The organism is Bradyrhizobium sp. USDA 4011, from assembly GCF_054063415.1.
In genome coordinates this window covers 7,026,474-7,476,242 of record NZ_JBSSGG010000001.1, presented here as the reverse complement: position 1 = coordinate 7,476,242, position 449,769 = coordinate 7,026,474, and the positions used below count along the sequence as shown (strand labels likewise).

Below are 449,769 nucleotides of genomic sequence, written 5' to 3'. Positions count from 1 at the left end.
CCGCGGGCCTCGACGAGCGCGGCATCGGCTACGTCCACCTCCGCGGCCTCGGCACGCCGAAGAGCGGACGGGAGGCGGCGCGCAGCGGGCAATATGCGCTGCTGCACAAGATCTACTCGGCGCACCTCAAGACAGCGCAAGCCAAGGAGGAGCTCGACGAGCTGTCGGCGCTGGTGAAGAAGTCCGGCCCGGTCTGCATTCTCTGCTACGAGCGCGACCACGAACATTGTCACCGCCGCTGGATCGCCGAGATCATCGAGGAGCGCGACGGCGTCAAGATCGAGAACCTCGCAGCGCCCCAGGTCTAAGGCCTGATGAGATCAGGTTGAGCTGGAACGGCGTCGCAAGTTCACCTCTTCCTTGGGAGAGGTCGATTTGCGCAGCAAATCGGGTGAGGAGTTACGGTCTATCGAGAGAGCAAGAGCCCCCACCCGGAACCGCGCCAGGCCGATTCAACCAAAACTCATCCCGCTTTAGCCTTCGTTCCCCGCGATGCGCAACGTCCCCTCCATCATCTGCACACAGGCCCCGCCGACATGCGCGGATATGATTGCGCCATTCTGCTTGCGCACGCGGGTCAGCAGCAGGCTCGGCCGGCCCATGTCAAAACCCTGGCCGACCGTCAGCTTCAGGTCGCCGTCGCGCAACGCATCGAGCGCGGCAAGCAGCGCGGCCGCGGCGACCGTGGCGCTGCCGGTGGCCGGGTCCTCGATCAGGCCGCTTGATCCCGGAAAGAACATCCGTGCCTGCAGATCGCAAGGCGCCTCCGCGACGGGGACGTCGCGCGTGTAGAAATACGCGGAGAATGCTCCGTCACGCGGGAAGAAGCGCGCGAACGCCGCCACATCCGGCTTTGCTCGCCGGACCGCATCGCGCGATGCGACCTCAAAGACCAGGAATGGCGTTCCCACCCCGACCACCTGCGGTGCCTGGCGATCCGTCCTGACGTCGTCTGCCGTGAGCGAGATCAGGCTCGCGACCTCGCCGGCCGAGAACTGCGCCAGCTGCGACAGCGGCTGCGGCGCGGTCAGCTCCGTGGCCACGACCGTGCTGCCGTCTCGCGTGATATCGACCGGCACCAGTCCCGCCTTCTCCTCGAACACCAGACGCGGCTTCGGCTGCTTCGCTAGCTGCGCCAGCACGAAGGCGGTGCCGACATTGGGATGCCCGGCAAACGGCAGTTCTCTGACCGGCGTGAAGATGCGAACCTGGGCGTCGTTGGCCTTGTCCTGCGGCGGCAGCACGAAGGTCGTCTCGGAATAGTTGAACTCGGTCGCGATCGCCTGCATCTGCGCGGTCGACAACCCCTGGGCGTCGAGCACCACGGCGAGCGGGTTGCCGCCGAAGGCGCGGTCGGTGAAAACGTCGACGGTGATATAGCGGCGCTGCATCTTGCGTGTCCTTGTGCCGGTCATTCCGATGGCGTCATCGTAGCACAGCAGCAACGACGCCCTTCAGAGCACTCGGTACAATCGCGCTCCTTGTTTGAGCATGATCTCCTCGGAAAACCGCTTCGCACTTTTCCGGATCAGGCTTTAGAAGCGAAACAGCTCGCGCGGCGATGCGAGCACGCGGGCGCGCTCATCGGCGTCGGTGACGAGCTCGTCGAGGAATTTGCGGTTCCTGGCGTAGCTCTGCGTCGCCTCGAATTGCGTGTGCGGCCAGTCGCTGCCCCACAGCAGCCGGTCGACCCCGTAGGCATTGCGTAGCAGCGGATAGGCCTGCTTCGCGAATGCCTCGCCGGCCGCGCCATTGCGATAAGGCGCGGAGATCTTGACCCACACATTTCGCGTCGTGCCAAGCTTGAGGACCGACTGGAATCCGGGATCGTCGATGCCGAGCTTTGGATCGGGCAAGGCGAAATGATCGAGCACGACTTTCACGCCCTGGTCGAGCAGCGTTGGCGCGAGCGTCGCGAGATCGCTGGCGTTGCGCTGGATCTCGACCTGCCAGTCGAGCGTCCTGATCTGTGCCAGCAGCGCCGTCCACTCCGGCGACGTCAGATCGGGCAGCTTCTGGCCGACCAGATTGAGACGGATGCCCGCCACCCCGACGCGATCGAGCGTGCGAAGCTCCTCGGCGGCAACGGCAACGTCGACTACGGCGATGCCGCGCAGGCGGCCGTTGGTCGCCTTCAGGCATTCGACCAGATAGGAATTGTCGGTGCCGAGAAAGCTCGGCTGCACCAACACGCCATTGGTGATGCCGTTCTGGTCGAGCTGCTGCAGATAGAGCGCGAGCGGCGCGTCGTAGTCGGGCGCGTAGCGTCGGCCGGGCGCGAGCTTCAGCCCGCGATGGAAGACGTGGGCGTGGGTATCGATCGCGAGTTTCGGCACCTCAGCCCTCACTTTGCTCGCCAATCCGCCCGCCGACAGCGCGGCAACCACTCCCGCGGCAAACCGGCGCCGCGTCAACCCGTGTTCGTACGATGTCATGATCATTCCTCATCATCACGCGCGCGTGGCGGCGGCCTGCTCGAAAACCTTGCCGCGGGTTTCCGGCAGCATCAGCACCGCGACCAGCACCAGCGAATAGGCGAACGCCGCGTCGATCCCGATCGCAGCACCGAGGCCGATGTGATCGCTGAGGTAACCGACCAGGAAGGGAAACGCCGCGGAGACGATGCGGCCGAAATTGTAGCAGAAGCCGACGCCAGTCCCGCGCACGCCCGCCGGATAGAGCTCGCTGAACAACGCCGCCATGCTGGCGGGAATGCCCGCCGAGAAGAAGCCCAGCGGGAAACCGAGCACCAGCATCTGCGAATTGGAGAGCGACGCGAAGATGTAGACCAGCACCGTCACGACGCAGGCGGCTGCGAACAGCGTGACGTTGGCGCGCCGCCCGATCCGGTCGCTGATGATCCCCGACACCACGCAGCCGCAGAAGAAAGCGACGATGATCACGGCGAGATAGGCGCTGGAGCCGAGCACCGAGAGATGCCGCACCTCGCGCAGGAAGGTCGGCAGGAATGTCGTCAGCGCCGCATAGCCGCCATGGGCGCCGATGCCGAACAGGCCGCCGATCAAGGTCGAGCGCAGCACGTCGCGGTGAAAGATTCCGGCGAGCGTCGCGAAGAACGGCGGCTCGGCCGCGCGCGGCGCGGCGCGCGGCGGCTCCTTCAGCCCGCGGCGGATATACAGGATGAGCAGCGCCGGGATCAGGCCGACCGCGAACAGGATGCGCCAGGCGATATCGGCGGGCGCAGTGGTGAAGACCAGGGCCGAGAGCAGCACGGCAGCGCCCCAGCCGACCGCCCAGGCGCTCTGCACGGCGCCGAGCGCCTTGCCGCGATGCTCGGCGCGAATGATCTCGGCCATCAGCACCGCGCCGCAGGCCCATTCGGCGCCGAAGCCGATACCCTGGATCGCCTTCAGGATCACGAGCTGGCTGTAGTTCATCGCGAAGGCCGAGGCGAAGGTCGCGAGCGCGAAGGTCGCCACCGTGATCTGCAACGCCTGCACCCGGCCGAAGCGGTCGCCGAGCGCGCCGCCAAGCCAGCCGCCGAACGCGCCGAAGAACAACGTGACCGAGCCGAGCAACCCTGCGTCGGCCTTGCTGATCCCGAAGGCTGTGATCAGCGCCGGAATGGCGAGGCTGAACATCTGGACGTCGAGCGCGTCGAGCCCCCAGCCGCCAAAGCTTGCCCAGAAGGTGCGCCGCTCGAGCGGCGAGCATTCGCTGTACCAGTTTGCCATCATTCCTCCCGTGATTTTGTCTGTTGTTCTGTTTTGACGCCGCGTTATCTGATCTCGGCGTGGTAGCGGAAGCGATCCGCCGGCCCGCGCGAGCGGCGCCATTCGATCGGCCGCCGCTCCAGATCGAAGGCCAGGCGCTCGATCACGATCAACGGCGCGTTGGCCTCCAGCCGCAGCAGGCGTGATTGCATCTCGGTCGCGATCTCGACGGTGAGGATTTCGTCGGCTGACACCACGACCTGGCCGCAGCGATCCTCGTAGAGCGGATACAGCAAGTCGCCGAACTCGGAGGTCGCGAGCGCGAGCAGCGCCTCGAAGCGCGACCTCTCGAGCCAGATCTCCTCGGCGAGCAGCGGCACGTCGTCGATCAGCCGCAGGCGCGACAGGCTGATGACGGGCTCGCCGACGCCGATGCGCAGCGCCGAGGCCACAGCCGAGGTCGCCGGCATCGCCTTGCGCCGCAGGATACGGCTTTGCGGCACGCGGCGCTCGCCGCTCTCGGACTGGAAGCGGAAGAAGCGGAACAGCGAGGAATTGAATCGCGCGCGGCGCACGAAGGTGCCGCGGCCCTGCTGGCGTTCCAGCACGCCGTCGCTGACGAGTTGGTCGATCGCCTTGCGCACGGTGCCGATCGCGACGCCGTAGTGCGCGCCGAGCTCGGCCTCGGAGGGGATCAGGTCCCCGGGACGCCATTCATTGCGATTGATGCGCGCCGCGAGGTCGTCGCGGAGACGCTGGTAGCGCGGCAGGCGGTCGTCGAGGGTTGAATTCATCTAGTCATCTATATGAGTAAATGACGCCACGTCAATCACTACCTTATTACCTCACACCTGAATGCTGCGGCCTACCCCAATTGCCAGACCGGCACCGGGTGCTCGTAACCCCGCACCGGGATCTCGCCGCGCGAGACGGCATCCGGGCACGCGTCGCCGAGCGCCTCGCGCACGGCAGAGGAGATCAGGAATTGCGAGCCGAGCTCCTTGTTGAGCGCCTCGAGCCGCGCGGCAAAATTCACGGTGTCGCCGATCACGGTGTATTCCTTGCGCCGCGGCGAGCCGATATTGCCGGCGACGACCTCGCCGATATGGATGCCGATCCCGATGCGCAGCGGCCAGCTCGACGTTGCGTTGGTGCGCTCATTGGCCGCCAGCATCTCGCGCGCCGCGGCGACCGCCTGATGCGCGGCCTCGCCGTTCTCGAAGGGCGCGCCGAACAGCGCGAGAAAGCCGTCGCCGAGAAACTTGTTCACGATGCCGCCGTGGCGATCGAGGATATCGACCAGCACCGCGAAGGCGCCGTCGAGCCGGTCCACCACCTCCTGCGGCGAGCGCGAGCGCGCGCCCGCGGTGAAGCTGCGGAAATCGACGAACATCACGGCGACCCGGCGGATGTCGCTCGCGGTCGAGGCCCCCTCCGCCATCAGGCGCTCGACCACCTGCGGCGAGACGTGCTGGCCGAACAGATTGGTGATGCGATCGCGCGCGGTGGCAGCCATGATGCTGGCCGCGAACTGCCGCCGCAGCTGCAGGCCGACGGTGCCCGCGAGCACGCCCGACACCAGGACCACCACGCTGCGCGCGCAGTGATAGAAGAAATCCGGCGCGGGATCGAGCGTCCCGTCGGGACGATAATACATCGCCATCCAGAACAGCTCGGAGGCCGCGACAAAGCCGGTGAAGGTCGACAGCCAGAAATCCAGCCGCAAGGTCGAGGCGATGATGAAGATGAAATAGACCAGCGGAGCGACCCAGCCGAGCGCGGCGACCGGGCCCATGCTGTCGATATGCAGGCCGAGCGCAACCGTCGGCATCGACGTCTCGATCAGGGCGCCGATATAGCGCCTGATAATCGGCAGGTCGCGCCCCTGCTTCTGGTGCCTGGTGATCGCGCTATGCACCCACAATTCGAACAGGATGAACGGCACAATGACGGAGTAGAGATAGGACGGCTTGAAATTGCCATGCCACACCCGCACCAGGGCATCGGGAGCCGTGAAGTAGATCACCGAACTGATCACCGAAAATACCACGGCGATGCCGATCAGCACCTTGATGCGCAGCAGCTCGGTGGTCATCACCTCCTGCATCAGGGCGTGATGGAAGTCCGCGGATACGGTGGTGTCCTGTCCCGTCTTCTCTTCGTTCCGGAATCCGCCCATTCCCCTGCTCCCGTCGTTCCGAGCGCGAAACGAGCCCGAAATCTCGTCATTCCGCCTTCGGCGCTGCGCGCCGCCCCGGAGTGACGATCATTGACGGCATCCATCCTAGCCTCAATCGAGCGTGCGGCGGAAGCGCGTCACGGCGACTGTCATGGCGAACAGCATCAGGGCGGCGAGCGCAATCGTGTCATATTGCAGGTTCGGCATCGCCGCGCCCTTCAGCATGATGGCACGGACGATGCGGATAAAATGGGTCAGCGGCAGGACCTCGCCGATATATTGCGCCCAGACCGGCATCCCCGCGAACGGAAACATGAAACCGGACAGCAGGATGCTCGGCAGGAAGAACATCATCGAGAGCTGCATGGCCTGCAGCTGGTTCTGCACGATGGTCGAGAAGGTATAGCCGATCGACAGGTTGGTGGTGATGAACAGCGTGGTCAGCAGCCCCAGCAATGCAAGGCTGCCGAGCACCGGTACGCCGAACAGCAACACGCCGATGCCGATGATCAGCCCGGCCTGGATGAAACCCACCATCACATACGGGATGATCTTGCCGAACATCACCTCGACCGGCTTGATCGGCATCGACAGCAGGCTTTCCATCGTGCCGCGCTCGATCTCGCGTGTCACCGACAGCGCGGTGAAGATCAGCATGGTCATGGTGAGAATGGTCCCGACCAGGCCCGGCACGATGTTGAGGCGGGATTCCGCCGCCGGGTTGTAGCGGGCATGGGCGCGGATCTCGAACGGCATTTCGGGCGGATCACCGATATGTAGGTCGTGCGCCAGCGCCGACTGCACCAGCGGCCCGAGCGCGCCGAGCGCCGAGCCCGCAGCGACCGGGTCGGTGGCGTCGGCCGCGACCAGCAGCGCCGGTCTGTCGCCGCGCCGCACCGCGCGCTCGAAGCCGCGTGGGATCTCGATGCCGAACAGCACCTTGCCGGATTGCAGCAGCTCATCGAACTGCTCGACGGTGTGCACCTCGCGCGTGAAATGGAAATAGGCGGTATTCTCCATCGCCTTCAGGATCGAGCGTCCGAGATCGGAATCCTCCTGCAGCAGCACGGCGGTCGGCAGATGACGCGGCGTGGTGTTGATCGCGAGACCGAACAACAGCAGCTGCATCACCGGGATGATGATAATCATGGCGAACGACACCCGGTCGCGGCGAAGCTGGATGAATTCCTTGACCAGCATCGCGTAGCTGCGCCGCCAGAAGCCGAATGCGGGCTCCCTCTCTTCACCATTCCGGATCGTATCCGTCGCGCTCATCGGAAGTCATCCCTGGAAGTTGTCTTTGGAGCGCCCCATCAGATCGATGAAGACGTCTTCGAGCGATGGCTCGCTCGGCTGCCAGTGCCATTTCGAATTGTTTCGATACGGCGCGATGGCAGCCTCGAGCGCCGCCTTGTCGCGGCCGGAGACGTGCAGGCTGGTGCCGAACGGCGCCACCATGTCGACGCCGGGCTTGCCGGTGAGCTCGGCCATCAGCCCGTTGAAATCCTCGCCGGTGACCGTCCAGGTCGACAGCGCGGACTTCGCGATCACCTCATCCACCGTGCCGTGCGCCAGCAGATGACCGTAGGCGATGTAGGCGATCTCATGACAGCGTTCGGCCTCGTCCATGTAGTGGGTCGAGACCAGCACGGTGAGGCCTTCGGCGGCGAGCGCGTGGATCTCGTTCCAGAAATCGCGCCGCGCCTTCGGGTCGACGCCGGCGGTCGGCTCGTCCAGCAGCAGCAATTGCGGATTGGGCAGCGTGCAGGCGCCGAGCGCCAGCCGCTGCTTCCAGCCGCCCGACAGTTCGCCGGCGAGTTGCTCCTCGCGCCCCTTGAGCCCGATGCGCGCGATCATGTCGCGTGCGGCGCCGCGCGCGTCCGCCATGCCATAGAGCCGCGCCACGAATTCCAGGTTCTCGCGTACGGACAGATCCTGGTAGAGGCTGAAGCGCTGCGTCATGTAGCCGACCTTACGCTTGATCTTGTCGGCGTCGCGCCGGATGTCGTAGCCGAGGCAGGTGCCCTCGCCGCTGTCGGGCGTCAGCAGGCCGCACAGGATGCGGATGGTCGTGGTCTTGCCGCTGCCATTGGGGCCGAGGAAGCCGTAGATCTCGCCGCGCTTGACCTGCATCGACAGGTCATGGACCACCTCGCGCCCGCCGAACGATTTGGTCAGGCCCTTCACATCGATCGCGATGGACGATGCGTTGGAGCGGGCGCTGGTGGGGCCGCCGTTCATCTGCGCGCCGCCATTGGTGTCTTCGAGTTAGTCTTGGGATTGAGGTAGATGCTGATCGGCTGGCCAACCCGCAGGACATCAGGTCGGCTCGGCCGCGCCTGGATCAGATAGACCAGCTTGTTGCGCTCATCGAGGCTGTAGATGACCGGCGGCGTGTACTCCGCCGTGGTGGCGATGAAATAGATCTTGGCGGTGAGATCGGCCGCGCAATTGTCGCAGGTCACCCTCACCTCGTCGCCGAGCGCGAGCTTCGGCAGCTCGGTCTCCGGCACGAAGAAGCGCAGCTTCATGTTGCCGGGCGGCATGATCGACAGCACCGGCCGCTGCGCCTGTACCATCTCGCCCTCGCGGAAATAGATCTGCTGGATCGAGCCCGCGATCGGGGCAAAACCCTTGCGGCGGTCGAGCCGCGTCTGCGAGGTGACGACGCGCGCTTCCGCGACGCGCAGCGCCGAGACGGCGGCATCCAGGTTGGCCTGGGTGCCGGCGCCGGTGCCGCGCAGCGAGGCCGCGCGGTCATAGCTCTGCCGGGCGTTCGCCAGGGTCGCGTTGTTCTGGTTGAGATCGGCGCGCTGCAGATCGTCATCGACCGAGTAGAGCAGATCGCCGGGCTTGACCTCGTCGCCCTCGCGCACGTTGAGCTTGATGACCCGGCCGGATTCATCCGGGCTGACGAAGATCATGTCGGCTTCGACCCAGCCCTGGAAACCGGGGTCGCGCTTCTCCTTGCACCCGGCCAGCGCCACGACCAGCGCGACTGCTGTCACCAGCTTCATCATGCGCGAAGCGGTCATGTCTTGCTCCGTTCGCCGAAGATCAGATCGAGGTGAACCTTGAACATGGCAAGCCCGTCGAGCGGCGCGTGCCGGGCAAACAGGCTCTGCCAGATCACCGCGACGATCGCGGGCGCGACGACCAGCTGCGGGAAATCCCCGAGCTCCCGCTGCTTGATCTCGCCGCGCGTGATCGCGAGCTGGACCAGCGCCCTCATGCCGGTCAGGCCCTTCGACACCACCTCGCGGAAATAGAAATCGGCGATCGCCGGAAAGCGCGGCCCTTCGGCGACGATCAGGCGGATGATGTCGCCGCGCCGGGTCGCCACGACCTCGCGCATGAAGGTCTCGGCAAATCCCTCCACCGCGTCGCGCACGGGACCGGTGATGGTGGGCAGCGCGGTCAAGCGGCCGATCAGCGGCACCAGCGCGGTGCGGATCAGCTCCTCGAACATCGTCTCCTTGTCCTTGAAGTAGAGATAGAGCGTGCCCTTGGCGACGCCGGCCCGCTTGGCGACGTCGTCGAGCCGCGTCGCGGCAAAGCCGCGTGCGATGAACTCGTCCATCGCCGCCTCGATGATCGCAGCGCGCCGCTCCGCTGATTTCTCGGCGCGGTTCGCAGGCGGCCTCGCCTCAGGCAGCTTGGCCGAGGTCACTTTCGGAATCCTCGCCGCGGCGGACCGGCTCGCGGTCCGGCGTTTTGCGGCTGGGGTACGGGTCGTTTTCTCGGTGCGCTTTGTCATGATCAAATTATGACTGACTAGTCAGTCATTGTCAATCCGGCGGAAGGAACGCGCTTCCTTACGAAAGACTGGCGTTCGACGGCTTGAGCGCGATCAAACGGCCGCGCTTCTATTTGCTGCGGTGTCTCGCGCCGTCGGCAACCCACTGATACCGGCGCAGCCTTTTCCTCCCGTCATTTCAACGCAGCCCGAAAGGCTGAGCCCGGAATCCATCCGGCAGCCGAGCAAGTGGTGGAATGATTCCGGGCTCTCGCGAGGTGAGCCCGCAGGTGCGCAATTGCGCACCGGGGAATGACGACAACGGAGGGAGCCGGCCCGGCTACGTGTGAAACTTCAGCCCGTCGAGGATCTTGTCGACCACCTTGCGCGCGGCGCGGATGGCGAGGCCGACCAGGTTGAGATCGCACCGTGCCACCGCCCTCACCACCTCGCGATTGGCGGCGTCATGCGTGGTCCTGAACATGTCCTCGGTGTAGAGCGCCGGCCGCACGTCGCGCGCCAACGCACGCTCCAGTGCGCGCGACAGCTGCGCGCGGTCGGCGCCGTAGATCAGAATCGGCTGGCCGATCAGGGAGAGATATCTGGTTCCCGATCCGTCCTCATAATTCTCGCCGATGCATTCGGGAAAGGAAGCTGCGATGCCACCGGCGAGAAACGACGCCACGTTGAGCTTCTGCCAGACTTCCAGGTCGGTGCGGATCACGACCGCGATCTTGGTGTCGAACTGCGTGGCGCGAGCTTAGCGGCAGTATGCCGGGCCGGGCTACCCCTTGGCGTCGCAGGCCCAGGCGCGGATCACGCATTCCTTGCCGCCATAGTCGTAGCACTTCTTGGTCGCGGCATTGAGCGAGCTCGAGATCTTCGGCGCCACCGCGTAGCCATGCGCGCCGCAGGGATTCTTCATGTCGATCGCAAGCGCGGCGCAGGCGCGCTTCATGGTGACGGTGGTGCAATCGCCCTTGCACTGCTTCAGTGCCGCGGCGCGCGCCGCGCCCTCCGCCGGATAATCATAGGCCTGGCCATAGGCCCCGCATTTGCCGACCGCGAATGCACCGGCCGCGTGCGCCTTGGGGACGAAGGTTTCCACGGTGAAACGCGTGGCGCCAACCAGCAATGTCAGGACGAGAATCGTCAGCGCGCGGCGCTGCGCGGCGGCGGTCGAAATGATCAAGCGGAAATCCCCCAAAGTCCGGCGCGGACTGTACGCAGGGGTCGTTTCCAGATGGTGAATGACGGGTTGAACGGCGCAATTCCAACCACGCGTCGTCCCGGCCCCCGTGCGCAATTGCGCACTAGGCCGGGACGACGCGGATAGGTTTAGCCGCGCCTTGCTGCTTCCAGCGCCTGGGGCGTGTCGATGTCGAGGAAGGCGCTGTTGCCTTCGACCGGGACCTCGGCGACCACCTCGGAATGCTTGGCGATCAGATGACGCGCGCCGATGTCGCCGTCGAGCGTCATCAATTCCTTGAAGAAACGCCGCGACCAGAGCACCGGATTGCCGCGGCGCCCCTCGCTGACGGGCACTGCGATCAGGTGGCCGCGATCGGGCTCGAAGGTCTCGATCAAACGATCGATCAGCTTCGCATCGATCAGCGGCATGTCGCCGAGGCAGACGACCGCGCCATCGGCGCTGTCGGAGACCGCCGAGATGCCAGCCTTCACCGAGCTGGCGAGGCCGCCGGCGAAATCCGGGTTGCGGACGAACTTGACCTTGAGTCCATCAAGCGCCTGCTCGACCAGGTCGGCCTGGTGCCCGGTGACGACGATCACCTCCGAGGCTTTCGAGGCCAGCGCCTGCTCGGCGACGATGCGCGCGAGCTTCTTGCCGTCGAGCTCGGCGAGCAGCTTGTTCGGGCCGCCCATCCGGGTCGAGCGTCCCGCCGCGAGCACGATCGCCGCGACGTTGCGGTTGCCTTCGGTATCGGGAACGGTGCGCGGCTGCGGCCGCGTCACGATCTCCATCAAGAGGCCGCCGACGCCCATGCCGGTGAGATCCGACCGCGTCACCTTGATGCCGGCGAGCAGCCGCATCAGCACCCAGTCAAAGCCGTTCTCGACCGGCGAGCGCGCGCAGCCCGGCGCGCCCAGTACCGGCACGCCGCCGGCGCTGCCGATCAGGAGCAGATTGCCGGGATCGACCGGCATGCCGAAATGCTCGATGGCGCCGCCGATCTCGGTGATTGCGGCCGGGATCACGTCGCGGCGGTCGGCGATCGCCGATGCGCCGAACACGATGACGAGCTCGGCCCCCAAGTCGAGCAATTCCTTGATCGAGGCCGCGAGCACGGTCTCGTCATGCGGCACCCGGCGCTCGGCGATGATGGTGGCGCCGGCCGGTGCCAGCCGTTCGGCGGTGACGCGCAGTGTCTTGTCGATCACTTTCGGCGCAAGGCCCGGCAGCAACGTCGAGACCACGCCGACCTTCCGGATCACATAGGGCGCGATCCGCAGCGTGTCCTTGGCGGCGACGGCGACAGCCGCATCGCGAAGCCGGCCCTCGACGCCGAACGGGATCAGCTTGACGGTCGCGATCATCTCGCCTTCGACCACCGGCTTGAACGCCGCAAGCGTCGCGAAGGTGATGGCCTCGTCGACGCCGTTGATGCGATCGACCGCGGCGCGGTCGACCACCAGCACGCCGGGGCGCGCCGCGAACAGATTGGCGCGGCCGGTGAAGGCGCGCTCGACATTGACGCCCTCGCCCGCCACCGCCTGCGCGATGCTGGCGGCCGCGACGTCCTCGGAGACATCGCCCTCCTCGAGCCGCACCACGACGACGTCCTTGACGCCGGCTTTGGTCAGCGCCTCGACCTCATCCGGGCCGATCGTGGTGCCCTTCTTGAGCACCAGCGTACCCTGGCGGAGCGTATGCACGGTGACGCCGCCAATCGCGTCGGCCGGACTGGCGGGACCGAACTTCATGCCGCTTCTTCTTTTTCCTTGGGGGGGGCAAACGCAGCTGCGCGGTGATCTCGGCCATGATCGCGACCGCGATCTCCGAAGGCGACACCGCGCCGATGTCGAGGCCGATCGGCGCGTGGATGCGCGCGATGTCGCTGTCCCGCGCGCCTAGCGCGCGCAGCCGCTCGGCGCGCTTGGCATGCGTCTTCCGCGAGCCGAGCGCGCCGATGTAGAAGCAGTCGCGGTCGAAGGCGTGCAGCAGCGCCGGATCGTCGATCTTGGGATCATGCGTCACCGCGACGAACGCGGTGTAGTGATCGACATTGAGCGGCGGCAGCGCGACATCGGGCCATTCGGCGACCAGCGGCACGTCGGGGAAACGCTCGGGACTTGCAAACGCCGTGCGCGGATCGACCACCGTGACGTCATAGTCGAGCGAGCGCGCCAGCGGCGCCAGCGCCTGGCTGATATGGACCGCGCCGATGATCACGAGCTTTGCGGTCGGCGCGTAGACGTTGAGGAACAGCTTTCTTCCGCCGGCCTCGACATTGCCGCTCTTGCCCATCCGCAGCTGCTTGGCGAGCTCGGCGCGCAGCGGATCGGCGGCGATGTCTTTCGCCTTGACCAAGCGCTGCTCGCCATTGGCGGTATCGGTGACGATGATGACCGGGCGGCGCGCGGCGCGCTCGGCGTTGAGCTCTTTCAGGATCTCGAGCTTCACGGCTACCCAACCTTCTCGACGAACACGCGGATGGTGCCGCCGCAGGACAGGCCGACATTCCAGGCCGTCTCGTCCGCGACGCCGAATTCGAGCATTTTTGGCTGGCCGCTCGCGATCACGTCGAGCGCCTCGGTGACGACAGCGCCCTCGACGCAGCCGCCGGAGACCGAGCCGAGAAACGTGCCGTCGTCATTGATGACGAGGCTCGAGCCGGCCGGGCGCGGCGCCGAGCCCCAGGTCTCGACCACGGTGGCGAGCGCCACGCCATGGCCCTGCTTCTGCCAGGTCTCGGCGGCCTGAAGAATGTCTTCGTCGCGGTTCAGCATGGTGGCCTCCTGCTATCGGGTCAGGCTTCTTAGGCTACAGAGCGGATCAGGCTGCGGTGGTGCGCCGGCGGCGGGGATGACAGCGCCCCGATCAAGCCCTTGATGGACGTCAAGTTATGCACCGGGCGAAATTCGTCAACGTGGGGCAGCATCATTTTGATGCCCTGGGCCTTGGCCTCGAAGCCGGAATAGCGCAGCAGCGGGTTGAGCCAGATCAGGCGGCGGCAGGAGCGGTGCAACCGGTCCATCTCGAAGGCCAGTTTGGCATCGGCCTCGCGTTCTAGTCCATCGGATATAAGGAGGACGATGGCGCCCTGCCCGAGCACCCGGCGGGCCCAGAGCTGGTTGAAGGTGTGCAGCGAGGTCGCGATCCGGGTCCCGCCGGCCCAGTCTTCCACCGAGGACGTGCAGCTCGCCAGCGCCTCGTCGGGGTCGCGCGCCCGTAACGCGCGCGTCACATTGGTCAGGCGGGTGCCGAACAGGAACACCGAGACCCGCTTGCGGTAGTCGGTGATGGCGTGGAGGAAGTGCAGGAACAGTCGGGTGTATTCGCTCATCGAGCCGGAGATATCGAGCAGCGCCACGATCGGCGCCGGCTTCTCGATCCGGCCGAGCTTGCGGATGTCGATGATCTCGCCGCCGGTGCGTAGCGAGTTACGCACCGTGCGGCGCATATCGAGCCGCAAGCCGCGCGCGTCCGGCTGATAGCGGCGGGTCACGAGTTCGGCCTGCGGCAGCCGCATCCTGGCGATCTCGCGCGTCACCTCGGCGATCTCCGCCGCGGTCATCTGCGCAAAATCCTTCTTCTGCAGCACCTCCTTGTCGGAGACCGAGAGCTTCAGCTCCTGCTCCTGGGCCTGCGGCCGCTCCTCGCTCTTCGCCGGCTGCGCCATCGCCTCCTGGACGCGGCGCGAGGCCGGCGGCGGCTTCTTTCTGGCGTGGTCGGGCAGCGGGACGGAATCCAGCATGCTCTTCCACTCCTCGGCGGCGCGGAAGAACAGCTCGAAGGCCTGGCGGAAGATCAGCGCATGCTCATGGCGCTTGACGAAGATCGCTTCCAGCGTGGCGTAGAAGTCGGAGCGATGTCCGACCTCGATCAGCTGCAGCGCATCGAGCGCATCGATCACCGAGCCCGGCCCGACCGGGAGCCCGGCCGCCCGCAGCGCGCGGGCAAAGCCGATCACGTTGTCGGCCATGTGGCCCGTCGGAGGCGCGAGGTGGTTGATGGCCATCGAACTATCCACTCCCGTCATTCCAGGATGCGCCGTAAGGCGCAGGCCCGGAATGACGAATGTTGTTGCGACGACTTACGTCTCGCTCGTCGCTTCCTTCAATGTCTTCTGCAACGCATCGCCCTGCATCCGCGCGATGTCGTCCTGGTACTTCAGCAGCGCGCCCAGCGTGTCGCCGACAACCTGCGGCGTCAGCGAGCGCGCGTCGAGCTCGGACAGCGCGGTGGCCCAGTCGATGGTCTCGGCGACGCCCGGCGACTTGTAGAAATCCTGGTTGCGCAGCGCCTGCACGAAACGGACCACCTGCTGCGACAGTTTCGCGGAAATGTTCGGTACCCGCGATTGGACGATCGCAAGCTCGCGCTCTGCTGTGGGATAATCCACCCAGTGATACAGGCAGCGGCGCTTCAGCGCGTCGTGGATCTCGCGGGTGCGGTTCGAGGTGATGATCACGATCGGCGGCGCCGGCGCCTTCACGGTGCCGAGCTCGGGGATCGTGACCTGGAAGTCGCTGAGGATTTCCAGCAGATACGCCTCGAATGCCTCGTCGGCGCGGTCGAGTTCGTCGATCAGCAGCACCGGGGGGCCAGCGACGTCGGGTTCGAGCGCCTGCAGCAGCGGCCGTTTGATCAGGAAGCGCTCGGCGAAAATATCGCTCGCGAGCTGGTCGCGATCGGTATCGCCGGAGGCCTCCGCGAGCCGGATCGCGATCATCTGCGCCGCGCTGCTCCACTCGTAGACGGCGGAAGCAACATCGAGGCCTTCATAGCATTGCAGGCGGATCAGCTTGCGCCCGAGCGCCGCCGACAAGACCTTTGCGATCTCGGTCTTGCCGACACCGGCCTCTCCTTCGAGGAACAGCGGCCGTCCCATGCGCAGCGCGAGATAGGTCACGGTCGCCAGCGACCGCTCAGCGAGATAGCCGCGCGATGTCAGCAGCTCCTCGAGCGCATCGACGGAAGTGGGTAACGCCGGTGCACTCATGGAACAGCCAGTCTTCGAACAGGGGTTAGCAAAATCACGCCGTGGATTTGGTTCTTGGAACTAGACCTTGCGATCTAGCTCTTAGGATCTAGCCCTTGGGAACTAGTCTCTTGTCTAGTCCTTTGGATCTAGTCCTTGGCGTTGGCGGCTTCCACCGCCCTGCGCGTCAGAACGCCGATCAGATGGGCGCGGTATTCGGCACTGCCGTGCAGGTCGCTGTTCAGCCCGTCGGCCGAAACCGCGATGCCGTCGAGCACCTTGTGCGAGAAGCGCTTCTTCAGCGCCTCCTCGAACGCTGTGACGCGGAACACACCGTCGGAGCCCGCGCCGGTGACCGCGACGCGCACGTCGGACGGCCGCTTGGCCACGAACACGCCGACCAACGCGTAACGCGAGGCCTGGTTGCGGAACTTCACATAGGCCGCCTTCTTCGGCAGCGGGAACATCACCCTGGTGATGATCTCGTCGGCCTCGAGCGCAGTCGAGAACAGACCCTGGAAGTATTCCTCAGCCTTCAGGCGGCGCTTGTTGGTGACGATGGTGGCGCCCAGCGCCAGCACCGCGGCCGGGTAGTCGGCGGTCGGGTCGTTGTTGGCGAGCGAGCCGCCGATGGTGCCGCGATGGCGCACGGCTGGATCGCCGATCATGCCGGCAAGCTCGGCCAGCGCCGGGATCGCCTCGCCCACGATCGCGGAGTTCGCGACTTCCGCGTGCTTGGCGGTGGCGCCGACCACCAGCGAGCGGCCCTTCATCTCGATCGTGTCGAGACCTTCGATATGGGAGAGGTCGACCAGATGCGGCGGGCTCGCGAGCCGCTGCTTCATGACCGGCACCAGCGTATGACCGCCGGCGATCAGCTTGGCGTCCTCGTTCTTCACCAGCAGGTTGGCGGCCTGCCGCACGGTCCCGGGACGATGATATTTGAATTCGTACATTGGAATGTCCTGATCGCTTGTCGCGAGGAATTGCTGATTAGGCGAGATGCGACTTTTTAAGCCAGGTCCGATTTGGCCATCGCCTTGGCGCCGGCTGCGATCGAAGCAACGATGTTCTGGTAGCCGGTGCAGCGGCACAGGTTGCCTTCCAGCTCTTCGCGGATCACCTCGTCGGAGAGGTCGTGGCCCTTGCGATGGACCAGGTCGACCGCGGTCATGATCATGCCCGGCGTGCAGAAGCCGCACTGCAGGCCGTGATGCTCGCGGAAGGCCTCCTGCATCGGATGCAGCGGCGCACCATCGGCCGCCAGCCCCTCGATGGTCTTGACCTCATGACCGTCGGCCATCACCGCAAGCGTCGTGCAGGACTTCACCGCCTTGCCGTCCAGGTGCACGACGCAGGCGCCGCACTGCGAGGTGTCGCAGCCGACATGGGTGCCTGTCAGCCGCAGGTTTTCGCGCAGAAACTGGACCAGAAGGGTACGGGGGTCGACATTCGCGTTCACGGGATTGCCGTTCACGATCATTGAAATCTTGGCCATCAGCACTCTCTTATCTGCGCCACCGCATATCGGCGAAGCAGGCGGTTTAAAATCATTCCAGACGGCATAATATGGGCGCGCCCTGCGATGGGCAACCTTTCGAGCCACCCATCCAGGACATAACGGCAAGGCATGGCGGGGCCTGAATGAGCCGGGCCGCCTGCGGGGCTAACCTTGTACCGCCTTGGCGAAATTTGCAAAGAATTCGTCCGCCAACTTCTTGGCGGCGCCATTGATCAGGCGCTGGCCGAGCTGGGCGAGCTTGCCGCCGATCTGCGCCTCTACGTTGTAGCTCAAAAGCGTGCCGCCATCCTTGTCGGCAAGGCCGACGGTGGCGCCGCCCTTGGCGAAGCCGGCCACCCCGCCCTCGCCTTCACCCGATATCTTGTAGCCGTTCGGGGGATCGAGATCGCTCAAGGTGACCTTGCCCCTGAAGCGGGCGGAGACCGGGCCGACCTTCATCTTGGCGGTGGCGCGGAAGCCGCCCTCGTCGGTCTTCTCCAGCTCTTCACAGCCGGGAATGCAGGCCTTCAACACTCCGGGATCGTTGAGCTTGTCCCACACAGCCTGGCGCGGCGCTGCAAGCTGGACTTCGCCGGTCATCGTCATGGCCATGGGGGACCTCCTCGATCGTGAGAAACCTTTTCCCCCAAGTAAAGCAGCGGGGGCGCAAAGGAAAGGGCACCTTCGGAGGATGAGCGATGCATATTCGCACCGCAGCAAGACGCGCCGCCGTTCACAAAATCGCGCAATCGGCGCGGTCGAAATTGGCGGCAGCGCCGGGGCATTGGCAGGAGCGCGCGACAGTGGTTAGGTCGCGCGCCATGAGCACAGCCCTCTCCCCCCTGCTTGCGCCGATGCTGTCGAGCGCTGCGATGCGCGCGGTCTGCGACGACGCCGCCACCGTGCAGAACATGCTGGATTTCGAGGCCGCGCTGGCCCGCGCCGAGGTGGCCTGCGGCGTAATCCCTCACGAAGCGTCCGGCCCGATCGGCGCCGCCTGCAAAGCCGAATCATTCGACCTCGCCGCGCTGGCCGATGCCGCGACGCAATCCGGCAATCTGGCGATCCCGCTGGTGAAAGCCCTGACCGCCAACGTCGCCAAAAAGGACGCCGAGGCGGCGCGCTACGTGCATTGGGGCGCGACCAGCCAGGACGTCATCGACACTGCGACCATGCTGTCGTTGCGCGCCGGCATCGATGCTCTGCTCATCGACCTCGATCGCGCCGTTGCAGGCTTTGCCGGCCTTGCCCGCGCCCATCGCGACACCGCGGTGGTGGCGCGGACCTGGCTGCAGCATGCGCTGCCGATGCCGTTCGGCCTGAAGCTCGCCGAATATGCCGCGGCCCTGCACCGCTCCCGCAAGCGCTTGCTGCGCCTGCGCCGCGAGACGCTGGCAGTGCAATTCGGCGGCGCCGCCGGCACGCTCGCCGCGCTCGGCGACAAGGGCCTGGCGGTCGCCGCTCGCCTTGCGAAAGAGCTGGACCTGTCCCTGCCCGATGCGCCCTGGCACACCCACCGCGACCGCATCGCGGAGGCCGCGTCGGTGTTTGCGATCCTTGCCGGCAGCTGCGGCAAGATCGCGCGCGACGTCTCGCTGATGATGCAGACCGATGTCGGCGAGGCCTTCGAGCCCGCGGGCGCCGGCCGCGGCGGCTCCTCCACCATGCCGCACAAGCGCAATCCGGTCGCCGCAGCGAGCGCGCTGGGGGCTGCGACCATGGCGCCGAACCTCACTGCTACGATCCTCGCCGCGCAGGTGCAGGACCATGAGCGCAGCGCCGGCCCGTGGCATGCGGAATGGCCGACATTGCCGGGCCTGATGCTGGTGACGTCGGGCGCGCTCGCCGCCATCGTCGATCTCGCCGAAGGGCTTGAGGTCGATGCGGCGCGGATGCGCGTCAATCTCGATGCGACTCATGGGTTGATCATGGCGGAAGCCGTCACGTTTGCGCTGGCCGAACCGATCGGCAAGAGCGACGCCCATCATCTGATCGAGGCCGCCAGCAAGAAAGCGGTCGCGGAGAAGAAGCATCTGCGCGACGTGCTGTCGGCGGATGCAAAGATCACCGCGCATCTCGATGCCAAGCGCATCGCAGAACTGTTCGAACCGATGGCCTATCAGGGCGCCTCGCAGGCGCTGATCGACCGCCTGCTGGCTTCACTGGATGACAAGTAGCAACGATGTCGTTGCCGGGCCTGACCCGGCAATCGCATGACGAGAGGGACAAGACGATGCCGATGATCAACGCCGACGGATGCCTGCTCAACGTCCAGGTGGACGGCCGCGACGGCGGACCGACCCTGATGTTGTCGAACTCGCTCGGCTGCACCTTGCAGATGTGGGAGCCGCAAATGCGGGCACTGACGCAGATGTTCCGCGTCATCCGCTACGACCGCCGTGGTCACGGCAAGTCCGGCGTGCCGGCCGGCCCCTACTCGATGGAGCGGTTCGGCCGCGACGTGCTCGCGATCCTCGACGATCTCAACATCGAGAAGGTGCACTGGTGCGGCCTGTCGATGGGCGGCATGGTCGGGCAATGGCTCGGCGCCAACGCCCCCGAAAGATTCGGCAAGATCGTCCTCGCCAACACCGCCTGCTACTATCCCGATCCGACCAACTGGCTGAACCGCATCAAGGCGGTGAAGCAAGGCGGCATCGCGGCCGTCGCCGACACCGTGATCGCGGGCTGGCTGACCGCCGACTTCCGCGAGCGCGAGCCGGAGACCACGGCGCGCATGAAGGCGATGCTGCTGGCCTCTCCCGTCGAGGGCTATCTCGCCTGCTGCGAAGCGCTGTCGACGCTCGACCAGCGCGCGCTGTTGCCCAGGATCAAGAGCCCGACGCTCGTGATCGCGGGAAAGCGGGACATGGCAACGCCGGTGTCGGCCGGTGAGATGATCCGCAGCGGAATTCCCGGCGCCAGCATGACGCTGCTCGACGCCGCGCACATCTCCAATGTCGAGCAATCGCACGCCTTCACCGAGGCCGTGGTCGGCTTCCTGACGCAGCGCTAATCCACAACCACAAACGTCATTCCGAGGAGCAAAGCGACGAAGCAATCCATGCCTCCGCAAGCGGTGAAATGGATTGCTTCGCTTTGCTCGCGATGACGGGAGGAGACATCAATGGACGACAATCAGCGCCGTGACGACGGCATGACGCAGCGCCGCAAGGTGCTGGGCAATGAATGGGTCGACAAGTCGATCAAGAACCGCAACGCGTTCAACACCGACTTCCAGGACCTGATCACGCGCTATGCGTGGGGCGACATCTGGACCCGGCCGCATTTCGATCACCGCACGCGCCGCGTGCTGGTGATCGGCACCATGGTCGCGCTCGGCCAGTGGGACGAGTTCCGCCTGCATGTGCGCGCGGCGCTCAGCGAAGGCGGCTTCACGCCCGAAGACATCAAAGAGATCCTGCTGCAGCAGGCGATCTATTGCGGCGTGCCGGCGGCCAATCACGCCGTCAAGGAAGCCGGCGCGATCATTGCCGAACTAGGGCTGCTGAAGGGATAGTTCGCTCGCCGGCGCGCTGGTCGCGACGACCGGCGCCTTGGTGGCGGGCTTCGGCGAGGTCTCGAACAGCATCACGATCGCAGTGCCGAGCAGCATCAGAAGCTCGGCCGCATGCGTGCGCAACGCTTCGATCTCGCCGACCTTGGATGCCATCATCATGCTGGCAAAGCTCAGCACGCTGCCGAGGCAGAGCGCGACCGCCAGCGCCTCGTCGGCACCGCTGCTGGTCTTGCGCACCGGCGAGAACGCGGCCATCGCGAGGAACACCGCGAAGAACGCCACCACGGTGATCCGCGCCAGCGCCAGCAGCCACGCCAGCCGCACCGTCGCCATCTTGCCGAGGTGCAGATAGTCGCTGGCGTACAGCGCGATCGACACGCTCGGCCGCTCATAGAGGCCGTGGATCGGCGACACCATGATGCTGAAGGCGATGATGGTCCAGACCGGAATGAAATAGGCCGCAAGCAGCGCGCCATTGAAGGAGCTGATCCGCCAGTTGCTCGACATTGCCGCTTCCCGCTTCTCTCCGGCGCCTTTTGGGTCGGCGACGGTTCAGCCTGCGAGGTAACGCCAATCGAATGCCGGCAGCAATTTAAACCCTTTGTTAAGGTTAAGCGCGGTGCGATGGTTCCGGATCGATGCGATCGGGCAAGACCGGCACCTGCGCCGGCCGAGATAGAGGGGGTAAAATGACCGAAAGAACCCGCGTTTTCGTCGCGACGCCCTGTTTCGGCGGCGACCTGAAGATGGCCTATGTGCTGTCCGCCCTGAAGCTTCAGGCTGCGGCCACTGCCCGGGGCATCGACATCCAGTTCCACCTGATAGGAAACGAATCGCTGATCGTGCGCGCCCGGAACGAACTGGCCCACCAGTTCCTCGTATCCGGCGCCAGCCATCTGTTGTTCATTGATGCCGATATCGGGTTCGAACCCGAGGCCGTGTTCCGGCTGCTGGATTGTGGTGCCGATGTCTCGGCCGCGGCCTACCCGCTCAAGCACATCGATTGGGCAAAGGTGCAGCGGGCTGCGGACGCCAAGCGGCAGAACCTCGCGTCATCCTCGCTGGACTATGTCGTCACATGGGAAGGCGATCAGATCACGGCTCGCGGCGATGGCTTCGCCAAGGTCCGATATGCCGGAACCGGCTTCCTGATGATGAAGCGATCCGCCCTCGTCAGGCTGTGCGACGCCCATCCCGAGCTCAAATATCGGGCGAACCACAAGAGCAACGACTTGAACACCGGCGACCTGGTTCGCGCCGACCTCGACCGCGTCTCGCTGTTCGAATGCATGATCGACAAGACGACCGGCGAGTATTTGTCCGAGGACTACGCCTTCTGCCGGCGCTGGCTCGATCTCGGCGGCGAAATCTGGCTCGACCTACGAAGCGAGCTCACGCATTTCGGTTCCTACGCCTTTCGCGGCCGCTTCGCCGATCAGCTGGCCTGAGCAGAAAGCAGAAACAAATGAGCTAATGAACGGGCCTCGCCGTTCGGCGAGGCCCGTGTACTGCATCCGCTCAATTGCGCCGAACTAGCGCTCCGGATTGGGCTTCTGGCCCTGCCGGCCGGGATCCTGCTGCTGCTGGCCAGGCTTCTGGCCGCCGCCCTGCTGCTGACCGGGCTTCTGTCCCGGATTCTGGTTCTGCTGGCCGGGGTTCTGGTTCTGATTGCTCATTCGCTTAACTCCCTTTGCTTTCATCAAGCTCGGGACAACGCACCGTCATGACCGCGGTTGCTCGGGGAACACGGGTTCCGGCGCGATCATTGCAAGGCAACGGGGTGTCGCCCCTGTGACATCGGAACCGCACCCGCCGAAGTAGTTATGTACAAGCCCTTGTCTGCTGCTGCCACGCTGTTGCCGCCGCCGGGGTTCCACTGTTAGAAAATACCACGACGCGACGGATCAGGCTGCCGGGGCCCTCGGCGCGTCACCCCTCGAGTTACGGCAGCGCATGGATTATTTCGCCCAGCAACTGATCAACGGCCTCGTGCTCGGTTCGATCTACGGCCTGATCGCCATCGGCTACACGATGGTCTACGGCATCGTCGGCATGATCAACTTCGCCCATGGCGACATCTTCATGATCGGCGGCTTCATCGCGCTGATCTCGTTCCTGGTGCTGGTGTCGCTCGGCCTCACCGCGATCCCCCTGATCCTTCTGATCGTGCTGCTGGTCTCGATGGCGATCACCGCGCTCTATGGCTGGACCATCGAGCGCATCGCCTACCGGCCGTTGCGGCATTCGTTCCGCCTGGCGCCGATGCTGTCGGCGATCGGCATGTCGTTCGTGCTGACCAACTTCTCGCAGGTGTCGCAGGGCGCGCGCGTCAAGCCGGTGCCGCCGATCATCACCGGCGGCTACACGCTGCATGAGGGCTCGCAAGGCTTCGCCGTGCAGCTCTCCAACATCCAGATCATGGTCGTGCTCGCCACCATCGTGGTGCTGGCGCTGTTCACCTGGCTGGTGTCGCGCACCCGGCTCGGGCGCGACATGCGCGCCTGCGAGCAGGACCAGACCATGGCCGCGCTGCTCGGCGTCGACGTCGACCGCACCATCTCGATGACCTTCGTGATCGGTGCCGCGCTCGCCGCCGTCGCCGGCATGATGTACCTGCTGTATTACGGCCTGGTTGATTTCTTCATGGGCTTCGTCGCCGGCATCAAGGCATTCACCGCCGCCGTGCTCGGCGGCATCGGCTCGCTGCCTGGCGCGATGCTCGGCGGGCTTGCGATCGGCCTGATCGAGACGTTCTGGTCGGCCTATTTCTCGGTGGAATACAAGGATGTCGCCGCGTTCTCGATCCTGATCGTGGTGCTGATCTTCATGCCGACCGGCCTGCTTGGCCGTCCCGAAGTCGAAAAAGTCTGACAGGCACTTCGTGAGCGCGACCTCAGCCCGCCCCTCGCACGCCGCGCAGCCCTCGGGCGGCGCCTTCATTCTCAAGAAAGCCCTGATCAGCGCATTGGTCGCGCTGGTGCTGTTCTCGCTGATGATCGGCGTGCGCACCGAGGCGGGACCGCAAGGCGGCCTGATCTACTGGACGCGGTTCGGCGACCTCGCCGCCATGGTCGCGATCGTGTTTGGCGGCAGCATCATCGTCGAACTGTTGCGGCAATGGTGGGGACCGGTCGACAAGGACAGCGTCGTGCCGAAGCCGGTGCAATCAGCGATATCGTTCGCCGGCCGCTGGCTGGCGCCTGCGCTCCTGGTGTTCACCTTCCTCGTGCCCGTCATCTTCTACAACCAGCGCTACATTCTCGACCTGTCGATCCTGGTCCTGACCTATGTGATGCTGGGATGGGGCTTGAACGTCGTGGTCGGGCTCGCCGGCCTGCTCGATCTCGGCTATGTCGCCTTCTATGCGGTCGGTGCCTACTCCTACGCGCTGCTTGCGACCAATTTCGGATTGTCGTTCTGGGTCTGCCTGCCGCTCGCCGGCATCCTCGCGGCGTGCTGGGGCGTGCTGCTCGGCTTCCCGGTGCTGCGGCTGCGCGGCGATTATCTGGCGATCGTGACGCTCGCCTTCGGCGAGATCATCCGCCTCGTCATCATCAACTGGCAAAGCCTAACCGGCGGCCCCAACGGCGTCTCGGGGATTCCGCGCCCGACCATGTTCGGCATTCCGCTGACGCCGGGCGACGACGGGCTCGCCGCCAGGCTCGGCATCGAGTTCTCGCCGACCCACCGCCTCGTCTTCCTGTTCTATCTGATCCTGGCGATGGCGCTGCTCACCAACTGGGTGACGATCCGGCTGCGGCGGCTGCCGATCGGCCGCGCCTGGGAGGCGCTGCGCGAGGACGAGGTCGCCTGCCGCGCGCTCGGCATCAACACCACGACCACCAAGCTGACGGCATTCGCGACCGGTGCGATGTTCGGCGGCCTCGCCGGCGCGTTCTTCGCCACGCGGCAGGGCTTCATCAGCCCGGAATCCTTCACCTTCCAGGAATCGGCGCTGGTGCTGGCGATCGTCGTGCTCGGCGGCATGGGCTCGCAGCTTGGCGTGGCGCTGGCCGCGCTCGCCATGATCGGCGGCTTCGAGCTGTTCCGCGGCCTCGATCAATACCGCATGCTGGTGTTCGGCATCGCCATGGTGCTGTTGATGATCTGGCGGCCGCGCGGGCTGATCGGCCATCGCGCGCCGACCGTGTTCCTGGAGCGCAACCAGGCGATCTCCTCCGACCTCGTCAAGGAGGGCCACGGATGAGCGGCGACCACATCCTCACCGTCGACCGCCTGATGATGCGCTTCGGCGGCATCGTCGCGGTCAACGAGCTCTCCTTTGCGGCCGAGCGACGCAAGATCACCGCGCTGATCGGGCCGAACGGCGCCGGCAAGACCACCGTCTTCAACTGCATCACCGGCTTCTACCGGCCGAGCGGCGGCGCGATCCGCCTCGCCCATGATGACGGCCGCAGCATCCAGCTCGAGCGGCTGAACGATTTCCGCATCTCCAAGCAGGCCAAGGTGGCGCGCACCTTCCAGAACATCCGGCTGTTTCCCGGCATGACCGCGCTGGAAAACCTGATGGTCGCCCAGCACAACGCGCTGATGCGCGCCTCGGGCCTGACCCTGCTCGGCCTGCTCGGCCTGCCGTCCTGGCGCGAGGCCGAAGCGCGCGCCATCGAGCTGGCGCGGACCTGGCTCAACCGCGTCGGCCTGCTCGACCGCGCCGACGACGCGGCGGGCAATCTGCCCTATGGCGACCAGCGCAGGCTCGAGATCGCGCGCGCGATGTGCACTGAACCTGCACTGCTCTGTCTCGACGAGCCTGCGGCTGGACTGAACGCGCGAGAGAGCGGCGGCCTCAACGAGCTCTTGCTGTCGATCCGCAACGAACAGGGCACCTCGATCCTCTTGATCGAGCATGACATGTCCGTCGTGATGGAGATTTCCGATCACGTCGTGGTCATGGACTACGGCGTCAAGATCGCCGAAGGCACGCCGCAAGCGGTGCGCGACGACCCCAAGGTGATCGCCGCATATCTCGGCGCCGACGAGGAAGAGGCGATCGCCGTGATGGAGAGCGGCACGTGATGAGCGCAGCCGGCAAGTCCCCAACCTCCCCCTGCAAGGGGGAGGTCGACCGCGAAGCGGGCGGGTGGGGGTCACGCTTTTCCCGCACGAAAGATATGACGGCGCGCGCACGCTCCCTCCGCGTCAACATGACCGATGCGGAAGCGTGTCTCTGGCGCGCGTTGCGCCGCGATCAGCTCTATGGCTTCTCTTTCCGCAAGCAGCACCCGATCGGTCAATACACCGTCGACTTCTACTGCTCGCGGCTTCGCCTGGCCGTCGAGGTGGATGGTGGGCAGCATGCCGAGCAGCGCAAGCAGGCCGACGATCGCCGGACGCATTGGCTCGCGGAGAAGGGTGTCACCGTCGTCCGTTACTGGAACAACGACGTGCTGTCGAATTTGGAGGGCGTGCTGAGCGATCTGGTCACTCACATGGAGCGATTGGCGCAAGCGGAGGCAACCCCCACCCCGACCCTCCCCCTTTCAGGGGGAGGGAGTACGAACAATCGCACGCTTGGCGAAGACGGGAGCGAGCGATGACCACACCCCTGCTCGCGGTGCGCGGCGTGCGTGCGGCGTATGGCAAGATCGAGGCGCTGAAGGGCGTCGACATCGAGATCAATCGAGGGGAGATCGTCGCCCTGATCGGCGCCAATGGCGCCGGCAAGTCGACGCTGATGATGACGATCTTCGGCCGGCCGCGCGCCCGCGCCGGCCGCATCGAATTCGACGGCCATGACATCACCGGCGTGCCGACCCACGAGATCGCGCGGCTGCGCATCGCGCAATCGCCCGAGGGCCGACGGATCTTTCCGCGCATGAGCGTCGCGGAAAACCTGCAGATGGGCGCCGATGCCACCGAATGCAGCGAGGCCGAACGCGAGGCCGGGCTGGAGCGCGTGTTCGCGCTGTTTCCGCGGCTGAAGGAGCGCGTCGCACAACGCGGCGGCACGCTGTCGGGCGGCGAGCAGCAGATGCTCGCGATCGGCCGCGCCCTGATGAGCCGGCCGCGCCTGCTGATGCTGGACGAGCCCTCGCTCGGCCTCGCGCCGCTGATCGCGCGCCAGATCTTCGATGCCATCCGCACGCTGAACCGGCAGGACGGCCTCACCGTGCTGATCGTCGAGCAGAACGCCAACCATGCGCTGAAGCTCGCCCATCGCGGCTACGTCATGGTCAACGGCCTGATCACGCTGGCCGGAACCGGCGCCGAATTGCTGCAGCGCCCGGAAATCCGCGCCGCCTATCTGGAAGGCGGCCGCCGCGGCTAGCTCACCCCTGCGCGCCGCCCCTTGCAGCAGGATGCGGCTGATGCAGCGTCGATTTGCCTGAAAATTGCCGGTGACTTCGCCGCGAAATCAGCCGAGAATGCCGGCGGTTTTGGGGCCCGGCGTGCCGGGCCCTTCCGCAAGAGGCAACGACCACGAGGGACGTCTCATGAAATCACTGAAGCTGATCGGCCTGGCACTGGGCGCGTCGTTCGCATTATCGGCGAGCGCGTTCGCGCAAGACATCACCATCGCAGTCGCGGGCCCAATGACGGGCTCCGAATCCGCTTTTGGCCGGCAGATGAAGAACGGCGCCGAGCAGGCACTCGCCGATATCAACGCCGCCGGCGGCGTGCTCGGCAAGAAGCTCGCGCTGGAAGCCGACGACGATGCCTGCGATCCGAAGCAGGCGCGCTCGATCGCGGAAAAGATCGGCTCCGCGAAGATCCCGTTCGTGGCCGGCCATTTCTGCTCGTCGTCCTCGATCCCGGCCTCCGAGGCCTATGCCGACGCCAACGTGCTGCAGATCACCCCGGCCTCGACCAACCCGCTGTTCACCGAGCGCAAGCTGTGGAACGTGGCGCGCGTCTGCGGCCGTGACGACCAGCAGGGCCTGGTCGCCGCCGACTACATCATGAAGAACTTCAAGGGCAAGAACGTCGCGATCCTGAACGACAAGACCACCTACGGCAAAGGCCTCGCTGACGAAACCAAGAAGGCGCTGAACAAGGCCGGCTTCCAGGAGAAGATGTTCGAGTCCTACAACAAGGGCGACAAGGACTTCAACTCGATCGTCTCGCGCCTGAAGCGCGACAACATCGATCTGGTCTATGTCGGCGGCTACCATCAGGAAGCCGGCCTGATCCTGCGCCAGATGCGCGACCAAGGCCTGCAGACCGTACTGATGGCGGGCGACGCCCTGAACGATAAGGAGTTCGCCTCGATCACCGGCCCCGCCGCCGAAGGCACGCTGTTCACCTTCGGCCCCGACCCGCGCAACAAGCCGACCGCGAAGGCGATCGTCGAGAAGTTCAAGGCCAAGAACATCGACCCCGAAGGCTACACGCTCTACACCTACGCCGCGATGCAGGTGTGGACGCAGGCCGTCGCCAAGGCCGGCACCACCGACGCCAAGAAGGTGATGGACACCATCAAGGCCGGCGAGTGGAACACCGTGCTCGGCAAGATGGCCTTCGACGCCAAGGGCGACATCAAGGCGATCGACTACGTCGTCTACAAGTGGGACGCCAAGGGCAACTACACCGAGATCAATCCGAAGGGCTCCTGAGGAACTCTCCCGTCATTGCGAGGAGCGACAGCGACGAAGCAACCCATCTTTCGGCAAGCTCGGTAACCATGGATTGCTTCGCTTCGCTCGCAATGACGCTGATGGATAAAACGCCCCGCTCCGCCGGGGCGTTTTTTTGACCGGATACCTGCAAGTCTTACCTAAGTCCTGCCGCAAGTCCGTGCGCACGCGCGGTCAAAGGTTGCTGCATTCGCCGCGGCTGCTATACCGGATCGATCGGACAGCAGGCGGACGGACTCAATCGTGAAAAACCTTCTCACCGATATTGCCGGCGTTAGCGTCGGCCATGCCGACGACGCCATGATCGCCTCGGGCGTCACCGCGATCCTGTTCGAGCGGCCGGCGGTCGCCTCGATCGATGTCCGCGGCGGCGGTCCGGGCACCCGCGAGGACGCGCTGCTGTCCCCGCACAATGTCGTCGAGGCGATCGATGCCATCACGCTGTCGGGCGGTTCGGCGCTCGGGCTTGACTCCGCCGGCGGCGTGCAGGCCTGGCTCGCCGAGCGCGGCCGCGGCTTTCGCATCCGCGATGCGGTGATCCCGATCGTGCCGGGCGCGATCTGCTTTGATCTGCTCAACGGCGGCAACAAGGCATGGGGACGCTTTCCGCCCTATCGCGATCTCGGCTACGCGGCGGCGAATGCCGCCTCCGACAATTTCGAGCTCGGCAGCGTCGGCGCCGGCATGGGCGCGACCACCGCCAATTTGAAGGGCGGCCTCGGCTCGGCGTCTGATGTGACCGACGACGGCATCATGGTGGCGGCGCTCGCGGTGGTCAACGCGGTCGGCAGCGTCACGGTCGGCAGCGGCCCGTGGTTCTGGGCGGCGCCGTTCGAGGTCGATGGCGAATTCGGCGGTCGCGGCCTGCCGCCCGCGTTCACGCCGGACATGCTGAAGCTGCGGCTGAAGGGCGGCGCGGACGCCACCGCCGCCGAGAACACCACGCTCGTCGTTGTCGTCACCGATGCGCAGCTGACCAAGCCGCAGGCGAAGCGCCTTGCGATGATCGCGCAGACCGGCATGGCGCGCGCGATCTATCCGGTGCACGCCCCGCTCGATGGCGACGTGGTGTTTGCTGCGGCCACGGGCGCCAAGCCGGTCGATCCGCTGTTCGGGCTGACCAAGCTCGGCGCGATCGCCGCCAACACGGTGGCGCGCGCGATCGCACGCGGCGTCCATTCAGCCACCGCGCTGCCCTTTCCCGGCGCGCTGCCGAGCTGGCGGGACCGGTTCGGCTAAATCATCATGAAGTCGAGTTGAAGCGCGACCACGAGGGAGGTGCGCTCCCTCGCCAGGGTTGGGGTGAGGGGCTGCCGCCGCATCAACGGTGACAGGTGCATTCGTGGAGACTCCCCCTCACCCGGAGCGCATCTCACGATGCGCTCCGGCCTCTCCCCGCACGCGGGGCGAGGCGAAGCAGAGCCAGCCTGCTCCATTCAAAGCGAAGAATGATGCTTTAAGCGCTGACCGACAGCGACGACGAGGCCTGCGCCGAGATCGCCTGCGACTGGCGCTGGATCAGCTGCTCGATGAAATTGTAGGACGAGGTCGCGTTGCTTCCTGCGGAGGACGACGACGATGTGTTGCTGGTGCTGGAAGCCGTGGCCGCCGACGTCATCGACACCTTGGAGCCGTCGGCATAGGTCGTTGTCGTCGTGGTCGAGCCGTCGCTGTTGGTCACCGAGGTTGAGGTCGCGCCGTTCAGCGCCTGCATCAGCGGATCGGAGCTCGATCCGCCCGAGCCGCTGCTGGCGCCCGATCCATCGGTCGCGCCGCCGGCTGCGTGGTGATGGTGATGGCCGCCGCCCTTGTGGCCCTGCAACGCCTTCGACATCTCGTCGAGGCTGACGCTGCCGTCGCCATTGGCATCGAGCTTGGAGAACACGTCGTCGGCCTGCGCGATGTTGGTGCCGCCGGCGCCGAGCGCATTCTCGAATTCCGTCTTGGTGATCTGGCCGTTGCCGTCGGCGTCGATCTGCGAGAATAAGTCCTTCAGCGCATCCGACCGGCTGGTCGGGGTCGCACTGGTCGAGGCCGTGGTCTGCGACTGGCTCTGCGCGTCGAGCAGCGCGCTCATGGTCAGCGGCGAAATCTGCGTGGAGCTGCTGCTGCCCGAGCCGGTAGCCGAGCTGCTGCTGGTCGACGTCGAGGTACTGGTCGAGGCCGAGAACAGCCCGGTCGACTGATTTCCCTGCGTGGAGCTGCCGGTCTGTGTCGTCGACTTCGACGACATCAGCGAGCTCAAAAGATCGATGGCGGATGACGCAGCGCCAATGGCAAATAACATGGCAATACTCCAACAAGGCCGCGCATGGCGGCTCAAACGCTTGCCAAAGGCGCAGCAAGCGGCGTGCCATGGCAAAAACCCAATAAAACCAGGCCTTGGCGCATCGATGCAGGTTCCGCGCACCCGGCAAGAGCTGCCGCCGGCGGCAGAATTTTCCGGCTCCGAGGTGCCGTCCGCTCGCATTGCCCGCCACGCGTCCGCGTGTTAGGCGGGATCACCCGTCGCCCCCTGAAGTCTTTCGGAACAGTTGACATGACTCAGTCATTCACCCCGCGTCCCCTCGTCATCGCCCCGTCGATCCTGGCGTCGGATTTCTCAAAGCTCGGCGAGGAGGTCCGCGCCGTCGACCAGGCCGGCGCCGACTGGATCCATCTCGACGTGATGGACGGACATTTTGTGCCGAACATTTCCTACGGCCCGGATGTCATCAAGGCGATGCGGCCGCACACCAAGAAGATCTTCGACGCCCATCTGATGATCTCGCCCTGCGATCCCTATCTCGAGGCGTTCGCCAAAGCGGGCTGCGACCACATCACGGTGCATGCCGAGGCCGGCCCGCATTTGCATCGCTCGCTGCAGGCGATCCGCGCGCTCGGCAAGAAGGCCGGCGTCTCGCTCAATCCGGCAACGCCTGTGAGCGCGATCGAATATGTGCTCGACCTGATCGACCTCGTGCTCGTGATGTCGGTCAATCCCGGCTTCGGCGGCCAGGCCTTCATCCGCTCGGCGATCGGCAAGATCTCTGACGTCAGGGCGATGACAGCGGGCCGCCCGATCGACATCGAGGTCGATGGCGGCGTCGCGCCCGATGTCGCGGGCCAGCTCGCCGCCGCCGGCGCCAATGCCTTTGTCGCGGGATCCGCCGTCTTCAAGGGCGGCACCGCCGAGGCGTACAAGACCAACATCGCCGCGATCCGCCATGCCGCGGCCGAAGCGCGCGGCGAAGCGATCTGATCAAGACAGCGTGGGCGGCGTGACCGCGGCACTGGCCGTCGGGTCCGCCGCGCCGTCTTCACCGTCCGTCGCCGGCGTCAGCCGCGACGGCCGCACCACGGTCACCGTGCACGGCGCTTCCCCGGCGACCTTGGCGGAGACGCTGCCGAGCAGCGCGCGCCGCATCGAGTTCTGCCGCGCGCCGATGATGATGTGGTCGACCAGGTTGACCGCGGCGAATTCCAGGATTGCGGCGGCGGGGTCGATCGCCTCCAGCACATGCACGGTCAGCCGCCCCTCCTGGAGCCTGAACGGCCGCGCCCAATGCTGGAGCGCCACCAGGCGGTCGACATGCTTGTTCTGGCCCTGATCGTCATGGGTGCGGTCGATCGCCAGGCGATTGAGCTTCAGCACGTTGACGCAGGCGAGCCGCGCCGACGGCGACGTCGACAGCACCTGCTCGGCGGTGACGCGGATGGTGTCGTTCAGCACCTCGGTCCCCTCGCCGAGATCGAGCGCGACGGCGACGATCGGGCTCGAGGCGAGCTGCGCCGCGACATCGGACTTCGGCTGCGGCGGGGTCGCGCCGAGATTGAAGCGGCGGCGCCACACCGTGCCGAGCGGATCGCGATCGAGCCGCTGCGCCCGCGCGGTCAGCTTCACCTGCTCGGGATGGCCGAGATCGAACGCGAGCTGCGCCGCGGTCGGATAGCGCGCCGCCGGATCGATCTCCAGACAGCGCAGCACGATCTCCTGCAGCCAAGGCGGATAGTCGGGCTTCAGCTTGCGCGGCGGATACGGGTCGCGCCACAGCCGCCGGCGCATGCCGCGCAGGGTCTCGGTCTCGCCGAACGGGCGGACCCCGGTGGTGAAGAAATAGAGCAGCACGCCGAGCGAAAACAGATCGCTGCGCGGATCGTCGCGCACGCCGAGCAGGCGTTCCGGCGCCATGTAGGGCGCGGTGCCGTAAGGCAGCCGAAACTCCTCCTGCAACAGGTCGGGCAGATGCTTGTGATGCGAGAGACCGAAATCGATCAGCACCGCCTCGCCGCGCTGGCGGAACATGATGCTGCTCGGCTTGATGTCGTGATGGATGACGTTCTGCCGGTGCAGGCTGGCGAGCGCGGTGGCAACCTTGCCGCCGATCACCCTCACCTCCTCGTACGGCAACGGCAGCGCGTCGAGCCGCTTGTAGAGCGTCTGGCCGGGGATGCGCTCCATCACCACATAGGCCTGGCGTTCGAAATCGCCGGTGCCGAAACAGGCCGGCACGTGCGGCCCGGACAGCCGCGGCAGGATCATCTGCTCCATCTCGAAGCTGACGATCGCGGCCGGATCCTCGCCCTCCGAGGTCAGCGGCACCTTCATCAACAGCGGCACGGTGATGCCCGGATGGGTGACGGTCCACAGCGTCGCCATGCCGCCGCGGTGCACCCGCTCGCCGACGGTGAAGCCATCGATCTCGGCGCCCGCCTGCATCGTCAGCGCCGCCATGTCGCTCACCTGCCGATCGAAAGACGATCGGCGAGCCAGAGCGGCAGGCCATTGGCCTTGATCCGCGCCGCAGCGGTCGCGACGTCGTAGGGCACGCGGTGGTAGGTGATGTCGCGGCTGATGGTGTCGAACATCGCAAACGACGCCGCCGGATCGCCGTCGCGCGGCTGGCCGACCGAGCCGAGCACGGCGAGCCAGCGCCGGCCGGTCAGCAACTGCACCGCGACGCCCGCGGTCGGAACGAAGCTGGTCATCTTCGCGGTCGAGGACATCGAGTAGAGGCCGGGACGATGGATATGGCCACAGAAGGTGATCTGCAATTCGGTTGCCATCATGCTGCGCGCAGCATCGGCAGTGTCGCGGATATAGCGCCACTTCGCCGGATCGGACGCTTCCGAATGCACGTAGAGACGGTTGTCCTCCTCGCGCATGATCGGCAGGCGCGCAAGGAACTCCTTCTGCTCGCCGCTGAGCCGGTTGCGGGTCCAGTCGATCGCGGCCTGCGCGTCGCCGTTCATGCTGTCGCTCGGCACGCCGATCGCATTGTCATGGTTGCCGCGCACCGCGATCGCCCCCTTCGCGACGAGATCCTTCACGGTGTCGACGGCCCATTCGGGATCGGCGCCGTAACCAACGATATCGCCGAGGCAGATCAGCCGTTCGGCCCCGCGCGCACGCGCAGCATCGAGGCAGGCCGCGAAGGCCTGCCGGTTGGCGTGGATATCCGCAAAGAGCGCGAGCCGCATCGTCTTCCGCAGCAGTTGGCCTCAAGGGAGCGAGCCTGATCTTGACCGCCATCAAGCACAAGCGGCCTCCGGCTCGCAATCGGGCAGAAGGCGGCATCTGGATGCCGTGAATTCGGAGGGGAGCAAGCTAGTCCGCCATGCCCGTGTTGAAGCGACGAAGCAGGGCCGTGAAGAGGCGGAGATCTGCCTCGCTCCAGCCATCGAGACGACGGCGAAAGACCTCGCCCTTGTGCTTGATCGCCGCACGCATTTTGTTCGAACCCTGGTCTGTGAGGGACAGTAAAACTCCGCGCTTGTCGGCTGGATCGGGACGAGATTCGACGATTCCGGCTTGCTTGAGCTGCCGAACCAGGCGGCTGGTCGCGCTTCGGTCCATGGCCAACGCATCCGCGACATGGCTCGCTTGAGCAGGCCCGAACGCGTGAAGCCACTGGATGATGTGGTAGGCCGCCGGTGGCAGATCGGCGTCGAAACTGGCAGCCATTTCAGCCGCGACCGCGCGGGACGCGCTCAGCAGTGCATTGAGCTGTTCGCCGAGCGACAGCCAGAGCGGCGGCATCTCATTTGTTTCGTTTTCAACTGAGGGCGCCATGCGCCGGGCTGCCTTCCATTCCTTGGCGCTGCAGATATGATGGACATATATCCATTATATCCGTGAGGTGTCCATGCCCGATATTCCTGCCCCCATCATCGTCATGACGGGCGCCACGAGCGGGATCGGACGGCTGGCTGCGACCGAGACGGCCAGTCGAGGCGCACATCTCGTTTTGATCGCCCGCTCCGAGGTCAACGCCGAAGCCACGCGGAAGGCAATCAGGGGGATAGCACCGCAGGCGCAGATCGATTTTCATTTTGCGGACCTGACGCGTTTGGAGACCGTTGCCGCTGCCGGCCGGACGATCGCCGCGCGATATGACAGGATCGACGTGCTGATCAACAACGCGGGCATTCACGCCTTCGCGCCGCGGACCACGATTGACGGCTACGACGAAATGATGGCGGTCAACTACCTCGCGCCCTGGCTGCTTACGCGCGCCCTGCGCGAGACGCTGATCCGCTCGGCGCCTTCGCGCATTGTGACCACGGCATCGGAAGCATCGCGCCGTCACGCAACGGTCGAGCTGACCGGCGACATGTTCGCGCCCACGCAGTTTTCCCGTTTGGGATCCTCACGGATCTACGGACGGACGAAACTGCTGGACATTATGTTCTCGCTCGAACTTGCAAGGCAGTTGGAGGGAACGGGCGTCACAGCGAACTGCCTCGATCCGGGCTTCAACGTCACCGGTCTGGGGAGGGAGCTGCGCTTTGCTCCGATCCTCGAACGAATGCTGACGAAGCTCAGGATTGGCGATCCCCGTCGGGGAGCGAGCATCATCGTCCGCCTCGCCAAGGACGCAGAATTCGAGGCCGTCTCGGGTGGCTATTTCTCCGTCAAGGGCACAAGGCCACTGAAGCCTGCGTCACCCGCCGACGACCCTGATGTCCGGCGGGCCGTGTGGGCAATCACCAAAGACGTGCTCGGAGCGATCCCCTCAAGCATGTGAGTCCTTGCGGTTGGAAGGACCTATCGCGCACCGCTGCCTCGCACGGTCCGGCTGTCCACATGCCATAGCACCGTCGCGGGTTTCTGCGGCAGTGTGCTCTTCGGAGACGAGCTAGTGCTTGCACACCCGCACGCCCCGCAGCAGCAGGGCGATGAGGGCGTCGATCCGCGACGGGCATTCGGGCTTGGCCCATTCCTCGGCATGCGCCGGGTGGTGGTAGCGGACGGTGGCGTCGAACACGGCCCGCGCGGTCGCCTTCACATTGTCGACCTCGAAAACGCCCTGCGCGACACCGTCGGCCAGGATTTTCGCGATCAGATCGACCTGCTTGTCCTTGTAGGCTTCCACCACCTCGCGCGCGTCCTGCGCGAGTGCGAGGTAGGTCGCGAACATCTCGGGATCGTCGCAGACCTTCTTCTGCTTGATCATGAAGGCGGTGCGCAGCCATTTCTCCAGCCGTTCCGGCGCAGGGCCATCGCTTGCCGCGAGCTTGCACAGCGGCTCGTTGGCGCGGTCGAGCCAGCGTTTGGCGACCGCATCGCGGAGCGAGGCTTTGCTGGGGAAATGGCGGTACACGCTGCCGTGGCTGACATCCAGCGCACGGGCAACGTCGACAACGGTGGCCTTGGCGAGCCCGAAGCGCCTCAAAACATCCTCGGTTGCTTCGAGGATCCGCTCGGGTGTCAATACCACCGCCTCGTTCATGCGTTTACCGTCTGGTTAGCGCTGTCCTGCCCGCGGCTGAACTTGGCAGCCTGGGCTGCCAGATGGCGGGCAACGCGAAGATTGAGCCACTGTTGAATCTGGGCGGTCAATTGAAAGATTTCTATCGTCATGGAGGTAGTCCTTCGAGGTAGTCAAATTAAATACGGCTCCCCCGGCCAAACGCCGGAACAGCCACCGGGCGCCCTCCTCCTTTGGGCTGTTGAGTATATACACCATCCCGCTGACAGATTTCAATATCTGTCAGACAAACTTTGCGAGATGACAGCTATGCGGTCCGGACGGGCCCTCTGCGGCCCGGCCGTGCGGCGCACTACACCGTTCCGTGATCGGTCGGGGCGACTAGCCAGTCCGTGCCTATGTCCCCTCAGGGCTACCCGGGAGAGGTTTGCATGGACCGGCCGATGACCTTCAAGGAGATCGCCAAGATCACCGCGGGCGCGGTGGTCTCGCTCGTTATCGTCGGGTGGCTGATGGTTCTCGCGATCGCGTTCCTGACAGTGCTCTGAGGCACTGGAACCGGGCTCCGGAATCGAAAGGGGCCGCTTCACGCAGCGGCCCCTTTGCCGGGAAAATGGCTTGGGGATGAAATCTAGCCCCGGTTAGCTCCGAGACTACACGGTTCACGGAGTTGAGGAATTCCGGATGACTACTGTCCACCCGGCTGACCGATTATTGGCGATCCCTATTTTTATGCCATCCGCGTGTCGGTGCGCATCCTGCTATGGCTGCTCGTCCTTGGGCGGCATCCGGGGCGGTGGCAGCGGCGTGAAGACCGATCCTTGCGCGCCCGCCGGCGGCGGCACGAAGGTCCCGGTCGTGGAATCGCCGCCTGTGGTCTCCAGGACCGTCTTCGGAGTGATGTACTCCCTGACGAAATCCATGATGGTCCCGTCGCCGCCGCCGAAATCGGCTGCCCGTCCGCCCTGCGGATGCCCGGCCTTGATCTCGTTGTCGGCGGTGTGGGTCTGCTCGGCCAGCGCGTCGCTATAGGGAATCCGAAAGGCGCGCGGCACGGCGCTCGGCCGATTGTCTTCATCAAGCTCCTCCACCCAGAGATAGATCGAGCCCGAATCGCCCTCCAGCGAATGCGGCTCCACGATCCGCGCCGAGAGCAGCTTGAAATTCGCCGGCAGCTTTTCCGCGGAAGCCCAGCCGAGCATGCCGCCGAAGCTGACGAAATAGAACGCGCTGGTCACGACGATCACGATCGCCTTCAGCGACCAGTGCAGCCGCGCATAGACCAGCACAATCAGCAGCAGCGCGCCGACCGCCGCGTAGGCGACCGCGAGCGTGAGAATGACCGACTGCAGACTAATCACGGCGCATCCTCACCCCGGTCTTCGGGTCGAGATCGGCGCCGTTGGCGTGAACGTTACGAAACGTCTCCAGCAGCGATTTCGGCCGCTGGTCCACGTTGATCACCTTGCCCTCGGCGTCGATGCGAAACCTGACCGCGGTCTTCTCGTCGCCGGTGTGAGTAACGGTCAGCTTGTCGTCGAAGATGACCTGCGCCGTCGGATTGAGCTTCTGCACCTTCACATTGGCCTGCACCGGCTCGCCGGTCGTCGCCTGGAAATGGGAGACGTTGACGGTGTATTCGCCGGCGACGATGCCGCGGGGTGACGATCTCCTCGCGGATCGGCGATGCGATCTTCTTGCCGTTGACCACGATGAAGTCGTTGGCGCCGCCGCGATCGTCGCGATCGAGCGTCAGGAAGCCGGCCTCGCGATGCCGGTACCAGGCGATGTTGCCGGCCGGGTCCTGCACGAACAGGTCGAGATCGTCAGGATGGTTGTCCGGCCAGTCCATCGTGATGATGAACTCCGCCTTGGAGTCGATCTTGCCTTCCTTGGAATCCGGCGACACCGCGAGCAGCGCGAGGAAGAACAGGAAGGCGATCACCTGCGACGCCTTGAACAGCATGACACCGAGCGGATCGAATGCTTCCTCGCGCGGATAGAGCCCGAACTCGTCCATCATGGCGGCGTTCCAAGGGGCGTACCAAGGCGACGCTCCAGCGCCGGCGTGACGTGGGTCTCGGTCAGCACGACGGCATCGGAGAACACCCGCTGGGTCGCGGAATCCGCGCGGCCAAAATATCGAAAACAACCCCATGCAAAGGAGCTGGCAGCGGCCGGCGTTCGACACATGGCAGCTTGACACGTCGGGCAACTCAGGGATACATTTCCAATATTCAGAAATCGCGCAGACGCCGCATCGCCCGGGAACGTCGTGCTCTGGCATCAGCGCGACATCCCGCACTCTTCCGCGCATTGCGCATCTGAGTTTTTCCCTTCGGGCGGCTGCTTTCGCGTGACAAGACGGCGGGTTGCGCTAGGCTGCTGACCCGCCCTACGCAATCACAAGAAACGGACTCCCCATGCCCATCGTCAATCGCGTTGCCGCCCTCTCGGATGAAATGGCCGCCTGGCGCCATGACTTCCATGAGAATCCTGAACTGCTTTACGAAGTCCACCGCACCGCCGGCATCGTTGCCGACAAGCTGCGCGAGTTCGGCTGCGACGAGGTGGTGACGGGGATCGGACGCACCGGCGTGGTCGGCGTGATCCGCGGCCGCAAGTCCAATTCGGGCAAGACCATCGGGCTGCGCGCCGACATGGACGCGCTGCCGATCGCCGAGGCCTCGGGCGTGGCCTACGCCTCGAAGGTCCCCGGCAAGATGCACGCCTGCGGCCATGACGGCCACACCGCGATGCTGCTGGGCGCCGCAAAATATCTCACCGAGACCCGCAATTTCGACGGCACCGCGGTCGTGATCTTCCAGCCCGCCGAGGAAGGCGGCGCCGGCGGCAAGGCGATGGTCGACGACGGGCTGATGACCCGCTGGGGCATCCAGGAGGTCTACGGCCTGCACAACATGCCCGGCCTGCCCGAGGGCTACTTCGCGACCACGCCGGGCCCGATGCTGGCCTCGTCGGACACGTTGAAGATCGTCGTCCGCGGCAAAGGCGGCCACGCCGGCGCCGCCCCGCACGAGGCGGTCGACAGCGTGCTGATCGGCGCCCAGATCATCAATGCGCTGCAATCGATCGTGTCGCGCAATGTCGATCCGCTCAAATCGGCGGTCATCTCGATCACCATGTTCGAGGCCGGCACCGCGTTCAACGTGATCCCGGAGACCGTCACGCTGGGCGGCACCGTGCGCACGCTCGATCCCGGGGTGCGCGATCTGGTCGAGCGCCGGATCGGCGAGGTCGCCTCCAGCATTGCCAAAGCCTATGGGGGATCGGCCGAGACCGACTATGGGCGGATGTATCCGGTGACGCTGAACCACACGCGCGAGGCCGGCGTCGCCGCCGAGGTCGCCCGTGACGTGGTCGGCGCCGATCGCGTCAACGACAATCTGGTACCGGTGATGGGCGCCGAGGATTTTGCGTTCATGCTCGAAGCGCGCCCCGGCGCGTTCGTCTTCCTCGGCATGGGCGACGGCCCGATGTGCCACCACCCCGCATACACGTTCAATGACAACATCCTCGGCCACGGCGCCTCCTACTGGGTGCGCCTGGTCGAGAAGCAGATGCCGGCGGGCTAGCACCGCCCACGCGCCGTTGACGAACATGACGCCGGTCGCGATCAATTCGCGCCGGCGTGATCATTTTCACGGGCGCGGCTGCTGTTGCGTCATGTAGTGAATGCCGCTGCCGGCAGCGATGCCGTGACTTGGCAATCGTCTGCTCACCCCGAGCGCGTGAGCCTAACGGGCGCCGTCGACCGCGCCTCATGTCGCGTGGTCAGCCGCGCCTGTGCCCATCATCCGCGCGGCGACGCGGTCGCGCTTGACGAAATGATGGAAGGCGACCGCGGCGAGGTGCAGCACGATCAGCGCCAGCAGCACATAGGCGAAGAAGATGTGGCGATGCTCAAAGGCATCCGCCGCCGCCTTGTCCGGCGAGGTGATCTGGGGAACGTGGAACAGGCCGAAGAAGCTCGAATAGTCCTGGTCGCGGGATCCGGAATGCGCCCAGCCCAGCATCGCGACCAGGATGGTGACGGCATAGAGCGCGCCATGGTTGACGCGGGCTGCGATCCGCTGCCAGGCGGGCATGTCGGCCGCCAGGGCCGGCGTCGGATTGACGCCGCGCCAGACCAGCCGCAGCACGGTCAGCAGCAGCACCAGATAGCCGATATCGGCATGGATCGACCGGTAGAAGAACTTGTCCGCCCGTGCCGGGAAGTGGTTCATCCACCAGCCATAGGCCAGCATGCCGATGATGGTGATGCCCAGCACCCAGTGGAGCGCACGGGCGAGCGAGCCCCAGCTCGCGGTCGTATTGCGGATCATGGTCGAGTTGCCCCCGTTTGGATTTCGCACGTCGCAGCAATAGTTTGCCGCGATACTTGCAGGGATCGGCCAAGGCCATATGAAATTCCCGCCCTCGCCGCCTTTTGTCGGCCGCAGAGGCCGGCTAGCCAAAACAACTGAATGGTAACCCTGCCTCGGATAGACTTGTCACCGTGTCCACTCCCCCGACCATCCTCGTCTTCGATTCCGGCCTCGGCGGCCTCACCGTGCTGCGCGAGATCGTCCGCGCCCGGCCCGACGCGCACTATGTCTATGTCGCCGACGACGCCTTCTTCCCCTATGGCCACCACACCGAGGACGAGATCATCGCCCGGGTGGTGCCGCTGGTCGGCGAGCTAATCGAGGCCCACGCGCCCGACCTCGTCGTGATCGCCTGCAACACGGCATCCACCCTGGTGATGTCGCATTTGCGCGACGCCTACCGCCTGCCCTTCGTCGGCACGGTGCCGGCGATCAAGCCGGCCTGCGCCTCGTCGAAAACCAGGCGCGTCTCGGTGCTCGGCACCAGGGGCACCGTGAAGCGCGAATACACCCGCAAGCTGATCTCGGATTTCGCGCTGGGCTGCGAGGTGACGCTGGTCGGCTCCGGCGAGCTCGCCTCGCTGGCGGAAGCCGCGCTCAGCGGCGACAGCGTGCGCGACGAGGACATCGCGGCCGAGCTCGCGCCCTGTTTCGTCGGCGATGGCGCCAATGACCCCGGTCGCACCGATACCGTCGTGCTCGCCTGCACGCATTATCCGCTGCTGCTGGAACGCCTGACTAGGCTCGCGCCCTGGCCGGTCGACTGGATCGATCCGGCGCCCGCCATCGCCCGTCGCGTCGCCGACTTGCTCGGCCCTGCCGGCACGGAGAGCGATGAGGCCGGCGCCGAGATGATCTTCACCTCGAAGCGGCCGCATGCATTGGCCGACGCACTGACGCCATTCTTCGGCGGCCGCGTTCCGGCCTGATCCTTTTCGCCGTCACCATGTACTGCTAGCTTCCCCTCGCCTCATCGAGGGAGCACTGCATTGACCTCAGCACCGCTGACGCCGCTCAACCGCCTGCGCAAGATGTGGCGCGACAAGCGCCCGACCTTCGGCGCGATCGCGACCATTCCGAGCATCCAGACCGTGCAGATCATGGCGCAGTCGCTGGACTGGATCATCGTCGATCTCGAGCATGGCCCGATCGATCTCGGCACCGCGCATGCGATGATCGTGGCCACCTCAGGGACGCCGTGCGTGCCGATGGTGCGGATCGCCGCCAACGAGCCGCACCTCGCCAAGGCGCCGATGGACATCGGCGCGCTCGGCATCAACTTTCCGATGATCTGCAACCGTGGCGACGCCGAGAAGGCCGCGCGCAGCGTGCGCTATCCGCCGAAGGGCGACCGGCTCTGGGGGCCGTTCCATGCGCCGTTCCGCTGGGGCGTCTCGATGAACGACTACATGGCGACCGCCGACGACGACATGATCTGCATGATCACGATCGAGCATGTCGATGCCGTGAACCGGATCGACGAGATCATGGCGACACCCGGCATCGACCTCGCGGTGATCGGGCCCGGCGATCTCGCCACCTCGATCAACAAGCGCGGCCTGCCTGACGATCCCGAAGTGGTCGCGCTGATGCAGCGCGCCGAAGAAGGCATCATGAAGAGCGGCGTGCCGATCGGCGGCGTCGCGCGCACCGCAGAGCAGGCCAATGCGATGATCGATCGGGGTTACCTCGCGCTCGCGCTCGGGTTCGACTGGTCGCTGTTCCAGCGCGGCATTGCCGCCGCATTCGCCGGAATCAAGCGGTAGGCGTGACGCATGGCTGACGGCGCGCTTCGCGCGCTCACTTGCCGACGCGCGAGCTCCAATCACGTCATCGAGGAGCCACGGCGACGCTTAGCGGCGTGCCTTCAGCATCGTGCCTGTGGGTGAGCACGGCAATTGCCAAACAGCTTGTAAGCCCCGCGTAAGCGCTCGGCGGCGAAATCGCCGCCGAATTGGGCGCGATCCGGCCGCAAGCCGACGCCCGGCCGGTCCGAGCCGCCGGAACCCGGCTTTGAGCGGCGAAAAGGGGCCGATTTTGACGCCGATTCGGCCGAAATCGCCCCGTGTTTTGTTTGACAGGACCGGACTTTCTCCTTAAGACCACCCTTGCTCGCGGGCCGGTTTCGGCCCGCGATGCGTTTCGCGACCCGTGGTTCTCCCCGAGCTTTCGAGGCGGACCTGTCGGTACGGGCCTTTTGGCCGGTACACAGGAGGGCGCGTCTCCTCAAACCTGAAACTGACAAAACGCCGGGCGCTTCGTGCGACGGCTATCAAAGAGGACGCGATGACAAAGCGCAGTGAGGCGAAGTACAAGATCGATCGCCGCATGGGCCAGAATATCTGGGGCCGCCCGAAGAGCCCCGTGAACCGCCGCGAATACGGCCCCGGCCAGCACGGCCAGCGCCGCAAGGGCAAGCTCTCCGACTTCGGCGTGCAGCTCCGCGCCAAGCAGAAGCTCAAAGGCTACTACGCCAACATTTCCGAGCGCCAGTTCCACGGCATCTATGTCGAGGCCAGCCGCCTGAAGGGCGACACCGGCGAGAACCTGATCGGCCTGCTCGAGCGCCGTCTCGACACCGTGGTCTATCGTGCCAAGTTCGTCGCCACGATGTTCGCCGCGCGCCAGTTCATCAACCACGGCCACGTCAAGGTGAACGGCCGCAAGGTCAACATCGGCAGCTACAAGCTGAAGGTCGGCGACACCATCGAGGTCAAGGAATCCTCCAGGCAGCTCACCCCGGTGCTGGAAGCCGCCCAGCTGCCGGAGCGCGACCTGCCCGACTTCCTCGAAGTCGATCATGGCAAGATGACCGCGAAATTCGTCCGCATCCCGGCGCTCGGCGACGTGCCGTTCCCGGTGCAGATGGAGCCGCATCTGATCGTCGAATTCTATTCGCGCTGATCACGACAGCGTTGCGAGATCCGAAAGGCCCCGGTTTTGCCGGGGCCTTTTTGTTTGAGCGTGAGACGACTATTATACCGAGGACTTTGCATGCGCACGACCTGGCAGATCGCCGCCCACAGAGGTTCTTGCCGATGACCCGGTTACTCGAACAGGCGTTCGACACAGTCTCAAATTTGCCTGACACGGAGCAGGACGAGCTCGCGCGTATCATGCTGCAGCTTGCCGGCGTCGACCAACCGCCGCTCCAGCTGCCCCCGGAAGAGGACGCCGATCTGGCCGAGGCCGACGCCGAGATTGCGCGCGACGAATTGGCAACGGCCGAGGAAGTTCGTGCGATGTGGACAAAGCACGGGCTGTGAACGTCCGCTACACGCAGCCCGCACTTGTTCAGATCGATCAAGCACTGTCCTATGTCGAGGCTCGATCTCCTCAAGGGCAATCCACATTCACGACCGCATCCTGGATCTTGTCGCGCTGCTGCAGGAACAACCCCGCGCGGGGCGCGCGACAAGCCGTCCCAGGCGTCCGCCGGCTGCCCGCCACGCCATATCCTTACCTGATCGACTATCGCGTGACGCCGACCGAGATTATCATTATGCGGTTTCGTCACGCTGCACGGAGACCAATACGCTAGCAGCGAATCCGCTCACCCAACGCGGAGCGATGAGGAAAGCATGCACTACACCCCTGCCCGGCCCGATCCCAAGGCGCCCGCCGTCCGCATCAACCTGTTGTCGGATACCCAAACCAAGCCGACGCCTGCGATGCGCGAGGCGATGGCGAGGGCCGAGGTCGGCGATGAGCAGGTCGGTGACGATCCGACCACCAACGAGCTCTGCGCCCGCGTCGCCGATCTGCTCGGCAAGGAAGCCGCCGTCTTCATGCCGTCGGGCACGATGTGCAACGTCGCGGCGACGCTGGCCTATTGCCGCCCCGGCGACGAGATCCTGGCGCACGCGACCGCGCATATCATCGCCCGCGAGGGCGGCGCGCATGCCGCGCTCGGCGGCTTCCAGATCACGCAGCTGCCGGGCGATGACGGCCAGTTCACGCCGGAGACATTTCGCGCCGCGCTGCATCCGCGCACCCGCTACCAGCCGCCGCAGGTGCTCGTCAGCGTCGAGCAGACCGCCAATATCGGCGGCGGCACGATCTGGAAGAAGGCCGCGCTGGATGAGGTCGTTCGCATAGCCAAAGAGCACCGGCTTGTGACCCACATGGACGGGGCGCGGCTCCTGAACGCGACGGTCGCCTCCGGCATCTCGCCGTGCGACATGACGGCAGGCTGGGATTCCGCCTGGATCGATTTCTCCAAGGGCCTCGGCGCGCCGATCGGCGGCGTGATCGCCGGCACCCGCGCCTTCATCGACGACGTCTGGCGCTGGAAGCAGCGGCTCGGCGGCTCGATGCGGCAGTCCGGCATCTCGGCCGCCGCCTGCATCTACGCGCTCGATCACCATGTCGAGCGCCTCGCCGACGACCATGCCAATGCGCGGGCGCTGGCGCGCGGGCTGTCGCAGATCAACGGCATCGCGGTGCAGGCGCCCGAGACCAACCTCGTCTTCTTCAAGCCGGACGGCGCCGGCGTGTCGGGCGAACAGATGGTCAGCGAGTTGCGCAAGCGCGGGGTGACGCTCGCGATGATGGACGGCCGGATCAGGGCATGCACGCATCTCGATGTCACGGCCGCGATGATCGAGGAAGCGGTCGGTCACGTCAGGGACATCGTGCGCGCGGCGTAGCTCCGTAGCCCGATGAGCGTCTAAAGCGCGATGAGATCAGGTTGAAGCGTCATCGCGCTTTAACTCCTTGTTCGAGCATGATCTTTCGGAAAAACCGCTTCGCACCTTTCCGGATCATGCCTTAGCGCCCCATCGCCTGGTAGATCAGGGTCTTCAGCTCCTGCTGGATCCGGCCGCGCTGTGACGGCGTCTGCACCATGAAGATCCCGAACAGATCGTCGGCGGGATCGATGAAGAAGAACGTGCCGCCGACGCCGTCCCAGCGGTACTCGCCGAGCGGCCACGACGTGTTCTCCGGCACCGAAGTACGGACCGCAAAACCGAGGCCGAAGCCGGAGTTCGGACCGGGATAATAGTTCTTGTCGCGCACGACACCGGTTTCAGGACCGATGTGATCCGAAGCCATCAGCGCGATGGTTTCCGGTTTCAGATAGCGCTTCCCCCCATAGAGGCCGCCGTTCAACAGCATCTGCGAGAAGCGTGCATAGTCGCCGATGGTGCCGACCATGCCGCCGCCGCCGGACTCCCAGCGCAGCGGCTTGCGCGGGTCGCGAACCTCGGCCACCGGGCTGATCCTGCGATCCTTCGGCATCGGCTCGGCGATCAGCGGCCATTTGGCCCAGTCGGCAACATAGAATGCGGTCTCGTTCATCCCGAGCGGGCCGAGCAGCCGCTCCTTCTCGAACTGAAACAGCGATTTCCCGCTGATCACCTCGATGACGCGGCCGAGCACGTCGGTGGAATGGCCATAATCCCATTGCGTGCCGGGTTGTTCGGCGAGCGGCAGCGCCGCGAGCCGCGCCGTGAATTCGGCATTGTCGGGATCGTTGTCGAACAGGCCGGCATCGGCGTAGGTCTTGTTCACGACACCGCCGCCATAGTAGCCGTAGGGCAGTCCTGCCGTGTGGCGCATCAGGTCTTCGATCGTCACGGGACGCTTGAGCGGCTCCAGCGTCATCATCGCCTTGCTCTCATCGCCGCGCTTTTCGACGCCGACCTTCATGTCGGCAAAGGCAGGGATGTATTTCGACACCGGATCGGTGAGCGCGAGCTTGCCCTCCTCCACCAGCATCATCGCGATGACTGACGTGATCGGCTTCGACATCGAATAGAGGCGGAAGATGGTATCCGCGCTCATCGAGAGTTCGGTTGCGACGTCGCGAACCCCGAAATTCTCGTAGTAGACCGGCTTGCCGTGCTGCTGCAGCAGCAGGATCGCGCCGGGAATCTTCCCGGCCGCGACCTCGCTCCTGACAAAGTCGGAGACCTTGGCGAGGCCTTCCGGAGAAAAGCTGTGCGCGGCCGGCCCCGCGGAGCCAGCCTGCGCAACCGTAGCAGCGGACGCGAGCACGAGTGCCGCGACGAGTGCGCGGCACCCGCGCATGTCAATTCTCCATGGCTTCATAGACGAGTTGCTTCAGCATCCGCTGGATGGGCTGGCGCTGGCTCGGTGTTTGCTCCAGCAGGATGAAGAACATGTCCTGCTTGCGGTCGATCACGTAATAGCAGCCGCTGGCGCCATCCCATTTGAGCTCGCCGAGATCGCCGGGCGGCGGCGGCTTCGCCGTGCCCGGATCGGTACGCACCGCGATGCCAAGCCCGAAACCGAAGCCGTCGCCGGGGAAGTAGAAAAAGTCGCGCGCGACGCCGGAGGCCGGGCCGACGCGATCCGTCGTCAATTCCTTGAACGTTTCGGGCTTCATGATGGTCTTGCCATCGAGGGTGCCGCCGTTGAGCAGCATCTGCGCGAAGCGCGAATAATCCGCCATGGTCGAGACCATGCCGCCGCTGGCGGATTCCCATTTCTTGACCTTGGTCGGATCGTTGACTCGGCCGACCCGGAAGTCGCTGTCGTTCGGCATCGGTTCCGCCATCAGCTTCTGCTTCTCGGGATCGGTGACGAAGAAGCCGGTGTCCTTCATCCCGAGTGGGTCGAGCAGCCTTTCGCGCTCGATCGTCGAGAGCTTCTCGCCGGTGGTTATTTCCATCACGCGCGCCAGAATGTCGGTGGAATGGCCGTATTGCCAGAGCGCGCCGGGCTGATTGTGCAGCGGCAGCTTGGCGATCCGCTCGGCGAATTCGGCGAGGTCGAAATCGCCGGCATAAATATTGGCTTCCTTGTAGGCCTTGCGGACCAGGCTGTCGCCATAGAAGCCGTAGGTTATGCCCGACGTATGCGTCATCAAATCGAGGATCGTGATCGGGCGCTGCGGCGGCACCAGTTCGAGCGTCTTGGTGCCGTCCTCGGCCTTCTTCTCGACGCCGACCTTCACATTGGCAAAGGAAGGAATGTATTTCGAGACGGGATCATCGAGCTTGTATTTGCCTTCCTCCAGCAGTTGCATCGACACCACGGCGGTGATCGACTTGGACATCGAAGCCAGGCGGAAGATGGTCTTGTCGGTGATCGGCGCCTTGCTGACCACGTCCTGCACGCCGAAGGCCTCGTGATACACCGGCTTGCCGTGCTGCTGGATCAGGACGATGGCGCCGGGAATCTTTCCGGTCGCAACCTCGTTCTTGAAGAACTCGCTGATCTTGGCGAGCTTGTCGGGATTGAAATGCGCGCCCGCCGGAATCTCGTAGGTGCCCTCGGTGTGCGCGTACGCCAACGACGCCGCCAGCAACACCGCGCCGGCCGTGGCGGCGCACGTCAAACGAAGTGAATGCATTTGATCAATCCCTCCCCGTAAATCACGGGGAAGTGTAGCGGCGGTATCATCAGGCACAAGGGCTACCGAAGGCGTCCAGCACCTCCTGATGAAGTTCGCCGCTCTGGGCCGAGAAGCAGCAGAAAATCACCTGTGTGACACTTGGGACTGACGACAGGGCGTCGGCGACAGCTTTGACGGCGATTTTGGCGGCCCGATCGGCCGGGAAGCGGTAGATGCCGGTCGAGATCGCGGGGAAAGCGACAGACTCAAGCCCGTGCTTTTGACAGAGCTCCATCGAGCGGCGATAGCAGGATGCAAGCAGACTGTCCTCGTCCAGTTTGCCGCCATTCCACACCGGACCGACCGTATGGATGACGTGCTTGGCAGGCAGCCGATACCCTTTGGTGATCTTGGCCTCGCCAGTCTCGCAACCGTGAAGCATACGGCATTCGGCGACCAGATCCGGCCCCGCGGCGCGGTGGATCGCGCCATCGACGCCGCCGCCGCCAAGCAGCGACGAATTGGCCGCGTTGACGATGGCGTCAACGCGCAGGGTCGTGATGTCGGTAACGATGACTTCGAGCCGCGCCTTGCCGATCTGGCGCGCCGTCAAGGTCAGGCAGCCACGTCGACCGGGATGCCCTTGTCGGCAAACAACTGCTGCAATTCACCGGCCTGGAACATTTCGCGGATGATGTCGCAACCGCCGACGAACTCGCCCTTCACATAGAGCTGCGGAATCGTCGGCCAGTTTGAATAGACCTTGATGCCGTTGCGCAGCTCGGCCGATTCCAGAACGTTGAGGCCCTTGTAGCCGACACCGATGTGGTCGAGGATTTGCACGACCTGACCGGAAAACCCGCACTGCGGGAATTGCGGCGTGCCCTTCATGAACAGCACGACGTCGTTCGACTTCACTTCGTTGTCGATGAATTGCTCGATGCTCATTTTCGCTTCCTTCGGGGGCGGCGCTCTCAAGCCTTGTGGGCCGGCCCACCCTTCTAACCCGTGACTGGCTATATATGTAGCTCAAACCATTGTGCATCCAAAGCAAAATGGCGGAAATCTGGCATGCGGCGCGGGCCGGACGGCACCGCAAAAAGGGCCGGGATTATCTGATGGCCCCAATATCATCATGGGGGAGGCTTTTTTCCCGTAACGGAGCCCCTATCTAGGACGAACTGTCCGTCTGGAACCAGTTTACCGAAGCAACGTTCTCCCCTTGAATCGGAGACCATCGTTGACGAAACCAGCCTCTGCCGCGGCCGCCATTCCCGGCACCCCCCCGTCATTGTCCTCCGAATCCGGTCCGCTCGCGCAGCGGCTGGTGGACGCCTATCGCGCGGTCCGCGACGAGACCGAGCGCCGGGCCGCACCGCTGTCGGCGGAGGACCAGTTGATCCAGTCGATGCCGGATGCGAGCCCCGCCAAGTGGCACCGCGCCCATACGACCTGGTTCTTCGAGCGGTTTCTGCTCGGCGAGCACGTCAAGGGCTACACGCCGTTCCACCCGGACTACGCCTATCTGTTCAATTCCTATTACGTCAGCGCCGGCCCCCGCCATGCCCGCCACCAGCGCGGCCATCTGACCCGCCCGACCGCCGACGAAGTGACCACCTACCGCCGCCATGTCGACGCCGAGGTGGTGAAATTCTTCCAGACCGCCCCGACGGACAAGCTCGCGGCGCTGGTGCCCCTGGTCGAGGTCGGGCTCAATCACGAGCAGCAGCATCAGGAGCTGATGTACACCGACATCCTGCATGCCTTCGCACAGAACCCGATCCCGCCGGCCTACGATCCGGCGTGGCGCTTCCCGGCATCGCAGCGCGGGCCCGAGGAATGGGTGACGCTCAACGAGGGCATCCACACCGTCGGCCACGCCGACGACAGCTTCCATTTCGACAATGAGAAGCCCGCGCATCGCGCGCTGGTCGGCCCCGTCAAGCTCGCCAAGAACCTCGTCACCAATGCCGACTGGCTCGCCTTCATGAAGGACGGCGGCTACTCCACCGCCACGCTGTGGCTGATGGACGGCTTCGGCACCGTGAGCAACGAGGGCTGGCAGGCGCCGGGACACTGGCGCGAGATCGACGGCGAATGGAAGATCATGACGCTCGGCGGTTTGCAGCCGATCGATCCGCAGGCTCCCGTTTGCCACGTCAGCTACTACGAAGCCGACGCTTTCGCCCGCTGGGCCGGCAAGCATCTGCCGACCGAGATGGAATGGGAGGTCGCGGCCCGCGCCGGCCTGCTCAACGACGCCTACGGCATCGTCTGGCAATGGACCCGCAGCGCCTATTCGCCCTACCCGGGCTACCGCGCGATCGAAGGCGCGCTCGGCGAGTACAACGGCAAGTTCATGGTCAACCAGCTCGTGCTGCGCGGCTCGTCGCTGGCGACGCCGGCCGGTCACAGCCGTGTCACCTACCGCAACTTCTTCTATCCGCACCATCGCTGGCAATTCACGGGGTTACGCCTCGCCGACTATGCCTGATTGAGTCCTGTCGACATCGATAACGCGTCGGTAAGCGCGTTCGGGAGAGTATCATGAATGTGCATGCCGCCGCTTTGGCCAAAGCGTATCCGTTCGACGAAGCGACCTCGGCGTTTGCCGGCGATGTGATCGGCGATCTCGCCCGTCACCCGAAACGGCTGTCGCCGAAATATTTCTACGACGCCACCGGCTCGGAGCTGTTCGAGCAGATCACGGTGCTGCCGGAATATTATCCGACCCGCACCGAGCTCGGCATCCTGCGCGACCGCGGCAACGAGATCGCCGCGATCATTCCGGACGGCGCAGCGCTGGTCGAGTTCGGCGCCGGCGCGACCACCAAGGTGCGCCTCTTGCTCGAGCATTGCGAATTCGCCGCCTATGTGCCGGTCGATATCTCAGGCGATTTCCTCAAGGCCCAGGCCGATGGCCTGCGCCGGGATTTTCCGGGTCTCGGCATCTATCCGGTCGCGGCCGATTTCACCACGCCGTTCGCACTGCCCGAGGCGGTCGCTGACATGCCGAAGGTCGGCTTCTTCCCGGGCTCGACGCTCGGCAATTTCGAGCCAAGCGAGGCCCTGGCCTTCCTGCGCAGCGCGCGCAAGATCCTCGGCCAAGGCGCGCAGATGATCATCGGCGTCGACCTCGAGAAGGACGAGCGCGTGCTGTACGACGCCTATAACGACGCAGCCGGCGTCACCGCCCGCTTCAACCTCAATGTGCTGGTTCGGATCAACCGCGAGCTCGGCGGCAATTTCGACCTGTCGGGCTTCACTCACCGCTCGATCTACAACCGCGACCGCCACCGCATCGAGATGCATCTGATCAGCCGCAAGGCGCAGACCGTGCGCATCCTCGGCAAGACCTTTGCGTTCCGTCCCGGCGAGAGCATCCACACCGAAAACAGCTACAAATACTCGCTCGAGCGATTCACCGCGCTCGCCCGCAGCGCGGGCTGGACGGTGCGCGAGAGCTGGACCGACGCCAACACCATGTTCTCGGTGCACGCGCTGGCCGCGGACTAAGACCAAACCGGACGGGGCACAGTGATGGGCCGGCGTGCGCTGCAGATCGCAACGGCCCTGCTCGCCCTCGTCCCGATCCTGACCGGAATCATCACCATGCTCGGCGTGAGCGATCCGCTCTACGCCTCGTCGGGCGTTCCGGCGCTGCCGGTGCTCGACAGCAATCTGCGCTTCTTCGGCGGGGTCTGGCTCGGTCTCGGCCTCGCTTTGCTCTGGCTGGTGCCGCGGATCGAAAGCGAGAGCGTGCTGTTCCGCGTGGTCTGGGGCGGCATCTTCCTCGGCGGCATCGGCCGGCTGCTGTCGATCGCGATGGTCGGCCTGCCGCCGCTGCCCTTCGTGGGCTTCACCGCGCTCGAGGTGATCGGCGCCCCGCTGTTCGTCTATTGGCAGCACCGCGTGGCCACCGCCGGTCGCAGGTAGCGACCCGCGCTATTCTTCCTCCCCACTCGACCGCAGCGAGATCGATTCCCACGCCGCGACCACGATCATGATCGCGGTGGTGACGATCGAGAGCACCAGCGGCGACATCTCGCGGGCGAAATAGGCCGTGATCGCAAGTGCCACGATGCCTATGCCGTGCGAGAGCTGCAGGAAGTTGCGGATCACGTATTTGAACAGGATGGTTCCGACCAGGAAGAGCGCGGGACCGCCGACCGAGCTCACGATGGTCTTCAGGTCGGAATGGCCGGACGGGTGCTTCAGCACCAGTTCGTCGGCGACCGCGGTGAGGATGATGCCGCCGACGATCGGCATGTGCAGATAGGTGTAGGCGATCCGCGCCACGCGGCCGGATTCCTCGGACTTGGAGATCATGTCCGCGCCGGCCTCGGCGCCCTTGTGGAAATAGATCCACCACATCGCGATGCTGCCGACCAGCGCCGAGATGAATGCGGCGACATTCTCCGGCGTCCAGGTCAGCTCGGCAAAGGTCGCGCCGTCGACCACGATCGCCTCGCCGAGCGCAATGATGATGAAGCCGGCGCAGCGCTCGGCCATGTGGCCGCCCTCGACCGACCAGGCCTCCATCGAGGAGAAGCCGAGCCCAGGGGTCCAGAACCGCAGAGCCGGCGCGACGTACTCGATGGCCAGCGCCGCGATCCAGAGCCACATCCGCGTCTCGTGCTCGGCGAAGCCGCCGAGAATCCAGAGCACGGCCGAGCAGGACAGCCAGGTCAGGATGCGGATCGCGTTGTGGCGCACCGCGGTCCGGCGCCGCGGCGTCGCCAACAGCCAGAACGCGGTACGGCCGACCTGCATCGCCGCATAGGCCCCGGCAAACCACAGCCCGCGGCCCTCGAAGGCGGTCGGGATAGAGGTCGACAGCAACAGCCCGCCCAGCATCAGGACGAACAGCAGCAGGCGGACCGGCGTCAGGTCGGGATTGAGCCAGTTGGTGACCCAGGTGGTGTAGACCCACACCCACCACACCGCGAGGAACAGCACCGTAACCTGCACCGCGCCGAGCGGGGTGAAGTGGTGCAGCAGCGTGTGCGACAGTTGCGTGACGGCGAAGACGAAGACGAGGTCGAAGAACAGCTCGGCATTGGTGACGCGGCTGTGCTGGTTCGGCACGATGACGCGAAACATCGCGCCGCGCGGATTATCTGCCATCGCTTGGGGTCCCCGCCCGGTTGCAGGGGACTAGCCTTCCGGCACGCCGGTCTGCAGGGCCAGCGCGTGCAGCACGCCTCCCATCTGGCCCTTCAGCGACTGGTAGACGATCTGGTGCTGCTGAACGCGGGACTTGCCGCGGAATGACTCGGAAACGACAGTGGCCGCGTAGTGGTCGCCGTCGCCGGCCAGATCACGGATCGTCACCTCGGCATCAGGGATCGCTGCCTTGATCATCGATTCGATATCACGGGCGTCCATCGGCATCCCAGTCCACCTCCGTCAGGTCATTCGAATCAGGGCCGATTCGGCCAGGAAAACTAAGACGAAACCTAGGATAAAACCTCAGACAAAACCTAGCGCTTGAGGTCTTCTAGGTCATCTTGGGGCACACTATATTCCCATTCCCAGCGATTTAAACCTGCATCAATCGGTCACAAGCCATCACGCCGAAATGACCAGAAGAGGCGCAGAATCATGAAGCTCCCCGGCCCCGACCATCCGATCACGATCACGCCCAATGCCAAGCGTGTCCGCGTCACCGCCGACGGCGTCGTCATCGCCGAGACCACCCATGCGCTGACCTTGAAGGAAGCGAGCTATCCGGCCGTGCAATACGTCCCCCGGCAGGACGCCAACATGGAGCTGTTGACCCGCACCGAGCGGACCACGCATTGCCCCTACAAGGGGGACGCGAACTATTTCAGCATCAAGGCCAACGGCAAGACGCTGGACAATGCGATCTGGACCTACGAGGCGCCCTTTCCGGCCATGACCGAGATCGGCGGCCACCTCGCCTTCTATCCGGACAAGGTGAAGATCGAGGAAGTCGCCTAGACCGTCGCGCCTGCAGCACGCGCCGGGCCTCGCCCGGCCGGCTCGGCGTGTGTCCACCCAGCCTGAAAAAGCGGAAATGCCCGGGCATGACGACGGGAGTGTTCGGCCGGATCGCCGCTAGACCCTGAATATCGTGAGCCCGAGGATCAGCAGCACCAGGAAGATCACGACGAACACGTAGAACAGGAATCGCGCGATGTCGGCGGAGGCGGCGGAAATGCCGGTGAAGCCGAGCAGGCCCGCGATGATCGAGACGACAAGGAAGACCAACGCCCATTTCAGCAGTGTCATTGCTTGCTCCACAAACCGCGCGCGCTCAGCGCGTTCACCCGACAACGCCCGCCACCGACCCCGGTTCCAGAACGAAACAAAAGCACTGAGATGACCGACCTCGACACTTCGGAATCGGGACGATTGGGCCTTGCTGAATCGGGTTCCCGATTGCAACATCCGGGGGCAGACCCGGCTGGGGGCACCATGAAATCGATTGCTCACGCGGCTCCGGCCGTCGACGTCCAGGCAGCACCGAAGCTCCACAAGCGCAACGTCGCCCTGGACCGTGCACGCACCTTCCTGACGCTGGTCGTGCTGCTGCACCACGCGGTGATTCCCTACACCCATTTCGGCCACACCGACCCGACGTCCTGGATCGGCTTCGACTGCGTGGTGCTCGCCACCGACAGCTTCTTCATGGCGATGTTCTTCTTCCTGTCGGGGCTGTTCGTCTGGCCCGGGCTCGGCCACAAGCCGTGGCTGATCTTCCTGCGCGACCGGCTGCTGCGGCTCGGCCTGCCCTTCGTGATCTGCGCGTTCACCGTAATTCCGATCGCCTATTACGCGATCGCGCTGCGTGCGACGCCGGACCTGACCTTCTCCGAATACTGGTGGAAGACCATGATTTTCGGACCCTGGCCGAGCGGCCCGATCTGGTTCGTCTGGGTCTTGATGACCTTCGACGTGACGGCGAGCGTGCTGTACCGGGTGTCATCGCGCCTGCTCGAGCCGATCAACCGTCTGTCGATCAAGGGATTTGAACGTCCCTCGAAGTTCTGGCTGTTCATCGTGGTCGTCAGTGCCGTCTTCTATTTGCCGATGCTGGTCCACTACGGACAGAACTACTGGTTCGAGCTCGGACCTTTCTCGGTGCAGGCGAGCCGGGTGCTGCTGTATGCGTCCTACTTCTTCATCGGTGCAGGGGTTGGAGCGGCAAACCTCGAGGGCGGCCTGCTCAGCGCGCACGGACGGCTGACCGAGCGGCGCTGGTTCTGGACCGGCATCACGGTGATCCCCTACTGCTTGATGTGGGTGATGATCTACATCAAGCGCGAGATCATCGGTAACCCCGATCCGCTGCCGGGCTGGTATCTCGCGTCCTACGGCACCTTCTACGTGCTGTTCAGCGCCTCGATCCTGTTTGCGATCCTGGCCTACTTCCTGCAATCGAAGGCGCAGGGACCGACGCTGCTCGACCGCATGCAGGGCGACGCCTACGGCATGTTCCTGGTGCACTATCCGATCGTGCTGTGGCTGCAATACTGGCTGTTCGACATGGAATTGCCGGCGATCGCCAAGGCCGCAATCGCGTTCTTCGCCACCATTGCGCTAAGCTGGGCCGCCACAGCCGTGCTGCGCAAGCTGCCGGGCGCCAAATACGTGCTGTAACTACGCAGCACGTAGTATTCGCGACGTCGAGACTGCGCTCCCTCTCCCGCTTGCGGGGCAGCGCCAGAGTGGAGTCTCTCTCGGCGCATCCCACTCGGAGAGCGCTGACGGCGAGCCGCGGCCCGACAAGTTGCGCACAACCTGCCATTGGTCACATGCCGGGAGGTGATTCTCGGTTATGCTGGCCGGACTGCTTGACCCTTAGGGAGTCCTGAGATGAACGACCCTCAAGTTGGATGGATCGCCGCCATCATCGTCGGCGGATTGGCCGGCTGGCTCGCCGAGATGTTCATGAAGACCGGCACCGGCATCTTCATGAATATCATCCTCGGCATCGTCGGCGCGGCGCTGGCGAACTGGCTATTGGGTCTGCTCGGCGTGTCGCTCGGCGGCGGATGGATCGGCTTTCTCGTCGCCGGCTTCATCGGCGCCTGCATCATCATCTTTGCGTGGCGCGCGATCCGCGGCGCGACGTAGCTTGATCCGCAGGTACGGCGGTCGAACAGACCAAATAGCGCGATGATGGGTTCATCGCGCTGTTGAGATCGTTGCTTCGCGCCGCAGCGCCTGATCAGGCGGCAGCGCCGTGCATGTAGTTCGGCAGCCAGTGCTCGAAGGCGCGGGACAGGCTTTCGATCGTCACAGGCGGCTCGCCGGCGACCGCAATCGCCTCGCCGCCGGTGGTGCCGATGCGCGCACAGGGCACGCCGGCGCCCTTCATCTTGGCCAGCACGAGGCCCGCGTCGGCCGCGGGCACGGTGACGATGTAGCGGGCCTGATCCTCGCCGAACCAATAGGCATGCGGCACGATCGAGGACGGCGCCGCCAAGAGCTGCGCGCCGATGCCGCTTGCGATCGCCATCTCGGCGAGCGCGATCAGGAGCCCGCCGTCGGAGACGTCATGCGCCGCACTCGCGGTGCCGGCGTGGATCATGCCGCGCACCACGTCGCCGTTGCGCTCCTCGGTGGCGAGATCGACCGGCGGCGGAGCGCCCTCCTCGCGGCCGCAGACATCGCGCAGGTAGACCGACTGGCCGAGCCAGCCTTGCGTGTCGCCAACCAAAAGAATCGCCTCGCCGGCCGCCTTGAACGCCAGGGTCGCCGACTTGGTGAAGTCGTCGAGCAGGCCGACGCCGCCGATCGAGGGCGTCGGCAGGATGCCGCGGCCGTTGGTCTCGTTGTAGAGCGAGACGTTGCCGGACACGACCGGGAAGTCCAGCGCACGGCAGGCTTCCGAAATGCCCTTCAGGCAGCCGACGAACTGGCCCATGATCTCGGGCCGCTCCGGATTGCCGAAGTTGAGATTGTCGGTGATGGCGAGCGGCCGGCCGCCGACCGCGGTGATGTTGCGCCAGGCTTCGGCCACCGCCTGCTTGCCGCCCTGATATGGATCGGCCTCGCAATAGCGCGGCGTGACGTCGACGGTGAGCGCGAGCCCCTTCGGCCCGTCCTGGACGCGGACCACCGCGGCATCGCCGCCGGGACGCTGCACGGTGTTACCGAGGATGACGTGGTCGTACTGCTCCCACACCCAGCGCTTCGAGCACAATTCGGGCGTGCCGATCAGCTTGGTCAGCGCCTCTGCGATGCCGAGCGGCGGCTTGACGTCCTGCCCGCGGATCACCGGCACCGCAGTCGATGCGACGTGCGGGCGGTCATAGACCGGCGCCTCGTCGCCGAGCTCCTTGATCGGCAGATCGGCCATCACGTCGCCGCCATGCTTGACGACGAAGCGCTTGCTCGGCGTGGTGTAGCCGACGATGGCGAAATCGAGCCCCCATTTGCGGAAGATCGCCTCGGCCTCTTTCTCCTTCTCGGGCTTGAGCACCATGAGCATGCGCTCCTGGCTCTCCGACAGCATCATCTCGTAGGCGCTCATGCCGGTCTCGCGGGTCGGCACCGCGTCGAGATCGAGGTCGACGCCGAGATCGCCCTTGGCGCCCATCTCGACCGCCGAGCAGGTCAGGCCGGCCGCGCCCATGTCCTGGATCGCGACCACGCAATCGGCCGCCATGATCTCGAGACAGGCTTCGAGCAAAAGTTTCTCTGCGAAGGGATCGCCGACCTGCACGGTCGGGCGCTTCTCCTCGGAGGCGTCGTCGAATTCGGCCGACGCCATCGAGGCGCCGTGGATGCCGTCGCGGCCGGTCTTGGAGCCGAGATAGACGATCGGCATGTTCACATGCCGGAGGCCGCCGCGTAGAAGATCTTGTCGGCGTCGGCGAGGCCGACCGCCATCGCGTTGACCAGGATGTTGCCGTCATAGCGGGTGTGGAAACGCACCTGGCCGCCGACCGTCGGCACGCCGAACGAATTGCCGTAGCCGCCGACGCCCGCGACCACGCCGGATACCAGATGCCGGGTCTTGGGATGCTCGGGCGCGCCGAAGCTCAGGGCGTTCAGGCAGGCGATCGGGCGGGCGCCCATGGTGAAGACGTCGCGCAGGATGCCGCCGACGCCGGTGGTTGCGCCCTGGTAGGGCTCGATGTAGCTCGGGTGGTTGTGGCTCTCCATCTTGAAGACCACGGCCTGGCCGTCGCCGATATCGATCACGCCGGCATTCTCGCCGGGGCCCTGGATCACCCAGGGGGCCTTGGTGGGCAGCCCGCGCAGATGGATGCGCGACGACTTGTACGAGCAATGCTCGTTCCACATCGCCGAGAAGATACCGAGCTCGGTGAAGGTCGGGACCCGCCCGATCAGCTTCAGGATGCGCTCATACTCGTCCGGCTTCAGCCCGTGGGCAGCGACGAGTTCGGGGGTGATTTGAGGCTCGTTCTTGGGCGCGGTCATGGGACCCTTATTAGGTAGATCGAACGGGGGCGAAAAGGCCTTTTACGGCCCATTTCCGGCCTGTCCAGAGCTTTGCGGCGGTTTGGCGCGGCCCGGGATTTGCAGCCCGGAATTGCACCTGGGATTTGCACAATGGGGATGGATCGGATTTAAGGTCCCGAACCCGATAATTGAAGGCCAGATTTCGTGAACGAGCTCGCCAAGACCGCACTCACTACGGCATTCAACCGCCGCCCCGACCTGCACGTCGCGACCGAAGGCGAATTCGCCGGCTGGCGAACCTGGACCCGGGACAGTTTCGAGACACATACCGGCCCTTTCTTCCACCGCATGGACGAGAACGGTCGCATCGCCTGCGCGTTCCGGGTCGGCCCGAAGCACCTCAACGGCTCCGGCAACGTCCATGGCGGCTGTCTCATGACCTTCGCGGATTACTGCCTGTTCGCGCTCGCCTCCCCGGTGCTCCAGGGGCCTGGGGTCACGGTCTCGTTCGCCTCGGAATTCCTCGATGCGGCCCGCGAGGGTGCCTTGATCGAATGCACCGGCGAGGTCACCCGCGCCGGCGGATCGCTGATCTTCGTGCGCGGCATGCTGACATCGGCCGAGCGGCCGCTGTTCAGCTTCTCCGGCACCATCAAGCGGACGAAGCGCAAGGCGCCGCCGGAAGCAACAACGTAGAGCGCGCCGGAGGCCGCTCCGATTGAATCGGGGCATTCGGCGGCATCGGGGCCCAGGGCTTCTCGCTGTCGCGCAGCGACTTCACGACCGATCCCGGCATCGTCGCGGCGCTGCAGGCTGCCGGCCGCTTCTCGTTCAGCCCGGTGCTGGTGACCTCGGCGCCGATCGAGACGTTCTCATGTTCCGCGGCGGCGACCGCGACCTGCACCAACGCCTCGACGCTCGACGTCAAATATTCGATCCGCGTCGCCGCCATGACACCACCAACGACCGCAAGGTGAACTACGACACGCTGGTGTTCTTCGATGCCAACCGCGGCATCACCGCAGGACCGTTCCACGCGCCGTCGACCAGCCCGGCCTATGTCAAGTTCGGCGGCGAGAACGCCCCGTTCTTCTTCGAGGGCAGCGGGGCGAAGGTCGGCGCCGCGTACTTCGTCTCGGCGCTGTCGGCCGACCTCTCGGTGATGCGCTTCGATGGACGCCGGGTCGGCGTCCATCGCTCTACTATTGCCGAATGCCGCGTCAGCGCTTGCCGGGCGCCGAAGCCGAGGCGGTCAGCGCCTCGAAATTATGCTGCCAGTAGCGCTCGATCTGCTCGACCAGCGTGGCCGGCAACGGCACATAGTTCAGCAATTGCGCCTGCGGCCTGCCGCTCTGCAGTGACCAGCGCAGGAAGTCGATCGCGGTTGCTGACCGCTCCGGCGATTTCGACTGCTTATGCATCAGCACGAACGTCGTCGCCGTAATCGGATAGGCGTCCTCGCCCGGCGCGTTGGTGAGCACCAGGTTGAAATCCTGCGCCGCCGTCCAGTCCGCGCTCGACGCCGCGGCCTGGAACGATGCGGCGTCCGGGGTGACGAAATTGCCGGCGCTGTTCTGCACTAGGCCGAAGGAAATCCGGTCGAGGCGCTGCAGCGCATAGGCATATTCGAGATAGCCGATCGAGCCGGGAATCAGGCTGACGAGTGAGGCGACGCCGTCATTGCCCTTGCCGCCGAGGCCAACCGGCCATTCCACCGACGTGCCCTCGCCGACGCCGGCCTTCCACTGCGCGCTGACCTTCGACAGATAGTTCGACCAGTTGAACGTCGTGCCCGAGCCGTCGATGCGGTGAACCACTGTGATCGCTGTGCGCGGCAGCTGCAGCCCGGGATTGACGGCCTGAATGGCCGGGTCGTTCCACAATCTGATCTTGCCGAGATAGATGTCGGCGAGCAGTTGTCCCGTGAACTGGATCTGCCCAGGCTTGACGCCGGCGATGTTGACCACCGGCACGACGCCGCCGATCACGATCGGGAATTGCACCATGCCGAGCCTGTCGAGCTCCTTCGAATCGAGCGGCATGTCGCTGGTACCGAAATCGACCGCGGCCTTCTTGATCAGGCCGACGCCGATGCTCGAGCCGACCGATTGATAGCTGACGGTGTTGCCGGTCGTCGCCTTGTAGGCATCGATCCACTTCGCCATCACAGGCGACACAAAGGTTGAGCCTGCGCCCCTGGTCTCCGCAGCCAGACATTGCGTTGCGACGACCAGAGCAATGAAAATGATCGGTAATCTGAAATGCTTTGTCATGGCGTTGAGTCTAGCCGAACGCGCCCCGGGTTCATGTGGACCATGTCACAAAATAGTAATATTAGCCGGGAGCCTCAGTCGCGGGTCGGACGAGCTCTGTCGGGCCCCGCGCCTGATCTCGATCGCCATTGCCGCCGAACGGAATATCGACACGAATTCAATACCCTAGCCTTTCCGCGCGGCTGCGCTAGATTGCTCCGCCGTTCGCCAATGCGCGGGGGAGCCAATCAAGGTGCCGAAGAGCACAGCCAGAGCATGATCCGGAAAGTGTGAAGCGGTTTTCCGAAAAGATCATGCTCAGACAAAGAGCTAAGACGGGCGGCGTGACGGCTCCCGCGATGACGCCGATCCTGTCAACCGCGCCGGGTGCGCGCGGCTGGCGCGACTACGCGCTGCTGCTGGCGCTGGCCTGCTGCTGGAGCTCGACCTATCCGCTGACCAAGATCGGACTCGGCTCGATCCCGCCGGTCACCTTCATCTCGGCGCGCTCGCTGGTCGCAGCCGCCTTCCTGCTCGTGGTGCTGCGGATCCGCGGCATCCGCATCCCGGCCGGCATCAAGGCCTGGAAGCTGTTCGCCTTCCAGCAGACCATCAACTCGACGATCCCGTTCCTGGTGATCACCTGGGCGCAGCTCTACGTGCCGGCATCCAACACCGTGGTGCTGGCCTCGACGACGCCGATCTTCGCCTTCCTGATCACCTGGGCGATCACGCGGCACGAGCCGGCCTCGCCGCTCAAATTCGTCGGCGCGATCCTCGGCCTCGCCGGCACGGTCGCGATCATCGGCCTCGACGCGCTCTCGGGCTTCGGCAAGGAGATTGTCGCCGAGATCGCGATCCTGCTCGCCACCGTCTCGTTCGCCTGCGCCACGATCTTCGGGCTTCGTCTCTCCGACTACGATCCCATGGTGGTGGCCGCCGGCTCGCTCTTGTTCGGCGGCACCGTGCTGCTGCCGGTCGCCCTGATCGTCGACCATCCCTGGACGCTGCACCCGACACCGCAGGCGCTGGTCGCCACCGTCGTGATGGGCATCTTCTCGAGCGCGTTCGGCCTGATGCTGTTCTATATGTGCCTGACGCGGCTCGGCACGCTCACCACGAATGCGCAAGGGTATTTGCGGATTCCGATCGGCGTCGCGTTGTCGGTGATCCTGCTCGGGGAAGCCGTGCCGTCGAACCTGGTCCTCGGCGTTTTGCTGGTCATGGCCGGCGTCGCCGCGATGACAATCCCGGGCGAGGCCGTGAAGCGCTGGCTTGGCAGGTTGCGAGGATAGCCTTCCGGCTATTTCTTGTCGTCCGCCAGCAACGCGCGGTACTTCGCGACGTCGCGCGTCACGAGTTGCTGCAGCACTTCGGGTGCGAGCTCATCGGCCTCGGGCGCAACCGTCGACAGCTCGACGAAGCGCTTCTTCACCGCCTCGCTCGCGACCGCGGTGCGCGCGGCGGCGTTGAGCTTGGCGATGATCTCGCCCGGGGTGCCCTTCGGCGCGAACAGGCCGTTCCAGCCCTGCGCCTCGAACTCGGCTAGGCCGGCCTCGGCCGAGGTCGGCAGTTCCGGCAACGAGGCGAGCCGCACGGTCGAGCCGACCACGACCGCCTTCACCAGTTTGTCGTCGATCGCCTGCGACACCGAGGCAGCGGCATCGCAGACGCCGTCGATCTGGCTGCCGATCGCGTCCGTCAGCGCGAGCGCCGCGCCGCGATAGCCGACCAGCTGCACGTCGATCCCGGCGGCATGCACGAAGCTCTTGCAGATCAAATAGTTCGACGAGCCGATGCCGGCATGGCCGAGATTGACCTTGCCCGGATTCTTCTTCGCGTAGTCGATGAATTCCTTGAGGTCCCTGGCCGGAAAATCCTTGCGCAGCGCGACGATGCCGAAGGTCTTGGCGACCACGGCGATCGGCGCGAAGGAATCCGGCGTGAACGACAGCTTCGGATAGATCGTGTAGGTCGCGGCATTGGTGCCGGCGTTGCCGATTGCGATCGTGTAGCCGTCCGGCTCGGCGCGCGCGGCGCGGGTCAGCGCGGTCGAGCCGCCGGCGCCGCCGACATTCTCGATGATGATGGTCTGGCCAAGCGCCACGCTCATCTGGTCGGCGACCGCGCGCGCGATCACGTCCGAGGTGCCGCCCGCCGTGAACGGCACGATCATCGTGATCGGACGCTTCGGGAAGTTCAGCTTCGAGGCATCTTGCGCGTTGGCCACCGTCGCAAGCAGCAGGACCGCGGCCGCCGCCGCGGCAAGGCACCTTCGCAGCATGATAACTAGGCCGCCTTTTCCAGATGCTGGACCAGCCCTGCGAACAGGCCGCGGCCGTCGGTGCAGCCCATGATTTCTTCGACGTGGTTTTCCGGATGCGGCATCATCCCGAGCACGTTGCCGCGCTCGTTGACGATGCCGGCGATCGAATGCGCGGCGCCGTTGAAGTTCGAGGTCTCGTCGACCACGCCCTCGGCGGAGCAGTAGCGATAGAGCACCCGGCCCTCGCCCTCGAGCCGCTTCAGCGTCTCCTCGTCCGCCTCGTAATTGCCCTCGCCATGCGCGACCGGCACGCGGATCACCTGGCCGGCATTGTAGCCGCGGGTGAACGGCGTGTCGGAGCGTTCGATGCGCATATGCACGTCGCGGCAGACGAATTTCAGCCCGGCATTGCGCATCAGCACGCCCGGCAACAGCCCGGACTCGCAGAGGATCTGAAAACCGTTGCAGACGCCGAGCACCAGCCCGCCCGAGGCTGCGAAGTCGCGCACCGCATCCATCACGGGCGCGCGGGCCGCGATCGCGCCGCAGCGCAGATAGTCGCCATAGGAGAAGCCGCCGGGCACCACCACGAGGTCGGTGCCTTTGGGCAGCGCCGTCTCGGCGTGCCAGACCATCGCGGTCTCATTGCCGGATGCAAGCTTGAGCGCGCGCGCCATGTCGCGCTCGCGATTGATGCCGGGGAAGACGAGGACGGCTGATTTCATTGCATCACCTGGTTTTGGGTGCCAGCACGAGCTTAACTGCGGCGGCAAACTTCGCGTAATTGTCGTTGCTGGCCTTTTCGTCACGCGCCGAGCTGATCAGGCTGGCGGAGCCTTGTCCGGCAAGCAGCAAGCCGCTGACTTGATACTCGCTTGCGCCGTTGGCTGTCACGGTCAGGCGCCGTGCCTTGAACATGCGCGGCCCCGCGGTGCCCTTGTCGCCATCAACGCCGAGCAGCGTAATGTGCTGCCCCGGCGTCCGCTGCTCCAGCGCCTTGATGATCTGCTCCTGCCCCTCGCGGAACTGGTCGAGCGTCATCTGTTTTCCGCCGGTATAATACCGGTAGCTGACCTTGGAGCCCGCACCGCAGGACGATTGCGCGCAGCGGAACATATGCACATCGGAGCCGCGGCGCTCGTAGCTCCAACCGCTGACCGTGAACGGCGGCGGCTGCGTCGTCGCGGCAGGCGCTGCCGGTGCCGGCTGAGCCGAGGCCCCGCCGATTCCGGCTGCGGTCAGCAGGCCGACCAAGAGCGCTCCGACGAAGATTCGGTCACGGCGAGCAGCGGCGGGAGCGGCTGTTATCATTTGGCGCGCTCGCTAGCTCAGAACCTCGACCCGGTAGTTCTCGATCACGGTATTGGCGAGCAGCTTGTCGGCGGCGGCCTTGAGCGCCGCCTCCGCCTTGGCCTTGTCGGTCGCGGCGAGCTCGATGTCGAACACCTTGCCCTGGCGAACGCTGGCGACGCCGTCGACGCCGAGCGATTTCAGCGCCCCCTCGATCGCCTTGCCCTGCGGATCGAGGATGCCCGACTTCAATGTCACTGTTACACGTGCTTTCACGGTCGCCCCTTAAGCTTAGCTCTTCACCAGCACCGGGCCGCTGCCGGCCGGCCGCTCGTTCTCGATCAGAATGCCGAGCCGCTTCGCGACCTCGGTGTAGGCCTCGAGCAGGCCACCCAGATCCCGGCGGAAGCGGTCCTTGTCGAGCTTCTCGTTCGACTTGATGTCCCACAGCCGGCAGGAGTCCGGCGAGATCTCGTCGGCGACGATGATCCGCATCATTTCGTTCTCGAACAGCCGCCCGCACTCCATCTTGAAGTCGACGAGGCGGATGCCGATGCCCAGGAAGAGACCCGTCAGGAAGTCGTTGACGCGGATGGCGAGCGCCATGATGTCGTCGATCTCCTGCGGCGTGGCCCAGCCGAAGGCGGTGATGTGCTCTTCCGACACCATGGGGTCGTTGAGCTGGTCGTTCTTGTAATAGAACTCGATGATCGAGCGCGGCAGCTGGGTGCCCTCCTCGATCCCGAGCCGCTGCGACAGCGAGCCGGCGGCGACGTTCCGCACCACCACCTCGAGCGGCACGATCTCGACCTCGCGAATCAGTTGCTCGCGCATGTTGAGGCGGCGGATGAAGTGGGTCGGCACCCCGATGTCGTTGAGGTGCTGAAACAGGTACTCCGAAATCCTGTTGTTGAGGACGCCCTTGCCCTCGATCACCTGGTGTTTCTTGGCATTGAACGCGGTCGCGTCGTCCTTGAAGTGCTGGATCAGGGTTCCCGGCTCGGGGCCTTCGTAAAGCACCTTGGCCTTGCCTTCATAAATACGGCGTCGACGGCTCATTGGGATGTACCGTGTTTTGTTGAAATCCATGGATTTGGGTGCTCCGGATGACTTGGGGTTACGACCCACGACGGAGCTGCCGCGGAGGCCTGGAACCTGGGTAATCCAACTGGAAACAGAACAAGAACCATGCCTGTTGGCAACCTATCCGATTGGCCCATCCAGCACAATCGATAGTGCCCCCATCGGGGCACTTATACCGCCCTATCAAAAAGGCCCGATTCCGCCTGTTTTGCCTGCGGCTTAACGGCTCGTTGTCTTGCCGATTCCTCCCGCTTATCTAGGCAGGCATCGGGGCTGCCGCAACGAGCATCACCCCGCATTCAGCAGGGAATTGGAACTTCGGCATGAACGAATTCAACAAGCGCGAGGAAGGTTTCGAGAAGAAGTTCGCCCTCGACGAGGAGCAGAAGTTCAAGGCCGAAGCACGCCGGAACAAGCTGCTCGGCCTGTGGGCCGCCGAGAAGCTCGGCATCTCGGGCGATGCCGCCAACGCCTATGCCAAGGAGGTGGTGGCCGCCGACTTCGAGGAAGCCGGCGACAATGACGTTCTGCACAAGGTTCTGAAGGACCTCACCGCCAAGGGCCAGGCCACGACCGAGCGCGACGTCCGCGCCAAGATGGACGAATTGCTGGCCGTGGCGGCGGCCCAGGTAAAAGCCGGAACGTGAAGGAGGGAACTTAAGTTCTCGCGCCGCCTGAGCTCCGATTCGACTTTTTACGCGCGCCGGACACCGTTCCGGCGCGACCTGTTTGTGCCCCTCGCTTTGGTAAAGTCGGCCCGGATGATCTCGAGCAAGCGCCGCGACGCGGCGCTGAGGAAACCGCCATGCCGCGTCACCGCGACGACCTCATGACTTGCGGTGAGATTGCCGACGCGGATCGTCGCGATCGACCCGGCGCGCAGCTCCTCCGCCGCGTTGCTTCGTGACAGCAGGGCGATCCCGAGCCCGGCCTCGACCAGCCGCTTCTGCGCCGTGAGGCTGTCGACCGGCGTCCAGCCGACCTCGCCGAGCCCGTGCGTCAGGAACAGGGCGAACACGTGCGAAGCGGTGATCTCGCGCCGTCCGGGCACCTCGGGAAAGGCGATCCAGCGCTCGTCCCTGAGATCGGCAAGACGGTCGACCCGGCGTCCCGCCAGCGGATGGTCCGGCGCGCAGACCACCCCGAGCGGCTCGGCGAACAGCACCTCGCAATCGAGATCGCCCGAGCGGTCGCGGTCGTAGCGCAGCCCGATCGTCGCCTCGCCGCGCCGGATCAGATCGCTGACCTCGGCACTGGTCGCGGTACGCAGCGTCAGCGCGACATCGGGATGCCGGCGCGCAAATCGCTTCAGCACCTTCGACAGCCGCTCGCCGGCCAGCGTGCCGGTCACCGCCAGCGCCACCGGGCCGGAATTGTCGCGCAGCAGCGCCCGCACTGCATTCTCGGCATCCTGTGCCGCAGCCACCGCACGTTCGGCATAGGGCACCATCACCCGCCCCGCATCGCTCAATCTCGTCTTGCCCGCGATCCGCTCGAACAGCGGCACGCCGAGCTCCTGCTCGAGCAGCGCGATGCGCCGCGAGATCGCCGGCTGCGAACGATGCAGCGCCTTGGCGGCATTCGAGATCCCGCCGCGCCGGTGCACCACCAGAAACGTGTTGAGCGCGTCGCTGTCCATCTGCCGCCTCATGCAAAAAGCTGATGATATCGAGAGGAATAACAAATTTGTCTGATAGCCGAAACCGCCCTATCGCTGGTCTCAGACGCTTTTCCAGCCATCAGGAGTTCACATGCGCACCCAGGCAGACAAGGCAGCACGTTTTCGCGAGCTGCATCAGCGCTCCGGCGCCTTCATCATCCCGAATCCCTGGGATGCCGGCACGGCGAAGCTGCTCGCGGCGATGGGTTTCGAGGCGCTTGCGACCACCAGCCTCGGGCTCGCCAACACGCTCGGCAGCGCGACCGTCAGCCTCGATGCCATCATCGACAATTGCCGGGTGATATCTGAGGCCACCGACCTGCCGGTCAACGCCGACCTGGAGAATTGCGGCGCCGACGATCCCAAGACCGCGGCGAAGGCGATCGCGCGCGCCGCCGAAGCCGGCGTGGTCGGCGGCTCGATCGAGGATTCGACCGGCAATCGCGAGCACCCGATCTACGATTTCTCGCTCGCGGTCGAGCGGGTGCAGGCGGCGGTCGAGGCCGCCCGTGCCCTACCCTTCCCGTTCACGTTGACGGCGCGGGCGGAAAACTTTCTCTGGGGACGCAAGGACCTCGACGACACCATCAAGCGGCTGCAGGCGTTCGAAGCCGCCGGCGCCGACGTATTGTATTCGCCGGGCCTCTACGACCTCGGCACCATCCGGACCGTGGTGTCGGCATTGAAACGGCCGTTCAACCTCGTGATGGGCTTTGCCGATCCGACCCTGACGGTCGAGCAATTGTCCGCCGCCGGCGTCAAGCGCATCAGCGTCGGCGGCGCGATGGAGCGCCACGCGCTCGCCGCGTTCCTGCGCTGTGCCCGCGAGATGAAGGATCAGGGCTCCTTTAGCTTCGTGCGCGACATGGCGCCGGTGGCCGAGGTCAGGGCGGTGTTCAACAGCTCCGTTGCCGCCTTGTGATCGCGAGCAGCGCGGACGGGAGTCCCGCTCCCCAGTGCTCCATGCACGCGCCGCCTCGGGTTGCCTGAGGCGGCGCGGGTCACTATCTGATAGGATGCCGCCAACATTGCGGCCGTGGTGCCTGCAATCTCGACGATCCATGACAGCTCTCGGCTTGCAGCCGGCACCAGGTAATGCCAAGAGAGCGGGATCATGCCCCAAGATCAAATTTCCAACGTTCTCGCTGAACGTTATGCCTCACCCGCCATGCGCGCCATCTGGAGTGGCGAGGGCAAGGTTCGCCTCGAACGCGACTACTGGATCGCCGTGCTGAAGGGCCAGCGCGATCTCGGGATTCCGGTTCCGGACGGCGTGATCGAAAGCTACGAGCGCGTGAAGGACCAGATCAACCTGGCCTCCATCATGCAGCGGGAGCGCGTCACCCGCCACGACGTCAAGGCGCGCATCGAGGAGTTCTGCGATCTGGCCGGTCATGAGCACCTGCACAAGGGCATGACCAGCCGCGACCTCACCGAGAATGTCGAGCAGCTCCAGGTCTACCGCGCCTTGCAGCTGGTCGAGATCAAGAGCATCGCCGCGCTGATTCGGTTTGCGAAGCGCGCCCAGCAATTGCGCGACATCCCGTTCACCGCGCGCACCCACAACGTGGCCGCGCAAGTCACGACGCTCGGCAAGCGCATCGCCATGTCCGGCGAGGAGATGCTGCTGGCGCATCAGAGCCTGGTCAATGTGCTGCAAACCTACCCCGCTCGCGGCCTGAAGGGCGCAGTGGGCACCCGTCTCGACCAGATCACCCTGTTCAACGGCGATGCCGGCAAGGCGCGCGCGCTCGAGGAACGCATCCTGGTTCACCTCGGCCTGCCGAAAGCGCTCGATGCCGTCGGCCAGGTCTATCCGCGCAGCCTCGACTTCCGTGCGGTCAGCGTGCTCACCGAGCTCGCCAGCGGTCCCGGCAACTTCGCCAAGACCATCCGCCTGATGGCGGGCCACGAACTCGCCAGCGAAGGCTTTGCCAAGGGCCAGGTCGGTTCCTCGGCGATGCCGCACAAGATGAACAGCCGCTCCTGCGAGCGCATCAACGGCCTGCATGTGATCCTGAAGGGCTATCTCGCGATGGCAGCCGGGCTCGCCGGCGATCAGTGGAACGAAGGCGACGTCTCCTGCTCCGTCGTCCGCCGCGTGATGCTGCCCGACGCATTCCTCGCCATGGACGGGTTGCTCGAAACCCTGCTCACCGTGCTCGACCAGATGGAGGTGTTCGAAGCCGTCGTCGCGACCGAGCTCAACCGCTATCTGCCCTTCCTGCTGACCACCACTGTCATGATGGAAGCGGTCAAGAAGGGCGCCGGCCGCGAAGGCGCCCACGAGGCGATCAAGGAGCACGCCGTCGCGGCGATCGGCGACCTGCGCACCGGCAAGATCGTGCAGAACGACCTGCTGCAGCGGCTCGCCGCCGATCGGCGCCTCGGCTTGGGCGAAGCCGAGCTGCAGGCCGTGCTCGACCAGGGCCGCGCCAACTCCGGCGACGCCGCTGCCCAGGTCGATCACTTCGCCGAGCAGGTCGACGCCCTGGCGAAGGCCAAGCCGGACGCTGCGAGCTTCACGCCGGGCACGATCTTATAGCTGATAGTGAGTAGCGAATAGCGAGCGGACAAGATTCCATTCGCTACTCGCAATTCGTCGCCGCTCCTCACTGCTCCTTGAAGCCGTATTCCGGCACGTTGCCGCTGGCGCCGTAATATTTGTACGGCAGGAACTTGCCGCTCATGGTGATCTTGACGCGATCACCCTTCGGATTCGGCAGGCGTTCCATCACCATGTCGAAATCGATCGCCGACATGATGCCGTCGCCATATTCCTCCTCGATCAGCGCCTTCCACGCCGGTCCGTTGACCATCACGAGCTCGTAGAAGCGATAGATCAGGGGATCGGTGGGCGGCATCGGCATGCCGCGCATCGGCGTCTCGTTGAGCATCGCAGTCTCGGCCTTCGACAGCCCGAACAGTTCGCCGGCATTGGCGGCCTGCGGCTTTGTCAGCTTCATCTGGCCAAGGATCGCGCCCGTGATCAGCACCTCGGAATAGCCGCCGATCCTTTCGCAGATGTATTTCCAGGTCCAGCCCTTCTCGCGCTTGATGTCGAGCAGCTTCTCGGTGAGGTCTTCGCGTTTCATCTGGTTTCCTCCTCTGGCTTCAGCGCGCAACGCTCTGCGCGGGATTGGGTTCGACGACGCGCGGCGGCGAGACGATCGTGGGCTCCCCGACGCCGGGCCGCACCGTCGGCACGTGGCGCGGATCGTGATCGGTCACCTCAGCGGCAAAGCTCTTGCTGCGGCTGACCAGGAAATCGACGATATGGTTGCGCAGCGCATAGTAGTAGGGATGACGGTGCAGGTCGATCCGGCCGCGCTCCTTCGGCAGCGGGTTCTCGACGATCTCGGCCAGCACCGCGCCGGGCCCGTTGGTCATCAGGAATATCTTGTCGGCGAGGAAGATCGCCTCGTCCACGTCGTGGGTGATCATGAAGGTGGTCTGCCCGGTCTCCAGGCAGATGCGCCGCACCTCGTCCTGCAGCGTGCCGCGGGTCAGCGCGTCCAGCGCCGAGAACGGCTCGTCCATCAGCATGATCTTCGGCGTGATCGACAGCGCCCGCGCGATGCCGACGCGCTGCTTCATGCCACCCGACAGCTCCGAAGGATGCTTGTGCTCGGAGCCGGTCAGCCCGACGAGATCGATCAATTTCTGCGCGTGGGCCCTGACCCGGGCGCGGTCCCATTTGCGCCATTTCGAGCTCACGGCGTAGCCGACATTGCCGAGCACGGTGCGCCACGGCAGCAGCGCATGGCTCTGGAAGATCACGGCGCGGTCGAGGCTGGTGCCCTCGATGCCCTGGCCATCGACGATGACAGTCCCCTCGCTCGGCTCGTCGAGCCCGGCGAGGATGTTCAGCACCGTGGTCTTGCCGCAGCCGGAATGGCCGATCACGCAGCCGAACTCGCCGCGCGTCATCGACAGCCAGAAGTCCTCGAACACAGTGGTGGTGCCGCCGCCGGCGCCGGGATAACGCCGGGCGATTCCCTCGATGGAGATGAACTTGTCGGTCATCGCCTGTCGCTCCGCGGAGACGATTCGCCCCCTCGCCCCGCCTCTTGCGGGGAGAGGGTTGGGGTGAGGGGCTTTCTCCGGCCATTCGACTCGCGGAGAGTTCCCCTCACCCGGATCGCCCGCTGTCGCGTACGATCCGACCTCTCCCCGCGAGCGGGGCGAGGTGAATTGGCTGCAGAACGGGTGTCGGTCATCGCTACTCCGGAAACGTCACCATGCGCGTGAAGCGCGCCAGCACCTGGTCGAGCAGCATGCCGACGAGGCCGATTAAAAGGATCGCGATGATCACATTGGTGATCGACAGATTGTTCCACTCGTTCCAGACGAAATAGCCGATGCCGGTGCCGCCGACGAGCATCTCGGCGGCGACGATCACGAGCCAGGCGATCCCGATCGAGATCCGCATGCCCGTCAGGATCGTCGGCGCCGCCGCCGGCAGGATCACGGTGAAGGCGCGCCTGACGGTGCCGACCTCGAGCGTCCGCGCGACGTTGATCCACTCCTTGCGCACGCCTGCGACCCCAAACGCGGTGTTGAGCAGCATCGGCCACACCGAGCAGATGAAAATGACAAAAATCGCCGAGATCGAGGAATCCTTGATGGTGTAGAGCGCGAGCGGCATCCAGGCCAGCGGCGAGATCGGCTTTAGCAGCTGGATGAAGGGATCGAGCGCTCTGCTGATCAGGGGCGACATCCCGATCATGAAGCCGAGCGGGATCGCGACGATGACCGCAATGAGATAGCCGAGCCCGACGCGCCCGATCGAATAGGCGAGCTGGATGCCGAGCCCCTTGTCGTTCGGCCCGTTGTCGTAGAACGGCCTCTTCAGATGCTCCCACAGCTTGGTGCCGACATCGAGCGGCCCGGGCATCGCCGACTTGCCCTGGGTCGCGGTCAGCCCCATCAGCCTGGCATATTCCGGGCTCATGGCCGCCGTCGTGCCGCTGCCGCGGGTCGCGAGGTGCCATGTGCCGAGGAAGGCCGCGAGCAGCGCAAGCGAGACGATGGCGGCGCGGAGACGAAGGGAGAGCGTCATCGCGCGAGCTCCCTCAACGCGTCGTCCCTGCGAAAGCAGGGACCCATAACCACCGGCGCCAATTGTTGCGCTGAGTGTCTTCCCGCGCGCCTAACCGAGAGAGTGCGGCGTATGGGTCCCTGCTTTCGCAGGGACGACGGCGTGGATAGAATTTCTCCCCTCACGACGACTTCCTGATCTTGAAGCTCGCGAGATAATCGTCGGGCTTGGCCGCATCGAAGCTCTTGCCCATCACCGAGAACGACTTGTACGAGCTCGTCGGCGGCGCAAGCCCCATCTCGGCCATCACCTTTTTCGTATCGGTGGCGAGATAGACCTGCTCGGCGACCGCCTTGTAGTCGACGTCGCCCTTGATCTGGCCCCAGCGCTTCATCTGCGTCAGCATCCACACCGCAAAGGACTGCCAGGGGAACGGATCGAAGTCGACGCGCTTCGGATCGGTCTTCACGCCGCCGAGGCCGTCGGCATAGGTGCCGGTCAGCACCTGCTCGAGCACCGTCACCGGCGCGTTGATATAGTTGGCCGGCGCGATCGCCTCCGCGATCTGCTTGCGGTTCTCGGCCTTCGCAGCAAAGCCGGTGGCATCGACGATCGCGCGGGTCAGCGCCGCGAAGGAATTCGGCGCCGTCGTGATGAACTCGCGGCTCGCGGCAAAGCTGCAGCAGGGATGGCCGTCCCAGATCTCCTTGGACAGGATGTGCAGGAAGCCCACCCCGTCATAGATCGCGCGCTGGCAGATGTTGTCGGGCGCGAGGAAGCCGTCGATGTTGTCGGCGCGCAGATTGGCGACCATCTCCGGCGGCGGCACCGAGCGGAGCTGCACGTCGGTATCCGGATCGAGCCCGTGCTCGGCGAGATAATAGCGTAGCAAATAGTTGTGCATGGAGTAGTCGAACGGAATGGCGAACTTCATGCCTTTCCAATCCTTGGGATCGCGCCTGTCCTTGTGCTTGATGGCAAGCGTGATGCCCTGCCCGTTGATGTTCTCGATCGCGGGCACGGTGAAGGGCATGGCGTTGGCACCAAGCCCGAGCGAAATCGCGATCGGCATCGGCGCCAGCATGTGGGCGGCGTCGTATTCCTTGTTGATGGTCTTGTCGCGGATCACGGCCCAGCCGGCGGTCTTCACGACCTCGACGTTGAGGCCCTGCCTGGCATAGAAGCCGAGCGGCGCCGCCATGATGATCGGGGTTGCACAAGTGATCGGGATGAAGCCGACCTTGAGATCCTTCTTCTCCGGTGGACCGGCGTCGGCGAACGCCTCCGTCGCGGTCTTCAACGGGAAGAGCTGCGACAACGCGGCAAGCGCCGTCGCCGCCCCCACCGATTTCAGAAAGGCGCGGCGCGCAACGTCCTGCGGAAACACCGCGCGCATCACCGCCGACGCGACGATGCCTTCGTAACGCTTCTGTTCGCCGAGATCGGCGACCGGCTCGCAGCGCAGCGTGCGCGCGGCATGCGCATGCTCGGCGGCCGAGCGGTGCCGGCCGCAGGCGCAGCCGGATCGCACGAGCGCGCGGTCGGCGTCGAAGGCATCATCAAAGGTGGACATGCTGCGCCCCATTGTCGCACCGAACCACGCAGAGCTCCGCGATCCGGTGCATTGATCGGCGTTCGGCCGCGTTTTGCGCCGCCGGACGCCGACAAACATGCAGGTTCTATGCCGCCTTGTCCGTGACGACAGCCGCGGTCGGCAGACCCTCGTCGATCGGCAGCGCCGGGTCGCGCGACCACTCGTTCCAGGAGCCGAAGTACATCCGCACGTCCTTCACGCCGGCGTTCTTCAGCGCCAGGAAGGTGTTCGAAGCGCGCGCCCCCTTGAAGCAGTAGAGATAGACCGGCGTGGTTTGCGAGATGCCGACGGTGGCACATTCCGCCAGGATCTCGTCCTTCGACTTGAAGCGCGGGCCCTCGGCGGTCGGCTTCATCATCCGGTACCATTCCAGCCAGACGGCGCCGGGGATGCGGCCCTTGCGCGGGCAGAAATCCTTGCCGTAGGGCGAGGAGCTTTCGCCGATCCACTCGTCGACGTCGCGCACATCGAGGATCGCGACGCCGGGCTTGCCGACCGCGGCCAGCATCGCCTTGGCATCGATCATGATATCGCCGGCCTCCGGCACGATCGCAAAGGAGGCCTTCGCCGGCACCGCAACGTCGGTGGTGACAGGCAGATCGGCGGCTTTCCAGGCATCGAAGCCGCCATGCAGCACCTTAATCTTGGGATAGCCCAGCATCGTCAGCAGATAGTAGCCGCGGCAGGACTGGCCGAAGCCGGAATTCATCGACTGCTCGTAGATCACGGCGGTTTCCTTGCCGGAGAGACCGGCGGCGCCGAACGCGTCGGCGAACTTGGTCTTCAGCTCGTCGATGCCTTCCGGCGTCGAGGTCGCAAGGAATGTGAAGATGTCATGCACATTGACGGCGCCGGGCAGATGGCCGGCCGCATAGGCATCCGGATTCCGCGTGTCGATGACGACACATGGTTCTTTCTTGACGAACTCGGCAAGTTCGCCGGCGGTGATCAGAACGTCCGTCATGGCTCTCTCCTGTTTGTGGTTGCAGTTGTGGTGGTCCCGAACTCCTGGTCAGCCGTCCGCCAGCATCTTGCGCAGCTGCTTGGTGGCAGGCGTGACGATGGCGACGAAATAGGCTTCGCGCAGCCTGCGCTGGGCGCGGTGGCTCATCAGATAGCCGCGCGCGCCGCAATGGAGCATCGCGGCGTGCGCAACCGCGACGCTGGCATCGCCGATCCGCAGGCGGAGCGCGACGACACGGCGCCAATAGCGGTCATCGGTATTGTAGGGATCGCTTGCCAGCGCCATCGCCTCCTTCTCGAACTCGGCATAGAGTTCGCGGAATTGCAGCGGCTGCTGCGGCAGATAGCGGTTGACGTGACCGAGCGGTGCATGGACCTCGTCCATGATGTTGATGCAATCCTTCATCAGGCCGAGGCCCATGCCGGCCTGCAGCAGGATGAAGCCGGCGCGGATCTTCTTGACGAACGGCGCAGCCGGCTCGGCCAGGATCAACTCGTCCGGCACGAACACGTCGCGGAACTGGACGCCGTAGGTGCCGGTGCCGTCCATCGCCAGGAACGGCTTGCACGGCGTCAGCGTGATCGCGGGGTCGGAGCAATCGGCAAGGAACATCACGGTGCTGCCCGGCTCGCCCTTGCTGCCCTCGTCCTCGCGCTCGAAGATCGTGCCGAAGTAATGGTCGGGGCCGAGATTCGACACCCACGGCAGCGCGCCGCGGACGATGTAGCCGCCATCGACCTTGCGGCCCTTCAGCTTCAGCCGCTCGATGCCGAAGAAGCTCTTCATCGGGTTGGAGAGCCCGGTGCCGCCGAGCGCCCGCCCGCTGGAGAAGCAATTGCCGAAGCGCGCGGCGAGCTTCATGTTGGTGGAATTGGCGACGTACCAGACCAGCGTGTTCTGGCACCACGCCATGAAGGCGGTGGCGCCGCAGACCTCGCCGAGCGCGGCCATCGACTGGATCGCCCAACGCAGGTCGGCAGGCCCCTCCTGCGGCACGTGGCTGCTCCACGCGCCGACCTTGCCGAGCCGGCGCAGGAATTCGCCGGGATAGACCGAGCCGGCATCGATCGCGGATGCGAGCGGTGCCAGCTCCTGACGCGCCAGACGCGCGACCTCGTCCGTGATGGTCGGTGCGGGATCTTGAGCTGCGACCCGCGATAATGCCAGTGAACCCATGGTTGGTCTCCGCACCTTGAATTGCCGGTCGAGCCTTACGCGCTGACCTCGAGATTGACGGGGCGGGTGAAGGTGTTGGCGACCGGCGACCACTTCTTCACATGCGCCACCAGCGCGTCGATCTCGTCCTGCGCGACGCCCTCGCATTCCATGTCGACCTTGACGCGGACGTCGGTGAAGCCGACCGGCTTCTCGCTGACGTCGCCGGTGCCCCACACCGCGGTGATGTTGAGATCGCCCTCCAATTCCAATTCGAGCTTGTTGACGATCCAGCCGCGATGCACCGCGTTGGCGTGCAGGCCGACCGCAAGGCAGGAGCCGAGCGCGGCGAGCGAGGCCTCGGACGGATTGGGCGCGGTGTCGTCACCGAGCAGGCCCGGCGGCTCGTCGACGATGTAGGGCGCGAGGTTGCGGATGTAGTTGGCATGACGGAACTTGCCCTCGGCCACCGTCCTGCACTTCAAGGTCTTGATGACCTTCGGGTTGGCCTTGCCGTTGGCAATCAGCTGCTCGAGCCCGCCTCTGTCGATCGGCGCGAGGCAGCCGGTCAGTGCGGTTTTTTGAGCGACAGCGGTCATCAGTTTTCTCCCTGGGAGCGATGGATTGGTCAGGATACCGAACGGTCTGTTTCCTGCACGAAGCGTGCCAGTCCTCCGGCAAATCAAAAGGCGAAATCCCGCAGGCGCTTAGCTGTGCCTGCCTGCGGATTGATCAGGGCGCGATTGCTCAAACGCGGTGCATCTGCCGCGCCGCCGCGATTATTTTGAGCGCAGGACGGCGCACATGCCCGCCCCCGCGAAGATGCGGCTTGATGATTTCGCCGCGCTCCGATTTACTGCCGCGCATGGTCAGATCGCTTGCGAAGAAAAAACCTGCCTCGGCGTTCGCCGCCGGCGACGATGAATCGGCGCGCGGGCGCCTGCTGAATGCGGCGACGCATCTGTTCTGCAAGAACGGCATCAACGCCACCGGCATCGATGCGATCATCGACGAGGCCGGAACCGCCAAGACCACGCTCTACAAGCTGTTCGGCTCGAAGACCAACCTTGTGCATGCCGTGCTGGAAAGCGAAGGCAAGCAATGGCGTGAGTGGTTCATCGGCGCGATCGAGGCCGGCGGCGGCGATCCGCAGACCAAGCTGGCGCGGATCTTCCCTGCCCTGAAGAGCTGGTTTGCCGAGGAACGCTTCTACGGCTGCCCCTTCATCAACGCGGTCGCCGAGCACGACAAGGATGCCAAGCAGTTCCGCAACATCGCGCTGAAGCACAAGAAGGTGGTGCTGGCGCATATCGAGAAGCTCGCCGGCGAGATGGGCGCGAGCGAACCGGCGGTGCTTGCGCATCAGCTCGCGCTGTTGATCGACGGCGCCATCGTCGCCGCCATGGTGTCCTGCGATCCCGGTGTCGCCGACACCGCCGGCCTCGCCGCCAGCAATCTGTTCGCGCCGGCGAAGCTGAAGAAGACGAAGCGCGCGGGACGCGCGGACGAACTCATGGCAGTCTGACGGAAAGGGACGGCGCGATATAGCGACGCCCCCGATCACCTCGTTGTCCGCCTTGATCGGCACGCCCGCCCGAAAATTAACCGCCGGCCGAATGGACCGTCGCGACCAACGGCCGCATCGCAGCCTCCGGCATCGGTATTCGGCGGCGCGATCGCCCGCCGGATTTACCTGTCGTCAATCACACCGCGCGATCCGCCGCGGCCTTAAACGCCTGTTAGCTCCGGCCGGGTCAGTTGCCGCGTGAAAGTACGGGGCAAGAATAATGCAGTCCGAGAAAGGACGATACAGCCAGCCGCGCTGGGGCGTGACGCGCTGGCTCGCCGATGCGGGTCCGGGCGTGCCCGACGACATCCGCTCGGCGCTGATCGGGGATCTCTATGGCTCGCTGACGGTGTTCGCAGCCGGCGCGGTCAACACGGTCGCCGTCGCGGCCGTGATTGCGATCCGCGAGCCGACCGCGCCGTTCATCACCTGGGTCATCCTCGAACTCGTCATCTGCCTCTCGCGGCTGTCAGTGCTCGTGGCGGCGCATCGCGCGGCACGCGAAGGGCGGCCGACGCCGACCGATCTGCACCTTGTCCTCGCGGTCGCCTGGAGCGCCAGCGTCGGCTTCGGCATCCTGATCAGCCTCGCAAGCGGCGATTGGGTGGTTGCGATGCTCGCGTCGCTGTCGGCGGCGGCGATGGTCGGCGGCATCTGCTTCCGCAACTTCAGCGCCCCGCGCCTTGCCGGAACCATGATCCTGCTCAGCCTCGGCCCGATCGTGCCGGGCGCAGCCTTGGCGGGCGAGCCGCTGCTGTTCATCGTGTTCCTGCAGGTGCCGATGTATCTCGCAGCGATGACGGTCGCGGCCTTCCGCCTCAACAAGATGCTGATCGCAACCATGCGCGCCGAGCGCGAGAACGGCCATCTTGCCCATCACGACACCCTGACCGGCTTGCGCAATCGCGCCGGTTTCGTCGCCGCGCTGAACACGAGACTCGCGGCGTCGGCCGGAAATGGCAGGCCATTCGCGCTGCTGTTCCTCGACCTCGACAGTTTCAAGCCGATCAACGACACCTACGGCCACGCGGCCGGCGACCAGGTGCTGATGCTGGCCGCCGAGCGGCTGCGGCGCGCCCTGCCCGAGACCGCGGTGATCGCGCGACTCGGCGGCGATGAATTCGTGGTGCTGGCGAAGGGCGTCACCGCCGAGCAGGCCCGTGCGATCGGGCAGCGCATCATCCAGGCTGTCACGATGCCCTACCGGCTCGCCGACGGCATCTTCGCCAAGGTCGGCGTCAGCGTCGGTGTCGCTGTATCGCCCGAGCATGGCACCGAGGCCGAGGAGCTCCTGGCCGTTGCCGATGCCGCGCTGTACGAGGCCAAATCCGACGGCAAGGCACAGTGCCGCCTGGCTTCCGTCGCCACCAATGTCGCGGCACTGCGCCGGCTGACGAAAAAAGACCCCACGCCGGCGCTCGATCGCGGCGCCGCCTGAGACGACGTCCGGCAGGAATGCGGCCCTACAGATCGAAATTCGTCGGCAGCATCACGACGTCGCGGATGGTCATGCCGCGCGGCCGGGTCAGCATGAACATCACGACCTCGGCGACCTCGCTCGCCTCCAGCAGGCTGCCCGCTGCCTTGGCCTCCTCAAGCTTCTCCGCCGGCCAGTCCGCGAGCAGCGCGCTGATCACGGGCCCGGGCGAGATCGAGCCGACGCGGATCCCGTGCTTGAACACCTGGCGCCGCACCGTCTGCACGAAGCAGTTGATCGCCCATTTCGACGATGCATAGACCGGCTCCCACGGCGTCGGGAAATGCGCGGCGAGCGAGCTCGTCACGATGATGTCGCCGGTCCCGCGCGCCATCATGTGCGGCAGCACGTCGTGCACGTTCTTCATCACGACGTTGACGTTGAGGTTCAGCATCCGGTCGATCGCGCCGGTATCGGCATCGACGAGATCGCCGCCGACATAGATCCCCGCATTGGCGTGCAGGATGTCGAGCTGGCCGGCCCTCTCGAGGATCGCGGGCAACAGCGTCGCGCAGGCCTTCGGATCGAGCAGGTCGATGACCAGCGGGATCACCGCATCGCCGTGCCTGCCGGCGAGCGCTTGCAGCGCGGCCGCGTCACGGTCGACCATCACCACGCACGCGCCCGCGGCCAGCATCGCTTCGCTGCTCGCAAGTCCAATGCCCGACGCCGCCCCGGTCACCGCCGCGACCTTGCCTTCCAATTGCTTCGCCATCGTCTCCACCCTGTCCGGTCAGTGCGGCGCATGGCAACACATCGCGGTCGCGATGTCAGCTCACCATGCGATGAACGGCGGCGCGCATGTCCAGTCACATGCGGAGCATCGGCGGCCGCGTGGCGAAACGGCGACGCAGCCATTTTGCCGCTGGCCCCGCCGGCCGCTGCTTGTGCCAGACCACTTCGAGCGCAACGGGATGCGCGCCCTCGTCGAATTCCAGCTCGGGAATTGCCAGTTCGTCGGCAACCTGCGAGCTCGCCATGATGTGCGCCGGGATCAGCGCCCAGCCGACGCCCTGCTTGAGGATCTGCAGGATCACCCAATGGCTCTCCACCCACCACACCTCCGCGGCGACACGAAGCCGGTGCCGCTCGGTGCCTTCGTTGCGCACCGTGACCACGATCTGGCGATGCCGCTTCAGCTCCTCCCAGTCCACCCGGCCATGCGCCAGCGGATGGTTCTTGCCGCACACGAGCTGCAGCGGCACCCAGCCGATGGTCTTGAAGCCGAGCTCGGGCGGCAGATGCTCCTGCCGCCACATCACGCCGACATCGGCCTTGCCGTCGAGCACGAGACGACTGACGTCCTCCATGATCGGAAACAGCAGCTCCACTTCGACATGAGGAAAGCGCTTGGCGAACTCCGCAAACAGCTCCCCGACCGCGCTCTCCGGATAGAGCTCGTCGATCGCCACCACCAACCGCTTCTCGACATGCGCCTCGAAACTGCTCGCGACGCCGATGAGATGCTCGCGGCGATCGAGGATCAATCTTGCTTCCGGCAACAGCCGCGCACCGGCTTCGGTCAGCACCGGGTTGCGACCCGCTCGGTCGAACAGCGCGACCCCGAGGTCTGCCTCCAAATTGGCGACGTGGGTGCTGACGGCCGATTGCGCTTTCTTCAGAAGCCGTGCCGCGCCGGAGAACGAGCCCTGCTCGGCCGCCGCCACGAAGGATTCGAGCTGGTCCATGGAAACGGCCATCTATCTCTTTTACAGATATTACCTAACTTTGTAATCCCATAATATCAGATAGAAACCCGGTCACAACGACAGAAAGGGTTTCAAAATGTCTATGCGTTCCTTCTCCGACCGGGTCAGGCACGCAGTCCTGTTCGAACTGATCGGTATCGCCATCTTCACGCCGGCAGCCGCCTGGCTGTTCAATCAGCCGATCGCCCATATGGGCGTCATCGGCGTCGTCTCGGCGACGGTGGCGACGATCTGGAACTTGCTGTTCAATCTCGGCTTCGACCACGCGCTGGTCCGCGTCACCGGCCGTGTCATCAAGACGATGCCGATCCGTGTCGCGCACGCGATGCTGTTCGAGGCCGGCCTGATCGTGCTGCTGATCCCGTTCGTCGCCTGGTATCTCCGCATCTCGCTGTGGGCCGCGCTGATGATGGATATCTCCATCGTCGCGTTCTATCTGGTCTACGCGTTCGTATTCAACATCGCTTACGATCGCGCGTTTCCGGTCCGCGAGCTCAGCGCGCACGGTCGCACGGCAAGCCGGGCCCTGCCGGCCTGATCGGCCCTCGGTACTCGGCGCCTCGGATCATGTGATCTGCGGCGCCGCGCCGGACCTGACACCGCAGCAATATTCGTGATGGTAGCGACTGCGCACAAGTTCCGCCGTGCCGCGCACGGCGGCATCTCGAAGGCGTGATCGTCCACGGCGTTCCGCGAAAACCAGCGCGGCGCGGAGGCGAACCGTCTCGCAGTTGCCATCGGCCGTTCATCGGCCGATGATGCGCGAAACGGATCAGAACCAACCGGGAGGAAGCGAATGCGTGGACGCCGTGTGCTGATGGAGTCGTTCGTGTCGCACGGCGTGCGTCATATCTTCGGCAATCCCGGCACGACGGAAACGCCGCTGCTTGACAGCCTGCCGGCATTTCCGCAACTCGAATACATCATGGCGCTGCATGAAGGCGTCGCGGTCAGCGCCGCCAGCTTCTATGCGCAGGCATCCGGACGCGTCACCGTTGCCAACCTGCACGTCGCTCCCGGCCTTGGCAACGGCATCGGCTCGCTCTATGGCGCGCTGAAAGCAAATTCGCCCCTGGTCGTGACAGCGGGTCAGCAGGACACGCGCATGCGGCTCAACAATCCGCTCCTCGGCCACGACCTCGTTGCGATGGCAGCACCCGTGACGAAGTGGAGCGTTCAGATCGAGCGCGCCGACGAGATCGCACCAATCATGCGCCGCGTGTTCAAGGTGGCGACCGATGCGCCACAAGGGCCGGTGTTCGTATCGCTCCCGATCGACGTCCTGGAACAGGAGACCGCGGTCGATGCATCGACGCCGGACAATTTGTGGCGGTCGACACGCCCCGATCCGGCAGGGATCGAGGCGATGCTTGCGCTGCTTCTGAAGGCGAAAACTCCGGCCATCATCGCCGGCGACGACGTCGCGAGATCGGGCGGCGAGCAGGCGTTGGTCGCACTGGCGGAAACGATCGGCGCCACCGTGTGGTTCGAGGGGTTGCGGCATCACGCGCCCTTCCCGACCAGCCATCCGAGCTATCGGCAGTCGCTCCCCGGCGACGCCCGGCAGGTACGCAAGGTGCTCGGCGATACCGATCTCGTTCTCCTCGTCGGCGGTCCGTTCTTCGAGGATATCTGGTTCGCGCCTGATAGCCACATTCCCCACGGCGCGTCCGTGCTCCAGATCGAAGCCTCAACCGAGCGGCTCGCGCTCAACAACAAGCTCGATGCCGGCATTGTCGGTGATATCGCGGTCAGCATCAGTGCATTGACGGACGCGCTGCGCGCCACGGCGAACGCGGACTTCAGGCAGGCTGCGCAAAACCGCAACGCTGCGCTGGCCGAGCTGCAGGCGAAGGAGAAGGAAGCCTATCGCGCACGCGTCGAGAAGAGCTGGAACCGCGAGCCAAGCTCCATGCCGCGCGTCACCTCGGAACTTCGTCGCGCCCTGCCCGATGATGTGGTTATCGTCGATGAGAGCATCACGGCGAGCCTCGATCTCGCCCGCGCCTTCGACTATCGCGGCTTCGGCGATTATTTCGGCGGACGCGGCGGCGGCATCGGCCAGGGTCTTGCCGGCGCGATCGGCGTCAAGGTCGCGATGCCGGACCGTCCGGTTGTCGCGATCTCCGGCGACGGCTCGGCGATGTATGCGATCCAGGCGCTGTGGACCGCCGCGCACCACAAGCTTGCGATCGTGTTCGTGGTGCTCGCGAACCGCGAGTACCGCATTCTCAAGCACAATGTGGACGTCTGGCGACAGAATTTCGAGGCCGGCACCCAGCATCCCTATCAGAACATGGATATCACCGGTCCCGCGCTCGACTTCGTGCATCTCGCGGCCGGCATGGGCGTCGAGGCGGTCAGGGTCGAGAAGGCGGACGACATCGCTGGCGCAATCGCCAAGGCTGTCGCGGCGCAGCGCCCGTACCTCGTCGAGATCGCGATCGAAGGCAAGCGCTAACCGCGTCGGAGGAGTTATCATGGCAGGCATTCTGGACGGCAAGGCTGCGTTGGTGACAGGCGGCGGCTCCGGCATCGGCCGGGCAACGGCGATTGCCATGGCGCGCGAAGGCGCGCGCGTGGCGGTGTCCGATCTGTCAAAGGACGGAATCGAACAGACGGTCGCGCTCATCAACACCGCGGGCGGCCAGTCGATCGCGGTCCAGGGCGACGTCACCGACGAGGCTGATGTCGCCAACATGGTGGCGCGCACGGTGTCGGCGTTTGGGCGCATCGATTGCGCGTTCAACAATGCCGGCGTGGCCGGACGCTCTGTCGGCCCGCCCGGCCAACGCATCCATGAGCTCGTGCAGCCCTCGGTGGCGAAGATGTTTTCGGTGAATCTGATGGGCGTGTTCCTGTGCCTGAAATACGAGGTCGCGCAGATGCTGAAGCAGGGCGGCGGCGGCGCGATCGTCAACACCGCCTCGATCGCCGGGCTGGTCGGCCTTGCCACGTCGGGCCACTACGTCGCGGCCAAGCATGGTGTCGTCGGGCTGACCAAGTCTGCGGCAATCGAATACGCCCAGGACGGCATCCGCGTGAACTGCGTCAATCCCGGCTACATCAAGACGCCGATGACCAAGGAGACGATGGACGAACGCTACGACGAAATCATCGCCAAGGTGCCCGCACGTCGCCTGGGCGTGCCCGAGGAAATCGCGGAGGCCGTGGTCTGGATGTGCTCGGACAAGGCATCCTTCATGACAGGCGCATCGCAGGTGGTCGACGGCGGCTACAGCGCCGCCTGAGTTACGCTTCAGCGGGCGCGTCGCGGCTTCGGGCTATTCCCTCTTCAGACTATTCCTTTGGCGGCACCGTCCGCAAATAGGTGACAATGGCATCGAGATCGGCGGCTGACACGGTGGCGTAGTAATGGAAGCCCATCGGCGGATTGAGCTTGCTGCCGTCCCTGCTGACGCCCTGAGTGATCGCGCGCTTGATCTCCTCATCGGTCCAGCCGCCAATGCCTTTCGTCTTGCTGGAGCTGATGTTTCGCGAAACCGAGACGCCCCAGGGTCCCGCAAACTTGCCGCCGCCGGCGCCCATGCTGGTGGCAAATTCTCGCCCTTGCGGCCCCATCGGGGTGTGGCACTCCATGCAGTGCGCAATCGTGGCGAGGTAGAATCCCTGCTGCACCTTGTCGCCCAACATCGCTTCGGTGTACGGGCTTTCACCGCCCGGGGGAACAGGATGCCCCTGTGATATTTTGTAGATTGGCTCCGGCACCGCATTCCTGATCGGCTTGATCGTGCGCAGATATGCGATCACCGCATCGAGATCGCGATCGGTCATGATCTCGTAGAAGCCACTTGGCATGATCATGGCGACCCGCGTGCCGTTGCGCTTGATGCCTTTACGCAGCAGTTGCTTGAGTTCGGCGTCGGTGTAGTTGCCGATGCCGGTTTCCTTGTCTTGCGTGATGTTCGGGGCCGTGACCTTGAACGGTGGCTCATCCCATGACGCACCGCCGGAAAAAGCCTTGTCCCTGATCTCGCCTGACGGTCCCTTCGGGGTATGGCAATTGCCGCAGGTCAGGATGCCGTTGACCAGGTAATCACCGCGCGCGACCAATTCCGATTGTGCGCTGACCGGGCTGCTCAATACCGCACCGATAACGAGCGCTAGCGATCCGATACGGATCATGACGACGCCTCCAATCAATTAAATATGGCGATTGAACTCTGATCGATGTCTGGCTTCAAAGAACTACGTCAGCAAAATATATGCGCACCGGTTTCAGCGCTGCGAAGGCTGTGTGCAAGACTAAGAACTACACGGCTGGCGCGCGAGAAAAAGCCGCGCGCGGATCGATGGTACGGTCGCCTCCATCTTTTCGGCAGATCCGATTGCCGGAGGGCTGACCAGACAAAATCTAGCAGGTTTCACGCGCTTGAGAAGGCAGCCTGACTACGCAATTGCGCACGAGGGCCGGACCCCACAACGCACCCCTGTGGTTGATGGTGTGGACGGCCCCCTACGGCATCAGTGTGCCAGAATGAGGTTGTTGCAAATCTCAGACATGGGAGCCGTCCGTGAACCAGATTATCCGCATTGGGATGGATACGTCGAAGCATATTTTTGTGCTGCATGGGGTTGATGCGTCCGAGCAGCCGGTCTTACGCAAGAAGCTTTCGCGCAAACTCGTGCTGGAGTTCTTCGCCAAATTGCCGCCGACGGTGATCGGGATGGAGGCCTGCGGGGCGTCGCAATATTGGGCGCGAGAGCTTTCCAGGCTGGGCCATGAGGTGAAGCTGATGGCACCGCAATTGGTGAAGCCCTACGTGATGCGGAACAAGAATGACGGGCGAGACGCAGAAGGCCTGTGTGAGGCGATGAGCCGGCCGAGCATGCGCTTTGTGCCGGTGAAAAGCGCCGAGCAGCAGGCTGCGCTGATGCTGATGGGGGTCCGCGACGGACTGATCGCCCGGCGCACCCAATTGACCAACACGATCCGCGGCCATGCGGCGGAGTATGGCCTGATCGCGCCCAAGGGGCTGGAGGCGATCGAACCGCTGCTGGCGCGGATCGCGCAGGACGAGACGCTTCCCGCTCTGGCGCGCGAGCTGTTTGCCATGCTGGGCCGGGAGTGCGTCAGGCTCGAGGACGAGTTGGAGGCGGTTGAGGCCAAGCTGATGGCCTGGCACCGCGGCGATGCCACGGGCCGGCGCCTGGCGCAGATTCCGTCGATCGGTCCGATCATTGCAACGATGCTGGTGATGAAGACACCTGATCCGGCCGCGTTCCGCTCAGGTCGTCACTTTGCGGCTTGGCTCGGCCTCACGCCCAAGGACCACTCCACCGCAGGCAAGACCAGGCTTGGCAAGATCACGCGGGCGGGCGATGAGGACCTGCGCCGTCTGCTGGTCGTCGGGGCCACGGCGGTGATCCAGCAGGCCAGGCGCGGACGCGGTCATCACTCGCGCTGGCTACTGGCGCTGATCAAGCGCAAGCCGCCGAAGCTTGCGGCCGTAGCGCTTGCCAACAAGGTGGCGCGCATCGCCTGGAAGCTGATGGTGACGGGTGAGAGTTATGACGCCGCACGGCTGAATGCCGCTACGACGGGTACCGCTTAACAGATTGGCCGGCCGGCGGGCTCGCTCGCCGACCGACCGACCGGAGCTGCAAGAGCAGATGGAGCGATCGATCGAGCAACGATGCGAGACAATCCGTGGGACCCATCGGCCGTCAACAGGTCGCGTGGTTGTTTGGAACTCGCATCGCGCAAACCATCTTGGCCAGCGATTCATTCGATCGCACTCAACAGGCCGGACATATGGATGCAAGCGATCCGATCAATCCCAGAAAGCTCTTGTGCCACGGGGGCCGTCCACATATGGGTCCCTGCTTTCGCAGGGACGATTGAGGATGTAGGCAATGCCACATTCAGTGTCGTCCTGGCTTTCGCCAGGACGACGTGTGGAGAGGCCCGCGATCGATCTCGACGCCATCAGACTCTCAGCCGGCGAAAGCTCACCGCCCCTGCTGAAGACTCCCCTCCAGCCGCGCCAGCTCGCCGTCGAGGTCACGCTCGACATCGGCCACCTGCATGTCCACTACCCGATAGTCGCGCGCTTCGAGCCAGGCTCTGCGCTTGGCGCGGTCGGCGACGATGGCCTCGCTCTCGTTCGGATTGACCAGCTCGATCGCGAGCCGGTGCACGAAGGAGACGAAGTCGGGGATGTGGCGGCCGACCGGGGTCTGGCGCTTGAACTGGCCGGCGAAGCGGCGATCCCGCGTCAGCGCCTGCCACAGGATCCGCTCGGCGTCGGTCGGGTTGCGGCGGAGCAGCCGGGCGAGGCCGCGCACGGTGCTGGAGTTGTCGGCGGCGGCACCGCCCCCTCCCTGCTCGGCGAGCAGCGCCCGCAACCGCGTCGCCTGGGCTCCATCGAGCACGCCGCCCTTGGCCGGGCCCTTGCGGCCCTCGGCGATCGCCATCACGACTCCATGAAGCGTGTGCATGTCCTGCTTGGTCGGGTCCATCCGGTTGAAGATGTTGCGCAGGTTCACCAGCATGGTGTCGCGCTTCTCGGCCGGCCGCAGGAACTCGACCTTGTCGAGCTCGGCGACGAGGTTGTCGAAGAACGCCTGCATCTGGTGCTGGGACGCCGGTTCGGACCGCTCCGGCATCGCGAACGGCAGTGCGCCCGCGGTCGAAAGCTTGAACCACTCGTACCCCATCAGCAGCACCGCCTGCGCGAGATTGAGCGAGGCGAAGCCCGGATTGACCGGGAAGGTGATGATGCGATTGGAGAGCGCGACCTCCTCATTGGTCAGGCCGGAGCGCTCCCGCCCGAACAGGATGCCGGCTCCGCCGCCGGAGGTGACGTGGCCGACGATCTCGCTTGCCGCGCCTTCCGGCCCGACCACCGGCTTGGCCTGGTCGTGGGCGCGCGCGGTGGTCGCGAACACCAGCGTGAGATCGGCGATCGCCTGCTCGACGGTGTCGAACAGCTCTACCGAACCGATGATGTGGTCGGCGCCGGCGGCGGCGCGCTGGGCGGCGACATTCGGCCAGCCGTCGCGCGGATTGACGATGCGCATCCGGGTCAACGCGAAATTGCCCATCGCGCGCGCGGCCATGCCGATGTTCTCGCCAAGCTGCGGCTCGACCAGGATGACGACGGGACCGGCAAGGTCGTGTCCTGCCTTGGTCTTGTCGGTGCCGGACATCTCACTTCACTTTCTGATTCAACGTCTGAAGATTTTGAATCAGCTTGCGAAGCGGCTGATTCAAACTCTCATGCCAAGCGGCGCAACCAGCTTTGCACCGGTATTGCGCGGAACCATTTTCTCCAAGGAGATAACAGGGTTAGCGGCGTTTGCGAATCCTCAATCGGAATCCCAATCGCACGGAGTGAAGACTGCCGCTTGCGCGCGCTTCGCCTTCGGATAGGCTATCAACCACAACCAAAGCGAAGCTGTAAAGGCATGCTTGAGGCGCCGCTTGAACGGCGAGGCACTTGGGTCGAAGCACTGGGGGGACGACGATGCGGGGCAGATGGACGCTGGCGATTGTGGGCATGGTCTTGATCGTGGCGGGGGGCCTGCTCGCCCACCTCACGCAGACCGCAGGCGGCATCCGGATCGAGGATGTCAGATTCAAGGGCGCGAAGGGCAACACCATGAGCGCCCTGCTCTACGTCCCGCCGAACGCAACGCCGCAGATTCCGGCGCCTGGCATCCTCGCCGTACACGGCTACATCAATTCGCGCGAGACCCAGGACGGCTTCGCCATCGAGCTCGCCCGCCGCGGCTATGTGGTGCTGGCGCTCGATCAGACCGGCCACGGCTACAGCGACCCGCCCTCCTTCGCCAACGGCTTTGGCGGACCTGACGGCCTTGCCTATCTCCGCAGCCTGCCGTTCGTCGACAAGGAGAACATCGGGCTGGAGGGCCATTCGATGGGCGGCTGGACCGTACTGGCGGCCGCCACCGCGATGCCCAACGACTATAAATCGATGGTGCTGGAGGGCTCGTCCACCGGCAAGCCGTTCGCCGCCGAGGGCACCGCGAACTGGCCGCGCAACACCGCGCTGGTGTTCGCCCAGTACGAGGAGTTCTCCACCCTGATGTGGGGCGTCGACCTCGCCCGCGACGTCACCAAGAGCCCGAAACTCTGGGCGCTGTTCGGCACGCAAGGCGCGGTCGAGCCAGGCAAGGTCTATGGCGATCCGGCCAACGGCACCGCCCGGGTGCTGTACACCCCGGCGATGACCCATCCGGCCGAGCACATCTCGCATGAGGCGATCGGCTACAGCCTCGACTGGTTCGCCAAGACGTTGAAGGGTGGCACGCCTCGCCCGGTCGACGACCAGATCTGGTTCCGCAAGGAGATCGGCACCCTGATCGCGCTGATCGGCTTCGTGGCGCTCGTCATCGGGACGTTCGACGGGTTGCTGGAAGCGCCGATGTTCTCCCGCCTGCGGCTGCCGGCGGTCGCCGATGGCACCATGCCGGCGCATCAGGCCGCCAGCGGCCGGCGCTGGACCACGGCGTTCATCCTGTCGGCCTTCATCCCCGCGCTGACCTACTACCCGGCCTTTGCACTGGGCGGCAATGTCGTCACCCCGAGCGCGTTCCTGCCGCAGGGCATCACCAACCAGATCCTGGTCTGGGCCATCATCAACGGCCTGATCACGCTGGCGCTGATGTGGTTCGTCCCGAAACGCGCGAGCCGGGCGGGCCTGGTCGGTCAATCCGTCGTGATCGCGGTGGCGTCGGTCGCGGTCGGTTACGCCGCGCTCTGGCTGGCCGACCTCGCCTTCAAGATCGACTTCAGGTTCTGGATCGTCGCACTCAAATTGATGAGCGCGAAGCAATTCCTCATCTTCCTGATCTATCTGATTCCGTTCACGGCGTTTTTCGTCGTGGCGCTGCACGTGCTGCACCGGAATTTCTCGACCATGGGCGCTCCGCGCGGAGCGCTCTATCTGACCAACATCCTGGCGCTGACGCTCGGTTTCATCGTGTTGCTGGTGCTGCAATACGGCACGCTGTGGCTGACCGGAAAGCTGTTCAACCCGATCCCGGACCCGGGTTTCGTGCCGCTCTCGACCATCGTCGCGATCCAGTTCGTGCCGCTCCTGGCGATCGTCGCCGTGATCGCGACCTTTACCTGGCGGCGGACCGGATCGAGCCTGCCGGGAGCCCTGATCGCGGGCCTGTTCGTGACCTGGTACATCGTGGCCGGGACCGCGACGCAGGTCCCGTTTTAGAGGGGGCCACGCGCCGTCGTCAGAATGGCGGTTCTCGGTGAAAAGATGGGCTGAAAGTGCATAACCGGTGCGCTTCCGCCCGTCCCCGGGCGGTGCTATAGCGCAGGCGTATTCCACCCCCCCGCCGTCAAAAGCGCGCCGTTCCCAAGAGGGCCTCCCCGTCATGGCAAAAATCAAGGTATCCAACCCCGTCGTCGAGCTCGATGGCGACGAGATGACCCGGATCATCTGGCAGTACATCAAGGACAAGCTGATCAACCCGTTCCTGGATGTCGAACTGCTCTATTTCGATCTGGGCATGGAATACCGCGATGAGACCAATGACCAGGTGACCATCGACGCCGCCGAAGCCATCAAGAAGGTCGGCGTCGGCGTCAAATGCGCCACCATCACCCCCGACGAGGCCCGGGTGAAGGAGTTCGGCCTGAAGCAGATGTGGAAGTCGCCGAACGGCACCATCCGCAACATCCTCGGCGGCGTGATCTTCCGCGAGCCGATCATCTGCAAGAACGTGCCGCGCCTGGTTCCCGGCTGGACCAAGCCGATCATCATCGGCCGCCACGCCTATGGCGACCAGTACCGCGCGACCGACATCAAGTTCCCCGGCAAGGGCACGCTGTCGCTGAAGTTCGTCGGCGAGGACGGCACCGTGATCGAGCGGGAAGTGTTCAAGGCACCCGGCGCCGGCGTTGCAATGGAGATGTACAATCTCGACGACTCCATCATCGATTTCGCCCGCGCCTCGCTGAATTACGGCCTACTGCGCAACTACCCGGTTTACCTCTCGACCAAGAACACGATTCTGAAGGTCTATGACGGCCGCTTCAAGGACATCTTCCAGGACATCTACGACCGCGAGTTCAAGAAGGAATTCGAGGCCAAGGGCCTGACCTACGAGCACCGCCTGATCGACGACATGGTGGCCTCGGCGCTGAAATGGTCCGGCGGCTATGTCTGGGCCTGCAAGAACTATGACGGCGACGTGCAGTCCGACACCGTGGCCCAGGGCTACGGCTCGCTCGGCCTGATGACCTCGGTGCTGCTCACCCCGGACGGCAAGACGGTGGAAGCCGAAGCCGCCCACGGCACCGTGACCCGCCACTACCGCGAGCACCAGAAGGGCAAGGAGACCTCGACCAACTCGATCGCGTCGATCTTCGCCTGGACCCGTGGCCTCGCCCATCGCGCCAAGCTCGATAACAACCCGGAACTGGCGAAATTCGCCACCACCCTGGAGAAGGTCTGCGTCGCGACCGTCGAAGAGGGCTACATGACCAAGGACCTCGCGCTCCTGGTCGGCGCCGACCAGCGCTGGCTCTCGACCACCGGCTTCCTCGACAAGGTCGCCGAGAATCTCGGAAAGGCGATGGCGGCCTAACGGCCGCCCATTGCCGAACACAATAGCGAGCGTCACCATGACCTTTCCCGGCCGGGTGACGCTCGCATCCTTGTTGCTGACCGGGTCGGCGACACTCGCTGCCGACCCGCTGCCCGCCCCCGTTGCGGCGCCCGACGAGACCGCGGTCCTCACCGTCCACGCCGAGGGCGTGCAGGTCTATGAATGCAAGCCGGTCACCGACGGCAAGCTCGCCTGGTCGTTCCGCGAACCGGTCGCCACCCTGATCGCCGATGGCCGCACCGTCGGCCGGCACTATGCCGGACCAAATTGGGAGCATGTCGACGGCAGCGCCGTGACCGCCCGCACCGCCGGCAGCGCGCCCGGCGCGACACCCACAGACATTCCCTGGCTGAAGCTCGATGTGATCTCCCACCGCGGCAACGGCCTGCTCTCGAGCGTCGCCACTGTGCAGCGGATCAACACCTCGGGCGGCGAGCTCAGCGGCGCCTGCGATAAATCCGGCGCACTGAAGAGCGCGGCCTATTCGGCGGATTAAGTGTTCTTGCGGAGAGACTAGGCCAAAGCGTTTTCGAGCGAAGTGGGTACAGGTTCGCGTGAAGAAAACGCGTCAAAGCTAATCCCGGATGCCGCCGTCGGTCTCGCGCGGCGGCACTTGTGCGAGTTCGCCGACAGCAAGGTCGCCACCAGCCGCGAGCGGATCGGCGAGCCGCGCCTCCGCCGTCTCCCTGACATGGGCGGCGAGCGCCGGGATCCGCTCGGTCAGGGCATGGAAGTCCTGCGCATCGAGCAGCAGCAGCTTGGTCTTCCGCATCGCCGTCACCGTGCCGGAGCGGCTGGTCCGCCGGAGCAGCGCGATCTCGCCGAAGAACGAGCCGTCGGCAAGCCGCACACGCTGGCTCGGCAGGTCGATCTCGACCTCGCCGGCGGTGATGAAATACATCGACGACGCCGGATCGCCGCGCCGCACCAGCACCTCGCCGGCCTCGATGGTCTGCGACCGCAGCAGGCGCATGATGTCGGCGATCTCGGCAGCGCCGAGATGTGAGAACAGCGGCACCCGCGCCAGCATGCCCCAGGTCACGACGAAGTCGCGGCGCCGGACCTCGTCGGCGAACGCGGTCGAGACGATCGCGACCGGCAGCGCGATCATCGCAAAGCCGACCACGATCGCAACCACCGTGACCATCCGGCCGAGCACAGTCACCGGGACGACGTCGCCGTAACCGACGGTCCCGAGCGTCACGATCGCCCACCACATCGCCTGCGGCATGGTGCCGAACTTGTCCGGCTGCACCTTGTGCTCGATCGCATAGAGCAGCGAGGCGAACAGCAGCACCGCGCCGGTCAGGATCACGACGCAGCCGAACAACGTGCGCCGCTCGGCATGCAGCGCCGCCAGCAGCGAGCGCATCGCGGTCGAATAGCGCACCAGCTTGAGGAACGGCAGCATGCCGAACAGCACCAGCGCGGTCTTGTCGCCGATCGCGAGCGCGATGGCCGACGGCAGGAAGGCGAGCAGGTCGATCACGCCGAGCGCCGAGAAGGCGTATTCCAGCCGCGCCTGACGCGGCGTCATGTCGCGCAGCGAGCGGCCGACCACGCTCCAGAGCCGCGCGGCATATTCCAGCGCGAAGGCGGTCACCGCGGTGATCTCGATCGCCGTGAACAGCCACCAGAACTGGGCATCGATCTCCGGCACCGACGCCAGGATCGCCGCCAGCACATCGACGGTGATGATCGCGACGACGAGCCGGACAAATCGCGCTCCGACCGAATATGGCAGGTGGTCCTGCTCGAGCAGCTCGTAGAGACGCCCCCGCAGTCCGGGATCGCTGATCGTGGGCTTTCCCGGAGCCGTCGCCACGATCAGCCTCTCCGTCAGGCGCCAGCCGATGCCTGTTGAGTCATGGCTTGCTCGATCGCCGACAGCGCGGCGTCGGCCTTGGCACCGTCGGGCCCGCCGGCCTGCGCCATATCGGGCCGGCCACCGCCACCCTTGCCGCCGAGCACCTCCGAGCCCTTGCGCACCAGCTCGACCGCGTTGAAGCGCGAGGTCAGGTCGGCGGTGACGCCGACCACGATGCCGGCCTTGCCGTCCTCGGTGACCCCGACGATCGCGACCACGCCGGAGCCGATCTGCTTCTTGCCGTCGTCGACGAGGCTCTTCAGGTCCTTGGTCTCGACGCCTTCGACCGCGCGCGCGAGCAGCTTGACGTTGCCGACCTCGCGAACGCCGGAGGCCGCACCATTCGACGACGCTCCGCCGCCCATCGCGAGCTTCTTGCGGGCATCCGACAGGTCGCGCTCGAGCTTCTTGCGCTCTTCCATCAGGGCTGCGATGCGCGACGGCACATCCTCGATCGTGGTGCGCAGCTCGGCCGCCGCGGTCTTCGCCAGCGTCATGGTGTCGTTGGCGTGCCTGCGCGCATGATGTCCGGTCAGCGCCTCGATGCGGCGGACGCCGGACGCGACCGCGCTCTCGCTGGTCACCGAAATCAGGCCGATGTCGCCGGTGCGACGAACATGGGTGCCGCCGCAGAGCTCGACCGACCAGCCGAGCGCGTTCTGGCCGTGCTCGCGGGCGCTCTTGCCCATCGAGACGACGCGAACCTCGTCGCCATACTTCTCGCCGAACAGCGCGCGCGCACCGGCCTCGCGGGCGTCGTCGACACCCATGACGCGGGTCGTCACCTCGTCATTCTCGAGCACGACATCGTTGGCGATGTCCTCGACCCGGGCGAGCTCTTCCGGCGTAATCGGCTTCGGGTGCACGAAATCGAAGCGCAGGCGATCGGGCGCGACCAGCGAGCCGCGTTGCGCGATGTGATCGCCGAGCACCTGGCGCAGCGCCTCGTGCAGCAGATGTGTCGCCGAGTGGTTGGCGCGGATCGACGAGCGCCTGGCGTGGTCGACCTCGAGCTGCAGGGCGGTGCCGACGTTCAGGGTGCCCTGCTCCACCGTGCCGACATGCACGAACAGGTCGCCGGCCTTCTTTTGCATGTCGGTGACGCGGAACTTGACGCCCTCGCCGGTGAGGATGCCGACATCGCCGACCTGACCACCGGACTCGGCATAGAATGGCGTCTGGTTCAGCACGATCGCGCCGGTCTCGCCGGCTTTGAGGCCGTCGACCTCGGCGCCGTCCTTGACCAATGCCGTCACCACGCCTTCCGCGCTCTCGGTCTCATAGCCGAGGAATTCGGTCGCACCGAGCTTCTCACGGAGCGGGAACCAGATGGTCTCGGTCGCCGCCTCGCCGGAGCCTGCCCAGGAGGCGCGCGCCTTCTCGCGCTGGCGGTTCATCGCGTCGGTGAACGATGCCTGGTCGACGCTGATGCCGCGCGACTTCAGCGCATCCTGCGTCAGGTCCAGCGGGAATCCGTAGGTGTCGTACAGCGTGAACGCGGTGTCGCCGTCGAACATGTCGCCCTTCTTGAGGCCGGCGCTCTTCTCGTCGAGGATCGAAAGGCCGCGCACCAGCGTCTTGCGGAAGCGCGTCTCTTCCAGCTGCAACGTCTCCTCGATCAGCTTCTCCGCGCGCACCAGGTCCGGATAGGCCTGGCCCATCTCGCGGACCAGCGCCCAGACCAGCCGATGCATCAGCGGCTCGCTCGCACCCAGAAGCTGCGCGTGGCGCATCGCGCGGCGCATGATCCGGCGCAGCACATAGCCGCGGCCCTCATTCGACGGCAGCACGCCGTCGGCAATCAGGAACGCCGAGGAGCGCAGATGGTCAGCGATCACCCGGTACGACGCCACGTTCTGCGGGTTCGGCCCATGGCCGAGGGCCGAGGCGGCCGCATCGATCAGGTGGCGGAACAGATCGGTCTCGAATACGCTCTCGACGCCCTGCAGGATGCAGGCCATGCGCTCAAGCCCCATGCCGGTGTCGATCGAGGGACGCGGCAGCGCCACGCGCTCCTCCTTCGTCACCTGCTCGTACTGCATGAACACCAGGTTCCAGAATTCGAGGAAGCGATCGCCGTCCTCTTCCGGGCTGCCCGGAGGTCCGCCCCAGATGTGCTCGCCGCGATCGATGAAGATCTCGGAGCACGGACCGCACGGTCCGGTATCGCCCATCGCCCAGAAATTGTCCGAGGTCGGGATGCGGATGATGCGATCGTCCGAGAAGCCCGCGATCTTCTTCCAGTAGCCCGCTGCCTCGTCGTCGGTGTGGTAGACGGTGACGAGCAGCTTGTCCTTCTTCAGCCCGAAATCCTTGGTGATCAGATTCCAGGCGAGCTCGATCGCGCGCTCCTTGAAGTAGTCGCCGAACGAGAAGTTGCCGAGCATCTCGAAGAAAGTGAGATGGCGCGCGGTGTAGCCGACGTTGTCGAGGTCGTTGTGCTTGCCGCCGGCGCGGACGCACTTCTGCGACGTCGTGGCGCGCTGATAGCCGCGCTTCTCGACGCCGGTGAAGACGTTCTTGAACTGCACCATGCCGGCGTTGGTGAACATCAGGGTCGGGTCGTTGCGCGGAACCAGTGGCGACGACGCCACGATCTCGTGGCCGTTCTCCTTGAAGAAGTTCAGAAATGTCGACCTGATGTCGTTGACGCTGCTCATGTTCATCCAATCGGAAAAAGGGGCCGGCCAGCCGCAAAAAGGCGTCATTTTCCGGCCGAACGCTTTTAGACATTGCCAGCTGCGGTGTCCAGAAACTGTGCAGGCGGATCATGGGCTTGCCGCGGCAGCACAAAGCCCATTGGATAGCAGCGAGAGCTGCGTTGACAGTCCTGGTGACGCCGTGTTTTCTACCTACCTGTTACTAGTCACGTCGGGAGAGACCGGCCTTACCGCCGGCGCCGAAGGAGCAACCGCCCCGGAAACTCTCAGGCAAAAGGACCGCGTGACGTCTAACATCTGGAAAGAGGCGCTGGGGTTCTCCCCGATGCGTCCGCCGACGGGATAATACTCTCAGGCACAGCGACAGATGGGGCTTTCTGCAGGTTTCTCAAGGGGAAATAGGTCCCCGCGGGAACCGCGAGGGCCCTGTGATGCTTGCGTGCGAAACCTCCCCGCTGAAACAGACCCCGCTGCACGCGCTGCATCTGGCGCGCGGCGCCAAGATGGTGCCGTTCGCCGGCTATGACATGCCGGTGCAATACACGACCGGCGTGCTGAAGGAGCACCTGCACACCCGCAAGGAAGCGGGCCTGTTCGACGTGTCGCACATGGGCCAGCTCGCGCTGCGGCCGAAATCGGGCAATGTCGAGGACGCGGCCCGCGCGCTCGAGAGACTAGTGCCGCAAGACATTGTGGGACTTGCCCCAGGGCGGCAACGCTACGCCCAGTTCACCAATGCCGATGGTGGGATCCTGGACGATCTGATGGTCGCCAATTTCTTCGGCGATCACCTGTTCCTGGTCGTAAACGCCGCCTGCAAGGAAGAGGACGAGGCGCACCTGCGCGCACACCTCTCCGATGACTGCATCATCGATTCGCTAACCGATCGCGCGCTGATCGCGCTTCAGGGTCCGAAGGCAGAAGCCGTGCTGGCCAAATTCTGCGCAGCGGCGCCGTCCATGAAGTTCATGGATGCGGGTCCACACTTGGTCGACCGTTACAACTGGATGGTTGACCATCGCGTCTGGTTTGTCTCGCGCTCCGGCTATACAGGTGAGGACGGGTTCGAGATTTCTGTCCCCGCGGCCGATGCCGAAGGCCTTGCCAAAGCGCTGCTCGACAATCCCGACGTGCTGCCGATCGGGCTCGGCGCGCGCGACAGTCTGCGGCTCGAGGCCGGGCTCTGTCTCTACGGTCACGATATCGACACCACGACGACGCCGGTCGAGGGTGCGCTGGAATGGTCGGTGCAGAAAGTCCGCCGCAGCGGCGGCGCCCGCGCCGGCGGTTTCCCCGGTGCCGACAAGATTCTCGCGCAATTCGCCCAAGGCGCTGCTCGCCGCCGCGTCGGTCTCAAGCCCGACGGCCGCGCCCCGGTGCGCGAAGGCGCCTTGCTGTTTGCCGACGCCACCTCGGCCGAGCCGATCGGCAAGGTGACGTCGGGCGGCTTCGGCCCGAGCCTCAATGCGCCGGTCGCGATGGGCTATCTGCCGACATCCCTTTCCGCGCTCGGCACCACGGTTTTCGCCGAAGTGCGCGGCCAACGGCTCCCGCTCAAGGTCGCCGCCACGCCCTTCGTCCCCAATACCTACAAACGCTAAACGCCAAAGGATCGATCCCCATGACGACGCTGTACACGTCCGACCACGAATGGCTCCGCATCGAGGGCGACGTCGCCACGATCGGGATCACCGACTACGCGCAGTCGCAGCTCGGCGACGTCGTGTTCGTCGAACTGCCCAAGGTCGGCCGCAGCCTGAAGAAAGCCGAGGCCGCCGCGGTCGTCGAATCCGTCAAGGCCGCCTCCGACGTCTACGCGCCGATCACCGGCGAAGTGATCGAGGTCAACGAGGCGCTCGCGGCCGAGCCCGCGCTGGTCAATTCGGATGCCGGCGGCAAGGCCTGGTTCTTCAAGCTCAAGATTGCCGACAAGGGCGAACTCGGCGGCCTGATGGACGAGGCCGCCTACGCCGCGCACACCGCCTAACGGATCATCCGAGGATCAGCCCATGAACGCGCCCTTCAAGCCGATCAACGAAGCCGCCACCGATTTCGTCCGCCGCCACATCGGGCCATCCCCGCGCGACATCAACGCGATGCTGGAAACGGTCGGCGCCGCGAGCCTGCAGGCGCTGATGAACGAGACGTTGCCGGCGTCGATCCTTCAGAAGGCGCCGCTCGATCTCGGCCGGGCGCTGAGCGAAACCGAAGCGCTCGCGCATATGAGCGAGCTCGCCGCGCAGAACCAGACCTTCACCTCGCTGATTGGCCAGGGCTATTCCGGCACCATCCTGCCCGCGGTGATCCAGCGCAACATCCTGGAGAACCCGGCCTGGTACACCGCCTATACGCCGTACCAGCCGGAGATCAGCCAGGGGCGGCTCGAAGCCTTGTTCAATTTCCAGACCATGATCTGCGACCTCACCGGGCTCGACGTCGCCAACGCCTCGTTGCTCGACGAGGCGACCGCCGCCGCCGAAGCAATGGCGCTCGCCGAGCGCCACTCGCAGGTGAAGGCAAAGGTGTTCTTCGTCGACAAGGAAGTTCATCCGCAGACGCTGGCGGTGATGCGCACGCGCGCCGCCCCATTGGGCTGGGCGCTTGTGGTCGGCGATCCCCTGACCGAGCTCGACAAGGCCGACGTGCTCGGCGCGCTGCTGCAATATCCGGGCACGACAGGCGCGGTGCGCGACCTCCGGCCCGCGATCGCATCGCTGCACGCCAAGGGTGCGCTTGCGATCGTGGCCGCGGACCTGCTGTCGCTGGCTTTGCTGACCTCGCCCGGCGAGCTCGGCGCCGACATCGCCATCGGTTCGGCGCAGCGGTTCGGCGTGCCGATGGGTTATGGCGGACCGCACGCCGCCTACATGGCCGTGCGCGACACGCTGAAGCGCTCGCTGCCCGGCCGCATCGTTGGCCTCTCGGTGGATTCGCGCGGTGCACCGGCCTATCGGCTGGCGCTGCAGACCCGCGAGCAGCATATCCGCCGAGAGAAGGCGACCTCCAACATCTGTACTGCGCAGGTGCTGCTCGCCGTGATCGCTTCGATGTATGCGGTGTATCACGGCCCGGAAGGCCTGACGCACATCGCGCGCAGCGTGCATCGCCGCGCCACCGTGCTCGCCGCCGGCCTGCGCAAGCTCGGCTTTGCGCCGACCAGCGAGGCATTCTTCGACACCGTGACGGTCGAGGCCGGAAGCAAGCAGATCGAGATCGTCTCCCGCGCGCAGGCGGAGCGGATCAATCTGCGCATCGGCGCAACCACGCTCGGTATCGCGCTCGACGAGACCACGACGCCGGAGACCGTCGAAGCGGTGTGGCGCGTGTTCGGCGGCAAGCTCAGCTTCGCCGAGATCGAGGCGGCCGCACGCGAGGCGCTGCCGAAGGAGCTGCGCCGCACCAGCGCATTTCTCACCCACCCGGTATTCAACACCCACCGTTCGGAGACCGAGCTGCTGCGCTACATGCGCAAGCTCAGCGATCGCGACCTCGCGCTCGACCGCGCGATGATCCCGCTCGGCTCCTGCACAATGAAGCTCAACGCCACCACCGAGATGATCCCGCTGACCTGGCCGGCGTTCGGCAACCTGCATCCGTTCGCGCCTGCGGATCAGGCCAAGGGTTATCACGCGCTGTTCAAGCGGCTGGAGCAGTGGCTGTGCGACATCACCGGCTATGACGCGATCTCGCTGCAGCCGAATTCCGGCGCGCAGGGCGAATATGCCGGGTTGCTGGCCATCCGTGGCTATCACCTCGCGCGCGGCGAGCCGCACCGCAAGGTGTGCCTGATCCCCTCCTCCGCGCACGGCACCAATCCGGCCTCGGCCGCGATGGTAGGCATGGACGTCGTGGTTGTCGCGTGCGATGCGCGCGGCGATGTCGACGTCAATGATCTGCGCGCCAAGGCGGAGAAGCATTCGGCCAATCTCGCCGCCGTCATGATCACCTATCCGTCGACCCACGGCGTGTTCGAGGAGCATATCAGCGAGATCTGCGACATCGTGCATGCGCATGGCGGCCAGGTCTATCTCGACGGCGCCAACATGAACGCGCAGGTCGGGCTGTCGCGGCCCGGCGATTACGGCGCCGATGTCAGCCATCTCAATCTGCACAAGACCTTCTGCATCCCGCATGGCGGCGGCGGCCCCGGCATGGGTCCGATCGGCGTGAAGGCGCATCTTGCGCCCTATCTGCCCGGCCATCCCGCAACCGACGGGGCGACCGCACACGCGATCGGCCCGGTGTCGGCCGCGCCGTTTGGCTCGGCATCGATCCTGACCATCTCCTACATCTACATCCTGATGATGGGCGGCGAAGGTCTCACGCGCGCCACCGAAATTGCGATCCTCAATGCGAACTACATCGCCGCACGGCTGCAGCCGCACTTCCCGGTGCTGTATCGCAACGAGCGCGGCCGCGTCGCGCATGAATGCATCGTCGACCCGCGGGCGCTGAAGACGACCAGCGGCGTCACCGTGGACGACATCGCCAAGCGGCTGATCGACTACGGCTTCCACGCGCCGACCATGAGCTTCCCGGTGGCGGGCACGCTGATGATCGAACCGACGGAATCGGAATCGAAGTTCGAGATCGACCGCTTCTGCGACGCGATGATCGCGATCCGGGGCGAGATCGCGGAGATCGAGAAGGGCCGCCGGAAGGTCGAGGCGTCGCCGCTGCGCCACGCACCGCACACCGTCCACGACATCGCCGACGACGCCTGGAACCGGGCCTACACCCGCGCCGAGGGCTGCTTCCCCGCCGGCGTGTCGCGGTCCGACAAATACTGGAGCCCGGTCGGCCGCGTCGACAATGTCTACGGCGATCGCAATCTGGTGTGCTCGTGCCCGCCGATCGAGGATTACGCGCAGGCGGCGGAGTAACGGGCCATGTTGCAGGATGGGTGGAGCGTAGCGAAACCCATCCTACGGTCCGGCAATCATAAGGCCCGACGAGACTGCGGGCGAACGACGGCGAGCGATACCGCCGCAGGAGGAAACATGCGGGAGGAATTCTGGTTTCATTTCCCGTTTCGCGTCCGCTATTCCGAGGTCGACGCGCAGGCCGTGGTGTTCAACGCGCACTACCTGACCTACTTCGACACCGCGATAACAGAATATTTTCGCGCGCTCGGCTACGACTATCTCGGCGAGGTCGCGCGGACTGGCATCGACTTCCACACCGTAAAATCGGTGGTCGAGTACAAGGCGCCGATCCGGTTCGACGAGGACATCGAGGTCTGCGTTCGGGTCGCAAAGATCGGCCGTTCCTCGATCGTGCTCACTCTCGCGATCTTCGCCAAGGGCTCCGACGACCTGCGCGCCACCGGCGAGATCATCTGGGTCGCCACCGATCAGAAGACCCACCAATCGGTCGCCGTGACGGAAGACCTGCGCACGCTGATCGCGAGCCGGGAAACGGCGCTGGCGTAACGCGGCGCCTGCCGGCGTCACACGGATCAAGCCCTACGGCGCGACCAAGGTGCGGCCCTCGGCGTCCCAGCGCCACAGCCGCTCGTTGGTCAACTCCGTGCCGCCCCACCAGCGATGGATTGGATTGTACTGGCTGAAGTCGCCAGCGCCAGCGACGATTGCCCTGCCGAGGCCGGTCAGCGCGAGCCGGCTCCGCTTGTAGCGTTGGTGACGTTCCGGGTCCTCGTGCATGTCGAGATCGAACGGCCCATCGTCGAAGCCGAAGATGGCAGGCACCGGACAGTGAGCCAGCCCATCCAGTAAGGCCCCCGTTTCCCAATAACCGAACGTCCGCCGGGGGCTGAGTTTCTCGTGCCCGGGAAACAAATCGTACGGATGGACGTGTCCCGCCGAGAGCAACTCCAACATCCGCATTTCCGTTGCGCCAAGCCCGGAGCCACGCGAGGGAAGCTCTTCCAGGAGCGCTACGACTGAGCTGCGCAATTGCGGAAGTGCTCCTGGATCCTGAGTCAACAGATTGAACCAGGCTTCCGGCGTTGATGCGCCCCAAGCCGCCCACGCAGCGCCGGCGACTTCGAGATGATGCCCGCGGACGGGAGCGAGGCGCAGCTGCCAAGCGGCCAGTTCGGCTGGCTGTTGCTCGCCGATGATGTGATCGGTCTGCAGCATCGCAAGCCTGGACGTGACGCTCGCATGCGGGCGCAGGCAATCCAGCAGCCAGATCAATTGCAGTTGTGAGTTCGGATCGGGATCGACCCAAAGATCGACGGCATCGAAGAGCTCGCAAAATTCGATCAATCCGACACCCTGACGATGCGCGTCCTCAAGCAATCTTCCGGTGAGATTGTCCAGCCAATGAGCCCCGGCGCGGTGCGAAGCCGCGCGCGGCGAGAACAGGGCATCCAGTTCGCTCGATGCCGGGCTTCGATCCAATGCGTGGACCTATGGAGCGACCAAAGTGCGGCTCTCGGCGTCCCAGCGCCACAGCCACTCGTTGGTCAACTCCGCGAGGGCATTTTCCCTCAAACGAAGCGTGGCCTCAACCCGACGACGATATCCGCCCTTCGCGCCTGCCTCAGGCGAAAGCTCGCGAGATCGCTTGTCGCAAGGATCAGACTTGTCAGGATGCGCGCGGCTCCCGCTGCGTGCTATGGCCAGTCACCGCCGGATTCCAGCGCCAAAGGCTGTCGTTGGTGAGGTGGGTGCCGCCCCACCAGCGATTGATCGGATTGTGATCGGTGAAGTCCGCCTTGTGGGCGAGCACCGCCTTGCCAAACTCGGTCACCGACAAGCGGCTTCGCTGGAAGGCCTGCAGGCGACCTTTCGCATTGTCCGGGTCGACAGAGCGCAAGCCATCGTCGAGCCCGGCGATCGCCGGCTGCGGTCCATGCACAAGCCCCTCGAGCAGCCTGCCGATTTCCATGTCGTTGAAGACGCCGCGCTGGCGAAAGCCGCGGAGGTAGAATAGCGCGTTGGTTCCCATGAATCCCGCCGCGATCAGCTCGAGCAACCGCATCTCGGTCGCGCCAAGTCCCGATCCGCTCCATGGCAGCTCACGAAGCAGATCCAGCAGAGCCGGCCTCAGCAAGGGAAACGCACTGAGGTCGCGGTGCACCACATCGAAACACGTCTGCGGAGTTGTCGCCCGATACGCCTGCCAGCACATGCTTGCGGTCTCGATATCCACAGGTCGGATGTTAGCCAGCGGGACCTCGTTCCAACCGCGCCATGCCGGGTCCATCGTTAGCATGCTGAAGCCGACGAGGCGCAATTTCAACTTCGCTAACATGTCCGGCTGAGCATGAAACTGGTCGAGCACCCAGATCAACTGCAGCTGATCGTTTGGGTCAGGGTCAAACCACAATTCGATGATGTCGAACGACTGGCAATAATCGTTGAACGCGAGGTCCTTCCAAGCCGCGCGCTTCGCGGACGGGGAAATCCAATCCGACCAATGATTCCCCGGCTTCTGGCCCGCTCGCACGCTGAAATAGGCCGCCAGCTCTTGTGGCGAAGGCAGCACACCCCAGGCGAAGCGAAATGAAAGTGGAAGCACCGCGTCGCCCAGACCTGCGCGTTTCAGGTCGAGCCCGGATGGATTACCCAAGATCAGGCGCTTCATCGCTTGAACTCACTGAACATCGGCTACAAAACCAAACGGGCGCCGAAGACGTCGGCAACTCAACGTCCTCAGCGCCCGCTTGCAGCGAAATGATTGAGTCTTGAGGCTTACTCCTCCACGGGCTCCTCGCCCTCGGCGTCGCGCTCGGGCGTGCCGGCGAGAATCTGCTCGGAAATCAGGCCAGAGTTCTGCCGGATCGCGGCCTCGATCTTGGCGGTGATGTCGGGGTTCGCCTTCAGGAACGCCTTCGAGTTCTCGCGGCCCTGGCCGAGCCGCTGGCTGTCATACGAGAACCAGGCGCCGGACTTCTCGACGATGCCGGCCTTGACGCCGAGGTCGAGGATCTCGCCCATCTTGGAGACGCCCTCGCCGTACATGATGTCGAACTCGACCTGCTTGAAGGGCGGCGCCAGCTTGTTCTTCACCACCTTGACGCGGGTGGTGTTGCCGACCACCTCGTCGCGCTCCTTGATCGCGCCGATGCGGCGGATGTCGAGGCGGACCGAGGCATAGAATTTCAGCGCGTTGCCGCCGGTCGTGGTCTCCGGCGAACCGTACATCACGCCGATCTTCATGCGGATCTGGTTGATGAAGATCACCATGGTGTGGGACTTGTTGATCGAGGCGGTGAGCTTGCGCAGCGCCTGGCTCATCAGGCGCGCCTGCAGGCCTGGCAGCGCGTCGCCCATCTCGCCCTCGAGCTCGGCCTTCGGCACCAGTGCCGCGACCGAATCAACCACCAGCACGTCGACCGCGCCGGAGCGCACCAGCGTGTCGCAAATCTCCAGCGCCTGCTCGCCGGTGTCGGGTTGCGAGATCAGGAGCTCGTCGATGTTGACGCCGAGCTTGCGCGCATAGACCGGATCGAGCGCGTGTTCGGCGTCGATAAAGGCGCAGATGCCGCCCTTCTTCTGGCCTTCCGCCACGGTGTGCAGCGCCAGCGTGGTCTTGCCCGAGGATTCCGGCCCGTAGATCTCGACGACGCGTCCCTTCGGCAGACCGCCGACGCCGAGCGCGATGTCGAGCCCGAGCGATCCCGAGGACACCGTCTCGACATCCATCGAACGATCGTTCTTGCCGAGCTTCATCACCGAGCCCTTGCCGAACTGGCGCTCGATCTGGGAGAGCGCGGCTGAGAGGGCCTTGGACTTGTCCATGGAGGATCCTTCGACGATACGCAGTGCAGTGGCGGACATTTGGGATGTGCTCCTTATGGCGGGGATTCGCTAGCGGGAAAAACGGGCCACGGGGTCGGGCGGAATGCGTTGTGACAGGGACCTCGTACCACGTTTGTTCTATGTTCGCAATATGTTCTTTCTGACGCGTCGGTGCTGTCCGTATTTAAGCCCCAGTGTTCTAAGTTGATTTCTGGAGCGTCCTAATTCCGATTAAGCTAACGGCAACCATGGCTTAGCCGTTGTTCTCGGTAGGACTACTGAGTCGCGCGGTGGATGTTCTGCCCATAGCAATACTTATGGTCCGCCAAGTGTTCTCTATCCACAGAGGAGAAGTGTTACCGAGGTTCTCTGTGGGTGAACGGAGTTCCGAATTAGCCAGGAACCCTATGGCTACGGGCCTATTGCCTATTCGTCACTGCGCGGGCACGCCGTATCTGTCGGGGATGAGAACGCCCGGTTAGCGCTCCCGCCTTATCCGCAAGGCGCGCCTTGCCGAAACCGCCTCACAGTTGAGCGACTGGTTGTGGTCGCCGGGTTTGCGAACGCCGACGTGAGGAGTCGATGCCATTTCCATGCGCAAAGCGGCGCAGGCAGGATAGTCAATTTTCGTAGGCGCTGGGCAACCAAGAGCGACGCGGCAATCAAGGCGGTCCTGAATTAGTTCTGGAGCAGACATACCAACAGAAGTTCCGCTGCGATGCAGAAGGGCAGGCTCCGCAAGTAAAAGGTCGGCGCACTCGAAAGTGCAATATCCGGGATTTTGTTCGTACCCTCTCGGGCTGGAAGGCTACGCCGCCTGCAAGAGTTTCAAACCGGCGGCGTAGCTTTGTCTGCGCCGCCTTAGTCCCTGATCTTGCCCTTACCTTCGCAGGCCGTGCATTTGACCGGATAGATTCTGTGACCCGGCTGCACAACCTGCGCAATCGGCTGGACGCCCATTCCATTGCAGTTTGGGCAGATACGCTCTTTGATCTTCGGCTGCATGTTTGAGCCTTTCTGGCCGCCTCATTTGGGCGAATCGAAAGGGGCCGCTCCACGCGCGGCCCCTTGCCGGTTTAGTTTCGAAAAACTGTTCGGGATGAAAATCTAGCCCCGGCAAGTCTTACTTTAGAGTTTTCAACAGACCTTTAGGATTCCGATAAACTACGGTGTTTCGCTATCGGAACCAGGAACCTGACATTAGACGCTCGCGTTAACTGACCGCTTGCCTCTCAACGAAAGGAACAAAGCGGAGGTTGGCATGATGGAGCATCCCAATCTCGATTCGTATGTAGTTCGAGCGCGCATCTGTCTTGGTATTGCGATCATTTGCGCGGTACTGCTCGCCACGGTGATGCTCACTGGCATACGGTAAGGCCGCCTCAGTTGGCGGCGGCCTTTTTTGATCTCGATCTCAGCTTCGTTTCCGTATGCTCAGTCAGATCGTCGCTGCTCCGTATCCCAATTCCAAGTTGCGCGCGCCGCACCCGTTGCTTGCTCGCAACTAACCCTTCAGAGGTATTAAACTTTTTAAGGCGCCATGCAGACATACCCTTGCCAGGATTTTGCAAATCCTCCTGGGGCTAGAGCCGACGCCGTCCGCATGCATTTTAAGCGGGCGGCGTTCGTACATTTGAGTGTGTCGTAAACAGCAAGAAGCCCCGACGGGGGCTAGCGCGTCAGGGCCTCTTTCCGGATGCGGTCCGCCCCGGATCGCAAACTCAACGCGCGGTCCGGCTGAGAGCGCCGTGAAGTGTACCGGGGAACATCGGCAATATAGAACGCTCTCCCGGACTACCTCGACTTGACAAGTGTCCTAATTCCCATCCGACCGTGTCCGAATTAGGACGGTACCGGCGTGTCGGTGCTGGCCTGTTTCCATCCCTGTGGCTTGCTCTGATTTTCCGGGTGGCCTGGTTTGCCATTTACCCGTCGCAATCGTCCGCGTGACGTCGTCTGCACCATCCCTGAAGCACCGAGGCCGAGCCGTCCCGACCGATCGCCCGTGATAGCCAATTTGGGACATGTGCTGCGGCACAAAATGTATAGGCTCCCAGCTATCAGGATTTTGCACACCTTCCTGGGGCTAGGGCCAGCGCCGTCCGCAAGCATTTCAAGCGGGCGGCGTTGTGCTGTCAGGCATCAGCCGGAGTGAAACCGGGCGGATCCGGGTAGGCCGACGGGAGCCGTTGTCGAAGCGTTTGGGCTGCGGCGCGGCGCGATCCGTAGTTCTCCGGGGCAGAACAAAGTTCCGCGAGCAGGCGGCTCGACCCTCGTCTCGACTGCATCGGATAATCAACGAGTTGCCGAAGGATTTGGCGAAGCCGGATCACGATTGGCACAATCTGCATACTACCTTGGTACCCCTCCTGACGCCCAAAAAAACTACGTAGCGTTCAAGGGAAGACTCGGGTTCGGGTTCCGGCAGCGTTCGTAACATTTGACTCGTCCGGCCGACACACCGATTGCGCATCGCGAGGCAAGGCGACGCCGCGGGCGAACGGATCCACTCTGGGATTCCGTAACGATGCCCAAACGGGCGCGACGCTTCACTCAATCGTTTGCCGGGCGTTAATTATTACTACAACCTTTGATTTAAACATCGACGACCGCCATTCATTCGCGGAACCGTTCCAGATGATTCACAAGGGCGTCGAATTCAGCGTCACGCAGCTCATGCCCGGCGTCTGGAAATGGCGTTTCCAGATCGGCGATCGGGTCTTCACGGGCAAGACCGAAGCAAAGCTCGACTTATTGGCGATCCGCCGCGTGCAGCTGCGGATCGACCGCGAGCTGAACAATCTCGGGCTCGGACGGACCCGCGGACACCGCGATCAGGACTGAGACGCAATCCGTCCGGCAAGCTTCAGTCCGCGCTTGCCAGCCGCCGCATCGTGAACTCGATGTCGCCGCCGGGCAGTTCGCGCCAGCTCTCGACCGCGCTCATATAGGCGGCCTTCGGATAGCGCTTGAGAAAGTCGCGCGCCCGCAGGCGGGCCTGATCGCGCGGCAGGCTGAAAGTCTCGCGCAGATAGCCGTCATCCGGCTTGCGCCGCACGGCCATCCGGCTGGCAAGATCGCGCGGACGAAACACCATTGCCGCAACTCCGGACCAACTGACGACACCCCAATATAGGGCCGGCGCCACAAGAATCCGAGTCTGTGGGAAACCGGCGAAGCCGGTCCGAACGGGGCTTACTGGCTGCGCTGCGCGGAGACTCCGGGCTGCGTGGAGCTCCCGGTCTTGGTCTTCGGCTTGGCCGGATGGGCCGCCGTCTTCGGTGCATCGCTGCGCACCGCGCCCCAGGGATCGGACGACCCCTTGGCATCCGGAATCTTGCTCAACGAGTCCTTGTAGGCCTTGTCGTTGATCGCGTCCCGTTCCTTCTCCTCCTGGGTCTTGGTCTTGACCTCAGGCATCAGATTGACGTTCGGCATTTGCGCATAGGCCGGCGCCGACAGCAGCACCGCAACCGCAACTGCGCTCAAAACTCTCATAAGAACGCTCCTTGCATTTTCGTCAGCGGTATATCACCGCAAGAAAGCCGCCGCCAAGCGCGCCCGTCCCTGCCCTAGAGGTGGTCTGACTTGCAGGATTTCGGCGATGGCATCCAGTCGTCCCAGATCGGACCGCACCGCGTGCAGCCGCCAAGCGCAAGCCCGATCGCAATCACGCCGCTCAGCAATACCAACCTGCGGAACATGGACGCCCCCACCACTGACAAGGGGCAATTGGGGGCCAAAACTGGGGCATTTTCAAGCCGGGCACGGTGCTTGCAGCGCCGCGCCCGAGCACAGCGCAGGCGCTGCGTCCGCGCGATGGTTTGACCGGACGGCCCCCCAAACTACACTGCGCAACAAAGCAGAAAAGGAATCGACGACATGACTTTGGCGATGAGCTGGGACGAATGGACGCGGCATGACGGGATGGCGCTCGCCGAGCGCGTCCGCAACGGCGAGCTGACGCCACGGGAGCTGGCAGCGCAGGCAGCCAGCGCGGTCGCCAAGGTCGATCCCGCGCTCTCCGGCGTGGTCGAGCTGTTCGACGACGTTATCGCCGATCCCGCGCGCGACGGCGCCGATCTCAACGGCCCGTTCGCCGGCCTGCCCTTCCTGATGAAGGATCTCGGCCCCACGCTGAAAGGCCGGCTGCAGGAAATGGGTTCGCTGATGATGCGCGGCAACCGCGCCGCGGCCGACACCTTCCTGACCACGAAGCTGCGCAAGGCCGGTCTCAATTTGATCGGCCGCACCACCACGCCGGAGTTCGGGGTCTGCAGCTCGGCCGAGAACCCCGCGGTGTATGTCACGCGCAATCCCTGGAACACCGACTACACCACCTGCGGCTCATCGGCCGGCAGCGCGGCGATGGTCGCCGCCGGCGCCGTTCCGATCGCGCATGCGACCGACGGCGGCGGCTCGATCCGGATTCCCGCCGGCGTCAACGGCAATATCGGGCTGAAAGTGTCGCGCGGTGTGTTCTCGCTCGCACCGCATCTGTCCGATCTCACAGGCCTCGTCTCGATCCAGGGCTGCCAGTCGCGCTCGGTGCGCGACACCGCAGCGTTCGTCGATAGCTGCCGCGGCCCGGCGCCCGGCGAGTTCATGCCGTTCTGGACACCGCCTGAGCCCTATACCGCGATGATCGCGCGCGACCCCGGCCCGCTCAAGATCGCGCTATCGCACACTTGGGGCGACTATCGCGCGACGCCGCACATCGCAGCCGAGCTGGAGCGGGTCGGCCGCTTCCTCGAGGGCCTCGGCCACCAGGTCGACTACGCGCTGCCGTCGATCGACTATCGCGAAGCCTTCGCGGCGCAGACCACCTGCTACATCAGCAATTTCGCCGTCGTGATCGGCAACATGCTCGCGGCGCGCGGACTTGAGCGGCCCCCAGCGGACCTGATCGAGCCGATCAACATCCGCATCTGGGAGCATGGCCGCGACTTTAGCTTCGCCGACCGCGCCCGCATGCAGGCTGTGTTCAATACGACGGCGCGCGGCTTCGGCGCCTTCTTCGAGGATTGGGACATCATCCTGACGCCGGTCACCGCGCTGCCGACACCGAAGATCGGCACCACGGAATATCTCACCATCAGCGACAACCCGTCGGTGCTGGACTGGTTCGGCAACCTCTGGCGCAACTTCGCCTTCACGCCGCTCGCCAATCTCTGCGGCATCCCGGCGATCTCGTTGCCGCTCGCGACCAACGAGCACGGCCTTCCGCTCGGCATCCAGGCGATCGGAAAGCAGGCCGATGACGGCCTCTTGCTGCAGCTCGCCGCCCAGATCGAACGGGCGATCGACGGCAAGTGGAATGACGGCAAGCGGCCTGGCGTGCATGTCACGCGCAACTAGGCATAAATCAGCAAGCAAGAACATCAGCGGAGGGAACGGAACGTCATGCAGCAGGCCGGTGAATTCGGGATCGACGATGCGAAACGCGTGCTTGGCGACGTCTTTGCGCCGTGGGTGCAGGACCTCAATCTGTCGATCGAGCAGTTCGACATCGCAGCCCCCGCCGCCGGCGATCCCGACTGGCAGCCCGGCGCCATCCTGCGCATGCCGTTTTCCGAACGGCTCTGCCGCCAGGGCGGCATCGTCTGCGGCCAGGCACTGATGGCATTCGCCGACACCGCGATGGTGCTGGCCAATCTCGCCGCCAACAAGGGCTATCGTCCAATGACGACGGTCGACCAGACCACGCATTTCATGCGGGCGGCGACCGCCTCCGACGTGCTGGCCGACGCGCGCGTGGTCCGGCTCGGCCGCACCATGAGCTTCGGCCGCGTCACGCTGCTCTCCGCCACCGACAACAAGCCGGTGGCGATGGTATCGAGCGCGTTCGCGATGCTGCCCGGGTAGAGCATGGTCCGGAAAAGTGTGATGCGTTTTTCCGGTGAAATCATGCTCAAACTAAAGGTACTTGCCGCGGCGCGGCGCGCCGCCGAACTACGCCGCCTTGACGCGACGCCTCCAGCGCCAGCGCCAGAGCAGTGCGATGAGCACGATCAGCGCCACACCGGCCGCGAGTGCCTTGGCGGCAAACCGTCCGCCGGGACGATCGATCAGGCGCGTGAGAAGCGACACGCCCTCGCCCTGGCGCGGCAGGCGAAATGCCACCACGCTGTCGCCGATCGATGTGCCGCCCTCGGAATGGCCGCCGGCGCCGATCACGACATACTGCTCGCCCTTCCAGAGATAGGTCATCGGATTGGCGACGCCGGGCACCGGAAGCCGGCCGAGCCACAATTGCCGGCCCGACTTGACATCGAACGCGCGCAGATAGGCATCCATCGCGCCGGTGAACACCACTCCGCCCGCGGTGATCACGACGCCGCTGAGCAGCGGCGTGCCGGTATTGAGCGCGATGCCGAGCGGCGCGAGGTCCTCGCTGGTGCCGACCGTCGCATGCCAGAGGATCTTGCCGGCCTTGAGATCGACTGCCACCGTCTCGCCCCACGGCGGCTTGTTGCACGGCGACCCAACCTCCGTACTCGCCAGCGCCCGCGACATCGCAAACGGCGCGCCCTGCTGCTGGCCGAAATCGTGGCCGGGCGGCGGATTGAAGCCCTTGGCCTGGTCGCGCGGAATCAGCGTGATGACATGCGCCGCATGACTGACATTGGCGAACAGGATCTGGTTGACCGGATCAAAGGCCGCACTGCCCCAGTTCACACCGCCGCCGGTCATCGGATAGACGATCGTGCCCTGCGTCGACGGCGGCGTGTAAAGCCCCTCATTGCGGGATTGCGCGAGCAGCTTCTCGCAGGCCGCGCTCGCGACGCCCGGCAGCAGGCCGCCGACATCATCGGCCGTCATGCGCTGCGTCAACAGCGGCGGGACATGGGTCGGGAACGGCTGTGTCGGCGACAGTTTCTCGCCCTCGGCGCCGTTCTGCGGCACCGCGCGCTCCTCGACCGGCCACACCGGCTTGCCGGTGTCGCGATCGAGCACGAACACAAAGCCCTGCTTGGTCGGCTCGATCACGACGTCGCGCATGCCGTTGCCAGTGTCGATCCGCGCCAGTGTCGGCTGGGCCGGCAGGTCATAGTCCCAGACGTCGTGATGCACAGTCTGGAATGCCCATGCGAGCTCCCCGCTCTCGATGCGCAGCGCGACGACGGAATTGGCGTGCGCGTCATTGCCGGGACGCTTGCCGCCCCAGAAATCGGGGCTGGGCGATGTCGTCGGCAGGAACACCAGCCCCCGCTCCTCGTCCACCGACATCGGCGCCCAGACGTTGCTGTGGCCGGCCTCGACGCTGTCATGCACCAGCGGATCGAAGGTCCAGCGCGGCTGGCCGGTCCGTGCATCGAAGGCGCGCACCGCGCCGACCGGCGCATCGACCCGCCGGTTGTCACCGATCGCGGATCCGACCACGACCACACCGCGCCCCATCACCGGCGCCGACGTGATCTGAAACTCGCCCGGCCATTCCAGCTTCATTCCGGCGTCGATCTTGATCTCGCCATTGTTGCCGAAATCGGCGCAGGGCTTGCCGGTTCTGGCATCGAGCGCGATCAGGCGCGTGTCATTGGTGCCGGTGAAGATGCGTGACTTGCAGGCCGCACCATCAGCGGCGCGATCATCGGTCCAGTGCGCGACGCCACGGCAGACAAAGCGGTTGGCCGGCCGCTGCGCCATGCTGATCTTCGGATCGAACCGCCATTTCTGCGCACCGGTGCCGGGATCGAGCGCGATCACCTCGTTGAACGGCGTGCAGAAGATCACGCTGTCCTCGACGAACAGCGGCGTCACCTCGAACTTGGTGCGCTTCATGACCTCGGGCGGACGCGCGTCGAGATCGCCGGTGCGGAATTCCCAGCCGCGCACCAGCGTGCCGACATTGTCGATCGTGATCTGCGTCAGCGGCGAGAAGCGCTGTCCCCCGCGGTCGCCACCCCAATACTCCCAGGCAAGCGCCGGCTGTACGCACAGCACCAGCGCGGCAAGCAGGCGAAACAGCGACCGCATTGCATCCTCCCGCGAGATGCGATCATCACACGCCGCATCTCATGCGGGGAAAGCCTTTACGCGATCGGCGCGTCAGTATCCACCCCTGCGATAGCCGCCGCCATAACCGCCGCGATAGCCACCGCCGCCGATGCCAATCCCGATTCCGATCGGCGGCCCGACCGGCTCGTAGACCACGGCCGGAGGCGGTCGCCGCACCACCACGACGTCGTCCTCGACCACGACGCGCGGCGGGCGCTTGCCGGCGCGGCGCGGATCGGGATCGGCACGCTTCTTCGCGGGCGCTGCGGCCTTCTGCTGCTGCTGCGGCGGCGCGGCGTTGCAGGGACAGGTCGGCGCTGCCAGCGCGACGTTGGTCGCGGGCACACTGAGCGCGGCGGCCGGTGTCAGATCGGGACGGTAGCGCAACCGTTCGATCATCTTGCGCGCGGTCGCCGTAAGATCGCTGTCGGGATACAGCACGAGGAAGCTGCGATAGGCGGCCGCCGTGTTGGCAAGAATGGCGTCGTTCCACGCCACCATGCGCCGATGCCGGTCGAGCCAGTCGCGGGCCTGCTGGCCGCGCGGCGTGCCGGCGAAGATCGCGGCGAAGGCTTCGTAGGCTTCATCGGTGCCGTCGACCACCATCAGTTCGTTTGCAACCTCGATCGGCTTGCCCTGCAATTCGCGCTTCCATTCGTCGACGGTGCGCTTGGCCGCGGCCGGCGCCGGCGTGGCAGCGGGCGAGGCCGCCGGACCTGCCATGAATCGGAAATCGTCGGTGAGCGACGAGGAGTCCCACGGCGTCTGACGGCCGTCGGTTGCCTTGTTCACCGCGAGGCGGACGCGCTTGAAGGTGTCCTCGATCGGAATTCCCGGCTCCTTCGCCGAAGCCAGCAGCGCAGTGGTGTAGGGGCTGTTGGCGCCGCTGCCGTCCTCGGCCTCCGCCCCCGGTGACGTCGAGAACGAGACAAAGGTGCCGGGCGCGCCGATCTTGGCATCGACGATGGCAAGCCCATGCCCTGCAGTCTTGCTGAGTTCCGGGAAGGGATTGTTGCGGCAGGCATCGAGCAGCACGATGCGCATCCGGCTCGGCACCGAGGTCAGCGTGTTCAGGATGTCGTTGAGGCGAACCGCCTGGATCGGGATGTCGGCCTCACGCTTCGGATCGACATCGACCGGCACCAGATAGTTCTCGCCATCGATCTGCAGGCCATGCCCGGCATAGAACACCAGCGCCACGGTGTCGGCGCCCTTCGCCGCCACCTGGCCGGCGAAGTCGCTGATCCTTGCGCGCATCTCGTCCTGCGACAGATCCGATGCCGTGGTCACGGCAAAGCCGGCATCGGTCAGCATCTGTGACATGGCCCTGGCGTCGTTGGCCGGATTGGGCAGCGCGGGCACCGACTTATAGGCGGACTGCCCGATCACCAGCGCCAGACGGCTTTCCGCCAATGCCGGCACGGCACCGAACAGGATCGCAGCCGGAACGATCAGGCTGAGGACGGAACGGCGAAGCATGGCGGCCTCCGACAATGACATCGGAGATGGGTCGATAGCCGTCAGATGAAGGTTCATGCCGTGCGGCAATCTGCTGCCGCCGGCACCGGTTCTCGCGCCGGAATTGTCGCAGGGATCGGATGGGCCCGGCTATTTCGGCTTCTTGGCTGGATCGGCGGCCGGCTTGGTGACGCCCCAGGGATCGTATTTCTCCTTGGGCTCGGGGATACGATCGAGCGCGGCCTTGTAGGCCTTCTCGTCGACCTTAGGCTTCTGCTCCGTCTTGGTATCGCTCCCGCCGCCGCCTCGCCGGCCCTGGGCCAGGGTCGGTGTCGCGATCAGCGCCAGAATGACGGCAGCAACCGTGAAGCTTTTCATGTCAGTCTCTCTCCCCCGCAGCCTTAGAAACATCCGGCAACACCTCTACCCCAAAGATAGCTTGTCGCTCGACATTTGTTGATCGACAAAGCGCCGCGCGATGCGAATTCAGCGCCACCAGGGGGGCGCAATATGGGCGGCGGCACATTAAATTAACCCAATGGGACAGGGACAGGTACAAGTGGCGGCGCTGCTGGCCGGCGCCGCCTTGATGTTGAGTGGCTGCGGGCTGGCGGACAGCCACGCTGTATGGCCCGACATATTGAAGGTCAAGGCCACCGAGCCGGCGCCGCTCGAGACACCTCCGGACGTCAAGCGGCTGGTGGCCGGCAAGCTGGATTCGGTGTTCACCGCCGGCTCGCAGCCGACCCATGTGCGGGTCTCCGCTCCGCTGCACGACCCCCGCGGCACCGGCTGGACGGCCTGCGTGCGCGCTGAACTGACTTCGGTGATCGGCAAGCCGCTCGGGACGCAGACCTATCGCGTCTTCATCAATGACGGCGCGGTCTTCGATCGCCGGCAGGTCGAGGCCGACGATAACTGCGTGACCGAGACTTACGAGCCGGTCGAAAGCTCGGTTCAGGAAGCCCAGCGAAGTCCCAAGCCGTAGCATTTGACGCACCGTCCCGGCAGGAGCCCGCACAGCGCGAGCGCCGCGCTCGTGACGGCGGTATGCTGAACGCCCCGTTAACATGACCGCTCAAATTGCCGGATGGCCTCAACGGCATTTTCCATTTCTTTCCGCTAGCGTTGCCCGTGACGAACGTAGGGCTAATCAGCCTTGCCGACCGGGGAAACATGGGACGTGGCCGATATTGCTGACCGGGCAGTGATCCGCCGTGCATCGCGCAAGGATGCCACGGATGATCGCGCGTTGCCGCCGCTGTCGGCTGCCTCGGTCGGCGCATGGCGGGCGCTTGCCGAGCGCGCGATCGAGGCCAATGGCTACTATCAGCCCGACTGGGAATTGGCGGTCGATGCCTCCGCGCGCGGCCGCACCGGCGCATCGCTGCTCAGCGCCACCGGCGATGCCGGGCAATTGATCGGGCTGCTGCCGGTCGTGCCATTGCGCCGAATCTACCGGATTCCCCTGCCCGCGCTGGTCGGCGCCGAACCCTACGGCACGCTGTGCACACCGCTGCTCGACCGCAATGCCGCCGAGCAGGCCGCCGGCAAGATGCTGAAGCAGGCACGCAATGCGGGTGCGCATGCGCTGATCCTGCGCACCATGTCGCTCGAGGGCCCCGCCATGGCGGCGATCCGCGCGGTGCTCGCGCGCGATGGTTTGCAGCCGCGCCTGCTGAGCAGCTATCAGCGCGCACAGCTCGATGCGACGCGCGATGCCGATGAATTGCTGCGCGACGCGCTCGGGCCCAAGAAGCTGAAAGAGCTGCGCCGGCAGCGCCATCGCCTGTCCGACCACGGCGCGGTGCGCTTCGACGTGGCGCGCACCCCGCGCGACGTTGCGGCGGCGCTCGAGACCTTCCTTGCGCTCGAGGCCGGTGGCTGGAAGGGCCAGCGCGGCACCGCGCTCAGCCAGCATGCCGGCGACGCAACCTTCATCCGCCGCGCGACGTCGGCGCTGGCCGAGGCCGGCCGCTGCGAGATCGTCATACTGCATGCGGGCGGCACGGCGGTTGCGGGCGGCATCGTGGTGCGCCATCAGGACCGCGCCTTCTTCTTCAAGATCGGCATCGACGAGCGCTTTGCGAAGCATTCGCCAGGCGCACAATTGACGCTGGAGCTGACGCGCCATCTCTGCGCCGATCCTGCGATCAATTCGGCCGATTCCACCGCGGCGCCCGGCCATCCCATGATCGACCCGATCTGGCGCGGCCGCTTCGCGATCGGCGACGTGCTGCTGCCGCTGCGGCGGCGCGATCCGCTGGTCGCCGCCGTTCATGCCGCGTTGACCCTGAACAATCTCGCCTACGAGGCCGCGCGCGGCGCCGTCCACTTCATCCGCAGCCGGCGCGGCAAGCCCGGATAATACAGCCTCTTACACGAGCCCGCGCGAATCGAGGCGGCCTTGTTCACCGGCCCATGGTTTACCTTTTCGTAGCCATGCAGACACATCAGGAAACAATAAGTTCCCGCCGTCAGGTTGGTGTCAGCCGGCCCATTTAGCGTTGCGGCGCGCTGTTTCTCAGGCAGCGCATGCCCTTGCCTGGAAAGCTTCACCTGATGGAAACATCGGGTGAGGCTTTCTGCCGGCATTACGCCCCGGCCCGACTATCCTCTGTGTCACTGCAGCGGCGAGTGCGGAGCCGGCAGCATGATGGTCGAGTGCATCTCCTCGAGTAGCTGCGTACCCTTGCCGAGGAATTCCAGCCAGGCCGGATCCTTCATCGCCCCGCCGCGCGCCGCGGCGCGGGCGTTGAGATCGGGATAGGCCCAGATGTGGCAGACCTCGTTGGGCTGCCCGGAATCGGTGTGCCAGAGGCCGACGATCCTGGAATATTTCTCGCGCTCCGGCAGCACGCCGGTGATGAGATCGAGCCATTGCTTGACACCGCCGAGCGGCTTGGCGCGATAGTTGCGGAATTCGTAGATGTTGCCCTTGGTCGCAGGCGCCACCGGCGGAATGATCGCATTCAGCAGCCGGACCTCCTGGCGCACCAGGAGCGGACGGATCGCCGGAATGTACTCGCCGGTCCAGCGCGGGTTCTTCGCAAGCTCGGCACGCAGCCGGGCCCGCTCGTTGAGATCGGCGTAGCTCCACATGTGCATGACCTGATTGAGCGGCCCGATCTCGGTGATCCAGTAGCCTTCCAGCTTGCCGAAATTGTCGGCGCGGATGTCGCGCGAGATCGTGCTCGCCGCCTTCACCATCTCGCCGATGGCTCCCGGACGTACCGTGTAGGTGCGCAGCTCGTAGATCATGATGGTCTCCCTGATTGCTTCCGATGGATCGTGTGGGCAAACGAAAAAGCCCGGCATGCGCCGGGCTTTCGTGAACGACTGCGGACTACTCGGCCGCCTGCGCGTTGATCTCGGCGGAGACCTCGCGGATGGCGCGGGCGAGTTGCTCCGCCGGCTGGGCACCGGACACCGCGTATTTCTGCGCGAACACGAAGGTCGGCACGCCCGATATCCCCTTCTCGGAGGCTTCCTGCGCTTGCGCGGACACCAGCGCCACATCCTCGTCGGTGGCGAGGCGCTTGCGCACGTCGTCGGCGTCGAGCCCGACATCGGATGCAGCCTGCACCAGCACATTGGTGTCGGTGAGATCGCCGCCGTCGCGGAAATACAGCTCCATCAGCCGCTGCTTCATCTCGGCCGCCTTGCCCTTGGCCTCAGCCCAGTGGATCAGGCGATGGCAGTCGATCGTGTTGGGCTGCCGCTTGACGAGCTCGGGATGGTAGGTCAGCCCCTCCTCATTGGCGGCGGCGACCACGCGGCCGGCGATGCCCTTGTAGGCGTCGACCGAGCCGAACTTGGCGGTGAGATATTCCTCGCGGCTGATGCCCTCGCGCGGCACCCAATTGTTGAGGAAGAACGGCCGCCAGTGCACCTCGACCGGCACATCAGGCACCAGCTTGAGCGCATCCTCGATGCGATGTTTGCCGATGTAGCACCAGGGGCAAACGACGTCGGAGACGATATCGAGGCGAAGCGGCTTCAGATCGCTCATGGCAGGGTTCCCGGCGGAAATGGAACCCCAAAGGTAGGCCGAAAGTGTCCCGAGACAAGCCGCTATTTCATACTGGCTGCCATCTGCCGCATCCGCTCGGCGGTCAGCTCGTCGGCCGGGAAGAAGGTCTCCAGCGCCAGTTCCTGCAGCGTGATGTCGACCGGGGTGCCGAACACCATGGTGGTCGAGATGAAGCTCAGGATCTCGCCATTGAGGCGGAGCTTGAACGGGAGCGCGACGTTGTTGTCGGGGGTGATCGGGGCGGCCCGTGCCGGGATCGGATAGGACTTCAGGTCCTGATAGAGCTTGAGCAGCTCCGGATCGGCCGTTGCCTCGCACTGCCGATGCAGCCGCTCCAACAGATGCGCTGCCCATTCCGCCAGGTTCACGGTCCGCGGCGCGAGGCCTTCCGGGTGGAACGCCAGCCGCAGGATGTTGAAGGGCTGCCCGAGCAGCCGTTGTGGCACGCCCTCGAGCAGCGGCGCCACCATGCGGTTGGCGGAGACCAGATTCCAGTGCCGGTCATAGGCCAGCGCCGGATTGGGCTCATGCGCCTTCAGCACCAGGTTGATCGCCTCACGCGCCGATTTCAGCGCGGGATCATCCAGCGAGCGTTGCGGGAATGCGGGTGCGAAACCCGCGGCGACCAGCAGCACGTTGCGTTCGCGTAGGGGCACGTCGAGGCGCTCCGCCAGTTTGAGGACCATGTCGCGCGACGGCGCCGAGCGGCCGGTCTCGACGAAGCTCAAATGCCGCGCCGAGATCTCGGCATCGACGGCAAGGTCGAGCTGGCTGAGATGACGGCGCTGCCGCCATTCGCGCAGGTGCTCGCCGATCAGGACGGGTTTTGCGGGCTCGGCCCGCGCCATGGATGCATGTGCGTTCATGGTGCAAAACCTACCATGCGAAATTCGCGCGTTCCATTACGCCTGAGGTAATCGATTTGGTGCGCGGGCCGGCTCATCTTCCACGGCACAGGAGATGATCATGCTGATGCTGTCCCTTATCCGCGCCTTCGCCGTCCTGATCCCGTGGCTGGTCCATCTCGTCACCTGGCTGCTCGCGCGCTCGTTCAACATGCCCCAGCCGATCGTGCACGCGACCGGCGTGTTCGTGTTCGCGCAGGTCTATGCGGTCGAGATGAAGGTCGGCAAGGCGCTGTGTCCGTTCCGCCTGTGGCGTCAGCTGCAGTCCCTGATGCGCTGAAAACCCATCCCAACCCGAGGAGACACTGCCATGATCCACTCGTCCCAGCTGCTGCGCCGCGCCTTGCTTGCCGATGCCGCGTTCAGCGGCGTATCCGCCATCGCGATGGTGCTCGATACCGGCGCGCTGGCCTCGCTACTCGGCCTGCCGGACGCGCTGCTGCGCGAGACCGGGCTGTTCCTGATCGCCTACACCGCGCTGGTCGGCTGGCTCGGCGCGCGAACCTCGCTGCCGAAGGGACCCGTGATCCTCGTGGTCGCCGGCAACGCTGCCTGGACGCTTGCCAGCATCGCGCTGCTGCTCTCGGGCGCGGTGTCGCCGAACCTCTTCGGGACCATCGTGATCCTCGCCCAGGCGATCGCCACCGGAGTGTTCGCCGAGCTGCAATACATGGGCTTGCGGAAGAGCGAGGGTGTGGTGAGGGCGTAACGGCAGCCAACACAACGCAGTCATACCCCGCGTATGCGGAATATCCAGTACGCTGCGGCCTATCGGATCAATCGTTGGCGTCTCTGGAATACTGGATCGCCCGCTTTCGCGGGCGATGACAGCTGCGGAGGGTGGGTAGAGCGAAGCGAAACCCATCGGCTTCGTTCCGCGGCAGAGATGGTGGGTTTCGCTGCGCTCTACTCACCCTACAAGGTCATTGCGGTGTCGCCTGCTTCGCTTCGCCTGTAACGCTCCCCAACCCCGAGCATCGCGCCCTGTCCGCTGGCGACGCCCATCTCGAGGCTCGAGGCGATGCGCCGCGCACGCTCGATGAAGTGAAGCGCTGCGACCGGCGGGCACAGTTCATGCGCCGTCGCCTCGAACAGTTCGAGCCAGCGGTCGAAATGCGCGGCATCGACCGGCAGCGGCATGTGCTTGACCATCGGCGTGCCGTGATAGCGCCCGGTCATCAGCGCGACCGACGACCAGAACGCGCACATCTGGGCCAGATGCGGCTCCCAATTGGTGATCCTGGCCTCGAACACCGGCCCGATCATCGGGTCCTTGCGGACCTTGGCGTAGAAGCCGTGCACCAGCTGCTCGATCATGGCCTCGGTGATCCCGGTCCGCGCGACAATCTCGGCGGTGATCTGCTCGCGGCGCTCTGCTCCTGTCATGCCTCACATCCTAAATAGGTATTTCAAATGCCTATTTAGACTGCTATACCGAATCCGCCAAGTGCTGATTTCGAAGGGCTTCCATGCGCCTGACATCATTCACGGATTTTGCGCTGCGCGCGCTGATGCGGCTGGCCGGTGAGCCGGACCGATCATTTGCCACAAGCGAGATCGCGGCCGAGTTCGGCATTTCCCGCAATCACCTCGCCAAGGTGGTGCGCGACCTCGCCGAGGCCGGCTTCATCGCGACCCAGCGCGGCGCCGGCGGCGGGTTTTCGCTGGCGCGCACCCCGCAGGCGATCACGCTCGGCGAGGTCGTGCGCGCGCTCGAAGGCGGCGGCGCGCTGGTCGAATGTTTCAGGGATGATGGCGGCGATTGCGTGCTGCTGCCACGCTGCCGCCTGAAGGCGAGGCTCGCGGCAGCCCGCGAGGCCTTCATGCGCGAGCTCGACGGAACCACGCTCGCCGAATGCGCCTATCTGCCGCGTCCCGCGCGCCATTCGGCGCGCGCGCGTCATGACGATCGTCGAACCGGACCGGTCTCGGAACTCAGGCCTGCAGCACCCGCGCGGCGCCGCGCTTTGAAGGGGCCACCCGCTTGCCGGCAGCGGCCGTCAGGCTGTGGCCGTTGAGGTGCTTGCCGTTCAGGGCCTTGCCATTCAGAGCCTTGCCGTTGCCGAGCTTGCCGTTGGCTTTGGCAGCTTTCTTCGCGCTGGCCTCCCTCTGCCTGGCCCGCATTTCACCGAGCTTCTCGGCCTCGCGCTTGGCTTTCCGCTCGGCCTTTTCCTTCAGCCGCAGCCGTTCCGCCCTCGCCTCCGCGCGCTTCTTCTTGCGCTTCTTCTCGCAGGCGTCGCACTTGCAGCCGATCGGCTTCAGATAGGCCTTGAAATAGTCGGTTCCGTAATCGTAGTTGATCTCGTCGCCCGGCTCGATGTCCTTGATGGCGCGGATGAAGACCTTGCGCTTGCGCGGCTTGACGTCGGATTCGGCGTTCGGCCGGCAGGCGTGGTTGATGTAGCGGGCGACGTTCTCGCGGATCGAGCCGTCGATGGTCCATCGGTTGGTGAGTTCGAACAGATACTTGTTCTCGATCGCGTCCTCATCCTTCTTCTTCGAGTCGAGCAACGGCCCGAAATAACGGATGATCTTGGTTCCTTTCTTGATCGGCTTGGTGGCGAAAAGGCCAAGGCCAGTACGGGAACGGCCGACGCGATAGGGCTTTTGCGATGATGATGCGGGCATGACGATCGAGGCTAAGGCACGCAAGGTGCACGCGACAGAAGTTGCGAAGCCGCCCTTCTAGGACGATTCCGCGCGCCTGTCAGGTGTTTCCCGCGTGTCTGTTGAACCTTCCCCAGATTGCATATGTCAGACACAAAGTAACGTCCGGATCGCAGGTTTCCCCTGATGAAATACCCTGCTTTTGCTACAATTGTTGTGGCGCTCGCCTGCGCAAATCCTGGTCAGGCTGGCGCTGAGACGATCAGCAGCAGCTACACGTCGACCGCGCCGAAGGCCTGCCGCATGATCGGCAAGCCCAACGAAGAGGACGGCAGCGCCACGCGGGTCTGCCCGGGCAAATCCGGCCTTGTGGTGCTGATCAACGAAGCCGATCTGCGCGAAGTGGTCTCGGTGGGCCGCAACCGCGCGGCAGCAGCCAGGGAACCGGCGGCGCAGGCTTGGTTCGGCCCGTTCAGCTCGACCGGCGATACGGTCGATTGGCGTGCCGCCGGCAGCAAGCCCTTCGCGATCATCCAGCGCTGGCAGATCGCCGACAGCAGCGAGCAGGACAAGCGCGGCGGCCCGGTCTCACGGGCGATGCTCGCCGTGACGCGGCTTCAGCCGGGCGAGGTCTGTCACGTCGCCTATGTCGACGTCGCCGCCAATCCCAACGCCAACGAGCTGGCGCGGCAGGCCGCCGACGATTTCGCCCGCGATTTCAAATGCGGCGCGGACCGGGTGAAAACGATCGGACAGAGCGGCCGCTCGACGTTGCTTGTACAGCGCTAGCCATTCAACACGGCTTCGCGCTGCCTTTCAGCATCGCCTCGAACAGCATGTCGAGCGTGCTGCCCTGCGGCATCCGTTTGAGCACGTCGGTCAGGCGTCCATCCAGCAGCAACATCGTGAAGCCATGGACCAGCGACCAGGCGCGCACGATCGCCGCGGCCTGATCGAGCGACAGCGCTCTCTCCTGGATCTGCTCGTGACGGCTCTCGCCGATCGAACCGGCGAGCCCGGCGAACGAAATATTGGCCGCCTCATACAGCGAAGGTCTCGACATATCGAGCCGCTCGGTGCGGAACATCAGCCCGTACATGCCGGGATGCGCCTGCGCATAGGCGACATAGGCCTTGGCGCGCGACAGCCCCTTCTCGATCGCGGTGGCGCCGCTGGCGCCGGCCGCGACCATCGCCGCATTGAACTGGCGAAAGCCGATCGCGGCAAGCTCGGAGACGAGGCCGGTGAGGTCGCCGAAATGATGCGTGGGCGCGGCGTGCGACACCCCGGCCTCGCGCGCCACCGCACGCAGTGTCAGCCCCGCAAGTCCGTCACGCTCGAGCACGCGCTCGGCGGCCTTGAGCAGCGCCTCGTGCAGATCGCCATGATGATACGGCGTGTCATTGGCCCGGCGCCGCGGTGCCGGACGATCGGAAGCGGCAGGCGCGACCCGGCGCGCCGGAGTCCGTGCGGTACGAGCCGCCTTGTTTTCTTTGGATAATCTTGCCATGCGGCCCTTATATGTCGCAATTTTTACACTGTAAAGATTTTGCTTGACGATCGATGGCGCCATCCCTACTGATATCTTTACGATGTAAAGATAATAGTGCAGGGAGACGCGGAATGCTCGATCAGGTCACCTCCAACACGGCGCGCACCAATCTGGCGCCGATCCCGTTTGAAGCCGATGCGCCTTTCCTCAAGATCACTGGCGAATTGCCGCGCGAGCTGAACGGCACGCTCTACCGCAATGGTCCGAACCCGCAGTTCGAGGCGCCGGGCGCGCACTGGTTCGTCGGCGACGGCATGCTGCACGCCTTCCATCTCGAGAACGGCCGCGCCAGCTACCGCAACCGCTGGGTCCGCACCCCCAAATGGCAGGCCGAGCACGACGCCGGCCGCGCGCTGTTCGGCGGCTTCGGCCGCAAGCTGCCGGACGCCCCTGCCGACGTCACGACCGACGGCGGCGTCGCCAACACCAACATCATCTTACATGGCGGCCGCCTGCTCGCGCTCGAGGAAGGCCATCTGCCGACCGAGATCGAGCCCGGCACGCTCAATCGCCTTGGCTATTGCGACTACAAGGGTGCGATCTCAGGCCCCTTCACCGCGCATCCCAAGATCGATCCGGTGACCGGCGAGATGGTGTTCTTCGGCTACAACGCCGCGGGCCCGCTGACGCCGGCGCTGTCGTTCGGCGCGGTGAGCTCATCCGGCGTGGTCACACGGTTCGAACGCTTCGAGGCGCCCTATGCCAGCATGGTGCACGACTTCATCGTCACCGAGAACCACGTGCTGTTTCCGATCCTGCCGATCACCGGCAGCATGCAGCGCGCGATGCGCGGACAGGCGCCCTACGCCTGGGAGCCCGAGAAAGGCGCCTATGTCGGCGTGATGAAGCGCAGCGGCGCGTCGAAGGACATCGTCTGGTTCCGCGCCGAGACCTGCTACGTCTTCCATGTCATGAACGCGTGGGAGGACGGCAACCGCATCATCGCCGACGTGATGCAGTTCGAGGAAGCGCCGCTGTTCAACCATCCCGACGGCTCGCCGACCGACCCGAAGAAGAACCGCGCGCGCTATTGCCGCTGGACCTTTGACCTTTCCGGCAATACCGACCGCTTCACGCAGACCTATCTCGACGACCTCACCGGCGAATTCCCCCGCGTCGACGATCGCCGCGCGGGATTTGCGAGCAATCACGGCTGGTACGCCTGCGCCAACCCCGATCTGCCGATGTTCGGTGCGCTGTCGGGCATCGTGCATGTCGACGGCCGCGGCAAGCGGCTCGGCCACTATCTGTTGCCCGCCGGCGATACGATCTCCGAGCCGGTGTTCGTCGAGCGCAGCGCCGACGCCGCGGAAGGCGACGGCTGGCTGCTCGCGGTGGTCTGGCGTGCCCGCGAGAACCGCAGCGACCTCGCCGTCTTCAACGCCACCGACGTCGAAGCAGGCCCGACCGCGCTGATCCATCTCGGCCACCGCGTGCCGGATGGATTCCACGGCAATTGGGTCGGCGCGGAGTAGCGGCGCGTCACTTCAGGCGTGTGAATACCCTGTCGTGATGCCCGGGCTTGTCCCGGGCATCCACGTCTCTGTCACCATTCGCGGGAAAGACGTGGACGGCCGGGACAAGCCCGGCCATGACGACTGCGAGAACCCGGCGAGCCATCACCACCGACGCAACAGATCAAAATGACTGGTTTTCTTTTGACAATACCCCCGATTTTGACAGTGTAAAGATTTCGCTTGACGTCCCCTCTGCTTGCCTCTAGGTTATCTTTACAATGTAAAGATAAGCCTTCGAGGCTCCCAATGACGATCTTCCTGATCCTCGCCCCTTACGGCGCCTTCGCCACGCTGATGCTGGTGACCTCAGCCACGGTGAGTTTGCTCGCTGCCGCGCTGATTTGCCTTGCCGTCATCGCGTTCGATATTGCGCGCGGCCGCAGCATCAAGATCCTCGGCGTCGGTTCGGTGATCGTGTTCACCGCGGTCGGCAGCTACCTCGCCTTCGTGGATGCGACGCCAAGCACCATCGCGGTGAAGATCGCCGTCGATGCCGGCATCCTGCTGGTGTCGCTCACCTCGATCGTGATCGGCCATCCGTTCACGCGGCAATATGCGCTCGAACAGGTCGATGCCGAGACCGCGAAGCTGCCCGGGTTCATCACCGCCAACTACCTGATCACGGGAGCCTGGACCGCCGCGACGCTGCTGATGATGATCGGCAACATCGCGGTGCTCTACGTGCCGGCCCTGCCGCTGTGGACCGGCCTCTTGATCGCCTTCGCCGCGCGCAACGCCGCGGTGTGCTTCACGCGCTGGTATCCGCAATATCGCGCGGCCAAGGATGGGGCGCCGCCGGCTGGCGCGCTGCCGTCACGCTGAACGCCACATATCAAGATCACAACGATCATCTCGAGGACACGGAAACCACCACGATGAAGAGCGTATTTGCCAGACTCGCGAGCGACTTCCTCTCCACCATCGTGTTCCTGGTGGTCTATCTCACGACCGACAATGTGCTGATCGCTACCGCCGTTGCGATCGTGGGTGCGATTGCGCAAGTGGTCTATGCGCGCGTGAAGGGACAGGCGCTCGGCTACATGACCTGGGCGAGCCTTGCACTGGTGATCGCACTTGGCGGCGCGACGCTGCTCACCAACGATCCGCGCTTCGTGCTGGCGAAGCCCGCGATCGGCCACATCGCAATCGGCGTGATCATGCTCAAGCGCGGCTGGATGCTGCGCTATCTGCCGCCGATCGTGACCGAGACCATTCCGGAATACGCCACCTTCGCCGGCTACGCCTGGGCCGGGCTGATGTTCATCCTCGCCGGCGGCACCATCGCGATCGCAGCGACCGGCGACATGAAGCTGTGGGCGTTCTACGTGTCGGTGGTGCTGGTCGGCGCCAAGATCGCGGCGTTCGCGATCCAGTACGTCGCATTCCGCTTCCTGGTCGGCAACCGGCTGCGCGCCGCCGCCCGCGCCTGATCGCCGCAGCCGCGAACTAGGCGCGCGCGGCAAGATAGGCTATACCCGCGCACGCTTTGTTCTGACGCGTTTTCTTCACGCGAACCGGTATCCACTTCGCTTGAAAACGCTTTTTAACCGGAGGGGAGACATCAATGGCGGTGGACGGAAACTGGAATCTCACGATGACGACGCCGATGGGCGAACGCAAGGCGACCCTGTCGCTGGCGAGCTCGGGCGGCACGCTCACCGGCACGCAAGGCGCCGAGGGCAACTCCACCGAAATCTTCGACGGCACCGTGAACGGCGACAGCGTCGCCTGGAAGGTCTCCATCACCAACCCGATGCCGCTGACGCTCGAATTCTCCGGCACGGTCTCAGGCGACGGCATCTCCGGCGAGATGGGCATCGGCCCGATGGGCAGCTTCCCCTTCACCGGCACGCGGGCGTAAGCGTCCCGTCTAGAACCAGATCTGCATCGGCAGATCGTGTCCATCAAGCGGCTGCGGTCCCTCGGGAACGCAGCCGCTTGGTTCATGGGCGGCCAGTGCGACCGCGCAGGCATCCAGCACGTCGTCGCGCTTCGCACCGCTGCCGATCCGCGTGACGGTGAGCCAGCGATCGATCTCGCGAAAGCCCGATCGCTTCAACAGCTTGCAACGCAGCGCATCGCCCTCCTCCGACTTCTTGCGCGGCAATGGCGTGCCACCGTTCAGCCGCAGGAACGCCAGTTCGGGATGCACCTCGCGGATGTCGCGTGCGGGGTTCGCGCGCACGAACGCGTCGACCTCCATGATCTTGTTGCCGAGATGCCAGAGCTGGCGCGAGATGCGGGTCTGGCCGCGGCGCAGCGCTTCACGGTTCGCCGCGTCGGGATCGCGAAACTCCTGCCACAGCCAGCGCCGTGCCCCGGTGAAGACGCGCGAGGTGTGCGGACGCAGCCGCTCGCGGGCGAGACGATCACAATCGCGCTCGCCGTCCTCGGTCATGCCGATCGGGATATCGATTGCGGCACGATCGAACGGACGCGCCAGCGCACCCGCGACATCGCCGTGAAAGGAAATCGTCCGCTGGTCGCCGTCGATGCTGACGGCGACCCAGCCTTTGGAGAATCCGTCGAGGCCAGTTGCCCTCAACCCGGATCCTCAACCGAGATTCAATTCCTTGAAGAAGTCATTGCCCTTGTCATCGATGATGATGAAGGCCGGGAAGTCGACCACTTCGATGCGCCAGATCGCTTCCATGCCGAGCTCGGGATACTCGACCACCTCGACCTTCTCGATGCAGTGCTCGGCGAGGTTCGCCGCCGCGCCGCCGATCGAGCCGAGATAGAAGCCGCCGTGCTTCTTGCAGGCCTCGCGCACCGCGACCGCGCGGTTGCCCTTGGCGACCATCACCATCGATCCGCCCGCGGCCTGGAACTGGTCGACGAAGGAATCCATGCGGCCGGCGGTGGTCGGGCCGAACGCGCCGGAGGCGTAGCCATCGGGCGTCTTGGCCGGGCCCGCGTAGTACACCGGATGGTTCTTGAAATAATCCGGCAGCGGCTCGCCCTTCTCCAGCCGCTCGCGCAGCTTGGCGTGGGCGGAGTCGCGCGCCACGATCATGGTGCCGGTCATCGAGACGCGGGTCTTGATCGGATATTGCGACAGCGTCGCGAGGATATCCTTCATCGGCTTGTTGAGGTCGATCTTGACGACATCGCCGCCGAGCGACTGCTCGACCGCTGGCAGATACTGCGCCGGATTGTGCTCGAGCTCCTCGAGATAGACGCCGTCCTTGGTGATCTTGCCGAGCACCTGGCGGTCCGCCGAGCAGGAGACGCCGAGCCCGATCGGCAGCGAGGCGCCGTGGCGCGGCATCCGGATCACGCGCACGTCGTGGCAGAAATACTTGCCGCCGAACTGCGCTCCCACCCCCAAGCTTTGCGTCATCTTGAGGATTTCCTGCTCCATCTCGAGGTCGCGGAACGCGTTGCCATCGGCCGAGCCGTGGGTCGGCAGCGCGTCGAGATAGCGCGCCGAGGCGAGCTTCACGGTCTTCATGCAGAGCTCGGCCGAGGTGCCGCCGATCACGATCGCCAGGTGATAGGGCGGACATGCCGCGGTGCCGAGCGTCAGCACCTTCTCCTTCAGGAACGCGAGCAGCCGATCCCTGGTCAGCACCGAGGGCGTTGCCTGGAACAGGAAGCTCTTGTTGGCGCTGCCGCCGCCCTTTGCCATGAACATGAACTTGTAGGCATCATCGCCCTCGGCATAGATCTCGCACTGCGCCGGCATGTTGTTGGCGGTGTTCTTCTCCTCGTACATCGACAGCGGCGCGACCTGGGAGTAGCGCAGGTTGCGGCGCAGATAGGCGTCACGCGCGCCTTCGGAGAGCGCGGCTTCGTCGTCGCCGTCGGTGATGACGTTGCAGCCCTTCTTGCCCATGATGATCGCGGTGCCGGTGTCCTGGCACATCGGCAGCACGCCGCCGGCGGCGATGTTGGCGTTCTTCAGGAAGTCGAAGGCGACGAACTTGTCGTTGTCGCTGGCTTCCTTGTCCTCGAGGATCGAGCGCAGCTGCTTCAAATGGCCCGGCCGCAGATAGTGGTTGATGTCGCCGAAGGCGGCCTCGGACAGCGCCCGCAGCGCCTCCCGCGACACCACCAGCATGTCCTTGCCCAGCACCTTCTCGACCCGGACGCCCTCGCTCGTCACCTTCTTGTAAGGTGTGGTGTCGGCACCCAGCGGGAACAGCGGGGTGTGCTTGTAAGGCGGAACGGGCTTCTGCTGGTCGGGGAAGGCGGAGGGGGCGTTCATGAGCTGCTCTTTGGGCTTGCAGGTCGGGTTCGAAAGTCCGGTCCGGCCGCGCGGCCGCCGGAATGTAGAGCCTTTCTAAGCCTTTTTCGGACAAAGGAAAGGGAAGCCGGCCGGCTTCCAGCCATGCGCGGGACCGGCAATCCGCGTGCTATGTTTCATTCCTCCGTAATCTGTGGTTGCCACAACGGTCAGCGATCCGGGAAACCGCCAAGGAAGCCATCAGGAGACCATCATGAAGACAGCGCTTTTGATCTGGTTCGCGGCGCTGGCCCTGTTGATCGCGATCCCGACCGGCGCCGATGCGGCCCGTCTCGGCAAGCCATGCAGCGGCCTTGCCGGCGTTCAATGCAGCCGTGTCGGTCAGTTCTGCCAGTTCAAACCGGGACAATGTGGCCGCTTCGACCAGACCGGCGCCTGCGCGTTCCGGCCGACGATCTGCAACAAGATCTTCAAGCCGGTGTGCGGCTGCGACGGCAAGACCTATGGCAATGATTGCGAGCGCCGCGCCGCGGGAGCCTCCAAGGCGCAGGACGGCAAGTGCGCCTCCTGACGGATCGGCCGTATTGACGCGCTGCGCGGGAGCCTGCATGTAACTTCGCGTATTTTCATACCGCGGGGGTATTTCGTGACAGCACCGTTGCGCCGACGCTTTGCCTTGAGCATCCGCTCTTTCATGCCGGCCGCGCTGATCGCGCTGGCGACGGCCTTCGCCGCAGCGCCTGCACACGCCGATCCCTGCGAGGACATCGCAAAGCAGCTCGCCGGTCAGATCGACGGGCTGAAGGTCAACTTCAGCGCCGCCAACATCACCTACCTCACACATCCGGCGGCGAAGGAATTGTCGCTCGGCTGCCGCGGCAAGGACTATTCGATCGAGCTCTTTGCCAAGACCGATCGCAAGATGAAGCCCGAGTTTTTCAACCTTGTCGGCTCCGCCACCGCGCTGGTCTTCACCGTGCCGAAGGACGACGCCGCCACCGGCACCTCGCGCTGCCTGAAGCGCATGGGCATCCTGCGCGGCAACACCATCACGATGCGCTATCGCCGCCTCAATCTCGAATGCACGCGCAACCGCACCGACGCCTCGATCACGGTCCGGCGCGGCAAGAACGAGTGATCCGTCAGAATCCCGCGGGGACCCGGCCGATCGCATCGCAGCGTCAGCGCAGGAACACCTCGCCTGCTCCGAAAGTTGATGTTCACGGTCGCATGTTTGCCGGAAAAAGGGTGCGATAATCGCGGCCGGAATCACGGAGCCCGCCCATGATCGCAAAGCTCCTCCTGCAGAACACCATCTTCGTCCTCGCCATGGCCGCGCTGCTGTTTGGCTTCGCCGGCACGCTGCAGTGGCCCGGCGCGTGGGCTTACCTGATCGCCTCGGCGCTGATCGGCCCGGCCTGCGGGCTGTGGCTTGCCAAGGTCGATCCCGGCCTGCTGGCCGAGCGCATGCGGCTCACCGCGCGCGAAGGCCAGCCCGCCGAGGACAAGCGCTTCATGCTGGTATTCCTCGTCATTGCCGTGCTGTGGTTCGTCGCGATGGGGCTGGATCGCCGGTTTGGCGGCGCCAATGCCGGCACGCTGCTGATCGTGCTCGGCCTGGTGCTGTATCTGGCCTCGACCGCACTGATCCTGTGGGTGTTCCGCACCAATTCGTTCGCGGCCCCGGTCGTGAAGGTGCAGACCGACCGCCACCATCACGTGATCTCGACCGGGCCCTACGCACTGGTCCGGCATCCAATGTATACGAGCGTGATGCTGTTCTTCATCGGCGTGCCGCTGACGCTTGGCTCCTGGTGGGGCCTTGCCTTCGTGCCGGTGTTCTTCGTGATGTTTGCGTTCCGCACCGGGATCGAGGAGCGCACGCTGATGGCGGGGTTGTCAGGTTATGCCGATTACGCGGCCCGGGTGCGTTATCGCCTCGTGCCCGGACTGTGGTGAGGGACCATCATGGCAGAGAGCAAGACCTACACCGGTGGCTGCCATTGCGGCCAGGTGCGCTTCGAATGCACCACCGACATGGCCATGGTGACCGCCTGCAACTGCTCGATCTGCACCAAGAAAGGCCTGCACTTCGTGTTCTTGCCGCCGTCGAGCTTCCAGCTCCGCGCCGGTGCGGAGAACCTGAAGGAATATCTGTTCAACCGCCATGCGATCCGCCACCAGCTCTGCGTCGATTGCGGCGTCGACGTGTTCGCGCGCGGCAAGAAGCCCGATGGCACCGACATCGTGGCGCTCAATGTCAGCTGCATCGACGGCATCGATCTGTCGAAGATCAAGATGACGCCGGTGGACGGGCGCAATCGATAGAACTCACCGCCCACATCCGTCATGCCGGGCTTGACCCGGGCATCTATCATCTGGAGACAAAGACGTAGATGGCCGGATCATCCAGCGCGAAGACGCGCTTCGCGCCTCTGCCCGGGCATGACGGCAGCAGCAGGACTGCGCACAAGCGATCACAGATCCAGCGCCTTGTAGCGCCGGAAAATCCCCTCCTCGTTGAACGGAATCCGCCGCGCGCTTGCGAGATACGCCTTGATGTTCGGCCGCTCGGCGACGCGATCGCGCAGCGCGATCAGGCGCGGCACCTTCTTCTCGAATGCCGCCATCCGTTTCGGAAACGCGTAGCGCAGGCCTTCCACGATCTGGAACAACGACAGATCGGCGTAGGTCAGCCGGCGTCCGGTGACGAAGCCGCCGCCATTGGCCCGCACAAGATCCTCGAAATAGCCGAGATATTTCGGCACCCGCGATTTCCAGAACTCTTCCGTGCGCTTCTTCGCCGGCGCCTTCTGGTCCTCGTAATACAGCGACGGACCGAGCGGGTGATGGGTGTCGTGGATTTCCAGCACCAGGTCCGCAATCGTCAATTGCAGCTCGTGCACCCAGAGCTTCCCACCTTCTGCCTTCGGCGCGAGGCCATGGCGCGCGCCGAGATAGAGCAGAATGTTGGCGGTCTGCCCGATCACGAGCTGGCCGGCCTTGAGGAATGGCGGCGCGAAGGGCGGCGTACCCTTGTGCGCGTCCATGATCTTCATCATGGCGCCGGTGCCGCCCTTGCCGCGCGCAACATCGGTATATTCAGTACCCGCATCCTCGAGCGCGAGGCGGACATATTCGCCGCGGCCCTGGATCATCGGCCAGTAGTAAAGCTGATAGTGCATGCACTTACCTCCACAAACTTCACCGCATCGCTTCGATTCACGGTGATCGTAGCCGTGCCACGGTCAGATCGTCCACCGCGCACGGGCCGCCTGTCCGAACCGCGCGGAGACTGCTAAGGTTCCAGCGTCGAATCTTCGATGAAGGATCAACTTATGGCGGACGACAAGAAGAAGCGGGGCGCGCAAGATCGCGCTCTGATCGCGCTGAGCGAGTCCTACGAAGTTGCGTACTGGTCCAAGAAGTTCAAGGTCACTCCGGCAAAGCTCAAGGCCGCCGTCAAGAAGGTCGGGCATTCCGCCAGGAAGGTGGAAGCCCACTTCAAGGAGCAGCGGCACATGGCCGCCGACCGCGCGCGGATCGCGATCAGCGAGCCCTACGAGGTCCGCTACTGGTCGAAGAAGTTCAAGGTGACCCCTGCCCGGCTCAAGGCCGCGGTGGCCGAGGTCGGACATTCCTCGAAGAAGGTCGAGGCCCATTTCGCGGCAAAGAAGAAAACCGCAAAGAAGAAGAAAACCGCCAAGAAGGCCGCTAAGCGCAAGAAGAGTTGAGCGCGGTCGCGGGAGGGCACTGCTCTCGCCCCGTCATTGCGAGCGAAGCGAAGCAATCCATCGCGCCCCGTGCGCTGAAATATGGATTGCTTCGTCGCTATCGCTCCTCGCAATGACGAGCCAATATATCCCCTCAATTCGCCGCGAAGCAGTACAGCAGACCGTCGCCGCCGGTGCTCTTCAGGTCGGCCTGCGAGCAGCCGCCGTCAGGACCGCGCGAAGGATGCGACGTGTTCCAGGATCTTGACGGCTCGTCATCGCGCAGACCCTTGCGGTCGAAATGCCCGACCATGGCGGCGCCTTGCGTGCTGCTTGTCCAGTTCTTGCAGGTGCGGTCCTCGCCCGCCGCAAACGCCGTACCATCTGCCTGCGATCCCGTCAGCACGTCGTGACGGTTCGGCGTGTCACCGGCACCGTTGATGACTTCGCCCTTCTCGGACAGGGCGGTCTGCTTGGAGAGATGGTTGCCGGCGCTGTGCAGATCGGCGACGTCCTTGGCGACCACGACGCCCTTCACATTTTTCCACGGGCCCTTGCCGATGCGATCGCGCGCATTCACCGCGACCTGGCCGTCGGCCGCCTGGGTCGAGAGATAGGCGCGCCAGGTCTTCGGCGCACCGAAGCCCGCGGCCTGCGCAAGGGTCTGGCAATGATTGTCGGCGCCGGCGAGGCCGCCGAGATTGCCGCCATTGCCGATGCCGTTGCTGGTCACGAAGAAGCTGGTGTCGGCGCTCTGCGCCGCTGCCGGCGGCGCGGCCATGACGACGAACGCAAGACAGGCGGGAACCGCGATTTGCGCAATGTTCTTCATCTCTTCCTCCCGATGGTTGTTATGGTCCGCTCACATCAACCCGCTGCTCGTCCGGATATTCCGGCGCCGCGACACGCGAATGAAGCGCACAAAACGAAAGCGCCGCGGTTGATGCCGCGGCGCCGTGTATTGTCATGTCAGGCCATCGATCAGTTGGTCTGCTGGATCGCCGAGAGCTCCCAATTGCCGCCGCGCTGGCGCACGAAGGTCCAGACCTCGGTGACCTCCTCCGGTTGCCCGCCGCTGACCTTGCGGCCGGTGCCGCGCTCCAGCATGGTGTCGACCAGCGCGTAGCGCATCGCGACCGTCGCATATTCGCTGTCGCCTTCACGCCAGGCTTCCGCGAGATCGCCCTGCAAGAGCTTCACATTGGACGTCTTGTTGGTGACGTTGCGCGCCTTGTTCTCCTCGAGATCCTTCGAGAAGTACAACACCATCTCCGGCGTCGCGAGCGTGTGCAGCTTCGCGATGTCCTCGTTCGACCACGCGGCCTGGATGTCGCCGAGCAACCGCTCGAACGTCTCGTAGTCACCAGGTGTGATCTCGACCGGCGCGCTCGATCCGCCGCCGAGGCCAAAGCCGAAGCCCGAACGGGCATTGGCCTGCGGACCAGGGCCGACGTCGGGGCCACCCGCGTAAGCGGCGGCCGGCGTATTGCGCCGCTGCCACCACGACATCGCGAGCCGGACCACGAGCACGATCAGACCGATCTGCAGCAGCAGGCCGAGCATCGACGACAGGCCGCCGAGGCCCGAGAACAGGCCGCCGCCGAACAGCATGCCGAACAGGCCGGCGCCAAGGAAGCCCGCGGCCAGGCCGCCAAGCAGGCCGCGACCCATTCCGCCGCGGCCGAACAGGCCGCCGGAATTCGCCGCCGCCGGCGAGCCCATGCTGGGGCTGCCAGGCTGGCTGAAGGTACGGTTCATCGGCGCAACCGAGCCCGGCGCGGTGCTGGTCGAGGGCGGCGCGGAGAATGTCCGCGAGCCGCGCGAGCCACCGCCGCCAACGCGGGCGTCGGCCGCCGAAACGGTCATCATCACGGGCAGCGCCAGCGCCATCGCGACGGCGATCGCCCGGACAATTCCACGCGTGCGTTGCGAGAAATTCATGTTGGTTTCCTCAAAGGATTCCCCCGGCATGGGGAAACGCCCCTAACATGGGCAGGGCCCGATAAAAGTGAAGCGGGAAACGGGAACCGCGGCTGCGGCCCTCGGTCGCGGCGATGTGACACTATGGTCCTTGTGGATGCGACAGCGCGTCCTAGCGCGAGATGGGGCTCAGGTTCAACCGCGACCGCACTGCAACATTGCCCGCTGCCCTGCGAGAAGCGAACAGGTATCGTGGCTCGTCACCCGGGCCTAGTTCGCCGTCATGGTTTCCTTCACCGCGGCAACCAGCTGCGTCAGCGTGAACGGCTTCGGCAGGAACGCGAACTGCTGGTTCTCCGGCAGGCTCTTCTCGAACGCGTCCTCGGCATAGCCGGAGACGAAGATGATCTTCAGCTCCGCATTGCGGCTGCGCATTTCCTTCAGCAGCGTCGGCCCGTCCATCTCCGGCATCACGACGTCGGAGACGACGAGATCGACCTTGCCGTTGTTCTCCTCGAACGCCTCCAGCGCCTCGACGCCGTTGGCCGCCTCGATCACGCTGTAGCCGCGCGAACGCAGGCCGCGCGCATTCAGCGAGCGCAGGCCGTCCTCGTCCTCGACCAGCAGGATGGTGCCCTGCCCGGTGAGATCCGGCTTCGGCTTGGCGGCATCCGCGACGGCGGCTTCCTTCGCCGCGCCGTTGCCGGCATGCGCCTCCGGTGCGACCTCCTGCTCCTGGCGATGCCGCGGCAAATAGATCCGGAACGTGGTGCCGCCGCCCGGCACGGAATCGACATAGACGAAGCCGCCGGTCTGCTTGACGATGCCGTAGACCGTCGACAGGCCGAGGCCGGTGCCCTTGCCGACCTCCTTGGTCGAGAAGAACGGCTCGAAGATCTTGTCGATGATCTCGTGCGGAATACCGGTGCCGGTGTCCGAAATCTCGATCTTCACGTAGTCGGCTGCCGGCATGCCCTTGTTGGCGAGCTGGGCGGCTTCCTCGGTCGGCACGTTGGCGGTGCGGATGATCAGCTTGCCGCCGTCGGGCATCGCGTCGCGCGCGTTCACCGCGAGATTGACCACCACCTGCTCGAACTGCGAGACGTCGACCTTGACCGGCCACAGATCGCGGCCATGCACGAGATCGAGCTTGACCTTCTCGCCGATCAGCCGGCGCAGCAGCATGGTGAGGTCGCTCAAAGCATCGCCGAGATCGAGCACCTGCGGCCGCAGCGTCTGGCGGCGCGAGAATGCAAGCAGCTGCCGCACCAGCGTCGCGGCGCGGGTAGCATTCTGCTTGATCTGCATGATGTCCTGGAACGACGGGTCGGTCGGCTTGTGCGCGTTGAGCAGGAAGTCGTTCGCCATCATGATGGCCGACAGCACGTTGTTGAAGTCGTGCGCGATGCCGCCGGCGAGCTGGCCGACCATCTCCATCTTCTGCGACTGGTTGATCTGGTTTTCCAGCGCGCGCCGCTCGGTGGTCTCGAGTATATAGACGATCGCGGTCTCGGCGTCGCGCTCGTCCTTCTCGACGGTGGTGACGAAGAACTGGGCGGAGCGCTCCTTAGGCCCGTCGAGCATCACCTCGACCGGCGCGATGTCGCCCTGGCCTTCGGCAGCCTGGTTGATCGCGGCGATCAGCAGGCCCCGGTCGCGCGGATTGACTGCGCGGAAGATCGACTTGGCCGCGCCGCCGTCGCCGTTCAGCCCCTGGGCCAGCTTGGCATAGCGCGCATTGGCACCGACCACATTGCCGCCGCGATCGACGGTCGCGATCGCCATTGGCGTATGGTCGAAGAAGCGCATGAAGCGCACCTCGGCGGCGCGCTCCGGATCGGAATGCTCGTCGCGGGCGCGGCTGATCACCAGCGTGCGCGAGGCGCCCGCCGCGCCGTCGGCGCCGAAGGCGAGCTTGTGATAGAGCCGCACCGGCACGGTCTTGCCGCCGCGCATCCGCAGGTCGATGTCGAACACCTCGGTCTTGACCTCGCCGGGCACCGCCGCGATCGAGGTCAGCAGCGCCGCGCCGTCGCCTGAGACGATGTCGGTCAGCTTCAGGCCGCCCGAGCCGATCTCGGCCAGATCGTAGTCCAGCCAGTTCGCTAGCGTGGCGTTGATATAGGCGATCTCGCCGGCCGGATTGACCGAGAAGAAGCCGCACGGCGCATGATCGAGATATTCGATCGCATGCCGCAGCTCCTGGAACACGTCCTCCTGGCGCTCGCGGTCGCGGGTGACGTCGGCGATCGACCACACCGCGTATTTTGCATCGCGCTTGCCCTCGCCGAGCGGGCGTACCCTGAGCCGCAGCCAGCGGCCTTGTCCACCACCTTGCCCGGCCTCGTGGCCGGCGACACGGACCTCCTCCTGCTGCCGCTTGCCCTCCCGCGCCGCCTTCAAGAGGCGGAACACCGCCTCGGAGACGTCGGGGTTGCCGATGAAGACGCGTTCGACGGGACGGACGTCTTGCGGACCGGCCGCGCCGGTCAGCGTGAGATAGGCAGCGTTGGAATAGACCACGTGGCCGCGGGAGTCGGTGACGACGAGCCCTTCATGGGCGTGGTCGGCGATCCGTCCCATCACCGGGTCGTCGCTCGTGCGGTCGGAAAAGCGGATGATGCCGGCGGCAAGGGCGAACAGGTTGAACAGCCCGACGGTGGCGAGCAGCGCCAGCACAGACAGGATATAGGGCTGCGCCTGGGTCCGGCCGATGGTCATGAGCCAGACGGCCACCGCGACGATGCCGGTGGCGATCAGGAGCACCAGCAGGATGCTGCCGCTCCGCCGCGCTGGCCCGTGAGCCACGAACGGCTCGGTCGCGGGAGGATCGTTGCTATCGGCGGTCATCTGGAGAGACATGGCTCGTCTGCATCACGGAGGCGACCGGCCGGCCACCTCGCCCCTGAGTGCCTGAATCGGACCCGAAAACGCAAGTCCATCAGGCGGCAATTTCGCAAGTTACGCGCATTTCAAGCGGTTTTCCGCCCCTTACTGGCGCAGGCCGGACAGGCCGCGCCTCAGCCGCATCACGTAGCCGATGATTTCGGCAACCGCATGGTAGTGCTCGACCGGGATTTCCTTGTCGATTTCGACGGTCGCATAGAGCGCCCGGGCCAGCGGCACGTTCTCCACGATGGGAATGTCGTGCTCCTCCGCGATCTCCCTGATCTTGAAGGCGAGGTTGTCGACGCCCTTGGCGACGCAGATCGGCGCCGACATGCTGCGGTCATAGGCCAGCGCCACCGAATAGTGGGTCGGGTTGGTGATGATCACCGAGGCCTTCGGAACCTGGGCCATCATGCGTTTCTTGGCGCGCTGGACCCGCAACTGCTTGATCCTGCCCTTGACGTGCGGATCGCCTTCCGACTGCTTGAACTCCTCCTTCATCTCCTGCAGCGACATCTTGTGACGCTCGTACCAGGTCCGGTACTGGAAGAAGTAGTCGGCAATCGCCACCACAGCGAGGAGGGCAACCACCGCCGCCAACAAGTGCACCGTCATGCCGGTGATGGCGGGCAGCAGCTCGGCCGGATCGACCCGCAGGAACGATTCCATCCGCAGCCGGTCGGGCCACAGCACCATGACCATCACGACGCCGAGCGCGATCAGCTTGAACAGGCCTTTGAGGAAGTTCGCCACCGCCTGCTTGCCGAACAACCGCTTGAAGCCGGCCGCCGGCGAGATCTTGGAGAATTTCGGCTTGAGCTGCTCGCCCGACCACACCAGCTGATGCTGGATCATGTTGCCCGCGATCGCCGCCAGCGCCAGCATCAGGAACGGCACCCCGATCGCGGCGACCACGGCGTAGCCGAGCGTCTGGGTCAGTTGCAGCAGGCCGGCACCGTCGGTGCGGATCATCCATGAATTGGCGATCAAATTGCGCAGCGGCATCAAGATGCCGCCGCCGATCGAGCCCGAAAAGGTCGACAGCACCAGCGTGGCGCCGGCGATGACGAACCAGGTGTTGACCTCCTGGCTCTTGACGACGTCGCCTTTCTCGAGGGCATCATCAAGACGTTTTTGCGTAGGGTCTTCTGTTTTGTCTTCGGTATCGTCGGCCATCTCTCCTCCTGATCAATTCATGGGAGCGAGTTGGCGCATGACGCCGTTGAAGTAGTCGAAATAGGTATTCATCATCGCCGCGAGCACGACACCGAAGATCAGGAAGCCGACCACGATCGAGAGCGGCACGCCGACGAAGTAGACCTGCATCTGCGGCATCAGCCGTGCCAGCACGCCGAGCCCGATGTTGAAGACGAGGCCGAACACCAGGAACGGTGCCGACAGCTGCAGGCCGATCTTGAAGGCGGCGGAGAACGCTGAGGTCGCTAGCGCGGCAACGTCGCCGGTCGGCATGATCTCGCCCGGCGAGAAGATGCGGTAGCTCTCGCTCAGCGCCGCAATGACGAGATAGTGGCTGTCGGTGGCGAACAGCAGCGTCAGGCCGAGGATGGTGAGGAAGTTGCCGATGATCTGGCCCTGCTGGCCCTGGGTCGGGTCGACGGCGGTGACGAAGCCGAGCCCGAGCTGCTGCGCGATCACCGAGCCCGCGACGTTGAGCGCCGACAGCGTCACCCGCGCGGTCGCGCCGAGCACGACGCCGATGATGAGCTCATGCACCATCAGGACGCCGAGCGAGGAGATCGACGTCAGGTCGACATGATAGGCGTTGCGATGCAGGGGAAGAATGATCAGGGTCAGCAGCAGCGCGATCGACAGCTTGACCCGTGCCGGGATGTTGCTCTCGCCGAAACCGGGCAGCAGCATCACCATCGCGCCCACGCGCGCGAAGACCAGCACGAAGATTGCGGCCAGCGCCGGAAGCAGGGAGACATCGATGCGCATGACCGCGGCATTAGTGCATCAACCGCCGATGATTCGCGACGAAATCCGCATCATGTGGCTACTGAGCGCGTCCGCCATGAAGGGCAGCGCGAGCAGCAATGTGACGAAGATCGCGAGAATCTTCGGCACGAAGACCAGCGTCTGTTCCTGGATCTGGGTCAGCGCCTGGAACAACGACACCACGACGCCGACCACAAGGCCGACCACCATCAAAGGCGACGACACCAGCACGATGGTCCAGATCGCATCGCGTGCCACGTCGAGAGTTTCAGGGCCGGTCATTGTTGTGTTCTCGCTTTTGCAATCTTGCTTCGCATCGCCCTCGGGATAACGTCCTGACGGACGTCAGATCGGCATCTTCATGATGTCTTCATAGGCCTGGATCACGCGGTCGCGCACCGAGACCAGCGTCGACACCGCAACGTCGGTGTCGGCGACCGCCGTCACCACGTCCATCACATTGGCCTTGCCGGAGGCCATCGCCATGGTCTGCGCGTCGGACTTCCTGCCCGCTTCCAGCACGCTGCCGACGGAGTCCTTCAGCAGCGCGCTGAAGGACGGGCCGGCGACGGCCTGCCCGGCCTTCTCGACACCGCCGCGCTCCATCAATTTCGCGAGGCTGGCGTAGGCGTTGGCGGCGACTGTCGGTGTAGCCATGATTTACGTTCCCTGTTCTTGTTGCGTCAGGACTTGAGGATGTCGAGCGTGCGCTGGATCATCCGCCGCGTCGCGCTGATGATGTTGAGGTTCGCCTCATAGGAGCGCTGGGCGTCGCGCATGTCGGTCATTTCGACCATTGAATTGACGTTCGGATATTTGACGTTGCCGGAGGCGTCCGCCGCCGGATTGCCCGGCTCGTGCTTGATGCGGAATGACGACTGGTCGGGGCGGATCCGGCCGAGCGTCACGACCTGGGCGTCGAGCGAACGATCGAGCGCGGAGGAGAAGGTCGGCACCTTGCGGCGGTAGGGATCGCCGCCCGCGGTCTGCGCCGTCGAATCGGCGTTGGCGATATTTTCCGAGATCACCCGCATCCGCCCCGCCTGCGCGCGCAGGCCCGACGTCGCGATGCTCATCGAGCGGGTGAAATCGCTTGTTCCATCTGCCATGGGATCCTCCTGCCGCGCTCAGGCGGCCTAGCCCTTGCCGATCGCGGTCTTCAGCAGATGCAGGCTCTTGCTGTAGAGCGAGGTGACGGCCGCGTAGTCCATCTGGTTGGCCGACACTTTCAGCATCTGGTCCTCGAGATTGACTGCGTTGCCGGCCGGGCGGGTCTGGAACCCGCTCTTGCCGCGATCATTGTCGAACGTGTCGGGTGCGCCGGACGCCGCCATGTGGGTGGCGCTGGTCTGCATCATCGGCAGCGTCCCCATGCCGCCGCCGACCGTGGTACCGGCCCGGTCGAACTTCGGCTCGACCAGGTCGCGCGGCCGGAAGTTCGGCGTGTCGGAATTGGAAATGTTCTCGGCGAGCACCCGCTGGCGTTCTTGGTGCCACTGCATCTTGCTGCGCAACGCCGACAGGATCGGCAGATCGTTCATGGACATCGCCGCGGCTCCGTTAACCTCTTGGACGCCCCCTGGGCCTTCCGAGGTAGGCAGAATTTGCCCGGTGTATGGTTAACGGGTGGTTAAAATATCGGATGGAGCCGTGGAGAACGCTGCAACAGCGGCCCGCGAGCGCATTTTCGCCACGAATGCTGCGTTAACCAGCACAAACCAAGACAGCGTGGGGCGCTGAGAAGTCGTTTTGGGACAAGCGATTCTTGGTTTATTAATAGAACCTTGGGCTGCAAGCCTCTGGGAATTAAGAAATAGGGCGAATCTCGGGCGCGATTCGCTGCGCAAACCGCGTCTATCAATCCGCGCTCGTTGATGGCGGAAGCTGAGGAAGGCCACGATGGCCGGGGACTCCAATATGCAGGTCATTACATTCGTGTTGGCATTCCTTGTCGTGCTGGCGCTGATCGGCGTCACCGCATGGCTCGTGCGCCGCTTCGCCGGAAACCGCCTCGGCGCCAATGCCAACCGCGGACGCATGCCGCGCCTGGCCGTGATCGACGCCGCCGCCGTCGACGGCCGCCGCCGCCTGGTGCTGGTCCGCCGCGACAATATCGAGCATCTCCTGATGATCGGCGGCCCGACCGACATCGTGGTCGAGCCGAACATCGTCCGGGCGATGCCGGGGCGCGATCAGATGTCGACCCGCCCCGCGGTCGCAGCCGACGCCGCGCCGCCGCGCGTGGCGCCGCTTCCGGATGCCGCCTGGAACGAGAGCGAAGCCGCCCGTTCCGACAATTTCGACCTTCCCGAGCCGGAGCCGGCGCCTCGTCCGGCGCGCCCCTCCTTTGCCGACGAGCTGCGTCGGCCCCCGCCGCCGCTCGCCGAGCGCCGCAGCGATCCGCTGGCGGGCTTCACGGCCGAGCGCAGCGAACCGCGGCCCGATCCGATGCCGCCGCGGCTGCCGCCGCGCTCCGAGCCTGCCATTCCGCGTCCGCCGCGGGCTGCCGAGGCGCCGAAGGCCCCGCCGCGGGCGCCCGAGCGTGCCGTCACGCCGCCGCCACCGCCTCCCCCTGCTCCGCCGCCGGTCGCAACCCAGGCGCCCCCGCCGGCGCCGCCGGCATCGAACGCCGATGCAAATTTGGCCGAGATGGCGCAGCGGCTCGAGGCGGCACTGCGCCGCCCGACTGGCGCCGGCGAGACCGTCGCGCCGCCGGTTGCGCCCGAGGCGCCGCCGGTTCGCGCGCCGCGTAGCGAGCCGCCTACGCCGCCCGCCAACGGACAGAAGAGCGGCTTCGAGAATCTCGAGGACGAGATGGCATCGCTGCTCGGCCGACCGAAGAATCCTTCGTGAGGTTCGGGACAGTCCCGCGTAGAGTTTTTTTCATCGCTGTCCTGATCGCCGCCGGATCCTTCGCCGATCCGGCGATGGCGCAGGACATCAGCATCAATCTCGGCGGCGGCAATGGCGGCGTGACCGAGCGCGCGATCCAGCTGATCGCGCTGCTCACGGTGCTGTCGATCGCGCCGTCGATCCTGGTCATGATGACGTCGTTCACGCGCATCGTGGTCGTGCTCTCGCTGCTGCGCACCGCGCTAGGCACCGCGACCGCGCCGCCGAACTCGGTGATGATCGCGCTCGCGATGTTCCTCACCGCCTTCGTGATGGGGCCGGTGCTGCAGAAATCCTATGACGACGGCATCAAGCCGCTGGTCGCCAACCAGATCGGCGTCGAGGAAGCGCTGCAGCGCGCCTCGGTCCCCTTGCGCGGCTTCATGCAGAAGAATGTCCGCGAGAAGGATCTGAAGCTGTTCATGGACCTCTCCGGCGAGCCGCCGCCGGCGACACCGGAGGAGATGTCGCTGCGCATCCTGGTGCCGGCCTTCATGATCTCCGAGCTGAAGCGCGCCTTCGAGATCGGCTTCCTCTTGTTCTTGCCGTTCCTGATCATCGACCTCGTCGTCGCCTCGGTCTTGATGTCGATGGGCATGATGATGCTGCCTCCGGTGGTGGTCTCGCTGCCGTTCAAGCTGATCTTCTTCGTGCTGGTCGACGGCTGGGCGCTGGTCGCCGGCAGCCTGGTGCAGAGTTACGGGGGGTAGCCCCGCGAAACATTCATGGCCCGTCAGCTGGATCGGCCGTGCCGTTGCACTATCATGCGCGGCACCGCATCCAGGGAGCCGCGCCGTGCAGCAGCCATTCAACCGCGCCGCAGAAGACCTCGGCAACGCCATCCATCTCGAGCATGTCAACGTGCAGGTGCCGGACCAGCGCCTCGCCACGCTGTTCTACATCGCCGGCATCGGACTGACCCGCGATCCCTATCTGATGGTCTCCGACAGCAACATGTGGGTCAATGCCGGCCGCAGCCAGTTTCATCTGCCGAGCGGCAGGCCGCAGGTGCTGCGCGGCCACACCGCAATCGTGATCGCCGGACGGCAGGCCCTGCTGCAGCGGCTTGCCGCGGTCGCGCCCAAGCTCGAGGGCACCGCGTTCAGCTATCGCGAGCGCAACGATCACGTCGAGGCCATTTGCCCCTGGGGCAACCGCCTGCGCTGCTACGAGCCCGACGCCGAGCGGTTCGGGCGCGTCGTGCTCGGAATGCCCTATGTCGAGTTCGACGTGCCGCGCGGCACGGCCGAGGCGATCAGCCGGTTCTATCCCGAGATCATGGGCATCCCGGCCAGCGTCGTGAACGGCGACGGTGTCGTCGCGCGCGCCAAGGTCGGCAAGGATCAGTATCTGCAATTCCGCGAGACCGACCAGGCGCAGCCGGAATTCGACGGCCATCACATCCAGATCTACATCACCGACTTCTCGGGTCCCTACAAGCGGCTGCGCGAGCGCAACCTGGTGTCCCGCGAGGACAATCAGTACCAGTACCGCTTCTGCGACATCGTCGATCCCGCCGATGGCCGGCACCTGTTCACCGTCGAACATGAGGTGCGTAGCGCCACCCATCCGATGTATCTGCGGCCGCTGGTCAACCGCAATCCGGCGCAGACCAACCGCACCTTCGCCAACGGCTACGACCAGGCGCCGTGGGCGATGGGGCCGGACCAGTATGACGGATGAGCGCGCGCTCATCCGCATCGCGACATCATCCGCAATCCCAGCCACGAGACGACATGCTTCCCTCCCAGCGCCATCTGTTCGATATCCCACGCGGCGTCTGCTACCTGAACTCGGCATCCTACAGCCCGCTGCCGTTGAAGACGCTCGACGCCGGCCGCGCCGCGGTCGGGCGCAAGGGCCAGCCCTGGACCATCGACGCCGGTTTCGCCGGCCGCCAGCATGAACGCGCCCGCACCGCGGCGGCACGCCTGATCAATGCCGATCCTGATGACGTCGCGCTGATCCCGGCAATCAGCTACGGCATAGCGACCGTGGCGAAGGCGCTGACCGTTCCCCGCGGCACCCGCGTCGTCGTGCTGGAGAACGATCACTCCTCGCCGGTGCTGGAATGGCACGCCCGCGCCGAGGCGCAGGGCTTCGTCGTCGACACCGTGCGCCAGCCCGCCGACGGCGACTGGACGTCGGCGGTGCTTGCAACGATCGACCGCTCAGGCGCGCCGCCGGTCGGCCTCGCCTCGATCTCGTCAGTGCATTGGTCCGACGGCGGCATCATCGACGTCGACATGGTGCAGGCCGCGCTGCGGCGGCAGGGTGCGATGTTCGTGATCGACGCGACGCAGAGCGCGGGTGTCGTCGCGATGGACGTGACACGACTTGATCCGGACGCCGTGATCTTCCCCACTTACAAATGGCTGATCGGCCCTTACGGCCGCGCTTTCCTGTACGTTGCAAAGCGCCACCAGAACGGCGTGCCGCTGGAGCAGACCTCCGCCGGCCGCCGCAATGTGAACTCCGAGAACCCCGTCTATTTCGGAGATCTCGCCTATGTCGACAATGCCCGGCGTTATGACATGGGCGAGCGTGATCATTTCATTACGCTGGAGATGGCTTCGATCGGCATGGAGATGATAGCGGAATGGGGCGCTGCTGCCGTCAGCGCGCGGCTCGCGATGCTGAACGGGCGGATCGCCGATGGGGTGCGCGATCTCGGGCTCAATTTGCTGGCGCGCGGCCTGCGTGCGCCGCACATCCTGAGCCTCGGCATGGCCGGCGGAATTCCGAAGGAGCTGATCGCGCGGCTCGCCGCGGAGAACATCTATGTCGCGCTGCGGCTCGGCCGGATGCGGATATCGCCGCACGTCTTCAACGACGAGGCGGATGTCGAGCGCCTCATCGCCGTCTTGACCAAAGCGCTGCGCGGCTAGCCGCGCTTTCGTCCCAGCGCCACGACGCTGAACAATTCAATCGCCAGCGCGACCGCGACCCCCGCCGCACCGATCACGAACAGCAGCGCATAGTCGCCGCCGCTCTGCGCGAACAGGTAGGACAGGCCGTAGGCGCCCGCCGCCTGGAACAGTGCGAAGGTCGTGGTCGCCTGCGCCCAGGCCGAGCGCTGGCTCGCGGCGGAATGCGGGATCAGCTCGTGGATGCGGCCGATCACCAGCGGCACGATGCCTGGCGTGAAGCCGCCGACGATGAGGCTCGACACGATCAGCGCGGCGGGCGAGTTCGTCACGGCGGGCAGCGCGACCGCAACGGCCTCGATCAGGAACGCCGCGCGCAGCGCCGCAGCGAAGCCGGCGCGATCGGCGAGATGTCCCGTCAGCAGCGGGCCGACCACGGCACCGATGCCGTACAGCACCCAGTAATATGATCCTGCCGCGATCCCCTGCCCGAGGCCGCGGGCGACATAATCGACCAGGAACACCATATGCGGCACCAGCGCCAGCGCATTGAGGCCATATTCCACGCACAGCGCGATCACCAGCGGCGAGCGCACACCATGCGCAGCAACAGGCTGCCCGGCCGCAGCATGCGCGGCAGGCACTTCCGCGGGCCATGCCTTCCAGCTGATCAATGTCAGCACCGCCGACAGCACGCCAAGGCCGTACCAGGCCTGCTTGACGCCCTGCTGCAGCAACAGCGGCACCAGTGTGCCGGATGCGGCGACGCCCAATCCGACACCGGCGAAGATCACGCCGCCGATCAGGCCGCGCTTGCTCGGCGCGGTGTGCGGCAGGATCGTGCTCGCCGCCAGCACCATGATCACGCCGCCCGTCACGCCTGCGAGAAAGCGGAAGCCGAAGAACCAGATGAAGGAGATCGGCACCGAGCACGCAAAGCAGGTGATCGCGGCCAGCAGCATCATGCCGCGCAGCGCCCACACCGAGCCGATCCGCGCGCCGAGGTCGCGGGCGATCAAGGCGCCGGCGAGATAACCGGCAAGATTGGCGGCACCGAGATAAACCGCTTCCGCCGGCGTGAACCACTTTGCTGCGATCAGCGCCGGAATCAGCGGCGTGTAGGCGAAGCGCGCCAGCCCGAGCCCGACCAGCGAGGCGCAAAGTCCCGCGGCAGCGGACAGCCACAGCGGCCCGCCGGCATCGCGATGCGGCTCGACGCGATGGCGCCGGTCATGATCGACATTGGCTGACATGGACATCGCAGTAGGCCCTCCGGCCGTTCGTGAAAAATGATTAGTTACGATCGCAGCAATCGATCGCAGCGATCACAGCTCACCTCTCCCGACGAGAGAGGTGCCCAGTTCGATGTGCCAAAAGCCGTGAGCGCCTCAGTGTCCGGCGCTCTGGCCGCCGTCGACGTGCAGGATCTCGCCGGTGACGAAGGCCGCGCCCTCCAGGAACAGCACGGCGTCGACGATGTCCTTCATCTCGCCCATGCGGCCGACCGGATGCAGCTTGGCGAGGAAGTCGTGGGTCTCGGGGGCGTGCATCGGCGTCTTGATCACGCCGGGCGCCACTGCGTTCACGCGGATGCCCTTGGCGGCATATTCGATCGCAAGCGACTTAGTCGCCGCGCTGAGCCCGCCCTTGGTCAGCGAGGCCAGTACCGAAGGCACGTTGCTGTTGGCATGGTCGACCAGGCTCGTCGTGATCTGCACGATATGCCCCGACCCCTGCTTCACCATCTCCTTCGCCACGCGGCGGGTGATGTAGAAGAAGCCGTTGAGGTTGGTTGCGAGCACCGACGCGTAGTCCTGGTCGGTGTGATCCGTGAACGGCTTGGCGACGAAGATGCCGGCATTGTTGACCAGCGTGTCGACGCGACCGAAGCGCGCCAGCGCCTGCTTGACGACTCGGTCCGCCACCTCGGGATCGCCGATGTCGCCCGGGACCGCCAGCACATCGGCATCGGTCGATGGCTTGATGCTGCGGGAATTGGCGACGACGCGATAGTTGCGGTCGCGATAGCCCTTGACGAGCGCCTCGCCGATCCCCTGCGACGCACCGGTGATGATGGCAACCTTCTGCTCTGCACCCATGATCTCTCTCCATCTGTGATGAGGCTGCGACAGCGCCGCCTCGATGGAGAGCAAGCTAGATACATCCGCTTTCCGCGCGAATGCCCGCTATTCGGCAGACACTCTTCCGCGACGCGAACGACTGGCCTGGCTGGCCTCACGTGTCAGCCGCTCGAAATAGCGCTTCAGCCGCGGCGCCGCGAAATCGACGAAGGCGCGCACCTTGGGCACGTCGAAGCGACCTTGCGGCGCCAACAGATGCACCGGCAAGGCCGGATGCTCGTCCTTGGCAAGCAGGATCTGCAATCGCCCGTCACGGATTTCCTCGGCGATGTGATAGGAGAACAGCCGGGTGACGCCGTGCCCTTCGCTGGCCGAGGCGACCGCCGCCCGCACCGTGTTGACGACCAGGCGCGGCGCGAACTGGACCGCGCGCGCCACCCTCGACTTCGCGGCCGGCGGAAAGCTCCAGGAGTCGAGCCCGAAATGCGTCATCGCGATGATCTGGTGCTTTGCGAGATCAGCCGGCTCGCCGATCACGGGATGCTGCGCGAGATAGCCGGGCGACGCCGCGACCACGCGACGCACCTCGCCGAGCTTGATCGCGACAAAATTGGAATCGGCGAGCTGCGCGATGCGCAGCGCGACGTCGATGCCCTCGTCGATCAGGTTGACGGTGCGATCGAGCATCACGAGCCGCACCGTCACCGCCGGATACTCGGTCATGAAGGCGTCGATCAGCGGCCGCAGCACGTCCTCGCCGACGACGACGGGTGCGGTGATGGTCAGCGTGCCGCGCGGCGCCGACCGTTCGCCGCCGGCCGAGATGTCGGCCTCCTCGAGCTCGCTGAGGATCCGCCGGCACGCCGCCGCGTAACGCTGGCCGGCGTCGCTCAGCTTCAGCGACCGCGTGGTGCGATGAAGCAGCTCGGCCCCGACATGATGCTCGAGGAACGCGATCGCCCGGCTGATCGCCGCCGGCGAGCGCCGCAGCTTCCGCCCCGCACCGGCAAGGCTGCCCTCGTCGACCGCCGCGACGAAGACCTTCATGGCGTCGATGCGGTCCATCGCTCTCCCCGGTTCGCGGCCGCCGCTAGCCCTTTACATCATACTGCTTGCTGAGATGATCGCCGATCTGCACCAGCATCGCGACGCATTCGGGATAGCCGGGCCTTGCCACCGTGGCTTCGTTGGCACTGGCGCGGAATTCCCAGCTGTCGCCGTCGCACAGCACGGAGATGTCGATGCCGTCGGGGCAGTCGGCATGGGCCTTCAACTCGGCCCGCGCCATCGCGACGAGTTCGGCTTCGGTCTTGATCGGCTTGCTCATGTGACGGCGTCCTTCCGGCTGGCGACAATCAGCCATGGTTGCCGATTTGGCGACGAAATGTCGAGAGGACGCACCCGATCACGGGCTGTTGCAATTGACAAATTGCAGGTCCCCGGCGAACATCGGGCTCGGTCGATACCACCCGCCGCTTGCACCCCGCCCCGGGGACGGTGAACGTATCAAGCCAGGTTTCAGGCTTCCTTTGCCCGCACGAACGGGTCAGCAATGCAAGCCCCTGACGCTTTCCGTTCGTCGATGCAAAGGCTGATCCCATGCGCGACTTTCGTGATGCCAAGGCCATGGCGCAGACACTGCGCGAAGCGCTCGCCGCCAAATCGATCCCCCTCACCCACAGCGACAGCCTGGAGCTGATCGCCAGATTGTTCGGCCAGCGCGACTGGAACACGCTGGCGGCGCGGATACAGGCCGCCGGACCGCCGAGCACGCCGGCACAGGCTGCAGACTCCACCGCAGAATCACCGCCGATCGTCATGCGGCAGGAAGTCGCGGTGGATTCAGCCGCGCTCAACAATTATGCCGGGTTCTACAAGCTCAACGACCGCGCCGTGTTCACGGTGACACCTGACGGAGATCATCTGGTGATGCGACTGACCGGGCAGCGCCCGATGCGGTTCTTTGCAGAGAGCGTGACCGAATTCTTCGCCAGGATCGTCGACGCGCAGGTCAGCTTCGTTGTCGGACCGGACGGACGTGCCAGCTCGCTGATTCTGCATCAGAACGGCAGCGATATCGCGATGGCGCGCATCGACGCCGCAACGGCACGGAAGATCGCCGATCAGACGGCGGAGCGCGTCAAGAACCAGTCGGCCAATCCTGGAACCGAAGCTGCGCTGCACCGGCTGATCGATGGGATCGCCAGGGGGAATCCCAACTACAATGAGATGAGCCCGCCGCTGGCGGCGGCGACCCGCAAGCAGATGGCGTGGCTTCAGCCCCTCGCGGACCTCGGCACGATCCAGTCGATCCGCTTTCTCGGTGTCGGCGAGCAAGGCGAAGACGTCTATAGCGTCAGACAGGCGAACGGCGCTACGCACTGGCGCATCGCGCTCGACGACAAGGGGATCATTTCGACCGCGTGGGTGACTCCCGGCCCGTGAGAGCCGGCGCCGCTCGAGCGTTTTCAAGCGAAGTGGACACCGGTTCGCCTGAATAAAACGCGTCAAGACAAAGATCTAGAGCTTCGGTTCTGATTCAATCAGAACCGAAAATGCTCTACGGAGTCGCGCCGGCGCGGCGCTCGCCCTTGATGACCGGCAGCGCGCTGACCGGCGCGGCCTTCGGCTTCTCCGGCAGCGATCCGGTCGTAACCGGATCGGTCAGCGGCGCGCGGGCGGTGGCGTCGGGAAAGCGGGTCTTCATTTCGCGGATGAAGCCGTCGAGCGTGTCGACGCTGGCGGCCATCCGCGCGATCTGGGCGAACTCGGCGCTTGAGGTCGCGACCGGCTTGCTGGCCGCGTCGAACGCCAGCTTGTCGGCATCGCCGGACATCAGCGGCGCGTATTTTTCCCGGAATCGGGACAGGCCGATGGTGTCCTCGGCGAGCGCATAGCCGACCACGGCGCGGATGACGTCGGCCTTCTCGCTCGGATTGAGCGGGGTGAAGTCGCGCCAGCGGTCGCCGTAATAGAGCTCGATCTGCTCTGATGCCTCGCGCCAGTGCCGCGACGCCCAATAGATGTCCGAGCGTAGCCGGATCGCCTCGCGGCCGGTGATGTTCGAGATGATGTCGAGCGCGAGGTCGTGGCGACCGACGTCGCTCTGCGCGCGCGCCTCGAGCAGGAGCCGCTGCTGGCGCAGTTCGCCGGAGAGATCCGCAATGCGGGTCGAGCGCAGCGCGCCAATGGCGCGGTCGGGCTTTCGGTTCATCAGATAGACCATCGCAAGTCGCGCGGCGACCTGGGCGCGCGCCGCGCCTTCGAGCCGCTTGTCGACCTGGTACTGCAGGAGGTCGGCGGCCTGGTCGAGCAAATCGACGCCGACGAGACGGTCGGCGAGACGGCGAATCATCTCGTCGCCGCGGCGGCCGATCGGCGTCAGCTCGCGATAATCGTAGAAGGTGCCGAGCGCATCGATCGGCGCCATCTCGTCGCCCTTCGGGCCGAGATAGAGCTGCACGAACAACGCCGAGGCGGCATCCTGCGCCTGGCGCGATTCCGGCGCGTTCGGCTGCAGCCGTGTCGCCGCGCGGGTCACCGCGAAGGCATCGGCGTAGCGCGCGGTCTCGGCATAGATCTTCGACAGCACGTACAGCGTCTTCAGTTCGATATTGTCGCCGCGCCACAGCATCGACAAGAGCTCGAGCTCCTTCAGCACATCGTCGCGGCCGATCTCGCCGCGCTTCTGCCGCAGCAGCGTCTCCAGCAGTCTGCCTTCGGCGGCGGCCTGACGGTCGGGCGCACTGGCGGCGAAGCGATAGGCGTCGAGCGCATCCTTCTCCTGGCCGAGCGCTTCGGCGAGCCGGCCGCGCAGCACCGCAACCGCGGGCTTGAGCGCGTCGGGAACGCCGACCACGTCGAGATCACTCTTGCGCCGCGCGGCGCCGGCATAGTCCTTGACCTCGAGCGAGGCCTTCATCGAATCCATGGTGACGATGCGCTGCAGATCGGGGGGCAGCGTCGCGACCGCGAATTCGGCGTTCTTGAACTTTTCGCGCGCCTCGGGCCATTTGCCCTCGCGGGCGAAGGCCAGCCCCTTCCACAATTGGGAATCGTAACCGTTGCCGATCACCGGATTGGCGAGGTCCTTGAGGCCCTGCGCCGGGTGCCCGATCAGGATGCTGGCAACCGCGTGCACCATCACCACGGACGCCGCCTCGCTGCCGCGCTTGCTCTCGGACAGTATCAGATTGGCGACACCATGGGCTTCCTGGTACATGCCGCGCGCCATGTAGAAATCGGCGAGATCGAGCCGCGCCTGCGGCAGCTGCTCGGCATTGGCCGTCGAAGCCGCCGCAATCAACCCGTCGAGCTGCTTGAGGAAATTCTCCGACTGGTTCTTGCGCCACTCGTCCGGATCGAACAGCGGCTTCACCGCCGCGGTCGCGCGCTCGGCGGCGACGTCGGCCGACGACAGCGTCAGGCCGCCGGGCCGGCCCAGCACCACCTTGTCGGCGCCGACCTCCGCCTTGACGTCGTCGGCGTTCGGATGAACCACGACGCCGTGAATTGATTCCAGCAGCGAGAGCTCGACGAAGTCCTGCCGCTTGATGATGCCGCGGGTCGGCGGCGGCGCGGTCACGACCCAGAGCGTATCGCCCGCATCGGGATCGATCAGTTTGTGGAGCTGGCCGGGATTGGCGAGCGGCACGCTGACATTGGCGAGCGAGGGCTCGCTGATATTGCGCACCACGCTGAGCGGCAGCGGCGGCTTCTGCACCCGGTCGGCGAAGGTCAGCGTCCAGCTCACGCCGCGCGAGCGATCGTCGCTCTCGAGCGACGGCATCTGCGGCCGGTTGAGGCGGAAGCGCACCGCCTGCCCCTTCTCCAGCGCGATCCGGTTGACATCTGATATCAGCGAGCCGGCCTTGGCGCGGATCGGATCGATGTCGATCGCCTCAGGCGTGTCGAACACCATCCAGACCGTGTCGGCGCGTCGGAACAGCGCCGCCGGCGTCGCGCCGGGGAATGAGAACGTCACCCGCAGCCCGTCGCTGTCGCGCAGGGCTTCGACCGCGGACGAGGCGCTGGCGCGCGCCTCTGCAGGGGGTGACGGCGCCGCCGCTGGCTTCGGCGCCTCCATGGCCGGCGCGGCTGCGACAGCAGGCGCAGGCTTTGGCGCGTCGCTTTGTTCCATCGCAGCGCCGCCCTCGCGCGGCGCGGCCGGTGCAGCGGCCTTCTCGATCTCGGCCACCGGCGCCGCGGCGATCTTCGGCAGCTCCGAATTGGGCAGCTCGGATCTCGGCTGTTCCGATTTGGCGGGCGCGGGCACCGGCTGTTCGGTCGTGGCCTGTTCTGACTTGACCGGCTCCGACTGCATCTGCTCGGACTTTGCCTGCTCGGACCTTATCTGTTCCGATTTGGCCGGTTCCGCCTTGGGTTGCTCTGCCTTGGGTTGCTCGGACTTGATCTCGATCTTGGCCTGCTGCGCGATGCTCTCCGACGTCACCGGCGCGATCGCAGCCGCCCCTTTCGGTTTGCCGCGCGGCGTCGGCAACAACGAGCTCAGCGAAGGCTTCGCCGCCTGCTGCTGCTCGCTCTGCTGGAAGGCGACATCGACAATGTAGTTCTTCTCGTCGCGGAACGAATGCACGTCGACATCGCCAATCAGCGTCACGTCGACCGCCGAGGTATCCGTGTCGGCGCGCGAGCTGATCGACGCGACGTTCGGGGGAGCGGCAACCTTGGCATCGGCCAGGTCGAAGCTCAGGACCGAGTTGAAGGACAGCGTCAACTTCTGCTCGTTCAGCACCGAGGAGACGCTGACCCCGTCGGGAACCTCGAACACGAAACGGACGAAGGTGGGCTGCACCAGTGCGCGAACCCGGATCGGCGGCTTCTTCTTGGCGGCATCGGCGGCACGCTGGATGCGCAGCAGACGCTCGGCGGCACGGGCGCGCTCCGCCAGCTCGCGGATCACTTCCTGCGGCAACGACGGCGGCGGGCCGGTCCAGCCGTCGGGCAGGAAGTCGACGAAGATGCGCTCGCCGGCGGTCATGGTGTTGATGGTGACGCGGCGCGCCAGCGACAGGCGGATCGCCGAACCGTCGGGATCGCGGCGCGCAGCGCCGACATAATCGGGCACCGCATCGGAGAGTTTCTCGACGGGGATATCGACCGGACGCTTGAAGCGGATCACGATGATCGAGCCGGCGGTCGTGACCTCCGACTCGACATCCTCCGTCAGCTTCAGCACCAGCCGGGCATAGCCGTTCGCGGCGGAGAATGTCGCCTCGCCCGGCACCGCCGGCGGGTCCTGGGCCCGCACTGTGGTCGGACATGTGAGGGTTGCAAGGGCAAGGCCGGTGGCGAGCAGGCACAGACGCGCAGTCCGCGCCCAGGCGCGGCCTCGCGACCATGTTTCAGCGGCAGCCGTTCGCGCCATCTCGAAACGTCTTCTCGGGACCTCAGCCATACCAGCGCGAAGCGCCCTCGCCCACGCGTTCCGATCTTGGATCGGGCGGCGTTAAGGAGCTGTTAACGTCAACGGATTGTTTCCGACGGGGCAACGAAGCAACCAGGCAGGTGTGTTTGAAGTGGGTTTCGCAGCCGGCTTGGCCCCTGCGGTAATCTGCCGGCAATGGGTGTATCAGACCACAGTCGAACGTGTTTGCCGCATGGTTAAAGAACACTTGCCATCACATTGGAACGGCTCGCGGAAATGGATGGTTCAAGCTGCCGCTTGCTACGACGAGATTCGACATCCAGGATCATCTGAAAGCACTTGAGCAGCAAACCGCTTGTAATTGCAGCGGCGCTGGATGAGGACGATCCATCTTTCGTCGCTACGGCTATCGCCGACGTCGCGAAGGCGCGTCGCCTGGCTCGCGCACGAAACCTACCGAAAATTAGCCTCCGAGGCTGACACGCTCCGTCAATTCGTCTTCGGCGTGAGCATCTTGCCTTCGATCTTGGGCAGATCGTCTGTTGAAACCGACTTGTCGCCGCCGGCGCGGCGGGCGAGTTCGACCGTGAGCCGTTCGGCGGCCTCGGGCTGCATCAGGCCGAGGATGTCCGACATCTTGCGCGGCTGGATCTGCGAGGCGATCTGGTAGAGCACGGTCATCTCCAGCCGATCGAACACTTTTGCGGCGTCCTTCGGCTTCATGTTCTCGTACATGGTGACGATGCCCTTGAAGCGGGCGGCGTCGGCTTCTGCCTTGGCCGCCGCATCGGCATTCGCCTTGGCATCATTGGCCTTGGCCTCCTCGACCTTGGCCTCGATGCGCTTCTCGGCGGCCTTCAGCAGGCTTTCGCGGATCTCGACCTCGCGGGCGCGCGTCTCGAGCTCCTGGCGGCGCGACTGCAGCCGTTCCAGGATCGCGCGTTCGGACGCCGACACCGGCGGCGGCGCATCCAGATTGACCACCACGCCGTCGGGCTTGGGCGCCTCCGCGGCCGGTGCGGCCGGTTTCGGAGCCTCGTCCTTCTTCGCGTCCTTGCCCTCGACCGATCCCGTGATATCGCCGGGATCGGCCTTGATCTTGCCGTCGGCAACGGACTTGGGAGCGCCGGGGAAGTTGAAATTCTGCTGCGCCCAGGACGGGCCGGCCGACGGCGCGTCGTCGGCAAACACGTAACCGCCATCGAGCACGAGGCCCGCGACCTTCAGCACCATCAGGCCGAAGATCGCGACCAGCACCACGGGCATCACTCTGATGTCACGAAGCAATTTCATGCAGCGAGGCCGCCGGCCCTCCTGCGCTCGGTGAAGGCTTCAGCCGCCGCGGCAACCGCGCGCGCCGCCGAAACCCTGGGTGCCTGCGCCGCCGGCGCAGCAGGCGCCGCTGCTGCCGGTGCATGCGCGGGCTCCGGCGGACGCGCGGCCATCGCGATCTTGGACAGGCGACGCACCACACCATCACCTTCCGCCAGCTGGTTCTTCAGCTGCGCCGACATCTGCACCGCCGCATCGAGCTGGTTGCCGAGGTTCTCGTTGACGTCGCGCACCGCGTGCTTCAACCCGCCGATCGCCCGCTCGGCGATCTCGGTCGCGGTGATCAATTCGGCGATCGTCGCCTTCAGCGAATGCTCGTCCGCCTTCAGCCGCTGCAGCCGCTTGTTGAGCAGCCAGCAATAGCCGATCGTCAGCATCAGCAGCACGGCCACCAGACTCTCGATTGCCAGTCCAAGCACATGACTCATGGTGCCTCCATCATCTTGGTCCGCTCGTCCGCCTTCTCGAACATCGCGAAGGTGGTTTGGGGTTTACGCAAATTCTTGGTGACGCGGATCGCGACGCGGTCGCCGACGCGGCCCATGCGCCCCTCCGTCAGGGTGACATTGCCGCAGCGGACCGAGACCAGCGCGTCGGAGCGGATGTCCAGCGGCAGCGTGTCGCCGACCTTGAGCTTCATCAGCTCCTTGAGCGGGATATCGGCCTCGTACAGTACCGCATCGACCGCAATCTCAGCCTGCGCCACCTCGGTGGCGAAATGGCCTTCCCAGATCGGATCGCGGCCGAACTTTTCGCCCATGAACATCTGCAACAGCACGTTGCGGATCGGTTCGATGGTGGCGTAGGGCAGCAGCAATTCGATATTGCCGCCGCGGTCTTCCATGTCGATGCGCAGGCGCACCAGGATCGCCGCGTTGGCCGGGCGGCTGATCGCGGCAAAGCGCGGGTTGGTCTCGAGCCGGTCGATCGTGAAGGTCACCGGCGACAGCGGCCGGAACGCCTGCTCGGCATCCGACAGCACCACCTCGACCAGCCGCTTCACGAGGTTGGTCTCGATCGTGGTGTAGGGCCGGCCCTCGATCTTGAGCTGGGTCTGGCCGCGGCGGCCGCCGAGCAGCACGTCGATCATCGAATAGATCAGGTTGGAGTCGACCATGGCGAGGCCGAAATTCTCCCATTCCTCCGCCTTGAACACCGAGAGCACCGCCGGCAGCGGGATCGAGTTCATGTAGTCGCCGAAGCGCACCGAGGTGATGCGGTCGAGCGAGACCTCGACGTTGTCGGAGGTGAAATTGCGCAAGCTGGTCGTCATCAACCGCACCAGGCGGTCGAACACGATTTCGAGCATCGGCAGGCGCTCGTAGGACACCATCGCGGAATCGATGATGGCGCGGATGCCGGAATGATCGTCGAGGCTGACGTCGCCGACCGTGAAGCCGAGGAGATTGTCGATCTCCTCCTGCGACAGCACGCGCTCGCCGTTGGTGTTCTTGCCGCCGAAGTCGCGGCTGCCGTCCTCGACCATGGCGGCCCATTGCAGCGCCATGTTCTCGGTGAGCTCGTTCTTGGCAGCTTCCGCCGCGGCCGCCGCGGGATCCTCGGAATCGAGCGAGGCTTCCCACTGGGCCGCAATGGCGTCCTGGTCCATCTGGTCGTTGCCGGCCATGGCTTTACATCCGCCCCGTCACTGGATCACGACTTCCTTGAACAGCACCGCGTTCACCTGGTTAGGCGCCAGTGCGAGGTTGACCCGCTTGGTCAGCTCTTCCTTGAGACGGAACAGGCCGGCCGAGCCGTTGAGGTCGCTCGGGCGCAACTCGCGCATATAGGTCTGGAACAGGTCGGTGACGCGCGGCAGCGCCGGCTTGATCGCCTCGACCTGCTTCTCTTCCTTGATCTCGAGCACGAGCTTCAGCTTGAGATATTGCACCCGCTCGCCGGGCGCGCCGACCAGATTGACCAGCATGTCGGGCACGTCGACGAAGCTCGGCGGCTTCGGCGGCGGCGCTTCGGCGTGCTGCTCCTCGCCGTGACCGCGCATGAAGAAGAACCATCCGCCCGCGCCCGCGCCGAGCACGACGAGGAAGCCGACGACGGCAATGATCAGCTTGAGCTTGCCCTTCTTCGGAGCGGCCGCGCCCTCGCCGCCATCCGTCTTTTCCTCGTCCGCCATCGTCCGCTCGCTTCGACTCGAAGGATGCGAACGCGATTTGCCCCAGCTTTGGCTTGAAGACGCGATACAAAGGCCGCCGGCGCACACGCGCCCCAATGCCGGCAACACTGGGGCCATAATGGTTAACGGAAGATTAGGATTTACCTTCCACTAGGAAAAAACTGCCGGGCAACATGGTCAACAAGACCTTTCTGCCGCCCGGGACGGCGCCCTGCAAAACACCTAAACCATTCAAATATCTGATTATTTCAAGTTGGCACGGGTTTCGCTGAGAGGACGACGTGACTGGCGGGTTTGGGAGAACCCAATGGTTACCGACGGTCCGGCGTGAAGGTTTGGGAGAACCATTCGCATCGGATCACCTCACAGGGGAGAACCACCGATGCAGAATACGCTTCTGGTCGGACTATCGAAGCAGATGGTGCTGGAACGGCAGATGGATGTCGTTTCCAACAACATCGCGAACATGAACACCAACGGCTACAAGGCCGACCGGTCGCTGTTCCAGGAATATCTGTCCTCGAACGCGCATGAGGACAATTTCGCGTCCTCCGACCGCCGCGTCTCCTTCGTGCAGGACCGCGCGACCTTCCACGACTTCTCGCAGGGCCCGACCGAAGAGACCAAGAATCCGCTCGACGTCGCGATCGACGGCAACGCCTTCCTGGTGGTGCAGACGCCGGGCGGCGAGCGTTACACCCGCGACGGCAACCTTCAGATCAATAATCGCGGCCAGCTCGTCACCGCCTCGGGCTATCAGGTGCTCGGCACCGCCGGCCCGATCACGTTCCAGCAGACCGATCACGACGTCAACATCGCCCCCGACGGCAACGTCAGCGTGCTCGAGGGCACGTCCCGCCTCGACTCGATCCGCGGCAAGCTGCGCCTGGTCTCGTTCGCGCAGGCCCAGCGCCTGCTGAAGGAAGGCTCCAACCTTTATGTGCCGGGCGAAGGCGCGGTGCCGCAGCCGGACACCAAGGCGCAGATCCGCCAGGGCTTCATCGAGAAGTCGAACGTCAATTCCGTCGTCGAGATGAGCCGCATGATCGAGATCACGCGGACCTACACCCAAATCGCCTCGCTGCTCCAGCAGCAGAGCGACCTGCACAAATCGGCGATCGAGAAGCTCGCCGACGTGCCGAACTGATCCGGGGGACTGACAGATGCGCGCACTCTATACCGCGGCGACCGGAATGGCGGCACAGGAACTCAGCGTTCAGGTGATCTCCAACAACATCGCGAACCTGCGTACCACCGGCTACAAGAAGCAGCGCGCCGCGTTCCAGGACCTGATCTACGACCATGTGCGCCGGGTCGGCGCGCAGGCCTCCGACCAGAACACCATCATGCCGATGGGCATCGACCTCGGCGGCGGCGTCAAGACCGTCGGCACACCGCGGATGATGACCCAGGGCACGTTGTCGCCGACCGGCAACGATCTCGACATCGCGATCCGCGGCGAAGGCTTCTTCAAGATCCTGATGCCGGACGGCACCTTCACCTACACCCGCGACGGCTCGTTCCAGATGGACAATCAGGGCCGCATCGTCAACGCGCAGGGCAATTTGGTGCAGCCGACGATCACGATCCCGCAGAACGCCTCCGGCCTCACCATCAATGCGCAGGGTCAGGTCTCGGTAACGCTGCCGGGCCAGACCGCATCGACCACGATCGGCCAGATCGGCTTGACCCGCTTCATCAACAAGGCGGGCCTGATGCCGATCGGCGACAATCTGTTCCAGGAAACGCCGGCCTCCGGCCAGCCGCAGGATGGCATCGCCAACACCGACGGCTACGGCGACATGCAGCAGAGCAATCTCGAACAGGCCAACGTCGAGGTGGTTTCGGAAATCTCCGACCTGATCGCCGCGCAGCGCGCCTATGAGATGAACTCGAAGGTGGTCTCCGCGGCCGACCAGATGATGCAGTCGACCTCCAACCTGTTCCGCTGAGGATGATGTCGATGATCGCCCGCTCGTTCCTGATCGCAGCCGCGCTCCTCGCGGTGACCGCGCTACCAGCTGCAGCGCAAGCCCGCGGCGAGACCATCGCGGTGCCGACGCTGCGCGCCAGCGTCACGGTCGCGGACGACATCGTGCGAGTCGGCGACCTCATCGACAACGCCGGCAGCGCCGGCAGCATTGCGATCTACCGCGCGCCCGACCTCGGCACCACAGGCACGCTGCCGGTCGCGCAGGTGCTGAACGTGCTGCGCACTCACCAGGTGATCGGCGTCGACACCCGCGAGCTGAAGGAGATCACCGTCACGCGGCTCGCGCGCACCATCGACAGCAAGGAGATCGAGCAGCAGCTGACGCGCGCGCTGGAGGGCCGCCACGGGCTCGGCAGGGCCGGCAACATCGCGCTGACCTTCGACCGCGATCCCGGCGACCTCCGCCTCGAGGCAACCAACACCGGCGCGATGCAGCCCGTCGCCGTGCGCTACGACCCGCGCTCGACGCGTTTCGACGTCACCTTCGAGGTCAGCAACGAAGCCGGCACGGCTCCGTACAAGCTGCGCCTCACCGGCACCGCGATCGAGACCATCGAGGCCGCCGTGCTGACGCGCAATGTCGAACGCGGCGACGTGCTGAAAGCCTCCGACGTGGTAGTCGAGCGCCGTCCGAAAGCCGAAATCGGCAACGACGCGGCGGTGCGCGACAGCGCCGTCGGCATGCAGATGCGCCGCCAGATCCGCGCCGGCCAGGCGCTGCGCACAGCCGACATGGCAAAACCCGATCTCGTCACCCGCGACCAGAACGTCACGCTGGTCTACCGCACCTCCGGTCTCTACCTCACGATCCGCGGCAAGGCGATGGATGGCGGCGCCGAGGGCGATGTCGTCAACGTGATGAACCTGCAGTCCAAGCGCGCCGTCACCGGCGTCGTCACCGGGCGCGGCGAGGTTTCGATCTCGGTCGCGACGCCGCGCGCAGCGCCGGCCGCCGACGCCGCCTCTTCAGATTCCGCTCCCGTCAAGCTGAGTTCAGTCGCACCAAACGCCGAGTGAAGTTCATGTCCCAGTACCGCATCAACCGCCTCATCCTGACCGGTGCGCTGCTCGCGCTCGGAACGATCGCCAGCGGTTGCTCGTCGATCGACCGTCTCTCCCAGATCGGCGAAAAGCCGAAGCTGACGGAGATCGAGAACCCGACGGCGCAGCCCGGCTACAAGCCGGTGCAGATGCCTATGCCGAAGCCCGAGGTCGCCTCCTACAGCCCCAACTCGCTGTGGCGCAGCGGCTCGCGCGCCTTCTTCAAGGACCAGCGCGCCGCGCGCGTCGGCGACATCCTGACCGTCATGGTGAACATCACCGACAAGGCCGCGATCGCCAACGAAACCCAGCGCAGCCGCACCAATTCCGAAGATTCCGGGGTGACCAACTTCCTGGGCTCGCAGACCATCACGCAGGCCAACAAGATCCTGCCCGGCCGTATCCTGACCGCCGACTCCACGGCCTCGAGCGACGGCAAGGGCTCGGTCAACCGCCAGGAAGCATTGCAAACCAACGTCGCCGCCGTCGTCACCCAGATTCTCCCGAACGGCAATCTTGTGGTCGAAGGCAAGCAGGAGATCCGTGTCAACTACGAAATCCGCGAGCTGATCGTGGCCGGCATCGTGCGTCCGGAAGACATCCAGAGCGACAACACGATCGACTCCTCGAAGATCGCCCAGGCCCGCATCGCCTATGGCGGCCGCGGCCAGATTACGGACGTGCAACAGCCGCGCTACGGCCAGCAGGTTCTCGACGTGCTCTTGCCCTTCTGACGGGCATGATCCCGAAAAGTGGAAACCGGTCTTCGGAAACGGATCATGCCTGAGTAAGACTTTTTCGAGCTCCCACATCTCGTCGCGAACCTAGGCGTGGCGCGGTGTACCAACACGGCCCTCGCTAGCTCCCCTGGCGAGGGCCGTGGCGTTCTTGTGACCGGTCCAATGCACTCGCGCGATCGTCACGCATCAGTCCGATACCGCTTCGCGCAACTCGCGCGATCGCTTTCTCGGTTCGTTAACCGTTGCAGCAGCCCGCAGTAGCAGTCCCGACGCTTGCAACGTAGCAAGGAGACAACGCAGGGTTTTCTGTTTCTATGACGGTCATGCAAAGAGACGGACAATATGCGGCGTGGTTCCGGACGCCGCGGGGCGAAGGCACCGGAATAGTCCAGCTCGCAAACGGCAGGATCACAGGCGGCGACGCCATGTTCACCTATGCCGGCTCCTATCAGCTCGATGAGGACCGCTTCACGGCAGTCCTCACGACGCACCGATATGCCGACGGCCCGTTCACCACCGTGTTCGGATGCGACGAGGTCGAGGCGCAGCTGACCGGCACCTTCCGTGGCAATCGAGCGGTGTGCTCGGGCACCGCCAAGCAGGCCCCCGGCGTGCTGTTCGAAGCCACGCTGTTTCTGCAGCAACAGGAGCCGGCGCCCGCCCCCGGCCCCAAAACCATGGCAACGCGCGCGGATCTGACGAGGCTGCCGAAGCTCCCCGACCGCCGCACGGCCGTCGTGACGCGGCGCTTCAGCTGATCGGTCCGCAATCCCGATGGCATCTCCGCCGCTTCAGGCGTACCATCGCGCATGCGCGAAGCGCAGCACGATCGATGCAGCCGGCAGGAGGAACGCATGTATGCCGCCATCCGTCACGCCAAGGCGAAGACTGGTAGCGCCGAAGAACTCGCGCGCCGGATCAAGGAAGGCGCAATTCCGATCATCAGCGATGTCGAAGGCTTCATGGCCTATTACGTGGTCTATGCCGGCGACGACACGGTCACCGCGATCAGCATCTTCAACAACCATGCCGGCGCCGAGGAAGCCAACCGCCGCGCACTGGCCTGGATCGATGACAATCTCGGCCCGTTGCTGGTCGGGCAAGTCACGGCAATTGCCGGACCGGTGATCGTGCACACCAAGGCGTGACGGCCGCTTCCCCGGCAAAGTTCACCCGGCAGGACTTTCCTGCTGCACGCCGGGCGCGTGCCGCATCATCGCGATCTCTTTGAATTCACTGACGCGCCGGATGGCACGCCATTTGCTCCACGATTGCAGCATTGCAACGGGGACAGCGCGCGCAGATGGCGTCGATCTCGGCCTTTGGGCCGGTCACAGGCAAGCGTGACGACTGGCACACTGAAGAAGCCGCTGACGGCCGACGCTGCCGGATCCACACAATCCACTGGCGGCAACCCATCCGACGAAACCGTCGAGCAGAAATTTCTCGAATACGCGCAGATGAGCCCGATGGACCGCATGCACGCGAATATCCTCAAGAGCATGGGTCTGTCCGAGCAGGACCTGAAGACCATGACGCCGGATCAACGCGCCGCGGTCGAGCAGAAGATCAAGGAATTGATCGAGCAGTCGTTCGAGAAGAACGCCGGCAAGGCCGGCCAGGCGGTCGACATCTCGGCATAGCGACGTCGCCGGCTCTGGAGCCGGGGCCAGGGAGCTGACGCCCGGACGGAGCTGTCGGAGATCGTGATCCACGCGACAATCGTCGAGGCTCGCGGTATGATGACGCGAACGCCACATGGGCGGAACGAGCACAGACACGATCGCAATGGGCACCAGGCCGACCACGGTCATGAAGCTCGTCGCACATGCTTCCTGCGGCGCCGTCGGCGCCTTTGTGTTCGGCCTGTGCCTCGCAAGCACGATCAAGCGCTTCGATGGCCTCTCCCTCGCTGTCACGATTCTATTCGCGGTCCCTGTCATCTCCGACTGGTTCTGGACGCGCCGCGAGGTTCGCCGGCTGGCTGCCGGCGAGATGGCCAATCAGCAGGCAACTCAATTCCTCTGGTCTTATCTCTTCTTCACCATGCTCTCATCGGGTTTTGGCATCGCGGTGATGGCCGTGATCTTGCAGTCGGCGGACTTCACGCGGACATTCGGCGCAATCGTGTTCGGCGTGCTTACGTGCATCGGAATCTACCCGCTTGTCCGCGACGCGAAACGCCTTGCCGATACAGTGGAGCCGCGCACGATTCCTTGATCTCGGCAGGCTTTGCCGCCTCGCCTCGATCGCTAGGCGGACACGGCTTGCGGCATCGGCATTCCGCGCAAGGTCATGAACGATCTGCCGAGCATCGCCTCGATCTTCATCGCCGCCAGCCACAGCAGCGCACCGCAGGTCAGGTCGATGACGTAATGCCCGCCGATCGGAAGCGTCGAGACGAGGACGAGGAGATTCCAGATCAGCGTGATACCGAACAGCCACCGTGTGTCGATCGTCGCGAAAATCGTCATCAAGGCAAGACAGGTGTGGAACGACGGAAAGGTCACGACGCCCTGCAGATTGTTCAACGGAAGTTCCGGAGACACGCCGTTGCGGAAGTACTCGAACTTCGCGGGATGATAGATCCCCGCGTGCTCGGGCAGCGCATCGAGGATCGCGACGGGATGGTCGAAAGAGACAAAGGCCCCCTTGATGGTGAACGATCTGTTTCCCGATATTGCTGACACCGGGACCTGAGTTCCCGTGCGCAGAACGCAGGTTCCCCGGCGCGGTCCGGGCTATCCGGGGTCGGACCTGTCGCTCAGGACCACGAAAACCTTGCCGCCGAAGTCGTATCGCGCGACCGCGCGCATGCCGAGCCGCAGATGCGCCTTGAGCGAGCGCGGATTGTCTTCCCTGATGAACAGGATCGCCTCGCGGCCGGGAAACGTTGCCTGAAGCCTGGCGTAGAGCGCCTTGAGGACGCCGAGGCCGCGCGCGTCCTGGGCGACGCACACGGGGCCGTACACATACGCATCGGGACTCCCCGGCCAGGCCTTCAGCATGGCCTGCACCGGCGGCGCCTCGCCGAATCCCTCCTCCGACGTCAGGAGCGCGCCGAGCAGCCTGCCTTTATCGCCGGTCGCGATTACGATCGATTGTCCGCGTGCAATGCGCGTCTCAATCACCTCGCGCGGCCACTGCCCGAGCAACATGTTGCCGCGGTCGCCGGTGTTGGCCGTCAGCAGCGCTGAGATCGCTTCCGCATCCGACGATGTGGCGAGCCTGGTCTCGATCATCGCGGACGGACCGGATCGGCAAGCTGCATGCCGGCGCAGCTCATGCCTTCTTCTTCGCGGTTGCGCGAGCGCCCGCGGCCGCCTTCTTCGCCGGCTTCTTCGCAGTTTTGCTGGATTTGGCCTGGTTGAGCTCGATCGCGGCATGGATCAGGGCCTTCAGCGCGCGGTCGTTGATCTTGTCGCCCTCGAACAGATCGATCGCGCGCCGTACATTGCCCTCGAAGCCGGTGTTGAACAGCTTGTCGGGGTCGGGAAGTTGCGCGCCATACATGAAGGTCAGCTTCACCTTGCCCTTGTGGGCGTTGCCGACCGCGATGATGCCGTCGCGCGACCACACCGGGCTGCCCATCCACTTCCATTCCTCGACGATTCCGGAGTCGGCGGCGAGGATGCTCTTGCGCAGGCTGGCGAGCGTCTTGCCGCGCCAGTCGGTGAGATCCGCGATCATCTGGTCGATACGTTCCGATGCCGTCATTGCTGCCTCGCGTTATAAGCCTGTCCCATGCAATCACATTTGGAATGTCCAGACATCACGCTTGTGACGCCCGGGTCGATGCCCCACGCTCGCGCCGCGGCGCCAGATAGGGCAACGCGAACAGATACAGGCCGCTCAGCAGCATCAAGATCAGCGGGAACAGCGCCAGCAGGCCGATCCAGACGGCTTGCTGCTGCAGCACCATCGCGACGATGTTGATGATGACGGCAACCGTAAAGGCGATCGAGAGCCAGCGGTGAAATTGCCTGATCCAGTTATTCCAGTTCATGTGATCTCCTGTTGGGTCGGTGCAAATTTGTGTATTGCCGTCATTGCGAGCGAGGCGAAGCATCCATCGCACCGAGTACGCGGATCGATGGATTGCTTCGTCGCTATCGCTCCTCGCAATGACGAGAGAGAGAGGACGATCAGCCTTCGCGCACCAGCAGCTGATCGAGATTCTCAAGGAACTGCTTCCACCCGGCATGGGCGCCGCCATAGGCCTGCTTCTGATGCGGCTGGAAGCCGGACTGCTCGACGCGCAGATGGGTGCCCTTCGCCGTCGGCGTCAGCGTGAAGACCACCACGCTCTCGAGATTGTAGGCGGCATCCGCATGCGCGAAATTCCAGGTGTAGGACAGCGTCTTGTGCGGCTCGACGGCAAGCACTTTGCAGTCCAGCACACCGCCCCAGTCGCCGCGCAGATTGAAGCTGTGCCCGACCTCGGGCTTGAAGTCGTTCTTCATCAGCCACTCCTCCATCAGGTGCGGTTGCGTCAGCGCGCGCCAGAGCTTTTCCGGCGGATGGGGAAACTCGCGCTCCACGATTGCAGAGCGCGTTTCAGCGGTGGTCCTGTTCATTGGTCCATCCTTTTGAGAAGATCTTCGAGGTGGTCGAACCGGTTCTGCCAGAAGCCCGCCATCTGGCTGGTCCAGTCGATCAGCGGCGCCAGCGCGCCGAGTTGCGCGCTGTAGTGCGTCTGCCTTCCTTCATGGCGGTCGCGCACCAGCCCGGCCTGCTTCAGCACGCCGAGATGTTTTGACACCGCCGGCTGCGAGATCTTTGCCCGCGCGGTCAGCGCGCCGACGGTCTGCTCGCCCTCACGGCACAGGCGCTCGAAGATCGCCCGGCGGGTCGGGTCTGCGAGGGTTCGAAACAGCACGTCGTGAGCGTCCGGCATCGGATCAATAGCCCGCTGGTTATGGATTAACGTATAACCAGACGGCTATGTATTTGTCAAGCGAGAAGTTGGGGAACGCCGACCTGGCGATCGTGCCGCAATATGCTGCAATACCTTCGGTGTGCTTGGCGCGGAATTGGCCGCGCCGACATACCCATAACTGATTGGCTATCCATCAGCCGCTGATTTGCCCGTTCGGGCAACTGAGCAAAGCCTGTCAATCCCGCAATAAGAAAATATTCCGCTTGGCGTCTGACCCAACTCATCGCGGGCATGCGGATGTTTGGCTCACAGACCGCTAAACATGCTTGGTGTCGTCCCTGCGAAAGCAGGGACCCATAACGGGTCCCTTCACGACATCCGCCGCCGAGTATGGGTCCCTGCTCCCGTGCGCAATTGCGCACTAGGCAGGGACGACGATTGCGGGCGTGGCGGTCGCAAGCGCTCGAATGCACCGCGTTGCGAAGGCACTGCGCATGACCTACACATATCGCGCGGTGCGGTCCTTGTTCACGGAGAACCTTGATGTGCCAGCTCTGCGAAATCACGCCTTCCAGCCGAACCTCCCGGCGTGTCTTCCTCGCTGGCGCGGCGTGCACCGCGGTCAGTCTCACCCTTGCGCCGGCTGTGACGGCCAAAGAGAAAAAACGGCCGCCGAAGCCGCAGAACGTGCTGCCGCCGGGCGCCGCGCTCGACCGGCTCGTGAAGGGCAACCTGCGTTATGTCGAAGGCGTTTCGCGGCGGCATGATTTCAAGCACGAGCGCGAGGCGCTGTCCGGCGGACAGAATCCGTTCGCCGGCATCCTGAGTTGCGCGGACTCCCGCATCGCACCGGAATACGCCTTCGATACCGGTCGCGGCGATCTGTTCGTCTGCCGCGTCGCCGGCAATTTCGCCAGCGACGAGATGATCGCGAGCCTGGAATATGCGCAGTCCGTGCTCGGCGTGCCGCTGTTCATGGTGCTCGGTCATGACAGCTGCGGGGCGGTCGACGCCGCGATCAAGTCGCTGAAGGACAACACCACCCTGCCCGGCCATCTGCCCTCGCTGGTCACCGCGATCGCGCCTGCGGTGAAGGCGACCGAGGGCAAGCCGGGCGACCGGCTCGCCAACGCCATCAGGCAAAACGTCATCGACAACGTCGCGATGCTCAAGACGGCGACGCCGATCCTCAGCGCCGCGGTCGATCAGGGCAAGCTCCGGATCGTCGGCGCGGTCTATCGGCTGGCCGACGGCAAGGTCGAGCTGGTCACGGACGCCAGGCGACCGGCGACCTGAAAGTCAGGTGAACGTCGCTTCCACCTTGCCGAGCCCTTCGAGCTCCATCACGACCGTGTCGCCCGCCTTCAGCCATATCGTCTTGACCAGGCTGCCGGTCAGCACGATCTGGCCGGCATGCAGGCCACGGCCTTCGGCGGCGAGATGATTGGCGAGCCAGGCGAGAGCGTTGTGGGGATGGCCGAGCACGTCGGCGCCGGTGCCGCGCCCCTCCTCCTTGCCGTTGACGAGCGCGCGTCCGGCGACCTTGCGCAGATCGGGCACGGTGATACGCGGAACGGCCTCGCCGAGCACGCAGCCGGCGGCGAAGAAGTCGTCGGCGATCAGCGTCGGCGCGCCGAGCGTCTCCCATTTGACATAACGGTCGTCGACGATCTCGATCGCCGGATGGTAGGCCTCGATCGCTTCCGCGACCCATTCGGCGGTGAACGGCGCTTCGCTCGGAGCGAGACTGCGCGCCAGCCGCACCGCGATCTCGCATTCGACGCCGACATGGACGAAGTCGGCCGCCGGCAGCCGCACGCCGCTGTCGTGCACGACCTTCTCGAACACACCACCGCCGCAGGGGTGCGGGATGTTCATATACTCCTGCATCACCGCGCTGGTGCAGCCGATCTTGTAGCCGACGAGGCTGCCGACCTGCGGCTGCAGCAAATCATGCAGCGCGTACTGCACGCGATAGCCTTCGGCCTCGTCGAGCGGCACGATGTCTTTGGCGAGCGCCTTGAGCGGCGCGCGGCTGCGGCGCGCACTGGCAATCGCCTTTGCGGCCGCGAGGACCCGATCCATCTGCGCAGCCTCCCTGACGTTCTCGGCGGCGCGGTGGCGCCTCCGTCTGCTCACTGCAATTCAGCACTCGCCGACGCGTCTGGCAAGCACGCCGGACGGGCGAGGCCGTCAAGCCTTGACCAGGCCGAGCCTGATCAGGCTCTCGGCGGTCGCGACGACCATCTCCTCATTGCCGCGCGGACGCCAGCCGAGCAGGTTCTGCGCCTTGGCGCTGGTCGAGCGGCGCACCTTGCCGAGCAGCGGCAGGGCGGCGCGGGCCAACGGGCTGCGCCGCGCGGCGAGCCGTATCATCCAGTCCGGCGCCTGGAACCGGGGCACGCGCCGCGCCTTGCTGCCGAGTTTCCTGCGCAGCAGCCGGGCCACCTGCAGCACCGACATGGTCTCGCCGGCGACCGCCAGGAAGCGCTCGCCCCCAGCCTTGGGCGAGGTCATGGCGCGCAGATGCAGGTCGGCAACGTCGCGCACGTCGACAAGGCCAAAATGGATCCGAGGCACCGCCGGCATCGCGCCGTCGAGCAGCGCCTTGATGATGCCGATCGACTCGGAGAAGTCGGCACCGAGGGCGGGGCCGAACACCGCGGTCGGATTGACCACGGCAAGATCGAGGCCGTTGCCCTCGCGCGCGACGAAATCCCAGGCGGCGCGCTCGGCCAGCGTCTTGGATTTCGGGTAGGCCTGCACATCGGGACCATCGAGGTTGGACCAGGTGGTCTCATCGAACGGCTTGGCTTGCGGCGGATGGCCGTAGCCGATCGCCGCAAACGACGACGTCACAACGACGCGCTTGACGCCGGCGTCGCGCGCCGCGCGCAACACCCGCAACGTGCCTTCGCGCGCCGGAACGATCAGCTCGTTCTCATCCTCCGGCACATGCGCGCCGAGCGGCGATGCGACGTGCAGCACGTAGTCGCATCCTGCGACCGCCTCGCGCCAGCCGTCATCGCGCAGCAGGTCGGCGGTGGCGAAGCCGACCTGGTCGGCCGCAAGCGCGCCGCCCTCGCGCAGCATCGCGATCACGTCCTTGCTGCGATCCGGATTGCGCAGCGTGGTTCGCACCGCATGCCCGTCGGCAAGCAGCTGCAGAATGGTGTGCACGCCGATGAAACCGGATCCGCCCGTGACCAAAACCGTGCTCATGTCGCTGCCCTCTTCATGGTTCGGCAGGCGGGCACACAATGCACCGCCCACCCTGCACAGGCCGCATCTGGTCACTATCTGACGTCGGACAAGTAGAATGAGCCCCCACCCGGATCGCATCTAACGATGCGATCCGACCTCCCCCGCAAGCGGGAGAGTTGGACCAAGTTTGCGGAACGACAGCGTCAACCCATGCCGAGCGCGCGCCGGATCGCGATCTCGACCGGCGAATAGGCGCCATCGTCACGCTCGAGCCGGTACGGCTCGGCGGGACTGAGCGACGGTTGCGCTATGAAGCGCGGCCTCGTTCCCCGGTGCTTCTGTGCGGCATGCACCAGGAAGGGATGGCACAGATAGACCGTGCCCGCCTCGCCGGTTGCCAGCGCAAGCTCGCAATCGGCGCCCATTTGCGCGAGGTTCATGCGTGCGCGTCCGGCCTCGCCGGCCGGCGCGAGGTAACGCGCCATCTGAAAATGCGATCCGACCCTGATCCGGGTCGGCGCATCGTGCTCGCCGACATCGGAGAACAGGAACAACATCAGCAGCGCCCGGCCGCGCGAGACGATGTTCGCCCGCCAGGCGGAAAAGTCGCTCCGCTCGTGCGGGTCGCAATCGTCGCCGGGAAAGCTGACGTCGATATGCCAGCCAACATCGCCGGGATCGTCCGGATGCGGAAACCGCACCGGGAAGGTCCCGATGTTGTGGCGCGGAGACCAGCGGCCGGGGCCTGCGATCTGGTCGAACGCCCGATACAGCAGCGGCGAGTTGATCGCCTGCCGGAATGGTTCCTCGCCATAGCCAGGCAGCCGCACCACCGGGCGCGTCCAGGTCGAAGGATCATGCTCGCGGCACGGCAGGTCGCGCCACATGATGGCACGTCCCGCATCGGCGAGTTCGCGGGGAAAGGCGTTGTCGATCCGGACAAAGCCCTGTTCGATGAATTGCTCGATTTGCGCGTCGCTGAGCGCACGCGTGTCGTCTCGATCGGTCATGATTGTCTCTCAAATCATCGCCAGCCGTCGATGCTCCGCGAGGCGCGGAGTTTGGCCGGCTCATTCGGTTCACTGGAATCCCGCGAGCCCGGGCTCGCGGGGACGATCAGCGCTCCGCGTGAAAGCGTGTTGCCTGGCGGAAACGAGATCAGCCCAGGAAGAAGACCGATGCGATGTTGAGAGTACGTGTCATCATGGCGGCGCGAACGTACGACCGGTGCGCGCCGGAATCAATCTGTAGCGGTCCACCGCCACTATTCGTCGCGATAGACCTTCTCGCGCTTCTCGTGGCGTTCCTGCGCTTCCACCGACAGCGTCGCGATCGGGCGGGCTTCGAGCCGCTTCAGCGAGATCGGGTCACCGGTCTCTTCGCAATAGCCGTAGGTGTTGTCTTCGATGCGCTGGAGCGCCGCGTCGATCTTGGAGATCAGCTTGCGCTGACGATCACGGGCACGAAGTTCGATCGCGCGGTCGGTTTCCGAGGAAGCTCGGTCCGCGAGGTCGGGGTGATTGACGTTCTCTTCCTGCAACGTCTGCAGCGTGATCTTCGATTCGCGGAGGATCTCATCCTTCCAGGCCAGCAGCTTGGCGCGGAAATAATCACGCTGCCGCTCATTCATGAAAGGCTCTTTTTCAGTCGGCCGGTAGTTCTTCAGCTTTTCCAAAGGCAGCCATGTCCCTGTCTGGCGGAGGGAACAAAACCCCTCCGCGCGGCGCCTTATATAGCCACGTCATGTGACAGACAATATCTGCCACCGCGAAAGGCGGGCTGCCCCCAAGGCCTTGCACAGGCAAACTTATCCGTGCTGCCCGGGGGCCGGCTTTTCGCCTCTCCTGACCCGTCAGTAGCCGACCGTGAAGCGCTGCCGGATATGGGCCGGTCGCTCGATTTCGTCGGCGAGTGCAACTGCGAAGTCCTCGAACGAGATCGAGCTCTTCCCGTCCGCAGCCGTCAAAAGCTGGTCGGTCCCGAGCCGGAACCTGCCGGTCCGCTCGCCCGCCACGAACAGCGCCGAGGGCGACAAAAAGGTCCAGTTCAGGTCCTTTTCCTGGCGCAGCAGGTCAAGGAATTCGGCCCCCTTCGAGGCTTCGGCCCTGTACTGGGCCGGGAAGTTCGGCGTGGTCACCAGGCGGACGCCCGGCGCCACTTCGAGGCTGCCGGCGCCGCCGACCACGAGATAGCGCCCGACGCCGGACGCCTTGGCCGCCCCGATCAGCTTGACCGGGTCGCTGACGGTGAAATGGACGGAACTGATCGCGGCATCGTGGCCGGCCCACAGCGCGGTCAGGGCGCCCTGGTCGTTCACATCCCCCCTCACGGCGGTGACACCAGGCAGGGTTGCGATCTTCTCCGGGTTGCGGGCGATGGCGGTGACGGCGTGGCCGCGGCGGGCGAGTTCCGCGGTAAGGCGCGAGCCGGCCTGGCCGGACGCGCCGGCGATGGCGATCTTCATCAAGTCTCCGATTGATGGTTTCCAATGGTGACTAGATAGCGAAATGGATGTAGGTGTGAAGAAGGCACTCTTGTCTCACCTGATTACGCCGGAGTAACCCGATGAAAGCCGCCAGCCTGAAGCCGGACGCCTATGCCGCCAATTGCCCGACGCGCCAGATCCTCGACCGGGTCGGCGACAAATGGGCGGTGCTGATCCTGCTGCTGCTCCGCAGCGAGCCGATGCGCTTCAACCAGCTTCGCCGCGCCATCGAAGGCATCTCGCAGAAGATGCTGTCGCAGGTGTTGAAGAGCCTGGAGCGCGACGGGCTGCTGCGCCGCCGCGCGATCGCAACCGTTCCGGTCACCGTGGAGTATTCGATCACGCCGCTCGGTTCGACGCTCGCCGAGGCGGTCGATCCGCTGCGCGACTGGGCCGAGCAGAATCTGAAGGAAGTGCTGGCCGCACAACGCCGCTACGACGCGCAGCGCAAGGCACTGGCGGCCTGAGGCAAGTTAATTGATCGAGAGGAGCCTAATACTGCCCGGCCTTGGCGAGCTCGACTTCGACGCGCAGCTCGATCTCGCCCAGCACGGCATCGAGGCCGGGATCACCGGAGGATTCCTTCAGGCTCGCCGCGGCATCACGCAGCCGGTTGACGGTCGAGGAATCGAAATTGCCGGACAGCAGTCCGAGCTTGAGCGCGTCGAGCACGTCGAGCGCGCCCTTGCCGCGGGCCACCGAGCGCTTGCGGCGTTCGGTCGGGTCTTCGACGCCCTGCAGCGCGAGCAGCGCATCGAGGCTGGTGGCGGCCTTCGGCGCGGCGGTGGAGCGCACTTCCTCCTGCGCGCTGGTCGCATCCGGCAGCGAGAACCCGCTCGACGAGGTGCGCCGCGTGGCGCTGGTGGACGTGCCAAGCGTGGTGCCGTTCGGTCCGTAGATGCGCATCGTCATGATCCCGCAGGCCTGAATGCCACGAGCATCGCCGTTTTATGGTTAACGCTGCGTAAACGACCCGGCAATTTCTGCCGCCGCACGGCAGTTTCGCGCTCCCTGACGAACCGGAACCGAACGGCGAACCGGCAATTTCGATAAATATATCAATACATTAACCAAACGAAACGGAGTGGCACGCGGCTCGCATGGTTAATGGCGGATCGCCGTCATGGGAGTGTCGCCCGATCCGCGAGTTGAAGTTCGAGGGGAGCATTGGATGCCCGGCATTCGCATCGTAAGCTTATTCGGGTTGGCCTGCGCCGCGCTGCTGGCGCTGGCGGCGTCCGCCATGCCCGCGGCCGCGACGTCGCGGATCAAGGATCTCGCCAACATCGAGGGCGTACGCCAGAACCAGTTGATCGGCTACGGCCTCGTGGTCGGCCTCAACGGCACCGGCGATACGCTCAACAACATCCCCTTCACCAAGCAGTCGCTGCAGGCGATGCTAGAGCGCATGGGCGTCAACATCCGCGGCGCCACCATCCGCACCGGCAACGTCGCCGCCGTGATGGTCACCGGCAATCTGCCGGCGTTCGGCACCCAGGGCACCCGCATGGACGTCACCGTCTCGGCGCTTGGCGATGCCAAGGATCTGCGCGGCGGCACCCTGCTCGTCACCCCCCTGCTCGGCGCCGACGGCAATGTCTACGCGGTCGCGCAGGGCACGCTGGCGATCTCCGGATTCAATGCCGAGGGCGAGGCCGCCAAGGTCGTGCGCGGCGTGCCGACGGTCGGCCGCATCGCCAACGGCGCCATCATCGAACGCGAGATCGAGTTCGCGCTCAATCGCCTGCCCAATGTCCGCCTCGCGCTGCGCAACGCCGACTTCACCACCGCCAAGCGGATCGCCGCCGCGGTCAACGACTATCTCGGCGTCAAGACCGCCGAGCCGCTCGATCCCTCCACGGTGCAGCTCTCGATCCCGCCGGAGTTCAAGGGCAACGTCGTCGCCTTCCTGACCGAGATCGAGCAGTTGCAGGTCGATCCCGACCTCGCCGCGAGGATCGTGATCGACGAACGCTCAGGCATCATCGTGATGGGCCGCGACGTTCGCGTCGCCACCGTCGCGGTGGCGCAAGGCAACCTCACCGTCACGATCTCCGAGAGCCCGCAAGTCAGCCAGCCCAATCCGCTGTCACGCGGCCGCACCGTGGTGACGCCGCGCAGCAATGTGCAGGTCACCGAGGACGGCAAGAAGTTCGCGGTGGTCAAGGACGGCGTCTCGCTGCAGCAGCTCGTCGACGGCCTCAACGGCCTCGGCATCGGACCGCGCGACCTCATCAGCATCCTGCAGGCGATCAAGGCCGCCGGCGCGATCGAAGCCGACATCGAGGTGATGTGATGGGAAGCCTGATCAACAGCACCACCGGCAGCATGCCGAACAAGGCGCTGATGCCGATGTTCAACGGCCGCCCCGATCCCGTGCTGCAGGACGCGATGAAGAAGGTCTCGCCGCAGCAACTCACCAAGGCGAAGGCGACCGCGACCGACTTCGAATCGATGTTCCTCAATACGATGTTCTCGCAGATGACCACCGGCCTGAAGGGTGAAGGCCCCTACGGCGACACGGTCGGCACCGGCGCGTGGCGGTCGATGCTGACCGACGAATATTCGAAGAACTTCGCCAAGGCCGGCGGCGTCGGGATTTCCAACGAAGTGTTCCGCTCGCTGATCCTGCAGCAGGCGAACAAGAGCTAATTCGGTTATCAAGGAGCAGCGCGATGAATCAGCGTCCACAGCATCGGCCAGCCGCCCCCGCGGCGCGGCCCGCGACGACGACGCCCCCCGATGTCGCACGTCTCGCCAACGAGCTGACCGAAGTGATGAGTGCGCTGCTCACCGTCGTCGAGCAGGAGACCGAGTTCGTCCGCGCCGGCAAGATCCGCGAGGCCATGCAGCTCGAGGCGCAGAAGTCGGAGCTGTCGCGCCGCTACATGCTCGCGGTGGAGCACCTCAAATCGATGCAGAAGATGCTGTCGCAGACCGACCCCGAACTGCTCGCAACGCTACGGCGTCATCACGAGACGTTCCGCGCGATGCTGCAGGTCAACCTGACGGTGCTTGCGACCGCGCACGCGGTCTCCGAAGGCATCGTGCGCGGCGTCAATGCCGAGGTGCAGCGCCGCAACATCCCGAACACCTATACCGCGAACGGGCAGCGCGCCACGCCGGGCCCGCGCAACATGACGCCGATCGCCGTCAGCCGCACGCTCTGACGCACGCACGCCGACAATTTAGCTCAATTCGACGCGCTCCCGGCAGCGCGGCATTCAGCGTGTTCCCTAACAGCCCGTTGAGAGGTTCCCCGTAGAGTTGCGGATCGTGAGGGGTTGGGATTTGACTCAAGCAAACTAGTGCCTGTGCACTACGAGGCTGCCATGAGTACAGATTTCAACATCAAGCCGGTGGGGGCACCGGTTGCAGCGCCGATGATCACTCCCACGAGTGATACGGCGCAGAAGGCGGTGAAGACCGAATTGCCCGCGAGCCAGAGCGTAACCGCTCCGGAGCCGAGCGTGCGCGTCACGATAGACCCCAACGCCGTCAATGCGTCGCTCTCAAATCAGGCAGCATCCGTCACCGACCAGGTCATCATCGACCGCGACGCGCGCGCCGTGGTCTATCAGGTGGTCGACAATCGCACGAATCTCGTGGTGAGACAGTTTCCGGAAGAAGCCGTATTGCGCCGCCGCGCCTATTTTCACGCGCTAGATCTCAGCAAGGACGCGCCGACGCGGGCGCGCGCAACCGACCGCCGCGCGTAACTCAAGCGGGTAGCCCCTCACTTCTGTGTGGCGTAGGCCTTGTCGAGATAGGTCGATCCGGTGGCCGGATCGGTGACGACATTGGCAATCAATGCCGTCCCCTGCTGCACCAGCGAAAACTTGGTATCGCCGATCCGGAACGAGCCGTCCTTGATCAGGACGTCCTGATACTTGCTGGTGGCGTCGCTCTGATAATGGACCTTGGCGCGGAAGCCATCGACGTTCGACACCGAGATGTTGAACGACTTGTTGTTGGCGTACTTGCCGCTCCAGCTGCCCTCATAGAGCTTCGGATCGACCGCCACATAGGGCGTCTTCGACGGAACCGTCAGGCCGGCGGCCTTGTAGTTCGCGGACAGGATGCTCAACACGTCGGCCATGCCGAGAGCTCCGTTGTGAACTGGCCGATCAGCCGCGGCCCGAAAGACCGGCGGCGATGTTGCAGTTGATGTCGATCAGCGACTTCAGCTTCGCCGGGTCCGGATTCATCTGGATGTCGATGGTCTGCTTCATCACGAACACGCTGATGTTCGCGATGTTCTGACGCACCTCGAGCGGCTGCGGATTGTCGGCGCCCTCTGCAGCGCTGAGGAAGATCGACCACAGGCGGCGATTGAACAGCAATGCGTGATCGAGCGCCTTGTCGAGCCCATTCCAGTTCGCCTGGACCTCCTGCAGCTGCCGCGCGGCCTTCAACAGCGCTTGCGCTTCGATTTCACGTGGGGAGGCCGTCGTCGTTGACGTACGGGCGTAGGCCTGGGCTGCATTCGACATTAATGACCTCGATGGGATGCGGATTTCGGGCCGCGGAGACGCAATTCTAGCGCCCGATATTTATGCATCCGGCGCCTTTAAATATGGTTAGCAGGCGTTACGAAATGCGCCGTTCTGACGGCCATGGAAAGATACCGTAATATCCCGGAGACAAAGAAAAACGGCGGGGTTTCCCCCGCCGCTGTTGAACCACTTGTCGGCGTGCTTAGCGGAGCAGCTGCAGCACGCTCTGCTGGCTCTGGTTGGCCAGCGCCAATGCCGAGACCGCGATCGACTGGCGGGTCGACAGCGCCTGGCTGTTGGCCGCTTCCTCGTTGGTGTCGGCCAGCGTCAGGTTGGACGAACCGGTCTGCAGCACGTTGATCAGGTTCTTCGAGAAGTCCTGACGGATCTGCACGATCGACAGGTTCGAACCCAGCGTCGAGGCTTCGCTGCGCAGCGAGGAACTCGCCGAGCTCAGGGACGCAATGACACTGTTCGCCGAGTTGTTATCAAGGAAGTCGGTGCCTGCCGCCAGCGATTTCAGGCCGAGGCCGGTGGCATTGAAGGTGACGCCGCTGATGGCGAGCGTGGACTTGCCGGTCTCGTTGAAGGTCAGCTTCAGGTTGTCGCCGTTCAACAGGTTGATACCGTTGAACGAGGCGTCCTGCGCCGTGGTCGTGATCTGCGCGATGGTGTTGTTGTACTGCGTCACCAAAGCGGCACGCGCCGACTGCGACGCCGGGTCGGCAACCGGCGCCGTGCCGGCCGCGCCGAACGTCGCAGTGCCGCCGCCGGTGTTGGTGAAGGTCACCGCACCGATTGTCGAAGACGCCGCGTCGTTGGTCGTGGTGATGACGAGCTTGTTGGAGCTGTCGAGGCTCGCCGTCAGGTTGCTGGCCGCCAGCGACGTATTCAGCTGCGCCAGCGAGCTGCTGGCCCCGAAGGTGAAGCTGAAAGCGGGCTGACCGGCCGAGGCCGCGATCGCCAGCACGTCGCCGCTCTTGATCGTGGTGCCATCGACGAGGTTGGCTGCCGTGCCGCCCAGCGCCGCGGTGGAGCTGACCTGCGACCTCGTGGTGTAGCCGGTCGGGCTCTGCAGCACCTGGTTGGCGATCGACTTCGCAGTATCGACCAGCTTCTGCAGCGAGGTGATGCCGGTGTTGGCAGCCTGCAGCACCTGCACACCGTTGCCGATGCCGTCGAGCAGATTGTTGATGTCGCTGGCGCGGTTGTCGAGCGACTGCGCGGTGAAGAAGTTGGTCGGGTTGTCGAGCGCCGTATTGACCTTCTTGCCGGTGGCAAGACGGTTCTGCGTCGTGGAGAGCAGATCGGCGGTGGACTGGAGGGAGAGGAGGTTCTGACGAACGGAGGAGGAGAGAATGATACCGGACATTTTCATACCTTTCTGGTGTGAAACTGAGAAAAAAACCGCGCCAATCCTTTCTGACCGGGCGGATGGCCGATCCTGCGGTCAAGCCGCCAAGGAAAAAGAAATCTCCAGCACGGCATTTGAGACAAATGCCGAAGAATAAAATTGTCGCCACTGGGTGAGCTTCACCACGAAAACTACTGAGCCGCTTGCCGATTTCGGCCGGATCCCGCCACGCGCGCTGCCCCGCTGTTCACCAAGCGTTAACCATCATGGGAAAGGATCGCTGTCGCATCGGCCCCGGGCCGCAACGGCGGCTGTTAAGCATTGCCGAATTCAACTTCGTTCCGCTGCAACGATATCGCGCGACTGCCCGGCAAAGGAGAACGGTCATGGCCCTGAAGGTCGAACTCAAACCGAACGAGCGCATCATCGTCGGCAATTGCGTAATCACCAACACCGAGCAGCGTGCCCGCCTCTTGATCGACGGCGACCGCATCCCGATCCTGCGCGAGAAGGACATCCTGACGCCGGAGACCGCGGACACGCCGGCGAAGCTGATCTATCTCGCGGTGCAGCTGATGTATCTGTCGCCGGACCCGATGGCGCACCACCCGACCTATTTCAGTCTGGTGCGCGACATCATCACCGCGATGCCAAGCGCCTGGCCGTTCATCGAGAGCGTCAACAACTTCATCCTCAACGGCGATCTCTATCACGCGTTGAAGGAATCCAAGAAGCTGATCGCGCATGAGGAGAAGCTGCTGGAAACCGCACGCGGTCAGCAGAACGGCAATCAGGACGATACCCGCAAGAGCGCGTAGAGCTTGCTGCTTTGACGCGTTTTCTTCACGCGAACCGGCATCCCTTCGCTTGAAAACGCTCTGGCCATCGCCTGAACGAAAAAGGCCTCCGCGAGGGAGGCCTTTTTGCTGGCTGGAGATCAGAGGCAAGCGATCAGGCGATCGGCAGATATTTCAACAACGTGGTCTGATACAGCATCGACGTGGTCTGGTACGAGGCCTGCAGGCTGGTCTGTAGCGCCAGGATCTTGGTCGCGACCTCGTCCTGATTGACGCCCTCGACCGAGTCGAGCATCGTTTCCGCCATGGCCTTGAGCTGGGTCTGACGATCGGTAGCCGCCTTGGTCGCCGTCTGCGCGCCGGCGAACTCGGCCTGCACGTCCTGGATCTGCTGCTGGCCGTTCTGCGGCGCAAGATTCCCGCTGACGCGCTGCGCGAGCGCCGTCACCTGCGCGCTTGCATTCGGGTTGCTGGCGTTGGTGGTCACCGCCGCATACACCGCGACGTTCTGCAGCAGGTAGCGGAAGGCCTGCTCGTTGGCACGCGCGCCATACTGCACGGTGATCGACTGATCGACCTGCGCGACGGCGGTGCCGCGCGCCGATCCCGGGCCGTTCTCGCCGGTGTACCAGTACACGGTGTTATCCGGCGTGCCCGCGACCAGGTTGGTCGCGGTATCGAATGGCGGTCCCCCTACCCGGAGCGGCGCCGGGGTTGCGGTCGTGTTGTTGGCGATGCCGAGCGCGCCAAGTGCGGCCGTGTTGGAGCTCGAGATCGAGAGGTTCTGACCATCGGCGCCGTGAAGCGTGATCGCACCATTGCTGATGGTCGACGGGTTCTTGGTGCCGCTGATCTGGTCGATCTTGGCCATCAGCGTCTGCACGCTGTCGGTGACGTTGACCTGGTTGCCGGTGGCGCCCGAGGCAACGAAGGTGATCGGGGTGCCGTTGACCGTGATGGTGTCGCCGGCCGCGAAACTCGTCGACAGCGAGTCGGTGCCCGCCGCGCCCGAAAGGGCGGTAGCGCCGCTGATCGGCGCCGGCGGCGTGTTCTGGTTGTTGACGGCGGCGCCAGCGACGGTCGCGACCGGATTGAAGAAGTTGTTGGATGCCGCGACCGCGGAGGCCGCCACCAGCGACGTGTCGCTCAGCGTCTTGATGGACGAGGTCAGCGTCGATTGAAGGTTGGCCGTCGTCGCCGTGGTGTCGGCACCGATCAGGAACGAGCCGGCCGGCGGCGGGTTCGTGGTCGTCGCCGTGAGCTCGATCGCATCGGTGGTGCCGTCGGGCAGCGTGAAGTTGAACTTGATCTTGTCGCCATCCTTGGGATTGACGGCGCCGAGATCGACCGAGGTGGACTTCGGCGTGCCGGCCGGCTGCGTCACGGTGGCGCCGGTCAACGACGACTGCACCGACAGCAGCTTCAGGCCGAACGGCGAGCCGTCCTCGGCAACGCTGGTCACCGTCGTCGTCGACGGCGGCGACGAGACGCTCAGGCGTCCCATCAAACTGGTGCCCTGATCGGCCTGCTTGCGCTCATCGATGAGCTGGGTAAGGCCGGCCTGGGTTGCCGTTCCCTTCAACATGGTGTCGGCCGACACCGTGGCCGGCGTGTCCATGGCACGACCGGAGAACAGATAGCGGTCGCCCGACTGGCTGTTCAGCATCGCGACTGCGTTGGAGAACGCTGCCTGCGCCGTGATCTGGCCCGACGTCTGCCCGCTGTTGTTGAGCGTCAGCGTCGCGGTCGTCGCGGCGTTCTTCACCTGGGTCCCGACGTCGGACAGCCCCTGCAGGGTGAGGTTGGCGACACTCAGGCGGGTGTTGAGGTTGGTAGCCGTGTCCGAGAACGCATTGATGCCGCTGATCTGGGCGCGCAGGCTTAGCGCGAAGCCGCGATCGAGCCCCTGCCCTGCATAGGTCGTCGATACCTTGCCGGTCGCAAGCTGTGTCGTCAGGTCGTTGAGCTGACTGCGCAGGTTGAGGATCGTGGTGCCGATATAGGAAGTTCTGCCGCTTACGCCGTCGATCGACATGTTACCCTCACGTGAGCTGCAGCAGCGCGTCGTACATCTGCTTGATCGACGACATCACGCGCGCATTGGCGGAATAGGCGTTCTGCAGCGACAGCAGATGCGCCATCTCCTCGTCCATGTTGACGCCGGAGGTCGAGTCCATCTTGCTCTGCAGCGTATTGAGCACGACGTCCTGACCGTCGGCCAGTTGCTTGGCCGCCGTCGCCGATTCGCCCTGCTGGCTGATGAACTGCTTGGCAAAGTTCAACAGGGTGCCGGTGAACGGCGCGCCCGACGTGCCGAGGCCGGTCTTCGGCGAATAGCTGTACGACGCGTTCGACAACTGGTTCAGAATGAGGTTGGCGCGCGTGGTGTCGCCGGCCGGTGTCTGCGGATTGGTCGAGTACACGACCATGCGCGAGGGGTCGCCGACCAGGGCTGTGTTGACGCTGATGCGTGCGGCAAGGCCGGTCGACTGCGAGCCGTTCGCCGTGATCGCGCCGGTGTAGAGCCCGCCATTGTCGGTGAAAAGCGGAAGCTGCGGATCGCCCGACGTCAGCGACGAAACGGTCGATGTGACCGATGCCGCGGTCACGTCGGCCTTGTTGGCGGCGCCGTCGTCGAGCACGCGCAGCGTCGACCCGGACGGATTGGAGAATTGCAGGCCGGTTCCGCCGAGCGCGCCGTTGAGCTGCAACAGCACCGAGCTCATGCCGCCGGAGAAATCCACGCCCAGCACCTCGTCGTTCGGATCGACGGTTGCGGTGTTGCTGAGCGGCAGAACGCTCGGATCGTCGACGCGGACGATCGACAGATTGTGCGTGATGCCGGTGGTGTTGTCCTTGTAGGAGACGTGGATGGTGTTGCCGCTCTGCAGCCCCGAGAGATCGAGGTCGAAGCCGGACTGCGCCCCCGCCGTCGCCGCGGTGCCCGCCGTCGTCTTGTCCGACAGCGCGCTCGACATCGCGGCGGCGAACTGGTCGATCTGCGTCTGGGCCTGCGCCAGCGTGTTGTCGCGCAGCTCGAGATAGGCGGCGATCTTGCCTGACCGGATCGAGTTGGTCGACACCATGTCATAGGTGCCGCCATGCGGGAAATTGATCGTGATGGTGCCGACGGTGCTCTTGGTCGGGTCGGTATTGTACTGCGTGTTGGGCGTCATCGTGCCCTGGGCGTTGAAGCTGAGCGTCGCCGCTTCGGTGCCGACCAGTTGCACGCCGGAATTGGTGAACACGGTCACCTGGTTCTGGCTGTTGGTGACGGTGCGGATGTCCATCAGCTGCGAAAGCTGGGTGACGTAGCGATCGCGCTGATCGAGCAATGCCGCGGTCGAGGCGTCGGTCGTGCCGCCATTGGCCTGCAGCTGCACGTTGAGGCGCGCGATCTGCTGCATGGCATTGTTGGCGGTATTGACGGAGTCGCTGATGCCAGCCTCGGCGTTGGCGCGCAGCGTCTGGATGCCCTGCGAGGTCGCGTTGAGCTGCTGCGCCATGGATTGCGCGGCATTGACGACGCCGATCCGGGCCGACTGCGAGTCCGGGCTGGTCGACAAGCCCTGCACCGCGGTCAGGAACTTGTTGTAGGCGTCCTCGATCGTGCCGGTGGAGTCGGGATTGCCGTAGACGCCCTGCAGATTGGCGAGGAAGCTCGAGCGGACGTCGGCGTAGGACGCGCCCGACGTCTCGGTGCGAAGCTGGGTCTGCAGGAATTCGTCGAGCTGGCGGTTGACGCCGGTGATGAGAACGCTCGACCCGAACTGGCCGGTGGTGCCGGTATCCTGGTTCAGCGTCTTCCTGACGTAGCCCGGCGTCTCCGCGTTGGCGACGTTCGACGACACCAGCGAGAGCGCGGCCTGCGTGGCGCGCAGGCCCGACATCGCGGTGGAAAGGGCTTGGCTCAAACCCATGATGTGTACTCGCCTTTACTGCTTCACGCGCGCATGTCTGATGCGATCAGCGGACGACGTTCAGGAGGTCCTGCACCATCGAATTGGTCGTCGTGATCACCTTGGTGTTGGCCGAATAGGCCTGCTGCGTCACGATCAGCTTGGTGAAACTCGTCGGCGATATCGGTGTTCGAGCTCTCGAGCGACGAACCGACGATGGTGCCGGACTTGCCGAACAACGCCGCGCCGGACTCGTCGGTTGCCTCGAAAGCGCCGCCGTCGATGCGCTTGAGGAAGTTGGTGCCGTTGAAGGTCGCCACCGAGATTTCGGCGAGGTCGATGTTGCGGCCGTTGGTGTAGTTGCCGACGATGCGGCCGTTGGTCGAGACGCTGACCGACTGCAGCTGGCCGGCCGGGAAGCCGTCCTGCTGGATCTGGTTGACCTGGACGTTGCCGTTGGCGTCCGCGAACTGGGTCACGCCACCGGAGCCGAAATTGATCACGGGGCTGCCGAGCGACACGCCGTTGACGACGGCATTGTTGAGCGCGACCGAGGAGATCGCCGGCGACATCTGGCCGTTCGACGCAAAGGTGAAGTTGATGTTGGCGTTCTGCCAGGAGACCTGCGTGCCGGTTGCATTGGGATTGACCTGATAGAACAGGTTCCAGCTATCGGTATGGCCGGCGCCAAGCGAGGAGCTGTCGGTCTTGGCCCAGCGGAATTGCAGGTTCACCGGCGCACCCGACACGTCGTAGGCCGTGACGGCGCCGCCCGAGACGGATTCGTTCAGGAAGGTCGAGTTGTCGTTGCCGACGACCTGGCCGGTGCCCACGGTGCCGCCGCCGCCGCGGGTCGCAACCGCCGAGCCGGTGAAGCCGAGCGCCGCGAGCGCGGTCGAGTTCGAGCTCGTCACGTTGAGGTCGGCCGACGTGCCGGAGTGCAGGGTGATCTTGCCGCCGCTGATCGTCGACGGCGTCGCGGTGCCGGTGATCGAGTCGATCTTGGCGAGCAGCGTCCCGATGCTGTCGGTGACGTTCAGCTGGTTGCCGGTCGCGCCCGAAGCCACGAAGGTGATGACGGTGCCGTTGACCGTGATCGTATCGGCCGGCACGACCGGGGGGCCGGCCGAGCCAGCGCTGAAATTGGCATTGATCGAATCGCTGCCCGCCGCGCCCGACAGCAGGGTCGCTGCGGTATTGGCCACCGACGGCGTCGCCTTGTTGTTCTGCGCGGTGCCGGTGACCGATGAATCGGTATATGGCGCGGCCGGCGTACCCAGCACCAGCGGGTTATGTCCGGCGCTGAACGCGCCCGGCCGGATCAACTCGGAGCCCGGAACCGAGGTGTCGTGCGCCGTGGTCAGGGGGTAGGACGCGAGGTTGGCGCGGTAGTCGATCTTGGTGGTCTGCTGCGCCGGCAGGAAGTCGTTCTTGAACCGCAGCACCTGCGGCGAGGAGCCCGAGGGGTTGCCGGTGGTCGGGTCGATCGGCACGCCCTCGAGATAGTAGCCGGCGCCGTTGACGAGATAGCCGTCCTTGTTGAGCTGGAAATCGCCGCGGCGGGTGTAGCGGTCGACGCCGTCGAACACCGGCGAGCCGTCGGTGAAGCTGCCCGGCTTTTGCACCGCGAAGAAGCCGTTGCCGTTGATCGCCATGAAGGTCGCGACCGACGCCGACTGCACGTCGCCCTGCACCGAGTTGGTCGAGCGCGACTGCGCCGTGACGCCGCCGGCGAGCTGCGCGGTCAGCGCGGTCTGCGGGACGAGGTCGAGAAAGGAGGTATCGATGCGCTTGAAGGCCGTGGTCTGCGAGTTGGCGATGTTGCCGGAGATGTTCTCGAGCGCGTACGACCCTGCGCGCAAGCCACCGACAGCCGTCGTGAGAGCGCCGAAGATACCCATGACATGTTCTCCAATTCGATTCCCGGCGGCTGGCAATCACAGGAATGGCCGCATCGGCGGAGCATGTCGCAAAGGTCGTGCCACGAAACGAAACGTAACAAAATCATGCGCTTGAAAAAAAAGCCCCGGCCGTTTAACCGGGGCACAATTGCCGGGCAGGCAACAATTGCCGGGACAGCGCGCAGTTCTGACCGCGCCCCCCGTCGTGGCCTGAACGCGTTTTCTTGATGCGAACCCTTCGCTCGAAATCGCTGTAGGCGTCAGGTCGCCGAGGGGTCGGCCGGGTGAAACACCAGCGCAAAACCGTCCATGCAGTAGCGCAGCCCGGTCGGCTTCGGGCCGTCGTCGAAGACATGGCCGAGATGGCCGCCGCAGCGGCGGCAATGCACCTCGGTGCGCAGCATGCCGAAGGTGCGGTCCGACGTGGTGCCGATCGCATTGTCCAGCGGCTTCCAGAAGCTCGGCCAGCCGGTGCCGCTCTCATACTTGGTCTCGGACGAGAACAGCGGCAGGTCGCAGCCGGCGCAGGCGAAAGTGCCCTTGCGGTGCTCCTTGAGCAGCGGGCTCGATCCCGGCCGCTCGGTGCCCTCCTGGCGCAGGATCTCGTATTGCTGCGGCGTCAGTTGCGCGCGCCATTCGGCGTCGGTCTTCTCGATCTCGAATTTCTCGGCGGCCTGCGCCGGCGAGGCGCGCAGCCAGCGGAAGGTGGCGAGGCCGAACAGGCCGGCGACGGAAGCAAGCAGGATGCGGCGATCGATCATCAATCATCTCCGATGCGGGCGGCCAAAGCCGGCGAGACAAGACCGGCAAACCGGCTCGACACCAAATACGAACCCCGCCGCCAGACGTTACATCCGCCCGTCGGAGATCCGCTCACTTTCTTGCGAGGGATGGGCAGATGGCGGCTCACCGTCCTCAACCTGCCGGGGCGCGGGCGGCGGCACCGGGCGCGCGGCCGACGGCGGCGGGCGGCGGGGCGGCGGTCCCCGGGTTCCCGCCTTGAGATTGGCCTCGGCCAGCCGCGCCTCGCGGCGGCGCTCCTTCGCACGTGCACCCTCGCGGTAACGCGCCAGCACGCCCGCCGCGGACGCGGCGCCCCTCGCCCACAGGCTGATGAAATGACCGGCGACGCGGCCGGTGGTGCCGCCGGCCCAGACCAGCTCGAACGGCGAAAACAGCCGCCAGCGGTCGTCGCCCCACAGGATGCTGCGGGCGATCAACTGGCCCGCGAGCGCCGAGGTGTTGAGCCCCTGCCGGCCGAAGCCGCTCGCCACCCACAGGCCCCTGCGTAACTGCCCGATCTGCGGCATGCCATGCACGGTGACGCCGACTGCGCCACCGAACGTGTCGGCGATCGGGACCTTGCCGAGCTGGGGAAACACCGTGGCGATGCGTCGCTGCACCGCCGGGCCGAACCGCTTCGGCCGCGCGTCCCAGGTGGTTTCGGGACTGGCCCACAACAGGCGATCGCCATCGACGACACGGAAATGGTCGATGCCGTCGCTGTCGACGACCGAGCCGGAAAAGGCGATCGCCTCCGCCAGCCGTTCCCCGAGCGGTTCGGTCAACGCCGCGTAGCGCCATACCGGCAGCAGCGTATCCGACAAGCGCTTCAGCGGCGCGCCGAGATGGATGTTGCCGGCGAGCACAATGTGGTTGGCGCGCAACCGCGCCGTCGGCGTCACGATGCGCTTGCGAATGCCGGAGAAATCGATGCTGACGACCGGCGTCTCCTCGAAGATCCGCACGCCTGCCCGCATCGCCAGCGCGGCGAGACCGTGCACATATTTGCGGCCGTCGATCTGGAACGCCTTCGGATAATAGATGCCGTGGAAATAGCGCCTGGTCCTGAGCACGCTGCGCACGCGATCGACCTGCCAGCCCTCGACTTCGGTGGCAAATTCCTCACCCAGCATCTGCAGGCGGCTGATCAGCGCTTCGCCGACATCCACATTGGAGACTTCCAGCGCGCCGTCGCTCGCCCTGATGCCCGGGATCAGCTCCTCGGTGGCAGTGGCGCGGACATACTCTGCGCCCTCTTTCGAGAGCGCCCACAATTCGCGGGCATCATCGAGGCCGACGCGCTCGATCACGTCTGCTATCGGCAGGCCGAAACCCGGCATCACGGTGCCGAGATGGTGGCCGGAGGCGTTCCAGCCGACCTGGCGGCCCTCGAGCACGGCGACGCTGGCGCCAAGCCGCGCCGCCTCGCGTGCCACGGTCAGGCCGGCCAGCCCCGCCCCGACCACGCAAATGTCGACGTCGAGGTCGAATGCCAGACGGTCGCGGACCGGTGAGGCCGCCTCGTCGGGGCCGTCTGCCGCACTTGTGGAAGTCTCGCTCATGTCGTTTCTTACGAACCGCTGCGGCGCTTGTCACCTTGTCCAGGGCATGCGCCTGTAGAATTTAATTCGACCAGACCGAATCGAGATGGAAGTCCATGCGCCGTTTGCTGCTGCTGCGTCACGCCAAGACCGAAACCGACGCGCCTTCGGGGCAGGACCAGGACCGTCGTCTCGACGAGCGCGGCCACCGCGATGCGGCGGAGATCGGCGGCTGGATCGCCCGTCACCCGCCCCTGCCCGACCTGACGCTGGTGTCGCCGGCGGTCCGCACCACGCAGACCTGGGAGATCGTGCGCGAGGCGCTGAAGGGCGCCGGACGTGCGCCGAAAGTCGAATTCGTGCCGGAACTCTACGGCGCCGATCCGGCGCAATTGCTCACCGCGATCCGGATGGCCTCCGTCACCGACCCGAAGCGGCTGATGCTGATCGGCCATAATCCCGGCATGCACGAGCTCGCGCTGACACTGACCGGCAGCGGCGAGGAGGCCGCCAAGCGCGCGCTCGGCAACAATCTGCCGACCTCGGGGCTCGCCGTGTTCGACTTTGCGACCGACGATTGGAACGACGTCTCCTTCCGGCGCGGCAAGCTCGTCCTGTTCGTCAGCCCTAAACTGTTGAAGCAGGCCTCACGCGGCTGACGCAAGCGGACAGCGCCGCCCTGCCATGCTATATTGATCTCGGCGCGACAGGGGGACCGGTTCGCGGCGACACGACAAGCTATCCGAAGAAAAAGAAGGCGCGCGTCCCGGCACAGGGACCAAACGGCTCCAGACCAATCGCGGACAGGAGGCGCAGATGTACAAGTCCATTCTCGTGCCGATCGACCTCGCCGATACCGATCTGGCGAAGCCGGCGATCGCAACCGCTGCAACATTATCGCAAACCTGGAACGGAGCGGTGCGGCTGCTCAACGTATTGCCGATGACGCCGGTGATGCTCGCCGAATATGTGCCGGCGGATTTCGACAGCCAGCAGCGTGAAACATCGGAAGAAGCGCTCGCGATCGTCGCGCGCGAATCCGGCATCGCGCCCGGGCGCATCTCGGGCGTGGTCCGCCAGGGCGGCATCTATCACGAGATCCTCGAAGAGGCCGCGACCATGAAGGCCGACCTGATCGTGATGACCTCGCACCGCCCGGCGATGCGCACCTACTTCCTCGGCTCGAACGCCGGACACGTGGTGCGCTACGCCAAATGCTCGGTGCTCGTGGTGCGGCACTAAGACGGGACGAGTGATGGGGCCGTCGCCGGCGGCGCTGCCAAAATATCGAAAACAACCCCATGCAAAGGAGCCGGCGGCTGGCGGGGTTCGACCAGGCGACTTGACACGTCGGGCAACTCAGGGATATTTTTCTAATATTCCGAAAATTGCGCCCCGCATCCCCTCGCCCCACACGTCGCAGGCGGGAGAGAGAACGCGCGCTATTCGCGGCCGCAGCCTGATCTCATCCTGCTCTAATCCAACCACAGGAGTAGCTTGAGCCCCGATCGGGAAAATGGCGACAAGTTCTTCAGTGGCCGACGTCGCCTTTTGGCCCTAAACCGACGTCGTGCCCACGCCGGAGACACAGCCGGACAATATTGATCTAAATCAACACGAGAGGGATGTTTCGGCTAGATTATTTTTTTGTGCCTCTTCGTAACACTTCGTGGACGCTGCGGAGGTGATATGGGCGCGCGGTTGTCGGTGGCGTTGACCACCGCTTTTCTTTTTCTGGCGACCACTGTTTCGGGCCTCGCCCAGGACTCCTTTTCACTTGAGAGAAGGGCTACGGCAAAGGGCATCAATCGTAACGGCGACGTTCCATTGGGCGCGGTGATCCGCACCGACGAACGTTACAATCGGAATGGCTTATTTCAGGGCCCGCGTGGCTGGGCCTATTGGAATTATCTGCCGGATCCCAAGCCCTATCAGAACCCCAACCTTTGGCCCGATCAGCGGCCGACGTATTTTTTTGGTCAGCTGATGATGCCCGCTGGAAGCTCGCTCACGATCCGAGGCCGATACCCCCACGCGCGTTATTTCAAGTTCAATCTGTACAAATTTGAACGCAATACTTTCGTCGCCGTCCCCGATGCATCACTGGCGGGCTACGACATCGAGCCGGACGCGGGATCAGCCAATCCATACAAGGTCGGCGCGGACCGCCTGGTCCCGAACCGCAATTTCACACTCCACGTACTTGCGGATGAGCCGCCCGCGAACGCGGCCGAGCGTCCAAAGAACACGGTGTACGCAGGCCGAGACGAAAAGGAAGTTCAGGCTGGCTTCCGCATTTACGTTTCGGACAAGGGATTTGATGGTGCGGGTTGGGGGCCAGCGGATACGCCTTCCCTTGAAGGCCCCGGTGTCACCTACGAGGGCAAGCTCGCCGACGGGACGCGGCTCTCAGGCGAGGAAGTGGTCAAGAAATGGGGTCGGCCGATGGGGTCAGCCCCTCCGCCGCTGACTGTAGACCAGTGGTATAAATTGGTTGATGCGAAGGATAACGATCCGGTGCTCACGCCCGCAACGGCACCCGCTCGCCACGATGCCCAATTCGAGCTGTTCTGGGGCATGAAGTACACGCTCGCTGGCGCTTTCATGAAGCCGGAGGAGCGGTCGATGATCAAGGTCGCGACCGAGATGGAAGGTGGCGGCGACCCCACTACCGAGTACATGGTCAACTATCTCTCCCGGCAATTTGGCTCCGTCTACGTTTTTCGGGCCAAACTGCCGACCTTCCCCGACACCTTTGCGGGAGCCAAGACGATGCCCGAAGCGCAGGTCACCTACTGGTCGGTCGTGACCGTAGCCTCGGCACCGTCGGGCGAACTGTGGGACGGCGTCTTCGACATGCAGGTGCCCGTAGACAAGGATGGCTTTTACACCATCGTCGTGAGCCGCCCGGAGGATCGACCCAAGAACGCGACGAACGAGAACGGCGTCGCGTGGGTCGATTGGGGGCCTGGTGAGGGCTTGAGCGATCCGCGCAACCGCAAGGATTGGGGCATGCTGCTCATGCGCTTCATGGTCCCGCAGAAAGACTGGGAGTACAGCCCAGCGAAGGTCGACAAGCCTGGCGCGGAGGCTGCGGTCATGGGGCCTTACTACCCTCGTGGTTATTACACCACGAAGGCTGACTTCGAGGCCAACGGGCCGGTTAAGTAGGACGCTTAGACAGCGAGCAGCATTGGGCCGAAACATGAACAGCAATGGCATTCACCAAAGAAGAGAAGCATCACCAGCAGCGCGGTTTCGCAAAGTCGGCCTCATTGCGGCGTCCGCCTTCGTGCTCGGCAGCGTCTCGCCGGTGCAGGGACAGCAGGGAACGCTCAAACCGGATACGATCGACAACACGCGGGACATGCGCTTCTGCGAAATCCTCGTCGTGAAATTTAGAGGTATCGAAGTTTACAACACGACGGGGGTCAGTGATTGCTCTGCCCAACTGTGGAATGCGTTGGACCTGAGGAAACTCCGGCGGCGATACCACGCCCTCAAGGTTGAAAAGAACGGACCTCACTTTTGGATGATGGACACACAAACGGTGTTGTTCGGCGAGAAGGCTTCGTTCGGAGGCGTCGAGGCACGGTGGGTTGCCAGGCTGCCGCTCCTCACGGCTTTGGAAGCCGCGACGGGTTCCAAGCCGTACAAAGTCTTCAGCCCGAAGAAGACTCAGAAGATGGTGTACGCCAAGGGCAAGCCAGTCTACGAGCTTATCGATCCCGACGGCAACGTCTACGTCCTGCAGGCACACGAGGCAAAGTTTCCAACTGAGGCGCTCGCGGAGCTTGGTGAGAAGTTGAAGCTGCCCAGCGGTTGGAAATTCCGCACCCGTGACCTGAGCGAGGATCTGGTGTTGGACCTTAAATCGGATCAGACCATCTACGCTATCGGAGATGAATATCATCAGTACTGGACGCGCATTCCTAATTACAGGCCGAACAAATCGTAAGAGAACGGACAGGCTGTGGTGGCAAGGCCGAGCCTATTCAATGTTCATTGCGCACGCAAAAGCTCTCCATGCAAAACGTGATTGAACTGCTGCCAATGGCGCCCCCTTCGATTGACCAACTAAGCCGGATTATCGCCACTGTTGCGGCGCCAGCATTTCTGTTAGGCGCTGTTGCCGCGTTCATTTCGGTGCTGGTCTCCAGGATCAACCGCGTCATCGACCGATCGCAGTATCTGCACAGCATCGTCGATGGCGACAAGGCTTACCTGAAGGCCGATATACCGCGTCTTAAGCGTCGATCTGCTCTGCTTCACCGCTCATTGCTCTGCTCGATCATTTCTGCAATCCTTACCGCGCTCATCATCATCGTCGCGTTCGTAAGCGCAATGTTCAGCTTCGCGCATGAGTATGGAGTCGCGATATTGTTCGTCGCCGCGCTTTTGCTGTTTTGCCTATCCCTCATCGACCTTGCGCGAGAGGCACGGCTTGCACTCCACGATAATGATCTTCACGTTTGACCCGCTAGCGGCATGAGCTTTCCATTTGGCGTGATGAAGCTGCCCCGCTCGCATAAGATTGCGCTCGATTACCCCGTATGGTTCCGCTTTGCTGCTGCGGTGCATGAGTCCGCAGATGGCCCATCGCGTCAGTTGGCGCAATGTAGCGACATGTCCGGAGTTGAGGGTAGACCAGAAATAGCTGGCCGACTGCAAAGACGACGCGATTGACCCATCGCGTCATCTGCAGCTGCGCACGGCGCACAGTCATATCGCTGCCGCCGAACGGCGGGTACACCATAGCGTCCTGTAACAGTAGCGCGCGAACCCGCCATCTGAAGCGGATTTAACCGATGAGCCCTCTTCATCCGCGCTTCGACAGCATCTCTTGGAGCATTGCCTCAACCGAGTACGGCGAAATCCCAAGTTCGACAAAGCCAGGCATCTCCGGCGATGACACGGTGTCGATCTGCATGAGCTCCACCTGATTGCGCGTGAGAAGTGGCTCCGGGAGTATTTCGGAGGCCCATGCCAGCACGTGCCAAACGGCGAACGGGATGGGGACCAGGATGGGCGCGAGATCAGCCTGGCGCGCGACGATTCCGACCAATTCCTCGTAAGAGTGGACGCGAGGGCCGCCGCACTCGAAGATCGTCGGTCGCGTCTCGGCTCGCTGGATGATCCGAACCGTCGCTTCCGCCACATCTTCCACATAGGCAGGCTGCAGACTCATCAAGCCGCGGCCGAACATCGGGTAGATTGGGAGCCGGCGGAGAAGCTTGAGGATGGTCGTGACGAATGCATCGTCCGGTCCGAACATGACGGCCGGTCGGATGATATGCGCGTTGGCGAAGGCAGCCCCGACCACCAATTCGCCTTCGCCACGCGCTCGGATGTACCGCGATTGAGACGCGGCATCGGCGCCGATGCCTGAAATGTGCACGAGCCTTTCGACTCCGGCCCAGCGCGCTTGGGTTGCTACCCGTTGGGCGGCTTCAACATGAACGGAATGAAACGTCTCCCGACCGTGCTCGACGTAAAGGCTGACCGCGTTTACGGCGGCGTAAGCGCCGGCAAGTGCATCCGCGACAGACCGTACGTCGTGAATATCGACCTGGACCAATTGAAGTTGCGGATCATGAGGGCCAGACTGACTGCGCCCGCGATCTGGATGCCTTGACGCGATCCGGACGGGAAACTCGCGATCGCGCAGATGCTGAACGATGCGGCGGCCGAGAAAACCGGTTCCGCCGAATACGGTGACGGTGCGACCGTTCGTTGCCATCCTTTGATCTTTGCTCGAGACCGCGCCATAGCCCGAGCCGAAGCTGACGTCAGGGCGATGGCCGTCTGTCGGAACAATACCCTCTCGCAGCGACTATTGGAATGCGGGCTGCTTCGATCCGCTATTGGACGGAAGCCGGAAGCAAAGGTCGAGCGAAACTGAGTTCGTGGCCGTCGGGATCAACCAGGTGGAAGAAGCGCTCACCCCATTCGGCATCGCGGGGCACGGTCGCCGGCTTGTAACCTGCCGCGAGCGCGCGTTCGTAAAGCGCGTCAACATCGGTGACGTAGAAGATGACCCGACCCCACCAGGACCAGCGTCGTTCGGCAGGTTGGTCGATGAGGTTGAGGTAGCTCGTACCTACTCGAAAGCTAGTGAACGACGACGATTCGCCGCCATGCAGTACCTCAAAGCCCAGCGCACGGTAGAATTGGACAGCCCGTGGCATTTCATGCGTGCCGAGTGTGACCGCGCTGACTCCCTCGATCATGGCCAAACTCCCCTGTTCGATTTCGCTGCGCCTTTTGTTGCCGCGGCAGCGGGATTAACCTCCACCTCATGTGCGACGAACGGCAGCAAGTCAACGCCGAGCGGCCCTTTCCATGCGTCGCCGCTCACGGCGAACGGTAGACGTCCCAAACAGTTCGAACCGAACATGTAGAGGCTCTAAACTTTAGCCAGTCGATCCGAACAGCACACGCGAAAAGGAGCAGAGCATGAAGGGCGATAAAAATGTTATCGAATACCTGAACAAAGCGCTTCGCCACGAGCTCACCGCGGTGAACCAATACTGGCTGCACTACCGCCTGCTCGACAATTGGGGCTACAAGGTGCTGGCCAAGATGTGGCGCAAGGAATCGATTGAAGAGATGCAACATGCAGACAAGCTCATCGAACGCATTATCTTCCTCGATGGATCTCCCAATATGCAGACGCTGGAATCCCTTCATATCGGGAAGACCGTGAAGGGCGTGCTCGATAGCGACTTGCAAGCCGAATTGTCGGCGCGCTCCCTCTACGCTGAAGCCGCGACCCATTGCCATCAGGTCGAAGACTACGTGACACGGGATCTGTTTGAGCAACTCATGCACGATGAGGAAGAGCATATCGATTTTTTGGAAACCCAGATCGAACTCGTCGCGAGGATCGGTCTTGAGCTATATGCCCAGCGTCATATCGGAGAGCTCGACAAGGACTAAAGTGCCAACAACTGCTTTGGCCCTTGTCAGTCATGCCGCGCTGGCTGACGAAGGTCCGTTCCGGCAAGGCTCACCGCCTCGTTAGAGTTGTGATCAATCTCAAGACCGCTGAAGCGCTCTGGGTTGAAGAGCCGGCAAGGCTACCCTCGCCAACGAGGGACCGAATAAGGGCTCCATCTGCTGCGATGCATGAGCCGGCCGAGCGCTCGATGCGCTGGTGGCGCCGGTCGCGTTGTACCCTGCGTTGCGGACTACTTCGAGTCATGCTGCCTGAGCCTAACGATGTGCGCTATTCGGTGACGACCGGAAGTAGCAGACGAGCTGTCAAAACGACGCTTTTTGACCCCAAGGCGACATTGAGAGTGACGTTTGGCGCGATAGGTGCGCCGACGGGCTGGACACGGACCGCCGTCGATCTATCAAGTCTGCCTCTTCACGATCTCAAACCCCTTTGCCTGCAGTTCCAGCAGTATGCCCTGCGCCAAGTGCGCGCACTCTTCGGGCTTGATCCAATGCGGGCTTCTCCAATCGGGATCGTCTTCCTTTGGGTAACTGGTGAATGCGGAGCGAATGGCGGCTTCGATTACGTCAAGGGGATTGTCCGACATCTGCAGCCCTCACGCGTTCGGCCAACTAAGCAAATCCCAGAAATGGCCCAAGAAACATGCGCCGACCGACAGTGATCCGGCAGCCCTCTCGCCAGCGCATGGTCACCTGCCTCAAAGAAAAGATGACCGAATTGTCGCCTGCATGCTTGGCCACATTAAAGTCAACAGAATAAGAGAAGCCCCTAAACCGGACGTCACGGTTACGCCCTCCGACTTCCGCGTTTGGCCCTCTTGAGACATGCCGGACGGCCGTGACGATGTCCGCTTCCGAACGAAGACCGGAAGTGCCGCCCCGCCGGTGCGAGGTCTCAGTTTGACCCTGAGCGGTCATAAACTGGCGTGCTCCATACCTCTGACAGGATCCCCAACGTTGCGATATAATCCTGCTCTGCCCGTTTGGGCGGGGTCGAATGCAATTCGACGATCTGAAACAGCGCGAGTTCGTAAGGAGGTGTCATATGGACGCTACTCGACGTGCTCTTTTAGGCGCAGCCGCGCTCGGCGCTAGTGGGCTCGCCCTGATGCAGAACGCGGCTGGAGCAGCCGCAGACGAGCGCGGCAATCCAGGCGACGGCGGGTATGGCCGAAACTCGGTGCAGCTTCCGCCGGGCGCCAAGGTCGCTTACCACGACCCAAAAGACATCGAGGCCATGCCAAACTTCAAGTATTCGCTCGATGGCAGCATTCCGAAAGTTACATCGGGCGGTTGGGCAAAGGAATCGACCGAACATCAACTCCCGGTAAGCAAAGGGCTCGCGGGCGTTCACATGTTCCTCAACCCGGGAGCATCGCGCGAACTACATTGGCATGCCATAGCAGCCGAATGGGCCTTCGTCATTGACGGCCGATGCCAAACAGTGGTGATCGAGCCTTCGGGCGCGAGCGAGATCAACAACTACGAACCGGGCGATCTTTGGTACTTCGCCAGAGGCCACGGCCATTCGATCCAAACTATCGGCGACAAGCCTTGCCACTTTATCCTGTCCTTCGACAATGGTGCGTTCTCGGAGCACGGTACCTTTTCGATCACAGACTGGATTGACGTAACGCCGAAGGACCTCGTGGCGGCCAATTTCAATCTGCCGAAGGATTTGTTCGACGCCTTCCCCAAAGGAGAAACCTACATACAAGCGGGGCCGATTGTGCCTATTTCGCAAGCGCTCGATGCACCATGGCCGAGGGAGTCGACACACAAATTCAGGCTGCTGCGAGACCAAAAGGCAGTACGTGACTTCGAGGGCGGCACGTTCCGCCTCGCCTCCATGGACGAATTCCCGGCCTCCAGGACCATGTCTGGCGGCCTGATGATCATTGAGAAGGGAAAGCAGCGCAATCTGCATTGGCACACCAATGCGAACGAATGGGAATACTATCTGCGCGGCAAAGGGCAGGTCGCGCTGTTTGGATCGGGCGGGCGCAGCAAGGTCACCGACGTGAGCCCGGGTGATGCGGTTTACATCCCTATGGGTTTCGGGCACGCGATCAAGAACGTCGGAGACGAAGACCTTGAAATCGTGCAAACGTGGGACAATGGCAAGTTTGAAGAGATCGATCTCGACCGGTGGGTGCGGTCGAGCCCAAACTACTTGCTGGTGAACAATTTCGCGGGGGTGTCCGAGTCTACGATCAGCAAGATGAAACAGACCTGAACGCTACTTGTCTGCTCAGGGCGATTGAGACATTCATGGGTCAGGTGCGAAGTCTGCTCCTGGCCCTTTTCGGAAATGCCGCGCTGGCTATTGAAAGTCCGGTGTTGAGGGTTAAGCGGGCGTCACGATCGCGCGCTCCGACTTCCGAGTTTGACCCCAAGCGAAGCCCTCGCGTTTCTCCCAGACCGCAGCAGGCGCTACTTCGCGCCGATATCGTTCTCAAGGCTGTCAAAGCCCCCGAGTTGGGCGATCTTTTCGAGGTCGCCCAGCGTGACGACAGAGCGCTTGAAATCAAGAATGCCTTGGGTTCGGAACGCCTGCAGGACGCGGTTGACATGCACGACGCTCAGTCCAAGCGCGTCGGCCAGCTTCGATTGAGTAACCGGGAAGTCAAACTGCTCGTTGGCGACCATATCCATCGCTCCAAGCCGCTGGCGCAATTCCGCAATCAAATAGGCCATACGTCCCGATGCCGATCGTGTGCCCAGATTGACGATCCATTGCCGGAACAGCGCGGCGTCAACAAGCGACTCGCGCCAGAGCGCTCTAGCCAAAGCCGGTCGCGTACCAAGGGTCCGTTCGAGCTCATCGTGATCGATAAAACCAACCTGCGCTTTTGAGAGCGTCGTCAGGTCGTGATCCATCCGCTTCAATACCAGCCCATGAAGATCGGGTATGTCGCCCGCGATGTGAAACGATAGGATCTGTCGCTTGCCGTCTTCCGACACTTTGGACCGATAGGCGAAGCCGCTCAGAACCACGCAGCATTGGATGCTATCGTCCCCCTCGCGAACGATCGGTGAATCTGGCGGCAAACTCTTCACCGGCGCGACGATCGACCGGAGGGCTTGAACATCTTCGTTGGGCAACTCAGAGTGCTGCCGCAGCTTGCGGATCATCATCTCGATCGGCATCTTATGTTCCTTGTCAACCGTTCGAGATAGGAAGCCGTCCGGTTCCACCCCACCATACGCCCGGAACGAGCGCAGAAGTTAAATATCATCCCGCTACGTCAATTATGCCGATTGGTTGTCCGAATGCGGTATTTTTTCACATCGAGCATGGGAAGCGGCATTAAGGTGTTGTTGTCGATCTGGGACGACGAGGACTGCTTGTTGCGACACTGGTTGCCCCTGATTGGATACGCTCGCGCGGTTGGGATGGAGGCGGCGGCTACGCGGTGGATCCATTTTTGGGACCGGTCACTTACATCAGCAACCCACCCGACCGATTATCAGCCGCCGAGAGGTACATGGTCCATCTTGATGAAGTAAAGCGACTGAAGCCGAAGGCGGATATTTCTCTCAAACAGCTTCCGGTTCTCGTAGGATTTAGTGATCCGAACAACCCGACAAGCATGTCCTTGGTCGACCCGTCGAATTTAGCTGGTGCTTTTGGTCCAGGTGTTAAGCTCAAAACAGCGACGGTTGAGATTACCGACGATCCTGTCACCCACTCAATCGAGGGCCACTTGCCGTGGTTGAAGCAAAACAAATTGCCCAAGCTTGACGATCTGATTTTTCCGCCTCCACCGCCGGGATATGAATGGGTCGATCCTCACCCCCCGAATTTCCGCTACAGCGTTTTCCTTAAGCCGCAGTGATGCGAAATCTAGTGACGACTACTTGTGGCCCTTTTCGGAAGTGCAGCGCCGGCTATCGAAAATCCGGTGACGGAGGAAAACCGGACGTCACGGCTGCACCCTCCGACTTCCGAGTTTGGAAATTTTCTCCATCTCCCGGCGCGTTTATTTGACCCATCGAGCGGTATGCACATTCACTGACAAACCAGTACGGGGGTTTTCGACTGCGTCAGCACTTTGTTTGTCACACTACCGATCAGAACCATGGAAAGGCCGCTGCGCCCATGCGATGACATAACAATGAGATCGCAGCCTTTGTCCTCGGCTGCTGCTATGATGGCTTGATGGGGTTGCCCGCTCTCCACTTGAACCGTCTCGCAGGAAACACCGGCCTCCTTGGCCGCATTTGCCGCGCGATCCAACGCACTCGTGGCCTCTTCCTTGCGCAGCTCAGCATATCTTGCGACTGTTTCGCGAAACCGCCCTGTCATTTCGGAAAACGGCTCCACAACGAAGATTACGGATACTTTGGCTCCAACGGATTTTGCCAGCGCCAACCCATGCGCCACCCCATGCTCCGCTAGCTCCGACCCATCTGTCGGAATGAGAATATGCCGGTACAAGCTTCACCTCCCGATGGTCTGGATGTATGCCTTCCGAAATCGACCCAACGCGCAATGGTTCGTCGCCGGCCCGACCGCCGGTGAGGCTTCTCAGTGCGGGCGGCCGGCCAACTTTGGCAGCCGGCCTCCGGATGCGACCCAATCGTCATAGGATCGGAAGGGCAGTCCGAGCCGTTCGTACGACACCCGAAGGTAGCCGTCGCGACCCACAGCGACCGCATCAGGTCGTACAACTCTGACCTCTTGCGCAATTACCCCGACATAGACCTTCTCGCTGCCATTGTAGGCGAAGCGGTAATAACCGAGACCGTTGTCGAACCGGCCCAGCAGCACGACATCGTGTTTCACCATGATATCCGACCGGCGCCCACCACCGCGACCTCCGCCGCCCCGGAAACCGCCGCCGCCACCACGGAAGCCGCCGCCGCCGCGGAATGCTGCAGCCCGGTGTCCGCCGCCCGCGAACCGCGCCCCGCCGCCACGACGCACGCCTGCAGCAGACCTGAAATGTCCGGCCCTGGAAGCTGCTCGGTTGCCTGCTCTCGCACTTCGGGCACCCGCTGCCCGGTGCAGGGCCTGACGATTACCAACGCGCGCGTTGCCGCCAGCGCGTCGAGCGCGATCGGCTACGTTGGCACCCTTCGCGCCCCTCCCCAGCCCCTGCCGGGCGGCAATACCGGCGCCGATACCTGCTGCGCCGGCGGCGATGCCGGCACCCGCGCGATTGGCGCCACCAAACCTCTGCTGCAAGTTTGCATTGTTGTACCGCGCGCCTCCCCGATGCGCCGGATCGTGCCGCCAGTGCTCGACATGGGCGCCGCGATTTACGTTGATGCCTCCGCCAGCCCAATTGATGCTGCTGCCGCCCCAGTAGCCACCGCCGCCCCAGTATCGGCCGGACGCCCAGCGCCCGAGCGCGTAGGCTCCGCCGAACGCGAGACCGGTCGCGATTACGCCGGCGGCGATGTAGCCAGGATATCCCCAGTAGTAGGGGTACGCCGGATAGTCGGCGTATGGCCAATCGCCGTAGACCACCTGCGGTTCATAATAGGGAACGTAAAGGGCGTCCGTCACAGCGGGTTCGATCGAGATGACCTGCCGGCTCTGCTCCTCCTTCACGTTCACGACCTGCTCTTTGGTCGTCACGAGCTTCTTCCTCTCGTAAGCCCTCGCGCGCATCCGCTGCACGGCGTCCATCACGTCCTGCTCCTGCGCAAGGAACGCCTCGCCGAGCTTCTGCGTCCAATCGAGATGTTCGCTCAACATCTGTAGAACGGAGGGCGCCGCCACCAGCGACTTGACGCTTGCGTCCCAGGCCTGTTTCTCCGCCGCGGCCTTGAGCGCGTCTCCGATCAGGTTCTTGTTCTGGTTCACCCAGCGCTCGGCCCGCACCACCTCGAGCGGATAGGTCGATGCCATCAGCACGTTCGCAAGCAGCGTATCCGCGTACAACGCGACCGGCGCCACCAGCGCATCGAGCTCGGCCGGCTTCAGAGCCGGTTGCGTTGGAGCCGGCGGGGGCGCGGCGTTTGGTGGCTGAGTAGGCGCGCTGCCTGGCGTCTGCGTGCTCGTACCGCCGCCCTGGCTTCGTGCCGGAAGAATGCTGACGTGCAGCATTCCAAGGAAAGCGCATATCCAGCAGGCCGTTCTAAGGAACCGCATGTGCTTTGTGCTCCCGATAGCAAAGCTGAGGACTGCAATCCAACTGGCGGAAGCGGCGATGTCGATTGATCTAAATCAAAGGATGAAATGGCCCGCGTTGCGGACTACTCCGAGTCATGCTGCCTGAGCCTAAGGATGTCCGCTATTCGGTGAAGACCGGACGTAGCAGACGAGCTGTCAAAACGACGCTTTTTGATCCAAAGGCGACATTACAGCTATTCGGCAAGACGTCTGGGCTGCATCGATCGGACCGTCAGATCATTGATCTAGATCAACGAACGCGTGCATAAGTCGACAACAATAATACCTAGCCATCTTTGAGCGTCATTGAAACAAATGCATGCGAGCGCCAGAAATCGCCTTCGTTCTCGGTCGTCAATGCGACAAGGTCACCGTAAAACCACGGGAGTTTTGCCGAATTTCATCCGACCCATTGCGTCCTCATATCGCGGGTCGCACGCAGCCATTTACGAAGTTCCCTTTTTCCTGCAAGATCGCAAAGCTTATCTCTAGTTGATAGGTTGACTTCAGTCGCCTGCCGTTCGCCTAGCGTTTAGTTAGTGTACGGGAGTTCACGATGCTGAGGGGCAATGCACACAGCCACCATCCTTGCGACGGACGCTTAGCTGCCTTTGCTGGAGGGCGGCTTTCCTCCGGTGAGTTCAAGTTTCGCAAAGGGGTTGAGCTTTTCGGCGAGCATGATGAGGCAGAGTACGTCTACCAAATCATCTATGGCGCGGTGCGGACTTATAAGCTGCTTTCAGACGGTCGCCGCCAAATCAACTCATTTCACCTGACCGGAGACATATTCGGATTGGAGAGTGGTGGAAGCCATCGCTTTGGCGCCGAGGCGATCATTGACACCAAAGTTCGCATAATGCGGCGGCACAGCCTTCTTGAGATCATGACAAGGGAGGATGGCGGCGCCAAAAATCTTCTCGGCTTGATTACTCTCAGCCTTCAGCACGCTGAGAACCACATGCTTCTGCTGGGCCGAAAGAGTGCGCTGGAGAAGGTCGCAGCGTTCCTGCTCGAAATGGACGAACGGCTCGTTCATCCCGATGAATTAATCCTGCCGATGAACCGGCGCGATATAGCCGATTATCTCGGCCTGACCCTGGAAACCGTATCGCGCTCACTCAAAGTGATGAGAGACAGAAGGATGCTCTGGCTCGATGAGATCACACATAGAAAAATCGTGCTGATGGACCGAGATGGTCTCGCAAAACTCGACGCGTGAACTCCAGCGCCGCGGATCGCGACCTGTTCTTCAACACGGCATCAGTCGTCTCGAGACCTGCCCGACTTGGCCAATGGCCTCGGGCGGGTGGACGGCCCCAGCACGCGGCCCCTAATGCCCCCCAAGGTTGCTGGGGTCGCTCTCTCTAAGAAGGCCTCAGTTGCCTTGTCGTTTCGATTGCCCCTTTTGGCCCTTCTCGAACCTCCGGCGAGGTCCGCCTTCTCGCCGCTGTCAGGATGAGAGCGGACATCAAGCGACCCCTCATCCAACTCCGATTGATGAGTACACGGCCTAGCACTACTTTGGCAGAATGTCGGTTTTGCCTTGCTTTATAGGATTCCCGAATCAATTTTTCAATGATTCATGGGTGGTCGGCTCTTGGAGGGCTGACCATGGCGGGATGGGAAGACGAACTCGAACGTTGGCTGATGCCGTTCTTGGACCGGCTGGGTCATAAGACTCGGCAGCGGATGTGTCCTCTGTATGTTGCGGGACTAATCGGTCCTGGCGATCGCAAGAGCGTTCAGCCGATGGCGGAGCGCCTTGCCTCGGGCAACTACGATCAGCTGCACCATTTCATTGCGGACGGTGTCTGGGACGCGACGCCGCTGGAGACGGAGTTGCTCAACCAGGCGGACCGACTTGTCGGCGGCAGGGACGCGGTGCTGGTTATTGATGACACCTCACTGCCGAAGAAGGGCGAACGCTCGGTTGGTGTTGCGCCTCAATACGCATCGGCTCTCGGCAAAACGGCAAATTGCCAAACGCTGGTGTCTTTGACGCTTGCGCGCGGCGAAGTGCCAGTGATGGTCGCGTTACGTCTCTTTCTGCCTGACAGTTGGACAAGCGACGTATCTCGTTTGAAGCGCGCTCGCGTGCCAGTCGAACACCGAACGCCACGGTCCAAGCCGGAAATTGCGTTGGCCGAGATTGACCGCGCGATGGCAGCCAACGTGCGCTTCGGATGTGTGCTGGCGGATGCAGGATACGGACTTAGCGCACCATTTCGACAAGGGCTAACAGAGCGCGGGCTGGCCTGGGCTGTCGGCATCCCTCGGCACCTGAAGGTGTATCCGGTCGACGTGAAGCTCATTTGGCCGATTACCAAAGTCCGCGGGAAACCACGAAAGCACCACGTGCCCGATATCTTATCGATTGCGGCAGAACAAATGTTGGCCAGCGCCAAATGGAAAGCCGTGAGTTGGCGCAGCGGGACGAAAGGTCGGCTGAAAGCCCGATTTGCTGCTCTCCGTGTCCGCACCGCCGACGGCCCTCCGCAGCGGATATGGGATAAGGGTCAGCAGCATCTCCCGGGCGACGAAGCTTGGCTCATTGGCGAGCAACGTGCCTCGGGGGAAAAGAAATACTATCTCGCCAATCTCCCTGCGACGACGGATCTGCGCACACTGGCCGCCACCATTAAGGCAAGATGGATTTGTGAGCAGGCGCATCAGCAGTTGAAGGAGGAGCTCGGACTTGATCACTTCGAAGGGCGATCCTGGCAGGGTCTTCATCGCCATGCCCTGATGACAATGATTGCTTACGCCTTCCTGCAACATCGTCGCCTCGCATACGCGGGGCGGAAAAAAAAGAATCAACGGGCCTCCGCCTCAGCCAACCATGCCCGCCGTACGTCACGCCATCGTTGATCTCATCCTTCGACCCCCGCCTCAGCAGTGCCCATATTGCCGAAAGAAAATCCGTGAAAAACAGTGGCGCAAACACATTCTGCCAAAGTAGTGCTAGCTAGTTCGTCCGTTGCCGCCATCGAGGCAAAGCCACGGGCAGAACAATGCGGCCAAAGCGGTGTTCGCCTAAAGGCGATTGCGTTTTTTCTGGATCCGGCACGCCTCGCGCTCGATGCTGGCGGCCACCAGCGGCGCCTGGTCGGCGGTGACGGGCGGGGAAAACACGAAGCCCTGAACCAGGTCGCAATCGAGCCCGCCGAGCACGTCCACTTCGGCCGGCAATTCGGCTCCCTCCGCCACGACAGTCATGCCCAGGCCGTGCGACAGGGCGATGATGCCGCCGAGCAGCTTGCGCTTCTCCGGCGCGCTGGAAATGCCGCCCACGAAGGCGCGGTCCACCTTCAGCCAGTGGAACGGCAGGCGCGTGAGATAGCCGAGCGAGGAATAGCCCGAGCCGAAATCGTCCAGCGCCAGCCGGACGCCGAGACCGGAGAGCGCCGTCAGCGTGCGGCTGATCCGCTGCTCGGAATGATCCACGAACAGGCTTTCGGTCAGCTCCAGGCAGAGCAGCTTCGCCGGAAAGCCGGTTTCCGCCAGCACCGCCGCGACGGCCGCATCGAAATCCACGTTCCAGATCTGCGCCGGCGAGACGTTGACCGAGACGGAGCGCGGCGGCAACCCGGCATCGAGCCAGGCGCGGCCCTGCCGGCAGGCCTCGCGCAGCACCCACAGGCCGAGATCGACGATGAGCCCGGAGCTTTCGGCGATCGGGATGAACTCCGCCGGCGAGATTGGTCCGCGCTCGGGATGGGTCCAGCGCAGCAGCGCCTCGAAGCTGGTGACGCGGCCGGTCCTCAGGTCCACTTGCGGCTGGTAATGCGCCTGAAGGGTGCCGGCCTCAACCGCGTGGCGCAGATGCCGGCCGAGATCGAGCCTTTGATCGACTGCCTGGGCATAGACCGGTTCGAACAGTTGCGCCCGGCCGCGCCCGGCCTCCTTGGCCATATAGAGCGCCAAGTCCGCATTGCGCACGGCGGTCTCCGCCGTCGCCCCATGCTCCGGCAGGCGGGCGATGCCGATGGTGGCGCCGACCAAGGCCTCGCCCTCGGCGAGATCGACGGGGACGGACAGCTTGCCGATGAGCCGATCGGCAAGCCCGGTCAGCGCGGCGTCGGACATGCCGCGTCCCTCCGCCAGCACCGCGAATTCGTCGCCGCCGAGCCGGGCGATGAAGGCGCGCGGCCCCAGCTCCTGCCGCAGCGCAGCCGCCACCTGGATCAGCAGTTTGTCGCCGGCGGCATGGCCGAGGGAATCATTGACCTCTTTGAAGCGATCGAGATCGATGAGCAGCAGCGCGGCGCCCCGGTCTTGCCGGGTGCAGCCCTCGATCAGGGCGGCGAGCTGGCGTGTGAACAGCGCGCGATTGGCGAGCCCGGTCAAAGGGTCGGTATAGGCGAGCTGCTCGAGTTGTCGCTCAGCCTCCTTGCGCTCGGTGACGTCCTGCACGGTGCCGATGATGCCGATGACCTTGTCGTGGGCAACCTCCGCCTTGCAGATGACAGCCAGATCGCGGGCCGTGCCGTCCGCGTGCAGGATGCGCAGGTCGGTGGCCTCGGTCCTTCGGGTGCGGACGACCCTCCTCTGCAGGTCCTTGAAGCGGTCGGCGTCGCCGTCCACGAAATAGGGCCTCATGCTCTCATCGGTCGGCTCGAACGTGTCGGGGCCGAAGCCGAGAAGCTGGTAGAGTTCGGGCGCCCAGGTCGTACGGCCGGTGTCCAGACGGTAGCTCCAGGTGCCGATCTTGCCGAGCCGATGGGCTTCCTCCAGCGCCCGCGTGCGCTGGTCGAGCAAAGCCTTGGCCGCCCTGAGCTGGGTGATGTCGCTGGACGTGCCGCGATAGCCGAGAAAGGTGCCATCATCGGCGTAGATGGGCTTGCCGCTGGTGCAGATACTGACGCGCGACCCGTCCTCGCCGATCAGCGTATAAATGAAGTCGCGAAAAGGGCGATGGGCCTCCATGTCGGCCCGGTGCCGCGCCATGGCCTCCGCGTCCTCGGGCGCGTAAGCCAGTTCCCAGCGCGCCTTGCCGCCGGACGCCACGGTCTGGAAGGCCGCGTTGCCGGCCAGCGATTTGGGATAGGGCAGCAGCCGGTGGGCAGCGTCGCTCTCCCAGCACCAGTCCGAGGCGGTAGAGACAAAATCGGCCAGCCGTTGCTCGCTCTCCGTCAGGCGCCGCAGCGCGGAGGTCTCCTCCGTGACGTCGCGGACAATGCCCGACACGCGCCGGACCTGACCGCGCGCGTCGAATTCCGGCTCGCCATGCACCACGCAGTCGAGCAGGCTGCCATCGGGACTGCGGAGCCGCGTCCGCACCGCATAGGGCCGCCCCTCCGCCCAGCAGGCCGCGTAATGCGCCTCCAGAACCTTCCGGCTCTCGGGCAAATAGCGCTCGCGCACCGTGGCGATGGGAACGAAGCCGTCGACCGTTTCGAATTCGTAGAAGGCGGCGAGCTCGGGCGATATCCAGAGATCGGTCGCCGCGGCACTCTGCGACTCCCAATAACCCATGCGGGCCAATCTGATGGCGCAGCGCAGCGATCGCTCCTCATGCCAGCGGCGGCGCGCTTCCCGGGTCGGGGCCTGCCCTTGCGACAATTTGCGAGCGGCCATCGGTCCCCAACTACAACGCTAGCGTGCGCAACCAATACGCTAGCATAGAGCGCCACAACCTTGGAGCGATGGCGGCGACAAACCGGGGTTCTTCGGCATCTTTGGTGTAGTTTCGGTGAATTCTGCAACCGGCACCAAGTGTCGGGACGCGACTTAGTCTGAACAGTTCTTCGCCACGCTCAAACACTGGTTGGTTAGAGCCGCGCAGCGAGCCATCGCGGCCGTCTGCGATGCGACCGCTCCGATCACGCGAAGCCGTCGCACCACGCTCCTGTTCAGCGGATCCGCACCAGCTCCGTATCGAGTTCTCCGGCGACGGCGGGCTCGATCTGGCAGCGCGAGATTCCGATATCGCGCAGCGTCCGGTCATCGAGCTGGCGCAGCGTCTTGATCGCCTCCCGGCGCAACCAATAGGTCGCGAGTGCATCGCCCCACACTCGGAGCAATCGGAGCAATCCGTCCATCATGCTGAACCGCGCGGGCGATGCCGCAGCTGAGTCTATCGTCGTCATTGTCATCTCCTTCGATGCCCAAACGACAAAGCTATGCCGTTGACGCAAATGCCGTCTCGACACCTGCGCCGTCGTAACCTCGGATCGCTTGCGCGCTCCTCGGTGCAATCATGGGCTTGTTCGCTCTTAAATGATCCGGTACATTGCTCGGAGCAAGTAAAACATTGCTCTCGGTGCAATAATGTCGAGGTTCGAATATCTGAAGCTGGCGGATGCGGTGGCCGCCGAAATCGCCAGCGGCGCGCTGAAGGCGGGCGACCGCCTGCCGCCGCAGCGTCATTTCGCCTATGACCGCAACATCGCGGTCTCGACCGCGAGCCGGGTCTACACCGAGCTGTTGCGGCGCGGGCTGGTGGTCGGTGAAGTCGGCCGCGGCACCTTCGTGTCCGGCGAGGCGCGCCGCGGCATCGCCGCTCCAACCGAGCCGCGCGGCGCCCGCATCGATCTCGAATTCAACTATCCGCTGCTGCCGCATCAGGCGACGATGATCGCCAAGAGCCTCGAAGGGCTGGAGCGGCCCGAGGTGCTCGAGGGCGCGCTGCGGCCGGCGACCAGTTTCGGCACGCGCGCGGCGCGGACGATCTCCGCGGAATTCCTCGCGCGCAAGAGCTGGGCGCCGAATCCCGACCAGATCGTGTTCACCGCCAATGGCCGGCAATGCATCGCCTCCGCGCTCGCCGCGGTCGTGCCGCCCGGCGGACGCTGCGGCGTCGAGGCGCTGACCTATCCGTTCGTGAAGGGCATTGCCGCACGGCTCGGCATCGCGCTGGTGCCGCTTGCGATGGACGAGCATGGCGTGCGCCCGGACGCGGTGCAGAAAGCGCACCGCGAGGCGCATCTGTCCGCGCTCTACATCCAGCCTACGATGCAGAACCCGCTCAGCATCACGATGCCGGCCGAGCGCCGAGCCGAGCTGTTGCGCGTGGTGGAGAAGCTCGGCCTCGTCGTCATCGAGGATGGCGTCTACGGATTCCTCGACGATGAGATGCCGCTGGCCGCGCTCGCGCCGGACAGCTGCATCGTGCTCGACAGCTTGTCGAAGAAGGTCGCGCCCGGCCTCGCGCTCGGCTTCATCGTCCCGCCGCCGCGGCTGCGCGAAAGCATCATGGCCGCGGTGCGCTCGGGCGGCTGGACGGCGTCGGGCTACGCCTTCGCCGCCGGGCAGCGATTGATGGCCGACGGCACCGCCGCCGAGCTGTCACGGCTGAAGCGGATCGACGCCGGCCGCCGCCAGCAGATCGCGGCGAAGCATCTGGCCGATTTCGAGGTCCAGACCAACCCGAAATCCTATCATCTGTGGCTGACCTTGCCGCCGCACTGGCGCTCGCAGACCCTGGTCGCGGCCGCGGCACGACGCGACATCGCGCTGACGCCGTCGACGACCTTCGCCGCCACGCCGGGGCACGCGCCCAATGCGGTGCGGCTCGCGCTTGCCGCGCCGCCGATGGAGCAACTCGACCTCGGCCTGCGGACACTGGCGGGAATGCTGAGCGCGACCGAGGAGGATTTTGATTCGACGGAATGACATCGCGTCTGCACTGCGACGCACCAGCCTTCTTCCATTCATTGCGCTTGATTGCGAACCGGCTTCGGCAAAAGCGCATCGGGCAATTGATCGAAGCGGTAGCGCCGCGGGCGGTTGCGGGTGACGAAGCCGCCGACCTGCCAGGTGAACAGCGCGGCGAAGCCGACCAGGAACAGCGCGCCCATCCAGTTCGCAGCCAGCAGCGCCATCACCAGCAATCCGGTCATTGCCACCGCAAGGCACGCCAGCAGCGCCAGCGCCGCGGTGTATGTCTTCGGCCCGAGACCTCCGACCAGCCTGGCCGTGCTGCCCGCCGCCTGCATCCGGCGATGCAGCTCGATGATGAAGTCGCGGTAGAGATGTCCTTGCGGCGCGACCAGCGTCGCGGTCTGCCAGGTGGTCGACAGGATCGCGATCCGCCCGCCTTTGGCATTGTCGATGTCGGCGCGAAACCGCTGCTGCTGCATCGAGACCGGACGGTAGGACAGCTTCACGGCGGAGATGTCGGCGTAATCCCACACGCCCGACCTGCCGGCGATCCGCCACGACAGCCCGTCCGCGGTCAGCTCGAACTGATGCGCCGAGCCAATCAATGAGGCCTTGTAGGCATAGCGCACCGGCGCGCCCTCGCCTGCCTCCGGCCGGTCCTGCAACGTTGTTGGCAATCCGCCGTTCCACCTGTTCAGACACATCCGCGCGCTTGCATGGGATGTCACGCCTATCCTACAAGCGAGCTATGCCCGAGACGACCTATTTTCCGCGTTACCTCATCCTCGGCGGCGCGATGATATCCGGCGTGCTGCTGGCGCTTGCCGTGCACATGCTCGGCGCCCGATACGGGCTCGATCTCGGCGGCCTGTGGCGCTCCGATAGCCACGAGTTCATGCCGGTAGGCGTGGCGATCGCGTGGTGGCTGATCGCGAGCGTCGGGTTTTCGGGCGGCTACTTCACCGCCAATCTGATGCACAGCGCGGTCGCCGGCCAGCTCCCGCAGCGGATGCGCCAGTTCCTGATCGTCGTCGGCGTGCTGATGCTGGCCGGCGCCGGCCAGGCCGCGGCGGCGCCAAGCACGGTTTCGACCATTTCCGCCGTGCTCGCCGGTCTCGCCGCGCTGTGCCTCGGCGCCGTGATGGCGTTTTGCGGCGCCTATTTTGCGCTACGCAAAAGCTAGAGCCCCGGCCTTCTTCCAGATCAGGCCACCGACCTGTCCGGTACCCAGCGCAGCATCTTGGCGACCTCAGCCGCCGGCCGCGGCGGACTGAACAGATAGCCCTGCGCCTGCGTGCAGCCTTCCCGCCGCAGCAGGTCGAACTGGGTATCGGTCTCGACCCCCTCGGCGGTCGTGACGATGCCCAGACTCTTGCCGAGACCGGTGACGGCACGCACGATCGCCATCGAGTCCTCGCGCGTCGCAAGGTCCGTCACGAACGAACGGTCGATCTTGATCTTGTCGAACGGGAAGCTGCGCAGATAGCTCAGCGAGGAATAGCCGGTACCGAAATCGTCGAGCGAGATCCGGACGCCGAAACCGCGCAGCTCATGCAGCACCGCGAGCGTCGCCTCGCTGTTCTGCAGCAGCACCGATTCGGTAATCTCGAGCTCGAGCCGATCCGCCGACAGGCCCGATGCCTGCAGCGCCGCCTTCACCGACGGCACCAGATTCGGGTTCTTGAACTGCACCGGAGACAGGTTGACGGCGACCGCGATGTCCGCAGGCCATCTCACCGCCTCGGCGCAAGCCTTGCGCAGCACGATCTCGCCCAGCGGCATGATCAGCCCGGTTTCTTCGGCGACCGGAATGAAATTGTTCGGTGCGATCAGCCCGCGCAGCGAATGATTCCAGCGCACCAGCGCCTCGAAGGCGACGACCCGATCGCCCACGACATCGCGGATCGGCTGATAATAGACCTCGAACTCGTCGCGCTGGAGCGCGAGCCGCAGGTCACGCTCGAGCAGGCGGCGCGCCTGCGCACGCGCATCCATCCCGGTCTCGAAGAACCGATAGGTGCCGCGGCCGTCGGCCTTGGCGCGGTACAGCGCCAGATCGGCCTTTTGCAGCAGCTCGTCGGGATCCTTGCCGTCCTCGGGCGCGAGCGAGATGCCGACGCTGACGCCGATCACGAGCTGATGGCCCCCGATCTCGTAGGGCGCGGCGATCCGCTCGACCACCGCACTTGCCAACGACGACACCACGGACGGCTCGCAGTTGCTGCAGAACTGCACGATGGCGAATTCATCGCCGCCGAGCCGCGCCACGGTGTCGTGCTCGGTCACGCATTCGCCTAGCCGGCGCGCAACCTCGCGCAGCAGCGCGTCGCCGATCGGATGTCCGAGCGTGTCGTTGATCTCCTTGAAATGATCGAGATCGAGGCAGAGCACCGCCAGCTGGTCGGAGCGCTTGGCCAGTCTCGAAGCCTTCTCGAGCTGCTCACGGAACAGCGTCCGGTTCGGCAGATTGGTCAGCGCGTCATGCCGCGCCATGTGTGAAATCTGTTCCTGGGCCTGCTGCCATTCCGTGATGTCCTCGAAGGTCGCGACCCAGCCACCACCCTTCATCGGCTGATCGACGACACGGATCGCGCGCTCGTTGCGGCTGACGATCCGCGTCGCGCCGTGTCCGGCCTTTGCCTCGGCGACGAGCGCGTTGCAGAATTCCTCGGGATCGCCGTCCCACTCGCCGATGGAATGGAGGTCCTGCAGAACGTCGATCAAGAGGCGTCCCTGCAGCGGCACGCGATTGCGCCCCATCATCTCGCTGTAGCGCTCGTTGAACAGCATGATGCGGCCATCGGCATCGAACATGCACAGTCCCTGCGACATGTTCTCGAGCGCGGTATCCAGCACCACCTTCTGCTTGTGAAGCTCGGTCTTGGCGCGACGATCGAGGATGGATGCGATCAGCGAGAGGCCGAGGATCGCGAAAGCCGCAACCGCGGTCATGAAGGAGAGCACACGCGGCGAGACCGAGAGTCCGTCGGGAACGATGGTCGGATCAGGGACCAGCGTCACCGCACCCATCCCGGTGAAATGATGCGAGACGATCGCAACCGTCAGAAGACCGGTCGCAGCCGCCGTGGTGCCAAGGCGTTCGCCGCGTGCGGCAACGACCAGCGCAAGCGCGCCAAACAGGCTTCCGAATACGATCGAAGCGACGACGATGCCGGGTGCCCAGACGATGCGCGCGGGCAATTCCAGCCCCAGCATGCCGGTGTAATGCATCGCCGCGACACCGACGCCGACGATCGCGCCACCGGCCGCGACCGTCTGCCAGCGTTCGTTGAGCGTGGCGACCGCGAGGCCGACGGCCAGGATCGCAACCGCGAGCACCAGCGACAGCAGCGTGATCGGAATGTTGTATCCGGCCTCGATGCCGGGATCGTACGCCAGCATGGCGACGAAATGGGTGGCCCAGATGCCGCAACCGCCGACCGCCGCATCAAGACCGATCCAGATCTCGCGGGCTCGGCCCTCTGCGGCGCGAGCGCGGTGAAACAGGCTGATCGCGACGGCGCTGGCGAGCAGACAGATCACGCCACCGAGGACGACCAACCGCCAGTCATGTTCCAAGGTGAGACAGGTTAGAACGCGATACATATAGGCCCCCATTATGGACCCATAAAAGCCAGCGCATTCGTGTACGAACGGTAACCGCACCAACAAGGCTTCACGCATGGTGAAAAAGCCTTGAATGTACGTGATACCATCCAAGAAAACGGCAATCCGCCGTGAAATCGTCTCAGCCGCGCAACCCGGGCACCAGTTCAGCCCCGGTCTCGACCTTGAGCGACGAGCCGACGAAATCGTTTTCGATCGGCTGGCAAGCACCGCCGAGATGCTTGGCGAGGAACGCTTCGGTGACGCCATAGAAGGCAAGCCGATTTTCCGGCCGCACAAAACCGTGCCCCTCGTCGGCAAATGTGAAGGTGACGAGATTGGAGATGCCGAACAGATCGACGATGCAGGCGAAGACGTCGGGCGTCTTGGTCGCGGCGACCAGCGCCGAATTGCCGCCATACCTGCCGCTGAAGAAGCCGACGCGCTTCGGATCGGCGATGCCTTGCGCGATCGCCCAATCGACCGCATCGATCAGGTCGTCATGCATCTTGCCACCCCATTCGTGGTCGGCGGCGGTGATGAAGGCTTTGCCGAAGCCGGTCGAGCCCCGGTAGTTGACGGCAAGCACCGCATAGCCCCGGTTGGCGAGCCAATGATGACAGTCCCCGACCGCGCAAGGTTAGATGCCGCGCCGTGACCGCGCAACGACGGCCTCGCTCATTGCCGCGCTTGTGATGATGCGCCGATCCAGATCAGCGCTGTGGCGGCAAGCAGTACGCCGGCGGAGATCACGAGTGCCGCATGCAGGCCCGCGACGAAAGCCGCGGAGCGGCCGACCATCGAGCCGAACAGCGCGACACCAAGCACGCTGCCGGTCTGCCGGGTCGCGTTCAGCACCCCGGCCGCGATCCCGGCATGCTGCGGCTCGGCACTGCCGAGCAGCGCCGATGTCAGGGGCGGCACCAGCAGGCCGAGGCCGCCGCTGATCGCCAGCAGTTGCAGGCAGATCGCGAGATAGCCGGTACCGGGACCGATGAACAGCATCGCCAGGCATCCGGCGGCGGAGAGCGCGGCACCGAGCGCGATCGTCTGCGGCGCGCCGATCCGCTCCGCGACATGCGGCGCGATCAGGTTCGCGGGCAGCACGGCACCGAGCATCGGCACGAATGCGAGGCCAGTGGCGAACGCCGACAGCCCGTTGACTTGCTGGAAGTAGAGGCTGAGCACGAAGATCAGCCCGTAGAACGCAACGTTCACCAGCAGGCCGACCAGCGCGGTCAGAGCAAACATCCGGTGACTGAACAGCGAGAGCGGCAGCATCGGTTGCGCCGTGCGCGCCTCATGCCAGACGAACAGCATGGAAAACACGGCCGCCAGAGCGAAGCCTGCGACGACGAACGGGCTGTCCCAGCCGAGCGCGCCGCCCTCGATGAGCGCGCCGGCCAGCGTGCCGAGCGCGGCGATCGCCGCAATTTGTCCCGGCAGATCGAGCCGGTGCCGGTGATGGCGCGTGGTTTCGCCGGCAAAGCGCCAGGCGAGCCACAGCCCGGCCAGGCCAACCGGCAGATTGACCAGGAAGATCGCGCGCCAGCCGACCAGCGTGATCAGCCCGCCGCCGACGAACGGACCGGCGGTCAGCGCAAGGCTCGCGCCCGCGGCCCACACGCCGACCGCGCGTCCCCGCGCCTTCTCGTCCGCATAGGCGTGGCGGAGCAGCGCGAGCGAGTTCGGCACCAGGATGGCCGCGGCCAGCCCCTGCACGCAGCGCGCGGCGATCAGCGTCACGGCATCAGGCGCGACGGCGCACCCAACCGACGCCGCGGTGAAGATGGCAAAGCCGGCCATGAAAACGCGCTTGGCGCCGATCCGGTCGCCGAGCGCGCCCGCGGTCAGGATGAAGGCGGCAAACGCGATGGTGTAGGCGCTGACCACCCATTGCAGCTCGGCAACGCCGCCGCCGAGCGAGCCGCCGATGGCGTTGAGCGCCGTGTTGACGATGGTGACGTCGAGCTTCACGACGCCGTAACCGAGACTCATCGCGGCGAGCGTCAGCGTCGCCGCAAGCCCGGTCGACGGCCGATGCGACGCCGCGCGCTGGTCCGGCACGCGCCGGAGCTTCAGGGATTTCTGTTGCATGTCTTGACCTCGCTCTGCGCAACCAATGCGAGAGATAGGTCTTCGTTTCTCAATGATAGTTCGCTGCGGATCGAAGTGTGGTATCGCCATGCCGGCCGGGGCCGCGGCGTCGTTGCGCGGCGTTTTGCCTCAATAGACCTACGGACCGCCCCCCGGGCGCCTCATTCCGGCCCGAACGGCGGTCCACAGCCGGATCACGCAGATGCGCACATCGACTTCACGCTTTGGTAAACGCCGCAGCCGGCCCGGACCTCCCCACGCTGATGCATATCGTCTATTCGCTCCGCTTCGACGGCCCCGCAGTGGCGCTGCGACGACGGCAAAATCGGCAGAAATACCGACGAAATCGCCTGGAACGGCTGAAGGACGGCGGAACATGCAGTGGCCCCGTCGCCGACGACGGCATGGCAGCGACTCACATTCCGCAGAGCGAGAACATATGTAGCCAGTATGACAACAACGCTGGACGGGAGCCGAAGGTTGGCTTGTCAAGGGCTGCACAACGCATCGGTTTTGCCTTATGGGTCATCGCGTACGGCGCGTTTGCCCGTCACCCGTCGCCGTCCGTGACCGGGTCCCACTGAAATTGTCCCTGCCGGGAGGATGAATGCTTCGGCTGCTGACCACGCTTGGGCGTGGCTTCAAGGAAAAGATCGGCTGGAAACGGCTCGGGATCGCTGCGAGCGTGCTCATCATCGCGTTCGCGGTCACGACGCTGGTCCACACCCTGAAGGGCGTCGACACCGGTATCATCCTCACCGCGCTGACCGACATCGCGCCGCACCGGATCGCGCTCGCGGCGCTCTGCGTGGTCGGGGCGTTCTGCACGCTGACCTTCTATGACTTCTTCGCGCTGCGCACGATCGGCAAGACCCACGTCCCCTACCGCATCGCAGCGCTGTCGAGCTTCACCAGCTACACGATCGGCCACAATATCGGCGCCACCGTCTTTACCGGCGGCGCGATCCGCTTCCGGATCTATTCCGACTACGGCCTCTCCGCGATCGACGTCGCCAAGATCTGCTTTCTGTCGGGCCTGACCTTCTGGCTCGGCAATCTGTTCGTGCTCGGCTTCGGCATGGCCTGGCATCCCGCGGCGGCATCGGCGATGGACCTGCTGCCGCCGGCGATGAACCGGCTGATCGCGCTCGGCTGCCTTGCCGGCATCGGCGCCTATTTCGTCTGGCTCCTGACCGGCGAGAAGCGCCGCGAGCTCGGCCAGAACGGCTGGAAGGTGGTGCTGCCGTCGGCCAAGCTGACGCTGCTGCAGATCATCATCGGCGTGGTCGATCTCGGCTTCTGCGCGCTCGCGATGTATCTCCTGATGCCGACCGAGCCGCATATCGACTTTGTCTCGCTGGCGGTGGTGTTCATCCTGGCGACGCTGCTCGGCTTTGCGAGCCACGCCCCCGGCTCGATCGGCGTGTTCGACGCTGCGATGCTGGTGGCGCTGCCGGAGTTCAGCAAGGAGCAATTGCTGGCGACGCTGGTCGTGTTCCGTATCCTCTATTTCCTGATCCCGTTCGGGATTTCGATCTCGATCATGGGCATGCGCGAGCTGTGGCTCAACGTGGTGCGGCCCTGGCAGGAACGAAAAAGACTCAGCCAAGCCTGCACGGCTTCGGCGACCGTGCGGCAACCGATCGAAAGCCGGCAGCAGCAGATCAGGCGGCTGAGACGGTAACAGCGAAGTTATCGGCCCTCCTCGCCCCCGGTGTTTCGATCCCGGATTTTGGTCTCTGCCGCCGCTTCTCTTATTTTCGCCGTACCACTCGCGTCAAACCGCGCCATGATTGGCTTTTTGGTTCGATTTTCGTTTCGCGTCACGGTCTGCAGCGTGCTGCTCGGCAGCGCGCTCGCGGCGGGATTGGCTTCAGCCGCAGACGCGCAGGACACCCAGCTCTCGATCTCCTGGGAGGTCCGCAACCGCTTCCGGCTGTTCCGCGAGGAACGCGACTTCCGCCTGCATGTCGAAAGCGGGCTCGGCCGCAGCGTGCTGGCCTCGGAACAGGCGCTGGAACTGCAAAGCGACGGCCGCGGCTGGGCGCGCAACACGGTCAACCGGCTCTGCATCGACCTGCAGGGCCGCGTCAGCGAGCCCTGCACCCGCGACAACGTCAAGGAAAGCTATCTGACGCCGATCGATCACCCGATCGTGGTGCGGCTCACGGGTCCGGTTCCGGTCGGCGCGACCTGCGCCTGGTCGTTCGACGACGGCGACGGGCCGCAATCCTCGACATTCGATTGCGCCGAGCCGGTCAATCTGCGCGTCCGCTACGGCCGCACCACGGTCGCGACCGTCGACGTCGCCAGCGGCTCGGACGCCAACCAGCGCGTGACAACCCAGATCGCGGTGCGCGATTTGCTGATCGCCGGCCTCGGCGACAGCATCGCATCCGGCGAGGGCAATCCCGATCGCGCGATCGCCCTCTCCGACGAGGGCTTCTGCTTCCGCTCCTATCTCGGCGGCGCGCAATACTACCGGCCGAGCCGCGCGGGTTTCAAAGGCGGCCGCGCCTGCGAAGCGCCCGACACCCTGACCAACTGGCAGCGCCACAGCGCGCTGTGGCTCAACTCGGCCTGTCACCGTTCGCTGTACAGCTACCAGACCCGCACCGCGCTTGCGCTCGCCGTGCAATATCCGCACATCGCGGTGACCTATCTGCCGCTGGCCTGCACCGGCGCCACCATCGCCGACGGCCTGCTCGGCTCGCAGCAGGCGCGGGAGTGTCTGCCGACGAAAACCGCCAACACCTGCTCGGGCACCGTCAACGGCCAGATCGCGGAGCTGCGCACGGCGCTCGCCGCCGCCAAGCGCCGGCAGCCGGACCGCACGCTCGATCTCGTGCTGCTGTCGGTCGGCGCCAACGACATCTACTTCTCCGGCCTCGTCGCCAACGTGATCGTCGACACGCCGACCGAACGCACGCTGTTCAGCCAGGGTGGCTCGATGGCCAGTGTCGACGATGCCCGTTCGGCACTGGCGCGCGACCTGCCGGCCGATTTCGCCAAGCTGCGCGATGCGCTGAAGCCGTTGGTCGGCGGCGACCTCTCACACGTGATCTACACGGCCTACGCCAATCCGGCGCTGGCCAATGGCGGCGCGCCCTGCCCCGGCGGCCGCGCCGGCTTCGAGATCCATCCCTCGTTCAACGCCGATCCCAAGCGGCTCGCGGCGGTCTCGAGCTTCGTGCAGAACGAGTTCCTGCCGCAGCTCAAGGCGATCGCGCAGTGCCAGTCCGGCATCATCTGCCGCAATCCGCAGGCCGACCGCATGACCTTCGTCGATGCGCATCAGGATGCGTTTGCAAGCCACGGCTTCTGCGCACGCGCGTCGACCGATCCGGAGTTCGACCGCGACTGCTTCGCCGCCAACGGCGACAGCTTCGTCTCCGACATCGTCGCCGCGGCCAACCAGCCGCTCAAATGCGGCCGCAGCGCCGGCGAATACCGCGCCTATCTGCCACGTGCGCGCTGGATCCGCGACGCCAATGACAGCTATTTCGCGGCGATGACCTACCCGCAGGGCCTGCCGTCCTCGATGCAGCCAACCGACATTCACGATGCGACATGGGGCATCCTGTCGGCGGTGTATGGCGGCGCGGTGCATCCGAGCGCCGAAGGTCATGCGGCGATGGCCGATGCGGCGGTGCCGGCAGCCGCCACCGTGCTTCAGTTGAACACCACGGTGCCTGAGGTGATCTCCGAGCCGGTCGCGCCATTGCCGACCGCACCGGTGCAACGCTGAACGCTGCACGCTCGCGACGCTGCACGTGTGCAGCCGCGAACCAACGTGATCCCAATGAGGGGTCTAAAGCATGATCCGGAAAAGTGTGAAGCGGTTTTCCGAAAAGATCATGCTCAAACAAGAAGCTAAAGCGCGATGACGATTCAACCTGATCTCATCACGCTTTAGTGCCGCTTCGTCGCCGGCAAGGGCGCCGGCGGCGGCGGCTTCATCGCTGCGGCTTGCGCCGGCAGATATTTGGCGACGATAGCGGGATCGAGCTGCGCCAGCGCCGTGTCCGGCAGCCGGGTCCAGACCTCGTCCTTGCCGAACAGCGAGATGCCGAGATAGCCGCGCATGGTCAGCGTCTGTCCATCGGCGCTCAGCGTCATCTTGGCCTTGTAGACCTTGCCGTTGCGCGGATCGAGCACGTTGCCGTTCTCGTACTTCAGGCCATCGCGCTTCATATCGCGGATGAACGACAGACCAAGCCACGGCGCATTCTTGCGATCATCGGTGCATTTCGAGCAGACCGGATTCGGCGGATCATCGGGATCGGAGAACATCTTGGCGATCACGCCTTCGAAGACGCCGTTGTGATCGATCACAAGGAACCAGCCTTCGGGCTTGCCGTCCTCGATCTTCTGCCAGAGGCCGGCCGCCGACGTCAGGTCGGCCGCCGAGGCTGCCAACGGTGCAGCCAGCGCAAAGGCCGTGGCGATCGCCAAGATCAGCCGAAGTCTGGATAGCGTGTTCCGCATCATCATCACCTGATCAATCGACAAACTCGATTACGAGCAGACTACGGCCATTTCGCGGAGCGTTCCAGTACCCGCGCCGCACGGGCAATGGCCCATGCCCCAGGCATTGGTCGCTGCTGAAGCAGAATCAGTTCACCCCAAGCTTCTTCTGCAAACTTGATGACGAGGTTGTGTACTGGAACACCAGCCGCTTGTCCGGATACACGTAGCGGTGCGCCTTCTGCGCCATCAGCGCGCCCTCGTGGAAGCCGGAGAGAATGAGCTTCAGCTTGCCCGGATAGGTGTTGATGTCGCCGATCGCGAAGATGCCTGAAACGTTGGTCTCGAATGCTGCGGTGTCGACCGGCACCAGATTGTTCTCCAGCGCTACGCCCCAGTTCGCGACCGGACCGAGCTTCATGGTGAGCCCGAAGAACGGCAGCATCGTATCGCAGGCGATCGTCGACATCGCATTGTCGTTGCCCTTCAGCGCGGCGCCCGAGAGCTGACCGTTGGCGCCTTCGAGCCCGGTGACCTGGCCGATCTTCAGATCCATCTTGCCGTCGGCAACCAGCGACCGCATCTGCTCGACACTGTGCGGCGCCGCGCGGAAATCGTCGCGCCGGTGCAGCAGCGTGATGCGCTTGGCGATCGGATGCAGATTGAGCGTCCAGTCGAGCGCGGAGTCGCCGCCGCCGACGATCAGGATGTTCTTGTCGCGGAACTGCTCCATCTTGCGCACGGCATAGAACACCGACGTGCCTTCATAGGCTTCGATGCCAGGCACCGGCGGACGCTTCGGCTGGAACGAACCGCCGCCCGCGGAGATCACGACGACCCTGGCCTCGAACTCCTTGCCGGCATCGGTCTTCACGCGGAACAGCGGATCGCCGATCTTCTCGATGCTCTCCACCATCTCGTTGAGATGGAAGGTCGGGTTGAACGGCTTGATCTGCTCCAGCAGCTGCTCGGTCAGGCCCTGGCCGGTGACAAAGGGAATCCCGGGAATGTCGTAGATCGGCTTCTCCGGATAGAGCTCGGCGCACTGCCCGCCGATCTTGTCGAGGATGTCGACCAGATGCACCTTCATGTCGAGCAGGCCCAGTTCGAACACGGCGAACAGTCCGCAGGGACCCGCGCCAATTATCAGCACATCGGTTTTGATCGCTTCGCTCATATCCGCTTCTTTTCAGTTGAGATCGACCGGGCGGCTCGCGCCTGCCCAGCCAAGTATGGCCGGATCGGGACATGCATAATAGGGGTAGAGGCTGGCGCGGCAACCCCTTGCCGAGCCTTCGTAACTCGGCTGTATGGACGGAAACTGACGGAGATCAATTCTCGTGAACGCCCCTGTCCGCGCCGATGACACGCCGCGCCTGGAAGATTTCCCCTATCGGCTGTCCGACAATGTGCGGTTTGCCGACCTCGACCCCAACGGGCACGTCAACAACGCCGTCTATGCGAGCTATTTCGAGACCGGCCGCGTCACGCTGGTGAAGGACCTCAGCATGGGGCTGATGCCGGCCGGGCTTGGCTGGATCATGGTGCGGCTCGACATCCATTTCCGCGCCGAGCTGCACTGGCCGGGACAGATCGAGCTCGGGCTCGGTCTCGTCAAGTTCGGACGGACGTCGACCACTTTCGATCAGGTGGTATTTTCGGAAGGGAGATGCGTGGCGTCGGCGAAGGCGGTCACCGTGATGATCGATGAGGCCACGCGCAGACCGACGCCGCTGCCGGCGGAGGTCAAGCAGAACTTCCGCCGCTGGGTCCGTCGCGGTGTGAACCCGGACGGCGAATAAATCAGGTCAAGCCTGCCGCTCCGGCGTCGACACGATCAGTCCGTCGAGATCGTCGGTCACCTTGATCTGGCAGGACAGCCGCGAATTCGGACGCACGTCGAAGCCGAAATCCAGCATGTCCTCTTCCATCGGCGACGGCGCGCCGACCTTCTCGCGCCACGCGTCATCGACATAGACATGGCAGGTCGCACAGGCGCAGGCGCCGCCGCATTCGGCTTCAATGCCGGGAATGGCGTTGCGGATCGCGCCTTCCATCACCGTCGCGCCGTTCTCGATATCAATGGAGCGTTTCTCTCCGGAATGGTCGATAAAGTGGATTTTGGCCATGATTGCTCGTGCTGCCGGAATGCGCCGGACGATGGTTGGAAAGGTCCCGGCAGTCGTATAACGGGTCGATCTTCGCAGCGCTAGCGCGGAGACCGAAAACCTGCCGGCCGCCCAGGGCGGCGCCCTGCCCGTTGCCGCAGGCCGTGGAGAGGCGGGAAGCCTAGGAGCGGCCCAGAATTAGCTCGATCGCCGTGCGCGCCTCGGCAATCGCGGCCCCGAGCGCGGCGAGCGGCTGGGCCGGGTCGGAACCGGCGGTCAGCGCGGTTTCCAGGTTGGCGGCCGCCTCGGCGACGCCGAAGGCGCCAATCGCCCGCGCCGATCCTTTCAGGGTGTGGGCGTGGGTCGGAGCCTCGGCCGGCAGGGCGGCCAGCTCGCCAAGGATCCGGGCCGACTGGGTCGAGAACATCCCCAGCACTTCCCGCTCCAGCCCCGGATCGCCCAGCGTCATCCGTCGAAGGTGATCGACGTCGATCGGCCCGTCGCCCGGCGCGAGCGGCGGCGATTGCGTCCATTCAACCCGTTCGAGATGAAGCGGCATGGCCTGTCCCTGTCGTCTCTGCCGGGCTTCACCGGCGGACCGTTCGCCCAGCCAATCACGAAACTGGTTAACGAATTGTTGTCGGGATGATCGGCAAAACCGCCCGATTCTGGACAATTTCCGGACACAATCGGCGCTCTGGGGCAGGAATTTCGAGTACCCATAAGGCCTTATGGCGCAAAGCTGTTAACGATGATTAAGAAAGTATTAATCGCAAGCATTTCATTCGCATCGCTCTCCCAATAGGATGTTTGCGGATGTAGCGGACAAGCCGCCGAGGGGGCGCTTGCGCTCCGCTTGTGGGCACCGGCTTCGAGCTTGCGTGGGGACGATCGCAGGCTCGCCGACGCGTAAAATAGTGAGAGGGTCAGACTGAACATGGCGAACACTCCCAAGAAGGTCAAAGATCCCACCGAAGTCGCGCTTTCTGCCATCCAGGAAGCCCTCAACATCAGCGAGCAAGGCGCGGAGAGCCGCAGCCCCCTCAACGAAGGCGCCGCGCCGCCGAGCGTGCCGCCGTCAGCTCCGGATTTTTCAGCCGCATCGTTCGAGTCCCGCACGAATACCGATCGTTCGGTGTTCGAGCCGATCCAGGAACCGCGCGCGCCGCGCCGCGCCGCCAATGATGATCGCGAGACCATCGGACAGATGCTGCAGACGCTGCAGGGAGGGCGCGCCCGCAACGCCTTCACGTTGTTTTTCGTATGCTCCGGCGCCTGGCTGCTCGGCGGCGTGATCCTCACCATCGCGTTCTGGCCGGCCCTGCAGGCTTCGATGGCCCAGGGCACCGGCGTCTTGGTGCTCGCCGGCCTCGCCGCGCTGTTCGCCGTTCCGGTGCTGCTGTTCTATTATCTCGCCAGCCTCGCCTCGCACGGTCAGCGCATGCAGATGATCGCGCAATCGATGGCGCAGGTCGCAATGCGATTCTCCGAGCCGGAAAACGCCGCCGCCGATTCCATGGTGACGGTCGGCCAGGCGATCCGCCGCGAGGTCGCGGCGATGGGCGACGGCGTCGAACGCGCGATCGCGCGCGCCGGCGAACTCGAGACCCTGGTTGCCAACGAGGTGGCGGCGCTGGAGCGCGCCTATTCCGACAATGAAGTGCGCATCCGCGCGCTGCTGCAGGACATCGCCCACCAGCGCGACAATCTGGTCGGCCAGGCCGAGCAGGTGCGCAGCGCGATCTCCGGCGTGCAGATCGACCTGCGCCACGACATCGCGCTGATCTCGGACGCGATTGCCTCGCGCGTCGACGAGGTCGCCAAGAGCATCACCGGCGCGCTGGAAGAGCGCGGCCAGCACATCACGACCGCACTGAGCCATGCCGGCGACAACATGATCCTCGCGCTCGGCGAGCGCGGCGGCGACCTGCTCGACCGCCTCGAGGAAGCCAGCGCCGAGACCACGCGCGCGGTGATGGACGCCTCCGAGCGGCTCACCACCAGCCTCAACTTCAAGACCGGTCACGTCCATGACGAATTCGTCGATCTGGCCGACCGCGTCCACGAGATGCTGAACGAACGCATCGACCGCATCACCGGCGAGTTCGAGCAGCGCTCGTCTGCGATCGTCGACGGCATCTCCGACCGCACCGAGGAGGTCCACGACTCCCTGAAGAACTCCGCGGACTCGCTGCTGCTCGAGCTCGAGCTGCGCAGCAACGACCTGGTCAGCAAAATCGACGACGCCGGCAACCGCCTCGCCGGCCAGATCATGACGTCCGGCGACAGGGCGAGCGAGGCGCTCGACGTCACCGTCAACTCGCTGGTTGCCAAGGTGGTGGGCCAGACCGAGACCGCGCACGACTCGCTGTCGCTGCAGATGAGCGCGTTCGACGACCTGGTGAAGAACCACGGCAGCGAGCTCGCCGAGAAATTCGCCCGCGACTCCGGCACGCTCGGCGCGCTGATCACCCGCCACATCTCGGAATTCGACCGCACCGTGAAGACGTTCGGCGGCGACATCGTCGAGCGCATGGGCCAGCGGACCCAGGACATCGCCGACAGCCTGAAGACCTATGTCGACACCTTCGACCATCGCGTCGCCACGAATAGCGGCGAGATCACCGCTTCGCTCGACCAGCGCCTGCTGCAGTTCGAGACCACGCTCGGCAGCCGCGTCACCAACCTCGACGCCTCGCTGACCGACAAGCTGTCGTCGTTCGATAGTTCGCTCGCCACCAAGATCGGCTCGTTCGACGGCCGCCTGCAGTCGCTGGATGACGCGATCGACGGCCGCATGCGGACGCTCGAAGTCACCTTCGAGAGCCGCGCCAAGTCGGTCACCGACACCATCGACAGCCATCTCGGCACACTCGCGACCCAGCTGACCGAAGGCGCCACCCAGGCGATCCACTCGATCGACTCGCGCCTCGGCCTGCTGACCACGACCCTGACCGAGGGCACCGTGCAGGCGATCGCCGCGGTCGACCATCGCATCAACGGCGTCGCCGAGACCATCGACGGCCACAGCAACCGTCTGGTCGACACCATCAACGGCCACAGCACCCGCCTCGCCGATACCATCAACGGTCACAACGCCCGCCTCGTCGAGACTATCAGCGGTCATAGCTCGAACCTGACCGACACCATCTCGGCGCGCTTCGCCGACATCCAGCAGGGCATCGAGAGCCGCGTCGGCGTCATCGCCGGTGACATCGACACCCGGGTCGCGCAGTTCGAGGACCTCTTGGGCTCGCGCGTCGAGGCCGTCGCCGGCCGCATCGAGAGCAGCGGCCGCCAGGCGAGCGAGGAACTGATGTCCCGCGCCGAAATGTTGTCGTCGAGCATCAAGTCCCATGTCGAGGACGCCGAGCGCTCGCTGACCAACCTCGTGGTCAACACCAGCGAAACCATCCAGACCGGCGCGCGCACCGCGCAGCAGGCGCTGCTCACCGTGTCCGCGGATGTCGGCAACCAGCTCAAGCAGAGCTCCGCCGAGGTCGAGAGCGTGCTGACCGCGGTCGGCACCAACGCCGCCAACTCGATCCTCACCAGTGCCCGCGACGCCCAGGTGTCGCTGGTCTCCGCATCCGGCGACGTCGCCTCGCAGATCAAGGCGCTGTCGGAGGACGTCGAGCGCACGCTGCAGGCGGCCGGTAGCGCCACCGCAGCCTCGGTGCTGTCGGGTGCCCGCGACGCGCAGACCACGCTGGTCTCGGCCTCGATCGAAGCCGCAAGCCAGGTCAAGTCGCTGGCCGCCGACGTCGAGCAATCGCTGTCGATGTCCGGCTCAGCCGCCGCCGAAGCGATCATGACCGGTGCCCGCGAGGCCCAGACTACGCTGATCGCGACGTCGGCCGACGTCACCGGTCAGGTGAAGTCGCTCGCCAGCGACGTCGAGCGCTCGCTCTCGATGGCCGGTTCCGCCACCGCGGAAGCCGTCGTCGCCTCGGCCCGCGAGGCCCAGAGCACGCTGGCCGGCGCGTCGACCGAAGCCACCAACCTGGTCCGCACGCTCGCGGCCGACATGGAGCGCTCGCTCTCGACCGCCGGCACCGCGACCGCGGAGGCCGTCGTCGCCTCCGCCCGCGAGGCCCAGAACACGCTGGCCGGCGCGTCGACCGACGCCACCAATCTGGTCCGCACCCTGTCGGCCGACATCGAGCGCTCGCTGTCGATGGCAGGCTCCGCCACCGCGGAAGCCGTCGTCGCCGCCGCGCGCGAGGCGCAGAGCACGCTGGCCGGCGCCTCCACCGAGGCCACCGATCTGGTCCGCACGCTGGCGGCCGACATGGAGCGCTCGCTCTCGATGGCCGGCTCCGCCACCGCGGAATCGATCACATCAGGTGCGCGTGAAGCCCAAAGCATGCTGGTCAATGCATCTACCGAGTCTGCGACAAAGGTGACGGCGCTTGCCGCCGATATCCAGCGCGCGCTGTCGATGGCCGGTTCCGGCACCGTCGAGATGCTGACGGCCGGCGCTCGCGAGGCGCAGAACACCCTCGTCACCGCGTCGACCGAAGCGGCCAACCACGTCAAGTCGCTGGCAGCCGATGTCGAGCGCACCCTGACGTCGGTCGGCACCAACACCGCCCAGACGATCCTCGGCAGCGCCCGCGATGCCCAGAACTCGTTCGTGGCAACGTCCAACGAGGCCGCAACCCAGATCCGCGCGATTTCGGTCGAGATCGAGCGCTCGCTGACCACGACCAGCGCGGAAACTGCACAGACCATCCTGGGCAGCGCCCGCGAGGCCCAGAGCTCGTTTGCGGCGACTTCCGCCGACGCGGCCGCCCAGATCCGCACCCTCTCGACCGATATCGAGCGCGCGCTGGGGTCGGTCACGGCCAAGACCACCGACAACATTCAGACCTCTGCGCAGAACGCACAGGCCGCGCTGATCAACATGTCCAACGAGGTCACGACCAAGGTCAAGACGACCTCCGCCGACATCGAACGTTCGGTGCTGTCCGCTTCCAGCGCATTCGGCTCGGCCATGACTGGCAAGACCGACGAGATCGTCACCTATGTGCAGCAGCAGACCGAGCGGCTGTCGCAGATGGTCGACGGCCGCCGCGGCTCGCTGGTCGAGGCGCTGACCGCCAAGACCGCGCAGCTGTCGAACGACATGGATCGCGCCACCGCGGACGCGCTGAAGGCGATCGAAACCCGCGGCCTAGCCTTCTCGCAGTCGATGACGGCACATGGCGGCGATGTCGCGCGCAACATCACCTCGGCCGGCGATCAGGCGACCGGTGCGGTGGCGAAGTCGCTCAAGGAGCTCGAGCAGGCCTCGCGCGCGGCGATCGACCAGTCGCGCCAGGTCTCGATCTCGGCCGTCACGGAGATGCAGGAGACCAGCAAGATCCTGCGCACCGATACGGTCGCGCTGTTCGAGCGGCTGCGCGAGGGCAACATCCTGCTGCAGGAAGTGTTGACCGGCGCCCATGACAACCTCAACTCGCTGGAGCGCGCGCTGGTGACCCGCGTGGCCGACTTCGTGTCCGCCATGAACGACGTCACCTCGCGCAACGGCGTGGCGACCCAGACGCTGGAAGACCAGCTCACGGTGTTCAACAGCAAGACCGGCAAGGCGCTGGAAGATCTCGGCGAGCTGTCGAGCCAGTTCGAGGCCCATGGCAAGGCGCTGATCGAGGCGGCTGCCGTGGTCGAACAGGCCAACCGTTCGACGACGGCCTCCGTCAGCGAGCGCAAGTCGGCGCTGGAATCGCTGGTCACGACCATCGACCTGCGCACTACCGATCTCGACCAGCGGCTGTCGCGCTTCACCGGTCTGCTCGATGAATCGCTCGGCGCCGCCGAGGAGCGCGCCCGCGACATCGCGCGCGTGGTGGCGGAGACCGCCGGCGCCGGTTCGGCCGCGATCAGCAGGCAGTTCGAGGCGGTGCGCCAAGCGGCCGAGAACGAGCGCCAGCAGACCATCGACGCGATGAACGAGCTCTACCAGCAGAGCAACGCCGAGACCGATGCGATGTTCAAGGAATCGACGGAGAAGTTCTCCGCGATGGTCGCGGCGATGAAGCAGATGGCGAGCGAGATGCACAGCGAGCTCGAGGCCACCCGCAACGAGCTGCGCCGCGGCGTGCTGGAAATGCCGCAGGAGGCCGCCGAAAACACCGCGCAGATGCGCAAGGTGATCGTCGACCAGATCGAGGCCCTGGCCGAGCTGAACCGCATCGTCGCCCATCACGGCCGCGGGCTCGACGTGGTCTCGTCCAGCCGCGCCAGCGTCCGCCACGAGGAGCCGGTGATGGCTGCCGCCGGTGGCCGCAGCGACATGCGCATGCGGGATAACGGCAACAGCGCCTCGACGCTGCCGCCGCCGGATCTCGGCATGGCGACCTCGCGCCGCACCGAGGCTCCGTCGGTCAGCCCGGCCAGCACCAACAACGGCGATGGTTGGCTGTCCGACCTGCTCAGCCGCAGCGACGCGCCGCCGCCTGCCCCGCAGGGCCGCGACACCCAGCAGCGCCCGCGTCCGCAGCAGCAGCCGGCCGCTAATCCGCTGGAGTCGCTGTCGCTCGACATCGGCCGGCTGATGGACCGCACGCTCGCGGCCGAGATGTGGGATCGCTACCAGCGCGGCGAGAACAAGGCGTTCTCCAAGCGCCTCTACACGCCGGCCGGCCAGAAGGCCTTCGACGAGGTGGCCCGCAAGTACCGCGCCGACCGCGGCTTCAAGCAGACGGTCGACCGCTACATCGCGGAATTCGAGCGCCTGCTCGACGAAGTGGCCCGCGAAGGCCGCGGCCAGCAGGAGCTGGCTGGCCACCTGACCTCGGAGACCGGGCTGGTCTACACCCTGCTCGCCCACGCCGCGGGACGACTCGGGTAAGGTTGCCGAACAGCGAGTTGCGAATGGAAAAACGGAGGCCGAAAGGTCTCCGTTTTTTGTTTGGGCTAGCGTGAATGGATTCGCGAACACCGTATCGAGTACAGCGTGACCGCGTCAGCCGCCGTCATTGCGAGCGGAGCGAAGCAATCCATTTCGCCGCTTGCAGGAGAATGGATTGCTTCGTCGCTACGCTCCTCGCAATGACGGTCGTCTATAGCGGCGAACCCTACTGGCCACTCGCCATTCGCCCACTGCGTCACTGCTGCCGGCGCCGCGGCCCGGCCGGTGCTGCGGCCGGAGCCGGCGCGGGCTCCGGTGCGGCGTTGTTGCTGCCGCCGAAGATCACCCGGCTCGGGTTGCGGTCGAAATTGTTCACGGCGCGGCTGATGTCGGACAGCGTGCGGCGGCCGTCGTTGATCAGGAGATTGGACCGCTTGTCGATGTTGTCGGCGAGCTCGCGGATCGACTTCACCATCAGATTCAGCTCGCTGCCATTGTTGCCGCCCGCGATCGCATTGAGGCCCAGCATCAGATTGTCGGCCTTGCCCATCACGCCGTCGACTTTGAGCATGACGTCGTCGATCTTCTCGGAATTGCGCGCCAGCGCCTGGGTGAAGACCTCGAGATTCTTCAGCGAATTCTTCACCGACTGCTGATTGTCGGCGACGATGCGGTTGACGTTCTGCAGCGTGGCGCGGATCGCCTCGGTGACGTCCTGCAGCGCATTCGGGTCGGCGGTCAGAACCGGGATGCCGTCCTCATCCAGCGGCACCGGCGGGGCGGCCTCCTCGCCGCCCTTCAGCGAGATCGCGGCGACGCCGGTCAGGCCCTGGAATTCGAGGCCGACCAGGGTGTCCTTGCGCAGCGGTGCGTTGTTCTCGATCATCGCCAGCGCGACCACGCGCCGTGGATTGTCGAGCTTGACCGAGACCACTTCCCCTATCCGGATACCGTTAAAATTGACATTGCCGCCATTGCGCAGGCCCGACGCCGGCCCCTCGAAGATCACCCGCAGGGGGCTGCGCTGCTTGGTGGTGTGCAGGCTCTGGAACCAGAGCACGAAGCCGAACGCCGCGGCGATTACCGCCAGCGTGAAAGCCCCGATCAAGACGTAGTTCGCCCGCGTTTCCATCAATTGCTCGCGTTCATCACTCTTGGGCGCTCGCGCAGTCGGCCTGCGTTCGAGCCCTTCGAATTCCTTGTTGGCGCATGATCTCGTCCGAAAACCGGTCTTTTCGTTTCGGGATCATGGGCTAAGCCACAACGGCGCGGGCGCGCTTGCCGTTGAAATATTGCTGCAGCCACGGATGCTGCGATGCCTTCATGTCGGCGATCGATCCTGCAGCAATGATCTTACCGTTCCCTAAAACGGCGATACGGTCGCACGCGGTGTATAGACTGTCGAGATCGTGGGTTACCATGAAAACGGTCAGTCCCAAAGTGCGCTGCAGGGTGCGCACCAGCTCGTCGAAATCGCCGGCGCCGATCGGGTCGAGACCCGACGTCGGCTCGTCGAGAAACACGAGCTCGGGATCGAGCGCGAGTGCGCGCGCCAGCGCGACGCGCTTGATCATGCCGCCGGACAGCTCCGAGGGATAGCGATCGGCGACCTCGGGCTTCAGCCCGACCATCACCAGCTTCGCCACCATGATCTCGTCGAGCAGCCGCTGCGATACGCGCAGGTATTCGCGCGCCGGAAACTGGATGTTCTGGCGCACAGTGAGCGAGGAGAACAGCGCGCCCTGCTGGAACAGGATGCCCCAGCGCCGCTCGACGGCACGGCGCTGCGCCGAGCTCGCGGCATCGAGATCGACGCCGAACACTTCGATGCGGCCGGCGACCTTCGGCACCAAGCCGATGATGGTGCGCGTCAGCACCGACTTGCCGGCACCGGACGGGCCGACGAAGCCCAAGATCTCGCCGCGCTTGACGTCGAGGTCGAGGCCGTCGAGCACCCGCGTGTTGCCGAATTGAACAGTGATGTCGCGGACCCGGATGATGGCGTCGATGTCCTGCTCGGCCATGATCACATCCCGATCGAGGCGAAGAAGATCGCGAACACGCCGTCCATCACGATCACGAAGAAGATCCCTTTCACCACCGACGCGGTGGTGTGCTGACCGAGCGACTCCGCCGAACCTTGCACCGCCAACCCTTCGACGCAGGCGACGATGCCAATCACCGCGGCCATCACGGGCGCCTTGACCATGCCGACGATGAAATGGTCGATCGATATGGCATCACGAAGGCGGAGCAGGAAGGCCTCCGGATCGACGCCGCCATAGAGCCAGGCCACCAGGCCGCCGCCATAGAGCGCGGCCATCGCGCCGAGAAAGGCCAGGATCGGCAGCGCCAGCACCAGCGCCAGCATGCGCGGCAGGATCAAGACCTCGATCGGATCGAAGCCCATGGTGCGCAGCGCGTCGATCTCCTCGCGCATTTTCATCGAACCGAGCTCGGCAGTATAGGCCGAGCCGGAGCGGCCCGCGACCATGATCGCGACCAGCAGCACGCCGATCTCGCGCAGCACCAGCACGCCCAGCATGTCGACCACGAAGATGTCGGCGCCGAACCTGCGGAAATGGAAGATGCCCTGCTGCGAGATGATGCAGCCGATCAGGAAGGTGATCAGCACCACGATCGGCACTGCGCGCCAGCACACCTGCTCGAGGTGATGCACCGTCGAGGTCAGGCGGAAGCTGCGCGGATGGATCAGCACATTGCCGGTCGCGGCGATCACCGCGCCGAGCATGTCGATCAGACCGATGATGGTGCCGCCGATCCCGGCCACGGTGCGCCCGATCTGCTCGAGCATGCCCGTGATCGACAGCCCCTCGCTCACGACCCTGGGCGCGGGGCCGACGCGGCGGACCTCGTCGACCAGGCTGGAATAATTGGCGGAGAGGCCGGCGATCTCGGCTTCCGCGCTGGCGTCGCTCAGGCTGCGGCGCAGCCGCTCGATCAGCCACGCGCCGAACGTGTCGAGGCTCGCGACCTGCGACACGTCGATGAAGATATGGGGACGGCTGCCGCGCAGTTTCTCGGCGTCGGAGACGATCCGCTCGAGCGCGGGCGCAAAGCGGGCTGTCCAGTTGCCCGCCGCACACAACGCCAGTCCTTCGCCTTGGGCTATCCGGTCCAGTGTCGGGTCGCCGCTCACCTTTTGCCTACCCCTCAAGCCGGCTGGCCGTTGATCTCCGGCGGCTTGCCGGATCGGCTTGTCGAATCTGCCACTAACCAGCCATAGTTGGTTGCGCGTCGCAAGCTACGGTTCAGGAAATAGTAGACTTTAAAATGACTTCCACCCCTCCCGGAGCCGTTTCCCTGACAGGGCGGATCGAGCGCTGGCCGATCGCCGGAACCTTCACGATCAGCCGTGGCGCCAAGACCGAGGCCGTCGTCGTGGTTGCCGAGGTGAGCCAGGGCGGCCTCACCGGCCGCGGCGAATGCGTGCCCTACCCACGCTATGGCGAAACGCCCGAGGCGACGCTGCAGGCGATCCAGGCGATGCAGGAGCCGCTCGCCAACGGTATGGACCGCATCGCCTTGCAGGCCAGCATGCCCGCCGGCGCCGCCCGCAATGCGCTGGATTGCGCGCTTGCGGACCTCGAGGCCAAACGGGCCGGCAGGCGGATCTGGAACCTGCTCGGCCGCCCCGCGCCCGAACCGCGCACCACCGCCTATACGATCTCGCTCGGGACGCCCGAGGCGATGGCGGAGGCCACCGCGAAGGCCGCGCACCGCGCGCTGCTCAAGATCAAGCTCGGCGGCGATGGCGACGCCGCCCGGATCGCCGCCGTGCGCAAGGCGGCGCCGACATCCGAACTCGTCGTCGATGCCAATGAAGCCTGGACCGAGGACAACCTCGCCGCCAATCTCGCGGCCTGTGCCGATGCCGGCGTCACGCTGATCGAGCAGCCGCTGCCGGCGGGCAAGGACGATGCGCTGCTGCGGATCAAGCGCCCGGTTGCGGTGTGCGCCGACGAGAGCGTGCATGACCGCGCCTCGCTCGAGGGCCTGCACGGTCGCTATGACGCCGTCAACATCAAGCTCGACAAGACCGGCGGGCTGACCGAAGCGCTCGCGATGGCGGACGCCGCCCGCGCACTCGGCTTCGAGATCATGATCGGCTGCATGGTCGCGACCTCGCTGGCGATGGCGCCGGCGATGCTGATCGCGCAAGCCGCGCGCTTCGTCGATCTCGACGGCCCGCTGCTGCTGGCCAAGGACCGCGACAACGGCCTGCGGTACGACGGCAGCCTGGTCTACCCGCCCGACGCCGCGCTCTGGGGGTGATGGGTTAGTCGCTTGCGCGCCAGCCACATCACCAGCCCGCCCACGGCCGCCATCGCCGCCATCATATCGTAGACGCCGAGGCCGAAGCGCGCATAGACCATGCCGCTGACGATCGCCGTGGTGCTCGCGACAATGCCGCCGCAGGCGGTGAGATAGCCCTGCGCACGCGCCATCACATGAACCGGCACGTGATGCACCATCAGCCCCATGATGCCGACCTGGGTCAGGCCGAAGCTCAAGCCGTGTCCGAGCTGGACCACGGCCAGCACCGCAAGCGGCGGATCCTGCGCGGTGATCGCCCAGCGCGCCACGGCGCTGGCGGCCGCAATCATCACCAGGACAGCCGATGGAAGCGTGAAGCGCGGCGAGGCCGCAAACAGCACGATCTCGGCGATCACACCGAGCACCCAGAGGACCGCGATGGTCAGGCCGCTGAAGCCGGCCTGCTGCCAGGCAATCGATGCGAAGATGTAATAGGCGCCGTGGCTGCCCTGGATCAGCGCCGAGGAGACGATGATCGCGAGGAAAGTCGGATTGCGCAGCAGCCTCGGCGCGCCGGCCGCGTGCGCGACGGTGGCCACCGGGCGGCCGAGCGGCCGCAGCGTCAGCCCGACCAGCGCGCCGAGCACGGTCACGGCAGTGATGATCCAGATCAGATCGACCTCGGCGACATAGCGGAGCAAGAACCCGCTGATGAGCGCGCAGACCGCGAAGGCGGCCGAGCCCCACAGCCGCAACGGTCCGTAGCTCAAGCCAAATTGCCTGACGCCGCGCAGCGCGTAGGCGTCGGTGAGCGGCACCATCGGCGTCCACACGCAGCAGGTCAGCGCATAGACCGCGAGCAGCACCAACGGCTGGTGCTGGGTGCCGATCACGGCAAAGCCCAGTGCGGTCGCGATTCCCGTGGCGATCATCGCGCCGCGCAGCATCTGGCGGCGCTCCGCGGTCGCGGTGACCAGCGGCAGGACGGTGAAGCGCGTCACCGGCGGCACCGCCGTGATGAGGCCGATCCAGGTGGCATCGATCCCGATCGCCTTCAGCCACACCGTGAAAAACGGCAGGTGGACCCCGGTCATCCCGAACGTCGTGGCATAGAATGCCGCGAGGCTGCGCGCGAATCGCCGCGGCGCGACCTTGGCTGCGATGGGGATTTGTGATTCGGAAGACATCAATTCAATTGCGATTCGCGCGATATCGTGGTGATCGTTAGCGTAACGCGCAGTGATTTGCGCGGAGAGATTGTGATGGCCGAAGAAGCATTCGCCCTGTCGCCGATATCCGCCCGCGCGGCCCTGCCGAGCGAGGAGGACTATGCTGCGATCAGCGCGGCCTTCATGGAGACCTCGCGGGGCCGCTGGTTCCTCGGCGAATATGCCAAGCGCAACCGCAATGCCGACACCCGCATGGTGCTCGATGCCGTGGCGCGGATCGAGGACAGCCTCAGCGCGCAGCGGCAAGCCGCCGCAGCGGCCATCAGGGACGAGCAGCTGGCACAGGCGCTGGCCGCCTTGCGCGGCGCGATCGAGGCCGCCCAGGCCTCGGCCATCGCGGCGCTCGACGGCATCAGCTTCGAGCAGAACCTCGCGCCGGTGCGCAAGGGCGTACGGGTGATCAGGGAGATCTCCTGGCGGCTGCGCGAGATCGGCAATGACGGCCGGATCTGCGACATCATCGATTCGCAGGCCAGCGCGATCGAGGCTGGCGCGACCCAGGTCTCGATGGACGACGCCAAGGCGGTGCTGGATGCCGCCTTCGCGGCGTTGGCCCGCCGGCTCAGCGAATTCGATCCGGACCAGGCAGCGACGCCCGCGGCCGAACCTGATGTGGCCGAAGCACCGGTTGCGGAACCGCCCGCTGCTGCCCCCTCGCCGCCACCGGTGGCCGAAAGCGCTGCCGCCGAGAGTGCTGCCCCCGACGCCACCATGGCCGCCACGGCGCCCGCGCCGCCTCGGGAAGCCGTTGCAACGCCGAGCGCTGAGGTTGCCACGGCTGCGGTGCCGGAGCCGAGCGAAGCATGGCTTAAGGCGGAGGCCGCGCTGGCCGAAGCCGAAGCCGCAGAGCTCGCCCGCGTCACCGAGGCCGCCGCTGACGCCCAGGACGAAGCGGTGCTCGATCTCATCGCGATGGAGATGGGCGCGCCCGATCCGATCGACGAAGACGCGATCGCGGAAGAGATGCACCTTGCCGAGGAGATGCGCATCGCCGAGGCAATGGCCGCCGAGCCCGAGATGGTCGCACCGGCCATTCAGCCCGAGCCCGCACCGGCGCCCGAGCTGAAAGTCGAGGTCAAGGTCGAGCCGCCACCGATGGCCGCAGCGCCGATTGCTGCAGCACCGGTTGCCGCGGCTCCAGCCGCCGTACCGCCGCCCATCCCGCCCGCCGTTGAGGCTGCCGCTGCTCCCGCAGCAGAAGTCTCACTCGGCTCGACCATCATCGCGAGCGGCCTTCTGAAAAAGCCCAGCGTCGCGGCCAACGATCCGCTCGCACCGATCCGCCGTATGAGCCAAGTCGAGAGGATCGCGTTCTTCTCTTAAGCGCAGTCCGATGCCCGACGAAACCGACACGATCACTCTTTGGCGACCTGTGGGCCCCCAGGAGCTTGCGCTGATCGAGCAGAGTGGCATGCGCGCCTTTCCGCCCGGCTTCTCGATCAACCGATCTTCTATCCGGTCCTGACGGAAGAGTACGCCGCAAAGATCGCGCGAGACTGGAACGTGCCCGCAAGTGGCGCCGGATTCGTCACACGGTTTCAGGTCAAGCGAAGCTTCATCGACCACTATGATGTGCAGGAGGCTGGCGGCCACGCGCATCTCGAATACTGGATCCCGGCGGAGGACCTGCCGGCATTCAATGCTGCAATCGTCGGGCCGATCGAAGTCATCCGCAGCTTTCCTTGAGGCGGTTTGCTCCCATTGACCACCCGCGCAGCGTGACCCAGCTCACGTACGGCGGGCGTGTCCGCGCCTAGCCTCGCCGCGACCGGTCCTGCACCGGGACCAGCTTTTGGGAGCGCGCGATGGTCCGCCTGACATCCATCATGATATCGGCCGCATTGTTCGGTCTGTTGAGCCTCGGCGTATCGGGCACAGCATCTGCCGAGACCAGCGGCGTCACCGTCGGCAACGCAGCGCAGACGCCGGCACAATCGATCGATCAAGCGGTCTTGCCCGGGACGCCCGCCGCAGCGGCGCCGGCCGCGCTCCGCGGCCCCGAGCAGCGCGTCGCGCTCGTGATCGGCAATGCGAACTATGAGAATGCGCCAAAGCTCGCCAATCCCGGCAACGACGCGCAGTCGATGGCCGAGCTGTTGAACGCGGCCGGCTTCGAGGTGATCGCCGCGACCGACCTCAGGCAGGGCGACATGGTGAAGGTGTTGCAGGATTTCTCCGACAAGGTCGCGGCGCGCGGCCCCGGCACGGTCGCGATGATCTACTACGCCGGCCACGGCGTGCAGCTCGCCGGCGAGAACTATCTGATTCCGGTCGATGCCAAGATTGCAACGCCGTCCGACCTCGACGGCAATGCGGTGCGTCTCGTCGACGTGATGGGCACGCTCGAGAACATCCCGAGCCGGATGCGCATCGTGGTGCTCGATGCCTGCCGCAACAACCCGTTTCCCAACGTCAACGACGCCGGCCGCGGCCTTGCCGTCGTCGATGCCCCGAGCGGCTCGATCGTCGGCTATTCGACCGCCCCCGGCATGGAAGCGCAGGACGGCAGCAACGGCCACAGCCCTTACACCAACGCCTTCCTGCGCCTGGCGCGCGAGCCCAATCTGCCGATCGAGCAGCTGTTCAAGCGCATTCGGCTCGACGTCAACTCAACGACCGACGGCCGCCAGACGCCGTGGGAAAGCTCGTCCCTGACCTCCGATTTCTATTTCTTCGGCGACACCGCGGTCGCGTCGGCGCGGGCGCCGGAGAACGGCCCGGTGGTGCAGATGGCATCGAACCTGCCGAACCGCTCGGTGCGCGAAGCCTATGACTTCGTGCTCTCCGAGGGGCGGCCGGACTATTATGAGGAATTCATCCGGCTTTATCCGCGCGATCCGCTCTGCGACCGCATTCGCTTCCTGCTGACGAACTGGTTGCAGGTCGCGGCATGGCACAAGGCGGTGCTTGCCAACACGCCGTTCGCCTACAAGACCTTCCACGACAATTTCGGCAACAGCCCCTACGCGCAGTCGGCGTTGAAGCTGCAGATGCAGCCGAAAGCAATTCCGCTGATGCAGTTCACGCGGCTTTCCGGTCGTCCAGCCTTCCGGCCGATCAATGCCGGCGCGCAGGGTGCCGTCGGCAAGATCGTGACCATGCCCGCGCCCGGAGCGAAGCCGGTCGGCATGCCAAGCTCAATCGGCAAGGGCAAGGTCGCAGGCCTTCCTGGCGCCAATGCCGGCAACACCACATCGAACCGGATCATGAAAGATAACAGCGGGCAGCACTTCCGCGCCGAGCGCCAGAGCATGCGAGTCAACCGGACGGGATCGGGCGGCAGCCAAGCCTCGTTCCACTCCCGTCCGTCCGGCTCACATCTCGGCGCAATGGGCGGCGGCTACCGTGGCGGCTTCAGGCACTGATCAGCCGCGCCACAACGAAACGGGGGCAGAGCGAGTACCGCCCTGCCCCGGTTTCGTTTCAGGATATTGGCCTCAGGCGACGAGCTTCGCAAACAGGTCGGCATCGACATTGCCGCCCGAGAGCACGATGACGACGTTCTTGCCCTTGGCGTCGATCCGTCCCGCCAGCAGCGCCGCGAGCCCGACCGCGCCGCCGGGCTCGACCACGAGCTTCAGCTCGCGATAGGCGAAGGCGACGGCAGCACCGACCTCGTCGTCGGAGACGCTGACGCCGTTTGCCAGCAGCTTGCTGTTGATGGCGAAGGTGAGCTCGCCCGGCATCATCGCCATCAGCGCATCGCAGATGGTGCGTGCCGCGACCGGATGCGCCTCGCGATGGCCGACCTTGAGCGACAAAGCGTGGTCGTCATAGCCCGCGGGCTCGGCAACGATCAGCTGGGCCTGCGGATACTTCGCCTTCACTGCGGTAGCAACGCCCGCGATCAGGCCGCCGCCGGAAGCCGGCGCCACCACGATGTCGGGCACAAGCCCGAGCGCGGCCATGTCCTCGGCGATCTCGCGGCCGGCGGTGCCCTGGCCCGCGATCACGAAGGGATCGTCATAAGGACGCACCAACGTCGCGCCGCGCTTGCTGGCGATGCCATTGGCGATCGCCTCGCGGTCGTCGCGATCGCGATCGTACAGCACGACCTCGGCGCCATAGGACTTGGTTCGCTCACGCTTGGTGATAGGCGAGTCCGCAGGCATCACGATGGTCGCCTGCATGTTGAGGATCTTTGCCGCCGCGGCAACGCCCTGGGCGTGGTTGCCCGAGGAGAACGCGACGACGCCCCCGCTCCGCTTGTCCTGCGGTATAGAGGCGAGCTTGTTGAAGGCGCCGCGGAACTTGAACGATCCGGTCCGTTGCAGCATCTCGGGCTTGAGGAAGACCTGGGTGCCGACGCGTTCGTTGAGAACGGGGAAAGTCAGGAGCGGCGTGCGCACCGCGAACGGCGCGACCACCCTTGCGGCGGCATCGATGTCCGCGGCAGCGACGGGTGGATTGAGAGTGATGTCCGTCATCCACAATTTGTATCGCGGCGGCGGGCAACCCGGCAAGACGCTTTAGCGTGAGTTTGGCTGAGGCGCCGGCAAGGCCGCGAAATGATGCTCTTCGGCGCCGAATTCGAGCGCCTCGCCCTCGCCGTCGGGCGCCGCGGGGCGGACGTTCATGCAGCGGTCGATGAACACCCGGGCCGACGCCTGCCAGGTGTGGAGCGCGGCGAAATCGACGCAGGCCTGCCGCGGGATGCTGAGCGCCTCCAGGCAGGCGCGGCGCAGATCCTCGTCGAGCACGCCGACCGGCGCCGAGCCGATCACGTCGCGGGGACCGGTGACCGGAAAAGCGGCAACCGGCAGGCCGCTGGCCAACGCTTCAAGCAGCACCAAACCGAACGTATCGGTGCGGCTGGGGAAAACGAACACATCGGCCGCGGCGTAGATCTCGGCCAATTCTTCCCCATGGCGGGCGCCGAGGAAGAGGGCTTCCGGATATTTTCGCTCCAGCGCCGCCCGCGCCGGCCCGTCGCCGACCACCACCTTGGTGCCGGGCAGATCGAGATCAAGGAACGCCTCGAGGTTCTTCTCCACCGCCACCCGGCCGACGCTGAGATAGACCGGCTGCGGCAGGCAGAGATCGACATCGCGCGGATGGAACAGCGCGGTGTCGACGCCGCGCGACCACAGCACCACGTTGCGGAAGCCGCGCTGGCGCAGTTCGGTGGCGAGCGCGGGGGTCGCAGCCATCACCGCCCGGCTCGGCCTGTGGAACCAGCGCAGCGCCCGCCACACCCAGGCCTCCGGCACAGGCGTCCGTGCCGAGACGTATTCGGGGAAGCGGGTGTGGAAGCTCGTCGTGAACGGCAGGCCGCGCCTACGGCAATAGCGGCGGACCGACAGCCCGATCGGGCCTTCGGTCGCGATATGGATGCTGTCGGGCTTGGCCGCCTCGATCAGGCTGGCGACCTTGGCCTGGTACGGCAGCGCCAGCCGGAGATCGCGATAGCTCGGCATCGCGAAGGTGCGGAACTCGTCCGGCGTCAGGAAGCTCACCTCGACGCCGAGCGATTTGGCCGCCTGTGCCATCATGGTCAGCGTGCGGACAACCCCGTTGACCTGGGGATGCCACGCATCGGTCGCGACCAGGATATGCGTCATGCAGCGCGTGCCGTCACTCGCGGAACCGGCGCGATCCGGCGTACCGGATCGGTCCAGGTGATGATCTCGAAATGGCCGTCCTCATGCTCGGCGAGCGCCGTGCAGCTCTCCACCCAGTCGCCGCAATTCATGTAGCGGATGCCGTGCTCGTCATGAATCGTCGCGTAGTGGATGTGGCCGCAGATCACGCCGTCGCAGCCGTGACGCCGCGCCTCGCCGGCCAGCGTCGCCTCGAACGCTCCGATATAGTTCACAGCCTTCTTGACCTTCAGCTTGGCCCATTGCGACAGCGACCAGTACGGCACGCCGAACATCTTGCGGAAGAAATTGACGAACCGATTCATCTGGATCGCAAAGTCGTAGGCCTTGTCGCCGAGATGGGCGAGCCAGCGCGCGTTCTGCACCACGAGATCGAAGATGTCGCCGTGGATCACGAGGTAGCGCTTGCCGTCGGCGCCGGTGTGAACGGTGTTCTCCACCACGTCGATGCCGCCGAAATGCGTACCGTAATATTTGCGCAGGAACTCGTCATGGTTGCCCGGGACGTAGATCACCTTGGCGCCCTTGCGCGCCTTGCGCAGCATCTTCTGCACGAAATCATTGTGGGTCTGCGGCCAGTACCAGTTCGACTTCAGCGCCCAGCCGTCGACGATATCACCAACGAGGTAGATCGTGTCGGCATCGTGGGAGCGGAGGAAGTCCAGCAGGCGGTCGGCTTGCGAACCGCGGGCTCCGAGATGAACATCGGAGATAAACAAAGTGCGAAAGCGCCGCTCGGGGCTCTCTTCACTCAAGGAGTCACTTCCCATGCCTGTGCACCTAACAGATTCCTGTGACAAGGCGATGACGATCCCCGCGACCCAAGGCCTCACTAACAGTTAACGAGAATCAGCAGCACGCCCCTCCAGTGCGGATAACAGCGGCGTGCGACAATCTGGCGACATGGGTGGACGCAGCTGTGCGGAACGGGCGTTGTGTTGCCTTCATATGCGGCGGAACAACGCGCATTTGAGCAACGAAATGCTGAGCCCGGATGAAGCCTCCGAGCTTTCAATAATACTTGTGGAAGTGATGCACCGGTCCGTGGCCGTGGCCGATGGCGAAGCGATCCGCCTGCGCGATCGCATCGGTGATCCAGGCCTTGGCGTTGCGCACGGCGGTCTCCAGCGCCTCGCCTTTCGCGAGTCCCGCCGCGATCGCCGATGACAGCGAGCAGCCGGTGCCGTGCGTGTTCGATGTCGCAATGCGCGGCGCCGCGAGCGCGATGCTGCGCGCGCCATCGATCAGATAGTCGATGCTCTCGGCGCCGTGCCCGTGGCCGCCCTTGACCAGCACCGCGCGACATCCCATCGCCAGCAATTGCCGGCCCTGTCGCGCGACGTCGGCCTCGCTCGATGCGACCGGCTCGTTCAGCAGCGCCGCCGCTTCCGGCAAGTTCGGCGTGATCAGCGAGGCCAGTGGAAACAGCATGGTCTTCAGCGCATCGACCGCCTCGGCAGCCAGCAGCCGATCGCCCGAGGTTGCGACCATCACCGGATCGAGCACGACGTGGCGCGGCGCCCAGCGCTTCAGCCCGTCCGCAATCGCCACGATCGTCTCGGCCTGCGCCACCATGCCGATCTTCACCGCGCCGACGTCGAGGTCGGAGAACACCGCATCGATCTGGGCCGTGACGAACGAAGCGGGCACCGGATGGATGCCGCTGACCCCCGTGGTGTTCTGCGCGGTCAGCGCCGTGATGGCGGAGGCGCCATAGACCCCGAGCGCGGCAAAGCTCTTGAGGTCGGCCTGGATGCCCGCCCCGCCCGAGGAATCCGAGCCGGCAATGGTGAGCGCGACCGGCGTCATGTTGCGGGACCGGCGGTTGCGACGAATGAGACCATGACGAACAAGATCATGGCCTGTCCTAGCCCGGCCGCCCAGCGGCAGCAAGTTCGCCGGACTTTACCGCGCGTTGGCCTTGGCGCGCCCCCTTCCTGTCCCCTTGCCTTGGCCGCCGGTTTTTGGCCTATAGTCGGCCAAATCCCCGGAGACGACTTTGATGGTTCCTTTCTTCGTCCAGATCAAATGCAAGCTCGGCCAGTCCTATGCCGTCGCCAACGCGCTGGCGGAGGCCGAGATTGCGTCCGAGATCTACTCCACCGCGGGCAATTACGATCTGCTGGTCAAGTTCTACGTCGACCACGACACCGACATCGGCCATTTCATCAACGAGAAGGTTCAGGTGATCCCGGGCATCCAGGACACCCTCACCATCATCACCTTCAAGGCGTTCGGAGCGAAGTAGGACGCGCCCGCTAGGACTCCTTCTCTTTCTTCTTGACCGGCTTCGGCGGCCCCTCGACCGGCGGCAGCGACTTGATGTACTCGGCGATCGCGTCGCGATCGCTTGGTGAGAGCTGCGAGGTGTTGCGGATCACGCGCACCATCGATCCGCCGGCACTGTCGCCGTCCGGCGTCTGGCCGCTCTCGAGGAAATAGGCGATGTCCCTCGCGCTCCAGTCCGCGATCCCCCGCGGCGTGATGTTGGGCACCCAGCCTTCGCCTTCCGGATTCGGGCCACCGGCGAAGCGCTGCGCGCTGACGATGCCGCCGAGGAAATTGCGCGGGCTGTGACACTCGGCGCAATGGCCGAAGCTGTTGACGAGATAGGCGCCGCGATACCAATGCGCCGAGCGGCTCGCATCCGCGACGAACGGCTTGCCGTCCATGAACAGGAATTTCCAGACACCGACATTGCGCCTGATGTTGAAGGGAAACGGCACATCGTGGTCGCGCACCTTGCCGGCGACCGGCGGCAAGGTCTTCAGATAGGCGAACAGGTCGCGCACGTCATTGAGCCTGGCGTGCTGGTAGGATGTGTAGGGAAACGCCGGAAAATAATGCGTCCCCGAGGGCGACGTGCCCTTCATGACCGCGGTGACGAAATCAGCCTCGCTCCAGCGGCCGATGCCGTCGTTCGGGTCGGGCGAGATGTTCGGCGCATAGAAGGTACCGAACGGCGACGGTATCGCGAGGCCGCCGCCGAGCCTCGTGCGATCGTCCTGCTTCGGCACCGCGTGGCAGGAGGAACATCCTCCCGCATTGAACGTTGTGAGCCCGTTGGCCAGATTGGGCTGGTAGGCGGGCAGCGCGCTCGCGGCGACGGTGGCCGGGATCGTCAGCCACCAGAACGCGCCGAAGCCGATGATGCCGGCGAGCCCGGCGAGGAGAACAAGTCGTCGCAACATTCACCGATCCGTCATTGGTCGCGTCAGTTCATCAACCAGTATGATGGCAACCGGTCGCACAAGCCCGCATCAAATTTGCCGCACTCACGATCATTTTGGGAATAAATCCGGAGAGCCGCGGTTTGAAGATTGCAACCATCGTGTGACGTCAAAGGGGAGAGAACCATGCCAAACAAGACCTTGCTCGCTACGCTGACACTCGGCGCCGCAATCGTGCTCGCCGGTCCGGCGTTTGCCGAGAAGCTGCACGCCAAGCTGGACGGCAAGTCCGAAGTACCTGCGACCACCAGCGCCGGCACCGGTACTGCCGACATCGACTACGACGCGGCCACCAAGAAGCTCAGTTGGAAGCTGACCTATTCCGGCCTGTCGGGCCCCGCGACCGCCGCGCATTTCCACGGCCCCGCCGAGGCCGGCAAGAATGCCGGTGTCGCGGTTGCCATCCCGAACGCGACGTCGAGCCCGGTCGAGGGCAGCGCCACGCTGACCGACGCGCAGGCCGCCGATCTCCTCGCCGGCAAGTACTATGTCAACGTCCACACCGCGGCCAACCCAGGCGGCGAGATCCGCGGCCAGGTCACGAAGTAAGCTTCAAACGCAGCCCGACAAGAAAGAGGGCGGATGCCGCTTGCATCCGCCCTCTTTCAGGTTGCCCGCTCCACGCGCCCACGGCCGCTGCCGCAAGGATCGTGCGCCGCGCGGAATCACTTCAGCTTGACCCGGTATACCTCGTGGCAGTCCGTGCAGCGGTCGTTGATCGACTTGAAGGCGACTTTGAGGCCATCGATATCCTTGATCTTGCCCTTGACCTCCGCAATGGCCTTCGACACCGGAGGCACCTTGGAATCGAAATCGGCCTTGTTCTTCCAGATTTTCGGCGAGGATCCGTAGGTCGCGTCCTTGACATTTTCCTTGGGATTCGGCGCAAACACTGTCGGGATCTTGGGCACGCTCGCTTCGAGGTCGGCGATCGCCGCATCCACCGCCGCCTGGTCGTAGGGAATATCGCCCTTCACCATCTTGCCGATCACATTATACATGCTCTTCGCCTGCCCCCGCATCAGGTTGTCCTGCTCGACAGCGATCTTCTGATCTGCCATCACGGCGCCGGCGCCGAGCAGCAGACCTCCCACAACAACCACAATGCGTTTCATCCGCGAATTCTCCGTCTTGCGAGCGTTTCGATGCGACGCCGTGACTGGCGCGCGCGAGTCAAGGCTTCTCGATAAGAACCCGCGTGCGAGGTCTTATTCCCGCGCGGATTCCTTTAAAGATTATGGCGGCGCTGCGCCTCGCGGATCGCGATCCAGACCCGCTCCGGCGTGGCCGGCATGTCGATGTGGTCGATCCCGAACTCGCGATGCAGCCCCTCGACGATCGCGTTGACGACCGCCGGGCACGAGCCTATCGCGCCGGCCTCGCCGGCACCCTTCACGCCCATCGGATTGGTCGTGCAGGGAACGTTGTGGGTCTCGAACACGAACGACGGCCCGTCAGCGGCGCGCGGCATCGCATAGTCCATGAAGGTGCCGGTAACGAGCTGACCGTCGGTCGGGCTGTAGACCGCCTGCTCCATCAGCGCCTGCCCGATGCCCTGCATCGCGCCGCCATGAACCTGGCCCGCCAGCATCAGCGGATTGAGCGTGACGCCGAAATCGTCGACGATGACGTAGCTGACGATCTTGATGATGCCGGTGGCGGGATCGATCTCGACCTCGGCGAGATGCGTGCCGTTCGGATAGGTGCCGTCGGCGCTGGCGAAGGTTGCGCTCGCATTCATCTTCGAGGTATCGCCGCCCGGACGCTTGGCGAGATCGGCGAAGCTGATTGAGCGGTCTGTACCGGCGATGCGGATGCGGCCGTCGGCGATCTCGAGGTCGCCGGCGCCGGCTTCCAGCGCCTGCGCCGCCAGCTCCTTCAGCTTGTTGCCGAGCTCGTGCGTCGCCCGCTGCACGCTGACGCCGCCGGACGGGATCGATGCCGAACCGCCGGTGCCGAGGCCGGTCGCGATCTTGTCGGTGTCGCCCTGCAGCACGTGGACGCGCTCCGGCGGGACGCCGAACTGCTCGGCGACGATCTGTGCATAGGCGGTCTGGTGGCCCTGCCCGCTCGACTGCGTGCCGATCAGGATAGAGATGTCGCCGTTGGGATCGAGCGCCACATTGGCGGTCTCCTCGCCCATGGTGCCGCAGACCTCGACATAGCTCGCCATGCCGATGCCCCGCACCAGCCCGTCCTTCTTGGCGGCCTTGGCGCGCTTCGGAAACTCCTTCCAGTTGGCGATCTCCATCGCGCGCTTCATATGCGCGGCGAAGTCGCCGGAGTCGTAGACCTTGCCGGTCGCGGTCGTGTAGGGCAGCGACTTCGGCGGGATGAAATTCTTCCGCCGGATGGCGTCCGGCGTCATGCCGAGCTTTCGCGCGGCGGCATCGACCAGCCGCTCGATGACATAGGCGGCCTCCGGGCGGCCGGCGCCGCGATAGGCGTCGACCGGCACCGTGTTGGTGAACACGGTGCGGACGCGGCAGTGGAAGGCCTTGATGTCATAGAGACCCGGCAGCATGCTGGCGCCGCCATGCGGGATGTAGGGGGCAAAGGTCGAGAGATAGGCACCCATGTCGCCCATCAGGTCGACATCCATGCCGAGGAATTTGCCGTCCTCGGCGAGCGCCATCTTCGCGGTGGTGAGGTTGTCGCGGCCCTGCGCGTCGCCCATGAAATGGTCGGAGCGCTCGGCGGTCCATTTGACCGACTTCTTGAGCTTGCGCGCCGCGACCGAGATCAGGGCATACTCGCGATAGGGAAACAGCTTGGTGCCGAAGCCGCCGCCGACATCCGGGCAGATCACCCGCATGTTTTCCTTCGGCATCTTCAGGATCATGTCGCAGAGGATCTCGCGCAGGCGGTGGCTGCCCTGGCTGCCGATCGTCAGCGTCAGATGATCCTTCCTGGCGTCGTACTCGGCGACCGCGGCGCGCGTCTCCATGAAATTGGTGATGACGCGCGGATTGACGATGGTGATTTCGGCCACTGCATGCGCCTTGGCGAAGGCGGCCTCGGCCGCGCCCTTGTCGCCGATCGAGACGTCGAACAGCAGATTGCCGGGCTTGTCCGGCCACACCTGCGGCGCGCCCTTCTTCACCGCATTGATCAGGCCGGCCACCGCCGGCAACGGCGTCCACTTGACGTCGATGGCCTCGATCGCGTCGCGGGCATGATCGACGGTATCGGCGACCACAAAGGCGATGGCGTCGCCGACATGGCGCACCTCATCCTTGGCGAGGATCGGATAAGGCGGTGCGGTGAACGGATCGGTTTCGAGATTGAACAGGCATGGCAAGCCACCGAGCTCGGCGACATCGGCCGCGGTCAGGATCAGCGCCACGCCGGGCATGCCGCGGGCCTTGCCGGCATCGATCGTGTAGGTCGCGTGCGCATGCGGCGAGCGCAGCATCAGCGCGTGCAATGCGGGAGACGGTGCAACGTCGTCGGTATAACGGCCCTTGCCGCGAATCAGGGCGTCATCCTCCTTGCGCCGCACACTTTGTCCGACGCCGAACTTGATGGGAGCTGCCATCGTCTCTCCAATTGCCTTGGTTGTTTGTATGCATATTGGCGTGGTTGTCAGCGAAGCGCAAACCGCTTTCCGCCGCACGCGGCGCTATCCCACGGTCGGCTCCTATGCATTTGATTTGACAGGTAAAACTATACGCGCCGCAGCGCGAACAGCCAGCCGCGGCCGAACAGCGTGAGAATCAGCAGCGCGTAGACGAAGGCGCCGACCGTGACCAGCAGCAGCAGGATCATCTCATCGCGAAAGATCTGCATCGGCGCGAACCACACATAGGCGAAATGCGAGGTCAGCCACAGCGCGAGCGCGAGCAGCAGGCCGCAAATCGCGAAAGTGCCGAACGAGCGGATCAGCGCGCGATCGAACGCGAGATAGCCGCGGCGCACCGCGAACAGCAGCACCAGCAGGAGATTGACCCAGGCGCCGACCGCCGTCGCGAGCGCGAGCCCGACCTGCGCCAGCGTGCCGACCAGTGCGATCTTCAGCGCGACGTTGACCGCGACCCCGGTCAGCGCCGCCTTTACCGGCGTTGCGGTGTCCTTGCGCGCGTAGAAGGTCGCGACCGCGCTGCGAATCATCACGAATGGAATCAGGCCGACCGCATAGGCCGCGAGCGTGGCGCCGGCGCTGGCGGCATCGGCCTTCGAGAAGGCGCCGCGGGCGAACATCGCGCGCATGATCGGATCGGCGACGGTCAGGAACGCGGCCACGAACGGCACCGAGAACAGCAGCGTGAAATCGAAGGCGCGGCGCTGCGCGGCCATGGCGCCGGCGTGATCGTCGCCGGTCAGGCGCCGCGACATCTCCGGCAGCAGCACGGTGCCGATCGCGATCCCGATCACGCCGATCGGCAGTTGATTGAGGCGGTCGGCATAATACAGCGCCGACAGCGCGCCGGCGGGGAGAAAGGTCGCGATGATGGTGTCGGCGAACAGCGCCACCTGCGTTCCCATCGAGCCCAGGGTTGCCGGCCCCAGTGCCCGGAAGAAGGCGCGGACGTCCTCGTCGAGCCTCAAGGGCGCGAACCGCGGCAGGCCGCCGTGACGCCCGAGGTCGCCGGCGAGCAGGAAGAACTGCAGGAAGCCCGAGATCAGAACGCCCCAGGCCGCGGCGTGGCCGGCGCTCGGGAAGAACGCCGCGAGCGCCAGCGTCATCATCATGGCGAGGTTGAGCAAGATCGGCGCCGCGGCGGCGCTGGCGAAGCGATGCATCACGTTGAGCATGCCGCCATAGAGCGTCACCAGCGTGATCAGCAGCAGATAGGGAAAGGTGATCCGCGTCAGCTCGATCGCGAGCTTGCGCTGCGCTGCGTCCTCGGTGAAGCCCGGCGCGAGAATGCTCATCGCCTGCGGCATGAACGCCATCGCCACCACCAGCAGGATCACCTGCGAGGCGAACAGCAGCGTGAAGATTCGGTCGGCGAACAGCCGCGCCGACGCCTCGCCGCGCTCGCCATGAACGTGGGCATAGGCCGGCACGAACGCGGCGTTGAAGGCGCCTTCGGCAAAGATCGCGCGGAAATGATTGGGCAGCCGCAGCGCCACGAAGAAGGCGTCGGCGACCGGCCCGGCACCGAGGATCGCCGCGAGCATGATGTCGCGCGCGAACCCGGTGACCCGCGATAGCAAGGTATAGCCGCCGACGGTGAAGATGCGCCCAAGCATGCGCTGCTTCTAGCGCATCATCACCCTACGTCAAAATGACCTATTCAGGACGCTGACGATCCAGGCATGATCCAGGCCGAAAACCGGAAGTCACTCTTCGGGATCATGCCTGTAGCGCGCTGCGCACAGCCCCGATGACGCGGTCCTGCGCCGCCTCGTCGAGATACGGGTGCATCGGCAGGGCGATGACGTCCTTCGACAGGCGCTCGCTGACCGGCAGGCCGCCATCGGCAACCGGATAGTGGCTGTAGGCCGTCTGCTGATGGACCGACTTCGGATAGTAGATCATGGTCGGCACGCCCTGCGCCTTCAAGGCGGCCGCGAAGGCGTCACGATCGATGCCGTTGGTCAGACGGATGGTGTATTGCGCCCAGACCGAGGTGCAGCCGGGAGCCACGCGCGGCACCGCGACGAGATTGCCGAGCGCCCGCGAATAGCGTTCTGCCACCTTGTTGCGCGCCGCGATCTCGTCGTCGAAGATCTTCAGCTTCTCGAGCAGGATCGCTGCCTGCATGGTGTCGAGCCGCGCCGTGAGGCCGAGCCGCACGTTGTCGTACTTGTCCGAGCCCTGGCCGTGGACGCGGATGCTGCGCAGCGTGCGCGCGAGCTCCTCGTCGTCGGTGAAGATCGCGCCGCCGTCGCCGAAACAGCCGAGCGGCTTGGCCGGGAAGAAGCTGGTGCCGGTCGCGAGGCCGAAGGTGCCGAGCCTGCGGTTCTTGTAGGTTGCGCCAAAGCCCTGCGCGGCATCGTCGAGCACGAACAGGCCCTCGGCCTCGGCGACCGCGCCGATCGCGTCGTGATCGGCGCTCTGGCCGAACAGATCGACCGGGATCACGGCAACCGGCTTCAGCCCGCGTGCCCGCGCCGTCGCAATGCCGCGCTTGAGCGAATTGACGTCGATGTTGAAGGTCTCCTCATCGACATCGACGAAAACCGGCGTCGCGCCGGTCAGCGTTACGACTTCGCCGGTCGCGCAGAAGGTGAAGGTCGGGCAGAGCACCGCATCGCCCGGTCCGACATTCTTCGCCATCAGGACCATCAGCAGCGCGTCGGTGCCGCTGGCACAGCTCACCACATGCTTGGCGCCGCTATAGTCGGCCAGCGCCTTCTCCAGCGCGGTGACTTCCGGACCGTTGATGAACTGGCAATGGTCGAGCACACGCGCGACCGCGTCATCGATCGACTTGCCGAGCCGCCGGCGCTGCGCGGCGATATCGATGAAGGGAATGGGCTCAAGCTGCATATGCTGGTTCATGGAAGCTCTTTGCACGTGTTGAATGAATGACAATCAGCCGGCGATGCGGCGCGGTCCCTTGCGCATCGTCGATGCGGCGGGCCGGGCCGGCGATTCCAGGCAGCGGATCGCGATCTCGAGGCTCGCCACGCCTTCGTCGCCGGACACCGCCGGCAGCTTGCCGCTGCGCACGGCATCGAGGAAGGCGATCAGTTCGGCGCGCAACGGCTCGTCGTGCCCGACCGGCAGATGACGCATCGAATAGCTGCCGTCCGGCTTGAAGCCGAAGCATTCGGTGACCTGGCGGGTGAGCAAGTCGCCCATCACGTACTTGCCGCGGGTCGCGACCGTCACGTTGCGCGCCTTGAACGGCGTCAGCCAGTTAGTGTTGATGTGGGCGAGCACGCCGGACGCCGTGCGGAATTGCAGCAGCGCGATGTCCTCGCGCTCGGCGACCGCGCTTGAGAGCTGCGGCTGCACCTCGACGATGTCGGACTCGGTGAACCAGCGGATCAGGTCGATGTCGTGCACGGCGAGGTCGATCACGACGCCGACATTGGACATCCGCGGCGGGAACGGGCCGACCCGGGTGATGCCGATCGACAGGATATCCTCGCCCGAGATCGCCTGCTTGATCGCGGCGACCGCCGGATTGAACCGCTCGACATGGCCGACCATCAGCGTGACGCCGGCCCGCTCGGCGGCTGCGACGATCTCGCGGCCCTCTTCGACCGTGGAGGCGACCGGCTTCTCGACCAGGATGTGGATGTTGCGCGCGATGCAGGCGAGCGCGATCTCGTGATGCAGGTGGGTGGGCGCTGCGATCGTCACCGCATCGATGCCCTCGGCAAGCAGCTGATCGAGGTTTTCGAAGGCGCGGCAACCGACCAGGTCGATGGCGCGTGTGCGGTGTTCCGGCAGCGGATCGACGATGCCGATCAGCACGACGCCGGGCAGTCCGGCCAGCACGCGGGCATGGTTGCTGCCCATCACGCCGGCGCCGATCACGCCGACGCGCAATGCGCGGCCGATATCGGCCCTCGCGCCGGCTGCGGACACTTTTGCATTCATATCGTAGACCCCAAGTAGCGTTCTGGCGGTTGTCCCGGCTCCTCAGGGAGCCATCCCGGCTCCGAGGGAATCAGACCAAGGCCCCTCGTCCCGATCTGCGCCCGTGGCGCAAATCACCCCGCTTCGTTGGCAGCCGCTATAGCACGGCGTCACAAATGTGGCGAATGCCAACGGCGAAATCCGGACACGTTTTGATTCAAAGAGTTACATCGTCCCGCGCCCGGCGATTGGCGCGGGAACCGGCTGCCTCAGCTGCGCCGGTAGTCGTCCTCGATGCGGATGATGTCGTCCTCGCCCAAATAGCTGCCGGTCTGCACCTCGATCAGCTCGAGCTGGATCTTGCCGGGATTCTCCAGCCGGTGCACCGCGCCGATCGGGATGTAGATCGACTCGTTCTCGTGCACCGTCTTGATCAGCTCGTTGACGGTGACCTGCGCGGTGCCGCGCACCACGATCCAGTGCTCGGAGCGGTGATGGTGCTTCTGCAGCGACAGCCGCCCGCCCGGCTTGACGATGATGCGCTTGACCTGGTGGCGGTCGCCATTGTCGACCGATTGATAGGAGCCCCAGGGCCGATGCACCTTGATGTGGTTCTCGGTCACCCCGGGCGCTGTCACCTTCAATTTCGCGACCAGCCGCTTCAGCCCGTTGGCGTCCTTCTGGCGTGACACCAGCACGGCGTCCTGGGTCGCGACCACGACGAGGTCGTCGACACCTTCGAGCGCGACCAGCGCCCGGTCGGTCGAGACGTTGCAATTGCGGGAGTCCTCGAACACCGCCGCGCCGCGCGCCGCGTTGCCCAGGCTGTCCTTGTCGGAGAGCTCCCAGACCTGGCGCCACGAGCCGATGTCGGACCAGCCGCACGCCACCGGCACCACCGCGGCATGAGCGGTCTTCTCCATCACGGCGTAATCGATCGAGATCGCCTTTGCGGCGCCGAACGCCGCTGCATCGAGCTTGACGAAGCCGAGATCGTGCGTCGCTGAAGCAACCGACTTCTCCACCGCGGCAATGCTGTCGGCATCGACCTTGCGATACTCGTCGAGCAGCACGCCGGCGCGGAACATGAAGTTGCCGCTGTTCCAGAGATAGCCCGCATCGATATAGCCTGCCGCCGTCGCGGCATCCGGCTTCTCGACGAATTTTGCCACCGCGCGCACCTCGCCGGCGACCACCTCGCCCGGGCTGATGTAGCCGTATTCAGTGGCGGGCCGCTCCGGCTTGACGCCGAAGGTCACGATGCGGCCGGCTTCGGCAGCCACCAATCCGCCGCGGCATGCGGCGACGAAGGCCGGCGTGTCCCGCACCAGGTGGTCGGCGGCGAGCGCCAGCACGATCGCTTCGCTGTCACGGCTCTGCGCGAATGCCGCACCGGCCGCGATCGCGGGCCCGGAGTCGCGGCGCATCGGCTCGAGCAACACGTCGGCCTCGCGGCCGATCTCGCCCAGCTGCTCCAGCACCATGAAACGATAGGCCTCGTTGGTGATCACGATCGGCCGCTCGAACAGGCCGGCGTCGGAGACCCGCAGCAGCGTCTCCTGGAAGGTCGAGCGCGCCCCGAACAGGGACAGGAACTGCTTCGGATGCACCTCGCGTGACGCCGGCCAGAGCCGCGTGCCTGCGCCGCCGCACATGATCAGGGGAATAATTCGTCGATCCATCGATGCCTCAAGTCCTGTCGTGTCCGCGGACGACACACTAAGATTTTTCCCGGGCAGCCGCAGCGGGCGGCCGGGTTACCTCCAAAGCACGATCTGAGCAGTATCACGCGTGCCCCCGCACGTCTGGTCGGATTTTACCCGTATCGTAAACCCCGGGTGAGTGCTGTCCCTCCCAGTCCGGCCTCTTTAGCCGCCCCGTCGAGCGGGTCGCAATAGGGTCGGTACGGGGTATTGCCAGATCGGTGCGGAAACCATACCAAGGCGGCGAATTTGGGCGCGCGAGAGCGTTTTGCGCTGTTTTTGACACATCCTGAAAACCTGGCAGCGCGAACGGAAATGCGCCGAATCCTGCTTTCGACCGTCAAGATCCTGATTTCGGCTGCGCTGCTCTATTTTTCGCTGCGCAAGGTCAACCTGTATGACCTGGCCTCCCGCATCCAGGTCGAGAGCCTGGGCTGGCTCGGCCTCGCGATCGCGGTCACCTTGCTGCAGATCTTTCTCGGGGTGCTGCGCTGGCGCGAAATCAGCGTGGAGTGCGGCGCGCCGCTGGAAACCGCGCAGGCGATGCGCTTCAACGTGATCGGCACCTTCTTCAACCAGACCCTGCCGTCCTCGATCGGCGGCGACGCCGTGCGCCTATGGCTCGTCGCGCGCGCCGGTGCGGGCTGGCGCGCAGCCACCTATTCGATCTTCGTCGATCGCGCGGTCGGACTGATCGCGCTTGCCGTCGTCATCGCGGCCACCCTGCCCTGGAGCTATCGGCTGATCTCCGATACAAACGGCTGGATGGCGTTGCTGCTGCTCGACATCGCCGCGCTCGCGGCCGGCTTTGGTTTCCTCGTGATCGGCCTGTTGCCGTGGCCCTGGCTGAAGCAGTGGTGGGCAACGCACCACATCCACGCCTGCGCGGTCATCGCGAACCGCGTGTTGTTCAGCCGCAAGCACGGATTGCGGGTCGCGACCCTTTCGATCGCCATTCACGTGGTGACCGTCGTGATCGGCTGGTGCGTGGTGAAGTCGATCACGGCCCCCGTCACCTTCGGCCAGATCTTCCAATTGTTGCCCCCGGTCATGCTGATCACGATGATGCCGATCTCGATCGCAGGCTGGGGGGTGCGCGAGGCCACGATGGCACTCGCCTTCGGCTATGCCGGCCTGATCGCGAATGAAGGCGTCAACATCTCGCTGCTGTTCGGCGCAGTGTCGTTCGTGGTCGGTGTGTTCGGCGGCCTGGTGTGGATCCTGAGCCCGGAGAAGGCCGCCAAGGGCGCCGAGCCGATCGAAGTCCCGGGATCGCAGTGACCGGAATGAGCAGTTTCGAGACCCTCCTGTCGTTGATCGCAGCGGTGCTGGCCGCATCGATCTCGGCCGTCCTGATCCGGGCGACGCGGCCTCTGCTGCTGCGCGTGGCACTGGCGAAGCCGAATGCGCGGTCGTCGCACCGCATTCCGACGCCGCAGGGCGCCGGGATCGCGGTCATCGCAGCCACGCTGCTGGCGGGCGGGATCGTCATCGTGCTGGCCGGATCGCCGGACCTGACGATACCGTTCACGATGTTCGCGGCCTGCCTGTTCATCGCGGTGGTGGGCTTTGCCGACGACATGCGGTCGCTACCCGTCGTCCCGCGGCTGTTGCTGCAGGCGGCCGCGGTTGCAGCCGTGGTGTTTTCGGCGCCGGCCGATCTCAGGCTCGTTTCGGCCTGCCCGGTCTGGCTCGAACGCGGCCTGCTGCTGATCGCCGGCCTCTGGTTCGTGAACCTCGTCAACTTCATGGACGGGCTCGACCTGATGACGGCGGCCGAGGCCGTGCCGATCACGGTGGCCGTCGCCCTGCTCGGCAGCTTCGGCCATGTGCCCGCGGCTTGCGCGCTGGTCGCGGCAGCGCTGTGCGGCGCGTTGCTCGGCTTCGCGCCGTTCAACCGGCCGGTGGCAAAGATATTCCTTGGCGATGTCGGCAGTCTGCCGATCGGCTTGCTGCTGGGCTGGTGCCTGCTCGAGCTTGCCCTGCATCAGCAATTCGCCGCCGCACTGCTGCTGCCGCTATATTATTTGACCGATGCGACGGTCACGCTGTTTCGCCGCATCGCGCGGCGCGAGCCGTTCTGGTCCGCGCACCGCTCGCACTTCTATCAGCGCGCGACCGACAACGGATTTGTGGTGTGGCGCGTCGTCGGCGAGGTCTTTGCACTCAACGTGGCGTTGGCGCTGCTCGCATTCGCCTCGGTCGCGCTCGATTCCCTCGTCGCAGACATCGTCCTGCTGCTGGCCGGCGCGCTCGCCGTCGCCTGGCAACTGCGCCGGTTCTCGCGACCGTTCTGATCTGGCCAGAGCGTTTTCCAGCGAAGTGGGCTACCGGTTCGCGTGAAGAAAACGCGTCAAAACTGAATCTAGATATCCGTTCGGCGCAGCGCGCGCCTCAGCCCCTCGTCGAGGCTGATCGGCTGCTGCCATCCGGTGCTCGCGACCTTGGACAGATCGAGTTCGAGCGAGGCGAACAGGCTGTCATAGGCTTCCTTGCGGCCGCCCACCGTGAGCGACACTTTCAGGAGCGGCGACGGCAGCCAGAACAGGCGCGGCGAGGTTTCTGCCGCGCGGGCAAGCCGTTCGACGAACTCCCGCGTCGAGACCTGCTCGCGGTCGGCCACCAGAAACACGTCGAAATCATTTCCCGGTCGCGACAACCGATACAGAATGAACGACGCCAGGTTTTCCGCCGACAGGAACGCGCGGCGATTCTTCACAAAGGCGAGCGGGAGCGGCATGCGATTGATCACCGCGCGCTTGAGCAAGGCGAAATTTCCCTTCGCGCCGGCGCCGTAGATCAGCGGCGGCCTGATCACGGTCACCCTCATGCCGCTGCCCGGCACAATCTCCTTCAGACCAACCTCGGCGGCGGCCTTCGAGTTTCCGTAGAGGCCGCGAGGCGTCAGGACATCGTCCTCGCGAAACGGCGGGCGCCCGTAATTGCTGCGCCCATGCACCAGGATCGTGCTGACAAAAATGAAATCCCGAACGCCCGCCGCGACCGCCGAACGCGCCAGGTGCAGCGTGCCTTCGATATTGACGTTGCGATAGAGCTCGATCGCCTGTTCATCGGACTGCTGGTGAACGCGAGCCGCAAGATGAACAACGGCGTCCACGCCATCGAGCGCGGCGCGCCAATCGGTGGCGGGACTGAGCGAGCCGATCGCCACGTCGTTTGCATCCTGCAGCGGGGTGCGCACCGCGCGTCGGACCAACCAGCCATTCTGCTGCAACTCCGGCACCACGTGGCGACCGACAAAGCCGCTCGCACCCGTCACCAGAACCGTCGGCCGGCGATCATTCATGCTGTCCGCTCCACATCGTGATTGGCTAACAGCTCCGCAATCAGCGCGGCGTAGCTCGACAGGGCCCGCTCGGGACTGAAGGTCCGCGCGGTCGCGACGGCACGCTCGGCCATCGCGGCGTCCTGCGATTGCGACGACATCCTGATCGCATCGGCAAGTTGGTCGGGCCGTCCCGGCGTGACGACCCAGCCCAACCGGTTCTCGCTGACGGTCAGCGCGGCCTCGGCTTCGGGTTCGGAGACCAGGATGACGGGCCGGCCGGCTGCGAGCAGATTATAGAACCGGCTCGGGACCGATACACCGGCAACGTTCCTGCGATAGGGAATGAGCCAGACGTCCGCGCTGGACAGCAGCGCATCGAGCTCGCCATCCGCGACGCGCTCGACCAGCGTGACGTTGGCGAGCTGCGCCTCGGCCTGCATCTCCTTCAGCCGCGCAAAGCCGATGCCCCATCCCGACAGCAGGAAATGGATATCGCGCTCGTCACGCAACAGCCGCGCGGCCTCGAAGACGATGTCCGGATCGTGGGTGAAGCCGAGATTGCCGGACAGGCCGACGACGAAGCGGGCGGCGATCGCCTTGCGAAACGGATTATCGGGGCTGACGGGACGATTGCCGGGGTCGAGCGTGGCCCAGTTCGGGATGAACCTGATCTTGTCCGGTGTCATGCCGCGATAGCGCAGCAGCAGCTTCTCTGCATCGCGGCCGATCACGATGACGGCGTTCAAGGCACGGAACATCAGCGCGTTGATCGCGCGCATCGCCCGCGCGACCAGCGAGGACGGCCGCAGCAGCCCGGCCATCACGAGAACATCCGGAAACAAATCGTGCAGGATCAACGCCGACTTCGCCCCCTTCAGCCGCGCCGCGGCGGCAACCGCATAAGGCAGCGCGAAGGGAGCCGTCACCGTCAGCGCGACGTCGCCGCGTTGCAGCCGCGACAACAACGCAAAGAACATCCGTCCGGTGAACAGCGCCTCGGCCAGCGCGCGCTTGATCAGCGCCGCCTTGCCCGGCAGCCGGTTCCTGATCTCGATGACGACGGGCCGCCCGGGCGCGGGCGCCCTCGCCGAGCCCGGCATCCCGGAGACCACCACCACGTCCGCCTCCTGCGCGATCCGTTCGGCGATCGCGGACATGATCGCGGCGGTCGTGCTGTGGTCCGGCGGATAATGCTGGCTGGCGACCACGACTTTTCGGGAACTCGGCATCAATGGCTTTCGAAACGGTCCTGTCTGATCACCCGCAGGACGGCGCGGTCAGGCGGCATTCGATCCGAACTCGGGCACGGCGTCCTGAAGAACGGCACGGATGGTCACGCGGTCATCCCTCTCGATCGCATCTTCCAGCGCCGCGAGCCACTTGCGCAGCGTCGACATCGGAGGCTGGTTCGGCTTGGCGGCCATGACGCCAGCGACGCCGATTTCGAGCGTCGGCTCCTGGCTGGCGAACAGGATCTCGTTCAGCCGCTCGCCGGGACGGATGCCGCTGAACACGATCTCGACGTCGACGCCCGGTTGCAGGCCCGACAGGCGGATCATCCGCTCGGCGAGATCGACGATCTTCACCGGCTGCCCCATGTTCAGCACATAGACCGAGACGTCAGGTCGCGCCGGCGTCATGGCGTGCGTCGCGGCGGTGATCACGAGATCGCAGGCTTCGCGGATCGTCATGAAATAACGGACCATGTCCGGATGGGTGACTGTGATCGGTCCGCCGGCCTCGATCTGGGCCTTGAATTTCGGCACCACGGATCCGTTGGAGGCCAGCACATTGCCGAACCGCACCGAGATCAGCCGCATGTGCGACTTGCCCCTGGCCTCGGTCATCAGGTCATGATCCATCGCCTGACAATACATCTCGGCGAACCGCTTGGTCAGGCCGAGCATCGACACCGGCTCGATGGCCTTGTCGGTCGAGATCATCACCATGGCGCTCGCGCCCGCGGCACGCGCCGCGTCGGCGACGTTCACCGAGCCGAAGATGTTGGTCTTGACCCCTTCGCTCCAGTCGCGCTCCAGGATCGGCACATGCTTGAGCGCCGCGGCATGGAACACGATGTCGGGCTTGAATTCGCTCATCAGGCGCGTGATGCGTTCGCGATCCCTGATGTCCGCGATCCGGCCCTCGATCTCGGGGCCGCTGTCGCGCGCGGACAGCGCCTCGGTGACCGCATAGAGCGCCGGCTCCGAGTTCTCGACGACCAGGAGACGCGCCGCGCCGAAGGTCGCGACCCTCTCGCAGATCTCCGCGCCGATCGAGCCGCCGCCGCCGGTCACGATGACGGACTTGCCCTTCACCAGCGTCTCGAGCCGCGCGTAGTCGATCTTCTGGCTCGGGCGCAGCAGCAGGTCTTCGACCGCGACATTGGTGAGCCGTGGCGTATCGCCGCCCTCCAGCGACGGCAGGCGGCTGACCATCAGACCAAGCCGCTTGGCGCGCATCAGCACGCTTTCCGGATGCGCATCCGGCTCAAAGGCCGAGGGCGTCATGATCACGCGCTTGATCGGCCGCTGGCGGCTCTCGAAATCCCGAATCACGACTTCGATATCATCGATGCCGCCGACCACGGGAATGTTGCGGATCATCTGGCCGCGGTCCGCGGCCGACGGCGAGAGCACGCCGACCGGCCAGAGCCGCTTGATGGCGCCGTTCTCGATGCCGCGCAGCACGACTTCCGCGTCGGCCGTGCGTCCGACCAGCAGCGCCGACGCGGCATTGTCGGATCGGGCATGAAGCCGCGTGCGCGAATAGCGGAAGTAGCGATAGCCGAGGCGCAGCGCGCTCAGCGCGAACACCTCAAGGAAGAAGAACAGGATGATCGTGACGCGGCCGAGGAACACCGGGCTTGGCGAATTCGCTCCGGTGAAGAAGTAGACGTAATCCACCACGACCAGCGCCAGCGTCAGCACCGCTGCGACCCGCAGAATGTTCACCGCGTCCGGCAGCGAGGTGAAGCGCCATTTCGCCGTGGTCAGATTGGAGAAATAGCTGACCACGACGCTGAACAGCACGAACCAGGGCAGAATGCGCAGCAAATGCGGCAGCCGATCGGTTAGCAGGCTGCCCTCGAAGCGCAGATAGAAGCTCGCCAGCAACGCAAACGTCGTCGCGAGCGCGTCATGCGCCAGAATGAGGAAGTTGCGCAGGTGGAGTTGTGAAAGGCGCGTCATCTAACGGACGGGTTGCTGGCAACTGGGAGTTGGCGACGAGACATTGGCAGGCTGTAGCGTATCTGCGGGGCCCTTGCCAGCGATCATGGACGGATCGGAGGCTCGGGTTCCATATCCGTCCCCAACCGCCCCTTCAACGCCATGCCGCCCGCAACGCCGACGCCCAGCACATACATCCAGCCTTCATGAAAATCGAAGATGTGTGAATTAAACAACGAACTTGAAATATTCTGTACCACGACGAGGAGCCCGATCCAGTTGACGAGACCGTCGCCGCGGAACAGCAACAGGTGCAGCAGCCACATCGCGTACAGTATCGCTACACCCACAATGCCCCACTGCACGGCGACGTTCAACGTTTGATTGTGGGGGTTTCCGATCACTTCGGCGGAAGCCTGGTTCACGCCGCCGGCCGCGACGCGCTCGAACAGGCCCCGCGTCGCTCCGGTGCCGTGACCGATGACCGGAGCCTCGGCGAAGAAGCCGAGCGATTTGCGCCAGAATTCGAGCCGCAAACCAAGCGACGTCGGCTCGTTGCGCTCCATGTAGAGCTTGTAATCGCGCTGGAATGACTCGGCTGTCGCGCGCAGTTGCGGCGAGGCATACCACGCCGCCACGGACAACGCCGCGGCCGCACACAGGATCAGCGCGATGCTGCGCCAGCGCAGATGCAGCAGCGCAAACACCGCGAACATGATCGGAATCGTCACCAGCGCGGTCCGCGACACCACCACGAACGCCATGTTGGCAAGCAGGCTGAGCGCAATCCCGGTCAGCAACACGGCCGGCAGGACGCGATTGGCCCGCAACAGCATGACGATCGGATAGGCCAGCGCGACCGCGCACAGCGTGAATTCCTGGCTCTGGTCGATGTAGTTCTTGACGAAGACGCCCTGCTCGCCGGGCGCCGGCGCCCGCAGCGCGAGATGGGGATAGGCAAGCACCAGCCACGACATCAGCATCAGCAGCGTGCAGGAGACGAGGAAAGCCACGAACACCCAAGTCCCGCGGGCCGAGCGCTGGAAGTGATAGAGCAGCACCGGAAGCACCAGCAGCTTTGCTGTCGGCCCGACCGCGTACAATCTCGCGCCCCAGGCGGCGTCCGACCAGAGCGTGCCAGTGAGCGCGAGGCAAAACAGCGCGATCGGCGCCACGCAGATCGGCCGCTTCAGCAGCGTCCAGAACGCCCGCAGGTCGACGGTCGGCGCAATCGAGATCAGCAGCACCACGCCGAAGATGCCGACCAGCGAAGTCGACCACGGCAGCGACAGCGCAATCAGGACCGCGACCACGTCGGTCGTGCTCTGCCAGCGCGCCGGATCGCGCCAGGCCGGGCACGCCGCGGCGCCAGCCGGGGATGCCATGCTCGCGCTCACGCCTTGCCCTCACGGGCCCGGGCAACCAGCGACGTCGTGCTGTGGCCCTGCAGGATCTCGACCAGCACCACCTCGCCGCCGGCGGCCTCGACGATCTCGTGGCCAACCACCTGCTCGCGGGTATAGTCGCCGCCCTTGACCAGCACGCTCGGCCGCACCTTCGTGATCAGGTTGATCGGCGTGTCCTCCTCGAAGATTGCGACGAGGTCGACGGCTTCCAGCGCCGCCAGCACCTCGGCCCGGGCGCGCTCGTTCTGCACCGGACGCCCCTCGCCCTTCAGCCGCTTCACCGAGGCGTCGCTGTTCAATCCGACGATCAGGCGGTCGCAGGCGCTGCGCGCGGCGGTCAGCACCTTGACGTGGCCGGGATGCAGGATGTCGAAACAGCCATTGGTGAAGCCGATCCGCAGATCCTGCCTGCGCCATTCCTCGAGATACGCGTCGATATCGCCGCCGGCCGGGACGATCTTCTCCTCGGCCGCCAGCGAGGCGTGCGGCAGGATCTTTCGCCGCAACTCGGCGGATCTGACGATCGCGGTACCGGTCTTGCCGACCGCAACCGCGGCTGCGGCACTCGCGATCCGCAGCGCGCCGTCCCAGTCGGCACCAGCAGCCAGCGCCAGCGCCAGCGCCGCCGCGACGGTATCGCCGGCCCCGGAGACATCGCGCACCTTGACCGGCAGTGCCGGCACATGGATCGAACCGCCGTCCCGCGTCACCAGCGTCATGCCGCGCTCGCCCTGCGTCACCAGCATCGCCTCGCAATCGGCGAGAACCATCGCATCGGGCGCGGCCTGCGCGATGCTGTCCTGGCTGTCGGCGCGGCTGCGGGTCGCCTCGGCGAATTCCTTCCGGTTCGGCGTCAACACCGTCGCGCCGCGATAGATCGCGAGGTTGGCGCTCTTCGGATCGACGATCACGCGCTTGCCCGCCTGGCGCGCGGCGTCGATCACGTTGCGGATCACGCGCGCGGTCAGCACGCCCTTGGCGTAATCGGACAGCAGCACGACGTCGGCGCGCGCAAGGCGCGGCAGGATCGCGTCGATCAGTTGCTGCTCGATGGCGGCCGCGGCCGGCGCGGCCAGCTCCCAATCGGAGCGCAGCATGTGGGTCGAGAATTGTTCGGAGACGAAGCGCACCTTGCGCGTGGTCGGACGCGCGGCGTCGCGCACCAGCACGGTCTCGATGCCAGCCTCTTTCGCCAGCGCTTCGGTCAGCGCCGTTCCAGCGGCATCCTCACCGATCAGGCCGACGAAGATGCAGCGGCCGCCGAGCGCGGCGATATTGCGCGCGACGTTGCCGGCGCCGCCGATGTTGATCTCGCTGCGCCTGACCGCGATCACCGGCGCCGGCGCCTCCGGCGAGATCCGCGACACCTCGCCATACACGAACTCGTCGAGCATCAGGTCGCCGACGCAGAGCACGGTCTGGCCGGACATTGCACGCGAGATCGCTTCAAAATCGAACATCAGTCACCGTCATCCGCTCTAGCGATAGCGATCCGCGCGATCGAGGAAGCCGTTCACATAGGCCCCGACCGCGTCTTCCAACTGCGTAAAACCGCCATTGTATCCGGCGCGCCCGAGACGATCGACGACGCTCTGGGTGAAATATTGATAACTGCCGCGAATCTGCTCGGGCATGTCGACATACTGGATGTTCGGCTGCAGGCCGAGCGCGCCATAGGCCGAGACGATCAGGTCCTTGAAGCTGCGCGCCTTGCCGGTGCCGACATTGAACAGGCCGGAGACCCGCGGCGTCGCGACCAGCCACATCATCACCCGCACGACGTCGTCGACATAGATGAAGTCGCGGCGCTGATCGCCATCGGCGATGCCCTCGCGATGCGACTTGAACAGTTGCACGACGCGGCCCGCCTTGATGTCGTCGAAGCGGCGCGCCAGCACGCTCATCATCGTGCCCTTGTGATATTCATTCGGGCCGAACACGTTGAAGAATTTCAGCCCCGCCCATTGCGGCGGCAGGGGCTCACCTTTCGCAGCGCGTTCGGCGACGGCGAGGTCGAACAGGTTCTTGCTCCAGCCATACAGGTTCATCGGCCGCAGACGCTTGAGCGCCTCCACCGAACCATCGTCGTCGAAGCCCTGGTCGCCGTCGCCATAGGTGGCCGCCGACGAGGCATAGATCAGCGGGGTTCCGGTCGGGGTGCACCAGTCGAGCAGCCGCATCGAAAGACGGAAATTGGTCTCGATCACCAGATCGCCGTCGGTCGCGGTGGTCGCCGAGATCGCTCCGAGATGGAGGACGGCATCCAGCCGCCGGCCCTGCAGCCAAGCCATCAACTCGGCCGGCGGCACGAAATCGGCGATCTGGCGCTTGGCCAGGTTCCGCCACTTGCCGTCGTCCCCAAGAATGTCGCAGACCGCCACGTCGCTGCGCCCGGCGTCATTCAACGCGGCCACGACGTTCGATCCGATAAAACCGGCGCCCCCGGTTACCAGAAACATGATGAAATCCCGCCAGATTCCTTTGCAGCCGCCAGCTTTGCCCCACTCCCGCGCCGCAGGCAACGACGGCTTTACCTCACTTCGCGAACCGGTTACCGACTTGGCCGCGCCGATCCGGCTTTGGCCCGTTTAGAAATGAATATTGATTCAATATCTGACATCGAAACCCAGGATACCAAGGATACCAGACCGATCCTCGTCGTGCCCTATGTTTGGATCGGCGATTTCGTGCGCGGCCACACCGTGGTCAGGGTGCTCCGCAAGCGCTGGCCCAACCGGCCGGTCGACCTCCTGACATCTAGGCTTTGCGCCCCTTTGGTCGATTATATGCCCGGGGTCCGTGCAGCCGTCGTGTTCGACCTGCCGCGCAGCCGGCTGGCGCTGGCCCGGCAGCGGGCGCTGGCGGCCGAGTTTCGGAAGCGGAACTACGCCACCGCGCTGGTGCTGCCGCGCACCTGGAAGGCGGCCATCGCGCCGGCGCTGGCGGGCATTCCGGAGCGGGTCGGCTTCTTCGGCGAGGCACGGTTCGGCCTGATCAACGCCATGCGATGGGGCGAGAAGAAGCAGCCGCGCTTCATCGACAAGAACGCCATCCTGGCGCTGCCCGAAGGCACTCCGCGCCCGCCCGAATGGCCGGTGCCGCAGCTGCGGGTTCCCGCCGACGAGGTCGGCCGATGGCGGCAGGCCAACGGCCTCGGCACCGGTCCGGCCATCGCACTCGGACCCGGCTCGGTCGGGGTCTCGAAACGCTGGACCTATTATCCCGAAGCCGCCCGGTTGTTCGCCGAACACGGCTTCGACGTCTGGGTGGTCGGCGGCCCCGGCGAGAAGGCGCTGGCGCAGGAGATCGCCGCTGTCGGCGGCCCGCGGGTCCGCGATCTCACCGGCACCGATCTGCGCAACGGCGTGCTGGCGATGGCCGCGGCCAGCGTCGCTGTGACCAACGACTCCGGGCTGATGCACATCGCAGCCGCGATCGGCACCCCGACTATGGGCATCTTCGGCCCGACCGATCCCTATCTCTGGGCGCCCCTCAACGGCCTCGCCGCCACGGTGCGGCAGACCAAAAGCAAGCTGCCATGCCAGCCGTGCCAGCGCACGGTCTGCACCATGAACGACCATCGCTGCATGCGCGACATCCCCCCCGAAGACATCGTCGGGATCGCCGAGCGCGTGCTGGCTCAGATGAGCGTGCGATAGACCTTAGCGATCGCGTTCGCCTCCGCATCGAGGCTGAACTTATCCACAACTCGTTGGCGCGCCTGCGCGCCCATCGCCGCGGCCACGGCCGGATCGCGCATCAAGGGCTCGAGTGCCGCCACCAGCGCGTCGGCGTCCCCGGGCGGTGTCAACACGCCGGTGACCCCGTCCTCGACCACGAACTCCGCCGCGCCCGCACGCGCGGCCACCAGCGCCGCGCCTGCCGACATCGCCTCGATCAAGGTCAGGCCAAAACCTTCATTGCGCGAGGTGAAGGCGTAGATCGTCAGCCGCTGGTACCAGCGCACGACATCCTCGATCGGTAGCTCACCCGTGATGATGATGCGCGATTGCAGGCCGGCGGCCGCGATCTTCCGCTTCAGCTCATTGGCAAAGGCCAGTTGCTCCGGCACCACCGCGCCGACGATGACGGCGGTGAAATCCGGATAGCGCGGCAGCAGCCTGCACATCGCCTCGACGAACACGTCGCTGCCCTTCTGCGCGCGCACCCGTCCGAAGCAGCCGATCGCATAACGGCCCGGCAATCCGCTTTCCGCGAAGGCGTTCGCACGATCGGCCGGCGGCGCGTAACGATCTGTATCGACGCCATGCATCACCACGGTGGCGTCGCGCTTCAGATAAGAGGCCGACAGCGGGCTGGTGGCGATGATCGCATCCATGTTGCGGATCAGCCAGCGCGTCAGCCAGGTGTGATGGCGCTGCGCGGCTGACGTGAACAGCAGTTTCAGCGGCCAGCCGAGCGCGCGCAGCAGTAGGCCAACAATCATCTCGTCATTGCGCCGCGCGTGCCAGATCACAGGCCTGGCGCGCCGCCACAGCCGCAGCAGATCGACAAATCCCATCGCGTCGATGCCGTCCGGCGGATGCGAGCCGAGCCAGCCTGCGCGAAACATCTTGGCAAGCTTCGGCGCGACCATGCGGTTGGTCGCGGTGACACCCGAATAGCGTCGGTGCAGATTGGGCACGATGAGCACGAGCTCGCTGGCAGGTGTGTTCTCGATCGGCACGCAAGTCTCCGTTTCGTGCCAGTTCCTATACGCAACATTAAGCATAGTGGCCAGTTCGGCCGCCGCGAAACCCCCTCTTCACCGCACTCCCGCTAGCATCGCCGGTTAAAGATATCGGGAGAGCTATCCATGACCGTGCTCGTGACCGGCGGTGCCGGCTATATCGGAAGTCACATGGTTCATGCGCTGGTCGATGCCGGCGAGAGCGTCGTCGTCGTCGACAATCTTTCCACCGGCTTCTCCGCGTTCCTGCCCGAAGGTGTTCCGCTGTTCATCGGTGACGCCGGCGACGAGAACCTCGTCGAGGGCGTGATCGCACAGCACGGCATCGACAGCATCATCCATTTCGCCGGCTCGGTCGTGGTGCCGGACTCGATGCGCGATCCGCTCGGCTACTACCGTAACAACACCATGACGACGCGCAGCCTGCTCAACGCTGCGGTGAAGGGCGGCGTCAACCGCTTCATCTTCTCCTCGACCGCGGCCGTCTACGGCAATCCGGAGCGGGTGCCGGTGCCCGAGATCGCGCCGACGCGTCCGCTGTCACCCTATGGCTCGTCGAAGCTGATGACCGAGATCATGCTGCACGACGTCGCCTCCGCCCATGGCATGAGCTACGTCGTGCTTCGCTACTTCAACGTCGCCGGCGCCGACCCGAAGGGCCGCGCCGGTCTTGCCACCATCGGCGCCACCCATCTGCTCAAGATCGCGGTCGAGGCCGCGACCGGCCAGCGCGCCAAGATCGACGTGTTCGGCACCGACTATCCGACCCAGGACGGCAGCTGCGTGCGCGACTTCATCCATGTCAGCGACCTCGTCGAGGCGCATCGCTCGGCACTGTCCTATCTGCGCGCCGGCGGGCAATCGGTGACGATGAACTGCGGTTACGGCCGCGGCTATTCCGTGCTCGAGACGATCGAGGCGGTGCGCCGGGTCTCGATGCGCAATTTCGCGGTCGCCTATGCCGCGCGCCGGCCCGGCGACATCATGACCATGGTGGCCGACACCACCCGGATCCGCTCGCTGCTCGACTGGACCCCGCGCTACGACGATCTCGAGACCATCGCGAACCACGCGCTGGCCTGGGAGGAGAAGTTGTTCCGGGAGCGCGGGGGTGCCGCGCGACAGGCAGAATCGGCCTAAAAATCAAGCCGTTATCAAGCAGTTATTGTGCTTGAAAAAGCCCCGCCAAGCGGGCAAGGAGGTCCGCAACCCTGACGGCCCGGCGCTGCCCGCCGTCAATGGAACGCGGATGGCTCAGTTTCCAAAGAAAATTACCGACGATCCCTATGGCGCGGCGATCCTGATTCGCCGCCTGGTCACGGAACAGGGGATCACCTATTGGCGACGCTATTTGACGGCGTTCGCCCTGATGGCCGTTGCGGCCGGCTCGACGGCCGGCGCCACTTACGTGCTCGGCCAGGTGATCAACCAGGCCTATGTCGACAAGAATATCCCCGGCATCGCGATGTTTGCCGGGGTCACGGTGGCGCTGCTGTTCATCAAGGGCGTGGCGACCTACGGCCACATGGTGATCCTGTCGAAGATCAGCAACGCCATCTTGGCGCGGAACCAGCGGCAATTGTTCGCCAAGCTGATGAGCGAAAGCATCGGCTTCTTCTCGCAGCGGCACTCGTCGGAATTCCTGGCGCGGCTCACCGCCGGCGCCAAGTCGATCACCGACGTGCTCAACATGCTGGTCAACGCGATCGGCCGCGACTTCCTGATGCTGATCAGCATGGTCGCCGTCATGGTCTGGCAGGACCCGCTGATGTCGTTCATCGGGCTCGTCGCGGTGCCGCCGGCGATGCTGGTGCTGCGCAAGCTGGTGAAGCGGATCAAGGGCCTCGCCTACAACCAGTTCACCGGCACCGCCGACATCATGGAGACGATGCAGGAATCGCTGCAGGGCATCCGCACCGTGAAGGCGTTCACGCTGGAAGGCACCATGCAGCAGCGGATCGACGAGAACATCGCGATCGTCGAGCGCAATGCCAACAAGATGGCGCATGTCGCCAACCGCTCCAACCCGCTGATGGAGATGCTCGGCGGCTTCGCGGTCGCCGGCTGCCTGATGTATGGCGGCTACAGCGTGGTGGCGCTCGGTTCCACGCCGGGCCAGTTCTTCACGTTCCTGACCGCCTTCCTGATGGCGACCGAGCCGGCCAAGCGCCTGGCGCGGCTCAACATCGATCTCAACAGCCAGCTGGTCGGCGCGCGGATGCTGCTCGAGGTCGTCGACAGCCCCGCAAGCGAGCAGGCCGACGACGACAAGCCGGCGCTCAAACTCTCCGATGCGCGGATCGAACTGCGCGACGTCAGCTTCGCCTATCGCCCCGGTGAGCCGGTGCTGAACCGCTTGAGCTTCATGGCCGAGCCCGGCAAGGTCACCGCGCTGGTCGGCCCCTCCGGCGGCGGCAAATCGACGGTGCTCGCCCTGCTGCTGCGCTTCTACGAGACGCGCGAGGGCGACATCCTGATCGACGGACAGTCGATCCTGTCGGTCTCGCGCAACTCGCTGCGCCGGCAGACCGCCTATGTCGGCCAGGACGTCTATCTGTTCCGCGACACCATCCGCGCCAACATCGCCTTCGGTAAGCCGGGCGCGACCGAGGCCGAGATCGTCGACGCCGCCAAGGCTGCTTGTGCGCACGACTTCATCATGAGCTTCCCGCTCGGCTACGACACGCCGGTCGGCGAGCACGGCACGCAACTGTCCGGCGGACAACGCCAGCGCATCGCGGTCGCCCGCGCGCTGGTCAAGAACGCGCCGATCATCCTGCTCGACGAGGCCACCGCCGCACTCGACTCGGAGTCCGAGAAGCAGGTGCAGGAGGCGATCGAGCATCTCTGCCAGGGCCGCACCACGATCGTGATCGCGCACCGCCTGCACACCATCATGCATGCAGACGCGATCCTGGTGGTCGAGGGCGGCGAGATCGTCGAGCGCGGGCGGCACGACGAGCTGTTGCGCCGCAGCGGCCGCTACGCCTCGTTCTTCCGCCTGCAGCACCACCACGACCCATCGCCGCTGGCATTGGCGCCGATCAGCGCCACCGGCTAGACCGATCAAATCCACCCCAAGAGCAGCGAGACCCACATGAACGCCGCCTCCACCGTCATTCCGCTTCCTCCGCAGCCCTCGCTCCCCGTCGTCGGCGAATCCGGCGTCTATCCGGTCCGCCGCATCTGGTGCGTCGGCCGCAACTACCTCGAGCATATCAGGGAGATGGGCAATGACGAGCGTGCGCCGCCGTTCTTCTTCGGCAAGCATGCCGACATGCTGGTGCCGGATGGTGCGACGATCCCCTATCCGCCGCTGACCAAGGACCTGCATCACGAGGTCGAGCTGGTGGTGGCGATGAAGAGCGGCGGGCTCAACATTCCCGCCGAAAAGGCGCTCGAGCATGTCTACGGCTATGCCGTCGGCATCGACCTGACCCGCCGCGACCTGCAGATCGCCTCGCGCAAGAAGGAGCGGCCCTGGGAGATCGGCAAGTCGTTCGACTATTCCGCGCCCTGCTCCGCGATCCAGCCGGCCTCGAAGATCGGTCATCCCTCCAGCGGCAAGATCTGGCTCACCGTCAACGGCAAGGAAGCGCAGAAGGGCGACCTCACCGAATTGATCTGGAACGTGCCTGAGATCATCTGGCAGCTCTCGCAGCAGGTGAAGCTCGCCGCCGGCGACATCATCATGACCGGCACGCCCGCCGGCGTGTCGCAGCTACAGGTGGGCGACAAGCTCGAATGCGGCGTCGACGGCGTCGGCACGCTGAAGGTATCGATCGGCAAGCCGGAGTAGACTCCGGATCCGATCCACCAGCAGACCGCGGCCCCGAACCAAATTCGGGGCCGTTGCTATCAGAATTGCTCGTGGCCGGGATGGTTGGGGTCGCCGAAATATCCGCCACCTCCGCTGCCACCCGCGCTGTCACCGCTGTAACCCGTTCCAAGCGAGGGCTGCGGATCGACCGGCTGGCGGTGCGGGCCGCCCGAGCCGCCCGGGGGCAGTTTCGCGCCGACATTCTTCGGCGGCGCCATGTGAAGTCCGCCGGCATGTGCGGAGCTCAGCGCGGTAACGCCGAATGCGACAACGGCAGCGAAGGCAAGAAGCGAATTGCGTGTCATGCGACGTCTCCTTGAACTCGGGCCGGGCACCATGCGCCAGCTCCGAACCGCACGCTTCGCACGATTGGACTGGCCTTGCTGTGAGCTGGGTCACGCTCATTCCGCGGCCACTTCCCGGCATCGCATCGCCCGGGAAACCCCGGGCCAGAGGTCCGGGGCTTTCCGCTGCGCGTGGTCAGCGCATCGTGCCGGGCATGCAGGGCGGCTCGGTGAAGGGCGCGGTTGCGAACGATCCGACGTTCGGCGCGCGCACGCAATCGGTCGTCTTGCTGCCGACCGGTGTCGTCGTCGTTGTCGTCATCGAAGCATGGGCGCGCCGCATCGCAGCATTGTTGCTGGCGGCCGAGGCCTGAGCCGAGAACGCAGCTGCCGCAACCAGAGCAAGCGTCACGAAGGTCAATTTGGTCATTGGGTTTCTCCGCACGTGGATGAAGCCGACCGAACTCGGCTCCTGTGACCAATGACCGTAGATGCCGAGAAACTATTTCATCACGCGCGATCACCGAACCGCGAGCGCCCGATCAGATCAGGCGGATCGGGGAATACCGGAGCGGCCGAGGCGCTCCATTTCCTCGAGGCCGTGCGCAAACGCGGCGATGACGGCATGGAGATTCTGATGAGCGATCTTCGACGATTTGGCAGAGGACTCGGCCTGGCTGCAATCCTGTCCATGGCCGTGACGACCTCTTGCTTCGCACGGGCGACGGCCCAGGAGCCCAGTGCATTTGCCTCAAATGAAACCGCGACCCGGCCATGGTCGGCGCCCGTCGGTCATCGCCAGCCGCGCGCTGCCGACATTCCGGCAGCGGCGTCGGCATCGCAGCAGATCATCGATCAGGACGACGCGATCGTCGACCGCAAGATCAAGGGCATTTGCCGCGGCTGCTAGCTTCTGATGCTCTCCTGGTCCTGCGCTGCGGCCGGACCAAGATGCGTCTTCTCGTACTCGAGCCACAGCTCGAGCAACGCCATGAATGCGACCACCGCACCCGCGGCGATGGCAAAATGCATCGCGCGGGTGTGCGTGAAGCCGAGCAGCCAGGGCGAGGCGATCAGCCAGCATCCGACCAACAGATTGATCCATTCCTCCCAGATCGAGAACGCGACGATCGCCGCCAGCGACATGATCGCGATCGCGGCACCGCTGATCCTCAGATCGATCGCCGCCGTCGGGTTGGCGTGCGCAAACAGCCACGGCGCGGCGAGCAGGAAGATCGCTGCGACGAGGTTATAGAGATCGAGCGCGGACTCTTTTCGCCATTTCACCATCTACTTCTCCCATGCTGTGTTCAACTCACCGCTGCTGATGTGCGGTGGCGGCATTGATGTCCTTCCCGGTGTAGTCGGTCATCAGCGCGGTCGCGATCAGCGTGATGACGGCGCAGATCGCGATGTAGGCCGCGATCGCCATCGCCGAATGATAGGTACCGAACAGCCATGCGGCGATGAGCGGCGCCGGACCGCCGGCGATCACCGACGCGAGCTGGTAACCGAGCGAGGCGCCGCTGTAGCGCAGGCGTCCGGTGAAGCTTTCGGCGATCAGGGCGGCCTGCGGGCCGTACTGCATGTCGTGCGGAATGAGCGAAAGAATGATCGCAAGAAAGATGATCGACGCCGATCCGGTATTGAGCATCGCGAAGTAGATGAAGCCGAAGATGCCGGTCACCAATGCGCCGATCATGTACATGTTCTTGCGGCCGATCTGGTCGGACAGGTGGCCGAACACCGGGATCGAAACGAACGACAGCACCGAGGCCGAGAGCACCGCGGTCAGCAGGAAGTCGCGCGACACGTGCAGCGTGCCGATGCCATAGGAGAACACGAAGGCGGTGAAGATGTAGAATGGCGCCTGCTCGGCCATCCGCGCGAAGGCGGACAGCAGGATCTCCTTCGGATGATCTCTGATCACCGTCAGCATCGGCGTGCGGTCGAGCTGACGCTCGGCCACCAGCTTGGCGAAGACCGGCGTTTCGAGAATGCCGAGCCGAATGTAGAGGCCGACTCCGACCAGAATGATGCTGAGCGCAAACGGGACGCGCCAGCCCCATGCCAGGAACTGGTCGCCCGACATCTGGCTGAAGGCCAGTACGGCAAGATTGGCGAGGAACAGCCCGCAAGGCACGCCGAATTGCGGCCATGACGCGATCAGGCCGCGGGAGCGATCGTTGCGCGCCCATTCCATCGACATCAGCACCGAGCCGCCCCATTCGCCGCCGACGCCGACACCCTGGATGAAACGCAGCACGGTGAGGATCACGGCGCCCCAGATGCCGATGCTGGAGTAGGTCGGCACCAATGCGACCGCCGCGGTCGCCAGTCCCATCAGGAGCAGCGTCGCGATCAGCGTCGACTTGCGGCCGATGCGGTCGCCATAGTGGCCGAAGATCGCGGCACCGATCGGTCGCGCGACGAAACCGACCGCGTAGATGGCGAAGGCTTCCAGCGTGCCGACCCAGGGATCGGAATGCGGAAAGAACAGCTTTGCGAAAACCAGGCCGGTGACGGTGCTGTAGAGGAAGAAGTCATACCACTCGATCGCGGTCCCGATCGTGGAGGCGATCACCGCGCGGTGCAGCTGGAGCTGATGCTCGGATGGCGTGAGTTGGGTCGAGTCGAGGCCAAGTGTCGTCATGGGAGCATCTCCCTCGGACAAAGCCCCCGAACGGATTTTGACCGTTTGGGTCGTTTGAGTACGAACGACATGGCGGCAGCAAAGGTTCCAACAGAATGGAACGCGCAGGCTAGAACTTTAGTCGATCGTGAGCGACGCCCGGCAACGGCGCCGAAGCGGCCACAAAGTTTTCCAAATTCGAACTTAGGCGAAAACCGGGGTGACGAAGATGGTTCGGATACGTTCGTTCTCGATCAGTCTCTTTTTACTGGCGCTGTCGTCGACTTGTCCCGCCGCGGGCCAGATTCCGGATGTCAGGACCGGCGGCTCGGTCCCGACGTTGGCGCCGCTGGTCCGCCAGATCACGCCGGCTGTCGTCAACATCTCCGTGCACGGCCGGATTCGCGAGGACAACCCGCTCTACCGCGACCCGGTCTTCCGCGAGTTTTTCGACATCCCGAAGCAGATCGAGAAGGAGGTCAACGCCACCGGCTCCGGCGTGATCGTCGATGCGCAGCGCGGCTATGTCCTGACCAACAATCACGTCGTCGAAGGCACCACCGTGGTCCAGGTCACCACCAAGGACGGCCGCCAATTCTCCGCCAAGGTGATCGGGCGCGACCCGCCGACCGATGTCGCCGTGTTGCGAATCCAGGACCCCGGCGGCCTCAAGGCGCTGCCGCTCGGCGACAGCGACACGCTCGAGGTCGGCGACTTCGTGCTCGCGATCGGCAATCCCTTCGGGCTCGGCCAGACCGTGACCTCGGGCCTCGTCAGCGCGCTCGGCCGCACAGGGCTCGGCAAGCAGGGCTATGAAGACTTCATCCAGACCGACGCCGCGATCAACCCCGGCAATTCGGGCGGCGCGCTGGTCAATTTGCGCGGTGAGCTCATCGGCATCAACTCGGCCATCATCTCGCCCGCCGGCGGCAATGTCGGGATCGGGTTTGCAATCCCGGTCAATATGGCGCGGCGCGTGATGGAACAGATCGTCGCCACCGGACGGGTCGAGCGTGGTCGCATCGGCGTCGCCTTGCAGGACCTTCACCCGTCCAGCAATAAGGGCCGCACCGAAGGCGCTATGATTGCCGAGGTTGCCTCGGATTCGCCGGCGCAACGAGCCGGCCTGCGCAAGGGCGACGTCATTACGATGGCGGACGACCGCCCGATCCGCACGGCGGCGCAGCTGCGCAATCTGATCGGCCTTGCCCGCATCGGCCAGGACGTGAGATTCACGCTGCTGCGCGACGGCGCCGCCGCCAGCGCGGTGGTGAGGGTGGCGCCGCCGCTTGAGCAAAGCGGCGCGCTGGCCGGCGGGAATCGGCTGCGCTAGACATAAATTATTCTCAAGCGAACGCGTCCGCGTCGCTCCCACACCGCGGATGGCTTTTCACCCGTCAACCCTGCGTGCTGCGCCGATACGGCACGTAGCGCGGCGTCCAGACCTTGGCCTGGATACGGGCCTCGACCTGGTCGATCGGAATATCCTTGGCGAGCCCTTCCTTGTGCGCCTGCAGCGCGACCGCCAGTGCCACCGTCAGCGACACATCGCGCAGCGCACTGACCGGCGGCAGCAGATTGTGCTTCGGGTTGTAGCGGGCCGGCGAGACGCTGGCCAGCGCCTTGGCGGCGGCCATGAACATCCCGTCACTGATCCGGCTGGCGCCGACCGCCAGCGCGCCGACACCGACGCCCGGGAAGATGTAGGAGTTGTTGGTCTGGTCGACCTTGAAGCGCGCACCGTCGCGCGTGATCGGCGGGAACGGGCTGCCGACGCCGATCAGTGCCCTCCCCTCGGTCCAGGCTTCGATATCGGAAGGCGTCGCCTCCTCGCGCGAGGTCGGGTTCGACAGCGGGAAGATCACCGGCCGCTTGTTGCACTCGGCCATCGCGCGGACGATCGGCTCGGAGAACGCGCCGGCCTGGCCGGAGACGCCGATCAGCACGGTCGGCCTCGCGTTGCGCACGACGTCGAGCAGCGCGATCTTGTCGGGATGGTTGAGCTGCCAGCCCGCGATCGCCTGCTTGCTCTGGACAAACGGCAACTGGAATGGGGCGAGCCCGCTCATGCCCTCGAGCAGCAGCCCGTCGCGGTCGACCATGAAGAAGCGCTTCGCCGCTTCGCTCTCGGACAGGCCGGCGTCGATCATCGCCGCGCGGATCAGGCTGGCGATGCCGCAGCCGGCGGACCCCGCGCCGAACACCGCGACACGCTGCTCGGTCAGCGGCACGCCGGTGACGTTGATCGCGGAGAGCAAGGCACCGGTCGCGACCGCCGCGGTGCCCTGAATGTCGTCGTTGAAGGTGAGGAGCCGGTCGCGATAGCGCTCGAGCATGCGCGTCGCGTTGTTCTTGGCGAAATCCTCCCATTGCAGCAGGACGCGCGGCCAGCGCTTCACCACCGCCGAGACGAACGCCTCGATGAAGTCGTCATAGGCCTGACCGCGGACGCGCTCGTTGCGCCAGCCGATATAGAGCGGATCGGCCAGGCAGTCGGGATTGTCGGTGCCGACGTCGAGCAGGATCGGCAGGGTCGTCGCGGGATGCAGGCCGCCGCAGCCGGTATAGAGCGAGAGCTTGCCGATCGGAATGCCCATGCCGCCGGCGCCCTGGTCGCCGAGGCCGAGGATGCGCTCGCCGTCGGTGACGACGATCGCCTCGACGTGATCGAAGCGCGGATGAGCGAGAATGCGGTCGATCCGGTGCTGGTGCGGAATGCTGAGGAACAGCCCGCGCGGCTTGCGAAACAGCCGGCTGAATTTCTGGCAGCCCTCGCCGACCGTTGGCGTGTAGACGATCGGCAACAGCTCTTCCAGATTGCCGACCAGCAGCGCGTAGAACAGCGTCTCGTTGGTGTCCTGCAGTTCGCGCAGAAAGGCATAGCGCTCGATGTCGGTCTCGTAGCCGCGCAGCGCCTCGAGGCGGCGCGAGACCTGCTCGTCCAGCGTCAGGATATTGGGCGGCAGCAGGCCATGCAGGTCGAACGCCTCGCGCTCGGCCTCGGAGAACGCCGTGCCCTTGTTCAACTGCGGATCGGCCAACAGCTCGTAGCCGCTCAGCGCGGTGGTGGCGAAAGCTCCTGTAGACTCCGACATGACAAGGTCCCTCGATGCGAAATGCCTGATGTGACCCTATCACGCCCGTGTAACGGATCGGAGCGCGAAGGCATCGCGCCGCGCAAAGTTGAATGGCACCGGCGCCGCGGCTCGCGAGATGGACCTCGTGGAAGAGTGCATCAGCCCGGCGGAGTTTCGGCCAAGCGGCCATCAGTGTCTGTCCGGACTGAGGCAACGCGCTCCCGCTGCGCCTCCGGACAGACATCAACATACCTTGGTATGGCCTCTCTGATTCCTTGTGATGCCCTGTACTTACGCTCGTACAGTTGAGCGATGGCGGGCGATTTCTATACTCGCGGCCACTTCAACGGGCGACCAACGACTGCGGGTGCAAATAGTGTTCCGAGATCCGTGATCGGGATCACTGCTCCGGGACGAAAAGCGCAGCACCATCACGGGAAGCGACACGAACGCGGGTTCGAGGAACACTCACATGATTGTCAACATTCAGAAGCTGAACGGCCTGTGGCACCTCGTCGTCGGATCGTGCACGATCCGGACGCCGTTCCTGGAGACCCAGGACCGGGAGTGGGTCGTCGCCTATGCCCGGCGCGTCTACCCCGGCGCCAAGGTTTTCGAACGCGATTGATGCGGTTGCGCCCCACTACTCACGCCACGGACAAAAAGCCCCGGTTCGCTCCGGGGCTTATGCGTTCAACCCGGCGCGGCAATGGCCTTCACCGCAGCGCCGACACCACGATCAGACCGAGGATCAGCGCGGTCACGGAATATTTGAGCGTGTAGTACACGTTCCGGTTCCACGCCTTGACCTTGCGGCTGGCGAGATGGATCTCGTAGAGCTTGCCGAACACCTTGTTCAGCGCGCCGACATGCTCGCCGTCGACGTTCTGGGTCGCCGACGCCTTGACGATGTTGTGGCTGACCCAGCGATTGATCCGGGTCATGAAGCCATACTTCATCGGGCGCTCGACGTCGCAGAACAGGATGATGCGGTTGACGTCGGTCTTGTTCTCGGCGCTGTGGATGAAGGTCTCGTCGAACATGAAGGCTTCGCCGTCGCGCCAGACGCATTCGACGCCATCGACCAGGATGCGGCACGCATTCGAGTTCGGCGTCACCAGGCCAAGGTGATAGCGCAGCGAGCCGGCGAAGGGATCGCGATGCGCCCCGAGCTTGCCGCCGGGCGGCAGCATCGCGAACATCGCGCCGTGCACGTTCGGGATCGAGTTCAGCAGCTCCACCGTCTTCGGACACAGCGTGCGCGCCGAGGGCAGGAAGTCGTCGTACCATTTCAGATAGAACCGCTTCCAGCCGCTCTTGAAGAACGAGTAGAAGCCCCAGTCGTTGTTCTTGGCCGCGGCGCGGATGAAGCCCTCGTCGAACAGGCGCGTCGCCTCGTCGCGGATCGTCTCCCAATTGTCGGAGAGCTTCTTCAGCTCGGGAAACTGCTCGACCGGGATCACCGGCGTGTTCGGCACGGCGGAGCCCGCATACATCAGCACATTGTAGGGCGCGAGGTAGGTCGAGTGATCGCCGAGCTGGCGGGCGAAGCGCAGCCGCTGCTTGCCGCGGAAGTGTACGTAGAGCGTGGAGGCCGCCAGCACGTAGAGAATGACGAGCTGCGGCGCAAAGAGTTGTCTCAACATGGTCCGTCTATGATCGCAGCGCGCCGATGCTCTCCATGCACCGCCCCGTAGCAGCCTTGCCCCTCGATGGGCGGCTTAGCCCCGGGCGGCGAAGCGCAACGCCGTCCGCGAAATTCCCCTGTTCATAGTGACTTGGCACTGCCGCTGAACTCTGGCGCGAGCTCGAAGTCCTGCCGCGGTGCCATCCCGGATGAGCCATGTAAGCGTATGCTCACCAAATGTGAAGCACCGCCTCATTCGAGCGGACCGTCCTGTGGCAACATTCCCACACCTATTATTCACCATTGACAAACCGATTAGATAATTACTAATCATAGGACCGTCCGCCCGAGAACGCGGACATCAGAGGGAGGAATGATGAGACACGTTTTGGCGGCAGCCATTCTCGCGGCGATGAGCACGGCCGCGCACGCGCAGGTTTCCGATGACGTCGTGCGCATCGGGGTGCTGACCGACCTGTCGAGCTGGGGGCGCGACAATTCCGGCCCGGGCTCGGTCGAAGCGGCCAAGATGGCGGTCGAGGAATTCGGCCCCACCGTGCTCGGCAAACCGATCGAGATCATCTCGGCCGACCATCAGATGAAGACCGATGTCGGCGTCCAGATCGTGCGCGGCTGGTTCGACAACAACAAGGTCGACGCCGTCGTCGACATCCCGAACTCCGGGATTGCGATCGCCGTGCACAACATGGTGCGCGAGCGCAACAAGATCGCGCTGCTGTCCGGACCCGGCGCGAGCTCGCTGACCGACGAGCTGTGCAGCCCCAACACCGTGCACTTCACCTACGACACCTATGCGCTATCGAAGGTCACCGCCTCGGCCGTGATCGCGGAGGGCGGCAAGTCCTGGTACTTCATCACCGCGGACTACGCCTTCGGCCAGCAGCTCGAGAAGGATGCGACGCGCTTCATCAACGAGATGGGCGGCAAGGTGCTCGGCAGCGTCCGGCATCCGACCAACACGGCCGACTTCTCCTCGTTCGCGCTGCAGGCGCAGAGCTCCAAGGCCGACGTGGTGGCGTTCGCCAATGCCGGCCAGGACACCGACAATTCGATCAAGCAGTCCGGCGAGTTCGGCCTCGTGCAGGGCGGCCAGAAGCTGGTCGGCCTTCTGATGTTCGACACCGACGTGCATGCGATCGGGCTCAACGCCGCGCAAGGCACCTACATGACGACGGCGTCCTACTGGAACATGGACGAGAAGACCCGCGCCTGGTCGAAGAAATTCTACGCCCGCACCAACGTGATGCCGACCATGATCCAGACCGGCGTCTATGGCTCGGTGCTGCATTATCTCAAGGCGATCCAGGCCGCCGGCACCGATGATCCGAAAGCGGTGATGGCGAAGATGCGCGAGCTGCCGATCGAGGACACCTTCGTGCATGGCGGCAAGCTGCGCGAGGACGGCCGCGTCATCCGCGACATGTATCTGGCGAAGGTGAAGAAGCCCTCGGAATCCAAGGAGCCGTGGGACTATCTCGACATCATCAAGACGGTGAAGGGCGAGGACGCCTTCCGTCCGGTTTCCGAGTCCAAGTGCCCGCTGCTCAAGAAATAGGATCGATCGCGTGGCCAACGAAGAAACGTATGACTGCGACGCGCTCGTCGTCGGCTCCGGCTGCGCCGGGCTGTCGGCGGCGGTCACCGCCGGCCATCACGGCCTGAAGGTCCTGGTCGTCGAGAAGGAGCCGCGCTTCGGCGGCACCACCGCGCGCTCCGGCGGCTGGCTGTGGATTCCCGGCACCTCGCTGGCGAAGGCCTGGGGTATCGAGGAGAGCCCCGATCAGGCCAGGACCTATCTGCGCCACGAGGCCGGCAACAGCTTCGATGCCGCCCGGGTCGATGCGTTCCTGACCGAAGGGCCGAAGGCGGTCGACTTCTTCACGACCAAGACCGCCGTGCGCTTCGACATGCCGCTGACCTTCCCGGACTATCATGCGGAAGCGCCCGGCGGCGCGCAGGGCGGCCGCTCGATGGTGACGCGGCCATTCGACGGCCACGAGCTCGGCGATGCCCTCAAGGATCTCGGCAGTCCCCTGCCCGAGCTCACGGTGTTCGGCATGATGCTCGGCTCCGGCAAGGAGATTGTTCATTTCATGCGCGCGACGCGGTCGCTGACCTCGGCGGCCTATGTCGCCAAGCGGCTGTCGAAGCACGCGATGGACGTGATGCGCAACGGCCGCGGCATGACGCTGACCAACGGCAATGCGCTGGCCGGCCGGCTGGCGAAATCCGCCTTCGACCTCAAGATCCCGCTCTGGCTCAATTCGCCGGTGCGCGAATTGATCGTCGAGAACGGCGTGGTGCGCGGCGCGGTCATCGCGCGCGAGGGCCGCACCATCCGCGTCAACGCCAAGCGTGGCGTCGTACTCGCCTGCGGCGGCTTCCCGCATGACGTCGCGCGGCGGCAGAAGATGTTTCCGCATGCGCCGACCGGAAAAGAGCATTATTCGCCGGGCCCAACCGGCAACACCGGCGACGGTTTGCGGCTCGCGGAATCTGCCGGCGGCCGTGTCGAGGACTCGCTGCCGAATGCCGCGGCCTGGGTGCCGGTCTCGGTCACCACGCGCAAGGATGGCTCAAAGGGCGTGATGCCGCATTTCATCGATCGCGCCAAGCCCGGCGTGATCGCTGTCATGCGCGACGGCAAGCGCTTTGCCAATGAAGGCAATTCCTATCACGACTTCGTGCAGGAGATGATCAAGGCGGCGAAGCCCGGCGAGGAGATCGCGGCCTATCTCGTCTGCGATCACGAGACGCTGCGCAAATATGGCCTCGGCTGCGTGCCGCCGCGCCCGATGCCGCTCGGCCATCATCTGAAGACCGGGTATCTCAAGCGCGGCGCGACGCTGTCCGAGCTTGCCGCGCAAGCCGGCATCGACGCCAAGGCGCTCGAGGCGACCGTCGCGGCCTTCAACACGACTGCGGCGGAGGGCCGCGACCCTGTCTTCGGCAAGGGCTCGCGCGCCTACAACCGCTATCAGGGCGATGCGCTGCACGGCCCCAATCCGTGCATCGCGCCGATCCAGCACGGGCCGTTCTACGCCATCAAGATAGTGATCGGCGATCTCGGCACCTATGCCGGCATCCGGACCGACGCCAATGCCCGCGCGCTCGACGCCGACGGCCAGCCGATCGGCGGCCTCTATGCCGCCGGCAACGACATGGCGAGCATCATGGGCGGCAACTATCCCGGCGCCGGCATCACGCTGGGGCCCGCGCTGACCTTCGGCTACATCGCAGGCAAGCACATCGCCGGCGCAGCGGCAGAAAGAAGCGCGGCATGAGCACGATGGCGACCCTGCTCGCAGGCAAGCGCGCATTGGTGACCGGCGCCGCGAACGGCAACGGACGCGCCATCGCGCTCGGCCTTGCGGCGCATGGCGCCGAAATCGTGGTCGCCGACATCGATCGCGCCGGCGCCGAGCAGACCGCGGCCGACATTCGCCAGCGCGGCCGCGCCGCCTGGCCGTTCCAGCTCGACGTGACCGATGCCGAGGCGTGCTCCGCCCTGGCGCAGGGTGTGGCGCGCGAAGCCGGGCCGATCGCGATCCTGGTCAACAATGCCGGCATCATCATCCGTGAAGGGATCTCTTCCCCGCGCGCGCACGACAATTGGCGGCGGGTGCTCGACGTCAACCTGACCGGCACCTTCAACGTCACACACGCCTTCCTGCCGGCGCTGCGCGACACGCGCGGCACGATCATCAATCTCGGCTCGATTGCCTCCTTCCTTGGCGTTGCCGATACGCTGGGCTACGCGCCGTCGAAGGGCGGCGTGAAGCTGCTCACCCAGGCGCTCGCCCGCGAGCTTGCCGCCGACGGCATCCGCGTCAACGCAATCGCGCCCGGCGTGATCGAGACCGCGATGACCGAGGCGACCCGCAACGACCCTGCCCGGCTCGCCGGATTTCTGGGCCGCACGCCGCTCGGCCGCGTCGGACAGCCGGAAGAGCTGGTCGGCCCGGTGGTGTTCCTGGCGTCGGAGCTGGCATCTTATGTGAACGGCGCGACCCTGCCAGTCGACGGAGGGTTTCTCGCCGTATAGGCAAATTGTCGAAGAACTGACAGGGCGACATGACGAGAGAAAGCCGCGGCATACAGTCGATCGAGGTCGGCGGAGAGTTGCTCCGCGCGCTCGCCCGCAGCGGCGAGCCGATGATGCTGCGCGATCTCGCCCGCGAGGCCGGCATGCCGCCGGCCAAGGCGCATCCCTATCTCGTGAGTTTTTCCCGCATCGGCCTGATCGAGCAGGACGAGGCCACCGGCCGTTATGAGATCGGGGCGCTGGCGCTCGAGCTCGGGCTGATCAGCCTGCGCCGACAGTCCGCGGTACGAATCGCGACGCCGCGGATCGCCGCGCTCGCCGACAGCATCAACCATGCGGTGTCGCTGTCGGTGTGGGGCACCCACGGCGCGACCGTGGTGCGGCTGGAGGAGCCGAGCCATCCCGTGCATATCGCGATGCGCGTCGGATCGGTGGTGGCATTGCTCGAGACCGCGACCGGCCGCGCCTTCGCCGCCTTCATGCCGCCGAACGCCGTCAAGACGGCGCTCGAGAGCGGCCTCGACCGCCTCGGCGTCGGCTACAATCCGAAGCGTGAGACCATCAACGCGAACACCACCGAGATGCTTGCCGAGGTTCAGAGCCGCGGGCTCGCGCGCGCGATCGGCGATCCCCTCCCCGGTGTCAACGCGTTCGCCGCCCCGGTGTTCGATCACGCCGGCCACGTCGCTTTGGTCATCACGGCGATGGGACCCGAGGGCACCTTCGACGCCAGCTGGGACAGCGCGATCGCAGCCGCGCTGCGTGACTGCGCGAGCGACATCTCGCGGCAGCTCGGGCACGGCACGGTGCGGGCATCGGGGCGATAGTGAGCCCACCCCGACGTCATTCCGGGGCGAGCGAAGCGAGAGCCCGGAATCCATCGAGCCACGCGTCTTGCGGTTGAATGGATTCCCGGCTCTGTCCTTTGGGCTGCCCCGGAATGACGAAGAGAAGTGCGACAGAACAGCCCGACGGGCACGCCCCCTGCTCACGGAGAGGGCGGAACAAGATGCAAGGCTCGGACAATTCGTGTCGCGAGAAGGCGAGGCTGCGTCCCCACTCACACTGTCGTCGCCCGGCTCGACCGGGCGATCCAGTACGCCGCGGCTCCTCAATTCAAGCACAGACGTCTCTGGAATACTGGATCACCCGCATGCGCGGGTGATGACACCGAACAGCTGTTTGACACTTGAATCCATCCGCGTCGTCCCGGGCAAGCGAAGCGCGACCCGGGACCCATAACCACCGATGGCGGTCGTTGCGCGACCCCGGGGCCCCAGCTCGCGTCAACAACACAATCCAGTGGTATTGGTCCCTGCTTTCGCAGGGACGACGATGGTGGGCTTGGCGACGTCAGAGAGACATCCCGCAAGGACGACAGCCAATCTGCCACCCACACCACCTCAGCAAAAAGCCCCGGACGATGCCGGGGCTCTTCACGTGATCGATGGCTGCGACTGCAGATCAGTAGCGGTAGTGATCCGACTTGTACGGACCTTCCTGCTTGACGCCGATGTAGTCGGCCTGGTCCTTGCGCAGTTCGGTCAGCTTGACGCCGATCTTGGCGAGGTGCAGGCGCGCGACCTTCTCGTCGAGCGTCTTCGGCAGCACGTAGACCTTCTTGGCGTACTTGCCGTCCTTGTTGTTGGCGAACAGCTCGATCTGGGCCAGCGTCTGGTTGGTGAACGAGGCCGACATCACGAAGGACGGATGGCCCATCGCGTTGCCGAGGTTCACGAGGCGTCCTTCCGACAGCATGATGATACGGTGCTTGTCGGGGAATTCGATCTCGTCGACCTGCGGCTTGATGTTGGTCCACTTCAGATTGCGCAGCGAAGCGATCTGAATCTCGTTGTCGAAGTGACCGATGTTGCAGACGATGGCGCGATCCTTCATCGCGCGCATGTGCTCGATGGTGATGATGTCCTTGTTGCCGGTGGCGGTGACGAAGATGTCGGCGCGCGGCGCCGCGTCTTCCATGGTCACGACCTCGTAACCTTCCATCGCCGCCTGCAGCGCGCAGATCGGATCGACTTCGGAGACCATGACGCGGCAGCCGGCCTGACGCAGCGAGGCGGCCGAGCCCTTGCCGACGTCGCCGAAGCCCGCGACCATCGCGACCTTGCCCGACAGCATCACGTCGGTGCCGCGGCGGATGCCGTCGACCAGCGACTCGCGGCAGCCATAGAGGTTGTCGAACTTCGACTTGGTGACGCTGTCGTTGACGTTGATCGCCGGGAACAGCAGCGTGCCTTTGTTGGCCATCTCGTACAGGCGATGCACGCCCGTGGTGGTCTCTTCCGACACGCCCCTGATGTTCTTGGCGATCTCGGCGAAGTAGCCCTTCGGCTTCTCCTTCAGCAGGCGCTTGACCAGCGCGTAGAAGATCTCTTCTTCCTCGGAGGTCGGCTTGTCGAGGAACGCGGTGTCGCCCTGCTCGGCACGATAACCGGCGTGCACCAGCATGGTGGCGTCGCCGCCGTCATCGAGGATCATGTTCGGCGTGCCGCCGCCATGCCAGTCGAACAGCTTGGCGGTGTAGTCCCAATACTCGGTCAGCGTCTCGCCCTTCACGGCGAACACCGGAATACCGGCGGCGGCGATCGCGGCGGCGGCGTGATCCTGGGTCGAATAGATGTTGCAGGAGACCCAGCGGATGTCGGCGCCGAGCGCGGCGAGCGTCTCGATCAGCACGGCGGTCTGGATCGTCATGTGCAGCGAGCCCGCGATGCGCGCGCCCTTCAGCGGCTGCTTGGGGCCGAACTCCTCGCGGGTGGCCATCAGGCCGGGCATCTCGGTCTCGGCCAGCGAGATCTCCTTGCGGCCGAAATCGGCGAGCGCAATGTCCTTGACGATGTAGTCGGTGAAGCCGGGCTTCGTGGGGGCGTTCATGTGGTTTTCCTGGTCGGTGTGTTCAGCGTGTCAGTAACAAAGCGAGCCAACCGCCCTGCGGCGCGGCCTACTCCCTCTCCCCGTTCTTACGGGGAGAGGGTTGGGGTGAGGGGCTCCATCCGCGCACTGAATTCGCGGAGACTCCCCCTCACCCGCCACTTCGTGGCGACCTCTCCCCGCAAGCGGGGCGAGGCAAGAGCGTCAGAGCGCGCGCTTCAGCTGCTCGACGAGATCGGTCTTCTCCCAGGAGAAGCCGCCCTCATTGTCGGGCGTGCGGCCGAAATGGCCGTAGGCCGAGGTGCGCGCGTAGATCGGACGGTTGAGATCGAGATGGGTGCGGATGCCGCGCGGCGTCAGATCCATCGCCTTGGCCGCCGCCTTCTCGAGCTCGTCCTCCGACACCTTACCGGTGCCGTGGGTGTCGATGTAGATCGACAGCGGACGGGCCACGCCGATCGCGTAGGCGAGCTGCAGCGTGCAGCGGTCGGCGAGACCGGCCGCGACGATGTTCTTGGCGACGTAGCGCGCGGCATAGGCGGCCGAGCGGTCGACCTTGGTCGGATCCTTGCCGGAGAACGCACCGCCGCCATGTGGGGCCGCGCCGCCATAGGTGTCGACGATGATCTTGCGGCCGGTCAGGCCGGAGTCGCCGTCGGGACCGCCGATGAAGAACTTGCCAGTCGGATTGATGTGCCAGATCGTCTTGCCGTTGATCCACTCCTTCGGCAGCGCCTCGCGCACATAGGGCTCGACGATGTCGCGGATCTGGCTGGACGAGAGGTCCTCGACCAGATGCTGGTGCGACACCACGATCTCGCGGACGCCGACCGGCTTGCCGTTCTCGTACTGCACGGTGACCTGGCTCTTGGAGTCCGGACCGAGCACCTTCTCCTTGCCGGAGTGGCGCGCTTCTGAGATCAGCCGCAGGATCTTGTGGGCGTAGAAGATCGGCGCCGGCATCAGGTCCGGCGTCTCGTTGGTGGCGTAACCGAACATGATGCCCTGGTCGCCGGCACCTTCTTCCTTGACCTCGCCCGGCTGCAGCGCGTCGACGCCCTGCGCGATGTCGGCCGACTGCGGATGCAGCAGGATCTCGATATCGCAGGTCTTCCAGTGGAAGCCGTCCTGCTCGTAGCCGATGTCCTTGATCGCAGAGCGAACCACGCCCTCGATCTGCTCGTTGGTGACCGAAGCCGGCCCGCGGGTCTCGCCGGCGATCACCACCTTGTTGGTGGTCGCGAGCGTTTCGCACGCCGCGCGGATCTGCCACGGGTCGATGCCCGCCTTCGGTCCCTCGCGATAGAACAGATCGACGATCTCATCCGAGATGCGATCGCAGACCTTGTCCGGATGGCCTTCCGAGACCGACTCGCTGGTGAAGAGATAAGACGCGCGCATCAAGCAAACCCCTTGTTTCGTCGAAGTCCGACGTTGGTTGGTGAATATGTCCCCGGAATGTCAGTCTCGTCGCCGCGAGATGACGTAGGATTCGTCGTAAAACCACAGCCCGTTGTGTTTGCGGAGAACCTCGCGTGTGGCCTCGAGAGCTCGTCCGTTTTCGGTCGTTTCAGTCAACCGCTCATCTTCGATCTGCGCGACATACACTGCTGCGTTCCACGCGGCGAAGGCGGTCGAGGTTCCGATCGAGCCGGTCACCTCGTTAGGCAGCGCTTCCATATCATATCGGAAGATCGAACGGTTATCGGCGTAGGCGTTGAAGTTCAGCTCGCGGCCGGCCGAGCCCAACTCGTATTTCACCGCGCGCAGTATCTCATGACGGCTGACGGCGAAAGGATTTTCTCCGGGCCAGACCGATTGAATGATTTCAAGTCCGGGATCGCTTCCGTGGGAGTGGATTCCTATCAGCCGTCCGCCGCCGCGCAGCGCGCGGGCCAGCGGCGCGATGATCCGCTTGGCGCGGAAATTCACCGAGGATTTGGCGCGATAGGGCTGCGAGGCGATCACCAGGTCGAAATTGGCCTCGGTCCGGCCGGCGCGGGGAATGATGGAATCGAGCAGGAAACGGTGGTCGTCCCGGTACAGCACCAGCGCCACCGGCCGCTCGTAGATCGGCATCGCATTGCCGGGGCTGAGGTTGGCCCGCCAGTTCTGCTCCAGAAATGGACCGAGTTCGGCGATCTGGGCCTCGAATTCGCCGGAGGAAGCGCCCCGCAGGGCCACCTCGTGCCAGATCATGCCGGCCGCCGCCGCGGAGTTCTTGGGCGTCAGCCAGGGCGCCTCGGCGTAATACATGTTGGTGAACACGAAGACGCTGGCCGGGTGCTCGAACAGGCGGTCGGGGACCTTGTCGAGGGTGAGGCGGACGTCCTCCAGGCTCAGTTCCTTGCCGGCGACATAGAACGGCATATGTGGGAAGCGGCCATGCATGGCACGCAGGACCCTGGCCAACACGGTGCCGTCGCCCATGCCGGCGTCGAACACCCGCAGCGCCGGCGGCCGCGGGTGGATCGCGGCCAATTCGAGCGCAACCCGGTCGGCGATCACCCGCTTCTCGCTGCAGGTGTGCACGAACAGCAGATAGCGCTGCCGGTTCTCGAAAAAGCGAAAATTACCCCTCGGATCGCGCTTTTCCGGCGGCACCACCAGCCCGCGCGGCGGCGCCACGCCGCCCGGCGTCGAGGTCGCGATGAACGCATTGATGCGGTCGAGCGTATCGATGGTGATGCGCTTGCCCTCGCGCAGCCGGTGCACCAGCTTGCCGTCGTTGACGGCACGGCGGCCGAACGTCGTCTCCGCCATGTCGGAGTGACGGCAGAAATCCGTGATCTGACTGAGGATTTCGTCGTTCTTCATGGTGCCTGGAGTGGGCAGCGCCCAGTGGGACAAAAGTGGGCAGAGATAGTGAGCGGCGAGGTCTTATCACCATTTTCCCACCAGTTGAACCCCCCTCCACGGCAGATCACCAATCAGTCATGGATAGCCTCCTGGACCGCCTTGCTGCCGCCAACCACCGTGACGGCCCTACCCCGGATGACCGATGCGCCGACTGCTCCTGATCCCCTGCCTGCTCGCGGCCATCCTGTGGTCGGTGCCCTGCCTCGCCCAGGCGCGCTCCCAGCTCGGACCGCTCTGCACGACCGACACCACGCCGGCCGACCAGATGATCGACGCCTGCACCAAGATCATCGCGTTGAAGGTGTTTTCCGGCGAGAAGCTCGCGACGATCTATTTCTGGCGCGCGGTGGGCTGGAACAAAAAAGGCAACTACGCGCAAGTGATCGCTGACGCCACCGAGGCGCTGCGCCTGAAGCCGGGCACTGCCGTCTACAATCTGCGCGGCTCGGCCTATTACGACAAGGGCGAGTACGACATCGCGATCGCCGACTTCAACGACGCGCTGCGCATGGGGCCGCCGAGCGGCATCATCTTTCACAACCGTGGCAACGCCTATCGCGGCAAGGGCGACTACGCCAAGGCGATCGCCGACTACGACTCCGCGATCAAGGCCGGTCCGAAGTCGGCGTTCTCCTATCAGAACCGCGGCGCCTCAAAGCAGGCGCTCGGCGATCTCGACGGCGCGCTCGCCGACATCAACGAGGCCGTCAGGATCGACCCGTCGCTGCCGCAGCCGCTGATCAGCCGCGCCGTGATCTGGCGCGCCAAGGGCGACATCGCGCGCGCGATCGCGGATACCTCAGAAGCGATCCGGCTCGCGAAGGCGAAAGCGCCCGTCAACATCATGACGCCGCCCGGCAGCGTGCTGATCTCGGCCTACACCCAGCGCGGCCTCGCCTACGAGGCGAAGGGCGATGCAGCGCACGCCAAGGAGGACTACGCCGCGGTGCTCGAGGGCCAGGCCTCCGACGCCGGCAGCAAGGCCAACCAGGCCACCGCCAAGGTGCGGCTCGCGCTGCTGAAGGAGGCCGACGCGGCGCCGCGCAAGACCACGGCGGCGCCTGCCGCCGAGAACAGCCCCGCGCCCGCACCGCCGGCGCCCGCGGCAGCAGTTCCGGCCGCACCCGCGGCACGCGTGCAGGCCGCGGCAACCGGCCGGCGCGTCGCGCTGGTGATCGGCAACGGCGCCTATGCGCATGTGAAGGCGCTGCCCAATCCGCCCAACGACGCGCGTGCCATCGCCAGGAGCCTGCGCGACATCGGCTTCACCGTTTCAGAGGGGCTCGATCTCGATCGCGACGCGATGCAGAAGACGATCCACGATTTCCTGCGCGAGGCGGCGCGGTCGCAGATCGCCGTGGTCTACTACGCCGGTCATGGCGTGCAGGTCGACGGCCGCAACTACCTCGTGCCGGTCGACATCGAGTTCAAGCCGGGCGGCCGCATGACCGACGCGATGGTCGACATGGATACCATCATGGCCGGCCTCGACGATCAGATCCGCACCAACATCCTGATCCTCGATGCCTGCCGGAACAATCCAATGGCGCCGCAAGTGGCATCCGCAGGCCCGAGCCGCGGCATCGAGGCCGGCTCCGGCCTTGCCGCGCCGGCTTCGCTCGGATCGGGGTCGACGCTCGGCGCCGGCACGCTGATCGCGTTTGCAACCGCGCCGGGCCAGGTCGCGCTCGACGGCGAAGGCGCCAACAGCCCGTTCTCGGCGGCGCTGTCGCGCCATGTCGGCACGCCCGGCCTCGAGGTGCAGCAGATGCTGACGCGGGTCCGCGCCGAGGTCGTCGCCGCGACCAAGGGCAAACAGGTGCCGTGGTCGAACTCCTCGCTGCTCGGCGAGTATCTGGCGGAGCAGTGAAACGTTGCCCTCTCCCTGTCATTGCGAGCGAAGCGAAGCAATCCGTGCCCCCACATAAGTAACGATGGATTGCTTCGTCGCTATCGCTCCTCGCAATGACGCGAGGAAACATCGGATGTTATTTCCCCCACACCTCGTCAGCGACCTCGACCGCGAGCCTGAGCTTGGCCCACTGCTCTTCCTCGGAGAGGATGTTGCCCTCCTCGGTCGAGGCGAAGCCGCATTGCGGGGACAATGCGAGCTGCTCGATCGGCGCGAACTTCGATGCCTCCTCCAGCCGCCGCTTGATATCGTCCTTCTTCTCGAGTTCGCCGAACTTCGAGGTGATGACGCCGACCACCACCACCTTGTTGCCCTTGGGCAGGAAGCGCAGCGGCTCGAAGCCGCCGGCACGATCGGAATCATATTCGAGGAAGTAACCGTCGTAATTAGTGCCGGCCAGCATGGTCTCGGCGACCGGCTCGTAGCCCCCGGAGGAAATCCAGGTCGACCGGAAATTGCCGCGGCAGACATGCGTCGTGATCACCATGTCTGACGGACGATCGGCGATCGCGTAGTTGATGACGCGCGCATAGATCTCCTGCAGGCCATCCGGATTGTCGCCGCGGTCGCGCGACTTCTGCAATTCCTCCTGCGAGCACAGATAGGCCCACACCGTGTCGTCGAATTGCAGGTAACGGCAACCGGCGTCGTAGAACGCCTTCACCGCCTTGCGATAGGTCTTGCCGAGGTCCTGGTAGAACTCCTCGAGATCGGGATAGACCTCCTTCGAGATCAGCTTGCGGCCGCCGCGGAAGTGCAGCACCGCCGGCGACGGGATCGTCATCTTCGGCACAACATGCGCCTGGTCGGCGTACTTCTTCAGGAACCTGAAGTGATCGAGCATCGGGTGATGATCGGAAAAATCGAGCTTGCCGATCACCCGCGGATGGCGTCGTGCCGGGTCTGCACGCCCGCGAACTGGATACCCATGTCGGGGTGGAACAGCTCGCAGCCGGTGAGGTGGCTGAGGAAATCGAAGTGCCACCAGGAGCGGCGGAACTCGCCGTCGGTCGCAAGCTTCAGGCCGACCGAGGCCTGCTTGTGCACGACCTTCTCGATCTCCATGTCCTCGATCTTGCGCAGCTCGTCGGCCGAGATCTCGCCCTTCTCCAGCCTGGCGCGCGCTTCCTTGATCTTCGGCGGACGCAACAGGCTGCCGACTTCGTCGGCGCGGAACGGTGGCTTGGTTCGTTGCATGGTCAACTCCCTGAGGGCGTCAGTGTTTTTTGGTCCCGGCGACGCCGAGATGGCGCTCGAGGACGGAGGGATCGGCCTTCAGCGCGCTGCTTGCGGCATCGTGCACGATCGTCCCGCGTTCCAATATCACAACGCGATCGGCGAGCCCGAGAATCTTTTGTGCATTCTGCTCGACGATGATCGAGCAGATGCCTCCGGAGCGTGTGATGGTTCCGATCGCCTTTAACAATTCCTCAACGATGATCGGCGCGAGGCCCTCGGTCGGCTCGTCGAGCAGCAGCACTTTCGGATTTAGCGTCAGCGCGCGGCCGATTGCCAGCATCTGCTGCTCGCCGCCGGACAGCTGGTTGCCGAAATTGCCGCGCCGCTCCTTCAGCCGCGGAAACATCTCGTACACCCGCTCGACCGTCCACGGACCGGGCTGCGCCACCGCGGTCATATTCTCTTCCACCGTCAGCGAGCGGAAGATGTTGCGCTCCTGCGGCACCCAGCCGATCCCGGCACGGGCGCGCTGGTCCGGCCGCAGTGCCGTGATGTCGTGGCCCGCGAGCGCGACGCTGCCACTGAGGCGCCTGACGATGCCGACGATCGAATTGATCAGCGTGGTCTTGCCGGTACCGTTGCGGCCGAGCAGCGCCAGCACCTGGCCCTCGGCAAGCGCCAGTGACATGTCGGGGAGCACCACCGCCTCGCCATATCCGGCGCGCAAGCCCTTGATGGAAAGCAGGTCAGACATCGGCCGCCTCGCCAAGATAGACCGCCCTCACCTGCGGATCGCGCGCGACCTCGTCGGGCGCGCCCTCGGTGAGCAGCCCGCCATTGACCAGCACCGAGATGCGGTCGGCGAAGGAGAACACGAGATCCATGTCGTGCTCGATCAGCAGCACGGTGACGTCGCGCGGCAATGCTGCGACCGCCGCCAGGATATCGTGGCGCTCGCTCTCGGGCACGCCGGCCGCGGGCTCGTCGAGCAGCAGCACCCGCGGCTTGGCGGCGATCGCGACCGCGATCTCGAGCAGGCGCTGCTTGCCGTAGGGCAATGTCGAGGTGAGCTCGGTCATCACGTCGAGCAGATGGAAGCGTGACAGGATCTCGGCGATCTCGGCGTTGACGTCGCTTCGCGTCCCCATCCGCCGCCACCAGTCGCCGCCGCGCCCCATCCGTTCGGAGACCGCAAGCCCGATGGTTTCGAGCAGGGTCAGGTCGGGATAGAGCTGGTTGATCTGGAAGGTACGCGACAGCCCGCGGAGCACCCGCTTGTGCACGGAGAGGCCGGTGATGTCGCTGCCCTCGAGCAGGATTTGTCCGCGGTTCGGGGTCAGCACACCGGTCAGCTGATTGATGACGGTGGTCTTGCCGGCGCCGTTCGGTCCGATCAGCGCATGGCGGGCGCCCTGCATCACCTTCAGCGAGAGGTCGCGGGTGACGCGAAGACCGCCGAAGGATTTCTCGAGGCCGCGGGTTTCGAGCGCGATAGTCATGACGGGTCACTCTCCGGCACGGCGGCGGCCTTGCGGCCGGCGAACTGGCCGATGATCAGGTTCGGCACGAACAGCGCCCAGCGGTGGATCCGTGCGCGGCCGACCATCACGATCACGACCAGCACGAGGCCGATCCAGAACAGCCAGTATTGCGGGGTGATGCTCTGAAACAGCTCCTGCAGCATTTTGAACACGACCGCGCCGATCAGCCCGCCATAAAGATAGCCGGTGCCACCGATCACCAGCACCAGCATCAAATCGGCGGAGCGTTCGAAGGAAAACACGTCGAGCGAGGCCAGCGCCGTGGTCTGGGTGAACAGCGCGCCGGCGATCCCGGCATAGAAGGCGGCAAGCGTATAAACCGCGATCAGGCGGCGGTTGACCGGTATGCCGATTGCGGCCGCGCGCAGCGGATTGTTCCTGATCGCGCGCAGCGACAGGCCGAACGGCGAATGCACCACGCGACGGGCAAACAGGAACAGGACGAACAGCACGATCAGCGAGTAGAAAAATCCGGTCTTGCCGAACATGTCGAAGGCAAACAGCCCGAGGATCGGCTGCATCTCGATACCCTGCAAACCGTCGGTGCCGCCGGTGATGTCAGAGAAGCGCTCGGCGAGCGCTTCCAGCAGCAGCGCGATGCCGAGCGTCACCATCAGCCGCGTCAGGTCGACGCCGCGAATGACGAGGAAGCTGGTCAGGAAGCCGAGCACCGCCGCAACGAGACCGGCGGCGACCAGCGCGATGACGGGCTCGTTGATGATGCCGTGCAGCGCCAGCAAGCCGGCCGAATAGGCGCCGACGCCGAAGAATGCCGCATGGCCGAGCGAGACGATGCCGGCATAGCCGAGGATCAGGTCGAGCGACAGCGCGAATAGGCCGAGCCGCACGATGTCGGTCATGATCAGATAGCGCGACGGGAACAGGAAGGCGCAGCCGAGCGCCAGGACCCAGAAGGCGACCTCGCTGATCCGCCAGCGCGCGCTGGCCATCGCGTGAGTGGAGACGTCGGACAGCGCGGTCATGACCGTCTCACCGCGCCGCGGTGCGGCCGAACAGGCCGTTCGGGCGCCAGAGCAGGATCACGATCATGACCGTGTAGATCACGAAGGGGCCGACCTTGGGCACGTAATATTTGCCGGCGACATCCGCTATGCCGAGCAGCAGCGATGCCAGGAACGGTCCGGTGATCGAGGAAGAGCCGCCGACGGTCACCACGATCAGGAAGTAGATCATGAACTTCAGGGGGAAGTACGGATCGAGCCCGAGGATTTCCGCGCTTAGCGCACCGCCGAGGCCGGCGAGGCCGCAGCCGAAGGCGAAGGTGAAGGCGAACACCTGCGGCACGTTGATGCCGAGCCCGATCGCGGCGCGCGGATCGTCGACCGCGGCGCGCAGGCGGCTGCCGAACCGCGTCTTCGCGAGGATCAGCTGCAGCGCCAGCGTGAGCAGGCCGCAGATCACGACGATCATCAGCCGGTAACGCCCGATGCCGACGCCGAACAGATCGATCTGGCCTTCCAGCGCCGCCGGCAATTTGATGAAGACCCGCGACGATCCCATGATGTAGTCGACCGCCGCCACCGACATGAACACCAAACCGATCGAGAACAGCACCTGATCGAGGTGACTGCGGGCATAGAGATGGCGGTACAGCGTGCGCTCCAGCGCGACGCCGATCACAGCACTGCCGACAAAGGCGAGCGGCAGGCCCGCGAAGAACGGCCAGCCGGAATTGTTGACCAGCACGGCGCAGATATAGCCGCCGGCCATCGCGAAGGCGCCATGCGCGAGGTTGACGAAGTTCATCAGCCCGAGCGTCACCGCAAGCCCGCAGGCAAGCACGAACAGCAGCATGCCGTAGGCGACGCCGTCGAACAAATTGGTGAGGATTGAGGCCATGAAGTCAGCTTAAGCGAGAGGGCGCAAACGACACCACGTCAACAGGATCGTCATGGCCGGGCTGGTCCCGGCCACAACGTGCAGCGAACGGAGCTTTCGCGCGTCACTTCTTGGTCTTGCCGGAATCCTTGACGGCCTCGAAGGTCGCGAACTCGACATTATAGAGCTCGCCGTCGACCTTCTCGACCTTGCGGATATAGATGTTCTGCACGATGTCGCGGGTTTCCGGATCGATCGAGATCGGGCCGCGCGGGCTCTCCCACTTCATGCCCTTCATCGCCTCGATCAGCTTGTCGCCATCGGTCGCACCATTGGTCTTCTTCAGCGCCTCGTAGATCAGATGGATGCCGTCATAGCCGCTGACCGCCATGAAGCCCGGACGGTTGCCGAACGCCTTCTTGTAGGCGGCGACGAAATCCTTGTTCATCGCGGAGGGATGCGCCGCCGAATAGAGATGCGCCGTCACCGCGCCGAGCGCGGCATCGCCCATGTTGTTGAGCAGGTCGTCGTCCATCACGTCGCCCGGTCCGATCACCCTGATGCCGCTCTTGTCGAGCCCGCGCTCGGCATATTGCTTCATGAAGTTGCCGCCCTGCCCGGCCGGCACGAACACGAACATCGCGTCGGGCTTGGCATCCTTCATGCGTTGCAGGAACGGCGCGAAGTCGGGATTGGCAAGCGGGACCTTGACCTCTTCCACGATCTCGCCGCCGCCGGCGGTGAAGTGCTGCTTGAAGAAGGTCAGCGCGTCGTTGCCCGGCGCGTAGTCGGAGGTCAGCGTCGCGACCTTCTTGATGCCGTTCTTGACCGCCCAGTCGCCGATGATGGTGGAGGACTGCGCCAGCGTGAAGCTGGTGCGCACGATGTAGGGCGAACGCTCGGTGATGATCGAGGTGCCGGCGGCCATCACGACTTCCGGGATCTTAGCTTGCGTCGCCAGCGGCGCCGCGGCCAGCGCCGCGGGCGTCACGCCGAAGCCGGCGATGAAATTGACCTTGTCGTTGACGATCAGTTCCTGCGCGAGCCGCTTGGTGTTGTCGGGCACCGCGGCGTCGTCCTTCAGGATGATCTCGATCTTCTTGCCGGCGACGGTGTCGCCCTTCTGCTGCATGTAGAGCTTGATGGCGTTATCGATCTGCTTGCCGGTCGAGGCCTGGCCGCCGGTCATCGGCAGGATCAGGCCAATCTTGACGGCGTCGTCCGCCCACGCCGGCACGCTGGCGCACAAACCCGGAAGCACGGCCGAAGCGGCGCCCCACAGCAACATCTTGCGACGATTGAACATCGACATCCTCCCCCTTCCGATCTTCTTCGAGCCGAGTCCCCGGCCTTGCCCTAGCTTAACCCAAGCGTGTCGCGGCGAGGCCGCAAACGCGACAAGGCGTCTCGAAGCGTCCTGTTGTCAATCGGACGATGGACGTGTGTCGCGCGCGACGCGATCGGGTCCAAACGTGGCGACCAGTATCAGGATACCAAAATCCACCCCGCCAAACTCAATGCCCGGCGCGAACCGACCTCGCAGATCGGTTGCCTTCGCAAGCTCGCTTCATTTGTACGGCCGTACAAATGAAGCGGCAATGTCAACAAACAAGCACAATTGCAGCCGAACGCTCGCCGGCGATCATCATCCATAAAGACCAGGGCTCTATCCTGCCTCGAATGCCAATCTTCACGCGTCCCACCCCTGTCCTGACGGCCCTCGCGCTCGCGGCCTGCGCGCTCGGGGGATGCAGTTCCATGAACCAGAAGCTCTCGGCCGGAATGGCCGACACCATTCCGGCCTGGGCCGGCGGCTTGCCCGCAGACGCGCCGCCGCGGCCGGGGACGCCCGAGTACGAGAAGTTCATGCAGGAGCGCGAACGCAAGCGCCTGATGCCTGCGGCCGAGCGCGGCGACGACGCCAAGCCGGCAACGCCGGCGCAGAACAACGCCGCCCACTGAGGCTGCGGCTGGACCGCAGAGCGTGCATCGCGCTGCGCCGGGCCGAGCACAATAGTCAGCCCAGCCGGAGCCATCCTCGCCGAGGATTTCGCCACGCTAGCCAAAACTCCACTATGCGGACGGTGAACCGCGGATCAGTCGACGAACACCACGGTCTTGCGCCCGTTGAGGATGACGCGGTCGGCGAGATGATAGCGGATCGCCCGCGCCAGCACGCGGCGCTCGATGTCGCGGCCCTTGCGTACGAGATCCTCGGGCGTGTCGCGATGGCTGATGCGCTCGACGTCCTGGTCGATGATCGGCCCCTCGTCGAGATCGCTGGTGACGTAATGCGCGGTGGCGCCGATCAGCTTGACGCCGCGCTCATGCGCCTGGTGGTAGGGCTTGGCGCCCTTGAAGCCCGGCAGGAAGGAATGATGGATGTTGATGCAACGGCCCGACAGTCGCGCCGACATCTCGTCCGACAGAATCTGCATGTAACGGGCGAGCACCACGAGGTCGGTATTGGTGTCCTGGGCGAGCTTCCAGACCGCGTCTTCCTGCTGCCGCTTGGTCTCTTTGGTCACCGGCAGGTGATGGAACGGGATATCGCCGAAATCGAGCGAACCGTAGCTCTCGCGCGGATGATTGGAGACGATAGCGGTCGGGATCATCTCGAGCTCGCCGGTGCGCCAGCGATAGAGGATGTCGACCAGGCAATGATCGGACTTCGACACCAGCAGCATCACCCGGCGGCGGCTGGCGCGATCACGCATCTGCCATTCCATGCCGAAGCGTTCGGCAATCGCGGCAAAGCCGGTCTGCAGCGCCGGCAGCCCGACCGCGAGATCGGCCGCGGTGAACACCACGCGCATGAAAAACTTGCCGGTCTCGATGTCGTCGAACTGCTGGGCGTCCAGAATGTTCTGGCCGTTATGCGCCAGGAACGTCGAGACCGCGGAGACGATCCCGGGGCGATCCGGACAGGACAGGGTCAGAACGAATTGATGGTCGGGCATGCCAATTGACCAAAGCTTGAGCAGATGTGTGGAACGTTCATTTTCGGCCTCCGTCTACACCGCAGGCAGCCTTGCGCCAATCCCGGCGCGGGGGTCAAATCGAACAAATGACGACAATGTTTGTTAGGGACCATCATGGCTGACCGGCTGAACGGCTACCGCATCCTGATCCTCGAGACGCGCGAGGAGGCGCAGTTTTCCCGCCTGCTCGCCGAGCAGGGCGCCGACGTGCTGCAATGCCCGATGTTCACCATCCACGATGCGCCGGACCCGGCGCCGATCGAGGCCTGGATTCGCCGCGCCATCGAGCGGCCGCTCGACGATCTCGTGCTGATGACCGGCGAAGGCCTGCGCAGGCTGATGAAGGTGGTGCGCCGGATCGGGGTCGAGGCGGAGTTTGTCACGGGCCTCCGCAAGACGCGCAAATTCGCCCGCGGCCCCAAGCCCGGCCGCGCGCTGCGCGAGATCGGACTGGAGCCGCAAATGACGACGGAGAAGCCGACCTCGGAAGGCGTCGCCGAGATGCTGTCGCAGCTCGACCTGAGCGGCCATCGGCTCGGCCTGCAGCTCTATCCGGACAAGGACCACGCCACCCTGATCGGCGCCATCAAGGCGCAGGGCGCCGAGGTCGATACGGTGCTGCCTTATGTCTACGATGCGCAAGCCGCCGACGCCAACATCGTGACCGCGATCGAGGAAATGGCGCAAGGCCGCATCGATGCGATCGCGCTGACCAGTTCGGGTCAGGTTCGACGCCTGATCGAGGTGGCGCAGGCGCATCGGTGCGAGGCGCAATTGCGCGAGGGCCTGAAGCAGACCCCGATCGCCTCCGTCGGGCCCGTGGTGTCGGACGAATTGAAGACCTACGGCCTATCCACCGACATCTACCCGGCGAACGATGCGTTCTTTATGAAGCCGCTGATCTCGGCGATGGCGACGGCGCTGGCGAAAGCTCCGCCACGGGCGGCAGCCAGGTGATGGCCAAAAGCGTCATTGCGAGGAGCGAAGCGACGAAGCAATCCATTTCTCCGCAGCGGCGTGATGGATTGCTTCGCTGCTCTCGCAATGACGGCGTGGAAGCAGTCGAATTCTATTCCGCCGCCTGCTTGGTCTCGTTCAGATAGGCCTGGTAGGCGAGCTTGATGCCATCCTCGAGTGAGGTCGTGGCGCGCCAGCCAAGCTTGGCGAGCCGGCTGACGTCGAGCAGCTTGCGCGGCGTGCCGTCGGGACGCGAGGTGTCGAAGCTGATCTCACCGCGGTAGCCGACCGTGGCTGCAACGACGCGGGCGAATTCGGCGATGGTGATATCTTCGCCGGTGCCGATATTGACCAGCTCCGGCGAGGAATAGGTCTTCATCAGGTGGATACAGGCGTCGGCGAGATCGTCGACATAGAGGAATTCGCGGCGCGGCGTGCCGGTGCCCCACACCACGACGCTGCCGGCACCCGAGACCTTGGCCTCGTGGAAGCGGCGGATCAGCGCGGCGACGACGTGGCTGTATTCGGGATGATAATTGTCGCCGGGACCGTAGAGATTGGTCGGCATCACGCTGATGAAATCGGCGCCGTACTGGCTGCGATAGGCCTCGGCCATCTTGATGCCGGCGATCTTGGCGATAGCATAGGGCTCGTTGGTCGGCTCCAGCGGGCCGGTCAGCATCGAATCCTCGCGCAACGGCTGCGGCGCGAGGCGCGGATAGATGCAGGACGAGCCGAAGAACATCAGCTTCTTGCACCCATTGGCATGGGCCGCCTGGATCACGTTGGTCGAGATCGCCAGATTGTCGTAGAGGAATTCGGCGCGCAGCGTGTTGTTAGCGACGATGCCGCCCACCTTGGCGGCGGCGAGGAACACCGCCTGCGGCCGCTTTGCGGCAAACCAGGCATTGACCGCGGCCTGGTCGCGCAAATCGACCTCGCCGCGCGACACGGTCAGCAGATCGGCCTGTTCGCGCGCCAGCCGGCGGATCAGCGCCGAGCCGACCATGCCGCGATGGCCGGCAACGAAGACCGTCTTGTCTTTCAGTTCAAACGCCGTGCTTGTCATTGGCCGCATCCTGCCTGGCCTCGACGAGATCGCTGGCGACCATTTCCTTCACCAGCTGCGCGAACGGCGTCTTCGGCGCCCAGCCGAGCTTGGCGCGCGCCTTGCTGGCGTCGCCGATCAGAAGGTCGACCTCGGTCGGCCGGAAATAGGCCGGGTCGATCTGAACCAGGGTGTTGCCGGACGCCTTGTCGATGCCGACCTCCTCGACGCCCTTGCCGCGCCATTCGATACTGCGGCCGACCTCCGCAAAGGCCAGCTCGACGAATTCGCGGACCGAGCGCGTCTCGCCGGTCGCGAGCACGAAGTCGCCGGGCTCGTCCGCCAGCAGGATCTTGTGCATGCCCTCGACATAGTCGCGGGCGTGGCCCCAATCGCGCTTGGCATCGAGATTGCCGAGATAGAGCTTGGCCTCCAGACCGACCTCGATGCGGGCGACGGCGCGGGTGATCTTGCGCGTCACGAAGGTCTCGCCGCGGATCGGGCTCTCGTGGTTGAACAGGATGCCGTTGCTGGCGAAAATGCCGTAGGCCTCGCGGTAGTTCACGGTGATCCAGTAGCCGTAGAGCTTGGCGACGCCATAGGGCGAACGCGGATAGAACGGCGTGGTCTCCTTCTGCGGCACCTCCTGCACGAGCCCGTAAAGCTCCGAGGTCGAGGCCTGGTAGAACCGGGTCGTCTTTTCCATGCCGAGGATGCGGATCGCCTCCAGCAGGCGCAGCACGCCGATGGCGTCGGCGTTGGCGGTGTATTCCGGGCTCTCGAAACTGACCTGGACGTGGCTCTGGGCGGCGAGGTTGTAGATCTCGGTCGGCCGGATCTGCTGCATCAGGCGGATCAGATTGGTCGAATCCGTCATGTCGCCGTAGTGCATCAGGAACGGCACATTGCCGGCATGCGGGTCCTGGTAGAGATGGTCGACCCGCGCCGTGTTGAACGAGGACGAGCGGCGCTTGATCCCGTGCACGGTATAGCCGAGGCCGAGCAGATATTCGGCGAGGTACGCGCCGTCCTGCCCGGTGACGCCGGTAATCAGCGCAACGCGCCGCTCTGAGTCCTGAGCCGCCGAATCCTTAACCGCCATGTCATCTCCAGAGAGCGCGAAAACCGCGCGGTCCCGACGAGGCCGGTCTGTAGCATCCGGCCTGCTTCAAGTCTAATGGCTTAATCGTTTGGAATCAGGACTTTAGAGCCTCGAAAAGTGGCGTCGTTCGGCCCCGGGGCCGGTCACTCCCCGTAGTGGCGTAGGCGGTCGAGCTCGATGATCGTCACCCCGCCATATTCGAGCCGCAGCAGGCCCTCGCGCTCGAGCCGTTTCAGGCACTGGTTGGCGTTCTGCCGGGAGATACCCGACAGCGCCCCGATCTCTTCCTGGGTAATCTCCAGGTGCAAGGTCAGCTCGGGGTAGAGAATCGGGTTGAACAGCGAGGCGATCGAGCGCGCCAGCCGCGCGGTGGCGTCCAGCGTGCGGCCATATTCGAGCAGCGCGATGAATTGACCGAGCCGCTCGTTGAGCTGTCCCACCAGGAAACGGTTGAAGCCGACGCTGTTCTCGAACAGCCAGACGAAGGTCCGGCGATCCATCATCGCGAGGCGCGTGTCGCGCAGCGCGACCACGTCGTAGCGCCGCAGCTCGTTCTTGAGCACGGTGCCCTCGCCGAACCAGGCGCCGGCGGTGAGGCCCGCGAAGCTCGCGGCCTTGCCGCCGCGCGAGACGATGCCCATCCGCGCCAGCCCGGTGACGATGCCGGTCCAGTACTGGAAATTGTCGCCGCGCATGAAGATGAATTCGTTGGCGCGGTAGGACTTCTCGGAAATGCCGCGGCGCGCGCGATCTCGATCTCTTGCTCGCTCAGTTCGCGCGACCAGGCCGCGATGCGCTTGAGGTAATCAGCAGCAATCATTCTGGCGACGGCATCCCACCCCAAGATACTGACACGATATTGCACCGCAGCAACGCCGTGCGCGAAGCCAGGAGCCCGCTTCCTGCAATGCCAGCGAAAATTCCTGACCAATTGTCGGGCACATGACAATTCAACCTATCGCTTTCTCGTATTCAGAGCCACCTCGCCTAACGCCGCGTGCAGCGCCTTGATGAATCGCTGACCGCGGACGACGCGAGAGACGGGCTTGCAGGCGGGTGCGGCGTTACCGCGCATGACGCAGGCGGTCGGGGCGAGCGATGCTCCCGAACGCCGGCCTCATTAGTCGGATGGTCTCCCTCCGGCGGCCCATGTAAGATCGAAGTCAGATCGAAGCGAAGATAAAGAGCGCGCCAAAGCGCCCGTATCTGGAGGGAACAGGGTGGCTAACAGTCTCGAGGTGCGCGGAGTCTCATTGCGCTTCGGCGGCGTCCGCGCGCTGACCGAAGTCAGCTTCGGCGTCAACGAGGGCGAGCTGTTCTCCATCATCGGCCCGAACGGTGCCGGCAAGACCTCGATTGTCAACTGCATCTCCGGCCGCTACCGGCCGACCGAAGGCCAGCTGTTCTATCGCGGCCAGGATATTACCGGCCTTACCCCGAACGCGCGGCCCCGCCTCGGCATCGGCCGCACCTTCCAGAATCTCGCGCTGTTCCACCATATGAGCGTGCTCGACAACATCATGGTCGGCCGCCATCACCTGCTGAAGAACAACTTCATCACGGGATCGCTGTACTGGTTGACCGGCGCGCGCCGCGAGGAGCTGGAGCACCGCCGCAAGGTCGAGGAGATCATCGACTTCCTCGATCTGCAATCGGTGCGCAAGGCGACCGCCGGCACCCTGCCCTACGGCTTGCGCAAGCGCGTCGAGCTCGCCCGCGCGATGGCGCTGGAGCCGCAGCTGATCCTGCTCGACGAGCCGATGGCCGGCATGAACTTCGAAGAGAAGGAGGACATGGCGCGCTACATCGTCGATCTCAACGAAGAGTTCGGCATGACCGTCATGATGATCGAGCACGACATGGGCGTCGTGATGGACATCTCCCACCGCGTCATGGTGCTCGACTTCGGCCGCAAGATCGCCGAGGGCGATCCGGCCGCCGTGCTCGCCGACCCCCACGTCAAGCGCGCCTATCTCGGCGAAGAGGACGAGGTGCTGGTCGATCCCGACGACAAGCCGGCGGTGCGGGAGAGCGCGGCATGATGAACTATGCCGGTCGGGCCGCGCAGGCCGACACCTTTCCCAAGGTGCTGCGCCTTAACGCCAGGGAGTATGGAGGCGAGATCGCGCTGCGCGAGAAGGATCTTGGGCTGTGGCGCGAATTCACCTGGAGCGACTACCAGACCCGCACCCATGATTTCGCGCTCGGCATGGTCGAGCTCGGCCTCGGCCGCGGCGACGTGATCGGCATCATCGGCGACAACCGGCCGGACTGGGTCGCGGCCGAAATCGCCAGCCACGCAATCGGCGCGATGAGCCTCGGTCTCTACCGCGACGTGCTGGACGAGGAGGCTTCCTATCTCCTGACCTATGGCGAGGCCAAGCTGGTCTTCGCCGAGGACGAGGAACAGGTCGACAAACTGCTCGGCCTTGCCGACCGCGTGCCCAACCTCAGGCACATCGTCTATTCCGACCCGCGCGGCATGCGGAAATATGACGATCCGAGGCTGATGGAGGCCGGCAAGCTCGTCGCATTGGGCCGCGATCGCGCCGCGCGCGAGCCCGGGCTGTACGAGCGACTGGTCGACGCCACGCGCGGCGAGGACGTCGCGATCCTCTGCACGACCTCGGGCACGACGGCCAATCCGAAGCTTGCGATGCTCTCGGCCGGGCGCGTGCTGCGGCACTGCGCGACCTATCTCGCCTTCGATCCGAAGGGACCGGACGACGAGTATGTCTCGGTGCTGCCGCTGCCCTGGATCATGGAGCAGATCTACGCGCTGGGCAAAGCGCTGCTCTCCCGGATGAAGGTCAACTTCGTCGAAGAGCCCGAGACGATGATGAACGACTTCCGCGAGATCGCGCCGACCTTCGTGCTGTTCGCGCCGCGGGTCTGGGAATCGATCGCGGCCGACGTCCGCGCCGGCGTGATGGATGCCTCGCCGTTCAAGCAGCGGCTCTACGAGCTCGGCATGAAAACCGGGCTTGCGGCGCTCGCCGACGGCAAGCACTCTGTCTTCGCCGACCAGCTCTTGTTCCGTGCGCTGCGCGACCGGCTCGGCTTCACGCGGCTGCGCTCGGCGGCAACCGGCGGCGCGGCGCTCGGGCCGGATACCTTCAAGTTCTTCCAGGCGATGGGGGTGCCGCTGCGTACGCTGTACGGCCAGACCGAGCTGCTCGGCGCCTACACGCTGCATCCCGAAGGCAAGGTCGATCCCGATACCACCGGCGTTCCAATGGCCGACAACATCGAGATCCGCATCAACAATGCCGACGTCAACGGCGTCGGCGAGATCGTGGTGCGGCACCCCAACATGTTCCACGGCTACTACAAGAGCCCCGAAGCGTCGGTCGCCGACATCAAGGACGGCTGGATGCACTCGGGCGACGCCGGGTACTACAACCACAACCGGCAGCTTGTGGTGATCGATCGCATCAAGGACCTCGCCGAGACTTCGCGTGGCGAGCGCTTCTCGCCGCAATATATCGAGAACAAGTTGAAGTTCTCGCCCTACGTCGCCGAAGCCGTCGTGCTCGGCGCCGGCCGCGACGCGCTGGCCGCGATGATCTGCATCCGCTACTCGATCATCTCGAAATGGGCTGAGAAGAACCGGATCTCGTTCACGACCTATACCGACCTGTCCTCGCGGCCCGAGGTCTACGCGCTGTTGAAGAAAGAGGTCGAGACGGTCAACTCCACCTTGCCGCCCGCGCAGCGCATCTCGCGCTTCCTGCTGCTCTACAAGGAGCTCGACGCCGACGACGGCGAGCTGACGCGGACCCGAAAGGTCCGGCGCAGCGTGATCAACGAGAAATACGCCGATATCATCGAGGCGATCTACCGCGGCAAGGCCAACATCCCGGTCGACACCGTGATCCGCTTCCAGGACGGCACCACGCAGCGCGTCCGCACCACGCTCGAGGTAGTCGACCTCGGCCGCGCTGTGATCGCGGAGGCCGCGGAATGACCATTCAAGCCGCTCGATCCGCATATTCGGCCGTCATGCGCGGGCTTGACCCGCGCATCCATCCCCTTCGCAAGGGTCTTCATTCGCGATGGATCGCCGGGTCAAGCCCGGCGATGACGATCTGCAAATTTGGCGACATCACATGAACATCCAGTTCCTGATCCAGCTGATCGTCAATGGCCTCGTGGTCGGCACGCTCTACGGCGTGGTCGCGATGTCGTTCGTGCTGATCTACAAGGCGACGCAGGTCGTGAACTTCGCGCAGGGCGAATTGCTGCTGGTCGGCGCCTGGGTGTGCTGGGCGCTGCTGACGAAGTACCAGGTGCCGTTCTGGGTGGGCATGCCGATCACGCTGGTGTTCATGTTCATCTTCGGCATCGCGATCCAGGTCGTGATCCTGCGGCCGATGATCGGCGAGCCGATCATCTCGGTGATCATGGTGACGATCGGCCTCTCGACCGTGTTCCAGGCGGCGCTGAAGTGGATCTTCGGCGTCAACCCGCAGCCGTTCCCGCGCGTGTTCCAGAGCCAGTCGGTCAGCCTGTTCGGGCTACAAATCCAGACCGTCTATGTCATGAGCCTCGTGGTCTCGCTCGCCATGATGGTCGGCATGGCCTGGTTCTTCCGTGCCTCCAAATACGGCCTCGCGATGCGCGCCACCGCCTTCAACCAACAGGTCGCACAGTCGCTCGGCATCTCCGTGAAGAGCGTGTTCGCGATGGCGTGGGCGATCTCGGCCACCGTTTCGGCGGTCGCCGGCGTCGTGGTCGCCGTGGTCAACGGCGTGTCGTCCGGCCTCTCCGCCTACGGCATCAAGGTGTTTCCGGCCGCGATCCTCGGCGGGCTCGACTCGGTCGGCGGCGCCGTGCTCGGCGGCATCATCATCGGGCTGCTGGAAAACGTCGCCCAATATGTCGACAGCGAGTATCTGCACTGGGGTAATCTGTACGAGATCGCGCCGTTCTACGTCCTGATCATCATCCTGATGATCAAGCCGTACGGGCTGTTCGGCACCAAGGACATCGAGCGGGTCTGATCAATGGCAACGAGCACCCTCATCCCGTCGGGCGATTTCCGCACCAGCTACGCGGCCGACACCACGATTTTCCCGACCGCGACCAGCCGCAACTTCGCGATTCTGGGTATCGCGCTCGCCTGTTTTGCGCCGATGCTGCTGTCCAACTACCTGCTCTCGGTCGCGATCCAGATCGGCATCTTCGCGATCGCGGCGCTCGGCCTCAACGTGCTGGTCGGCTTCACCGGCCAGATCTCGATCGGGCACGCCGCGTTCTTCCTGTTCGGCGCCTTCACCTCGGCCTACATCTCCAACAACGCGCCGATTCCGGTGTTCTTCGCGATCCCGCTCGCCGGCGTGATCACGGCGCTGGTCGGCCTGGTGTTCGGCGTGCCGGCGGCGCGACTCAAGGGGCTTTACCTCGTCATCGCAACGCTCGCGGCGCAGTACATCCTGCTCGACTTCTTCTCGCGCGCCGACTGGTTCTCGGGCGGCTCGGTGCCGGCCAGCGCCAATCCGTTCTCGATCTTCGGCTACACGCTACGCGGCGACCGGCAGTATTTCTACGTCGTGCTCGCCTACATGGTGATCAGCTATCTGCTGGTCACCAATCTGATGCGCACCCGCGACGGCCGCGCGCTGGTCGCGATCCGCGATCACTATCTCTCCGCCGAGATCATGGGCATCAACCTGACCAAGTACCGGACGCTGTCGTTCGGACTTGCCGCCTTCTTTGCCGGCATCGCCGGCGCGCTCTACGCGCATTATCAGCTGGTGGTCTCCCAGGAAGGCTTCGGCATCGAGCGCTCGGTGCTGTTCCTCGCGATGGTCATCATCGGCGGCACCGGCTCGGTGATGGGCACGCTGATGGGCACGGCCTTCGTCGTGCTGCTGCCGGAATCGATGGAATGGCTGAGCGCCTGGCTGAAGGGCAGCGCCATCGACAAGGCGCTGCAGCTCAACAACAACATCACCTTCCTGCGCGAGATCGCGATCGGCCTGATCATCATCGGTTTCCTGATGTTCGAGCCTGACGGCCTCGCGCATCGCTGGCGGCAGATCAAGGCCTACTGGAAGCTGTATCCGTTCTCGCACTGACGCTTGGAACAACTCAAATTCGGTTCAACCAATAAAAGCAGGAGGAAACAACCAATGACGATTAGATCCCTTTTGAGCTCGGTCTCCCTTGCGCTGCTGGTCAGCAGCGCGGCCGCCACCGCGCAGGCGCAGATCGCCATCGGCCATCTGGAGGACCTCTCGGGCGGCACCTCCGACGTCGGCACACCCTATGGCCAGGGCGTCGCCGATACCTTCGCCTGGGTCAACAAGAACGGCGGCGTCGGCGGCAAGCAGCTCAGCGTCGACAGCAACGATTATGGCTACCAGGTGCCGCGCGCGATCGCGCTGTACAAGAAGTGGTCGGCATCCGACGCCAAGGTCGCGGCGATCATGGGCTGGGGCACGGCGGACACCGAGGCGCTGACCGGTTTCCTCGCCCAGGACAAGATCCCCGATATGTCGGGCTCTTATGCGGCCGCACTGACCGATCCCGAAGGCACCAGCGGCAAGGCCAAGCCCGCGCCGTACAACTTCTTCTACGGTCCGAGCTACTCGGATGCGCTGCGCGCCGAGCTGACCTGGGCGGCCGAGGACTGGAAGGCGAAGGGCAAACCCGGCAAGCCCAAATTCGTCCACATGGGCGCCAACCACCCCTATCCGAACGCGCCGAAGGCGGCCGGTGAGGCGCTCGCGACCGAGCTCGGCTTCGAGGTGCTGCCGCCGCTGGTGTTCGCGCTGTCGCCCGGCGACTACTCGGCGCAGTGCCTGAGCCTGAAGAGCTCCGGCGCCAATTACGCCTATCTCGGCAACACCGCGGCTTCCAACATCTCGGTCATGAAGGCCTGCAAGACCGCCGGCGTCGACGTCCAGTTCCTCAGCAACGTGTGGGGCATGGACGAGAATGCCGCCAAGACGGCGGGCGATGCCGCCGACGGCGTGATCTTCCCGCTGCGCACGGCGGTCGGCTGGGGCGGCAACGCGCCCGGCATGAAGACGGTGATGGAAATCTCGAAGATGTCCGATCCGTCGGGCAAGATCTATCGCCCGGTGCACTACATCGCCGCGGTGTGCAGCGCGCTCTACATGAAGGAAGCGCTGGATTGGGCGGCCAAGAACGGCGGCGCCACCGGCGAGAACGTCGCCAAGGGCTTCTACCAGAAGAAGGATTGGGTGCCGGCCGGCATGGACGGCGTCTGCAATCCATCGAACTGGACCGAGAAGGATCATCGCCCGACAACGAAGGTCGACCTCTATCGCGCCAAGGTTTCCGGCGCGACCGATGGCGACATCAACGACCTGATGACCAAGGGCACGATCAAGCTCGAGAAGGTGAAGACCGTCGAACTGCCGCGCAAGCCGGAATGGTTTGGCTGGTAAGGCCGTGAGGCTGCCACCAGCGCAGCCTCGACAACAATCGTCATCCCCCGCGAAAGCGGGGGATCCAGTCCGCCGCGGCCTCTCGATTGATCGCCGGCGTCTCTGGAATACTGGGTCACCCGCTCCAGTGCGCAGATGCGCAGGAAACGCGGGTGGCGACCGTGGAGAGTGATCGAGACCATGAACGAAACCCTCGAAGCGACCCGCCCGGTGCCGACGGCAGTCCCGCCGCCGCCACTGCTCAGCGTCAACAACATCGAGGTCGTCTATGACGACGTCATCCTGGTGCTGCGCGGGCTCAGCCTCGAGGTGCCGAAGGGCGCGATCGTGGCGCTGCTCGGGGCGAACGGCGCCGGCAAGTCGACCACGCTGAAGGCGATCTCCGGCCTGCTCAAGACCGAGGACGGCGAAGTCACCCGCGGCGAGATCCTGTTCGAGGGCCAACGCATCAACGGCATCGATCCCGACAAGATCGTCCGCCGCGGCATCTTCCAGGTGATGGAAGGCCGCCGCATCGTCGCCGACATGACGTCGCTGGAGAATCTGCGGCTCGGCGCCTTCACCCGGCGCGACCGCGAGGTCTCGGCCGATATCGACGTGGTGTTCAAATATTTCCCGCGGCTGAAGGAGCGCACCGGCCTCGCCGGCTACCTCTCCGGCGGCGAGCAGCAGATGCTCGCGATCGGCCGCGCGCTGATGGCGCGCCCGAAGATGATCCTGATGGACGAGCCATCGATGGGGCTGTCGCCGCTGCTGGTCAAGGAAGTGTTCGCGATCATCAAGGAGATCAACCGCGATCTCGGGGTCACGATCCTGCTGGTCGAGCAGAACGCCCGCGCCGCGCTGTCGGTCGCGAGCCATGGCTACATCATGGAACAAGGCAAGGTGGTGCTCGACGGCTCCGCCGACGAGCTGCGCGACAACGAGGACGTCAAGGAATTCTACCTCGGCGGCGCCGGCGACCAGCGAAAGAGCTTCAAGAACCTGAAGAGCTTCAAGCGGCGCAAGCGCTGGCTGTGAGGGTATCGAGCGTTTTCGGACGGAGTTGCGTGTGCAGAAAACGCGCCAGACCAGGAAAGCGGTTCTATCCGAGCACCTGCTCGGCCTCAGTGACCGCACAGAGCACATGGTAGAACGACGACGCCGGGATCGTGGCGACCAGCGAATTTCCGTCGCGGTCGAACTGGTCGTACCAGCCGCCGGCCACGGGATGGCTGAGATAGTGCCGCTCCAGGAGCACCAGCGCCGCGCGGGCCTCGTCCGCAGCGCCGGCTTCGCCCGACTCCGCCTGCGCGATCCAGGCCTTCGCCAGCTCGCTCTGCGGCCACAGCCGCCTGCTGTGGCGACGGATGTTGCCCTCCGTATCACCCTCGTCGATCAGGCAGCCGGTGGCGTCGCGGTAGCGCAGCGCAGAGGCCAACAGCTCGCCGCGCGGGCGCCCCGTGGGGCAACCGGTGATCCGCTCAAATCCCTTCAGCAGCCAGACCCACTCCGCGAGGTGCCCGGGCTCGACGCTGGCCGGCGGGATCTTCGACCAGTCCTCCTCGAAATATTCGCCGAGGGTGTGCGTCTGCTTGTCGTAGAGATTGGCCAGGAACAGCGCGAAGAAATCGCCGGCGCGGTTCTGGAACGACAAATCGTGGGTCGCGTCGAAGCAGGCGATCATCGCCTCGAACAGATGCATTTGCGGGTTCTGCCGGCGCGGCATCGACGGCGGCAGGCCTTCCTGGAAGCCGCCATGGGGCGAGCGCAGCTGGGTGTCGAGGAACGACAGCAGCGCGTCGATCTCGGCGCGGATCTGGGCGTCCTGGTCGAGGCCATAGGCGGTCGCCAGCGCGAGCAGCACGAAGGCATGGCCGTAAGTGTCGCGCAGCGGGTCATGCACGCCGCCGTCCGGCGTCAGGCTGAAGACGAAGCCAGGCCTGCCATCCGGCGCCTTGGCCTTGGCCAGCAGGTAGTCCAGCCCTTTCAGCGCGATCGCGCGGCCTTCGGGATACCAGCCCATCTGGGCCGCCTTGGCGTAGCAATAGATCTGGCGCGCCTGCACAAGCAGGCGGCGCGGCGCGGCGTTGTCGGCCGTCCCATCCTGATGCAGCCGGTCGACAAAGCCGCCGGCCGTGCCGTCCCAGCCGACCGTCGACCACAGCGGCAAGGCGTGGTCGATGATGCGGTGCTTCAACCTCGCGACGACGTCGGCGGCCCCGTCCGCCGCAACGCTCTCTGCCTCAGCCATCGTGCTCCCTGGAACCGTCCCAATGTCAGCGGTCACCGTCTGATAGCACGGGCGGACCGGCACGCCACCTGTGCAAATCCTCTCAAGGACCTGCCATGACCGACCATTACGATGCCCTTGAAACGCGCGAGCCGGCCGAGCGCGAGGCCGCCCTGTTCGCCCGGCTGCCGGATGTGCTGCGCAGGGCGATGGCGGCGCCCGCCTATGCCAACCTGCTGAGGGGCACCGACCCCGCCTCCATCACCAGCCGGCAGACGCTGGCGGGGCTGCCGGTGTTGCGCAAATCGGAACTGCCGGCCCTGCACAAGGCCGCGCCGCCCTTCGGCGGCTTCGTGGCCGACAAGCCCGGCTCGTTTGCCCGGCTGTTCACCTCGCCCGGACCGATCTTCGAGCCCGAAGGCCGCCAGGCGGACCCCTGGCGCGGCGCGCGGGCGCTGTTTGCGGCCGGCTTTCGCGAAGGGGACGTGGTTCTCAACACCTTCAGCTATCACCTCACCCCCGGCGGCTTCATCTTCGACGCCTCCGCGCGGGCGCTCGGCTGCGCGGTGATCCCGGCTGGCCCAGGGAATACCGAACAGCAATTCGAGCTGATCGAGGCCTATCGCCCGGTCGGCTATAGCGGCACACCCGATTTCCTGAAGATCCTGCTCGACGCCGCCGCAGCGGGCGGCCGCGACGTGTCCTCGATCAAGCGCGCCCTGGTCTCGGGCGCCGCATTTCCGAAATCGTTGCAGGAGGAGATGAAATCGCGCGGCGTCGAGGCCTATCAGGCTTTTGGCACGGCCGATCTCGGCCTGATCGCATTCGAGACGCCGGCGCGCGAGGGAATGACGGTCAATGAGGATTTGATCCTGGAGATCGTCAAGCCCGGCAGCGGCGATCCGGTTGCGCCCAGTGACGTCGGCGAGATCGTGGTGACCTCGCTCAATCCGCATCATCCGTGGATCCGCCTCGCGCTCGGCGACCTGACCGCCGCCCTGCCCGGTGCGAGCCCGTGCGGACGCACCAACATGCGCATCAAGGGCTGGATGGGCCGCGCCGACCAGACCACCAAGGTCAAGGGCATGTTCGTGCGCCCCGAGCAGATCGCCGAGATCGGCAAGCGCCATCCCGAACTCGGACGGCTGCGCCTCGTCGTCACGCGCGCCGGCGAGGCCGACGCGATGACGCTGAAAGCCGAATGTGCCTCAGCGCCGGATGCGCTGTTGAACGAGGTCGCGGCCACGCTGCGTGCCGTGACAAAACTCGGCGGCGCCGTCGAGCTGGTCGGCGCAGGCTCGCTGCCGAACGATGGCAAGGTGATTGCGGACGAGCGATAGCCTTGAGGCCACCCGGGGCATGCTCGGTCCACATTGTCGCGCGCGGCATTGTGAACTATTGAGCTGGCTCATGCCTCGTGGAGACGGGATCATCACCTCATGAGCAGCGCTTGCAAAAGTGAGCCGCGACGGCCGGCGGTTTTCTTCGATCGGGACGGCGTCCTGAACCACGACATCGGCTATCTGTTCGAGAGCCACAGGCTGGTCTGGATCGACGGCGCGCGCGAGGCGGTGAAGGCCGTCAACGACATGGGCTATCTTGCGTTCGTCGTGACCAATCAGTCAGGCGTGGCAAGAGGCCTCTACGAGGAGGCGCACGTCCAAGAGCTCCACGACTGGATGGCAGCCGAGTTCGGCAAGATCGGCGCGCACATCGACGCCTTTGAGTACTGCCCGTTCCACCCGGAAGGGACCGTTGAGCGATATCGGCAGGTCAGCCCCCGACGCAAACCGTCGCCGGGCATGATCACCGATCTCCTGGAGCGCTTTCCGGTCGATGTCGAACGGAGCTTTCTGGTCGGTGATCAACCGACCGATCTCGAGGCCGCGCGCGCAGCGGGCGTGAGGGGCTATCTGTACTCAGGCCCCAATCTCGAAGCGTTCCTGAAGCCGCTGCTGCAGCGAAGATAGCCTCGCATCGTGCGGGGGCTTAGCTTCGCGATCAGAACTTCCGAACCAGGTCGATCACTTCGGCCTGCTGCTGGCGCGTGATCTCGGCGAAGATCGGCAGCGAGAGAATCTGGCCCTGATCGCGATGCGCGTTGGGGAATTGCTCCGGCCGGTGGCCAAACCGGGCATAGGCCGGCAGGAACGGCAGCGCGGTGGGATAGTTGATCGCGGTCTGCACGCCATTGGCGTTGAGATGCGCGGCGAGCGCGTCGCGGCGCGGATACCGGATCGTGTAGAGATGGTAGACGTGGCTGCGCGCCGGCGCCACTTCGGGCACCACGACATCCTCGATCTGGTTGAGGCCGGCGTCGTAGACCTCGGCTGCGGCCTGCCGGGCTTCGGTCCATGCGGCGAGATGCGGCAGCTTGGCCGAGAGGATCGCAGCCTGCATGCCGTCGAGCCGGCTGTTGACGCCCTCGATGTGGTGCTGGTGCTTCACCAGCCCGCCATGGCGCGCCAGCATCGCCATCTGCTGGGCGAGCGCCGCATCATTGGTGACGACCGCGCCGGCATCGCCCATCGCGCCGAGATTCTTGCCGGGATAGAATGAATAGGTCGCGGCCTCGCCGAACGTTCCGACCATGCGGCCCTTGTAGCGCGCGAGATGGGCCTGGGCGCAATCCTCGATCACCCAGAGCTTGTGCTTCTGCGCGATCGCCATGATCGCGTCCATGTCCGCTGGCTGGCCGTACAGATGCACCGGGATGATGCCGACCGTGCGCGGCGTGATCGCGGCCTCGATCGCAGCCGGATCGATCGTGAACGTCGCGTCGTCGGTGTCGCAGAACACGACGGTGGCGCCGGAATGGGTGATCATCGCCGCAGTCGAGATCCAGGAATGCGCCGTCGTGATCACCTCGTCGCCCGGCTTCACCTTCAGCGCGCGCATGGCGAGGTAAAGCGCATCGGTGCCGTTGGCGCAGGATACGCAATGAGCGACCTCCGCGGCCGCGGCGAATTCGCGCTCGAAGGCATCGACATAGCCGCCGCGGATGAACGCGTTGTCGCGGATCACGCCGGCGATCGCGGCATCGATCTCGCCCTTGATGGACTGGTATTGCAGTTGCAGGTTGGCAAACGGCACCGGCATCGATATTCCCCCTATTGGCTCGCCAGCAGCCGGCGCGCCGGATTGCCGGCATAGGTGCCTGATGTCGTGATGTCCTTGGTCACGACAGACCCTGCGCCGATGACGACGTCGTCGGCGATCCTGACCGGCATGATCGTGGCGTTGGAGCCGATCGACACCCGGTTGCCGATCACCGTCTCGCGCCACAGCTCCTTGCGTCCGCGCGCCGGGCCGCCGGTGGAGAACGTGTCGTTGACGAACATCACGCCGTGCCCGACGAAGCAGTCCTCGCCGATGGTGACGAGCTCGCAGACGAAAGCATGCGATTGCACGCGGGTGCGTGCTCCGACGACCACGCCCTTCTGGATTTCGGTGAAAGGCCCGATGAAGCAGTCGTCACCGAGCTTGCAGCCGTAGAGATTGCAGGGCTCGACGATCTTGACGCGTTCGCCGAACGCGACGTCGCGCACGTCGGCCTGATGCACTTCCGGCCGATTCACGAAACGACACCCAGCCGGCTCAGCCGCGGCGTGAACCGCAGGGCAACTTCCTCTCCGGTTTCGATCGACTCATAGAGGGCCGAGATCAGCTCCAGGCTCTTGCGGCCCTCGAGCCCGTCGACCAGCGCCGCGCGCTGGTTCTCCAGGCAATCGACCACATGATGATAGTAAGCCTGATGGCCGAAGCCGTAGACGTTGGGCGGGTTGACCGAGAACTTCTCCACGACGTCCTTGTCCGACGGCAGCTCGTTGACAAAGCGCCAGTGCCGGATCTGGTTGACCGCGAAACCGGAGATCTCGACCGTGCCCTTTTCGCCCAGGATCGACAGCGAGCCTTCGAGATCGGTCGGGCGCGCCGCGGTGGTCGCCTCGATGATGCCGAGCGCGCCGTTGCGGAACTTCAGCGTCGCCACGGCGGTGTCCTCGGTTTCGATGTTGGCGAGTGCCGTCGTCGCGCGCGCATGCACGCTCACCACGTCGCCGAAGAACCACTCCAGCATATCGACATGGTGGCTCGCCTGATTGGTCAGCACGCCGCCGTCATAGGCCCAGGTGCCGCGCCAATCGTCCTGGTCGTAATAGGCCTGGTCGCGGCACCAGCGCACCCGGACCGTCCCCAGGATGAGCTTGCCGAAGCGACCGGCATCGAGCGCCTCGCGTGCCTTGACCACCGGCACATTGAAGCGGTTCTGCTTGACGATGAACATCTTGATGCCGGCCTCGTCGCAGGCCCGGATCATGTCGTCGGCATCCTGCAACCGCAGCGCCATCGGCTTCTCGACCACGACGTGCTTGCCGGCCCTGGCGCAGGCGATCACATGCGCCGGATGCAGCCCGCTCGGCGTCAGCACGGCAACGGCGTCGATATCCTTGCGCGCCAGGAACTCGTCTATGTCGTAATGGGCGGGAACGGCGAACTTCCCGGCAATCGCATCGGCACGCGCACGAAGCGGATCGCAGACTGCAACCAGGCTCGCTCCCGCGATGTGATTGCCACCCAGGAGATCGGAATGGCGCTTGGCGATACGCCCGCACCCGAGCAGGCCAAATCTGATCATGCAACAGGCCCTGTCTTGTCTCGCAGCCGACCGTTGCAGTCAGCCGAAAAGCCGAGGGAACAAGCGGCCTTGCGGGCCGCAGCATAGCGTCCATTACCCAGAAAACGCGGGATAAGGCAAGGCCTTGCGCCGATCGGGCAACACGGCCCGCGGCGGATTTGTTGCGCAAGGCAACGCCGCCCCTGCATCACCGGGCAGGAAAAGCGCCACGAAGCACCAGCCTATCCTTGTCGTCCTAGCAGCGCCGTGGCATGTCGTTGGACCCAGGAGGCGTCATCGTGTGGCGATTATTCGGACCCAGCCTGGCCGAATACGACGATCACAACGAGACAGGCCAAACGCGGAGCCCGGTACGGCGGCAATGAGAATGAACCATCGCGTCATGCAGCTGGAGCCGGATTTGGGCTGGCGCCAAGCCAAGCTTGCCCTGCTCGCCTATGCCCACGTCGCGATCTGTTGCATCTCTCTGTACTGCATCACGATCACAGATTCTTTCCCGGGCGTCATCGGCTTCGACAAATCGCACCTGACATCTGCGATCCTGAACGTTCTGATGTTCAGTCCCGTCGTCATCCTGTTCGCAATCAGCTGCTTCAGCTTCGGCTATCTCGTCGGCTTTTACTTCTACATCATGGTTCTGGGATATCTCTGGCTGATCGAGTTTTCGCTGCTCGACTACGATCACCGCCTGGCGCTCATCTCGATCGTGCTGTCGGCGTTCGCCTTCCTTGTCCCCACGCTGTTTATCACCGCGCCGATGCGGCAGGCCGTCGTCATGCCGGCCCGCGCCTTTCACATGATGCCTTCCGTCATCCTGATCGCCTCGGCCGCGATCATCGGCATCGGCGCCCTCTACAACCTCAAGCTGGTCGATCTCAACGAGATGTACAAATATCGCGCGGAGGTCGCATTGCCGGGCATCCTGCGATATGCGGTCTGGATCGTCTCAAACGCCCTGTTGCCGCTCGCCTTTGCCTGCTTCGTCACCAGCAAGCGGCTCTGGCAGGCAGGGATCGCGCTCGTTCTGATGCTCCTGATCTACCCAATCATGCTGACCAAGATGGCGCTGTTCGCGCCGGTCTGGCTGCTGTTTCTCGCGCTCGTCTGCAAGCTGGCGGAGGCCAGGGTTGCAACGATCCTGTCGTTTTTCCTGCCCGTCCTGATTGGCATGATCCTGTTCGTGCTGGTCAAGACCGACTTGTTTCCACTGACCCCCGGACTGGTCTATTTCGGCACCGTCAACACCAGGATGGTTGCGATCCCGTCACTCGCCCTCGAAATCTACAACAACTACTTCTCGGCACATCCGCTGACCCATTTCTGCCAGATCAACGCCGTGAAGCTCGTGGTCGCGTGCGCCTACAACGAGCCCATATGGGCCGTCATGGCGAGGTCCTACGATCTCGGTGCTTTCAACGCTTCGCTGTTTGCCACCGAAGGCATCGCTTCGGTCGGCCTCGTGCTCGCCCCGGTGTCCGCGCTGGGCTGCGGCCTGATCATTGCTCTCGGCAATCGCCTCTCGTCCGGGCTGCCGCCGCAATTCGTGCTGCTATCCGCCGGACTTCTTCCGCAAGTTCTTCTCAATGTACCGCTTTCGACAGCCCTGCTCACGAACGGCACCGGACTGCTCTTCCTGCTCTGGTACATTGCACCACGGTCGGCCTTCGACCAGACGGCGGCGTCGACAGTCGCAGTGAGCGACCATCGACCAGGTGCTGAGGCCGCCTAGTGCTTCGATTCTGGGCGAATGGCAGCCGGAGCGCCTGCGAGATCGCCTAGGCGCGAATGATATTGTCCGCCGGCTGGGGAAACTTTCCGCGACAATCGACCAGCAGCGGCGCATGCGCGCCGAGCAGTTGATAATCGAACTTGTCGTGGTCGGTCGCAAGCAGGACGCAATCGAATTGCCGCAGATTGTCCTCGGTGAGCACGACACTCGACAGATCGAACGAATGCGCCCGCATCTTCGGGAACGAGGGGACGTGCGGATCGCTGTAGGACACCTTGGCGCCGAGATCACGAAGCCGCTCCATCAACGCCACCGAAGGCGATTCGCGGACGTCGTCGACATTCTTCTTGTAGGCGATGCCGAGAACCAGGATCGAACTGCCGCTGATCGACTTGTGCCTCTGATTGAGCGCCAGCGAGATCTTCGACACCACGTAATCCGGCATCGAGGAATTGATCTCTCCGGCGAGCTCGATGAAGCGCGTGTGCATGCCGTATTCCCGCGCCTTCCATGTCAAATAGAACGGGTCGATCGGAATGCAGTGGCCGCCGATGCCGGGCCCCGGGTAGTACGGAACGAAACCGAACGGCTTGGTTGCCGCCGCGCGGATCACCTCGTGAATGTCGATCCCCATCTTGTCGGCAACCATCTTCATCTCGTTGACGAGACCGATGTTTACCGAGCGATGGATATTCTCCAGGAGCTTGGTCAGCTCGGCGGCCTGCGTCGAGCTCACCGGGACGACCTTGTCGATCACCTGACGATAGAGCGCGATGCCGGCCTCAAGACATGCCGGCGTGCAGCCGCCGCAGACCTTCGGGATCGAACGCGTCGTGAAATTCTGGTTGCCGGGATCTTCGCGTTCCGGCGAGAAGACGAGAAATACGTCCTTGCCGACGGTGAAGCCGCACTTTTCGATGCGCGGCTTCAGCTCCTCCTCCGTCGTACCGGGATAGGTCGTGCTTTCGAGCGACAACACCATTCCCCGGTGGAGATACGGCAGCAGCGACTCCGTGGTGTTAAGCACGAAGCTGAGATCGGGCTCGCGATACTTGTTGAGCGGCGTCGGAACGCAAAGGATAAGCGCATCGACCTCGCGGGCGCGCGAGAAATCGGTCGTCGGCTCGAACCCAAGCTCCGTCGCATTCTTGATGCTGGCGCTCGAGATATGCTCGATATAGGAGCGGCCGGCACGAAGCGCGTCGACCTTGGTCTGGTCGATATCAAAGCCGATCACCTTGTAGCCGACCTCGCAATAGCGAAGCATCAGAGGCAGGCCGACATAGCCCAAACCGACGATGCCGATCTTGGCCGTTCTGTCGTTGAGCTTCGCGATCAATTCGGAATTCATTTCATCACTCGTACGGGGTTGTTATGGATAATCGGCCTGAAAACCATCTAACTGGGCCTCTGATAGCGCCATAGCGGCAAAGCTACAACCCTGGAAGCCATGCTGGAGGCCTCTCCCGACGGCAAGGCTAGCGCGGACCGCCTGAGCTCAACAGGCGCGCGACATGGTAGGCAGCGCGACCAGTCCCATACTCGTCGATATCGCGCCGAACCGCCTGCGACGACTGCCTCCAGAGCCGGTTCCACCCGTGCGTGATGGTCTCGGTCCACTCGGTCTCGTCACGCAACGTGATGCACGGCACACGATGGAAATAGGCCTCCTTCTGTACCCCTCCCGAGTCCGTATAGACTTCGAGGGCGTTGTGCAGAAGCTTCGCCATATCGAGGTAGCCCACCGGATCGATGACCTTCAAGCCGCTCAGATCGACCCCCATCGCCAGCGCAGCCTGTCGGGTGCGTGGGTGCAGCGGGAGGACAACCGGAAACTTGCGCGACTGATCCTGCAAGAACTGCACGACCGCGAGGAGCTGCTGCCGATCGCCGGTGTTCTCGGCGCGATGGATCGTCGCGAGCGCATATGTCTTCGAGGCCAACCCGAGATTGGTCAATATCGCCGAGCTCTTCTCTGCCTTGTCGGTCACGAACAGGGTCGCATCGTACATCACGTCCCCGACGTGATGTACGCCGGCCGTCACGCCTTCAGCGGCGAGATTGGTGACGGCCGTGGTCGTCGGACAGAGCTGCAGAGCGGAGAGATGGTCTGTCACGACCCGGTTGATCTCCTCAGGCATGCGGCGGTTGAACGATCGGAGGCCCGCCTCGACATGTGCGACCGGAATGTGCAACTTCGACGCCGCGAGAGCACCGGCCAGCGTCGAATTGGTATCGCCGTAGACGACGACCCAGTCGGGCTTTTCCTCGAGCAGGATCGGCTCGATCGCCATCAGCATGCGTCCCGTCATATCGCCATGGCCGCCGCCATTGATATCGAGATGATGTCGCGGCTTGGGAATGTCGAGCTCTTCGAAGAAGACGTCGGACATGTTCGGATCGAAATGCTGGCCGGTATGCACCATCACTTCCGAGAGCCCCTCGGTCTCCCGGATCGCGCGACTGACGGCCGCGGCCTTGATGAACTGCGGCCGGGCACCAACTATAGTCAGAATCTTCAGCGTCATGGCCTCTACTAACGGTGTTGCGATTCAGCCAGACGATGATCCGGTGCGTCGACAGGGCTCGCCGAGATCGTCTTTTGAATCCCTTCCCTGAACTGCACAAATCGCCGCAAGTCCAAACGAGATGCAAGGCGGCTCAGATCAGGAACAATATCGACGGCAGGGGTGTTCGGGTTCACGATCTCGAACTTCGGTTCGAGGCCGAGCTGCTGACCTATCGTGTTCGCGATCTGCCGGATTGAGAGCGTCTCGGGGGCGGCCACGTTGAGCGTATCCGTCCAGGACGACGCAATGCTCGCAAGGATGACCTCGACGATGTCGTCGATGAAGGTGGGAGCGAGGCGAATCCCCTCCGCGCCGCCAGAGAGCTGGATCGCCCCACCGTCCTGGATCCTGCGTACCAGTTGCGGAATGAGTCGATCGCGCTGGCCAGGGCCGTACGGAAAGAACAACCGCAGAGTGCTCAGGAAAAAAATGCTGGAGAACGGCTTCGCAACGACTTCAGAAGCAAACTTGCTCGCGCCGAGGAAGCCGGGGGGCGCAAGGCCGGCATCCTCTCTCAGCGCTCCTGCGAACGGCTCGTAGACCGCCCCCGACGAAAGCAGGCAAAAATGCTTGACTGCCGCCCGGGCCGCCCAATCCAGCAGCCGCATCGTCATGCCGACGTTGACGTCAAACATCTCGCGCGAATCCGCGGGGAAATCGCGGTAGCGCCGCGACTGAGCGGCATGAACAACAACATCGATGGCCTTGGGGAAGCTGGAAGCTTCGATCGAAGCCGCTCCATCCCAAACCACGCTCGTTCCGAAGGCGACCGACGTTCCCGGCCGGCAGACGCAGAAAAGCTCGTGCCCCTCGGCCACCAACCGAGGGCCGAGAGCGGAGCCGACGAAACCGCTACAGCCCGTCAATAGTATCCGCATGCCCGTGTCAGACCGTTGGCTTCGTCAGCAAGACCGAAATCCCGTTCGGATTGGAGTCATTGAAGGTATAGTCCTTGACTCCAAGCTCCTTCATCCAGCCCGCAACCTCGTCATCACTGTGCTGCCAGGCGTTGTGCGGATGATACCAATCGAAGTTGACCATATTGTTTGTTTCATAGTCGAACGCCTCGTTCCAGAAGCATTTCAGGAAGTTATAGTACAGCAATCGCTGAACGTTGTGCGTTCCTGCGGGAATCCCGAGCACCGGTATCGGCTTCTCAAGCGTGATCGTGGCGTTCAGCCGCGATAGCTCCCGGCCCAGCTCCGTGATCCCTTCGCACGCCGCATAGCATTCCTCCGCGGAGAGCGGCATGAAATTCTGGCGGACGTGTTCGTCGGCGAAGACGCGCACGGCTCCCATCTTCCGATAGACGTAGAAGAAGAACTGGCCGCCGGGCCTGACCTTCCGGTACAGGGCCTCCACCGCCGCTCTGGTGTTGGGCGTGTGATGTAGCACTCCATCCGCGATGATGAAGTCGAACGTGTCGTCGGGGAACGGAGCTTCCATCAAGTCGGCCTGGACGACCGAGCAATTCTCGAGATCGCGGGTATTCTCGAACGTCGTCAACGCCGCATCAGACACGTCGAGCGCGAACACCTCGCCCGGGCAGTTCTCAGCGATGAACCTCGTGTTGAAGCCCGACCCTGGACCGACCTCGAGCACGCGCTGCTTGGACCGGTAGAAAGCCTTCAAGGCGTCCAGATCGGGCAGCCCTAGCTTCTTGCAATACCAACCGAACAGAAATTCCTTGTGCTCGGGTTGTAGCCCATACTGCTTGAAGCGGCGCCACTTGTCCGAGAAGGTCTGATTTGTCTTGGCCTGCTCATCGGCTTCCGGCCGGCTCTGCGCGGTCGCCGGCTTCGGCAAGCCGTAGCGTGAGCAGAAATCGGTCAGGTCGGGCTGCATCGGGCCGCTCAGGAAGCAGGGAACCCCGTGCAGAATCGGATACCACAGCGATGCATCGGGCGTCCGCAGCACGCCTTCGATGACCTGGCCTTCCTGTTGCGTGAAAGCCTCAAGCTGAAGCTCCATTCCGTTCGGGCGGAGACGTGAAGACGCAACGGTTCGCATAAAACTAGCTCCTACAACTGCAACTAATGGAGGGCGCCGCCATAGGCACCATGTTGCTTGCACCAGGACTCAAAGCTGAGCAAACACCAGATCAACGCGACATGGTTTGCTTTTTGCTCGAAATGCTCGTCCAGAATGCGACGTACGAAGTCGTGTTGGAATACGCCTCGCTGCCTAATGCGGGATTCCGAGAGTTGCTCCTCGATCCATGAGCGCAGAATTCCTCTGTACCAAGACGCGTCCGGAGGGCCAAATCCCATCTTCGGTTTCCGGTAAATCGTGTCGGGGACCAGCGGCCGGACAGCTTCGCGAAACAGGATCTTGCCCGTGGTGCCGTCGGACAGCAGGCCCCAATCCACGCCGAGCAGATAGTCGACCAGTTCGTTATCCAGAAGCGGCACCCTGGTCTCAAGGGAATGCGCCATGGACAGCTTGTCTTCCAGCGACAAAAGACCCGGAAGATAGGTGGTCAGGTCGACGTGCATGACGGCGTCCCAGGGATCCCGCGACGGAACCGACCCGATCGCATCTCCGATCGCAGCGAGCGGATCGAAACCACCTGCGGCCCGCAGAAATTCCGGCGTAAAGGCATCGCCGATCTTGTCGGCCGATACCGGGACGTTAAGGCTTGCCCGGTAGAGCGCAAACGGATCCCGCGAGGCCGCCGGATCTCCCGCCGCGGCGCGAAACCGCTGCATGACACGCTGCATCAGGGAGGCCGGAGCCGCCCTCGGCACAATGGCGTATCTGCCGACATATCCTCCAGTGACTTCGTCGCCGCCCGTACCCGACAGCACGACCTTGGCGTCCTGAGCGACGCGTTGCGCGATCAGATAGTTCACATAGGCCATTCCCATGCGAGGATATTCAATCGCGCCAACCGTCGCATCGAGATGGCGAGCCAAGGCATCCTGCGGCACCATGAGCTCGACACGTTCGATGTCGAGCTGCTTTGCGACCTCCCGGGAGAACTCGCGTTCGTCGACGAATTTGTCGACACCGACATTCTCAAGATCGAAGATGCACGAATACGCGCGGACGACCGGATCGATCTGGTGCGCACCTGCCGTGATCGCCGAACTGTCGATGCCGCCCGACAGATAGGCCATGACCGGCACATCCGCAGCCAACTGCCTGCGCAACGCCGCCTGCAATATTTCGCCGAATTCGCCTGAAGCCCGCGCCAGACCAGGCGCGTATTTGCGATGGTAAGAGGCAGCCCAATAGGTGCCGCTCGAACTCCCATTCGCCGTAAATCGTTCGAACGTACCAGGCTTGAGAAGACGGACGCCCCGGAACGGCGTGCGCCCTCCCCAATTGTTCATCAGCGTGAAGTACTCCAACGTCGCTGACGCATCGAACTGCTTGTTTACCAATCCGCTGGCGTACAGCGCACGCACTTCCGAGCCAAACACGAGACCTTTGCCCGGCAACTCCGCGACGTAGACCGGCTTGATCCCGTATCGGTCGCGGGCGATCACCAGCTCACGCTGGCTTTCGTCCCAGATGGCGCAGGCGAACATGCCGTTCAGCTTGTTGAACAACCTGTCCTTCCACTGCTCCCAGCCGTGGACCAGAACCTCGGTGTCCGAATGGTCGGTCGCAAAAACATGCCCGGCGGCCTCAAGCTCTTTTCTCAGTTCGCGGTGATTGTAGATCTCTCCATTGAAGACCACCCATACGGTTGCATCTTCGTTGCACATTGGCTGGTTGCCGGTGGCGAGGTCGACGATCGCAAGCCGGCGGAAGCCCAATGCGACATCTGGCGACAAATGGAATCCACCGTCATCAGGCCCGCGATGCTCGATACTGGCCGCCATCTTCCGAATCCGGGCGTTCACGTCCGGACAGGCGCCAAAATGCAGAATGCCAGCAATGCCACACATCTGAATCTACTCGACCTCGGCGCCCGCCGGCGCCAGCACGAACTTACTGTCGGGGCTGCGATAGGCTGCGATCATCGCCCCGGCAATATGATCAGGATCATGCCATCGCTCGACATAGCGACGCGCCCGCTTCCCCAGCTCAGTCCACTCGGCGCGACGCTCGAGAATAGCCGCAAGATCTTCCGTGAGCCGTCCGGGATCGACGTTCAGGATCGCAAGATCATCCCGCATGGCCGGCGGGACGAACTGCAGGTCGCTTTCCCTGACGTAGCATACCACCGGCTTTCCTATCGCCATCATCTCGACGGCAAAGCCGCCGTACCAACCCGCAAGCACCTGGTCAATGGCAAGATCGGCGGACCTGTAAATGGCCATCGCCTCCTCATGCGTTTTCTTTTCAACCAGGATGAGCTCGAAGTCGAACCGGGACTTCAGACGCTCCAACGCATCGAGTATCATCTGAGTGCCCTTGATACTTGCATCGCTCGGCGCGTGGACAATTCTCGGCTTGCCTTCAGCGCGGGGATACTCGGGCGAGAAATGACTGATCTCCACGTTGGCGTAAGGCAGGAACTGCCCTCCCGGGACGACGTGCCCCAGTTCCGGATTGAGATAGAATACGCGGTCAAACAGCGGAAGCACGCGATCGATCAGGCGGGACCGGCGCGCATCGAGCGACGTGACGCAAGCCTCATAGGCGGAGCAACGCCCGCTGGCGCACATGGTCCACTCGTTTCGCCGATTGCCCTTGCCCGCAAGTCTTGCGTCGCATCCCTGCAGGGTCATGAACCGCTTCTTGCCCAACCCCTTGGCCAGCTTGAGATCGATCGTCACGAGCCGATTCAGCAGCGGCCCCATCCGACCTACGCCCTCGAACGCATAGCCTGGATACAGGAACGTTGTTCCAAAATAGTAGTGGAGCACATCGTAGCGCAGGAGCGCGGACAATCCGAACCACGCGCTTCGGGCCACTTTCTGAAAGTTACTTGCCGTGTCATCGTACAGAACCTTGTCGGCCGGGTATCGAAACCAGGTCCCGCTACGAATGACCAGGTCGCTCCTGTTTCCGCGCCGGCGCTCGGCACGCGAGAGTGACCAGGGCTGATTACCGATATTGAAGGGGCCGTGAAGGATTTTCATCTTGCTGAGCGAATGTGACGATCTGTGCGCGTCGCTGCCATGCATCGCGATGGTGGTTCAGGCCCGAACGGATTCGATGTGCCGTCGATACGCTGCCAACTGCAACTCGACGATTCTCGCCGCGGAATGATATTTCTGGATCCAGGCTGCTCCGGCAGCGCCGAGTCCACGCCGGTCGTCCCGATCCGCGACGATCTTGCGAAGCGCCTCGGCGATCTCACTCTCGGTCGATGCTGACAGGATGGGAGGCGCTTCGGAAAAGAACTCCCTGGCCGTACCCGGATCCACGTTCGTGATCACGCGCCTGCCAAGCGCCAGGGCCTCAAAGGTAATTCCACCGAATGATGGAAGAACGAACTGATCCAGCACCGCGTGGCTGCGGAGATACGTCCTCCACAACTCTCGTTTGCGCATGGGCGCAAGCCACTGCACCTTGTCATCGAGCCCCAGACTTCTTATGAGATCCCGCGAGGCGTCAAGGTCGCGGCCCCAGGCGATCATCGCAAGTCGCAGCGCAGGGGCTTGCTGCGCAACGCGCGCGAAGGCACGGATCAGCCGGTCATTACCCTTCACCAGGCTGGGGTCCGGGTCCCGCCAGTCTTGGCGGGTCGGATGAAAAACGACGACGCGGTCGTCGGGCGGCCTTATCGAGCTATTCCTCGCCCCGAATTCAACGAGCTTCGTATCGTCGAACGCATGCGGAAGCGGCGTAATCCGATCCGGCGGCACGCCAAGCCGTCGGGCGGCAGGCACGCAATCGATGTTGGTGACGAAGACGTGGTCGGCCCCGAGGAACACTGTGGCGGTGAGCCGCCCGAGGCCGTCGTCCTGAAACGGGATTGCTCTCAACGTTCCATGCTCATATCCGAAATAGGGGCGCTGCGCGAGCAGCGGCCAGGCACCATCGGTTGCGTAGGCCTGGATGACGTCAAATCGGTCCAGCAGGCCCATGAGCGGCGCGAGCCGCGCCCGGTAGCTGCCAAAGTCCGCGGCGCTTGGCGGAGAACCCGGCGCACGCCCTTGCCGCCAGACATCAACAAGCCGCTGCTGCTCCGGATCATCCCTTGCCAGAACGCGTCGCATGAAGATGTCGCGCGCCATTGCGGGGGATCGACGAATCCTCCGTCTTATCTTCTGGCCAAGACGGATCACGCGGGCAGACGCTCTCTGCGAACACACCGACTGCCGGGCTCGATCCAGCGAACGTCGGAATTCCTCGGCGAGGTCCGGCTGCCCGCCAACCTCAGCGGCAATCATCGAGCAACATAAATTCAGAGGTCCAGAGGCAAACCATTTGGGTCGCTGGTAGCCTCCGAGATCGACCCTGGTCCAATCCGGAAAGAATGGATCTCCGAGGTCTCCCTCGAACGTCGCCTCCTCCCATTCCGGGGAAGCCATGATGTGGTAGTTCTCGTAGGCGATGACGTAAGCGTCGACGCCGTGCTGGCGCTGGATCCTGGCATTGTTGAACGCGTTGTTCGCGATGTTGCCGAGGTGCAGTACGCGCAGCGCTCGCCCATGCTGTTCCTGGAAACGCCGATGCCAATCGAAGCCAGCTAGCTGTGGCCGAAGCGAAGACACGGTTGCGCTGGACGTGTCGACCGATGTCACCGGAAATACCCTTGCCGTCCGATCATCAAAATGTGGTCCTGGCGAGCTCACCGAGACCTTCTGAAGCAGGGTGCCTCGCGATCTGGAACGGGTGCTGCCAATTGCTGGCGACAGGAATAGCGTTGCGTCGGGCTTCCTCTTGTTCCTGCGCGTGCCGAATGCGATCGACGACATTCGGTGGAAAGTTTGCAGTCTCTCGATAAAGCTGTCCAAGCCGCGCAGCGATCGCCGATATGCCGTGCCATCGTTCGACGTAGCGCCGGCCCTGCTCGCCTATCGTGCGAAGGCTATCCCGATTACGGATGACCCACAGCAATGCCTGCTCAAGTTCATCCGGAGTTGCGTTGATGATCGGGCATTCCTCCGGCGCTTCGACGAGATCCGCACTTCTAACGAAGCTCAGGACCGGCTTGCCGAGCGCCATCGCCTCGAGCGCGGTGTAGCCGCAAGCACCGCCGATAAACTGATCCGCCACGATGTCGGATTGGGCGAAAAGCGCGAGAACCTCACTGTTGGGAACGCCTTGTACCTTGCAATATTCGATGTCGTATCCCTGCGCTTTCAGCCTGTCTATCGTCCGCTCCAGGTATTTTGAGCCCTTGAAGTGCGTGTGATTTGGCGCATGAGCGATACGAAGAGGACCGGATGGCGGCGTATCCGGGAGAACCACACTGAACCGATCCAGATCCAACGGCCAGTAGTTGATATGTCTTGCCGCAGGCATGTAGGTCAGCATGTCGCCGAGCGAGACCAGCGCCGTCACGGATTTGCTCAATTCGGAAACATAGTGTTGTGCCTCTGCGTCGTGACACGTGCAGTATTTTGGTGGCTCCTTGCAGTCGACGCAGAAATTCCATTTACCGAGGGCCAGAGTCGCAAGCCTGGTTCGAACATCGGCCCCATACGCATAGATATAGACCCGCTTGCCGGCCCGCCGCAGAGCGGCAAGCTCCTCGGAATTGATCTGCAAGCGCTCCGTCGAATCAAGCAACCCGCGGTCGGCGAAGAAGTGAAACACATCATACCGAACCAGGGCCCACGCGAGCACCAAACGCTGGAACGCAGGTCCGAAGCCATACCTGAGCGCCAGAACGTACGGGCGATGGAGATCTAGATCGAAGCGTGACGTTATGACGTAGGTTACGTAGACGAGCGAAGTTGATCGAAGGCCAAGCGCCCGATCGGCCCTCGCTTTGAGCTCCAGCGTCAAAATCGGAGTTACGCCCCACAAGCTCCTGGGTTGTCCGCGCCGCAGCCGTACGGCTCCAAATCCTGGAGCGATGTAAATCGCGAGCTTGAGAATGCCGCGCGAGAGTGCGGTGGCGCAGCGCCCGACCAGGCTCAAAAGCCTTTGCTTGAGTACCAGCAGCTTGTAGCGGACTATTGCCGCCCGATCTGGCGATTTCGCAATCGACCACAATGAGAGCATCCGTCTTCGAACGCTCCGCGGCAACGCCAACCGCGCGAGCGATCTCAGTCGATCTCTCATTGCATGGATCCGTAGGTCCGGGGTTTTCTTAGACCGTCGTAGAGCGAAACGACCTTCTGCCACTCCGACTTTGCATCCAGCGTCGCGAGAGCCTTTCGCGTGCTGGCGGCGAAGGTCGCTCGCAGATGTTCGTCTTGTGTCAGGCGGTTTATCGATTCCGCGATGGAACGCGGATCGTAGGGATCAAACGTCAACCCGACCTCGTTGTCGAGCACAAGGCGCTTCGCTTCCGGATAATGCGCAACCAGGACGGGAAGATCGGCTGCCATATATTCGAAAATCTTGTTGGGAAGCGCAAAGGTGAAGTTGCGACACAAAGCCGGCAACGTCCAAATCCCCGCGTCCGCCCCTCGGGCGGCCGCGACAACGTCCTTCGATGGAACCGGTGGCGCAAGCACAACCCTGTCCTCCACGCCGATGCGCCGCGCCAGTGCCAGATAGTCGGGTCCGAACAGTTCCAGAGAAGGACCTCGAACGACGAAAGTACAATCCGGAGCATAGGCAAGGGATTCAATGATTGGCTCGATCAGGCGCGTCGGACCGGTCCCTCCCTGCCACAGCAGAACGAACGTCGAGTCCGGCAGCCCCAATTGCTGCTTCAGCGGGGGATACTCGCGCGACGGCGTGACCGCGATATCGGGAATGTTACGGACCACGAGGGGACGGGTACCGCCGAGTTCCGCCTTCATTGCGTCAGCAATCGAATCACACACGGTGATGGTAGCGGATGCCTCGTTAAGACAACGAACTTCCAACTCCTGAAGCGCCCGCTTCCACTCGGATGGATATGGCACCCAGGCAGACTGTTTTGTATTCCAATGAACATTTTCCGAAAACCACTCGTGGAAGTCGACCACCAGGTGAGCACCTCGGTACCTTGCGGCCGCCATCGCGGCGTACGCCGTGGAGAGATCATGCGCATGGAAGGCAAATGGCGTTCTCTTCACCGCTTCCGAGTAAAGCTGATCCGCAAGATAACCCGGCTGCTCGCTCATGAACGTCGCCGCCGTCCAATCGACGTATTCGATATGAACGCGCGGTCCCCAATCGATATTGAAGGATGCCCCAGCCCCCTCCGAGGGCTCCGGACAGATCACTGTCACGTCGTACCCGGCGGCGCCAAGCGCACGAGCTTCTCTTTCAACTCTTGGGTCCACACGCAGATCGGAGACGACAAGCATCACCACTTCGCGACCTGAGGCGGATCTCCCAATCCGCCTACTTCCAGACTTGGCGTCACCCGCAGCAGATATCATCGGGACCCGAGCTTGTGCCAACCGCGCGCGGCGAATCCCAAGCCGTAACCGCGCGCGGCGAATCCCAAGCCATGAGATCGACGCATTCCAAAGCCCGAAAAGGAAATAGAATACCGGCCGCAACGCGTGAAAAAGAGGAGGATAGTTCTTGATGAAAGATGAGATCCGCTTGAGCATCGTTCTATGGCAACCTAGGAGACCAGCGTCGACGTGACAGGAAACACCACTACCACTGCCCCATCAGCAAATTGCTATACGCCTTGCACTGAAGAGCAACAATTCTTTCCGCGGAATGGAAAGTCGACATCCATTGAGAAGCAGCTTGACCCCGGCCTTGGGTATCAAGAGGATCCTGGATGACCTCCCACATTCGCGCGGCGCATTCAGCGACGTTACCGGCCGCAAGCAGCGGCGGCTCTTGGCCGAAGAACAAGGCCGTCTGTTGCTCGTCGATGGCGGAAATCAACCGGACGCCCAACGCCATTGTCTCAAACCCAACGCCGCCGAGCGCTGCAACAACGAATTGGTCAACCACCGCATGCGATGAGCAGTAGCGCTGCCACAGCTCTCGTTTGGACATGGTCGGGATCCATTCGACCAACTCGGAGAGGCCTAATTCCTCGATCAAATCCTTGCTGTCTGCGACCTCTTGGCCCCACTCGACGAATACAAGCTTGAAGTTTCTCGTCTCACGCGCGACTTCGGCCGCAGCGCGGATGATCACGTCGTTGCCCTTTAGCCAGGATGAATTTCCCCGCTTCCAATGGTGACGGGAGGGACTAAAGAAAATGACAGGCCCGCTTGTCGGAGGGTTCAATTCAGGGTGCGCCCCGCGGAACGCGCGCAACTTGTGATTATCGAACGCGTGTGGAAGGTAGAACACCCTATCCTTCTTCAGTCCCAACCGCTCGACCGAAGGCAGCACGTCCGAATTGGTTACGAACACTGCGGGCGCGCGCTGAAACGAGATCCGGCAGATCACCCCGATCAGGTTGTTCTCGAACGGAATTTCGCGCAACGTTCCGTGCTCGTAGCAGCAGAAATTCTTGACGCCGTTCATCATCGGTATCAGGCCGTCGATGGCATATCCCTGAATGATGTCATAGTGCGGGAGGATGGCCTCGAAGTCCTTTGGATGCTGCGTCACATACTCCTCGCGATACCTGAGGGATTGACCGTCGAGTTCGGCGGGATCCTTCCTGATTTCATCCCGCAACGTCTCAATTTCCCTTGCTCGCGTTACCGGTTCGGACATCGATCGCGCCACGCAGCCTGGCTTCGAGACCCGAATACGCTTGAGCGTCGCCTGCTCCAGGAGCGCAACGAGCGTCAGGAAGCGGTGGACCAGCGAGCGCGCAAGCGAAGACGACGCCTCTTGCATTCCACGAGCGCGCAGCCGGCGAACTTCTTCCCGCAACCTGCTGAGTGCGGCGCGAGCCTCGACATCAGCTTCCGGACCTCTGCGGGCAAGTACCAACCATGCAGCTGCCGAGATTCGGTCCAACCAAACCTCGAAGCGACCAGCGTTGCATTCGCGTCCGAGCACGCCATTTGCCACGAACGTTCCAAGCCATATTCTGTACAAGCTCACCGGCCAAAGCAGGAAACTCAGACGCCGGGGAACATTTTTAGCGGGGGAGCACGCATTTTCGCCGGAACGAGCATCCTGAAGGGCTGCCAACTCCAGTTCCAACCATTTCAAATACGCCGTCGTTCTCCAACCTGCGTTCCGGGCGCGAAGGTAATCAATGCAAAGCGCGGATGGGCCCTGAACAAACCACCGGGGCCGCTTCCATCCTTTCAGGCTTGTCGCCCACCAATCCGGCCTGAAATGATCCTCGCCAAGCGCCGAGGATCCCTCTTGCAGCGCGCCATCCTCCCACTCGGGACACCCCATGATGTGGTAGTAGTTGTAACACAACACGTCCGCTTCGATGCCGTACTTCCGCTGAATGCGGGCGTTGTTGTAGGCATTGTTGGCTATGTTGCCGATGTGAAGAACGCGAAGCGGCCGGCCCATTCTTCGACGGAAGTCGCCGATCATACGCAACGCATGCGCAGTTTCAGCCTCAATCGCCAACGTTGAGCCGGATTGACTCAGATCGCTCTTAAGGCCGACCTCCGCGGCGGGAATTGACACCGGTTTAGGCGCTCCGTGCACTAGTCGCGGGCCAATTCGAGTTCCCGAGCAGCGACTGCTTTGACGGCATCACGAGTTTAGCGACCTGGCGCTTTCGGCGATCCTTGTTTTTAGCCGCTCTGGCAAGTCTGCAGTCGCCACATACAGATCCGCCAAGTGTCTGCCGAGCGCTTCAACCGAGTAGTTCTGCCTGACATATCGAGGACCGGCGGCCCTGGCCTCCGAAAGCCGCGTGCGGTCCGAAATCAGCTGACGCAACACTTCCTCTATCGTGTCTGGGTTTGCTTCAATTACCGGGCAGGCTTCACGATCAGCCACCGCTACTCCATCGTGCAAATAGCAGACGACGGGACAGCCTAATGCCATTGCTTCAACGGCAGTTAGGCCGAAAGCTCCGCTTATGAGCTGATCTACGAGAAGGTCGACCTTCTGCATCGCCTCCAGTATCTCATTGCGCGGCTTTCCACTCAGTTGCACAAGCTCGACTGCCTGTCCTTCCGCCTGCAGAGAGTCGATTGCGCGTTGGAGATACTTCGTCCCCTTAAAATAGGCGTGATTTGGAAAGTGGCCTACAACCAGCTTTCCATCCTTGCTGCCCTGCGGCTGTCCGGGAGACAATCCACTAACATCGACCGTCAGGTACGGCACGTTTCGAGCGCCCGGGATAAGCTTCATAGCTAGCCCGTGCGCAATCACGGCGGTCGAGTACTCTCTGATGACCCGCAGCATCGCAGCGCCGCCTGCATCGTCGCAGACGCAATAGAGGCCCGGATCAGGACATTCGGAGCAGAAATTCCATTCGCCAAGAGCCAGGGTTTGCTCGCGCATTCTGTGGTCGGCGCCATATGCATAGGTGTAGAGCCGCTTCCCAGCTCGGCGATATATTTCCATTTCGCGCACCGCTATTCCAAAGCGGGGACTTCCATAGCCGCCGGCCGGCTCGACGATGCCGCGATCGTTGTAGAAATGAAAGATATCATAATTGGCGATGGCCCAGATCAGCACGAGCCATCGAAACCGGTACAAGTCCTCGCCACGTTCGGCTATGACGCGCTCTTGAAGTTCCGATAATACGAAATCAAAATTCGAGGAAGTGTGGTACGTGGTGAACACGAGCGAGTGGGCGTTCGTGCCCAAGGCGCGGTCTGCAGCAACGCACTCGCGCAGACTGACGATCGGCGTAACACCCCAAAGCGAATTCAACTCGCCCCTCAGCAATCGATCCTCAGCTAGCACGCGACAATCGGCCACAAGCGCACTCCAAAAATCATGCGCTTCGGATGACTGATCGGGATTTAGAAATGGTCGCAGCGCATCCAGCAGGGCGGCAAGGAGTGCGTAGTTGCCCTCCGCAACAGCCAGATTCACGTTTTCAAAGATCGCCCGATCTATGCGCCCTCTCCGTTGCGCAGGAGAAAGCGCTGAAATAGCTGCTCCAAAATTTTGGTTCTTTCGGGCAAATTGCGACAGATTGGGAAAACGCGTCCCCTCAAATAGGCAGTAAGCCGACCGAAATAGCTTCGAGAACACCAACGCGACTCCGCACTTGCCTCAGGCGCAGGCTCGATTGATGCAATCAACCACCAGGCGCTGATCCTCCTCCGTCATGTTCGGAAAGATAGGCAATGTGATCGTCGTGTCCTCCGCAAGTGCCGCGTTCGGAAACTGCTCAGGGCGCAGGCCATACTTGTTCTTGTAGTAGCCGAGCCGATGTACCGCATGCGTGCCCGGTCGGGTCTGAATTCCTGCGGCAGCCAGCGCCGCCATCACCGCGTTGCGGCGCTCGCGATGCCCGTCAACGATACGGATAACGTAGGATTGAAATGCATGCCCATCGACGTCCCCGCCGAGCGGTCGCGCAATCGAATTGTTTCCTGCCAGTAACTCGGAATAGCGACGCCCGAGACGCCGGCGTTCTGCCAGCAGCCGGTCGAGCTTGCCCATTTGCGCCACGCCGACCGCCGCCTGGATATCAGACAAGCGCAAGTTGAAGCCGAGATTGTCAAACGTCGCCATCGTCCATGGGCCGTGAGGCTCGATCGACGGATCCGGAGCGCCTGTCGCGCCGTGGTTGCGCTGCGATCGCACGCGTTCCGCAAGATCATCGCGGTTGGTGGTTACGGCACCGCCCTCTCCCGTTGTGACAGCCTTACGCGGGTGAAATGAAAAGCAGCCTATGTCGCCAATCGCGCCAACCGGCTTGCCCTTATAGGTCGTGCCGATCGCGCACGCAGCGTCCTCGATCACGGCGATGCCTCGAGGTTCCGCAATCGCCTTGATCTCATGCATTGGCGCAGCGAGACCGAACAGATGGACCGCAACGATCGCTTTCGTGCGTGGTGTAATCGCAGCCTCCAGCCGCCCTGGATCGATATTGAACGTCGACAGATCAATGTCGACGAAGACAGGTTTCGCACCGACATACTCGGCGCTGTGCGCGCTCGTCACCCATGTGAAGGCCGGGACAATCACTTCGTCGCCCGGTCCAAGCTTCAGCGCCAAGGTCGCCAGATGCAACGCGGCGGTGCACGACGTGCACGCAAGCGCATGCTTTACTTCATGCTTCGCTGCGATCAACTTCTCAAAGCGCTCGGTCAATGGGCCTTGGGTAACCCATTTCGAGTTGAGACACTCACGCAGGATGGCGATCTCGCTCTCGTCAAAACTTGGCTCGGTGATATTCAATTGAGCGCCTCAGCTGAATGCAGCATCTGGTGGACTGCGACGATACGCATCTTCAACCACTATGCCAGGATGAACGTTAGGGCTCCGATCACGCCGTCTGCTGAGACAATACGCGATCGGGTCATCTTCTTGCCGACTCTGCGCTCAAGCTCGATAGCAAGACCAGCAGAATCCTCGTCTCGAAACAGTCTAGACAACTCCAGCCGCGCCAAGAGCCAGCGCGTGCCGGAATCCGGCGGAAAGCCGGATCTGTGAAAGTTTACCGACAGAGCCGTCGCAATCTCGACAGGTCTCATCCCAACCGGTTCCTCGAGTGATATCCGGTTTCCAGCAATCCTGGATGCGTTGAAGATCTTCTGCTCATCGTAGCTCTTCCGCGTGAGAACGGGCTCGGTTGTTTCGATGATCTTCACCTGCCAGGGAGATCCTGGAAGCACGGCAATAGCCGCAGCATCAGCCGCATCAACGTCTCCATTCCCTACGAAGTAATAGACAGGACGACAGGAGATCTTACGGAGAATTCTCAGGTCGAGGCCACAATCTAAGGTGATGCCGTGGTATTGGGCACCGGCCAAGATTTCTTCATAGATATCAGTGGAGTGCACATAGTCGCGTGATCCCCGAAAAGCGGCTGCTGGTTCAAAGAGGAGCGTCTGCATCTTGCTCAGGCCGTCAAGCCACCGTCGACGACGATTGTCTGCCCGGTGATGAACCGCGCCTCTTCGCTCATCAAGAAGCGAACGATCCCGACAACATCGTCAACCGTCCCTGCTCTACCCAGCGGAGTTCGCCGCACGATCTGCTTCAATTTCGAGGGATCCATGTCGGCAACAAGGTCGGTTTCCATATAGCCAGGCGCCACGGTGTTGACCCGTATTCCCCGGCCACCAAGCTCTCTGGCCAGGGCGCGCGTCATTGCATTGATTCCGCCTTTTGTGGCGGAATAGGCGACCGTCCCCTTGTATCCACTAACGCTAACGATCGAACTAATATTCACCACTACTCCGGCGCCATTGATCATCATGCCGCGGATCGCGGCGCGAGTAAGGTGCAACGGTCCCGCTAGATTGACCGCCAGCAATCTTTCGATGTCGCCGACATCTTGCCGCGCCAGAATTTCCTCGGCCACGATCCCTGCGTTGTTGACCAGGCCTGAAAGCCGTCCGATGCGTTTTTCAAAGTTCCGAATGAGTTCCTTGAACCGGTCGGTCTCCGTCATATCGCACTCAGAGAAGACAAACTGATCCGGATAGTCATTGAGGAGCGCAGCAACATCGCTCGATTTCCGGCGGCTGAAAGATGCGACCCGATGCCCGTCTGCCAGGAAGCTCTTCACGAGCGCCAAGCCGAGGCCACGACTTCCGCCACTTACTAAAATACTGCGCTTGTCTTTCATCTGGAAACTTTCGTACAGACCAAATCAGTTCTCGGGCATCGGGCGAGCCCGAGCCTTTTTCGACCGCATCGTCGTCAATGAAGCATGGTCGACAATCTCAAACCGGATCGGGACTTTGTATTTTTGTAAACGGCTTCGGCAGTGATCGCGGATTCGCTGGATTGCTTCGCCCGTGTTTTCCGGCTGCTGAAGTGCAACGCGCGCAACGACCGCGTTGCCAAGTAGAGTATGAGGCACTCCATGAACGGCTACCTCTACAACGTCCTCCAGTTCGAGGATCACGTCTTCGACTTCGAGCGGGAAGACCTTCTGCCCACCAACATTGATAACTTCGGTTTTGCGACCGATAAAGCGCACCAATCCGCTGTCGTTTTCCTCGACAAGATCGCCGGTGCTCATCCAGCCATCGGAGTTCACCGGACTCGGCGCGTTCAAATACCCGAGCATGGATGATGCTGATCGAACGTAGAGTTCACCATCGATCACGCGCGTCTCAAACCCGTCCCCTCCAATCCTTATCCATAGAGATTCAGGGTCAGGTGACGAGGAGCGCAGGACCCCGAGCTCGGACAAGCCATAGGTCTGCTTCAGAACGGCATTTGGAAAAACCTCTCTCACTCGCCGAAGTGTTGAGGGTGGCATCGGCTCTGCGCCGTATGTGATCAAACGAATGGAAGAGAGATCGTGCCTTCTCCAAAGACCCGAGCCGATTAGCACGCCCAGGAACGTTGGCGTTGTCGGCAGCAATTCGGCGCGCCCATCCGATACTGCCCGACACACTGCTTCTGGAGATCTGTTGTCCACGCATATCCCCACGCCACCGTCAAACAGACAGGCAAGAAGTGTGTTTACTCCCCCAAAATGATCGATCAGCAGCATCAACAGCATGCGCCAAGCCTTGCGAGGCTTCAGAAACTTCGAGGCGACACGCTCAACATCGTGAAGGATCGCCTTGGGAGTTCCGGACGATCCAGACGTAAACACGATAAGACCCGGATGCTCCTGGGTCCTGAGTTCCTCAATCAGCGCGTGATCACTGCCCTCCAACTCCCCCTGTCGCGCAATTTCTCTTGTGAGCGGATCGATAAACCACCTCACTCTGGCGAGCAACGACAATCGTCCACGCTCCTCGCGGACACCGAGGCTGAAGGGAACGAGGACCATCTTGAGCTTCAACAGCGCCAGGATCAAGCTTATCGACTCGAGGCCATATTCCCCCTCGAAAGCGCAGATATCGCCGGGCGCGATACCCGCCGACAAGATATCCGCCTCCCAGGCCGACATCGCCGCAAGCAACTGACCGGTCGATATTTCTGACTTGCCAATCGCCAATGCCGGCGTGTCTCGTCGGTTCTCCAAGCGCTCCAGCAGGCATGCGACCGACGACGCGCTCCTCGCTACCGTATCAGACATTGCGCCTCACCTTCCAAATGTTCGCCGCTATCTGATGTCGTCAGAAGACTCAGCTTGACGACTCGCATGGGTCGAAGGACTCGCGTTACGCATACTCGGAAACGAACAGCTTGCCCTTCATACGTAGGTTGCCTGAAGGCGATATTGACGCCTTGCAGAATTGCATGCTGCCCCGGGAGATACATTCCAATCAGCCGAGAGAAGCGCGCAGCAACGCAGAACCCCTGAATGATAGGACCGCCGAATCCCTTACTGTGAGCAAACCGCTCGTCGTCGTGAACAGGTGCACGATCGTTTGCAACGATCGCAAAGGCGTCGCGCGCTGCACGATCAAATGCAAACTGCTGCTCGACAGCATCGCCGACGACGATATCATCGATCGTCAGGGCTCTTCCCGCCGTTTCATCGGTGACAAGCACAACTCGTGGCGATCGCGACACAGCCAACCTACCTAGGCCGTCGCATGGACCGAAACAAATTGGACCAGCTTGTTGATCGAATTCAAGTCCTCCACGTCGGCATCCTGCAGAACGAGGTCGAACTCGTCCTCGATGGCCATCAGCACGCTCGCAAAATCGAGAGAATCCAAGAGCCCTTCGGCAAGCAATGACTTCTCGGGATCGGAATTTCCGATCTTTGCAGGCCGTGTTATTCCATTGATGATTTCAACTATCTTGGCGCGAACGTCCGTCATACATCCTCCCTCGATACGAGATGATTAGCGAGAGCGACCATGTTTCCTTGATACAAACATGACGCTGGTCAGGTAACTCTTTATCTTTGACGTTTTCGAACCGTACCAACCCGGACGGCTGGATTTCCGAACACAACCCAATACTCGGGCACGTTCTTGGTAACCGCTGCCGAAATTCCCGCGACAGAGAATGGTCCGAGAGTGCGGCTATCGAGCAGAACGGCCCCTGGGCCGAGATGGGCGCCGTACGACACGACGGTTCGCCCGCACATCGTCGCATTCGGTCCAACATAGCCGTGATCGTCGACAACGCTGTGGTGGCCGAGAACCGCTCCGGCCCGGAGGCTGGCAAAACGGCCTATCCGGGATCCGGGTTGAACCGTGACGCAGGAGGCCACGAAGGCGCCCACACCGACTTCAACATCAGATGCCACCACGGCTCGCGGATGAATGATGGTTCCCCAGCGCTGATCTGGAATTCCAAGGCTTTCGATCCTATCCACCCGTGCCGGCATATCTTTCACCTTTTGAACCGCCGGGCAGAACAGCACGTCGGAGTCGAGTTGCTGCCAGTCCTCGAAGCGCCCAAGGACCGGAACGTTCTGCAAGGTCGTGCCTGACGGCAGCGCATCATTGAGGAAGCCGACAAGCTCAACCGCCTGCCCTGCAGCAGCAGCCTGGTGAATGGCTTCTGCAACGACAAGTCCATCTCCGGGCCCCCCAAGCACAACCAAACGCCGACGAGTTGTACTCAAATCTTTCTCCGCCATTGAAAGAATGATCGTTTCGGCAGTTCAAGTTCCGGTTGGTGTCGGCGTTCGAACCACTCAAAACATTCGCTCATCGTCCACGGGACAAAGCCGTCCTCAACAACTTTGCGAACTGCTTGGTGCATCCCCTCAGTCTTGCCAATGTTCTCGGGATGCAGGTTGACAACGATCACACCGGGAACACCATCGTTGCGAATCCGATCAGCCAGATCAAGGATGCAGTTGGCCGATCGACGATCATCCCAACCATGCACGAACACGACCCCATCACCGATCGCAGTCAGGATGCTCCAATGTTCAGTCAACTTGTCTCCTAGCAAGAGCTTGGACGGCAACAACGAACCATTGATGATGCAGCCGTCGAGCCCTGGCAAATTGGAACTGCCTTCCACGCCATGGGCATTCCAGGCCGCCGCATGTCCCCAATAGCCATCATTTAGAAAGCCATGATTTCGTACGGTCCGCGCCTTCTCTCCGGTCAACCGCTCAAACCATTTTGCCTGCTCGGCGAAAAGATCGGCGTATCGATTGGGATGCTCAAGCGCATCGGGATGAAGACCCAGTTCAAGCCTCCTGCCTGATCCAAGTTGCTTGAGCGTGCTCGCGGTGTGCTTTGTGAGCGGATGAAGATAGTAGGTGATCGGTGTCGATCCGAGCGCCTCTCGCTGTTGCGCATAACAGCTCAGTGCCGCCTGGTCATCATCGCCGGTCACGACGATCGCACCCGCCGCCCCGTTCGGCAGCATCGGCAACCTGTTTACGCTGCACAGGCGAGCCAATACATCGGCCAGCGCCTCGCACCACCAGTCGGCGGGCCGCTCGCGCAAGTTCTCCCCCGCAAGCTGCCCTTCGAAAAGATAGGTTGGCCTCTCGCCGGCAATGCCCCACGCGGCGTCAGTGGGCCGATTGTTCGCGGCCGCTGGATCGCCTTGCCGATAGCGGACAAGATCGGAAGCGAGATCCGTTCCAATGAAAATGAGCGAACCGCCATTCCCCGTCCGCCTGTGAAGCCAGACCGCTTCCTGGCGGTGGTTCGCGACGATCGTCGTGACATCACCTTCAGCCCTGAGGAGCATATACGAATGCAGCGTTCGCAGCCGTGACCAAGGTCTTTGACCGGCAAACCCTGCGTGGAACACCTCAGGTGAGACAATTATTCTTGCTTCGGCCTCTACGCCGAACGCTTTTCCAAATGGCGCGCTGGGAAGGACAGCGATCACGCAACCACCTCGCTCAAGAGCGCTGTTCGCCAAAGGCACGTCGGCAAGGCCCGGGCGGTGAAGCACCACCGGCTCGCCGTCCGGCATCGACGAGGCCCTCTCAAATCCGAACATCAGGAGATGGTGCGCTATCAACGAAGAGCCGGCTTGTCCGGAAACAGTCAGTCGCGCCGGCATCCTCCCAACCTCGTTCAGCGGGTTCGGAGGGTTCGGCGTGTAGAGTTCCGGCCGACGGAACAAGCTACCCTGAATGATCGGAAGGCTTCTCGATCCGAATTTAGTCTTGAACAGAGAGACCTTAGAAATGGGCCAGTCGCGCGGCACCTCCGGAAACCAGGGTCCAAACCGGTAAACTTCGAAACCCGAATGCTTGGCCCACTTTATCGCATTCCAGTGCAGGAAGTCGTTGGGCCTCAGCTTCATCGCGTCGGGCAGGGAAACGCCGGCGAGAAAACTGACCGCGCTCTTGTCGGTCAACAAGATGAGGCCGGCAATTGCGTTCCCATCGTGCCTGGCAAATGCGACGTGAGCGCCCCCTTCGGCAGCAAATGATCTGAAGATTTCTCTGTAGTACTCCAGTCGGGGCAGATTTTCGCCGGTTCTTGTGGCCGATGCGCGCGCGATATCCATATAGGCTTCGAGATATGAGGCATCGCTCGATATCTCGAATTGCAGATTTGATTTATCCGCTTTCCGGACCGCGGTGCGGCAGGTGTTATCCAATCTCGCGAATAACTGTTCAACGGTCGGAGCAAGATCGACCAGCTGATCGGCATTCAGGGTCGAGGAACCGGGGCACGGTAACATTCCCGACGGTCCGAACGCGATACCGAGTTGGAAACCGAACTCGCTGACCCAGAACGGAACGGCCTCCCTCGAGGAATGACGATTTGCCGGCGCGAGATTGTGGCAGTTCAACTGAATGCGATCGACGTCATATAGATCGGCGATAGCGAGTATCTCCTGCATCGCGGCCTGACGCGCGGCCTTCGCTACGCCGGCGCCAATATCGGCGTCGAGCGCAAGACCGGTATGGCGATGAATCCCCGAATGCAGCAATCGCTCGCCAAATGCCATTCCGGCCCCCTCATTGATGAACAAGGGCTGGATGCCGACGAGTTGCGAGTTCTCTTCTAAGGCGAACGACAGGTTCGCGGACGAGAAGAAACGTTCCTCGATCTCGATCCAGGAAGACCGATGTGTGAGCCAGGCCTGCGGCGATTGCAGCGCCAGACTATCCCAAGCACTACAATCGATTTCGCGAAACCGGATGACTTTCATCGCGATTCAAACACCACATTGAAGCGCGTGCCGAAATAAGGATTCAGCGGGTGGATATCGACAATTCTCGTGTCGACGCCGAGGCGACGCCCAAGTCCCACAAAATCCTTGCGGTCGAAATAGTAGGAAATGATCTCGGGCTTGATCTCGATCGAAATCGGCGTCGACAACTTCCTCAATCCTAGCAATCTAGCGATCTTCGTTGCGGGGCCCGATCTTTGCTCGGATTTCAGAATCGTTCCTAATGGCGCCCGTTCCGCTTCGGGTCCAAATTCCTGCTCGAATTTCGTCGTGAGCTTCTTCGCGACGGCCTGCAGCTCTTCCGCCCTTTCGCGGTCTGGAATAGATCCGATCAACACGCGGCCTTGCGGCTTCACCACGCGCAACATTTCCACAATGATCGGCTCTCCTGCCGCAAACGACGGAAAATTCGAGAACACGTCATAACAAAACGCGGCATCGAACCGCCGACCAGAGAATTGGAGGCTTTCGCCGCGGGCCCTCTCAAACTTCGCATTCTCCAGTCCAAGCCGCCTTGCGACGGCAAGCGGCGCGTCCGCGAGGTCAACTCCTACATACTCGCCCACACCCGGAGCGATCACCTTCGCTAAGAACCCGGCTGCACAGCCGACTTCAAGAACGGATGAGCCTCGGCCAGCCTTCATCAGGCCGAGCATATTGAGCCTGAGGTCGTCGAGAAGGCGCCTGTCAGCCCACAGACGTGGATTGCGACCTGCAATATAGCATAGATCTTCGAGCGTCGGCCGCTCGGTGATCGAACTTGCCCTCAGCTCGAAGAAAGCTTCGAGCCTCTCTCGCCATCCGTCTTCGATCATAGGTCGCTTTCTATCTGGCAAGTGAACTTTGGATCATAGAGATAGCTGAAGTGCCATAAGGAATTCCGCGACACCGAGAACTGCGCCGCCTTCTCGACATAGTGCAGGATGGCTTCCGCCCCCTTGGGCAGCATGTGCCGGCACAGAGCCGCAGAAATGTAATATTGACCCTCGCCAAGAGCGAGCTCAGGCACCTCGTAGATGACGCTTCCGCGTTCCGGCAGACCGTCCTCCCCATCGAGGAACAGGCCGCCGTCGTACCCCTCGATTCCGGTCACCGCCTGAAGCCGCGCGGTATCGATCCGCAGACTCGCGTAGATCTGCTTGTGCTCGGAGAAGCCCGACCACGACACCCGGATGCGAAGCGGCTGCCCGTTCTTGACCACGCCGATCGGCTTGCCTTCGACGTCGATCACCTCGACGGAAGTGATCCGCAGGGTGCCGCCGCCAAGCTCGTATTTTCCGGTTTCGGCCGTGCTCTCGATCGACTCGCTCAGCTTCTTGGTTTCCCGGAGATTGCGCGCTTCCTCGATATCCCAAACACTCTGCTCATAGGCCTTGCTGACGCGCTGGGCATTGCCGTGCATCAGCACCCGCCCCTTGTCGATCCAGATCGCCTCGTCACACAGCTCGCTGATCAGCCCGCTCGAGTGCGAGACGAACAGGACGGTGGCGCCGCTTTCGCAGATCTGACGAACTCGCTTCATGCACTTGTTGACAAAGGCGGTGTCGCCGGCGGCGAGAGCCTCGTCGACGATGAATAACTCCGGATCGACGCTGATCGCGGTGGCGAAGGTGAGTCGCGCCTGCATGCCGCTGGAATAGGTCCGGAACGGCTGATCGATCACCTCGGCAAGCTCGCTGAAATCGATGATCCAGGGAACCTTCGCCTCAATTTCCGCTCTCGTCATACCCAGGCACATGCCACCCAGCACGATGTTGTCGCGACCCGACACGTCCGGATGAAAGCCGGTCCCCAATTCCAGGATCGCGGACAGCTTTCCGGCCACTTCAACTCGCCCGGTTGTGGCATCCAGCAGTCCGGCAATGATCTTCAGGAGGGTACTTTTGCCCGCGCCGTTCGGCCCGATGATGCCGACCACGCGCCCGCGCAACACTTCGAAGGAAACATTCTGGACCGCCCAATGCTCATGGTGCCGGGGCTTTCCGGTGATGATCTCCTTCAGGAAGTCCAACGGCTGCTGATAGAGCCGATAGGCCTTTCCAAGGTTAGTGACGCGAATGGCGCACTGCGGGTCCAATGACCCGGCAAGCGGGATCAACTCGCCGGCGTCTCGATTGTCAGAGAGCATTGCCATAGTACGGTTTCAGCTTTTCAAACATGCGGTATCCGAGTCCCAGACTCAGCAACGCGAACGCGAGGGTAACCGCCCAAGCATACGGATGCTTGAACGAACCGAAGAAGAGAACGTCCTGGTAGACCCAGACGAGGTAACTGAACGGATTCGAATAGATCAACGGACGAAGGGCACGCGGCATCCAGTCGGGCAGGTACACCGTCGGCATCAGATACATCGCGATCGAGGTAAAGACCGTAACGATCTCGCGCAGATCGCGAAAGAAGGGCGTGACTGCAGCAAGGGCGAAGCTCAATCCGACCGCCAGAATTGCGTGAACGGCAAACACGACCGGCAGCAGCAGGAGCATCCAGCTGAGCCCCCCCACATGAGCCTTGTAGAGAATGACGAGCGCAAGCGCAGGCAGATGAGGGATCGTTGCAGCAATGGTTGCCGCGATCGGAAGCAGCTCGATCGGAAACACGACCTGCTTGACGAGACTTGCGCTCCCGATCAAGGCTCCGGGCCCGCGAACCAGCGCAGCCTGCATCATCAGCCACGGAACCAGACTTGCCAGGATGTAAGCCGAGAAATCGCCGGGAAAATCTGCGCTGATCGACAGCTTGCTGCCCAGCACGAAGCCGAAGATGAGCAGGTATGTTCCGACCACGACGAGTGGATGAATGAAAACCCACAAGGCGCCAAACCCGTGCCGCGCATGCGCGGCGCTCAGGTCACGATCGACCATCTCCCGCAAGAGATCGGGATATCGCCGGATCTGGCTGATCGTGGTCCATAGGGCCTGAGAGTTGCGGTATGGCGACAAGCCAACCCGCACCCATCTTGCCGCCGGGAAGAGACCGTTCATCTGCACCGCGCTCCCATTTGTGCGTGCCTAAAAGCTGCTTTCCATGATCTGCTCGAGATTGAGCAAAGACCAGATCAGCAGCCGCCTGTTTTCCCGTCCTTCCAGATGTTCGTCGACCAGCGAGCGAACGGTCTTGCGGTCGACCAGGTCGTAGATGCGGGCCGTGTTGCTGAAGAGCCTCCGTTTGACATACTCGATGCTCTCGCCCTTGAACCAGCTGGCATCCGGCGCAGAGAAGCCCTGCTTCTCGCGCTCCGCCACTTCGTCGGGAATATGCCGGCTCATCATCTTCCGCAAAATCAACTTGCCGTCCTTGGTGCGCTCGTAATAGCGCTGCGCCTTGCCGCCGGGCTCGTTTTCGTTGAGGCGAATGACCTCGGTCAGATTGCCGAGCTTCATCTTGGCGGGAAGCTTCATTGCGAAATCGACGAGATCATTGTCGAGAAACGGCACTCTGCTCTCGAGTCCATGCGCCATCGCCAGCTTGTCCTCGACGACAAGCAGCCCGTTCAGGAACGTCTTGGCCTCGAAGTAGAGTGAGTGATTGACGTAGTCCTCGGGCCGCCGCAGCTCCGAGGCGTGCTCCTTGAACACCCCCCTGAAGATATCGATCGGCGAGGTCTGCCTGGCCTCATCCCATACCGGCCCCAATAGCTTCGGCATCGTCCCGCTCGGAACCATGCGCTGCCAGAATCCGAAGTACTTCTCGATATAATGATCGAAGTCGTCGTTCACGACGGCGCGGTAGTAGCGCCAGGGGTATCCGCCGAAGAGCTCGTCTCCCCCGGTCCCGGTCAGGACCACCTTGCCAAATTTGGATGCGAGTTTTGCCGCATAGAAATTCGGATAGGACTGGCCGACGCGAGGCTCTTCCAGATGCCATGCAAGCTGAGGCAATGCCCGCTCCATGTCGCCGGCCTTCAAGACCATCTCGTAGTGCTCGGTCTTGAACAGGTACGACATATGCTCGGCCTTCGTCCGCTCGTCGTATCCGAGTTCGACGCCCGAGGCCGAGTTGAGATCGAAGCCGACCGTAAACGTCCGCATGAACGGCAGTTGGCTCGATGCCAGCGCGGTGATGGAGCCTGAATCCATGCCGCCGGAAAGATAGCACCCGACCTCGACGTCGCTCACGAGCTGCCGGTTCACCGCTTGCCTGAACAGGCGATCGAGCTCGTCGGTCGCCTCATTCTCATCGACGGCGTACTCGGGCTCCTCGAAATGAAAATCCCAGTACTGCACCGGCTCGACGGCCCTGCTGTCCTGCGAAATCTGCAGATAGCAGCCGGCCGGCAACAACTTCACGCCGGCAAACAGTGTCCGCTCAGCGAAGAAATTCTGAAAGCTGAGATATTCCGACAGCCCCCTGATGTCGACGCGCGGCTTGTACTCCGAAAATGCCCGAAAAGCCTTGTGCTCGGAGGCGAACACGAATGTCTGCCCAAGTTCGGCATAGTAGAGCGGCTTCACGCCGAAGCGATCCCGGGCCAAGGTGAGCTTCCGCTCGTGATTGTCCCAGATCGCAAAGGCGAACATGCCGTTGAACTTGAGAAGCGCACCGAGACCCCACTCGGCGAAGGCGTGCAGCAACACCTCGCTGTCGCCGGAAGAGTTGAAGACGTGGCCCCTCGCCGAAAGCTCGACCTTCAATTCCTTGAAGTTGTAGATCTCCCCATTGTAGGTCAGCACAAAGCGGCCGTCGCGCGTCTCCATCGGCTGCCGCGCCGCGTCGGTCAGATCAATGATCGACAGCCGGCGATGACCGAGTCCAACGGGACCGTTGCAGTAGTGGCCCTCGCCGTCCGGCCCGCGATGAGCAATGATATCGGTCATTGCCGTCAACGTGGTGATTGAAGCGGGCCGCCCGTCGCGGTGCAGAATTCCGGCTATGCCACACATGTTATTTTATTCTGGCCGATCTATTCAATGATGTCGGGTGCGAACTCAGATCTGAGCCTTCAGATTTGAGCCTTGGCACGACGCTGATCGACCTGATCGATATGGCTCCTGCGCCAGTCGATCAGCCGCCGCAACCCTTCGTCCAGGTCGATCGCGGCGGTGAAGCCGATCTCCTCCTGCGCCCGCTTCGGCGATCCGATCCGATTGCGCACCAGCGTGGCCTGGCTCCGCGGCGCATAGTTGATCGGTTGATTGGAGCCGGTGAGGTTCAGGAGCTTTTCGGCGATCTGCTTCAGCGAGGTCCGGTGTCCTGTGCCGACATTGTAGAAGCGATCCGTCGCACTCGCGCCCATGGCGCACAGATTGGCGCGCGCGCAATCCTCCACCGCGACAAAATCGAACGCCTCCGAGCCGTCTCCCAGGATCGTCGGCCCCTCTCCCTTGTCGATCGCGTCGAGCATCTTCATGATCACCGCGATATACGCACCCCGGTAATCCTGACGCGGTCCGTACACGTTCATGTACCGGAGGCCGACATAGTCGAGGCCATAGCGGAAGTGGTAGGCACGGGCCATGGCCTCGCCACAGATCTTGGTCGCACCATAGAAGTTCTTGTTGTTGAACGGATGGTCTTCCGTCATCGGCTCCTCGACGGCATCGCCATAGACGGAGGCCGACGAAGACCAGACCAGCCGCTTGACGCCGTTGCGCACGCATCCGTCCAGGACGTTGAACATGCCGTTGACGTTGACGTCAAAGGCCGTCCGCGGGAATTCGTGACACTGCAGCAACCAGAGCGCAGCGAACTGAAACACCCCGTCGGCGCCCTTCAGGGCCGCATCGAGGATGTCGACCTGCGTGATATCGCCGCCGGCCTCGAAAATCTTGACGCGAGGATCGCGCAGCGCGCCGGCAAGGTTCTCATGCGTGCCGCGCACGAAGTTGTCGTAAATGACGATCTCGCCGACATCAGTCTGCGTCAGCTGATCGACCGCATGCGACCCGATCAGCCCGGCGCCCCCGATAACGACAACCTTCTTTCCGCGAATGTCCATCTTCTTCAACCCTCGATTTCAACCAGCGCTTCATGACGAAGCTCATAACGACGGTGAGTGCGCGGGCAGATCAGATCGCTGCCCAGCCGCTCGCCTGCCCTACTCATCCAACCAATTCGGCGGGCCGGATTGCCTGCCATCAACGAAAATGCGGCGACATTCTTCGTGACAACAGCACCGGCTCCGATGAAGCAGTACTCGCCCAGCGAATGTCCGCAGACGATGGTCGCATTGGCGCCAATGCTGGCGCCGCGTCCGATCGGCGTCTTGCGAAACTCGTCCTTCCGCGACACGCCGGCGCGCGGATTGTTCACGTTCGTAAAGACGCAACTCGGGCCGCAGAACACGTCGTCGTCAAGTTCGACGCCATCATAGATCGAGACGTTGTTCTGGATCTTGCAGCCGTTTCCGATCTTGACGTTCGGACCGATCATCACGTTCTGGCCGATCGAGCAGTCCTCGCCGATCACCGTGCGCGGCAGAATGTGGCAGAAGTGCCAGATCTTGGTGCCGCGCCCGAGCACAGCCCCATCGTCAACGTAGCTCGATTGATGGATCAGGACGCCCGGAAAGCGCGGATCCTCGCGCATCTCGCTCATTTGTGCATCGCCTTCTGGGCAAACGTGTGAACGCCGTTGCTTCTGACGATCGGCGCATCGCGAAACGTGGAGACGATATCGATCGAGGGGCGGACTTCGTCCAGCCTGAAGCCGCGCCCGGCGACGATCTCCTCATAGCTCCGCGTATGGAGATCGGTGAACCCTTCCGAGAATTCGACCTCCTCGCCGTCGACGGTGATCGAGCGATAGGTCGTCTTCTTGCCTTTCACGCTGTCGGGCAGGTCGTTGCGGTCCAGGGACAGAAACCAGCTGACATCCGCGCGCTCGCACTCCAGAGAGCCGGCCGCCCTCTCTGCCTCGCGCAGGTGCGCCTCGTTGCGGCTGGCGGGGCCGAACACGAAGCTCAGCATGTCGAAGAAGTGCACCCCGATATTGGTCGCGACGCCACCCGACTTCGCGTCTGCACCCTTCCAGGAGGTGTGATACCAGCGCCCGCGCGAGGTGATGTAGGTCAGCTCGACCTTGTGGCGCTTGTTCGAGCTCGCGAAGCGATCGCGCAGGGCGATGATCGCCGGATGCAGCCGCAATTGCAGAATGGTCGAGATGCGGCGGCCGGTGTCCTGCTCGATGGCGGCCAGCTCGTCGATGTCGCCGGGATTGAGGACCAGCGGCTTCTCGCAGATGGCATCCACGCCCGAGCGTAATGCAAACCGGCAATGCGCGTCGTGCAGATAGTTCGGCGAGCAGATCGACATGTAGTCGATCTTTCGGCCGCCCCTGCGCAACTGGTCGACATAGCGATCGAACAGCTCGAACTGGGTGAAGAACTCGGCATCGGGAAAATGGCTGTCCATGATGCCCACGGAATCGTTGGGATCGTACGCCACGGCCAGATTGCCACCGGTCTCGGCCATCGCCCGCATGTGCCGCGGCGCGATGTAGCCGGCAGCGCCGATCAATGCGTAAGTCGTCATGGGCCCCTCTCTCGAACGTTTCTGCCTGCTTCAGGCAAGCTACCGCACTCGGGGTGAATCGAACATCACACCCAAGCCAAACATGTCCATTACGCCTGCCCGGAGGCAGACGCGGTTACGCCGCAGCGATCAGGTCCGTCCCGACAAGAACACGGACCTTGCGGCCCAACAGGTTCAAGAGAACCGCAACGCGATGCTGATCGCTGGCGTCTTCAACGAGCGCAAGACTGTCGACGAACGCACCTTCGACAATTCGCACTTTATCCCCGGGCGAGAACGCCGGCCTGCGCGCAAGCGTGATGAAGCCGGCGCCGTCCTCCCGCCCCCTCAATGCGTCGATGACGCGATCTTCCACCACCGCGGGCCGGTCCCCGACGCACACGAGGTGTGACACGCCGAGCGTCGATTGAATGGCACGCCACCGCTGCGACGCGAGGTCGATCCCGACAAAGAGATAGCGCGGAAACAACGGACGCGGCACAATCTCCACCTTCCTGGCATGGCTGCGGCGCTTCAGGTAACGGGGGAAATAGATCGAAAATCCCTGCCGCTCGAGGTTGGCGGCCGCCTTTGCTTCGGCGTTGACCTGCGTTTGGACGACGTACCAGCGTGAACCGTGCTCCATGGCCATCACGCCCCCAACGATTGCTTTGGACGCAGGCCCAGCAGATCCGGTGCAAGGACCTTCTCCGTCCCGAAATTGCTGACCGCCTGCTCGAATACACTGCGCGCCGCCGTCAGATGCGTCACGACGACCGCATCGAACGGCTCGTCCACCAGCGCGTAGGAGGAAACGACCTTGACACCGATGAACCGGGTCGCGGTTGCATCGGGATCGACGATCGCAAGGACAGAGATGGGTCCATCGACCGCGCACAGGATCGCGATTTCGCAGAGGTCGGACTGTCCGGCGAGCACCACCCGCCTGAAGCCGAGCGCCTGAGCGCGCTCAAACAGCCTGCCATACTCCTCCTTGGCCTTTCGGAAGAGCGAAAAGGAGTCCGACAGGAACTGGACGGTCAGTCGCGATTTCTCGGAGAAGCCTTGCGGCGTGAGGTAGTAGGCGTATCGCCGCGCTGGCGCCTGCCCGACCTTGACGAAGCCCTTCTTGATCGCCCGCTTCAGGTACGCGTTGACCAGGCCGAGCGCGACGCCGAGATCGGCTGCGATCCGCCGCTGCGACTGCGCACCATCGGCCTCCAGCGAGGTGAGCAGACCGAGCACCAGCCGGTCGCTGTCATTCTCATCTGTCGGTAGAATGCCCGCCATCGCGCCTATCCCCACTGGGGTGGCTGATAGCGCGTTCACCGGATGAACGTCAAGCGAATTCGTTCACGCCATGAACATCGTAAGCTATTGATAACAAATAAATTTACCTAAGACGCATGTGTCATCACGGCCACACCTAGGCCGGATCCCCGGCCTCGGCCAGATACCGCGCGGCAAGCGCCGAATAGCTGTACCGCTGCGCAAAGGCGACGCGTTCGGGCCGCGAACGCGCCGGACCGTCGAGCGCGGCGCGCAGGGACGCGGCGAGTGCGCCGGGGTCATCCGGCGCGCATCGCGCAGTCACCAAATCCTCGAGCCCGGCAAGCGCCTGCGCTTCGCAGGCAATGACGCTGCGCGGCGCGAACAGGCAGTAGTCGAACAGCTTGTTGGGGCTGATGCCGTGATGGTAGAGCGCGTTCTTGTGGAAGGCGACGACCGCGCAATCGGACGCGTGCAGCATGCCATGCACGATCGACCGATCGACTTCGTCGTGAAACTCCACGTTGGCAAGCCCTGCCGCCCGCTGCTTCAGTGCGGCGAGCGAAGTGCCTGATCCGATCAGAACGAAACTGATCTCGGGGCTTGTGCTGCCGAGGACAGCGGCGGCGTCGAGAACGACCTCCACTGCGTTTGGCGGCCCCATGCCGCCGGCATAGAGGACAACCCGCCTGCCCTGCTGCTTCAGCTGATTGATGCGGTCGATCAACGGATGACCGAGAGTTTCGATCGTCAGCGCGCTCTGGATCTCACCGTCGGACACCCCGTTGGGGATCCAGATGAACTTGCCGGCGCTCAAGCCGCGCGCCCGCATATGAGCTTCCGCACCGGCCAAAAGACAGATCACGCGATCCGCCGCGCGATAGGCGGACCGCTCCTTCCAGCCGAGCAACCGCACGAGGGGGTGCCAGGTCGGGGTCATTCCAAGCGCCACGATGCTCTCCGGCCAGAGATCACGAACCTCCAACCAGAACCTGGCACCGAAGCGCTGCGCGATCTGACGCGCCGCCGAAATGAAGAACAAATGCGGGCTGGACGCGATCATCAGATCCGGCTCGCCGAATTGCGCGGCGATCGCAGATGTCGCCGAACGAAAGGCCGGCGCAAAACTCAGATTGTTGCGCAGCCGCCCCAAATTGCCGCCATCATAGCGCGGGGTGTCGAGGAACCAGAAGTCGACACCGTTGATCCGCTGCGGCCCCGGAGCGCGCGGCTCCCTGTGAAGATGATGGAAGCCGGCACTGACCACCACCACCCGATGCCCCATCTTTCCCCAGGCATCTGCGAGCCAAAACGGACGCCAGTGACGGCCAAGGCCCGGCCCGCCCGCGAATGGATGCAATAGCCAGATGTTCATCGGGCCGCCCGGAAAGTAGGGCCCGGCGAGCCGGCGATTATCGACAGCGACGATGACATCCAGGAACCATCGGGCCTCATGGCGCTTCGACCCGAAAGCGCTCACCCCAGAGCGCAACGCAATAAAGCCTCCAGCGCATTCCAAGATCGAGCCGGTGAAATTTCCTCTTGAGCTTCTGCATGTCGACATAGCGGGCCAAGAGCTCGCTTGCGATCACCTTGTCATACATCGCGGCGGAGTGTCGCGTGAGCCATATCCGGTCGGGGGCGGCAAAACCGATCTTGTCCCTCCGCCAGGTGATGCTGGGCGGCAGCAGATCGCTCATGGCTGCGCGAAGCGGCCATTTTGCCCATCCCTTGTTCAGCTTGATGCGCGTGGGAAGCGCCAGCGCAAACTCGACGAAGCGATAGTCGAGGAACGGAAGTCGCGTTTCGATGCCGAACCGCATGGAGTTCTTGTCCTCGAAACGCAGCAGCATCGGCAAATTGGTCTCGGTAATCTCCAGCACTTGCATGCCTTGCGCATCCCTCGTCTTCGACGCAAAGCGGCGAAGCGGCTCCGGCAAGTCGGGATTTCGCAGGAAAGTGTAACGCAGCCGGTAATAGGCAGCGCGCAGCCCTGCCGAACCGGCACCGAACAAATACATCAGCAACCGCCGGCGCGGAATACCCGCCCGCGTCGCGGCGCCGAAGGCGGACAGGAATCCACGGACGCCACCGCTGCGAAGATGGTCGAGCAGCCAGGCCGCATAGTAGCGATGGTACCCCAGCAGCGTTTCGTCACCGCCCTGACCATCGAGCAGCACGATGACGCCGTTGGATCGCGCGGCCTTCATCACCGCATACTGCATCATGATCGAAGGACCTGCGAACGGCTCCTCCTGGACGTCGAGCAAGGTCTCCGCCGTCGATGCAAAGTCCTGATAGGAAGGCTTGGTGCGCAGCCAGTTCAACTCTGCCCGTTCTGCAACCTCCGCCGCGTACGCCTCTTCATTGTTGGACGCCTGCTCGCTCACGGCAGTGATGGCAAAGAAGCGCTCGCTCGAGCCCGGCGCATAACGCCGCGCGGCCAGCGTCGCGACACTCGAACTGTCCAGCCCACCCGACAGGCAGGTTCCGACCCGAACATCCGAACGCAGCCGCAGACGCGTCGCGTCATCGAGCAGCTCTCGCAACGATTTCGCTGCGCTGCCTTCATCAGACACGGCCAACCCAGGCACAAGTGAATAGTAGCGCTCGATTTCGACCTGCCCCGTCGACACGTCGACGCGCATCCGATGCCCGGGAGGCAATTTCTCGACGCCCTTGAAGAAGGTCCGACTGGTATGGTCGGTCATGCCGCAAACGAGGAAATCGTTGATCAGATCATCATCGGGGATCGGGCGCTCGATCAGCGGAAGAAGCTGGCGGATCTCCGAGCCGAACGCGAACTGCTTCGCCGTATCGACGTAGTAGAACGGCTTCACGCCGAACCTGTCGCGGGCGCAGAACAGCGTGTTGTCGCGCTCGTCGTGAATCGCAAACGACCACATGCCGTTGAAGCGTTCGAGGCACGCTGCACCCCAGCAAACATAGGCTGTGAGCAGGACCTCGGTATCCGAGGCCGTATGAAAGGTGTATCCGAGCGCCTCGAGTTCCGTGCGGAGCTCAACGTAATTGTAGATCTCGCCGTTGTAGGTGATCCAGATCGGGAGCCGTCTGTCGCGCATCGGCTGTGCGCCGTCATCGGTCAGATCGATGATCGCCAGTCGCCGGTGTCCGATCCCGACGTTGCCGTTGACCCTCACTCCACGCCCATCCGGACCGCGGTGGGCAACGAGATCGGTCATCCGATCCACTTGGCGGGCATCGACGGGCCCGGTCTTATCTACGAGGCCGAATATGCCGCACACGAAATGCCTATCCAGATTGATTCGATGGCGGAGCTCGGTATAACCGCCGCGTCAGAATATCCGCGCATTTGGAACAAACCGCGGCTGTCTTAACCTGTTCGTGTATTGAACGTCAACGTTCCCGGACCAGGCGAAGCTGTTTTCATACGCGGCTGAAACCTGAAATAGCGAGGGCCGGCCGCCAATTCCGCACCGCCTCTCCGGGCCTGCATCACATGGCCGCTTCGGACCAAACCTGTGCTAGAAGCTGCTGGCTGATGTTGAGTTGACATCCATCGGATCCCTGAGTGAACAAGATCGAACCCATCGGACCGACGTCCCTGACGGAAGCACCGCTTCCCGCCAACGGCGTTGCATCTTCCCGGCCGGCCCAATCCGCCATCGCGGATTTCGTCACGCGCGTGCTTGTTCGCGCGGCGCGGCGCGCCACCGAGAAGCGTCTTGCGGAGGGAAAGGTGCGTACGTTGTGGGCCGCCACCCCGATCCTCACCTTGCCGCTTCTCGTACGCTGCGATCGAATGTTGGGGTTTCGCTCCTCGTCGCTGGTGTTCAACACCTACTATGTGACGAGATCATTCGACATAAACCTCATCCTGTTCGAGGGCTTCCTTCGACTGCTGCGCAGCCGAAGAGGTCTTGGCCTGTTTCGTCGCCTGGTTCTGGCGTGGGCCCTGCTGCGCTACGATTTCTTCAACTACTTCTATGACCGCGGCCTGATGCTGAGCGATGGACGCTATGGCATCAATCCTGAGGAACTCGACCTCCTGTTCCGGTCGGGAAAGCGATTGTATACCTACGCCTACGGTGCCGACGTCCGTGCGCGGGAACCGACGCTCAAACTCGGCCATCCGAACCTGTGCGAAGAATGCCCGGCCCCAGGCAAGTTCTGTGTCTGCACGACCGAGATGCACGCCTCATCGATCGACCGCCTCAAGGGCCGTGCGACCGCGCAGATCGCGATGGGGGATATGGTGACGTATGTGCCCGGCTGCCGGGACATGCACTACTGGCCGATTGACGCGAGCAAGCTCGCCGCGAGGCCGCCAGCCTACAAGGCCGGTGACGTGCTGAGAGTGGCACATGCGCCGAACCACGGGCACTTCAAGGGAACCCGGCTTCTGATCGAGGCAATCGATCGGCTGGTGAAGGAGGGAGAGAAGATCGAGCTGGTCTCCGTGCAGGGCGTTCCCAACAAGAAGGTCATCGAGCTTTTCGGCGCCTCGCATGTCGTTGCGGATCAATTCGTCGCAGGCTTTCACGGCTATACCGCCCTGGAAGCGATGGCCATGGCCAAACCGGTTCTGTGCTTTTTGCGTGACGACCGAATGATGATCGATCCGGCAACCTGCCCGATCATCAACACGCGTCCCGACGAAATCTATGATGTGCTGAAGCGATGCTTGAGGGGTGAGTATGACCTGAACGATATCGGCAAGGCGGGACGCCGCTATGTCGAAGCGCATTACAGCTTGCAAGCGGTCGCAGCGAGGCTCGGAAGGCTCTATTGTGAAACCGCTGATCTGCCCGAGGATCTGCGGGCAAGCCTGACGAGGCATGTCGGCAAGTTCGAGAGCGATGATCATGCCTCGTAGCCCCGTGCGGCCTTCGCGCCCGTCGGCGAATCTGAATGCGCGCACATGAGAATCCTGCACGGACCAGTCAATGTCGGAAATCAGCCCTGGGTGCTGTCCCGCGCCGAGCGGCAGCTGGGAGCATCCAGCGACGTGGTCGTTCGCAACGACACGTGGCTCGGATACCCGGCGGACCGGATGCTGTCGGCCAAGGATGCCGGATTCCTTGAGACGGCCATTCGCAGCGCGGCGTTCGGCCTGAGGAACCAGTGGCACTACGATGTTCTTCACTACTATTTTGGACAGACCTTTCTGTCACCGGGTTTTCCCCTCTCCGCGCCGGGATCAGTGCTCTCCCGGCCATCGCTGCTAACGGACATCATCAACAGACTGGCGACCGCAGACCTGCACGCCGCCCGCCTGTTCGACAAGAAGCTGTTCATGACCCTGCAGGGTTGTGATGTCCGGCTGGCGAACGAGGGAAACAGGCGAAACGAATGGACGATGTGCGCCCCGCAACACTGCGAGCTGTATCAACGATGCACGGGCGCTCTCGACCATCGACGGCACTTTCTGATCAAAAAGGTTCTGCCGCTGTTCGATCGGGTCTTCTATCTGAATCCGGAACTCGGACACATCGTACCGAATGGCCAGTTCCTCCCATATTCAAACGTCGAGATCGAGAAGTTCGACGTTGTGCCGCCTTCCGAACAGGGACGGCTCAAGATCGTTCATGCCCCGACCGCCGGACGGATCAAGGGTACACCGATGATCCTGAATGCCCTCGAACAATTGCGGTCACGGTACGACTTCGACCTCATCCTTGTCGAAAAGACGAGTCACGAGCAGGCGCTGGAGATTTATCAGTCGGCAGACCTCGCAATCGACCAGGTGCTGGCAGGCTGGTACGGGGGCTTCGCGGTCGAGATGATGGCGATGGGAAAGCCGGTCGCATGCTACATCCGGGACGAAGATATGATGTTCGTTCCGGATGCGATCAGGCGCGAACTGCCTGTCTACCGGCTGAACCCGGGAGACCTTGCAGAGAGCATTGCCGCGGTTCTTGATCGCCGTTCCGAGTGGTCCATGCGCGGCCAAGCATCGCGACTTTATGTCGAACGATGGCACAACCCGGAGCTCATTGCGAAGGCCATGCTGAGGGCCTACGAAAGCCCCAACTCCGACTTCGAGCTGGTCCCGCAGGCGAAATGAGACCGGCGTTTCGCTCAACGTTTGCTTCCGACTTAGACCGGTTCAGACATCCTGTGCGGCCGCCCGGCGCATCGTCGCCGCGAAGCTCGCCGCAAACGCCCTGACGTTGTCATCCTGGTGCTGGACAACATTTCTAACCACGAGCCCGCGAGCCTGCCGTGAGGCCTGCGTCAGATGATCCGCCAGCGCGACCGGATCATCGACGCCGAAATAGCGCGCAGCGCCCGCGGTCTGCTCCCGGTGCACATCGATGTCGGACAGGATCATCGGAACGCCGAACGACTTCGCTTCCTCGACCGTCGTGCTCCAGCCCTCGAAGCGCGACGGGTTGAGCAGGGCTGTGGAGGCCCGCAGCAGCGCGTAGACGTGCGGCAACGGGATCACGCCGAGGTGACGAAAGTGCGCATCGAGGCCGCGCTTCCGGATCTCGGAGTTGACCAGATCATAGTAGCCCGGCTCACGCCGATCTTCCGTGCTGCCGGATGCACAGACGACGACCTCGACCCCACGACGCTTCAGGATCGCCAAGGCTTCGACGACAAGCTGATGGTTCTTGTGGCGATAGAACTGATTCGGCAGATAGAAGTAGTTCGTCGGCAGATTGTACGCCGCGATGACCTCTGATGGGTCGACGTTCAGGAACGCGGCCGGCGGCTGGGTCGCGAAGCGAACGACGCTGACCCGGTTGCCGGCGTGTGGGTAGTAAGCCCTGAAATCGCGGAAGGCGCTCTCGCTGCTCAGCATGATGGTCCGCCCTGACGCGATCTGCACGCGAAAGCCAATCTCGCGACGCCAGCGTGCCGTCGTTGGAAACAGCTGAGGCAGCGAACGGTGCTGCAGATCCGGAATCCACGCCACTGCAGGGATCGGCAGCCGCCAGCCGAAGAAGCGCGCGGCTTCGACCACAACATCCACGCGCGCGGAGCGAAACGCCGACGCAGCGCCGCGGTCCAGGCCAAGCGCGAGTGCCGCAGCGAGACCCGGCTGTCCGTCGAACGCTTCCGATCGGACGATCTCGACGCCCGGTATCGCATCAATCTCGTCGAGTTCACTCTGGTCGGCCCGCGTCCCGGCAAAGACGACCGGGGCAAACTCGCCGGGCAGAAACCGATCGAGCGCCGCGAACAGATTGCGCTGATAGTTGAACCCGCCGGCCCAGATCCGTCGTGAAATGTGATTGAACGCGAACCGCAATGGGCGGGACGTCACGAAGCCTGCCCCTTGAACCAGGCCACGTAATCGGCGAGGCCCTGATCGAGCGGAATGCGCCAGTCGAAGCCGATCTGGCGCAGCATTGCAGCATCGGCCAACAGGCTCATGGGATCACCGGGGCGGCTGACACCCGAGTGCCGCACAATCGTCTTGCTGCCCCACTGTCCGATGAGACCGGCGGCGATGTCGGCAACGCTGGTCCCTCGGCCCGAACCGCCATTGATGACCCGGAAGGCTTCCTGTGACGACGAGGCTTCCGCGACGCTTGCAAGCAGCCGCGCGACATCGCGAACGTCGGTCCAGTCCCGTATCTCGTTGCCGGTCCCACCGAGCGTGAGCACCTGCTCCTTGGCGTTGAGCCGCGAGCAGATGTCCCAGAGCAATTGTTTGCGCAGGTTGGGCCCATAGACAGAGAACAGCCGCACGACCGTGCAGCGCAACCCGAACGACCGCGCGTAACTCGCGCACAATTGCTCCATCATCAGCTTGTGCTGCCCATAGGGCGACATCGGAGTTACGATCGCGCTTTCAGCGATCGGGCCGAAATGATCTGCGCCATAGACGGCCGCACTCGACGCAGCGATCACCGCGCAGTCTGGCGCTGATGCGCGCAGCCATTCGAGCAGCCACGCCGTGCTCGCGACAGTCCGCGAAAAATCCTCGAACGGCCGTTCGATCGAGACGCCGACGGACGATCCGCCAGCCAGATGAAAGACATGCGTCGGCAGCCCGTGCGCCGCAGCAAGCGCATCGAGATTGGCCGCATCGATCTCGCCGTTGATCCAGCTCTGCAAACCGAGCCGTCGGGCTTCCGTTGCATCAAGCGCCCCGTGTCCGACGCCGTGCACCGCATGGCCTGCCCCCGCCAATTCATGCGCGAGATGGCGGCCGATGAACCCGTTTGCGCCCGTAACCCAGACGATCATCGCTCAGGCCTTGTGACAGACAAAGGAGTAGAGCCGTCCCGGTCGATGATCGAAACGTTCGGCCATCGACAGCAGCGAACCGAACAGCCAACTTGGGGCAAGCGCAGTTCGCCATATCGGAGCAACCGGAATCTTTTGCGACAACTTGGTCACGATCGCGGCTTTCAGGGTCTCCGGCGTATAGGGAAACAGGTTGATCGGGCTTCGCAGCGGTGCCAGCGTGTCGATCGCGGAAAACCCTGCCTTGGTCAGCGCGCCGGTGTAGCGATCGAGCAGGAAGGCATGTTCGCCGCCGTAAAGGTGATGCAGCGGATGCTGCGCAAGGAACTGCGGAAGATCCGCCTCCTTGCTGATGACATGCTCGCGCGCCGCGATCAGCATGCCGCCGGGTCGCAGCACGCGAAACATCTCCCGGCACGCCCCCTCGAGATCGCGCGTATGGTGCAGCACAGCGCGGGCGAAGACGAGATCGAACGTCGCATCGGCGAACGGCAGCCGCTCGGAAAACTCTTCGACCACCTGGATCGGCAATTGCGTCTGTTGCGCCAGGCCGCGGATCGCCGCCCCTCCCACGATCGCGCTGGGATCCGGCTCGAGCGCCGTCACCGCAAAGCCGGTTCGGGCGAGCGCGTAGCTCGCGATGCCGCGACCGGCTCCAACGTCGAGCGCGGTACCCGACCGGCCGGCGAGCAGCGCGGCGACCGCTTGCCACTCGGAGCTCTGGAAATAGCGCTCGGCGGCGCCAACCAGCGGATCGTCGTAGAACGCGTCGAGCACAAGCTGGCGCTGCTCCGGCTGATTGCGCAGCCAGACCACCGCATCCTCCCAGGTGGTAAACTTGCGCTCACCGTTCATCGGGGCCAAGCTCCCTCACCAGCACGGCCGGATTGCCCGCCACGATCGAAAACGGCGCGACATCCCGGGTCACGACCGCGCCGGCCGCGACGATAGCGCCCTGCCCAACCGTCACACCGCGCAAGACCATTGCGCCCGCCCCGACCCAGGCGTCGTCGCAGAGCTTCACCGGGCTCTCATCAAGCGAGATATCGCTGGGATGTCCGCGCGTGAAAATCTGCTGGACCTGCCGGTGCCGCTCCGTCGCCCGCAGCGGGTGCGTGAGATTGTCGAAGACATTCGCCGAATGCGAGATCAGAACGCGGTTGCCGATCTCGATCGAGGCCGCCGACCAGATCCGGGTTCCCTCGCCGACGTAGCACCACTCGCCGATCTTGATCTCCCCGCCATGTGCGAAGGTCAGGAGCTCGCCGAGGATGCGGCTGTTGCGGCCGACGACGATCTTGTCGGAATCGCCACGGATGTTTCTGATCCTGGCATGGCGGCCGAGCGCGGCGTCCGGCTGCAAGCGGCACGTCGCGCGACCGAGCAGACGCTGGATCAGATGATCGAGATTCATGCCGTCAACTGCAGGCACGCGACGGCGCGCGACGACGCCGCAAGGTCGTTGCCCTGCCCCTTGCCGGTGTGGATGTCGAAAACAGTGGCGTCGGCGAGCGCCCCGGCGCTCTGCCGCGACCAGCCTTGTCGCGAATAGCCGAAATAGTCGACATGGTGAGACGCCGCGCCGAATGCCTCGATGATCCGCTCGATCATGGCAAGATCGAACACCTGATACCAACCGAGATTCTCGCGCTTGCCGAACGGCACCGAGATCAGGCAGGTGCCGCCGGGCTTGAGAATGCGCTTGAATTCCTGCACCGCCGGAACAAAACCGTCTCGATCGGTCTCGGCATCACGCGGGTCGCCCGTGTACAGCATCTGATTGTCGAGGCCGATGTGCTCGATCGTCGAAATGCTTGCGACGGTGTCGAAGACCTGATCGCCGAACATCGTCTTCCGGAGATCGCCGAACACATAGGAGTAGCCGTCACGCCAATAGCACCGCCGCTCCGGCGCCAGCGTCATGATGGTGAGATCCGCACCGCGCAGCGGCGGGCGCTGCAGCAGGAAGTCGTGGTTGAAGGTCGACCCCGCGTCCAGCATCTTGCCGACATTGTTCAATCGGCCATAGACCCAGGGATATTCCACCACGCGCTCGTCCATGGCGACGCCGTAGCCCGGTGGAAGCTCCTTTCCTGCCTGAAGCAGGCCGGCGTCGATGGCTGCGGTGATGGTATCGCGCTTGACCGTCTGATAGCCCGGCCCGAACGGTCGCGGCCGCATCCTGAACAGCGGCACGGCAAGCCCGTCGGCCACCCATTTCAGTCGATGGATCAAGTCACTTGCAGACATCATCTCGGCCCGATCGCCCGCCCACCGGCCGGCACTGTGCACCGTCTAGAGCCTTTTCCGTTCCGATGGAATCGGAACGGAGCTCCAGACTGGTGTTTTGACGCGATTTCCTTGCGCGAACCGGCATCATTTCGCTCGAAAACGCTCTAGCACGGCTCAATCCGCGCGACGAGATCGGTAAACTGGGCCCATTGCGAGGCCTTGCTGTAGGTCTGCTGCACGCGCCTCCTGCCGCACGCGGCGATGGCGGCCCATTGCGGCCAATCCTGCAAGCTGCTCGAAATCGCCTCGGCTGCCCGTTCAGGCGCGTCGTAAGTGCGCATCGTGACACCCTCCTCCATCGCCTCCGGATAGTTGCCGGAATCCGACACGAGCAGCGACCCGCAGCCCATCGCCTCGAAGCAACGCATGTTGCCGCGGTCGTTGCCGGCCATGTCGATTGCGCCGTTGAGCACGATCTTGGCGGATCCGAACAGCTCGTAGAGGTCCCTGCCGAACAGCGGCAGCCGCGCTATTCGCGCGATGACGTCGGGCCTGCGGTGCTTGTGCAGCGGCAACAACCGACCGACCGCGCTTTCGGCAAGCCGTGTCAGCCGCGACGCATCGAGGCAGAACACGATCTTGCGTTCAGCGGCCAGTGCCGCGACCTGTTCGAGCGTCCTGCCCCGCGCACTGTGATGCCGCGAATATCCGCCGACAAACGCCACATCGATCGAACGTTCGCCGTGGCCGTACTGCTCCATGACAGGATCGATCGCGGGGAAGAACAGCTCCGCCCGGCAGCCCTTGCTACGCCAGGCCTCGAGGATCGACGGGAAGTTTCCGAGCACCGCGCCGTAGGCGGTCAGGTCGGCATTACCGGAAGGCGCCGCGCGCCAGCACACTGTCTTCTTCACGCAGCCGGGAAGCTTGGCGATGAACGCACTCGGATAACGCACCGGATCGAGATTGTAGAACACGTCGGTCCTGTGATGCTCGATCTGCGCGAGCAGAATGGCTTCGAGCGTCGGCGTCCCCTTCATGCCCTGCTCGCGCGCCCACTGGCGCTGCAGCACGTCGTCGTCGCCATTGGTGAAGAAGGCTTCGGGCGCACCGTCGAGCACGGGCTCGAGAAAATGTGCCGCGCCGAAGCGATCATGCAGGAACACGTCGCGACGCGCCGCGAAGGTCGACGCTTTTGCCGCAAGCTGGTTCAGCCGCGGCAGATAGGACGGATAGAGACCGCTATTCTGGAACAGACGCATTGGTTATACGGACCTTGCCAACATCCATTTCATGTTCAGGTATGGCCAGATCCGGCCGACGGATTCCCAATCCCAGCTCTGCGATGCCGTCAAGTGGCCGACCGTCTTTCGAAGCGGTGCTTCGTCGACGAACTCGGCAAACGCCGGGACATTGCGATTGAGCAGCTCATTGGTCCAGCCCGCCAATGGCCCGTTCAGCCATTCCGGCATCGGCGAGTTGAAGCCGACCTTGCGGCGCGCGGTACGGATGCTCTCGGGCATCAGGTTCGCCATCGCCTGCCGCGCGACCACCTTGGTGATGCCGTCGGCCGACTTGCTCGTTTCCGGCAGCGCCATCGTGTAGGTCACCAGCCGCCAGTCCATGAACGGCATGCGCACCTCGATCCCGTGCGCCATCGAGAGCCGGTCGAAATTGCGCAGAATGGTGGGCAACGTGGTCGAGTGGAACATGCGATAGAGACGCCGGTTCAGCGCGCCCCACGCGTTCGGCAACTCGTCATCCTCGGCGACCAGCGGCAGCGCGGCGGGCATCGCCGTCAGGCCTCCCCGCAGGAAATAGTGCCCCTGGCGCCTGATCATCTGCGCCCGCAGGAAGTCGATGCCGCGTTGCGCCAGCTGCGATCGTGACGTGAGCGCGGCGGCGGCGTTGCGTATCCGGAATGCGGTCGACTGCCCCTCCTGCAAATAGGCGCCCATCAATTCGTCCGCTCCGTGGCCGTCGAGCGACACGGTGACGTTCTGGCGCCGGAGTTCGCGATAGATCAGCCACGCCGCGCTCGGCAACCCGATATAGACGTCGTCATTGTCGTCGAGGATCCGGTCAAGGTCGGTAAGCGCATCCGAGCGCCCGATCTCGAGAAAGCTCGGCGCCACGTCGGCCCAGGCGGCCGCCTCCTCCGCCATCGGCCGCTCGTCATTGCTGGCGCCGGGAAAGGTCGCGACAAAGGCGTGTCGCCAGGCCGTGCTGTCGCGCGGCCCCATGCCGGCTTTCTCATGAGCGGCCATCGCGCAGATCACCGCGGACGAGTCAAAGCCGCCGGACAGGCAGGTGCCGATCGGAACGTCGCTGCGCATGCGCAGGGCGACGGAATCCTGAAACAGGTCGCGAAAGCGCGCGACGCGTTCGGATTCAGTATCAGGGATCGCGGGCAGATGATCCACGGTCCGCCACCAGCGGCGCACCTGCGCGCGCCCCTGGCGCAACCACATGCAGTGCCCGCCCTGCAGACGACGGAGTTGCGCGAACAGGGTCCGCTCGCTGCCTTCGATCCCGAACGGATCAAGCAACAGCCGCCGCGCCACGTCGATGTCGAGTGACGTCTCGAGCAGCCCGCTCCGCGCCAGCGCCCGCTGCTCGGACGCGAACACGAACCGCTCGCCTGACAGCGCATACAACAGCGGCTTGATGCCGAACCGATCGCGCGCCAGGAACAGATCATCCGTGACGGTGTCGTAGATCGCCAGCGCCCACATGCCGTTGAAGCGCAGCAGCATGTCCTCGCCCCACGCCTGCCAGGCGGCAAGGATCACTTCGGTATCGGACTGGCTGCGGAAGACCGTGCCCTTCGCCTCGAGTTCGCGGCGCAATTCGAGAAAATTGTAGATCTCGCCGTTGTAGACGATCACATGGCGGCCATCGCCTGATGCCATCGGCTGATAACCACCCTCGCCGGGATCGATGATGGCGAGCCGGCGATGGCCGAAGGCGACGTTCCGCTTGGCGTTGAACCAGGTGCCCTCGCCGAACGGACCGCGATGCGCGATCAGGCTGGTGAGCCGCGAGATGTCGGCCGGGTCCACGGGGGCGCCGCGCAGATTGACGATGCCTGCGATACCACACATATCTAGGCGACCTTCAACGGCAAGAAGCGGGCGATGATGATGCGGAGATCCCGCCAGCAGACGGCGCGATAGGGACCGAGCTGCGACACGGCGACGGCAGCGACAAAGATCGCCGCCGCCGACACGCCGTAGAGCGACACCACATACCACCATGACGGCGCGTGGTCGAACGACACATGGCCAAGCTGCGCGCGCAGCACCAGCGCAACGGCGATGCCCGTGCCGAGCGGGATCAAGACGAAATGCAGCATCCGTGACCACATGGCCGAGAGCCTGAAGGTTCGCCGCAGCAGCAGCACCGTGACGACCATCTGGGCAACCATCCCGACACAGGAGCTCCAGCCGGCCGCTTGCCAGCCGAAATACGGCAACGCAATGGCGCTGGTCGCCAGCGTGAAGAAGCCGGTGACAAGCGAGATCAACGCGTTGAAGCTGGAGCGCCCTTGCGACAGCAGGTAGAACGCGAACACGTTGGCGCTCGACCCCAATATCCCACTGATCGCAAGCACCACCAGCACGAGCTGCGCCTCGGCGGCGACCTCGGCGCCGGTCCATCGATACAGCAGCGCGCCCGCAACCGGGATCAGGCCGCCAAGCGCGCTCGCGGCAAGCACGTTGAGAATCCAGGAGGAGCGAAGCAGCAGATCGACCTTGCGATCGTCATCCTCCTTCTGCAGCGTGCTGAAGAACGGGAACAAGATCTCGCCGATCTTCAGCACGCCGATATAGACCGCCTCCTCCAGCCGCTGCGCGACGCTGTAAAAGCCGACGAATTGCGGCTGCAGCAGCGCGCCGAGCAAATAGCGGTCCGCCTGGCCGGCGAACAGCGCGCCGCTTTGCGCCGCGACCTGCCAGCCGCCAAGTTTCACGAGTGCGCGCAGCGCACTGCGATCGAGCACGGGCCGCGCCAGCCAGTCGCTGATGGCATGTCGCGACCAGGCGAAGGCCATTGCGAGGTTCGTCGCGAAGCCCAAGGCCTGACAGCCGAGGAAGGTCGAGGCGCGCGGCGCGTACGGGATCAGCAGCAGCATCGACATCGTCGTCACCACCGTGCCGGTGATGCTGATCGACGCGATCCGCCGATAATCCTGGCGCGCCGTGAACAGCGAGAGGAAGACCGCGAACAGGCACTGGAACAGCCAGCCGACGCCGGCCAACGCAAAGGCAAGCCCGAGGTCGTCGGACGCCGGACCACCCAGGTGAAATCCCAATCGCGCGAGCGGCGGTCCGGCAAGGACGAGCAAGGCCGCGATCAGGCTGCCCCCGGCGACGGCGAGCGCAAGGGCGGTCGAGAAGAAACGCCGCGCCTCGCCGCGATCAGACGGTTCCAGCCGTTGCGCGAGTTCGCGCGCCGTCGAGAGGCCAAGCGCATTGCTGAACATCAGCGCAGGCGCGACGCAGGCAGTCACGAGGCCCGCAACACCGAAGGCAGCAAGGCCGAGCCGGAAGATCACGAACGGGAGAATCGCGAGGTTGAGCAGCACCGCGACCGCGAACGCCGTCGCGTTCCATGCCGAATTGCCGAGCAGATGGGATGGACCCTTTTTCACCGCCATGCCCGCTTTCGGTCCATCGCCTCGATGCGCCTCAAGTGCCTCTTCCATAAGGGCAAAAACTCATTCGGATGGCGACGGGCTAGCAGCCGGCGCAGTGATTGTCGAGGGTTGGCGGATGGCAGGGCCTGCAAGCAGGTGTGGGGAAGCCTGAAAGACCGCCAAGGCGGAGGCCGATCTGAACGGAACCATGCCCGTTTGTTTCCAGCCCGGTTTGTTGTCCGGGTAACAGTTGGAAAGGTCAGCCAAATTGTCTATGGCAGATAGGCAGTAGCCCCAGAGCGGCCCGCCAAACAAGAGGTGTCTCAATGCCCTTTCCCCGCGCATCCCAAGCCCTGTCCCGGTTCACCGTGCTGGATTTGACCCGGGTCCGGTCGGGGCCGACCTGCGTGCGCCAGCTCGCCGACTGGGGTGCCAACGTCATCAAGATCGATGCGCTGATGGAAGACGGCGGCGGCGAGCAGCCGGGCGGCCCCCGCGGCGGGTCGGATTTCCAGAACCTGCATCGCAACAAGCGCGCCATGACGCTGAACCTGAAGGATCCCAAGGGGCTCGAGGTGTTCAAGCGGCTCGCCGAACAGGCCGACGTCATCGTCGAGAACTTTCGGCCGGACGTGAAGGCCAAGCTCGGGATCGACTATGAGAGCATCCGCAAGATCAATCCGCGGATAGTCTACGGCAGCATCTCCGGCTTCGGCCAGGACGGCCCCTATCACAAGCGCCCGGGCTTCGATCAGATCGCGCAGGGCATGGGCGGCCTGATGTCGGTGACCGGCGCGCCCGGCGGCGGCCCGATGCGGGTCGGCATTCCCGTCGCCGACCTCACCGCAGGGCTGTTCTGCGCGATCGGCATCCTCACTGCGCTCTTGGAACGCGACGTGTCCGGCGAAGGCCAATGGGTGCAGACCTCGCTGCTGCAGGCGCAGATCTTCATGCTGGATTTCCAGGCGGCGCGGTGGCTGATGGAAAAGGAAGTGGCCAAGCAGGCCGGCAACAACCATCCGACCTCGATCCCGACCGGCGTGTTCAAGACCACCGACGGCTATATCAACATCGCCACGACAGGCGGGCGGATCTGGGAACGCTGCGCACAGGCGATCGGCGCGCCCGAGCTGATCACCGACCCCGATTATGCGACCGCACCGGCGCGCTCGAAGAACCGCGATGCGCTGAATGCACGAATCAACGCGCTGACCGAGAAGAAATCGACCGAGACCTGGGTGGAGGAGCTGAACGCCGCCGGCGTGCCGTGCGGGCCGATCTACTCGATCGACCAGATGTTCGAAGATGCCCAGGTCAAGCATCTCGGCATGGCCCAGCACGTTCCCAACGACGAGAACCGGCACATCCAGCTGGTCAGCCAGCCCGTCACGCTGTCGCGGACGCCGAGCAAGATGGCGGCGCGCCCGCCGGAATTCGGCGAGCAAACCGAGGAAGTGCTGGCCGAGTTCGGCTTCGGCCAGGACGAGATCGCCGAGCTGCGCCAGCGCAAGGTCGTCTAGAGATTCTAGTCTTGACGCGTTTTCTTCACGCGAACCGGTGTCCACTTCGCTTGAAAACGCTATAAGGCCTCACGCCTTTGCCGGCCGCACCAGACGCGCGACGCCGGCAAAGGCCCGATCGATCGCCGGCCAGAACAGCAGCACGATCGCCAGGGTCGTGATGGTGCCGACCAGGCCGTTCGACCAGAACACCTTCATGTCGCCGCCGGAACCGATCATCGAGAGCCGGAACGCGTCCTCGGCGCGGCTGCCGAGCACCAGAGCGAGCGTGAACGGCGCAAGCGGGATCCCGATCTTCTTGAAGACGTAGCCGATGACGCCGAAGCCCAGCATCAGCCAGATGTCGAACATCGCGTTCTGGATCGCGTAGGCGCCGATCGCGCAGGACACCACGATCATCGGCGCGACAGCCGCGAACGGCACCCGCAGGATCGAGGCGAAGATCGGCACGGTGGTCAGCACCAGCACGAGGCCTACGACGTTGCCGAGATACATCGAGGCGATCAGGCCCCAGACGAAATCCTTGTGCTCGACGAACAGCAGCGGCCCGGGGTTGAGGCCCCACACCATCAGGCCGCCGAGCAGGATCGCCGCGGTCCCCGAACCGGGAATGCCGAGCGCGAGCATCGGCAACAAGGCTGCGGTGCCCGAGGCGTGCGCGGCGGTCTCCGGCGCGAACACGCCCTCGATACGGCCCTTGCCAAAACTTTCCTGATCCTTGGCGAAACGCTTGGCGAGATTGTAGCCCATGAAGGAGGCCGCAATCGCACCGCCCGGCGTGATCCCGAGCCAGCAGCCGATCACGGACGAACGCAGCAGCGTCACCCAGTATTTCGGCAGGTCCTTCCACACCGAGAGCACGACGCGCAGGCTGATACTGGCGGCGTGCCCGCGCAGCGCCAGGCGCTCCTCCATCGTGAGCAGGATTTCGCTGATGCCGAACAGGCCGATGACCGCGACAAGGAAGTTGATGCCGCGCAGCAGCTCCGCAGAGCCGAACGTCATGCGCAGCTGCCCGGACACCGTATCCATGCCGACGCCGGCGAGCAGCAGCCCGAGCGACATCGAGATCACGGTCTTGTGCTTGGCTTCGCGGCCGAGGCCGACGAACGAGCAGAAGGTCAGCAGATAGACGGCGAAGAATTCCGGCGGGCCGAACTTCAGCGCGAACGACGAGATCATCGGCGCCAGGAAGGTGATCAGCAGCACCGCGACCAGCGAGCCGATGAAGGACGAGGTGAACGCCGCGGTCAGCGCTTCGGCCGCCCTGCCCTGCTGCGCCATCGGATAGCCGTCGAACGTGGTCGCGACCGACCAGGCTTCGCCGGGGATGTTGAACAGGATCGAGGTGATGGCGCCGCCGAACAGCGCACCCCAATAGATGCACGACAGCATCACGATGGCGGATGTCGGATCCATCGTGAAGGTCAAAGGCAGCAGGATCGCAACGCCGTTGGGACCGCCAAGCCCCGGCAGCACGCCGACGAAGATGCCGAGCACGAGGCCGACCATCATCAACAGCAGCGTCTTCCACGTCAAAAGGACGGCAAAGCCGTGCAGCAGGAGACCGAAGGCTTCCATGTTTTCGAAATCCTGTCGGTTAGCTCAGTAGCCGAAGGCCGCTTCGAGCGGCCCCTTCGGCATGATGACGTCGAATGCGATGTCGAAGGTCACGAACATCGCGGCGGTGAAGACGAAGGCGGTGAGCAGCGACTTCCACAGCGCGATCTTGCCGACGAGTCGCATGAAGCCCGCGATCAGAAGGAAGCTTGCGACATAGAGGCCGAGATATTGGGTGGCGAGGCAGAACAGGAAGGTCGGCACGAACACCGCCATCACCCGGCGAAACTGGGCGCGGGTGACAAAGGTCTCGGCTACTTCCCGGCGCGAGACGAAGGCGGCGCCGAGGCCGTAGAGGCTGGCGGCGCCGAGAATCACCGAAAGGTAGAACGGAAAGTAGCCCGGCTGCGGCCCGGTCGAGTCCCACGATGCGCCGGTGCGCCAATTGTCCCAGCCGAGCACCAATGCGAGCGCGAGCAGCAGCAGCGAGACGACGACGTCGACGACGCCGCTGCTGACGACGGCCGGCGAGTTCTCTTCAGGCGCGGTCGGATCGTCGACGACGATCTCAAGTTCGGTATTGGACATGGACTGGACGGTCTGGGTTGCGAGGGCAACGATTGGGATAGCGTGCTGAACCAATCACCGTCAATGCAGCCTTCAGCTAACGCCCGGAACGTTCGGGAAATGCGCTCGCAAGCGCAGCACGATCCGCACCGAGGACGCCGCGCTCGGTGATCAATCCCGTCACCAGCCGCGCCGGCGTGACGTCGAAGCCGAAATTGGCGACGGAAGAGCCGTCCGGAACCACGCGCACGGTCTCGATCCGTCCATCCGCCGTGCGCCCGCTGAGGTGCGTCACCTCGCTGGCCGCGCGCTGCTCGATCGGAATCTGCCTGACGCCATCGTCGATACTAAAGTCGATGGTCGGCGACGGCAGTGCAACGTAGAACGGCACATCGTTGTCATGCGCGGCGAGCGCCTTCAGATAGGTCCCGATCTTGTTGCAGACGTCGCCATTGGCGGCGACGCGGTCGGTCCCGACGATCGCAAGGTCGACCATACGATGCTGCATCAGATGGCCGCCGGTGTTGTCGGGGATCACGGTGTGCGGCACGCCGTGGTGACCGAGTTCCCAGGCGGTGAGCGAAGCGCCCTGATTGCGCGGCCGCGTCTCGTCGACCCACACATGGACCGCAATGCCGCGATCATGCGCCTGGTAGATCGGTGATGTCGCCGTTCCCCAATCGACCGTTGCAAGCCAGCCGGCATTGCAATGCGTCAGCACGTTGACCGGCTCGCCCGGCTTCTTGGTCGCGGCGATTTTTTCGATCAGGCCGAGCCCGTGGCGGCCGATCTCGCGGTTGATCTCGACATCCTCATCGGCGATCTCGCGGGCGCGCGCATAGGCCGCGTCGGCCCGGGCTGAAGCTGCGAGCGGCGCGAGCGCGCGTCGCATCTCGTCGATCGCCCACTTCAGATTGATCGCGGTCGGCCGGGTTGCAGCCAGCATCTTGCCGGCGCGGTCGAGCGCCGCATCGGAGGAATCGGCGCGCATCGCGAGCGCCATGCCATAGGCTGCGGTGGCGCCGATCAGCGGCGCGCCGCGCACCAGCATCGAGCTGATGGCTTCGCCGGCCTCCTCAGCCGTCGTGATTTTTGCAATGATGAACTCATGCGGCAATCGTCGCTGATCGATCGCACCGACGGACCAGCCGTCGGGCTCGAGCCAGATACTGCGAAAATGCCGTCCATCGACCTTCATCCGCGCAACACCCTTCCAGCCACAGCATCGAGCTTCGCCAACAACTGAGGATCGCGCGCCGCAGGCGCGGTGATCAGCGCGGTATCAAGCGCGCGGTCCGAACCGATCGGACACGGCTCGTGTGCGCGCGGGAAATCCCGCGCCAGACGCGCGACCAGCGCCTTGGCCTTCTCGGCGTTCGAATTCAGCACGCGGATGATGTCCTGCACCGTCACGGCATCATGAGCCGGATGCCAGCAGTCGAAATCGGTGACCATCGCGACGCTGGCGTAGCAGATCTCGGCCTCGCGGGCGAGCTTGGCTTCCGGCATGTTGGTCATGCCGATCACCGAATAGCCCTGCGCCTTGTAGGTCAGGCTTTCCGCGAGCGAGGAGAATTGCGGCCCCTCCATGCAGAGATAGGTGCCGCCACGCGCAAACGCGATGCGCTCGGCCTCGGCAGCGGCGACGAGATGCTTCGCCAGCAGCGGGGATACCGGATGCGCCATCGACACATGCGCGACGCAGCCCTTACCGAAAAACGAGCTCTCGCGCTTGTAGGTGCGGTCGACGAACTGATCGACCAGCACGAACGTGCCCGGCGGCAGCTCTTCCTTGAACGAGCCGCAGGCGGATAGCGCGACCAGGTCGGTGACGCCCGCCCGCTTCAGCACGTCGATATTGGCGCGATAGTTGATGTCGGACGGCGACAGCGCGTGTCCCTGGCCGTGTCGCGGCAGGAACACGATCGGCAGGCCCGCCATCTCGCCGCGGCGCAGCGGCGCGGACGGTTCGCCCCAGGGACTCGTGATCGTTTCCTCGCGGACATTTTCCAGGCCCGGCAGATCGTAGATGCCGGATCCGCCGATGATCCCCAACACGGCTTTGGTCATGATCGCTCCACGGCTTGCCGGACGTCCGGCCATACTGCGGCGCAATAATCACTGCGCCGCTGCCGCTTGCAAGCCAATTCCAACCCGAAGGTAAGCAAACCGCGCCCGCTACTTCGCGACGAAGCCCGCCGCATTCATCAGCGAGGCATTCTGCTTGTCGTCATCCTCGAGGAACTCGACCATGTCCTTGCCGGTGAGGAAGATCGGCTTCAAGGCCTGCTTCTCCATGTAGTCCTTGTATTCAGCCGTCTGTGTCACCTTCTGGAACAGATCGACATAGAACGCCTGCTGCTCCTGCGTGACCTTGCCGGGCAGGAACATCGCGCGCAGCATCAGATACTGCACGTCCAGCCCCTCCTCCTTGCAGGTCGGGATGTCGTTCCAGGATTGCGTGTCGGTGAGCTTGGTCTTGTAGGAGATGCGCTCCTTGTCGAACACGCAGAGCGCGCGAACCTGTCCGGCCCGCCAGACCTCGAGATTTTCGCTCGGATTGTTGACGTTGGACTCGGTGTGGCCGCCGACCAGCTGGGTCGCGGCCTCGCCGCCGGACTTGTAGGGCAGATAGGAGAATTTCGCGCCGGTCTTCTGCTCCATGAACACGGTCAGCACATGATCTTCGCGCTTGGAGCCCGTGCCGCCCATCTTGAACGGCGCGCTCGCGGCCTTCGCGGCCGCGATGAAATCCTTGACGGTCTTGGGGCCCGACGCATTGTCCCACAGCACGAACTGGTCGAGCGCGATCACCGACACCGGCGTCAGGTCGCGCCAGTTGAACGGGATCTTGGCCGACAGCGGCAGCATGTAGATCAGCGAATAGGCGATCAGCACCTTGTTGGGATCGCCCTCGCTGGACTTCATGTACATCAGCGCTTCCGCACCTGACGCGCCGCCCTTCAGCGACACCACCATCGGCTGCTTCATCAGGTTGTTCTTCTGGATCGCCGCCTGCATCATGCGCGCCATCTGGTCGGAGGCGCCGCCGGCGCCGGCCGCAACCACGATCTCGACCGGCTTGCTCGGCTCCCAGCCGGCGAACGCCGGCGTGCTCAGCAGCAAGGCCGCGATGGCTGCCGTGGTCTTCACGATCTGTCCCACGTGTTTCTTCCCTATCTATTTGTTCGGCTTCGCAAAACCGTCGAGGTGGCGGGTTCGCGTCATTGTGCCGAGAATGCAGGTGAGTGCAAGCCGCCGAACTGCCGCATGACCTATGACTTTGGAATGAGTAACGGCATCATTTTCTGTAAGCGCGCCGCTTGTTCGCTGTCGTCCCTGCGAAAGCAGGGACCCATAACCGCAGGCGTTCGTTGTTGAAGCGAGTTGTGGCTCCAGCGCTATGCAACAATGACGTTCGGTGGTTATGGGTCCCGGGTCGCGCTTCGCTTGCCCGGGACGACACCGAATTTGTGGAGCGATCTGCGAGTCGCGCATATGCCTTCTCGCGACAGGAATTGCCCGAGCCTTGCTCTTCGTTCCGCCCTCTCTCGAACAAAGGGCGCAGGGAAAGCCGGGTGCCGATCGCACCCATGGGTCACGTGCAACAGGAAGCACGGGAGGCAGGACCACAGGTGTAACCGGGAACTCCGGCTTTCCCTGCGCGATGGGCTACGGCTTACTTCGTGCTCTCCCTGATGAGACTGGGCTTGCTTGTCACCGCTCTCGCAACACGCGTTCGCCTCGTCGCCGTTACTTGCCCTTGAAGTGGGGCGTGCGCTTGTTGAGGAAAGCGTCCATGCCCTCGCGGAAATCCTCGCTCATATAGGCGCGCAGGATCAGGTCTTCGCCTTCGTCGCGCGACAGCGTGCGGCGGATGCGGCGCACCGCTTCCTTGGTCACCTCCAGCGTAATCGGCGCATGGCCGGCGACGAGTTGCGCGGTCTCCGTGGCGCGGCGCTGCAGCGTTTCCACGTCGGGGACGACTTCGTTCAGCAGCCCGAGCGCCAATGCTTCGGGCGCCTCGACCAGGCGCGCCTTGAAGATCAGATCCTTGGTCCGCGCCGGACCGATCAGCGAGACCAGCCGCGAGATGTTGGACATCGAGAGGCAGTTGCCGAGCGTGCGCGCGATCGGGAAGCCGATCCGGGTCGCCTCGGTGCCGATGCGGATGTCGCAGCATGCGGCGATACCGGCGCCGCCGCCGGTGCACGCGCCGGCGATCGCCGCGATGACGGGCACGCGGCACTGTTCGAGTGTTCCCAGCACGCGATCGATCCGCGCCTCGTAGTCCAGCGCATCCTGCGCGGTCTTGAACGCGCGGAACTGCGAGATGTCGGTGCCCGAGGCGAATGCCTTGTCGCCGGCACCGGTCAGGATCAGCGCCTTGATGGAGTGATCCTGATTGATGTTCTCGCAGATCGAGGCCATCTGCTCGTACATCGCAAAGGTCAGCGCGTTGCGGGCCTGCGGCCTGTTGAACGTGATGCGCGCGATCCCGTCCGCGACGGAGTAGATCAGGTCTTCGGTCGGTGCGACAGGCGCGTTCATGTCCCGCTCTTTCTGTTCTTTGCGATAAGGTTTCAGGCCAGCCTACTCAAGCAACGGCTTTTGACGCCTGCGATGGGTCGCGTCCCTTGAGGACCTCCATCGCCGCCAGCACACCGCCACTGCGATGCGGCACCTTGGCCAGATCGAGACCCATCTCGACGCCGGACAGCGTGCCCATCAGCATCAAATCGTTGAAGTGGCCGATATGCCCGATCCGGAACACCTTGCCCTTGACCTTGTTGAGGCCGGTGCCGAGCGACATGTCGAAATTCTCAAGCACGACCTTGCGGAAGTGATCGGCATCGTGGCCATCGGGCACGCGCACCGCGGTCAGCGCCGGCGAATGCGCGCCCTGCTCCTGGCACTGCGTCTCCAGTCCCCAGACCTTGATGGCGGCACGCGTCGCTTCGCTGTGGCGCTTGTGGCGGGTGAAGACGTTGTCCAGCCCCTCCTCCTCCAGCATCTTCACGGCCTCCCTGAGGCCGAACAGCAGATTGGTGGCGGGCGTATACGGCCAGGTGCCGGCCTTGTTGATGTTGATGACCTCCTGCCAATCCCAATAGGAGCGCATCCCCGGATTGGCCTTGGCCACGGCAAGCGCCTTCTCCGACACGGCGTTGAAGCCGAGGCCGGGCGGCAGCATCAGCCCCTTCTGGGAGCCGGCGATCGAGACGTCGATGCCCCAGGCATCGTGTTCATATTCCAGCGAACCGAGGCCGGAGATGGTGTCGACCATCAAGAGCGCCGGATGCTTCAGCGTATCGAGGATCTTGCGGACGTCGCGCGGATAGGTGACGCAGGCGGTCGAGGTCTCGTTATGGACCACGCAGACGGCCTTGATCTTGTGCGCCTTGTCGGCGGACAGCCTGGCCTCGATCTGCTCGAGGTCGGCGCCATGGCGCCAGTCGCCCGGAATGAAATCGACGTCGAGCTTGAACTTGTCGGCGATGCCGTGCCACAGCACCGCGAACTGGCCGGTCTCGCACATCAAGACCTTGTCGCCGGGCTGCAAGGTATTGACGATCGCGGCCTCCCAGGCGCCGGTGCCGGACGACGGATAGATGATCACGGGCTGCTTGGTGCGGAACACACGCTGCATCGCAGAAAGCACGGCAAAGCCGATCTCGGCGAATTCGGCACCGCGATGGTCCATGGTCGGCATGTCCATGGCGCGCAGCACCCGATCCGGCACATTGGTCGGTCCCGGAATCTGCAGAAAATGCCTTCCCGTGTGCACGGTCATGAGCGTCTTTCCCGGTCTTGTCTTGGTCGTGGTGAGCCGCTCGCATATCACTATCCGGAAATCGAAGCCAACCATATCAGCCCATAGCGGCCCACATGGCTTAGCTCTTCTTGAGATGGCTCAGTGAGTTGGCATCCGAGGCCATACCCGGCCGGACCGATCCGGCGCGACGCCGACTGGGCGAATGCTGGACCACGCCTGTTGGAGCGGAGCCCGCCCCAACCGTACCGGCCGCCCTGCTGGGTACTGGCCCAAATCCTGGCGATCCCGACGACTCAACTCGGGAAGCGCTCGAAGGCCGGAAGATCGTGAACGGACCCTACCCATCCGACGCGCTCGGCAGTCTGCACCTGAACCTTGGGCGAGATCGAATTCGGATCGTCGAGCGCAGCGATCCTGACTTGCATCATGCCCATCTGGTCGAGAATGCCATTGCCGAAGAACAGCCCCGCGCCGCACGTCGGGCAGAACGAGCGCTGGCCGCTTTCTGAAGACGAATAGACCTTCGGCTTCCCCTGGATTGATACCGCGGCCTTCGGGACCATTGCCCACGCCAGCATCGGCGCTCCAGATTGCCTCCGACAATCGTGGCAATGGCACACGGTACTGAAAGCCGGCTGATCGGGGACTTCGAACCTGATCTCACCGCAATGGCAGCCGCCGCAAAGCATACCCAAATTCACTACTCCCAGCCTCTCTTCAAGACTGCATCCATGTCACCATTTTCGCCGGATTTGTCCTCCGCCCGGCGGGGGTCAGTCATGCGTATCCGGCGGCGCCTTGCGGACACCGGCGGCCGTTCATTCGGCGGCCACCACCTTTCGCGGCGCGGCCAACTCGCCGGCTTCCTCGAACGGCCGCTCGGGGTGCATCAGGAACGCCGAGAAACCTCCAAGCAGCAGCAGCCCCATCGACATCAGGAACGGCAGGTACCAGTTTCCGGTGGCGTCGATGACGAAACCGGCGACCAGCGGCGAGACGATCGCCGCGAACGCCGAACCGCTGTTCATGATTCCCGCGGCGGTGCCGGAATATTTCGCCGCGATGTCCATCGGGATCGACCACATCGGGCCGATCACGAGCTCGGCGCAGAAGAAGCCGGCCGACAGGCAGAGCGCGACCACCGTGATGTCATGAACGAACAGGATCGGCATCAGCGAGAGCAGCGCGCCGGCGAATCCCACGATCGTCACGCTGAGCCGCGCCAGCCGCACATTGCCTGTGCGCTCGAGGATGCGGTCGGAGATGACGCCGCCGATACTGTCGCCGACCACGCCGGCAAAGAACACGCCGGATGCGAACAGCGCCGAGTTCTTCAGATCGAGGCTGTAGTTGTTCTTGAAGAACAGCGGCAGCCAGTTGAGGTAGAGCCACAGGCACCAGCCGTAGCAGAAATACGTCAGCGTCACCGGCCACATCCGCTGCAACAGCGGCCCCCACGGCACCTTCGGCCGCTCGCCCTGCGGGCGCGGCGGCAACGTCGCAAGCTCGGCCGCGGTGATGGAGCCGTGGTCCCTAGGCTCGTTGCGGAAGTACCAGACCCACGCAACACCCCAGATCAGACTGACGACGCCGAGCACGACGAATGCGCCGCGCCATGTCAGCCAGAGGATCAGGAGCGCGACCACCGGCGGGGTCACTGCGTTGCCGAGCCGTGCGAACGCGTGGGTCAGGCCTTGCGCGAAGCCGCGGCGGTTCGCGGGCGTCCAGTACTGCATGGCGCGGGTCGCGGTCGGGAACGTCGCCCCTTCGCCGAAGCCCAGCGCGAAGCGCGCGACGAACAGCGCGGCGAGACCGTGGACGAAGCCGGTCATGATGGTGGCCGCGGCCCAGATCATGCCGCACCAGAACAAGGTCTGGCGCGGCCCGAAACGATCGCCGACCCAGCCGCCGATCACCTGGAACAGCAGATACGGATAGGCGAAGGCCGAGAACACCAGGCCGAGCTCGGTGTTGGACAGACCGAGTTCCTTCTGGATCTCGCTGGCCGCGGTGCCGATGTTGACGCGGTCGACATAGGTGATGAAATACATCACGCAGAGCATGGCCAACACGACATGGGTGGCCTTGAACCGAAGCCTCATATCCCTCCCCTTCCCTGATCCGCGATTTTTCTGAGCCGTTGGCGTGCGGGATGCCGTTGGTCGGCGCCTAAGTGCTGACCACCTTCAGATGCGACGCGTTGCGTTGATCGCGCTGCTCGAGCAGCCGCATCGCCGCCTCGGCGCCGCCCGAGCGGTGCGGCACGCCGGCAACCGACAGCCCCATCTCGACGCCGGTGAGCGCGCCGAGCAGCGTCAGCTCATTGCACTCGCCGAGGTGACCGATCCGGAACACCTTGCCGGCGACCTTCGACAGGCCGGCACCGAGCGACATGTTGAAATTGTCGAGCACGGCCTTGCGGAACTGATCGGCATCATGGCCCGGCGGCATCATCACCGCGGTCAGCACCGGCGAGAACTCCGAAGGCTCCTGGCAGAGATTCTCGAGGCCCCATTGGTTGACGGCCGCGCGCGTTGCGGCGGCGAGGCGCCGATGGCGGGCGAATACGTTGTCGAGCCCCTCCTCCAGCAGCATCGCAATCGCCTCGCGCAGCCCGTAGAGCAGGTTCGTCGCCGGCGTATAGGGGAAGAAGCCCTTGGCGTTCGGCTTCAGCATCTCCTCCCAATCGAAATAGGAGCGCGGCATCTTGTTGGTGCGGGACGCGGCGCGCGCCTTCTCCGAAATGGCGTTGAAGCCGAGGCCGGGCGGCAGCATGAAGCCCTTCTGCGAGCAGCTGACGCTGACATCGACCTTCCACTCGTCGTGCCGGTAATCGACCGAGCCGAGCGAGGAAATGGTGTCGACCATCAAGAGCGCCGGATGCGCGGTGCGGTCGATGGCGGCACGGATCTCGGCGATCCGGCTGGTCGCGCCGGTCGAGGTCTCGTTGTGGACGACCATCACGGCCTTGATGCTGTGCGCGCTGTCCTCGGCAAGCCTTGCTTCGATCTGGGCGGGGTCGGCGCCGCGCCGCCAGTCGCCGGCAATGAAGTCGACCTCGATGCCGAAACGGCCGGCCAACTGCCGCCACAACGTGGCGAAGTGGCCGGTCTCGACCATCAAAACCTTGTCGCCGGGCGACAGCGTGTTGACGATCGCGGCTTCCCAGGCGCCGGTGCCCGACGACGGGAAGATCACCACCGGGCCCGCGGTCTGGAAGATCTTGCCGCTTCCCTCGAGCACGGTGCGGCCAAGTTCGGCAAACTCCGCGCTCCGGTGGTCGATGACCGGCATGTCCATCGCGCGAAGAATGCGATCCGGCACGGGGCTCGGCCCTGGAATCTGTAGAAAATGGCGTCCTTGATGCATGAGAACCTCCCAATCGCCGGATTTCGGCTCCTTGGCCAACCATTTTGCATTCATTTTTTGTATTTTCAATCCAATTTTGGTATTCGATTGTGAAGATCGACGCGACCGCGCCGGCAAATTATTGTTCAGAATATGAAATCTGCGATTCCCGAGACCGGGGTTCCGATCACCGAGCCAGCCGCCAGCAACGGCAGCGACCGCCAGGAGGTCTCGCTTCACGGCGAGATCCTGCTGCGGCTCCGCGACTATGTGGTGGAAGGCAACATTCCCGAGGGTGGGCGCGTTCCGGAACGCCAGCTGTGCGAAATGCTGGGGATCTCCAGGACGCCACTGCGCGAGGCGCTCAAGGTGCTGGCCGCCGAAGGCCTGATCGAGCTCTTGCCCAATCGCGGCGCGCGGGTGCGCCAGCTCAACCAGCGCGACCTCGAGGAACTGTTCGACGTCATGGCCGGACTGGAGAGCCTGGCCGGACGGCTGGCATGCGAGAGCATCACGGACGAGGAAATCGCCGCGATCGAGCGACTGCACTACGAGATGTACGGTCACTATCTGCACCGCGACATGCACGGCTATTTCCAGACCAACCAGCAGATCCACGAGAGCATCGTCGCGGCTGCGCGCAACGACACGCTGAAGACGACCTACGCCAACTTCGCCGGCCGGATCCGCCGCGTCCGCTACTCCGCCAATTTCGCCCGCAAGCGGCAGCGCTGGGCCGAGGCGATGCGCGAGCACGAGGCGATCCTCGATGCGCTGCGCCGCCGCGCTGGAAGCGAGCTCAGCGACATCCTGTTCGGACATCTGCGCAACAAGCGGAGCGCCGCCATCGAGCACCTCGCCGAGGGACCGGACAGCGGCCAAGAGGCGACGCCTCAGCGCAGCTAGTTGCTCATTTTGAATTCATAATGTAATTCTCGGCTCAATCGAATGAATAATCCCCGGGCAATATGGGTTGCGCCGCGGATCACATCGGATCTGGGATGAAGAACGCCTCATCGCTCGAACAGCGCCTGCGGTCCGACCTGACCGGCGACGTGTTTTTCGATGCCTTCAACCGCGGCCGCTACGCGACCGACGCCTCGTTCTATCAGATCATGCCGGCCGGCGTGGTGGTGCCCCGAACCATCGACGAGGCGCTGCGGGCGCTCGCGATCGTCCGTGACGCCGGGCGGATCGTGACCCCGCGCGGCGGCGGCACCTCGCAATGCGGCCAGACCGTCAATGACGGCATCGTGGTCGACCTCTCCAAGCACCTGAACCGGATCTTGTCGCTCGACGTCGAGAACCGGACTTGCGTGGTCGAGCCCGGCATCGTGCTCGACGATCTCAACCGTCAGCTGAAGAAGCATGGGCTGTGGTTTCCGGTCGACGTCTCGACCGCGTCGCGCGCCACCATCGGCGGCATGGCCGGCAACAATTCTTGCGGGGGCCGCTCGCTGCGCTACGGCACCATGCGCGACAATACGCTGTCGATGGATGCAGCCCTCGCCGACGGCACGCTGCTGCATTTCGGCGAGGTGCCGCGCGACCTGACGCGGATCAATGCGTCCGACAGCGGATCGAAGCTGTTCCGCGACATGCTAGACCTCGGCGAGCGCGAGGCGGCCGAGATCGCGGACAAATTCCCCAAGGTGCAGCGCCGCGTCGGCGGCTATAACCTCGATGCGCTGGTGCCGCGCAACGCGCCGAACAACATGGCGCATCTGTTGGTCGGCTCGGAAGGCACGCTCGCCTTCACGACGCAGGTCGAGCTCAAGCTGTGGCCTGTCATCCGCAACAAGGCGCTCGGCGTCTGCCATTTCGGCAGCTTCTACGAGGCAATGGATGTGGCCCAGCATCTGGTGAAGCTGCGGCCGATCGCAGTCGAGCTGGTCGATCGCACCATGATCGCGCTCGGCCGAGAGATCGCGATGTTTCAGCCGATCATCTCCGCAGCTGTGCGCGGCGATCCTGACGCCATCCTGGTGGTCGAGTTCGCCGAGGAAGATCAAGCCGACAACCTCGCCCGCCTGAAGCAGCTCGGCGAACTGATGGGCGACCTGGGCTTCGGCTGGGACAAGCCGCAGCGCAAATGGGGCGGCGTGGTCGAGATCGTCGAGCCCGCCCTGCAGACCGGCATCGCCGATTTCCGCGCCGCCGGGCTCAACGTCATGATGTCGATGAAGCAGGAGGGCAAGCCGGTCTCGTTCGTCGAGGATTGCGCGGTGCCGCTGCCGCATCTTGCCGACTACACCGAACGGCTCAATGCCGTCTTCGCCAAGCACGGCACCCGCGGCACGATGTATGCGCATGCCTCCGAAGGCTGCCTGCATGTGCGCCCGGTGCTCAATCTCAAGCTGGAGAAGGACGTCAAGGCAATGCGCGCCATTGCCGAGGAAGCCTTCGCGTTGGTGCGCGAGTACAAGGGCTCGCATTCCGGCGAGCACGGCGACGGCCTGGTGCGCTCGGAATTCCACGAGACGATGTTCGGCGCGCGCATCGTGGCCGATTTCCGCGAGGTCAAGCAGCGCTTCGATCCCGGCAACACGCTCAACCCGGGCAAGATCGTCGATCCGCCTGCCATGGACGACCGCTCGCTGTTTCGCTATTCGCCGGAGTATCGCGTCGGCGAATTGAAGACGGCGCTGGACTGGTCGGCCTATCCCGGCGCCGGCGGCGGCTTCCAGGGCGCGGTCGAGATGTGCAACAACAACGGCGCCTGCCGCAAGCTCGAAGGCGGCGTGATGTGCCCGTCTTATCGGGCGACGCGCAACGAAAAGGACGTCACCCGCGGCCGCGCCAATACGTTGCGGCTGGCGATCTCGGGTCAGCTCGGACCGGACGCGCTCGCCTCCGATGAGATGATGGACACGCTGAAACTCTGCGTCTCCTGCAAGGCGTGCCGCCATGAATGCCCGACCGGCGTCGACATGGCCAAGATGAAGATCGAGGTGCTGGCCGCCCGCGCCGCGACCCACGGCCGGTCGCTGCGCGACCGGCTGGTCGGCTACCTGCCGCGCTATGTCGATCTCGCCTCGCGCTTCGCCCCGCTTGCGAACTGGCGCAACCGCAGCCCGCTGCTGCGCGCGCTGTTCGAGACACTCGCCGGCATCAGCGCGAAGCGCGCACTGCCGGCGTTTCGCCGCGACACCTTCCGGCCTGGCGCCGAGGTGCTGGGTCCGCCTGATGGCCGCGAAGTGGTGCTGTTCGCCGACACGTTCAACCGCGGCTATGAGCGGGAGAATCTCGACGCCGCAATCGAGGTGCTGGTCGCCGGCGGCTATCGCGTGCATCTGCCGAAGCCGTCGGATGGCGGCCGTCCGCCGTGCTGCGGACGGACGTTCCTGTCGGCGGGTCTCGTCGAGCAAGCCCGGGCCGAGCTCGACCGGCTGGTTGCGACCTACGCGCCGTTCGCGGCGCGCGGCGTGCCGATCGTCGGGCTCGAGCCGAGCTGCCTTCTGACCCTGCGCGACGAGCTGCTATCGCTGCGTTCGGATGACGCCGCGAAGACCGTCAGCGCGCACGCCCTGCTGTTCGAGGAATTTCTGGTGCGCGAGGCCGAGGCTGGGCGGCTGGCCCTGCCGCTCGGCGCCGTCGCCGGTAAGGCCGTCGTGCACGGTCATTGCCACCAAAAGTCCTTCGGCGCGTTCAAGCCCGTGGAGAAAGTGCTGCGCCTGGTGCCCGGCCTCGAGGTCAAGACCATCGAGTCGAGCTGCTGCGGTATGGCCGGCGCATTCGGCTATGGCGCGGAGACCTATCAGGCCTCGATCGAGATGGCCGAGCTGTCGCTGCTGCCGGCAGTCCGCAGCGCGGATCAGGATACGCTGATCGTGGCCGACGGCACCTCCTGCCGGCACCAGATCAAGGACGGCAGCGGACGCACGCCGCTGCATGTCGCCAGCGTATTGGCGATGAGCCTGAAACGTGCGAAATCGAATTCCGACCAATCATTGCCGACAAAGGACAAGGCCCATGGCTGAGCTCACTCTCGACATCGCCCGCAAGATTCTGGATGCCGCACTCGCCAAGGGCGTCGAGAAGAAGCTGAAGCCGCTGGTCGTCACCATCCTCGACGCGCGCGGCGCGGTGAAAGTGACGGCGGCGCAGGACGGCACCAGCCTGATGCGGGCCGAGATCGCCCACGGCAAGGCCTATGGCGCGCTGGCGCTGGGGATGGGATCGCGGGCGCTGTTTCAGCGCGCGCAGGAGCAGGCCTATTTCATCGATTCCGTAAACACGCTGGCGCAGGGCCGGCTGGTGCCGGTCCCCGGCGGCGTGCTGATCATGGACGGCTCTGCCCTGCTCGGCGCCGTCGGCGTCAGCGGCGACACCTCGGACAATGACGAGATCTGCGCCGTGGCCGGCATTGAAGCCGCCGGCCTGAAGGCCAACGCGGGCTAGAGCATTTTCGGTTCTGATTGAATCAGAACCGAAGCTCTAGATTCTTGTTTTGACGCGTTTTCTTCACGCGAACCGGTGTCCACTTCGCTCGAAAACGCTCTAACACGCGACAGGGCGAGCGAGGGGGATGCACGACTTCGGAATATTAGAAATATACCCCTGAGTTGCCCGACGTGTCAAGCTGCCTGGTCGAACGCCGACCGCCGGCGGCCCCTTTGCATGGGGTTGTTTTCGATATTTTGATGGTCCGCGCCTGCAGCGGCCGGACGGGAGCGAAGCGAAGCGGCCCAGTAATGCCTCAGCGTCCGGTCCAGGTCGGCTTGCGCTTCTCGCCGAAGGCCTTGAGGCCTTCCTTGGCGTCCTCGGTCATCGCGAGCAGCGCGATCTGGCTTTCGGTGTAGGCGATGCTTTCGTCGAACGACATCGAGGCGATCGCCCGCATGGCATATTTGCCGCGACGGATCGCAGTCGGCGACTTGTCGACGATGCGGCCGATCAGCCAATCGACCTTGCCATCGAGCTCGGCCGCCGGAACGACGTAGTTGAGAAGACCCGCGGCCTGCGCGGTCTTGGCGTCGAACGGCTCGCCGGTCAGCGCCCATTCGTTGATGAGGCGTGCGGGGGCGATCGATTGCAGCAGGCTCAGCACCTGCATCGGAAACACGCCGACCTTCACCTCGGGCAGACCGAAGATCACCTGATCGCCGGCCACCGCCATGTCGGTCATGCACAGCAGCCCCATGCCGCCGGCCATGCAGACGCCGCCGACCCGCGCGATCGCGGGCTTGGTTGCGTTCTGCGACAGCCGCAACAGGTCGGCATAGTCGACATTGGGACGCGAGAAATCCATCGAGAACGCCGCGCCGCTGTTCTGCAGATCGGCGCCGGCGCAGAACGCCTTGTCGCCCGCGCCCGTCAGCACGATGACGCGCACGTCCTTGTCGTCATGCGCCTCGCGATAGCCCCTGGCGATGCCCGCGATCACACCGGCATTGAGCGCGTTGCGCTTGTCCGGGCGGTTGATGGTGATCCAGAACGCCTGCCCGCGCTTCTCGAGAAGAACGCTGTTGTCGGTCATGTTTCCTGCCTGTTTTCTTGCCTGTACGCTGGTGTCAGCGCACATTTGCGGCAGGATCGGCGCCGACTGCAAGCAGGATTTAAGCGGCGGCGGACGCCTTCCTGATCCAGACCTTGTTGTCGTGGAACGCGGCGCCGCCAAGCGGTGCGACGGCCTCTGCCCCGGTCAGCATGTTGATGCCGCGCCCGCCGATGTGGGACTTGTTGGGATGGATCGACTCGGCGATCAGCACGCCGCGGCGAACGCCATCGAACAGTTTTGCGGTGAGCGTGGTTTCCCCGCGCATGTTGCCGAGCGTCACGGCCTCCCCGTCGGCGATCGACAGCGCGGCCGCATCATCGGGGTGGATCATCACGGTCGGCGCGCCCTCGCGGGCCTGCGACGACGGCGTCTCGTTGAAGCTGGTGTTGAGGAAGCTGCGCGACGGCGACGTCGCGAGCCGGAACGGATGCTGCGCGTCCGCCTCCTCGATGATGGTCCAGTGGTCGGGCAGCGAGGGCATCTTGTCCCAGGCGCCCATCAGCCCGCCCGCCCCGACCGGGACCTTGCCCCAATCGACCTTGAAGTGGAACTTCTTGTCGGCATGGGCGAAGCCGTCGAGATAATGCGAGGTGCGGAAGTCGGGCTGCAGGTCGCGCCACAGTTCGGCTTCGAGCGTCGCGATGTCGCCATGCCCGCTCTTCTTCAGCGTCGCATCGATCAGCTGGCGCGGCGTCATGTCGAAACCGGGATGCACGGCATTGAGCCTGCGGCCGAGCCCCTGCAGCACCTCGTGATTGGAGCGGCACTCGCCGGGCGGATCGATCAGCTTCGGGCCGACCGAGATGTGCTGGTGACCGCCGCCGTAATAGAGGTCGTCGTGCTCCATGAACATCGTCGCCGGCAGCACGATGTCGGCCATCTGGGCCGTCTCGGTCATGAACTGCTCGTGCACCGCGACGAACAGATCCTCGCGGGCAAAGCCCTGGCGCACCAGCGCCTGCTCGGGCGCCACCGTCATCGGATTGGTGTTCTGGATCAGCATCGCCTTGACCGGCCCGCCGCCGCGCAGCGCCTCGGCATCGCCGGTCAGGATGCGGCCGATCTTCGATTGGTCGAGCACCCGCGTGGTGGGATCGATCGCGTCGTGGCCTTCGATGATCGACTCGTCGAAGCGCCAGATGCCGGCATTGTTGAAGAATGCGCCGCCGCCCTCATATTGCCAGGCACCGGTGACCGCGGGAATGCATAGCGCGGCGTGCATTTGCGCGGCGCCGTTGCGGCTGCGGGTGAACCCGTAGCCAAGGCGGAAGAACGAGCGCTTGGTCTGTCCGACCAGCCGCGCGAACGCCTCGATCTCCTCGACCGGCACGCCCGAGATCGCTGATGCCCATTCCGGCGTGCGCGTCTTCAGATGCACTTCCAGCTCGTTTGGGCAATCGGTATAGCGCGCGAGATAGCCGCGATCGGCAAGTCCCTCGCGGAACAGCACGTGCATCACAGCGCAGGCGAAGGCGCCATCGGTTCCGGGCCGCAGCAGGATCTTGATGTCGGCCTGCTTCATGGTCTCGTTGTTGTAAACGTCGACCGCCGCGATCTTGGCGCCGCGCTCCTTCCGCGCGCGCGCTGCATGCGTCATCACGTTGACCTGGGTGTTCACCGGATTGGTGCCCCAGATCACGACGAGGTCGGAGACGCCCATCTCGCGCGGATCGACGCCGGCGATCTTGCCGGTCCCGGCGGCGAAGCCGATGCGTGCGATGGTCGAGCAGATCGTGCCGTAGAAGCGCGAATATTTCTTCACATGCGACAGCCGGTTGAGGCCGTCGCGCATCACGAGCCCCATGGTGCCGGCGTAGTAGTAAGGCCAGACCGACTCGGCGCCGAATTCCCGCTCGGCAGCGTCGAATCGCGCCGCGATCTCGTCCAGCGCCTCGTCCCACGAAATCCGCGCGAACTGACCGGAACCCTTCGGGCCGGTCCGGCGCAGCGGATGCATCAGCCGTTCAGCGTGGTGGATCCGCTCGGCATAACGCGCGACCTTGGCGCAGACCACGCCAGCCGTGTAGGTCTGCTGTTTGGAGCCGCGCACCCTGCCGATCGAGCGTCCCTCGATCACCTCGACGTCGAGCGCACACGCCGAAGGGCAGTCGTGCGGACAGGTGGAATGGCGAATGTCGATCTTGGCATGCTGGTTCATGCCAAATTGGTAACATCAAATATCCGCTCCGCCGAGGGGCATTATTGACCCAGTCCGGGCGAAAACCGCGCATAAGCCATGCGGCAAACGCCCAGATGCCCGGCTATCGGTCCACTCCGTCCGTCAAACGCGGAAGATACGGGTGTAGTGCGACTTGATCGATTCCCCCTCCCTCTCCACCGCCGCCGGGTCGTCCTTCATCGTCTTGATGTCCTTCAACGGCTTGCGCCCGGCCTTTTCCTTGGCCAGCGCATGCACGGATCGGAGGCCGCCGATCTCGACGTTGAGCTGCTGCCCCTCGCGCCCGAGCGCGAACGATTGAAACAGCCTTGCCGCATTGGGATGCGGACAGTCCTTGAAGATCCCATTGGGACCGACAATGATCGGTGACCCCTCGGTGGCGTAGACCGGCTCGACCGGGCGGCCCATCTCCTTCAGCTGAAAGATGTTGTACTCGTTGCCGTCGGCCATGATAGCGCGCTCGCCGAGATCGAGCTTCTTCGGTGGATCGGTCGAGGACTGCACCTGCATGATGTTCTGCTTTGCGAGCTGCTCGAAGAAGCTCCAGCCGAGGTCGCGCTGCATCTGATAGGTCGCGGTCATGATGGTGCCGCTATAGCCGGGATGCGCCTTCACGATCTTGCCCTTCCATTTCGGATCGAGCAGATCGGCGAAGCTCTTCGGCGCATCCTCGGCCTTCACGAGATTGGTGTTGTAGGCAATGATCGAAAGCCAGACCCGGAAGCTTGCGAACTGGCCGTCCGCATCGCGATGCTCGTCCGGATAGTATTTCGCGACCTCCTCCGGAATATAGGGCGCCAGAATGCCGTCGCGCTTCCACACGATGAAATGCGCGGCGTCGGAGGAATTGACGACGTCGACCGCGTGAATGTTGCTGGCGTATTCCTGGCCCACCCGCTGGAACACGCGCTCCGCGCCGGTGCGTTCGACACGGACGGCGATCCCCGCATACTTAGCCTCGAACGCCTTCGCCAATTTCTCGGCGACCGGCAAATCGGTCGAGGTGTAGTAGACGACCTGTCCCTCTTTCTTCGCCGCCTCGATCAGCGCCGGCGTCACCGGTTCCGCCGGCGGCGCGGCGGCCATCACGCGTGTCGAAAGGGCGGTCCCTGTCAGCACGGCGCTGGTGCCCTTCAGCAAATCGCGGCGCGATAATCCAGGATGTTTCCTCATTTGATTCCCCGCACGCGATGGCGAAGTTTGAGTACACCGTCCTCCCGCTCCTATTCCGATGCGCGAAGACGATGTCTGTCGTCGACAGATGCTTCAGGTTGAAGCTAGACTTCTGGTCAAGAAAGAAGACTAAAGTTGGGGGAAACAATCAATCGCGGACTTTCGGTACGATGCTGCTCGGCGTTGCCGCGTGACGACGGTGCCAACGATCAGTTGGCCTTCACCTTCTGTGTCTCATTGCGCGGTAGAGCCCTGGGCGCCAGCTGCGCAACCCTGGTGAATGGATCGACGTCGACGACGTCGGTTCCCGCGAACTCCGCTTGCGCCGCGTCCGATATCCATTTGACCGCGGCGGGGTGGCTGACCAGCATCCCGATCAATGCAACGATCACAAGCACCGGCAGAGCGATCAGCTTGATACTGAAGCTCTCGTAGTTGCTTTCCGGATCCTGCTGCCGGTTGTCGAAAGAGCCCTGCATGGATTCCTCCACAGTGCGAGTGTGCTCCACCGAAGCGTCACTTACCGCAGAGCACGCAAGGCCGATGTGAATGGTTTCACAGGCTTTGTCCGGTTCACCACTTCGTGAAATGCGGACTGACCGCGCAGACGGCAGCGACTACTCGCCGTCATCGGCCCCGGCGTCGACCAGCTCTTGCAGCGACTCGGGCTTCAGCACGACGATCGCACCATGTTCGAGCCTGACCCAACCGCGTGTCGCCCACGCGCGGAGCTGCTTGTTGATGCTCTCACGGGTCATCCCGACCATCTCGCTGATCTCCTGCTGGGTGATCGAGATGGTGCGCCCCTGCGGCTTGTGCTTGTCGCTCAGGCGCAGCAGCGCGCTCGCCAGACGGCCCGGCAAGTTCTGCAGGATCACCTGCTCGACCTGGTCGCTGGTCCAGCGCAACCTCGCGCACAGCAACTCGATGAACTTCATCGCAAGCGTCGGCTGGCTGCGCACGAACGGAATGAACTCGCGCCGGTCGATGACGAACAGTTCGCAATTGGTGTTAGCGATGGCATCGGCCGTCCGCGACAAGCCGTCGAGCAGCGCGATCTCTCCGAATATCTCCCCTGCCTCGATCAGGTTTAGAATCGCGTTGCGACCATCCGGCGACGAGATGCTGATCTTCACCGTGCCCGAGATCACCGCGATCAAGCTGGTGCCCGGATCGCCCTTGGAGAAAATCGTGGTCCCGCGCTTCAGCGTGATGTGCTTGGCGTAGCGGCAGAGCTGATCGAATGCCTCGGGCTCGAGATCAGCAAAGTAAGGATGCTTGCGCAGCACCGACAGCTTGTTGTTCGAGAACAACGGCGCGCCGGCAGTTCGTTCTATGGGCGACGCACCGGTCATTGTGTTCCAGACTGATTGTGTTGCGTTCAATCGGCGCGCCATCAGCGCGACACCGACAAGCCATCGATCAATGAAAGCGGAAAGGACTATAACCCCACCGCAGGCCTACAGCAACAAAGGTCCGAGCCGGTGAAATCGGGCTAGACGGCATTCAAGGTACAATTTGGAATAAATATGCGCCTAGTTGCAACGCTCAATTGTAGCCGGCGATTGTCCGTGATCTGGAAAACCCGGTCCATCAGTGACAATCTCGCCTGGCAACACCCTCTGTGCGGGCCATCGCCGCCAGCTCACAGCAGCTTGCCGTCCGGCCCAAAGAAGGGATGCGGCCCGTCAAACTGACCGATCGGGACCTGGTGCGTGACCAGCTGTCCAAAGTCGTGCCCGGGAAACCAGGTGTGCAGATGAAATGCGGGCGGTTCCACTTTGAACGATGGTTCGCGGAGCTGTCCGAGGTCCAGGTCGACCGCGTGGTTCGGAGCGGGGCATATTGTCACGGGAATCCCGGCGAAAGTGGTCAGCATCGCACGATGGACGTGCCCGCCCGCGATCAACCGCACACGCGGGTGACGCCTGACGATCTCCGCCAATGCGTCGGCATTGAAGAGGTCTTGCCGGTCCATATGCCAGATGCCGCCCTTGAATGGCGGGTGGTGCAGGAAAAGCAGCGCCGGCCGGTCGACTGCCGTCGCCAGCGCCGCGTCCAGCCATTGCAGCGTGGATGCTTCGAGCATGCCGTGCGGCTTGCCGGCAACGCTTGAATCCAACAGCAGAAGATCGAGACCATTCACTTCGATCTTCTGGTCGAGCGGACCTGTTGCGTGAACATAGGGCGCGGCCGAAAACGCTTCGCGCATCCACTGGCGCGAGTCGTGATTGCCGGGAATGCCGGCAAACGGCAGGCGCAGCGGCGCCAGCAATCGCTTGAGATAGTCGTATTCCTCGACCGACGGCGTATCGACAAGGTCGCCCGAGATGACGACGAAATCGGGCGCCGGCTCGAACGCGCCGAGCGCCGCCACACAGCGCTCAAGCGCCTTCGCGGTATCGACCCGGCCATAGGCCAGCGCTCCCGGCGGCTTGATGTGGAGGTCGGATATCTGTGCGATGAGAACCGGTTTCGGCGGCATCGATCAATCTCAGGGTTCGAAAGGGAGCAGACGAACGGCGTCGGTCGCGATCGAAAGCCCGATTCGATCGCCGACCTTGGCCTGAATTGTGTTGGGCGCGTCGACATTGAGCGGCTTGCTCGATGCACCGCTCACGACGAGCCGCTGCCGGTCGCCGATGAAGCTGACGGAATCGACAACTCCCGAAAGCACTGCCGCCCCGGCGTCCGTCACGCGAATGGTTTCGGGGCGGATCATGACGGTCGCGTTCGCAGCTGCCGCGCCACCCTCGATCGGCAATCGCCCGCCGGGCAGGATCAGTACACCGTTCTCGATCGGAGCTTCCACAATGTTCGCAGCTCCAATGAACTCAGCCACGAAGCGGTCCTTCGGTGCGAAGTAGACCTCGCGCGGCGTGCCGATCTGGGCGATCGCACCTTTCCGCATCACGACGATACGGTCACCCAATTCCATGGCTTCGGACTGATCATGGGTGACATAGATCGTCGTGATACCAAGCGCTCGCAACAGCCGGTTGAGCTCGCCTCGCAGCCGGTCCCGCAAGGCGGCATCAAGCGCGGTCAAGGGCTCGTCGAGCAGCAATATGCCCGGCCGGATCGCGACGGCACGCGCCAGTGCCACACGCTGGCGCTGGCCGCCCGAAAGCTGGTCGATGCGCCGGTTCTCCAATCCCGTGATGTTCGTGAGAGCAACCAGCTCGGCGACGCGCGCGGCACGCTCGCCCCTGGCAACACCCCGGATCTTCAGGCCGTAGGCGATATTGTCCGCGACCGTCATGTTGGGGAACAGGGCGTAGGACTGAAACACCATGCCGACATTGCGCCGCTCGATTGGGACCGAGGTCATATCCTTGTCGTCGAACAGCACCTTGCCGCCCGCGTCCGGCAACTCGAGGCCCGCGATGATGCGCAGCATCGTGGTCTTGCCGCAGCCGGATGGGCCGAGCAGCACCAGCGTCTCGCCGCGCGCGATGTCGAGGGTTGCGGGATCAAGCGCGCGCGTCCCATCGGCAAAGGTCTTGGCGCATGCCTCGATCCGCACCGCTGCACCATGCCCGGCCGTACTCATCGCTTGTGATCCCTGTCGGCCAGCAGTTGCATCGCGACCAGCAGCGGAATGATCATCACGAAGAAGATCAGCGTGTAGGCCGAAGCCACTTCGAGCCGCATCGAGGCGTAGCTGTCGGCGAGCCCGATCGGCAGCGTCTTCGTCAATGGCGTATGCAGCATCCAGGTCAGGTTGAATTCGCCGAGCGACAGCGTGACCACCATCAGCGCGCCGGCCAGAATTCCCGGCAGCGCGTTCGGCACGATGACATCGCAAAAGCGCCGCCATGGCGACGCCCCGAGCGACGCCGCGCCCTCATCCAGCGTCTTGATGTCCACGGTCGCAAACACCGCCATGACCGAGCGCACCATGAACGGCATGGTGAAGATCACGTGGCCGACCAGAATGAATAGCCAGGAACGGCGAAAGTCGCCGAAGCTTCCATAGGCGAGCAGCAGCGCAAGCGCGATCGCAAGCCCGGGGATCGCCAAGGGCAGCGTGATGATCTCCTCGACGATGCGTGCGAGCCGGCCTCCCCGCGCATGCAGTGCGTAGGCCGCGGGAACGCCGGCGAGCAACGTGACGGCGAGCGTCGCAAAGGCGATCACGAATGAGAGCAGAATGGTGCCGGCATAGAGCTCCCAGACCTGGGCGACCCATTGCAGGGTCACGCCGGACTGGATGCCCCGGAAATAATTCACGGTGACGCCGGCGGAGATCGAGAGCCCTGCGGGCACCACCAGGAACGCTGCAACGAGCAGCGTGAAGATGAACTGGCCGGTGAAGATCAGGCGATCGCGCATGCTTTTCACCCGGCCGCTGCGACCGCGCTTCCGCTGAACGTGCGGGCCAGCGCCAAGATGAGCCAGGTGATCAGGCCGAGCCCCACTGACAGCGCCGCCGAGGTCGCGAAATTCGCGGCCAGCGTGAACTCGGTGTAGATCAGCATCGGCAGCACGTCGATGTTCGTCGCCAGCGTGAAGGCGGTGCCGAAGGCGCCCATCGCGGTCGCGAATGCGATCGCGCCGGACGCAACGAAGGCCGGCGCCAGTGCCGGCAACACGACGTCACGCTGCACCGCCCAGGGGCTGGCGCCAAGCGAACGCGCGGCTTCCTCCAGACCGACATCGAGCTTTTGCACGGCCGCCATGATGGTGAGGATGACGCGCGGGATCGAGAAGTAGAGATAGCCGAGGAAGAGCCCGTAGATCGAATAGGCGAAAACGAACTTCTCACCGAATATCCGGTTCGAGAGATCGCCGATCAGCCCTTGCCGCCCCGCCAGCAGAATGATCATGAAGCCGACCACCACGCCGGGAAACGCCAACGGAAAGGTCAGCATCGCAATCAGCACGGCCCGCCCGGGAAAGCGGTGCCGCTGCAGGAACATTCCGGCGATCGTCGCCACGATCAGCGTGACGACCGTGGTTGCCGCCGCCAGCAGCACGGTATTGATCAGCGTCGCGCGATAGCGGCCTTCGGTCAGGATGGCGAGATATCCGGCAAGCCCGTGCGGCCCTTCGGCGCCTGCCACCACCAGCCGTGCCATCGGCAACAAGAAGAACGCCGTCGTCACCAGCACAAGCGGCAGCAGGCAGAGCCAAACGAAGGATTTTTGCGACATCGGAAGAATGGTGCCCCGTCGAAGGCACCATATTGCCTCAGCGAACCTCGGCGAGATAGCGGTCGACGAAGGCTTTTTGCACGTTTTCCATCTCGCCCCAGTCGACGCTCTTGGCGCGGGCATAGTCGCTGTCGGGGAGGAATTTGCCCTTCACGGAGGCCGGCAGCTCGATCGGGCGGGCCGGACGCAGATAGGCATTGGTCCAGATCGCCTGCCCCTTGTCGGACAGCAGATAGTCGATCACCTTCTTCGCCTTCTCCTTGTCGGGCGCGTTCTTCACGAGGCCGACGACATAGGGAAACACCACCGACCCCTCGCAGGGAATCACAAACTCGAAGTTGCCCTTTTCCGAATATTTCGCGCGGTAGGCGTTGAAGTCGTAGTCGAACAGGATCGGCATCTCACCCGACACGACGCGGGCATATGACGTCTGCTTGGGCACGATCGGATCGTTCTTGCGCAATTCCTTGAAGAAGGTGATCGCCGGATCGAAATTGGTGGGCGAGCCGCCCAGCGCGAGATTGACGGCGACCGCGCCGACATATCCGACCGCAGCGGACGACGGGTCGAGATAGCCGACCATGCCCTTGTAGTCGGGTTTCAGGAGGTCCTTCCAGCAGGCCGGCACCGGCTTGCCGCCAAGCGCGTCCTTGTTCACGAACAGGCCGAGCGTGCCGGAGTGGATCGTAGTCCAGTAGCCGTCCGGATCCTTGAGGCCGGCCGGGACCTGATCCCAATGCGCCGGCTTGTAGGGTTCGAGCGCGTCCTGGGCCTTGGCCTTCATGCCGAAGGTCACGCCGAAATAGCCGATATCACCGACCGGGTTGCTCTTCTCGGCCAGGATCTGGGCCAGCGCCTGGCCGGAATTCTTGTTGTCATGAGGGATATCGTAGTTGAGGTCCGCCTTGATCGCCTTCAGCATCGACGCCCAATCTGCCCATTCCGGCGGACAATTATAGCAGATCACGTCGGCCGCCCTGGCGGATTGCCACGGCGCAGTCAGTGTCAGCGCGAGCAACGCGAGGACAAGGCGGACGGTCTTCATGGGGGGCTCCGGTCTGGGAGGAGGAAGCAATGCGGACTTCAACGTCAACGCAGCGACCAAGTATAGACCACGCATGAAGGTTTTGCGACGCGCTTGCTGCCGTGCAGCAAATGCAGCAGCCCGGATGCCAACGACCGGAGGCTCGCGGCAAACCGTCGTTTCGCGCTAGGCTGGGAGCCGAAAGAGGATGCGCCCATGTACCAGCCGCCCGGCGTCAAGACATCGTCCGACCTTCCCGTCCCCGACCTGATGAAAGCCTGGGTCCTTGGTGACCCCGACCAACTCCTGCTTCGCGAGAAGCCGACGCCGATTCCGTCGCGCGCCGAAGTGCTGGTGCGCATCGACGCGGTTGCGATCTGCGCCACCGATCTCGAAATCATCCATGCCGGGTCGCCTGCAAGCATTCAAGGCGGCCTGCCCTTCAACAAGAACTTTACGCCGGGTCACGAATACATGGGCACGGTTGCCGCGCTCGGTCCAAACGTCGACGAGTTCAGGATCGGAGAGCGCGTCAGCGTCGAGATTCACGCCGGCTGCGGCCAATGCAAACGCTGCCGCCAGGGCATGTACACATCGTGCCTCAACTATGGAAAGCCGGAGAAGGGTCACCGCGCCAACGGCTTTACGACCGACGGCGGATTCGCCGAATACGCGGTAAACCACATCAATACGCTGGCGCGTGTCCCGGATACCATGAGCGATGCGGAAGCAACGCTCGTGGTGACTGCCGGGACGTCGATGTATGGCTTGACTGAATTGGGGGGATTGGTGGCCGGCGAGAGCGTCGTGGTGATCGGCCCAGGGCCGATCGGGCTTCTCGCAGTTGCGGTGGCCAAGGCGCTTGGTGCAAGCCCGGTCATCCTGACCGGGACGCGCAACAAGCGGCTGGCGATCGGCCAGGAACTGGGGGCCGACCGCGTCATCAACACCAACGACGAAGACGTCGTTGAGGTCGTGAAGCAACTAACAGGGGGGATCGGCGCGGACTATGTCGTCGAATGTGCCGGCACCGAAGCGGCACTCAACCAGGCCATTCACATGACCAATCGCGGCGGCAAGATCTGCCTGGCCGCCTTCCCGCACGAGGCCGCGACGTTGGACATCGCGCATCTCGTACGGAACAATATCTACGCCTTCGGCATCCGCGGCGAAGGCCGCAGCGCCACGCACCGCGCGATGGAATTGATGGCAGCGAAGCGGTTCGACGCGACCAGGATCCACACGCATACGTTTCCGCTGGCCGACCTGCCGACTGCGCTGAGATATGCGCGGTACCGCGTGGATGACGCGATCAAGGTCGTCGTCACCAATCGGAAAGCCGAAGCGATCGCCAGCGCTGCGGAGTAAAGTTTAATACGTGCCGGTGGCAAGCGCGCTGATCCGAGAGTCTGCTCACACCGAGCAGTAGCGCTCCTTGATCTCGTCGTCGGCGAGCAGCGCCTGCGCCGACGCCTGGTGCACCACCGCCCCCTGGTCCAGCACATAGGCACGATCGGCGATGCCAAGTGCGAGCTCGACGTTCTGCTCGACCAGCAGAACCGTCGTTCCCTGCGCCTTCATGCTGCGGAACAGCTCGAACATCTCGTCGACCAGGACCGGCATGATGCCCTCCGACGGCTCGTCTAGCATGATCAGGTCGGGCTTTGCGATCATCGCCCGCGCGATCGCCAGCATCTGCTGCTCTCCGCCGGACATCGTGACCGCCTCTTGATCCATGCGCTCGGCCAGTCGGGGGAAGATCTCAGCGATCTCGTCGATCAGCTCGGCTTCCCGCTTCTTCTCCTTCGAGGCAACCAGCCCGAGCCGCAAATTCTCCCGCACGGTCAGTCCCTGCACAATCCGTCGCTCCTCTGGAACGTAGGCCAGTCCCAACGCGAAGCGAACATGCGCCGGCTGACGCAGCAGCTCTTCACCCTTGAAGGTGACCGAGCCGCGCGCCCGCCCCATCAACCCCATGATCGATTTCAACGTCGTCGTCTTGCCGGCTCCATTGCGACCGATCAGGCAGACGATTTCGCCCTTGCTCACCTCGAGACTGACGTCCTGTAACGCGTGACTTGCGCCATACCAGGCATTGAGCTTGCTGATCTGCAGCATCGCGTCAGTGCTCCCGCTGGCCGAGATAGACGCGCTTCACTGCCTCGTTCTGCCGGACCTCCTGCGGCGTTCCCTCGGCCAGCAGTTCTCCGTGGTGCAGCACGAGGATGCGATCGCTGATCCCCAGCACCAGCTTCATCTTGTGCTCGACGAGGATGACCGTACGCTCCTTGGCGAGTTTCACGATCAGATCCATCATGGTCCGGGTTTCTTCCGGGCTCATGCCGGCCGTCGGCTCGTCCAGCAGCAGCAAGCGGGGCTGGCTGGCAAGCGCCATGCCGATCTCCAGTGCCCGCTGCTCACCATGGGCCAGCGTCTTGGCCGAACGTTCCCGGGATTCCCACAGCCCAACGAGCGCCAGAAGTTCGTCCGCCCGCTCGATCAATTCGGTCAGGCGCGCACGGGGACGCCAGATATCGTATCGCGACACCAGCGCCTGCAGGCCGACGCGGATGTTCTCTCGTGTCGTAAGCTGCGGAAACACGCTGGTGATCTGAAAGGATTTCGCGATCCCCATATGCGCGAAGCGGTGTTGCGGCAGACCAGTCACATCCTTGCCCTCGAACTCAACACTGCCTTTCGTCGGCGCAAAGGCGCCGCACAGCAGGTTGAAGTAGGTGCTCTTTCCAGCCCCGTTCGGACCAATAATGGAGGTGATCGCTCCTCTGGAAAACTCGGCCGAGATATTGTTGAGGGCGACAAACTTCCCGAACGTCTTGCCGACGCCCCTGGTGCGCAGAATGATTTCTCCGACGTGGCCTTCTGCGGCGCTCATCGTCTGCCCCGCGCGATCAGCGTGCCCCAGATGCCCGCCGGGAAGAACAGCACGCATGCAATGAAGATGGCTCCAACGATCAGTTGCCAGTGAACGGTCCACACCGAGACCACATTCTCCAGGACCAGGAAGACCGCAGCACCAACCATCGGCCCGAAGAACGTCCCCATACCGCCCAGGAGAGCGATCATCACAACCAGGCCCGAGGTCTCGTAATGCAGGATTTCGATCGGAACGATCGACAGGTGCAGGGCCTGCAAAGCACCCGCAAGGCCGCAGAAACCGCCGGACAGGACAAAGGTGAGCAATCGCGTCAGGGTCACGTCGTAGCCGGACGCGCGTGCACGCATCTCGTTCTCGCGCACCGCTTCAATCACGGCACCAAAGGGTGAGGCCAGAATGCGTGACATCACAAAGAATGCGGCGATCACGAAAGCCGCGATGACGTAGTAGCGAACCATCGGATTGATGAAGTCGATCCGCAGGCCGAACAGATCGATGTTGCGGACGTTGATGCCGCGAAGGCCGTTCTCGCCACCGGTCAAGTCAACCGCCTGGTAGAAAAGGTAGTAGACACATTGCGACAGCGCCATTGTGACCATGGCGAAGTAGATGCCGCGGGTCCTGATCGCGAGCACGCCGATCAACAGCGCCATCAACAATCCGCCGGCGATCCCTGCCGCAATCGCCGCATACCACGGCCAGCCGAAGTGCACGATGGCAATGCCACAGAGGTAGGCACCGGTCCCGAACAGCGCCGCGTGACCGAACGACAATAGACCCAGATAACCAAACACGAGGTTGAACCCGAGGGCGTACAATCCATAGATCAGGATGTTCACGGCGAGGGCCGTGAACGGCATCACCAACGGGAAAACCAGGATAACCGCCGCGACAATGCTGGCGCGATGCCGCGTCGCGAACTCGTACCAACTGCTGCCCGTCGCGGCACCGGGCTGTTTGATCGAATGAGTTGTTTCGGTCATGCCGGGCTCAGCTCATCAATCCGGCGCGGCCGAAGAAGCCCTGGGGACGAACGATCAGAACGACCGCCATCAAGGCAAAGATCGAAACCTTGGCCATCTCGGGTGCGAAGAGCGAAGTCATGCTGACCACCACACCGACCAGCAGGCCTGCCAGTACAGCGCCGCCGATCGACCCCATCCCACCAACAACCGTGACCACGAATGCCTCGGCGAGAATCGTGCCGCCCATCTCCGGAATGACGCCTTGAAGCGGCGCGGCCAGCAGGCCGGCAAAGCCCGCAATCGCGGTACCGATCCCGAACACGATCAACCAGACCTTGGAAACGTCGACCCCAAGAACACGGACGATCTGCGGATCTCGTGCCCCGGCGCGGATAATCAGCCCGAAGCTGGTCTTCTCCAGAAACAGCCAGAGCGCCAGCAGCACGACGGCCGTCGCGCCTATCACGAACAGGCGGTAGAGCGGGAAATAGCCGACGCCAATGTCGACAGCCCCCTGCAGAACTTCGGGCGTATCGAAAGGATAGCCGGTCTTGCCAAAGGCAATGCGCACGCATTCGACCATCACGTAGCTGAGCCCGAAGGTCAGCAGCAGCGGATAGTCGATGCCGCGACCGTAGAGCGGCCGGATCAGCACGCGCTCGACGGCAAGGCCGAACAGTCCGATTGCGATCGGCACCGCCACGAGGCAGATCCAGAAATTGCCCCCGATCGAGATCAGATAGAGCCCGACATAGGCGCCGACCATGTAGAACGCGCCATGGGCGAAGTTGACGACCGTCAACATCCCGAAGATCAACGAGAGGCCGATCGCAAACAGCACATAGATGGCGCCGAGCGCCAACCCGGCAAACAGTTGCAGCGCAATCAGGTCAAAGCTCAGGCCCGCCATTTGTCTCCCTCAGCACGGCGCGCACCGCCCCGTGGCGCGCGCCGTCGCACGAGCTCAGCTCTTGTGGCCGAGCGCTTCGCAGGTACGCAAGTTCTTCTCGTTGGGCTCTTCGGTCGACAGAACCTCGAACACGTCGGACTCGTTCCTCATGTCCTTGGACTTCGACTTGATCACGAGCACCGATTGCACCGACTGGTGGTCGCATTTGCGATAATATTGCGGCCCCTTATAGTCGTCGTACTTCAGAGCCTCCAATGCAGCGACGACCTTGTCGGTCTCGACGCTGCCGGCGCCCTTGACCGCCTCCAGCACGGTCCGAACACCGCCATAACCGAGCGCACCGTAGTCGGTGGGCAGCTTGCCGTCGTACATCTTGCGGAAGGCATCGTTGAACGCCTTGGTCGACGCGAACTTGTCCTCGATACCCCAGTAGAAGGAGCAGCCGCCGACGACGCCTTCGAATGCCTGGGGGCCAGCCGCGACACGGCTGGCATGCGAGAGCAGCGGCGCGATGATCTGGATCGACTTCTTGATGCCAAAGTCGGTCGCCTGCTTCAGCGCGATCTGCTGGTCCCGGCCGAAATTGCTGATGCACAGAATATCGGGCTTCAGCGCCTGGAGACGCGGCAACAGCGTGGAGAAGTCCGTCGTTCCCAGCGGATGGCGGATGTCGCCGAGGTTCTCGACGTTGAACTCCTTGCCGACCTCGAGGAAACCGCGAACCATCTCGTGACCGTAGGCGTAATCCGCAGTGAGGAACGCAACCTTCTTGCCGAATTTGGCGAAGGCATAGCGGCCGACCGCACCTGACGTCATGTGCGGGTTCAGCGCTTCGTGGAATGTGTACTTGCTGAAGTCGGCTGCCTCGTTGATGGCGTCGGACTGGCTGATCGAATTGAAGATGACGCCGCGCTCTTTGGTGACGTTGTTGATCGCAAGCTGAACCGCCGCGGACAGGCTGCCGACGACGAAATTCACCTTCTCCTTCTCGACCAGCTCCAATGTCCGCGTTGCCGCCTCACCGGGATTGAGCTTGTCGTCGCGTACGACGAGCTCGGCCTTGCGGCCGTTGAGACCGCCAGCATCATTGAACTGAGCGACAGCGAGCTGACCCGCCCGCACCTGGTCCTGGGCCTCGGCACCATACGGACCGGTCAAGGGAACAGGGAAGCCGATCTTGATGGGTGCTTCCTCGGCCTGGAGCAGGTTGATGCGAAAAGGCGAGACGGCGAGAGCGGCGCCGGCGCTTGCCGTCGTCAGCAGACGACGCCGCGATATCGATCCAGCTTTGGTGACCTTGTTCGTCATGACTATTCCTCCCCAAGAACTGTCTGTGCTTTGTTTATCGTTATCTTTGCCGGAACGTCTCCACCTCAGATCCGTCCCAAGGCGGTCAGGATAACCTGAGGCGTGAGCGGAATCTCGGTAATTGTTGCGCCGAACGGCCGCAGCGCGTCATTGACCGCGTTGGCAACCGCAGCTGCCGCGCCGGCTGTCCCTGCCTCACCCGCCCCTTTGGCTCCGAGCTCAGATTCCTGCGTCGGAGACACCACGTGGCCAATCTCGATATCGGGCATCTCGCCGGACATCGGGACAAGGTAGTCCGCCATATTGGCGTTGGTCAGCTGACCACGCTCGTCATAGATGCATTTCTCGAACAGCGCCGCGCCGAGCCCCTGCACGACCCCGCCCCGGATCTGCTCGTCGACCAGTTGCGGGTTGATGATGGTGCCGCAGTCTTCGACGACCCAATGCTTCAGCAGCGTCACGAACCCGGTCTCGGCATCGACCTCGAGCCAAGAGGCCTGAACCCCGTTGGTGAATGCGAACGGATACTGGCGCGGCACGAAATGTCGGGTCGCCATCAACTCAGGCTGGATGCCCGGCGGGAGGGTATCCGGCCGAAAATAGACGATCCGCGCCAATTCGCTCAGCTCGATCCGTGGCACGCCGTCGTCGGCACTGACGATGCTGTTGTTGACGATATCGAGCCCGCCCGGCGTCGATTGCAGGATGGCCGCGGCGATATCAAGGATATTCTGGCGTAGGGCCTTGGCGGCCTGCAACGCGGCTTCGCCGCCGATGCCGGCACCGCGCGAGGCCCAGGTACCGCCACCGTAGGGCGTGTTGTCGGTGTCGCCCAGGATCACGCGGACCCGTTCCATCGAAACGCCCAGCACGCTGCCCACGATCTGGGCAGTCAGCGATTCCGAGCCCTGCCCCTGCTCCGTGATGCTGGTCTGGCAGATCACCGAGCCTTGCGCGTCGAGCCGAACCGCAACGCCATCCTGCGACGAGATTTTCGCGCCGCCGACGCCGTAAAAGGCAGCACTGGGATTGGTGACTTCAATGAAGCTGGCGATTCCAATGCCGCGGTGAATATTTCTGGCCCGCAACGTCCCTTGCTCAGCACGCAATGCGTCGTAATCCATCATCTGCAGCAGCTTGGCCAGCGAGGCGTGATGCGAAAGCTGCTCGAATTTCATGCCGGAGGGTGATGCACAGGGATAGGCGTCATCGGGGATCAAATTGCGCCGGCGGATCTCGATGGGGTCCATGCCGATCTTCGCTGCGGCAAGGTCGACCAGACCCTCGGTGACCGAACAGGCAATCGGGTGTCCGACCGCCCGGTACTGACACATCACGTTCTTGTTCTGGAAGACGACGCGCGCTCGCGCCCGATAGTTCGGGGTGACATATGGCCCCCCAACCAGATTGACCACCTGATTGGCCTCGATGGCGCTGGTGCGCGGATACATCGAATAGGGACCGATCCCCGTCAGGTCGTCGATCTCGAAGGCCGTGATGGTGCCGTCCGGCTTGACGCCGATCCGGCCCCTGCATCGATGATCGCGAGCGTGAATGTCCGTGTTGAAGCTCTCCACACGGTCAGCCACGAATTTGATCGGCCGCCGTAGCAGCTTGGACAGCGCATAGGTCGCCATTTCGTCGGCGTAGATGTGGACCTTGATGCCGAACGAGCCGCCGACATCTTTGCAGACCACCCGGACCTGCGCTTCCCTTAGTCCGAGATGCAGGGCTGCAATGTTCTGCACCATGTGGGGCGCCTGTGTACCCTGATAGATCGTCAGCCGCGCCTCGGCCGCATTCCAGTCGGCAACCACCGCTCGCGGTTCAAGCGTCACGCCGGTGTGGCGCCCGAACACGAAGTCGGCTTCGACGACCTCCGACCCCGACAATGCTTGGTCGACATCGCCGGCGTTGAGGGTCCGTTCAAAAGCGAGATTGTCACCGAGCGAGGCGTGAATGACAGGCGTTGCCGGATCGAGCGCAGTGCACATGTCGGTGACCGCCCTCGAGCTCCTCGTAGTCGACGGCAATTTGCTCCATTGCATCTTCAGCCACCGCACGGCTGGTTGCGACAATCGCCGCGACTGCCTCACCCTGCCAGCAGGTCCGATCGATCGCGATCGCATGCTGTGGCGCCGACTTCAATCCCTTCAGATGCGAGAGCACGCCGACCCATGGCGTGATGACTGCCTCAAGCTCTCGACCCGTGACGATGGAAATGACGCCGGACATACGTCGTGCGGCGTCGGCATCGATCGCCACAATTCTGGCGTGGGCATAGGGCGACCGTAAGAAAACTACGTGCGCCATCCACGGCAATTCCAGGTCGCTGACATACTGTCCACGCCCTTGCAGCAACCTGTCGAGGTTCGGCCGCGGCACCGTCTTTCCGATATAGGAGTTCGGGCGATCGAGCACCGAACGTGTCTCCGCTGGCGCACGGGTCACCGTCATGCCGGTCGCTCCGCGCGCATCCTGGCTGTCGCCTCCACCGCGTCCACAATGGCTTGATAGCCGGTACAGCGGCAATAATTGCCGGAAAGATGCTCGCGGATCGCTTGGCGATCAGGCACGGGCAAATGCTTCAGCAGGTCCTGCGCCGTCATCAGCATCCCGGGCGTGCAATAGCCGCACTGCAATGCATTGCGTTCGCGAAAGGCCGCCTGAAGATCGGCGATTTCACCGCTGTCGGACAGCCCCTCGATTGTCTCGACTGACGCCCCCTGCGCCTGGACCGTCAGCATCAGACAGGAGCGGACGATCTCGCCATCAATCCGGACCGTGCAGGCACCACAAACGCCGTGCTCGCAACCGACATGGGTTCCGGTCAGCTTCAGATTTTCCCTGAGGAAATCAGCGAGATTGAGACGCGGCAATACAAATGCATCAATGGGCTCGCCGTTGACCAGAAGCGAAACCGACACCGGAGTGCTCATCCGGTCGCTCCCGCTGCCAGATCGGGCCGCGCCAGCAATGCGGCCACGCAGCGCCGGAGCAAGACTGTAGCAAGATGTCGGCGCATCGCCGCGGTCGCCTGCTGATCCTCCGGTGGATCGAGTTCATCGGCCAGCGCTGTCGCCGCTTCTGCAAGCAAGGCAGAGGTCACGGATGCATTGATCAACCGACCTGCGGCCGCCCCTAGCAGAGGCCGGTCACCGACCGCAAAGAAGCCGAGCCGAAGATCCGTGAATCTGCCGGCTGCAACAGCAGCCCGCGCAGCAAGACCAACGACGGCGTAGTCACCATGCCGGCGGGCATACTCCTGAAAGAAAAATGTCGAGCCCTGGCCCGCGACTGGCACCTCGATCGCGACAAGCAATTCGTCCGACGACAGCGCCGTTTCGTAGATGCCCTTGAAAAACTCGGTCGCGGCAATCCGACGCTCGCCCGTCGGGCCGCGAACAACGATCGTGGCGTCAAGCGCGATAACACAGGCCAGCAGCTCCGATGCCGGATCGGCATGCGCAAGGCTACCGCCTATCGTTCCGCGATTGCGAATTGCGGGGGTGAGCGACGTAGCGAACGGCGTCCCGCAGCAGCGGCGCGTGCAGCGCGACGTCTGTCGATCTGAGCAGGTCGACATGTCGGGTCAGCGCACCAACAACCAGCAGGTCTCCCCTCACCGCGATGCCGCGCAACTCGGCGAGGCCGCCGATATCGACCAGGATGTCCGGGGATAAGAGCCGCAGATTCATCGCCGGTATCAGGCTCTGGCCACCCGACAGAACCTTCGCCTTGTCGCCATGCGCGGCGAGCAACTCCAGCGCATTCACGACGCTGGTTGCGCGGGCGTAGGCGAAAGCCGCAGCCTTCATGTGGGCGTGGCCTCCCGGCCCAATTTGGTTTGCCCGATTAGAGGGCCGCCCCCCTCAAAGGTCAAGTTTGTTTATCGAGTGATTATTTACGAAGCGGGGCTTGTCTTGGCCCTGGGAAGGCCGCAGGTTCCTTGCCAACTAAAGTTCAACGCAATGGGAGGCGGATGATGAAGCTCGGATTCTTTACGATGCCGATCCATCCTCTCGACAAGGATTGGCGGCAATCGCTCCGGGAGGATCGGGAAGCCTTCCTGCTCGCGGACGAACTCGGGTTCACGGAGGCGTATGTCGGCGAGCACGTCACCGACAAAGCTGAGAACATCACCTCCAGCATTGCGTTCATTGCCTGGCTCGCAGCCGCAACCCGGCAGATCAGGCTTGGAACCGGCACCATCAACATGCCGAACACTCATCCGGCAGCGGTTGCCGCATCCGTCGCCATGCTCGATCACATGCTTGATGGCCGCTTCATACTCGGAATAAGCCCCGGCGGATTGCTGTCCGACGCGGAGGTGTTCGGCAATCTCGATGCCGACCGCAATGCCATGTTCCTGGAGGCGATCAATCAGGTTCTCGATATCTGGGCAGGCAAGCCGCCCTATGATCTGCAGGGCAGATACTGGAACGTCTCGGTCCATCGAACCTTGATCGAGGACATTGGGCAGGGATTCGTAGCCCGCCCATTGCAAACCCCTCACCCGCCGATCATGGTGACCGCGGTCGCGCCGTTCTCAAAGGGCGTCACGGAAGCCGCTGCGCGCGGCTGGGATCCGATCTCGGCGAACTTCCTGATGCCTGCCTGGGTGAAGAGCCATTGGCCGAAATACGTCGAGGGTTGCGAGCGTGTGAACCGGGTCGCCGATCCCGCCAATTGGCGCGTTGCCAAGAGCGTGTTCGTTGCAAAGGACGCAGCAACCGCGAAGGCCTATGCCACGTCGCCCGATAGCCCCTACGTGTACTATTATCACCGGTTGTTCACGAAGCTGAAGCGCGGCGGCCGGCTCGAACTGTTCAAGACGAGACGGGATCAACTAGACTCGGAGGTCACCCTCGAATCGATCTGCGAGAAGCTGATCATCTACGGCACGCCTGAAAGCGTAGCCGACCAATTGCTGGCATTCCAGGAAGAGATCGGCACCTTCGGAACCTTGCTCTATGCCGGCAAGGACTGGAAGGATCGCGAGCTTGGCCGCCAATCGATGATCCTGATGGCCGAGAAGGTCTTGCCGCGGATCAACGCCGCCGCCGGATCATCCGAGTGACCTAAGGAGTTTCGACATGGCTTTCACCGATCGCATTCCGTACCAAGCTCAGATCGACCGACCGAAACTGGCATTGCCTGATGGCAAGAAGCTTGCTGTCTGGGTCATCCTCAATGTCGAGGAATGGCGTATCGAAAATGCGATGCCGCGCACCGTGCTGAGCCCACCGATGGGCCAGCCGCTGCTGCCTGACGTGCCGAACTGGTCGTGGCATGAATACGGCATGCGCGCCGGCTTCTGGCGGCAATTCAAGGCCCTCACCGACCGAAAGATACCGGTGACGCTGGCCACGAATGCCAACGTCTGCAACAGCTATCCGCGCGTGGCGTCGGCGGCGCGCGAGGCGGGCTTCGAATTCATGGTGCATGGGTTCGTGCAGGGCCCAATGCACAAGGTCGAGGACCAGGCGGATGCGATCAAGCGTGCTGTCGACACGATCGCCGCATTTGCGGGCAAGCCGCCGCGATCGTGGGAAAGCCCCGGCCTGACCGAGACCGAAGAAACACTCGATCTCCTGCGCCTCAACGGGATCGAATATGTGGCCGATTGGGTGATCGACGATCTTCCTCAGGACATCGCGACACCGCACGGAACTGTGACGACGATTCCCTATTCCGTCGAGACCAACGACATCGTCATTCACGCGCTACAGCACCTGCCGTCGGAACAGTTCCTGACGCGCTGTACCGACCAGTTCGATCGGTTGTATCTCGAAGGCGCAGAGAACGCGCGGATCATGGCAATCTCGGTGCATCCTTACATCACGGGGGTACCACATCGAATCAAGTACCTGGAGGCCCTGCTCGATTACGTAATCGGCCATGACGGCGTCGCGCTCATGACGGCGAGCGAGATTGGAGATTGGTATCGGGACCAGATGGCGGCAAGGTAATCCGGCTCAGCCGACGACCTTGATCGGCGCCCGCCGACGATCGGTTGCACCCTCCGCCACCCTCTCAAATCCCGCCAGAAAAAGATCCAGCGCATCACTGATCATCTGCGCCTTGTCCTCGAGGACGGGCGCTTCGTAGATGTACTTGCGTACACCGTAGTAGAAGATGCCGCCGTGAAACACCTAGGCCAGCTCCAGTTCGGCGGCGCTTGGCCTGCTCTGCGTGGCGCGGCCGGCGTCGTGGCGGCATTCCCTGAGGATGCGTGTCAGGATATTGTCCTTGACCATGCCAACATACCAACGATTGATATCGAGGCCCTTCAGTCCAAAGTAGAGATAGATCCGCAGCCATTTCCGGTCGAAGATGGCGTCCGTGTAGACTCGTAAAATTCCTGAAGCCGCACGCGGAGTGGACGCGACCGGTCGGAGAGCAACTTTTCCCAGCCGATTTCGAGAGGCTCGAGATAGACCTTGCGGTAGACCTCCTTGATGAGATCGTCCTTGCTCGGAAAGTAGCGATAGAGCAACGGTTGCGTTACGCCGAGCCTGCCAGCGAGGGCACGCGTGCCGCCGCCAAATCCTTCCTCCGCGAAAAGATCTGTCGCCTTGCTGACGAATTCGCTGCGACGATCGTCGGCCGACAGCCGCCTCTGCTTGGCACGAGCTCGCTTGACGGGCGCCTTTCGATTCATGATGCGTTGCCGTCATCGTCGGCCAGAAACCGGCCAAAACCTCCCTGCGCGAACAGCAGCGGATTGTTCCGGTTATAGGCGTAGGCCTCCACCGCCCCGAGGAAAATGACGTGATCGCCGCCGTAGTAGCGGTTGGCAGCCCGGCATTGGAAATTTGCGACCGCGTTGGCAAGCACGGGGGCGTTCCCAAGGCCTGGTGACCAACTCACACCGGCGAATTTGTCACCCGATGATCTGGCAAACTTTATCGCCAGCGTCTGCTGCGACGCGTCAAGAACGTTGACCGTGAAATGGCTGGCATTCTGAAAGATCGGCAGTCCCTGCGAAAACATCCCCAGGCTCCACAACACGAGTGGGGGGTTGAGCGACACCGACGCAAAGGAATTGCAAGTGATTCCGTACGGACGTCCTTCGGTCGACATCGCGGTGACGATTGTCACACCGGTCGCAAACATACCGAGGGCATTGCGAAAGTCGCGGGGATCAATCGCCGAACTGTCGCTTGCGAGTTCAGTGGCCGGGTCCGGCGGATGTTTGGGTGAGTCAGACATCCGGCTGGCCTCAAAGCGTCAGGTTTTCAGACGGCAGCCCAAGAGCAACTCGCCCATAGTTGGTGCCTGCCGCGTCGAAATTGAACGCGAGATGTGAGTTCACTGCATGCGCATCGCGAAATTGGCGCTGCAGTGCTCCCGAGGTGAACAGGCTGCGCGCCCCGCTCGCTGCAAATAGAAGTGACACTGCTTCGGTACACAGATTGACCGCGAATGCGCCATCGCGCCGAAGCCTCGTCTTCCCTGCTATGCTCGGGATCTCGCCACGCCGGACCTTCGCAAGCACCTCAATGCAATTCGTACGCATAATGAGCCGCGCGGCATCTATTTTCGCAGATGCCTCGGCAATCTTGATCTGTGTACTCTGCAGGTCGCCGATCTTGGCTCGGTTATATGTTGAAGCGCGGTGTCGCGCGATCTCGACGTAATCGTCAAGACAAGCCTGGGCATTGCCCAGACCGACACCAGACAACACGTAGGGGAACAACGAGAAGACCGGAAGCATGTAGAGCGCATTCGGATTGACAACACTGCCAGGCGTTGCGCCACCCGCAAGATCGCTGACGGCAACCGTCATATGCTCGGGAACGAATGCATCAGTTACCCGCACGTCGTTCGACCCTGTACCGCGCAGACCAGCCGCATTCCAGGTGTCGTCGATGCTGTAGTCCCGTCTGTTCAATAGGAATAGCCGATACTCGACGCCATCGGCATCGTCATCCGACGCAACCACGCTTGCGAGCATGTTCCATCCGCACGCCTCCACTCCGGACGAGAACGGCCAGTGACCACTCAACACATATCCGCCACTTGTTTTCCTGGCACGGCCTGCAGGGAAAATAAAGGAAGACGCTATCAGCGTATCTGGATTCTCGCCCCACACCGCGCTCTGCGCTTCAGGCGCGAACATACCCAGCATCCAGTGGTGACTTGCAAGGTTGGCAAAATTCCAGGACACCGAGGCATCTCCCTGCCCCAGCGCATCGGCGCAATCGACCAATGCAACATAGTCGAGTTCACTGCCCCCGACGCGCCTGGGCTGCAGGATCCGGAAAAGGCCGCTATCATGCAGATCGCGTTCGGTCTCCGGTGGCAGCCGGCGCAGTTCTTCGGTCTGCGACGCCCGTTCACGCAAAGCCGGAACAAGCGCCCTGGCTCGTGCGACCATGGTCGAATAACGACCCATATCCGGACCTGGCGGCACCTTCGCGTCGAATCCGCGGCCAACCTCAACCATGGTCTCTTCCTTCGTTCGATCTCCTAGGTATTCGCGCGGTGCGATCGAGCCGTACTGCGCAGTTTATCGACCGATCACCAGAGATCAAGACGCACAAGCCTGCGTCTCGCGAATTCAATGCTCGAGACCCACGACTGCCGCAAGGCGCCCATTTGCGGGAACGCCTCCAACGAGACTTCGTCCGCACGCGCCAAACCAATGTAGCATCCTTTCGCCCAAGATTCGATGCGTAGCCCAAACTCCAACCAACGACTGCGGCCTGCTAGGGCGCTAGCTACGGCTCAGAAACGCGAAAACGCTCGGTGGCTTTGGCCGCCGGGCACTCTACGTCGTCGAATTGTCGGCAATGACCCGACCACCTCACGGGATCTAGACGAGCTCCTTCCGCCAATACAGCGTGTGCTGCCATGCCCAGGGCGAGGCAGGTTCGAAGAGGCGATAGCCCTGCCGGATGAAGTTGTTGGCCGAGAAATGATTGTCTGTCGTATCCGAGACGATCGCCCTCCAGCCGGCCCGCCGCGCTCGCGCTTCCAGCGCGCGAGTAAGCCGCACTTGCAGGCCGTGGCCGCAGTGCGGCATCGCGACGCCAACGCGGCACAGATATCCAGCATTTGCAATATGAGTCGAGGGAACGACGCCCGCGAACGCAATCGGCTTCGCTCCACGGAAACCAATCCACCAGTATCCCTGGTCGAAGTCCGGTACACGGGTCCCGTCGCAGAATATCAGCTGATGCAGCTCGGCGAGCGATTCCGCGACCTCATCGTCCTGTGCGTCGACCTCACGTATCCGATACATTTCTGCACCCTGAGAAAATTCGTTATCTATCAAGGTGCCCGGATTCATGGCCCCTGGAAATCGATCCGCCGCGCGTTGACGATGAGACAGGTCACTTTCCGAGCGTGGCTTTGATCCCCAGCCAAACGGCACCGAGAAAGCCGGTAGCGATCACGGTGATCACCGCTTTGAAAGTATAGCTTTGCGCCTGCTCCACGCTCTTTCGCCATCGCCGTAGGTGCTGAAAGTCTGCGCGCAATTCTCGTCGGTCCCCCTCCTCAAATCCAAATGAAGTCAGGACTGTCGCGATGGTCTTCACCACAACGGCATCGATGTCGCTTCGGCGAACCCGATCCTGCTCGATCAACGTTTCCATGACGATTGCTTTGACATCGGCTTCATGCATCGGATCGCCGTCGTATGATGCGGGCGACGTTCTCAAACGTTCGCTTTCCGAAATAGAAGCCCATGATCATGCCAGCCCAGGTGCTCACGTCTCCCGCAAGTTGCGGCGTCGTCCCAAGGCCGAGAACCTTGTCCCAGATCACGCATTTTCCCGATCCTCGGCCGCCGAATGCCCCCTTGTAGCGCGCCGGCCGAAGCAGCGGCTCGAACACTTTTGCGGTTGGAATTTTCAGGATCGACAAGGCTGCTCTCGATAGGGCAAATCGGATCGGACGCCCGCTTGGTACCGAGCGGTGACCATCTCGCTTGAACGGTCGTGGACGAGGGCGCGCCCTGAGCAGGTCGGCAAGCCAGTCGGTCAGATTGCTATTTGCCGCCCTTGAGGCGTCCGGAAGACCAAACACTGACGGCGGCAAATGCCGCATTGGCTGTCCGCTGAATGGACTCAGCGGTCTGGTCAAAGCCGGAGGCGCACCCGCGAAGGTCCCGAAGCGTTCGTCGAATGTCGCAGGCTAACCCGCTTGCGGAATCGAAGCCGACGGAACGAACGGCACGACAGGCGAATCTTAGAGAGCCCGCGCTTGAGGATAATCGCGGAGACCGAACTCCCGCTTAATCCGGTCAGCATACGCTTCCGGCTTGCTCAGATCGTTGCGGAAGAGCTCCTGGAACGCCTTCCAGCCCTCGCCCTTCACGGCTTGCGATATAAGCCGCCTCGCGAACTCATCCAAGAACAATTGCCACACAAGCAATCTCCACTTCAGCTAAAGGTACCGGAACATTCCACGAAATAGCGCAGAGCAATTGCCAATCTTCGGCATTCGCGAGACGCCCAGTTTGGCGTTCCCGCAGCATTGCGATCGCCATTGCGTGATCCAGGTTAAACGGGCCCGCAACACCGAGACCGTCGACACGTCGCCTCGAACGCTCTGATATCTTGGGGATGAAGAACGCCTGTTAAGGCGATCGGCGGCAGAATGCGCGGCCACCGCAAGGCTGGCGCAACAGATCACTCGTTTGATCAAGCCGACTAATATCTCTTCGCAAAAAATACGAAACGGGCCGCCCAAATAGGCTCGTTACATCATCCTACGAACCATAAAACCGCGGCCAGATAGAGCGCGCAGATGACAAGGCCGATCCCACTTGCGACGCCGGCCCCGAGTTCCAACCGCCCAAAACCGTCACGCCGGCCGCCAGGCCAACCAAACTCTCCTTCGTCGCAATTGTAGGCGGCCACCCGAATTCGTCCAAACGAGACGACCGGCACGATGAGCCGCGCCACGGTATATCCAATCACATCGACGATGAAGTAGAAGAGCACCTCAACAAAGCTTTGGACAAGCCACATTGGCCCCTCGCCATAGCGGCGCTCTGCTTGGACACGCCATGATTGATATCATGCCGGCTGGCACGTAGGTAAGAGCAACCCCGCAGAACCGGGCACACGATGCCGCGAGTAGCCCCGATAGCGGCCCGAGTTCTCGATGATGTGATTGAACGTCTCGGAAAGACCTTCGACGAAGCAACTCAAGCAATCCGTTGGGGTTGGATGAACTGCGGCCGCCGCTCTCAGGTATCTTCGCCCTCAACCTCCTCGGGCTCAACAATGACTCGCTCGATGCGGTGCACAAGTTCGAGCGCCCCGTCACCATTTTCGATCGCCTGCGGCGCTTTGCCCCAGCCGCGATCGAGGATGGCATTGGCTGCGGAGACGCGGGCAGCCGGAGTTGCGCTGGTCGATCGCATCACACCGACCAGTGCGTTGAGTGCGCTTCTCGTATGGCTCCGCGCCAGCGAACGGATTTGCGTAACCGACTTTGCCAACCTACTTCTCCTGCCAATCGGACGGGAGATACTCACTCGGGGCCGTGTCGACGTGCTCCGCCTCTGGGTCGGGCAGCGTCAAGCGGAATGCGATCGTAGGAAAATCCGTCTGCTCGCGATCCCGGCGTGGGCGCGGAATCAACTGAATGACCTCAGCACTCATGCGGCTGTCTCCCACAGGACGAGGGCTAACAAGCCCGCAAGCGCGAGCGATATCAGATAGGCGGTCATGCAAACCTCGTTGATCGGCCGGCAGCGCACCAGCGCGGCCATCGAATTAAAGATGCGGCAGATCGCGCAGCAGGCGGCGATCTTCGGGGCGCGAACCTTATCCCTGACGAGTGGGGCCGCGGGCGGCGCCGGCTTTCGCCGCGCCGCAGGACCGGCGCGTTCGCGCGCACCGGCCAATTTCATGCTCGTTTCAATGGGTTCGGACGGCGGCTCGCTTGCGACGCTCAGGCGACGGGCTGGGAGGATGTGGCGTCGTGACGTTGCGGCCGCCGTCCGATTGGTGAAACGGCAAACAAAAAGCCCGCCGCGGATTGCTCCGCGCGGGCTCAACAATTTCTGATTTTCGGATTATGCCCCTGAGTTGCCCGACGTGTCAAATGTTTTTGCGAGCTGAACGCGATCGGTAAAATGTGATGCGTCGGCTTCGACGGTGAGAAACCGCTTCGACCAAAAGTCGGCACATGATCCGGAATCGCAATACGAGCTGCGCCGATCGGCCGTATGCTTGTTGCGATGATGTCAGTGTGCCGCTGAGTTGCCCGACGCGTCAAGCGGACAAGCGGCTCACAACATTTGGATCGACGTCAGGACAGTTTTAGCTCGCGTCGGTCGACCCGAGCCGCAGTCAGATTGCAAGGAGGAAGCGCCGATGTATTTCGTTGCTGCCGTGCTCGCGGTCCTGTCCGGCCTGTTCTATGCAGCGGGCCATCATGAGATCGGTTCGATCGGTACCGCCATGTGCCAGTATGGCGGCATCTTCTGCGACAGTCCGGTGCTGGTTCTCGTCGGTGCCGGGTTCGCCGCGGCGTGGGGCATGCTCGTCAGCGTGCGCTGATCGTCCCGCAGTATTTCGGCTATAGCTTTGTGCCGCTGATTTGCCCGACGAGTCAATTCCTGCACTTTGCGTCGGATGCAATCTCGGGAGCGCCCGCATCTATTGCGGTGTGCTCGGATTTGCCGGCTGAGCGGGCTTTGGGCCGGGTGGATCAGGCTCAATCGGTGCCGGGGGCTCGGTCGGCATTACCTTTGCGCCCGCCGCACGTGCCGCCTCGCCCGTCGTTGAATAGTTGGCAGAAGCGGCCGGCGGCACCTTCGGCTTGCTCCACGGACCGTGGTCGACCATGAGCATGCCCAGCACGCCGAGGATCGCAACCAGAGCCGCGATCAACAGCGGCGTTCCGCCGTGCCGATTTCGATGCTTGACCGAACGGCCATCCGCCATGCCATGCGCCTGCATTGTCATCATCGTCTTCTCCATGGAAACAAGCCGCAACCGACGCGTAAGTTTCCTGTTCCCGATGCGAAAGCGAGGCATCTTGGTGGAACCAATCCGCAGCTGCTGAATTTTCCCGATATGCGGCCGTCGCCACGCGCACGCGTGGATAGCCAGGGTAGCGGCCACCCAACCTTTAGTGAAATCGCGGCACGGCACATGAACTCCGAAACACCCGAGTCTCCGCTTCAGCCCACACTCGGCGAACGGGCGATCGACACCGCGACGGACGTTTCGCGCACCGTCACGGAGGTGTCGGACGGACTTCGAGCGGCGGCCGATCGCCTCAGCGACGCGATTGCAACCTCGCGCAGGCCGGGCGGCGTCCTCGCGACCGTGAGCGCGGTCACGCGCGAAGCGCCGCTCGCAAGCCTGTTTGTCGCTTTTCTGCTCGGCGTTGCTGCAGCGCGCCGGCGCTAGGCGTCGACGCGCCGCGAAGGCTGCCGCCCTAGAACTTGCCTTTCGTAGCGTCCTTGGTTGCGGACATCACGCTTCCGCTGATCTGCCGCATATGTTCGCCGGCATTGGTGAACTGGCTGCGCAGAAATTCCGACTGGATCTGCATCGCCTCCTGCAGATCGGTCGCGTGCACGAGCTTGCGCGCATGCTCGAACGCCGCCTTCATGTTCTGCTCGGTGAACGACAGCGCCTGTTTTGAAATCTCGGTACCCGTGCCCGGCATCGCCGTCATCGACTTGCTCGCGGCATCAAAGAACAGGCTGAAGGCCTGTTCGGCCTGGTCGATGGTCTTTTCCGCCAGATCGCGCAACTCGGCGGGAACTTCAAGCTTCGGCTCAATCATGACCGCGCCCCCTGAAAAAAGCGTCTGCCGAGGTTAGCATAGATTGTGGCCGCGTCAGCGCCGTATCGCCAAACCATGAGAGGCCCACTTCTTGCAGCCAAGGAAAATTTACCTAGCAGCGGCTGGACTGCGCCGGTGGCCGATTCCAATCGTGTCAGCACTGTGGCATAGTGATTCGGCCTCGTCGTTGGTCGCGTTCGCGTCTCTTGTGGGGAATAAGGGGATCCGATGCTGCGCGCCGTTCGTCCAACACCGACCTGCACCCGTTTCAAGACCAGCATAGAGATGCCGTGCATGAAGTGCGGCACGCAAATGCGGCTCGCCTTGATCGAGCCGCGCGACCAAGTCTACGACGTGCTGACCTATCAGTGCGCGCCGTGCAACTCCGGCGAAAGCTTCCTGAACGCGCGCTAGGCTATCGGCCCGTTCAGTCGTTCAGCACCGAGGCCCCCGCCTCCGTCAGCTCGGGTTGGTCGTCATACAGTTCGACCAGGCCAAGTTCGATGAGGACGCCCAGATCCTCGTCGCTGACCGGCGACAGTTTGAGCCGGCCGGCATGGATATCACGGAGGGTCCAGCGCAAGGCGATCGCGCGCTCAAGTGAAAATTCAGCGAATGGATTGTTTGCCATTCGCTTCGACTAATGCGGCATTTGCATCAGACTTTGTCTTCGCAGCGGCGGCTTCATGGACACCACGGATTGACGGCGAGCCGGCGCCCTCGAGGTGCCCGGCGCCCCGATCGCGTCATCACTCCATATGTCGTCGCAACGGCGCGGCTCAATAGCGGTAGGGATCTATATCGAGCAGCGGGAATGCGCTGAACACGCCCGGCAGATTGGTCGGCGTCGCCGGATGCAGATAAGACTTGTCCAATTCGGCGAAGCTGGTGACGCCGAGCAGACCGAGGCAGCGGATCACCTCGTCCTCCAGCAGTTCAAGCATCCGGACAATGCCTGCCTCGCCGGCCGCGGCGAGCGCCCAGCATTGCAGGCGGCCGATCCCGACGAGATCGGCTCCCGAGACGATGGCCTTCACGATGTCGGTGCCACGGCAGATCGAGCCATCGACCATGATCTTGGCGCGGCCTGCGACGGCCTGAACGATCTCGGGCAGGACGTGCATGGACCCACGGCCGTGGTCGAGCTGCCGTCCGCCGTGATTTGAGACGTAGATCCAGTCGACCCCGTGATCGAGGGCGATCTTGGCATCTTCCGCGGTGGCGATTCCCTTGAGGATGAGCGGAATCTTGAACTTGTCCTTGATCAACTTCACCGTCCGCCATTCCAGCCCCTTCTGGAAATCGCCGCCGGTGGCGCGGATGCGGCTTTCACGGACGTAGCGCTTGGCGATGTCGCGCTCACGCCGGCTATAATGGGCGGTATCCACGGTGAGGCAGAACGCAGCGTAGCCGTTGTCGATGCTGCGGCTAACCACATCCTCGACGAACGCATCGTCGCCGCGCACATAGAGCTGGAAGATGCGCAAGGCATCGGGCGCCGCCTTGGCGGTATTCTCCAGCCCCGGCTCCGACACCGAGCTCAGCATATGCGCCGCGCCGAACGTTCCCGCTCCGCGCGCGACGGCCGCGCCCGCCTCTGGATCGAAGATCTCGAGCGCGCCGACAGGCGCGATCATCACGGGAAGCCGGAGCTTGCGGCCGAAGACCTCGGTGGATGGATCCACATTGATGACGTTGCGCAGCACGCGCGGCCGGAACGCAATCTCGTCGAGCGCCATCCTGTTGCGGCGCATCGTGGTCTCGGTTTCCGAGGCGCCGACGATATAGTCCCAAGCGTTCTGGTTTAGCCTGGCGCGGGCCTTTTGCGCGAATTCGTGCAGGTTCTGGAATTCCTCGCCGCTGGCGCCGAGTTCGACGTTGCGCGCCTGCGGAATGGGGGTCCCGTCATTCATGGTCGTTTCTTCTCCCGATTTGGCCGGCACATTAGCCGCAGACAAACCGGAAAAGCTACCACCTTGACCCACGAATCCGGCCAGCGAAGGCCAGCTATTCGCTTGCGAGATGGATCGGGTTTCGACACCAAGCGGCCGCCTCCTGAGCCGCCCGACGCGCTAGCTGCCCGAGAACCGGTTTCGGTACTCGGTCGGCGACACGCCGAGGTGGCGCAGGAAGGCCCGCCGCATTCGTTCGTCGTCGCCAAATCCCGCGCGCTTGGCAACCTCGACCACGCCGCCGATCTGGCGGCTTTCGAGCAGCAAGCGCGCGGTCTCAACGCGCAGCGCCTCGACACCGCTGGCAGGTGTCATGCCGGTGCGGCTGACATAGGTCCGGGCAAAGGTGCGCGGCGTCATCCCGGCCTTTTCCGCAAGGGTCTCGACCTTGAGGTCGCTCGTGATGTTCTCGATGATCCAGGCATGCAGCGCGCTGAAGCGTCCCTCGACGTCCGAGGCCTGGGCCGCAAGGACGGTCGAGAACTGACTCTGACCGCCCGGCCGCTTCAGAAAAACCACAAGTCTGCGCGCGACATCGAGCGCGATGGTGTGGCCGAAATCCTCCTCGATCATCGCGAGCGCCAGATCGATGCCGGCGCTGACACCCGCCGACGACCAGACATGTCCATCCTTGACGAAAATCGCGTTGGGCTCGACACGGATGTCGGGAAAGCTGTCCTGCAAACGCGGACAATAGCGCCAGTGCGTTGCAGCACGTTTGCCGTCCAGAATCCCGGTCCACGCCAACGCAAATGCGCCAAGGCAGACTGACGCGATACGGCGCGCCTTCGGCAGCGCCTCCGCAATCCATTTCATCAACTCGGCGTCGTTGCGGATCTTCCAGATGCCGGGTCCGCCGGGGATCACCAGCGTGTCGACCTCGGCGGGCGCAACACTGGCGATCGGCGCCGTGTCGATCATCATGCCGACATCAGTCGGTACTAAGCCACCTGAAGTCGACAGATAGGACAGCGAATAGTTCGGCCCGGGCAGTTCGATCGCCTCCAGCTCCGCGAACACCTGAGCCGGCCCCGAGATGTCAAGCAAGGTCACGCCCGGAAAGGCAACGATCGCGATCCGACGTGTCGCTTTCTTGTCGCGCGGCTCGGGCCGGGGCGGCTTGGCAGTTTTCGAGGGCATATTGTCCTTTAAGCCATTCGAGGCCGCCCTGTATAGCTTGCAATGGAATTCTGGAGTTCTGCCATGTCGCGAAATCTGGGCAGCGGATACGAGGCGATCAAATCGCCTTGGGCGGATTACGCGATCTACAGTCTACCCGATGCCTCCCGGATCGAAGTCCGCGACCGCCAGCCGCTGATGGACGCCATGAACGGCATCATTGCCGTCAACTGGCAGGCCACCGAGCCGCATTGGACGGCAACCTCCTCACCCTTCGACCAGAAGTACAGCCTGATCCTCGTCTATGACGGTTCCGGCCTCGTGGCCTTCTCGGTCTACTGCATCCTGCAGATGTCGGCCGGACTTGGAATCTATCGCAGCGGGACAGAGGTACTCCCGGCGCATCAGGGCCGCGGCCTCTACGGCTTCTTTACGGCGGAAGTTCTGAAGTGCTCGGGCGCCGCCGAGAGGGCCGACGGCAACGTGCTCTACGGCTGGCGGACCCGCAATCCGATCGTCTGGGCAGCGAACGCTAAAATTTGCGAAAAAGTGACTCCATCGTTGCTCGATGATGCGCAGGACGCGGCGTTGCAGGCGGCCTGTGTCGAGATGTGCACCTCACTCTATCCGGGCAAGCCGCTCGAACTGCCCGACATGATCATGCGGGGCGCTTACGGCCACATTAAGCACCATCGGCAGGCCTATCGTGGCACCGCGTCACTGGTCGATGCTGCGATGTCGAGGAAGATTCCGAATTCGGCAGATGCCCTGTTCTCGGTGGGTTACGCGAGGGTGTGATGTCGATGCTCGGACAACAAGCCATTTACGCCCCGGCGTCGCGCTTCACTGACCGCGCCTATCTCGCCTGGACGGCAGTGGCCATCGCCTACGCCATTGCCTTCCTGCAGCGGGTGTCACCGCAATCGGTAAGCCTCAGTTTCATGCACGACTTCGGCACCGATGCGGCCGGTGTTGCGATGCTCGCGTCGAGCTATTTCTGGGGCTACACCTTGATGCAGATTCCGGCCGGCCTGCTGGTCGATCGTTACGGCGTCAAGCGCGTCGTCCTCCTCAGCATGATCGCCTCGTCGCTCGGCAGTGCAGCGTTCGCGCTGGCGCCGAACCTGCTCGACGTTTTTGCTGCGCGCCTGATTGTCGCCTGCGGCGATGCGCTGGTCTTCACGGCACTCCTCAAGCTCGTGGCACAGAGTTTCGCTGACGAGCGGTTCGGCATGATGTCGGGCATCTCGCAGGTCTCCGGCTATGTTGGAGGCGTGATCGCGACCACGCCGCTCGCAGCCGCCGTCTCGGGGTTCGGCTGGCGGGCCTGCTTCCTGTTCATCGCCTGCATTGGTCTCGCCAACCTTGCCTTCGCCAAGCTCGCGCTCAAGCCTGATGCGGCATCGCATAGCAACAAGACGCTGAAGGGCGTCGTGATCGCTGCGCGGCAATCGCTGGCCCATATCGCGAACTGGGGTTGTGCAATGACGTTTGCGTCGCACTTCGCGGTTGTGACGACGCTGTCGGGCGTCTGGGGCATTCCGATGGTCGCCCACTTTTTCCATATCTCTCCGACGGCTGCCGGCACGCCGCTGCTCGCCTTCATGATCGGCAATGCGCTCGGCTCGGTCTTCCTCGGTCACGCCGCCGATCGTGCCGCGGCGGCGCTCGACCGCGCATTGATCGGCATTTGCGTATTGCGCATGCTTCTGATCGCGATGCTGCTGCCGCAGGTCGCCCGGACGTTTGGTCTGGCCTACGTCACCGTCGTGTTCACGGCCTTGGGGCTCGTCGCCGGCGGCACCGTCCCGCTGGTGCTGAAATGCGTGAAGAAGCTCTATACTTCCGACCTGATCGGTGTCGGCGCTTCCGTGAACACCACCGCTGCCGGGATCTTCGCCGGTGTCTCGCAGCCGATCATCGGCTTTGCGATGCTCGCCGCCAGCAACGCCTCCGGAACCGACGCCGTGCACAACACGGCCACGATCGGTGACGGCGGCTACAGCGCCTTGATCGTCATTCTGCTTCTCATGTCGCTGCCGGGCATTGCCGGGCCGCTATTGATGAGAAGCAAGTTGATAGCTCGTTAGTGTCGTTATGAGTGTAGGGGGTGTTATGGAGCGCTTGTTCTTGAGAAAAGGCGAGGTCGCGTCAAGCTTTCCGGTCAGCAGCTGGCAAAGCGTGATGTTCTCCGAGTTTGAAGCGCAGATGAGCAGCGAGGCAAGGCCGTTCCCTTGCGTGTTCGGGGTGACCGGACATCGCCAGGATCAGCTCCGCTATCTGTTCCTCGATCCGTATGACGTCGCGGTGCTCGGCGAGCAGCTCGCACAATATGTCTCAGAGGCGCGCTCGTTCGGTCCCAATACCTCGTTGATCGTGTTCACGCGGCCCCGCCCCGTACAAACGCTCGACGCCTATTATCGCAAAATGTGGCTGACGCTCGACCAACTCGCGCGCCTGGACAAGAACCCGTGGCCGTCCGACATTCCGGAGCAGATTGACCATCCGATGTGGGAGTTCTCGTTCGCGGGCGAGCCGATCTTCGTCGTATGCACGACCCCGGCCCATGTGATGCGCCAGAGCCGCCGATCCAGCGCCTTCATGCTCACGTTCCAGCCGCGCTGGGTGTTCGATAAGATCCTCGGGACGGAAAAGGCGGCGACCGCCGCGTTCGCCGAGGTGCGCAAGCGCCTGATCCCGTACGACAGCGCGAGCCCCTCTCCGCTCCTTGGCCGCTACGGCGCGACCGATGGCCGCGAGTATCTGCAGTACTTCCTGCACGACGACAACAATGCGAGCGGAGGCTGCCCCTTTGCCAAGCTCGCGCAGAACAAGACGCCAGCCATCGCGAACAAGGAACAGGCAGCATGACCCAAATCATCGCGGGCACGAAGACCGAATTTACCATCGATCCGGAGATCCTGAACCTGCTCCCGGCCCAGGGGTCCGTCGAGCTGCAGCATGATGCAGCTGGCAAGGTGCATCACTTCCATACCCATCCGGTCGATGAAATCCTGATGATCATCAGCGGCCGGTTGAACTTCATCTGGGACGGCGGTGAGCGGGTCGTCGGTGCCGGCGACACCATCCTGCTGCCTGCCGGCACCCGGCATCAATCCGAAGCGCTCGATGGTGGTGCAATCTACGTGATCGCGACACAGCCGCCCGCCAGGCCAATGAACAACTGACATCCAGGAAAACGCGAACACCTCAGGACAGTGAGGGATCGCGCGGCGGCTCAACCGCCAAACGTTCGACCAGCTCGATGACCTCGGAACGCTGGTCGGGCGCAAGTCGAAGGAAAGCCTTCAACAGTCGCAGGCTTTCCAGTGTTTCGCTCGATGGAGCTCCGAGCTTGTTCTGCAGCTCTGCAACGTATGTGGGATTTTTCATCTCGCACCTTAAGTGAGGATTACGAATGGCATACCCAGGTAAACGTGAAGGCTTGGCCCAGAAGGTCGACACCGCAGCGCAAGAGGCCGAACGCCTTGGCCTGACCACGGCAACCCTCATACTCCGGATGGCCCGTCTCGAGATTGATCGGGCGGAGCCCGAGGAAGTTGAAAGTATGCCAAGGAACAACTTGCGCAGCAAGCCGAACTGAGGTCCCGAATGGGCCAGTCCCGGGTCGAAGGCGGCCCGCACGCGGCGGGGACCCGTGACGTCTGAACGACATCTTGCGAGGCGAGAGGCCTCCCTCTCGCCTCAGGTCAGGTGGTTAGCGCGCACCTGATCTTTGGTTCAGACCAAACGGCTAGCCGGTGTTGCCTGGCTTGCCGAACGCGCCTGCCTCGGCCAACGCGGCGATGCGTCGGTCGTCGTAGCCAAGCGTCTTGCTCAACACATCCCGGGTGTGCTGACCGAGCAGCGGAGCCGCAACAGGATCGACCGCCGGCGTCAGGCTCATATTGACCGGCGACTCGATGTTCGGAACCGAGCCGGCGGTCGGATGCGCGATTTTGCTCAGGCGATGACGATCGCGCACCTCGGGTGCGTTGAAGCCTTCCTCGACCGTACGCAAATAGCCAACCGGAATATTGGCCTTCTTCATCTTTGCCATCCAGTGCTCGAGCGTGTCGCTTGCAAACACGCTGGCGATGATGGCGCGCAGCTTCTCCTTGTTGGCGGTCCGCGCCTTGCGGTGAGCAAACTCCGGGTCGGTGACGAGATCCGGGCGCTCAAGTACGTCGGTCACGAGCCGGCGATAGAGCCGGTCGTTGGCGCAGGCCATATAGAGCGGACCATCGGACGCCCGGTAGACGCCGACGGTCGGCGAACCGTTCGGTGAGTTGCCGAAGCGGCCGGGGTTGTTGCCGTTGATGAGATAGGCCATGCCGTAGAAGCCAGTCATCGACACCGCGGTGTCGATCAACGCGACCTCGACCTGCTGGCCGCGACCGAGCCGGTCGCGCGCAATCAGCGCTAGCAGGATGGCGTTGCAGGCCGACATGCCGGTTGCCATATCCACGATCGGCGGCCCGGTGCGCACCGGTTCGCCATCCGGAAAGCCGTTGAGCGACATGAAGCCGCTTTCGGCCTGCGTAATCGGGTCGAAGCCCGGGCGCAGCGCGAAATCACCCTTGCGGCCGTAGGCGGAGATCGAGCAGTAGATCAGCCGCGGATTGGTCGGCGACACCGACGCATAGTCGAGACCGAATTTCTTCATCACGCCGCCGGAGAAATTCTCCACCATGACGTCCGCCTTGGCAATCAACGCGCGTGCGACTTCAAGCGCGGCCGGATTGTTGAAATCGAGCGCAATGCCGCGCTTGTTGCGGTTGAGGCTCAGATACGCTGCGCTTTCCCCGCCAATTTCAGCGTGCTCATAGGCGCGCGTGTCGTCCCCACCGTCCGGATTTTCGATCTTGATGACCTCGGCCCCGAAATCGGCCAGCGTTTGCGTGCAGGCCGGGCCGGCAACGACGCGGGTAAAGTCGACCACCAGCAGGCCATCGAGCGCCGTCGGAACTCCCTCCCCGCGCGGCGCGCGCCCTGGCAATTCTGGTTTGGTCATGATCCGACGCTTCCTCTGTTATTTTGTCAGGCGAAATACGCCGGCCCTTACCAAGACCGGCACTGCCTGCCTTTTAGCGGAAGCCCGTCACCAAAACCAAACCCGGATTTTGCAGGGCGGGACCTTCGCCTGACATGGCTGTCACCGGCAACGGGGTCCCGCAGTGCCGGCAGCGCCGACGCGGCCGAACGATTCGAATGTCGAGGAAGGCCGCCGGATACCGGATCCGTCAGCGCGTCCGGCGACCGGAAGGCATCGGCAGGTGGCGACGCTCCGTCGCCACCTGCTCGAGAACCATCGCGCTATTCGGCGATCATTTCGCCGGAGCCGCCGAACTCGGCCGGAAAGTCCTTCAGCTTCGGCAGGCCATCGCGTATCGGCAGCACGGTCTCGGAATAGTTGACGTGAACGCTGGGGCTGAACTTCAGCGTTGGGATCGTTGCCGTGAACACGTCGACGAGCCCAAGCGTCGGGTGGTTCGTCATCAGGTGACCGCCGCACTTGGTGCAGTATTTGCGCTGGCTCATCGCGGTCTTCTCGAACATTCCGAGATGATCGGCGCCCTTGGTGACTTCGACCGCCTCGGGCTTCCAGAGGCTGAATGCATTCACTGGGCCGCCGGACCAGGAGCGGCATGAACGGCAGTGGCAGTAGCCCATCGCCTCAGGCTCCCCAGTGACATTGAGTTCGACGGCGCCGCAAAAGCAGGTTCCGATGTGATTCATCGCTCGGTTCTCCTTGGGTCAATTGATTGGACTCCGCGCCGGCATCGACCCACGTTACTCGTGATGTTCGCGATGCAGGATACGATCAAGGTGGGCTTGGCCGCTGCGAACTCCCTTGTGGATGTACCAGACCATTCCCCTGCACCAGAGGCAATCACTCCGCGAATGCGGGCAGGTCGTCGACGCGAACGAAGTTATATGAGAGTCCGCGCTGCTGTCGACCGTCTTCAACGTAAATCAGGACGAGCTCAGCGTGAGGTAAAACACAGTGCCGCAACATGATGAATCACTGCCGCGCCGGATGCCTGAGCGGGGCACCCGGCACGTGAGCACTTCATTTCAGATCATCATTGACGGTGCTTCACCGGAACCTTGCTCGGCGTGACAAGCCCATACGTCAGCGCCAGCCGATCGAGGCATTCCTTGAGGCGCCGCGCAAAATAGTCCTGCCAGCGCTGCGTAAGCAATCCGCGCCGCTGCCCAACCTGCTCCATGGTCATGCCGAGGATCAGGACGTCGTGCACCAGCGCCGAACCGTCGGCGCCGAGTTCATGCTCGGCGCGGTTCAGACGCAAGGTCGCCTGGCGCTGCCCCTCCGTGATCGGTTCACGTTGCTGACCGCCGTCAACGTATTCACGCGTCGTATCCACCGCGCGAGGGCCGCGCTCGGCCTTCTCCCAATCGTTCTGGAAGGCCCGACCGCTTCGATACTGCGTGTCGTCGATCTGCCGGTGTGCATGCAACCGGCCGAGCGGGTCGCCGCGTATCGAGCGGAAGGCAACGATCCTTTCGCCCGACTCGAGCGCGAGGGGATCGTCGATCTCGACGGTCGCGACCTCGGCGTTAAAGGGCAGATCCTGGGAGCGCCGATCGTGTGCTCCAGCGGGATCGTACGGTTTCCGGCGTCTTGCGCGCGGCATTGGTGACCTCCGAAGTGTGTCATGAAAGCGCGAGGCGTCTTCCGCGCGACCGCGGTTGTGTGGACCGACATCGATCAGTCGGAAGGTGAGCGGCCTCAGATGGCCCCGATAGCCTGAAGCCAGGCGTCGTTCAGGACCGGCCGCGCCAATGCCTGTGGATCGCGGCTCAGGTGAAAATGCGGGGTGCAATAGCTCGAGCCCGGCCGGCACGGGTGACCACAGAAGGTCATGGTTTCGCCGTCGGCATCCCCGCCATAGGGATAGCGGCAGTCTCCGCGCTTGAGGTCGAACAGTGAAAGGTGCCGTGGCGCGACCGCCGCGCAACGAAGTTGGGGCATCTCCACCGTTTCGGTGAAGCTTTTCGGCCAGCGAAACAGATCGGACTTCAGCTCGGCCCGCCCTTCACGCAAGCGCCCGACCCTCGGAGGCTCCGGCAAGGCCGGCTTGGGTGGATCGAGATGCCCTGGCAGGGACGGCTCCGGCCGATCGAGGCCCACCAATCCCATGCGCTGCGCCCGGCTGAGGGCCGCGTTGCGTGTATAGGCCGTGCTGAAGGTTGCGTTGATCGTGTCAGCGATTTCCGAATAGGACAAGCCGCGGGCGCGCAAGTCCTGCAAGGCAGCCGAATGCTCCGGCAGCCAGTTCACCATATCCATTCCAAATTCCCACTTTTGTCATTCCGTCGGCGCCTCGCATACCTTCCGATATTCCGAAGAAAAAGTCAAGCTTGAATTCTGATAATCGTAACGGTAAGAGTATGTCCAGCTTTGGAGAGGATGAAACATGCTGGACGCGGCACTTATCGAGCGAGCACTGGAAAAGACTGGAAAGAGCAAGGGCGGGCTTGCCCGCGCAATGGGGGTTCGGGCCGGGGCGGTGTCCGAAATCCTGTCGGGAATCCGCTTGATCAAGGCATCGGAGATTGCCCCGATCATGGAATACCTGGAGCTGAACTCGGTGCCGATCGTGGGCCGGGTCGGCGCCGGCGCCTCGATCCAGCCGGAGCTCGAGCAGGTCCCGCCGGAGGGTCTCGGCGAGATCGAGCTCCCCTTCCCGATGACGGAGGAAACCGTCGCTTTCGAGGTTTCAGGCGATTCGATGCTACCGAAATACGAGAACGGCGATGTCATCGTGGTGTATCGCGAGCAGCGCTATCCGCTGTCGAGCTTCTACGGTGAGGAAGCTGCGGTCCGGCTGAAGACCGGCGAGCGCTATCTGAAGACGATCGAGCGGGGCAGCTCGTCCGGCACGGTCAACCTCAAGAGCTTCAATGCCAAGCCGATCAACGGCGTCAAGCTCGAGTGGATCGGCGAGATCTGCGTCACCCTGCCCCGCGGCCAGATCGAAAGGCTGCGCGGCAAGACGGCGGCGAAGGGCCGCAAATCCGCCCGGGCGCAGGGCGGACGGTCGTCCGAGAAATAGCCGCCCAGCAGCGGGGGCCGGCCTGACCGATTCGGATGCCTTCGGGCCGAATCGGTCGGTGGGCCGGCGCTTAAGTTCCGATTATCGTCAATTTCCCTTGACAAAATTCCGATTATCGGAAATAATGGCCAACGAAAGTCAACGCATCGAACCATCAGGCAATGCAGTATTTTGTTGTGATGATCGATTACGGCCGCCGTGGCCGTGAGGCGATCGTCGATCCCGAAATGACACGGCGCGAGGTCATCTCGCGGGTCGCGTCAGGGGAATACACCAACATCAGCTTCATCCACGAGGTTGCCGAGTGCTCGGTCGAGGATATTACGGACGATATCCTCGCGGAGGCTGCCCTGCCGGAGGTCGCCCCGACCGGCGCTAACCTGCAAGCCAATACACTGGATCACGTCCGCGACCTTCGCAAACACGAGCCGGTCTGATCGCGCTCACGCGGTGATTGCGAAAACGTGATCTTTCTTGAGCCGGCCACTTGGCCGGAACCCGAAACAGACTAGATAGGGTTCACGCAGAGTCTATTCGGGCCGGGCATGGGTTCCCACTAGATTAGCGATCGTTTTCCCGGGCCGGCAGATTTCAGCTTCAGATGACTTCGACAACAAACGCCGAGATCGCGAGAGCCGATGGGGATCTCAGGATCGCGCTGCTGCTTGGCATCGCGAACTGGTTTCTGTTCCTGGATCACGTTCCGCACAACGTCGTCAGCGCGCTGACCATGCGCAATTTCGGCTTTAGCGGCGCGACCGACCTTTTTGTGTTCATCGGCGGCTATGCAGTGACGCTCTTCTACGCCCGGATGGCGCTGGAGCGTGGATTCGTGGTGGCCGCGACCCGTATCTTCAAGCGGGTATGGCAGCTCTATGCTGCCTACATCGTCCTGTTCGTGATCTATGTCGAGTTGATCAGCTATGTCGCCGCGCGGACCGCGGCGCCCGAGATCATCAGCGAGTTCAACATCACCGGATTCATCGACCACCCGATCCGAACGCTGATCTACGGCTTGTTCCTCCAGGCCAACCCCCTCAATCTCGACGTGCTGCAACTCACCATCGCCCTGATGGCCTTCCAGCCGTTCGTCGTATTCGGATTGCTCTACGTGCCGAACGCAACGCTTCTCGCGTCCGTGGCGCTTTACGCTACCGCCCGCGTGCTCGACTGGAACCTGACTTCATATCCGTATGGAGATTGGTACCTTAATCCGTTCTGCTGGCAATTGCTGTTCGTGATGGGGGGCTGGCTCGCGCTCATCGGCACGCGCTATGCACCCACGATCCGCGCGATGCAGGCCGTTACCGCACTTCGCGCCACGGCGTTGCTGTACCTGCTGTTCGCGCTGACGATCGTTTCCAGTAGCGATATCCCGGCACTCGCCCAAATGATGCCCGGCGGACTGAACGACATGCTGCTGCAGAACGACCGGGAGGATGTCGCACCTCACCGCATCCTGCATTTCCTGACCCTGACATTCCTGTTCACCTGGTTGGTGCCGCGCGACTGGGGATATCTGCGATCTTACGCCCTGCAGCCGATCATCAAATGCGGCGAGGAATGGCTGGCCGTGTTCTGTGCAGGCGTGTTCCTCTCCTTCGCAGCGCACCTGATTTTGATCACCGGCCCATACTCACTGACAAGGCAGGTCGCGGTCAGCCTCGCCGGTCTCGCGGCAATGACGGCTGTCGCCTACTACGTCTCGTGGTCGAAGCGGCAGGACAACAAATCGGCGATCGGCGCTCATTCCTGAATCCATCGATCTAGTCGACCAGCAGCGCGCGCCTTAGCCGCGTCTCGCTGTCGTGCAGCATGGTGGTGTCGAGGCCCCCTCGCGCAGCTGCATCCAATGTATTGACGGCGAGGAAGAACAGCACCACCACGAGAATGGTGCCCTGCACGGCGGGGATGTCGCGCTGCTGCGCATCCGCATGCCGGACAAGCCGTCGCCACCGATCCATTCGATCAGCCGCGGCGTCGGTGTCCATGTCTTCTCCGCGATGCCCGTGATCGTCAACGATCACGTCGCCGGCGTGATCTACACGTCGCGGACGCCGAGCAACATCTTCGATCATCTCTATCAGGAGCGCAGCAAGTTCCTGCTTGCCACATTGGCCGTGCTGCTGGCGACCGTTGCGATCGGGCTGATGTTCTCCCGTACGGTCACGCGTCCGATGCGCGAGCTCGTCGATCGCGCCGTGCGGATCGGCCGCGGCGACCGCAATGCGTTTCAGCCGCTGCAGCATTATGGCACCCGCGAGCTCGCCCAGCTCTCCGACAGCTTCCTCGACATGGCCCAGCAGCTGTCGCGCCGATCCGATTACATCGCCACCTTCTCGGCACACCTGACGCACGAACTGAAATCGCCGCTGACATCGATCCGGGGCCCGGCCGAGCTGCTGCAGGATTCGCTCCAAAGCAAGTCGGATACGCTGACCCGATCCGAGCAACAGAGCTTCATCTCGAACATCCTTGGCGACGTCGCGCGGCTCGATGCGATGAGCCAGCGGCTGCGCGAGCTGGCGCGCGCAGAAAGCGCTCCGCAGAACGAGCAGACCCCGCTTTCTAGCGTCATCGCGAACCTGAAGAGCCGCTTTGCACAGCGGACAATCGTGGCCAGCGGCCACCTCGATCGCTCGATCGGGATGTCCGGCGAGAAGGCGCTGATCGTACTGGCGCATCTGGCCGACAACGCCTTCCGTCACAATGCCAGGTCGGTGCAGCTCGAAGCGATTGCCGAAGCCTCGACCCTCAGGGTGACGGTGAGCAACGATGGTGACCCGATCTCCGACGCCAACAGCGACAAGATCTTCGATGCCTTCTTCACCACCCGCCGCGATAGCGGCGACACCGGCATGGGCCTCGCCATCGCGCAAGCCGTCATGGTGAGCCATGGCGGTACGATCCGTCTCCTGCCCGCCAGCCAGAGCGTCGCTTTCGCGCTGGAGTTTCCCGCGGTCTAACCGGCTTCAGACCCGCTCGATGATGATCGTGGCCGCCATGCCGCCGGCGGCGGCGCTGAGCCGTCGAGCACACCGGAGGAATTTCCCGCGTGGTGGACAAAATTGATCGAGATATGGTTGCCTCTCAGCATCAGCTTTCAGCCAGTTGGCCGTCGCCCGCTTACGGCTTGAAATCAAGCGCATCGACGTCCTCGCATGATCCCTTCCGCCCTCGCAATCGCGCCGGCGCATGGCCGCCTGCGCTCTCCGGTTGTCCGATCAGGCATGCTCAGCCGAGCCATGCTTGACGGGCAATTTCGTTTATGCGCAGCTGCTCAAAACAACAAGGCTACTCAGGGGCAGGACATATGGGCGGGCTTCGGCGCATATTAGCCAGTTACGGCTTCCTCATCGCATCGGTCAATCTGGCGGCGGCGGAACCGATCAAGCTGCGGGTGGCCGACTCTTTTCCGAAAGGGCATTACCTCGTCCGCCTCGTGCTCGAGCCCTGGATGGCCGAGGTGCAGAAGCGCACCAATAACGCGGTGACGTTCGAACACTATCCGGCGCAGCAGCTCGGCAAGGCTGCCGACATGTTGAAGCTGACGCAAGCCGGCGTCGCCGATATCGGCTATGTCGCGCCCGCTTACGTCTCCGACAAGATGCCGGTCTCCGAAGTCGCGATGCTCCCCGGCGCGTTCGAGCATTCCTGCCAGGGCACGCTCGCCTATTGGAAGACCGCGCGAAGCGGAGTGATCGCGCAGCAGGATTATACCGCAAACGGCATTCGTCTGCTGCTCGCAGTCAGCTTGCCGCAGTACCGCATCTTCACCGTCAAGCAACCGGTGAAGGAGACCGGTGACGTTACCGGCCTCAAGCTGCGATCGACAGGCGGTGCGCAGGACCTCACTTTGCGCGCCATCGGAGCCGTGCCCGTGCGCATGGCAGCGCCGGATGCCTATGAATCCCTGCAGCGCGGCACCATGGATGGGCTGCTGTTCCCGCTGGAGAGCGTGGTCGCGTATGGCGCCGACAAGCTGGTGAAATACTCGACCGACGGCGTCGGCTTCGCCAGCTTCATCGTCGCCTATTCGATCAGCGACACCGTCTGGAAGAAGCTTCCGCCGGATGTGCAGAAGACGATGGTCGACGTCGCCGAGGAGATCATTCCGTCAGCATGCCAGCAGGTCCAGAAATCCGATGATGAGACCATGAAGTCGCTTGAGGCCGCCGGGGTGCGATTCGAAACCCTCCGGCCGGACGTGAGTGCCAAGTTCAAGGATTTGATGAAGGGCGTCGCCAAGACCTGGGCCGACAGCCTTGATGGGCGCGGCAAACACGGCAACGACGCGCTGAAGGAGTTCGATGCGGCGGTTGCAGCTATTCCCGCCAAGTGATCGAGCAAAGCCACTGGGAGAGCGATTTTGTTTGACGGAGTATTGAGGGCGCTCGCGGCGATCGAGAAGATCGTCTCCACGATCGCCGCCGTGTTCATGTTCGCGATCATGATCATCGTGTTCAGCGATGTCATCATGCGCTACGCGTTCAACAAGCCGTTTTCCTGGGCCTACGACCTGATCTCGATCTATCTGATGGCCGGCATCTTCTTCCTGGTGCTGTCCGAGGCCTATGCCAGCCACGCTCATGTTAGTGTGGATATCCTCCAGCAGAAGTTTTCGCCGGCGATGATCCGTGTTTCGGAGATCGTGACGTGTGTCGTCGGCATCGCGGTGTTTTCGCTGATCACCTATCTCGGCTTCCTGCGCGCCGTCGACAGCTTCAGATCTGCCGACGTGATGGCGGGCGCAACCCCATGGCCGATGTGGCCGTCCATCGGATTGGTGCCGCTCGGCGCCGGCCTGATCACGATTCGCCTGATGTTGCACCTCATTGGACACCTCATCTCGCTCGCTACCGGACGCAGCCTCATTGCTCTGCCGGCCTCCCATGCTGCGGGAGAAACCTTCGAATGACACTCGTTCTGACGATGCTCGTGCTGTTCGCACTGCTCGCGATCGGCACGCCGGTTGGTTTCGCAATGGCGGGTTCCGGTGCTCTGGGGCTGTACATGATCGGCGGCATGCCGATCCTGTCGGGCATTCTGCAAACAGCACCGCTCTCGGCGGTCACCTCCTACGAGCTGATTACCATCCCGATGTTCCTGCTGATGGCGGAATTCGTCCTCGTCAGTGGCATTGCCGACGATCTGTTCAAGGCGACCGCGGCCTGGGTCGGACGCATTCCCGGCGGCCTCGGCATGGCGACGGCGCTGGCCGGCGCCGGCTTCGGCGCGATCTGCGGCACCAGCACCGCATCCGCAGCCACGCTGTCGGCAACGAGCTTGCCGGCGATGTTGAAGCAGGGCTACGAGCCGAAGATGGCGGCCGGCGTTGTCGCGATATCCGGCACGCTCGCCATGCTGATCCCGCCATCGGTCGCGCTCGTGATCTACGGCCTGCTGGCCGAGGTAAACATCGGCGCGCTGCTGATCGGCGGCGTCATCCCCGGCATTCTCGTGACTTTCACGATCATGGCCACGGTCTGGTTCCTGGCCTGGCAGGATCCAACGCGCGCGCCAGCGGCGCCGTCGGTCTCGCTCGCGGAAAAGTTTCGGATGCTTCGCGTGGTCGGTCCGATGCTATTGCTGTTCGGCATGGTCACCGGCGTCATCTATACGGGCGTCGCCACGCCCACCGAGGCGTCCGCGCTCGGTGCCTTCGGAGCGTTCGTGCTCGCCCTGTGGAAGGGCAAGATCAACCGCAAGACGCTGCGCAGCGCGTTGATTCGCTCGGCACACGGCACCTGCATGATCGCCATGATCCTGTTCGGCGCATCGATCTTCGGTTACTTCTTCACGCTGACGCAGGTGACGCAGAACCTGGTGAGCTGGGTCGGCAGCCTGGCAGTGCCGCCGTGGCTGATCCTGACCATCATCCTGTTCGGCTATATCGTGCTCGGCTCATTCATGGACCAGATCGCGATCCTGGTGCTGACCGTTCCGATCGTGCTGCCGCTGATCAAGTCACTCGGCTACGATCCGCTGTGGTTTGGGGTGATCAAGATCGTCACCGCTGAGGTCGGCATGATCACGCCACCGGTGGGCCTCAACTGCTTCGTGGTGGCGCGATACTCGGGGCGCCCGGTGGGGGAGGTCTTTCATGGCGTGTTCCCGCATTTCGTCGCGCACTTGATTGCAATTGCGATCCTGGTCATCTGGCCCATGATCATTCTCTGGCTGCCGATGAAGATGGGTTACTGACCAACAGTAGGGGAGAAAAACACAATGTCCGTTAGAGTAGCGAGACCGCTCGTGCTGGCTGCAGTGTCGTTGATGGCTGCAACGAGTTCCGGCGACGCGCAGGAGAAAATCACACTGCGACTCGTCGACAGCCTGCCGAACGGCCATGTGATTCATGAGCTCGTCGGCAAGCCATTTTCCGAACTCGTCACCAAGCTGACCAACGGCCAGGTCACGTTCCAGCATTTTCCCGCGGAGCAACTCGGCAAGGCCAAGGACATGGCCCAGCTGACAGCCGTCGGCGTCGCCGACGTCTCCTACATCGTGCCGTCCTATTCGTCCGACAAGTTTCCGCTGACGGCGGTCGCCGAACTGCCCGGCATCTTCGACAGCGAATGCCAGGGCTCGCTTGCCTTCTACAAGATCTCGCACAACGGCGGCATCCTGGAGACCAAGGAGTTCGCGCCGAACCAGCTTCGGCCGCTGGTAACGCTGGCGCTGCCGGCCTACCAGGTCCAGCTTGCGACCAGCCGCGATGTGAAGACGGCAAAGGACCTCGAAGGTCTGAAGATCCGCACCACCGGCGGCGCGATGGACCTGATGATGCGCTCGATCGGCGGCGTTCCGGTGCGGATGGCCGCACCCGAGATCTATGAATCGCTGACCCGCGGCACGCTCGACGGGCTGATCTTCTCCTACCAGAGCTCGGCGTCCTACGACTTCGGCAAGATCCTCAAGTCGGGCACCGAGGGGCTGAACTTCGGCACCGCGATCTTCACCTATTCGATCGGCGAGCTGAAATTCAAGTCGCTGCCCGAGAATGTGCGCAAGGCGCTGGTCGAGGCCGGCGAGCAGACCACGCGGGAGGCCTGCAAGCGGTTCGAGGACGGCGAAAAGGCCGCGGCCGACAAGATCAAGTCGCAGGGCATGAAGGTCATCAACTTCAGCGCTGACGACAAGAAGGTGTTCGACACCGCCTTCAAGTCGGTGGCCCAGGATTGGGTGAAGGACGTCGACAAGCGCGGCAAGCCGGGCACCGACGTCTTCAAGGCCTTCACCGAAGCACTGGCTGCTACACATTGAGCGAGGCCCCGACGAGAGAAAAACCATCCACGCCAGCGGGTCCGCTCGCTGGCGTCAGGATCGTCGACCTCACCAGCGTCATGATGGGACCCTACGCGACCATGATCCTCGGCGACTACGGCGCCGACGTGATCAAGGTCGAGAGCCTCGATGGCGATGTGATGCGCCACGCCGCCCCGATGCGCCATCCTGCGATGGGCGCGATGTACCTCCAAGGCAATCGCAACAAGCGCTCGATCGCGCTCGACCTGAAGAAGGCCAGCGGCCGCGCGGCGCTGCTGCGTCTTGCCACCGATGCCGATGTGTTCGTCCACAACGTCCGTCCTGCGGCGATGGCGCGGCTGAGCCTCGGAGCCGACGATCTCTTGGCGATCAACCCGCGGCTTGTCTATGCCAGCCTGCACGGCTTCGGCGAGACCGGGCCCTATGCCGGCCGGCCCGCGTATGACGACCTGATCCAGGGGCTGACCGCCCTGCCCGCGCTGACCGGCAGGATCACCGGCGAGCCACGGTACTCTCCGGCGACCATGGCCGACCGCATCGTCGGCCTCAATGCCGTCCACGCCATCCTCGCAGCGCTGTTCCACCGCGAGCGCACGGGCGAAGGCCAGGCGATCGAACTCCCGATGTTCGAGACCATGGCCCAGTTCGTGCTCGGCGATCACATGGCCGGCCGCAGCTTCGAGCCGCCGATCGGCCCGCCGGGTTATTCCCGGCTGCTGTCGCCCGACCGCCGTCCGTATCAAACCAGCGACGGCTACATCTGTGCGCTGGTCTATTCCGACAAGCAGTGGAACGCGTTCTTCGCCAAGATCGGCCTTGCGAACGAAACCGACCGCGACCCACGGCTGAACAGCATCTCAGCGCGAACGAGGAACTACGATTTCGTCTACGATTGGTTCTCGCAGATGATGAAGGCCCGCAGCACCGCTGAATGGATGCGCTTCTTCGAAGAGGCCGACATTCCGCATGCGCCGCTGCACGATCTCGACAGCCTGATCGACGATCCGCATCTGGAGGCCGTCGGGCTGATCCAATCAATGGAGCATCCGACCGAAGGCACGCTGCGGGTGGCCGGCCCTGCCGCCACCTGGAGCAAGACGCCACCATCGATCCGGACCTATCCGCCGAACCTCGGCGAGCATGGCCGGAAGATCCTGGGCGAGGCTGGACTTGCGGATGCGGAGATTGCGGCTCTCATCGCGGAGGGCGCGCTGATCGACCCCGCCTGACTATTTCCTGCGCGACGCCAGGATTTTCTCGGCGGCGCGCAGATGCGGCTTGTCCAGCATCTTGCCGTCCATCTTGGCGACCCCGGACGGATTGTTGGCAAACGCAGCGATCACCCGCTCCGACCACGCGATCTCCTCGTCGGTCGGCATGAAGGCCGCGTTGACAACATCGACATGCTTGGGATGGATCACGGCCTTGGCGAGGAAGCCGTCCTGCCGCGCCGCGATCGCCTCCGCCTTCAGCGCATCGAGATCGTTGATGTCGGTGGCGATGGTATCGATCGCGACCACGCCGGCTGCGGCCGCGCCGATCAGACAAAGATCGCGGGCGAGAATGAAGGGCGAGTGATAGCGGCCGTCGGTGCGGTTGCGCGTTGCGCCAAGCGAGGCCGCAAGGTCCTCCGCGCCCCACATCATGCCCCAAAGCCGCGGGCTCATGTTCTCGAAGTCGAGGATTTTCAGCACCGCGCGCGCCGTCTCGGTTGCGACCGTGACGATCCGTGTGGTGCCCTGCGCGATACCCGAGGCGGCCTCGAATGCATCGAGATAGAGCGCGAGCTTGTTGACATCGGCAGCGCCGGCGCATTTCGGCAGCACGATGCCATCGGGCCTTCCCGGCATCACGGCCGCGAGGTCGCCAAGCGTCAGATCGGTGTCGAACGCATTGACGCGGATATACAGCTTCTGGTCCGGATTGCGCGCATCGAGCATCTCGCGCGTGATGCCACGCGCAACAATCTTCTGCTCCGGTGCGATGGAATCCTCGAGATCGAGAATCAATGCGTCGGCCGCGGTCTTCTTCGCACTCTCATATTTCCGGGTGCTGTCGCCGGGAACGAACAGGAACGATCGCATCGTCTATGCCTTCGGCTTGCAGTGCATCAGGCCGGTGCGGCGGCAGCTTGCCACCACCTCGCCGCGCTGGTTGGTCATGGTGTGCTCGAATTCGACAATGCCTTGGGTCGGCCGCGACTTGCTGGCGCGCTTGCCGATGATTTTTGTGTGCGCCTTCAGCGTGTCGCCGTGAAATACCGGCTTTGGAAACTTGACGTCGGTCATGCCGAGGTTTCCGACTGTGGTTCCCAAGGTCGTGTCGTACACGCTCATGCCGATCATGATACCGAGCGTATAGAGGCTGTTGAACAGCCGCTGGCCGAACTCGGTCTTCTCGGAGAAATGCGCGTCGAGGTGCAGCGGCTGCGGGTTCATGGTCAGGAGGCTGAACATGGTGTTGTCCATCTCCGTCACGGTCCGGCTGAACTCGTGATGGAATTCCCGCCCGACCTCGAACTCTTCGAAGTACAATCCGGCCATCTACCGTCCCTTGTAGTTGGGCGTTCGCTTCTCAACGAACGCATTCAGCCCTTCCTGGCAGTCTTCGGTCGAGGCGACCACCACAAAACTTTCCGCGGTGTTCTCCACCGAGCGGCGGAAATCGGCATCGACCGCGCGCATGAAGGCATCGCGGCCGATCTTCATCACGATAGGCGATTTCGTCGCCAGCTTCCGCGCGATCTCGCGGGCCCGATCGAGCGCAGTGCCCTTCGGCACGACTTCGCTGAGCAGCCCCATGCGGTAGGCCGTTGCGGCATCGAAGGGTTCGCCGAGGAACAGCGGGCCGAACGCCCGGTGCTTTCCCACCAGCCGCGGCAACTGCACGAAGTGGATCGCCGGGATCAGGCCGACATCGATCTCGGGATAGCCGAAGGACGAGCTGTCGCCCGCGACGATCATGTCGCAGGAGATCGCGATCGTCATGCCGCCGGCCCGCACCGCGCCATCGATCGCCGCAATCGTCGGCTTGCCCATGCGGTACTGCGTATCGTTCAGTGCGAAGTACAGCCGCTCGAGGAATGCCTTGGTCTCGATCGCGGGCTTGCCCCTGACGATATCGAGGTCGAGGCCGGCGCAAAACACCTTGTGGGCACTGCTGATGATGACGGCGCGCACCGCGTCATCATCACGTGCTCTGGCCAGCGTCGCCAGCAACGCGTCGATCAAGGGGATGCTGAGCGCATTCACCGGCCCGCGGTCCAGCACAATCTCCGCAATCTGGTTGCTGATCGAGTAACGAACGAGGTCCGTGCTCATGATGTCTTGCCTCCTGTGATCGCTTTGGCCTGCCGCACCGCGCCCGACAGCAGCAAGCCGTCGATCTCGGCCGAGCCAAAGCCAGCCTCTGCCAGCACCGCACGGCTATCCTGCCCGACATCCGGCGCAGGACAAAGATGATCCTCGGACAGGCTCGCGATCCCCGGCGTCCGCGGCGAATAGACCGCGCCGACGCCCGGCATATCCTGGCGGACCGACGCCCTGGTCGCCTCGACGTGCGGGTTGCGCAGCCATTCGCCGGGATTGAGGATCCGCTCCGCGATGATATCGGCGGCGTGCAGCCGCGCGAGCCAGGCATCCGTCGGCTGCGTCAGGAACACCTCGCGCAGCTGCGGGATCAGTGTGTCGGCAGCGTCCGCACGCCGGGCGAAGTCGGCGAAACGGGGATCGCTGGCGAGATCCTCGCGGTCGATCGCACCGCACAGCCGCTTGTATTGCGGCTCGTTCACCAGGGTGACCATCATCCAGCCGTCCTGGGTCTGGTAGGTGCCAGCCGGCACATTGAGCGCGCGCGGGGCACCGCCCTCGAGGATGAACTCCGCGACCTTATGGCCAAGCAGCGCCGACGTCGACTGGCAGAGATTGACGTCGATCCAGCGGCCTGTGCCGACCGTCGCACGTGCGAACAGCGTCGTCGCAATCGCCTGGAACGCATAGACGCCGGTGACGACGTCGGAGATCGTTGTGCCGACCCGATGCGGCACGCCATCGGTGCCGACATTCACCGAGACCAGCCCGGAGAACGCCTGCGCGACCGAGTCCGAGCCGGGGCGCTTTGAGTATGGCCCGCTCTGCCCGAAGCCGCTGACCGACAGATAGACCAGGCCCGGATTGTCGCGCGATAGAATCTCATAGCCGAGCCCGATCCGCTCCGCGACACCAGGACGAAACCCTTCAATCAGCACGTCGGCCTCGCGCGCCAGACGCTGTGCGATCGCGATCCCGTCCTTGTGCTTCATGTCGAGGCACAGGCTGCGCTTGCCGCGGTTATAGACCGCCGACAGTGTCGTGTGATTGCCGTAGGTCGTGCCCAGACAGCGCGACCAGTCGCCTTCAGGTGGCTCGACCTTGACAACGTCGGCGCCATAGACCCCGAGCAGCATCGCGCAATAGGGCGAGGCGATCCCCTGCCCGAAATCCAGCACTTTCAGCCCGCGATAGGGCGCCTCGTGCGTCGGCGTCAGCTTGCGTTCGCCCGCCATTTGTCCTCCCACAGCTGTCGAAGAGCCCTACAGCGCCAGATAGCGCTGCCGGATGTTGTCGTTGGCCTTCAGCTCTTCGATGGAGGATGTGTAGACGATCTGTCCCTTGTCGATAACCGTCGCGTGGCTCGCAAGGCCAAGGCAAAAATGCATGTTCTGCTCGGCGATCAATACTGTGGCACCGGTGCCGCGGAGCTGCCGCAGCAGCTCGCCGATGCGCTGCACGATGATCGGCGCCAGCCCCTCGCTCGGCTCGTCCAGCAGCAGCAGCACCGGATTGCCCATCAGCGTGCGGGCAATCGCCAGCATCTGCTGCTCGCCGCCGGACAGCCGTCCGGCGATCCGGTGCCGCAGCGGCTCCAGCAGCGGGAATACGTCATAGACGCGGCGGATCGACCATTCGTCCTCACCGTCCGGTCCCTTCTTCTGGCCGATGACGAGGTTGTCCTCGACGCTATGCTCGGGAAAGATCTGCCGGTCCTCCGGCACGAAGCCGAGCCCTGCCCGCGCAATGTGATGCGGCCTCATCCCGGACACCAACTGGCCGCGCAGGGTCACCTTGCCGCGGCGCGCAGGCGCCAATCCCATGATCGCCTTCATGGTGGTCGACTTGCCGGCCCCATTGCGGCCGAGCAGCGCCATGGTCTCGCCCTTCCGCACCGAGAGTCCGACGCCAAACAGGATCTGGCTGGTGCCATAATAGACGTCGAGATCCTCGACCTGTACCACCGGCTGGGCGCTCATGCCACCGCTCCCGCATGGTCGTCGCTGCCGAGATAAGCCTCGATGACGGCTTCATTCCTTCGGATCGCATCAGGCGTCCCGGTCGCCAGGATCCGGCCGTAACACAGCACGACGATCTCAGGTGCGATCTTGAACACGATATCCATGTCGTGCTCGATGAACACGACGGTGATCTTCTGCTTCTCCCAGAGCTCGCGCACCTTGTCGATCATGCGCCACCGCTCCTCGGTGCCCATGCCCGCGGTCGGCTCATCGAGCAGCAGCACCTTGGGGTCAAGCACCAGCGCGAGCGCGATATCGAGCAGCTTCTGGTCGCCATGCGACAGCGTCGCCGCGGTCCTGTTGCGCTTGCCGGCAAGGCCGAGCAGCTCCATCGCGTGCTCGGCGCGGTCGCGCGTCTCGGCCAATGGAAAGCGGCGATGCATCACGCCGGCGCGGCGCTGATCGGCACAGACCGCTGCCAGCATCGTCTCCTCGACCGTCAGCGAGGGGAAGATGCTCGCGACCTGGAAGGCACGACCGATGCCATGGCGCACGATCTCGGGCGGCGTCTTGCCCGCCATGTCGACGCCATTGAGCAGGATCTGCCCGGCGTCCGGCCGCAGCGCGCCCGTGATCAGGTTGAAGAACGTGCTCTTGCCGGCACCATTGGGACCGATCACGGCGGTAAGCGAACCGTCGGCAAAGTCGAGCGAGACATTGTCGGTCGCCTTGACGCCACCAAAGGATTTCGAGAGGCCGCGAATTTCCAGCATGGCTAACTGCGCCCCTGGCCGCGACGCTGCGTAAACCATTCGACGACAAAGTCCATCAGCCCTTTCCGCAGGCCGATGGCAAAGAACAGGATCACGATGCCGAGCACGATGCCGTGATACTCGGTCAGGCGGGTCGCGGTGTCGTTGAGGATCAGCAGCAGCACCGTTCCGACCATCGGCCCGAGGAAGGTCGTCACGCCGCCGAGCATGTTGATGAAAATGCCCTCGCCGGAGATCGTCCAGTAAGCGAATTCGGGATAGGCGCCGGAGACGAACAGCGCCATGATGATGCCGCCGGTCGCCGCGAACAGCGCCGCCAGCACGAAGATTGTCAGCTTCGCGCGCCAGGCATCGATGCCGATGAAGCTCGCCCGCGTCGCGTTGTCGCGGATCATGCGCAGCGTGTAGCCGAACGGCGACTGCGCGATCTGGCGCATCAAGAGCAGCCCGATCACCAGCAGCGCGCAGCTCGTGATGTAGAGATGCAGATGGTTCGAGAGGTCGATGCCGAGGAACGGCGGCCGCGGAATGCCGCCGCGCAGGCCCTGGTCGCCGCCGGTTAGCGATTGCCACGACAGGATTGTCGAGTGGATCAGCATCTGGAATGCCAGCGTCACGAAGGCAAAATAGATCTCCTTCAATCGCACGCAGATCGCGCCGATGACGACAGCGACGACGAGGGTCATCGCCAGCGTGGCGACGAAGGCCACCGGGATCGGCACGCCGGTCTTCTGCATCATGAGGCCGAAGCCATATGCCCCGAGGCCGAAGAACATGCCGTGCCCGAACGAGATCAACCCGGTATAGCCAACCAGGAGGTTGAGCGACGTCGCGAACAATCCGTAGGCGGCGCAGCGGATCACGAAATCGAGCAGTTGCTTGCTGCCGAACACCATCGGCAGCAGCGCAAGCACGGCAAACGCCGCGAGCGCGATCAGCAGGTCGCGATAGCGCTGCGGCCTGGCATCGATCCGGGGCACTTCGAGGGGCTGTGCGCCCTGCCCGGCCTGCAACTCGGTCATGCGACCTCCTTGCCGAACAGGCCGGTCGGACGCGACACCAGTACGATCACCATGAAGAGGTACATCAGCCCCTCGGTGAACAGCGGGAAACCGAGCGATCCGAAGGAACGGATCAGGCCGATCAGGAGCGCACCGATGAGCGCGCCCAGGATCGAGCCCATGCCGCCGATGACGGTGACGATGAAGGACTCGATCAAGACCGAGAAACCCATGCCCGGCGTCAGCGAACGCACCGGCGCGGCAAGCGCTCCGGCCAGCCCCGCCAGCATGCCGCCGAGCGCGAACACGCCGCCATAGATCAGCCCCGTATTGATACCGAGCGCCGACACCATCCCGGGATTGTGCGCTGCTGCCCGGATCACCTTGCCGACCCTGGAGCGCGCCAGTCCTAACCCGAGAACCACCGCGGCGACGAGCGCCACCCCGATCAGCAGCAGATAATATGGCGGCACCACGCCGCCGGCGATGAATAGTGGCGGCACCTGGAATGCGGCCGGCATGCCCATCGACCTGAATTCAGGTCCCCAGATCATGCGGACGACGTCGTCGAAGATCAGCACGAAGGCGTAGCAGACCAAAAGCTGCATCAGGACGTCGCGGCCGTAGACCCGGCTCATGAACGCGCGTTCGAAGATCAGGCCGAGGAGCGCGGTGCCGACGGCTCCGCTCAGGATCGCCAGCGCAAAGCTGCCGGTGAGCTGGTAGGCCGTCATCGCGAAATAGGCGCCGAACATATAGAAGGCGCCATGGCTGAAATTGACCACCTTGAGCACGCCGAAGATCAGGGTCAGCCCGACGGCGACGAGAAACAGCAGCATGCCGATGATCAGGCCGCTGGTGGTCTGCGTCACCAGACAGGCGGGACTGGTGAGGCAACTGGCGAGCGCGTCGAGGTCCACGAGAATCATCCATTACGGCGGCCGCAACGCCGGCGCGCGACAAACATCAAATGCAAGGCGGAGGCAGTACGCTGCCTCCGCCCCGCATGCGGATCAGGTGTAACCCTTGCTCTTCTTCCACTCGGCTTCGAGCTCGAAGATGGTCTTCCAGTCACCGGCCTTCATATCGAGCACATAAGGCTCCTGCGGGATCGTAGTGCCCCAGCCGATCGCGTAGCCGACCAGCGTGTGGTCGTCGGCGCGCATCGTGACGGTGCCGTCGGCACCGAACGGGCACTTGATGGTGAGCCCGGTGAGGGCCTCCGCAACCTTCTTGCCGTCGGTCGAGTTCGCCTTCTTGACGGCCTCGTTGAGGAACATGATCGCCGTCGCGTTCTGCCAGGACCAGTTGGTCGGGTACTCGTTGTACTTCGCCTTGTAGGCATCGCCCCAGGCTGCATTCTCCGGCGTCGGCGGGAATGTCTTGATGTAACGGTCGCCGGAGTGGATACCCTTGGGCAGGTTCTTCACCACCGTGAGCGCGGTGTAGTCGGCCATGTTGACCGCAAACACCTCCATCTGCGTGAACATCGCGTAGATGTTGGCCTGGTCGATATACGAGGTGAGATCGCCGCCCCACAGGCAGGAGTAGAGCGCCTGTGGCTTGGCCTGCAGGATCTTGGTCATCACCTCGGTGTAATCGGGCTGGAACAGCTTTGGCCAGGACTCGCTGATGATCTCGACATCGGGCGCGAACTTCTTCAGATACAGCACGAACTCGCCGGTGGTGTCGCGGCCATAGGCATAGTCGGGCGAACAGGTCGCCCATTTCTTCAGACCCTTCGCTTTGGCGATCCCGGCCGCGTAGCCGGCGCCCACGATCGAGTCATGAATCCCCTGCCGCACGCAGCGGAAGGCGTTCGGAATGTGCTGCTTGGGATCGGCGGTCAGCGACGACGCTTCCGAGCAGGTGTGGATGCAAAGGACGCCGAGATCGCGCGCCACCTCGTGAACCGCGAACGATCCCGACGATGCCTCGCCATCGAGCAGCATCTCGCAGCCATCGGTGTTGACGAGCTCGCGCGCGATACGCGCGGCTTCCTGCGGCTGTCCCTTGGAGTCGCGGATCACCATCTCGATTTGCCGCCCGGCAAGGCCGCCTGCGGCATTGACCTTCTCGACTTCCAGCATCACCGCATTGCGCGAGGACGTCCCGAGTTGCGCGACGCGACCCGACAGAATGGTCGGCATGCCGATCTTGATGGTCTTGGCCTGTGCGCGCGCCGCCCATGGCGCAGCAAAGCTCACTGCGCCGGCGCCCATCAGCGCAAGCGTCGAACGCCGGCTGATGCCCGGTTTCCGGGTCCTCGTCATATTCCCCTCCCTGTCGGGTTCGCGTTCCCAAATCCCTGTCGGAGATCGTTTCGTCTCCATGGCCACGATGTTTTCAGAGCAAGGGGGGTGACGTCAAGCCAAAGATGAATTACGACTCACAATTCATCCAGGGAGAAAACGGCGCCGGAATCGGCCCGACGGACGGCAAATGATCAATCTTTCCAGCTTCATCGCATTTCATGCCAGGCGGACTCCAGACCGCTGTGCGCTGAAATACCGCGGCGAAGACGTCTCCTATGCAGATTTCGATCTGCGGATCCGGCAGGTCGGCAGCTGGCTCGCGACACGCGGAATCGCGCCCGGCGATGTCGTCGCCGTCCTGATGAAGAACAGCTCAGCCTTTCTCGAACTGGTGTTCGCGACCAGCCATATCGGCGCGGTGTTCCTGCCGATCAATTATCGCCTGTCGGCCGTTGAGGTCGGCTACATCGTTGGCAATGCCGGCGCACGGCTGCTGGTCGCCGACGAGGAGTTTGCTGCGATAGCAAGCGGTAGCGCACCGGTGGTGCTGCTGGGTGAAGTCGCACAGTCCAGCGTCACCAATCTTGCGCCGGACATTGCGCCGTCGCCGATCCATGTGCGCCAGCCGCGCGACCTGATGCGGCTGATGTACACCTCGGGCACGACGGATCGCCCCAAGGGGGTGATGCTCACTTACGAGAACATCTATTGGAAATCCGCCGACCAGACCGTGGTGCTCGGGCTGAACGCCGACACACGGCTGCTCGTCGTCGGCCCGCTCTATCATGTCGGCGCGCTCGACCTGCCCGGCATCGCGGTGCTCTGGCATGGCGGCATGCTGTGCATTCACCGCACCTTCGAGCCCGAGCTGGCGCTGGCCGCCATCGAACGCGAGAAGCTCAACACAGCGTGGTTTGCGCCGGTCATGACCACGGCGCTTCTCACCTGCCCGAACCGCGAGCGCTACGATGTCTCGAGCCTGCAATGGGCGATCGGCGGCGGCGAGAAGACGCCGGAGGTTCGTATCCACGCCTTCTCTGACTATTTCAAGAACGCGCGCTACATCGATGCCTACGGCCTCACCGAAAGCTGCGGCGGCGATACCTTCATGGACGCCGGCCGCGAGATCGAGAAGATCGGCTCGACCGGCCGCGCCATCGCCCATGTCGAGATCGAGATCCGCGACGATGCCGGCAAGCGCCTGCCCGCCGGCCAGAACGGCGAGATCTGCCTGCGCGGCCCGAAGGTCACGCAGGGCTACTGGAAGGATCCCGAGAAGACCGCATCCGCCTTCTTCGGCGACTGGTTCCGCACCGGCGACGTCGGCTATCTCGACGACGACGGCTTCCTCTATCTGACCGATCGCAAGAAGGACATGATCATCTCCGGCGGCGAGAACATCGCCTCCTCCGAGGTCGAGCGCGTCATCTACGAAATCCCCGGGGTGCGCGAGGTCGCGGTGATCGGCCTGCCGGACGACCGCTGGGGCGAGAAGCCGGTCGCCATCGTGGTGCTGGCCGACGACGCGAGGCTCGACCTGGCTGATCTCACTGACTACTGCCGTGCGCGACTCGCTGGCTTCAAGGTGCCGCGGCAGTTGATCATCCGCGACAGCCTGCCGCGCAATCCATCCGGCAAGGTGCTCAAACGCGTGCTCCGCGCTGAACTCGAGGCCACCGCATGACGCAAACGACATCCGCCAAAGTGACAAAACTCAACCGGGTCGAGCGCAACGCCTGGACCAAGCAGAAGATATTCGACGCTGCGACCAAGGTCGTCGGCAAATACGGCTATGCCGAAGCCTCCGTTGCGCGGATAACGGAAGCTGCCGGCGTCGCGCAGGGCACCTTCTATAATCATTTCGAGAACCGCCAGGAACTGCTCGACCAGCTGCTGCCGAAGATCGGCCTCGACATGGTCCGCTTCATCCATGCGCGCACCGGCACTGCCAACGAAGCACGGCAGGAGGTCGAGCGCTTCAGCGCCTTTTTCGATTTCATCCGCGAGGTGCCCGAGTTTCTCCGCATCCTCAACGAGGCCGAATTCTTCGCGCCGATCGGCTACCAGAAGCACTTCGACAACATCTCGAGCGCCTATGTCCGGATCCTCCAGCGCGCGCGGGCCGCGGGCGCCACCAACACCTTCAGCGACGAGGAATTCGAGGCCATTGTCCAGGTCTTGATGGGCGCACGCGGCTATCTCAGCCGGCGCTATTCGTATTCCGAGCAAGGCGTTACCGCCGTGCCTGACTATGTGATCACGGCTTACCAGAAGCTGGTCACGCATGGCCTGTTCAACAGCGAAGGGAAGAAACGATGAGCGCTGACGGCACCATCCTCGTCACCGGCGGCAGCCGCGGCATTGGCGCGGCGACCGCGACGCTGCTTGCCGATCAAGGGCATCGCGTCGTCATCGTCGACATCGCACCTGAGCCGCTGGTCGGAACAGCCGCCATCCTCTGGCCGGCGCCATTCGACGTCGCGAGCGAAAGCGCCGTCGTCACCGGCGTCGCCGATATCGAGAAAGCGCACGGCCCGATCACCGGCCTCGTCAACGCGGCCGGCGTGTTCGGCAAGATGCACACGATCGAGCGGGTGCGGATGGAGCAATGGGACCGCGAGGTGAATATCGACCTGCGCGGCACCTTCCTGGTCTCGCGCAGCGTCGGCATCGGAATGGCCAAGCGGCGGCATGGCGCGATCGTCAACGTCGCTTCGGTGGCCGGCATGACGTCGGGCCCGATCCACGCCTATACCGCGGCGAAGGCCGGCGTCATCCAGATCACGCAGACGCTTGCCGCCGAATGGGGACGTTCCGGCGTGCGCGTCAACGCGGTGTCGCCCGGCTTCACCCGCACGGTGGCGCTCGAAGCCGGTATCGCGTCGGGCGCCCTGAACAAGGAGCTGCTTGCCCGCCCGACCGCAATGAACCGGCTGGTCGAGCCGATCGAAGTGGCGCAGGCGATCGCCTGGCTGCTCTCGCCGCGGAGCAGCGGCGTGACCGGCATCAACCTGCCGGTCGACGCCGGCTACATCGTCGGCACCACCTGGGCCGCCTATGGCGGTCTGCCCGAAGCACCGGCGAGCTGAGGACAACGCATGAATATTGAGCTTTCGCGCCAACACCTCGATCTGTCCTCCGCCATCGCCGAGGGCGACATCCGCGTGCTGCTGATGGTGCTCGTGCACATGACCGGCGACGAGAAGTGGCTCGAGCCGCGGTACAAGCCGAAGCGCGACGTCCGCCTGATCCCCGATCCGGACGCGGGCGTGCCGAAGGAGGTCCAGGACGAGATCCGTGCCGCGGTTCTGAATCTGTTTGCGAATGGCACGCCGAAACCCGTCATCACCGATCCCGGCAACGAGCTGATGCTGCGGATGATGCGTGCGACGCTTGGCGAGAACGTCGCGCCGGAATACGCGCCTCTGATGCGCGAGGAGATGGGATTCGTTCCCCGCGACGCCAGATGGCACGAGCGCCCTTCCGACGAACGACTGGCGCAGCAGCATGTGCTGATCGTCGGCGCCGGGGTCTGCGGGATCGCGCTTGGCGTTGCGCTCGGGCGGCTCGACATTCAATATACCATCGTCGAGAAGCAGGATGAGATCGGCGGCACGTGGTACGTCAACCGCTATCCCGGCTGCGGCGTCGATACGCCGAACCACTCCTATTCCTTCTCGTTCGGCGCCCGCAATCCGTGGACCCGCTATTTCGCGCAGCGCCAGGAACTGCTCGACTACCTGCTCAAGGTCGTGCGCGAATACGGCATCCGCCAGCACGTCCGCCTCTCGACCGAGCTCGTCGCCTCGCGCTGGGACGAAGGCAAGCGCCGCTGGATCTCGACGTTGAAGACGGCGAGCGGTCAAGAGACGTTCGAATCCACTGCGCTGGTCAGCGCGATCGGCCAGCTCAATGATCCCTCGCCTGCCTCCTTCAAGGGAGACGAGAAGTTCACTGGCCTCAAAATTCATTCGGCGCTGTGGTCCGACGATATCAAACTCGACGGCAAGCATGTCGCCGTCATCGGCACCGGCGCGACCGCGATGCAACTGGTGCCGTCGATCGCCGACCGCGTCGCCTCGGTCACCGTCTACCAGCGCACCGCGCAGTGGGCGCGGCCGGTGAAGGGCTATTCCGACCCGATCACCGAAGGTGCGCAGTGGTTGCTCGCCCATCTGCCATTTTATGTGCAGTGGTATCGCTTCAACATGTTCTGGCGTTACGGCGACGGCCTGCTGCCGTTCCTGCGCAAGGATCTGGCGTGGCCGCATCCGGACCGCGCCGTCAACAAGGGCAACGACCGGCATCGCCAGGAGCTGGCCGACTTCATCCTCTCCGAGCTGAAGGACCGCCCTGATTTGATCGAGAAGTGCATGCCGACCTATCCGCCTTACGGCAAGCGCATCCTGCTCGACAATAACTGGTTCAAGACGCTCACCAGGCCGAATGCCGAGCTGGTCACCGACACGATCGACCATTTCGCTGCAGACGGAATCGTCACAGCCGACGGCAAATCCCGGCGGCACGACGTCATCGTGATCTCGACCGGCTTCAAGGTCTCCGAGATGGCGGCGCGTCTCAACATCACCGGCCGCGACGGCAAGAACCTCAAGCAGGTGTGGCGCGACGACAATCCGACCGCGTATCTCGGTCTCACCGTGCCTGACTTCCCCAATTTGTTTCTGATGCTCGGCCCCAACTCGGGTCCTGCGCATGGCGGCAGCGTGATCTTCCAGTCGGAATGCCAGAGCCGCTACATCTCCGCCTGCCTCGTCGAGATGATCGAGAACGATATCGCAGCGATCGATGTGCATCCCGACGCGCATGACGAATACATCCGCAACGTCGATGCCGAGCATGAGCAGCTGATCTGGACCCATCCGGGCATGACGACCTACTACCGCAACAGGAGCGGCCGGGTATTCTCGGCGATGCCGTGGCGGTTCGTCGACTATTGGAAAATGACGCACGATCCGGACTTCACCCGGTATCGAACGACCAAGTCGCGACAGGAAAGCTGACCTGAAATACCCCGCTCGTTAACTTGACAGCGGGCCATAACTGCCGCAGCATTTCGGTGACTGCACCTGTTGGGGTGCGGGAGCGCCTGCTCCCCGCGTCGCAGGAATTGACGGACGATTTTGGAATCGGCCGCCAGGCAGAGAAGCGGACAGAGGTCCGTCGGCCCACCCTTGGAGAGGAGCATGACGCCACCGGCGAAAGCCAGCGACCTTGCTCAGCGGCAAGGTCTCGGTGCACGTTGAGGCGAACAGCAGCTGCTAGCCGCGTGCGCCGCCGACAATCTGAACATATCCGCAGGACGAGGGCGCAAAGGCCAAGCGCTTTTAGGTCCCGAAACACCACTGGTCTACACCAGAGATCCTTCGCTAAAACGAAGTAGCAGGGCCCCGCGATGCTTGAATGCACCGGGGCCCATTCGTTTGCCCGCCGTCTCCCTTCGTAGCACCGTATTGCGTCACCGCCCGGGATCGGGAACAATTGTCGCGACCGGGTGAGGAACGATGATCGAAAAGCCGCGCGTACGCATCTACACCGACTACAAGTCTCCGTACGCTTATGTCGCCAACAAGCGGCTGTTCGAACTCGAGGAGACCTTGGGCGTGGAGCTGGAATGGCTGCCCTACACGCTTCGCATTCCGGAGTTCATGGGCACGGTCGAGGCGCGCACGCCGCATTTCTGGCGCAAGGTCCGCTACTCCTACATGGATGCGCGGCGGTTCGCCAATGCGCAAGGACTGACTATGAAGGGCCCGCGCCGGATCTACGACGCATTCCACGCCAGCGCCGGAATGCTGTTCGCGCAGCGCCACGGGCTGTTCCGGCCCTATCATGACACGGTGTTCCGGAGGTTCTGGAACCATGAGCTGGAGATTGACGACCTGTCGGAGATTGCCGGCGTGATCGCCGCGATCGGTAGTTCCGCTGACGCGTTCGAGACCTATGTTCGCGGCCCTGCCCGCGCGGAACACGATCGCATCATCGACGAGGCCGAAGCGCTCGGCGTGTTCGGGGTGCCGAGCATGGTGTTCAACGGCGAGCTGTTCTGGGGTGGCGACCGCATCGACATGCTCATCGAGCGGATCAGGCATCCGGAATCGGTCGCGGTCGCGCTCGGCAGCAGGCATCGGAGCTGAGCTCTTGCCGTTCTAAATCTGGTTGCCGTCCCTGATCGACCAGCCTCCATTCAGGATCGCCCAGCATCCCGTGCGTTCCAGCACGGGCTTCAACGCCGCGCGATCTCCGGCATCGAGCGCCGCAAATTTCCCGCGCAGCTGCTGCAGGCACTTGACCTGATATTTGAACGGCGCCAGCGCGTAAGGCAGTCCCCAGACGTTGATCTCAAGGCGCGCGAGGCCTTCGGCGAATGCATCCGCGTTAGCGGCAAGGAACGGCAGATAGAGCTCACCAGCGATCCGCAGCAGCGCTTCAGCGAATCCGCCAAGCGCCTGCTCGCGCGGATACCAGTTGCCCTCGACGCCGGAGGCATCATCGAGCCGCCGCACCCAGTGATCGGTGAACGGCGCGCGCTCGCGCATGATCCGCATCGGGGTCGGGTCGGTCGCCATCTCGCTGAGCTGGCCGAACCAGGCAAAATCCGCCAGTGACGGCCGGCTGCCGAACAGGTAGTTCGTCATGCCGACATGCGGCTCGAACGCCGCAAGTGTCCGGCGATAACTCTCCTCCAGCAGCGGCCGGTTCTCGTCGGTGGCGCCGAGAATGACCATTCGCGAAATCTGCCGCTGCCGGAATTCCTCGATTTCCGCGCGGCTGCCGGCCGCGGCTTCCGACGTCGACCACTCCTCTCCCGCCCAGCGCGAGACATAAGCCTGATCTTCCTCGTCCCACCAGCGATACAGAAACAGCGGCTTCACTGCCCACTCGTCGGCGAGGTCCTCGAGCAGATCGCAGATGAAGGCTGTAGCCTTGTCCTCCGGGATCACCGAACGCCCCTGGTGACGCGCTTCCAGATCGTAGGCCAGCGTCGTGGTCTCGCCGCGATAGCTGCCGTCGGGATATTGCAGCACCGGAATCAGCATCGGCTTCAGATGCGCGGTCGCCGCGCGCAACGCCTTGGTCATGATGACCCAGTCGTGCGGAATCCGCCGGTAGCGCATCAGCGCGCGCAACTTGATCGCATAGGGCGATGCGGTCGAACCGATCAGGCGGTAGCGGCCTTCCGTCATGACGATGAACCCGAGAACGGCGCTTTGCGATCATTCATTTTGTGCGCCTCGGCTATTTTTTCGTATCCTGACATCGAACCCGCGGTGCGCCAATGCCGCATTCGGTTTTTGCCCGCCAGACCTGCAAATAAGCCGACGCGGCGCGGCTTGCCGCCGTGCCGATTCTGCTATGGTCCACGCCAACAATCGGGCCCCGGCCCCGCAGATGTCTCAAGGAGAGAACGCCATGAATTCCCCCGTCAGTTCGCCCGCGATCAAGGTCGTGAAATCCGTTCGCGAACAGGTGAGCGCCGAGGAGTGGCAGGCCCGCGTCGATCTTGCCGCCTGCTATCGGCTGACGGCGATTTACGGCATGACCGAAATGATCGCGAACCACATCTCCTGCCGCGTGCCCGGTACCACCGACCAGTTCCTGATCAATGCCTACGGCATGCTGTATGAGGAGATCGACGCCTCCAGCCTGATCAAGGTCGATGTCGAGGGCAACACGCTGCTCAACGTCACCGACTATGATGTCAATGTCGCGGGCTTCGTCATTCACAGCGCCATCCACATGGCCAAGCACGACATGGACTGCGTCGCGCACACCCATACGCCTGCCGGCATGGCGGTTTCCGCGATGGAATGCGGCCTGCTGCCGCTGGCGCAGACCTCGATGCGCTTCCTGCACATCGCCTATCACGACTTCGAAGGCATCGCCGACAATATCGACGAGCGCGCGCGGCTGGTCCGCGACCTCGGCGACAACGAGGCGATGATCCTGCGCAACCATGGCCTCTTGGTCGTCGGCCGCACTGTGCCTGCCGCGTTCAACGTGCTGTTCCGGCTCGAGCGCGCCTGCCAGACCCAGGTGATGGCGCTGTCCTGCAACACCAAGCTGACCTATCCGCCGCAAAACATCCTCGAAGACACCTATGAGCGGATGCTGCCCAAGCCCGGCCGCGCCGCGCGCAACGGCGAACTCGCCTGGCCGGCGCTGCTCCGCAAGCTCGATCGCGCCGATCCGTCGTACCGGGACTGAGACGAAATCGCGCCTTCGCATCAACTTTGGGCGTCACTTGCCCGCTATTTGAACGCACGCTTTGCCGCGACATCGCCGATGCTAGCCGTCGAAGAGACGGCAGGCACGTGCGATGAAAACCTTCATTCGCGTTGTTGAGCTCTGGGTTTCTCGCGACATGAATCGTCCGAGGCTTGGTTGTTCGTTGCTAGATCATGCGGTCCGGAACCCTGGCTTCGCAATTTCGTGACGGAAGCCGAAATCCGTTCAATCGCAATCGATTACATGCTCGCGCAAGTTGCAGCCAAGCTGTCGCACGGCAAATCATGTCCGTAAGCGCCCGCAGCGTTTCCATAATCCTGCCGCACGCATCGCGGCGACACAAATTATTTGGTTCCGGTCGCCATCGACGCGACATGAGGACCTTGCGCTTGACGTGCTGCCGATGGTCAACTCGCTGATCGGAATGTTCCTGCATCGTTGGGGGAAGCATGAAGTTCAAGTTGATTGCGATCGCGGTTGGCCTCGGGCTCGCACTCGGCGCCACGGCGGAGGCCCAGACCCCGCGCAAGGGCGGGACCATTCGCATGACGGCGCCCTATGGCTCCAGCTTCACCAGCATGGACATCCACACGACACCGCGCGCCCAGGACGAGATCTACGCCAAGGCTCTGCACCGCTCGCTCTACATCTGGGACTCGACCGAGGGTAAGCCGGTTCTGGAACTCGCCAAGGAGGTTACCGTCTCGGGCGGTGGCCTCGTTCATACCTTCAAGCTGCGCGACGACGCCTATTTCCACAACGGCCGAAGGATGACGGCCGACGACATCATCTGGTCCTACAATCGTATCATGGACGGCACCAAGGCCTATCCCGGCGCGCGCTTTGTCCGCTTGATCGAGGGCGCGGCCGAGGTCGAGAAGGGCCAAGCCAAGGAAATCTCGGGCTTGAAGAAGATCGACGACTTCACCCTCGAAATGAAGCTGACCGAGAAAGTCGATCCCGCCTTCTATTTCTTCACCGCGTTGACCTCGATCTATCCGGCCGACGAGGGCGGCAAGGAGAGCTTCCTCCAGAAGCCGATTGGTCTTGGTCCATTCAAATTCGTCGAGCACGTGCCGGGATCGCGCATCGTGCTTGAACGCTGGGACCGGTTCTACAAGCCCGGCAAGCCGTATGCCGACAAGCTCGTGATATCGCTGATGGGCGAAGCCGCCGCCCGCGATGTCGCCTTCCGCAACAAGGAGATCGACACCTCGGTGCTTGGGCCCGCGCAGTATGTCGCCTATCAGGCCGACCCCAACCTCAAGGGCAGCATCGTCGAAGTCGCCGAGGTCTTCACCCGCTATATGGGGATGAATGCCGCGTTCAAGCCTTTCTCCGACAAGCGGGTCCGGCAGGCCGTCAACTACGCGATCGATGCCGATCTGATCATCAACAAGCTGGTCAAGGGCAAGGCCTATCGCGCCACGAGCTGGCTGCCTTTGACCTCGCCTGCGTACGACAAGGCCATGAAGCCCTACCCTTACGATCCTGCGAAGGCGAAGCAATTGCTAGCGGACGCGGGTTATCCTAACGGCTTTGAATTCGAGTGGACCACCAGTCAGAACGAAAGCTGGGGCTTGCCGATCGTCGAAGCCGCGATCCCGATGCTGGACAAGGTGGGCATCAAGGTGAAGGTCAAGCAGGTCGAGACCGCGGTGCTGGCAGAGGTCATTCGCAAGGGCGACTTCCAGGCCTTCATCTATTCCCAGGCGACCGGCCCGGATCCGCAGGCGGCGCTTAAATGCTTCCACTCGGCGACACCGCAATCGGCCTGCAACTACACGATCTTCAAGAACGCGAAGTTCGACAAGATGATCGATGCAGCCGGCCAGACCGACGATGCCGCAAAGCGCGTCCAGCTGCTGCAGAAGGCCAATGCACTGCTCCAGGACGAAGCGCCGATCTGGTTCTTCAACTACAACAAGGCTGTCATGGCGGTGCAGCCCTGGCTCAAGGGAATCCAGCAGGACGCGACGGAACTGACCCATCAAAACGTCGAAGACCTCTGGGTCGACGACACCTCGCCGGCGAAGTGACAGGTGCCATCGCTCTCCCTCCATCGTGTGAAATGATGGAGGGGATGAGGAAAACGTCCAATGCTCTCCTTCGCGATCCGTCGAGTCCTGCAAACCATTCCGACCGTGCTGGCTGTCGTGCTGGTGATCTTCGTGCTGTTCAGCGTCGTTCCGGGAAGCATCGTGTCGAGCATGGGCGACGACGGCCGGGGTCCGACGGACCCGCAGGTCGTCGAACGCATGAAAAAGCAGCTCGGCCTGGACGATCCCGTTTACGTGCGGTTCGGCTCCTATGTCGCCAAGCTCACGACAGGTGATTTCGGGACCTCGTTCCGGACCCGCGAGCCGGTCACGACCATGGTCGCGAAACGGATGTGGCCAACGCTGCAGCTGATCTTCGCAGCGCTGGTGTTTGCGATTGCGGTCGGCGTTCCGCTCGGTTTCATCGCCGCGCTGAAGCCGGGCAGCATCGTCGATACGCTCTCGATGGTCCTGGCGGTGTCGGGCCTCTCGATGGCCAAATTCTGGCTCGGGCTTTTGCTGATGTATCTGTTTGCATTGAAGCTCGGCTGGCTGCCGAGCTTTGGCTATGGCGATGGCAGCCTCATATATCTGCTCCTGCCTGCCGTGACCCTCGGCGTCTCGCCGATGGCGCTGCTGGCACGGACGACGCGGGCAGCGGTGCTCGAGATCATGACCGCGGATTTTGTCCGGACGGCGCGCTCGAAGGGCATGAGCGAAACCCGGGTCGTGACGTGGCACGTGATGCGCAATGCCCTCGTCATCATTCTCACGGCAATCGGCCTGCAATTCGGCGTCGTGATGGGCCAAGCCGTCGTCGTCGAGAAACTGTTCTCCTGGCCGGGCATCGGCTCGCTGCTGGTCGACAGCGTCCTGCAGCGCGACATCCCCGCCGTGCAGGGCACCATTCTCGTGGTGGTGCTGTTCTTCCTCGCCGTTAATACGTTGGTTGACCTGCTCTACGGCGTGATCGACCCCAGGATCCGATACGCATGAGCGGCGGCCAGTCTCGTCACGTCAGCGCACGGTCGACCGTCGCGCCTACCACGGTGGAGCGGCCGCGATGAAGCTTGGAACCAGCGCGATCATCGGCGGCGTGCTATTCGCGCTTGCGATCTTCGTCGGCCTGTTCGCGCCCTGGCTTGCACATACAGACCCGGTCATGGGCGCCAACCTCATGAATGCGGAAGAACCGCCGAGCTGGATCTGGTGGTTCGGCACCGATGCGCAGGGCCGCGATATCTATTCCCGCGTCGTGCACGGCGCGCGCATCTCGCTGACGGTCGGCATCGTCTCGCAGCTCGTCAATAGCGTCATCGGCGTGACGCTGGGCCTGACCGCGGGCTATTGGGGCGGCTGGTGGGACGATGTCGTCAACGGGCTGACCAATGTCATGCTCGCCATCCCCTCTCTGATCTTCGCCCTCGCCATCATGGCGGTGCTTGGACCCGGCCTGACCAGCCTCCTGATCGCGCTCGGATTGACCAATTGGTCCTTCACCTGCCGGATCGCACGCGCCTCGACGCTGTCGCTCAAGAGCCAGGGCTATGTGCAGGCTGCGCGCGTGCTCGGCTATGGAGATCTGCGCATCATGATCACGCAGCTGCTGCCGAACATGGTTGGCCCTATCATTGTCATCGGCACGCTCGGCATGGGCGGCGCGGTGCTGGCGGAAGCTTCGCTTTCGTTCCTCGGCCTTGGCATCCGTCCACCCTATCCGAGCTGGGGCAGCATGCTGTCAGAGGCGCGCGACCAGATCACCACGGCGCCATGGTTGTCGGTGTTCCCGGGCCTCGCCATCTTCCTGACGGTGCTCGGCCTCAACCTGCTGGGCGATGGCTTGCGTGACGTGCTGGATCCCCAGTCGCGGAGCCGGCGCGGATGACGGCTCCTCCGCTGATTGAAGTCGAGGATTTACGCATCGATCTCGACGACGGCGCCAACCATGTTGCGGCGGTCGAGGGCGTTTCATTCCGCATCGATCGCGGCGAGACATTCGGCCTCGTCGGCGAGTCCGGCTGCGGCAAGAGCATTACGGCGCTCGCCCTGATCGGCCTGCTGCGCCGGCCGCTCGCGGTCGCCGCCGGCGCGATACGTTTCGAGGGTCGCGAGATTCAGAGACTTTCCGCGGCCGAGCAGCGGGCGCTGCGCGGCAACCGCATCGCCATGATCTTCCAGGAGCCGATGACGGCGCTCAATCCGGTGTCACCCGTCGGCCGGCAGATCGCGGAGATGTTCGTGCTGCACAAAGGCAAGAGTTGGCGCGAGGCGAACCAGCTGGCCGTCGAGGCGCTGGCGAACGTGCGCGTCGCCGCACCGGAGCGGCGGGTGAAGGATTATCCGCACCAGCTTTCGGGCGGCATGCGCCAACGCGTGATGATCGCCATCGCGCTGGCATGCGATCCGGATCTTCTGATCGCCGACGAGCCGACCACCGCGCTCGACGTGACGGTGCAGGCGGAAATCATCGAGCTGATGCGCAATCTGTGCGCCGAGCGAGGCACGGCGATTCTGATGATCAGCCACGATCTGGGCCTGGTGGCCAACGTCTGCCGCCGCGTCGGCGTCATGTATGCCGGTCGCATTGTCGAGGAACGCGGCTCGGACGACATCTTCCGCGCCTGCGCGCATCCCTACACGCAGGGCCTGGTCGATTCGCTGCCGCGGCTGGGGAGCCGCGCAGCGCTCGGCCGGTCGCGGCTCAGGGAAATCGCCGGCGTCGTCCCGGCGATCGCGGACTTTCCGAGCGGCTGCTGCTTCAATCCGCGTTGCGCACAGGCGACCGAGATCTGCCGGACCACCGCACCGGAAACGACATGGCTCGCTGCAGGCGGCCTCGTCAGGTGCCACCACCATGCATGAGCCCGCGGCGAAGCCTGACGACGATGTCATCCTCAGCGTCAAGGATCTCGCGGTGCATTTTCCGCTCGGCGGCGGCTTGCTGGGCGGCGGCCAGCGGCTGCTGCGCGCGGTCGACGGCATCGATCTCGAACTGAAGCGCGGTGAGTGCCTCGGTCTCGTCGGCGAATCCGGCTGCGGCAAGTCGACCGTCGCACTTTCACTGCTTGGGCTGCTGACGCCGACGCGAGGCAGGATCGTGCTCGACGGGCACGTCGTGACGGGCCAGCGATCGGTCGATCGAAAGCTTTTGGCCCGTACCGCCCAAATGGTGTTTCAGGATCCCTACGCCTCGCTCAATCCGCGCCAGACCGTGCGCCGCACGCTTGAAGACCCGCTGCGCCTGCATGGCGTGACGGCCCAAAGCGAGATCGACGGACGCATTGCGGCGATGCTCAAACATGTCGGCCTGCGGCCCGAACAGGCCGGCCGCTACCCGCATGAATTCTCGGGTGGCCAGCGCCAACGCATCGGCATCGCCCGCGCCCTGATCCTCAATCCCAAGATCGTCATCTGCGACGAACCGGTATCGGCGCTCGATGTTTCGATCCGTGCCCAGATCATCAATCTGCTGCTGGAATTGAAGGAGAGTCTCGGCCTCTCCTATATTATGATCAGCCACGATCTCGGCGTGGTCGAGCACATGAGCGACAGGGTCGCGGTCATGTATCTCGGCCGCATTGTGGAGACGGGCGGCTGGCGCGAGATTTTCGAGCGGCCGGCCCACCCGTATACGCAGACCCTGATCGCCGCGATTCCCGATCCGCTACGCCGCGCACCGCTCGCGACGACAAGGGGCGAGCTTCCCAATCCGCTCAATCCGCCGGACGGATGTGCATTCAGTCCGCGCTGTCGCTACGCCGAGGCGGTGTGCCAGCGCGAGCCCGGGCCGTCGCTTCAAACGCGCGCCGACGGGCACGCGGTCCGGTGCTGGCGAGCTGACGAGATTGCCGGTCAGGCAGCACGGGCCGCAGCCGAGAGCGGACATCCCTAATATGTCGGCGATCCGCACGTTGCCTAATGGCCCATCGGATCCACCCATCCTTCGCCTTTACCTTCCTCCTACGATTTGCCCGCGGGACGCGTTTTCAATTAAGGTAGCGAGATGGACATGCTCGTCAAACTCTATGCCCTGCCCGATTCTCGGCCCGCCTACGATCGATTGCTCAAGGCCGGAATTGTCATGCGCCGGGCGCTCGCTCCCGAAAAGCACAAGGTCACAGCCTGGGTGCGGGAAACGTTCAGCGAGGCATGGGCCAGCGAAACCGAGGTTGCGTTCAGCCGCCAACCGGTCTCCTGCTTCATCGCGATCCAGCAAAAGAAGATCATGGGATTCGCCTGCCACGACGCGGCCTGCCGCAACTTCTTCGGTCCGACCGGCGTCGCGCCGAAGGCGCAGCAGGGCGGCATCGGCAAGGCACTGCTGTTCGCCTGTCTCGAGGACATGAAGCACCAGGGCTTCGGCTACGCCATCATTGGTGGGGTCGGGCCGGCAGAATTTTATTCGAAGGCCGTCGGCGCGGTGGCCATCGAAGGCTCCGCGCCCGGGATTTATCGGGGACTGCTGTAGTTCGCAGTTCGTAGCCGGTTCTTGAATCGCGCGATATCTTCTCCGATCTGATCAATCAGCGTCAGATGTCCGGCCAAGGGCGGTAATCTGGCGTCGGGTGCCGGGTGGATCTTCTTGACCGCAGCGGTGCAGGCGGCGATCAGCGCGGCATCGAGCCGATCGTTCTTGGCACGCTGCCCGCGGTATTTGGCATAGGCACGCACCTGCGCCGGCTGGAACACCACGACGACAAACCGCTTGCGCCGCAGCTCGACGACGACCGGCTGCTCATAGCCACCACTCGCCTCGATCCCAACCCGCCTGACCTTGTGGCGCCCAAGCCACTCCAACAGCGTCTTGTAACCATCCGTCGTGTTCTCCACCTGCAGCTGGTCCGAGCCGTCGGCGAGCGCCACGTCGAGCTTCCGTTTGCCGATATCGATTCCGGCACAGATTGTGATACGCTTGGCCATCTTCCTCGACCCTCCCTTGTGATGCGAACCTAGAGTTCGTTCAACCATGCGGGTCCCGATGAAGTGCCGATCGCGATCTTGCTACGAACGACAGCCCTCAAGGCTTCGATGGGTATCGATCCGATCGATCAGCGGCCCAGCCCGGGCGGCCACCCGAGCTGGGCCATTCCTCTCGGAACGAGGCCAGTCTAATCCAGCGCGCTAATACAAGGATGGGTAGAGCGAAGCGAAACCCATCATTCGCGCCGCACGCAACGTCGGTGGGTTTCGCTTCGCTCTACCCATCCTGCGCGACTAGCTTCACGGCTAGCGCAGCTTCCCGAAGAACTCGCGCACCTCGCCAACGAAAAGCTCGGGCTGCTCGAACGCCGAGAAATGTCCGCCCTTCGGCATCTCGCGCCAGTGCTGGATGTTGGTGAAATTCGTCTCCATCCATTTGCGGACCGGCGTGACGATCTCCTTGGGGAACACGGCAACACCGGTCGGCACGCTCACCTTGTGCGGGGTTCGCTTGCCCGGCCCA

436 protein-coding genes, 12 pseudogenes and 1 riboswitch (2 of these 449 running past the window's edge) are annotated in these 449,769 nt (G+C 64.1%); of the genes and pseudogenes, 169 read left to right on the top strand and 279 right to left on the bottom strand.

Going from position 1 to position 449,769, the window contains the following annotated elements; all coding sequences use genetic code 11:
• A protein-coding gene (locus tag ACVW1C_RS35290) for a DUF488 domain-containing protein (RefSeq protein ID WP_456762193.1) crosses the window boundary here: on the top strand, positions 1–308 show its 3' portion. 154 nt of this gene lie to the left of the window's left edge; only the last 308 of its 462 coding nucleotides appear in the window; the start codon falls outside the window, past its left edge; it ends in the stop codon at positions 306–308.
• A 165-nt stretch (positions 309–473) separates the two neighbouring features.
• Here ACVW1C_RS35290 and ACVW1C_RS35285 read toward each other — a convergent pair whose 3' ends face one another.
• The 19 genes and pseudogenes from ACVW1C_RS35285 to ACVW1C_RS35195 all read right to left on the bottom strand — a co-directional run bounded on the left by ACVW1C_RS35285 (position 474) and on the right by ACVW1C_RS35195 (position 17,866).
• Positions 474–1,391 (bottom strand): PhzF family phenazine biosynthesis protein, encoded by a 918-nt coding sequence (locus ACVW1C_RS35285; protein ID WP_456762192.1) that lies wholly within the window; start codon positions 1,389–1,391, stop codon positions 474–476.
• A gap of 144 nt (positions 1,392–1,535) precedes the next feature.
• Positions 1,536–2,435, bottom strand: coding sequence for an amidohydrolase family protein (locus ACVW1C_RS35280; protein WP_456762191.1), 900 nt, complete (start codon positions 2,433–2,435; stop codon positions 1,536–1,538).
• Between the two features lie 15 nt (positions 2,436–2,450).
• Positions 2,451–3,695, bottom strand: coding sequence for an MFS transporter (locus ACVW1C_RS35275; RefSeq protein WP_456762190.1), 1,245 nt, complete (start codon positions 3,693–3,695; stop codon positions 2,451–2,453).
• Positions 3,696–3,739: 44 nt separating this feature from the next.
• Positions 3,740–4,468 carry a GntR family transcriptional regulator gene (locus tag ACVW1C_RS35270; RefSeq protein ID WP_229170867.1) on the bottom strand — a complete coding sequence of 243 codons (729 nt, stop codon included), beginning with the start codon at positions 4,466–4,468 and terminating at the stop codon, positions 3,740–3,742.
• A 71-nt stretch (positions 4,469–4,539) separates the two neighbouring features.
• Positions 4,540–5,853 (bottom strand): adenylate/guanylate cyclase domain-containing protein, encoded by a 1,314-nt coding sequence (locus ACVW1C_RS35265; RefSeq protein WP_456762189.1) that lies wholly within the window; start codon positions 5,851–5,853, stop codon positions 4,540–4,542.
• Positions 5,854–5,964: 111 nt separating this feature from the next.
• A complete protein-coding gene (locus ACVW1C_RS35260) occupies positions 5,965–7,128 on the bottom strand; it encodes an ABC transporter permease (RefSeq protein WP_456762188.1) in 1,164 nt (387 codons plus the stop codon).
• Positions 7,129–7,134: 6 nt separating this feature from the next.
• Positions 7,135–8,094, bottom strand: coding sequence for an ABC transporter ATP-binding protein (locus ACVW1C_RS35255; protein ID WP_456762187.1), 960 nt, complete (start codon positions 8,092–8,094; stop codon positions 7,135–7,137).
• A complete protein-coding gene (locus ACVW1C_RS35250; RefSeq protein ID WP_456762186.1) occupies positions 8,091–8,888 on the bottom strand; it encodes an HlyD family secretion protein in 798 nt (265 codons plus the stop codon). The genes ACVW1C_RS35255 and ACVW1C_RS35250 overlap by 4 nt, the downstream gene beginning before the upstream one ends.
• Positions 8,885–9,610 carry a TetR/AcrR family transcriptional regulator gene (locus ACVW1C_RS35245; protein WP_456762185.1) on the bottom strand — a complete coding sequence of 242 codons (726 nt, stop codon included), beginning with the start codon at positions 9,608–9,610 and terminating at the stop codon, positions 8,885–8,887. The genes ACVW1C_RS35250 and ACVW1C_RS35245 overlap by 4 nt, the downstream gene beginning before the upstream one ends.
• A gap of 319 nt (positions 9,611–9,929) precedes the next feature.
• Positions 9,930–10,322, bottom strand: a complete 393-nt coding sequence (locus ACVW1C_RS35240) for a DUF2000 family protein (protein WP_456763254.1) — start codon at positions 10,320–10,322, stop codon at positions 9,930–9,932.
• A gap of 51 nt (positions 10,323–10,373) precedes the next feature.
• Positions 10,374–10,781, bottom strand: a complete 408-nt coding sequence (locus ACVW1C_RS35235; protein WP_456762184.1) for a DUF4189 domain-containing protein — start codon at positions 10,779–10,781, stop codon at positions 10,374–10,376.
• A gap of 146 nt (positions 10,782–10,927) precedes the next feature.
• Complete coding sequence (locus ACVW1C_RS35230; protein WP_456762183.1) at positions 10,928–12,532, bottom strand: NTP transferase domain-containing protein; 1,605 nt, start codon at positions 12,530–12,532, stop codon at positions 10,928–10,930.
• Between the two features lie 13 nt (positions 12,533–12,545).
• A pseudogene (locus tag ACVW1C_RS35225) lies at positions 12,546–13,232 on the bottom strand (XdhC family protein); the annotation flags it as partial.
• 2 nt (positions 13,233–13,234) lie between these two features.
• On the bottom strand, positions 13,235–13,558 hold the full coding sequence (locus tag ACVW1C_RS35220; protein ID WP_021077800.1) for an XdhC family protein: 324 nt from the start codon (positions 13,556–13,558) through the stop codon (positions 13,235–13,237).
• A gap of 29 nt (positions 13,559–13,587) precedes the next feature.
• Entirely contained in the window at positions 13,588–14,790 is a 1,203-nt protein-coding gene (locus ACVW1C_RS35215; protein WP_171947635.1) for a vWA domain-containing protein, read from the bottom strand.
• 75 nt (positions 14,791–14,865) lie between these two features.
• Positions 14,866–15,774, bottom strand: a complete 909-nt coding sequence (locus ACVW1C_RS35210) for an AAA family ATPase (RefSeq protein WP_456762182.1) — start codon at positions 15,772–15,774, stop codon at positions 14,866–14,868.
• Between the two features lie 128 nt (positions 15,775–15,902).
• Positions 15,903–16,709: an FAD binding domain-containing protein gene (locus ACVW1C_RS35205; protein ID WP_456762181.1), complete on the bottom strand. Its 807-nt coding sequence runs from the start codon at positions 16,707–16,709 to the stop codon at positions 15,903–15,905.
• A gap of 56 nt (positions 16,710–16,765) precedes the next feature.
• Positions 16,766–17,251, bottom strand: a complete 486-nt coding sequence (locus ACVW1C_RS35200) for a (2Fe-2S)-binding protein (RefSeq protein ID WP_021077804.1) — start codon at positions 17,249–17,251, stop codon at positions 16,766–16,768.
• 168 nt (positions 17,252–17,419) lie between these two features.
• A complete protein-coding gene (locus ACVW1C_RS35195; protein ID WP_456762180.1) occupies positions 17,420–17,866 on the bottom strand; it encodes an SRPBCC family protein in 447 nt (148 codons plus the stop codon).
• A gap of 209 nt (positions 17,867–18,075) precedes the next feature.
• Here ACVW1C_RS35195 and ACVW1C_RS35190 point away from each other — a divergent pair, with 209 nt between their 5' ends.
• The 3 genes from ACVW1C_RS35190 (at position 18,076) to ACVW1C_RS35180 (ending at position 20,774) form a co-directional block, all read left to right on the top strand.
• Positions 18,076–19,431: a 3-carboxy-cis,cis-muconate cycloisomerase gene (locus tag ACVW1C_RS35190; protein WP_456762179.1), complete on the top strand. Its 1,356-nt coding sequence runs from the start codon at positions 18,076–18,078 to the stop codon at positions 19,429–19,431.
• Positions 19,432–19,487: 56 nt separating this feature from the next.
• Positions 19,488–20,270: a 3-oxoadipate enol-lactonase gene (pcaD, locus tag ACVW1C_RS35185; protein ID WP_456763253.1), complete on the top strand. Its 783-nt coding sequence runs from the start codon at positions 19,488–19,490 to the stop codon at positions 20,268–20,270.
• A gap of 111 nt (positions 20,271–20,381) precedes the next feature.
• A complete protein-coding gene (locus ACVW1C_RS35180) occupies positions 20,382–20,774 on the top strand; it encodes a carboxymuconolactone decarboxylase family protein (RefSeq protein WP_173637433.1) in 393 nt (130 codons plus the stop codon).
• Here the strand turns inward: ACVW1C_RS35180 and ACVW1C_RS35175 are convergent.
• Positions 20,754–21,281, bottom strand: coding sequence for a hypothetical protein (locus tag ACVW1C_RS35175; protein ID WP_456762178.1), 528 nt, complete (start codon positions 21,279–21,281; stop codon positions 20,754–20,756). The genes ACVW1C_RS35180 and ACVW1C_RS35175 overlap by 21 nt on opposite strands.
• Before the next feature lie 182 nt (positions 21,282–21,463).
• Here ACVW1C_RS35175 and ACVW1C_RS35170 point away from each other — a divergent pair, with 182 nt between their 5' ends.
• Entirely contained in the window at positions 21,464–22,222 is a 759-nt protein-coding gene (locus tag ACVW1C_RS35170) for a hypothetical protein (protein ID WP_456762177.1), read from the top strand.
• An 84-nt stretch (positions 22,223–22,306) separates the two neighbouring features.
• Here ACVW1C_RS35170 and ACVW1C_RS35165 read toward each other — a convergent pair whose 3' ends face one another.
• A complete protein-coding gene (locus tag ACVW1C_RS35165; RefSeq protein ID WP_456762176.1) occupies positions 22,307–22,450 on the bottom strand; it encodes a hypothetical protein in 144 nt (47 codons plus the stop codon).
• Between the two features lie 277 nt (positions 22,451–22,727).
• On the opposite strand from ACVW1C_RS35165, the gene ACVW1C_RS35160 reads away from it, so the two are divergent.
• From ACVW1C_RS35160 to ACVW1C_RS35130, 7 genes are all read left to right on the top strand, one after another.
• Positions 22,728–23,645, top strand: coding sequence for an ABC transporter permease subunit (locus tag ACVW1C_RS35160; RefSeq protein ID WP_018272404.1), 918 nt, complete (start codon positions 22,728–22,730; stop codon positions 23,643–23,645).
• Between the two features lie 10 nt (positions 23,646–23,655).
• Complete coding sequence (livM, locus tag ACVW1C_RS35155) at positions 23,656–24,981, top strand: high-affinity branched-chain amino acid ABC transporter permease LivM (RefSeq protein ID WP_456762175.1); 1,326 nt, start codon at positions 23,656–23,658, stop codon at positions 24,979–24,981.
• Positions 24,978–25,811 carry an ABC transporter ATP-binding protein gene (locus ACVW1C_RS35150; protein ID WP_456762174.1) on the top strand — a complete coding sequence of 278 codons (834 nt, stop codon included), beginning with the start codon at positions 24,978–24,980 and terminating at the stop codon, positions 25,809–25,811. The genes livM and ACVW1C_RS35150 overlap by 4 nt, the downstream gene beginning before the upstream one ends.
• Positions 25,811–26,332, top strand: coding sequence for an endonuclease domain-containing protein (locus ACVW1C_RS35145; RefSeq protein ID WP_456762173.1), 522 nt, complete (start codon positions 25,811–25,813; stop codon positions 26,330–26,332). The genes ACVW1C_RS35150 and ACVW1C_RS35145 overlap by 1 nt, the downstream gene beginning before the upstream one ends.
• Positions 26,329–27,063, top strand: coding sequence for an ABC transporter ATP-binding protein (locus ACVW1C_RS35140; protein ID WP_173637439.1), 735 nt, complete (start codon positions 26,329–26,331; stop codon positions 27,061–27,063). The genes ACVW1C_RS35145 and ACVW1C_RS35140 overlap by 4 nt, the downstream gene beginning before the upstream one ends.
• Before the next feature lie 166 nt (positions 27,064–27,229).
• Positions 27,230–28,348 carry a branched-chain amino acid ABC transporter substrate-binding protein gene (locus tag ACVW1C_RS35135; RefSeq protein ID WP_456762172.1) on the top strand — a complete coding sequence of 373 codons (1,119 nt, stop codon included), beginning with the start codon at positions 27,230–27,232 and terminating at the stop codon, positions 28,346–28,348.
• A 264-nt stretch (positions 28,349–28,612) separates the two neighbouring features.
• Positions 28,613–29,608: a P1 family peptidase gene (locus ACVW1C_RS35130; protein WP_456762171.1), complete on the top strand. Its 996-nt coding sequence runs from the start codon at positions 28,613–28,615 to the stop codon at positions 29,606–29,608.
• Between the two features lie 217 nt (positions 29,609–29,825).
• Here the strand turns inward: ACVW1C_RS35130 and ACVW1C_RS35125 are convergent, their stop codons facing one another.
• Complete coding sequence (locus ACVW1C_RS35125) at positions 29,826–30,656, bottom strand: EF-hand domain-containing protein (RefSeq protein WP_456762170.1); 831 nt, start codon at positions 30,654–30,656, stop codon at positions 29,826–29,828.
• Positions 30,657–30,908: 252 nt separating this feature from the next.
• On the opposite strand from ACVW1C_RS35125, the gene rpe reads away from it, so the two are divergent.
• Positions 30,909–31,610, top strand: a complete 702-nt coding sequence (gene rpe, locus ACVW1C_RS35120; RefSeq protein ID WP_456762169.1) for a ribulose-phosphate 3-epimerase — start codon at positions 30,909–30,911, stop codon at positions 31,608–31,610.
• Here the strand turns inward: rpe and ACVW1C_RS35115 are convergent, their stop codons facing one another.
• The 3 genes from ACVW1C_RS35115 to ACVW1C_RS35105 form a co-directional block, all read right to left on the bottom strand.
• Entirely contained in the window at positions 31,611–33,083 is a 1,473-nt protein-coding gene (locus tag ACVW1C_RS35115) for a serine/threonine protein kinase (protein WP_456762168.1), read from the bottom strand.
• 5 nt (positions 33,084–33,088) lie between these two features.
• Positions 33,089–33,829 carry a metallophosphoesterase family protein gene (locus tag ACVW1C_RS35110; protein ID WP_456762167.1) on the bottom strand — a complete coding sequence of 247 codons (741 nt, stop codon included), beginning with the start codon at positions 33,827–33,829 and terminating at the stop codon, positions 33,089–33,091.
• Between the two features lie 127 nt (positions 33,830–33,956).
• Entirely contained in the window at positions 33,957–34,421 is a 465-nt protein-coding gene (locus ACVW1C_RS35105) for a MarR family winged helix-turn-helix transcriptional regulator (protein ID WP_456762166.1), read from the bottom strand.
• Positions 34,422–34,494: 73 nt separating this feature from the next.
• Here ACVW1C_RS35105 and ACVW1C_RS35100 point away from each other — a divergent pair, with 73 nt between their 5' ends.
• Positions 34,495–35,376 (top strand): SDR family NAD(P)-dependent oxidoreductase, encoded by an 882-nt coding sequence (locus tag ACVW1C_RS35100; protein WP_456762165.1) that lies wholly within the window; start codon positions 34,495–34,497, stop codon positions 35,374–35,376.
• Positions 35,377–35,487: 111 nt separating this feature from the next.
• On the opposite strand, the gene ACVW1C_RS35095 is transcribed toward ACVW1C_RS35100, so the two are convergent.
• The 5 genes and pseudogenes from ACVW1C_RS35095 to ACVW1C_RS35075 all read right to left on the bottom strand — a co-directional run.
• On the bottom strand, positions 35,488–36,081 hold the full coding sequence (locus tag ACVW1C_RS35095) for a TetR family transcriptional regulator (protein ID WP_456762164.1): 594 nt from the start codon (positions 36,079–36,081) through the stop codon (positions 35,488–35,490).
• A complete protein-coding gene (locus tag ACVW1C_RS35090) occupies positions 36,078–36,212 on the bottom strand; it encodes a hypothetical protein (RefSeq protein ID WP_275948961.1) in 135 nt (44 codons plus the stop codon). The genes ACVW1C_RS35095 and ACVW1C_RS35090 overlap by 4 nt, the downstream gene beginning before the upstream one ends.
• A gap of 609 nt (positions 36,213–36,821) precedes the next feature.
• On the bottom strand, positions 36,822–37,421 hold the full coding sequence (locus tag ACVW1C_RS35085) for a hypothetical protein (RefSeq protein WP_456762163.1): 600 nt from the start codon (positions 37,419–37,421) through the stop codon (positions 36,822–36,824).
• Positions 37,414–38,083: pseudogene (locus ACVW1C_RS35080) on the bottom strand (hypothetical protein). Before ACVW1C_RS35080 ends, ACVW1C_RS35085 begins: the two are co-directional and overlap by 8 nt.
• Positions 38,080–38,187, bottom strand: a pseudogene (locus tag ACVW1C_RS35075) (MotA/TolQ/ExbB proton channel family protein); the annotation flags it as partial. The pseudogenes ACVW1C_RS35080 and ACVW1C_RS35075, both read right to left, overlap by 4 nt.
• 296 nt (positions 38,188–38,483) lie before the next feature.
• Here ACVW1C_RS35075 and ACVW1C_RS35070 point away from each other — a divergent pair.
• The gene (locus tag ACVW1C_RS35070; protein WP_456762162.1) at positions 38,484–39,656 is read left to right on the top strand and encodes a M20 aminoacylase family protein; all 1,173 of its coding nucleotides are present in this window, start codon (positions 38,484–38,486) and stop codon (positions 39,654–39,656) included.
• Positions 39,657–39,842: 186 nt separating this feature from the next.
• On the opposite strand, the gene ACVW1C_RS35065 is transcribed toward ACVW1C_RS35070, so the two are convergent.
• The gene (locus ACVW1C_RS35065) at positions 39,843–40,406 is read right to left on the bottom strand and encodes a cytochrome b (RefSeq protein WP_456762161.1); all 564 of its coding nucleotides are present in this window, start codon (positions 40,404–40,406) and stop codon (positions 39,843–39,845) included.
• Between the two features lie 173 nt (positions 40,407–40,579).
• Between ACVW1C_RS35065 and murI the strand changes: the two genes are divergently transcribed.
• The 6 genes from murI (at position 40,580) to ACVW1C_RS35035 (ending at position 45,097) form a co-directional block, all read left to right on the top strand.
• The gene (gene murI, locus ACVW1C_RS35060) at positions 40,580–41,377 is read left to right on the top strand and encodes a glutamate racemase (protein ID WP_456762160.1); all 798 of its coding nucleotides are present in this window, start codon (positions 40,580–40,582) and stop codon (positions 41,375–41,377) included.
• 102 nt (positions 41,378–41,479) lie between these two features.
• The gene (locus ACVW1C_RS35055) at positions 41,480–42,214 is read left to right on the top strand and encodes an HpcH/HpaI aldolase family protein (RefSeq protein WP_456763252.1); all 735 of its coding nucleotides are present in this window, start codon (positions 41,480–41,482) and stop codon (positions 42,212–42,214) included.
• 520 nt (positions 42,215–42,734) lie between these two features.
• Positions 42,735–43,352 carry a 30S ribosomal protein S4 gene (rpsD, locus tag ACVW1C_RS35050; protein WP_456762159.1) on the top strand — a complete coding sequence of 206 codons (618 nt, stop codon included), beginning with the start codon at positions 42,735–42,737 and terminating at the stop codon, positions 43,350–43,352.
• Positions 43,353–43,486: 134 nt separating this feature from the next.
• Positions 43,487–43,714, top strand: coding sequence for a hypothetical protein (locus ACVW1C_RS35045; protein ID WP_456763251.1), 228 nt, complete (start codon positions 43,487–43,489; stop codon positions 43,712–43,714).
• Positions 43,693–43,989, top strand: coding sequence for a type II toxin-antitoxin system RelE/ParE family toxin (locus ACVW1C_RS35040; RefSeq protein ID WP_456762158.1), 297 nt, complete (start codon positions 43,693–43,695; stop codon positions 43,987–43,989). The genes ACVW1C_RS35045 and ACVW1C_RS35040 overlap by 22 nt, the downstream gene beginning before the upstream one ends.
• A 40-nt stretch (positions 43,990–44,029) precedes the next feature.
• Positions 44,030–45,097: a threonine aldolase family protein gene (locus tag ACVW1C_RS35035; protein ID WP_456762157.1), complete on the top strand. Its 1,068-nt coding sequence runs from the start codon at positions 44,030–44,032 to the stop codon at positions 45,095–45,097.
• 121 nt (positions 45,098–45,218) lie between these two features.
• Here ACVW1C_RS35035 and ACVW1C_RS35030 read toward each other — a convergent pair whose 3' ends face one another.
• The 4 genes from ACVW1C_RS35030 to grxD are packed head-to-tail and all read right to left on the bottom strand — an operon-like array spanning position 45,219 to position 48,699.
• Positions 45,219–46,481 carry a serine hydrolase domain-containing protein gene (locus tag ACVW1C_RS35030; protein WP_456762156.1) on the bottom strand — a complete coding sequence of 421 codons (1,263 nt, stop codon included), beginning with the start codon at positions 46,479–46,481 and terminating at the stop codon, positions 45,219–45,221.
• Position 46,482: 1 nt separating this feature from the next.
• Positions 46,483–47,769, bottom strand: coding sequence for a serine hydrolase domain-containing protein (locus tag ACVW1C_RS35025; RefSeq protein WP_456762155.1), 1,287 nt, complete (start codon positions 47,767–47,769; stop codon positions 46,483–46,485).
• Positions 47,770–47,818: 49 nt separating this feature from the next.
• Positions 47,819–48,370, bottom strand: coding sequence for an O-acetyl-ADP-ribose deacetylase (locus ACVW1C_RS35020; protein ID WP_456763250.1), 552 nt, complete (start codon positions 48,368–48,370; stop codon positions 47,819–47,821).
• Entirely contained in the window at positions 48,367–48,699 is a 333-nt protein-coding gene (gene grxD, locus ACVW1C_RS35015; protein ID WP_016843475.1) for a Grx4 family monothiol glutaredoxin, read from the bottom strand. The genes ACVW1C_RS35020 and grxD overlap by 4 nt, the downstream gene beginning before the upstream one ends.
• A gap of 292 nt (positions 48,700–48,991) precedes the next feature.
• Between grxD and egtB the strand changes: the two genes are divergently transcribed.
• Genes egtB through ACVW1C_RS35000 form a run of 3 tightly spaced genes read left to right on the top strand, consistent with a single transcriptional unit; the run spans position 48,992 to position 51,687 of the window.
• Positions 48,992–50,245 carry an ergothioneine biosynthesis protein EgtB gene (gene egtB, locus ACVW1C_RS35010; RefSeq protein ID WP_456762154.1) on the top strand — a complete coding sequence of 418 codons (1,254 nt, stop codon included), beginning with the start codon at positions 48,992–48,994 and terminating at the stop codon, positions 50,243–50,245.
• A 53-nt stretch (positions 50,246–50,298) separates the two neighbouring features.
• Complete coding sequence (egtD, locus tag ACVW1C_RS35005; protein WP_456762153.1) at positions 50,299–51,267, top strand: L-histidine N(alpha)-methyltransferase; 969 nt, start codon at positions 50,299–50,301, stop codon at positions 51,265–51,267.
• 24 nt (positions 51,268–51,291) lie between these two features.
• Positions 51,292–51,687 (top strand): DUF4345 domain-containing protein, encoded by a 396-nt coding sequence (locus ACVW1C_RS35000; protein ID WP_092115302.1) that lies wholly within the window; start codon positions 51,292–51,294, stop codon positions 51,685–51,687.
• Between the two features lie 9 nt (positions 51,688–51,696).
• Here the strand turns inward: ACVW1C_RS35000 and ACVW1C_RS34995 are convergent, their stop codons facing one another.
• A complete protein-coding gene (locus ACVW1C_RS34995) occupies positions 51,697–52,878 on the bottom strand; it encodes a low temperature requirement protein A (RefSeq protein ID WP_456762152.1) in 1,182 nt (393 codons plus the stop codon).
• 30 nt (positions 52,879–52,908) lie between these two features.
• Positions 52,909–53,145: a BolA family protein gene (locus tag ACVW1C_RS34990; protein ID WP_021077843.1), complete on the bottom strand. Its 237-nt coding sequence runs from the start codon at positions 53,143–53,145 to the stop codon at positions 52,909–52,911.
• 210 nt (positions 53,146–53,355) lie between these two features.
• Between ACVW1C_RS34990 and ACVW1C_RS34985 the strand changes: the two genes are divergently transcribed.
• Positions 53,356–53,715 carry a DUF427 domain-containing protein gene (locus tag ACVW1C_RS34985; protein ID WP_456762151.1) on the top strand — a complete coding sequence of 120 codons (360 nt, stop codon included), beginning with the start codon at positions 53,356–53,358 and terminating at the stop codon, positions 53,713–53,715.
• Positions 53,716–53,832: 117 nt separating this feature from the next.
• Here the strand turns inward: ACVW1C_RS34985 and ACVW1C_RS34980 are convergent, their stop codons facing one another.
• Complete coding sequence (locus tag ACVW1C_RS34980) at positions 53,833–54,006, bottom strand: DUF1328 domain-containing protein (protein ID WP_021077845.1); 174 nt, start codon at positions 54,004–54,006, stop codon at positions 53,833–53,835.
• Positions 54,007–54,192: 186 nt separating this feature from the next.
• On the opposite strand from ACVW1C_RS34980, the gene ACVW1C_RS34975 reads away from it, so the two are divergent.
• Both ACVW1C_RS34975 and ACVW1C_RS34970 read left to right on the top strand, forming a co-directional pair.
• On the top strand, positions 54,193–55,377 hold the full coding sequence (locus tag ACVW1C_RS34975; protein WP_456762150.1) for an acyltransferase family protein: 1,185 nt from the start codon (positions 54,193–54,195) through the stop codon (positions 55,375–55,377).
• Between the two features lie 216 nt (positions 55,378–55,593).
• The gene (locus ACVW1C_RS34970; RefSeq protein WP_176530316.1) at positions 55,594–55,854 is read left to right on the top strand and encodes a GlsB/YeaQ/YmgE family stress response membrane protein; all 261 of its coding nucleotides are present in this window, start codon (positions 55,594–55,596) and stop codon (positions 55,852–55,854) included.
• Between the two features lie 94 nt (positions 55,855–55,948).
• Here ACVW1C_RS34970 and purL read toward each other — a convergent pair.
• A pseudogene (purL, locus tag ACVW1C_RS34965) lies at positions 55,949–58,170 on the bottom strand (phosphoribosylformylglycinamidine synthase subunit PurL).
• Between the two features lie 186 nt (positions 58,171–58,356).
• Between purL and ACVW1C_RS34960 the strand changes: the two are divergent.
• Positions 58,357–58,848, top strand: coding sequence for a PaaI family thioesterase (locus tag ACVW1C_RS34960; RefSeq protein WP_456762149.1), 492 nt, complete (start codon positions 58,357–58,359; stop codon positions 58,846–58,848).
• Here the strand turns inward: ACVW1C_RS34960 and ACVW1C_RS34955 are convergent.
• On the bottom strand, positions 58,805–59,347 hold the full coding sequence (locus ACVW1C_RS34955) for a hypothetical protein (protein WP_456762148.1): 543 nt from the start codon (positions 59,345–59,347) through the stop codon (positions 58,805–58,807). The two genes, ACVW1C_RS34960 and ACVW1C_RS34955, sit on opposite strands and share 44 nt — an antisense overlap.
• Before the next feature lie 25 nt (positions 59,348–59,372).
• Positions 59,373–60,425, bottom strand: a complete 1,053-nt coding sequence (gene pstS, locus ACVW1C_RS34950) for a phosphate ABC transporter substrate-binding protein PstS (RefSeq protein WP_456762147.1) — start codon at positions 60,423–60,425, stop codon at positions 59,373–59,375.
• A gap of 338 nt (positions 60,426–60,763) precedes the next feature.
• On the opposite strand from pstS, the gene ACVW1C_RS34945 reads away from it, so the two are divergent.
• Positions 60,764–61,699, top strand: coding sequence for a DMT family transporter (locus ACVW1C_RS34945; RefSeq protein WP_456763249.1), 936 nt, complete (start codon positions 60,764–60,766; stop codon positions 61,697–61,699).
• Between the two features lie 8 nt (positions 61,700–61,707).
• Here ACVW1C_RS34945 and ACVW1C_RS34940 read toward each other — a convergent pair whose 3' ends face one another.
• The 5 genes from ACVW1C_RS34940 to purC are packed head-to-tail and all read right to left on the bottom strand — an operon-like array spanning position 61,708 to position 65,019.
• Positions 61,708–62,688 carry a tripartite tricarboxylate transporter substrate-binding protein gene (locus ACVW1C_RS34940; RefSeq protein ID WP_456762146.1) on the bottom strand — a complete coding sequence of 327 codons (981 nt, stop codon included), beginning with the start codon at positions 62,686–62,688 and terminating at the stop codon, positions 61,708–61,710.
• A gap of 5 nt (positions 62,689–62,693) precedes the next feature.
• On the bottom strand, positions 62,694–63,395 hold the full coding sequence (gene purQ / locus ACVW1C_RS34935; protein ID WP_173637480.1) for a phosphoribosylformylglycinamidine synthase subunit PurQ: 702 nt from the start codon (positions 63,393–63,395) through the stop codon (positions 62,694–62,696).
• Positions 63,396–63,399: 4 nt separating this feature from the next.
• Complete coding sequence (locus tag ACVW1C_RS34930; protein ID WP_456762145.1) at positions 63,400–63,981, bottom strand: hypothetical protein; 582 nt, start codon at positions 63,979–63,981, stop codon at positions 63,400–63,402.
• A gap of 12 nt (positions 63,982–63,993) precedes the next feature.
• A complete protein-coding gene (gene purS, locus ACVW1C_RS34925; RefSeq protein ID WP_029083848.1) occupies positions 63,994–64,236 on the bottom strand; it encodes a phosphoribosylformylglycinamidine synthase subunit PurS in 243 nt (80 codons plus the stop codon).
• A 15-nt stretch (positions 64,237–64,251) separates the two neighbouring features.
• Positions 64,252–65,019 (bottom strand): phosphoribosylaminoimidazolesuccinocarboxamide synthase, encoded by a 768-nt coding sequence (gene purC / locus ACVW1C_RS34920; RefSeq protein ID WP_016843454.1) that lies wholly within the window; start codon positions 65,017–65,019, stop codon positions 64,252–64,254.
• A 347-nt stretch (positions 65,020–65,366) separates the two neighbouring features.
• Here purC and ACVW1C_RS34915 point away from each other — a divergent pair, with 347 nt between their 5' ends.
• On the top strand, positions 65,367–65,690 hold the full coding sequence (locus tag ACVW1C_RS34915; protein ID WP_456762144.1) for a DUF1476 domain-containing protein: 324 nt from the start codon (positions 65,367–65,369) through the stop codon (positions 65,688–65,690).
• Positions 65,691–65,737: 47 nt separating this feature from the next.
• Here ACVW1C_RS34915 and ACVW1C_RS34910 read toward each other — a convergent pair whose 3' ends face one another.
• The gene (locus ACVW1C_RS34910) at positions 65,738–66,682 is read right to left on the bottom strand and encodes a LysR family transcriptional regulator (RefSeq protein ID WP_456762143.1); all 945 of its coding nucleotides are present in this window, start codon (positions 66,680–66,682) and stop codon (positions 65,738–65,740) included.
• A gap of 112 nt (positions 66,683–66,794) precedes the next feature.
• Here ACVW1C_RS34910 and ACVW1C_RS34905 point away from each other — a divergent pair, with 112 nt between their 5' ends.
• Both ACVW1C_RS34905 and purB read left to right on the top strand, forming a co-directional pair.
• Positions 66,795–67,625, top strand: coding sequence for an isocitrate lyase/PEP mutase family protein (locus ACVW1C_RS34905; RefSeq protein WP_456762142.1), 831 nt, complete (start codon positions 66,795–66,797; stop codon positions 67,623–67,625).
• 192 nt (positions 67,626–67,817) lie between these two features.
• Complete coding sequence (gene purB / locus ACVW1C_RS34900) at positions 67,818–69,248, top strand: adenylosuccinate lyase (RefSeq protein WP_456762141.1); 1,431 nt, start codon at positions 67,818–67,820, stop codon at positions 69,246–69,248.
• 67 nt (positions 69,249–69,315) lie between these two features.
• Here the strand turns inward: purB and cynS are convergent, their stop codons facing one another.
• From cynS to ACVW1C_RS34865, 7 genes are all read right to left on the bottom strand, one after another.
• On the bottom strand, positions 69,316–69,798 hold the full coding sequence (gene cynS / locus ACVW1C_RS34895) for a cyanase (RefSeq protein WP_456762140.1): 483 nt from the start codon (positions 69,796–69,798) through the stop codon (positions 69,316–69,318).
• A 19-nt stretch (positions 69,799–69,817) separates the two neighbouring features.
• Positions 69,818–70,729 (bottom strand): ABC transporter ATP-binding protein, encoded by a 912-nt coding sequence (locus ACVW1C_RS34890; RefSeq protein ID WP_456762139.1) that lies wholly within the window; start codon positions 70,727–70,729, stop codon positions 69,818–69,820.
• Positions 70,730–70,925: 196 nt separating this feature from the next.
• Complete coding sequence (ntrB, locus tag ACVW1C_RS34885; protein ID WP_456762138.1) at positions 70,926–71,765, bottom strand: nitrate ABC transporter permease; 840 nt, start codon at positions 71,763–71,765, stop codon at positions 70,926–70,928.
• Between the two features lie 160 nt (positions 71,766–71,925).
• Entirely contained in the window at positions 71,926–73,317 is a 1,392-nt protein-coding gene (locus ACVW1C_RS34880) for a CmpA/NrtA family ABC transporter substrate-binding protein (RefSeq protein WP_456762137.1), read from the bottom strand.
• Positions 73,318–73,423: 106 nt separating this feature from the next.
• Complete coding sequence (locus ACVW1C_RS34875; protein WP_456762136.1) at positions 73,424–74,302, bottom strand: sulfurtransferase; 879 nt, start codon at positions 74,300–74,302, stop codon at positions 73,424–73,426.
• Positions 74,303–74,350: 48 nt separating this feature from the next.
• Positions 74,351–75,478: an acyl-CoA dehydrogenase family protein gene (locus tag ACVW1C_RS34870; RefSeq protein WP_456762135.1), complete on the bottom strand. Its 1,128-nt coding sequence runs from the start codon at positions 75,476–75,478 to the stop codon at positions 74,351–74,353.
• Positions 75,479–75,513: 35 nt separating this feature from the next.
• Positions 75,514–76,056 carry an OsmC family protein gene (locus ACVW1C_RS34865; RefSeq protein WP_050402025.1) on the bottom strand — a complete coding sequence of 181 codons (543 nt, stop codon included), beginning with the start codon at positions 76,054–76,056 and terminating at the stop codon, positions 75,514–75,516.
• Positions 76,057–76,322: 266 nt separating this feature from the next.
• Here ACVW1C_RS34865 and ACVW1C_RS34860 point away from each other — a divergent pair, with 266 nt between their 5' ends.
• Positions 76,323–76,982 carry a TetR/AcrR family transcriptional regulator gene (locus tag ACVW1C_RS34860; protein ID WP_456763248.1) on the top strand — a complete coding sequence of 220 codons (660 nt, stop codon included), beginning with the start codon at positions 76,323–76,325 and terminating at the stop codon, positions 76,980–76,982.
• Positions 76,983–77,244: 262 nt separating this feature from the next.
• Positions 77,245–78,462, top strand: coding sequence for a diguanylate cyclase domain-containing protein (locus tag ACVW1C_RS34855; RefSeq protein WP_456762134.1), 1,218 nt, complete (start codon positions 77,245–77,247; stop codon positions 78,460–78,462).
• 25 nt (positions 78,463–78,487) lie between these two features.
• Here the strand turns inward: ACVW1C_RS34855 and ACVW1C_RS34850 are convergent, their stop codons facing one another.
• Positions 78,488–79,216 carry an SDR family oxidoreductase gene (locus tag ACVW1C_RS34850; protein ID WP_456762133.1) on the bottom strand — a complete coding sequence of 243 codons (729 nt, stop codon included), beginning with the start codon at positions 79,214–79,216 and terminating at the stop codon, positions 78,488–78,490.
• 94 nt (positions 79,217–79,310) lie between these two features.
• Positions 79,311–80,201, bottom strand: a complete 891-nt coding sequence (locus tag ACVW1C_RS34845) for a LysR family transcriptional regulator (protein WP_456762132.1) — start codon at positions 80,199–80,201, stop codon at positions 79,311–79,313.
• 85 nt (positions 80,202–80,286) lie between these two features.
• Between ACVW1C_RS34845 and ACVW1C_RS34840 the strand changes: the two genes are divergently transcribed.
• The 3 genes from ACVW1C_RS34840 to ACVW1C_RS34830 all read left to right on the top strand — a co-directional run bounded on the left by ACVW1C_RS34840 (position 80,287) and on the right by ACVW1C_RS34830 (position 83,461).
• Entirely contained in the window at positions 80,287–80,748 is a 462-nt protein-coding gene (locus tag ACVW1C_RS34840) for a PACE efflux transporter (RefSeq protein ID WP_456762131.1), read from the top strand.
• Between the two features lie 258 nt (positions 80,749–81,006).
• The gene (locus ACVW1C_RS34835) at positions 81,007–82,671 is read left to right on the top strand and encodes a thiamine pyrophosphate-binding protein (protein ID WP_456762130.1); all 1,665 of its coding nucleotides are present in this window, start codon (positions 81,007–81,009) and stop codon (positions 82,669–82,671) included.
• Between the two features lie 19 nt (positions 82,672–82,690).
• Entirely contained in the window at positions 82,691–83,461 is a 771-nt protein-coding gene (locus ACVW1C_RS34830) for an SDR family NAD(P)-dependent oxidoreductase (RefSeq protein WP_456762129.1), read from the top strand.
• A 49-nt stretch (positions 83,462–83,510) separates the two neighbouring features.
• Here the strand turns inward: ACVW1C_RS34830 and ACVW1C_RS34825 are convergent, their stop codons facing one another.
• On the bottom strand, positions 83,511–84,356 hold the full coding sequence (locus ACVW1C_RS34825; protein WP_456762128.1) for a c-type cytochrome: 846 nt from the start codon (positions 84,354–84,356) through the stop codon (positions 83,511–83,513).
• A gap of 389 nt (positions 84,357–84,745) precedes the next feature.
• Between ACVW1C_RS34825 and ACVW1C_RS34820 the strand changes: the two genes are divergently transcribed.
• Complete coding sequence (locus tag ACVW1C_RS34820) at positions 84,746–85,786, top strand: IS110 family RNA-guided transposase (protein ID WP_456759367.1); 1,041 nt, start codon at positions 84,746–84,748, stop codon at positions 85,784–85,786.
• Positions 85,787–86,183: 397 nt separating this feature from the next.
• Here the strand turns inward: ACVW1C_RS34820 and ACVW1C_RS34815 are convergent, their stop codons facing one another.
• On the bottom strand, positions 86,184–87,383 hold the full coding sequence (locus ACVW1C_RS34815) for a TrmJ/YjtD family RNA methyltransferase (RefSeq protein ID WP_456762127.1): 1,200 nt from the start codon (positions 87,381–87,383) through the stop codon (positions 86,184–86,186).
• 350 nt (positions 87,384–87,733) lie between these two features.
• On the opposite strand from ACVW1C_RS34815, the gene ACVW1C_RS34810 reads away from it, so the two are divergent.
• The 3 genes from ACVW1C_RS34810 (at position 87,734) to ACVW1C_RS34800 (ending at position 91,323) form a co-directional block, all read left to right on the top strand.
• Complete coding sequence (locus tag ACVW1C_RS34810) at positions 87,734–89,428, top strand: alpha/beta hydrolase family protein (protein ID WP_456762126.1); 1,695 nt, start codon at positions 87,734–87,736, stop codon at positions 89,426–89,428.
• Positions 89,429–89,591: 163 nt separating this feature from the next.
• Complete coding sequence (locus ACVW1C_RS34805; RefSeq protein ID WP_092115336.1) at positions 89,592–90,806, top strand: NADP-dependent isocitrate dehydrogenase; 1,215 nt, start codon at positions 89,592–89,594, stop codon at positions 90,804–90,806.
• A 37-nt stretch (positions 90,807–90,843) separates the two neighbouring features.
• Positions 90,844–91,323 carry a DUF3455 domain-containing protein gene (locus tag ACVW1C_RS34800; protein WP_456762125.1) on the top strand — a complete coding sequence of 160 codons (480 nt, stop codon included), beginning with the start codon at positions 90,844–90,846 and terminating at the stop codon, positions 91,321–91,323.
• Positions 91,324–91,401: 78 nt separating this feature from the next.
• Here ACVW1C_RS34800 and ACVW1C_RS34795 read toward each other — a convergent pair whose 3' ends face one another.
• Both ACVW1C_RS34795 and alaS read right to left on the bottom strand, forming a co-directional pair.
• On the bottom strand, positions 91,402–92,655 hold the full coding sequence (locus ACVW1C_RS34795; RefSeq protein WP_456763247.1) for a cyclic nucleotide-gated ion channel: 1,254 nt from the start codon (positions 92,653–92,655) through the stop codon (positions 91,402–91,404).
• 11 nt (positions 92,656–92,666) lie between these two features.
• Entirely contained in the window at positions 92,667–95,354 is a 2,688-nt protein-coding gene (alaS, locus tag ACVW1C_RS34790) for an alanine--tRNA ligase (RefSeq protein ID WP_456762124.1), read from the bottom strand.
• 202 nt (positions 95,355–95,556) lie between these two features.
• A riboswitch (glycine riboswitch) is annotated at positions 95,557–95,645 on the top strand.
• A gap of 140 nt (positions 95,646–95,785) precedes the next feature.
• Between alaS and gcvT the strand changes: the two genes are divergently transcribed.
• The 4 genes from gcvT (at position 95,786) to ACVW1C_RS34770 (ending at position 100,786) form a co-directional block, all read left to right on the top strand.
• Positions 95,786–96,955, top strand: coding sequence for a glycine cleavage system aminomethyltransferase GcvT (gcvT, locus tag ACVW1C_RS34785; RefSeq protein ID WP_456762123.1), 1,170 nt, complete (start codon positions 95,786–95,788; stop codon positions 96,953–96,955).
• Positions 96,956–96,975: 20 nt separating this feature from the next.
• Positions 96,976–97,341, top strand: coding sequence for a glycine cleavage system protein GcvH (gene gcvH / locus ACVW1C_RS34780; RefSeq protein ID WP_021077888.1), 366 nt, complete (start codon positions 96,976–96,978; stop codon positions 97,339–97,341).
• A gap of 22 nt (positions 97,342–97,363) precedes the next feature.
• The gene (gene gcvP / locus ACVW1C_RS34775) at positions 97,364–100,237 is read left to right on the top strand and encodes an aminomethyl-transferring glycine dehydrogenase (protein WP_456762122.1); all 2,874 of its coding nucleotides are present in this window, start codon (positions 97,364–97,366) and stop codon (positions 100,235–100,237) included.
• A 117-nt stretch (positions 100,238–100,354) separates the two neighbouring features.
• The gene (locus ACVW1C_RS34770) at positions 100,355–100,786 is read left to right on the top strand and encodes an acyl-CoA thioesterase (RefSeq protein WP_456762121.1); all 432 of its coding nucleotides are present in this window, start codon (positions 100,355–100,357) and stop codon (positions 100,784–100,786) included.
• A 33-nt stretch (positions 100,787–100,819) separates the two neighbouring features.
• Here ACVW1C_RS34770 and ACVW1C_RS34765 read toward each other — a convergent pair whose 3' ends face one another.
• The 4 genes from ACVW1C_RS34765 to ACVW1C_RS34750 all read right to left on the bottom strand — a co-directional run bounded on the left by ACVW1C_RS34765 (position 100,820) and on the right by ACVW1C_RS34750 (position 105,070).
• Positions 100,820–101,719 carry a hypothetical protein gene (locus tag ACVW1C_RS34765; RefSeq protein ID WP_456762120.1) on the bottom strand — a complete coding sequence of 300 codons (900 nt, stop codon included), beginning with the start codon at positions 101,717–101,719 and terminating at the stop codon, positions 100,820–100,822.
• Between the two features lie 187 nt (positions 101,720–101,906).
• Positions 101,907–102,908 carry a hypothetical protein gene (locus tag ACVW1C_RS34760; RefSeq protein WP_456762119.1) on the bottom strand — a complete coding sequence of 334 codons (1,002 nt, stop codon included), beginning with the start codon at positions 102,906–102,908 and terminating at the stop codon, positions 101,907–101,909.
• Positions 102,909–103,015: 107 nt separating this feature from the next.
• Positions 103,016–104,104 (bottom strand): recombinase RecA, encoded by a 1,089-nt coding sequence (gene recA / locus ACVW1C_RS34755; RefSeq protein WP_106327292.1) that lies wholly within the window; start codon positions 104,102–104,104, stop codon positions 103,016–103,018.
• Between the two features lie 822 nt (positions 104,105–104,926).
• Positions 104,927–105,070: a hypothetical protein gene (locus ACVW1C_RS34750; protein ID WP_456762118.1), complete on the bottom strand. Its 144-nt coding sequence runs from the start codon at positions 105,068–105,070 to the stop codon at positions 104,927–104,929.
• Positions 105,071–106,702: 1,632 nt separating this feature from the next.
• On the opposite strand from ACVW1C_RS34750, the gene ACVW1C_RS34745 reads away from it, so the two are divergent.
• Positions 106,703–106,909 carry a hypothetical protein gene (locus ACVW1C_RS34745; protein ID WP_092115349.1) on the top strand — a complete coding sequence of 69 codons (207 nt, stop codon included), beginning with the start codon at positions 106,703–106,705 and terminating at the stop codon, positions 106,907–106,909.
• A gap of 22 nt (positions 106,910–106,931) precedes the next feature.
• Here the strand turns inward: ACVW1C_RS34745 and ACVW1C_RS34740 are convergent, their stop codons facing one another.
• Both ACVW1C_RS34740 and ACVW1C_RS34735 read right to left on the bottom strand, forming a co-directional pair.
• Entirely contained in the window at positions 106,932–107,162 is a 231-nt protein-coding gene (locus tag ACVW1C_RS34740; RefSeq protein WP_456762117.1) for a hypothetical protein, read from the bottom strand.
• A gap of 98 nt (positions 107,163–107,260) precedes the next feature.
• Positions 107,261–107,563, bottom strand: a complete 303-nt coding sequence (locus ACVW1C_RS34735; RefSeq protein ID WP_456762116.1) for a hypothetical protein — start codon at positions 107,561–107,563, stop codon at positions 107,261–107,263.
• 384 nt (positions 107,564–107,947) lie between these two features.
• On the opposite strand from ACVW1C_RS34735, the gene ACVW1C_RS34730 reads away from it, so the two are divergent.
• Together ACVW1C_RS34730 and ACVW1C_RS34725 are read left to right on the top strand one after the other, a co-directional pair.
• Positions 107,948–109,423: an amidase gene (locus ACVW1C_RS34730; protein WP_456762115.1), complete on the top strand. Its 1,476-nt coding sequence runs from the start codon at positions 107,948–107,950 to the stop codon at positions 109,421–109,423.
• A gap of 45 nt (positions 109,424–109,468) precedes the next feature.
• Entirely contained in the window at positions 109,469–109,930 is a 462-nt protein-coding gene (locus ACVW1C_RS34725) for a PaaI family thioesterase (protein WP_456762114.1), read from the top strand.
• A gap of 87 nt (positions 109,931–110,017) precedes the next feature.
• On the opposite strand, the gene ACVW1C_RS34720 is transcribed toward ACVW1C_RS34725, so the two are convergent.
• From ACVW1C_RS34720 to ACVW1C_RS34710, 3 genes are all read right to left on the bottom strand, one after another.
• Positions 110,018–112,042, bottom strand: coding sequence for a pyrroloquinoline quinone-dependent dehydrogenase (locus ACVW1C_RS34720; RefSeq protein WP_456762113.1), 2,025 nt, complete (start codon positions 112,040–112,042; stop codon positions 110,018–110,020).
• A 72-nt stretch (positions 112,043–112,114) separates the two neighbouring features.
• Positions 112,115–113,542, bottom strand: a complete 1,428-nt coding sequence (locus tag ACVW1C_RS34715) for a caspase family protein (protein WP_456762112.1) — start codon at positions 113,540–113,542, stop codon at positions 112,115–112,117.
• Positions 113,543–113,671: 129 nt separating this feature from the next.
• Entirely contained in the window at positions 113,672–113,899 is a 228-nt protein-coding gene (locus ACVW1C_RS34710; RefSeq protein WP_456762111.1) for a hypothetical protein, read from the bottom strand.
• 181 nt (positions 113,900–114,080) lie between these two features.
• Here ACVW1C_RS34710 and ACVW1C_RS34705 point away from each other — a divergent pair, with 181 nt between their 5' ends.
• Together ACVW1C_RS34705 and ACVW1C_RS34700 are read left to right on the top strand one after the other, a co-directional pair.
• Entirely contained in the window at positions 114,081–114,509 is a 429-nt protein-coding gene (locus tag ACVW1C_RS34705; RefSeq protein WP_456762110.1) for a hypothetical protein, read from the top strand.
• A 195-nt stretch (positions 114,510–114,704) separates the two neighbouring features.
• Positions 114,705–115,889: a GNAT family N-acetyltransferase gene (locus ACVW1C_RS34700; RefSeq protein WP_456762109.1), complete on the top strand. Its 1,185-nt coding sequence runs from the start codon at positions 114,705–114,707 to the stop codon at positions 115,887–115,889.
• 254 nt (positions 115,890–116,143) lie between these two features.
• Here the strand turns inward: ACVW1C_RS34700 and ACVW1C_RS34695 are convergent, their stop codons facing one another.
• From ACVW1C_RS34695 to ACVW1C_RS34685, 3 genes are all read right to left on the bottom strand, one after another.
• Entirely contained in the window at positions 116,144–116,782 is a 639-nt protein-coding gene (locus ACVW1C_RS34695) for an NIPSNAP family protein (RefSeq protein ID WP_456762108.1), read from the bottom strand.
• Between the two features lie 85 nt (positions 116,783–116,867).
• Positions 116,868–117,533 carry a DsbA family oxidoreductase gene (locus tag ACVW1C_RS34690; RefSeq protein WP_456722232.1) on the bottom strand — a complete coding sequence of 222 codons (666 nt, stop codon included), beginning with the start codon at positions 117,531–117,533 and terminating at the stop codon, positions 116,868–116,870.
• Between the two features lie 62 nt (positions 117,534–117,595).
• A complete protein-coding gene (locus ACVW1C_RS34685; RefSeq protein ID WP_456762107.1) occupies positions 117,596–118,420 on the bottom strand; it encodes a helix-turn-helix domain-containing protein in 825 nt (274 codons plus the stop codon).
• Positions 118,421–118,520: 100 nt separating this feature from the next.
• Between ACVW1C_RS34685 and ACVW1C_RS34680 the strand changes: the two genes are divergently transcribed.
• Positions 118,521–118,739 (top strand): hypothetical protein, encoded by a 219-nt coding sequence (locus ACVW1C_RS34680; RefSeq protein ID WP_456762106.1) that lies wholly within the window; start codon positions 118,521–118,523, stop codon positions 118,737–118,739.
• A 30-nt stretch (positions 118,740–118,769) separates the two neighbouring features.
• Positions 118,770–119,168 carry a hypothetical protein gene (locus ACVW1C_RS34675; RefSeq protein ID WP_456762105.1) on the top strand — a complete coding sequence of 133 codons (399 nt, stop codon included), beginning with the start codon at positions 118,770–118,772 and terminating at the stop codon, positions 119,166–119,168.
• Positions 119,169–119,374: 206 nt separating this feature from the next.
• On the opposite strand, the gene ACVW1C_RS34670 is transcribed toward ACVW1C_RS34675, so the two are convergent.
• Positions 119,375–119,845, bottom strand: coding sequence for a group III truncated hemoglobin (locus tag ACVW1C_RS34670; RefSeq protein ID WP_456762104.1), 471 nt, complete (start codon positions 119,843–119,845; stop codon positions 119,375–119,377).
• An 83-nt stretch (positions 119,846–119,928) separates the two neighbouring features.
• On the opposite strand from ACVW1C_RS34670, the gene ACVW1C_RS34665 reads away from it, so the two are divergent.
• Positions 119,929–120,477 (top strand): RrF2 family transcriptional regulator, encoded by a 549-nt coding sequence (locus ACVW1C_RS34665; protein WP_456762103.1) that lies wholly within the window; start codon positions 119,929–119,931, stop codon positions 120,475–120,477.
• Here the strand turns inward: ACVW1C_RS34665 and ACVW1C_RS34660 are convergent.
• A complete protein-coding gene (locus ACVW1C_RS34660) occupies positions 120,395–121,087 on the bottom strand; it encodes an SET domain-containing protein (protein WP_456762102.1) in 693 nt (230 codons plus the stop codon). The two genes, ACVW1C_RS34665 and ACVW1C_RS34660, sit on opposite strands and share 83 nt — an antisense overlap.
• A gap of 165 nt (positions 121,088–121,252) precedes the next feature.
• Between ACVW1C_RS34660 and ACVW1C_RS34655 the strand changes: the two genes are divergently transcribed.
• On the top strand, positions 121,253–121,855 hold the full coding sequence (locus ACVW1C_RS34655; RefSeq protein WP_456762101.1) for a hypothetical protein: 603 nt from the start codon (positions 121,253–121,255) through the stop codon (positions 121,853–121,855).
• 4 nt (positions 121,856–121,859) lie between these two features.
• Here ACVW1C_RS34655 and ACVW1C_RS34650 read toward each other — a convergent pair whose 3' ends face one another.
• Positions 121,860–122,576, bottom strand: coding sequence for a TetR/AcrR family transcriptional regulator (locus tag ACVW1C_RS34650; RefSeq protein WP_456762100.1), 717 nt, complete (start codon positions 122,574–122,576; stop codon positions 121,860–121,862).
• Between the two features lie 113 nt (positions 122,577–122,689).
• Here ACVW1C_RS34650 and ACVW1C_RS34645 point away from each other — a divergent pair, with 113 nt between their 5' ends.
• The 4 genes from ACVW1C_RS34645 (at position 122,690) to ACVW1C_RS34630 (ending at position 125,996) form a co-directional block, all read left to right on the top strand.
• Complete coding sequence (locus ACVW1C_RS34645; protein WP_456762099.1) at positions 122,690–124,093, top strand: carotenoid oxygenase family protein; 1,404 nt, start codon at positions 122,690–122,692, stop codon at positions 124,091–124,093.
• 288 nt (positions 124,094–124,381) lie between these two features.
• Positions 124,382–124,957 carry a hypothetical protein gene (locus tag ACVW1C_RS34640; RefSeq protein WP_456762098.1) on the top strand — a complete coding sequence of 192 codons (576 nt, stop codon included), beginning with the start codon at positions 124,382–124,384 and terminating at the stop codon, positions 124,955–124,957.
• Positions 124,958–125,010: 53 nt separating this feature from the next.
• Positions 125,011–125,565, top strand: coding sequence for an inner membrane-spanning protein YciB (locus tag ACVW1C_RS34635; protein WP_456762097.1), 555 nt, complete (start codon positions 125,011–125,013; stop codon positions 125,563–125,565).
• 134 nt (positions 125,566–125,699) lie between these two features.
• Complete coding sequence (locus tag ACVW1C_RS34630) at positions 125,700–125,996, top strand: hypothetical protein (protein WP_173637531.1); 297 nt, start codon at positions 125,700–125,702, stop codon at positions 125,994–125,996.
• Positions 125,997–126,005: 9 nt separating this feature from the next.
• Here ACVW1C_RS34630 and ACVW1C_RS34625 read toward each other — a convergent pair whose 3' ends face one another.
• Both ACVW1C_RS34625 and ACVW1C_RS34620 read right to left on the bottom strand, forming a co-directional pair.
• On the bottom strand, positions 126,006–126,680 hold the full coding sequence (locus tag ACVW1C_RS34625; protein ID WP_456762096.1) for a DUF429 domain-containing protein: 675 nt from the start codon (positions 126,678–126,680) through the stop codon (positions 126,006–126,008).
• A 9-nt stretch (positions 126,681–126,689) separates the two neighbouring features.
• A complete protein-coding gene (locus tag ACVW1C_RS34620) occupies positions 126,690–128,345 on the bottom strand; it encodes a fumarate hydratase (protein ID WP_456762095.1) in 1,656 nt (551 codons plus the stop codon).
• Between the two features lie 232 nt (positions 128,346–128,577).
• Between ACVW1C_RS34620 and ACVW1C_RS34615 the strand changes: the two genes are divergently transcribed.
• The 4 genes from ACVW1C_RS34615 (at position 128,578) to ACVW1C_RS34600 (ending at position 130,652) form a co-directional block, all read left to right on the top strand.
• Positions 128,578–128,895: a Kazal-type serine protease inhibitor family protein gene (locus ACVW1C_RS34615; RefSeq protein WP_456762094.1), complete on the top strand. Its 318-nt coding sequence runs from the start codon at positions 128,578–128,580 to the stop codon at positions 128,893–128,895.
• 123 nt (positions 128,896–129,018) lie between these two features.
• Positions 129,019–129,462, top strand: coding sequence for a hypothetical protein (locus ACVW1C_RS34610; RefSeq protein ID WP_173640490.1), 444 nt, complete (start codon positions 129,019–129,021; stop codon positions 129,460–129,462).
• A gap of 146 nt (positions 129,463–129,608) precedes the next feature.
• Positions 129,609–130,283 (top strand): methyltransferase family protein, encoded by a 675-nt coding sequence (locus tag ACVW1C_RS34605; protein ID WP_456762093.1) that lies wholly within the window; start codon positions 129,609–129,611, stop codon positions 130,281–130,283.
• 9 nt (positions 130,284–130,292) lie between these two features.
• Positions 130,293–130,652, top strand: a complete 360-nt coding sequence (locus tag ACVW1C_RS34600; RefSeq protein WP_173637536.1) for a GFA family protein — start codon at positions 130,293–130,295, stop codon at positions 130,650–130,652.
• Positions 130,653–130,801: 149 nt separating this feature from the next.
• Here the strand turns inward: ACVW1C_RS34600 and ACVW1C_RS34595 are convergent, their stop codons facing one another.
• Complete coding sequence (locus tag ACVW1C_RS34595; protein WP_456762092.1) at positions 130,802–131,509, bottom strand: glutathione S-transferase; 708 nt, start codon at positions 131,507–131,509, stop codon at positions 130,802–130,804.
• Positions 131,510–131,662: 153 nt separating this feature from the next.
• Here ACVW1C_RS34595 and ACVW1C_RS34590 point away from each other — a divergent pair, with 153 nt between their 5' ends.
• On the top strand, positions 131,663–132,058 hold the full coding sequence (locus ACVW1C_RS34590; protein ID WP_456763246.1) for a DUF3606 domain-containing protein: 396 nt from the start codon (positions 131,663–131,665) through the stop codon (positions 132,056–132,058).
• Between the two features lie 133 nt (positions 132,059–132,191).
• Here ACVW1C_RS34590 and ACVW1C_RS34585 read toward each other — a convergent pair whose 3' ends face one another.
• The 9 genes from ACVW1C_RS34585 to flgB form a co-directional block, all read right to left on the bottom strand.
• The gene (locus ACVW1C_RS34585) at positions 132,192–132,818 is read right to left on the bottom strand and encodes a lectin (RefSeq protein WP_456763245.1); all 627 of its coding nucleotides are present in this window, start codon (positions 132,816–132,818) and stop codon (positions 132,192–132,194) included.
• A 200-nt stretch (positions 132,819–133,018) separates the two neighbouring features.
• Entirely contained in the window at positions 133,019–134,008 is a 990-nt protein-coding gene (locus ACVW1C_RS34580; protein WP_456762091.1) for a Tim44 domain-containing protein, read from the bottom strand.
• Positions 134,009–134,227: 219 nt separating this feature from the next.
• The gene (gene cckA, locus ACVW1C_RS34575) at positions 134,228–136,807 is read right to left on the bottom strand and encodes a cell cycle histidine kinase CckA (RefSeq protein WP_456763244.1); all 2,580 of its coding nucleotides are present in this window, start codon (positions 136,805–136,807) and stop codon (positions 134,228–134,230) included.
• 141 nt (positions 136,808–136,948) lie between these two features.
• Entirely contained in the window at positions 136,949–138,022 is a 1,074-nt protein-coding gene (gene flhB, locus ACVW1C_RS34570) for a flagellar biosynthesis protein FlhB (RefSeq protein WP_456762090.1), read from the bottom strand.
• A 12-nt stretch (positions 138,023–138,034) separates the two neighbouring features.
• The gene (gene fliR, locus ACVW1C_RS34565) at positions 138,035–138,805 is read right to left on the bottom strand and encodes a flagellar biosynthetic protein FliR (RefSeq protein ID WP_456762089.1); all 771 of its coding nucleotides are present in this window, start codon (positions 138,803–138,805) and stop codon (positions 138,035–138,037) included.
• Between the two features lie 18 nt (positions 138,806–138,823).
• On the bottom strand, positions 138,824–139,087 hold the full coding sequence (gene fliQ / locus ACVW1C_RS34560) for a flagellar biosynthesis protein FliQ (protein WP_050401183.1): 264 nt from the start codon (positions 139,085–139,087) through the stop codon (positions 138,824–138,826).
• A 63-nt stretch (positions 139,088–139,150) separates the two neighbouring features.
• A complete protein-coding gene (gene fliE / locus ACVW1C_RS34555; protein ID WP_456762088.1) occupies positions 139,151–139,462 on the bottom strand; it encodes a flagellar hook-basal body complex protein FliE in 312 nt (103 codons plus the stop codon).
• A 26-nt stretch (positions 139,463–139,488) separates the two neighbouring features.
• The gene (gene flgC / locus ACVW1C_RS34550) at positions 139,489–139,914 is read right to left on the bottom strand and encodes a flagellar basal body rod protein FlgC (RefSeq protein WP_097675999.1); all 426 of its coding nucleotides are present in this window, start codon (positions 139,912–139,914) and stop codon (positions 139,489–139,491) included.
• Between the two features lie 27 nt (positions 139,915–139,941).
• On the bottom strand, positions 139,942–140,352 hold the full coding sequence (flgB, locus tag ACVW1C_RS34545; RefSeq protein ID WP_207831093.1) for a flagellar basal body rod protein FlgB: 411 nt from the start codon (positions 140,350–140,352) through the stop codon (positions 139,942–139,944).
• Between the two features lie 370 nt (positions 140,353–140,722).
• On the opposite strand from flgB, the gene ACVW1C_RS34540 reads away from it, so the two are divergent.
• The 4 genes from ACVW1C_RS34540 to ACVW1C_RS34525 all read left to right on the top strand — a co-directional run bounded on the left by ACVW1C_RS34540 (position 140,723) and on the right by ACVW1C_RS34525 (position 144,585).
• On the top strand, positions 140,723–141,658 hold the full coding sequence (locus ACVW1C_RS34540) for a flagellar biosynthetic protein FliO (RefSeq protein WP_456762087.1): 936 nt from the start codon (positions 140,723–140,725) through the stop codon (positions 141,656–141,658).
• Positions 141,655–142,407: a flagellar type III secretion system pore protein FliP gene (fliP, locus tag ACVW1C_RS34535; RefSeq protein ID WP_212015564.1), complete on the top strand. Its 753-nt coding sequence runs from the start codon at positions 141,655–141,657 to the stop codon at positions 142,405–142,407. The genes ACVW1C_RS34540 and fliP overlap by 4 nt, the downstream gene beginning before the upstream one ends.
• A gap of 85 nt (positions 142,408–142,492) precedes the next feature.
• Positions 142,493–143,380 carry a hypothetical protein gene (locus tag ACVW1C_RS34530; RefSeq protein WP_456762086.1) on the top strand — a complete coding sequence of 296 codons (888 nt, stop codon included), beginning with the start codon at positions 142,493–142,495 and terminating at the stop codon, positions 143,378–143,380.
• A 53-nt stretch (positions 143,381–143,433) separates the two neighbouring features.
• The gene (locus ACVW1C_RS34525; protein ID WP_456762085.1) at positions 143,434–144,585 is read left to right on the top strand and encodes an aminotransferase class V-fold PLP-dependent enzyme; all 1,152 of its coding nucleotides are present in this window, start codon (positions 143,434–143,436) and stop codon (positions 144,583–144,585) included.
• Here ACVW1C_RS34525 and ACVW1C_RS34520 read toward each other — a convergent pair.
• The 4 genes from ACVW1C_RS34520 to ACVW1C_RS34505 form a co-directional block, all read right to left on the bottom strand.
• The gene (locus tag ACVW1C_RS34520; RefSeq protein WP_456762084.1) at positions 144,582–145,823 is read right to left on the bottom strand and encodes a YbfB/YjiJ family MFS transporter; all 1,242 of its coding nucleotides are present in this window, start codon (positions 145,821–145,823) and stop codon (positions 144,582–144,584) included. The two genes, ACVW1C_RS34525 and ACVW1C_RS34520, sit on opposite strands and share 4 nt — an antisense overlap.
• A gap of 129 nt (positions 145,824–145,952) precedes the next feature.
• A complete protein-coding gene (locus ACVW1C_RS34515) occupies positions 145,953–146,663 on the bottom strand; it encodes an SDR family NAD(P)-dependent oxidoreductase (protein ID WP_456762083.1) in 711 nt (236 codons plus the stop codon).
• A gap of 87 nt (positions 146,664–146,750) precedes the next feature.
• Positions 146,751–147,710: a LysR family transcriptional regulator gene (locus tag ACVW1C_RS34510; protein ID WP_456762082.1), complete on the bottom strand. Its 960-nt coding sequence runs from the start codon at positions 147,708–147,710 to the stop codon at positions 146,751–146,753.
• Positions 147,711–147,735: 25 nt separating this feature from the next.
• Positions 147,736–147,972 carry a hypothetical protein gene (locus tag ACVW1C_RS34505; protein ID WP_456762081.1) on the bottom strand — a complete coding sequence of 79 codons (237 nt, stop codon included), beginning with the start codon at positions 147,970–147,972 and terminating at the stop codon, positions 147,736–147,738.
• 272 nt (positions 147,973–148,244) lie between these two features.
• Between ACVW1C_RS34505 and ACVW1C_RS34500 the strand changes: the two genes are divergently transcribed.
• Positions 148,245–149,090: a glyoxalase superfamily protein gene (locus tag ACVW1C_RS34500; RefSeq protein WP_456762080.1), complete on the top strand. Its 846-nt coding sequence runs from the start codon at positions 148,245–148,247 to the stop codon at positions 149,088–149,090.
• 115 nt (positions 149,091–149,205) lie between these two features.
• On the opposite strand, the gene ACVW1C_RS34495 is transcribed toward ACVW1C_RS34500, so the two are convergent.
• The 5 genes from ACVW1C_RS34495 to fliL all read right to left on the bottom strand — a co-directional run bounded on the left by ACVW1C_RS34495 (position 149,206) and on the right by fliL (position 156,499).
• Positions 149,206–153,033 carry a tetratricopeptide repeat protein gene (locus tag ACVW1C_RS34495; protein ID WP_456762079.1) on the bottom strand — a complete coding sequence of 1,276 codons (3,828 nt, stop codon included), beginning with the start codon at positions 153,031–153,033 and terminating at the stop codon, positions 149,206–149,208.
• A 489-nt stretch (positions 153,034–153,522) separates the two neighbouring features.
• Positions 153,523–154,326: a MotE family protein gene (locus ACVW1C_RS34490; protein ID WP_456762078.1), complete on the bottom strand. Its 804-nt coding sequence runs from the start codon at positions 154,324–154,326 to the stop codon at positions 153,523–153,525.
• On the bottom strand, positions 154,323–154,793 hold the full coding sequence (locus ACVW1C_RS34485) for a DUF6468 domain-containing protein (protein ID WP_456762077.1): 471 nt from the start codon (positions 154,791–154,793) through the stop codon (positions 154,323–154,325). The genes ACVW1C_RS34490 and ACVW1C_RS34485 overlap by 4 nt, the downstream gene beginning before the upstream one ends.
• Positions 154,790–155,992, bottom strand: coding sequence for a flagellar motor switch protein FliM (gene fliM / locus ACVW1C_RS34480; protein WP_456762076.1), 1,203 nt, complete (start codon positions 155,990–155,992; stop codon positions 154,790–154,792). The genes ACVW1C_RS34485 and fliM overlap by 4 nt, the downstream gene beginning before the upstream one ends.
• Positions 155,993–156,010: 18 nt before the next feature.
• Positions 156,011–156,499 carry a flagellar basal body-associated protein FliL gene (fliL, locus tag ACVW1C_RS34475; RefSeq protein WP_176530235.1) on the bottom strand — a complete coding sequence of 163 codons (489 nt, stop codon included), beginning with the start codon at positions 156,497–156,499 and terminating at the stop codon, positions 156,011–156,013.
• 382 nt (positions 156,500–156,881) lie between these two features.
• Between fliL and flgF the strand changes: the two genes are divergently transcribed.
• The 8 genes from flgF to ACVW1C_RS34435 all read left to right on the top strand — a co-directional run bounded on the left by flgF (position 156,882) and on the right by ACVW1C_RS34435 (position 162,493).
• Complete coding sequence (flgF, locus tag ACVW1C_RS34470) at positions 156,882–157,646, top strand: flagellar basal-body rod protein FlgF (protein WP_092115410.1); 765 nt, start codon at positions 156,882–156,884, stop codon at positions 157,644–157,646.
• Between the two features lie 16 nt (positions 157,647–157,662).
• Positions 157,663–158,451 carry a flagellar basal-body rod protein FlgG gene (gene flgG, locus ACVW1C_RS34465; protein ID WP_173637555.1) on the top strand — a complete coding sequence of 263 codons (789 nt, stop codon included), beginning with the start codon at positions 157,663–157,665 and terminating at the stop codon, positions 158,449–158,451.
• Between the two features lie 2 nt (positions 158,452–158,453).
• The gene (gene flgA / locus ACVW1C_RS34460; protein WP_456762075.1) at positions 158,454–159,509 is read left to right on the top strand and encodes a flagellar basal body P-ring formation chaperone FlgA; all 1,056 of its coding nucleotides are present in this window, start codon (positions 158,454–158,456) and stop codon (positions 159,507–159,509) included.
• A 5-nt stretch (positions 159,510–159,514) separates the two neighbouring features.
• Entirely contained in the window at positions 159,515–160,267 is a 753-nt protein-coding gene (flgH, locus tag ACVW1C_RS34455) for a flagellar basal body L-ring protein FlgH (protein WP_173637557.1), read from the top strand.
• A 329-nt stretch (positions 160,268–160,596) separates the two neighbouring features.
• Complete coding sequence (locus tag ACVW1C_RS34450; protein ID WP_456762074.1) at positions 160,597–161,031, top strand: hypothetical protein; 435 nt, start codon at positions 160,597–160,599, stop codon at positions 161,029–161,031.
• Positions 161,032–161,127: 96 nt separating this feature from the next.
• Positions 161,128–161,421 carry an antibiotic biosynthesis monooxygenase gene (locus tag ACVW1C_RS34445; RefSeq protein WP_207831121.1) on the top strand — a complete coding sequence of 98 codons (294 nt, stop codon included), beginning with the start codon at positions 161,128–161,130 and terminating at the stop codon, positions 161,419–161,421.
• Positions 161,422–161,616: 195 nt separating this feature from the next.
• Positions 161,617–161,916 carry a hypothetical protein gene (locus ACVW1C_RS34440; protein WP_456762073.1) on the top strand — a complete coding sequence of 100 codons (300 nt, stop codon included), beginning with the start codon at positions 161,617–161,619 and terminating at the stop codon, positions 161,914–161,916.
• A 115-nt stretch (positions 161,917–162,031) separates the two neighbouring features.
• A complete protein-coding gene (locus ACVW1C_RS34435; RefSeq protein ID WP_456762072.1) occupies positions 162,032–162,493 on the top strand; it encodes a hypothetical protein in 462 nt (153 codons plus the stop codon).
• A 32-nt stretch (positions 162,494–162,525) separates the two neighbouring features.
• Here the strand turns inward: ACVW1C_RS34435 and ACVW1C_RS34430 are convergent, their stop codons facing one another.
• The 6 genes from ACVW1C_RS34430 to ACVW1C_RS34405 all read right to left on the bottom strand — a co-directional run bounded on the left by ACVW1C_RS34430 (position 162,526) and on the right by ACVW1C_RS34405 (position 165,170).
• Complete coding sequence (locus ACVW1C_RS34430) at positions 162,526–162,963, bottom strand: phosphatase PAP2 family protein (protein WP_456762071.1); 438 nt, start codon at positions 162,961–162,963, stop codon at positions 162,526–162,528.
• 51 nt (positions 162,964–163,014) lie between these two features.
• Entirely contained in the window at positions 163,015–163,515 is a 501-nt protein-coding gene (locus ACVW1C_RS34425; protein WP_456762070.1) for an N-acetyltransferase family protein, read from the bottom strand.
• Positions 163,516–163,555: 40 nt separating this feature from the next.
• Entirely contained in the window at positions 163,556–163,990 is a 435-nt protein-coding gene (locus ACVW1C_RS34420) for a DUF1801 domain-containing protein (RefSeq protein WP_456762069.1), read from the bottom strand.
• A 55-nt stretch (positions 163,991–164,045) separates the two neighbouring features.
• The gene (locus ACVW1C_RS34415; RefSeq protein ID WP_176530227.1) at positions 164,046–164,279 is read right to left on the bottom strand and encodes a hypothetical protein; all 234 of its coding nucleotides are present in this window, start codon (positions 164,277–164,279) and stop codon (positions 164,046–164,048) included.
• Positions 164,280–164,418: 139 nt separating this feature from the next.
• Positions 164,419–164,850 carry an SRPBCC family protein gene (locus tag ACVW1C_RS34410; RefSeq protein ID WP_456762068.1) on the bottom strand — a complete coding sequence of 144 codons (432 nt, stop codon included), beginning with the start codon at positions 164,848–164,850 and terminating at the stop codon, positions 164,419–164,421.
• Entirely contained in the window at positions 164,847–165,170 is a 324-nt protein-coding gene (locus ACVW1C_RS34405; protein ID WP_050403489.1) for an ArsR/SmtB family transcription factor, read from the bottom strand. The genes ACVW1C_RS34410 and ACVW1C_RS34405 overlap by 4 nt, the downstream gene beginning before the upstream one ends.
• A gap of 525 nt (positions 165,171–165,695) precedes the next feature.
• Here ACVW1C_RS34405 and ACVW1C_RS34400 point away from each other — a divergent pair.
• Positions 165,696–166,448 carry a carbonic anhydrase gene (locus tag ACVW1C_RS34400; protein ID WP_456762067.1) on the top strand — a complete coding sequence of 251 codons (753 nt, stop codon included), beginning with the start codon at positions 165,696–165,698 and terminating at the stop codon, positions 166,446–166,448.
• 3 nt (positions 166,449–166,451) lie between these two features.
• Here ACVW1C_RS34400 and ACVW1C_RS34395 read toward each other — a convergent pair whose 3' ends face one another.
• The 5 genes from ACVW1C_RS34395 to ACVW1C_RS34375 form a co-directional block, all read right to left on the bottom strand.
• Positions 166,452–167,237, bottom strand: coding sequence for a 2-keto-4-pentenoate hydratase (locus ACVW1C_RS34395; RefSeq protein WP_456762066.1), 786 nt, complete (start codon positions 167,235–167,237; stop codon positions 166,452–166,454).
• Between the two features lie 108 nt (positions 167,238–167,345).
• Positions 167,346–168,374 carry an SDR family oxidoreductase gene (locus ACVW1C_RS34390; protein WP_456762065.1) on the bottom strand — a complete coding sequence of 343 codons (1,029 nt, stop codon included), beginning with the start codon at positions 168,372–168,374 and terminating at the stop codon, positions 167,346–167,348.
• A gap of 185 nt (positions 168,375–168,559) precedes the next feature.
• Positions 168,560–169,366 carry a phytanoyl-CoA dioxygenase gene (locus ACVW1C_RS34385; RefSeq protein WP_456762064.1) on the bottom strand — a complete coding sequence of 269 codons (807 nt, stop codon included), beginning with the start codon at positions 169,364–169,366 and terminating at the stop codon, positions 168,560–168,562.
• Between the two features lie 254 nt (positions 169,367–169,620).
• Positions 169,621–169,986: an RNA polymerase-binding protein DksA gene (gene dksA, locus ACVW1C_RS34380; protein ID WP_172803574.1), complete on the bottom strand. Its 366-nt coding sequence runs from the start codon at positions 169,984–169,986 to the stop codon at positions 169,621–169,623.
• 222 nt (positions 169,987–170,208) lie between these two features.
• A complete protein-coding gene (locus tag ACVW1C_RS34375; protein WP_456762063.1) occupies positions 170,209–170,820 on the bottom strand; it encodes an NAD(P)-dependent oxidoreductase in 612 nt (203 codons plus the stop codon).
• A 101-nt stretch (positions 170,821–170,921) separates the two neighbouring features.
• Between ACVW1C_RS34375 and ACVW1C_RS34370 the strand changes: the two genes are divergently transcribed.
• Complete coding sequence (locus tag ACVW1C_RS34370; protein ID WP_074131694.1) at positions 170,922–171,308, top strand: winged helix-turn-helix transcriptional regulator; 387 nt, start codon at positions 170,922–170,924, stop codon at positions 171,306–171,308.
• Positions 171,309–171,333: 25 nt separating this feature from the next.
• Here ACVW1C_RS34370 and ACVW1C_RS34365 read toward each other — a convergent pair whose 3' ends face one another.
• Positions 171,334–171,747, bottom strand: a complete 414-nt coding sequence (locus ACVW1C_RS34365) for a flagellar assembly protein FliX (RefSeq protein ID WP_456762062.1) — start codon at positions 171,745–171,747, stop codon at positions 171,334–171,336.
• Positions 171,748–172,012: 265 nt separating this feature from the next.
• Here ACVW1C_RS34365 and ACVW1C_RS34360 point away from each other — a divergent pair, with 265 nt between their 5' ends.
• The 4 genes from ACVW1C_RS34360 (at position 172,013) to ACVW1C_RS34345 (ending at position 174,560) form a co-directional block, all read left to right on the top strand.
• Positions 172,013–173,137 (top strand): flagellar basal body P-ring protein FlgI, encoded by a 1,125-nt coding sequence (locus ACVW1C_RS34360; protein ID WP_176530217.1) that lies wholly within the window; start codon positions 172,013–172,015, stop codon positions 173,135–173,137.
• Positions 173,137–173,493: a flagellar assembly peptidoglycan hydrolase FlgJ gene (flgJ, locus tag ACVW1C_RS34355; protein ID WP_212310066.1), complete on the top strand. Its 357-nt coding sequence runs from the start codon at positions 173,137–173,139 to the stop codon at positions 173,491–173,493. The genes ACVW1C_RS34360 and flgJ overlap by 1 nt, the downstream gene beginning before the upstream one ends.
• Before the next feature lie 23 nt (positions 173,494–173,516).
• On the top strand, positions 173,517–174,011 hold the full coding sequence (locus ACVW1C_RS34350) for a hypothetical protein (RefSeq protein WP_456762061.1): 495 nt from the start codon (positions 173,517–173,519) through the stop codon (positions 174,009–174,011).
• A gap of 162 nt (positions 174,012–174,173) precedes the next feature.
• Positions 174,174–174,560, top strand: coding sequence for a hypothetical protein (locus ACVW1C_RS34345; RefSeq protein WP_456762060.1), 387 nt, complete (start codon positions 174,174–174,176; stop codon positions 174,558–174,560).
• 17 nt (positions 174,561–174,577) lie between these two features.
• Here the strand turns inward: ACVW1C_RS34345 and ACVW1C_RS34340 are convergent, their stop codons facing one another.
• The 3 genes from ACVW1C_RS34340 to ACVW1C_RS34330 form a co-directional block, all read right to left on the bottom strand.
• Entirely contained in the window at positions 174,578–174,940 is a 363-nt protein-coding gene (locus ACVW1C_RS34340; RefSeq protein ID WP_092115432.1) for a hypothetical protein, read from the bottom strand.
• 28 nt (positions 174,941–174,968) lie between these two features.
• Complete coding sequence (flaF, locus tag ACVW1C_RS34335) at positions 174,969–175,334, bottom strand: flagellar biosynthesis regulator FlaF (protein WP_050403500.1); 366 nt, start codon at positions 175,332–175,334, stop codon at positions 174,969–174,971.
• 205 nt (positions 175,335–175,539) lie between these two features.
• A complete protein-coding gene (locus tag ACVW1C_RS34330) occupies positions 175,540–176,709 on the bottom strand; it encodes a flagellin N-terminal helical domain-containing protein (RefSeq protein ID WP_456762059.1) in 1,170 nt (389 codons plus the stop codon).
• Here ACVW1C_RS34330 and ACVW1C_RS34325 point away from each other — a divergent pair.
• Both ACVW1C_RS34325 and flbT read left to right on the top strand, forming a co-directional pair.
• On the top strand, positions 176,696–176,848 hold the full coding sequence (locus tag ACVW1C_RS34325) for a hypothetical protein (protein WP_207831171.1): 153 nt from the start codon (positions 176,696–176,698) through the stop codon (positions 176,846–176,848). The two genes, ACVW1C_RS34330 and ACVW1C_RS34325, sit on opposite strands and share 14 nt — an antisense overlap.
• 229 nt (positions 176,849–177,077) lie before the next feature.
• A complete protein-coding gene (gene flbT, locus ACVW1C_RS34320; protein WP_176530212.1) occupies positions 177,078–177,509 on the top strand; it encodes a flagellar biosynthesis repressor FlbT in 432 nt (143 codons plus the stop codon).
• Between the two features lie 133 nt (positions 177,510–177,642).
• Here the strand turns inward: flbT and ACVW1C_RS34315 are convergent, their stop codons facing one another.
• From ACVW1C_RS34315 to ACVW1C_RS34295, 5 genes and pseudogenes are all read right to left on the bottom strand, one after another.
• Positions 177,643–179,523, bottom strand: a complete 1,881-nt coding sequence (locus ACVW1C_RS34315; RefSeq protein ID WP_456762058.1) for a flagellar protein — start codon at positions 179,521–179,523, stop codon at positions 177,643–177,645.
• 7 nt (positions 179,524–179,530) lie between these two features.
• Positions 179,531–181,408 carry a flagellar hook-associated protein FlgK gene (gene flgK, locus ACVW1C_RS34310; RefSeq protein WP_456762057.1) on the bottom strand — a complete coding sequence of 626 codons (1,878 nt, stop codon included), beginning with the start codon at positions 181,406–181,408 and terminating at the stop codon, positions 179,531–179,533.
• A 46-nt stretch (positions 181,409–181,454) separates the two neighbouring features.
• A pseudogene (locus tag ACVW1C_RS34305) lies at positions 181,455–183,288 on the bottom strand (flagellar hook-basal body complex protein).
• Between the two features lie 260 nt (positions 183,289–183,548).
• Positions 183,549–184,049, bottom strand: a complete 501-nt coding sequence (msrB, locus tag ACVW1C_RS34300; RefSeq protein WP_456762056.1) for a peptide-methionine (R)-S-oxide reductase MsrB — start codon at positions 184,047–184,049, stop codon at positions 183,549–183,551.
• An 87-nt stretch (positions 184,050–184,136) separates the two neighbouring features.
• Entirely contained in the window at positions 184,137–185,633 is a 1,497-nt protein-coding gene (locus ACVW1C_RS34295; protein WP_456762055.1) for an NAD(P)/FAD-dependent oxidoreductase, read from the bottom strand.
• Positions 185,634–185,728: 95 nt separating this feature from the next.
• On the opposite strand from ACVW1C_RS34295, the gene ACVW1C_RS34290 reads away from it, so the two are divergent.
• The 5 genes from ACVW1C_RS34290 to ACVW1C_RS34270 all read left to right on the top strand — a co-directional run bounded on the left by ACVW1C_RS34290 (position 185,729) and on the right by ACVW1C_RS34270 (position 190,088).
• Positions 185,729–186,271, top strand: a complete 543-nt coding sequence (locus tag ACVW1C_RS34290; RefSeq protein ID WP_456762054.1) for a SixA phosphatase family protein — start codon at positions 185,729–185,731, stop codon at positions 186,269–186,271.
• A 157-nt stretch (positions 186,272–186,428) separates the two neighbouring features.
• Positions 186,429–186,854, top strand: coding sequence for a universal stress protein (locus ACVW1C_RS34285; protein WP_021077991.1), 426 nt, complete (start codon positions 186,429–186,431; stop codon positions 186,852–186,854).
• Between the two features lie 447 nt (positions 186,855–187,301).
• Complete coding sequence (locus ACVW1C_RS34280) at positions 187,302–188,783, top strand: hypothetical protein (RefSeq protein ID WP_456762053.1); 1,482 nt, start codon at positions 187,302–187,304, stop codon at positions 188,781–188,783.
• Positions 188,784–188,817: 34 nt separating this feature from the next.
• Positions 188,818–189,570 carry a hypothetical protein gene (locus ACVW1C_RS34275; protein WP_456762052.1) on the top strand — a complete coding sequence of 251 codons (753 nt, stop codon included), beginning with the start codon at positions 188,818–188,820 and terminating at the stop codon, positions 189,568–189,570.
• A 68-nt stretch (positions 189,571–189,638) separates the two neighbouring features.
• Positions 189,639–190,088, top strand: a complete 450-nt coding sequence (locus ACVW1C_RS34270; protein WP_456762051.1) for a DUF2721 domain-containing protein — start codon at positions 189,639–189,641, stop codon at positions 190,086–190,088.
• A 343-nt stretch (positions 190,089–190,431) separates the two neighbouring features.
• Here ACVW1C_RS34270 and ACVW1C_RS34265 read toward each other — a convergent pair whose 3' ends face one another.
• The gene (locus ACVW1C_RS34265) at positions 190,432–191,352 is read right to left on the bottom strand and encodes a complex I NDUFA9 subunit family protein (protein WP_456762050.1); all 921 of its coding nucleotides are present in this window, start codon (positions 191,350–191,352) and stop codon (positions 190,432–190,434) included.
• Between the two features lie 121 nt (positions 191,353–191,473).
• On the bottom strand, positions 191,474–191,842 hold the full coding sequence (locus ACVW1C_RS34260; RefSeq protein WP_456762049.1) for a VOC family protein: 369 nt from the start codon (positions 191,840–191,842) through the stop codon (positions 191,474–191,476).
• A 226-nt stretch (positions 191,843–192,068) separates the two neighbouring features.
• Between ACVW1C_RS34260 and bfr the strand changes: the two genes are divergently transcribed.
• A complete protein-coding gene (gene bfr, locus ACVW1C_RS34255; protein ID WP_456762048.1) occupies positions 192,069–192,551 on the top strand; it encodes a bacterioferritin in 483 nt (160 codons plus the stop codon).
• Positions 192,552–192,970: 419 nt separating this feature from the next.
• On the opposite strand, the gene ACVW1C_RS34250 is transcribed toward bfr, so the two are convergent.
• The gene (locus tag ACVW1C_RS34250) at positions 192,971–193,159 is read right to left on the bottom strand and encodes a hypothetical protein (protein WP_456762047.1); all 189 of its coding nucleotides are present in this window, start codon (positions 193,157–193,159) and stop codon (positions 192,971–192,973) included.
• Positions 193,160–193,569: 410 nt separating this feature from the next.
• Here ACVW1C_RS34250 and ACVW1C_RS34245 point away from each other — a divergent pair, with 410 nt between their 5' ends.
• Positions 193,570–194,808: a cupin domain-containing protein gene (locus ACVW1C_RS34245; RefSeq protein WP_456762046.1), complete on the top strand. Its 1,239-nt coding sequence runs from the start codon at positions 193,570–193,572 to the stop codon at positions 194,806–194,808.
• A 197-nt stretch (positions 194,809–195,005) separates the two neighbouring features.
• Here the strand turns inward: ACVW1C_RS34245 and ACVW1C_RS34240 are convergent, their stop codons facing one another.
• Positions 195,006–195,722 carry a Crp/Fnr family transcriptional regulator gene (locus ACVW1C_RS34240; protein ID WP_456762045.1) on the bottom strand — a complete coding sequence of 239 codons (717 nt, stop codon included), beginning with the start codon at positions 195,720–195,722 and terminating at the stop codon, positions 195,006–195,008.
• A 338-nt stretch (positions 195,723–196,060) separates the two neighbouring features.
• On the opposite strand from ACVW1C_RS34240, the gene ACVW1C_RS34235 reads away from it, so the two are divergent.
• Complete coding sequence (locus ACVW1C_RS34235) at positions 196,061–196,411, top strand: hypothetical protein (RefSeq protein WP_456762044.1); 351 nt, start codon at positions 196,061–196,063, stop codon at positions 196,409–196,411.
• A gap of 173 nt (positions 196,412–196,584) precedes the next feature.
• On the opposite strand, the gene ACVW1C_RS34230 is transcribed toward ACVW1C_RS34235, so the two are convergent.
• Complete coding sequence (locus tag ACVW1C_RS34230; RefSeq protein ID WP_456762043.1) at positions 196,585–197,013, bottom strand: universal stress protein; 429 nt, start codon at positions 197,011–197,013, stop codon at positions 196,585–196,587.
• A 90-nt stretch (positions 197,014–197,103) separates the two neighbouring features.
• The gene (locus tag ACVW1C_RS34225; RefSeq protein WP_456762042.1) at positions 197,104–198,630 is read right to left on the bottom strand and encodes a DUF3300 domain-containing protein; all 1,527 of its coding nucleotides are present in this window, start codon (positions 198,628–198,630) and stop codon (positions 197,104–197,106) included.
• A 622-nt stretch (positions 198,631–199,252) separates the two neighbouring features.
• On the opposite strand from ACVW1C_RS34225, the gene ACVW1C_RS34220 reads away from it, so the two are divergent.
• Together ACVW1C_RS34220 and ACVW1C_RS34215 are read left to right on the top strand one after the other, a co-directional pair.
• Entirely contained in the window at positions 199,253–199,915 is a 663-nt protein-coding gene (locus tag ACVW1C_RS34220) for a helix-turn-helix domain-containing protein (protein WP_456762041.1), read from the top strand.
• A 356-nt stretch (positions 199,916–200,271) separates the two neighbouring features.
• Positions 200,272–201,564: an IS701 family transposase gene (locus tag ACVW1C_RS34215; RefSeq protein WP_456756671.1), complete on the top strand. Its 1,293-nt coding sequence runs from the start codon at positions 200,272–200,274 to the stop codon at positions 201,562–201,564.
• A gap of 165 nt (positions 201,565–201,729) precedes the next feature.
• Here the strand turns inward: ACVW1C_RS34215 and ACVW1C_RS34210 are convergent, their stop codons facing one another.
• Together ACVW1C_RS34210 and ACVW1C_RS34205 are read right to left on the bottom strand one after the other, a co-directional pair.
• Positions 201,730–204,273 (bottom strand): EAL domain-containing protein, encoded by a 2,544-nt coding sequence (locus ACVW1C_RS34210; protein ID WP_456762040.1) that lies wholly within the window; start codon positions 204,271–204,273, stop codon positions 201,730–201,732.
• 275 nt (positions 204,274–204,548) lie between these two features.
• Positions 204,549–204,785, bottom strand: coding sequence for a DUF1127 domain-containing protein (locus ACVW1C_RS34205; protein WP_456762039.1), 237 nt, complete (start codon positions 204,783–204,785; stop codon positions 204,549–204,551).
• A gap of 181 nt (positions 204,786–204,966) precedes the next feature.
• On the opposite strand from ACVW1C_RS34205, the gene ACVW1C_RS34200 reads away from it, so the two are divergent.
• On the top strand, positions 204,967–206,310 hold the full coding sequence (locus ACVW1C_RS34200) for an aminotransferase-like domain-containing protein (protein ID WP_456762038.1): 1,344 nt from the start codon (positions 204,967–204,969) through the stop codon (positions 206,308–206,310).
• Between the two features lie 38 nt (positions 206,311–206,348).
• Here the strand turns inward: ACVW1C_RS34200 and ACVW1C_RS34195 are convergent, their stop codons facing one another.
• On the bottom strand, positions 206,349–206,963 hold the full coding sequence (locus ACVW1C_RS34195; RefSeq protein WP_456763243.1) for a hypothetical protein: 615 nt from the start codon (positions 206,961–206,963) through the stop codon (positions 206,349–206,351).
• 83 nt (positions 206,964–207,046) lie between these two features.
• Between ACVW1C_RS34195 and ACVW1C_RS34190 the strand changes: the two genes are divergently transcribed.
• Positions 207,047–207,481, top strand: coding sequence for a hypothetical protein (locus tag ACVW1C_RS34190; protein WP_456762037.1), 435 nt, complete (start codon positions 207,047–207,049; stop codon positions 207,479–207,481).
• A gap of 20 nt (positions 207,482–207,501) precedes the next feature.
• On the opposite strand, the gene ACVW1C_RS34185 is transcribed toward ACVW1C_RS34190, so the two are convergent.
• The 3 genes and pseudogenes from ACVW1C_RS34185 to ACVW1C_RS34175 form a co-directional block, all read right to left on the bottom strand.
• On the bottom strand, positions 207,502–209,904 hold the full coding sequence (locus ACVW1C_RS34185; protein WP_456762036.1) for an EAL domain-containing protein: 2,403 nt from the start codon (positions 209,902–209,904) through the stop codon (positions 207,502–207,504).
• Between the two features lie 142 nt (positions 209,905–210,046).
• Positions 210,047–210,508, bottom strand: a pseudogene (locus ACVW1C_RS34180) (alpha/beta hydrolase family protein); the annotation flags it as partial.
• Positions 210,509–210,582: 74 nt separating this feature from the next.
• The gene (locus ACVW1C_RS34175; RefSeq protein WP_456762035.1) at positions 210,583–212,001 is read right to left on the bottom strand and encodes an MFS transporter; all 1,419 of its coding nucleotides are present in this window, start codon (positions 211,999–212,001) and stop codon (positions 210,583–210,585) included.
• A 263-nt stretch (positions 212,002–212,264) separates the two neighbouring features.
• Here ACVW1C_RS34175 and ACVW1C_RS34170 point away from each other — a divergent pair, with 263 nt between their 5' ends.
• The 3 genes from ACVW1C_RS34170 to ACVW1C_RS34160 all read left to right on the top strand — a co-directional run bounded on the left by ACVW1C_RS34170 (position 212,265) and on the right by ACVW1C_RS34160 (position 215,749).
• Positions 212,265–212,585, top strand: coding sequence for a hypothetical protein (locus tag ACVW1C_RS34170; protein WP_456762034.1), 321 nt, complete (start codon positions 212,265–212,267; stop codon positions 212,583–212,585).
• Positions 212,586–212,608: 23 nt separating this feature from the next.
• Positions 212,609–213,685 carry a lysylphosphatidylglycerol synthase transmembrane domain-containing protein gene (locus tag ACVW1C_RS34165; RefSeq protein ID WP_229169985.1) on the top strand — a complete coding sequence of 359 codons (1,077 nt, stop codon included), beginning with the start codon at positions 212,609–212,611 and terminating at the stop codon, positions 213,683–213,685.
• A 105-nt stretch (positions 213,686–213,790) separates the two neighbouring features.
• On the top strand, positions 213,791–215,749 hold the full coding sequence (locus tag ACVW1C_RS34160; protein WP_456762033.1) for a hypothetical protein: 1,959 nt from the start codon (positions 213,791–213,793) through the stop codon (positions 215,747–215,749).
• Between the two features lie 164 nt (positions 215,750–215,913).
• Here the strand turns inward: ACVW1C_RS34160 and ACVW1C_RS34155 are convergent, their stop codons facing one another.
• Complete coding sequence (locus ACVW1C_RS34155; RefSeq protein ID WP_456762032.1) at positions 215,914–216,489, bottom strand: DUF2147 domain-containing protein; 576 nt, start codon at positions 216,487–216,489, stop codon at positions 215,914–215,916.
• Between the two features lie 127 nt (positions 216,490–216,616).
• Complete coding sequence (locus tag ACVW1C_RS34150; RefSeq protein ID WP_456762031.1) at positions 216,617–217,645, bottom strand: NAD(P)/FAD-dependent oxidoreductase; 1,029 nt, start codon at positions 217,643–217,645, stop codon at positions 216,617–216,619.
• Positions 217,646–217,808: 163 nt separating this feature from the next.
• Between ACVW1C_RS34150 and ACVW1C_RS34145 the strand changes: the two genes are divergently transcribed.
• Positions 217,809–218,270, top strand: a complete 462-nt coding sequence (locus tag ACVW1C_RS34145) for an acyl-CoA thioesterase (protein ID WP_173637602.1) — start codon at positions 217,809–217,811, stop codon at positions 218,268–218,270.
• A gap of 6 nt (positions 218,271–218,276) precedes the next feature.
• Here ACVW1C_RS34145 and ACVW1C_RS34140 read toward each other — a convergent pair whose 3' ends face one another.
• Both ACVW1C_RS34140 and ACVW1C_RS34135 read right to left on the bottom strand, forming a co-directional pair.
• Positions 218,277–218,597 carry a 2Fe-2S iron-sulfur cluster-binding protein gene (locus ACVW1C_RS34140; protein WP_456762030.1) on the bottom strand — a complete coding sequence of 107 codons (321 nt, stop codon included), beginning with the start codon at positions 218,595–218,597 and terminating at the stop codon, positions 218,277–218,279.
• Positions 218,598–218,757: 160 nt separating this feature from the next.
• A complete protein-coding gene (locus ACVW1C_RS34135) occupies positions 218,758–219,135 on the bottom strand; it encodes an Hpt domain-containing protein (RefSeq protein WP_456762029.1) in 378 nt (125 codons plus the stop codon).
• Positions 219,136–219,513: 378 nt separating this feature from the next.
• Here ACVW1C_RS34135 and ACVW1C_RS34130 point away from each other — a divergent pair, with 378 nt between their 5' ends.
• Complete coding sequence (locus tag ACVW1C_RS34130) at positions 219,514–225,432, top strand: apolipoprotein A-IV repeat region-like domain-containing protein (protein ID WP_456762028.1); 5,919 nt, start codon at positions 219,514–219,516, stop codon at positions 225,430–225,432.
• Between the two features lie 256 nt (positions 225,433–225,688).
• On the opposite strand, the gene ACVW1C_RS34125 is transcribed toward ACVW1C_RS34130, so the two are convergent.
• The 3 genes from ACVW1C_RS34125 to ACVW1C_RS34115 form a co-directional block, all read right to left on the bottom strand.
• A complete protein-coding gene (locus ACVW1C_RS34125; protein ID WP_456762027.1) occupies positions 225,689–226,564 on the bottom strand; it encodes an MlaD family protein in 876 nt (291 codons plus the stop codon).
• A 121-nt stretch (positions 226,565–226,685) separates the two neighbouring features.
• Complete coding sequence (locus ACVW1C_RS34120; protein ID WP_456762026.1) at positions 226,686–227,456, bottom strand: ABC transporter ATP-binding protein; 771 nt, start codon at positions 227,454–227,456, stop codon at positions 226,686–226,688.
• A 2-nt stretch (positions 227,457–227,458) separates the two neighbouring features.
• Entirely contained in the window at positions 227,459–228,592 is a 1,134-nt protein-coding gene (locus ACVW1C_RS34115; protein ID WP_456762025.1) for an MlaE family ABC transporter permease, read from the bottom strand.
• Positions 228,593–228,726: 134 nt separating this feature from the next.
• Between ACVW1C_RS34115 and dgcA the strand changes: the two genes are divergently transcribed.
• On the top strand, positions 228,727–229,728 hold the full coding sequence (dgcA, locus tag ACVW1C_RS34110) for an N-acetyl-D-Glu racemase DgcA (RefSeq protein ID WP_456762024.1): 1,002 nt from the start codon (positions 228,727–228,729) through the stop codon (positions 229,726–229,728).
• On the opposite strand, the gene ACVW1C_RS34105 is transcribed toward dgcA, so the two are convergent.
• Complete coding sequence (locus ACVW1C_RS34105; protein ID WP_456762023.1) at positions 229,698–230,897, bottom strand: MFS transporter; 1,200 nt, start codon at positions 230,895–230,897, stop codon at positions 229,698–229,700. The genes dgcA and ACVW1C_RS34105 overlap by 31 nt on opposite strands.
• Positions 230,898–230,972: 75 nt before the next feature.
• On the opposite strand from ACVW1C_RS34105, the gene ACVW1C_RS34100 reads away from it, so the two are divergent.
• The 3 genes and pseudogenes from ACVW1C_RS34100 to ACVW1C_RS34090 all read left to right on the top strand — a co-directional run bounded on the left by ACVW1C_RS34100 (position 230,973) and on the right by ACVW1C_RS34090 (position 234,304).
• Positions 230,973–232,262, top strand: a complete 1,290-nt coding sequence (locus ACVW1C_RS34100) for a hypothetical protein (protein ID WP_456762022.1) — start codon at positions 230,973–230,975, stop codon at positions 232,260–232,262.
• 10 nt (positions 232,263–232,272) lie between these two features.
• Positions 232,273–232,625: pseudogene (locus tag ACVW1C_RS34095) on the top strand (ADP-ribosylation/crystallin J1).
• Between the two features lie 119 nt (positions 232,626–232,744).
• Positions 232,745–234,304 (top strand): caspase family protein, encoded by a 1,560-nt coding sequence (locus ACVW1C_RS34090; protein WP_456762021.1) that lies wholly within the window; start codon positions 232,745–232,747, stop codon positions 234,302–234,304.
• 72 nt (positions 234,305–234,376) lie between these two features.
• Here the strand turns inward: ACVW1C_RS34090 and ACVW1C_RS34085 are convergent, their stop codons facing one another.
• The 4 genes from ACVW1C_RS34085 to thiD all read right to left on the bottom strand — a co-directional run bounded on the left by ACVW1C_RS34085 (position 234,377) and on the right by thiD (position 238,348).
• On the bottom strand, positions 234,377–235,366 hold the full coding sequence (locus tag ACVW1C_RS34085; protein WP_456762020.1) for a threonine/serine dehydratase: 990 nt from the start codon (positions 235,364–235,366) through the stop codon (positions 234,377–234,379).
• A gap of 42 nt (positions 235,367–235,408) precedes the next feature.
• Positions 235,409–236,500: a glycosyltransferase family 4 protein gene (locus ACVW1C_RS34080; protein WP_456762019.1), complete on the bottom strand. Its 1,092-nt coding sequence runs from the start codon at positions 236,498–236,500 to the stop codon at positions 235,409–235,411.
• A complete protein-coding gene (locus ACVW1C_RS34075; RefSeq protein ID WP_050403538.1) occupies positions 236,497–237,309 on the bottom strand; it encodes a UDP-2,3-diacylglucosamine diphosphatase in 813 nt (270 codons plus the stop codon). Before ACVW1C_RS34075 ends, ACVW1C_RS34080 begins: the two co-directional genes overlap by 4 nt.
• Before the next feature lie 241 nt (positions 237,310–237,550).
• Positions 237,551–238,348, bottom strand: a complete 798-nt coding sequence (thiD, locus tag ACVW1C_RS34070) for a bifunctional hydroxymethylpyrimidine kinase/phosphomethylpyrimidine kinase (protein WP_456762018.1) — start codon at positions 238,346–238,348, stop codon at positions 237,551–237,553.
• A gap of 193 nt (positions 238,349–238,541) precedes the next feature.
• Between thiD and ACVW1C_RS34065 the strand changes: the two genes are divergently transcribed.
• Positions 238,542–238,787 (top strand): Lrp/AsnC ligand binding domain-containing protein, encoded by a 246-nt coding sequence (locus ACVW1C_RS34065; RefSeq protein WP_137480173.1) that lies wholly within the window; start codon positions 238,542–238,544, stop codon positions 238,785–238,787.
• A gap of 10 nt (positions 238,788–238,797) precedes the next feature.
• On the opposite strand, the gene ACVW1C_RS34060 is transcribed toward ACVW1C_RS34065, so the two are convergent.
• Entirely contained in the window at positions 238,798–239,730 is a 933-nt protein-coding gene (locus ACVW1C_RS34060) for a c-type cytochrome (protein ID WP_456762017.1), read from the bottom strand.
• Between the two features lie 165 nt (positions 239,731–239,895).
• Here ACVW1C_RS34060 and ACVW1C_RS34055 point away from each other — a divergent pair, with 165 nt between their 5' ends.
• Positions 239,896–240,318 (top strand): CHRD domain-containing protein, encoded by a 423-nt coding sequence (locus ACVW1C_RS34055; protein WP_456762016.1) that lies wholly within the window; start codon positions 239,896–239,898, stop codon positions 240,316–240,318.
• Positions 240,319–240,434: 116 nt separating this feature from the next.
• On the opposite strand, the gene ACVW1C_RS34050 is transcribed toward ACVW1C_RS34055, so the two are convergent.
• From ACVW1C_RS34050 to ACVW1C_RS34025, 6 genes are all read right to left on the bottom strand, one after another.
• Positions 240,435–240,884, bottom strand: a complete 450-nt coding sequence (locus ACVW1C_RS34050) for a cytochrome c (RefSeq protein WP_456762015.1) — start codon at positions 240,882–240,884, stop codon at positions 240,435–240,437.
• Positions 240,885–240,997: 113 nt separating this feature from the next.
• On the bottom strand, positions 240,998–243,307 hold the full coding sequence (locus tag ACVW1C_RS34045; RefSeq protein WP_456762014.1) for a xanthine dehydrogenase family protein molybdopterin-binding subunit: 2,310 nt from the start codon (positions 243,305–243,307) through the stop codon (positions 240,998–241,000).
• A 128-nt stretch (positions 243,308–243,435) separates the two neighbouring features.
• Complete coding sequence (murJ, locus tag ACVW1C_RS34040) at positions 243,436–244,965, bottom strand: murein biosynthesis integral membrane protein MurJ (protein ID WP_456762013.1); 1,530 nt, start codon at positions 244,963–244,965, stop codon at positions 243,436–243,438.
• Between the two features lie 103 nt (positions 244,966–245,068).
• Entirely contained in the window at positions 245,069–246,220 is a 1,152-nt protein-coding gene (locus ACVW1C_RS34035) for a DegT/DnrJ/EryC1/StrS family aminotransferase (RefSeq protein WP_456762012.1), read from the bottom strand.
• 33 nt (positions 246,221–246,253) lie between these two features.
• Positions 246,254–247,270 (bottom strand): Gfo/Idh/MocA family oxidoreductase, encoded by a 1,017-nt coding sequence (locus ACVW1C_RS34030; RefSeq protein ID WP_456762011.1) that lies wholly within the window; start codon positions 247,268–247,270, stop codon positions 246,254–246,256.
• A gap of 248 nt (positions 247,271–247,518) precedes the next feature.
• Positions 247,519–248,931, bottom strand: coding sequence for a mannose-1-phosphate guanylyltransferase/mannose-6-phosphate isomerase (locus ACVW1C_RS34025; RefSeq protein ID WP_456762010.1), 1,413 nt, complete (start codon positions 248,929–248,931; stop codon positions 247,519–247,521).
• Between the two features lie 336 nt (positions 248,932–249,267).
• Here ACVW1C_RS34025 and ACVW1C_RS34020 point away from each other — a divergent pair, with 336 nt between their 5' ends.
• Together ACVW1C_RS34020 and ACVW1C_RS34015 are read left to right on the top strand one after the other, a co-directional pair.
• Positions 249,268–250,233 carry a lysylphosphatidylglycerol synthase transmembrane domain-containing protein gene (locus ACVW1C_RS34020; RefSeq protein ID WP_456762009.1) on the top strand — a complete coding sequence of 322 codons (966 nt, stop codon included), beginning with the start codon at positions 249,268–249,270 and terminating at the stop codon, positions 250,231–250,233.
• A 5-nt stretch (positions 250,234–250,238) separates the two neighbouring features.
• Positions 250,239–251,249 (top strand): glycosyl transferase, encoded by a 1,011-nt coding sequence (locus ACVW1C_RS34015; RefSeq protein ID WP_456762008.1) that lies wholly within the window; start codon positions 250,239–250,241, stop codon positions 251,247–251,249.
• A gap of 68 nt (positions 251,250–251,317) precedes the next feature.
• Here the strand turns inward: ACVW1C_RS34015 and ACVW1C_RS34010 are convergent, their stop codons facing one another.
• The 6 genes from ACVW1C_RS34010 to rfaD form a co-directional block, all read right to left on the bottom strand.
• The gene (locus ACVW1C_RS34010; protein ID WP_456762007.1) at positions 251,318–252,259 is read right to left on the bottom strand and encodes an NAD-dependent epimerase/dehydratase family protein; all 942 of its coding nucleotides are present in this window, start codon (positions 252,257–252,259) and stop codon (positions 251,318–251,320) included.
• Complete coding sequence (locus ACVW1C_RS34005) at positions 252,256–253,470, bottom strand: glycosyltransferase family 4 protein (RefSeq protein WP_456762006.1); 1,215 nt, start codon at positions 253,468–253,470, stop codon at positions 252,256–252,258. The genes ACVW1C_RS34010 and ACVW1C_RS34005 overlap by 4 nt, the downstream gene beginning before the upstream one ends.
• Before the next feature lie 48 nt (positions 253,471–253,518).
• Positions 253,519–255,432: an SDR family NAD(P)-dependent oxidoreductase gene (locus ACVW1C_RS34000; protein ID WP_456762005.1), complete on the bottom strand. Its 1,914-nt coding sequence runs from the start codon at positions 255,430–255,432 to the stop codon at positions 253,519–253,521.
• A gap of 83 nt (positions 255,433–255,515) precedes the next feature.
• Entirely contained in the window at positions 255,516–256,796 is a 1,281-nt protein-coding gene (locus tag ACVW1C_RS33995; RefSeq protein WP_456762004.1) for an O-antigen ligase family protein, read from the bottom strand.
• An 8-nt stretch (positions 256,797–256,804) separates the two neighbouring features.
• Positions 256,805–258,277, bottom strand: a complete 1,473-nt coding sequence (gene rfaE1, locus ACVW1C_RS33990) for a D-glycero-beta-D-manno-heptose-7-phosphate kinase (RefSeq protein ID WP_456762003.1) — start codon at positions 258,275–258,277, stop codon at positions 256,805–256,807.
• An 18-nt stretch (positions 258,278–258,295) separates the two neighbouring features.
• Entirely contained in the window at positions 258,296–259,276 is a 981-nt protein-coding gene (rfaD, locus tag ACVW1C_RS33985) for an ADP-glyceromanno-heptose 6-epimerase (protein ID WP_456762002.1), read from the bottom strand.
• Positions 259,277–259,411: 135 nt separating this feature from the next.
• On the opposite strand from rfaD, the gene waaF reads away from it, so the two are divergent.
• Positions 259,412–260,476 (top strand): lipopolysaccharide heptosyltransferase II, encoded by a 1,065-nt coding sequence (gene waaF / locus ACVW1C_RS33980; protein ID WP_456762001.1) that lies wholly within the window; start codon positions 259,412–259,414, stop codon positions 260,474–260,476.
• On the opposite strand, the gene ACVW1C_RS33975 is transcribed toward waaF, so the two are convergent.
• Complete coding sequence (locus tag ACVW1C_RS33975; RefSeq protein WP_456762000.1) at positions 260,458–261,504, bottom strand: glycosyltransferase family 4 protein; 1,047 nt, start codon at positions 261,502–261,504, stop codon at positions 260,458–260,460. The genes waaF and ACVW1C_RS33975 overlap by 19 nt on opposite strands.
• A 129-nt stretch (positions 261,505–261,633) precedes the next feature.
• Here ACVW1C_RS33975 and galE point away from each other — a divergent pair, with 129 nt between their 5' ends.
• The 3 genes from galE to ACVW1C_RS33960 all read left to right on the top strand — a co-directional run bounded on the left by galE (position 261,634) and on the right by ACVW1C_RS33960 (position 265,306).
• On the top strand, positions 261,634–262,647 hold the full coding sequence (gene galE, locus ACVW1C_RS33970) for a UDP-glucose 4-epimerase GalE (protein WP_456761999.1): 1,014 nt from the start codon (positions 261,634–261,636) through the stop codon (positions 262,645–262,647).
• 109 nt (positions 262,648–262,756) lie between these two features.
• The gene (locus ACVW1C_RS33965) at positions 262,757–264,568 is read left to right on the top strand and encodes an ABC transporter ATP-binding protein (protein WP_456761998.1); all 1,812 of its coding nucleotides are present in this window, start codon (positions 262,757–262,759) and stop codon (positions 264,566–264,568) included.
• 36 nt (positions 264,569–264,604) lie between these two features.
• The gene (locus tag ACVW1C_RS33960) at positions 264,605–265,306 is read left to right on the top strand and encodes a fumarylacetoacetate hydrolase family protein (protein ID WP_456761997.1); all 702 of its coding nucleotides are present in this window, start codon (positions 264,605–264,607) and stop codon (positions 265,304–265,306) included.
• 59 nt (positions 265,307–265,365) lie between these two features.
• Here ACVW1C_RS33960 and ACVW1C_RS33955 read toward each other — a convergent pair whose 3' ends face one another.
• Both ACVW1C_RS33955 and ACVW1C_RS33950 read right to left on the bottom strand, forming a co-directional pair.
• Positions 265,366–265,632, bottom strand: coding sequence for a hypothetical protein (locus ACVW1C_RS33955; protein WP_456761996.1), 267 nt, complete (start codon positions 265,630–265,632; stop codon positions 265,366–265,368).
• Positions 265,633–265,807: 175 nt separating this feature from the next.
• The gene (locus tag ACVW1C_RS33950; protein WP_456761995.1) at positions 265,808–266,041 is read right to left on the bottom strand and encodes a hypothetical protein; all 234 of its coding nucleotides are present in this window, start codon (positions 266,039–266,041) and stop codon (positions 265,808–265,810) included.
• A 207-nt stretch (positions 266,042–266,248) separates the two neighbouring features.
• Here ACVW1C_RS33950 and ACVW1C_RS33945 point away from each other — a divergent pair, with 207 nt between their 5' ends.
• Complete coding sequence (locus ACVW1C_RS33945; RefSeq protein ID WP_456761994.1) at positions 266,249–266,521, top strand: hypothetical protein; 273 nt, start codon at positions 266,249–266,251, stop codon at positions 266,519–266,521.
• Here the strand turns inward: ACVW1C_RS33945 and ACVW1C_RS33940 are convergent.
• Complete coding sequence (locus ACVW1C_RS33940; protein WP_456761993.1) at positions 266,518–266,901, bottom strand: SPW repeat protein; 384 nt, start codon at positions 266,899–266,901, stop codon at positions 266,518–266,520. The two genes, ACVW1C_RS33945 and ACVW1C_RS33940, sit on opposite strands and share 4 nt — an antisense overlap.
• 25 nt (positions 266,902–266,926) lie before the next feature.
• Positions 266,927–268,264 (bottom strand): MFS transporter, encoded by a 1,338-nt coding sequence (locus ACVW1C_RS33935; protein WP_456761992.1) that lies wholly within the window; start codon positions 268,262–268,264, stop codon positions 266,927–266,929.
• Positions 268,265–268,472: 208 nt separating this feature from the next.
• On the opposite strand from ACVW1C_RS33935, the gene ACVW1C_RS33930 reads away from it, so the two are divergent.
• Positions 268,473–269,576: a trypsin-like peptidase domain-containing protein gene (locus ACVW1C_RS33930; RefSeq protein WP_456761991.1), complete on the top strand. Its 1,104-nt coding sequence runs from the start codon at positions 268,473–268,475 to the stop codon at positions 269,574–269,576.
• 64 nt (positions 269,577–269,640) lie between these two features.
• On the opposite strand, the gene ACVW1C_RS33925 is transcribed toward ACVW1C_RS33930, so the two are convergent.
• The gene (locus ACVW1C_RS33925) at positions 269,641–271,338 is read right to left on the bottom strand and encodes an NAD-dependent malic enzyme (protein WP_456761990.1); all 1,698 of its coding nucleotides are present in this window, start codon (positions 271,336–271,338) and stop codon (positions 269,641–269,643) included.
• A gap of 454 nt (positions 271,339–271,792) precedes the next feature.
• Between ACVW1C_RS33925 and ACVW1C_RS33920 the strand changes: the two genes are divergently transcribed.
• A complete protein-coding gene (locus tag ACVW1C_RS33920) occupies positions 271,793–271,948 on the top strand; it encodes a hypothetical protein (protein WP_173637640.1) in 156 nt (51 codons plus the stop codon).
• An 88-nt stretch (positions 271,949–272,036) separates the two neighbouring features.
• On the opposite strand, the gene ACVW1C_RS33915 is transcribed toward ACVW1C_RS33920, so the two are convergent.
• On the bottom strand, positions 272,037–272,966 hold the full coding sequence (locus ACVW1C_RS33915) for an aspartyl/asparaginyl beta-hydroxylase domain-containing protein (RefSeq protein WP_456761989.1): 930 nt from the start codon (positions 272,964–272,966) through the stop codon (positions 272,037–272,039).
• A 354-nt stretch (positions 272,967–273,320) separates the two neighbouring features.
• Between ACVW1C_RS33915 and ACVW1C_RS33910 the strand changes: the two genes are divergently transcribed.
• The 4 genes from ACVW1C_RS33910 to ACVW1C_RS33895 are packed head-to-tail and all read left to right on the top strand — an operon-like array spanning position 273,321 to position 277,840.
• On the top strand, positions 273,321–274,523 hold the full coding sequence (locus tag ACVW1C_RS33910) for an ABC transporter substrate-binding protein (RefSeq protein WP_456761988.1): 1,203 nt from the start codon (positions 273,321–273,323) through the stop codon (positions 274,521–274,523).
• A gap of 10 nt (positions 274,524–274,533) precedes the next feature.
• Positions 274,534–276,252, top strand: a complete 1,719-nt coding sequence (locus ACVW1C_RS33905; protein WP_456761987.1) for an FAD-dependent oxidoreductase — start codon at positions 274,534–274,536, stop codon at positions 276,250–276,252.
• Complete coding sequence (locus ACVW1C_RS33900; protein WP_456761986.1) at positions 276,249–277,013, top strand: SDR family NAD(P)-dependent oxidoreductase; 765 nt, start codon at positions 276,249–276,251, stop codon at positions 277,011–277,013. Before ACVW1C_RS33905 ends, ACVW1C_RS33900 begins: the two co-directional genes overlap by 4 nt.
• Before the next feature lie 29 nt (positions 277,014–277,042).
• The gene (locus ACVW1C_RS33895; protein ID WP_456761985.1) at positions 277,043–277,840 is read left to right on the top strand and encodes an IclR family transcriptional regulator; all 798 of its coding nucleotides are present in this window, start codon (positions 277,043–277,045) and stop codon (positions 277,838–277,840) included.
• Positions 277,841–278,477: 637 nt separating this feature from the next.
• On the opposite strand, the gene ahcY is transcribed toward ACVW1C_RS33895, so the two are convergent.
• From ahcY to ACVW1C_RS33880, 3 genes are all read right to left on the bottom strand, one after another.
• Positions 278,478–279,905, bottom strand: a complete 1,428-nt coding sequence (gene ahcY / locus ACVW1C_RS33890; protein WP_456761984.1) for an adenosylhomocysteinase — start codon at positions 279,903–279,905, stop codon at positions 278,478–278,480.
• 201 nt (positions 279,906–280,106) lie between these two features.
• Positions 280,107–281,303 (bottom strand): methionine adenosyltransferase, encoded by a 1,197-nt coding sequence (gene metK, locus ACVW1C_RS33885; protein WP_173637647.1) that lies wholly within the window; start codon positions 281,301–281,303, stop codon positions 280,107–280,109.
• A gap of 60 nt (positions 281,304–281,363) precedes the next feature.
• Positions 281,364–282,719, bottom strand: coding sequence for a hypothetical protein (locus tag ACVW1C_RS33880; protein ID WP_456761983.1), 1,356 nt, complete (start codon positions 282,717–282,719; stop codon positions 281,364–281,366).
• A 184-nt stretch (positions 282,720–282,903) separates the two neighbouring features.
• On the opposite strand from ACVW1C_RS33880, the gene ACVW1C_RS33875 reads away from it, so the two are divergent.
• Positions 282,904–284,631, top strand: coding sequence for a caspase family protein (locus ACVW1C_RS33875; RefSeq protein WP_456761982.1), 1,728 nt, complete (start codon positions 282,904–282,906; stop codon positions 284,629–284,631).
• A gap of 118 nt (positions 284,632–284,749) precedes the next feature.
• Here ACVW1C_RS33875 and ACVW1C_RS33870 read toward each other — a convergent pair.
• The 6 genes and pseudogenes from ACVW1C_RS33870 to ACVW1C_RS33845 form a co-directional block, all read right to left on the bottom strand.
• Positions 284,750–285,870, bottom strand: a pseudogene (locus ACVW1C_RS33870) (cobalamin-independent methionine synthase II family protein).
• 19 nt (positions 285,871–285,889) lie between these two features.
• The gene (locus ACVW1C_RS33865; RefSeq protein WP_176530144.1) at positions 285,890–286,606 is read right to left on the bottom strand and encodes an ABC transporter ATP-binding protein; all 717 of its coding nucleotides are present in this window, start codon (positions 286,604–286,606) and stop codon (positions 285,890–285,892) included.
• Entirely contained in the window at positions 286,599–287,351 is a 753-nt protein-coding gene (locus ACVW1C_RS33860; protein ID WP_456761981.1) for an ABC transporter ATP-binding protein, read from the bottom strand. The genes ACVW1C_RS33865 and ACVW1C_RS33860 overlap by 8 nt, the downstream gene beginning before the upstream one ends.
• Entirely contained in the window at positions 287,348–288,376 is a 1,029-nt protein-coding gene (locus ACVW1C_RS33855; protein ID WP_456761980.1) for a branched-chain amino acid ABC transporter permease, read from the bottom strand. Before ACVW1C_RS33855 ends, ACVW1C_RS33860 begins: the two co-directional genes overlap by 4 nt.
• Before the next feature lie 7 nt (positions 288,377–288,383).
• A complete protein-coding gene (locus ACVW1C_RS33850; RefSeq protein WP_173637654.1) occupies positions 288,384–289,253 on the bottom strand; it encodes a branched-chain amino acid ABC transporter permease in 870 nt (289 codons plus the stop codon).
• Positions 289,254–289,356: 103 nt separating this feature from the next.
• Positions 289,357–290,538, bottom strand: a complete 1,182-nt coding sequence (locus ACVW1C_RS33845) for an ABC transporter substrate-binding protein (protein WP_456761979.1) — start codon at positions 290,536–290,538, stop codon at positions 289,357–289,359.
• Positions 290,539–290,990: 452 nt separating this feature from the next.
• Between ACVW1C_RS33845 and ACVW1C_RS33840 the strand changes: the two genes are divergently transcribed.
• The gene (locus ACVW1C_RS33840) at positions 290,991–291,194 is read left to right on the top strand and encodes a hypothetical protein (RefSeq protein WP_456761978.1); all 204 of its coding nucleotides are present in this window, start codon (positions 290,991–290,993) and stop codon (positions 291,192–291,194) included.
• A gap of 134 nt (positions 291,195–291,328) precedes the next feature.
• On the opposite strand, the gene purU is transcribed toward ACVW1C_RS33840, so the two are convergent.
• Entirely contained in the window at positions 291,329–292,192 is an 864-nt protein-coding gene (gene purU, locus ACVW1C_RS33835; protein ID WP_173637658.1) for a formyltetrahydrofolate deformylase, read from the bottom strand.
• 135 nt (positions 292,193–292,327) lie between these two features.
• Here purU and ACVW1C_RS33830 point away from each other — a divergent pair, with 135 nt between their 5' ends.
• Positions 292,328–293,170, top strand: coding sequence for a uroporphyrinogen-III synthase (locus ACVW1C_RS33830; protein WP_456761977.1), 843 nt, complete (start codon positions 292,328–292,330; stop codon positions 293,168–293,170).
• Between the two features lie 112 nt (positions 293,171–293,282).
• Here the strand turns inward: ACVW1C_RS33830 and fcl are convergent, their stop codons facing one another.
• From fcl to ACVW1C_RS33815, 3 genes and pseudogenes are all read right to left on the bottom strand, one after another.
• Positions 293,283–294,239, bottom strand: a complete 957-nt coding sequence (fcl, locus tag ACVW1C_RS33825) for a GDP-L-fucose synthase (protein ID WP_456761976.1) — start codon at positions 294,237–294,239, stop codon at positions 293,283–293,285.
• Positions 294,220–295,320 carry a GDP-mannose 4,6-dehydratase gene (gmd, locus tag ACVW1C_RS33820; RefSeq protein WP_456761975.1) on the bottom strand — a complete coding sequence of 367 codons (1,101 nt, stop codon included), beginning with the start codon at positions 295,318–295,320 and terminating at the stop codon, positions 294,220–294,222. Before gmd ends, fcl begins: the two co-directional genes overlap by 20 nt.
• Positions 295,321–295,463: 143 nt before the next feature.
• Positions 295,464–296,140 (bottom strand): annotated as a pseudogene (locus ACVW1C_RS33815) (Crp/Fnr family transcriptional regulator).
• Positions 296,141–296,540: 400 nt separating this feature from the next.
• Between ACVW1C_RS33815 and ACVW1C_RS33810 the strand changes: the two are divergent.
• From ACVW1C_RS33810 to ACVW1C_RS33785, 6 genes are all read left to right on the top strand, one after another.
• Positions 296,541–297,362: an ABC transporter ATP-binding protein gene (locus tag ACVW1C_RS33810; protein WP_106328397.1), complete on the top strand. Its 822-nt coding sequence runs from the start codon at positions 296,541–296,543 to the stop codon at positions 297,360–297,362.
• Positions 297,359–299,287: an AMP-binding protein gene (locus ACVW1C_RS33805; RefSeq protein ID WP_456761974.1), complete on the top strand. Its 1,929-nt coding sequence runs from the start codon at positions 297,359–297,361 to the stop codon at positions 299,285–299,287. The genes ACVW1C_RS33810 and ACVW1C_RS33805 overlap by 4 nt, the downstream gene beginning before the upstream one ends.
• Before the next feature lie 142 nt (positions 299,288–299,429).
• Positions 299,430–300,323, top strand: a complete 894-nt coding sequence (locus tag ACVW1C_RS33800; protein WP_375788921.1) for a branched-chain amino acid ABC transporter permease — start codon at positions 299,430–299,432, stop codon at positions 300,321–300,323.
• Between the two features lie 3 nt (positions 300,324–300,326).
• Positions 300,327–301,400: a branched-chain amino acid ABC transporter permease gene (locus ACVW1C_RS33795; RefSeq protein WP_456761973.1), complete on the top strand. Its 1,074-nt coding sequence runs from the start codon at positions 300,327–300,329 to the stop codon at positions 301,398–301,400.
• 54 nt (positions 301,401–301,454) lie between these two features.
• Positions 301,455–302,738 (top strand): ABC transporter substrate-binding protein, encoded by a 1,284-nt coding sequence (locus ACVW1C_RS33790; protein ID WP_456761972.1) that lies wholly within the window; start codon positions 301,455–301,457, stop codon positions 302,736–302,738.
• A gap of 180 nt (positions 302,739–302,918) precedes the next feature.
• Complete coding sequence (locus ACVW1C_RS33785) at positions 302,919–303,758, top strand: ABC transporter ATP-binding protein (RefSeq protein ID WP_456761971.1); 840 nt, start codon at positions 302,919–302,921, stop codon at positions 303,756–303,758.
• Positions 303,759–303,822: 64 nt separating this feature from the next.
• On the opposite strand, the gene ACVW1C_RS33780 is transcribed toward ACVW1C_RS33785, so the two are convergent.
• Positions 303,823–304,971 (bottom strand): AGE family epimerase/isomerase, encoded by a 1,149-nt coding sequence (locus ACVW1C_RS33780; protein WP_456761970.1) that lies wholly within the window; start codon positions 304,969–304,971, stop codon positions 303,823–303,825.
• Positions 304,972–305,066: 95 nt separating this feature from the next.
• Between ACVW1C_RS33780 and ACVW1C_RS33775 the strand changes: the two genes are divergently transcribed.
• Both ACVW1C_RS33775 and ACVW1C_RS33770 read left to right on the top strand, forming a co-directional pair.
• Entirely contained in the window at positions 305,067–306,290 is a 1,224-nt protein-coding gene (locus ACVW1C_RS33775) for a phenylacetate--CoA ligase family protein (protein WP_456761969.1), read from the top strand.
• A gap of 99 nt (positions 306,291–306,389) precedes the next feature.
• A complete protein-coding gene (locus ACVW1C_RS33770) occupies positions 306,390–306,920 on the top strand; it encodes an HAD-IIIA family hydrolase (protein ID WP_456761968.1) in 531 nt (176 codons plus the stop codon).
• A 31-nt stretch (positions 306,921–306,951) separates the two neighbouring features.
• On the opposite strand, the gene ACVW1C_RS33765 is transcribed toward ACVW1C_RS33770, so the two are convergent.
• From ACVW1C_RS33765 to ACVW1C_RS33755, 3 genes are read right to left on the bottom strand one after another with little or no spacing between them, the layout of a single operon-like run.
• A complete protein-coding gene (locus ACVW1C_RS33765; protein ID WP_456761967.1) occupies positions 306,952–308,049 on the bottom strand; it encodes a DegT/DnrJ/EryC1/StrS family aminotransferase in 1,098 nt (365 codons plus the stop codon).
• A gap of 11 nt (positions 308,050–308,060) precedes the next feature.
• A complete protein-coding gene (locus tag ACVW1C_RS33760; RefSeq protein WP_456761966.1) occupies positions 308,061–308,528 on the bottom strand; it encodes an acyltransferase in 468 nt (155 codons plus the stop codon).
• Complete coding sequence (locus ACVW1C_RS33755; RefSeq protein WP_456761965.1) at positions 308,525–309,586, bottom strand: Gfo/Idh/MocA family protein; 1,062 nt, start codon at positions 309,584–309,586, stop codon at positions 308,525–308,527. The genes ACVW1C_RS33760 and ACVW1C_RS33755 overlap by 4 nt, the downstream gene beginning before the upstream one ends.
• Before the next feature lie 367 nt (positions 309,587–309,953).
• Here ACVW1C_RS33755 and ACVW1C_RS33750 point away from each other — a divergent pair, with 367 nt between their 5' ends.
• Positions 309,954–311,315 carry a hypothetical protein gene (locus ACVW1C_RS33750; RefSeq protein WP_456761964.1) on the top strand — a complete coding sequence of 454 codons (1,362 nt, stop codon included), beginning with the start codon at positions 309,954–309,956 and terminating at the stop codon, positions 311,313–311,315.
• Between the two features lie 46 nt (positions 311,316–311,361).
• Here the strand turns inward: ACVW1C_RS33750 and ACVW1C_RS33745 are convergent, their stop codons facing one another.
• The 30 genes from ACVW1C_RS33745 to asnB (ACVW1C_RS33600) all read right to left on the bottom strand — a co-directional run bounded on the left by ACVW1C_RS33745 (position 311,362) and on the right by asnB (ACVW1C_RS33600) (position 346,817).
• On the bottom strand, positions 311,362–312,666 hold the full coding sequence (locus tag ACVW1C_RS33745; protein WP_456761963.1) for a nucleotide sugar dehydrogenase: 1,305 nt from the start codon (positions 312,664–312,666) through the stop codon (positions 311,362–311,364).
• Between the two features lie 127 nt (positions 312,667–312,793).
• Entirely contained in the window at positions 312,794–313,843 is a 1,050-nt protein-coding gene (gene wecB / locus ACVW1C_RS33740) for a non-hydrolyzing UDP-N-acetylglucosamine 2-epimerase (RefSeq protein ID WP_456761962.1), read from the bottom strand.
• An 8-nt stretch (positions 313,844–313,851) separates the two neighbouring features.
• Positions 313,852–314,763: an NAD-dependent epimerase/dehydratase family protein gene (locus ACVW1C_RS33735; RefSeq protein WP_456761961.1), complete on the bottom strand. Its 912-nt coding sequence runs from the start codon at positions 314,761–314,763 to the stop codon at positions 313,852–313,854.
• Between the two features lie 7 nt (positions 314,764–314,770).
• Positions 314,771–315,730 carry a class I SAM-dependent methyltransferase gene (locus ACVW1C_RS33730; RefSeq protein WP_456761960.1) on the bottom strand — a complete coding sequence of 320 codons (960 nt, stop codon included), beginning with the start codon at positions 315,728–315,730 and terminating at the stop codon, positions 314,771–314,773.
• Positions 315,731–315,918: 188 nt separating this feature from the next.
• Positions 315,919–317,781, bottom strand: coding sequence for an asparagine synthase (glutamine-hydrolyzing) (asnB, locus tag ACVW1C_RS33725; protein ID WP_456761959.1), 1,863 nt, complete (start codon positions 317,779–317,781; stop codon positions 315,919–315,921).
• Between the two features lie 6 nt (positions 317,782–317,787).
• The gene (locus tag ACVW1C_RS33720) at positions 317,788–318,921 is read right to left on the bottom strand and encodes a hypothetical protein (protein ID WP_456761958.1); all 1,134 of its coding nucleotides are present in this window, start codon (positions 318,919–318,921) and stop codon (positions 317,788–317,790) included.
• 57 nt (positions 318,922–318,978) lie between these two features.
• Positions 318,979–320,532, bottom strand: coding sequence for a glycosyltransferase family 4 protein (locus tag ACVW1C_RS33715; RefSeq protein WP_456761957.1), 1,554 nt, complete (start codon positions 320,530–320,532; stop codon positions 318,979–318,981).
• 25 nt (positions 320,533–320,557) lie between these two features.
• The gene (locus tag ACVW1C_RS33710) at positions 320,558–321,952 is read right to left on the bottom strand and encodes a glycosyltransferase (protein WP_456761956.1); all 1,395 of its coding nucleotides are present in this window, start codon (positions 321,950–321,952) and stop codon (positions 320,558–320,560) included.
• A gap of 65 nt (positions 321,953–322,017) precedes the next feature.
• Positions 322,018–323,202 (bottom strand): glycosyltransferase family 4 protein, encoded by a 1,185-nt coding sequence (locus ACVW1C_RS33705; protein ID WP_456761955.1) that lies wholly within the window; start codon positions 323,200–323,202, stop codon positions 322,018–322,020.
• A gap of 301 nt (positions 323,203–323,503) precedes the next feature.
• Positions 323,504–325,417 carry a glycosyltransferase gene (locus ACVW1C_RS33700; RefSeq protein ID WP_456761954.1) on the bottom strand — a complete coding sequence of 638 codons (1,914 nt, stop codon included), beginning with the start codon at positions 325,415–325,417 and terminating at the stop codon, positions 323,504–323,506.
• A gap of 69 nt (positions 325,418–325,486) precedes the next feature.
• A complete protein-coding gene (locus ACVW1C_RS33695) occupies positions 325,487–326,947 on the bottom strand; it encodes a glycosyltransferase (RefSeq protein WP_456761953.1) in 1,461 nt (486 codons plus the stop codon).
• 21 nt (positions 326,948–326,968) lie between these two features.
• Positions 326,969–328,102 carry a DegT/DnrJ/EryC1/StrS family aminotransferase gene (locus ACVW1C_RS33690; RefSeq protein ID WP_456761952.1) on the bottom strand — a complete coding sequence of 378 codons (1,134 nt, stop codon included), beginning with the start codon at positions 328,100–328,102 and terminating at the stop codon, positions 326,969–326,971.
• A gap of 59 nt (positions 328,103–328,161) precedes the next feature.
• Positions 328,162–328,761 (bottom strand): hypothetical protein, encoded by a 600-nt coding sequence (locus tag ACVW1C_RS33685; RefSeq protein ID WP_456761951.1) that lies wholly within the window; start codon positions 328,759–328,761, stop codon positions 328,162–328,164.
• Positions 328,762–328,766: 5 nt separating this feature from the next.
• A complete protein-coding gene (locus tag ACVW1C_RS33680; protein ID WP_456761950.1) occupies positions 328,767–329,498 on the bottom strand; it encodes an SDR family NAD(P)-dependent oxidoreductase in 732 nt (243 codons plus the stop codon).
• A gap of 24 nt (positions 329,499–329,522) precedes the next feature.
• On the bottom strand, positions 329,523–330,911 hold the full coding sequence (locus ACVW1C_RS33675) for an ANL family adenylate-forming protein (protein ID WP_456761949.1): 1,389 nt from the start codon (positions 330,909–330,911) through the stop codon (positions 329,523–329,525).
• Positions 330,896–331,330 (bottom strand): MaoC/PaaZ C-terminal domain-containing protein, encoded by a 435-nt coding sequence (locus ACVW1C_RS33670; protein ID WP_456761948.1) that lies wholly within the window; start codon positions 331,328–331,330, stop codon positions 330,896–330,898. Before ACVW1C_RS33670 ends, ACVW1C_RS33675 begins: the two co-directional genes overlap by 16 nt.
• Before the next feature lie 32 nt (positions 331,331–331,362).
• Positions 331,363–331,605 (bottom strand): acyl carrier protein, encoded by a 243-nt coding sequence (locus ACVW1C_RS33665; protein WP_021080477.1) that lies wholly within the window; start codon positions 331,603–331,605, stop codon positions 331,363–331,365.
• 80 nt (positions 331,606–331,685) lie between these two features.
• Positions 331,686–332,375 carry a hypothetical protein gene (locus tag ACVW1C_RS33660; RefSeq protein ID WP_456761947.1) on the bottom strand — a complete coding sequence of 230 codons (690 nt, stop codon included), beginning with the start codon at positions 332,373–332,375 and terminating at the stop codon, positions 331,686–331,688.
• Positions 332,357–334,876, bottom strand: coding sequence for a lipid II:glycine glycyltransferase FemX (locus tag ACVW1C_RS33655; RefSeq protein WP_456761946.1), 2,520 nt, complete (start codon positions 334,874–334,876; stop codon positions 332,357–332,359). The genes ACVW1C_RS33660 and ACVW1C_RS33655 overlap by 19 nt, the downstream gene beginning before the upstream one ends.
• Positions 334,873–335,712, bottom strand: a complete 840-nt coding sequence (locus ACVW1C_RS33650) for a class I SAM-dependent methyltransferase (RefSeq protein ID WP_456761945.1) — start codon at positions 335,710–335,712, stop codon at positions 334,873–334,875. Before ACVW1C_RS33650 ends, ACVW1C_RS33655 begins: the two co-directional genes overlap by 4 nt.
• Positions 335,709–337,031, bottom strand: coding sequence for an ABC transporter ATP-binding protein (locus ACVW1C_RS33645; RefSeq protein WP_456761944.1), 1,323 nt, complete (start codon positions 337,029–337,031; stop codon positions 335,709–335,711). Before ACVW1C_RS33645 ends, ACVW1C_RS33650 begins: the two co-directional genes overlap by 4 nt.
• Positions 337,015–337,878 (bottom strand): ABC transporter permease, encoded by an 864-nt coding sequence (locus tag ACVW1C_RS33640; protein ID WP_456761943.1) that lies wholly within the window; start codon positions 337,876–337,878, stop codon positions 337,015–337,017. Before ACVW1C_RS33640 ends, ACVW1C_RS33645 begins: the two co-directional genes overlap by 17 nt.
• A gap of 27 nt (positions 337,879–337,905) precedes the next feature.
• Positions 337,906–339,777, bottom strand: coding sequence for an asparagine synthase (glutamine-hydrolyzing) (gene asnB, locus ACVW1C_RS33635; RefSeq protein WP_456761942.1), 1,872 nt, complete (start codon positions 339,775–339,777; stop codon positions 337,906–337,908).
• A gap of 59 nt (positions 339,778–339,836) precedes the next feature.
• The gene (locus ACVW1C_RS33630; protein ID WP_176530103.1) at positions 339,837–340,832 is read right to left on the bottom strand and encodes an NAD-dependent epimerase/dehydratase family protein; all 996 of its coding nucleotides are present in this window, start codon (positions 340,830–340,832) and stop codon (positions 339,837–339,839) included.
• Positions 340,833–340,837: 5 nt separating this feature from the next.
• Positions 340,838–341,431 carry an acyltransferase gene (locus tag ACVW1C_RS33625; protein WP_456761941.1) on the bottom strand — a complete coding sequence of 198 codons (594 nt, stop codon included), beginning with the start codon at positions 341,429–341,431 and terminating at the stop codon, positions 340,838–340,840.
• Positions 341,428–342,366 carry a Gfo/Idh/MocA family oxidoreductase gene (locus ACVW1C_RS33620; protein ID WP_456761940.1) on the bottom strand — a complete coding sequence of 313 codons (939 nt, stop codon included), beginning with the start codon at positions 342,364–342,366 and terminating at the stop codon, positions 341,428–341,430. The genes ACVW1C_RS33625 and ACVW1C_RS33620 overlap by 4 nt, the downstream gene beginning before the upstream one ends.
• A gap of 115 nt (positions 342,367–342,481) precedes the next feature.
• Positions 342,482–342,997, bottom strand: a complete 516-nt coding sequence (gene nusG / locus ACVW1C_RS33615; protein WP_456761939.1) for a transcription termination/antitermination protein NusG — start codon at positions 342,995–342,997, stop codon at positions 342,482–342,484.
• The gene (locus tag ACVW1C_RS33610; protein ID WP_456761938.1) at positions 342,997–343,635 is read right to left on the bottom strand and encodes a winged helix-turn-helix transcriptional regulator; all 639 of its coding nucleotides are present in this window, start codon (positions 343,633–343,635) and stop codon (positions 342,997–342,999) included. The genes nusG and ACVW1C_RS33610 overlap by 1 nt, the downstream gene beginning before the upstream one ends.
• 136 nt (positions 343,636–343,771) lie before the next feature.
• Positions 343,772–345,094 carry a glycosyltransferase family 4 protein gene (locus ACVW1C_RS33605; RefSeq protein WP_456761937.1) on the bottom strand — a complete coding sequence of 441 codons (1,323 nt, stop codon included), beginning with the start codon at positions 345,092–345,094 and terminating at the stop codon, positions 343,772–343,774.
• Positions 345,066–346,817: an asparagine synthase (glutamine-hydrolyzing) gene (gene asnB / locus ACVW1C_RS33600; protein WP_456761936.1), complete on the bottom strand. Its 1,752-nt coding sequence runs from the start codon at positions 346,815–346,817 to the stop codon at positions 345,066–345,068. The genes ACVW1C_RS33605 and asnB (ACVW1C_RS33600) overlap by 29 nt, the downstream gene beginning before the upstream one ends.
• A gap of 350 nt (positions 346,818–347,167) precedes the next feature.
• Here asnB (ACVW1C_RS33600) and ACVW1C_RS33595 point away from each other — a divergent pair, with 350 nt between their 5' ends.
• Both ACVW1C_RS33595 and ACVW1C_RS33590 read left to right on the top strand, forming a co-directional pair.
• Positions 347,168–348,472, top strand: a complete 1,305-nt coding sequence (locus tag ACVW1C_RS33595) for a hypothetical protein (protein ID WP_456761935.1) — start codon at positions 347,168–347,170, stop codon at positions 348,470–348,472.
• 45 nt (positions 348,473–348,517) lie between these two features.
• Positions 348,518–349,663 carry a glycosyltransferase gene (locus ACVW1C_RS33590; RefSeq protein WP_456761934.1) on the top strand — a complete coding sequence of 382 codons (1,146 nt, stop codon included), beginning with the start codon at positions 348,518–348,520 and terminating at the stop codon, positions 349,661–349,663.
• 42 nt (positions 349,664–349,705) lie between these two features.
• Here the strand turns inward: ACVW1C_RS33590 and ACVW1C_RS33585 are convergent, their stop codons facing one another.
• The 8 genes from ACVW1C_RS33585 to ACVW1C_RS33550 form a co-directional block, all read right to left on the bottom strand.
• Positions 349,706–350,872 (bottom strand): glycosyltransferase family 4 protein, encoded by a 1,167-nt coding sequence (locus ACVW1C_RS33585; RefSeq protein WP_456761933.1) that lies wholly within the window; start codon positions 350,870–350,872, stop codon positions 349,706–349,708.
• A complete protein-coding gene (locus tag ACVW1C_RS33580; protein WP_456761932.1) occupies positions 350,869–351,801 on the bottom strand; it encodes an NAD-dependent epimerase/dehydratase family protein in 933 nt (310 codons plus the stop codon). Before ACVW1C_RS33580 ends, ACVW1C_RS33585 begins: the two co-directional genes overlap by 4 nt.
• Before the next feature lie 3 nt (positions 351,802–351,804).
• Positions 351,805–352,656 carry a class I SAM-dependent methyltransferase gene (locus ACVW1C_RS33575; protein ID WP_456761931.1) on the bottom strand — a complete coding sequence of 284 codons (852 nt, stop codon included), beginning with the start codon at positions 352,654–352,656 and terminating at the stop codon, positions 351,805–351,807.
• On the bottom strand, positions 352,646–353,215 hold the full coding sequence (locus ACVW1C_RS33570; protein WP_456761930.1) for an acyltransferase: 570 nt from the start codon (positions 353,213–353,215) through the stop codon (positions 352,646–352,648). The genes ACVW1C_RS33575 and ACVW1C_RS33570 overlap by 11 nt, the downstream gene beginning before the upstream one ends.
• Complete coding sequence (locus ACVW1C_RS33565; RefSeq protein WP_456761929.1) at positions 353,212–354,051, bottom strand: methyltransferase domain-containing protein; 840 nt, start codon at positions 354,049–354,051, stop codon at positions 353,212–353,214. Before ACVW1C_RS33565 ends, ACVW1C_RS33570 begins: the two co-directional genes overlap by 4 nt.
• Before the next feature lie 146 nt (positions 354,052–354,197).
• Positions 354,198–355,295: a glycosyltransferase family protein gene (locus tag ACVW1C_RS33560; RefSeq protein WP_456761928.1), complete on the bottom strand. Its 1,098-nt coding sequence runs from the start codon at positions 355,293–355,295 to the stop codon at positions 354,198–354,200.
• Positions 355,296–355,298: 3 nt separating this feature from the next.
• On the bottom strand, positions 355,299–357,137 hold the full coding sequence (asnB, locus tag ACVW1C_RS33555; protein WP_456761927.1) for an asparagine synthase (glutamine-hydrolyzing): 1,839 nt from the start codon (positions 357,135–357,137) through the stop codon (positions 355,299–355,301).
• Positions 357,138–357,139: 2 nt separating this feature from the next.
• The gene (locus ACVW1C_RS33550) at positions 357,140–358,693 is read right to left on the bottom strand and encodes a lipopolysaccharide biosynthesis protein (protein WP_456761926.1); all 1,554 of its coding nucleotides are present in this window, start codon (positions 358,691–358,693) and stop codon (positions 357,140–357,142) included.
• Between the two features lie 305 nt (positions 358,694–358,998).
• Between ACVW1C_RS33550 and ACVW1C_RS33545 the strand changes: the two genes are divergently transcribed.
• Positions 358,999–360,192: a CaiB/BaiF CoA transferase family protein gene (locus tag ACVW1C_RS33545; protein WP_456761925.1), complete on the top strand. Its 1,194-nt coding sequence runs from the start codon at positions 358,999–359,001 to the stop codon at positions 360,190–360,192.
• Positions 360,193–360,261: 69 nt separating this feature from the next.
• Here ACVW1C_RS33545 and ACVW1C_RS33540 read toward each other — a convergent pair whose 3' ends face one another.
• The 10 genes from ACVW1C_RS33540 to ACVW1C_RS33495 form a co-directional block, all read right to left on the bottom strand.
• Positions 360,262–361,773: a tripartite tricarboxylate transporter permease gene (locus ACVW1C_RS33540; RefSeq protein WP_456761924.1), complete on the bottom strand. Its 1,512-nt coding sequence runs from the start codon at positions 361,771–361,773 to the stop codon at positions 360,262–360,264.
• A gap of 24 nt (positions 361,774–361,797) precedes the next feature.
• Positions 361,798–362,340 (bottom strand): tripartite tricarboxylate transporter TctB family protein, encoded by a 543-nt coding sequence (locus ACVW1C_RS33535; protein WP_456761923.1) that lies wholly within the window; start codon positions 362,338–362,340, stop codon positions 361,798–361,800.
• A gap of 76 nt (positions 362,341–362,416) precedes the next feature.
• A complete protein-coding gene (mtnA, locus tag ACVW1C_RS33530; RefSeq protein WP_456761922.1) occupies positions 362,417–363,517 on the bottom strand; it encodes an S-methyl-5-thioribose-1-phosphate isomerase in 1,101 nt (366 codons plus the stop codon).
• A complete protein-coding gene (locus tag ACVW1C_RS33525) occupies positions 363,514–364,389 on the bottom strand; it encodes an S-methyl-5'-thioadenosine phosphorylase (protein ID WP_456761921.1) in 876 nt (291 codons plus the stop codon). Before ACVW1C_RS33525 ends, mtnA begins: the two co-directional genes overlap by 4 nt.
• Before the next feature lie 108 nt (positions 364,390–364,497).
• Positions 364,498–365,475: a Bug family tripartite tricarboxylate transporter substrate binding protein gene (locus ACVW1C_RS33520; RefSeq protein ID WP_456763242.1), complete on the bottom strand. Its 978-nt coding sequence runs from the start codon at positions 365,473–365,475 to the stop codon at positions 364,498–364,500.
• 597 nt (positions 365,476–366,072) lie between these two features.
• Positions 366,073–366,870 (bottom strand): enoyl-CoA hydratase/isomerase family protein, encoded by a 798-nt coding sequence (locus ACVW1C_RS33515; protein ID WP_456761920.1) that lies wholly within the window; start codon positions 366,868–366,870, stop codon positions 366,073–366,075.
• 46 nt (positions 366,871–366,916) lie between these two features.
• Positions 366,917–368,113, bottom strand: coding sequence for a pyridoxal-phosphate-dependent aminotransferase family protein (locus ACVW1C_RS33510; protein ID WP_456761919.1), 1,197 nt, complete (start codon positions 368,111–368,113; stop codon positions 366,917–366,919).
• A gap of 275 nt (positions 368,114–368,388) precedes the next feature.
• Positions 368,389–368,784: a GFA family protein gene (locus ACVW1C_RS33505; protein ID WP_456761918.1), complete on the bottom strand. Its 396-nt coding sequence runs from the start codon at positions 368,782–368,784 to the stop codon at positions 368,389–368,391.
• 129 nt (positions 368,785–368,913) lie between these two features.
• Positions 368,914–370,197 (bottom strand): MFS transporter, encoded by a 1,284-nt coding sequence (locus ACVW1C_RS33500; RefSeq protein WP_456761917.1) that lies wholly within the window; start codon positions 370,195–370,197, stop codon positions 368,914–368,916.
• Positions 370,198–370,264: 67 nt separating this feature from the next.
• Positions 370,265–371,464 carry a pyridoxal-phosphate-dependent aminotransferase family protein gene (locus ACVW1C_RS33495; protein WP_456761916.1) on the bottom strand — a complete coding sequence of 400 codons (1,200 nt, stop codon included), beginning with the start codon at positions 371,462–371,464 and terminating at the stop codon, positions 370,265–370,267.
• A 132-nt stretch (positions 371,465–371,596) separates the two neighbouring features.
• On the opposite strand from ACVW1C_RS33495, the gene ACVW1C_RS33490 reads away from it, so the two are divergent.
• From ACVW1C_RS33490 to ACVW1C_RS33480, 3 genes are all read left to right on the top strand, one after another.
• Entirely contained in the window at positions 371,597–372,349 is a 753-nt protein-coding gene (locus tag ACVW1C_RS33490; protein ID WP_456761915.1) for a GntR family transcriptional regulator, read from the top strand.
• Positions 372,350–372,444: 95 nt separating this feature from the next.
• Entirely contained in the window at positions 372,445–375,423 is a 2,979-nt protein-coding gene (locus ACVW1C_RS33485; protein WP_456761914.1) for an FAD-binding and (Fe-S)-binding domain-containing protein, read from the top strand.
• Positions 375,416–375,844 (top strand): GlcG/HbpS family heme-binding protein, encoded by a 429-nt coding sequence (locus ACVW1C_RS33480; protein ID WP_456761913.1) that lies wholly within the window; start codon positions 375,416–375,418, stop codon positions 375,842–375,844. Before ACVW1C_RS33485 ends, ACVW1C_RS33480 begins: the two co-directional genes overlap by 8 nt.
• A 298-nt stretch (positions 375,845–376,142) precedes the next feature.
• On the opposite strand, the gene ACVW1C_RS33475 is transcribed toward ACVW1C_RS33480, so the two are convergent.
• The 10 genes from ACVW1C_RS33475 to ACVW1C_RS33430 all read right to left on the bottom strand — a co-directional run bounded on the left by ACVW1C_RS33475 (position 376,143) and on the right by ACVW1C_RS33430 (position 386,496).
• Positions 376,143–376,922, bottom strand: coding sequence for an enoyl-CoA hydratase/isomerase family protein (locus ACVW1C_RS33475; RefSeq protein ID WP_456761912.1), 780 nt, complete (start codon positions 376,920–376,922; stop codon positions 376,143–376,145).
• Positions 376,923–377,001: 79 nt separating this feature from the next.
• Complete coding sequence (locus ACVW1C_RS33470; RefSeq protein ID WP_456761911.1) at positions 377,002–379,101, bottom strand: molybdopterin oxidoreductase family protein; 2,100 nt, start codon at positions 379,099–379,101, stop codon at positions 377,002–377,004.
• Between the two features lie 123 nt (positions 379,102–379,224).
• The gene (locus ACVW1C_RS33465) at positions 379,225–380,295 is read right to left on the bottom strand and encodes an ABC transporter substrate-binding protein (RefSeq protein ID WP_456761910.1); all 1,071 of its coding nucleotides are present in this window, start codon (positions 380,293–380,295) and stop codon (positions 379,225–379,227) included.
• Positions 380,296–380,504: 209 nt separating this feature from the next.
• On the bottom strand, positions 380,505–380,774 hold the full coding sequence (locus ACVW1C_RS33460) for a hypothetical protein (protein WP_456761909.1): 270 nt from the start codon (positions 380,772–380,774) through the stop codon (positions 380,505–380,507).
• A 138-nt stretch (positions 380,775–380,912) separates the two neighbouring features.
• Positions 380,913–381,650, bottom strand: coding sequence for a Crp/Fnr family transcriptional regulator (locus tag ACVW1C_RS33455; protein WP_456761908.1), 738 nt, complete (start codon positions 381,648–381,650; stop codon positions 380,913–380,915).
• A gap of 290 nt (positions 381,651–381,940) precedes the next feature.
• Positions 381,941–382,780 (bottom strand): phosphodiesterase, encoded by an 840-nt coding sequence (locus tag ACVW1C_RS33450; protein WP_456761907.1) that lies wholly within the window; start codon positions 382,778–382,780, stop codon positions 381,941–381,943.
• 9 nt (positions 382,781–382,789) lie between these two features.
• Complete coding sequence (locus ACVW1C_RS33445) at positions 382,790–383,848, bottom strand: ABC transporter ATP-binding protein (protein WP_456761906.1); 1,059 nt, start codon at positions 383,846–383,848, stop codon at positions 382,790–382,792.
• Positions 383,845–384,630, bottom strand: a complete 786-nt coding sequence (locus tag ACVW1C_RS33440) for an ABC transporter permease (RefSeq protein WP_146987651.1) — start codon at positions 384,628–384,630, stop codon at positions 383,845–383,847. Before ACVW1C_RS33440 ends, ACVW1C_RS33445 begins: the two co-directional genes overlap by 4 nt.
• Before the next feature lie 5 nt (positions 384,631–384,635).
• A complete protein-coding gene (locus ACVW1C_RS33435; RefSeq protein ID WP_176530061.1) occupies positions 384,636–385,451 on the bottom strand; it encodes an ABC transporter permease in 816 nt (271 codons plus the stop codon).
• Between the two features lie 37 nt (positions 385,452–385,488).
• Entirely contained in the window at positions 385,489–386,496 is a 1,008-nt protein-coding gene (locus tag ACVW1C_RS33430; RefSeq protein ID WP_456761905.1) for an ABC transporter substrate-binding protein, read from the bottom strand.
• A gap of 195 nt (positions 386,497–386,691) precedes the next feature.
• Here ACVW1C_RS33430 and ACVW1C_RS33425 point away from each other — a divergent pair, with 195 nt between their 5' ends.
• Entirely contained in the window at positions 386,692–387,843 is a 1,152-nt protein-coding gene (locus ACVW1C_RS33425) for a zinc-dependent alcohol dehydrogenase (RefSeq protein WP_456761904.1), read from the top strand.
• A gap of 45 nt (positions 387,844–387,888) precedes the next feature.
• Here the strand turns inward: ACVW1C_RS33425 and ACVW1C_RS33420 are convergent, their stop codons facing one another.
• The 10 genes and pseudogenes from ACVW1C_RS33420 to ACVW1C_RS33375 all read right to left on the bottom strand — a co-directional run bounded on the left by ACVW1C_RS33420 (position 387,889) and on the right by ACVW1C_RS33375 (position 396,372).
• The gene (locus tag ACVW1C_RS33420) at positions 387,889–388,593 is read right to left on the bottom strand and encodes an ABC transporter ATP-binding protein (RefSeq protein ID WP_456761903.1); all 705 of its coding nucleotides are present in this window, start codon (positions 388,591–388,593) and stop codon (positions 387,889–387,891) included.
• A gap of 4 nt (positions 388,594–388,597) precedes the next feature.
• Positions 388,598–389,368, bottom strand: a complete 771-nt coding sequence (locus tag ACVW1C_RS33415; protein WP_456761902.1) for an ABC transporter ATP-binding protein — start codon at positions 389,366–389,368, stop codon at positions 388,598–388,600.
• On the bottom strand, positions 389,365–390,210 hold the full coding sequence (locus tag ACVW1C_RS33410; protein WP_456761901.1) for a branched-chain amino acid ABC transporter permease: 846 nt from the start codon (positions 390,208–390,210) through the stop codon (positions 389,365–389,367). The genes ACVW1C_RS33415 and ACVW1C_RS33410 overlap by 4 nt, the downstream gene beginning before the upstream one ends.
• 151 nt (positions 390,211–390,361) lie before the next feature.
• The gene (locus ACVW1C_RS33405; protein WP_298363053.1) at positions 390,362–391,246 is read right to left on the bottom strand and encodes a branched-chain amino acid ABC transporter permease; all 885 of its coding nucleotides are present in this window, start codon (positions 391,244–391,246) and stop codon (positions 390,362–390,364) included.
• Between the two features lie 54 nt (positions 391,247–391,300).
• Positions 391,301–392,554 carry an ABC transporter substrate-binding protein gene (locus ACVW1C_RS33400; protein WP_456761900.1) on the bottom strand — a complete coding sequence of 418 codons (1,254 nt, stop codon included), beginning with the start codon at positions 392,552–392,554 and terminating at the stop codon, positions 391,301–391,303.
• A gap of 65 nt (positions 392,555–392,619) precedes the next feature.
• A pseudogene (locus tag ACVW1C_RS33395) lies at positions 392,620–395,011 on the bottom strand (xanthine dehydrogenase family protein molybdopterin-binding subunit).
• The gene (locus ACVW1C_RS33390) at positions 395,008–395,493 is read right to left on the bottom strand and encodes a (2Fe-2S)-binding protein (RefSeq protein WP_456761899.1); all 486 of its coding nucleotides are present in this window, start codon (positions 395,491–395,493) and stop codon (positions 395,008–395,010) included. Before ACVW1C_RS33390 ends, ACVW1C_RS33395 begins: the two are co-directional and overlap by 4 nt.
• Positions 395,490–395,876 carry a hypothetical protein gene (locus tag ACVW1C_RS33385; protein WP_456763241.1) on the bottom strand — a complete coding sequence of 129 codons (387 nt, stop codon included), beginning with the start codon at positions 395,874–395,876 and terminating at the stop codon, positions 395,490–395,492. Before ACVW1C_RS33385 ends, ACVW1C_RS33390 begins: the two co-directional genes overlap by 4 nt.
• A gap of 33 nt (positions 395,877–395,909) precedes the next feature.
• Positions 395,910–396,140: pseudogene (locus tag ACVW1C_RS33380) on the bottom strand (FAD binding domain-containing protein); the annotation flags it as partial.
• Positions 396,028–396,372 (bottom strand): FAD binding domain-containing protein, encoded by a 345-nt coding sequence (locus tag ACVW1C_RS33375; RefSeq protein ID WP_456761898.1) that lies wholly within the window; start codon positions 396,370–396,372, stop codon positions 396,028–396,030. The gene ACVW1C_RS33375 and the pseudogene ACVW1C_RS33380, both read right to left, overlap by 113 nt.
• A 167-nt stretch (positions 396,373–396,539) precedes the next feature.
• Here ACVW1C_RS33375 and ACVW1C_RS33370 point away from each other — a divergent pair, with 167 nt between their 5' ends.
• Both ACVW1C_RS33370 and ACVW1C_RS33365 read left to right on the top strand, forming a co-directional pair.
• A complete protein-coding gene (locus tag ACVW1C_RS33370) occupies positions 396,540–397,634 on the top strand; it encodes an LLM class flavin-dependent oxidoreductase (RefSeq protein WP_456761897.1) in 1,095 nt (364 codons plus the stop codon).
• Positions 397,635–397,650: 16 nt separating this feature from the next.
• On the top strand, positions 397,651–398,526 hold the full coding sequence (locus ACVW1C_RS33365; RefSeq protein WP_456761896.1) for a polysaccharide deacetylase family protein: 876 nt from the start codon (positions 397,651–397,653) through the stop codon (positions 398,524–398,526).
• 6 nt (positions 398,527–398,532) lie between these two features.
• Here the strand turns inward: ACVW1C_RS33365 and ACVW1C_RS33360 are convergent, their stop codons facing one another.
• The 12 genes from ACVW1C_RS33360 to ACVW1C_RS33305 form a co-directional block, all read right to left on the bottom strand.
• The gene (locus tag ACVW1C_RS33360; protein ID WP_456761895.1) at positions 398,533–398,709 is read right to left on the bottom strand and encodes a hypothetical protein; all 177 of its coding nucleotides are present in this window, start codon (positions 398,707–398,709) and stop codon (positions 398,533–398,535) included.
• Between the two features lie 137 nt (positions 398,710–398,846).
• Positions 398,847–399,218, bottom strand: coding sequence for a TetR/AcrR family transcriptional regulator (locus ACVW1C_RS33355; RefSeq protein WP_456761894.1), 372 nt, complete (start codon positions 399,216–399,218; stop codon positions 398,847–398,849).
• On the bottom strand, positions 399,215–399,769 hold the full coding sequence (locus ACVW1C_RS33350) for a flavin reductase family protein (RefSeq protein ID WP_456761893.1): 555 nt from the start codon (positions 399,767–399,769) through the stop codon (positions 399,215–399,217). Before ACVW1C_RS33350 ends, ACVW1C_RS33355 begins: the two co-directional genes overlap by 4 nt.
• Before the next feature lie 10 nt (positions 399,770–399,779).
• Positions 399,780–401,006 (bottom strand): acyl-CoA dehydrogenase family protein, encoded by a 1,227-nt coding sequence (locus ACVW1C_RS33345; protein WP_456761892.1) that lies wholly within the window; start codon positions 401,004–401,006, stop codon positions 399,780–399,782.
• Between the two features lie 369 nt (positions 401,007–401,375).
• A complete protein-coding gene (locus ACVW1C_RS33340) occupies positions 401,376–401,852 on the bottom strand; it encodes a GNAT family N-acetyltransferase (RefSeq protein ID WP_456761891.1) in 477 nt (158 codons plus the stop codon).
• A 43-nt stretch (positions 401,853–401,895) separates the two neighbouring features.
• Complete coding sequence (locus tag ACVW1C_RS33335) at positions 401,896–402,189, bottom strand: hypothetical protein (RefSeq protein ID WP_171947666.1); 294 nt, start codon at positions 402,187–402,189, stop codon at positions 401,896–401,898.
• Positions 402,182–402,613, bottom strand: a complete 432-nt coding sequence (locus ACVW1C_RS33330; RefSeq protein ID WP_456761890.1) for a hypothetical protein — start codon at positions 402,611–402,613, stop codon at positions 402,182–402,184. The genes ACVW1C_RS33335 and ACVW1C_RS33330 overlap by 8 nt, the downstream gene beginning before the upstream one ends.
• A gap of 298 nt (positions 402,614–402,911) precedes the next feature.
• Positions 402,912–403,055 (bottom strand): hypothetical protein, encoded by a 144-nt coding sequence (locus ACVW1C_RS33325; protein ID WP_456761889.1) that lies wholly within the window; start codon positions 403,053–403,055, stop codon positions 402,912–402,914.
• 217 nt (positions 403,056–403,272) lie between these two features.
• Positions 403,273–403,539 carry a hypothetical protein gene (locus ACVW1C_RS33320; RefSeq protein WP_456761888.1) on the bottom strand — a complete coding sequence of 89 codons (267 nt, stop codon included), beginning with the start codon at positions 403,537–403,539 and terminating at the stop codon, positions 403,273–403,275.
• A gap of 221 nt (positions 403,540–403,760) precedes the next feature.
• Complete coding sequence (locus tag ACVW1C_RS33315) at positions 403,761–404,015, bottom strand: hypothetical protein (RefSeq protein WP_456761887.1); 255 nt, start codon at positions 404,013–404,015, stop codon at positions 403,761–403,763.
• A gap of 1 nt (position 404,016) precedes the next feature.
• On the bottom strand, positions 404,017–404,178 hold the full coding sequence (locus tag ACVW1C_RS33310; protein WP_456761886.1) for a hypothetical protein: 162 nt from the start codon (positions 404,176–404,178) through the stop codon (positions 404,017–404,019).
• Complete coding sequence (locus tag ACVW1C_RS33305) at positions 404,175–404,429, bottom strand: hypothetical protein (protein WP_456761885.1); 255 nt, start codon at positions 404,427–404,429, stop codon at positions 404,175–404,177. The genes ACVW1C_RS33310 and ACVW1C_RS33305 overlap by 4 nt, the downstream gene beginning before the upstream one ends.
• 466 nt (positions 404,430–404,895) lie before the next feature.
• On the opposite strand from ACVW1C_RS33305, the gene ACVW1C_RS33300 reads away from it, so the two are divergent.
• Together ACVW1C_RS33300 and ACVW1C_RS33295 are read left to right on the top strand one after the other, a co-directional pair.
• A complete protein-coding gene (locus tag ACVW1C_RS33300) occupies positions 404,896–405,081 on the top strand; it encodes a hypothetical protein (protein WP_229164048.1) in 186 nt (61 codons plus the stop codon).
• A gap of 597 nt (positions 405,082–405,678) precedes the next feature.
• The gene (locus ACVW1C_RS33295) at positions 405,679–405,939 is read left to right on the top strand and encodes a hypothetical protein (RefSeq protein WP_456763240.1); all 261 of its coding nucleotides are present in this window, start codon (positions 405,679–405,681) and stop codon (positions 405,937–405,939) included.
• 28 nt (positions 405,940–405,967) lie between these two features.
• Here the strand turns inward: ACVW1C_RS33295 and ACVW1C_RS33290 are convergent, their stop codons facing one another.
• Complete coding sequence (locus tag ACVW1C_RS33290; protein ID WP_456761884.1) at positions 405,968–406,321, bottom strand: phasin; 354 nt, start codon at positions 406,319–406,321, stop codon at positions 405,968–405,970.
• A 228-nt stretch (positions 406,322–406,549) separates the two neighbouring features.
• Here ACVW1C_RS33290 and ACVW1C_RS33285 point away from each other — a divergent pair, with 228 nt between their 5' ends.
• Positions 406,550–406,735, top strand: a complete 186-nt coding sequence (locus ACVW1C_RS33285) for a hypothetical protein (protein WP_050419149.1) — start codon at positions 406,550–406,552, stop codon at positions 406,733–406,735.
• Between the two features lie 13 nt (positions 406,736–406,748).
• On the opposite strand, the gene ACVW1C_RS33280 is transcribed toward ACVW1C_RS33285, so the two are convergent.
• The 3 genes from ACVW1C_RS33280 to ACVW1C_RS33270 form a co-directional block, all read right to left on the bottom strand.
• Complete coding sequence (locus ACVW1C_RS33280; RefSeq protein ID WP_456761883.1) at positions 406,749–406,952, bottom strand: hypothetical protein; 204 nt, start codon at positions 406,950–406,952, stop codon at positions 406,749–406,751.
• A 148-nt stretch (positions 406,953–407,100) separates the two neighbouring features.
• Positions 407,101–408,234 (bottom strand): alpha-hydroxy acid oxidase, encoded by a 1,134-nt coding sequence (locus ACVW1C_RS33275; protein ID WP_456761882.1) that lies wholly within the window; start codon positions 408,232–408,234, stop codon positions 407,101–407,103.
• A 159-nt stretch (positions 408,235–408,393) separates the two neighbouring features.
• Positions 408,394–409,413, bottom strand: coding sequence for a GlxA family transcriptional regulator (locus ACVW1C_RS33270; RefSeq protein WP_456761881.1), 1,020 nt, complete (start codon positions 409,411–409,413; stop codon positions 408,394–408,396).
• 63 nt (positions 409,414–409,476) lie between these two features.
• On the opposite strand from ACVW1C_RS33270, the gene ACVW1C_RS33265 reads away from it, so the two are divergent.
• The 4 genes from ACVW1C_RS33265 to ACVW1C_RS33250 are packed head-to-tail and all read left to right on the top strand — an operon-like array spanning position 409,477 to position 412,580.
• The gene (locus ACVW1C_RS33265) at positions 409,477–410,190 is read left to right on the top strand and encodes a hypothetical protein (protein ID WP_456761880.1); all 714 of its coding nucleotides are present in this window, start codon (positions 409,477–409,479) and stop codon (positions 410,188–410,190) included.
• A complete protein-coding gene (locus ACVW1C_RS33260) occupies positions 410,190–411,482 on the top strand; it encodes an MFS transporter (RefSeq protein ID WP_456761879.1) in 1,293 nt (430 codons plus the stop codon). The genes ACVW1C_RS33265 and ACVW1C_RS33260 overlap by 1 nt, the downstream gene beginning before the upstream one ends.
• A 40-nt stretch (positions 411,483–411,522) precedes the next feature.
• The gene (locus ACVW1C_RS33255; protein ID WP_456761878.1) at positions 411,523–412,263 is read left to right on the top strand and encodes a YqcI/YcgG family protein; all 741 of its coding nucleotides are present in this window, start codon (positions 411,523–411,525) and stop codon (positions 412,261–412,263) included.
• Positions 412,260–412,580, top strand: a complete 321-nt coding sequence (locus tag ACVW1C_RS33250) for a cupin domain-containing protein (RefSeq protein ID WP_456761877.1) — start codon at positions 412,260–412,262, stop codon at positions 412,578–412,580. The genes ACVW1C_RS33255 and ACVW1C_RS33250 overlap by 4 nt, the downstream gene beginning before the upstream one ends.
• A gap of 22 nt (positions 412,581–412,602) precedes the next feature.
• Here the strand turns inward: ACVW1C_RS33250 and ACVW1C_RS33245 are convergent, their stop codons facing one another.
• The 5 genes from ACVW1C_RS33245 to ACVW1C_RS33225 all read right to left on the bottom strand — a co-directional run bounded on the left by ACVW1C_RS33245 (position 412,603) and on the right by ACVW1C_RS33225 (position 416,707).
• On the bottom strand, positions 412,603–412,785 hold the full coding sequence (locus ACVW1C_RS33245) for a hypothetical protein (protein WP_092115610.1): 183 nt from the start codon (positions 412,783–412,785) through the stop codon (positions 412,603–412,605).
• A gap of 361 nt (positions 412,786–413,146) precedes the next feature.
• Positions 413,147–414,409 carry a CaiB/BaiF CoA transferase family protein gene (locus tag ACVW1C_RS33240; protein ID WP_456763239.1) on the bottom strand — a complete coding sequence of 421 codons (1,263 nt, stop codon included), beginning with the start codon at positions 414,407–414,409 and terminating at the stop codon, positions 413,147–413,149.
• A gap of 299 nt (positions 414,410–414,708) precedes the next feature.
• Positions 414,709–415,131 (bottom strand): GFA family protein, encoded by a 423-nt coding sequence (locus ACVW1C_RS33235; protein ID WP_456761876.1) that lies wholly within the window; start codon positions 415,129–415,131, stop codon positions 414,709–414,711.
• Positions 415,132–415,478: 347 nt separating this feature from the next.
• On the bottom strand, positions 415,479–416,051 hold the full coding sequence (locus ACVW1C_RS33230; RefSeq protein WP_456761875.1) for a DUF6456 domain-containing protein: 573 nt from the start codon (positions 416,049–416,051) through the stop codon (positions 415,479–415,481).
• Between the two features lie 95 nt (positions 416,052–416,146).
• Positions 416,147–416,707, bottom strand: a complete 561-nt coding sequence (locus ACVW1C_RS33225; protein ID WP_456761874.1) for a GcrA family cell cycle regulator — start codon at positions 416,705–416,707, stop codon at positions 416,147–416,149.
• 127 nt (positions 416,708–416,834) lie between these two features.
• Here ACVW1C_RS33225 and ACVW1C_RS33220 point away from each other — a divergent pair, with 127 nt between their 5' ends.
• The 3 genes from ACVW1C_RS33220 (at position 416,835) to ACVW1C_RS33210 (ending at position 419,229) form a co-directional block, all read left to right on the top strand.
• Positions 416,835–417,473, top strand: a complete 639-nt coding sequence (locus ACVW1C_RS33220) for a LexA family transcriptional regulator (protein ID WP_176530027.1) — start codon at positions 416,835–416,837, stop codon at positions 417,471–417,473.
• 161 nt (positions 417,474–417,634) lie between these two features.
• Positions 417,635–417,910, top strand: coding sequence for a hypothetical protein (locus tag ACVW1C_RS33215; protein WP_456761873.1), 276 nt, complete (start codon positions 417,635–417,637; stop codon positions 417,908–417,910).
• A gap of 164 nt (positions 417,911–418,074) precedes the next feature.
• Positions 418,075–419,229 carry an OpgC domain-containing protein gene (locus ACVW1C_RS33210; RefSeq protein WP_456761872.1) on the top strand — a complete coding sequence of 385 codons (1,155 nt, stop codon included), beginning with the start codon at positions 418,075–418,077 and terminating at the stop codon, positions 419,227–419,229.
• A 10-nt stretch (positions 419,230–419,239) separates the two neighbouring features.
• Here the strand turns inward: ACVW1C_RS33210 and ACVW1C_RS33205 are convergent, their stop codons facing one another.
• The gene (locus tag ACVW1C_RS33205; protein ID WP_456763309.1) at positions 419,240–419,377 is read right to left on the bottom strand and encodes a hypothetical protein; all 138 of its coding nucleotides are present in this window, start codon (positions 419,375–419,377) and stop codon (positions 419,240–419,242) included.
• Between ACVW1C_RS33205 and ACVW1C_RS33200 the strand changes: the two are divergent.
• The 6 genes and pseudogenes from ACVW1C_RS33200 to ACVW1C_RS33175 form a co-directional block, all read left to right on the top strand.
• Positions 419,369–420,439, top strand: a pseudogene (locus tag ACVW1C_RS33200) (ATP-binding protein); the annotation flags it as partial. The gene ACVW1C_RS33205 and the pseudogene ACVW1C_RS33200 overlap by 9 nt on opposite strands.
• A 347-nt stretch (positions 420,440–420,786) precedes the next feature.
• The gene (locus ACVW1C_RS33195) at positions 420,787–421,815 is read left to right on the top strand and encodes a TRAP transporter substrate-binding protein (RefSeq protein ID WP_456761871.1); all 1,029 of its coding nucleotides are present in this window, start codon (positions 420,787–420,789) and stop codon (positions 421,813–421,815) included.
• Between the two features lie 27 nt (positions 421,816–421,842).
• Entirely contained in the window at positions 421,843–422,391 is a 549-nt protein-coding gene (locus ACVW1C_RS33190) for a TRAP transporter small permease (RefSeq protein WP_456761870.1), read from the top strand.
• Positions 422,388–423,677, top strand: coding sequence for a TRAP transporter large permease (locus ACVW1C_RS33185; protein WP_456761869.1), 1,290 nt, complete (start codon positions 422,388–422,390; stop codon positions 423,675–423,677). Before ACVW1C_RS33190 ends, ACVW1C_RS33185 begins: the two co-directional genes overlap by 4 nt.
• 72 nt (positions 423,678–423,749) lie before the next feature.
• Positions 423,750–424,739 (top strand): TRAP transporter substrate-binding protein, encoded by a 990-nt coding sequence (locus tag ACVW1C_RS33180; protein WP_456761868.1) that lies wholly within the window; start codon positions 423,750–423,752, stop codon positions 424,737–424,739.
• On the top strand, positions 424,736–425,971 hold the full coding sequence (locus tag ACVW1C_RS33175; RefSeq protein ID WP_456761867.1) for a CaiB/BaiF CoA transferase family protein: 1,236 nt from the start codon (positions 424,736–424,738) through the stop codon (positions 425,969–425,971). The genes ACVW1C_RS33180 and ACVW1C_RS33175 overlap by 4 nt, the downstream gene beginning before the upstream one ends.
• Here the strand turns inward: ACVW1C_RS33175 and ACVW1C_RS33170 are convergent, their stop codons facing one another.
• The 9 genes from ACVW1C_RS33170 to ACVW1C_RS33130 all read right to left on the bottom strand — a co-directional run bounded on the left by ACVW1C_RS33170 (position 425,972) and on the right by ACVW1C_RS33130 (position 434,058).
• A complete protein-coding gene (locus ACVW1C_RS33170; protein WP_456761866.1) occupies positions 425,972–426,826 on the bottom strand; it encodes an HpcH/HpaI aldolase/citrate lyase family protein in 855 nt (284 codons plus the stop codon).
• A 3-nt stretch (positions 426,827–426,829) separates the two neighbouring features.
• Positions 426,830–427,285, bottom strand: coding sequence for a MaoC family dehydratase (locus ACVW1C_RS33165; RefSeq protein ID WP_024582047.1), 456 nt, complete (start codon positions 427,283–427,285; stop codon positions 426,830–426,832).
• Positions 427,286–428,062: an enoyl-CoA hydratase/isomerase family protein gene (locus ACVW1C_RS33160; RefSeq protein ID WP_456761865.1), complete on the bottom strand. Its 777-nt coding sequence runs from the start codon at positions 428,060–428,062 to the stop codon at positions 427,286–427,288. It lies immediately after the preceding gene.
• On the bottom strand, positions 428,059–429,285 hold the full coding sequence (locus ACVW1C_RS33155; protein WP_456761864.1) for a CaiB/BaiF CoA transferase family protein: 1,227 nt from the start codon (positions 429,283–429,285) through the stop codon (positions 428,059–428,061). The genes ACVW1C_RS33160 and ACVW1C_RS33155 overlap by 4 nt, the downstream gene beginning before the upstream one ends.
• 27 nt (positions 429,286–429,312) lie before the next feature.
• Complete coding sequence (locus tag ACVW1C_RS33150; RefSeq protein ID WP_456761863.1) at positions 429,313–430,029, bottom strand: ABC transporter ATP-binding protein; 717 nt, start codon at positions 430,027–430,029, stop codon at positions 429,313–429,315.
• Positions 430,026–430,784, bottom strand: coding sequence for an ABC transporter ATP-binding protein (locus ACVW1C_RS33145; RefSeq protein WP_456761862.1), 759 nt, complete (start codon positions 430,782–430,784; stop codon positions 430,026–430,028). Before ACVW1C_RS33145 ends, ACVW1C_RS33150 begins: the two co-directional genes overlap by 4 nt.
• Positions 430,785–430,786: 2 nt before the next feature.
• Positions 430,787–431,806, bottom strand: coding sequence for a branched-chain amino acid ABC transporter permease (locus tag ACVW1C_RS33140; RefSeq protein WP_456761861.1), 1,020 nt, complete (start codon positions 431,804–431,806; stop codon positions 430,787–430,789).
• The gene (locus tag ACVW1C_RS33135) at positions 431,803–432,705 is read right to left on the bottom strand and encodes a branched-chain amino acid ABC transporter permease (protein WP_456656596.1); all 903 of its coding nucleotides are present in this window, start codon (positions 432,703–432,705) and stop codon (positions 431,803–431,805) included. Before ACVW1C_RS33135 ends, ACVW1C_RS33140 begins: the two co-directional genes overlap by 4 nt.
• Positions 432,706–432,798: 93 nt before the next feature.
• Positions 432,799–434,058, bottom strand: a complete 1,260-nt coding sequence (locus tag ACVW1C_RS33130) for an ABC transporter substrate-binding protein (protein WP_456761860.1) — start codon at positions 434,056–434,058, stop codon at positions 432,799–432,801.
• A gap of 169 nt (positions 434,059–434,227) precedes the next feature.
• Here ACVW1C_RS33130 and ACVW1C_RS33125 point away from each other — a divergent pair, with 169 nt between their 5' ends.
• From ACVW1C_RS33125 to ACVW1C_RS33105, 5 genes are all read left to right on the top strand, one after another.
• Positions 434,228–435,724, top strand: coding sequence for an AMP-binding protein (locus ACVW1C_RS33125; RefSeq protein WP_456761859.1), 1,497 nt, complete (start codon positions 434,228–434,230; stop codon positions 435,722–435,724).
• Positions 435,721–436,359, top strand: a complete 639-nt coding sequence (locus ACVW1C_RS33120) for a TetR/AcrR family transcriptional regulator (RefSeq protein WP_456761858.1) — start codon at positions 435,721–435,723, stop codon at positions 436,357–436,359. Before ACVW1C_RS33125 ends, ACVW1C_RS33120 begins: the two co-directional genes overlap by 4 nt.
• The gene (locus ACVW1C_RS33115; protein WP_456761857.1) at positions 436,356–437,129 is read left to right on the top strand and encodes an SDR family NAD(P)-dependent oxidoreductase; all 774 of its coding nucleotides are present in this window, start codon (positions 436,356–436,358) and stop codon (positions 437,127–437,129) included. The genes ACVW1C_RS33120 and ACVW1C_RS33115 overlap by 4 nt, the downstream gene beginning before the upstream one ends.
• Positions 437,130–437,138: 9 nt before the next feature.
• Positions 437,139–439,061, top strand: coding sequence for a flavin-containing monooxygenase (locus ACVW1C_RS33110; protein WP_456761856.1), 1,923 nt, complete (start codon positions 437,139–437,141; stop codon positions 439,059–439,061).
• Positions 439,062–439,565: 504 nt separating this feature from the next.
• Positions 439,566–440,195 (top strand): DsbA family protein, encoded by a 630-nt coding sequence (locus tag ACVW1C_RS33105; RefSeq protein ID WP_456763238.1) that lies wholly within the window; start codon positions 439,566–439,568, stop codon positions 440,193–440,195.
• Between the two features lie 12 nt (positions 440,196–440,207).
• On the opposite strand, the gene ACVW1C_RS33100 is transcribed toward ACVW1C_RS33105, so the two are convergent.
• On the bottom strand, positions 440,208–441,245 hold the full coding sequence (locus ACVW1C_RS33100; protein ID WP_456761855.1) for a glutathione S-transferase N-terminal domain-containing protein: 1,038 nt from the start codon (positions 441,243–441,245) through the stop codon (positions 440,208–440,210).
• Positions 441,246–441,471: 226 nt separating this feature from the next.
• On the opposite strand from ACVW1C_RS33100, the gene ACVW1C_RS33095 reads away from it, so the two are divergent.
• The 7 genes from ACVW1C_RS33095 (at position 441,472) to ACVW1C_RS33065 (ending at position 448,794) form a co-directional block, all read left to right on the top strand.
• Positions 441,472–442,266 (top strand): class II aldolase/adducin family protein, encoded by a 795-nt coding sequence (locus ACVW1C_RS33095; protein WP_456761854.1) that lies wholly within the window; start codon positions 441,472–441,474, stop codon positions 442,264–442,266.
• 470 nt (positions 442,267–442,736) lie between these two features.
• Positions 442,737–444,326, top strand: a complete 1,590-nt coding sequence (locus ACVW1C_RS33090) for an ABC transporter substrate-binding protein (protein WP_456761853.1) — start codon at positions 442,737–442,739, stop codon at positions 444,324–444,326.
• A 60-nt stretch (positions 444,327–444,386) separates the two neighbouring features.
• Entirely contained in the window at positions 444,387–445,322 is a 936-nt protein-coding gene (locus ACVW1C_RS33085; protein WP_456761852.1) for an ABC transporter permease, read from the top strand.
• Positions 445,323–445,389: 67 nt separating this feature from the next.
• Positions 445,390–446,211 carry an ABC transporter permease gene (locus ACVW1C_RS33080; protein WP_456761851.1) on the top strand — a complete coding sequence of 274 codons (822 nt, stop codon included), beginning with the start codon at positions 445,390–445,392 and terminating at the stop codon, positions 446,209–446,211.
• On the top strand, positions 446,208–447,188 hold the full coding sequence (locus ACVW1C_RS33075; RefSeq protein WP_456761850.1) for an ABC transporter ATP-binding protein: 981 nt from the start codon (positions 446,208–446,210) through the stop codon (positions 447,186–447,188). Before ACVW1C_RS33080 ends, ACVW1C_RS33075 begins: the two co-directional genes overlap by 4 nt.
• The gene (locus ACVW1C_RS33070; protein ID WP_456761849.1) at positions 447,181–448,218 is read left to right on the top strand and encodes an ABC transporter ATP-binding protein; all 1,038 of its coding nucleotides are present in this window, start codon (positions 447,181–447,183) and stop codon (positions 448,216–448,218) included. Before ACVW1C_RS33075 ends, ACVW1C_RS33070 begins: the two co-directional genes overlap by 8 nt.
• Positions 448,219–448,329: 111 nt before the next feature.
• Positions 448,330–448,794 (top strand): GNAT family N-acetyltransferase, encoded by a 465-nt coding sequence (locus ACVW1C_RS33065; RefSeq protein WP_456761848.1) that lies wholly within the window; start codon positions 448,330–448,332, stop codon positions 448,792–448,794.
• On the opposite strand, the gene ACVW1C_RS33060 is transcribed toward ACVW1C_RS33065, so the two are convergent.
• Both ACVW1C_RS33060 and ACVW1C_RS33055 read right to left on the bottom strand, forming a co-directional pair.
• A complete protein-coding gene (locus ACVW1C_RS33060) occupies positions 448,776–449,246 on the bottom strand; it encodes an IS110 family transposase (RefSeq protein ID WP_456761847.1) in 471 nt (156 codons plus the stop codon). The two genes, ACVW1C_RS33065 and ACVW1C_RS33060, sit on opposite strands and share 19 nt — an antisense overlap.
• 306 nt (positions 449,247–449,552) lie before the next feature.
• Positions 449,553–449,769: the end of an epoxide hydrolase family protein gene (locus tag ACVW1C_RS33055; RefSeq protein ID WP_456761846.1), read on the bottom strand. 926 nt of this gene lie beyond the right edge of the window; the window shows 217 of its 1,143 coding nt (coding positions 927–1,143); its start codon lies beyond the right edge, outside the window; it ends in the stop codon at positions 449,553–449,555.

Coding starts and splice junctions, on each gene's coding strand:
- ACVW1C_RS33140 (WP_456761861.1), bottom strand. CDS start 431,806: ATGACCGAGTTGCAGGCCGGGCAGGGCGCACAGCCCCTCGAAGTGCCC.
- ACVW1C_RS35170 (WP_456762177.1), top strand. CDS start 21,464: ATGACCGAAAGAACCCGCGTTTTCGTCGCGACGCCCTGTTTCGGCGGC.
- ACVW1C_RS33995 (WP_456762004.1), bottom strand. CDS start 256,796: ATGGCATCCCCGGCTGGCGCCGCGGCGTGCCCGGCCTGGCGCGATCCG.
- ACVW1C_RS34745 (WP_092115349.1), top strand. CDS start 106,703: ATGATTCACAAGGGCGTCGAATTCAGCGTCACGCAGCTCATGCCCGGC.
- ACVW1C_RS34760 (WP_456762119.1), bottom strand. CDS start 102,908: ATGAAGCGCCTGATCTTGGGTAATCCATCCGGGCTCGACCTGAAACGC.
- ACVW1C_RS35090 (WP_275948961.1), bottom strand. CDS start 36,212: ATGACGATAGAAATCTTTCAATTGACCGCCCAGATTCAACAGTGGCTC.
- ACVW1C_RS33090 (WP_456761853.1), top strand. CDS start 442,737: ATGAAGTTCAAGTTGATTGCGATCGCGGTTGGCCTCGGGCTCGCACTC.
- ACVW1C_RS34020 (WP_456762009.1), top strand. CDS start 249,268: ATGCGCCGAATCCTGCTTTCGACCGTCAAGATCCTGATTTCGGCTGCG.
- ACVW1C_RS34015 (WP_456762008.1), top strand. CDS start 250,239: ATGAGCAGTTTCGAGACCCTCCTGTCGTTGATCGCAGCGGTGCTGGCC.
- dksA (WP_172803574.1), bottom strand. CDS start 169,986: ATGAATGAGCGGCAGCGTGATTATTTCCGCGCCAAGCTGCTGGCCTGG.
- ACVW1C_RS34770 (WP_456762121.1), top strand. CDS start 100,355: ATGCGGGAGGAATTCTGGTTTCATTTCCCGTTTCGCGTCCGCTATTCC.
- ACVW1C_RS34930 (WP_456762145.1), bottom strand. CDS start 63,981: ATGATAACAGCCGCTCCCGCCGCTGCTCGCCGTGACCGAATCTTCGTC.
- ACVW1C_RS34580 (WP_456762091.1), bottom strand. CDS start 134,008: ATGCCGGGGGAATCCTTTGAGGAAACCAACATGAATTTCTCGCAACGC.
- ACVW1C_RS35220 (WP_021077800.1), bottom strand. CDS start 13,558: ATGCTGAACCGCGACGAAGACATTCTTCAGGCCGCCGAGACCTGGCAG.
- ACVW1C_RS35175 (WP_456762178.1), bottom strand. CDS start 21,281: ATGTCGAGCAACTGGCGGATCAGCTCCTTCAATGGCGCGCTGCTTGCG.
- ACVW1C_RS33910 (WP_456761988.1), top strand. CDS start 273,321: ATGATGAGACACGTTTTGGCGGCAGCCATTCTCGCGGCGATGAGCACG.
- ACVW1C_RS34050 (WP_456762015.1), bottom strand. CDS start 240,884: ATGAAACGCATTGTGGTTGTTGTGGGAGGTCTGCTGCTCGGCGCCGGC.
- ACVW1C_RS35100 (WP_456762165.1), top strand. CDS start 34,495: ATGCCCGATATTCCTGCCCCCATCATCGTCATGACGGGCGCCACGAGC.
- ACVW1C_RS34685 (WP_456762107.1), bottom strand. CDS start 118,420: ATGAACGCACATGCATCCATGGCGCGGGCCGAGCCCGCAAAACCCGTC.
- ACVW1C_RS34280 (WP_456762053.1), top strand. CDS start 187,302: ATGGGCGCGCGGTTGTCGGTGGCGTTGACCACCGCTTTTCTTTTTCTG.
- ACVW1C_RS33540 (WP_456761924.1), bottom strand. CDS start 361,773: ATGGAAGCCTTCGGTCTCCTGCTGCACGGCTTTGCCGTCCTTTTGACG.
- ACVW1C_RS33130 (WP_456761860.1), bottom strand. CDS start 434,058: ATGACGAGGACCCGGAAACCGGGCATCAGCCGGCGTTCGACGCTTGCG.
- ACVW1C_RS33930 (WP_456761991.1), top strand. CDS start 268,473: ATGGTTCGGATACGTTCGTTCTCGATCAGTCTCTTTTTACTGGCGCTG.
- ACVW1C_RS34105 (WP_456762023.1), bottom strand. CDS start 230,897: ATGTCTTCCGAATCACAAATCCCCATCGCAGCCAAGGTCGCGCCGCGG.
- ACVW1C_RS34660 (WP_456762102.1), bottom strand. CDS start 121,087: ATGCCCGCATCATCATCGCAAAAGCCCTATCGCGTCGGCCGTTCCCGT.
- ACVW1C_RS34940 (WP_456762146.1), bottom strand. CDS start 62,688: ATGCTGCGAAGGTGCCTTGCCGCGGCGGCGGCCGCGGTCCTGCTGCTT.
- ACVW1C_RS33235 (WP_456761876.1), bottom strand. CDS start 415,131: ATGAATCACATCGGAACCTGCTTTTGCGGCGCCGTCGAACTCAATGTC.
- ACVW1C_RS33875 (WP_456761982.1), top strand. CDS start 282,904: ATGCGCCGACTGCTCCTGATCCCCTGCCTGCTCGCGGCCATCCTGTGG.
- ACVW1C_RS33950 (WP_456761995.1), bottom strand. CDS start 266,041: ATGACCAAATTGACCTTCGTGACGCTTGCTCTGGTTGCGGCAGCTGCG.
- ACVW1C_RS34730 (WP_456762115.1), top strand. CDS start 107,948: ATGACTTTGGCGATGAGCTGGGACGAATGGACGCGGCATGACGGGATG.
- ACVW1C_RS34805 (WP_092115336.1), top strand. CDS start 89,592: ATGGCAAAAATCAAGGTATCCAACCCCGTCGTCGAGCTCGATGGCGAC.
- ACVW1C_RS34210 (WP_456762040.1), bottom strand. CDS start 204,273: ATGGCCGCTCGCAAATTGTCGCAAGGGCAGGCCCCGACCCGGGAAGCG.
- ACVW1C_RS34295 (WP_456762055.1), bottom strand. CDS start 185,633: ATGAGCGAGACTTCCACAAGTGCGGCAGACGGCCCCGACGAGGCGGCC.
- ACVW1C_RS34975 (WP_456762150.1), top strand. CDS start 54,193: ATGAAATCGATTGCTCACGCGGCTCCGGCCGTCGACGTCCAGGCAGCA.
- ACVW1C_RS33345 (WP_456761892.1), bottom strand. CDS start 401,006: ATGGTTGAGGTTGGCCGCGGATTCGACGCGAAGGTGCCGCCAGGTCCG.
- ACVW1C_RS34205 (WP_456762039.1), bottom strand. CDS start 204,785: ATGACGACGATAGACTCAGCTGCGGCATCGCCCGCGCGGTTCAGCATG.
- ACVW1C_RS33330 (WP_456761890.1), bottom strand. CDS start 402,613: ATGCGGCATTTGCCGCCGTCAGTGTTTGGTCTTCCGGACGCCTCAAGG.
- cynS (WP_456762140.1), bottom strand. CDS start 69,798: ATGAAACGCGAAGACCTCACCGAGAAGCTGCTCGACATCAAGCGCGAG.
- ACVW1C_RS33180 (WP_456761868.1), top strand. CDS start 423,750: ATGGCTGCAACGAGTTCCGGCGACGCGCAGGAGAAAATCACACTGCGA.
- ACVW1C_RS34610 (WP_173640490.1), top strand. CDS start 129,019: ATGCCGGCCGCGCTGATCGCGCTGGCGACGGCCTTCGCCGCAGCGCCT.
- ACVW1C_RS35285 (WP_456762192.1), bottom strand. CDS start 1,391: ATGCAGCGCCGCTATATCACCGTCGACGTTTTCACCGACCGCGCCTTC.
- ACVW1C_RS34325 (WP_207831171.1), top strand. CDS start 176,696: ATGATACCGGACATTTTCATACCTTTCTGGTGTGAAACTGAGAAAAAA.
- ACVW1C_RS33535 (WP_456761923.1), bottom strand. CDS start 362,340: ATGTCCAATACCGAACTTGAGATCGTCGTCGACGATCCGACCGCGCCT.
- ACVW1C_RS33475 (WP_456761912.1), bottom strand. CDS start 376,922: ATGACCGACAACAGCGTTCTTCTCGAGAAGCGCGGGCAGGCGTTCTGG.
- ACVW1C_RS34520 (WP_456762084.1), bottom strand. CDS start 145,823: ATGTCCATGTCAGCCAATGTCGATCATGACCGGCGCCATCGCGTCGAG.
- ACVW1C_RS34080 (WP_456762019.1), bottom strand. CDS start 236,500: ATGACGCATATCCTGGTCGCGACCGATGCGTGGCATCCCCAGGTCAAC.
- ACVW1C_RS33915 (WP_456761989.1), bottom strand. CDS start 272,966: ATGTTGAGACAACTCTTTGCGCCGCAGCTCGTCATTCTCTACGTGCTG.
- ACVW1C_RS34175 (WP_456762035.1), bottom strand. CDS start 212,001: ATGCAACAGAAATCCCTGAAGCTCCGGCGCGTGCCGGACCAGCGCGCG.
- ACVW1C_RS34150 (WP_456762031.1), bottom strand. CDS start 217,645: ATGAGCGAAGCGATCAAAACCGATGTGCTGATAATTGGCGCGGGTCCC.
- ACVW1C_RS33400 (WP_456761900.1), bottom strand. CDS start 392,554: ATGACGAACAAGGTCACCAAAGCTGGATCGATATCGCGGCGTCGTCTG.
- egtD (WP_456762153.1), top strand. CDS start 50,299: ATGAATGTGCATGCCGCCGCTTTGGCCAAAGCGTATCCGTTCGACGAA.
- flgK (WP_456762057.1), bottom strand. CDS start 181,408: ATGGGTTTGAGCCAAGCCCTTTCCACCGCGATGTCGGGCCTGCGCGCC.
- ACVW1C_RS33925 (WP_456761990.1), bottom strand. CDS start 271,338: ATGTCGGAGTCTACAGGAGCTTTCGCCACCACCGCGCTGAGCGGCTAC.
- alaS (WP_456762124.1), bottom strand. CDS start 95,354: ATGAGCAGCGTCAACGACATCAGGTCGACATTTCTGAACTTCTTCAAG.
- ACVW1C_RS34890 (WP_456762139.1), bottom strand. CDS start 70,729: ATGACCGACAAGTTCATCTCCATCGAGGGAATCGCCCGGCGTTATCCC.
- ACVW1C_RS33430 (WP_456761905.1), bottom strand. CDS start 386,496: ATGAAGACCGTCCGCCTTGTCCTCGCGTTGCTCGCGCTGACACTGACT.
- asnB (WP_456761942.1), bottom strand. CDS start 339,777: ATGTGTGGCATAGCCGGAATTCTGCACCGCGACGGGCGGCCCGCTTCA.
- ACVW1C_RS34035 (WP_456762012.1), bottom strand. CDS start 246,220: ATGAACCAGCATATGCAGCTTGAGCCCATTCCCTTCATCGATATCGCC.
- metK (WP_173637647.1), bottom strand. CDS start 281,303: ATGCGCGCGTCTTATCTCTTCACCAGCGAGTCGGTCTCGGAAGGCCAT.
- ACVW1C_RS34835 (WP_456762130.1), top strand. CDS start 81,007: ATGCGTGGACGCCGTGTGCTGATGGAGTCGTTCGTGTCGCACGGCGTG.
- ACVW1C_RS34360 (WP_176530217.1), top strand. CDS start 172,013: ATGCCCGGCATTCGCATCGTAAGCTTATTCGGGTTGGCCTGCGCCGCG.
- ACVW1C_RS34225 (WP_456762042.1), bottom strand. CDS start 198,630: ATGCTGCACGTCAGCATTCTTCCGGCACGAAGCCAGGGCGGCGGTACG.
- galE (WP_456761999.1), top strand. CDS start 261,634: ATGACCGTGCTCGTGACCGGCGGTGCCGGCTATATCGGAAGTCACATG.
- flhB (WP_456762090.1), bottom strand. CDS start 138,022: ATGGCCGACGATACCGAAGACAAAACAGAAGACCCTACGCAAAAACGT.
- ACVW1C_RS33525 (WP_456761921.1), bottom strand. CDS start 364,389: ATGACCAAAGCCGTGTTGGGGATCATCGGCGGATCCGGCATCTACGAT.
- flbT (WP_176530212.1), top strand. CDS start 177,078: ATGGCCCTGAAGGTCGAACTCAAACCGAACGAGCGCATCATCGTCGGC.
- nusG (WP_456761939.1), bottom strand. CDS start 342,997: ATGGCCATGGAGCACGGTTCACGCTGGTACGTCGTCCAAACGCAGGTC.
- ACVW1C_RS33840 (WP_456761978.1), top strand. CDS start 290,991: ATGAACCAGAAGCTCTCGGCCGGAATGGCCGACACCATTCCGGCCTGG.
- ACVW1C_RS33855 (WP_456761980.1), bottom strand. CDS start 288,376: ATGACCGCGCTGTCCGACGTCTCCACTCACGCGATGGCCAGCGCGCGC.
- ACVW1C_RS35140 (WP_173637439.1), top strand. CDS start 26,329: ATGACCACACCCCTGCTCGCGGTGCGCGGCGTGCGTGCGGCGTATGGC.
- ACVW1C_RS33795 (WP_456761973.1), top strand. CDS start 300,327: ATGGCAACGAGCACCCTCATCCCGTCGGGCGATTTCCGCACCAGCTAC.
- ACVW1C_RS34675 (WP_456762105.1), top strand. CDS start 118,770: ATGATCCACTCGTCCCAGCTGCTGCGCCGCGCCTTGCTTGCCGATGCC.
- ACVW1C_RS34635 (WP_456762097.1), top strand. CDS start 125,011: ATGAAGAGCGTATTTGCCAGACTCGCGAGCGACTTCCTCTCCACCATC.
- pcaD (WP_456763253.1), top strand. CDS start 19,488: ATGCCGATGATCAACGCCGACGGATGCCTGCTCAACGTCCAGGTGGAC.
- ACVW1C_RS34970 (WP_176530316.1), top strand. CDS start 55,594: ATGAACGACCCTCAAGTTGGATGGATCGCCGCCATCATCGTCGGCGGA.
- ACVW1C_RS33115 (WP_456761857.1), top strand. CDS start 436,356: ATGAGCGCTGACGGCACCATCCTCGTCACCGGCGGCAGCCGCGGCATT.
- recA (WP_106327292.1), bottom strand. CDS start 104,104: ATGTCCGCCACTGCACTGCGTATCGTCGAAGGATCCTCCATGGACAAG.
- ACVW1C_RS33455 (WP_456761908.1), bottom strand. CDS start 381,650: ATGACCGGTGCGTCGCCCATAGAACGAACTGCCGGCGCGCCGTTGTTC.
- ACVW1C_RS35165 (WP_456762176.1), bottom strand. CDS start 22,450: ATGAGCAATCAGAACCAGAACCCCGGCCAGCAGAACCAGAATCCGGGA.
- mtnA (WP_456761922.1), bottom strand. CDS start 363,517: ATGAAGGTCGATGGACGGCATTTTCGCAGTATCTGGCTCGAGCCCGAC.
- asnB (WP_456761936.1), bottom strand. CDS start 346,817: ATGACCGATCTCGTTGCCCACCGCGGTCCGGATGGGCGTGGAGTGAGG.
- ACVW1C_RS33375 (WP_456761898.1), bottom strand. CDS start 396,372: ATGAAGGCTGCGGCTTTCGCCTACGCCCGCGCAACCAGCGTCGTGAAT.
- ACVW1C_RS34410 (WP_456762068.1), bottom strand. CDS start 164,850: ATGAACAGGACCACCGCTGAAACGCGCTCTGCAATCGTGGAGCGCGAG.
- ACVW1C_RS33630 (WP_176530103.1), bottom strand. CDS start 340,832: ATGGACATTCGCGGAAAGAAGGTTGTCGTTATCGGGGGCGCCGGGCTG.
- ACVW1C_RS34065 (WP_137480173.1), top strand. CDS start 238,542: ATGGTTCCTTTCTTCGTCCAGATCAAATGCAAGCTCGGCCAGTCCTAT.
- flgG (WP_173637555.1), top strand. CDS start 157,663: ATGCGCGCACTCTATACCGCGGCGACCGGAATGGCGGCACAGGAACTC.
- ACVW1C_RS33790 (WP_456761972.1), top strand. CDS start 301,455: ATGACGATTAGATCCCTTTTGAGCTCGGTCTCCCTTGCGCTGCTGGTC.
- ACVW1C_RS35000 (WP_092115302.1), top strand. CDS start 51,292: ATGGGCCGGCGTGCGCTGCAGATCGCAACGGCCCTGCTCGCCCTCGTC.
- ACVW1C_RS34735 (WP_456762116.1), bottom strand. CDS start 107,563: ATGAGAGTTTTGAGCGCAGTTGCGGTTGCGGTGCTGCTGTCGGCGCCG.
- ACVW1C_RS34515 (WP_456762083.1), bottom strand. CDS start 146,663: ATGGGTGCAGAGCAGAAGGTTGCCATCATCACCGGTGCGTCGCAGGGG.
- gmd (WP_456761975.1), bottom strand. CDS start 295,320: ATGGCGGTTAAGGATTCGGCGGCTCAGGACTCAGAGCGGCGCGTTGCG.
- ACVW1C_RS33510 (WP_456761919.1), bottom strand. CDS start 368,113: ATGACCGTGCACACGGGAAGGCATTTTCTGCAGATTCCGGGACCGACC.
- ACVW1C_RS33185 (WP_456761869.1), top strand. CDS start 422,388: ATGACACTCGTTCTGACGATGCTCGTGCTGTTCGCACTGCTCGCGATC.
- ACVW1C_RS35245 (WP_456762185.1), bottom strand. CDS start 9,610: ATGACAAAGCGCACCGAGAAAACGACCCGTACCCCAGCCGCAAAACGC.
- ACVW1C_RS35260 (WP_456762188.1), bottom strand. CDS start 7,128: ATGAGCGCGACGGATACGATCCGGAATGGTGAAGAGAGGGAGCCCGCA.
- ACVW1C_RS34860 (WP_456763248.1), top strand. CDS start 76,323: ATGGTCAGATCGCTTGCGAAGAAAAAACCTGCCTCGGCGTTCGCCGCC.
- ACVW1C_RS34915 (WP_456762144.1), top strand. CDS start 65,367: ATGAACGAATTCAACAAGCGCGAGGAAGGTTTCGAGAAGAAGTTCGCC.
- ACVW1C_RS34640 (WP_456762098.1), top strand. CDS start 124,382: ATGACGATCTTCCTGATCCTCGCCCCTTACGGCGCCTTCGCCACGCTG.
- ACVW1C_RS33780 (WP_456761970.1), bottom strand. CDS start 304,971: ATGGCTGAGGCAGAGAGCGTTGCGGCGGACGGGGCCGCCGACGTCGTC.
- ACVW1C_RS33900 (WP_456761986.1), top strand. CDS start 276,249: ATGAGCACGATGGCGACCCTGCTCGCAGGCAAGCGCGCATTGGTGACC.
- ACVW1C_RS34005 (WP_456762006.1), bottom strand. CDS start 253,470: ATGCCGAGTTCCCGAAAAGTCGTGGTCGCCAGCCAGCATTATCCGCCG.
- ACVW1C_RS34815 (WP_456762127.1), bottom strand. CDS start 87,383: ATGTCCGGCACCGACAAGACCAAGGCAGGACACGACCTTGCCGGTCCC.
- ACVW1C_RS34185 (WP_456762036.1), bottom strand. CDS start 209,904: ATGTATCGCGTTCTAACCTGTCTCACCTTGGAACATGACTGGCGGTTG.
- ACVW1C_RS34985 (WP_456762151.1), top strand. CDS start 53,356: ATGAAGCTCCCCGGCCCCGACCATCCGATCACGATCACGCCCAATGCC.
- ACVW1C_RS35275 (WP_456762190.1), bottom strand. CDS start 3,695: ATGGCAAACTGGTACAGCGAATGCTCGCCGCTCGAGCGGCGCACCTTC.
- ACVW1C_RS34215 (WP_456756671.1), top strand. CDS start 200,272: ATGATTCATGGGTGGTCGGCTCTTGGAGGGCTGACCATGGCGGGATGG.
- ACVW1C_RS34680 (WP_456762106.1), top strand. CDS start 118,521: ATGCTGATGCTGTCCCTTATCCGCGCCTTCGCCGTCCTGATCCCGTGG.
- ACVW1C_RS34345 (WP_456762060.1), top strand. CDS start 174,174: ATGAGTACAGATTTCAACATCAAGCCGGTGGGGGCACCGGTTGCAGCG.
- bfr (WP_456762048.1), top strand. CDS start 192,069: ATGAAGGGCGATAAAAATGTTATCGAATACCTGAACAAAGCGCTTCGC.
- ACVW1C_RS34630 (WP_173637531.1), top strand. CDS start 125,700: ATGGCGGTGGACGGAAACTGGAATCTCACGATGACGACGCCGATGGGC.
- ACVW1C_RS33150 (WP_456761863.1), bottom strand. CDS start 430,029: ATGAGCGCCCAGCCGGTGGTACAGGTCGAGGATCTCGACGTCTATTAT.
- gcvP (WP_456762122.1), top strand. CDS start 97,364: ATGAACGCGCCCTTCAAGCCGATCAACGAAGCCGCCACCGATTTCGTC.
- ACVW1C_RS33355 (WP_456761894.1), bottom strand. CDS start 399,218: ATGAATCGAAAGGCGCCCGTCAAGCGAGCTCGTGCCAAGCAGAGGCGG.
- ACVW1C_RS33895 (WP_456761985.1), top strand. CDS start 277,043: ATGACGAGAGAAAGCCGCGGCATACAGTCGATCGAGGTCGGCGGAGAG.
- rpe (WP_456762169.1), top strand. CDS start 30,909: ATGACTCAGTCATTCACCCCGCGTCCCCTCGTCATCGCCCCGTCGATC.
- ACVW1C_RS34270 (WP_456762051.1), top strand. CDS start 189,639: ATGCAAAACGTGATTGAACTGCTGCCAATGGCGCCCCCTTCGATTGAC.
- ahcY (WP_456761984.1), bottom strand. CDS start 279,905: ATGAACGCCCCCACGAAGCCCGGCTTCACCGACTACATCGTCAAGGAC.
- ACVW1C_RS34615 (WP_456762094.1), top strand. CDS start 128,578: ATGAAGACAGCGCTTTTGATCTGGTTCGCGGCGCTGGCCCTGTTGATC.
- ACVW1C_RS33195 (WP_456761871.1), top strand. CDS start 420,787: ATGGGCGGGCTTCGGCGCATATTAGCCAGTTACGGCTTCCTCATCGCA.
- flgF (WP_092115410.1), top strand. CDS start 156,882: ATGCAGAATACGCTTCTGGTCGGACTATCGAAGCAGATGGTGCTGGAA.
- ACVW1C_RS33860 (WP_456761981.1), bottom strand. CDS start 287,351: ATGACTATCGCGCTCGAAACCCGCGGCCTCGAGAAATCCTTCGGCGGT.
- ACVW1C_RS34875 (WP_456762136.1), bottom strand. CDS start 74,302: ATGACGGACGTTCTGATCACCGCCGGCGAACTTGCCGAGTTCGTCAAG.
- ACVW1C_RS33290 (WP_456761884.1), bottom strand. CDS start 406,321: ATGATTGAGCCGAAGCTTGAAGTTCCCGCCGAGTTGCGCGATCTGGCG.
- ACVW1C_RS33250 (WP_456761877.1), top strand. CDS start 412,260: ATGACCCAAATCATCGCGGGCACGAAGACCGAATTTACCATCGATCCG.
- ACVW1C_RS35125 (WP_456762170.1), bottom strand. CDS start 30,656: ATGTTATTTGCCATTGGCGCTGCGTCATCCGCCATCGATCTTTTGAGC.
- ACVW1C_RS33435 (WP_176530061.1), bottom strand. CDS start 385,451: ATGTCGCAAAAATCCTTCGTTTGGCTCTGCCTGCTGCCGCTTGTGCTG.
- purQ (WP_173637480.1), bottom strand. CDS start 63,395: ATGAAATCAGCCGTCCTCGTCTTCCCCGGCATCAATCGCGAGCGCGAC.
- ACVW1C_RS34290 (WP_456762054.1), top strand. CDS start 185,729: ATGCGCCGTTTGCTGCTGCTGCGTCACGCCAAGACCGAAACCGACGCG.
- ACVW1C_RS33955 (WP_456761996.1), bottom strand. CDS start 265,632: ATGACACGCAATTCGCTTCTTGCCTTCGCTGCCGTTGTCGCATTCGGC.
- ACVW1C_RS33570 (WP_456761930.1), bottom strand. CDS start 353,215: ATGAATCTCGATCATCTGATCCAGCGTCTGCTCGGTCGCGCGACGTGC.
- ACVW1C_RS35115 (WP_456762168.1), bottom strand. CDS start 33,083: ATGGCGGCGCTGACGATGCAGGCGGGCGCCGAGATCGATGGCTTCACC.
- ACVW1C_RS33300 (WP_229164048.1), top strand. CDS start 404,896: ATGTATTTCGTTGCTGCCGTGCTCGCGGTCCTGTCCGGCCTGTTCTAT.
- ACVW1C_RS33155 (WP_456761864.1), bottom strand. CDS start 429,285: ATGGCGGGCGAACGCAAGCTGACGCCGACGCACGAGGCGCCCTATCGC.
- ACVW1C_RS33080 (WP_456761851.1), top strand. CDS start 445,390: ATGAAGCTTGGAACCAGCGCGATCATCGGCGGCGTGCTATTCGCGCTT.
- ACVW1C_RS34845 (WP_456762132.1), bottom strand. CDS start 80,201: ATGGCCGTTTCCATGGACCAGCTCGAATCCTTCGTGGCGGCGGCCGAG.
- fliL (WP_176530235.1), bottom strand. CDS start 156,499: ATGGCGGACGAGGAAAAGACGGATGGCGGCGAGGGCGCGGCCGCTCCG.
- ACVW1C_RS34670 (WP_456762104.1), bottom strand. CDS start 119,845: ATGACAGGAGCAGAGCGCCGCGAGCAGATCACCGCCGAGATTGTCGCG.
- ACVW1C_RS35055 (WP_456763252.1), top strand. CDS start 41,480: ATGTGGCGCGACAAGCGCCCGACCTTCGGCGCGATCGCGACCATTCCG.
- ACVW1C_RS33750 (WP_456761964.1), top strand. CDS start 309,954: ATGAACCATCGCGTCATGCAGCTGGAGCCGGATTTGGGCTGGCGCCAA.
- ACVW1C_RS35280 (WP_456762191.1), bottom strand. CDS start 2,435: ATGACATCGTACGAACACGGGTTGACGCGGCGCCGGTTTGCCGCGGGA.
- ACVW1C_RS33660 (WP_456761947.1), bottom strand. CDS start 332,375: ATGGCGGAGAAAGATTTGAGTACAACTCGTCGGCGTTTGGTTGTGCTT.
- ACVW1C_RS34655 (WP_456762101.1), top strand. CDS start 121,253: ATGAAATACCCTGCTTTTGCTACAATTGTTGTGGCGCTCGCCTGCGCA.
- ACVW1C_RS33095 (WP_456761854.1), top strand. CDS start 441,472: ATGAATTCCCCCGTCAGTTCGCCCGCGATCAAGGTCGTGAAATCCGTT.
- ACVW1C_RS33940 (WP_456761993.1), bottom strand. CDS start 266,901: ATGGTGAAATGGCGAAAAGAGTCCGCGCTCGATCTCTATAACCTCGTC.
- asnB (WP_456761927.1), bottom strand. CDS start 357,137: ATGTGTGGTATCGCAGGCATCGTCAATCTGCGCGGCGCCCCCGTGGAC.
- grxD (WP_016843475.1), bottom strand. CDS start 48,699: ATGAGCATCGAGCAATTCATCGACAACGAAGTGAAGTCGAACGACGTC.
- ACVW1C_RS34620 (WP_456762095.1), bottom strand. CDS start 128,345: ATGAACGCCCCCTCCGCCTTCCCCGACCAGCAGAAGCCCGTTCCGCCT.
- ACVW1C_RS34510 (WP_456762082.1), bottom strand. CDS start 147,710: ATGGACCGCATCGACGCCATGAAGGTCTTCGTCGCGGCGGTCGACGAG.
- ACVW1C_RS33745 (WP_456761963.1), bottom strand. CDS start 312,666: ATGAATTCCGAATTGATCGCGAAGCTCAACGACAGAACGGCCAAGATC.
- ACVW1C_RS34025 (WP_456762010.1), bottom strand. CDS start 248,931: ATGGATCGACGAATTATTCCCCTGATCATGTGCGGCGGCGCAGGCACG.
- ACVW1C_RS35265 (WP_456762189.1), bottom strand. CDS start 5,853: ATGGGCGGATTCCGGAACGAAGAGAAGACGGGACAGGACACCACCGTA.
- ACVW1C_RS35210 (WP_456762182.1), bottom strand. CDS start 15,774: ATGAGTGCACCGGCGTTACCCACTTCCGTCGATGCGCTCGAGGAGCTG.
- ACVW1C_RS33765 (WP_456761967.1), bottom strand. CDS start 308,049: ATGCCGGTGCCGTTTGCCAACCTGCAACTGCAATACCAGTCCATCAAG.
- ACVW1C_RS33440 (WP_146987651.1), bottom strand. CDS start 384,630: ATGCGCGATCGCCTGATCTTCACCGGCCAGTTCATCTTCACGCTGCTC.
- ACVW1C_RS33880 (WP_456761983.1), bottom strand. CDS start 282,719: ATGAAGAACGACGAAATCCTCAGTCAGATCACGGATTTCTGCCGTCAC.
- ACVW1C_RS33450 (WP_456761907.1), bottom strand. CDS start 382,780: ATGCCGCCGAAACCGGTTCTCATCGCACAGATATCCGACCTCCACATC.
- ACVW1C_RS33640 (WP_456761943.1), bottom strand. CDS start 337,878: ATGAACGGTCTCTTCCCGGCGGCAAGATGGGTGCGGGTTGGCTTGTCG.
- ACVW1C_RS34375 (WP_456762063.1), bottom strand. CDS start 170,820: ATGAAGATCGCCATCGCCGGCGCGTCCGGCCAGGCCGGCTCGCGCCTT.
- ACVW1C_RS33720 (WP_456761958.1), bottom strand. CDS start 318,921: ATGAAAATCCTTCACGGCCCCTTCAATATCGGTAATCAGCCCTGGTCA.
- ACVW1C_RS34990 (WP_021077843.1), bottom strand. CDS start 53,145: ATGCCGATGGACGCCCGTGATATCGAATCGATGATCAAGGCAGCGATC.
- ACVW1C_RS33295 (WP_456763240.1), top strand. CDS start 405,679: ATGAACTCCGAAACACCCGAGTCTCCGCTTCAGCCCACACTCGGCGAA.
- ACVW1C_RS34220 (WP_456762041.1), top strand. CDS start 199,253: ATGCTGAGGGGCAATGCACACAGCCACCATCCTTGCGACGGACGCTTA.
- ACVW1C_RS35110 (WP_456762167.1), bottom strand. CDS start 33,829: ATGCGGCTCGCGCTCTTTGCGGATATCCACGCCAACCGGCAGGCCTTC.
- ACVW1C_RS33210 (WP_456761872.1), top strand. CDS start 418,075: ATGACTTCGACAACAAACGCCGAGATCGCGAGAGCCGATGGGGATCTC.
- ACVW1C_RS34945 (WP_456763249.1), top strand. CDS start 60,764: ATGACGCCGATCCTGTCAACCGCGCCGGGTGCGCGCGGCTGGCGCGAC.
- ACVW1C_RS33160 (WP_456761865.1), bottom strand. CDS start 428,062: ATGAGCACGGACCTCGTTCGTTACTCGATCAGCAACCAGATTGCGGAG.
- ACVW1C_RS33550 (WP_456761926.1), bottom strand. CDS start 358,693: ATGGCGGTGAAAAAGGGTCCATCCCATCTGCTCGGCAATTCGGCATGG.
- fliR (WP_456762089.1), bottom strand. CDS start 138,805: ATGCGCATCGATGTCTCCCTGCTTCCGGCGCTGGCCGCAATCTTCGTG.
- ACVW1C_RS35105 (WP_456762166.1), bottom strand. CDS start 34,421: ATGGCGCCCTCAGTTGAAAACGAAACAAATGAGATGCCGCCGCTCTGG.
- rpsD (WP_456762159.1), top strand. CDS start 42,735: ATGACAAAGCGCAGTGAGGCGAAGTACAAGATCGATCGCCGCATGGGC.
- ACVW1C_RS33575 (WP_456761931.1), bottom strand. CDS start 352,656: ATGAACGGTGAGCGCAAGTTTACCACCTGGGAGGATGCGGTGGTCTGG.
- ACVW1C_RS34825 (WP_456762128.1), bottom strand. CDS start 84,356: ATGATCCGTATCGGATCGCTAGCGCTCGTTATCGGTGCGGTATTGAGC.
- ACVW1C_RS33245 (WP_092115610.1), bottom strand. CDS start 412,785: ATGAAAAATCCCACATACGTTGCAGAGCTGCAGAACAAGCTCGGAGCT.
- ACVW1C_RS35195 (WP_456762180.1), bottom strand. CDS start 17,866: ATGGCCATGACGATGACCGGCGAAGTCCAGCTTGCAGCGCCGCGCCAG.
- ACVW1C_RS33225 (WP_456761874.1), bottom strand. CDS start 416,707: ATGGATATGGTGAACTGGCTGCCGGAGCATTCGGCTGCCTTGCAGGAC.
- ACVW1C_RS34865 (WP_050402025.1), bottom strand. CDS start 76,056: ATGACCGCTGTCGCTCAAAAAACCGCACTGACCGGCTGCCTCGCGCCG.
- ACVW1C_RS33495 (WP_456761916.1), bottom strand. CDS start 371,464: ATGCATCAAGGACGCCATTTTCTACAGATTCCAGGGCCGAGCCCCGTG.
- ACVW1C_RS34165 (WP_229169985.1), top strand. CDS start 212,609: ATGCTTCGGCTGCTGACCACGCTTGGGCGTGGCTTCAAGGAAAAGATC.
- ACVW1C_RS33100 (WP_456761855.1), bottom strand. CDS start 441,245: ATGACGGAAGGCCGCTACCGCCTGATCGGTTCGACCGCATCGCCCTAT.
- flgB (WP_207831093.1), bottom strand. CDS start 140,352: ATGTCCATGAACGATCTGCCGATCCTGTCGGCGTTGCGCAGCAAGATG.
- ACVW1C_RS34665 (WP_456762103.1), top strand. CDS start 119,929: ATGCGCCTGACATCATTCACGGATTTTGCGCTGCGCGCGCTGATGCGG.
- ACVW1C_RS34250 (WP_456762047.1), bottom strand. CDS start 193,159: ATGTCGGACAATCCCCTTGACGTAATCGAAGCCGCCATTCGCTCCGCA.
- fliE (WP_456762088.1), bottom strand. CDS start 139,462: ATGGCTACACCGACAGTCGCCGCCAACGCCTACGCCAGCCTCGCGAAA.
- ACVW1C_RS33280 (WP_456761883.1), bottom strand. CDS start 406,952: ATGGCAAACAATCCATTCGCTGAATTTTCACTTGAGCGCGCGATCGCC.
- ACVW1C_RS34485 (WP_456762077.1), bottom strand. CDS start 154,793: ATGAGTCATGTGCTTGGACTGGCAATCGAGAGTCTGGTGGCCGTGCTG.
- ACVW1C_RS35250 (WP_456762186.1), bottom strand. CDS start 8,888: ATGACCGCTTCGCGCATGATGAAGCTGGTGACAGCAGTCGCGCTGGTC.
- ACVW1C_RS34600 (WP_173637536.1), top strand. CDS start 130,293: ATGGCAGAGAGCAAGACCTACACCGGTGGCTGCCATTGCGGCCAGGTG.
- ACVW1C_RS34135 (WP_456762029.1), bottom strand. CDS start 219,135: ATGCCGCTTCATCTCGAACGGGTTGAATGGACGCAATCGCCGCCGCTC.
- ACVW1C_RS34275 (WP_456762052.1), top strand. CDS start 188,818: ATGAACAGCAATGGCATTCACCAAAGAAGAGAAGCATCACCAGCAGCG.
- ACVW1C_RS33685 (WP_456761951.1), bottom strand. CDS start 328,761: ATGCAGACGCTCCTCTTTGAACCAGCAGCCGCTTTTCGGGGATCACGC.
- ACVW1C_RS33110 (WP_456761856.1), top strand. CDS start 437,139: ATGAATATTGAGCTTTCGCGCCAACACCTCGATCTGTCCTCCGCCATC.
- ACVW1C_RS33730 (WP_456761960.1), bottom strand. CDS start 315,730: ATGCAGCCCGACCTGACCGATTTCTGCTCACGCTACGGCTTGCCGAAG.
- ACVW1C_RS34405 (WP_050403489.1), bottom strand. CDS start 165,170: ATGCCGGACGCTCACGACGTGCTGTTTCGAACCCTCGCAGACCCGACC.
- ACVW1C_RS33965 (WP_456761998.1), top strand. CDS start 262,757: ATGGCTCAGTTTCCAAAGAAAATTACCGACGATCCCTATGGCGCGGCG.
- ACVW1C_RS34400 (WP_456762067.1), top strand. CDS start 165,696: ATGTGCCAGCTCTGCGAAATCACGCCTTCCAGCCGAACCTCCCGGCGT.
- ACVW1C_RS34170 (WP_456762034.1), top strand. CDS start 212,265: ATGCATATCGTCTATTCGCTCCGCTTCGACGGCCCCGCAGTGGCGCTG.
- fliM (WP_456762076.1), bottom strand. CDS start 155,992: ATGGCCGGCAACGACCAGATGGACCAGGACGCCATTGCGGCCCAGTGG.
- ACVW1C_RS34075 (WP_050403538.1), bottom strand. CDS start 237,309: ATGGGAAGTGACTCCTTGAGTGAAGAGAGCCCCGAGCGGCGCTTTCGC.
- ACVW1C_RS35070 (WP_456762162.1), top strand. CDS start 38,484: ATGCCCATCGTCAATCGCGTTGCCGCCCTCTCGGATGAAATGGCCGCC.
- ACVW1C_RS33260 (WP_456761879.1), top strand. CDS start 410,190: ATGTCGATGCTCGGACAACAAGCCATTTACGCCCCGGCGTCGCGCTTC.
- ACVW1C_RS34590 (WP_456763246.1), top strand. CDS start 131,663: ATGGCGGACGACAAGAAGAAGCGGGGCGCGCAAGATCGCGCTCTGATC.
- ACVW1C_RS33275 (WP_456761882.1), bottom strand. CDS start 408,234: ATGAATGACGGGACCCCCATTCCGCAGGCGCGCAACGTCGAACTCGGC.
- ACVW1C_RS34200 (WP_456762038.1), top strand. CDS start 204,967: ATGTCGAGGTTCGAATATCTGAAGCTGGCGGATGCGGTGGCCGCCGAA.
- ACVW1C_RS34740 (WP_456762117.1), bottom strand. CDS start 107,162: ATGGTGTTTCGTCCGCGCGATCTTGCCAGCCGGATGGCCGTGCGGCGC.
- ACVW1C_RS35095 (WP_456762164.1), bottom strand. CDS start 36,081: ATGAACGAGGCGGTGGTATTGACACCCGAGCGGATCCTCGAAGCAACC.
- ACVW1C_RS34425 (WP_456762070.1), bottom strand. CDS start 163,515: ATGATCGAGACCAGGCTCGCCACATCGTCGGATGCGGAAGCGATCTCA.
- ntrB (WP_456762138.1), bottom strand. CDS start 71,765: ATGACGCTCTCCCTTCGTCTCCGCGCCGCCATCGTCTCGCTTGCGCTG.
- cckA (WP_456763244.1), bottom strand. CDS start 136,807: ATGACCGCCGATAGCAACGATCCTCCCGCGACCGAGCCGTTCGTGGCT.
- ACVW1C_RS33405 (WP_298363053.1), bottom strand. CDS start 391,246: ATGGCGGGCCTGAGCTTTGACCTGATTGCGCTGCAACTGTTTGCCGGG.
- ACVW1C_RS35150 (WP_456762174.1), top strand. CDS start 24,978: ATGAGCGGCGACCACATCCTCACCGTCGACCGCCTGATGATGCGCTTC.
- ACVW1C_RS34750 (WP_456762118.1), bottom strand. CDS start 105,070: ATGCAGCCGAAGATCAAAGAGCGTATCTGCCCAAACTGCAATGGAATG.
- fliQ (WP_050401183.1), bottom strand. CDS start 139,087: ATGACCGGCCCTGAAACTCTCGACGTGGCACGCGATGCGATCTGGACC.
- ACVW1C_RS33370 (WP_456761897.1), top strand. CDS start 396,540: ATGAAGCTCGGATTCTTTACGATGCCGATCCATCCTCTCGACAAGGAT.
- ACVW1C_RS34285 (WP_021077991.1), top strand. CDS start 186,429: ATGTACAAGTCCATTCTCGTGCCGATCGACCTCGCCGATACCGATCTG.
- ACVW1C_RS33735 (WP_456761961.1), bottom strand. CDS start 314,763: ATGCGGATACTATTGACGGGCTGTAGCGGTTTCGTCGGCTCCGCTCTC.
- ACVW1C_RS34645 (WP_456762099.1), top strand. CDS start 122,690: ATGCTCGATCAGGTCACCTCCAACACGGCGCGCACCAATCTGGCGCCG.
- ACVW1C_RS34870 (WP_456762135.1), bottom strand. CDS start 75,478: ATGGGTTCACTGGCATTATCGCGGGTCGCAGCTCAAGATCCCGCACCG.
- ACVW1C_RS34450 (WP_456762074.1), top strand. CDS start 160,597: ATGCAAAGAGACGGACAATATGCGGCGTGGTTCCGGACGCCGCGGGGC.
- ACVW1C_RS34190 (WP_456762037.1), top strand. CDS start 207,047: ATGCCCGAGACGACCTATTTTCCGCGTTACCTCATCCTCGGCGGCGCG.
- ACVW1C_RS34055 (WP_456762016.1), top strand. CDS start 239,896: ATGCCAAACAAGACCTTGCTCGCTACGCTGACACTCGGCGCCGCAATC.
- ACVW1C_RS33165 (WP_024582047.1), bottom strand. CDS start 427,285: ATGGCCGGATTGTACTTCGAAGAGTTCGAGGTCGGGCGGGAATTCCAT.
- ACVW1C_RS34855 (WP_456762134.1), top strand. CDS start 77,245: ATGCAGTCCGAGAAAGGACGATACAGCCAGCCGCGCTGGGGCGTGACG.
- ACVW1C_RS33850 (WP_173637654.1), bottom strand. CDS start 289,253: ATGGCCTCAATCCTCACCAATTTGTTCGACGGCGTCGCCTACGGCATG.
- thiD (WP_456762018.1), bottom strand. CDS start 238,348: ATGACGCCGGTCGCGCTCACCATTGCCGGCTCGGATTCCTCGGGCGGG.
- ACVW1C_RS34315 (WP_456762058.1), bottom strand. CDS start 179,523: ATGTCGATCGACGGCGTAAGCGGCAGAACTTCCTATATCGGCACCACG.
- ACVW1C_RS34540 (WP_456762087.1), top strand. CDS start 140,723: ATGCAGGTCATTACATTCGTGTTGGCATTCCTTGTCGTGCTGGCGCTG.
- msrB (WP_456762056.1), bottom strand. CDS start 184,049: ATGATCGATCGCCGCATCCTGCTTGCTTCCGTCGCCGGCCTGTTCGGC.
- ACVW1C_RS34060 (WP_456762017.1), bottom strand. CDS start 239,730: ATGTTGCGACGACTTGTTCTCCTCGCCGGGCTCGCCGGCATCATCGGC.
- ACVW1C_RS33785 (WP_456761971.1), top strand. CDS start 302,919: ATGAACGAAACCCTCGAAGCGACCCGCCCGGTGCCGACGGCAGTCCCG.
- rfaD (WP_456762002.1), bottom strand. CDS start 259,276: ATGTTTCTGGTAACCGGGGGCGCCGGTTTTATCGGATCGAACGTCGTG.
- flgJ (WP_212310066.1), top strand. CDS start 173,137: ATGGGAAGCCTGATCAACAGCACCACCGGCAGCATGCCGAACAAGGCG.
- ACVW1C_RS35030 (WP_456762156.1), bottom strand. CDS start 46,481: ATGCGCGGGTGCCGCGCACTCGTCGCGGCACTCGTGCTCGCGTCCGCT.
- ACVW1C_RS33935 (WP_456761992.1), bottom strand. CDS start 268,264: ATGACGACACTTGGCCTCGACTCGACCCAACTCACGCCATCCGAGCAT.
- ACVW1C_RS33625 (WP_456761941.1), bottom strand. CDS start 341,431: ATGAGCGAGATGCGCGAGGATCCGCGCTTTCCGGGCGTCCTGATCCAT.
- ACVW1C_RS34690 (WP_456722232.1), bottom strand. CDS start 117,533: ATGAGCGATCTGAAGCCGCTTCGCCTCGATATCGTCTCCGACGTCGTT.
- ACVW1C_RS33365 (WP_456761896.1), top strand. CDS start 397,651: ATGGCTTTCACCGATCGCATTCCGTACCAAGCTCAGATCGACCGACCG.
- ACVW1C_RS33485 (WP_456761914.1), top strand. CDS start 372,445: ATGAAGAACGCCTCATCGCTCGAACAGCGCCTGCGGTCCGACCTGACC.
- ACVW1C_RS34085 (WP_456762020.1), bottom strand. CDS start 235,366: ATGACGGACATCACTCTCAATCCACCCGTCGCTGCCGCGGACATCGAT.
- gcvT (WP_456762123.1), top strand. CDS start 95,786: ATGCTTGCGTGCGAAACCTCCCCGCTGAAACAGACCCCGCTGCACGCG.
- ACVW1C_RS33075 (WP_456761850.1), top strand. CDS start 446,208: ATGACGGCTCCTCCGCTGATTGAAGTCGAGGATTTACGCATCGATCTC.
- flgC (WP_097675999.1), bottom strand. CDS start 139,914: ATGGCAGATGGAACAAGCGATTTCACCCGCTCGATGAGCATCGCGACG.
- ACVW1C_RS34910 (WP_456762143.1), bottom strand. CDS start 66,682: ATGGACAGCGACGCGCTCAACACGTTTCTGGTGGTGCACCGGCGCGGC.
- ACVW1C_RS34385 (WP_456762064.1), bottom strand. CDS start 169,366: ATGACCGATCGAGACGACACGCGTGCGCTCAGCGACGCGCAAATCGAG.
- ACVW1C_RS33310 (WP_456761886.1), bottom strand. CDS start 404,178: ATGAGTGCTGAGGTCATTCAGTTGATTCCGCGCCCACGCCGGGATCGC.
- ACVW1C_RS34715 (WP_456762112.1), bottom strand. CDS start 113,542: ATGCTTCGCCGTTCCGTCCTCAGCCTGATCGTTCCGGCTGCGATCCTG.
- murJ (WP_456762013.1), bottom strand. CDS start 244,965: ATGCTTGGGCGCATCTTCACCGTCGGCGGCTATACCTTGCTATCGCGG.
- ACVW1C_RS33655 (WP_456761946.1), bottom strand. CDS start 334,876: ATGAAAGTCATCCGGTTTCGCGAAATCGATTGTAGTGCTTGGGATAGT.
- purU (WP_173637658.1), bottom strand. CDS start 292,192: ATGCCCGACCATCAATTCGTTCTGACCCTGTCCTGTCCGGATCGCCCC.
- ACVW1C_RS33305 (WP_456761885.1), bottom strand. CDS start 404,429: ATGAAATTGGCCGGTGCGCGCGAACGCGCCGGTCCTGCGGCGCGGCGA.
- dgcA (WP_456762024.1), top strand. CDS start 228,727: ATGACTTCCACCCCTCCCGGAGCCGTTTCCCTGACAGGGCGGATCGAG.
- ACVW1C_RS34585 (WP_456763245.1), bottom strand. CDS start 132,818: ATGGCCGCGCCGCCGGCAGCGGCGCAGAGCGCCGACACCAGCTTCTTC.
- ACVW1C_RS34125 (WP_456762027.1), bottom strand. CDS start 226,564: ATGGAAACGCGGGCGAACTACGTCTTGATCGGGGCTTTCACGCTGGCG.
- ACVW1C_RS33500 (WP_456761917.1), bottom strand. CDS start 370,197: ATGAGGCTTCGGTTCAAGGCCACCCATGTCGTGTTGGCCATGCTCTGC.
- ACVW1C_RS33470 (WP_456761911.1), bottom strand. CDS start 379,101: ATGAACCAGCATGCCAAGATCGACATTCGCCATTCCACCTGTCCGCAC.
- gcvH (WP_021077888.1), top strand. CDS start 96,976: ATGACGACGCTGTACACGTCCGACCACGAATGGCTCCGCATCGAGGGC.
- ACVW1C_RS33425 (WP_456761904.1), top strand. CDS start 386,692: ATGTACCAGCCGCCCGGCGTCAAGACATCGTCCGACCTTCCCGTCCCC.
- ACVW1C_RS34330 (WP_456762059.1), bottom strand. CDS start 176,709: ATGTCCGGTATCATTCTCTCCTCCTCCGTTCGTCAGAACCTCCTCTCC.
- ACVW1C_RS33340 (WP_456761891.1), bottom strand. CDS start 401,852: ATGAATCCGGGCACCTTGATAGATAACGAATTTTCTCAGGGTGCAGAA.
- ACVW1C_RS33770 (WP_456761968.1), top strand. CDS start 306,390: ATGAGCAGCGCTTGCAAAAGTGAGCCGCGACGGCCGGCGGTTTTCTTC.
- ACVW1C_RS34140 (WP_456762030.1), bottom strand. CDS start 218,597: ATGGCCAAAATCCACTTTATCGACCATTCCGGAGAGAAACGCTCCATT.
- ACVW1C_RS34235 (WP_456762044.1), top strand. CDS start 196,061: ATGGTCCATCTTGATGAAGTAAAGCGACTGAAGCCGAAGGCGGATATT.
- ACVW1C_RS34415 (WP_176530227.1), bottom strand. CDS start 164,279: ATGAACTGGAATAACTGGATCAGGCAATTTCACCGCTGGCTCTCGATC.
- ACVW1C_RS34720 (WP_456762113.1), bottom strand. CDS start 112,042: ATGCGGTCGCTGTTTCGCCTGCTTGCCGCGCTGGTGCTGTGCGTACAG.
- ACVW1C_RS33170 (WP_456761866.1), bottom strand. CDS start 426,826: ATGCGATCGTTCCTGTTCGTTCCCGGCGACAGCACCCGGAAATATGAG.
- ACVW1C_RS34850 (WP_456762133.1), bottom strand. CDS start 79,216: ATGGCGAAGCAATTGGAAGGCAAGGTCGCGGCGGTGACCGGGGCGGCG.
- ACVW1C_RS34240 (WP_456762045.1), bottom strand. CDS start 195,722: ATGCCGATCGAGATGATGATCCGCAAGCTGCGGCAGCACTCTGAGTTG.
- ACVW1C_RS33460 (WP_456761909.1), bottom strand. CDS start 380,774: ATGCAGGGCTCTTTCGACAACCGGCAGCAGGATCCGGAAAGCAACTAC.
- ACVW1C_RS34420 (WP_456762069.1), bottom strand. CDS start 163,990: ATGACGGCATCGGAACGTATCGACCAGATGATCGCGGATCTCACCGAC.
- ACVW1C_RS33565 (WP_456761929.1), bottom strand. CDS start 354,051: ATGTCTGCAAGTGACTTGATCCATCGACTGAAATGGGTGGCCGACGGG.
- waaF (WP_456762001.1), top strand. CDS start 259,412: ATGAATATTGATTCAATATCTGACATCGAAACCCAGGATACCAAGGAT.
- ACVW1C_RS35230 (WP_456762183.1), bottom strand. CDS start 12,532: ATGAAGTTCGGTCCCGCCAGTCCGGCCGACGCGATTGGCGGCGTCACC.
- ACVW1C_RS33805 (WP_456761974.1), top strand. CDS start 297,359: ATGATGAACTATGCCGGTCGGGCCGCGCAGGCCGACACCTTTCCCAAG.
- ACVW1C_RS33650 (WP_456761945.1), bottom strand. CDS start 335,712: ATGATCGAAGACGGATGGCGAGAGAGGCTCGAAGCTTTCTTCGAGCTG.
- ACVW1C_RS33085 (WP_456761852.1), top strand. CDS start 444,387: ATGCTCTCCTTCGCGATCCGTCGAGTCCTGCAAACCATTCCGACCGTG.
- ACVW1C_RS33680 (WP_456761950.1), bottom strand. CDS start 329,498: ATGAAAGACAAGCGCAGTATTTTAGTAAGTGGCGGAAGTCGTGGCCTC.
- ACVW1C_RS35205 (WP_456762181.1), bottom strand. CDS start 16,709: ATGTACGAATTCAAATATCATCGTCCCGGGACCGTGCGGCAGGCCGCC.
- ACVW1C_RS34365 (WP_456762062.1), bottom strand. CDS start 171,747: ATGCGCATCTACGGACCGAACGGCACCACGCTTGGCACGTCCACCAGC.
- ACVW1C_RS34800 (WP_456762125.1), top strand. CDS start 90,844: ATGACCTTTCCCGGCCGGGTGACGCTCGCATCCTTGTTGCTGACCGGG.
- ACVW1C_RS34045 (WP_456762014.1), bottom strand. CDS start 243,307: ATGGCAGCTCCCATCAAGTTCGGCGTCGGACAAAGTGTGCGGCGCAAG.
- ACVW1C_RS34995 (WP_456762152.1), bottom strand. CDS start 52,878: ATGGCAGATAATCCGCGCGGCGCGATGTTTCGCGTCATCGTGCCGAAC.
- ACVW1C_RS35045 (WP_456763251.1), top strand. CDS start 43,487: ATGACCCGGTTACTCGAACAGGCGTTCGACACAGTCTCAAATTTGCCT.
- wecB (WP_456761962.1), bottom strand. CDS start 313,843: ATGACGCTGAAGATTCTGACTATAGTTGGTGCCCGGCCGCAGTTCATC.
- ACVW1C_RS34505 (WP_456762081.1), bottom strand. CDS start 147,972: ATGAGCAAGCCGATCAAGACCGAAGCCGAACTCGTCGCGATGGCGCGG.
- ACVW1C_RS33065 (WP_456761848.1), top strand. CDS start 448,330: ATGGACATGCTCGTCAAACTCTATGCCCTGCCCGATTCTCGGCCCGCC.
- ACVW1C_RS34955 (WP_456762148.1), bottom strand. CDS start 59,347: ATGGACGCCGACCCGGCGTCCATCGAAGCGCATCACCGAGAGGTCGGC.
- ACVW1C_RS34495 (WP_456762079.1), bottom strand. CDS start 153,033: ATGGCGCGAACGGCTGCCGCTGAAACATGGTCGCGAGGCCGCGCCTGG.
- ACVW1C_RS33545 (WP_456761925.1), top strand. CDS start 358,999: ATGCCCTTTCCCCGCGCATCCCAAGCCCTGTCCCGGTTCACCGTGCTG.
- ACVW1C_RS33070 (WP_456761849.1), top strand. CDS start 447,181: ATGCATGAGCCCGCGGCGAAGCCTGACGACGATGTCATCCTCAGCGTC.
- ACVW1C_RS34395 (WP_456762066.1), bottom strand. CDS start 167,237: ATGGATCGGGTCCTCGCGGCCGCAAAGGCGATTGCCAGTGCGCGCCGC.
- pstS (WP_456762147.1), bottom strand. CDS start 60,425: ATGACAAAGCATTTCAGATTACCGATCATTTTCATTGCTCTGGTCGTC.
- ACVW1C_RS34390 (WP_456762065.1), bottom strand. CDS start 168,374: ATGAGCACGGTTTTGGTCACGGGCGGATCCGGTTTCATCGGCGTGCAC.
- ACVW1C_RS33265 (WP_456761880.1), top strand. CDS start 409,477: ATGTCGCGAAATCTGGGCAGCGGATACGAGGCGATCAAATCGCCTTGG.
- ACVW1C_RS34090 (WP_456762021.1), top strand. CDS start 232,745: ATGGTCCGCCTGACATCCATCATGATATCGGCCGCATTGTTCGGTCTG.
- ACVW1C_RS33675 (WP_456761949.1), bottom strand. CDS start 330,911: ATGTCTGATACGGTAGCGAGGAGCGCGTCGTCGGTCGCATGCCTGCTG.
- ACVW1C_RS33445 (WP_456761906.1), bottom strand. CDS start 383,848: ATGAGTACGGCCGGGCATGGTGCAGCGGTGCGGATCGAGGCATGCGCC.
- ACVW1C_RS33800 (WP_375788921.1), top strand. CDS start 299,430: ATGAACATCCAGTTCCTGATCCAGCTGATCGTCAATGGCCTCGTGGTC.
- flgH (WP_173637557.1), top strand. CDS start 159,515: ATGTCCCAGTACCGCATCAACCGCCTCATCCTGACCGGTGCGCTGCTC.
- ACVW1C_RS34725 (WP_456762114.1), top strand. CDS start 109,469: ATGCAGCAGGCCGGTGAATTCGGGATCGACGATGCGAAACGCGTGCTT.
- flgA (WP_456762075.1), top strand. CDS start 158,454: ATGATGTCGATGATCGCCCGCTCGTTCCTGATCGCAGCCGCGCTCCTC.
- ACVW1C_RS34370 (WP_074131694.1), top strand. CDS start 170,922: ATGAAAGCCGCCAGCCTGAAGCCGGACGCCTATGCCGCCAATTGCCCG.
- ACVW1C_RS33285 (WP_050419149.1), top strand. CDS start 406,550: ATGCTGCGCGCCGTTCGTCCAACACCGACCTGCACCCGTTTCAAGACC.
- ACVW1C_RS34265 (WP_456762050.1), bottom strand. CDS start 191,352: ATGGCAACGAACGGTCGCACCGTCACCGTATTCGGCGGAACCGGTTTT.
- ACVW1C_RS35160 (WP_018272404.1), top strand. CDS start 22,728: ATGGATTATTTCGCCCAGCAACTGATCAACGGCCTCGTGCTCGGTTCG.
- ACVW1C_RS34905 (WP_456762142.1), top strand. CDS start 66,795: ATGCGCACCCAGGCAGACAAGGCAGCACGTTTTCGCGAGCTGCATCAG.
- ACVW1C_RS33335 (WP_171947666.1), bottom strand. CDS start 402,189: ATGCATGAAGCCGATGTCAAAGCAATCGTCATGGAAACGTTGATCGAG.
- purC (WP_016843454.1), bottom strand. CDS start 65,019: ATGAGCCGTCGACGCCGTATTTATGAAGGCAAGGCCAAGGTGCTTTAC.
- ACVW1C_RS34000 (WP_456762005.1), bottom strand. CDS start 255,432: ATGACGCGCCTTTCACAACTCCACCTGCGCAACTTCCTCATTCTGGCG.
- ACVW1C_RS33590 (WP_456761934.1), top strand. CDS start 348,518: ATGAGAATCCTGCACGGACCAGTCAATGTCGGAAATCAGCCCTGGGTG.
- ACVW1C_RS33145 (WP_456761862.1), bottom strand. CDS start 430,784: ATGCTGGAAATTCGCGGCCTCTCGAAATCCTTTGGTGGCGTCAAGGCG.
- ACVW1C_RS33215 (WP_456761873.1), top strand. CDS start 417,635: ATGCAGTATTTTGTTGTGATGATCGATTACGGCCGCCGTGGCCGTGAG.
- ACVW1C_RS33920 (WP_173637640.1), top strand. CDS start 271,793: ATGATTGTCAACATTCAGAAGCTGAACGGCCTGTGGCACCTCGTCGTC.
- ACVW1C_RS35180 (WP_173637433.1), top strand. CDS start 20,382: ATGGACGACAATCAGCGCCGTGACGACGGCATGACGCAGCGCCGCAAG.
- ACVW1C_RS34260 (WP_456762049.1), bottom strand. CDS start 191,842: ATGATCGAGGGAGTCAGCGCGGTCACACTCGGCACGCATGAAATGCCA.
- ACVW1C_RS34340 (WP_092115432.1), bottom strand. CDS start 174,940: ATGGCCGACGTGTTGAGCATCCTGTCCGCGAACTACAAGGCCGCCGGC.
- ACVW1C_RS33120 (WP_456761858.1), top strand. CDS start 435,721: ATGACGCAAACGACATCCGCCAAAGTGACAAAACTCAACCGGGTCGAG.
- ACVW1C_RS34525 (WP_456762085.1), top strand. CDS start 143,434: ATGCTTCCCTCCCAGCGCCATCTGTTCGATATCCCACGCGGCGTCTGC.
- ACVW1C_RS33325 (WP_456761889.1), bottom strand. CDS start 403,055: ATGGCGATCGCAATGCTGCGGGAACGCCAAACTGGGCGTCTCGCGAAT.
- ACVW1C_RS33755 (WP_456761965.1), bottom strand. CDS start 309,586: ATGATCAGATTTGGCCTGCTCGGGTGCGGGCGTATCGCCAAGCGCCAT.
- ACVW1C_RS33350 (WP_456761893.1), bottom strand. CDS start 399,769: ATGTCTGACTCACCCAAACATCCGCCGGACCCGGCCACTGAACTCGCA.
- rfaE1 (WP_456762003.1), bottom strand. CDS start 258,277: ATGTTCGATTTTGAAGCGATCTCGCGTGCAATGTCCGGCCAGACCGTG.
- ACVW1C_RS35255 (WP_456762187.1), bottom strand. CDS start 8,094: ATGAACGGCGGCCCCACCAGCGCCCGCTCCAACGCATCGTCCATCGCG.
- ACVW1C_RS33465 (WP_456761910.1), bottom strand. CDS start 380,295: ATGAGGAAACATCCTGGATTATCGCGCCGCGATTTGCTGAAGGGCACC.
- ACVW1C_RS35135 (WP_456762172.1), top strand. CDS start 27,230: ATGAAATCACTGAAGCTGATCGGCCTGGCACTGGGCGCGTCGTTCGCA.
- ACVW1C_RS34030 (WP_456762011.1), bottom strand. CDS start 247,270: ATGAATGCAAAAGTGTCCGCAGCCGGCGCGAGGGCCGATATCGGCCGC.
- ACVW1C_RS33845 (WP_456761979.1), bottom strand. CDS start 290,538: ATGTTCAATCGTCGCAAGATGTTGCTGTGGGGCGCCGCTTCGGCCGTG.
- ACVW1C_RS34980 (WP_021077845.1), bottom strand. CDS start 54,006: ATGACACTGCTGAAATGGGCGTTGGTCTTCCTTGTCGTCTCGATCATC.
- ACVW1C_RS34605 (WP_456762093.1), top strand. CDS start 129,609: ATGATCGCAAAGCTCCTCCTGCAGAACACCATCTTCGTCCTCGCCATG.
- purB (WP_456762141.1), top strand. CDS start 67,818: ATGCCCCAAGATCAAATTTCCAACGTTCTCGCTGAACGTTATGCCTCA.
- ACVW1C_RS33490 (WP_456761915.1), top strand. CDS start 371,597: ATGAAATCTGCGATTCCCGAGACCGGGGTTCCGATCACCGAGCCAGCC.
- ACVW1C_RS33060 (WP_456761847.1), bottom strand. CDS start 449,246: ATGGCCAAGCGTATCACAATCTGTGCCGGAATCGATATCGGCAAACGG.
- ACVW1C_RS34130 (WP_456762028.1), top strand. CDS start 219,514: ATGGCGAACACTCCCAAGAAGGTCAAAGATCCCACCGAAGTCGCGCTT.
- ACVW1C_RS33945 (WP_456761994.1), top strand. CDS start 266,249: ATGAGCGATCTTCGACGATTTGGCAGAGGACTCGGCCTGGCTGCAATC.
- ACVW1C_RS35145 (WP_456762173.1), top strand. CDS start 25,811: ATGAGCGCAGCCGGCAAGTCCCCAACCTCCCCCTGCAAGGGGGAGGTC.
- ACVW1C_RS33775 (WP_456761969.1), top strand. CDS start 305,067: ATGACCGACCATTACGATGCCCTTGAAACGCGCGAGCCGGCCGAGCGC.
- ACVW1C_RS33645 (WP_456761944.1), bottom strand. CDS start 337,031: ATGGCAATGCTCTCTGACAATCGAGACGCCGGCGAGTTGATCCCGCTT.
- ACVW1C_RS33580 (WP_456761932.1), bottom strand. CDS start 351,801: ATGATCGTCTGGGTTACGGGCGCAAACGGGTTCATCGGCCGCCATCTC.
- ACVW1C_RS33560 (WP_456761928.1), bottom strand. CDS start 355,295: ATGCGTCTGTTCCAGAATAGCGGTCTCTATCCGTCCTATCTGCCGCGG.
- ACVW1C_RS34840 (WP_456762131.1), top strand. CDS start 80,287: ATGTCTATGCGTTCCTTCTCCGACCGGGTCAGGCACGCAGTCCTGTTC.
- ACVW1C_RS33830 (WP_456761977.1), top strand. CDS start 292,328: ATGGCTGACCGGCTGAACGGCTACCGCATCCTGATCCTCGAGACGCGC.
- ACVW1C_RS34830 (WP_456762129.1), top strand. CDS start 82,691: ATGGCAGGCATTCTGGACGGCAAGGCTGCGTTGGTGACAGGCGGCGGC.
- ACVW1C_RS35215 (WP_171947635.1), bottom strand. CDS start 14,790: ATGGCCATCAACCACCTCGCGCCTCCGACGGGCCACATGGCCGACAAC.
- asnB (WP_456761959.1), bottom strand. CDS start 317,781: ATGTGTGGCATTGCTGGCATTCTGCATTTTGGCGCCTGTCCGGACGTG.
- ACVW1C_RS33480 (WP_456761913.1), top strand. CDS start 375,416: ATGGCTGAGCTCACTCTCGACATCGCCCGCAAGATTCTGGATGCCGCA.
- ACVW1C_RS33705 (WP_456761955.1), bottom strand. CDS start 323,202: ATGCTTGTCGTCTCCGATCTGCGTGTGGACCCAAGAGTTGAAAGAGAA.
- fcl (WP_456761976.1), bottom strand. CDS start 294,239: ATGACAAGCACGGCGTTTGAACTGAAAGACAAGACGGTCTTCGTTGCC.
- ACVW1C_RS33610 (WP_456761938.1), bottom strand. CDS start 343,635: ATGGCGGGCATTCTACCGACAGATGAGAATGACAGCGACCGGCTGGTG.
- ACVW1C_RS35035 (WP_456762157.1), top strand. CDS start 44,030: ATGCACTACACCCCTGCCCGGCCCGATCCCAAGGCGCCCGCCGTCCGC.
- ACVW1C_RS34695 (WP_456762108.1), bottom strand. CDS start 116,782: ATGATCTACGAGCTGCGCACCTACACGGTACGTCCGGGAGCCATCGGC.
- ACVW1C_RS34160 (WP_456762033.1), top strand. CDS start 213,791: ATGATTGGCTTTTTGGTTCGATTTTCGTTTCGCGTCACGGTCTGCAGC.
- ACVW1C_RS34810 (WP_456762126.1), top strand. CDS start 87,734: ATGGTCTTGATCGTGGCGGGGGGCCTGCTCGCCCACCTCACGCAGACC.
- ACVW1C_RS34500 (WP_456762080.1), top strand. CDS start 148,245: ATGCGCGACTTTCGTGATGCCAAGGCCATGGCGCAGACACTGCGCGAA.
- flaF (WP_050403500.1), bottom strand. CDS start 175,334: ATGTCGAATGCAGCCCAGGCCTACGCCCGTACGTCAACGACGACGGCC.
- ACVW1C_RS33220 (WP_176530027.1), top strand. CDS start 416,835: ATGCTGGACGCGGCACTTATCGAGCGAGCACTGGAAAAGACTGGAAAG.
- ACVW1C_RS33125 (WP_456761859.1), top strand. CDS start 434,228: ATGATCAATCTTTCCAGCTTCATCGCATTTCATGCCAGGCGGACTCCA.
- ACVW1C_RS35065 (WP_456762161.1), bottom strand. CDS start 40,406: ATGATCCGCAATACGACCGCGAGCTGGGGCTCGCTCGCCCGTGCGCTC.
- ACVW1C_RS33390 (WP_456761899.1), bottom strand. CDS start 395,493: ATGAGCACTCCGGTGTCGGTTTCGCTTCTGGTCAACGGCGAGCCCATT.
- ACVW1C_RS34650 (WP_456762100.1), bottom strand. CDS start 122,576: ATGGCAAGATTATCCAAAGAAAACAAGGCGGCTCGTACCGCACGGACT.
- ACVW1C_RS34710 (WP_456762111.1), bottom strand. CDS start 113,899: ATGAAAAGCTTCACGGTTGCTGCCGTCATTCTGGCGCTGATCGCGACA.
- ACVW1C_RS33230 (WP_456761875.1), bottom strand. CDS start 416,051: ATGCCGCGCGCAAGACGCCGGAAACCGTACGATCCCGCTGGAGCACAC.
- ACVW1C_RS34120 (WP_456762026.1), bottom strand. CDS start 227,456: ATGGCCGAGCAGGACATCGACGCCATCATCCGGGTCCGCGACATCACT.
- ACVW1C_RS33665 (WP_021080477.1), bottom strand. CDS start 331,605: ATGACGGACGTTCGCGCCAAGATAGTTGAAATCATCAATGGAATAACA.
- ACVW1C_RS33620 (WP_456761940.1), bottom strand. CDS start 342,366: ATGACGACTTACGCATTGATCGGCGCTGCCGGCTACATCGCGCCGCGG.
- ACVW1C_RS35200 (WP_021077804.1), bottom strand. CDS start 17,251: ATGGCCAAGATTTCAATGATCGTGAACGGCAATCCCGTGAACGCGAAT.
- ACVW1C_RS34155 (WP_456762032.1), bottom strand. CDS start 216,489: ATGCGGAACACGCTATCCAGACTTCGGCTGATCTTGGCGATCGCCACG.
- ACVW1C_RS35025 (WP_456762155.1), bottom strand. CDS start 47,769: ATGCATTCACTTCGTTTGACGTGCGCCGCCACGGCCGGCGCGGTGTTG.
- ACVW1C_RS35270 (WP_229170867.1), bottom strand. CDS start 4,468: ATGAATTCAACCCTCGACGACCGCCTGCCGCGCTACCAGCGTCTCCGC.
- ACVW1C_RS33420 (WP_456761903.1), bottom strand. CDS start 388,593: ATGCTGCAGATCAGCAAGCTCAATGCCTGGTATGGCGCAAGTCACGCG.
- ACVW1C_RS34445 (WP_207831121.1), top strand. CDS start 161,128: ATGTATGCCGCCATCCGTCACGCCAAGGCGAAGACTGGTAGCGCCGAA.
- ACVW1C_RS33415 (WP_456761902.1), bottom strand. CDS start 389,368: ATGAGCGCCGCAGAAGGCCACGTCGGAGAAATCATTCTGCGCACCAGG.
- ACVW1C_RS34595 (WP_456762092.1), bottom strand. CDS start 131,509: ATGCACTATCAGCTTTACTACTGGCCGATGATCCAGGGCCGCGGCGAA.
- ACVW1C_RS34245 (WP_456762046.1), top strand. CDS start 193,570: ATGCAATTCGACGATCTGAAACAGCGCGAGTTCGTAAGGAGGTGTCAT.
- ACVW1C_RS34100 (WP_456762022.1), top strand. CDS start 230,973: ATGGCCGAAGAAGCATTCGCCCTGTCGCCGATATCCGCCCGCGCGGCC.
- ACVW1C_RS33960 (WP_456761997.1), top strand. CDS start 264,605: ATGAACGCCGCCTCCACCGTCATTCCGCTTCCTCCGCAGCCCTCGCTC.
- ACVW1C_RS35190 (WP_456762179.1), top strand. CDS start 18,076: ATGAGCACAGCCCTCTCCCCCCTGCTTGCGCCGATGCTGTCGAGCGCT.
- ACVW1C_RS34010 (WP_456762007.1), bottom strand. CDS start 252,259: ATGAATGATCGCCGGCCGACGGTTCTGGTGACGGGTGCGAGCGGCTTT.
- ACVW1C_RS34880 (WP_456762137.1), bottom strand. CDS start 73,317: ATGTCCACCTTTGATGATGCCTTCGACGCCGACCGCGCGCTCGTGCGA.
- ACVW1C_RS33320 (WP_456761888.1), bottom strand. CDS start 403,539: ATGTGGCTTGTCCAAAGCTTTGTTGAGGTGCTCTTCTACTTCATCGTC.
- ACVW1C_RS33270 (WP_456761881.1), bottom strand. CDS start 409,413: ATGCCCTCGAAAACTGCCAAGCCGCCCCGGCCCGAGCCGCGCGACAAG.
- ACVW1C_RS33515 (WP_456761920.1), bottom strand. CDS start 366,870: ATGAACGCGCCTGTCGCACCGACCGAAGACCTGATCTACTCCGTCGCG.
- ACVW1C_RS33505 (WP_456761918.1), bottom strand. CDS start 368,784: ATGCTTTGCGGCGGCTGCCATTGCGGTGAGATCAGGTTCGAAGTCCCC.
- ACVW1C_RS34435 (WP_456762072.1), top strand. CDS start 162,032: ATGGGCGGAACGAGCACAGACACGATCGCAATGGGCACCAGGCCGACC.
- ACVW1C_RS34350 (WP_456762061.1), top strand. CDS start 173,517: ATGAATCAGCGTCCACAGCATCGGCCAGCCGCCCCCGCGGCGCGGCCC.
- ACVW1C_RS33865 (WP_176530144.1), bottom strand. CDS start 286,606: ATGTCTGACCTGCTTTCCATCAAGGGCTTGCGCGCCGGATATGGCGAG.
- ACVW1C_RS34490 (WP_456762078.1), bottom strand. CDS start 154,326: ATGAAATTGCTTCGTGACATCAGAGTGATGCCCGTGGTGCTGGTCGCG.